This is a genomic window from Chryseobacterium sp. Bi04 (genome assembly GCF_918698085.1).
Classification (GTDB): domain Bacteria; phylum Bacteroidota; class Bacteroidia; order Flavobacteriales; family Weeksellaceae; genus Chryseobacterium.
The window spans coordinates 403,700-865,072 of record NZ_CAKKLP010000001.1 but is presented as its reverse complement, the minus strand read 5'-3'; the positions used below and the strand labels follow the sequence as shown (position 1 = coordinate 865,072).

Sequence of the window (461,373 nt, the reverse complement as noted above, 5' to 3'; positions counted from 1 at the left end):
TGTATTCAATACATTTTGGTTAAAAATATAGTTGTTATTCAGCGGATTATTATAAAACTTTGTACTTACAATATCCACAGATGCACTAAAGGTGAGAAAAGGATTAGATTTTGCATCCTGCGAATGGGTCCAGTTGATTCTATAGGTACTATTCCTGTTATAATCATCCAGTCCTTTAATTCCTCTTACCATAGTTCCGATATCTGCATTAAAGCTACCTGAATACCTGTACTTCTTCTGATAATTCATCTGCGGACGCAGGTTCCAGCTTCCTTTTGTATACACATCGGCAAGCACTTTAAGGTCAAAATGTTCTCCAATAGGCTGATAATACCCAATTCCATTAAGGAAAAATCCTACATCCTCTCTTTCTCCAAAACTCGGGATCAAAATACCGGCTGCTCTTTTATCTGAAAACGGAAGAATGGCAAAAGGCATAATAAGAGGCGTAGGAACCCGCTCAATGTACATTTGAATCGGACCTGTCACAATCTGCGACTTGTTCTTTGTTTTAATCAGTTTGATATTGGAAGCGCGCATAAAGTAGTCTGCCGCAGTATCTTTTTTCTTAATAAAATAATCATCGGTAGTATAATCTGCTCTTTTCATTGCAAACACAGAGTCATTATACTTTTTTGTTTTTTGAGCTATGATTACCCCTTCGCTTTCCTCTGTTCTGGCATTGTAGGCAATAGCCTGTTTGGTTTTGGTATTATAGCTGAATTCGTTGGTTTCATACTTTTTCCCAGCCTGCGTAGTAATTACGGGTTCAATAATTTTCCCTAAAGAGTCTTGTTTTCCGCGGGCATAAATCAGATTTTTATTATCATCTATTGAAATATAATCTGCATCAATCTGCATATCCTGATATACTACCTGGGCATTTTTATTTAAAAAAGTCATCTTTTTAGGGATGTCTCTTCTCTGATCTTCTGCTTTTGTGCGGAGAATATCATCTAAAGATTCTTTTTTTACAACTATGGTATCCTTTTTGGAAATAGTATCATTAACCACATTTTTAGGCAATTTTTCGGGCGTTTCTTGTGCTAAAAAATTGTTAAAAATTAGGATAATTAAAATTTGTAATATATTTTTGAAGACGGTTTTGGCCAATTTTATTCTATATAATTAAGGCCCAAAATTAATATAATTTTTATAACTGTAAGATGCACAAACAAAATTTTAAAATAATTTTATCATTTCTCCTTATTCTAATCAGTAACCTTATTTTTGCTCAAAAGAAGCTTACAATCGTTCTGGATGCGGGACACGGAGGAAGTGATCATGGGGCAAACAGGTCCTATTCTGACATTGGAAGAGTCGCAGAAAAAGATGTTACCCTTGCCATTACCTTAAGATTAGGCGCAATGCTTGAAAAAAACAGAGATTTCAAAGTAATCTACACCCGTAAAATTGATGAATACCCATCTTTATCGGACAGGACTAATCTTGCCAACAGAAGCAAGGCCGATTTATTTGTGTCTATTCACTGTAATTCTTCACAGAGGCCTACCGCTTACGGTACAGAAACTTATGTACAGGGACCTAACCAAAACAACGAAAACCTTGAAGTTGCCAAAAGGGAAAACGATGTGATTTTTCTTGATGAGAAAGATAAGCAGATCTTCGGCTCTTATAACGCTGATTCTCCGGAGTCTTTAATTGCGTTAAAACTTCAGCAGAGTAAATATTTGGAATCCAGTCTTCTTTTAGGAGGATTGGTGGAAGACAACTTTGTGAATAAAGACAAAAGATCTTCAAGAGGGGTTTTCCAGAAAAACCTTCACGTTCTGCGTATGAACGCTATGCCTTCTGTACTGATAGAAACCGGATTTATCAATCATCCGGAAGAAAGCCACTATATAGCTTCTGAAAAGGGGCAGGCTGAAATTGCAGAAAGTATTTACAATGCTATTATTGATTATAAAAAAGCAATCGACAGAAAAAGCGGAGGTACGTTCACCATTAAAAAGCAGGAACCTGAAAAACCGGCAGAAACACCGTTGAAAAATGATTTCAGGATATTACTGATGAGCTCTCCTACCAAATACAATGAGGGAGATCCTGCAATGAAAGGATTGGGTTATATTCTTACCATTAAAGAAAATGGCCAGTACAAATACTATTATGCAGTCACTAATATGGCTTCTGTGAAAGACATTAATCTGAAGTCTGCCAAGGATGCAGGATTTAGAAATGCCTTTGCTGTAGGGTTCATGCCTAACCAAAAAATAAGCATGGGATACTATACCATAGAGCTGTATGCCGGCGATAAACTGAACGGAAATTCTTATATTCTTCAGAACCTTAAAGATGTGGAAAGACAGAAAGACAATGGTGTTTTCTACTATACCTATGGAAAAGTAGCTACTTTGGAGGAAGCAGTGAAACTTCAGAAAGAACTTGAGAACAAAGGAATTAAGAATACAGTGATACAAAAAGTGTATAAATAGTTAAAAATAATTTTGAAGTTAAAAAGTTAATCGTTACTTTTGCAACCTCAAAATTTGGCCTATTCGTCTAGTGGTTAGGACTCAAGATTTTCATTCTTGCAACAGGGGTTCGATTCCCCTATAGGCTACCAAATTTGATATCATGCCGGATTTAAAAATACAAGAAGCGAAATTGCTTTTTAATAAAATCCACTCTAACCCAAAAAGTTATGATTTACAAATCTATGAAGACGGGATTACAGGCAGGGATGATAAAATAAGTTTCAGGCTTTACAGGACAGGAGAAAGGGTTGCTTTTGAAGTAACAATAGATGAACTTACTTTCACCAATACTACTGGGGAATGGAACAACGCGATGATTATGTTGGGAAACACAATCAAAAAAATAGAAAAGGAACAAGAAAATTTAAAAATAGAACAAGCAATAAATAAACTTAAAAAGTACCTTTCGGAAGAAAATTAAAAAATTCAGAAAATAAATTTGGTAGTTTAAAAAAAAGTTTATAGTTTTGCACTCACATTTGAACGATATGGCAAATCATAAATCAGCACTAAAGAGAATTAGACAAAACGAAACTAGAAAACTTCGTAACAGATATTACCACAAGACCGCTAGAACAGCGCTTAAAAGCTTGAGAAATGAAGAGAATAAAGCTGCTGCAACGGAACAACTGCCAAAGGTTATCGCTTTATTGGATAAATTAGCTAAGAAAAATATTATCCACAAAAACAAAGCGGCTAACTTGAAAAGCAAATTGACAAAGCACGTTAATAAGTTAGCGTAATAATATAGTAGGCCCGTTCGTCTATCGGTTAGGACCTCAGATTTTCATTCTGGTAAGAGGGGTTCGATTCCCCTACGGGCTACAAACTAAGAGTTGATACTTATAAAAACAAAAGCTAACACGTTACTTTGGTAATGGAAGATAGAGGGCCCGTTCGTCTATCGGTTAGGACCTCAGATTTTCATTCTGGTAAGAGGGGTTCGATTCCCCTACGGGCTACAAAGAGAAGACTTAATATAAGTCTTCTCTTTTTGTTTTATACCCTATTTATCCGTGATGAATAAAAGCTTTTACCAAAGATAGAACAACGGATGGATCAATCTCAAAAGTTGTGGATTAGGTAAATTGGATTAAACTAAAACTTCTTGTTTGGATGACATTAAATATGTAATTTTTATATTTTGACTTGAAAATAGGATGGAAATAACCTTTTATTCACGCAAAGGAAAAATAATTCGGATGCTCTATTGTAAGAAAGCAAAGAAAGACGACTTTGTCGCTGAATAAGCGATATAAAAAGGTTAGCTTCATCAAAATCGATTTCTAATCGATTCATTCTTGGCCCACTTAAAAATCAAGCATAATAAAAATAGAACTTTGCGTCAAAGAGAAGTTGTATTGATGTAAGTTTATGCTATCCCTCAACTTTTGCACCTGATCCTGAACAACACATTTATACTAATCCAAATTCTTCCACTAAAAGATTACGCAAATCTAACCAATGAAGCAACACAGCGTGATACTTTGCCAGTCCATCTGTGACAGAAAGACCTGTCCTCAATAATTCAGCATACTCTTCCCACCTTCGTACCCTATCTCTTCGTACTTCAAGAAAAAATCCCCCTACACTCCGTTTTAGGGGATTACATTTTCCTAAAATTAAATTTTATTAAAAAAATCACCATAAATGGAAATATTATTTCTTACTTTTCTTTTTAATCGTTAAATTCGCTTAAATTTTTAATTTAAAAACCAATTCCATGAAATTTATTTTACTATCTAGAGGCCAATTCTCATTTAAAAAGACTTTAATAGCGCTATTCCTGATTTCAGCAAACGCTTTATCATTTGGACAGAACAGAATTTATGCTCACGCACAGAGCTCCGGTGTTTTTGGGGTTGCCTGTTTAGGCTGCCGTGTAGAAAATGCCCAAAATGCAATTGGAGATAACGAGGACGACTATTCTACAATGTCGCTGGGAACCGCATTATTAGGAGGAATCCAGCAAACTTTAATTTTCCCGGATCTTAGGTCAGATACAAGGCTGGTAGTAGGCATCGGGACAGACAATATTCCTTTATCTGTACAATTGTTAAGCGGCGTAACATTGGAAACTATGAATGGAGGAACTTCAAACGAAGACCGCAGAACTATAGATATAAGTCTTCTTAAGCTGGGAGCAACTCCTAACAGAGGGACTGTAGAATTCAAACCGACAAAAGCATACGACGGTATACGAATCGGATTAACAGGTGGTGTACTTAGCCTTGGTGGCGGATTCAGAATATATTACGCTTACCAGGATCCTTTAATCAGCCTGATGACACATAGCCAAAGCGGACAGGTTACCCTTGATGGAAATATTGCATTAGAGGGTTCAGAAGTTGTTTTAACCAATACCTCCGGAAAAGAAGTATACCGCTCTACACTGAGATCAAAAACTTTTGAATCCGGACAACCCGGAGGCGTGTACATTATGACTCTGCAGACAAAAGACGGGAAAATGTATTCCAAGAAAATAATGATTAAATAAGTCTATTTTTATATTTCAATCCGGCCGGGCAAATCCAGCCGGATTTTTTTGTTTTATAGTACTACGATTATTAAATAAAAAACAAAAATTTATATTTATGTAAACAAATTATTACATAATCACCATAATATGAAATAAAATTATCAACATAATAATTTTATTTATAAATTTACATAAAGCTAAGAATCAAAATTTTTTACATATGAAAACTAATTTATTATTGAGACAACGTGCTATTAAAGCAGCCATGTCTGCAACATTTTTGTTCCTGATGAGTTCTATGTCTACTGCACAAATTGTAAAAACGTACGCGAGCAGCCAAACCAATTCGGTTACCGGACTCTGCATAGGATGCGGTGTAGTAAATCCACTGAACGCAATAGGAAGTAATGAGAATGATTATTCTACTTTACAGGTTTCAATAGGTCTATTGGCAAGGACAGAACAGACCCTGATCTTCGCTACCTCCAACATTGCCAATAACACCAATAAGCTTGTGATCGGAATCGGCTCAAATGGCACTCCACTATCTGCTCAGGTATTGGGAGGTGTATCCATTGAAACATTTAATGGAGATGTATCTAACAACGACTATCAAAATATCAACAATGATGTTCTCCAGCTGGGAAGTGCAGACCCAAGCAAAGGTGAAATTGAACTTACCATGAACATTCCTTTCGACCGTGTTAAAATAAACGTCAATTCAGGGTTACTGAATCTGGGTGGTGAACTTCGTGTTTATTATACCTATCAGTACAAAGACCCTTTTATTAACCTGATGGCTCATACAGAAGGAGGGCAGGTTACCCTTGATAAAAAACTTCCACTGGAGGGTTCGGAAATTACTTTAACCAACACTTCCGGAAAAGAAGTCTACCATTCTAAACTGACTTCCAATACCTTTGAATCAAGACAGCCACAAGGTTTGTACATTATGACTTTGAAAACGAAGGAAGGAAAAACCTATACTCAAAAAATTATGATGAAATAAAATTCATAAGAAATCATAACGGCAGGCTTTAAAGCCTGCCGTTTTATTTTAGAAAGTATATTTAAAACGTTAATCGCTAAAGATTAAATAAAATTAAAAAAACTATAACCCTAAATCTCAAAGTATGAAAACACATGTATTGATAGGCCACTGTCTGGTAAAAACAGTATTGCTGGCCTTATTCCTGTTCATGATAAACCCATCAGCTTTTGCACAGACAAAAACGTATGCAAACAGCCAGACCAATCAGGTTTATGGCATCTGTTTAAACTGTGGTATACAGAACTCAGAAAATGCCGTTGGAAACAATGAAGATAACTTTGCTACTTTCCTTATTCCTTTGGGCGTTGCTGCAAGAATAGAACAGACATTAAACTTTCCGGCGACAGATCCCAGTCTGAAGAAAATTGTAATAGGTATTGGGACAAGTGAATCTCTTTTATCTGTACAGCTTCTGGCAGGAGTTTCCATAGAAACATTTAATGGGAATACCTCCAATAATGATTACAAAATAGTAAACAATGACCTGTTAAAAGTGGGATTTACAAATCCTTCCAAAGGGACTATTGAAGTCACCACAACCCAACCTTTTGACCGGGTAAAAATAAGCCTTAACGCAGGACTACTTAATCTCAATGGAGGCCTTAGAGTATATTATGCCTATAAAACGGTAGATGACAAGGTATATGTAAACAGCGAGAGTCATCTGGCTTTTGGAGAACCTTGCCCTGAATGTGTAGAAAATCCACAGAATGCCCTAGGCCCGAATGAAAATGATTATATGAAATTGAGGAAAAAACCAGGTGTGATTGATGTCCAGCAGGATCTGTATTTTCCAGCTGTAAAAACTTTTACAAAAGTAGTGATTGGTATCGGAACAGATACACCTCCTCTTTCCTCTTCTCTAAACGGGCTGGGCATACATATATTACAGAATGGTTCAACCCCTTTTGACGAAAGAATGAGACCAGAAATAAAGATTGATCCATTAAATCCTGGCAGGGGAACCATCGAATTCTGGACATCACTCCCCTATGACGGTATAAGGTTAAACTTATATATGAATCATTTACGGATTTATTATGCATATCAGGAGTCTCTTCATCTTAATGCCTGTTCCCATGTTCCGTTTAATCCTTTTTATTATTTTTCCTTTAATGGAAATACAAACAGTACGGTTCCCGGCTTTAATTTTAGTTCTTCTTCTATTCCTGTTTACAAAAGCGATATGATCTGCAATCAGGCGCTTACTTCGCTTTCCCCTCCATACACTCTTGAAAGCCCTGAAATTCCTGCTTCGCTGCTTACAGGTGATATTAGTATTTCTTTTTGGGCCAGTATCAATGAAGGAGATAAAGATATCCCTAATCCTGATGATCCAGATGAAACCATTCCACCCACCGGACCACAGCCTTTTCTTACAATGGATGCATTCGGGCAAAAAATTAACATCAGTCCTAAAATAATAAAGGTAGGTATGGATGCTGACGAACCTCAAATCGAGAAACAAAATTTCCCTAATCATTTTGTTCATTATACTCTTGTATTAAAAGAAAATCCTGATAATACAGATGGAGGAGCGTGCTTATATATTAATGGTGTATTGGGAGGAGAAACTGATGATGAAGATGTAGATTGTATCACCTGGAACCAAGCCGACCGAAACACTCATAAAAAAATAAAACTTGCTCTGGACCGGGCACAAGTAGATGAGCTGATAATCTATAATAGGGCACTTAATCCAGGAGAAATCCGTACGCTGGCTAATTCCTATGAAAGACCTAACAGCTCTTCTGCAAATTCTGTTTCAAATACAGATGCTATGAGAACAATTCCTGCAGAAGAAACGCTTACGATTTCTCCGAACCCTACTACCGGAACAGTGACTCTTGATGGAAAAATTCTTCTGGCAGATTCTGATATATCTATAAGAAACACCTCGGGAATGGAAGTTTACCATGCAAAGATTACCTCTAAAACTTTCGATTTGCCTTCTACAATCCCAGGAGGAGTTTACTTACTTATCCTGCAGACAAAGGATAAAAAAGTTCATACCCGAAAGATCATCGTGACAAGATAATCTTTTTGAAAAATACAGTATGACATCATCCTGATGGTGTCATACTTTTCTACAACAAAAAATCAAATCCCACTATATGAAAACACATTTATTTTCAGCGCACCATCTGGTGAAAGCCTGGTCACTAATTTCTATGCTGTCTCTAATGACCACATTTTCTTTTGCACAAAAAGTGTACGTCAGCAATCAAAACTCGCAAATCTATGGAGGATGCTTACTCTGTTCTTTACAAAATCCACAAAATGCCGTCGGATCTAATGAAAACGATTATTCTTTGATGCAAATTCCATTGGGTATTGCTGCAAGAATAGAACAAACATTAATTTTTCCGGCAACAACAAAATTAAATAAAGTTGTTATTGGTATTGGAACAGGTCAAACTTCTTTATCTGCTCAGCTGCTTGGCGGGGTAGCAATAGAAACATTTAACGGAAACGTTTCAAACAATGATTATAAAATTGTAAACAGTGAACTTCTCAAAATTAATATATCAAACCCAAGTAAAGGAACAATAGAATTTATTGCCACCAAACCCTATGATCGCGTAAGAGTAACTTTAAACAGTGGATTGCTTAATCTGAACAGCGGGCTTAGTATATATTATGCCTACCATATACCTGATGGCTGTACTTTTCCTGCTTTTGATCCTGTACAATATTATTCCTTCAACGGTAATATCAATGATATGATAGCTGGTTTTAATATGGCCAGCACCGCTACTCCCCTATTCAAAAATAACACAATATGTGGTAAAGGGCTCGGAGCATCAGCAGGATCTCCTTACAGTTTAAAAGCTGGATTCAACTTAAATGGCAAGGCTCTTTCCGAGGTCATCCTTAATCATACTATAGCATTCTGGGCTAAAACAGAGCCAAGACAGGCTGGTTCTTCATCACCTGCCCTAATGGTTGATACAACTCCTGAAAGAGTCCGCATAGCTCCAGATAGTATAAAACTTATGTTACGACCTCCTAATTTTGGGCTCACTGATAACCTTTCTGATAATTGGGGTATTACTCCGGCTACGGAATGGAATCATTATATAATAATTAATAATGATGGGATTCTCAGAATCTACAAAAATGGGGAATTACTTTTTGTTGATAATCGGTATGTTGTTCTGGACCTGAATAATTATCAGACAATACTTAATTTAATAACCGAAGCTACGAACACTATTATCCTTGACCGCTCAGAAATAGATGAATTTGTGGTGTATGACAAAGTTCTTACAACAGATGAAATAAAAATATTATTCAATTCATACAAAGGGATTAGTTCTAACTTATCCAACATTTCCTCTGGGGCTTCAGTAATAAAAGCAATCCCGGAAAAGGAAGCACTCAGCGTCACACCTAACCCCACCACAGGACAAATTACCCTGGATGGAAGTATTCTTTTAGTAGATTCAGACATTTCTGTAAGAAACATATCCGGAAAAGAGGTCTATCAATCGAAATTCATTTCAAAAACTTTTAATCTCCCAGTTACCCTTCCGGGAGGAGTTTATATCCTTAGTCTACAGACAAAAGATAAGAAAGTGTATACCCGTAAGATTATTTTAACACGGTAGAAAATAATATAGTAAGGCAGACAGCTTAGCTCTGCCTTATTTTTAATATAAACTTATTTAAACACAACAACCAAAACTCTCAAAATATGAAAACTTATTTATTTTCAGGCTATCGTTTCATGCAAACGGTAATCTGGGCCTATTCGCTGATCCTCAGTACTTCTCTGTACTATGCACAAAACAAGATCTATGCAAGTTCACAAGCAGTGTTTTCTGAAGGATTATGCGTAGGATGTAATGTTCAAAACCCCAACAATGCTGTTGGAAACAATGAAGACAATTATTCTTCCCTGAAAATTCCATTAGGAATAGCCAATAAACTCGGACAAGTTTTATATTTTCCAGCAAGTACAAAATTATCAAAACTTGTCATTGGTATAGGCACTGGCAACAGTGCGCTCTCAATAGCCCTTCTCAATGGAGTTACAGTAGAGTTAATGAATGGAAATGATATTTATTATGGTGCTATAAACATAGGCAGTAACCTTCTTAAGATTAGTACCCAAGATCCACAAAGAGGAATTATTGAGCTTCCTTACATCACTGTTCCCTATGACCGTGTTAGAATAACATTAAACTCAGGACTTCTAACCTTAAATGATGAATTCAGAATCTATTATGCCTATCGTATGGATATTCCAATATGCTCCTCTCCACCTAATCCACTTCTTTATTATCCTTTTAACGGAAATACAACAGACACCGTATCAGGTGTTAGCTTACATACCGTAAACAATAACCCTGCGTTCAAAAACAATCAGGTATGTAATCAAGGTTTAGGACCAATACCTTTAACAGATCAAAGTTATAACCTTCAAAGCCCTCCAATGTTTACATCTATTCCTACAACACCAAAAACCATTTCATTTTGGGCACGTGTTGATGCCCCTGAAGAGGGGTTTTCACCACCTTTTCTTAATTTAGAAGCTTTCGGAAGACATATTAAGATAAAACCTGAAAATGCACATTTGGGGTATGGTGTTGATTCTCCTTATGACCTTGTATTCCCCATCACTTCTGGTAAGTTTAACTTTTATACAATGGTTTTTGAGCATGAATGGTTTCGAAGTGGTACTATCCTAAGGCGTGGCAGAGTATGCTTATATATTAACGGGCAGCCAGCCTATATTACTGATCCAATAGACCCCCAAAAAAACTGTTTACAATGGATAGGGTATCCTATAGCTAAAAAGTATTTCGAAATTTCTGTCAATGGGGCACAACTTGATGAGTTAGTCCTCTATGACAGAGTACTTCCTCCTCTGGACATACAAGTATTATACAATTCTTATAATATTCCAGTCTCACCTGTTCCGTCTACAAATAAAGGAGCAATCACCAATGAAATACTCACTGTAACCCCTAATCCTACTACCGGACAGATTACCCTGGATGGAAACATGCTTTTAGTAGATTCAGATATTTCCGTGAGAAATATATCCGGAGAAGAAGTATACCATTCGAAATTCACTTCAAAAACGTTTGATCTTCCCTATACTTTGCCAGGAGGTGTGTATATTCTTACCTTACAAACGAAAGACAAAAAAGTATATACCCGTAAAATTATCTTAACAAGATAAAACTCATCGTATTTAGTTCATATAAGAAGGCAGGCCTAAACAGCCTGCCTTCCTATATACTCCCATTTATGATCTTCCATTCTTGTAAAGCAGCATCAACGCTCTTCTTATTATACAAAAGCCCCGGTCAAAATTGGCCGGGGCTAAATGAAACAAAATAGCTATGCTAAAACTATTTTTTAATCAGTTTTTGCTGATATACTGCTTTATCCGTTACTGCTTTTAGAATATACATTCCTTTTGGTAACATACTCATATTGATCTGTCCGTTGCTGAATGGCGTATTCACCAATTTACCTGAAGCATCGTACACAGAAATAGTTACAATTTTCTCCTGAGTTTTGATCATAAGAATATCTGTAACCGGGTTCGGATAAATACTAAACTCCAGTTTTTTCACCTCAGCGGTAGCTAACGTAGAACCAAGGCTGTTTACTGTGATTGTTTTTTCTGCCGTCTTACCATTAGAATTAAAACGGATAACAATACTGGCTGTTCCCGAAGCAACAGGAGTCAATACCAGCTCATCATTATTATTAATTACTGCGGAAACTACTGCCGGATTGTCATTTGACTGTATAGTCTTCACAATTGAAGCTGTATTATTGTCTTCATCAGAAACCCCTGTTTTCAAATCAATTGTAGTCACATTTCCTACAGTAACCTGTGAAGGCAGCGTATTGTTCACCACCGGAGCTGTATTATCCGGGAATACCGTTAATGCAGGGAACCAGTAATAGTCACTCAATATTCTCGTACTGGTAAGGCTACCATTAGCATCATAGATATGAACCCAGTTTTTTTGATAATGGCCTCCTGTTTCGGTAGTATTTACAATAAGTTCTCCCGTCACTGGATTTACACGTAATCCTGCTCCATAAGGAGTCTGCTTGTAAGTTCCCGTCTGTCCCGGAATGGTAATAAAATTTTCATTAAAGCTTTTAGCCGTTACATCAAATTTAACGATCCTGTTTCCGGAACCCCAACCTGCAGATATAAACCAGTAGAGTGTATTTTCTGTGTTGCTTGCTGAAAAACTTCCTGCATTCCATGCTCCCCAAGGATCAGGATATGTTGTGGTAGGAATGACATAGAACTGAGTGGCAAAAGTAGTAGGATGGATATTTACTACCGCCTGACTCTTAATGGCCCAGATACTTCCGTCTTTAGCCTGAGTAACAGAATAGAAGTCTCCGGTAATGGTAGTAACAAGGGTATCGGTTTTAGGATCAATGACTAAAATACCTTCTCCCTGTTTTACTGCAAACACATATTGTGAAGTACGGATCATGTTTCCCACCTGATCACTGTAAGGTCCTCCTGCACCTGCCGTACCTGGAATTAATCCTCCAACCTGAAGGTTATCGATATTAAATAAATAGACTCCATTGGAAGCTCCGATATATCCTTTATGCTCATTTACTCCTACAAATGATCTTCCATCACCTCCTCCGATATTATCAAATGCGGCTAGTTTCTGCATTGTTTGCGCATTGGCAACCACCAGTCTTCCTCCAGGTGTATATTGAACATCTCCAGGGTCTGCCTCCTGCTTTGATACAAAGTAAAACTTATCCCCATAAATGGTTCCAAATTGGGTAGTGGCTCCAAAAGCATGGTTGTTATTAGCCTCACTATATACACGGTAACTGATCTGTCCGTTATTATTTATAAAGTTTACCGATCCGTTTGTATGGCCGAACCATTCTTCATTAACGATAAAGAAACCCTCTGTAAAACTTGTCGGATTAAAACGATTAGCAGGGTTCATCAGACTCATAAGGCTTGCAGAAGCAACATAAGGAGAAACCGGAGTCATCGTAGAAGAAATGGGAACTGAAGTGAATGAAGGATTGAAATTCCATACATCCCATGAACCGTTTTGCAACGTACGGGAAGATGCTCCTACCCCGGAGTATCCAAAATTAGCGCTTGCAGGATTTTTTATCCAATAAGACCAGTATCCTTTAGTTGCCCATCCGGACTGCCAGTGGTCGTTAGCATCCACTCCGGTATAATTATCAAAATTATATGCTGTGGTATTAACAATTCCGTTTACCGGAGAAATCGGAGATGCTGTATTTCCGTTATAATACAGGGCATTGAGATTTTGCCCGTCCAGATCGAAACCAAAACCTCCAACTGCTGTTCCCTGTGGTGTTCCCTGATAAAGCAGTGTAAAAAGTCTACGATCTTCTTTAGCAATTGCTTTAATCATGTCTGCGCCTGTAGCAGTTCCGTTCCATCTGAATCCCCAAACCAGGGCATCCGGATTTTTACTGTCGTTCCACTGTACTACAAAAGCAGCTTCGTTTGAGCCTGTTCCTACCCAATACTTAATCTCGGAAAAACTGATTGATGGTGCTACAGCTGCTCTAAGCTGACTTGTTTCCGTTCCCTGAATATCATTTCGGAGAACACCCTGAACTTTTATCTGTGCATTGGTAAAAAATGCAAATAGAAAAAGCAGAGTAAAAAGATAAAACTTTTTCATTTCTATTAATTTAAAATTTATTGTATGGTCTACTGTTATTTAAAGTATAAATCATAAGCTCCTGAAACTTCTGTAGAAACTTCGCCTACCCATCCGGCTTCCTGATTGATTCCCGTGTATACTTTGACAAAGTCGATACCCGGAAGTTTTACATATCTGCCATTCCTGTCTACCGCCCAGGAAATATCAATATTAGAAGCATCATCTTTATTGGGAGCATTGTCTGCGTAGCCAAATTCATATGATTTTCCTACCCAATACGATCCTGTTCCGCTTTGATCATAATAATTATCTTTAAGCTTAGTCCCTGTAAAACTGTAAGAAGCATCGGAAAACCATAAAGGATAATAACTTTGTAAATGGAACATATTCTTTGTTTTAAATCCATTATTCCCAAGATTATCCTGCCATTTGATGTATTCTGTGTCAACCTGCCAGCCTAAACTTCCAGAAACAGGAGGTTTATTCTCAGCGGGCTTGAAATAAGTTATGCTATAATCTTTTACGGTTGTATTTTTAAAATGCTCACTTCCTGCAATTTCGTACCATTCATTATCATCAGGCTTTCCGTTTTTGTTTCTGTCGTAGGCCACTACAATAATTCCCGGTTCACAGGATCCTGAACGGGGGTCAGCAGCTGTATTTCCAAAAAAGGCATTTCCAAGGATTTTAAAATCTCTTCCATTCAGGTTGGGAATCGTATGATCAAATCCAAAAACGACATAGCCTCCAAAACCACCAAGGCTTATTTCCTGAAAACTGGAGCCTATCAAAGATTCTCTTGCTTTCTGAAGCATATTTTCAGCAGTATTTCCCGGTTCATATTCGGGAATCTTATTCATAAACTGTCCGGGAGCCGGGCGATACTCAAAAACCTCAGCAATATACTTGCTGTAGGTAGCCGCTTCTTTTTCCACTATTATTTTAGAATGATAGGTATGAACATTCCCATTACTTTCTATCTTAAGTGTCAATGGATAAGTAGCAACTACCGGACTGATAAATTCAAGTTCTGAACTTTGAGAAATAATGGAATCTTTCACACTCCAGGTAAAGTTTCCTGAAATATTGGTGGGAATGCTCAGAACTTCAAAACGTTCAATAGTATAAGAGTCATCCAACCCGTTAAATACAAAATTATCCTCATCATCATGTTTACAGGCTGTCATTCCTATGAGAAGAAATGATAAAAAACCTGTTTTTAAGTAGGTGAAAGTATTGATCTTCATGTTTATCAGTTTTAATTATTTATATAGAAAAGTAAAATGGGCAGGGATATTTCCTCCCTCGGTTTTCCATTTGAAATGGCCATTTTTATCGAAACAGTACACGAAGCCCATTGCAACATAGTTCCGGGCATCAGTAATATAAACATCCTCTGTAATTGGGTTCACAGCAATTCCGTAAGGGGTTTTTATAACATTTTCATATTCCTTATCAAAAATTCTGTCAGAAATAATCTGTTCTGTTTTTACATCAATAATCCCGAATGTTTTTTGAGAGGTATGGGTATTGTAATTGAATTCATTTCCATAGAAATAAAGTTTGTCATTCACAATCGTCATCTCGCTTACCGCCATATGAAAGTCTTTTTTTATCGTCCCTGTTGCAGCGTCAATCAGATATAAACTGGAGGGCACTGAATAATAATCTCCCCGGGAGCTTACATACAGGTCACCATAACTGTCTTTTTTAAGCCGGTGAAGATTAATGGCAACATCTATTTTTCTGGTTTCTGTAAAACTATTTAAATCGATTACAGAGACTGTTCTGTCGTAGTTTGGAGCCATATATCCTCCGGAATTGGCTACAAAAAGCTGATCCCCAACAATTTCTATTTCCTCAGGCTGATATCCCACTGCGGCCTGGCGTTGTATAGCCAGAGAAGCTGTATCTATTTCCACTATTTTACCTTTGGGTGCATTAGGATTGATATCTACAGGGCCTGCATAACTGCTGGCATAGCCCTTTCCGTTTTTAAATGTTAAATATCTGCAGTTCTGTAAGGGGATGGACGTTATACGTTTGGCTGTTTTAGCATCCAGCACTTCAATTTTATTGGAAACATTGACCACGATATACAGTTTGCTTCCGTAAATTTTAATATCATTTCCTACATCCCCCAATTCTTTGATCACATTAGGGTTCACTTCTGCATACATATTCCGATAGTAAGTTCCTTTGGTATAGTCGAAAAAGTCAAGGGTACATTTATTGCTTCCCATATTCCCTTCATTCAATACGTAAAAGCCTTTAATAGCAGTATTCTCAGGTGCTGCCAACCCTTCCACCACTTCCTGACGGACGATAATATCATCGGTACGGCAGGCCACAAAAAAAACCAATATGAAGAGCAGGAGACAAAAGTTTATTTTTCTCATAAGGTGAAGTTTAGACTAATTTTAAAATTTCTTCCCGGCATGGGATAGTTTCTGACCACGTCATAATATTGATTGAAAATATTATTCATTTCAAGGCTTAGCTTAAACTGATGTCCTGAGTAGTCAAATCTTTTCTGAACAGATAAATCATGGGTATACCAGGGCTGGACAAAATTATACTGAATATTATCCTGTTGCCCATCGTAACGTTCTCCAACATAGATCACGCTGTAGTTGAAATTCCAGTCACGGTAGTCTGCCATCAGTGTAAAAGATCCACTATGCCAGGGCGTGTAGGGGATCTGCTTTTTATAAAAGGTATCGCCCGGGGTGATATCATCTCCCGGATTACTGATATCTTTCGCACTTTGATAGGTATAAGAGAGTAATGGTTTGATTTTTACGTTGCCCCACATCATTTCTGCCTGAACATTTACATCTGCTCCTATGATATCAACCAACCCAAGATTCATCATCATCCAGCGGAACATATTTCCTGTGGGTGCCGCAACTATCTTATCTTTTACCCGGTTGTAATAGCCATCTACCTTCGCATAAAAAGCTTTAAAAACAGGATGATTATATTTTTTCTGATAGGTAAATCCTACATCATACTGCGTAGTAAACTCCGGTTTCAGAAAAGTACTTCCAATATTGGTATAATAAAGATCATTGAAGGTGGGGAGTCTGAAAATCTTTTTATAGAAAGCCCTAAAAGTAAGCTCCGGAACAGTAGCCGGCTGGTAGCTCATAAAAACAGCAGGAGTCCATTCACTTCTGTCCTCAGGTCTTTTATTCCGTTCTACTTCTTCAAAAGTAAAAGTACCCAGCAAACTTCCTAAAACTTTAAACCTGTTCCATTGATAGGTAGTAGCCAAAGCCACCAATGTGGTATAGCGGGTAGGATAAGAAAATTGATACAGGTCTGCATCCAGATTATTGTACTGGAAATCCCCGCTCAAACTAATATCCCAATTGGAACTCACTGTATATAAATTGGAAGAAGATATATAAAGCTCCCTTTGAATGTAGGTATTATCTGAATATTTAACTAACTGAGACTGTACCGTATCCAGAAAACGGGTATAATCGTAAGCAAATTTTGCTTTAAGCTGAGTTTCGAATTTAGGGAATAACTTTTTCCTCAGATTGGCCTGTACAAAATAGTTCTCATCAAACATCCTTGCCCCTCGCCCATCAAAACGGCTGTTAACAACAGGAGCAGGAATACCCCGATTTGAAATATATCCATATCCACGGATATTCCAGTTTCCGTTATTTAAAGTTCCATTCAAGGAGGTTTCAAAACGTTTTGCTTTAATATCAGAGTCTCTTCTTTTAGCAATCGTATCATACGCCTGCTCTCCATTAGGATATTTTTTCTCGTAACGGTATTTGTAAATACCATCACTTTGCAGAAATTCGGCACTGAAACTGGCAGAAGTTCTCTGTGATATTTTTTGTTCCAAACGGAAAGAGGGATTGAATAAATCAATGGATGCACTTTTTGCCCTCAAAACAAGATTTGTTTTTCTTGTTCCGGTAAATACTGGTGTTTTGGGCTGCAAATAAATAGAACCTGATGATCCGAAATCTTTTGCCGGCTGAAAGATCTCACTTTTCTGACCGTTGTATAATGATATTTCTTCCAGATCATCCAAAGAATATCTTCCAAGATCCACAAGGCCGTTCTGCGCATTTCCCAGCTGAATTCCGTCATAAAAAACTCCTACGTGCTGGCTTCCCATACTTCGGATATTAATGGTCTTTAAGCCTCCAATTCCACCGTAGTCTTTGATCTGAACACCGGAAAAATACCGTAAGGCATCTGCAACAGAGTGGCTGTTCAGTCTTTCAAGCTCTTCTCCCTGCAATATCTGAGCAGGAACGATTTCTTTAAAGCTCTTTTTATAAATATTGACAGCCTTAATAGCTTCTTCCTTTAAGGTGTCTTTTTTCTTTGTTTGAGAAAACAAGAATTGTGATGTTAACACCAATATTGTGAAAACAACTTTATGAAATTGAGATGTAGTCAGTTTTGCCACCATTAGCTCATTTATGAATAATGATGACGCTAATGGATGTAAGAAAGCAACGACAAAGCACAGTGGTCACTGCACAAAATCATTGTTGTCCTAAAGCTTTATTCCACGAAAGCGTCAAACGTTTATGGTCTGGCAGGTCTTCTGACTTACTCCATTTTTGAAATCCTTCCCATTAAAAAACAGTGGATATAATCTTCAAAAATTTTGGTGTGGAGCTTACAGCAGCGGGTCTGTTCCGGATTCTCACCGGATTCCCTTTTAAAAGCTTTTTACAGCTTACCAAATTTCGGCAAAGATAGAAAATAATTAATATATATTCACAAATAACAAAATGATTTACAATATTATAAAAGCATGTGTACCAAAGGTAAATTTTGAATAGAAAAATACTAAAGTACAATAGAATTCGTGTAAAAATTACAGGTATGATTTTAAACGCAAAGTTTAAATATCTCCCATCTGAATAAGTATGATAAACATTAAACTTTGCGTTAAGGATCAACTATATCCCAATATTCAGGAAAATACTGAACCTTGATTTTGCTTCTATATCTCCTCCTGCAAGATGGGTATAAACAGGAAGCATAACTTCACTTCCAAGACTGAACTTTTTATAGGAAGCCTCAAAGCCCAACTTTCCATATAATGCACTTCCGGCAGTATTAGGCAGCGCTTCATCAAACTGTTTATTCTGAGCATACACTTCTCCCTGAACCCCTGTCTTTAAAGAAAATATAGATTTTTCATTTCCCGCAACCTGATAAAAGCCTGTTGCTGCATAATTCCATTGGTTTCCAAAGCGGTACTTCTTTTTATTTTCTGTTTTAATGGTATAATCTGTATTAAGCAATACCGCAATTTTATTCTTCTGAAATTTATAATTCAAAGCTGCTTGATAATCCCAGCTTCCTGTTCCCAGCTGAAAACTCGGATTAACTCCTGAAATTCCTTTTTCATCAAACTTACCCAAAGGAATTTTTACGCCCAATCCACCGTTCAGCTGATGGAAATTATCTTTCGAACGCATCAGTTGATAAATTCCCATAACATTTAGGTCACCGATCCCATTGATCCTGATATCGCCCTGCATTGTTTTCTTTTCGTGAAAATGAAATGGAAGGCTTGCATAAACACTGAATTTCTTTGTCAACGGAATTTTTCCCCAAAGCTGTATGGTATTAAAATACTGATCCTGCGTCAGATCTTTTACAAATAAATTTTCCTTTGCTTTATAATGCTGGGCAAAATACTTGATCCCGATAAACTGAGGATTTAGTAATGACTCAAAACCGGATGACCCATTTCCCGCCGCACAGCCACAGGCATCACAATCATCAAAATCAAAATCAATTGTATTAAAACTCTTTTGGGGAATATAAGCGCTGTCTTTGATTATCTTCGCCTGAATCACAGTACCTATGAGCAAGCTTACAATTAAAATTATCTTCTTCATGTCAATTTAAATTATTCTGCAAATTTTGGATTGGATATAAAATTTTTGTCTGATAGTGTTTTCAGAAAGGCGATGATGAATTGTTTTTCCTGTGTATTCATTGCAATTCCGATATGGTTATTCTGTTTCAGCTGTGGATCGAGATTAGGATGATTTTCTACCCCATCGGTATAAAAATTAAGCACGGCATCTAACGTATAAAATCTTCCGTCATGCATATAAGGAGCTGTATATTCTACATTCCTCAAGCTGGGTACACGAAACTTCATCCAGTCAATCTGATCAAGTGTCACACGATAACGCCCCGCATCTTTAAATTGGGTATTATAATACATCCCTGTATTCCGGAAACTTTCATCAGTAAACAGTTCCCCACTATGACAGGAAGCGCACTTCTGATTAAATACGGCCATTCCCTGCGATTCTGCGGATGTAAAAACCTCCTTTCCCTGTCTAAATCTGTCGTATTTGGAATCAGCAGAGATCATTGATGCCATAAACTGGGATAATGCTTTTAAAACCCTTTCTCCGGTAATATTTTCATCTCCATACGCTGCGCTGAAAAGCCTTTTATACTTCGGATCATCTTTTATTTTCGAAATAGCTTCCGGCATAGAACTGTCCATCTCATTTACATCTGTTATCGGAATAATAGGCTGTTCATTTAAATTATGAATCACGCCGTCCCACATATATCTTTTCAGGAATGCCATATTCTGAATGGGCGGAGCATTTCTGATTCCTATTCTGTCATCCACACCATGGCTTACCGTATGACCGTGATGGGTAAAAGCATTTTCCTGAATATGGCAAAAACCACATGAAATTGTATTGTTACGGGAAAGTCTTCCTTCATAAAATAGTTTCCTTCCCAACTCTACTCCATTTTTTGTTACCGGATTGGCCGATTGATCAAAACTCATCTCAGGAAAATAAGAAGGAAACTGAAGACGATAGACTTCATCTTTCTCCAATGGCTGAATCACCTCATCAGAACAGGAAATAACGCTCATCAGTAAGATCACCAGAAATAATACTGTCTTTAAAAAAAAATTAATCATTGTGAACGTGGTCTACTTTAAACATTTTTGTAAGGTTGTTGGTAACATCTGCCAGATGCTGGCTTGAACCCATCATCATATCATTAGCCGTAGTAAGCATAAGCTGCTTATCACCGCTCAAAAACTGATTCAGATCTGCCAGAATATGGACAGATGGCCTGATCTGAGCTGTAACCCTGGCCGTAGTCGGTAAATTCAGTGTAATTTCCCTGTAAAGATCAGGAGTATTATTAGCTGTTACATTTCCCATGTTCCCTGTATGGTTCATAAATTCAGTAGTGGGAGATCCCGTTCCGTACTTCCCTTCCAGTTTTACAAAAACGTAGCCTGCTGCCCAGGACCAGGACATTCCCTTCTGCTTAGCCTTAGTCCAGAACTCAGCCTGTCCGTCCTGTCCGAGTAAATATGCTTTCTGGCTGATTCCCAAACCGAATTTTATTTTTTTATAATTGTTTTTGGGTATGCCTTCTAGATTCAGATAGACAATTCCGGCTACAGCATCAGCCTGATCTATGATAAATGCTCCTTTGTCAGGATTATTTTCATTGTATTTGAACTCGTTTCCGCTTTCATCAATCAATGCAATATTACTGACTACATATTTCAATGTGGAAAAATTATGTTTTTGCCCTTGTAAGGAAGTTTGTGTCGTCTGGTTTAAAACAATATCTCCTAAGTTATTGAAACCGTTTTCAAATTTTATCTGAAGATTTCCGGGTGTTGTATCCTGAGGATTATCGTCATCCCTGTTACTACAAGCAGAAAAAGAAAATAGAGTTAAGGCAATAAAGAGTAATGATAAAAATTTATAAATTTTCATTGTTGATTTTTTTAGTTGAATACAATTTTTGAATGTGCTGTTTTGAATGTGAAAACATTCTTTTTTACCGCAAAAGGCACAAAGCTTCTTACACTTAAGTTCTTTAAGTGATATGTTTTGCGCATAGTAAGGGCACTTAAGTTTTTGAAAATCTTTTGATTTTCAACTTATCTGGGCTTTTGTGGCTCAATAATGATGTATAACTTAAAAAACCGGAGGTTTGAAAATAGGATTCAGAAACAGAAAAGAATAGGCTGCTTCATAGATAAACTGACCATTGGAAAAAGGAATTTTCCCGGTAACTGAAATCTCTGTGATGCCAGGAAGGATATAAATATCAAGAATTTTTTGCCCCGAATTTTTCGCTTTACTAAATGGCGACGTTTCGGAATCATTAGCTTTTGCCAGCTCTTTGCTCAGGAAACATTTTCCGTTACAATGAATCTCTGGCTTACTTTTATTAATACACAGGGTATTGACAATGTAATCATAATTTACAGCATACTCCACTATAGGTATCAGAGGCCTGAACACCATATAACAAGTAAAGAGTATGCTGCAAAATAATTTCATAGGGTTATTTTTTGCTTAAAGCGGCATCATACCTTCTGCTTACTTCTTTCCAGTTCAGTACATTCCAGATGGCAGAAAGATAGTCTGCTCTTTTGTTCTGATACTTCAGATAGTAAGCGTGCTCCCAAACATCAATTCCCAGGATAGGAGTTCCTTTTTCTTCCACGATATCCATTAGAGGATTATCCTGATTGGGAGTTGAAGAAACAAATAATTTTCCGTTCTTATCCACAGACAGCCAAGCCCATCCGGAACCGAAACGATCCGCACCGGCCTTGCTCATTTTTTCTTTGAAAGCATCTATACTTCCGAAAGACTCATTGATAGCCTTCGCTAACTTTGCTGATGGCTGGGTATTTTTTTCAGGAGTAAGGATCGTCCAGAAAAGCTCGTGGTTGTAATGCCCTCCTGCATTATTTCTTACTGCAGGACTTAATTTTGAAGTCTCAGAAAGAATCTTAATTAAGGTTTCTTTTTCCTGTGGAGTTCCTGCAATCGCTTTATTCAGGTTGCTGGCATACGCTGCACCATGCTTTGAATAATGGATCTCCATTGTTTGCGCATCTATTGATCCTTCCAATGCATTATAAGCATAAGGTAAAGGAGTTTGCTTAAATTGAGCCAGTGTAAACTGAGCCGCCAATACTGCTCCTAAAGCAGCTATTTTCATAATCTTCATAACGTTTTGTTGTATGGTTAAACAATATTTTCATTAATAAGGAAGCTTAGGGCTGGAAGTAATTTAGTTGATCTCAATTAGCAGACAAATACATACTAAATATCTGCATAGAGGCACTTCAGAACTCCATCTTCCAGCCTATTTCAATAATTTCCTGATATCTTCAATCAGAATTTCGCGGTCAGGGTGATATTTCCCTGTTAGCTTTGGGCTTTTCCCATCTGGATCTTCATAATTCAATCCTGAATAATAGAGGATCGGCATATTCTCTTTATTGTATCGGCAGCGGATATTTCCTTCCTGATCTACCAGGGCAATCATTCCACTGTGATTAAGACTTTCCCCTTCATTCTCCTGATCTCCAACATAAATATTGAATTTATCTGCAAGATCCCCGATATATTTTCTGTCTCCCGTCAGAAAATGCCAGTTGGGAGATTGAGCCCCAATTCTTTTAGCATGTTCTTTTAAAGCTTCCGGAGTATCATTTTCAGGATCAATACTTATGGAAATAATTCCAAAATCAGGATTATTAATCTGATTCTGAATGGCCTTCATATTGGTATTCATCACAGGACATATGGTAGGACATTTACTGTAGAAAAATTCTACCAGATATACTTTTCCCAGCATATCTCTGTTGGTGATTTTTTTACTGTTCTGATCAGTCAGGTTAAAATCAGGAACTTTCATAACAGTATAAAGATTTTTTTTAAAATATCCCATTCCTACCCCAATACCCAGAAAAAGCAACCCAAAGGCCACAATGGGGATAATAATCTTTGTTTTATTGTTAGCTTTATTATTTTTTGGCATATTTCTCAGGACTTTTTTTGAATTCATCTTTACAGTAAGCACTGCAAAAACCATAGGTTTTATTTTTATATACAGCAGTGTCTTTCAGGAACTCTGCGGTTTTCATATGACAGATCGGGTCTTCCCCGTTCACTACCTGTATATTCTTTATATTCTCTTTAGAAGAGCTCATGCTGCTTTTATGTTTCACCTGAGGTGTTTCTTTAGCACATGCTAATAATGATATTGACAACAACGCTGTCAAAATAATCGGAGATTTCATTTTGATATAAATTGAAATTAATAATACTATTAAACGGAATAGATTGTTAGCTATTGTAAAGCATAACATTAGTGAAAGCAATCAGAACTCAGTATTAAGTTCAGGAATACTTTCAACCACATAAACTAAAAACATAGTTTAAAATAAATTTACGCTAACGGAGGATGGAATATTCTGGAAAAATATCCCGAAGGGTGAAAGTTAACATCCTTTGTATGCGGAGTTTTCACAGACAGATCAAGTTCTTTTTTATATGAAAAAGAAAGGATTTCATTGGAAAGAAAAACATCAAGCCCGGCAATCTTTATTGTTTGAGAGCTATTGGATTGTTTTTCTGTTTTTGCCAGTTCTTTTTCCACATAGCATTTCCCTTTACAGGTCGACTGGGGTATATCTCTTTTTTCGCAAAGATTTTTTACGATATAATCATAATTAACAGCGTAATTGACCAATGGCAAAACGGGACGTAATGCAACGGTAAAAATGATGAATATGGAAATGAATAACTTCAACTATTCTGTTCTGTGATACAAATATACTATTTCAAAACTGTTTTAAGCCTTATTTATGATGAAAGTCATTAATGGTTCTTATGAATATAATATACTGTTACCTATAAAAATAATAAAACTGTATCTGTTGCTATAATTATATTTTTCCGACCTTTGAAGTAAGCCTCATAATTTATACCATGCTTCAGATAAGACAAGCGATCCCTGAAGATGCACCACATATTGCATTGTTGGGAAGAGTTACTTTCACCGAAACATTCTCGGAATATTTCCGCGATACACAGGATCTGTTCGATTATTATGAGCAGACTTTCGCAGTATCTAAAATAAAAGCAAGTATAAAGAACAACAATAACAAATACTGGATTGTATTTTGGAATGAGCTGCCTATTGGGTATGCAAAATTGAAAGTGCATTCTACTTCTGAGTTTATCGGCTCTTCCACGGTTTCACAATTGCAAAAGATCTATGTGCTGAAAGAGTTTTTGGATAAAAAAGCAGGAAAGGTATTAATGGAAGAGCTTATGTCTTCTTTTAATACTTCCGACCAGACTCATATTTGGCTTTCAGTTTTACATTCGAATGAACGGGCTTTACATTTTTATTATAAAAACGGATTCTCTAAGGTTGGAGAACATCAGTTCAGCATAGGAAAGGAAATATTCGATTTTTTTGTACTGTCAAAAGAAAAATATTAGTTCTTTATAAAATTTAATCTTGTTAAAAGGCTCTATTGATGTATTTTGGTAGGGCTTTTTTATTGTTATAGCCAAACGTAAAGGCCATTATATCCAGTATTTTCAAAGAAATATCATATAAAAAGCTCCACTGAATCTTCAGCAGAGCTTATGAATATAATTGAGTTGTCTTTAAAACTTCATTCTCTGAATCCTTACCGCATTCAGAATAGCCAGCAATGCAACCCCTACGTCTGCAAAAACAGCCTCCCACATAGTTGCCAGTCCTCCAGCTCCAAGGAGTAAAACAACAGCTTTTACGGCAAAGGCTAAAATAATGTTCTGCCAAACGATTTTTTTTGTCTGCTTACCGATATTGATCGCCATTGGGATTTTGCTGGGCTTATCATCCTGGATCACCACATCTGCCGTTTCAATGGTTGCATCACTTCCCAAGCCTCCCATAGCGATTCCCACATCACTTAAAGCAACTACCGGAGCATCGTTCACGCCATCTCCTACAAAAGCTACCGTTTGGTTTTTGGCTTTGATCTCTTTTACTTTATTTACTTTATCCTCAGGCAATAGATCTCCGTATGCATTGTCGATACCCAGCTGATCTGCCACATATTTTACCACTGTAGTCTTATCGCCACTCAGCATGGTGGCTTTTACATTCATTTTATGGAGTTTGTCAACTGTTTCTTTCGCATCTTCTTTAATACTGTCTGCAATGGTGATGTATCCTGCAAACTTACGATCGTACGCTACAGCAATAATAGTGTATACAATATTGGCATGGTTGACATCATAGCTGATGCTGAATTTATCCATTAATTTAAAGTTCCCCACTAAAAGCTCTTTTCCATTGACCACAGCTTTAAGGCCATGTCCTGCAATTTCCTCTACATTTTCCAAAGGAATAGAATGATTGATATCTCCTACATAATTGTGAATAGCAGTGGCTACAGGGTGAGTACTTTTACTTTCCAGGACATTGACCATCTGAAGGATTTCATCTTTATTAAGCCCAGGGGTAATGCTTACTTCCTGAACTTTGAAAACCCCTTCTGTCATCGTTCCTGTTTTATCCATCACCACATTTTGAATTTCTGCGATGCTATCCAGGAAGTTGCTTCCTTTAAACAGAATTCCATTCCGGCTTGCTGCTCCTATCCCTCCGAAATAGCCCAACGGGATGGAAATAACCAATGCACAAGGACAAGAAATTACCAGGAAGATCAGGGATCTGTATAGCCAATCTCTGAACTGGTAGTCATTGACGAAAAAATAAGGTAATAAACAGATTCCTATAGCCAGGAATACAACAATTGGAGTATATACTTTGGCAAATTTTCTGATAAATAATTCTGTAGGTGCTTTTTGGGCGGTAGCATTCTGAACCAGCTCCAGTATTTTACTTAGCTTACTGTATTCATAGGCGGTATTTACTTTAACAAGTGCAATACTGTTCATATTGATCATCCCTGCCAGCACTGTCTCCCCTTTATTTTTGGTGTCAGGTTTACTTTCTCCTGTTAAGGCTGCCGTATTGAATGAGGCTGCATCCGAAAGCAATTCGCCGTCCAAAGCCAGCTTCTCACCAGGCTTCAGCTGGATAACATCTCCTATTTTTGCTTCTTTCGCTTTTATGGTTTTGGGCTGATTATTTTTAATAACCGTTACCTCATCAGGACGCTGATCCAGTAGAGCCTTTATATTTCCTTTTGCTCTGGTTACCGCCATAGACTGGAAAACTTCACCTACGGCATAGAACAGCATTACGGCAACTCCTTCCGGATATTCTCCAATAGCAAAAGCGCCAATGGTAGCAATTCCCATCAGGAAAAATTCGGAAAAAACATCTCCTTTAATGATACTTTTATAAGCATCTTTCAATACAGGAATTCCTACAGGAATATAAGCTGCCAGAAACCATACTAAACGTACCCATCCGGTAAACCATGTGGGTTTTATATAATTATCAAAAGTAATTCCTAACAATAAAAGGGCAAATGATATCATAGCCGGAAGAAACATCTGAAAGACCGTCTGATCTCCGGAATCATGAGAGTGATCATGACCGTCATGGTCATGCCCATCTCCTTCTGAATGATTATGTTTTTTTGTTACTGGTTTTTCCGGGGTCGTACTACAGCATTTTTCCATAACTGATATTTTTATACAAATTTAATGATGAGACGGATGCAATACTATTGCAAACTTTCAAGACAATTCTCACAGATTCCTTTGGCAAACAGCCTTATTTCATCAATCCTGAAACTGGTCTGGATATTTTCAGGGAAGGAAATATCTTCTTTACACGTGGTTTGTTTACATATTTTACAATAGAAATGGAGATGCCAGTCTTTATGTGTTTTTTCATCACAGTCATCCTCACATAACTTATATTTGGTAGTTGTATTTTCCTGTATACTGTGAACAATTCCTTTTTCTTCAAAGGTTTTCAATGTTCTGTAAATTGTGATCCTGTCTGCATTATCAAAATAATTTTCTATTTCAGAAAGAGACAATGCCGCTTCCTGAGAGTTTAAAAAATCATAGACCAGAATTCTCATGCTGGTAGGCTTGGTATTTTTATCAATGAGCTTATTTTCTATATCTTTTTTCATTGTCAACAATTTTAATGTTACAGATGTACTTCTGTTTCCTCATATCCTTCCTCCTCTATTTGAAAAGTGGTATGGCTTATTTTAAAGTTTTTAACCGTCTCCTCCGTTAATGTTTTCAACAGTTGATTCTGAGAAACACTCTCATTCTTTACAATATGGGCACTCATCGCATTAACACTTGAAGTAAGCGACCACACGTGAAGGTCATGAATACTCTTCACTCCCTGAGTATGTTCCAATGATTGACGCAGCTTATGAATATCTACATCTTTGGGAGTACCTTCCAGTAAAACATTGATTGCTTCTTTCAGCAGTTTCCAGGTTCTGGGGAAGATCAGAAATCCGATGGCTGCAGAGATCAAAGGATCGGCATAATACCAGCCCGTGGTAAGCATAATAACCCCTGCAATCATTACTCCTACGGAGGTAAGCATATCTGAAAGTACTTCAAAGTAAGCGCCTTTCATATTCAGGCTTCCTTCTGAATCTTTTCTCAGGATCATCATCCCGATAATATTCACTACTAATCCTATTCCTGCTACAATCAGCATCGATTTGCTCTGTACCTCCGGAGGGCTCTGAAAACGCTTATAGGCTTCAATCAATACATAGACAGAAATTCCCAGTAAAACAACCGCATTAATAACGGCCGCTAATATTTCGGTTCTGTAATATCCATATGTTTTGGAAGGGTCCGCTTTTCTTTCTCCAATTTTTATGGCAATAAATGCCAAAAGCAGTCCCACAACATCTGTCAGCATATGGGCTGCATCTGCCAATAATGCAAGACTATTGGTAACTATTCCTCCAATAACCTCAGCAATAAGATAGGTTCCGCTGAGGCCCAGTACAATCAGAAGGTTCTTTTTATGTCTGCTTGCTGCAGAGGGTGTTTGTGTCGGTATGTTTTCCATATGATCTCTATGGTTTAATTACATTTCATAATACGACGTATTTTCTTTTTTCAAAGGAACATTTTGTTCACCAATCATCTGTCTGATATTGATCTCTATGGTCTGTGCCAGAGACGTCATTGGAGTATCCACCGGACCATTCTCAAAAGGGTCCTGCATAATGATTGATGTTTTTTCAATAGCAATGAACATAATCGGAATCAGGAATGTAATTGCAATCTCCACAACAAGCTGTGAATCATCCAGCCCAAAAGGAAGTATGGCGGCAAATACATAGATCAAAATATGTACTAAAATACTGTAAGACCTGGGAAAAACTGTATTTTTCAATCTTTCACATTTTCCCATGCTGTCACAAAGCCTTGTAACTATATCATTGAGCTGCATTTGCTGAAAATCTGTTAATTCTTTCGTTGGGGCAATTTCCTTTAGCTGTTTAGAATGAGCATCCAGCAGCGCATTGGGTATATTCATTCCGTTGATATGATTTCTGTCCAGATATTCCTGAACTTTTTCAGAGAAGGGCTGCTTTCTCAGAGATTCTCCAAGCGCATAGGTCCAGGTGATTTGTCTTTCGGCAAAATCTTTTATCGTTTTATCATCTCCGGCAGGCATAAACTGAATGACCAACCTTACAAACGTCCTTGAATCATTAACAACAGCCCCCCAAACAGTTCTTGCCTCCCACCATCTTTCATAGGATTGGGAAGTCCGGAAAGCCAGCAGTAAAGACACTGCAGTTCCTAAGAGTGCGGGAATATTCAAAGGGAGTGATATTTTTCTAAACCCAGGCAGCATATCCAAAAGGCCTATGGCAACAGCGAATATCCCAATAAACAGAATCTGAGATTTTATTTCGCGGATGAAATACCAGACTGATATTTTTTTGTTTAATAACATAATTCATCATTTATTAAATACAATAAAGCTTATCTTCTCACCTTCAGGCGGCTTTTACAAGGGTATAAAAACGATGCTGGAATTAGTTCTAAATTAAGCATAAAAAACCATATTTACCTGATTCCGATCACTTTAATTAATGTTCGTGCTCTCCGGAATTAACTAATTTAGCATTCACAAAAAAGGCACCTTTCGTCACAATTTTTGCATTGTCCGGAACTTTCCCAATGGCTGTAATGGCAGTGTATCCCATATCTGATGTTCCTTTTACTACTTCTACTTTTTCAAAATTCAAAGTTTTAGGATGAGGCTTCCCTTTTTCTTCATGCACTTCCTCTATTTTTTTATCGGTTTGAATAAAAATGTAGTATTTACCGTCTGCTTCTACGATAGCCTCTGTGGGCACTGCCGGAGTAGTGCTTTTATCCAGGCTCACAATTCCCGTGATATTCATTCCGTCAATTAAGCCGGTTTTATTTCCGATCACTTCGCAATGCATAGAAATTGTTTTACTCTCATTTTCAAAAGAAGATCCTATGCTGTAAATTTTTGCATCGTACTCTGTTTCAGGATTATTTGTCAGTTTAAAGTGAACAATCTGTCCTACTCTCATCTTCGGAAGATCTTTTTCAAAAACCTGAAGATCCAGATGAATTGATCCATTATCAATCACAGTAGCCACAGGAGAAGAAATATCTACATAGCTTCCTATCTGTGCTGTAATACCACTGATTGTCCCACTGATTGGGGCAGTAATTACCAGACCCGATCTCATATTCCCATTGCTTACCTTTCCAGGACTTATTCCCATCATCTGGAGCTGTTTGAGTAGAGAAGCTTTTTTGGTTCTTAGTGTGTTGAGCTCTGCATCAGCACTTTGAAGGTTCTTTTTAGCTCCTGCATCATTATTAAAAAGCTCTCTTTGTCTTCTGTATTCCTGCTCTGCATAGGTAATCCGACTATTTGTGGTGAGATAATCTTCCTGAAGCTGTATATATTCCGGATTGGCAATGGTAGCAATCACCTGCCCTTTTTTCACAATGCTTCCAACCTGGACATTTAATGTTTTAATAATCCCTCCATACAGAGAAGTAATGGTTGCTTTATTACTGTTGGGAACACTCAGCAGACCATTTGCTTTAATCGTTGAGGTCAGTTCTTTCATTTCTACGGTTCCCAGGGCTACTCCCACAGATTTCATCTGTTCTTCTGTGAGTGAGGCTATGGTTTCGGGAGCTTCTTCCTTAGGTTGCTCTTTCTGTGCGGTTTTTTCAGCAGTTTTTTCCACTGCTGCTTCTTTTTTTCCACAGCTTGTAATCAACAGGGAGAAAAGGGTAAGGGCTATAATGTTATATTTGAGCTTCATATGAAAATGTTTACTTGGTCTAAGATCAGATGTAATCGCCAGCTTTATTAAGGCTTGTTTTCCGGAAAATTTTTTTACTAGCGATTTCATATTATTTATTAATGATTGAATTAATGGTCACTACAGATTGATTAACCTGTTGGATAGATTCCAGGTATTTTAACTGAATATTCGTTGCTGTCTGCAGTGCAAAAAGGTATTCCACATAGGAGATTTCTCCCGTTTTATATCCTAATTGGGCAGCTTTTACAATTTTCTCCGCATTCGGCAGTGCCTGGCCTACATAATAGTCATACTGCTGAATGTCCTGCTGATATTGGCTGAAAGCATTTTCCAACTGTGCAGAAAGTTGTTTCTGCTGCATTTTTGCATTGGTTTCTGCGACCTGCTTATCATATTCCAGAGCCTGAATTCTGGCTTTTGTAGCTCCAAATGTTAAAGGAATTGCCACACCTACTGTTGCAGACTGGAAACGCTTGCCAGATCCATAAAAATTTTCCTGCCCATTGATCGTATGAAGACCTATTAACGACTGGTTCGTATACCCTAAGCTAAAGTCCGGTAATCCCAAAGATTTTTCAACTTTTTTATTCTTCTCTGCCATTTCCATTTCCTGGTAAAAAACTCTTACTGACGGATTATTAGCTACCGCAGCACTATCCAGCACATTTTCCGCCCTTAGAGGTTCATAGTCTTTTGTAAACGGCACTTCAATATTATCTGACGTATTTAGAAGTGTTTTTAAACTTTTATACGCATTATTTAAATATACTTCATTTTGCTTAAGCAACAGGTTAATTTCTCCTTTTTGAGTTTCGGCCGTATTAATTTCAATCTTTTTAATATCTCCGGCTTTAAATCTCACGGTGGCTATTCTTATAAAATCATCATAGACAGTGCTAAGATTGGTAAGCTGTGCTTTATTGTACTGAAAATACTCAATCTGATAATAATAGGTTCGAACCTGTCTTATCAGCTCGTTGGCCGTAATTTCTCTGTCAATTTGCTTACTCTTGATATTCTCACTAATCAATTCCTTTTTTGCTTTAAAAAGCGTTGGGAAAGGAATACTTTGTGAAATGGCAAAAGACTGGTCAAATTTCGGACTGTTGTACTGTCCAAGCTGGGTCTCAACACTCAACTTGGGAAGTTCTTTAGCCGTAGGCCTTAATGCCTCTGCCGACCTGATACTTAAATCTTTTGATTTTAAAGCCAAGTTATTATCCACCGCCATTTCTATTGCCTGGTCTACAGAGATAGGTCTGGTCTGTGCTTTGAATGTCTGTCCCAGCATCATAAACCCTATGAGAACAATGATGGTAAATGTTCCTGCTTTATTATTTTTCCGCTTAAAAAATTTGGTATTAAAAATAATATACAGCATAGGAAGGACAAATAAAGTAAGGAAGGTAGCTGTTACCAAACCACCGATTACCACAGTTGCCAAAGGTTTCTGAACCTCTGCTCCTGCTCCGGTGGAAATAGCCATGGGTAAAAATCCTAATGAAGCTACTGTAGCCGTCATCAAAACCGGTCTTAACCTGGTTTTTGTTCCTTCAAATACTCTTTTCAGAATATCGTTCTCCCCTTCTTTTTCAAGTTGGTTAAAAGTTCCTATCAAAACAATCCCATTAAGTACAGCCACTCCAAATAAAGCAATAAACCCGATTCCTGCGCTGATACTGAAAGGCATATCTCTTAAAAGAAGAGCAAATACTCCCCCAATGGCACTCATAGGAATTGCGGTAAAAATTAAAGCCGCCTGTTTGAATGAGCGGAATGTAAAATACAATAGCATGAAAATAAGAAATAACGACACCGGAACAGCAATCGTAAGACGTTTGCTCGCTTCCTGAAGATTTTCAAACTGTCCGCCATAGGTGAAGTAATATCCGGATGGAAGCTTTATTTTTTTATCCAGATTTGCCTGAATATCTTTCACGACACTTTCTACATCACGTCCTTTTACATTGAAGCCTATCACAATTCTACGTTTTCCCTGTTCACGACTGATCTGTGCAGGGCCTAGTTTGTAGCTTATATCCGCAACCTGCGATAATGGAATCTGAATTCCTGTACTTGAGGTAATCATTAAATTATTAACATCTGTAATATCTGTTCTGTGAAGACTGTCAAGCCTTACTACCAGGTCAAAACGTCTTTCATTTTCAAAAACCTGTCCTGCAGCTTTCCCAGCAAAGGCTGTACTTACGGCATTGTTAACATCTTCAATATTTAATCCGTAATTCGCTATCCTTGTTCTGTCATATTGTACATTAATTTGTGGGAGACCGCTTACCCTTTCGATTTGAGGAGCTGTAGCCCCATCAACCGTTTGAATTACTTTTCCCACTTTATCTGCATATACTGCTAATGAATCAAGGTTTTCACCAAATATTTTCACGGCAACATCCTGTCTTATCCCTGTCATTAATTCATTGAAACGCATCTGGATAGGCTGATTTTTTTCAAAAAAGACTCCCGGAATCGTTTCCAGTTTCTCACTGATCTCATCTGCCAGTTCATCATATGATTTTTTGTTTTTCCACTCGCCCTGTGGTTTAAGAACGATAATCATATCCGTCGCCTCTGGAGGCATAGGGTCTGTAGGAACCTCAGCTGAACCGGTTTTTCCAACGACCATTTTCACCTCATCAAATTGCTTAATAATTCTGGAAGCCTGCATAGAAGTTTCTATACTCTGGCTTAGTGAGCTTCCCTGCGGCAGTATACAGTGGAATGCAAAATCTCCTTCCTGTAGCTGCGGGATAAACTCTCCACCCATATTTTTAAAGATGAAAGCAGCCAATACAAAAACAAGTATTGTAGCTGAAACCACGGCATATTTTACTTTAATAGCTTTCTTCAGTAAGGGTTCATAGATCCTTTGCAGACGGTTCATCATCTTATCTGAAATAGTTTCTTTATGAGAGATGTTTTTAGACAGAAATAAAGCACTCATCATTGGAATATAAGTAACGGACAAGATGGTCGCTCCAATAATGGCAAAGCCAACTGTTTTAGCCATTGGCGTAAACATTTTCCCTTCTACCCCTGCTAATGTAAGGATAGGAACATACACGATAAGGATAATAATCTGTCCAAATATTGCACTATTCATCATTTTAGAGGCAGCAGCTCCCACTTCCTGATCCATCTGAACCTGGGTGAGACTTCCATTAAACTTTTTATGATGAAGAAGATGCAGAGTAGCTTCCACAATAATTACTGCGCCATCCACAATCAACCCGAAATCAATGGCTCCAAGGCTCATCAGATTGGCGCTTACGCCAAAGACGTTCATCATTCCTAACGCAAACAACAATGAAAGTGGGATTGCTGAAGCAACAATAAGTCCTGCTCTAAGATTTCCCAAAAAAACCACCAGCACGAAAATAACGATTAAAGCCCCTTCAATAAGGTTTTTCTCAACCGTACCAATTGCCCTATCTACCAAATCTGTTCTATCCAGAAAAGGTTCTATGACAACATCATCCGGGAGTGATTTTTGAATTACCGGAATTTTCGACTTAATATTTTCCACCACTTCATTACTGTTGGCACCTTTTAACATCATCACCACGCCTCCAACAGCATCTACTTTCCCATTATAGGTCAAAGCTCCGTAACGTACAGCACTTCCTAAACGAACATCTGCCACATCTTTGATAAAAATAGGCACACTCCCGGTTTCGTTTTTAACGGCTATATTTTTTATATCCTCAAGAGAAGTCACAAGACCAATCCCACGGATAAAATAGGCATTAGGCTTTTTATCAATATAAGCCCCTCCTGTATTTTGGTTGTTTTTTTCTAAAGCTGTAAATATTTCAGTAATGCTGGTTCCCATTGCTTTAAGGCGGTTAGGGTCGATAGCAACTTCATATTGTTTCAGTTCTCCCCCAAAACTGTTGATTTCAGCCACTCCCGGAGTTCCGTTGAGCTGCCTGCGGACAATCCAGTCCTGCATCGTTCGAAGGTCTTTAGCATTGTATTTCTTCTCACTTCCTTTTTTAGGATGGAGAATATACTGATATACTTCTCCTAGCCCCGTACTTACCGGAGCCAGCTCAGGAGTTCCTATTCCTTTAGGAATTTCTTCTACGGCATTTTTTAATTGTTCACTAATAAGCTGTCTTGCAAAGTAAATATCGACATCTTCTTTGAAAACGACGGTAATCACAGAAAGGCCAAATCTTGAAATACTCCTCGTTTCCTGAATATCCGGAACATTGGCAATACTCTGCTCTATAGGAAAGGTCACCAGCTGCTCCACTTCCTGACCTGCCAATGTAGGGCAGGCTGTAATAATCTGCACCTGATTATTGGTAATATCCGGAACAGCATCTATCGGTAATCTGGTAGCACTCCAGGTTCCCCAGATGATCAGCAGCAAGGTCATAATACCAATCACAACCTTATTTTTAATACTGAATTTTATGATTTTATCTAACACGATTTTATTGAATTTTATTGAAATGCCTGCAGCTTATAAGCTGCAGCAAAAATATCATGAAAACCTCTGCAACGGTATTGCAAAGTTTCAGGTAATGTTTAGAAAGTATCACTTTCTAAAGATCAATAAAAATTAAATTTTGGGAGGCTGCCAGATAGGATCGTATACCTGGTAAGCAAAGTCATTCTTCTGAAACAGAATTTTCTTTGAAAAATAAGCAGGAATCTGCTCAGGAATCTCTAATAAAGGATCCATCTTAAATGTGGAAACTGCAATCTGGCAACAGCTGCATGCACAGAGTGGCGAGCAGATATCTCCTTTCTCTGTAGAATGAGTTCCATGGATACTTAATGATATTTTCTTTTCTCCTGAATCAAATGATGCGGACACATCTTCACATGGCATTAATGATAACGCCATGAAATAAATTGCCAGTATCCATCTTAATAGATTCATTGTTACAAAGGTAAAGCTTTTTTCTAAAATGGATCATCTCCTTGGATATTTAATATGCAATACAGAAATGTTTCTGATTATTCTAAGTTTGATAATGAAATAAAAAAACAATCACTACATTGAATACATTTTAAATCCTGACAATTATTATAACTTAAATATTCTAAAAAACCCCTCTAATCAAGTAATAAAATTATATTAGAATGAAACCTTTTTTTGCTACGCCATTAATTATATCATTGACTTGTTCAATCCTATTTTCTTGTGAAAAAAAAGAGATATTAAGCGAGGACATTAAAATCTTAAACCAAAACAGAAATCTTTCGACTGTTAATGGAACTGATATTTACATAACAAGTCTTATGATCGAGCCTGATACCTCTGACACGCTTAAGTTTAAACTAACAGATAAGGATTGGACTTTTTTAAGAAAAAGTTTTGATAAGAATAAAATCTATCTTATTAATAACAATACAAAGATAGGAGAAAGAGCAAATTCTATTGAACTTGATGATACAATTATAATTAAAACAAATAAAAGGTCCTTATCAATAAACTTTCGCCATTTTCTTAACGAAAAAGAGAGTATAGATACTGTAAAAACTAAAAGTTTTAAAAATTTTATGCACACTTTTGATTCTTTAGTATATTATAGATCCAGGGGGAAATAATTTGTTAACCATAGATAATTTATAAATTTATCAACCAAATCATTTATCAAAATAAAAAAACCACCGCAAGTGCAGTGGCTTAAAAAAATCAAATCTAATTATTGGGTTATAAACTATAAATTCGGGTTATTTTCAAATTCCTTCTGTGGAATGCTGAATAAGTAATACCTGCTATTCGGAACAAATCCTGTTTGATCAGGGAATGCAAAATTAGTATGACCTCTTCCATCAACCGTTTTTACCGTTCCGTTCGGTGTGGTAACCTGAACTTTAACAGGTTCTCCATTGGCATCTACGAAACGTTTCCTTACTACTGTCCCCTGTGTTCTGATGATATCTGAAAGAGAAAAACCTTCTCCAAATAATTCTTTTCTTCTTTCAATTAAAATTTCCTTTACCACATTATTCTGAGCTAAAGAACCACTGTAAACATTAGCATTTCTTGCAGATTTTAGTTGATTTAAAATAGTGACTGCCTGGGATACATTTCCGTTTCTTGCTTCTGCTTCCGCTTCAATCAGGTACATCTCAGCAGCTCTCATATAGACGATATCAGCAATAAGCCCTGATTTAAATTTAAACTTAGCATACCTCAGCAACCCTTCTCTCCCTTTAAGGCCATCCCATGAGAAAAGCTGATATCTGATATCATTAGCATCAAAGAGGTCTTTAAAATAAGGATCAGCCATAAAACTGTAATAATAACTTCCGGAAGAAGATACATCCAGGTAATGGAATGCATAACTCGCCCCCGACTGCTCCTGGGTTTGTCCGTGTCCCCAAATCCATTCAGCATTATTGATATCGTTGAAACCATCCTTATATTTCTCTGGAGCCATCAAAGAATACCCTTCTCTTGCAACTTTTGCTGCAGCTGCAGCTTTACTCCATTCTCCTGTATTCAGATAAGTTCTTGCCAAGATCCCGTTTACTACAGAACGATTGATCTTATCTTTATTGTTTCTCGTATAATCTTTCAATAAATCATCAGCATCTGTAAGATCATTTTTCACTAAAGCATAGATCTCTTCCAGGCTTGCTCTTTTCTTCCCTACAGTAGTTATCGTTGAAGGTTCCGTATAGATTGGAGCTGTTAATGCCGTCTTATCTTTCAGGTAACTGAACTGATAAAAACTGGCAAGATTCAGATAACAGAAAGCCCGTAAAGCCTTTGCCTGGCCTTTCACCTGATTCTTTTTTTCCTGACTTCCTTCTGTTCCGTCAATCCTTGCAATCACATTATTCATATTATTAATGGCAGAATAGAACATCGACCAGATAAATAATGGACGGCTTGCTGTATTATTGACCATTTCTGTAAATGTATAGGTAGAAGAAAAACCATATTTATTAGTCAGTACAGCCACATCACTTCCCATAGCATCACTTGCTCTTAAAACAGTTGAATACCCGATATTGGCATAAGTAGTTCCGTCATCATTGAATCTGGCCCAGGTTCCGTTGATTACTGTTTCTGCACTTTCAGCAGTTTTAAAAACTTCCACATCATTAGCCTGATCGGTAGGAGCTGTTGCCAGGTCACTTTCACAGCTGGTCAATAACCATGCTGTAAGTAAGGCAAAAGATAAATATTTTAATTTTTTCATTGTTTCAATTTTAAAAGTTAAAGAGTTGCCTGAAGTCCAAAAGTAATTGTTCTCATGGCAGGATACCTGTAATAAGTAGTACCGTCCAATGCCTGCTCAGGATCCATTCCTTTATGCTTATAGAAGGTCAGAAGATTTTCTGCCTGAACATAGATTCTGAACTTTTTAAGTCCACGTTTTTCAAAATAATCTGAAGGAAGAGTATATCCCAGACTTACATTTTTAAGTCTTGCATACGTTCCGGAATATAAGAATCTTGAAGAATTGGACGTCCAGTTATTGGTAATTGTACTCAATGCAGGTACATCCGTATTAGGATTTTCCGGTGTCCATCTGTTTAACATTTCTACACTCCACGCACGACCTCCGGCGCTTCCGTTATGCATAATTGAGGTATAATCGGTATCAAGAATTTTACCTCCGATTTTGAAAGTCAGCAATCCCGAGAAGTCGAAATTCTTATAGGTAATACTTGTACTAAGCCCTCCGGTTACTTTTGGCAATGCAGATCCCTGCAATGTTCTTGTTGCTTTTGCATATTCAGAAGTAGTTCCTTCCACTGTGTTTCCATTAGCATCTGTACCAATGGTTTTCCATAATGGTCTTCCGTTACTTTCATCTACCCCTGCCCATTCCGGAATATAGAAATCATATACAGAACCTCCTACCTGTAGCAGCTTCGTTCCGGTAAGGATAGAACCTTTAGGTAATTTCGTAATCTTATTATTCAGTGTACTCAGGTTAAGGTCTAAATTCCATTGGAAATCATCCGTCTTGATTGGCGTCGTAAAAAGGGAGAATTCAAAACCTGTGTTTTTTATGGTTCCGATATTGGCCGGGAAATCATTAATCCCTAAAGACGGAGCTACTGGCATATTAAATAGAAGATCCTGGCTTTTTCGCTCAAAATATTCGATATTTCCTTTCACTCTGTTATTAAGAACCGCAAACTCTAATCCTACGTTCAGATTAAGATTCGTCTCCCACTTTAAGCCGTTGGTTCTCGCTTTCTCAAGTACGGCACCAGGCTCACCAAGGTTGTTATAAAATTTATAAAGCTCCTGGTAAGCGTAATAAAGAGGTAGTTTATTAGGCTGTAATAATTTATCATTCCCCTGCCCTCCATAACTTGCACGAAGTGTCAGCTGATTAAAGAAATTCAGATTTTTGATAAATTCCTCGTTAGAAATCTTCCATGAACCTCCTACAGACCAGAATTTCCCCCAACGGTTATCCTCAAAGAATCTTGAAGAACCGTCTGCCCTTCCTGAGGCTGACAGGAAATAGGTATTGTTAAAATCATATTCCACTTTTCCAAGATAACTTAGCAGGCTGACCTTATCACTGTTTCCACTGAAACTCCCCAACAAGGCTGCAGCATCCGGCTCATAATAGTATGGAAGTGAAAACTGACTTCGGGTACCCGAGATTGTCTGATAATCATATTTATAAAATTCCTGACCTGCCAACACATTAAAATGATGCTTCCCGAATTTTTTATCAAACGTCAGAATATTACTCGTGGTATAAGATAAAGTTCTGCTGTTTGACTTTGTGACCGATCCTCCAATCTCACTACCCTGCCCAATAAGTGGGTTTGAATAATAATGTCCATTATAATTGACTAAATCTACGGAAAAACTTGTTCTGAACTTCAACTCCGGTAAGAATGTAAAGTCCATGAAACCTTTTCCGGAGAAGTTATCTTCTTTATTTTCATTTTTATCTAAAGGTAAAGTTGCCGCTAAATTTTGATTCTGAAGAGCATTGGTAGGTCTGTATTTTCCAAAATCGTAAATTCTGTTTCCGGCACCATCCAATATATATGATCCATCAGGGTTTCTCTCATAATAAGGATAAAACGAAGGAACAGATCTTGCTGCCTGGATAACATTGCTTGTATTGGAATCTGAAGACGTAGGAGCCTGTTGAATACTGTTGGTATAACTTAAATTCACCCCTACATTCAGCCATTTCTTAACTTCAGAATTGAGTTTTAACCTTGTGCTGTATTTTTTAAATCCGGATTCAATGGCAATCCCTTTATCATCAAGATATCCCAATGAGAAAAAGTAATTGCTTTTTTCACTTCCTCCACTGATATCCAGATCTACCTGATTCCTGGAAGCCACTCTCTGTAAAACATCTCTCCAATCATCATTCCATAATGGTGTTGCTCCGGGTAACAATTTCCCGTCTGTACCTACAGGTTTTGAATAATTAGCACCATAAGGATTAATACCCAGTTCAGAGATAAGATTATTGGTAGCCATCTGGGCTGCCTGCTGCCCATTGACCTGACTGGATCTGTATCCGTTTCTCAATGCTTCCCAATACAGCTGGAAATACTGATCTGTATTTACCTGTTCGTAGTCTTTTACCGCTCTGCTGGAAAAACCCTGGCTTATATTAAAGTTGATTCTGGCTTCTCCTTTTTTACCGGACTTGGTCGTAATAATGATGATCCCATTAGCCCCTCTTGATCCATAAAGAGCACTTGCCGTAGCATCTTTCAGCACACTGATTGATTCTATATCATTAGGGCTTATAGAGTTCAGATTTCCGTCAAAAGGAATACCGTCTACCACATATAAAGGATCGCTGGATGCACTGATAGAGCCAATTCCCCTGATCCTGATTGTAGCTGTAGATCCCGGCTGTCCGGAAGAACTTGTTGTTTGTACTCCCGCCACCTGTCCTTCCAATGCTTTGGTAATATTGGTAACAGGTCTGTTGTTAATCTTATCACTGGAAATAGTTGCCACAGAACCGGTATAGCTGGTTCTTTTAGCCTTTCCGTAGGCTACCACTACCACTTCATCAAGTTCCTTCTCATTGAGTGTATCTTTTTTAGCTTTGGTATCCTGCCCGTGTATGCTTCCAATTCCTAAAAAGAATACCGCTACAGGGGGAATCCAAATTTTTGAGCTAATCAAATTTTTATTAATCATAATCAATTTTGTTTATCATATATTAAAATTTTGCCCTTTGCAGATAATACAGCAAAGGGCATCGATAAATACGATAAACCTAATGCTTATTTTTCCTTTAAAGGCTGAATGTAACACCTTGCACAAGAGCAGGTTGTTAAGATTTCATTGGGTCAGTTCCCTCCATCTTTCTTTATAAGCCGATCGAAATATGACTGCAAATCTAGAAATATTTAGTCTACAAAACAAGTAGACTTATAATTTTTCATGATAATTTTTCAAAAATTAACTTAATATTTTATTAAAAAGCCGGTAAAATAAGGACTTATAAAAATTGGCACTTTAACAAACATGACAAATATCATTATAGATAATGCAAAGGAGAAAAATGAAAAAAAATAAAATTCTACTCTTTAAAGGAAAAAGTTTTAATTTTATAGAATGAAAGTTTTAATTATAAACGGGCCTAATCTCAATCTTTTAGGCACCAGAGAACCGGAAATCTATGGAACAATCTCCATGGAAACTTATTTGGAAAATTTAAAATCCGAGTTTCATTCTTATGAATTAAAATATTATCAATCAAATATTGAAGGAGAGCTTATCAACAGGCTTCAGGAAGATGATTTTGATGCTGTTGTCATCAATCCAGGTGCTTTCACACACTATTCTTATGCCATAGCAGATTGTTTAAAAAATATTCAGAAACCTAAAGTGGAAGTTCACATCAGCAACATTTATAAAAGAGAGGAATTCCGGCAAAAGTCTGTGACTGCCGCCAATACCGATGCTGTTTTGTCTGGCTTCGGAATGGAGGGATACAGATTGGCATTACTGGGATTAAAATAATTTCTCAGTTTCTCCTCAGATTTAGCAAATTCTGCAAATGATTGCGTTGTAGAAAAAATAAGCAATTCATCTATTTGAAAATAGAAAAGCCTCATCAGTGATGAGGCTTTTGTGTATGTTGTAAGCAATCTTATTAGATAGTCTGTCCCTGTAATTGAGGTCCTGAAGCAATTAGTTTTTTACCGGCTTCAGTATCACAGTACTGTTCAAAGTTTTTAATATATCTTGAAGCAAGGTCTTTTGCTTTTTCTTCCCACTCGGAAACATTACCGTAAGTATCTCTAGGATCCAGAATACCTGCAGAAACATTTGGAAGTTCGGTAGGAATTTCAAGATTCATGATGGGAACCTGAGTTTTAGGAGCGTTATCAATAGAACCGTCAATAATAGCATCAATGATTGCTCTTGTATCTTTTAAAGAAATTCTTTTTCCTGTACCGTTCCAACCTGTATTTACTAAATAAGCTTTAGCACCGTGCTCTTTCATTTTACCGATCAACGTTTTAGAATACATTGTAGGGTGTAATGTAAGGAATGCTTCACCAAATGCAGGTGAGAAAGATGGCTGAGGTTCTGTAATTCCTCTTTCTGTTCCGGCAAGTTTTGAAGTATAACCGCAAAGGAAATGGTACTGAGCCTGATCTTCATTCAGGATAGAAACCGGAGGAAGTACTCCGAATGCATCTGCTGAAAGATAAACAATCTTTTTAGCGTGCCCTGCCTTAGATGGCAATACAATTTTGTTGATATGATAGATTGGATAAGAAACTCTTGTGTTTTCAGTGATTGATCCGTCTGTATAATCTGCCACTCCATTGTTCACAACAACGTTTTCAAGAAGTGCATCTCTCTTGATTGCTCTGAAGATATCCGGTTCTTTTTCTTTTGATAAATCGATAACCTTAGCGTAGCATCCTCCTTCATAGTTAAATACTCCGTTATTATCCCATCCATGCTCATCGTCACCGATCAGGTATCTTTTCGGATCTGCTGATAAAGTAGTTTTACCCGTTCCTGAAAGACCAAAGAATAAAGCAACGTCACCTTCTTCTCCTACATTTGCAGAACAGTGCATTGAAGCCATACCTTTTAATGGAAGGTAATAGTTCATCATTGCAAACATTCCTTTCTTCATCTCACCTCCGTACCAAGTACCACCAATGATCTGTAGTTTTTCAGTAAGGTTGAACATGATGAAGTTTTCAGAGTTTAAACCCTGAGCTTCCCAATTTGGATTCGTAGTTTTAGAACCATTGATTACAGTGAAATCAGGCTCTCCGAAGTTCTCAAGCTCAAAATGAGAAGGGCGAATGAACATATTGGTCACGAAATGTGCCTGCCATGCCACTTCAACAATAAATCTTACTTTAAGTCTTGTATCAGCATTTGTACCACAGAAAGCATCTACCACATAGATTTTTTTTGCTTCTGCCAGCTGATCCATCACTAGTTCTTTACAAGACCCGAAAATTTCCGAAGTGGTAGGTAAGTTTACTTTACCATCCCAGAAAATTGTATCTCTTGTAACATCATCCTGAACAATATATCTGTCTTTAGGAGAACGACCTGTGAAAATTCCTGTTTTTACCGATACCGCGCCAGATTCTGTAAGCTCAGCTTTCTCAAATCCTTGATTTTCAGGAGAAACTTCAGCCTGATATAATTCTTCATAAGAAGGATTATATACTACTTCATAGTTTCCTTTAATCCCTAATTTCTCTAAATCCTGGATGATTTTAGTGTTTTTCATTTTACTTATATTTTCTATTTCTTTATTGAGTTCAACAAAAATAATATTAATTATTTGTTAAAGGTGGTTTAAATATACTGATATAAGTCAGAATCGCAAATAAAAAAAGGGGCTTGTAAATTACTGATTATAAATTAATTATATTTTGCCATTCAAAAACACTAGTAAAACCCTTCTCCCAAAAATAGTCTTTATAGCCCCCAAATTTAGCACTCATCACGAAATCTCCACCCCATGCCCCCAAACTTTTGACAAAACAAGGGCAGTCTGAGAATAATCTCTCTTTAACTGTAGGAATTTCAAGAAAATTGGAAATTTTTTGCTCATGAATCACCATTAGCTTAGAAAAATTTTGCAATTCACTGCATAACAAAATTTTCTTTGTGATATCTGAAAATTCATCAACCAATTCCGGAGATCTCTTTTTTGACTTGTAAAAACTGATTCCTTCCCTGCTATCTTGTTTTTGATTCAGGTGAATAAAAATCAATTCATTTTTAAAAGGAGGACTGAAAGTTACCTTCTCATATTTGATTTCCGGTTTACTTTGAAAAAGAACAGCAGATTTTTCTTTTGCGACTGCAACATCATATCCACTTCCTCCCAAACTGATGGAGTTCAAATAAAAAGGATCAATTCTGGCCCATTCTGCCAGATTATTCATTAAGGTAGAACTGCTTCCAAGTCCAAAATCCGCAGGAAACTGAAGATTTGTTTTTAAATGGTAAGTACAATCGTTTTTGAATTTTATATCGGAAAGCTGCTGTACATTCTTTAATGTTTTTAGAATAAATTCAGCGCTTGCAGGAATATTGGCTTCAAGAATCTGCCAATTCTTATAATCTATAACAGCCTTTAGCCATAATTTGTTCTGATGAAATGCTTCCCAAAGAATCAGGGATTTGTGGTCATTTCTATCTTCAAAAAAAAACTCTTGTCCAAGCTTGGTAGGTACCGCCAGGACAAGAGCTCCGTCTATCGCGAAATATTCTGAAGTAAGCATAAGCTTGCCCGGTGAAAATATCGCGTTCATATTTTTTATTTTAGATTGCAGAAACAGCGTCTACAGATCCGTCAATTTTTTTGATCAGCCCCTGAAGGGTTTTTCCAGGTCCAACTTCTACAAAATTAGAAGCTCCATCTTTGATCATATTCTGAACAGACTGTGTCCATTTTACAGGACCGGTAAGCTGATCAATAAGGTTTTGTTTAATCTCATCAGGATTTGTTACCGCTGTAGTGGTAATATTCTGATATACCGGAATAGTAGCTTTTCTGAATTTTGTTTTCTCAATGGCTGCAGCTAGCCTTTCTTGTGCAGGCTGCATTAATGGCGAATGGAAAGCTCCGTTTACAGCCAGTAGTAATGCTCTTTTTGCTCCTGCTTCTTTCAATTTAGCACAAGCTTCCTCTACTGCAGGCGTTTCTCCCGAAATTACAAGCTGCCCCGGGCAGTTATAATTGGCAGGAACTACAATTCCATTGATCTGAGCACAGATTTCTTCTACTTTGGCATCTTCCAGTCCTAGAATAGCTGCCATTGAACTTGGATTTGCATCACAAGCCTCCTGCATAGCTTTAGCTCTTTCAGATACTAATTTCAAACCATCGTCAAAAGATAAAACTCCGTTAGCTACCAATGCAGAGAACTCTCCTAACGAGTGTCCTGCTACCATTTCAGCTCCAAGACCGTTTACTGCTTTTAATGCTGCTACTGAATGTATAAAAATTGAAGGCTGGGTAACCTCTGTTTTCTTAAGATCCTCATCTGCTCCGTTAAACATAATGGAAAGAATATCGAAACCTAAAATTTCATTGGCAGATTCCATCAGATCTTTGATATCTTTTCTAGAATCATACAATTCTTTTCCCATTCCTACGAACTGAGAACCCTGCCCAGGAAATACAAGTGCTTTCATGTACTGAATTAAATATTATGCAAATATAACTATATTGTTAACAATATACTGTTAAAGAGATATAAATCATTTAGGGAACCAGCCTGATTACTCTGTATCCGGTGTTTACGTAAGCACCGTTAGCTTTAGATTTTACAAACTCAAATTTTGTTGCAAGCTGAGTCTGAACTTTATTCATCTGCTTAAAGATTTCTCCTTTTTTATTCTCTCTTGTCAGCATATCATTCACCACATCAAAACCTACAATTGCATATTTTGGAGGTGTTTTACAGTATTTTGTTTTATAGGCTGCCAGAATTTCTTTTTCAAATCCTCCGTCAGTATTGATCTTTCTATCCATCAGGTATACAAGGTTTGCCTGGCTCAGTTCATCTACTTTCTTTTCAAAAACCGGAGAATAGAATAAGCTGAAAGCTTTCACTCCCTGTGCTTCTTTAGAAAGAGCAATCATTCTGTTGGCAAAAGCATCACCCATACTATCATTATCATTAGCTAAAACAGCAATAACCGGGGCAGACTGCCCTGTCATCATATTCTGATCCAGCTGAATTTCTGCCGGAGAATTAACGATAACAATATTTGGATTTTTAACAGATTTTTCAAGACCTGCTTTAATATAGTTTGCATTTTCTTTCTTAGGATCTGCAACCACATATATTTTCTGATCTGAATATACTGCTTTTACTTCTTCAACAATTTTATCGGCATACGTCTGATTGTTTGTTTCAACAATAATCAGGTTGCTGTAATTGTATAATTCCGGAGAATTAGCGAATGGTGCTACAATTGGAATTTTTTGATTTCTGGTGAAATCCAAAACGTCAATTACATTAGACTTAAAGAATGGGCCGATAATCAAATCGGTATTGTCCGGGTTAATCTGTGTCAGAGAATTTTTAAATGAAGCCTCGTTTCCGGAGTCCACTATTTTTATATCCAGTTTCTGACCACCTCTTGCGTTTCTTTCAATAGCCAGTTTAGCTCCGGTTAAAAAGTCTAATGCCATTCCCCGGTATTGAGTTTCGTTGGTGCTGTAACCAAACGGAAGCATCAACACTACGCTCAAAGCATCTCCATTTTTCTTCACATAAGCAGGATCCTGCTTTTTGATCTTTAAAACCATTCCTGATTTCAGTCCATGTGAAAGATCCGGATTCAGAGCGATCAAATCATCAATACTCACTCCAAACCTGTTAACAATAGAGAATACAGTATCTCCCTGCTGAACAGTATAGGTTACATAGTCATCTCCTACAACCACATTGGATGATGAAGATTTTTCGTTTCCTGAATCTATTTTTGTCTTTGGATTGACAGGTTCAGCAACGGTATCTGATGTATTTGATTTCTTTATTTTGATGGAGTCTCCGGGCTTTAATCCTTTTTCTTCTAATCCGGGATTTAAAGCAAAAAGGTCTTGCTGCGTGATTCCAAACTGTTTGGTAATTCTGTAGTAATTATCTTTAGCCTGAATTACATAGGTCTCTCCTTCTACAGCAACAGCTGGAGGAGTTGCAGTACCTTCTTTTTCTACTGGAGTTTCTACCGGTTTTTCAGTAGCAATAACCTGCTGGCCATCTCCATATTTTTTTATGCTTGTAAGAGGCAATGTGATCTCATCTCCGATTTTCATGTGAGAATCCAATTCAGGATTCAGTTTTCTTAAATCAGTTTCCGAGATTCTGTATTGCTTGGTAATTCCATAGATCGTTTGCTTTGGCTGTAAAACAATTTTTCCAAGCGAAGCATTTGTATTGGTTTTTACTTTTTCAGCTACGGCAGTTTTGGTAACAACAGGAGCTGTTACTTTATCTGATTTTATTGTTAAAATATCTCCAATAGCCAATTTGCCGTCTTTAAACTTTGGGTTTAGCTTCAGCAATTCATCTACAGTTATTCCATACTTTTTTGCGATGTTGTAAGGGTTATCACCTTGTACAACCGTATGAGATTTTTGAGCTGAAACGCCCAAAACCATACATAAACTAGATAGAATAAAAAACCTCTTTATCATATTCGATAATTATAATTTACAAAAATACTCCTTTAAAATTAAATGGCAACAATTATTAATTTGGATTCTTGAACCACCATTTCTTCCAAACAATTTTCAAGCCATGAATATCCTTCATCTGAAAAGAATGTACTAAAGTTATATACCCGCTCCTGCCAGGTTTTGGAAGGATGTACATTGAGGAACAGATTTTCAAGTCTTTCCAGCAATTCGCCCTGTTTTATTTTCTCGGCATGAAGCAAACGTTTTTTCATTCTTTTAAATGATTTCAATTGTCTTACTTCTTCAGCATTCACGAGGTTACCAAAAGATTTCTCCGTGGTAGATGCTGTTGCTTTCAGCTCCGAAAAACTATGGATTAAAAGCTCTTCCTTTTCTTCCAGTAATTTTAAAATGGTATTATCATTTAAAATTTTACGGTTGGTAATGATAGTAAAATTCTGAAAAAAGTCTTCTATGCTAAGATCCAACTTTTCAATTTTTCCCAGTGTTTTTTCTTTCAGGAAAAGCATTGAATTTCTTGGAATCAAAATAGGAAAAGGAATATTAATTATTGAAAAATAGTCTTTAAGTTCCAGCCAATACATGATTTCAGCATTTCCTCCAATATAGGCAAGGTTTGGCAATACTTTTTCCTGATATACAGGACGCATCAAAGCATTCGGACTGAATCTGTCAGGATTATTTTCAAGTTCAGCTAATATTTCTTCCTGTGTAAACTGAATATCTGTATCTACAATAGTATATTTTTGCCCGTTATATTCAATTCTATCTCTTGTTTCGGTAAGATAGAAAAGATTGATATCTCTTGGATTTACCTGTACTTTTCCATATTTTTCCGTGAGGAAATCTACTTTATTTTTTGACGCTTTTTGTAAACTACAGTGGAGAAGCTCATCTTTAAAAACATCTTTAATCTGATTCTTTAACTCTTTAGAATCTCCATCTAAAATCATAAGACCAAAGTCTGAAAAAAGACGGTTAACCAATGTTTTAATAGCTTCCGTCAGAGTATTTCCTTGCTTATAGGATTCTTTTAGCATTAAGATCAGCTCGGTACCGAAAACAGAATCTTTAAATTCTTTTTCAAATTCCGTGATAAAAAAGGTATCCGTGATCTGTATTCTTCCTACAGGCCCACCTGATTTCTCATGGGTTTCGTAGTAGTTGTTTTCAGTTTTAAAGTGATTGATCTCAGCAAAATCGTGGTCTTCCGAAGCCATCCAATATACCGGTACAAAGTTAAAATCCGGGAAATTATCTTTCAGGTAAGTACAGGTTTTAATGGTCTGTAGAATTTTATAGACAAAGAAAACAGGTCCCGAAAATAAATTCAGCTGATGACCGGTTGTAATGGTAAATGTATTGGGAAGTCTGAGATTTTCCAGATTTCCCTTTTGTTTTGAAGAAAGATTGAGATCTGAAAGCTGTTTTTCTAATACATTATACAATATTTGCCTCTGTCCGGATAAGAATGATTCTTTCTTCAGTTCAATCTGATTTCTGAAATGATCTAAAGAAAATGTATTATTTTCAAAACCCTCAATTTTCTGATTCAAAAAATCTTTTATCAATTGGGGAATGCTTTCTATATCGTTAAATGATATTTTATTAATTGTTTTCAACTTGTTTTGTTTTTAGTTGAACAAATACCACACAATTCCGATATTTAACCTGAAGTCATATACAGGGTAATGTGGAAATGCATATGCTTTGTTATTGGAAATAACAGTTCCTATCTGCTGTCCTTCAATAAAGAAGAACATTTTTTTAACTTTCATATTCACATAAAGGTCTGCAATAGGCTGCCCACCAATGGAAAATGAATTTGCATTGGGCAGAATATATTCATTAAGGATTGGAAAATACTCCCGGGATGCAAATTTAGAGAAGTAATACACTTTAACTCCTGCCTGAATTTCTGCAGCTTTTTTAAATGCCTGTGTCTGAAAGAAGAAATTAGCTCTTCCGATAAAACCAGGCATAGGAAGCAATTCTTTATTCGTTAATGCATTTTGGAAATGCAGTCTTGTATTTAGATGAAATTTACCGTAGCTGAAGGTTGCATCTCCTCCGATCTGAGAAATGTTCAATGAACTTTCGCTCTGTTTCGGATTAGCATTGCTGTCAAAATAAGTGTAGTTATCAATTCTAAAATAATTAGCAAAAATTTCCGTCTTGAACCACTTCAGATTGATGCTTCCTCCAATTTCCGTTACCGACTGATTCTTGGCATTCTCAAGATAATAATTATATTTGCCGTAAACAGAAGTATTTAATAAATAATTAAATGAAGGGTAAGCACTTTGGAAGTTTACTTTTGCATTGACAAAATAATCTTTTATAGGCTCAAATTTCAGATTATTCGTCGTTTTAAGATAGCTTTTAAACTGGCTTCCGTTTGAAAATTCTAAAAATGAATTCAGCTGTATCTTATCCAACAGTTTTACCTGTAAATTTCCGACAGCTCCAATCCTGTTTTCTTTAAGCTCATTTGGGAAAGGTACCCCATTGGCAATAACAGCGTCATTAATTCCAAATTTCAGAACCTGATAACGAACTCCGGCATCCAGTTTGAATTTTTCATTATTGAAAACCAGACTTACTGTATTGCTGAAGTTCTCCGAATATTTTTTGGTTGCCAAAGGAAATCCATTAACTAAATCTGTTGGTTCAGCATACCAATACTGCTCCAGAGCTCCCTGGTTATAATAATATTTGTTTCCCTGGTGGGAAATGGTATGCCTTATGCTGAAAGGAAATTTTTCTGCATTAAATGGAGTAAACTGATGGCTCAGATAGTACCTTCTATAAGCAAACTGCGAGCTGCTGGAAGCCAGATTCACCTGCATATTTTGCCTGTTGTTAGAATTACTGTCTCCGTTTTGAAACAGATTATCTTCTACAAGTCCTCCACTTTCCTGGTTATTTACATTTTGGTGAAGATAATGGGCAAATAGCTCATAGTTTCCACTTTTTGAGGTATAGTGCCCTGAAAATATAGTATTGTTATTTGCCGCTAAAGAATTCCTGTAAAACCCCTGAGAGCGCAGTCCCATATATTCAATAGCAAAATTGAATCTTTTCCCTATATTCTGGGTATAGGTTGAATTTAATGCAGCACCGTTTTTCATTGCCGTATGGTAGATGAATGAGGCGGTAGGCGTTTTTACATCATAATATTTCACATCATCAGCTCCCAGAATCATATAAGATTTATTGGAAGGGAGTAAAGATAAATTCTGCTCGGGATTTACTTCAAATACGAGTGGATTGAAGCCGGCTCCGATGTTAGCAGGCTGGGCTCTTCCAAAATTATCACGGTTGTTATACTGTGAAAAGATATGGGTTTTATCAAAAGTCATTACCGTATCAAAAACTTTCTTTTCTGAAAACTGGGTTTGATACTGATAATCGTTGATGGTAGGTTTAAAAATTTTTAAGGAGTCTTTTTTCCCGGAGTCTATGACCAGGGTATCTTCTTCTTTTTGAGTTGATTTGCTAGGATCTGTTTTATCCACAACCTGAGCTTTGCTCACAAAACCAAAGAAGATGAGTATGAAAAGGATGTACTTCATTATTCATTATTGTACAGCAAAAATAAGAAATAATAAGAAATAAAAGAGGCTATCTCAAAAATGAGATAGCCTCTGCTATAGAATTGTACGATAATTAATAACCGTCGTTTTGCTTAATGTTAGGATTAGCCTGGATCGCTGTAATAGGGATCGGCCATTGCCATTTCGTACTTCCGGCAGCAAGAGTCTGCTTAACAGCCGGTGCTCCTGTACCATCGAAAATATCTCCTTTACCTGATCTCTGAACAGATAAACCTAATCTTTTCAGGGTATACCATCTGTCATTTTCAAAGGCAAGTTCTAATCTTCTTTCTTTCAGGATAGCATCTAAAAGAGCCTGTCCTGCTTCTGTTCCCGGAGTAAATGAAGAATATCTTTCGTTTCTTAATTTATTTAATAAAGTAAGAGCTGAAGCCGGATTACCTAATCTGTAATGTGCTTCTGCAGTATTTAACAATACTTCCGCAGATCTTAAATATTTAATAGGCACTATGTTAGCAGGACCGCCGTTACCAGCATATTTTGTAACGTGATTATATTTTTCACCACTGTATATACTCGTTGTAAAGTAAGCAGATTTTCTAACATCATTAGCTGTATATGCCGTATATAAATCATAGTCTACCACAAATTCTGATCTAAGGTTAGGGACTGCCTGATTGTATGCTGATCCTACAGTATTAGATTCAGCCGGTGCATTAGATACCTGGAATAAAACTCCATCAGTAATTTTAGCCAGTCCTTCATTTTCTTTCCATATTCTGGTAAAGTTATCCATTGCGGTGATGCTTGGTGAAAGTCCTAAAGCTAATTCTCCGTACTTAATGGTATTAGCGTAATCTCCTTTATAAAGGTTTACCCTTGATAACAATCCATAAATAGCAGCCTTGCTCATTCTTCCTTTATCAGCATCATTCTGTGTAATATTATCAGCAGCAAATAATAAATCTGCAATGATTTTATCATACACCTGTTCAACCGTTAGGTTTCTGGAGGCAGTATTACTTAATGGAGAATATTTTTCTGAATAATAAATTCCAATAGAATTTTTAGCTCCTGCAGACTGTGTTGGAATTTGAGAATATGCTCTTACGATATCAAAATGAACGATTGCTCTCAATGCTCTCGCTTCTGCTTCTACATTTGTTTTTTGCGCACCTGATAATACCCCGTTATTGATATGTGACAAAACAAAATTTGCTCTGCTGATGGCAAGATAAGCCGCACTATACAATCCTGTTGTCTGTGAATTATCTGAAGAAAACTCAAAGTTTGATGCTGCAAAATTTGAATTTCTTCCTGAAGCTGTACGTATTAAATTATCCGTAGTAAGATCTCCCATAATAAGCTGGCTACCTGTATCTCCATTATAATACCCAGCTCCTTTTAGTGATGTATATGCACCATCCAAAGCTTGTCTGAATGACTCAGGTCTGTCCATTGCTTGCTCCACAGGCTCATTAATAGATGAAACCTGATCTAAATTTCTATCACAAGACGTCAACGTAACAAAGGCAGTTAACGCAGCAAAACTTATTTTTATTATATTCTTTTTCATAAAGCTATTCAATATTAAAATTCTAATTGCATTCCCACTATGATTGTTCTTACAGTAGGGTAAGTATAAAGGTTGTATGATCCTGGAACAAATAATGCAGTAGACTCACCAGATCCCACTGAAACCTCAGGCTCTCCATGGAATTTAGTTACAGTAAATAGGTTCTGTCCCTGTACATATGCTCTAAGCTTATTAATCGGTGATCCTTCTCCAAGGAATGCTTTATCAAACGTATATCCTAATGTAAGGGATCTTAATCTTAAATAATCGTTTTTTTCAATCCATTGATCAGAATCACGCATACCGTTAGAGTCTACTTTCTGGAAAACATTAGTATCCCCTGGTTTTTGCCAAACATTAGCAGCAGATTGTGCCATGTTTCTACCCGCAACAGCAAGAGTTGGATCAACAGCAGCAGCATACATATTGTTATAAGTATATCCTCCTAGCTTGAATGTAAAATCTGCACTGAAATCAAGTGCTTTGTACTGAAGTGTAGTTCCGAATCCACCAAAACTTTTTGGTATAGGAGATTTACCTGTAATAGGCACTGCATCAGAAGCACTATACACATTGGTTATATTTCCTGCCTTATCATAATACAATGCATCTCCGTTATTTGGATCTACCCCGGCAAATCTAACGTTATAGAATAAATATGAAGGCTCTCCTACTTTAAGATAAGTATCTCCCAAATTTCTTTCAGTCTGACCGTCTGCTAACTTATCAAGAGTTGATTTCTGGAAAGAGATGTTAGCATGTAAGTTCCACTGGAAATCTTTCTTCTTGATGATATCTGCACTTAGTTCTACCTCAAGGCCTTTCTGAGACATATCCCCTGCATTGATATACTGGAAATATGATCCTTCCTGTTTATCTAAAGGTACAAGCTGCACAAAATCTTTTCTCTTATTTTGATACACTTCAACTGATCCACGGATTCTTCTGTTCATCATGGTGAAATCAACTCCTACGTTGGTAATCGCATTAGATTCCCATTTAAGATTTTCATTACCGATAATATAACTGCTTTGTGCAAATGTTCCAGGATATAGAGCTGCATTAGAACCATATAAACCGTAGCTGATATTGGTTACATTATAATAATCAGGAAGTGTTCCGTCATTACCCGTAGTACCATATGATCCTCTAAGCTTTAAATCGTTAATAAAACCTCCTTTCATAAAGTCTTCCTTCGCAATATTCCATGCACCACTTACAGACCAGAAAATACCACTTTGATTATTTGCACCAAATCTCGAAGAAGCATCTCTTCTTAATGATCCTGTTGCCAAATATTTACCAGCATAGTCATAGCTTAACAAACCTGCTAAACTGAATAAAGTGTTTCTTGTTTTAATTCCGGTAAATGTATTTCTTTCCGAAGGTGTTGTAATTGAAGGAACATTTAATACTGGAGACTTCAATCCGTAAGCACCTCCATTGGTTGTTTCGTTGAAGTTATCATTATATTCGATAAATCCTAAGAAATCAAAATTGTGGCTTCCGTATGATTTTTTGTAGTTGATTGAGTTATTCCAAGTATAGTTAAATCCATAGAATGTATTTTTATTCAATGCCCCTGTAGGAACTTTGTTTGTCGTTAAATCCAGGTTTGACCCTTTTTTCAACCATTGAGTTCCCATAAACCAATCGAAAAGTCCATTGAAATTGGTTTTAAACTTCAGACCATCGATAATTTTATATTCCGCAAATAAGGTTGCCGGAATTCTCAATCTCTGATCTTCCAGTCTATAGTTACGAATCTGTTCCACAACGTTTGAACCGGCTCTCATAGTCTGGTTATAACTTCCATCCGGGTTATAGACTGGCTCATATGGAGCATACTTATACATTGCTCCAAATGGATTCTGTGTATTGTTTCTATCTCTGAAGTTCTGTGTAACCTGATACTGAACTCCAAGGTTGATTCCTACATTCAGTTTTTCACTCAGCCTATTGGTAAAACCGAAGTTACCTGTATATCTCTTAAGTCCGTCAATATCTCTGATGATTCCATTATCAGAATCATATCCTAATGAGTAATAAAAAGTACTTTCTTTAGATCCCCCCTGTGCACTGAACAAATATGATTGAATGGTTGAAGGTTTCAACAGGTCTTTTTGCCAATTGTGATCATAAGCAGCAAGTCTATCCATCTCTTGCTGGGATCTTGGCTTAAACCCTAGGTACCCTAATTGATTCTGAAAGTCCATTAACTCTCTTGAATTCATCATGGTATAGTTATTATCTTTCAACCTTTCAGCGAATCCGAATTTAGTATCGAATGAATAGTGAGTTTTTCCAGCCTTTCCGCTTTTAGTTGTTACTACAACTACCCCGTTAGCCCCTCTTGCACCATATTGTGCAGTAGCTGCAGCATCTTTAAGAATTGAAATAGATTCTACATCCGCAGGGTTAATTGCACTGAACTGTCTTGCAGTCATATACATCCCATTCACTACATACGTAGGTTCTGAAGAACCTCCAACACCTCCAACACCTCTTACCTGAATGGTAGCAGCAGCACCCGGCTGTCCATTAGTACTTTGTACAAACACCCCTGAAGCTCTACCCTGTATAGCGTTACCAATAGAAGTAGTAGGACTATTTCTTCTGATTTCATCTCCACCTACTACAGCCTGAGCCTGAGTAATTTCATCCGTTTTCTTCTTCTGATACCCTGTAACGACTACTTCTTCAATTTTCGTTTCATTCGAAGCAGAGTCTTTTGTTGTCTTTTGCGCAAAAGCTGTTTGCCCTAAAAAAAATAAAGCCCCAACACTTAATACTCTTAGTTTCACATTCATATTAACAAATTTTATTAATAAATTTTAAGGCGACAAATATGTTAATAAATATTAACATCCACAAGCTTTTGCCCTCTACAGGCCGTTCCAAGCACATCAACTTCTATTTTTTAACTAAAAAAAAATTTAACTTTTGATAATTTATGTTAATTATTTTTCATAATACAATAATTTATTAAGAAAAAAATAAACACAAATAGCAGTTTTAATGATTATAAAATTTTTTAAAATATTACATGTCAATTAATAAAATCCTATCAAGAATTAAAAACAGCAAAATATATACTTTATTTATACCATGTAAAGAAATTATAAACAAAAAAACCTACTAAGAGCAGGTTTTTTTGTTTATAACAATTGATGATTATTATTAATAACCAGGATTCTGTTGAATCTGTGGGTTATTGTTTATTGCAGTTTGAGGGATTGGCCACTGCCACTTATGGCTGGAAGCAGGAAGACTCAACACAGGTGCCGGATTCCCTGCACCAGTTGATTCCGGACCAAAGTTAGACCTTTGAATTGGAAGAGCAAGTCTTTTTAATGTAAAGAATCTGTCTGTTTCAAATGCTAATTCTAATCTTCTTTCCAACATAATTGCATTCCAAAGAGCTTGTCCGGCTTCTGTACCAGGTACAAATCCAGTATATCTCTGCGCTCTTAAAGTATTTAATAATCCCAGAGCTCCTGCTTCATTTCCTTTCTTAAACATTGCTTCTGCAACATTTAAAACAACTTCAGCAGTTCTTAAATACTTTACATCTACCGCCTCAATCGGCTTATCAGTAGCCTGCTTGTATTTAATAACGTTATTATACGTTTTTGTAAGGAATGGAGAAGTAGTAATATAAGAACTTTTTCTGATGTCTGTAGCAGCGAACTTATTATAGAAATCGAAATCTACTACATACTCTGATTTAATTTGCCCACCAACAGTTTGGTTATAAGCCGAACCTGTTTTGATATTCTCAATACTTGAGTTAAGTATTTTGAACAATACTCCATCACTTGATGTGTCATTCCAGATATTTTTAAATGTACCGATAGCTCCTACGCTAGGGCTTAAAGCTAAAGCTTTCTGTCCCCAAAGAATGGCATTATCATAATCACCTTTGTACAAATATACTCTTGATAACATCCCTTGGATAGCAGGCTTTCTAAGCTTACCTACGTTGGCAGTCTGAGTAATATTCTGCTCTGCAAAAAGTAAATCAGCAATAATTTTATCATATACCTGGTTTACATTCAGGTTTCTTGTAACTAACTGAAATGGGTCAAACTTTTCTACGTAAGCAATACCTAATGAAGTACCTGCATCAGCAGATTGTGTAGGTATTTTACAATATCTTCTTACAATATCAAAGTGAGCTATAGCACGAATACCTCTTGCTTCTGCTTCAATATTAGTTCTGAATGCACCCGGCGCTAAATTACCAATCTTATCAAGAACTGCATTGGCTCTTGCCGCCACAGCATATCCTGCTCCATAAACAGAAACAACTGCATCCACATCTCCTGCAAAATTGAAATTGTATGCATCGTTATTTGATCTTCTTCCCTGAGGATTCTGAATTAAGTTATCCGAAACTACGTCAGGAACAATTAATTGTGTATAATCCTGCTGATAATATCCTGAAATCTTAAACGCATCATAAGCATAATCTACACCTTTTCTAAAATCACTTTCAGTTGTGTAATAGGTATCCGAAACCAATCTATCATTCGGCAATACTGTTAAGTCATCAGTACATGATGCAGCAGTAAAAGCTAATGATGTAAATAATACTATTCTTACTATGTTTTTTTTCATGAGAAAATTGAATTAGAAGTTAACTTGCACTCCCATTAGGAATGTTCTTGTATTTGGATAATTGTATAAACTGATAGATCCTGGAATAAACGCTCCATTCGCCTGTGTCTCAGAGGCTAAAGCAACTTCAGGATCTCCTGTATAGTTAGTCCAAAGCGCTAAGTTCTGACCAGAACCATATACTCTGATACTATTTACAGGAAGGGACTCACCTAGGAATTTCTTATCAAAAGTATATCCTATTTCCACTGATCTCAATCTTACAAAATCTGTTTTCTGTAAAAATGCATCTGTAGATTGAAGACCGTTAACATTTGGCTTAGGCAACACATTAGTGTCTCCCGGTTTCTTCCAGTAATTAAACGCATCCGTACTCAAGTTTTGGTTGTATGCAGAGAAATCTGAAAGGTTTTGCCCCATAATATTATAGCTATATCCTCCAGTCTGGAAGGAAAAATCTGCATTTAAATCAAATCCTTTATATCTGAATGTAGTTCCAAAACCACCATACGCACTTGGTAAAGTAGATTTTCCTGATAGGAACTGCGCATCACCTGAGCTATATACATTGGTCACCGAACCATCCAGTTTATAATACAATGCATCTCCATTGGTAGGATCTACACCAGCACTCTTAACCATTTTGAATACGGTAGGCTCATCACCCACACGCATAAATGTAGTACCATCTAAGCTAAGCTGGGTAGCATCTCCATATAAACTTTTTACATTATATTTAAGCATAGAGATATTCCCTCTTACAGACCAGTCAATATCTTTACTTCTGATGATATCAATACTTAATTCAGACTCCAGCCCCTTAATTTCAATATTTCCGGCATTGGTAACACTGGAATAAATATAACCTCCTCCTTCAAGTGGTGTATTAGGAATTGCATATAAGAAATCTTTTCTGTCATCTTTAAATACTTCGGCAGTTAATTTGATTCTGTTATTCCACATCGCCACATCTACCCCTAAGTTTTGAGATTTTTTAGACTCCCATTTAAGGTTTGGCTGCCCATAAGCATTCGATGGACCCGCTGTAGGATCTGTACCATAATCACCTGATACGACAGTAATAAGGTTTTGGTAATCTGCAAGAGCAGATATATTACCCGTTGTACCAATACTATATCTAAATTTAATATCATTGAAGAAAGGAACATCAAAGAAAGATTCTTTTGCTAAATTCCATGCTGCTGAAGCAGACCAGAAGTTACCATATTTATTATCTTGTCCTAGTCTTGAGTTTCCATCTCTTCTGATAGATCCTGATAATAAGTATCTACCAGCATAGTTGTAGTCAACTACTCCTAATAAACTCACATATCTTGTTGTTGTTGTACTACCCGTAATAGCAAACGGAGTAGAAGCAGAACCCACATCAGTAACATCAGGTCCTAACATTACTCTTTTTGTTCCTGATAAACTTCCGAACTGTTCCTGGCTATATTCAAATGCAGCAACTGCTGACACTTTGTGCTGTCCAAATGATCTTGAGAAGTCAAATCTATTGTTAAATACATACGTCCAGAAATCTGACCTTGTATCTCTGATACTTCCATCTGGAGTACCATATACTTTAGCAATATCAGACCCTTTTTTCACTACGTACTTATTCTTTCTAAGATCATAAATATTTCCGAACGTAGATTTGAATGTTAACCCTTTAAAGAATTCGTAAGAACCGGATATTTGCCCTGAAATTCTTGTTCTCCAGTCTGTAGTAACCTCATTTCTTCTAAGATCAATTGGGTTAATAGAGTTGGTTGTAGGATTAAGAGAACCGTCTGCATTATAGATAGGCTCATATGAATTCAATGTATAAATTGAATAAAATGGGCTTAATGCATTATAAGAATATCTTTGATCTTGTGTTCTAACATTAATGATACCAAAATCAAAAGCTAATTTCATTTTATCACTAACCTTTTGGTCAAAGTTGAATCGGGCATTGTATCTTTTAAATCCATCTAATTCCTGTAGGATACCAGAATCTGAATCATATCCCAAAGAAGCGTAGTATGAGTTAGTTTCTCCCCCACCTCTTACTGATAGGTTATGATATTGAATTGCTGAATTTCTTAAGATATCTTTAGACCAGTCATGATCCTGTGCCATTAATTCTGCAGCTTCTGCAGGAGTATAAACCGGGTTTGGATTCACTCCTAATCCTGACATCTCGTTCTCAAACTGAATCTTCTGAGCAGTATTCATCATTGTGAAGTTCTTGTCTTTCGGCTTATAAGCAAAACCAAATCTTGTATCATAAGTGATCGCTGGTTTTCCAGACTTACCTCTTTTTGTAGTCACTACAATAACCCCGTTAGCAGCTCTAGCTCCATATACAGCAGTTGAAGCGGCATCTTTTAATTCCGTAACACTTTCAATATCTGTTGCAGGAATGGAGTTGAACTGACGCTGAGTCATATAAATACCATCTACAACAAACAATGGATCTGAAGCTCCTATTGTAGCAGAAACATTGACAGCTCCTCTAATTCTGATGGACCCTGGTTCTCCTGGTTTACCAGAGTTGGTAGATACCTGCAAACCAGACATCTTACCCTGAAGCATGTTTGTAATACCGGTACTTGAAGCGGACATTCTAGTAAGCTCTTCACCACCTACTACAGAAACAGCCTGGGTAATTTCATTTTTTTTCTTTTTTTGTACCCCAACTACAACAATCTCATCAATTACTTTAGTTTTTGCTGTATCTTTTTTTGTTGTCTGTGCAAAAGCAGTTTGTCCCAAGAAAAACAAAGCCCCCACACTCAATACACATAGTTTAACATTCATATTAACAAATTTTAATATATTTTAGCAACAAATATGTTAATAAATATTAACACTAGCAAATTTTTCACTTTGACTAAATAGTATAATTTTAACAATTCACATAGTATTGAGCTTAAATTATAAATATTTAACAATTTTTAAAGTAAAAAAATACCATAAAATTAAAATATACTAAAAATAACACACTCTAAATAATCAATCCGTAGTTTATTTTTTTTTATTTATAATGATTCTAAATTATTTTATTACCAAAACTTACTTTCTCTAAGGTTAAAATGACTATAAAAATACTAAAACCATCCATTCACCCCACATTTCCAACACATTACAGAAAACCACAATCATAGTGGAAAACCCAAAATAAGGGATATACTTAAAAAATAAATTGAATCAATAGAAAATAATGCATCCTTTATAATTCACCATATAGTTAAGTATATAAGCAAATTACTCTATCCAGCAAGGAAAAAATTGACCTTGACCGTTGTTTTTAATCAAACTAAAAAATATAAATCTATAATCCATTAATGGTTAATAAAATCAACATCGGATAGTATTTTTGAAATGAAACACCATAAAAAAACCTGCCGTTTCAGAGAAACGGCAGGTTAATAATATATTTATTTATGATATTATTTTAGCTTCTTTTTAACAGCTACCTGTTCATAAACTTCAAGAATATCTCCGATCTCAATATCGTTATATCCTTTCAGGTTCAGACCACATTCATAACCTTTGGTTACTTCTTTTACATCATCTTTGAAACGCTTCAAGCTTTCAAGCTCTCCGTCAAACTTAACAATACCATCTCTCAATACTCTTACTTTGGAGTTTCTGGCTACTTTTCCTGAAAGAACCATACAACCGGCAATTGTTCCAACCTTAGAGATTTTAAACACCTCTCTGATCTCAACATTACCGATGACCTGTTCTTTAATTTCAGGAGAAAGCATACCCTCCATAGCTTCTTTCACTTCTTCTATTGCTGCATAAATTACAGAATAGTTTCTGATTTCAATTTCTTCTCTATCCGCAAGATCTTTAGCATTAGCACCAGCTCTTACGTTAAATCCGATAATGATAGCATCTGAAGCAGCCGCTAAATTAACATCAGATTCTGTGATCTGACCTACTCCTTTATGAAGAATATTAACGTTAATCTCACCAGTAGACAATCTTTGTAATTGATCAGATAATGCTTCAACTGAACCATCCACGTCACCTTTCAGAATAATATTTAATTCCTTAAAGTCTCCTAAAGCAATTCTTCTACCTAATTCTTCAAGCGTAGTATGCTTCTTCGTTCTGATTGAAAGCTCTCTCTGAAGTTGTTCTCTCTTATTGGCAATAGTTTTAGCCTCACTTTCATCTTCATATACTTTAAACTTATCACCTGCTGTTGGTGCTCCGTCCAACCCTAAAATAGTTACTGGGATAGATGGACCCGCCTCTGTAAGGTTTCTTCCTCTTTCATCAAGCATTGCTTTTACCTTACCGTGGTTTTTACCAGCCACTACATAATCTCCAACTCTTAAAGTACCGGTTTGTACCAACATCGTGGCAACATATCCTCTTCCTTTATCTAGTGAAGCTTCAATAACAACTCCTTGAGCATTTCTATCCGGGTTAGCTTTTAAATCAAGCATTTCTGCCTGAAGTAATACTTTTTCCAATAGAACATCCATATTGTTACCAAATTTTGCAGAAATTTCCTGCGCCTGAACATTTCCACCCCATTCTTCTACAAGGATATTCATCCCGGAAAGCTGTTGTCTGATATTATCAGGATTTGCACTTGGTCTATCTACTTTGTTCAATGCAATAATCATTGGTACTCCTGCTGCCTGAGCGTGAGAAATAGCTTCTCTCGTCTGAGGCATTACATCATCATCAGCTGCAATTACAATGATAGCAATATCCGTAATCTGAGCACCTCGGGCTCTCATCGCCGTAAATGCTTCGTGACCTGGTGTATCTAAGAAAGTAATTCTCTGACCGTTTTCCAGTTTCACATTATAAGCACCTATGTGCTGAGTAATCCCTCCGGATTCTCCTGCAATTACATTGGTTTTTCTTACGTAGTCAAGTAATGAAGTTTTACCGTGGTCAACGTGTCCCATTACTGTAACGATTGGAGCTCTGCTCACTAAATCCTCTTCATTATCAACTTCATCTTCGCTTTCGCTTTCTTCAAGATCAGCATCTGAGAATTCAATTTTATAACCAAATTCATCTGCTACTAATAATAAGGTATCAGCTTCTAATCTCTGGTTCATGGTTACCATTACCCCCAATGAGAAACAAGCAGAAATAACTTCTGTTGGTGAAACATTCATTAAGCTGGCCAATTCACCTACTGTAATGAATTCTGTTACCTTAAGCGTTCTGTCTTGTGCTTCAAGCTCCTGCTGACGCTCATCCTGCTCTCTACGATACGTTCTCTTGTCTTTTCTGTGTTTAGCAGATTTAGACTTACCTCCTTTATTGGTAAGTTTTTCAAGAGTTTCTTTAATCTGATTTTTAACTTGTTCGTCAGTTAACTCAACTGGCATAACTCGCTGACCAGGTCTGTTGTTTTGACCTCCTTTTTTGAAGCCACCACCTTGACCCGGACGATTTCCGCCACCTTGGTTGTTTCCAAAACGGTTTCCACCACCCTGACCACCTTGTCCTGGAGGACGGTTTCCTTGGCCTCCTTGACCCGGAGGACGGTTCCCACCTTGTCCGCCATTGTTATTATTCTGACGGTTTCCTTGGTTTTGACCACCTTGGTTATTGTTTCCAGAATTTTGATTATTCCCCTGACCTTGCTGATTATTATTCGGGCCACCGGGTTTTTCAATTCTTTTTCTTTTCTTTTTTGCTCCAGAACCTGGTTTTGGCGCAAACTGAGTTAAGTCTATCTTTTCTCCAACGATCTTAGGACCGTCAAGCTTCTGATAAACTGTCTCAATCTTTTGTGGTTCCTGAGACTCCGGTTCAGCCTCAACTTTTGGAGTTTCCACTTTTTTCTCCTCTACAACCGGTTTTGGAGTTTCTTTTATTGGTTCCACAGGTTTCACTTCTTCTTTTTTCTCCTCCATTTTTGGTTTGTCTTTTTTCACAGGTCTATTTCTAGATTCTATCTGAGACAAATCAATCTTATCCAAAACTTTAAATTCCTGCTTCTCAGGCGCTGTTTTCACTTCCGGTTCTTCTTTCACTATTTCTTCTTTCTTTTCTTCAACCGGTATTGCTACAGGGGCTGCAGGAGCTTCTTCAACTTCAGGCTTTCTAGCCTCCAAGTCTATTTTACCTAAAATCTTAGTTTCTGGTTTACTAGCTTTAGCTCTTATTACTTCAGGGGATTTCTCAATTTCCAGTTTCTCTTCCGGAACCTTTGTGATCACCACCTCATGGGAAGCTTTACGTTGTTCACCATCCTTGGCAAACTCAGCTTCCAATGCAGAATATGCCGCTTCTTCTAATTGAGCGTTAGGATTGCTTTCAACCTCGATTCCCTTAGCTTGTAAAAACTCCACTAATCTAGACATCGAAATGTTGAATTCCTTAACCGCTTTATTTAATCTTATTTTTGGCATCTATATTATTTACTATTTTTTTAATTTTTAAAATTAAAGTATTTCTTTTTACTGCTTATTAAAATTTATTAAAATCTTAATCTTCAAATTCTTCTCTTAAAATACGTTTTACATCTTCAATAGTTTCTTCCTCAAGATCAACCATATTTAAAAGACTTTCAGTTTCTTTATCTAAAACCGACTTTGCAGTAGTAAGACCTACCTTTTTAAATTCATCCAAAATCCACTGCTCGATATCGTCATTAAATTCTCTCAAATCAACGTCGTCATCCTCACTAGACTCTCTGTATACATCAATCTCATATCCTGTCAACCAAGAAGCCAGTCTGATATTTTGACCTTGTTTTCCAATTACTTTAGAGATTTCCTCAACCGGAGTATATACCAATGCATAGTTAGTATCCTCATTGATTTCAATCTTATTAATTGTAACATTTCCTAAAGCTCTCTTCACCAAAATCTCAGGGTTTTTAGACCACTGAATAACATCGATGTTTTCATTTCTCAACTCTCTTACAACCCCATGAATTCTGGATCCCTTCACACCTACACAGGCACCTACAGGATCAATTCTGTCATCATAAGCATCTACTGCAATTTTTGCCTTTTCTCCAGGAATTCTAACGGCCTTCTTCAAGATAATTGTTCCGTCCTGAATTTCAGGAATTTCCAGTTCTAGTAACTTTTCAAGAAACTTAGGTGCAGTTCTGGAAATAATAATCTGTGGTTTAGAACCTTTAAAGTCTACTGTTTCTACAATAGCTCTGATATTCTCACCTTTTTTAAAGAAATCTGATGGGATCTGATTTTCTTTCGGTAAAATAAATTCATTCTCTTCATCATCCAACAAAATCACGTGCTTATGACGGATATGGTGAATTTCCCCTACAACTATTTCCCCGATTTTATCTCTAAACTGTTCATACAGCATTGCATTATTGTGCTCCTGAAGTTTTGTAGCCAAAATTTGCTTTAGGGTAAGAATATTCCTTCTTCCTAATTGCGCAACAGGAATTTCCATTGTAAAATCTTCTCCTACTTCAAAGGTAGGATCAATTTTTTTAGCCTCAGAAATTTCAATCTCCAGATCATCGTCTTCAGACATTTCGTCTTCTACAATTGTTTTATTTAAAAATATCTGAAAATCTCCTTTATCAGGGTTTACAATCACATCAAAATGATCATCCGAATCAAATCTTTTTCTCAAAAGAGTTTTCAGTGAGTCTTCAATAATTGCCATAAGATCAATCTTACTGATCCCTTTTTCGTCTTTAAAATCACCAAAGGATTCAATCAACGCTATATTATCCATCTATTCTTTTTTCTTTTTTAAAATTTAATTACTGCCAATGCTTTTTTGATCTCAGAGTAAGGAATTTCTTTTTCCTCCTCTACATCAACTTTCCCTTTCCCAATATCCTTCGGCTTACGATAACGTAAGACAAGGGTAATCTTCTCTTCATCTACTTTAGATAATTCTCCTTCAATTTTAGAAGAGTCCTCCAACATCACTTCAATCTCTCGTCCTAAGTTCTTTTTGAACTGTCTTGGGATAGACAACGGTTCACTAAGTCCTGCAGACATCACCTGAAGGCTAAAATCATGTTCCTCACGATCCATATTGAATTCCACTGCACGGCTTGCATCAAGGCAATCCTGCAAAGAAACTCCATTGTCGCCATCTAAAATCACTGTAATGTCATCCCCTGCAGAAAATTTAAGATCAATAAGAAACAGATCTTTTCTGGTCTCAAGGAATTCATTTAATAATTCTTCAATTCTTTTTCTAAACTCCATACATTGTTTTATCTTGATTTATAGTACGAAAAAAGGCTTTCTTTCGAAGCCTTCTCATTTTTCCCGTAAATCCATTGCAAATATACGCTTTTTTTCTAAAAAAGCAAAATTATCTTATTATCAAGCAAATAGCATAAATTCTATTTACCTTAAATTAAACGAGCATATGAAAGTATTTTTATTATTTTTGTCTTGAATTTTAAAAACCAAACATTTTGAATATAACGATTGTAGGAACAGGTTATGTAGGATTAGTTACAGGAACTACGCTGGCAGAACTTGGCAATTCAGTATACTGTGTTGATATTGATGAAAAAAAAGTTGAAGGTATGAAAAACGGCGTAGTTCCCATCTATGAGCCAAATCTTGAAGAAATGTTTCTAAGAAACATACAGTCTGAGAGATTATTTTTCACTACCAATCTGAAAGAAGCCTTAGACAAAAGTGAGGTCATTTATCTGGCACTGCCCACTCCTCCCGGCGAGGATGGTTCAGCAGATCTTTCATATGTTCTTCAGGTAGCCAATAATATTGGTGAGATGATGACAGAATATAAAGTTATTGTCAATAAAAGTACAGTACCTGTAGGAACTGCTGATAAAGTAAGCAGCGTCATATCTTCCAAAACAAACATTCCTTTTGATGTAGTTTCAAATCCGGAATTTTTAAGAGAAGGTTTTGCTGTGGAAGACTCCATGAACCCATCAAGAGTGGTTGTAGGAGCAAGCTCTGAAAGAGCGAAGGATATTATGTCTAAAATTTACCAGCCTTTTACCAATACTGGGATTCCAATCATCTTCATGGATGAAAAATCATCAGAACTTACCAAATATGCAGCCAATTCATTCTTAGCAGTAAAGATTACTTTCATGAATGAAATTGCCAACTATTGTGAAAAAGTAGGCGCAGATGTAGACAAGGTAAGACTGGGAATGGGAAGTGATGACAGAATCGGACACCGCTTTTTATTTCCGGGTATCGGCTATGGAGGGAGCTGTTTTCCTAAAGATGTAAAAGCACTTATTAAATCCGGAAAGCAGGAAGATTTCAATTTCCAGATTTTAGAAGCTACAGAAAATGTAAATACGGCACAGAAGGTAATTCTCGTGTCTGAAATAGAAAAATATTTCGGAGGAAATATTAAAGGCAAGAAAATTGCTATATGGGGATTAGCTTTTAAAGCCAATACGGATGATATCCGGGAAGCCTCTTCTTTAGATAATATTGCCCTGTTATTGGAAAAGGGAGCTGAAATCATAGCTTATGATACTGTTGCAGAAAGTAACGTCAAGAAAGTAATTGGTGATAAAATACAATACGCCAAAGGAATGTATGATGCTTTAGAAGGTGCAGACGCTCTATTTATCTCTACAGAATGGCCGGAGTTTAAAAATCCCAATTTTGAACTCATGTCGAAAAAAATGAAGAATAAAGCTATTTTTGACGGTAGAAACATGTACCCGTTAGAAGTTCCTGAGCAGAATGGATTTTATTATAAAAGTATAGGAAGAAGAACAATTTTAAAATAGACAAAATGAAAAATATAATTATCACTGGGGGCGCCGGATTTATCGGTTCGCATGTTGTAAGAGAATTTGTGAAGAATAACCCGGATAGTATGATCATCAATCTTGATGCTCTTACCTATGCCGGAAATTTAGAAAACTTAAAGGATATTGAAAATGAACCTAATTATGTTTTCGAAAAAGCCGACATTACAGAACCTGAAGAATTAAGAAGGGTTTTCGAAAAATACAATCCTGATGCAGTGGTACATTTAGCTGCAGAAAGTCATGTAGACAGAAGTATTACGGACCCCATGGCATTCATTAACACGAATGTAAACGGAACAGCCAACCTTCTTAATCTTTGTAAGGAATTCTGGACTTTAAACCCGGATCATACCCATGGAAGATTTCCGGATGAAAAAAGAAAAAACTTATTCTACCACGTATCTACCGATGAAGTATATGGTAGCTTAGGGGAAACAGGATTCTTTTTAGAAACAACATCTTATGATCCTCAATCTCCATATTCTGCATCAAAAGCAGCTTCTGACCATCTGGTAAGAGCTTATGGTAACACATATGGAATGCCTTTCATCGTTTCCAACTGTTCTAATAACTACGGACCCAATCACTTTCCTGAAAAACTGATTCCTTTATGTATTTCAAATATCATTAATGAAAGACCTTTACCTATTTATGGTGATGGAAAGTATACCAGAGACTGGCTTTTTGTAATTGATCACGCCAGAGCTATCCACCAGGTCTTCAATGAAGCAAAAACAGGGGAAACTTACAATATTGGAGGATTCAATGAGTGGCAGAATATTGATCTGGTAAAAGAGCTTATCAAACAAATGGATGCTAAATTAGGAAAGCCGGAAGGTCATTCTGAAAAACTGATCACTTTTGTAAAAGACAGACCTGGCCATGACAAGCGTTATGCTATTGATGCTACTAAACTTAATAAAGATTTGGGATGGAAGCCTTCGGTAACCTTTGAAGAAGGTCTGGGAAAAACAATAGACTGGTATCTTGAAAATAAAGAATGGCTTGAGAATATAACCAGCGGAGATTACCAAAAATATTACGAAAAACAATATAGCTAGTATCCATACACCAAAGGAACTACGTATAAAAAAAACAATTTTAAAATTTGATCAGATCACTCTTCTATATATTTTAAAAAGAAGGCCTCAAGAACTGATTATATTTTATAAAAGCATAGAAAAAGGTTAAAATCACCGACCTGTTGATTTAAAATTACACAGGCTATGCAGTAGAAAACAAAAAATAATATGAAAGGAATAATATTAGCCGGAGGATCCGGAACAAGACTATACCCTTTAACCATTGCGGTAAGCAAACAGTTAATGCCTGTTTACGATAAACCTATGATCTACTATCCTCTTTCTACGCTTCTTTTAGCAGGAATTAAGGATATATTGATCATTACCACTCCTCATGACCAGCCTGGATTTGTCAAACTTTTAGGTGACGGGTCCCAGATAGGATGTAATATAGAATATGTGGTACAGCCAAGTCCGGACGGGCTGGCACAGGCTTTCATTCTTGGTGAGCAGTTTATTGGCAATGATCCTGCTGCATTAGTTCTTGGTGATAATATTTTCTATGGTTCTGAGATGGGAACTTTATTAAAAAATAAAACCAATCCGGAGGGAGGTGTTGTTTTTGCATACCACGTAGCAGACCCCGAAAGATATGGTGTGGTAGAATTTGATGATGACTTTAAAGCTATATCTATTGAAGAAAAGCCTTTACAGCCAAAATCCAACTATGCTGTTCCCGGCTTATATTTTTATGATAACAGTGTAGTAGACATTGCTAAAAACATTCAGCCTTCTGCAAGAGGTGAACTGGAGATCACGGATCTAAACAATGTTTATCTGAGTCAGGGAAATCTTGAAGTAGGTGTACTGGACAGAGGTACCGCATGGCTGGATACAGGAACTTTTGACTCCCTTCATGATGCTTCAGAATTTGTAAGTGTTATCGAAAAAAGACAAGGCTTCAAGATCGGATGTATTGAAGAAATTGCTTTCAGAAATAAATTTATCAACGAAGAAAAGCTATTGGAAACAGCAGCTAAATATGGCAAAAGCGGCTATGGTGAATACCTGAAACAGCTTATCCGTAAATAAAAAAACAATTTGTAAATCCCACACACTATTGGCTTTATAGCCAATAGTTTTTGTTTATAACAACAAATATCAATATATTAGTTGTTGATTTTCGCTTTTATGTGAACAATTATTCATAAAACGAAGAAATAGAGTAAGAATTAATTATTATAAATTTGTAAAAACTTACACAGATGAATGAACCACAGCAAAAGTGGACAGAAACAATTGAAGCCAATCATTCTTTATTTGATATCCAGCTTAAAGAAGTCTGGAGATATAAAGATCTGATTTATATGTTTGTCAAAAGAGACTTTATATCGAGCTTTAAGCAGACTATTTTAGGACCGATCTGGTTTTTTATCAATCCTATTTTTACCACGATCACTTATCTGATTATTTTCGGAAGGTTTGCAAAGCTTCCTACAGATGGCGCTCCTGGTCCAATATTTTATCTTGCAGGAGTTACTTTGTGGAATTATTTTGCCGGGGCATTATTAGGGACATCAGCAACGTTTACCGGAAATGCCAATATTTTTGGCAAAGTATATTTTCCAAGGTTAGTAACCCCTATTTCAATTGTCATTTCAAACCTGATGCGTTTAAGTGTTCAGTTTATTTTATTCCTTATGGTCTGGGCATACTATTTTATTAATCATGAGATTTCACCTAATTTATGGATACTGGCAACTCCATTTCTACTCATTCTCATGGCTTTATTTGCATTGGGAATGGGAATGATTTTTTCAGCTCTTACTACAAAATATAAAGATTTAAGCATGCTGTTGGCTTTTGGGATCACTTTATACATGTATGCGACTCCGGTTATTTATCCTGTATCTATGCTTCCCGGATATTTTAAGCAGTTAGCAAAATTCAACCCATTAACCGGTATTTTTGAATGTTTCAAATATGGCTGGCTGGGAGTAGGTGATTTCTCTCCCGTAATGCTAATAACCAGTACGGTTATCATTTTAATTCTTCTTGTGGTAGGAGTAGTTACTTTTAACAAAGTTGAAAAAACATTTATGGATACAGTATAAGTGAACATGAAAACACTTGAATAAAAAAATTTAAAACTCTAAAACATGCTAGCTTTAAAAGCAGAAAACATATCAAAACAATACCGCTTGGGCGAAGTCGGGACCGGTACTTTATCACATGACCTCAACAGGTTCTGGCATAAAGTAAGAGGAAAAGAAGATCCATATTTAAAAATTGGTGAAACTAATGACAGAGCTTCCAAAGGCAATTCCGATTACGTCTGGTCTCTCCGCGATATTAATTTCGAAATTGAACAGGGTGATGCTATAGGAATTATCGGAAGAAACGGTGCCGGAAAATCTACCCTCCTAAAGCTCTTAAGTAAAGTTACAAAGCCTACAACAGGAAAAATATATACCAATGGAAGAATAGCCTCTTTATTGGAAGTAGGAACAGGTTTTCACCCTGAAATGACGGGTCGTGAAAATGTTTTCCTCAATGGAGCCATTTTAGGAATGACCCGAAAAGAGATCAAACGTAAATTTGATGAAATTGTAGATTTTTCAGGTGTTGAAAGATATATTGACACTCCAGTAAAAAGATATTCTTCAGGAATGTACGTCCGACTTGCATTTGCTGTTGCAGCCCACCTGGAATCCGAAATTTTAATTGTAGATGAAGTGTTGGCGGTAGGAGATGCTGATTTTCAGAAAAAATGTTTAAGCAAAATGAGTGATGTAACCAAAGGAGAAGGAAGGACTATTCTTTTTGTAAGTCACAACATGGCTGCCATTAAAACACTTTGTACTAAAGGAGTATTACTTGATACTGGAAAAGTAACTTATCAAGGGAATATTGATGAAACCGTTTTAAGATATTTAGGAAGCAATAACTCTTATAATACTAATCATTTTATATATGAGAATATCAAAAATGATTTTTTTGCTCTTGAAGAAATCATTTTGAAAAATCCGTCAAAAAGTATAAATGAGCCTTTGGATGAAAACCAAGAAATAGAGTTTATCACAAACTTCATTCTGGATACAGATCAACCGGAACGTTATCATATTACTTATCATCTTAAAAATGATTATGGTGAAGCATTGTTTTCGTTCTCTAGCACAGATATTAAATATAATAAAGGTAAAAACTCTTTAACCTGTACTTTCCCCAAGAAATTTTTTCAATCAGGAAATTATTACTTAAGTTTTTTCCTAATAGAAGATAGAAAACAGGCTCTGATTGTTGAAAATGACATTGTTTCTTTTTCAGTCATTGATGGTAACAGAGAAATTGGAGTATACATGGGGCGGGAGCCAGGATTTATCCGTCCCGAATTTAACTGGAAAATACAATAAATTATGATTCCTGTAACGCAACCTTTTCTTCCACCACAGGAAGAATATGAAAAATATCTAAATGGTATCTGGAAAAGAAATTGGCTTACAAACATGGGACCATTGGCAAGCCAACTGGAGATGGAGCTAAAAGATCATCTTAAAGTACAGCATTTATTATTTGTCACCAATGGTACGGTAGCCATACAAATGGCTATAAAAGCATTGGAGATTACCGGAGAAGTAATCACTACTCCATTCTCATTTATTGCCACCACAAGCTGTATTGTATGGGAAAACTGCACCCCAGTTTTTGTAGATATCGATCCTAAAAGCCTATGCATAGACCCAGTAAAAATTGAAGAGACTGTTACAGAAAAAACGACAGCTATCCTGGCAACTCATGTATATGGTAATACTTGTGATGTAGAAGCTATAGAAGTCATTGCCAAAAAGCATAATTTAAAAGTAATCTATGATGCAGCTCATTCTTTTGGAGTAGAAGTCAATGGTAAATCTATTTTTGAATATGGAGATATCTCTACATGCTCACTACACGCTACCAAACTTTATCATTCCGTTGAAGGAGGCTTATTGATTACTAAAAATCCAGATATACTAAAAAAATTAGCCTCTATCCGGAATTTTGGCATTTCAGGATATGATTCTTTTTCCGAACTTGGAATCAATGGGAAAAATTCGGAATTCCACGCTGCAATGGGACTTGCAAACCTGAAGTATATTTCTTCAATACATCATAAAAGAAAAGCCCTTGCTGAGCTTTATAACGAAAAACTTAAAAATTTAAAAGCAGTAAGGCCTCTTTGGCATCCTAAAGCCACAGAAAACTACGCCTACTATCCTATCGTTTTAGAAAGTGAAGAACTGTTATTAAAATTAAAAAAAGAAATGGATAGCCAGGAAATCTTTACACGAAGATATTTCTATCCAAGCTTAGCATCTGCCTTACCCTATCTTCCAAAGCTGGAATTGCCAATTACTGAAGAGATTTCCAAAAGATCTCTATGTCTTCCATTTTACTATGATTTAACTTTTGAAGAAGTTGAGTTTATTGCCAGACTTATGCTAAGAATTCAAAATAATTAGTATGAGAGTAGCCGTAATGCAGCCCTATTTCATGCCATACATTGGGTATTTTCAGTTAATAAAGGCAGTGGATAAGTTTATAATTTATGATGACGTAAATTATATAAAACAAGGCTGGATTAACAGGAATAATATCTTGCTCAATGGTAAAAGTTATTTATTTTCTATTCCTTTAAAAGATGCCAGTTCTTTTAAAAAAATTAATGATATAGAGATTAATCAGGGGCTTTTCCCAAAATGGAAAATCAAATTTTTTAAAACTCTTGAGCTTGCTTATAAGAAAGCCCCTTTTTATACAAGCATAATCCCAATACTAGAAGATTTACTTGATTGCCCTAATAAGGTCAACAACCTTATATATGTCAGTCTTTTAAAAATATGCAATTATCTTGAAATCGCTACACATATAGAAAAATCATCAACAATTTATCAGAATTCAGAATTGTCAAAAGAAGAAAGACTAATTGATATTTGTAAAAAAGAAAATGCTGACACCTATATTAATCCTTTAGGAGGGCAAGACCTATATGATAAAGAATATTTTGCAAAAAATAATGTGAAATTATTTTTTATTAAATCTAATAAAGATAATTATATCCAGTTTGGAGATAGTTTTATACCTTGGCTTTCAATTATTGATATATTAATGTTCAATTCGCCTCAGAAAATAAGAGAAATGTTAGACAATTATGAGCTGATTTAAATGGAAACAGGAGCTATAGGAGGATATTTTGAACTTGAACTCCCCAATGATCATTTTTTTTGGGGGAATTGTTTTATTGAATTAAACTCTGCAAGAAATTGTTTAGAGTATATATTGACAGCAAAGAAATTCACAAAAATTTATATTCCTTATTACACTTGTGATGCCATTTTAGAGCCTATTCAAAAGCTAAATATTGATTATAAATTTTATGATGTAGATGTCAATCTTGAGCCTATATTTGATTATTCTGGTATACAAGATAATGAAGCTTTTTTATATACCAACTATTTTGGCATTAAAGATCAATTTATCAGGAATTTGGTTCAAAATATAACAAGGAATATAATTATTGATAATGCTCAAGCTCTTTTTTCTCCTATAATAAAAAATATTGATCAATTTTATTCTCCAAGAAAATTCGTTGGTGTTTCTGACGGTGGCTTTCTATATACCGATAAAAAAATTGATTTACATTTTGAAAAAGATGAAAGCTATGAAAGAATGAGTCATCTTTTAAAGCGGATTGATTTGTCTGCTGAACAGGGGTATTCTGATTTCAGTGAAAATGATAAATCCCTAGAGAGACAGCCTATTAAGACAATGTCAAACCTTACAAAAAGAATACTGTCAGGGATTGACTATGAACATGTTAAAAAAAAGAGAAGAGAAAATTTCTTTTTTTTACATGAAGTACTGAAAGAAAAAAACATTCTTCCGATTGAATTGTCTGAAGATGCAATCCCAATGGTATATCCTTTCAGAACACATGATAAAAACCTTAGACAAAAGCTGATCAATGAAAGAATATATTGTGCTACTTACTGGCCCAATGTTTTTGATTGGTGTGATGAGGATCATAATGCTTATAACCTGGCAAAAGAAATTATAGCATTACCAATAGATCAGAGGTATTCAATTAATGAAATGAAAAAAATTTTAGAATGTATAATGTTTTAATAAGACCTCTTGTTAAGAAAGACGCATTGACATCATATCAATGGAGAAATGATGATGAGATATGGCAATTTACAGGTTCAAAACCCAATATAACAATAACAAAGGAAATAGAATCCGAGTGGATTGAAAAAGTCCTTCAAGATAATAGCAGCAAAAGATTTGCTATTATATGCAATGAAGAATACATTGGAAATGTACAGCTTACCAATATTAATAGTGATTCAGCCGAGTTTCATATTTTTATAGGAAAAAAAGATTTTTGGGGAAAAGGGATCTCTCAATTAGCAACTTATCAAATATTATATTATGCTAAAGAAGTTTTAAAGCTTAATGAAGTTTATCTGTTTGTTAAACCCGAGAACATCGCCGCAATAAAATCTTACCGGAATAATAATTTTGTTGTTACTGAAGAGAGCTCCGAACAGCTAAAGATGTCGCTTCTACTATCTGATCTTCCCAATACTACACTAAGTGTATTTATAATGGTATATAATCATGCGGAGTATTTGAAAGAATGTATTGATAATATTTTAACACAAAAAACGAATTTCAATTTTGATATTGTCATAGGAGAAGATTGCTCAAAAGATAACTCAAGAGAAATACTACTTACTTACCAAAAATTATATCCCGGAAAGTTTAAACTTCTCCTTTACCCCCAAAATATAGGGGCTGCACGCAATCAAAATGAGGTATTCAAAAATTGCATGGGAAAATATATAGCAATATGCGAAGGAGATGATTATTGGACAGATGCTTTAAAACTTCAAAAACAGGTTAGCTTTCTTGAACAAAACCCGGAGTACAGTCTTAGTTTTCATAAAATTACAGGAATAAGCCCTGATGAAACTGAACCTATTATTTTTAATAATCCTGATGAAGAAAAAGACTATTCAATAGAGGATTTGGCCAAGGGAAATTTTATTCATACACCATCAGTCGTTTTTAGAAAAAACATACAAGAGCTCCCACAATGGATCAACTATTGCCCAATAGGAGATTATCCGCTACATATGATTAATGCTTCTTTTGGGTTAATAAAATATTTCCCGAACAGTATGGCTGCATATCGATTAGGTAGTGGAATATGGAGTACAAAAAGTAAGGTTTATCAAATGATCAATGTCATGTTTTGTTTAAAATTTTTAATAGAGCATTTTAAGCAAAATCAACCAGTAATTATAAATTTAAAAGTACAATATGATGAATATTATACCGCTCTTTCCAAACCTATCGAAGATAAAGAAAAACTATCTTTACAAATAAAAGATTATCATTATATAGAAAAAATTATTGACTTTAATAATCTTTTAAAAATTGCAAGATTAAAAATTGCAAAAAAATTAGGCTTTCTAAAAAATAATCGCTCATAAAAAGTTCATTTATGATTTCTCATAAAAAAATATTATTCATTTCCCACGAAGCCTCTTTATCAGGCGCTCCGATTCTTGTTTTAGATTTAATAAAAAGATTAAAGAAGGAAAAGGAAAACTATATCATTGATGTCTTATTGATCAGAGGCGGAGAATTATATGAAGAATTTGCAAAAGTATCAAACCAGATTGTTGTAGCACATTATCATCTGCAATCCTTCTCATTTCTTAAGAGAAATTTAAAAAGAATTCATTCCCTTGTTTTCAGGAAAACAGAAACGCAACAAGATAAAATTGATAAAATCACCAATATACTTCTTGAGAACAACTATGATCTGGTTTATGGAAATACAATGGAGTCACTGATTTGGACACTCCCTTTCTTCAAAAAGAATATTCCGACAATCGTTGCTATTCATGAGCTGAGTTTTGGAATTGAAAGTACATATTCTAAAGAATTTGTTTTAGAAAATATTTCAAACATCACACAAATCATCGCAGGTTCACAAGCCGTTGCAGACAACCTCATCACTAAGTACAACGCAAACCCTCAAAAAGTCACTGCTGTACATTCTTTTGTTGATACGGCTCTTACCATCCAAAAAGACAAAGACACTTTAAGAAGTGAGTTAAATATTAAAAATAATGAATTAATCATTGGAATTGCAAGTTCTCAGGAATTAAGGAAAGGAACGGACATGGTTCCTATGTTGGTTCAGAAGATAAAACAAAAAACCAATCTCGAGTTTAAATTCATCAATCTCGGTGGTAATTCAAAAAGTCCTGCCGTAAGATGTGCAAAGCTTGATGCAGAAAAGTTAGGAATAGAAAATAGTATGATTTTTATTGATCATAACAAGACCCCTAATGACTATATCAATATTTTTGACATTTTTATTCTGATGTCACGTGAAGACCCTTTCCCTTTGGTAATGCTTACTGCAGCGAAACTTAAAAAGCCCATTATAGCTTTTGAAAAAAGTGGTGGCGCAGTAGAATTTTTAGAAAATGATCATGGGGTTCTTATTCCGTATCTGGATTTGGAGGTGATGGCAGCAAAAGTAGTTACCCTTATGCTCAATTCCAGCTTGCGGGAAACTTATGGAGAAAACATTCACCACAGACTGGAAAATGAATATTCTGATAAAAAACTGGCCGGTAAAATTTTCACTATAATTGATAGCTTACTTTAAAAAATGATTTCCATTATTATCTCCTCCTATCTTCCGAAGTTTTTTTCTGCTCTCGAAAAAAATATAGAGGAAACTATTGGCAGTTCCTACGAACTAATTAAAATTGACAACCCTGGATTAATGGGGATCTGCAAGGCATACAACCAAGGAGCTGAAAAAGCAAAATACGAAAATCTTCTTTTTATACATGAAGATATTCTATTCCATACTCAAGGTTGGGGAGAAAAGCTTAATAAACATTTAAGTAAAGAAAACACAGGAATCATAGGCGTTGCAGGATCTTCATATGTCCCTTCTGCTCCTTCAAGCTGGACAGTTTCAGAGAAATATAATTTCGTACATATATTACAAGGTAATAAAAGCAATACAGATTCATTTCTAATCCACTCCACCAAACGAAACAGAGAAGAAGTTTTTGCTGTAGATGGTGTTTTTATGGCCATTACAAAAGAAAATTATGCTCAATTCAAATTTAACGAAACTGTATTAAAGGGTTTTCATGGATATGATTTGGACTTCAGCCTCAGAGTGTCAAAAAAACTTCAGAATTATGTGATAGATGATATTCTCATAGAGCATTTTTCAAAGGGAAATCGGGATAAACTCTGGCTGGACAATACTATTCTGGTAAGGGAAAACAATCACTTAACTTTCCAAAAAAAATCAGATTCTGAAACTGAAAAAAAGAGTTTCCTTGGTTTTTTATATAACTATTTCACTTATTATCCTATAAATACAAAAAACATAGTATTTACTTTAAAATTTTATCCTAAAAAACTTACTTTTAATGATCATCTGATTATTACAAAGAAGTATTTTAAATATATTAGATACCACAAGAGTATCAACAGAAAGATAAACACAAACACTGAGAACTAAAAATTTATTACTTTCACTATGGTGAAGAAAAAATATAATAGAATATGATTATAGGAACAGGGCTTATTGCCAATTCATTAATGAATATTGATACAAACGATATATTATATTTTGCATCAGGAGTTTCCAACTCTTTGGAAACACGAACATCCGAGTTTGAAAGAGAATTTTCTCTTTTAAAAACGGTATATGAACAAAATAAAGGAAAAAAAATGGTCTATTTCTCCACCTTAAGCATTCTTGACCAATCCAAACAGAAGAGTCTCTACGTCATTCATAAAAAAAAGATTGAGGACTATATAAAGAACAATATTGAGGATTATGTAATTTTAAGAATCGGAAATATTGTGGGTAAAGGCGGAAATCCCAATACCCTTTTTAATTTTCTTAAAACACAGATCGCGAACAAAACTGAATTTACACTCCATACTAAAGCCAGAAGACTGCTTTTGGATATAGAAGATATTTCCAGGTTCTTAGAATCACAATGCTTACATGTTAATAATAAGATTATTAATTTTTCATTTCCGTACAATTTTGATTTAAAAGAAATTATCCGTGCGATTGAAAAAGAGACTTATCAAAAAGCCTGTTATTCAGAAGTAGATGAAGGAGACTTTTATAAAGTAGATTTTGAGGAAGAGATCATCACTTTCTTCTCAGGAATAAGCCCGGAAAATTATCTTGAAACATTAACTCGAAAGTATATTTAAGAATGGCTGTTGTTCATGTAATTATCGTTACTTATAATGCCATGCGATGGGCAGAAAGATGTTTTTCAAGCTTAAAAACCTCTTCAGTACCGATACAATGTATTGTAGTAGACAATGGTTCTACAGATGGTACACAGGAATATATTAAAACTCACTTTCCCGAGGTAGACTTTATACAGTCTCCTCAAAATTTAGGTTTTGGAAAAGCCAATAATCTAGGAATTGAAAAAGCGTACAGGGGAGGAGCAGAATTCTTTTATCTGATGAATCAGGATGCATGGATTTTTCAAGACAGTTTTCAACATCTATTGGATGTATACAACACTTATCCTGACCCAAAAAAAATAGGTATCTTAAGTCCTATGCACCTGGATGGTACGGAAAAGAATCTCGACATTTTTTTTGAAAGGTATCTGGCAAGAAATACCCATGTCAACAGGATCTTCTCAAATACTTTTACCAACACACAACAGGAATATTATGAAATTGACTTTGTAAATGCAGCGCACTGGTTCTTACCCAGAAAGACGATTGAAGAAATTGGAGGTTTTAATCCTTACTTTTTTCATTATTCCGAAGATTATGAATATGTTCAGCGGGTAGCCTATTTTGACAAAAAAATATTGGTATGTACTAAAAGTAAAGTAGTACATGATGGCAGACAAGACTTTAATAAAACAAGCCATATCAATGCCAAAAGGGTACAGAGAGAACAGCGTTACCTGGATCCCCGGCTAGAGTTTAGCAGATCTGTTTTAAAAAAAGACTTCATTCCTGATATCATCAAGCAAACGGTGATGGGAAAATTCTCAGCTGCAATACGTATTTTTAAGGAATACAAGTATCATAAAAACAGATTTGAAGAAATCATGAACTCCCGAGAAACACTTAAAAAGAAACAACATTCTTTTTTAAATATATAATTTACAGATAGTATCTTCGAATAATAATGGAAAATAAAATACCACTGGTTTCTGTAATAATGCTTACCTATAAGCATGCTCCTTATTTGAAACAGGCTATAGAAGGAGTACTTGCACAGAAAACAGACTTCCCGATTGAGTTGATCATTTGTAATGACAATTCACCAGATTATTCTGATGCCATCATTTCAGAGTATGCAACCCGGTTTCCGGACCTCATCCGGTATTTTAACCATAAAGAAAATATTGGATTTGTAGAAAATCAGAGATTTGCATTCGGCAAGGCACAAGGGAAATACCTCGCCTACTGTGAAGGTGATGATTATTGGACAGATCAGAAAAAATTACAGTTTCAGTATGACTTTCTGGAAGCTAATCCGGACTATGTGATGGTTACTGCCAGAAATTTATTATTCCATCAGGATGAAAATAAATTTACAGAGGATGGAAAAGACTATATGTTTAAAAATCAGGAACATATTGATTATACGCAGGACAGTTTTTTTGTACAGCGTCCTACACAAACATTTACCTATCTTATAAGGAGAAAGTTTGTAGATCTCAAATGGATAGATGTTTACCCAAATTACAGGGATTTATATTATTTTTACCATGCCCTCGAATTTGGAAAAGGCAGAAGTTTCAATACTATTGTTGGAGTATACCGGCTTCACAGCGGAGGTGTTTTCAGTTCTTTGGAAAATGAAAAAAAATTCCGTACTTCAATTAATATTTTTAAAAACATCAAGAAAGTCAATAATGACAACAGAGCGGATCAGCAGATCGTAAAGAATCTGGATGAACTCATTAATAAATATTATTATGAAAAAGAGTTTGCTTCTCCCCTAGTAAACAACAAATTGTATACTGCAATTTTTGAACGTTTTTCAATCTCCAGGGACTGGGGGACTGGCATCAGTCAATTATTAAAAATAATAAAATATACTTTTACAAGATAATTCATTAAAAATTTACAATGCCTAACGTCTATATTATTATTGTTACTTACAATGCCATGAAGTGGGCCGAAAGATGTTTTACAAGTTTAAAACAGTCTTCTGTTCCTGTGCAATGTATAATTATTGATAATGGGTCCACAGATGGTACACAGGAATATATAAAAAACCACTTTCCTGAAGCTGATTTTATTCAAGCGGACAGTAATCTGGGCTTTGGAAAGGCCAATAATATAGGTATTGAAAAAGCCTACCAAAAAGGTGCAGATTTTTTTTATCTGATGAACCAGGATGCATGGCTTTATCAGGACAGTATGGAAAAAATGCTAGATATTTATAACCATCACCCTAACAAGGACGAGATTGGGATTATCAGCCCTTTCCACATAGATGGTTCAGAAAAATATCTGGATATTTTTTTAGACCAGTATATCGCTAAGAATTATGAAAAAACCAGGCTGATTTCTGACCTTTATTTTCAGACCCTGAAGCCTTTTTATGAAATCAAATTTGTGAATGCTGCCCATTGGCTGCTGCCCAAAAAAACAATAGAGACAGTAGGTGGTTTTAATCCTTATTTTTTCCATTATGGAGAAGATGATGAGTACGTGAACCGTATTCATTTTCACCAGAAGAAAGTATTACTTGTCCCCGGCAGTAAGGTGGTGCATGACGGTGTTCAGTCACTTCATAAAATTGACTTCACAAAGTATGAAGACGTCCGTATTGAAGTCAATATTATGAATCCGAATCTTCCCAATGCTCTTGAACTTGAAAAAAAAGCCCTTAAGCAAAGCATGCTTAAAAATATAATGACGGGCAATATCAGTCAATATAAACAGCTTTCAAAGAAGTATAAAAAAATATCCAGAGACGGGGAAACATTAACAGATTTACGAAATCAGCTGAGTCAGAAAGGTCCTACTTTTCTTAATCTGTCGTAAATTAGCCAATACAAAAAAATGAAAATTAATGATGAAAAATAAAAATCTATGTGTGGAATAGCGGGAATTATAAGCAGTAATGCCAGAAATTATCAGGAAGAAATCAAAAAAATGACAGATTCCCTGATACATCGAGGTCCTGATTCTTCGCATTATGAATTTTATGACAATGCAGCATTAGGCCATCGCAGACTTTCCATTATAGATTTATCTGAAAATGGAAAGCAGCCCATGTTCTCCAATACTAAAGAAGAATGTATTGTTCTGAATGGTGAAATCTACGGATATCAGGATATTAAAAAGCAATATGCCGAATATCCTTACCATGGAGAATCTGATACAGAAGTTATCCTTGCTATGTATCAGAGGAAGCAGGAAAACCTGATCCACGAGCTTCCGGGAATGTTCGCATTTGCCATCTGGGATAATCAGAAAAAACAATTATTCTGTGCCAGAGACCGTTTTGGAGAAAAACCTTTTTACTATGCTATTGGGAACAATAACGAGTTTATTTTCGCATCGGAAATCAAAGCTATCCTGGCCTCTGGTCTTATTCAACCCAAAGTAAGCTCTGATGCCCTCTCCCATTATCTTCAATATGGATATGTAAGTACATACCAAAGTATTTACAGTAATATATACACCCTGCCTCCTGCCCATCAGCTGATCTGGAAAGAAGGTAAAATTAGTGTATCACGCTATTACAGTTTACCGGCAAAAGACAGAATGATCAGTCTTTCTGATGCTAAAGACGAATTTTTGCATCTCCTCAAAAATGCAGTAAAAAAACAGCTTATTGCAGATGTAGAAGTAGGTAGTTTTTTAAGCGGAGGGTTGGATTCTTCATCCATTGTTGCATTGGTAGATGAATTTTTACCTCAGCAGACCACCATCAGTTTTGGATATGACCATAAAGATAATGAGCTAAAATATGCTAAAGAAATTGCAGATAAATATAAAACCAACCATATAGAGGTTCATGAGAAAAAAGAAGATCTTGTCACTTCTCTTTTAAAGATCACTCCTTTTTTTGATGAGCCCTTTGCAGATGCTTCCTTTATCCCACATTATGAGATCTGTAAAGCAGCTAAGAAGAACCTTACTGTAGTGTTATCCGGAGATGTAGGAGATGAACTTTTTGGCGGTTATCATTTTTATACCGTTGAAAACAAGATGAAACAGCATTTCAGCTATAAAAATATAATGGCTCAATTTGGATTAAAATTATATCAAAAGCTAAGAACCACTTCTTTTATTACTCAAAAAAATATACAATATGATTCTATTCTGGATTTCCATTTGAATGCTGTAAGAAATGACTTTAATAAGAAAGAAAGGAAGCACCTCGGTATTTCTTCCGACTACCTCCAGCCTTACAGCTTCACACCGGATACGGACTCACTCAATGATATTATGAGAACCGATCTTGAGAACTATGTTCCGGCTAATATGATGGTAAAATCTGACAGGATGGCTATGGCCAATTCACTGGAAGTAAGGACTCCGTTTCTTGATCTGGATTTTGCCGAGTTTTGTATACAGCTACCCGATCAGTTGAAATTAAGCAATACCAATGACAAGATTATTCTTCGGGAAGCGATGGGATCATATTGGACCGAAACCATCAGGAAGCGTCATAAACAGGGATTTGGATTGGGAGTAAAGAACTGGTTTACCGAAGAAAACCTCATGAATTTCTCCAATGACATGCTGAAAAACCCCAATCATAAAGTATTTAATTTTATTGATTTTAAAGCCACTCAAAGCTATCTGAATAAAGATGAAAAACATTGGAATCTTTTGCAACTTGCCCTTTGGGCAGATAATAACCAATCTGTACTGTAATGCTTGATATTTCTGTAATCATCCCTGTATATAATGCTGCTGAATTTTTAGAAAAATCAGTAATCTCTGCGTTACAATTTGAAGAAGTTAAAGAAGTTATTTTAGTCGAAGATAAATCAACCGATCATTCCCTGGAAGTCTGTAAACGATTAGCAGGAGAACATTCAAAGGTTAAGCTTTTTCAGCATCCTGACCAGGAAAATCACGGAGCTGCAGCTTCAAGGAACCTGGGAATTGAAAAAGCAACCGGAAGTCTTATTACATTTTTAGATGCAGACGACTATTATCTTCCAAACAGGTTCGATGCAGAGAACACCCTCTTTAATGATCCAAAAGTAGACGGAGTATTCAATGCTGTGGGTATTGAATACCTGACTGAAAAAGGAAAAGAAGAGTTTCAGTCTAAATTTAGCGACAATACACTTACTACAGTCAATTATCCTGCTGAGGGAAAAGAAGTTTTCAGAGGGCTTTTAGGCTTTACACCGAAAACTTTCGGTACGTTTTTTCACCTGAATGCATTGACTGTAAGAAAATCTGCCCTTGAGAAGCATTCTTTAAACTTTAATAAGGTTCTGCGTGTTCATCAGGATTCTGATTTCATCATTAAGCTGGCTTATCACTGTTATTTAAAGTCCGGGATTATAGATCAGGCTGTAGCGATGAGAGGGATACATGATGACAACAGAATTACGAAGATTATAAGATATTCCCCTCAATACAATCAAAGGCAATATCTTTTCTGGAACTCTTTGTACGAATGGTCTAAGCCATTATCTTTAGAACCGGATTATGCCCAGCATATCTACCTTCAGAAAAAAGCATTTGAGCTTTCTGCAAAAAAAGGACTTTCAAAAATGACGAGCCTATTGGCCACTATTCTTAAAAATCCCAATATATTGCGGACAAAATACAGGTTCACCTATTCTCATTGATGAAATTCAACCTCCAATAAGTCCTGGGTAACATCAGTATTCTACTGAAAGGATTACTTACACCTAAAAACTTAAAGCCTCTATTAATATTTTTTTAGAGGTTTTCTTTTTTAATATCCAATGTATATTAAAAAATATCTCATACAACCAATTTACCTTGCTTATATTGTATAAAATGATGTTTTAATCTTTATTATATTCAAAAAAATAAATATTTCACTGTTTCACAAGGTTAAGGATTGTAAAACTAGAATTAAAAGCTTAAATTTCGTACTTGAAATGACAGTGTAAAAAACACAATTAATTTATTATAAAAAGGTGAAATGAAGATTTCAGTAGTTATTCCCGTCTATAACGCCGAAAATTATGTCCTTCAGGCAGTGGAATCTGCTCTTCAGTTTGATGAAGTTTATGAGGTAATTCTCGTTGAAGACCAGTCTCCGGACAATGCGCTGCAGGTATGTAAGCAGATTGCTGAAAAATATGATAAAGTACAGCTTTATCAGCATCCGGATAAGAAAAATCACGGAGCAGGCCCAAGTAGGAATTTAGGCATAGAAAAATCAACGGGAGACTTTATTGCTTTTTTAGATGCAGATGATTATTTTCTGCCTAATCGGTTTGATGCGGAAAAGGAACTTTTTAAAAATCCGGAAGTAGATGGAGTATATGGAGCACTTGGTGTCCATTATTATACTGAAAAAGCAAAAGAACAATACTACAATTTATTTGGAGACAGGCTTACCACCGTCTATAAAAGATACGATACCTACCATATCTTTCTGGGACAGCTGCACATGCTTGGAAGCTTTGGATTGTTCAGTATTGACACCCTGACAGTTCGCAGAGAGGCATTAACGAAAAAAATGAATCCTTTATTCAAACCTCATCTGAGAATGCATGAAGACACCGAATTTCTGCTTCGTCTGTCTTATTATCTTAATCTATATCCCGGAATTATTGATAGCGCAATAGCAATGAGAGGGGTACACGAAAATAACAGAATAACAAAAATAGATTCCCGTGCAATAAATCCTGCTATATCCAGAACAGAGCTTTGGAAGGAGATAAAAACGTGGTCACAAACTGAGGGTGATATTTCCGAAGATATCAAACTTCACATAGAAAGAATGCACCGCAGCTTCGAAATTGCAAAAGCCCCGGCTTTCAAAAAATGGGGAATGATTATCAAATACCTGTTTACAGATTATAAAAGTATAAGATCCGGTCTCTATAATATTAACTTCAGGCATTCACTGATCTGATTGGTGGTCCTGCTATGCTTATTCTATTTTACAGAGCTGTATTTCCACTTTTTTAATTAATTTTTAAGCCACAAGTCTTTATATTTGATTATCTTGCATCACACAAATGATCAAAAAAATTCAGTTAGTAAAAAATGAAAATTTCTGTAATAATTCCAGTTTATAATGCCGAAAAATTTGTTTTCCAGGCAGTAGAATCAGCCCTTCAGTTTGATGAAGTGTATGAAGTTATTCTGATTGAGGACAAATCTCCAGACAATGCACTACAGGTATGCAAACAACTTATTGAAAAAGACAACAGAATAAAACTCTATCAGCATCCTGACAAAGGAAATCACGGTGCCGGCCCTACCCGGAATCTGGGAATACAAAAAGCTACCGGAGATTTTATTGCATTTCTGGATGCAGATGATTACTTTCTTCCCAACAGATTTGATGCTGAAAAAGAACTTTTTAAAGATCCAAAAGTAGAAGGTGTATACGGAGCACTTGGCGTCCATTATTATACTGAAAAAGCAAAAGAACAATACTATCCTGTATTTGGAGACAGACTGACTACCGTGCATAAGAAACATAGTCCAAAAGAAGTTTTTCCAGGACAAATCTATATGCTCGGAAGCTTTGGACTGTTCAGTATTGATACTTTAACGATACGAAGAGATTCTCTGCTAAAAAAAATGAGTACTTTATTTAAAGCCAGTTTAAGGCTTCATCAGGATTCGGAATTTTTATTCCGTCTTTCCTATTATCTTGATCTGTATCCCGGTATTTTAGATAAAGCTATAGCGATGAGAGGTGTACATGAAAATAACCGGATTACTCAGGTAGATTCGAAAAAAATCAATCCGGCTACTACCAGGGTTCTTTTATGGCAGGAAGTTGACAACTGGGCTAAAAATGAAGAGACAATACCAGATCATATCAAACTGCATATTAACAGAATGTACAGAAGTTTCCGGATCGCAACAACTGCTGCTCCTCAAAAATGGGGAGTGATCCTAAAACATTTGATCTCAGATTACCCGAGTATACGTTCGGGGATTTACAATATTAATTTCAGAAAAAATTTATTTTAGCGTTTCCCTACTTTGATAGAGTCTGCCATTCTGGAAGTAAAAACCTGACTTGAATTCCGGTACATATGGTTTCCGTCAGTATACATATACGTTTCGATCTCCTCTGAAAAATCAAAAAATTTCACATTCTGTTTTCGCGAAACATCCTGTAATAGCTTGCTGAAATGGGGGAACTTTTTATTTTCAATGGCCATAATGTCTTTAGAAGCAGGGATCCGAACCAGATACACTGTTCCTTTAGTTCTTAAATAGTTAATGATCTCATCAAAAGCTTTGAGCCGTTCCTGCGACAACTCGGCCTGTTGGGCTAAAACCTGATAGAACACTTCTTTTTTGGTAGTTCTGGCAGCCACAGAATCTTTATGCATATTCACATTAATTTCCATCCATCCGTCTTCATGAAGAAATGAACTGGATTTCCCGACTGCATCTGCTCTTTCCGTATATATTTTGAACCAGCTTCTTGTATAGTGTTTTAGCAGGTATTCATAATTTGGCGATCTGTCATAAGTGTACACATCATTCAGTGGTGAGTGTTCTTCCGGAAAATCTTTGGCATTTTTAGTGTTTTTATCCAAGGATAAAGTCCATGGACTTACTGTCAGAATGAAAATTCCATTTTTTGTTTCAGGATCTAATTTCCTTTTTAATGCTTTAAAATAGATCTGTCCATAAGGTGACTCAACAACATTGAGCGAAAAATTATCAAATTCCCTTGAAAGTTTCTTTTTTAAAACACTGGGTACAACTGCCTGTGATCCCCGGGAATCCCCCAAAATGATATTCTGTGGCTTTTTAACCGCAAAATGCATATAGTTATCATCTGTATTTCCGTCAGCATAACTTCCAAGTACAGCAAATACCGCTGCTACTGCCAGAAAATAAGGTCCTATTTTTATTAAAAACTTCTTCATGCTAAAACTGAAAATAAATAAATTCATTATTCCCGAAATTGGCATAACGGAGAATGATATAAATAATAACCATATAAAAAAGACGTCTCATCCATGGATTGAATCTTCTTATTTCCAAACCATGAAACTTTCTCTATTGATCCACTCTACCAAAAGCATAAACCCAATCAGTGCCAGTATTTTTACAGGTAATGGATGTGGTAAAGTAAAAATTCCGGTACTGCAGATTCTCTTTATATAATCTAAAGCCTGGGCTACAGATTCTGCTCTGAAAAAAATCCACGCAAAGCAAGCCGCTAAAAAAGTAATAAAGATCTGAAAACACTCCTTAAAGGAGGGTAATACCTTCCCCTGTGCTGCCACTTCAATATTCTGACGATTTTTATTCATTATCAGAAGAGGCATAAAATACAGCGCATTAAGTCCTCCCCAAATAATAAACGTCCAGTTGGCACCATGCCAGAACCCGGAAACAAGGAAAATAATAAATGTATTTCTGATCTTCATAGAAAGCCCTCCTTTACTGCCTCCTAAAGGAATATAAAGATAATCCCTGAACCATGAAGAAAGCGAAATATGCCATCTCCTCCAAAATTCAGCAATATCTCTTGAGAAATAGGGAAATGCAAAGTTTTTCAGGAGCTCTATTCCAAACAGTCTGGAAACCCCTAATGCGATATCCGAATATCCGGAAAAATCACCATAGATCTGGAAGGCAAATAATACAGCTCCTATTACTAAATTTCCAGGGCTTTCCGTCTGATAGTTCGTAAAGATCTCATTCACTAAGGGAGCACAGTTATCTGCAATGACCATTTTTTTGAAGAACCCCCAAAGTATCTGACGCATGCCATCTACAGCCTGCTCATAATTGAATGTTCTTTTTTTCTGTATCTGAGGTAATAGATGGGTAGCCCTTTCTATTGGGCCTGCTACAAGAAGAGGAAAGTAGCTTACAAATACGGCATAATCTGTAAAGTTACGTTCAGCTTTAATCCTTTTTTTATACACATCTATGACATAAGAAAGACCATGGAATGTATAGAATGAAATACCTACCGGCAGGATAATTGTAAGAAGCCAGATATTCGCTTTGAACCCAAATCCACCAAGAAGTTCGGCAAAGCTTCCAACAAAAAAGTTATAGTATTTAAAAAAGCCCAGAAAGCCGAGATTGATGGCAATACTTAATGTAAGCCAAAATGTGACTTCCCGCTTATTTTTACTGTTCTCAATCTTAATACCTGAAAGATAATCCAAACCAATAGAAAACAGTAGCAAAAAGAGAAATCTCCAGTCCCAGCATGCATAAAAATAAAAACTGGCCAACAGCAACAGCCTGTTTTGATGCTGAAATTTTTTATTGAAAACAAACCAATAAAGACAGAATACGATTGGTAAAAAGATAAGAAACCCTATTGAATTAAATAATATATTGCCTTTTTAGAAGTTATTGATATTTAAATACCTCCCATAAAGCAATAAACCATCTATTTCGATATTGTTTTTTGGGGGAACATTTTTTATTTTGATCATTATGAGCGTTTTAAGTTAGATAAAAATACATATCCTCAGCTCAATTTTATTTTTTTAAGATAATTCCTGAGCGGCTTTTCAATAAACTGATAAAATAAAGCAGAAGTAATAATAAGAGTACCCATATAAATCCAGAATATATTGTCAATTCCAAGATTATATGGTTCCAGAATCTCCCTTAAAATATATAAAACAGGGATATGTGTTATATAAACAGCATAGCTTGCTTCTCCTAAATATTCTAACGGTTTTAATGAAAATATTCTGGTCAGTGTTCCGTTATTCTTCGATATCAAAACAATAAGCGGAATAAACAGCAGCGCCATCAGGCCGTTATGATAGAAAAGAGGTACAAAGATCAACGCCAATAGTATTAATAGGAAAATTACAATGACAGGAACATCGTAATTTTTCTGCTTATGATTTTTCACAAAAAACAGCCCTGCCAGGTTTCCTACAAGAAATTCATTAATATGCATCAGTGGGAAATAATACAGCAGTTCGTGACTCTCTGTATGAGGTCCTTCATAATATTGGGACCCAGCATAAAGACTACAAATTACCTGCGTTACAATCCAGATAATAATGGTAATCACCCAGATGCTTTTATTTCCTTTAGAATAAAAATGGTTATAGAGTAATGGGAAAAGCAGATAAAACAAAAATTCAACAGAGATAGACCAGCCCGGGAAATTAAGGATCATAGCCTCTCCTGGAATCCAGCTCTGAAGGCCCAACAAGTATAAAAAAGCTTTATAAAAACTAAACCCTGAATACCGGGTGACCAGATATAGCAAAAGCCCCAATACATACAATGGATAGATCCTGGCAAACCGATTTTTATAATAATCAAAATAGTTGATCCTGTCTTTCTTATGATAGGCTATGATCATGATAAAGCCGGAAAGAATAAAAAAATAGCTTACTCCTACATTCGCTTTCAGAAAAATATTAGAAATGTAATCTATTTTGTATAGAAACATATCTTTATTAAAGTGGGAAATGACAATAGCCATAGCCGCAAGAAACCGGGTAAAAGTAATCTGGGTTATCTTCATAAAAACGGCCAAACAGTCATATTATACATTGTATTTAATGTCTTTATCCAGAAACCTTTATTTTATTACTGTAAAGTATAGTCATGAATTATTTTCGTTGAATAACCTTATTACAATCCGCTCACCATCTTATAAAAAAAGGAACAAACTGTTTTATTATAAAGCTTATTTAATAAAAACGCCAATATATTTTCCTTCGTATTCTACTACTGTAGTTTCAATATTATTTTTTTCACAAAAATCCTGATACGCAGAGTTATCACCAATATCATCGCTGATGAAGACTCCTCCTTCTCTCAAATGCTTATAAAGCTCATCGTAAGCCCACATCCTGCCATTATAACTTTTATCAGAATCATAATGGAGAACATCAAAAACTTTATTTTCCGAGAAAATCCTGGGTAAGGATTCCTTGTCTGCAAAACGGAATAATTTCCAACCTCCTTTAAGGTTTTCCGGAACTATATATCCCACATATTGATCACCATCCTGTGCCAGGTAAGGCATATCCGAACTGTAGAGTGTTCCGTTTCTTTTTACCAATGATAAAAGCGTTGCTAATGAAGACCATCCATAGGCAACTCCAGTTTCCACTACATGCTGAGCTTTGGTAAACTCACAGGCATAGTAGATAAGCTCTAACGCTCCGGGGCCTCCCATTTTTACAGGACATCCCCTTTCTTTTTCTGCTGCTGTAGCTAAAACTTCCTGATAATTGTTACGGAAAGCATCTATTTCAAGCCCAAAAAGCTTAGAAACGGCTTCTTTCTGTGATACTGCTCTTCCAGCGGCCCAGGAATTGGTTTTATCTTTTCCTTTAAAGGCATTGCCCCTGTTGACAGTATTTTTAATAATCTTCCGGCCTAACTCCGGATAAAGATCAGGTCTTTTTAAATACCCGATAAATGTTTTGAGAACTCTAGTTACTTCACTCACTGTGTTGCCTTTAATTGAAGCAAAAATAAAGATTTTTTTTCATTTATCTAAAAACAGGCTATATTTGTGTAACTCAAAGTGAAAAAAAAATTACAATATGCTTTACAATTTTTTTGAAAAAATTCAAAGAAAAAAACAACTGTCTTCTTTAAAAAAGCACCCTAATGTATTTTCTCAGAATATAAGAATTGGTGTAGGCAATCATTTTGTCCTGGATAGAAACCTGAGAAAAGTAAATATTGGCCATTCAGCAGATTTCAGGAACTACATTTCTATTCTTGTTTTAGAAAACGCCTCTTTAGAGATAGGAACTGATTTTTTTATGAATAACTTCTGTTCAATTAATTGTATGGAACACATCTCTATTGGTAGCCATACGTTATTTGGAGAGAATGTAAAGCTTTATGATCATAACCATTGTTATGAAACCTCGCCTGAATTTAAAGTATATTCATCAAAGTTTAATAAAGCTCCCATAAAAATAGGCAGTAATTGCTGGCTTGGAAGTAACGTAACAGTTCTTAAAGGAGTAACCATAGGTGATAATTGTATTATAGGCGCCGGATGTACTATTTATCAGGATATCCCTCCGAATACAAGGGTTATCAATAAGCAGGAGTTAATTTTCGATTCACTTTAATAGTTGAAGCTTTTTTCCTGATAGGATAACATGAAGCGGAGAAACCACAAAGCTATCAATGGTAAAAAATTCCGGAATACTTCCAATCATGAGATCTTCGCACTTTTGCAAATACCAATATGGATATATAGGAAAGAAAAAACTCCATTACTTTACATAAATTTTTAAGATAATGTCAGAAAACAAGAAAATACAGGTTCTTTTCAGACACCGCTCTATGGAAATGGGAGGGGTAGAAAAAGTGGTACTGAGCATGCTCAACAATCTGAATCCTGATAAATTTGAATTAACTATATGCCTAAACATGAATCAGGGAGAACTTCGAAATGAAATCCCGGGTCATGTAAAAAAGATTTACCTTACTGAAGGCAAAGAGAGTTTTTCCAAAAACCCTTTCATCAATAAACTTCAGCTGGCCCGCAGAAGACTAAAACTGATAAGAATATTAAAAAATCCAAGAATTGCTGACCGTATCTTAGGAAATAAAAAGTTTGATATAGAGATCTCTCCCTCTTATGCTACATTCTCATCTGTAAACAATTCAAGCAATAAACATTCAAAAAAAATAGGCTGGTTTCACTCCGAGATCAATTTACCTGCCCTACAGCCAGTAGTTCCGGAGATCATAGACAACTTTCAAAAGTTTGACCATATGATCTATTGCTCGCAAAGGATCAAAGAAATGATGCATCTGTATTATCCGGATTTAAAATATCCTGCAGAAAGTGTTGTCATTAATGCAATTCCTATCGAAGAAATTAAAAAAAAGGCAGAAGAGAAATTAGAAGACTTCCCTCAGGGACCTGTTTTTGTTTCCGTAGGCAGACTTCATCACAGAAAAGGGTACCACAAACTTATTGATGCTCATAAAAGATTGATAGAGGAAGGTTTCCAACACAGTATCTTAATTCTTGGAAATGGAGAAGAAATGGAAAACCTGAAAGAACGGATCAACACCAATAATGTTCAGGATACGTTTATTTTATGTGGCAATAAAATGAATCCCTATCCTTACATTAAGAAGGCAGATTATTTTATTCTTCCTTCCGAATCTGAAGCATGGCCCCTTGTAATTGCTGAAGCATTGATTCTTCAAAAACCAATTATTGCAACGGATACCGGCGATGTTGGAATCATGATTAAGGACCGCGAAACAGGATATCTAATCAAATACGAAACCAACGAAATGTATGAAGCTATGAAAAAGTTCCTTTCTGATCCGGAATTGATCTCCAACATCAGAAAGAACCTTCTTACCATCGAAGATCAGTTTGATAATCAAAAAATCTTCAATGCCGTTGAGCAGATCCTTGAGAATCTTTATCAACAAAAACAAAGTGAATGATGATAATTAAATAATCATCATTCATCTTCAAAGTTTTCCAACCCAATAATATTCATCAGATCAGATACCGTTTCCATATTTTTAAACTGATCCGGATCAAGCTGTTGATTAAAGTTTTCATCTACAAAAGCAATGACAGAGAGTAAACTTATGGAATCATAGTTTTCCAGATCCTTTAACTTAGTGTCCCGGTTCAGCATTTGTTTTTCTTCTAGTTCCTCTTGTAACTTTTCTAAAAAAACGGAAGTTTTCATATATTTTAAATTTTATGATTTGAAAATTAAAAGTCCATTATAGTGGCTCCCCAGGAATATCCCACTCCAAAACCAGCCAATAAGATCTTATTTCCTCTTTTCAACAGGCCTTTATCCAGCATATTTTTCAGTGCAATTGGAATGGTTGCAGAGACTGTATTCCCCGTTGTCTCCATATCAATATAGAATTTCTCGGTTGGAATTTTCATTTTTCGTCTCAAATAATTCAGCATAAAAGAATTAGCCTGATGAAAAACAAAATAATCAATATCATCCATGGTAAGCCCATTTTCATCCATGGTCTCTTTAATCAATCCCGGGATTTTTTCTATGGTAAAATTAAAAATCTCAGGTCCGTTCATATAAAGATTTTCAGGATCAAATTCATGATTTGGGTTTAGTGTAAAATCTGTTTTGAAACCTCCCTTTTTTACGATTAGGTTTTCAGCTCCACTGCCATCAGTTCCCAAACAAAATTTATAATCGCCTACATTGGTATCTTTTTCAATAATTACTGAAGCAGAGGCATCTCCGAATATACAACGGTTTCCTTTATCTTTAGGATTGATATGCTTGGTATATGTTTCAGAAGTGACCAACAATACGCTTTTAGCAATTCCGGCGGCTATTAAACCTTTGGCAAATGCCAGGCCATAGACAAATCCTGAGCATCCCAAATTAAAATCCATGGCTCCTATATTTTTTCTCAGTCCAAGCTTATCCTGCAAAATACAGGCGGTGGTTGGAAGGAAATAATCCGGACTTTGGGTACAGAAAAGAATAAAGTCTATTTTACTTTTATCATAGTTCTCAAAAACTTTTTCTGATGATTGTATAGCCAGATCCAGGACGGTTTCATTTTCTGAAGAAATATGACGCTGTACGATCCCTACTTTTTCCCGGATTCTTTCAGAGCTCCATTCCGGGAACTCCTTTTCCAAATCCATGTTGGTAAGGACCAATTCAGGCAAATAATATTCTATTTTAGAAATTCTTATCATATAAATTCTTTTCTTTGTATGAGAAAAACAAATTTAGAATAATGATATTTATTTATCGTATCATATTAAAAATTCATACTACCTACCAATACCTTATCAAGAGAATCTATCTCAAAATTTGTATTGCTAAGGGATTAAAGGTAGGAAAAAATGTTCGTTTTGTAGAAGTTCCCGAATTAGGTACAGAACCTTTTTTAATTGAAATAGGTGACGAAACAACACTTTCTAATAATGTTAGATTCATTAATCATGACGGCGGTTATAATGCTTTACATTTTTTCGAAAAATATAAGGATGTACGAGCTTTCGGGCGCATAAAAATTGGAAAACAGTGCTTTATTGGTGCAGACACCATCATCATGCTCGGTTCAGAAATAGGTGATAACTGTGTATTGGGAGCAGGTTCGATTTTAACTTCCTCTATGCCGAACGGAACGGTTTATGCAGGGATTCCTGCAAAATTTATTTGCACTATTGAAGAATATGGAGATAAAGCATTACAAAACAATATCATGTATCCAAGAGAGCTCGAAGCAGACAGACCTAAACTTGAAGCTTATGTAAGTGAGCACCTCCCACATACTTATAAACCTATAAAAAAATAAATGTCTGAAAAAAAGAAAATTCTCATTAGAATCGGTTCCCTTCGCCATGGTGGTGCAGAAAAAGTTCTGGCCAACTTTCTTAAAAACCTTCCCAAAGATAAATATGAAGTTGATCTTTTGATTAACCTGTATACAGGAATGTACATCAAGGAAATTCCGTCATGGGTCAACCTATACTACCTTTTGAAAGGAGAAATGATTACCACCAACAGGCCTCATGAAATTCCGGTAAAGGCATTCAGAGTACTTTATCAGAAAATGTTTCTGATGTTCCCATCCCTTCTCTATACATTTATACTGAAAAATAAAAAATACGATGTAGAAATAGCGGCTATCCATGGAATGTACAGAGAGGTACTATCCAGCCCGCAAAAGGATTCCAAAAAGATCATCTGGGTTCAGAATGACATCTTTAATCTGAAAGAATACACTCCGGATGTCATCAGGCAATTTTTCAAATTTGACAGAATCCTGGTTATTTCCAACAAGCTTAAAGAGGAAATGCAGAAGCTGGCCCGTAATGAAAAAGAAAAACAGGCTGTTGTTAAGATCTTTAACCCCATTGACTCTCAGGATACTCTCCAGAAAGCTGAAGCTGAAATTAATGACTACCCTTTTTCAAAGGATCTTCCAACCTTTATAACCATAGGCACGGTGTATCCTCAAAAAGGCTATGACAGGCTTTTGGATGTTCATAAAAAATTAATGGATGAAGGATTAAAACATCAGATCATCATTATTGGTGATGGATTTGATTTTGAGAATATCCAGGCAAAGCTTAATCAATTGGGACTTCATGAGACGGTAAAGATGCTTGGCTTCAGAAGTAACCCTTATCCATATCTTAAAAAATCTGATTTTTATGTCATGTCATCCCGACATGAAGGATTCCCTACCATTATTGCAGAAGCTCTTATCCTGGATAAACCTGTAATTTCCACAGATGTTTCAGGAATCAAAGATCTTCTGCAGGACGGAAAACTGGGCCTCATTACTCCTAATTCAGAAGACGGAATCTATGAAGGGATGAAAAAGTTCCTTCTCAATAAGGAGATTGCACAACAGTTTGAAAAGGAAACTGCAGCAGCAGATCTTCCATTTGTGCTTCAGAAATCGGTAGCACATCTTCAGGAAATTATTGATGAAGTATAATATTTTGTTATGCCAGATTACACAGCAATACAGAAAGATTTTTACAGGGAAAGCGGCAAATGGCTTTCTACTTTTGAAATTTGGAAAAAATGTATCAATCCTAACCTCCACTATGTTTATTTATTTAGAAAAGCCCAGAAAAGCAATAAAAAAGCCATTTCCGGTTTATTCTGGAGAATTGTTTTGAGGCATTTTCAGATAAAATACGGTTTCCAGATCTATCCCGAGACTGAAATCGGGGAAGGACTGTATCTGGGGCATTTCGGAGCATTGGTTATCAATCCCAAAACCAGAATTGGAAAAAACTGCAATATAGCACAGGGTGTAACCATCGGACAGCAGAACCGTGGAAAGAATGAAGGGTTTCCAGTGATTGGTGATGAAGTATGGATTGGCCCCAACGCAGTGATTGTAGGGAGTATCAACATTGGAAACAATGTATTGATTGCCCCTAATTCTTACGTCAATTTTGACGTACCTGATGATTCTATGGTAATGGGAAATCCCGGAAAGATCTACCCTACTACAGAGGCGACGAACGGCTATATCAACAATAAAGTTTAACCGGCCACCACATTCTTTTTATTAATAAGATACGCTACCAAAAGATTGGGAAGCCAGCATAACCAGGCTACAGCAATGTAGGAATTGTCAGGATCCTGTGTAATACTCTTTAAAACAGGAAACCAGATTCTTAATGTCACTGCAGCAAAGGTACAGGCATAGCTGTATACCATAAATTGTTGATGCTTTACTACGTTACCTTTGGTTATATAGACTACTGCTACCAAAGTGGTAATCAGCCAAATAATTCCCAGGCAAACAAATCCAACAGATGATACAATTCCTCCGTTGGCGTACATTCCTATATAGATAGACGAAACAGAACTTATCAGCACTGCGGCTACGTAGAATTTTCCAATGAATTTGTGCAACTTTACATATTTATTTCTGAACTTGCTCCCAAACTGACGCCAGCCAATGAAGAGGGAAATTCCACCAAAAATAATATGAGCAAAAAATGCAGTTTTCCAAATTGTATTTTGAAGTATCTCCAATGATTTAGAACCTAGAAAAGTATTTTTATGTTCAACAAAAACATAAATTAAAGGATAGACACCCATAAGCAATGCAAAAATACATAGGATTACAAATAAGAGTTTCTTCATGACAGTTGATTAAATTTTCTGTAAAAATGGACATAAAGAAAGGTTCAACTGTTCCAAAATGAAAGATGAAACAAATATAATATCACTTATTAACTGACACTTACTATTCCAACGTAAGATTTTTGCTTTTTAGAAATTCTCTTGGAGAACAATTCATATATTTTTTAAAATTCCGGTTAAATGAGGTCTTGGAATTGAACCCACTTTCAAAGGCCAGTGATAAAATCGTGTACTTTTGGTTTTCAGGAAGTATTGCTATTCTTTTAAACTCCTCAATCCGCTGCCGGTTGATATAGTCATAAAAATTTTTGTTCTCCAAAGAATTAATGGTCTGCGATAGTAGGTTCGGATGAACATCCAACAGCTGGGCCACATGGTTCAGATTCAGGTCCGGATCTTTGTACAGCTTTTCATACTCCATCTTATACACAAGCTTTTCATAAATAGCTTGTATAACATCAAATCCCGGAGAGTTTTTCTGGTACTTTACCACTTCAACATCAGGTTCTTTTTCACCTGAAACATCAGCTACAACAGGCAAATCCAAAATCCCCACACGACTGATACCGAAGTAAGCCGCTACCAGAATAAACAAAACAACCATGGAAAAAATAAGAATATCATTCTTTATGATAACAGCAATCCATATTAACGCAATCCCTGTAATCAGATAATATGACCAATTCAGGTTAATCTTTTCGGTATTGGAGTATTGATTGGAAATTTCTTTTTTATATTTTCTGACTGCAAGAAGACTTAAGCCCACATACAAAATTCCGGACAAGATCATTAAAAATTTGATCACATCACTCAACACCTCATACCCCTTACCTTTATTCTGGTAAACCGTCATCCTATCTTGTGGAGACAGCAGCAAAAACTGAAGTAAAATCATATAAATTATCACAACAGGCACCCAATGCAATAGCCAAATCTTTTTCCCCGTATTTCTACCTGTCAGGCTCAGAATATACAAATATAACATCGGCCCATGCATGAAAGGAAAAGGAATTTCAAATCCAATGAGATAAGGAAACTTTAAATAGCCTCCCGAACGGAACAACACAAAAAAAACAAGATGAAATCCTATAATCAGAAACCAAAAAGCCAAAAGAAAATCTACTGTTTTCTTTTTCTGCTTTCCCAAGATAAGAAAAGATGAAAACCAGGCAATAAAAATTCCTGCCCAATAAAATATTCCCAGATCGAAATCCTCCATTGAAAATATAAGGTTAAAATCAGGACCTTAATTTATTCTTTTTTCCACAGTATATGGTTATTTATTTTGAATATGATGACCTGCAGTTCTTCTGAGGAACAGAAAATTAAGAATATTTAATCTCAAATTCAAAATTCTAATTTATACTTTGTAATTTTAACTTAGATTTAAACGTTTGAATTATAGGACAGCCTACATTGACAGTAAGACAAAGCATATTTTATCAGACATGATTTTAAGCATATTTTAATATTAAACTTTGTTAAAACACATCAATTCTTCGACAAAAATTATATTTTTGTATAATTATTGATTTAGTCTATTGATTTTGAAAATAATTTAAACGAAATAAATAATTATAAACTTTTAAAAATTTAAAATTATGTCACAATCGTACGAGGTTATTTTTGAAAACAATAAGAAATGGGTAGAATCCAAAGTATCAGAAGATCCACACTTCTTCGAAGAGCTGGCAAAAACTCAGCATCCTGACTATTTGTATATCGGATGTTCAGACAGCAGGGCCACAGCGGAAGAACTGATGGGTGCAAAACCGGGCGAAGTTTTTGTTCACAGAAATATAGCCAATGTTGTCAATACTTTAGATATGAGCTCTACAGCAGTAATTCAATATGCTGTAGAACATCTTAGAGTAAAACATATTATTGTATGTGGACATTACAACTGCGGTGGTGTAAAAGCAGCGATGACTCCTCAGGATTTGGGATTGTTAAATCCTTGGCTGAGAAACATCCGTGATGTTTACAGATTGCATCAGGCTGAACTTGATTCTATTGAAGACGAAAACAAACGTTATGACAAACTTGTAGAACTTAATGTTCAGGAGCAGTGCATCAACGTGATCAAAATGGCCTGTGTACAGGAAAGATACATCTTAGAAGAGTATCCTGTGGTACACGGCTGGGTATTTGACCTTAGAACCGGTAAAATTATTGATCTGGATATTGATTTTGAGAAAATCTTAAAAGACATCCAGAAAATTTATAACCTTACAAGTTCAGACTGGGTCATGAGTAGAAAAACAAAGTAGTTTTTCTAAAAAGAATGTGAAATGAAGTTCTGGAGTATTATTGTATTAACGATTTTTCTGAATTTTACAGCGCTGCCAAGCATTGCTGCGGTTGCGGGCTGGGATATTCTGAGAACCAATATAATAGTGAACGAAGAAGAACCACATTCTCATCCGTCTTCTTTTATTGTTTACGAAAAGGCTATTCCGAAAACATTGAATGTATTTGATTATCTCAAGTTTTCGGAACCCGATTTTCTGGGAAGGTCTTTTGTGCTGGTAGATGATTCTTTTCATCTATCTCCCTTACTTACTATATTTTCTCCTCCTCCGGAAGCTTAACTCCATAGTTAGATTTTTTTGATACCTATTCTCTATCAGTTTTTTGATATTGAATACACATGTACTTTAAAAATTAAAATTTTTCAACTTTTATAACAGACTTATTCACAGAGAATAAGCCGGTTATTTCTCACAGCTTCACATCATGAAAAAGACATCATTAATAGGAGGAATTAAGGAGAATATTCCTTCAGGACTCGTGGTATTTTTAGTGGCACTCCCACTATGTTTAGGAATTGCTTTAGCTTCAGGCGCTCCACCTTTATCCGGAATTATTTCGGGTATTGTAGGCGGCCTGGTCGTAGGATTCCTCAGTAATTCAAATATTTCAGTTTCAGGGCCTGCTGCAGGTTTAACGGCTATAGTTTTAACGGCTATAACAGACCTTGGCGCATTTGAGCTCTTTCTATGTGCCGGGATCATTGCAGGACTGATTCAATTAATTCTAGGATTTGTAAGGGCAGGAAGTATTTCCAACTATTTCCCCAACAACGTTATCGAAGGAATGCTTGCCGCCATAGGAATCATTATTATTCTGAAACAGATCCCACATGCTTTAGGATTCGATAAAGATTATGAAGGCCATGAATCTATTTTCGACAACGGCTTAAACTTCGGATATTTTACAGAATTATTTGGGGCAATCCAGCCCGGGGCTATTATTGTCACTTTAGTTTCTGTAGCTATTCTTATTGCATGGGATAAAATTCATGTACTGAAAAGAATGAAAATGCTTCCAGGCGCTTTGGTTGCAGTAATTGCGAGTATTATTTTAAATCAACTGTTTAAAATGGCAGGAAGCTCATTGGCTATAGAAACCCAGCACTTGGTTTCTTTACCTGTTCCACAGTCTCTGGATGATTTTAAAAACCTGATTGTCACTCCTGATTTTAATGGCTTTACTAATCCAAAAGTATGGATCGTAGGAGCAACTATTGCTATTGTAGCCTCTATTGAAACCCTGCTTTGTATTGAAGCATCAGACAGATTAGACAGACAGCGAAGAATTACTGATACTAATCTTGAGCTTAAAGCGCAGGGAATAGGGAATTTGATCAGTTCATTCATTGGTGGACTTCCCATGACTTCTGTTGTAGTAAGAAGTTCTGCCAATGCAAATGCAGGGGCAACTTCTAAAATATCGGCTATTATTCATGGGGTTTTCTTACTGATCTGTGTACTTACTATTCCTGTCATTCTTAATCTAATTCCACTAGCTACGTTGGCTGCGGTATTAATTTTAGTTGGATATAAACTGGCAAAACCTGCTACGTTTAAGCATTTCTGGCATCTAGGAAAATTCCAGTTTATTCCATTTGTAGCAACTGTTGCAGCTGTTGTAGCAACAGATCTATTAAAAGGAGTGGGAATTGGTCTTGCCATCTCTGTTTTCTATATCCTTCAGGGAAATATGAAAAGAGCTTATTATCTAAGCCGCGAAAAGCTGGATGATGCCGATGGAATCAACATCAAATTAGCTGAGGAAGTTTCATTTTTAAATAAGGCAGCGATCAAAAAAACACTTAAAAATATTAAACCAAATTCTACGGTAACTATCGATGCCAGAAGTACATCATATATTGCGACTGATGTGCTGGAGATGATTCAGGACTTTGCCAATATCCGCGCAAAGGAACAGGACATCATGGTAGAACTTTTAGGCTTCAAAACTTCATACAGAGATTATGAAAGAAGTGAAGATTCCCATATTCTGGTTACCCATAAAAGAGCAATGTAATCTCATTGCCCATCAACTTTTTTTTAATTTAAATTCAAAAAACAATTACATACTATATGAAAGCACATACATACGAAACCCAATCGACGATTACTCCTGAAAAAGCATTAGATTTTTTGAAAGAAGGAAATCAAAGATTTGTAAATAATCTTAAGGCTAACAGGGACCTTCTGGAGCAGGTAAATGCTACACGTGAGGGACAGTGGCCTTTTGCGGTAGTTTTAAGCTGCATAGACAGCCGTACTTCTGCAGAACTTATTTTTGATCAGGGATTGGGAGATGTTTTCAGCATCAGAATTGCCGGTAATTTTGTTAACCAGGACATTCTGGGATCAATGGAATTTGGCTGTAATGTGGCCGGTTCCAAACTTATCGTGGTTTTAGGCCATACTAAATGCGGCGCCTTAAAAGGAGGTCTTGATGCAGCACAGATTGAAGGGCTGGGAATGGATAACCTCAACCACCTTATCAACCATTTTGACCCTATCATTAACCAAATAATTGAGGAAAACGAAGAGCGTTCATCAAAAAACAGCTCACTTTTGGAAAGGCTTAATCAGCAGAATGTAAGATGCGCCATTGAAGATATCCGTAAGCAAAGTTCAACCCTTCGTAACCTTGAGAATGAGGGTAAGATTAAAATCGTTGGAGCGAATTACAACGTTGAGACAGGTGCAGTAACCTGGTTATAGAGATTAACATGATCATAGAATTAAGATCAAAGATCAACACTTAATTCAAGATCGATTATAAGTAAGGCCATCGAAATGCGATGGCCTTTTTCATTTTCCGTATCATTACTAGCAGCAAGCTCTATTTTCCGTTGTATGCGGACATCGTGTTATTCAATCCGGCAAAAACAAAAGAAAGACTCGCCTTAGAGAATATTTCAATTCTTTCGGTAAGCTTTTCTGCTTCTTCTCCGCTCCATGTGCCTAATACATAATCTACCTGACGTCCTGCAGAAAAATCTGCAGAAATTCCAAAACGGAGCCTTGTGTAGCTTTGCGTCTGTAATACTTCATTAATATTTTTAAGCCCATTATGCCCGGCGTCAGAACCTTTCCCTTTCATCCTCAGCGTACCGAAAGGAAGCGCAAGGTCATCTGTTATAATGAGGACATTCTCCAACGGGATATTTTCTTTCTGCATCCAGTATCTTACAGCATTTCCTGAAAGATTCATATAAGTATCCGGTTTCAGCACAAAAACTTTCCTGCCTTTGTGTTTTCCTTCAGCCATCCATCCAAAATTAGCCGTATTGAAAGAAACATCAAGCGTCTCCGCAATTTTTTCAGCAACTTTGAATCCTATATTATGGCGTGTATTTTCGTATTCTGAGCCTTTATTTCCCAGCCCGACTATTAAATATTTCATCAGAAATTTTTTGCAAAATTAAGAGATAAAAAATAAAAAACTCAACCTTCGGAAGGTTGAGTTTACATATTATTAAAAATAATGTTATTGCGGTTTGTAAATATAGTTTACTCCATATCCTTTTGTCATATAGGTCTGTGGATCATAAACGTAATTTGTACTCTTTACAACCGGGTTAGGAATAGGTGGAGTAAGATCTGTAAACGACCATCTCTTAGGATTGTTCGGAGATAATATAAGACTTTCTTTATCATTAAGATCTGTATTCAAAAGTCTTGAAATTTTGTATGCCAATGGTAACAATGTGAACGGACTGATCTCATTGTCATAAGCATAATATTCATAGCTGTATTTTGTAGTAACCGCTCCCATTACTCCTCCGGCCATAGGACCGTAATGTCTTATAACTTTGGAAACATTGTCTCCGGAATAGGTATACGCTGTTCTTGAGAAGTTGTCATAAGCAAATGGTGTTCCTGCAATATCCGGACCTGTTTTCATAATAATAGAATCCAGTTTTGCTGTCGCAGCACTGTATCTTACATTATAAAGTGATTTTGTCTTTCTGAGAAGTGTTTGTGGCCCCGGGTCAGTAGCCGGTGGCACAGGGGGAGGTCTTCTGAAGATAGAACGGTTTTCAGAAATCGTTTCCAATCTTCCGGTATTTCCATAAGTAAGCAGTCTGGTAAAAGAAACACTATCCTTATCCAGTCTCCCGTTTCCGTCAAGATCAAGGAATCCATTAAAGGCGATCTGGCTGATCTTATCTCCACTGTACATTATGTTAGTGATTGATGCACTATCCATAATTACTGTATTCACAAGAAGCCCGCTGTAATGATATTCAGCTAATGTATCTTTATCTGTAATTTCTTTATATAATGCTCTGGGACCGGTTAATCCTCCCGTGTTATTCAGGTCTAATAATGGATTTCCTTCTTCATCCACTAGATTTTTGCAGGAATGCACTGAGGCAAAACCTGCTATTAATAAAATAAAATAGAAAAGTTGTTTCATTTTCTGGTAATTGATTATTTTTTGACAAATATAATTTTTTTTTGCATAAAAATTATATAATTATTTATATTCCAATAAGATTAATAATTGAATTCTTTTACAAATTTTTATAGCTATAGGTCAGTTTTTGATTTTTCTCAATCACCGGATAGCCCTGATCATAGGTATAACTTTGTGTGGTATTAACTCCAGGAGCCGGCGCAGGCATCTGAACATACGTTGACGTAGGGTTGTTTGGAGACAGCTTGTAAAAATTGACCGGATTCATCAGCCCACGCATGATAAAAAACACTCTTGGAAGTGTAGAAAAAGGGCTTTTCTGAGAATCATAATTTTGAAAACTATAGATCGTTTGAACAGCTGTGGTCATATCAGGAGCACCATTCGTATTCAGGATTCCTTTAGAACTCGTTACCTTAAAAATATTATCTCCGGCATATACAAAAACGTTCTCTACGAATGCATTGTAGGCAGATATCCCTCCTACTTTTCTTTTTTCAAGAATTTTCGTAAGCTTTCCTGCTACATCATATGTAAAAGCATAATCACTGATGAATGATGCTCCGGGAGTTGATCCTGTTGCCACACAAGACGCATTATAAATCTGTCCGTTAATATCCGGAGTTACATCAAACTCATAAGACAAACTTCCGGGAGTCTGGCTTGCAAAATTAATTTTAGTAATTTTTTTGTTTGTATTGTATGTTAACGTACTTATATAACTGGCGTTAGAATTATCATCTTTAAAAACAGCCTGATCCAAAATTCCGGCTGTTGTAATATATTCTTCCTGAGAAACATTATCCTTATTGATTTTTTCCAGAATTTTTTTGGGGGCAGTTCCTTCATCAGGATTCGGGATCGATTCTGTAGGGTCAGAGGTTGTATTGCATGATGCCAATACTCCTAAAAGAGCAATTCCTGTAAATATTTTAAGAAAGTAATTTTTTACCATAGAAAAATTAGTTTTAGTAATGCCAAATATAATTCAATTTTCGATAACAGCATACACTCCATTCGAACAAATTCACAATAAACAGACGTAAAAACAAAAAAAATCTAAAAACATAACGTTTTTAGATTCTTAATTATTATATTTTCATGAAAATTAATAAGGCTGTAGTACTGATGTTGTCAAAACAGACTGTGCCATATCATTATTCAATACTGCAGTATCCACGGCTCTTCCTATTCCCAGCACCGGTATTGGTGAACCGCTTAATGTACGTTTAATACAGGCTACTTTCACCACATATTTGTTTTTTGGGGTAAGATTGGAAAGAGTGGCATTCAGATTAAAAATTTTATAAGCTCCGGCTCCTCCCAGCAATACGTCTGTTCTTACAGCTCTCAGTCTGTCATCTACAAAAATCCCGCATGCAAAACTTGCTGAACCTTTTGCGGCTTTCTGAACAGTAGTTTGAAATGAGAATGTTACTTTATTGTTTGAATTGGTTACGGAGAAATTATCCAATGCCGTTGGCAATACAGTCCAATCTCCGGCTAAAGGGTCACCTTCGTTATAAGGGACAGCTGACCCGCTGGAGCTAAAAGAAACCCCTGTCTGATCTGCTACAGTGTTGATAGAGAATACAGACATACTTCCCTGGCCATCAGCAATTTTTATAGCCTTCCAGTCATTAGCTGTCATCGCTGAGTTGTTATGAAAGATATCTCCGCTCGTTCCTGCAGAACCTTTTAAAAGATCTGTACCTCCGGTTCTTAATTCTTTTCTGACATTTAAATCTCCATTCACATCAAGCTTATTTGTAGGGTTTGATGTATCAATGCCCACTTGCGCATTTATCCATACTGCGAACAAAAGAGATTTTATAAAAAATATTTTTTTCATGATTTGATTTAGTTTATAATCGGGTTAAACACCTCCGGAACCTCATATACATCTACTTTCAGAGAAGACTGAGCAATAAAGCTGTTGATATTAGATGCTGCATTGATTCCAATAGTAAGCGTTTTGCCTGATGCATTACCGTAAGATGCCAGTCTTGCACATCCTACACTTACTGTATGGGTTCCTTTTGTAAGGTTTTCAACGATTCCAATCTGAGTATGGGTAAGGAAAGGCTGCAGGGAACCAATGGCCTTCAGATTTCTCTGTCTTAGATTCACCAATTTATCATCCACAAAGATTCCACAAGCATAGTCTATGGAAGTATCTGTAGCCCCGTTTGCATCAAAATTAGCCTGTACAACAGTTTCAAATTGAAAATAAGCTTTGCTTACCGTACTGTATACATTGATATCCTGTGAAAGTCCGGCAATTTTCTTGAAATTACTCAAAGTACCATATTGTGTGTCTTTATTAAAAACACTGCCTCTGGAAGTAGTTATATTAGACTGTTCACTATAAGTAAATCTGGCTCCCTGTTTATCGGAAAATGAATTGTTAAAAATCAGATAAAATTTGTTGGGTTCATATTCAGGAATACGAAGTGTTTTCCAAATAGGAGGATATCCTTCGCCCTGTGATACAAGTAACTGGTCATTATTTCCCTGAGATACAGAATTATCTGAAGAGTCATACACCGCAATCTTATCTCTTAAATTAAGGTCCCCATTGACATCAAGTTTTGCTTTTGGAGAATCTGTATTAATTCCCACCTGAGCAGACAATAATAATCCTGCCGGAAGGAGTAAAGTCAATATTATTTTTTTCATCAATTGTTAGTTTTTATAGCTTACAAATTCAATTACATCCATTTTCATCGTAGATTCCAGTGTAAATGCATTAGACACCCCATTGGAGCTCTGAACATTCCGTCCTATTGTAAATTGAGATGAAGTACTGGAAGCATCAATTTTTCTGCATGCAATTTCAATTTTATGAGCACCTACAGGTACATTTTGCTCAGTATAATTAAGGGTGAAAATATAGTCCTGGATACCTCCTTTTTCAGAATTATTATTAGACTCTATTCTGTCTGGACGAACAGCCACAAGCTTTCCATTTCTGAATACCCCACACGTAAATCTCACATCATTAATCACAGTAGCGGTTGGTGATTTCATTTCAACTCCTGTCTGAAACTGATAGGTTAACCTATTTCTTCCATTTTTGATACTAAAGTTATTTTCAAGACCTGCAATCTTTACCCATTTACCTTTAGTAGCATCAGTGATATTGTCCCCTACATTATTCTTAAACACATTATCTCCTGCAATACCATCTGTAAGGGTAGTGATACCCACCTGATCTGATGACAAATATGAATTGATCAATTTGTATTGCCCCTCTTCCATAAAGGAAACATTCAACGACTTCCAAACAGGAGATTTACCTTCTCCCTGAGAAACCAGGATTTGCCCGTTCAACCCGGCATTACCTGCCTGAGTAGAACTGCCTCCCACTCTAAGTTCTTTTCTTAAAGTAGTTTTTCCATTGACATCGAGAGTAGATTTTGGCTTAGGTGTCCCGATTCCCACCTGTGCGTTGGCATAGAATGAAAGAAATCCAGCAACGAAATAAATAGTTTTTTTCATAATTAAGGACTGCAAATGTACAAATTAAGAACTACAAAAAGTCCCAACTGATACACCTAACACCATAGAAATAAACATATTACACGATAGAATTATTCGCACACAAAAGTAGAATTATTACTACACGAGCATACTTTATTGGCTCATCTTAAAGCACGCTTCTTCACAACCTCCTTCTACAACGAGGCTTACAGCTTTATTTTTATCATTAAAAAGTGATATTATATTGCCTAAAACTGCGTTAACTCTCTAATTAATGAATATTTTTAACCAAAAAGCTGACAACAATCACAAAAAAACATATAAAAACTTAAGTTATTATATGTTTTTTCAGTTCCCGGAAGAGCTTTATCATTTTGGAAATTAGATTTTAATGATGGGCAATAATAGCTTTCAGCAACAGATTAACCTCATCTACATTTTTCACTCTTTCCTTTCTCATCATGAGCTGGTTACCTTCTTTTCCTGATTTTTCTTTAAGCTGCGCTTCGGCAGGATTTTGGGTTAAATAAGTAATGATATGTCTGAATCTGTCTGTCTGGTAAAATTTATCCTGGGGATTGCCTGGGAAATACCCTAAAAACACACCGTTTTTCATTACAATCTTTTCAAAGCCTATATCCGCAGCCAGCCATTTTAAAGCAACACTTTTCAAAAGGTTTACAGCTTCTTTTGGAAGAGTCCCAAAACGGTCTATTAATTCAAGTTCAAACTTATGAAGATCCTGTTCATTCGTTATTTCTGCAATTTTCTGATACAACAGCAGTCTTTCTTCCGTATTGGAAATATAAAAATCCGGCAGCATAAGCTCAAGGTCAGTATCGATATTGACATCTTTTACAGATTTGAACAGCTTCTGTCTGTCCTCTTCATTTTCAAACAGGTTTTCAAAGTCTGCATCATCTTTCAGCTCTTCAAGGGCTTCCTGCATTAATTTCTGATAGGTTTCAAACCCCATCTCATTGATGAATCCACTCTGTTCCGCACCCAATAAATCTCCGGCACCACGAATTTCAAGATCCTTCATGGCAATCTGAAAACCACTTCCCAGGTCAGAAAACTGTTCAATAGCTTCCAGACGTTTTCTTGCATCAGAAGTGATCATATCATAAGGGGGTGTAATCAGATAACAAAATGCTTTCCTGTTGCTTCGCCCCACCCTTCCTCTCATCTGATGAAGATCCGCCATTCCGAATCTTTGGGCATCATTAATAAAAATAGTGTTGGCATTCGGAACATCTACTCCACTTTCCACAATTGTTGTAGAAACCAAGACGTCATATTTCCCTTCCATAAAGTCCAAAACATTTTTTTCCAGCTGTTTACCTTCCATCTGTCCATGTCCGGTAATAACTCTGGCATCCGGAACCAATCGCTGGATAAGCCCGGCAATATCTTTCAGGTTCTCGATCCTGTTATTAATGAAATACACCTGCCCATCTCTCTGAAGTTCATAAGAAACAGCATCACGAAGAGTTTCTTCATTAAATCCGATCAGCTGAGTATCAACAGGCTGTCTGTTTGGCGGTGGCGTTTTAATAACCGATAAATCTCTGGCAGCCATTAAAGAAAACTGCAGTGTTCTTGGAATAGGAGTAGCCGTCAAAGTAAGGGTATCAACATTACTTTTCAAAGTTTTCAGCTTATCTTTTACAGAAACACCAAACTTATGCTCTTCATCAATGATCAGTAATCCTAAGTCTTTAAATTTCACGGAAGCACTTACCAATTGATGAGTTCCTATAATAATATCTAATTTTCCGTTTTTTAAAGCATCCAAAGTCTCTGATTTCTGCTTGGCAGTTCTAAAACGGTTGACATAGCCAACATTTACAGGAAAATCTTTCAGTCTTTCTTTAAAGCTTCTATAATGCTGAAACGCCAGAATAGTTGTAGGCACCAATATAGCGACCTGTTTTCCATCTGTGGCGGCTTTAAATGCTGCACGAATGGCCACTTCAGTTTTTCCAAAACCTACGTCACCACATACCAGCCTATCCATAACCGTATCAGCCTCCATATCCTTCTTCACATCAAATGTTGCTTTTTCCTGGTCCGGAGTATCTTCATAGATGAAGCTTGCTTCCAGTTCATTCTGCAGGTAAGAATCCGGAGTATAAGCAAAACCTTTGGCTGTTTTTCTTTGGGCGTATAATTGGATAAGGTCAAAAGCAATCTGTTTTACTTTTGCTTTTGTTTTCTGTTTTAAAGATTTCCAGGCAGGAGAACCCAGTTTACTTAGCACCACTTCTTTTCCGTCAGGTCCATTAAATTTTGAAATCTTATGCAGTGAGTGAATGCTGACATACAGGAGATCTCCGTTTTTATAAGTCAGTTTAAAACATTCCTGAATTTTCCCATCATTATTCACCTTTACGAGTCCCATAAACTTCCCGATACCATGATCAATATGGGCAATATAGTCCCCGATTTTTAAAGACATCAGGTCTTTCAGGGTAAGCTGTTCAGACTTGGCAAATGTATTTTTGGCTTTATACCTTTGATAACGGTCAAAAATCTGGTGATCCGTATACACCAGGAGCTTATGTCCATTATCCACAAATCCTTCATGAAGTTCAGATTTAAAGCTTTTAAAAGGAAGCTCATGTTCCAGTTCTTCAAAAATAGATTCCAGCCTTTCTTTTTGTTTTTCTGTTGAAAAAGATATCCAGGTATCAAAACCTTCGTTCTGCTTTTCCTCAAGATCTTCAATCAGCAGTTCAAAATTTTTATGGAAGGAAGGCTGTGGGAGCTGTTCCATTTTTATTTCAGAAATATCTTTCAGGCCTTCTATGCTTATTCCGCCAAAATCAACGGTCTTGAATTTTTTATAATCAAAAAGAAATTCCTGGTCTGAAATAAAAAGTTCCTGAGGCGTTCTGTGGGCAATATCTTTATTTAAAGTATCATATTTCTCTAAAGCTTTCTCATAGAATGTCTTTATCTTTTGCATTCCAACCATTCCATTTCTGGAAATAATAAAGCTTTCCTTTGGCAATAGCTGTAATAATGACACTCTACTTCCTGTCACGGAAAAATTCATATTGGAAACCAGCTGGAGCTCTTTTACTTTATCTATAGAAAGCTGGGTTTCTATATCAAAGGTTTTAATACTTTCCACTTCATTTCCAAAGAACGTTATCCTATATGGTTTTTCATAAGAATAGGAAAATACATCTACAATTCCTCCTCTTACAGAAAACTCACCAGGCTCGGAGACAAAGTCAGTCTGCTGAAAATGATAATGATTAAGCAACTCGTCAATAAAATCAAAATCCAGTTGATCTCCTACTTTTATATGATGTGAAATTGCTTTAAAGTCTTCTTTCTTTAAAACCTTTTCGGATAATGCTCCTGCGTAGGCCACAATTACTTTTGAAGACCTTCCTGAGCTGAGCTTATTTAAAACCTCCGTTCTCAGTACCAGATTGGCATTTTGAGTTTTTTCCACCTGATAAGGTTCAAGATGGGTTGCCGGAAAATACAGCACCTTTTCTTTTCCCAAAAGATCTTCCATTTCTGCATTCGCATACAAAGCATCTTCTTTATCATCTACCAGATAAAGAATACTTTTCTTTTGAACTAAAAAAAGTTCAGCAACAAAAACAGACACCGAAGACCCCGCATTCCCCTTCACGGCAATATGCTGATCGTTTTCTAACTGAGTGAATATTTCTTTCCCGAATTCCTTTTGTAAAAGATCAGGAAGAAACTTTTCATTGATGGATTTTAACTGCATAAATACTAATGGTATAAACGACAAAAGCGATTTCGGGAGTTTTCCGAAATCGTTTTTAGCTATACAAAGATAAGAATAAATTTTTCTTATTTATAAAAGCGGATAGATACCTATTTAAAATGAGGCTATTAGTTTTTTTATAAATCTTAATTTTTATTAATTTATTTAATTCCCTGTTAAAAAAAAACAAAAAAATTCCCATGGCACAATGTTTGAAAATTTATGCTTATAACCAAACGCTAAAGAATAATATTATGAAAAAAGCAATTAAAATCTTAGGAGTCTTAATGCTGTTTGTTTTTACGGCATTATCTTTTTCGTCGTGCAGTGATGATGATGACCCTACGAATAATGACTTCTTCGCAGGAACATATAAAGGAAGCATCTCTTATAACGACGGAGGATCTACCAACATCAGTACAGATAACGGAAGTGTATTCGTAACCAAGATCGCCAGCGGTACCAAGTATAATTTTTCTTTCTCAAACGGAATTCCTGATCTCAACGGGATTGAGTTTGAACAAAAAGGAGATCATACCCTTGTCATGATTGGTTCTACAGGAACATCATATATAAGAATTGACAACAACGAATTAAAAATTCTATACCTTAAAGATGGTAAGACCTGGACCGCCAATTGTACCCGATAAACATTTCATACTATAATTATATTACAAAAACCTGTTTTCATTGAAACAGGTTTTTGTATTGATAGGAATTGTTTTAATTTTTTTTTAAGCTGTAATAAACTTTAGTTAAGTTTAAAAAACCAAAAATTCTCAGCCCGCTTTTTGCATATCTTTATGTAACAAAAACAAACAGTATTTCTTATGAAAAAATTATTATCAGCAATGTCACTGATCTTAGGACTGGGACTTGCAACTGCTCAGCAGACGGCTCCCGCTACAAGCACAGCTCATCAACCGGTGAAAACAGTAAAAGCAACTAAACCTGCTGAAATAAAAGCTGCAAAACCCGCTGACATGAAAACAGCAAAACCCGCTGAAGTAAAACCCGCTCAGCCTGCTGTCAAAATGAAAAAAGACGGAACTCCGGATAAGAGATACAAAGACAATAAACATCTGAAAAAAGACGGAACTCCCGACAAAAGGTATAAAGTAAACCAATAAGCACAACATTAACATATATAGTTGTTATTTTCATAATCAAATTTCGAAATGCCGATGAACAAGTTTTATCGGCTTTTTTATGCCATGCTTTGTAAAAATTGTTCCAGTTCTCTACTTAATTTATAAATTTGGAGCATGTTAAACTTCTTCAAGAAAAATGCAGCGCTTATTTGGGCAAAAAAACATGTTCAAAAAGCAGGGGAATTCAAAAAAAATGCGGAGAAAAATCAGGACGATCTATTACTTTCTCTTATAAACACTGCTCAAAAAACTCTTTTTGGACGGGAGCATGATTTCGAAAACATTCATTCTGTAAAAGATTTTCAGGATAGAGTTCCTCTTGCTGACTATGAAGACCTGAAGCCTTATATTGAAAGAGTAAAAAAAGGACAGGCCAACATTCTCTGGACCGATACACCGGAGTATTTCGCAAAAACTTCCGGAACAACCTCCGGATCTAAATACATTCCTATTTCTAAAGAAGGGATGCCATTCCAGATTGCGGGAGCTCAGAGTGCTCTGTTCCATTATATTGCTCAAAAAAACAATGCAGACTTCGTTAACGGAAAAATGATCTTTCTACAGGGAAGTCCCGAGCTGGAAGAAGTCTTTGGAATAAAAACAGGAAGATTATCAGGTATCGTGGCCCATCATATCCCAGGATACCTTCAAAAGAACCGTCTTCCCAGCTGGGAAACCAATATTATGGAAGACTGGGAGGGCAAAGTAGATCAAATCATTATGGAAACCGAGTCTGAAAATATGACCCTTATTTCAGGAATTCCGCCATGGCTGATTATGTATTTTGAAAAACTGTCCGAGAAGCATGGGAAAAAGATCAAACAACTGTTTCCCAACCTTCAGCTCATTGTTACGGGAGGAGTCAATTATGAACCATACCGGGATAAAATGGAAGATCTTCTGGGAGGTAAAGTTGATATTATCCAAACTTTTCCAGCTTCCGAAGGATTTTTTGCTTTCCAGGATGATTATACTAAAGAAGGATTGTTACTGCTGACCAATCATGGAATTTTCTATGAATTTATTCCTCTTGAAGAATACGGCAAACCTCATGCACGGAGATTAACATTACAAGAAGTTGAACTTCATAAGGATTATGCTCTGATCCTTACCACCAATTCCGGGTTATGGGCTTACTCGATAGGCGATGTTGTACGATTTATTGACAAAGAACCTTACAGAGTTTTAGTAAGTGGCAGAACCAAACATTTCACCTCTGCTTTTGGTGAACATGTCATTGCTTTTGAAGTGGAAGAAGCAATGAAGGCTACTTTGGAAAAACTCCCGGCACAGATTACAGAATTTCATCTTGCCCCTCAGGTTAATCCTCAGGAGGGCCTTCCTTACCATGAATGGCTGATTGAATTTGAAAAAGCTCCTGAAGATCTGGAATTATTCAGAAATGAACTTGACCGCCAGCTAAGAAGCAGAAACAGCTATTATGACGACCTGATTTCAGGGAATATTTTACAAAAGCTCTGTATTACCAGGCTCAGAAAAAATGCATTTCAAGAGTATGCTAAATCTCAGGGAAAATTGGGTGGACAAAACAAAACTCCAAGATTGGCAAATGACAGAAATATCGCAGATTTATTAGAAATTTATAAACTTTAAAGATATTTTTTCAATTCCAAAAACGTATATTCGAAAAAAATTATAAATTTGAAAAACTAAAAGAAAATAATGAAAGCATCTGTACTGTTAAAATCGTCTTTATTAACCTCCTTATTTGTCATTTCATCTTGTGCTACCACAAAATACAGCGAAGATATCTCCAAAAATAACTATTCAAATCTTCAGGCAGGAAAAATGTATGTTGTTCAAATGAGGGATGGCTCTCCAAAACAAAAAATCCTGTTCAGAAATGTAGTGGGTGAAAATCTGGTAGGAACAGCCGGCAAAAAAGACAGTACAGAAGTAATTATTCCTAAAGCTAAGGTAGCTGCTGTAAAGGACAGATCCAAAGCAAGAATAGCTGCCGGAGCAACCATTATAGGAGCAGCCGGAGTTGCTGCCATAGTACTGAGCGCAAGCAGAGCTGACTAAAATAGATTTTATCTTTCAGGATATATTTAATTTATCTTTTAAAAATCAACATATGAATAGCCTTAAATAAATTTTTAGGGCTATTTTTGTTCATGATTTCCTTTACCCCGTTACAAACCCTACAAAATATCGAATTCAGAAATCTTCTTACAGGAAGGTTTTTTATTGTTTTAGCATTCAGAATGCTTGCCACCTTATTGGGATGGTGGGTATACCAGCTGACTAAAGATCCATTTTCAATAGGCCTTATCGGGCTCTCGGAGGTTATCCCTGCGGTGAGCTGTGCTTTATATGCCGGTCATGTTATCGACATGAATGAAAAGAAGCGCCTGCTTCTGATCTGTAATTATTCTTATATTTTCCTGATAGGTCTTTTACTTATTCCTGCATTTCTTAATGTAGAAATGCATTTTACAGGCCATCAGATCACTTATTTTATTTATGGTGTTATATTCTTCACAGGAATAGCAAGGGCTTTTATCGGCCCTATCGTTCCTTCTATGATCCCCAGAATAGTAAAAAAAGAAAACCTGCCGAATGCCGTTACCCTGAATCAGGCAACATTTCTGATCTCTTCGGTATGCGGCCATGCCATAGGAGGTGTTCTCATCGGATATGTGGGAGTAAAGTGGACATTAGTGGTTATATTATCTTTAATTTTTATTGCTTCTTTATTTTTCTGGCAGCTGAACAAGCAATATTCGGAAAATAAAAAGGACTCAGTAAATATTGTGGAAAGTATGCGTGAGGGGATTTCTTATATCTTTAAAACCAAAGAAATTTTAGGAGCCTTATGTCTTGATATGTTTGCGGTACTTTTTGGTGGTGCAGTGGCTATGATTCCTGTATTTGCTACTGACATTCTGGATTCGGGAGCGGAAGGCTTCGGTTTGCTGAATGCTGCCTCGGATATAGGATCAATGTGCATCATTACTATTCTGGCTCTTGTTCCTTTACGAAAAAACCAGGGGAAAATTCTTCTGGTGGCCGTTACAGGATTTGGGCTCTGTATCATTGGATTCGGATTATCTAAACTCTACTGGGTATCATTTATGTTCCTGGTGATGAGCGGAATGCTGGATGGAATTTCTGTAGTAATCAGGGGAACCATTGTTCAGCTAAAAACCCCGGATCATATTCGGGGCCGTGTTTTAAGTGTCAATTCAATATTCATTATGTCCAGTAATGAAATGGGACAATTTGAAAGCGGCGTAATGGCTAAAGCTTTAGGAGTTGTACGTTCTGTAATATTTGGGGGAACCATGACTGTTTTGATAGCCCTGCTTGTAGGAAGCACTAATCCTAAGCTGAGAAAAATGCAGTACTAGCTCATCTTCACCTATAAAAAAATAACATCAGCTATAAAACGTAGCTGATTTTTTATTGCCCCGTAAATGATTTTTGCTTTTTTATTAGTAAAATTTTCTTCAAAATAATAAATACACGCAAATAAATACATTTATTTTACTAATACTATAAACATTTGGCTAAAATATTAATTATTAAATAACAAATAAGTATTTTAGCCTTGTTAAATTATAATAATTAAATGTATTCTTTATAAAGTACCTGCTGCTGTTGTAATTAACACAAGCCCATTAGAATAATCTCCTAAAAACCTGAAATATTTAAATGTTTTTCAAACAACAACTGAACAAGTAGGGATATATAAATTTCAACAAAAAATATTACTAACTATATCAATATCTAATGATTATAAACAACAGTCTTAGGACCTTTTCTGATAAATAAAAACTCAAATACTATTTTATATGAAAAAAAAACTACTCCTTATCATCTTATTTATATCACATCTATTTCACGCTCAGTCGGACTGCATAACTGCAATACCTATTTGCGGAAACTCTGATATCTCCTATACCCCTACCGGACCTGGCGCCATCAATGAACAGGTTGGTCCGAATTCATGCTTAACTAGGGAACATTATTCTGTGTGGTATACTTTTACCATAGCAACCCCGGGAACACTGGCATTCACTATCGACCCCAATGACGACGACGATGATTATGATTTTGCAGTTTATGGTCCCACGAATGGCGGATGCTCCTCTTTACAGAACAACGCTGTTTTTGTATCTCCATTGAGGTGTAATTACTGGCCGGGTACCACTACAGGAAATACCGGCTTATCATTAACCATACCTCCCGGCTCAAATAACCAAAATGAATGGAGTCCATACATGGACGTAACAGCCGGTGAAACCTATTATCTTATTGTAGACAACTTCGACGAATCAGCTAACGGATTTTTGTTGAACTGGACCGGTACTGCAAGTCTGAATTCTGCATTTAATGATCCAGCGCTGGCTCCTAATCCGTTCATCACGCCAGGCACTCTATCAACCCCACCAGAGCCCAATGAAGTGACAGTATGCAGTGGATTTTCTGTTCCCTTTGATTTTACGACCTTTACTCAGGGAATTATAAACGGCAACAGCACCAATTTTACAGTAACTTATCATAATAACACCAATGATGCTGTTACAGGAGGAAATCCTATTACAACAGGACTTATAGATGCTACAACAATTTATTTCTACAGAATTGTTTATCGTGACCCTGCCAATCCTGCTAACCTCAACAACGGATGTTTCATTACAGGGAGGTTCAGGTTTAGAGATGGCAATTTTACCCTAACGCCCACCACTCTTACCAGCTGTAGTAATAATAACTCAGGAACAGCATTGTATGACCTGACAACAGCCAATATAGGAGCCGGTCCCACTCATGTATTAAAATATTATCCTTCGCTATATGACCTCAACAATGGCACCAATGAAATCACCAATCCAAACGCTTATTCCTCTGCTGAAGGATCTGTCTTTGTAAAAGCAACCAATCCGTCCGGATGTATTGCCACTGTAGAAATTACCTTAAAATTTCATCCGGCAGTAACCGTAACGGATGCTATTCTAAGAGCCTGCTATATTGAAGCCAATCCATCAACAGCCTCATTTAATCTTAACAACGCATTGGTAACCACACAAGCGAATACGACGAAAAGATACTTTCCTTCTTTGACAGATGCAATAAACGAAACGAATGAAATCTTAAATCCGGCAAATTATATTGCACCAAACGGTCTGATTTACGTAAGGGTCATCAATAGCCAAGGATGCTACTCTATTGCTAAAGTAACTTTAACAGTACTTCCTCCTGTACAATCTGATGTGCTGATCGATAAAATAATTTGCATGGAAGATACAACGACATTGGATGCAGGACCTGGATTCAGCGGCTATGAATGGAGCACCGGAGCTACTACTCAAACCATTAAAGATGTAGGAGTAGGAACCTATTGGGTAAAACTGAAAACCGGAGACTGTATAACACTGCAAACAGTAAAGATTTATGCTTCCGAACAACCTGTAGTGACCAGTATTGATATCTCCAACAATGCAATAACTATAAATGTCACAGGCGGAACGCCTAATTACCAATACTCTATGGATAATATAATATGGCAGAACTCCAATGTATTCACCAACATTTCCAGAGGAAATCATAAAGTATATGTAAAAGATGCTTATGATTGTGATCCTATCGAAATTTCAGTAGTTGTTCCAAATCTGGTTAATGTTATCACTCCAAACGGGGACGGAATAAACGACGGAATAGATTATTCAACATTGGCAGATAAACAAAATCTCATCTTAAACATTTTCGACAGGTATGGAACAAAAATCCATCAGGCAGATAAGTCCAACGGATATAAATGGGATGGAACTGTTTCCGGAAAAAAAATACCTACAGGAACCTACTGGTATTCTATGACATGGAATGAAAATGATAAAAAGAATACTCCTATTAAATTCTCAGGATGGATCATGGTAAAGAACAGAGATTAATTCGCTCTATAATTCTCTAAAAAGATGTGTTTTTAAAATATACGATGGCTTAGAAATCACCATTAAAAAACTCAGTTAATGAAAAAGATATTATTTTTTTTAATTTTATGGATATCCCAGGCATTTTACTCGCAATCAGACTGCATCACAGCCATTCCAATATGCGGGAACTCTGACATTTCCTACACTCCATCCGGCCCTGGAAGTATACTGGAAATCCTTAATCAGAACGGAGGCTGCTTAAGCAGTAATGAAAGGTTTACAGTATGGTATACTTTCAGTGTATCCACTTCAGGAACCCTTGCCTTTACCATTGTACCCAACGTGCAGTCAGACGATTATGATTTTGCAGTGTATGGGCCTACGAATGGAGGATGTGCCTCTTTGCAAGGACCCAACAATATTTTTATACAGCCTTTAAGATGTAATTATTCAGGAACCAGCGGAGATACCGGACTTGACCTGACTTTAAATCCACCTGCTGTATTCCCTGTCAATCCTCCAGGTCAGACAAATAGTATGAATAATGGTAAATGGAGCCCTTATATCAATGCATTAGCCGGAGAAACCTATTATCTGGTTATTGATAATTACAGCAGGTCTACCAATGGCTTCTCTTTGAAATGGACCGGAACAGCGAGCTTAACCTCAGCATTCAACAATCCTAATCTTACACCTAACCCATTTGTTACTCCGGGTATTCCTGCCGCAGACCCTACACAGCCAAGTACGGTTATGGTATGTGGACTTCCTACTCAGTTTAATTTCCTTTCTCTGAGTGCAGGGATTATCAACGGAAACAACAGCAACTTCCAGGTAACTTACCATGATAAGATCAATGATGTTCTTACCGGCCAAAATCCGCTTACCACAGCAACTGTAAACGCCACAACTACCTATTATTACAGAATTGTTTACCGTGACCCAGCCAATCCGGATAATCCAATGAATGGATGTTTTATCAATGGAAAATTCAAATTTGTAAATGCCAGCATTATAGCTAATAATGTTACCTTACTTTCATGTAACAACAATGGGGAAGGCACTGCAAAGTATGATCTTACCACCGCCAATGTATTTGGAGGTGCAGGAGCGGTGATTAAATATTATCCCACTCTTGATGATATGAATGCAGGAACCAATGAAATTACAAATCCTACCAATTATATTTCTCCGGAAACAACGGTGTATGCAAAAGTAACTTCCGCATTCGGATGTATTGCTACGGCTACCATCAGGTTACAGTTTCATCCGACAGTAGTATTGAGAGATGCCCAGATGGAAAACTGTTATATCCCGGATAACATCATGTTCTCAACATTTGATCTTACTCATGCAGACATTGGCATGCCCAATCCATTGCCTACAGGAAATGTCTTAAAGTATTACAAAACAATGAATGACGCGCTAAGCCAGTCTAATCCAATTGCCATTCCTGATGCTTACCTTTCAACAAGTACGATCGTCTATGCAAGAGTAAACAATGCACAGCAATGTTTTGCCATTACAAAAATCACATTAAAAGTTCTCCCACCGGTAAAATCTACCGTGCTAAAAGACAAAGTGATCTGTGCTGAAGGAACAACTACATTGGATGCAGGACCTGGATTTGACGGTTACGAATGGAGTACCGGAGAAACCACACAAATCATCAACAATGTAGGAATAGGAACATACTGGGTAAAATTGAAAACAGGGGAATGTATTACTCCTCAGGAAGTGCATGTACGTCCTAGCCAACAACCGGTGGTTTCCAATATTGAAATAAGCAATAACACCATCAAAGTTACTGCTACAGGCGGAGTTCCTCCTTACCAGTTTTCTATTGATGGAATAAACTGGCAGGAATCCAATTCATTCACAGGGCTTCCAAGAGGGGAAAACACGGTGTATGTAAAAGACTCTTTCAATTGTACTCCGGTTCAGGTTACCGTTACGGTTCCTAACCTTATCAATGCGATTACTCCCAACGGAGACAACGTCAATGATGTTATTGATTATTCAGCTTTAGCATACAAGAAAAACCTGGTATTTATTGTGTATGACCGATATGGAAACAAGCTTCATGAAGCCAGCAAAATCAGAAATTTCACCTGGGATGGAACAGCCTTTGGCAAAAGAATCGCGACAGGAACCTACTGGTACACCATTTCATGGAACGAAAACGATAAAAACAATACCGAAACCAAATATTCAGGATGGGTATTGGTAAAAAATAAAGAATAAATTTTATTCATAACCTTATGTAAATCACCCCGGACCGGGGTGATTTTTTTTATCAACATAATGAACCTCCTGTTTACAGTAGTTTTATTATTAATAATAGCTAATCCTTTTGTACCTCTACTATAATAAGGTGTAAAAACAGATGCTGCTGATCTCAGCTTTATCAGGTTAAAAATACATTCATACACGTTTTCGTTGGTCTAAAAATAATAAATATAATATTACACATTAAATCCCGTTTTCATTAAAAATATCTCAAAATCTTTAATTTAACGTTATTTATTTTTTATATTTGCTGATAAAACATCCCCTTATGAATAAACCTTTACTAATTTTATGCTTTTTCATAGCAAGTTTTGGAGCACGGGGCTATGCCACCTCAGACAAAACCATTCAAATCACTGGTTTACAAGTTGATAAATCAACACATTTAATCAGCAAATATGACGGGTCTTTAGTTTCAATCCTAAGGTTAGAAAATATACCATATCTCCTGAATTCAAGCAGGGCAACATAGAAATAAACAGACCTCAGCACGCACTTCCCTCCAAGCACTCAGATGAACAATTGACCACTTCCGGCAAATACCGGTTGGGGAAAACAGCTAATTTAAACCTAAACAATAGATAAGGATTGAAAATTTTAAACTGATCAAAATGAAAAAATATCTACTGATTCTAATATTATTTATTACTCAGGCCGTCTCAGCACAACAGGATTGTATCACAGCGCTTTCTGTTTGTGGAAACTCTGATATATCCTACATTCCTGATGGACCGGGAATCCAGGAATTACCTGAATCAAACTGCGGTACTTATCAAGAAAGATATTCTGTATGGTATAAGTTTACCGTAGCCACTGCAGGAACTTTAACTTTTGCAATCACACCGGCTACTGGATCTGACTACGACTGGTATGTATGGGGACCTAATATAACATGTGCCAACAAAGGAAATACAATCAGATGTTCAACACCAGGTGGAACTGGAGCTACAGGTCTGAATATGACCTCAACTGATCCTTATGATTATTTTGGACAGCCAGGTTCCAATGCTGATGGCTGGGCAAAATATATGGATGTTTTACCGGGAGAAACTTACTATCTACTCGTAAATAACTATAGCTTTAACATCACAGGGTTCTCTTTAACTTGGGGAGGTACAGCATCTTTAGCTTCTCCATTCAACGATCCGGCACTTACTCCCAACCCATTCATTACACCTGGAGCTCCTAATGCCAATCCGGCTGATCCAAATGAAGTAGTTATTTGTACTGATCCTGCTGTTTTTGATTTTAGCAGTTTAACAGCTGGAATTGTTAATGGTAATGCTAACTTTTTCGTTACTTACCACACCAGCCAAAATGATGCTCTAGCAGGAAACAATCCCATTTTAACACCTCAGACTGTCAATACAACAACCGTCTATTATTACAGTATTCATTATGAAGATCCTACCGATCCGAATAATCCGATAAATTCATGCAGGCAAATTGGTAAGTTTAAATTCAAGCAGGGAAATATTACCGCTACCGACGCCACACTAACCATGTGTAACAATAATGGTGCAGGTACTGCCACTTTTGACCTCACAACAGCCAATGTATTTGATGATCCGGCAGGTACAGCGATAAAAAAATATTATCCTACCATGGCTGACCTCAATGCAGGAACTAACGAAATTACGAACCCTTACGCTTATTTGTCTTCAACGAATGTAGTATTTGTATCGGTAACTACTCCGCAGGGATGTTCCGATGTAGCACAAATCAATCTTAATCTTTATGCGGTAGTGGTTGTAAATGATGCAGAGCTCAGAACCTGTTTTATTGAAACTAATCCTTCTACAGGCTCGTTCAACCTTAATAATGCATTAGTAACCAATCAGCCGGGTGCTATAAAAAAGTATTACCCATCACTGACTGATGCTATAGACCAAACTAATGAAATATTAAACTTCACAGACTATATCGCTCCAAATGGGGTGATCTATGTAAGAGTATCTGATAGCAGAGGCTGCTATTCTATTGCCAAAGTAACTTTAACGGTACTTCCTCCGGTAAAGTCTGATATTTTGGCAGATAAGATCATCTGTATGGAAGATACAACAACTTTAGATGCAGGACCTGGATTCAAAAGCTATGAATGGAGCACCGGAGCCACCACCCAATCCATCTCCAATGTAGGGGTAGGTACTTACTGGGTAAAACTGAAAACCGGAGACTGTATTACTTTACAAACAGTAAAAGTATATCCTTCAGAGCAGCCTGTAGTATCAAGTATAGATATCTCCAACAGTACTATAAGCATCAATGTTATAGGAGGAACTCCTGCTTACCGGTATTCTATGGACAACATCAACTGGCAGGAATCCAATACATTCACCAATATATCAAGAGGGAATCATAAAGTATATGTAAAAGATTCTTATGACTGTGATCCGATTGAAATTTCCGTGGTTGTTCCTAATCTCATCAACGTTATTACTCCAAACGGTGATGGGGTAAATGACGTGGTAGATTATTCTGCAATGGCAGATAAACAAAATCTTATACTGAACATCTTCGACAGATATGGAACAAAAATCCATCAGGGAGACAAATCTAACGGATACAAATGGGACGGAACTATTGCCGGTAAAAAAATACCTACAGGAACCTACTGGTATTCTGTAACATGGAGTGAAAATGATAAAAAGAATACGCCTTTCAAATTCACAGGATGGATTATGGTAAAAAACAGAGAATAATACACTGATTACCTAGTGATCTACCCACAGACATATTTCAAACTCAGGATAGAGATTCTATTCTGGGTTTGTTTTTTTATTTCCATAAATATTGGCTCCGAAACGATATTGCTTTTTTAAACATCAAACCATCACTTTCTTTAAATATATCTCAAAATCTTTAATTTAACGTTAATAATTTTCTATATTTGCTACACAAAATATCCGCTTATGAATAAACTTTTACTACTTTTATTTTTGACGTAAAAAACAAAGAGCACCTGCCAACAGAACTGCTCCCATTTTGTTTTTTTACCCCCCCTTCAATTTTGTTTTAAAAAAATCATTTCAACAATGAAAAAATTACTACTTATTCTAATTTTCTTTATATCCCAGGTATTTTACTCGCAATCGGATTGCATCACAGCCATTCCAATATGTGGGGATTCCGATATTTCCTATACCCCATCAGGCCCTGGAAGTATACTGGAAACCCTCAATCAGCATGGAGGATGTTTATCCGTAAATGAAACTTTTACAGTATGGTACACTTTCAGCGTATCTACTTCAGGAACACTTGCCTTTACCATTGTACCCAACGTGCAGTCAGACGATTATGATTTTGCAGTGTATGGGCCTACGAATGGAGGATGTGCTTCCCTGCAAACTCCCGGCAATATTTTTATACAGCCTTTAAGATGTAATTATTCAGGGACCGGTGGAGATACCGGGCTTGACCTGACTCTAAATCCACCTGCAGTATTTCCTGTCAATCCTCCGGGCCAGACATCCAGCATGAATGCTGATAAATGGAGCCCTTATATCAATGCATTAGCCGGAGAAACCTATTATCTGGTAATCAACAACCACAGAAGATCACCTGATGGATTTTCAATGAAATGGACCGGTACCGCAAGCTTAAGCTCAGCATTCAACGATCCTAATCTTACACCTAACCCATTTGTTACTCCGGGTATTCCTGCTGCAGATCCTGCACAGCCAAGTACGGTTATGGTATGTGGACTTCCTACTCAGTTTAATTTCCTTTCTCTGAGTGCAGGGATTATCAACGGAAACAGCAGTAATTTCCAGGTAACTTACCATGATAAGATCAATGATGTTCTTACCGGCCAAAATCCGCTTACCACAGCAACTGTAAACGCCACAACTACCTACTATTACAGAGTTGTTTACCATGATCCATCCAATCCGGATAATCCAATGAACGGCTGTTTCATCAATGGAAAATTCAAATTTGTAAATGCCAGCATTACAGCTAATAATGTCACCTTACTTTCATGCAACAACAATGGGGAAGGTACGGCAAAGTATGATCTTACCACAGCCAATGTATTTGGAGGCGCAGGAGCAGTGATTAAATATTATCCCACTCTTGATGATATGAATGCAGGAACCAATGAAATTACAAATCCTACCAATTATATTTCTCCGGAAACAACAGTATATGCAAAAGTAACTTCTGTATTCGGGTGTATGGCTACTGCTACCATCAGATTACAGTTTCACCCGACAGTAGTACTGAGAGATGCCCAGATGGAAAACTGTTATATCCCGGATAACATCATGTTCTCAACATTTGATCTTACCCACGCAGACATTGGTATGCCGAATCCACTGCCTGCAGGAAATGTTTTGAAGTATTACAAAACGATGAATGACGCTTTAAGCCAGTCTAATCCAATTGCTATTCCTGATGCTTATCTTTCAACAAGTACGATCGTCTATGCAAGAGTGAACAATGCACAGCAATGTTTTGCCATTGCCAAAATCACACTGAAAGTTCTCCCACCGGTAAAATCTACCGTGCTGAAAGATAAAGTGATCTGCGCTGAAGGAACAACTACATTGGATGCAGGACCTGGATTTGACGGTTACGAATGGAGTACCGGAGAAACCACACAAATCATCAATAATGTAGGAATAGGAACATATTGGGTAAAATTGAAAACTGGGGAATGTATTACTCCCCAGGAAGTGCATGTACGTCCCAGCCTACAACCGGTGATTTCCAATATTGAAATAAGCAATAACACCATCAAAGTTACTGCTACAGGCGGAGTTCCTCCTTATCAGTTTTCTATTGATGGAATAAACTGGCAGGAATCCAATTCATTCACAGGGTTACCAAGAGGGGAAAACACCGTGTATGTAAAAGATTCTTTCAATTGTACTCCGGTTCAGGTTACCGTGACGGTTCCTAACCTTATCAATGCGATTACTCCCAACGGAGACAACGTTAATGATGTTATTGACTATTCAGCATTGGCATACAAGAAAAATCTGGTATTTATTGTGTATGACCGATATGGAAACAAGCTTCATGAAGCCAGCAAAATCAGAAACTTTACCTGGGATGGAACCGCATTTGGCAAAAGAATAGCGACCGGAACCTACTGGTACACCATTTCATGGAACGAAAACGATAAAAACAATACCGAAACCAAATATTCAGGATGGGTATTGGTGAAAAATAAAGAATAAATTTTATTCATAACCTTATGTAAATCACCCCGGACCGGGGTGATTTTTTTTATCAACATAATGAACCGCCTGTTTACAGTATATTCCTGACAACTGATCATAATTTGTTGAATACTATTTTTTAATTATTTTCTAAATAAGCTATCTTTGCACCATGGCGCAGAAAGAAACATTATCATCCTTAACACACGGAAACTTTGCAAAAGAGCTGTCTATTGCGGATGGAAAAATGCCACCCAATGCAGTGGATTTCGAAAGACTCGTTATCGGAACTTTTTTAATTGACAAAAAAGGATTGGATCATTCCATTGATCTCCTTACTCCCGAAGTTTTTTATGACCCGAGACATCAGGTCATCTTTTCCGCGATCTTAAAGCTCTATGAGGGTAACCATCCTGTAGACTTAATGACGATTATCCAGGATTTAAAAAAAGTGGATAAGCTTAGCCAGGCAGGAGGAGACCATTATATTATAGATCTGACGATGGGTGTGAGTTCATCGGCTCATATTGAATACCATGTTCGTGTCATTCTTGAAAAATATATTTTAAGAAGTCTGATTAATGTTTCTGCTAATGTGATTGATTCCTCATACAAGGAATCCACTGATGTTTTTGAGCTTTTAGACAAAGCGGAACAATCATTTTTTGAGATCACCAACGGAACGATAAAAAAAGGATTCGACACCGCCAACTCATTAGTAAAACAAGCTATTGATACCATTAAATCATTAAAAGATAAGGAAGGACTTTCCGGAGTTCCGTCTGGTTTTAGAGATATTGATAAAGAAACCGGGGGATGGCAGAATTCCGATCTTATCATCATTGCTGCACGTCCCGCAATGGGTAAAACAGCATTCCTTCTTTCCATGGCAAGAAATATTGCAGTAGGCCACAAGATCCCAATGGCCCTTTTCTCTCTCGAGATGGCCTCGGTACAGCTTATCACCAGGATGATTGCTTCCGAGACTAAAATTTCATCTGAAAAACTGAGAAAAGGAACTCTTGATGATGAAGAATGGCAAAGGCTGTTTTCTAATGTTTCCGAATTGGAAAATGCACCTCTATATATTGATGAAACTCCATCACTTTCAATCTTTGATTTCCGTGCGAAGTGCCGAAGACTGGTTATGCAGCACGGAGTAAGACTGATCATGGTCGACTACCTTCAGCTGATGACAGCCGGAAGCAGTGGGAAAGGTGTTGGAAACCGTGAACAGGAAATCTCTATGATATCCCGTTCACTAAAGGCTATTGCAAAAGAATTAAATGTTCCCGTTATTGCACTTTCTCAGCTTTCCAGAAGTGTGGAAGCCCGCCCGGGAAAAAGACCTCAGCTTTCTGACCTGAGGGAATCCGGAGCTATTGAGCAGGATGCGGATATTGTATCTTTTATCTTCAGACCTGAGTATTATAAAATTACGGTTTGGGATAATGATGATGAAGGACAGGAGACTTCTACAGAAAATCAGGCTGAGCTGATTATTGCCAAGCACAGAAATGGTGCTACGGCTGATGTCCGATTATCTTTCCTGAAGCATTTTGCGAAATTTGGTGATATTGAAGCAGCATTTGATGGTGCCGGCGGAGGATATCCTTCCAATTTTGGTTCTCCTGACCCAAGTGGCTTCGACAAAATTAAAACAACCATCCAGCCTGGCGCAGCATTTGATTTGCCGGATAGTTCAAAACTTTCAGGATCGTCAATGAATGATTTTGATGACGATGATGATTTTCCGTTTTAAAACCAGAGCTTAGCTTTAGAAAGCAAATCAATTTAAAAAGATCAATTTGAAAATCGAAATTTATACGGACGGAGCCTGCAGTGGAAATCCCGGTAAAGGAGGATATGGCATTCTTATGCGTGTTCCTGAAAAAAATTATCAGAAAACGTTTTCCATGGGCTTCCGAAAGACGACCAACAACAGAATGGAACTTATGGCAGTGATTACAGCGCTGGAAAAGTTAAAGTCTGCAGAAAACGACATCCATGTTTATACCGACAGTAAATATGTAGCGGATGCTATCAATCAAAACTGGATTTCAGGATGGATAAAAAGAGGATGGAAAAATGTAAAAAACCCTGATCTTTGGAAAAAATTCATTGATCTTTATAACAAGCATCAACCCAAAATGCATTGGATAAAAGGACATGCGGGACATTTTGAAAATGAACTTTGCGATAAGCTGGCCGTTGCGGCTGCAGCTTCCCAAAATCTGGAAATTGACACCTATTTTGAGGGCCTGGAAAACAATTCTCTATTTTGATTCAATCAACATAAGTTCAACAACCTACTAAAAACATTCATTATTACTTATAAATTTACATCATATTTTGAATAAAAACTACAAATTTTAACAAAATTAACATTAAATACACATTATTCAGCTGGGATTTAATATCTTTACTTATTAATTAAAATTCCCATTTAAATGAATAAAAATTTATTTTTTTTCCTTATCCTCCTATTAGTCAGTTTACCGGGAAAATCTTTCGCCCAAACCTATCAGCTTACCGGAAATCCTGTCAATACCACAGGATGGACCATGGTTTCTCCCACCCAGGTAAATGGTGATTTTATTCAGCTCACACCGGATACCAACAACCAATCCGGATCCATCCGGCTGAATGATCCCATAAACTTAAAATACTGTGACAAATGGAGGGTAGAATTCGATTTCAGAATGGATTCTAATCAGACTTCAAATGGAGACGGTCTTGCTTTTTGGTATCTAGCCAATCCACCGGTTGCAAGTGTACTGGGGTCCGGTCTTGGGGTTTCCCAAAATGCAGTTGGCTTTATTGCAGGGTTTGACACCTATAACAATACAACTACCGCTACCATGAGTAAGGTTCATGTTGCGTACGGCCAGGTTATCAATACAACCGACACCAACAACGTAGAGTTTTTTAATGTTCCGGGAAGTTCTTTTCACTCACCGGATATGAATACCACACTCCCTTTTCAAGGCACCGCCTTTAAGCACGTTGAAGTAAGTGCGCAAGTAGATCCGGCCGCTCCTACCAACTGGATTGTTAATATAACCATTGACGGCACTTTAATCTGCAATCAGTCTTTCGCTCCTTCGGGTACTGCCGCGGCAATGACAGTAGGCTATTTTGGATTTTCAGCTTCTACAGGAGGGGCAAGATCAAGACATTCCATTAAAAATGTAAAAATCTACACGGATAAAGTTCCTATTCTGCAGAACACGGCAACTCAGTCTTTTTGTCCTAATCCAACTACAGGATATGGAAATGTAAATTTAACAACATTCAATTCTCAGTTCGTCAGCAATCCCGCTAACTACACTTTCACCTATTATCCCCTTGGCAGCTCTACTCCAATTGCCACTCCCGCCAATTATGAATTCAATGCCAACACTACTGTTACCGTTGTTATCAAGGATAATGCAGGAATATTGTGCGATAATCCCGATGCCCGGATTTTACTGGTTCTGGCTCCTTTTAAAGCAGAAGATAAAACACTTACGGCATGCAACAATAATAAAGCCGGCACTGCAGTTTTTAATCTAACTACAGCTAATGTAACGGGTGTTCCGGGTGCTGTAAAAAAATATTATAAGACATTAAATGACCTGAACGCCGATATCAATGAAATTGCTTATCCTGATAATTATTTATCGGCTCCCGGAACCGTATTTGTAAAGGTAACAACTCCACAGGGATGTGTAGGTACAGCAAAAATAACTCTGACATTCTATCCTGAAACAGAAGTAAAAGAAGCAAGCCTCCGGTCATGTTTTATTGAAAATAATATCACCAATGCCCAGTTTGACCTTACATCAGCTGATGTCACTCCGTTAACAACGGCAAGCAAGAAATATTACACTACTTTAAACAATGCACTAGACGGAACCAACGAGATTGTAAACATCCTTCAATATATCTCACCAAACACTACTGTTTACGTAAAAGTAACGGATGCAAATGGGTGTTTTGCCATCACTAAAATCAACCTCATCGTACTGCCACCTGTTACTTCTGCTGTTCTAAAAGATAAAATAATCTGTATAGACAGTAAAACAGACTTAGACGCCGGGCCAGGCTTTGATGGATATCAATGGAGCACCGGAGCAACAACCCAATCTATAAAAGATGTGACCGCAGGACTTTACTGGGTACTTCTGAAAACAGGAAACTGTATTACCAAACAGATTGTAAAAGTAATTCCTTCTGCCAATCCTGTCATTTCAACGATTGACATCAATAATAACAGTATTACTGTAAATGTATCAGGAGGAACACCTCCTTATCAATATTCTCTGGATGGTACTACATGGCAGGATTCCAACACTTTCACCGGTCTTCCAAGAGGTGAAGTTAAAGTTTTTGTGAAAGATTTCTACAACTGTACTCCTGTTGAAGTACAGATCACAGTTCCGAATCTGATCAACGCCATTACTCCCAATGGAGACAACATCAATGATGTTATTGATTATTCCGCACTGGCTTATAAGAGAAACTTAGTTTTCATGGTCTATGACCGATACGGAAACAAACTCTATGAAGCCAGCAAAACAAGAAACTTCAAATGGGATGGTACTGCTTCCGGGAAAAAAATTCTTACAGGAACTTACTGGTATACTATTTCCTGGAATGAAAATAATAAAAACAATACTGAAACCAAATACTCAGGATGGGTATTGGTAAAAAACAGAGAATAAATTTTAAAAACTATCCTTTTTAAAGGGATAGTTTTTTACATGAAAAAAGCACCCTTCCACTTTACAATCACTAATAATTACAACCAAAAGATTATGAAAAAAGATATACTTGTTTTTTTATTTATTTTCATATTTTGCTTACCCGGCACAATATATTCCCAAACCTATCAGCTTGCAGGAAATCCGGTTAATACAGCCGGCTGGAATCTGGTTTCAGATGCTACTGTAAGTACGGATTTTATAAGGCTTACAACCGACCAAACAAGTAGATTTGGCGCTATAACCTTGGCAGATCCCATTACGCTAAGCTACTGTGACAAGTGGAAAGTAGAATTTGATTTCAGAATTGACGGAAACGGAACAACACAGTTTGGAAGAGGTGACGGATTCACATTCTGGTATCTTGCTAACCCACCCACAGGTTTTGTATCAGGAGCAGGATTAGGGATTCCAGCCAATGCATCAGGACTGATGGTAGGATTTGACATTTTCAACAATACTACCGAGGGTCAGATGAGCAAAGTGCACCTCTTATATGGAACCAACAATACAGCAGGCAACAATATAGAATTTAACAATACTGCCGGAAGCACCTTTCATTCACCTGACCTTAACGCTACCCAACCTTTCGTGGGTGACACCTATAAACACGTTGAAGTGAATGGAGAAACAGATCTTACTAACCCTACCAACTGGATCATCAAAATAAAAATAGATGGAGTTCTTATTGTTGACCAGTCTTTTGCTCCTTCCGGTGCAGCAGCAGGAATGTCGCAGGGCTATTTTGGATTTTCCGCGGCAACAGGAGGAGCCAGCGCCAGACATTCTATTAAAAACGCAAAGGTATTCGTAGACAAAGTGCCTATATTAAGCAACACGATCACCCCTTTTGTCTGCACCAACCCGGCAACAGGAAATGGCGTTGTGGACCTTACTTCTTATAATTCTCAATTTGTCAATAATCCCGGAAATTATATTTTTACGTATTATGTTTTAGGAAGTCCAACACCTATTGCCAATCCTGCCAGCTTTCAGTATTCAGGAAATACAACCATTAAGGTAATCGTTAAAGACCCTACTTCCACTCTCTGTGACAACGGAGATGGAATTATACAGCTTAATCCGACACCATTTGCCGCAGATAATGCCAGTCTTACAGAATGTAATAACAACAATGCAGGTACGGCTACCTTTGACCTTACTTCAGCAACGGTAACTTCTATCCCCGGAGTCATTAAAGAGTTTTACCCTACCCTGTTTGATATGAACGCCGGAACCAATCAAATAACCAACCCTACAGCTTATGCTTCTGCAGCAGCAACTATCTATGTAAAAGTGACGACTCCCCAGGGATGTGTAAGCTCTTCCAAGATCACATTGAACATTCACCCGGTAGTTGTTGTTAATGATACTGATATAAGGTCCTGCTTTATAGAAAGCAATCCGTCAATGGCTTCATTTAACCTTACCGGAGCTGTAGTGACCACTCAAAATGGAACAACAAAAAAATATTATCCTTCGTTAACTGATGCTATCAATGAAACCAATGAGATCACCAATGCATCTACTTACATAGCCCCTACCGGTGTTGTGTATGTAAAAGTTTCGAACTCAAACGGATGTTATGCAATAGCTAAAATTAACATAACTGTTATACCACCAACCTTTTCTACTATTTTAGAAGACAAGATTATCTGTATAGAAACCAAAACGACTTTAGATGCAGGGCCCGGGTTTAAAAGTTATGAATGGAGCACTGGCGCCACTACGCAGGCTATCAATAATGTAGGAGTAGGTACGTACTGGGTAAAATTAAAGACCGGAGACTGTATTGTCACACAAACTGTAAAAGTATACGCTTCCGAAAACCCGGTAGTAACGAGTATTGATGTATCAGGAAGAACTGTCACAGTATACGTTAACGGAGGAACGCCTCCCTACCAATATTCTATGGATAATATTAACTGGCAGGATTCCAACGTATTTACCAATATTGCCAGAGGTGAGGCTAAAGTTTATGTAAAAGACAGCTATAACTGTACACCTATTGAAATCACCATTACTGTTCCTAATCTCATTAATGTAATTACCCCTAATGATGATGGCGTCAATGATTTCGTAGACTATTCTGCATTATCAGGCAAACGAAATCTCGAAATATCAGTATTTGACCGGTATGGTTATAAAATATTCCAGGCCGATCAATCTAACGGATATAAATGGAATGGAACCATCCATGGGAGCAAAAAAGTTCCTACAGGAAACTACTGGTATTCTGTAACATGGAATGAAAACAACCAGAAAAATACACCGATACAATTCTCCGGTTGGATCATGGTAAAAAACAGAGATTAAAAATAACTGACCCGTATTAAAAAAATCACTCCTCTATCGGGAGTGATTTTTGGCATTATTTAAGAGGATATATTTCATTTTAAACCCATTTTATTCATATTCAATTCTTAAATTTGCCTTATGAATTATTTGGAAGCTTTGAGCAGAAGATATTCTGTAAAAAAATTTAATCATCAGGTGATTCCTCAGGAAACACTTTATAACATTCTTGAATCGGGAAAACTTTCTGCCAGCTCACTGGGACTTCAACCCTATAAAATTTTAGTCGTTGAAAGCGAAGCTATGAAAAAGAAACTGATTCCGGCTTTCTATAATCCATCACAAATCTCCACCTGTTCTCACCTTATTGTAATCATTTCAAAAAAAACAATTGATGAGAGCTATATCCGGGGATATTTCAATCATATTTCTGAGGTAAGAGAAACTCCTCTCGAGAAGCTTGAGCCATTCAAAAACAGTATTAACCAGCATATTGTACAGAAAACACAGGATGAAATTTTCAACTGGGCAGAGAAACAATCCTATATAGTACTGGCCAACTTAATGTATGCAGCGGCTATAGAAAATATTGACTCTTGTCCAATGGAAGGTTTCCGACAGGACATCATAGAAGAAATTCTCAACATAAATCCAGAAACAGAAAAAGTAACCGTTACCCTCGCTTTAGGCTACCGTTCTGAAGAAGATTACTTCCAACACATGAAAAAAGTAAGAAAACCAAACGAAAAATTGTTTAAATTTATGTAATATTTAAACGATTGTACCTAAAGCAAGCATATGATAAAAGCGGATGTATTAGTAATTGGTTCCGGCATTTCCGGACTTTCCTATGCCATTAAAGTTTCCGAACAGCTCCCTGATGCCAAGATTATTATTGTAACAAAATCTGATGAAGACGAAAGCAATACCAAATATGCTCAAGGCGGACTTGCTGTAGTTACAGATTTTCAGAATGATAATTTTGAGAAGCATATTGATGACACCATGAGGGCCGGAGATGGAGAAAACAAACGGGATGTGGTAGAAATGGTAGTCAGGGAAGCTCCTGCAAGATTCAATGAAATTGTAGAATGGGGAGCCCAATTCGACATGAAAAACGGCAAATTTGCTTTGGGAAGAGAGGGAGGTCACACTGAAAACAGAATTGTCCATCATAAAGATATCACCGGATTTGAAATTGAAAGGGCTTTATTGGAAACTGCCAACAACAGTCCTAATATTGAAATTTTAGACCACCACTATGTCATTGATATCATCACTCAGCATCATGTTCCCGGAAAAGAACTGAACGAAGGAGATATCCATTGCTATGGGGCCTATATTCTGGATGAAAATTCCAAAACGATTAAAAAAATCACTTCTAAAATAACATTGGTAGCCACCGGAGGTGCCGGACATGTTTATAAAAACACAACCAATCCCAAGATTGCAACAGGAGATGGAATTGCTTTCGTGGCCCGTGCGAAGGGGAAGGTTTCCAATATGCAGTACTATCAATTTCATCCTACAGCTTTGTACAGTAAGATTGACGGAATGTTATTCCTTATTTCTGAAGCCGTAAGAGGTGATGGTGCCAAATTAAGAACAAAAAGAGGCGAAAAGTTCATGCAAAAATATGATGAACGTGAAGAATTAGCCTCAAGAGATATCGTTGCCAGAGCCATTGATAACGAAATGAAAATTTCAGGGGACGAATATGCAGGTCTTGACTGTCATGAGATGAACCAGGAAAGATTTCTGGAACACTTCCCGAATATTTACAAGAAATGTAAAGATGAAGGAATAGATCCGTTCACTCAATTGATACCCGTAGTTCCTGCCTGCCATTATCTGATGGGAGGAATTGAAGTAGACAAAGACGGGCAGTCTTCTATTAAAAATCTTTTTGCCGTAGGGGAATGTACCAATTCCGGATTACACGGAGCCAATAGGCTAGCTTCCAACTCCTTACTTGAAGGACTCGTTTTCGGACACAATGCCGCGATGAAAACAATGGCATTGCTGAACGAAAACAATTTCAATTTTGACGATCTGAAGGCCGTTCCTGAATGGAATGAGGAAGGAATGAAAATCATGGATGAAATGGTGATCATCAGCTACCTTAGAAAACAACTCCAGGAAATGATGAGTGACCTGGTAGGAATTGTGAGAAGCAACAGACGTCTGAATATGGCATTGCAGAAGCATCAGGAAATTGCAGCAGCTGTAGATGAGATCTACCACTACTCCATTCTTTCTCCCCAACTCTCAGAACTAAGAAATTTAACTACTGTGGCCCATCTTATCATTACCCAGTCTATGGAAATGACAGAAAATAAGGGCGCATTTTACAATAAAGATTTAGCTTAAAAAAGCATACATAATGAAAAAACCAAGTTACGTTACCGATAAAGCATTAAAGACATTTATAAAGAATGCGCTGGAAGAAGATATCCAGGATGGTGATCATTCCACTCTGTCCACAATTCCCCAAGATCTGAAACAAAGTGCTAAACTTCTGGTAAAACAAGACTGCATCTTAGCAGGTGTGGAGCTGGCTGAGTTTATTTTCAAAACTTTTGATAAAGATTTAAAAGTTGAAATCTTCCTTAAAGATGGAGATGCTGCAAAAGTGGGAGACATCGCCCTTATTGTAACCGGAAGCGCCAGGTCTATTCTCTCTACTGAAAGACTGATCCTTAACTGTATGCAAAGAATGAGCGGCATTGCCACCCTTACCCATGATTGGGACTCAAGATTGGTAGGTACGAAAACTAAACTTCTGGATACCAGAAAAACCACTCCCAATTTCAGAATATGTGAAAAATGGGCTGTAGCCATCGGAGGCGGAACCAATCACAGATATGGGCTCTATGACATGATTATGCTTAAAGACAACCATATTGATTATAACGGAAGCATTACCAATGCTGTAAAGATGGCAAAGGATTATATTAAAAAGACTAAGAAAAAATTAAAAATTGAGGTGGAGACCAGAAACCTTAAAGAAGTTCAGGAAGCCATCAAAGCAAAAGTGGATAGAATCATGCTTGATAATATGAATGTGGAGATGATGAAGCAGGCCGTGGAAATGATCAATGGATCATGTGAATCGGAAGCTTCCGGTGGAATTACCCGCGATATGTTAAAAGAAATTGCCTCTACAGGAGTTACTTTTATCTCTGCCGGAGCCCTTACACACTCGGCTGAAAATATTGATCTGAGTCTCAAAGCTGTGAAATAGCGTTGTATTTTTAACAAAAACAACCCTACTTTGTTAAAAATACAATAACATGACTTTTTTCATACAAAAATTCAATTTTTATTTATAATATTGAGAATCAAGTACTTGATATTATTAAGATTGATTAAAAATTAACATTGAGTTAATAATGGTTAAATTTTATTTTGCGAATTTTGCAGAAAATTAAATCTAACTATTACTAACGATTATGAAATTAATCAACAAATCGATACTAACTGCGGTTATTACTTTATCTACAGCTAGTGTTTATTACGCTCAACAAGTTCAGGATACGGTGCAAGCCAAGTCAAAAGACATTGATGAGGTAATCCTAAGAGGTGTTACGGATATCGCCAAAGATAGAAAAACACCCGTTGCTGCATCTACAATCAAAGCAGCGCAGCTGGTAGAAAGATTAGGAAATCAGGAATTACCTGAGATTTTGAATACGACTCCATCTGTTTATGCTACTAAATCCGGAGGTGGTTTTGGTGATGGAGGTCTTACCATTAGAGGTTTCGAATCAAGAAACATTGCAGTAATGGTAAACGGTATGCCGGTTAACGACATGGAAGGTGGTTCTGTTTATTTCTCTAACTGGACTGGTTTATCTGATGTAACAAGTACATTACAGGTTCAAAGAGGTCTTGGTTCATCTAAATTAGCAATTGCTTCTGTAGGAGGTACAGTAAACTTCCTTACCCGTTCAGCGGATATGAAGAAAGGAGGAGCAATAAGATTAGGAGTTGGTAACAATGATTATTTAAAGACTTCTTTTGCTTATAACACCGGAAAATCCGAAAACGGAGTTTCTGCATCATTCTTAATGAGCAGACAAGCAGGAGGTACTTATATCCAAAATACAGATTATGAATCCTATGCTTACTTTTTAGCACTAGGATATGAAATCAATCCAAAACATAACTTACAGTTTACGATCACTTCTGCTCCTCAATGGCACGATCAAAGAACATTTGCTCCAACAATTCAAAATTATATCAACTACAATCCTGAATATGATGGAACAAGTCCTTACAGAAAATATAACTCTGACTTCGGATACTACACAGATGCTGCAGGTAACAAAGTTGCTCTAGCCAACAGAGCCAACTATTACTCTAAGCCGGTAATGATGTTGAACTGGGACTGGACAATGAACGAAAAATCTAAGTTAAGTACTGTTTTATATATGTCAAATGGTAGAGGTGGTGGAACTGGTGACCTAGGGAAACTTGGAACTAAAACCATCAATGATGTGAGCTTTACTGACAACTCAGGACACATTAACTATGATGCTATTTTTGCAGCTAACACAGCAGTTAATTTAAATACAGCAGGTGCAGGAAGTACGATCGTTCGTAGATCAAGCATTAACTCTCACAACTGGTACGGTATCCTGGCAAACTTCCAGCATAAAATCAATGACAACTGGAACTTCTCAGTAGGTACAGATGACAGATATTACTATGGTTACCACTATCAGGTTCTTACTGACCTTTACGGAGCTGCAGGATATAAAGATAATGCTAACAAAAATCTAGCACCTAGAATTGTAAGCAATGTATATGATTACAAAAAACTTGCATGGAATCCTTTTGGAGGTAAAATGGCCCCAGCTGAAGATCAGGTAGGATATAGCAATGACGGAGAGGTTCTTTGGTATAGTGGATTTGCACAGGTAGAATATACTAAAGATAAATTATCTACATTCTTACAAGGTTCCGTTTCAAACCAGGCTTATCAAAGAATTGATAATTATGTAGTAGACGGAAGTACGTTAAAAGGGCAAACAGTTAATACTAAAACAGGATTCAAAAACCTTTTTGGATATAACATCAAAGCGGGTGCTAACTATAACATTAATGAACAGCATAACGTTTTTGCAAACATTGGTTATTATAGCAAACAGCCCTTCCTTAACACAGTTTATCCAAGTAACCAACAACTTATCAACCCAACTTTAACTAACGAGAAGATTTCTTCTGCTGAAATTGGTTATGGATTCAGATCTGCAAAATTCAGTGCAAACGTTAACGTGTACAGAACACAATGGAAAGACAGATGGTTAAGAAAAACCAGCCAAACATTTACATTGCCTGACAATACAACAACAACAGGTTATTCTGAAATCAACGGTATTACTGAAGTTCACCAAGGAGTAGAATTTGACGGAGTTTACAAACCAACTACATTCTTGGAATTCCAGGGGATGTTCTCATGGGGAGATTACTATTACAAAGGAAATGCTAGCGTAGCATCATTTGATGATAACAACAATCCACTTACTTTAGCTGGAGCTTCAGGAAATACATTATATCTTGATAAAGTAAAAGTTGGTGGAACAAGTAACAACAGTATCCCTCAGATGACCGCATCATTGGGTGTAACTGTAAAACCGGTAAAAGATCTTAATATCTTCGGAACTTGGAGATATGTAGGTAAACTATATTCTACTGTAGATGCTGGAACATTTACCAATGTTTCTGCACAGGAAAGAGGTGTATTACAGTTACCTGACTTCAATTTATTTGATGTAGGATTCTCTTATAAAATTAGATTAAGAGACCAGGCTCAGTATTTTACTATTGGAGCTAACGTTTACAACCTATTTGACAAAGTTTATATCTCTGATTCTGCAACAAGTGTATTTTCTGATGACAAGCCAAGATTTTTAGCTGATGGAAAAACACCTAACTCTAAAAATCAGACTTACGAACAATTAGGTATGATGTACAATGGTATTGCAACTGGTAACCGTGCTTACTTCGGTTTCGGAACTACTTGGGCAGCAACATTATCATTCAACTTCTAATAATATAACAGCATTAGATTTTATAAATATGAATCCCGGCTTTGAGCCGGGATTTTTGTTATCTTTGTGTACAAAAAAATAGGATTATGGATTTTTACAAGATTTTTCTTAGTGCACACAAAGGATTTGGATATTTAGAACTCCTTTTAGTTGCATTATTTATCATTGCACTTTTAGCTACTATGTTCGGGTTCAGTGGAAAAGTGAATAAGTTTTTAAAGAAAACAACTTTATTCACGATGATTTTCTTTCACGTTCAGTTTTTAATAGGAATATGCTTGTTATTCATATTTTCTCCAGGTTTCAAAGCAGCCTTAGATGCAGGAACCTTAATGAAGGATGCTTACAGCAGACAAACATTTGTTGAGCACCCTTTTTCTATGCTTATTGCGGCTGTATTGATGACCATTATCAATAAAAAGGTAAAATCCAATGATACTATTTCTTTAGGAATCGTAATTATGGGATTGATTGCCGCAGGTTTATTTGCATTTGCCTTCCCTTGGACAAGAGTTTTCGGGGCATAAAATACAATAAGGAAATTATACATTATGCGTTATAATTTATAAATAGTTTAATCTTTAAATTTTTAATTAAATCAATGAAAGTAGCTGTAGTAGGTTCAACAGGAATGGTTGGACAAGTTATGCTTAAAGTTTTGGAGGAGAGAAACTTCCCTGTAACAGAATTAATTCCGGTAGCATCCGAAAGATCTGTAGGCAAGAAGGTGAAGTATAAACAGAAGGAATTTACAATTGTAAGCATGAAGGACGCTATAGCTGCCAAACCGGATATTGCGATCTTCTCTGCCGGAGGTTCTACGTCTCTTGAATTTGCGCCTTTATTTGCAGAAGCAGGAATAACAGTCATTGACAATTCTTCTGCCTGGAGAATGGATCCTGGTAAAAAACTGGTGGTTCCTGAGATCAATGCTGATGTTCTAACAAAGGAAGACAAGATTATTGCCAATCCAAACTGTTCTACCATTCAGTTGGTAATGGTTCTTGGGCCATTGAACAAAAAATATGATTTAAAAAGAGTAATTGTTTCTACGTACCAATCCGTAACAGGAACAGGTAAAGCAGCGGTTGACCAGTTAAATGGTGAGATCAGCGGTGATGATTCTGTTGCTAAAGTATATCCTTACCAGATCTTCAAAAATGCATTGCCACACTGTGATGTATTTGCGGAGGATGATTATACTAAAGAAGAAATTAAATTGATGAAAGAACCTAAGAAAATTTTAGGGGATGACACATTTAATTTAACAGCAACAGCCGTAAGAGTTCCTGTTCAGGGAGGGCACTCAGAAAGTGTAAATATTGAATTTGAAAACGAATTCGAGCTGGATGAAGTAAGAAAAATCTTATCTGAGACTCCGGGAGTAGTCGTAATGGATGATGTAAAAAACAACCACTATCCAATGCCTCTGTATTCGGAAGGGAAGGACGAAGTCTTCGTCGGAAGGATAAGACGGGATCTCTCACAGCCGAAAACGCTTAACCTCTGGATTGTAGCAGACAACCTGAGGAAAGGAGCGGCAACCAACGCCGTGCAAATCGCAGAATACCTAGTAGCAAACAACTTAGTATAAACTAACAAAATAAAAAAGAGTCTCAAATTGAGATTCTTTTTTTTATCAAACTCCATATGAATACCCAGAAAAACACTCACAAAGAAAAAATAGGATTCCAAAAGATCATTGCTGCCTTTGGGGTTATCCTTTTTGTCGGAAAAATTATTGCCTGGAAACTGACCAATTCTGATGCTGTATTTTCTGATGCCATGGAAAGTGTAGTCAATGTCATCAGTGCATTTATGGGCCTCTACTCTCTTCATCTTGCTGCAAAACCTAAAGATGAAGACCATCCATATGGCCATGGGAAAGTAGAATTTGTAACGTCCGGAATAGAAGGTGCCCTAATTGCCATTGCAGGAATTATGATCATCTATGAAGGAATTAACAGTCTTATTGTAGGTAAAACACTGAGCAAAATTGATCTGGGAATATGGATCATTGCCGCAACAGCTATTGTTAATTATCTTTTGGGCTATATTTCGATAAAAAAGGGAAAAAGGGAAAATTCTCTGGTACTGATTTCTTCAGGAAAACATCTTCAGTCTGATACCATTACCACACTGGGAGTTGTTGTCAGTTTAGTGATTGTTTATTTTACAAAAATCTATTGGCTGGATTCTGTAGTAGCCTTAATTTTTGGTCTTTATATTATTGTTGTAGGATATAAGATTGTCCGCAAGTCTTTAAGCGGTATTATGGATGAACAAGATCCTGAAATATTAAACCAGATCATTAGGATCCTTGAAAAAAACAGAAGGACAGAATGGATTGATGTACACAATATGAAAATCCAGCAATTTGGTGCCTCTCTTCATATTGATGCCCATATTACCCTTCCCTGGTATTACAGTCTCCGCGATGCTCACAATGAGATGGAAAAAGTAATCCTCCTGTTGGCAAAACATATGAAACGGAGCATAGAGTTTAATTTTCATATGGATGACTGTAAACCGATCTCATGTCCGGTATGCCAGATTAAAGATTGCCCTGTTCGTGAAAAAGATTTCGTAAAACGTGTGGAATGGACCCCCGAAAATGTAACCAGTGCAGATAAGCATACCGCAGAATAGGAATAAATAGGCGAACACTTACTCTATTGCTCAGTCTACTTTATTCATCTGCTTCCTATAATAAAATATAGGAACCACTAATAGTATAATCAAGGGCTGGATCACAAACCGTCTCATATAAAAGGAGAAAAGATATCCTATTTCAAATTTGTTATGGATACAGTATAGATATACAGGAAAAGTAATAATAAAAACAATACTCATTAAAACAGCGCCCTGCAATGTCCATTGTCTGTTTTCAAATAACCCCTGAACAATCAGGCATGAAAAAAGAAGATTTAAAATAAACCTGAACAGGTATCCTACAATTAATTCTCCCCATTCAAATTCCGGGAACTCAATATTTTTATTGGCTTCGTGAAAATACGCAAGAAAAGGATCATAAAACAGGCTGTCCTCAAGCACTCTTATTCCTATAAGGCCACAAATGCCGAGTACAACCAAAAGCCAGTTAAGAATTTTCATTTTTTAAAGCAAAGAATTTAATCCAGATTAACCAAAGCACCACAACACTCCCATAAATTATAGCCGGAAAAATAAAATCATGGAACATCTTCCCATATTCCGGATAATCTGACATCACAATATTCAATCCTACAATTCTCAGAAGATTCATGATATAGAGTAAAACCAATCCTACTCCCACAAAAACAAAGGTTTTCGATCCTTTATAAAAAGCAAAAACAAAAGACATAAATAGAATGATTACCGAAACAGCATTACAGCCTTCCACCATTCTGGTTACATACTGCCCTTTTACATAAAACCAAACCTGCTCATTCTTTACATCATCATAAAGAGCCGTTTCATAACCTCCTATATTTTGAAGATAGCTGACCTGGTTTCCGATCATTCGTGAAAAAGAATCCAGCCCATGATCTTCCTCACTGTTCAGATAAAACTGATAGGCAAGAAGCAGTACCAGATAAACGATGATGAATCGCAGCAAAATACCTAAAACCGGCTTGAAATCTTTTAACATAACTACAAAGATAAAAATTAGGCTGTAATAACCTGAACACTAATGAAAAAAGTTAAGATGGGAAGCCGTAATAATCTCTTGTTTCCAACTCATGTTAAATTAGTATATTTGTTTTTATATTATGACTTCTGAAAACGCAAAACAATTTTTTGAAAACCATTGTGGTAAAAAATCTTCCGAATTCGTCACATTAGCTCAAAGTGGCTCTGCCAGGGTGAATTTTCTGGCTACAACAGACCTTGAAAAATACATTATCACTTATAATGAAAACATTCCCGAAAACGAAAGTTTCCTTTACTATTCCAGTGTTTTCTCTGAACTAAACCTTAATACCCCAAAGATTTTGGCGGTTTCAGAGGACAGAAAAATGTATATACAGGAGTTTTTGGGGGAGCAGACCCTTTCGGAGGTGATTACAAAAGAGCAGCTATCGCCTGATGTAAAATACCTTGTAAAACAGACTTTGAAACAGCTGTTCAGACTGCAGATTCAAACCCAGGGAAGAATTGATTTTACAAAAACTTTTGAATATGAAAATTATGATGAACTCCCTGTTATTCATGATTTATACTATTTTAAAAACTTTGTAGCAGATATTTTAGAGCTGGAGTACAACAAATCTACCTTGCTTAAGGAATTCAAGCAAATTGCCCTTCTTATAGAAAATCTGGAGCCTAAAGGAATAATGATCCGTGATTTTCAGGCCAGAAATATTATGGTGAATAAGAAAAATGAAGTTTCATTCATTGATTATCAGTCTGCCATGAAAGGTCCTTTGATGTATGATGTCATCTCCTTTCTTTATCAGGCAAAAGCTGATTTTCCAGAAGATTTCAAAAATGAAATGCTAGCGTATTATATTCAGCAGTTTGAAGATCCGGAGACAAGGACTCAGTTGCACAATGCTGTGAAACCTATTCAGATGATGCGGTTTTTACAGGTTTTGGGAGCGTATGGATTCCGGGGACTAATCCAAAGGAAACAGCATTTTATGGCAAGCCTGGAAAAAGGAATCCAAAATATCACTCAGCTTGCTGATGCCTGGGAGGGTATGAAAAATTATCCTGAACTTAAAAAGGTTATTCAACACTTATCCCATGAAAAATCAAAAATAAAAATTAAGGAAATTTTAAATTTAAACCATTAAGAATGTTTTTTTGATGGATCAAAATCTTAACTTATCTTAAAAACTTTAAATACCTTAATGGTAAAAAAATAAAAAAGAAGAAAAATGCTACACATAGACATACACAGCTTTTCGTATAAAAAAGGAGGAATTCCAAAAGACAGCTCAGGAAACGGAGGTGGTTTCGCCTTCGACTGCAGAGGAATTTTAAATCCCGGAAGAATTGAAGAATATAAAATACAGACCGGAAATGATATCGGAGTTCAGGAATACCTGGAAACAAAGACAGAAATGCCTAAGTTTTTAGAATTGGTAAAATCCATCATCTCCATTAATATCGAGGAGTATCTGGCTAGAGGGTTTGAAAATCTTCAGATCAATTTCGGGTGTACCGGAGGACAGCACAGATCAGTATACTGTGCAATTAAAATTGCTGAATTCATCAAAGAGAAATATCCTGAAGGGACAGAAATAAGCCTTCATCATGATGAACAACATCAACTGAACATTGGTAATCAATAATCAGCATCAGGAATACCTTATTTCCTATTTTCGATTACCTATTAACTCATTACTCATACTATTATGAAGGCTCTTATTTTCGCAGCAGGAAAAGGCACAAGGCTTAAACCGTTTACAGACCATCATCCGAAAGCTTTGGCCAAAGTGAATGGCATTCCTCTTTTGGAAAGAAATATCAAATATTTAAAAAGTTTTGGAATACAGGATTTTGTAATCAACATTCATCATTTTGGAGATCAGATTGTTGATTTTTTACATAAAAACAATAACTTCGGCTGCAAGATAGAAATCTCTGACGAGACCAATGAACTTCTGGAAACCGGAGGCGGCTTAATTTTTGCAAGAAAATTTCTTGATCATGGTGAAGATTTTTTAATCATGAACGCTGATATATTAACCAATATAAACATCAATACATTGGTAGAATATCATAAAAAGATAAAAGATTTTGCTACTTTAGCAGTTTCGGACCGTGAAAGTTCGAGAAAACTCCTTTTCAACGATGAGATGGTTTTACGAGGCTGGCTGAATGTACAAACAGGAGAGCAGAGGCTGGCAGAATTCAATAAAGGATTTAAAGCTCTTGCCTTCAGTGGTGTTCACTGCATCAACCCTCTTATCTTTGAAAAAATAAAAAGAACAGGCAAATTCTCTGTTATGGAAGAATATCTGGATCTGATGCTTACCGAACATATTCACGGTTTTGTACATGACAGTATTCTCGTAGATGTCGGAAGACCGGAATCTGTAATAGAAGCCGAAAAACATTTTAAATAATTTTTTGCACATGGAAATTGAGGGAACCAGGGATGAAAGTTTAGTAAATCCAGAGCTCGACATTAACGAAACAAAATTGCTTAACAGTTTCAGGCAAAAAACCTGGGACGAAACAATCGCTAAGGACAGCTGGATGGTTTTCAAGGTCATGGCTGAGTTTGTAGACGGCTATGAAAAACTGGCCAGGATAGGCCCATGTGTTTCGATATTTGGTTCTGCCCGGCTGAAACCGGAAAGCCCATACTACGAAATGGCTGTAGAAATTGCTGAAAAGATCACCAAATTAGGATTCGGAATTATTACCGGAGGAGGCCCTGGAATCATGGAAGCAGGAAATAAAGGAGCTTTCAATGCTAAAGGGAAATCCATAGGACTTAATATTGATCTTCCTTTTGAACAACATTTCAATCCTTACATCAATAAATCCTATTCCATGAATTTTGATTACTTTTTCGTGAGAAAAGTAATGTTTGTAAAATATTCTCAGGGCTTCGTGGTTATGCCGGGAGGTTTTGGTACTTTAGATGAGCTTACAGAAGCAATGACACTGATTCAAACCAATAAAATAGGGAAATTTCCCATTGTTCTGGTAGGAAGTGAATTCTGGGGCGGATTGCTGGATTGGTTCAAAGCAACCTTACTGAAAGAAGGGATGATTGCCGAAGATGATCTGGATCTTTACCGGGTGGTAGACACTGCAGATGAGGCCGTAGCGCATATTAAAGCATTTTATGATAAATATTCTGTAAATGTTAATTTTTAATTGGCATATTATTTGTGACTTATAAATAGCAAGTATGATTGTAAATCTATTAATTAAGATGAAAAAACTTTTATATATATCAGGAATTTTAACATTTTTTGTGTTAATGAGTTTTATGTATGTAGACTTTTTCTCTTCAATGACCAAGGTGGATTATATTGATGGAAGCAAAACATTGAAGTTTACCACAAAAATGAATACAAGCCATATCTCTGACGCTATTAAAATAAATCCTAACACAGCAGGATTTGAAGCTGAAGTTAAAAAATATGTGAATAACAATTTTGATGTATTTGTCAATGGTGCTCCCAAAACAATAACCTTCACCGGAAGTCAGGTAAGCGGAGAAACTGTATGGGTGTATTTTGAAACCACAGGAGTTTCAGATATTAACACCTTAAAAATTAAAAACACGATCCTTTTAAGCTCCTTTCCGAAGCAAATCAACCTGGTGAACATCGCCTATAAAGGCAGCCAGAAAACAATGAACTTCCAGAGAGGAAAAGAAGTGAACGAGGTTTCTTTTTAAAAAGAATTAAATTTAACCAGTATAAGTACCCTGGAAGTTAAACTTTCAGGGTATTTTTTTATAATAAAAATCACCAACAAGGGATTAATGCGTAAAAATACTGACTGCAAATTCCGCACTTATACGCTAACACACGTCTTTTTAACGTCCTACATTTGTGATGTAATTACAATGTTGAAGCCGACATCATATAAAAAACGGGGCGGAATCTGAAAAGCCAAACGAGTAGGAAAAACAATCATTAAAAAACAAATCACATGGACACATCACAATTAGCATCAAGTAAGGAAATAGACATTATGGTCGTAATAGACACTGATTACGTAAAAGAATACATGAGATCTAATAAGCTTGCCCCTTGTACAGATGATAGTACTAAAGCGGTACCTATTGATCATGCAGGCAAGTATATGATCGTTCCCACTGCCAACGTTGCCGGTGGGCAGGCAACAGGAGACTTAAACTTCACCGCAAGAGCAGGAGATACTGTATGTTTCAGAGGCTGTTCGATATATCAGAACTCAGATGATGCTATTATTATCTACAATGTTCAAAACTATGCCGGAGTGGATGTATTTAATGGCAATACTATTCAATATGAGGGCGTAGACAGAAAGCAAGCTGCAATACCTGATCATACAAAAGCCGATGGCCTTCCTGCTGTACCTGCCAATATTCTTTTCCAAAGTCTGGATGCAAGGGTAGGCAGTACCGGACAGGGAAGCTATTATATTTATTTTGCTTTATATACTTTAGATCCGGAAAACAGTGATAAACAAAATCTTTATAGTTACTGTCGTTGGGACCCTACAATTACGGTTAAGTAGCACATATTATTTATACTGCATAAAAAAGCCGGCTCTTGCGAGCCGGCTTTTCATATCATAAGCAATGATTATTGTGCTTTTATCTTGAAATCATCTACTTCCCATGTTGCTGCGGCAGCAGTAGTAGAAGTATATTTAAATGCTATTCTTACGTTTTTCCCTAGGAAAGCACTTAAGTTTACGTTACCAGACCCAACCCAGTCGCCGAATGCATTGGCGTTGGTATCTAAAGTAGCCGGCAACAGAGTCCACGTTGTGGTTGCAGGATCACCGGTATAGTTATCTGTAGCATACACCTGTAAAGCATTTCCTGTGTATCTTACGTCTGTTGAAAAGCTTACTGCAGCTTTAGTTTTTCCAACCAGGCTCACCGCTTTGGAAACCAACCAGTCTTCGTTCACAATATTATTTCCGGCACCTCCGGCATTACCATTCATCATTGCGTAGTAATTCTGTCCGTTTCCTTGGTTAGATGTCTGCCAAACCTGAGGACCCATCACATTCTTTACCGTCCAGTCTGAGCTGAATCCACCTGCTGCAAAATTTTCACTGTACACAACCGGAAGTGGTGTATACACGCTTCCGTCACATCTTGGTGCATCAAAGTCAATATTCGCCAGCTTAGTGATCCACAACTGATAAGTTCCATTATAGATACTTAAAATAGCATATGCATCCCCTTTTCCTCCTTTTACTTCGTAACCTCCCGGAGCAACATTACCGAATTTTGCCTGTCCGCTTGTTCTCAGGACAACAGTATTTCCTGAACAATCCTGAAGCGTTCTGCTTGTTACGGCACTTCCATCAGTTAGTGTTCTTCCCAGGTCTCCATCAACAAACTGAAGGTCTTTAATTTTAATCCATCTACCTACGTCACCGCCTGTTAGCTGAGAAATTGTTTTTTCGGTAGGTATTACCGGTCTTGAAGCCGTATTGCTGTCGAAGAAATATTTGTACATATCTACCTCCTCTATCTGTCCGAACTGTGTATTGTTACTGAATAAAGCTCCTAACTGAACTTCTCCGTTCACACTTCTTACATACAGGTTTTTAAGTTTGATATTCACATCCTTACCTAATCTGAATCTGCTGTCAAGATACAGGTTCGTTTTGTTCATGTTTATTCTGATTCCTCCTGTAGCATCTTCTACATACAAATACTTATAAAGGTTTCCTGTTTCATCATTAGCTACCACCTGAGCTTTAAGGTAAGAATCTGAAGTGATCTGTACCCAGTTTGTAGTTCCTGCAGCCAATTGTTTCACATCGGCCACTGTTTTAGCGGTAAGTGAACCTGGATTAAAGTCACATGGTCCTTCTGTAAGACCGTCTAAACGTGGGAACTTCTTCATATCAAGATCTTCCGACTTGTTTACATATAATTGATAAGTAGGTGTATTTCCAGATTGGAATTTACTGTAAATCCCTACAAATTTACCATTACCAGAAGGAAGAAGCTGACCTGCAAATGCAGCATATCCACTGTTTCTTACCACCGCAGTTTTTGCATATTTTCCAGCTGCCCATCCTTCACCTATTGTTTTATCTACCGTTACTCCATTGGGTGCATACGTAGTACATAAAGCTCTCGCATCAAATTCTACATCATTTACCTGAATAAGACATCCGAAATATTGGTCATTGGCAGGAACCATGTCAGCCAGTTTCATTATTTTCGGTACAATCTTTCCTTTTGGAGCACAAGATCTGAAGATATGCTTTCCAACAAGTTTTTCAGGAATTCTTGATACAGACGAAGGAGTGGTCTCCGCCCCTGTTTTCATACCAAGCTGTACAAGGTTTCCATAAGCACCTACAGCAAGGCCGTTAAGCTTGATATATACTTTTGATCCCTGAGGATATTTGGTATAAGTACTTACTGCATCTACACTCACGGTAAATCCCTGTGTAGGATTTTCCAGTGCATCCTGAACGTAGATCGTCTTATAAATATTTCCTGTTTCATCCGTAGAAGAAACATACCCTACCATATATAAATCATCTTCCTCATTATTAGGTGTGGTATCTTCCGGGAAAACATAGGTTACATTACTCTGAAACTTAGCTTTAACGTCGGCAAAAGGCATTACAATCCCATTTTTGTCGGCACAGTCATACCCGTCAAGATTGGGTTGGTCGTATTTATCATCATGCACACATCCTGTCGTTATGAACAAGGAAGCTGCTGTGATAAAAATATATTTTAAAATTGAGTTATATTTTTTCATTGTAGTCGTTTTTAGAATCTTAAATAAACGTTAGTAAAGAAAGTGATTCCTCTGTCATACCAAAGTTTTGGCCCGAAATAAGGAGTTTCTCTCTGCGCATCAGCAAGTGCATCACTAAAGTTTACATTTCGTCCTTGTTCAAATCCTCCGGTCACATAATTTCTGTTGTTCAGGATATTATTTACAGAAACACTGATTCCCATTCTGTATTTTCCAAACTGGAAAGATTTTCCGGCATTGGCATTCAGCATAAACTGGTTATCAAATTTTTTCTGCTTGGTAATAAGCTCAATCAGTTCAGGAGTTACTCCGGCAAAAGGATCATTAGTCTGTGGGTCCGTATACATATAAGGCGTCTTGTTCAACGCTGAGAAATCAAGATACTGATCCATCAGGTAGTTCGCAGATGCTCCTACCCACCAGTATTTCGGAGAATTATATTTTAATCCCAAAGAGAATGCTTTTTGAGGTGTTCCGGCTACTTTATATCCTTTAACATTAGCTTTACCCCAAACATCTGTTCCTCTGAACCCGTTTAAGTCATCAAAAGTGGATACTTCAGGATTGTTGGTGTATTTGTATTCTCCTACACTGGCTACCCCTACTGCATTTAAGGTAGGTGTAATCTTAACATCGAAACCTAATTCAAGTCCCATGTATCTTTTATTAACTCCGCTCATCGCTTCATTAACCAAAGTACTAAAAGAATTTCCAAGGGTACCGTCGTTTACGTCAGCATAATATCTTGAAATTTCCGTAGCGTTTTGAATCGTCGTTAAATAACCTGACAGTCTCAATTTTAAAATCTGTCCTCTCATTACGTAGCTCAGATCATTAGAATTGATCATCTGGTTGGTAACTCCCGGAGTTTGGTAATCCACCATCCTAGGGTTGATATAGATTTCATTAAGCGTAGGTGCTAAGCTAAAGAATGCCCCGTTGTAAACAATAAAGTTCTTACCGTTGATTTTATAGGTAATCTTCCCTTTAACCCCGGCATCCAAGGCATCATATACTGTACTTTTACCTTTGGAATTGTCTCTGAATCTGGCAATTCCACTTCTGAAGTGCCCTTCTCTGTATGCTTCAGAATAAGAAGAGAATACAGAAGCCACTACATTCCATTTATTAAAATCTATTTCAGAAGAAATGTTCAGTGAATAATGATTTCTTGTCAGCTCGTAAGAATACTGAGTTCTGTCTCCTTCTCTTACTTCTGCATTAGTATTATCTGCATCATATCTTGTATCACCGTTGAATGCATTGAGATTACTGGCAAAATTAGCTCCTAATAAATCTTTAACTCTTCTGAAGTTATCAGATTTTAAATTCTGATAGTTGAAGTTTACATTCAATTTCCAGTTATCTTTCAGCCTTGTATCAAAATGAGATGAAAAGTTGAATGTTTTATCTTTATTAACATCTTCTACAATAGTATAAACAGCTCCTCTTGGCTTTCCTTCACCATCAACAAGGTTAAGACGGTTGGCATTATAAAGAGAATTCCAGTCTATTTGTGACTGCTGTCTGAATTCATCAGCAGAGAGAAGTCCGTAGCTTGGCAGTTTTCTGTAATAAGTAGGGTTTGGATCTGGAGCATGGAACCAGTCGAGTCTGCTTCTTGCATCGCTACCAAACTGATAAGATACAGTGTTTGTCCAGTTAGAGTTTTTACCCACTTTCAGGTAATCTGTTAAGATGAACATAGGTTCAAAAACATTTCTGATTCTGGAGTTTCTTTTCTCTCCATCCTGCCATCCCCAGTACGAATTATAATTTTTACCCATCAGGTCGTATACTTCCTGAGTATTCGGAGCGTTGGAAGCCCTGTACGTAGGAGACCCAAAGGCTGTTAAATTAATGGAGTGTCTATCCGTGAATTTTTTCTCAATAGATGCAAAATAAGCATAGGCATCCTGATAAACACCATCAATAATTGCCCTGTCTCCCCATCTTCTGCTTGCAGAAACAGTTACAGCCCATCCGTTTTTAGTAAGACCTGATGAATAGGTAGCCATGGCTCTGTGCAGGTAACTTCTGTTCGTAAATGAATAGGCTAATGAAGTTTGTTTTCTATAGCTGGAAGCTCTGGTATTATAATATACTACCCCACCTAAATTACCAAAGGTATATTCTGAAGGAGTAATATTGTCTACATTCTCATAAGGATATCTCGTCACATCATTCATCCCTCCCCAATTGTTGAAGTCTATTCTTCCGTCATCATTCTTAGACATGGATACACCGTTAAAAAGAACATCTTCAAATCTGTTGTCTACCCCTCTTGGTCTGAACCAGTAAGCACCGAGTTCAAAAGCAGAAACATTCTGAAAAGCATCTCTTCCTGAGCTTAAAAGTCCTACAGTAGGCTGCATAGATGAGCCCCCGTCTTCAGAATCACTTGCAGAGTCATCAATGACTATTACTCCTGCGTCTGATCCCAAAGTGTAATTAAGTGTAATAACACCTAAGTCTTTTCTCTTCTCATTTTCAGCTACATCAAACTCTAAGATTTTTGACTCAAAGTTTGGTTTTGCCACTGTAATAAGATAGTGTCCAGGTTTTAAATCTACAAACTGGAAGTATCCAATTTTATCCGCAGTCACATCGTCAACGGATTGTGCCAGATCTACTTCTGCTTTCTCCAAAGGCTTACCATCCTGATCTTTAACATACGCATATACAGTGGTTTGCGCAAAATAAAAAGATGCAGGCATTAAAGTAAATAAAGAGATTAGGGATAGTTTTTTAATCATAATAAACTTATTTTTAACTCCTTCTTTATTTAAGGGGCAACAAATTTAGAACTATTTTCATTAAGTCAAACAGTTTTAGCTGTTTATTCTATTAAATTTTCTTAACGCCCCGGTATTATCATAAAAATATATGCTAATTTCCATCGATTACAAAAAATAGAATAATAATATTCTTATAGTTAAACTTATCTTAAAAATGAAGGCCTTTTTTCGTATATAATATAAGAAATCCGGAAGCCGGGAAAGGTAAAATAATAGCTTTTCTTAGCTCCAGCTTTGGCTTTCAACCTAATCCTTAATTTCTTATTAAACTAAACTCAAATTATTTTAGTCTTTATTCTTATATAAAATTAGTAATTTTACCCCCTCAGTTTTTTTGAATATACTAAGAATATGAAAAAATATTTAATCATCGCCGCTCTGTTTTGCTTCAGTTCTGCTTTTTCACAACAAAAGCAGGTCAAAAGAGCAGCTATTGCCTTCCTGAACGTAGAAAACCTTTGGGATACCATTCCTTCTGCAGATTATATTGATGGAACTCTTCCTCTTTCTAATCCTAAATTTCACAGAAGTGTACCTGTAGATTCTTTAAAGTTTCTTGAAACAACGGAAGATTATAAAGGAGAATGGAGCGATGATCTGTTGATTGGAAAAAAAGTGATCAGAAAACAGTTTTTATCTGAAGACTTTACAGCCAACAGCCCTAAAAGATGGGGAACAAAATATTATAATCAGAAATTGGCTAATGAGGCTAAGGTGATTTCGGAACTGGGAAGACAATACACCAATGACAACCCTGCTATCTGTGGATTAATAGAGGTTGAAAACAGACAGGTCATTGAAGATTTAATCAAACAGCCGGCTTTGGCAAAAAGCAATTATGGGATTGTTCATTTTAATTCTTATGATTCCAGAGGAATTGATGTAGCCATTATTTATCAAAAAGGAAGATTTTCCGTATTGGATTCTTATAAAAAAGAGATCAAAATTTACGATGAAAACGGAAGAAGAGAATATACCAGAGATATTGTTATCGCTATTGGATTACTGGATGGAGAAAAAGTAGGTCTCTTTATGAACCACTGGCCATCCAGAAGAGGTGGTGAGGCAATTTCTCTTGCCAAAAGAAATACAGCTGCCACTGTCCTGAAAAGTGAAATGGATAAAGTGACTGCTGAAAATCCGGGAATCAAGCTATTCTCAATGGGTGATTACAACGACGACCCTGTAAGCCCGAGTTTGAAAAAACACTTAGCTGCCGTAGGTGATCCAGGTGAGTTATCAGATAAGACTCCTTATTATAACCTGATGTATAAATTATATAAAGCTGGCGTTGCTTCACTGGCATACAGAGATGCTCCGAACTTATTTGATCAGATTATCGTTTCAAGAAATCTTTATTCACCGGAAAAAATAACGCCTACCTATACCATCTATAAAGCAGAGATCTATGCTCCGCCTTATCTTGTAAACAAGGAAGGACAATGGAAAGGATATCCATTACGTTCCTGGGATGGAGACCGGTTCACAGGTGGATACAGTGACCACTTCCCTGCGGTTTCTGTAGTTCAGAAAGAATATATTAAAAAATAAATATAGAAAGGCACTCTTATTGGAGTGCTTTTTTAGTATAAATAATTGAATCATGAAAAATTTTGTTTTACTGCTGCTTATGGCCATTCTTCCATACAGTTGCTATTCTCAGAATACACCTAAAAATAATAAAGAACATGCAGAAATGAAACCTTCTAAAAATGAAGATGGAGAGTGGGATATTGTTGTCATAGATACCCAGTTTGATTATTTTTTGAATGCTATTGCCAAACCTATGAATCAGTATTCAGAATCTTATCTGAAAAATAAGAATACATTCCTGGTCAATGAATGGAATAGTTATTACAACACCGGCAAATACAGAAATGTTATAGAATCAGGAATAGATTATGATCCACGGGAAAACTACGGGATAAAATTTGAATATAAACTGTATCAGGTCTTTGCATACGTAAATTGGAAATACGGCCTCAAAATGAATGGCCTGTCCGGAAGTGATGCAATAAGATAATAACATCCAATAAAATAATAAAGGTTCAGAAATTTCTGAACTTTTTTTATTTAAACCACTCATTACACAGCATATCATCTATAATCTCAGAATAAAATTAATAAATTATCTAGAAATTCATCATAAGATTTAATTATATTTGTATATCACTGAATTTTGATTTTCAGTGAACTAATAACCTATAAAACTAATTTAACTCATGAAGAAAATGTTTTCAGCACTGTCTGTGCTATCCGTGTGCCTGCTAAGCGCTCAGCTTTATGTTCCGGGAACACTGTCTGCTTCCACGAATACAAATGTTGGAATTAACATTTCAACTCCCCAAGGGTCATTAGATATTAATGCTAATGGAAATATTCCCATAATAAGAGGAAACGGCGGGTATATTCCCACCGGCTTAAGGTTTATTGATGATTCTTACACTCAGCAGGGAACTGTAAAAGAATGGGCAATATGGAAAGGAAATCAATGGGCAAAAGGATTAGCTTTCATGAGGTATGATGCTATTTCTCCCTGCTCAACAGGAATCTGTGATGCTCCACTATTCCTTCACGACAATGGAAATATTGGAATGGGTTCCTTAAATCCGGATGCCAAGTTAACGGTAAAAGGAAAGATCCATGCTGAAGAGGTAAAAGTGGATCTTAACGTGCCTGCTGATTATGTATTCCAGAAATATTACACAGGAGCTTCCAGCTTACAACCGGAATATACAATGCCTACTCTTGAAGATGTAGAAAAATTCACCAGGGAAAACAACCATCTTCCGAATATTCCATCGGCAAAAGAAATACAGGAAAAAGGACTGAATATAGGGGAAATGTCCAATTTACTGTTGCAGAAAATTGAAGAACTTACTCTTTATACGATTGAACAGAATAAGCTGATTAAGGAACAGCAAAAAAGAATCGAGGCTTTAGAACAAGCTAAAAAATAACCTATACAGTATTATTTATGAAAAAAATTCTAATACTATTAACCTTGTGCCTGGCTGTAATTCAGATTACCGCACAAAGTTATGAGGAAACTTATCTGAAAGATGAGAAGAAAAGGCTTGATAAAGTAGCTCTTATTGAAATAGAAATTGAAAACTTTATCACTCAGAATATCAATACATTTGATTTTACAGAAGTCATCAACGCTACAGATACTACAAATAAAGAAACCGGACAGCCTCTTTCTGTCTCAGACTACAACACTGCACTTAATACGGCAAAGCGGCAAAAGCTAAGAAATGAATATTTCAAAAGAAATCCTGAAAAAGTAAGCCTGTATTTCGCACAGGTTCTTCAGCAGTGTACCAATGGAGGTTTTGAAGATAATGGCGGCTCTACAGCAGGCTATGGATTTGCCAGTGATGTATATGATCAGTCTACCTGGGCACAATACACCCTTACACCGACCACTGTGGTCAACCCTGCGCCCAACTCCAACGTTACATTAGTAGATACCAGTTCTGCAGATCCCAACATTCCAAGTATTCCCAGGGTATATTCCGGAAAATATGCCATTAGGCTCAACCAGCCTACCAGTGTGTTGTCCAGAAGAGCCTCATTGCTAAGAAGGCAGTTTATTGTTAATGAGAGGAGCATCAGCTATGCCTATGCTTTATTTTTCCAAAATCCTGCAGACGGAGGCCACACAAACGATACGAGATATCCCTATTATCAGGTAAGACTTAAAAACAGCAGTGGAAATATAGTATACCAAAGAACCGTTGACGGAGTCTCCAATCCTCTTTTCAATTATAATCCGGCAAACAATATTTTATACTCAGGGTGGAGATGTGAAAACATTGATACTTCACAATATATGGGGCAGTTTGTAACACTGGAAATCATTATGTCAAACTGTGGAAACAGCGGCCATTACGGATATGGTTATTTTGATGATTTCTGCGGGCTGCCTCCTAACTGCAATATTCCTACTGTTGGAACAATCAATCTTCATCCCCGAAACCAAACAGGATGTCCCGAAGACCCTATGTATATCACGGGTAATTATCAACTTCCTCCCAATGCAACGTTTCAAATGCCCGGAGCCGGCATTAAGCTAGATATCTTAGAAGCAAGCACAGGAAATCTTGTAACGACCTTAATTTCTCCCAACTTTCCAAATACTAATAGCTTCAGTTTTTATGTAAGTAGTTACTCCTTTTACCCCACCGGAATGACCTCTAATACAGAGTTCAACTTTAGGGTAAGAATGGTTTATAATATGGGAGGAATTAACCAGCCGGAAGTTTCGGCCAACTACACCAATCCTCCTGGTCCCGATGTTTCATTTAAAAACTGTAACAGCCCATGTTTTGAAGAAATGTACATCAATGAAAAGGTAGTTACGTCTCAAACTTTTCAGGCAAGCGGAGGAATCTATGCGAGCTCACAGATTTATCCTAACCTTGAAGTTACTTATAGAGCGGGATATCAGGTTCATCTATTGCCAGGCTCCTACGCTACTGGCCAGGATGTTGGAATATTTCATGCATATATCGGCCCCTGCGAAGAAAACAATACGTTTACCAAAATCCCTCCTGTAAATTCAATGAGGACCTCTGAAACTCAAATATTACCGGCAGAGATTAAAATCCATCCCAATCCTGCCTCAGGGTATTTTAAAATAAGTACAGGCAACGAAAAACTTCTTTCATGGGAAATGTATGACCTTTCCGGAAAGATGGTACTGAAAGGAAATACTTCTGAAGCCCATGTTCAGAATCTTTTAAAAGGTAATTATTTCTTAAAAATAAATCTTGAAAAGAGGCAGGTGAGTAAAACCGTTATCTTAAAATAATACACAACAAAAAAGGTTCAGAAATTTCTGAACCTTTTGTTTATAATAGCTGAAAATTATTTGTTGAATAACTCCTCTACTTTATCCCAGTTTACTACATCGAAGAATGCAGAAACATAATCAGGTCTTCTGTTTTGGTAGTTTAAATAATAAGCATGCTCCCAAACATCTAATCCTAAAACCGGAGTTCCTTTAACGTCTGCAACAGGCATTAACGGGTTATCCTGGTTTGGAGTAGAAGAAACAGATACAGAACCGTCAGCATTTTTCACTAGCCAAGCCCATCCTGAACCGAATCTTGTTTTAGCAGCATCAGAAAAATCAGTTTTGAATTTCTCTAAACCACCATAGTTTTCAATAGCAGCTTTTACGTTTCCTACAGGTTCTTTACTTCCTCCAGGAGTTAAAATAGTCCAGAATAAAGAGTGGTTGAAGTGTCCTCCACCATTGTTTCTTACTGCCGGTTTATCAGTTCCTGTTTTACAGATTTCCTCGATAGTTTTCCCTGCCAGCTCAGTTCCTTCAATTGCTTTATTTAAGTTGTCAATATACGCCTGGTGATGTTTTGTATAATGGATCTCCATAGTTTTTGCATCAATAGTTGGCTCTAATGCATCGTATGCATATCCTAGTTTTGGTAATTCAAATGACATAATCTTTATTTTTAATGTTATATCCAAAATTAGCCAATATTTAAGGTATTATCAAGGTTTGGGGATTACTTTAATAAATCTTTAACATTGATATATTGATTTAGAATGAATTAAAGTTTAAAATAAAATACCCGCATGTACTTATTACCCCTCCTAAAAATGAAAAAGCACGAATCCTAAAACAGGATCCATGCTTTTTCTATTTAACAATAATTAAATTTATTTATTCATAGACATCAGGAATTCCTCATTATTAAGAGTTCCTTTGATGTTCTTATTTACAAATTCCATAGCTTCTATAGGATTCATTTCAGAAAGATATTTTCTAAAGATCCACATTCTCTGAGAGGTAACCTCGTCAAGAAGAAGATCATCCCTACGTGTACTTGAAGAAATCAAGTCAATAGCCGGATAAATTCTTCTGTTAGCAATTTTTCTGTCCAGTTGAAGCTCCATGTTTCCGGTACCTTTGAATTCTTCAAAGATCACTTCATCCATTTTGGAACCGGTATCAATAAGTGCTGTAGCAATAATCGTTAAAGAACCTCCTCCTTCAATTTTTCTCGCTGCTCCAAAGAATCTTTTCGGTTTGTGAAGTGCATTCGCATCAACTCCCCCGGAAAGAACTTTACCTGAAGCCGGAGTCACGGTATTATATGCTCTTGCCAGCCTTGTGATAGAATCCAGCAGGATAACAACGTCATGCCCACATTCTACCATTCTCTGAGCTTTTGCAAGAACAAGGTTAGCTACCTTTACATGCTTTTCAGCCGCTTCATCAAATGTAGAAGCAATTACTTCTGCATTCACGCTTCTTTCCATATCAGTAACCTCCTCAGGACGTTCATCAATCAAAAGAACCATCATGTATACTTCCGGGTGATTCGCTGCAATAGAATTGGCAATATCTTTAAGCAACATGGTCTTACCAGTTTTAGGCTGTGCAACAATCATTGCTCTCTGTCCTTTTCCGATAGGTGCAAATAAATCTACAATCCTTGTTGAAATGGTAGATTCGCTCCCTGTAAGATTAAATTTCTCTTGTGGGAAAAGTGGTGTAAGATATTCAAAGGCAACCCGGTCTTTGATAAAAGCAAGATCGCGTCCGTTTACTTCCGTAGGTTTTAGCAAAGAAAAATATTTTTCCCCTTCTTTCGGAAGTCTTACAATTCCTTTCACGGTATCTCCGGTTTTTAAACCGAAGTTTCTGATCTGTGCTGTAGAAACATACACATCATCAGGTGAAGAAATATAGCTGAAATCTGAAGAACGAAGGAATCCATAGTTATCAGGCAGTATCTCTAAAACCCCCTCAATACTTACCATACCGTCGAAATGAAATTCTTTCTTATGGTCAGTCTGTTCCTCTGCCTTTTCAGAATGTCTGTTTTGATTCTGGTTCTGGTGTTGGTGCTGTTGTTGTTGATTTTGTTGCTGATGCTGATTTCTATGTTGATTTCCGCTGTTCTGCGGATGGTTGTGTCCTTTTGGGGATCTGTTAGCCTGTTGCTGAGGATTCTTAGGCTTCTCTTCTGCCTGGGCAGGCTCCTGAGATGGAGATTCTGTATTTTTAGGAGCTTCTGTTCTTTCCTGAGATACTTCTGTATCACCTGTATTTCCAGAAACCCTTTTTCTTTTCTTTTTAGCTTGTGATGCAGCAGTCACTTCTTCTGTTGCTGCGGCTACCACTGCTTCGGGTTTAGGTTCTTCGGGTTTTATTTCTTCAGAAACAGGAACCGTTTCCTCTGCCTTTTGCTCCACTTTCGGTTCAACCGGAGTTTTGGCATTCACTTTTGGCTTTGCTACCGTTTTCCTTGGAGCAGCTTTTTTTGCCGGGGCTTTTACAGGTTTATCTGCTGTGGCCTCTTCCGTATTTGGACTGGTTTCTGTGGCGTTGAAATAATCTTTTGCAACTTTAGGGTTGGAAGCCTGAAAGTCAAGAACTGCAAAGATTTTATCATTCTCATTGCTATTTCTTGCAACTTTAACGCCTAAATCCTTTAAGATTTTCGTCAGTTCCGTTACGGATTTTGACCTTAACGTTTCTATGTTAAACATACTTAATGTAAAAATGTAATTAATTGTGAGTAAGAAAAGTAAGTCCGGTGACTTTGGTTTTCAAGTACATTGTATAATGCAAATCTACACTTATTTTTGAATTGTGCAAAATTTATGTTATTTTTGCCAAGAATTTAATATTCAATGCTACAGAGAATACAAACCATATGGACGTTACTGGCAGTTTTATCTGCTGTTTTTCTTTTCATTACAGGACAGGATGTTGTTATTTTGAACAATATTCCGGTGCTTACTATAGGGTGTATCCTGCTGGTTTTAGCCGGAGCATTAAGTATTTTCAGTTTTAAAAACAGAAAAAGACAAATTTTGCTGAATTCTGTCAGCATCATTATAAACGTTTTGTTGATTGGTGTATTGGCGTACTGGCTGCTAAGCTTATCCGGAGGAATTCAATTTCCTGAGAAGGGTATTGAGCCGATTTTCCCATTAATCGCGGTGATCTGTTTGCTTATTGCAAATGTATACATCCGTAAAGATGAGAGGCTCGTGAAATCTGTAGACAGACTTCGGTAACCTTACAACGATTTTTTGAGTGAGAACAGCTTCTTTTTAGGAGCTGTTTTTTTTTATCAGAACCAGGTTCTGCCTCTTATAAAACAATTTCTACAAATTAATTATCTTTATTGATGTAATCTCATGCAACATTTCACTTAAATGCACGACAGATCATAATAATATTAATAAAAAAATAATGAAAAAGCTAACCTACCTCGCTCTATCAGTGTTCTCTATATGTACTTTTGCACAGGACGTTTCACAGGAAAGAGTGAAAACCATCCTTTCTACCCTTGCGTCAGACGAAATGAAAGGACGTGAAATAGGAACTCCTGAAAATGAAAATGCAGCCAACTATATTGCCGCACTTTTCAAAGAGAATAATCTTGAATACTGCACAGGAAACTCTTACCTGATTCCTTTTCAATACAAAGGCCAAAAAGCATACAATGTATGTGGGGTTAAAAAAGGAACATCAGATCAGTATTTAGGGTTTTCCGGACACTTTGACCATATTGGAACCAGCAATAAAAGTGGCGATAATATTTATAACGGCGCTGATGATGATGCCAGTGGAATTACAACTTTGGTAGGTATTGCCGATTATTTTAAAAATAAAAAACCTCAGTTTTCAATGGTTTTCATGGCCTTTAACGGAGAAGAAAAAGGAATGCTCGGTTCCACAGCAATTTCTGAAGATAAAAATCTGGATAAGATCTATCATAAAATGACCGCTCTTTTCAATTTTGAAATGGTAGCCACCGAATCTCAATGGGGGAAAAATGCATTATATATGACCGGCGACGGCTTCTCAGACTTAGATGAACTTTTCAATAAAAATGCCGTAAATGGATTGGCAATAAAACCAGACCCCTATGCAGAAGAACAGCTTTTTTACCGTTCAGATAATGTGAGCTTTGTAAAAAAGAAAATTATTGCCCATTCATTTTCAACGGTTGACATGACTAAAGCATCACACTATCATCATGAAAATGATGATATTAACATTGTTGATTTTAATAATATGACACAGATCATCAATAACTTCGGAAAAACATTAGACCAGTTAAATCCTAAGAATTTCACTCCGAAATATAATGACCAGGTTAAATTTAACTAATCTTTAACAGCAATAAAACCGCCGTAATGGCGGTTTATTTTTTATCATACCGTCATTTCATTTCAATACTTCCATAGTATTATCCCCCTTATTTTGCTTCAAAAATAAAAGAGAACATTTCCCTGGTGTAACAAAAAGGTATTTTTTGAAACATATAAGATAAAGTAAAATAGGATTAAGAACGTCTTATCTTTTAATTTTACGTAATTTTGCTATCCAATTTTTTCATTGAATGAACCAATATATTAAAATACTGAAGTTCGCAAGACCTCACCAAAAATACATCTACGGAAGTTTATTTTTCAACCTTATGTACTCTGTTTTTCAGATTGCTTCCCTGGGAACTATCTTACCTGTTTTGGGGATGCTTTTCGGAACCATTGAGGCTAAAAAATACAGCAAAGCACCTGTTTATTCAGGAGAAATTTTAGATTTTTTCTCTTACGCAAAAGAATATGCCAATTATTATGTTCAGAGTTTAGTAACAGAGCATGGTGCACTTAACGTTTTGGCTTGGCTTTGTGTGATAACGGCTTTTATGTTTTTACTGAGAAACCTTTTCAGATATTTAGGTTCATTTTTATTGATCAATTATCGCGTAGGCGTTACTAAAGACCTTCGTGGAGCAATGTACAGAAAGATTCTTTCTTTGCCTGTTTCCTTTTTTACAGAAAGCAGAAAGGGAGATCTGATGTCTCGTATGTCAAATGATGTGGGTGAAGTTGAAGGTAATATTTTGGGAAGTTTAGTTGAATTAATCAATGCACCTTTTATGCTGATAAGCACACTGGTTACTCTTTTCTTTTTAAGTACAGAAATGACTCTTTTTTCACTTCTAGTATTACCTGTAATGGGGACGATGATTGCTTTAATAGGAAAAAGCCTGAAAAAAGACTCTCATCAAGCTCAAAATGAAATGGGAAATATTTTCTCGATTGTAGACGAAACATTAAAGTCTACAAAGGTGATTAAGATTTTCAGTGCAGAAAAAATAATGGACAATCGTTTTATGCAGTCAATGCAGAAATGGATTAACAGCTCTATAAGCTTAGGAAGAAAAAAAGAATTGGCATCTCCAATGAGCGAATTTTTAGGTTCGGTTACTTTCTTAATTATCGCTTGGTACGGTGGAAAACAAATCATTGTAGAACAAAGTATTTCACCTGCAGATTTCTTGGTTTTCCTCGGTATTTTCTTCCAGATTTTACCTCCTGTGAAAAGTTTGTCTCAGTCAATTTCGAATGTGCAGAAGGGAGAAGCTTCTCTTGAAAGAGTTCTAGCAATTCTTGATGCTGATGTGAAAATTGACGAAATAGCAAATCCTGTTTCTATATCAACATTAAATAATTCAATCGAGTTTAATAATATTGGCTTTTTCTACGATAAAGATCATACGATTCTTAAAAACTTCTCACTTTCTATCCCAAAAGGAAAAACGGTCGCTCTGGTTGGGCAAAGTGGAAGCGGCAAAACAACAATTGCCAATCTTTTAGCAAGATTCTACGATGTTTCTGAAGGAGAAATCATGATTGACGGAACCAATATTAAAAATTTAAAATTACAGGAATATCGCAAGCTTTTAGGCATGGTAACGCAGGAATCTGTATTATTCAATGATTCCGTTTACAATAATATCCTGATGGGTAAGCCTGATGCTACAAAAGAAGAAGTGATTGCCGCAGCAAAAATTGCCAATGCAGACGCATTTATCACAAGACTTCCTGAAGGATATGATTCAAATATCGGAGATGATGGCGGTAAGCTTTCCGGAGGTCAGAAACAAAGGGTCTCTATTGCAAGGGCTGTTCTGAAAAACCCACCGATCATGATCCTGGATGAAGCCACTTCTGCCCTGGATACGGAATCTGAAAGATTCGTACAGGATGCCCTGGAAAAAATGATGGAAAACAGAACTTCCCTTATTATTGCCCACCGGCTTTCAACGATCCAAAAAGCAGACTGGATTGTAGTTATGGAAAAAGGTGATATCGTAGAACAGGGAACCCACCATGAACTTATTGCCAGAAAAGGAATGTACAATAAGCTTGTGGAGCTTCAAAATTTCGACTAAATATTTTAAGTAATTTAAAATGAACCCTATACAAGAGTACTTCTACAGAATCGAAGAGCCTGAAAGAAGTACTCTTTTATTTTTGCGTGAAAAAATATTAGCATCGGATACGGAAAACATTACTGAGACTTTCAGCTTTGGGCTTCCTTTTATCAAATACAAAAAGAAGATGCTGTGCTATTTCTACTACAGCAAGAAATATAAAAAACACTATATCAGTTTTTATCATGGGGATAAACTGGATTATCCCGAACTTACTCAGGATGGCAGAAAGAAGTTTAAAATCCTTTTAATTGATGTGGAAGAGGACTTACCCCTGGAATTTATACTGAGCCTGCTTAATGAGATTAAACAACATATCAGATAGCAGATAAGAAAGATTACAAAACGCTTGATATAAAAAGAAAGACGGAAAGCTATCCCGTTTTTATGACATTTGTAAACCCCTTCGTGGTATTTGTGTTTAAAAATAAAAAAGACCGTTCTCTTCTGAACGGTCTTCATTTATATGATGTATTGTAAATCTTAATGTTTTAGTTTGGCGATTACATCCAAGCCTCCTGTTGTTATATCTCCGATCTTACAAGTAATCTCAGTATCCAACGGCAGGAATACATCCATTCTGGAACCGAATTTAATAAATCCGAACTCGTGTCCTGCTTTCGCCTGATCTCCTTCATTACAGTAGAAAACAATCCTTCTTGCAACATATCCTGCAATCTGTCTGAAGACTACTTTATGATGCGTCAGCGTTTCCACAGCAACGGTAGTTCTTTCATTTTCTGTAGAAGACTTTTCATGCCATGCTACCAGATATTTTCCTGGGTGGTACTTTTTGTAGATCACTTTCCCTGTCACCGGATATCTGCAGATGTGAACATTAAGAGGAGACATGAAAATAGAAACCTGGATCGCTTTTCCATTCAGGAATTCGCTTTCTTCCACTTCTTTAATCATTACTACTTTTCCGTCCACCGGAGCTATTACATTTTCTTTATGATCAAGGATACTTCGGTCCGGAACTCTGAAAAACCAGAATATAAGACAGTAAATAACCAATAAAGGCATAATGATCACTAATGACCAGATTTTAAGAAAGTAAATCGCTAACACGCCCAATACAATAAAAAGCAGGGTTGCTACGGTAATCGTTCCTTTTGATTCTCTATGTAATTTCATGAGACTAAATAAATTTTTCTAAAATAAAGTACAAATATACGACAGGAACACAGATTATGAAACTATCCAGCCTATCTAATACTCCTCCATGCCCGGGAATGATGTTTCCACTGTCTTTCACCCCGAAATTTCTTTTCAATTGGCTTTCTACCAAATCACCTAGAGGAGCGAAAGCAGCTACCAGAAATCCTACTATCATCCAATTCCCTCTAAGTTCCGGCTGATATTGTTCTATGAAGTATGATAAAACCAATGTTAAAACTACGCCTCCAGCATAACCTTCCCAGGTTTTCTTAGGAGAAATTTTAGGAGCCATCTTATGTTTTCCAAAGAATTTCCCTACCAGATAAGCAAAGGTATCACTACTCCAGATCAGGACAAACAAAAAAAGCACCTCCAGAGAAAACGTATCGTTATAGCTGGAGAACTTAGGCAGTCCCAATGCAAAACTAAACGGCAAAGCCACGTAAATGACCGTAAAAATCAGTTTTCCGCTATCGTAGTATAATTCGTTAGGATATTTAAATAGGGTGACTACAGCAATCCCAATTAAAGCAAGGGCCAGTATTTCACTCAACCTGAAATCAAAAAAGAAATCATGACTGAAATACCGCTTGGAAAAAATATAAAATATAAAAATGACCAGTGGAAATACCACCCATTTCTCATATCCTTTTCCAAACTTCATAACTTTAATACATTCCCATGATCCTACCACCAATAAAAGACTCATCAGCCCATGGTAAAGGTATTGCTGTTTAATAAGTCCCGGGGAAATATTGTTGATCAATTGTGCTCCAATCGGAGTGGTACAAAGAATGATTATAGCTACATAAGCAATACCTGAGATCGTTCTTTGAATAAGGTTTTTGTCCAAAATTTAAAATTTAGAATTGCGTGCTTAGTCTTCAAGCAGTAATAGAAACAGTTTAGGACTGGAGGAAGAAGAACCGTCTAATTTTGACTGCCCTCCACTAATGGAAGTAAGGTTCTTGATATTTCCGTTCCTTTTTATTTTTCCCATTGCATCATTAAGGTTGTTCACAATCTGTGAAACATTGGCAATGATAATAATCTTATCAGGCAACCTTGAAGAATGGTAGTGAAGGATATTATTGTGTGAAAGCATGATTCTTCCGTCATAGGCAATCAGATATTCACAAGTGATAAATGCAGCGTTGTTGGATGGCTGTAGCTCTGATGTATAAGAAGACCTCACAACGTTCAAAAAGTTCTGAAGTTCTTTATCCCAACAGAACAGGCTATCAATACCTTCTATCTTGATAATTTGATTTAAAGTTTGTAGAGCCTCCGCTTCATCTGCACAATAATTAAAAAATCCCCCCGAATGCGTAAATAATTGCGCAAACTTATAGTCGAGATCCGCATTTTTCAGCGAGTCCCCAAGCTTCTCCAGACTCTGTTTGTCCTCTTCTTCAGGCTGGTTGGTAAGTTTGCTTACAATTCTCTTGAATAAATTCAACTTAATCTATTTTTAGTCAACTTTATACAAAAATAGAAAATTAATTACAATAGATTCCAAAATATCTCCTTAAATATGAAAAAACCTGACAATTTTAAAATTGTCAGGTTGTATTTATCTTATTTTTAAGATTTTTAAAGTTGTGTTGGACTTTCCGGAGCCTGTATTTCGCTCTCTTCTTCCTTCTCTTTTATTGGAGGAATATCCAAAGTTGCTTGCTGATCTTTTTCAGGAATTGTATTGGTCACAGGTTTCTCTGTCAGTTCAGGATCCCAAGCTCTTTTTCCAAATATGTCTTCCAGATCTTCACGGAAAATAACTTCTTTTTCTAAAAGCTTATTGGCTAAAGCATCAAGCTTATCTTTATTTTCTGTAAGAATTCTTACGGCTCTTTCATACTGATTTTCGATAATCATTTTGATTTCAGCATCAATTTTCGTAGCCGTATCTTCAGAATAAGGTTTTCCAAAAGAATATTCAGACTGCCCTGAACTGTCATAGTAAGAAATATTACCAATATTAGGGCTTAATCCGTAAACTGTAACCATTGCCTGAGCTCTTTTCGTCACTGTTTCCAAATCTGAAAGTGCTCCGGTAGAAATATTGTTAAAGATGACTTGCTCTGCCGCTCTACCTCCTAATGTAGCACACATCTCATCCAGCATCTGTTCCGTAGTGGTAAGCTGTCTTTCTTCCGGAAGATACCATGCTGCCCCTAAAGAACGTCCTCTTGGGACAATCGTTACTTTTAAAAGTGGAGAGGCATGTTCTACCAGCCATGAGATGGTAGCATGACCCGCTTCATGATAAGCCACTCTTTTCTTTTCAGAAGGCTTAATGGCCATATTTTTCTTTTCAAGACCTCCGATGATTCTGTCTACAGCATCAAGGAAATCCTGTTTTGTAACAGAGGTATGGTTGTATCTTGCTGCAATAAGAGCTGCTTCATTACAAACATTGGCAATATCCGCCCCACTGAATCCAGGAGTTTGTTTTGCCAGGAAGTCTCTGTCTACATTATCATCCAGCTTGATTTTTTTCAAATGAACATCAAAGATCTCTCTTCTCTCATGCAATTCAGGAAGGTCTACATAGATAGAACGGTCGAAACGTCCGGCTCTCATCAAAGCTTTATCAAGGATATCTGCTCTGTTGGTCGCTGCCATTACAATAACATTCACATCTGTTCCGAAACCATCCATTTCTGTAAGAAGCTGGTTCAGGGTATTTTCTCTTTCATCATTACCTCCTGAGAAATTATTTTTTCCTCTGGCACGTCCGATGGCATCAATCTCATCGATAAAGATAATCGCCGGAGATTTTGCCTTTGCCTGGGCAAAAAGATCTCTTACTCTTGAAGCACCTACTCCCACAAACATCTCTACGAAATCAGAACCTGAAAGCGAGAAGAACGGAACTTTAGCTTCACCGGCAACAGCTTTTGCCAATAATGTTTTACCGGTTCCCGGAGGGCCTACCAAAAGAACACCTTTGGGGATTTTACCTCCCAGTTTGGTATATTTTTCAGAGTTCTTCAAGAAGTCTACAACCTCCTGAACTTCTTCCTTAGCTCCTTCCAATCCTGCAACATCTTTAAATGTTACCTGAATTCTTTCTTTTTCGTCAAACAGTTTAGCTTTAGATTTTCCGATAGAGAAAATTTGTCCGCCAGGGCCTCCGCCACCTCCCATCTTTCTGAAAAGAAGGAAGTAAAATAATCCTAAGATCGCAATCCAGATCAACGCAGACACTAAGATATCCATGAACGGGTTTTTACCTGCTCCATAATCTTTTGTCGTCTTAATAGCCGGGTTTGTTGCTTTAACCTGATCAAATTTCTGAAGGAAAAGCTGGAGATCTCCATATTTAACAGAAAAATCTGCTTTGGGAGCCATTTCCAACGCCGAAAGTGGGTTACTTTCATTGGCAAATTTAGTTACCGTTGCTGCTTTTGCTGCTTTTGTAAGAAAAACGTCTGCTTTCTCTGTGTCTTTGTATATAATTACATTCTGGACTTTCCCCGCCTGCATTTCTCTAAAGAAACCATCTTCATCAATAGATTTTGCACTATCTCCTCCTAAAAAATTGGAGCCGAAAAATAGCAAAAGAGCTATGATTGCAATAGGAAAGAACCAGTTGAATCCTTTATTATTCATTTATACTTTTTAAAATTTTAAAATTCATTTTCTATTTTGGTAATGACTGCGTCACCCCAAAGTTCTTCTATGTCATAGTACTCGCGTACATCTTTTTGAAATATATGAACTACCACTGAAACATAATCTACAAGTATCCACATTGCATTTTCCGTACCTTCTACGTGCCAAGGTCTATCTTGAAGTTCGTTTCTTACTTTCTTCTCTACACTTCCTGCCAATGCAGATACCTGTGTATTTGAGTTTCCACTACATATTACGAACGTCTCTGCTACGGAGTTTTCAATGTTTGAAAGATCGAAGATCATGATATCTTCTCCTTTTACATCCTGGATAGCTTCAACGATTTTATCTAATAATGCTTGTTTTTCTGCTGTTTTATTCATTAAAAAAATACTATAATCTGCAAATTTATTGTTTTTTCTTTACTTTACCCTTACTTTTACCCCTTTAATGTCTTAAAGTTTTCTTAAATGAGCCAACTATTCTACCTGAAAGAATGTTCTTCTACTAATGACGAAATATCCAAGTTTTTACTTTACGAAAATTCAGATTTTATAGGACTTCATACTTTTAACCAAACGAAAGGCCGCGGTCAGTATGGAAATGTATGGACTCAAACTGCCGGAAAAAACCTGGCTTATACGCTGGCAGTAAAGTCTCAGAGCATCTTGTGCTCTGACTTTATATTCAATTATTATACCGCAATTATTATCAGGGATTTCCTGGCCAAATTGGCTGATCATGACATCAGAATAAAGTGGCCAAATGATATTATCCTTAAAGGTAAAAAAATCGTTGGAATTTTGATTGAAAAGAAAAAAATTAATCAAAATAATTATTTCATTATCGGAGCCGGAATTAATATCCTTCAGGAGAAGTTTGATACAATATCCAATGCAGGATCACTTCTCACGCAAACAGGACATCTATTTGACCTCGAAAATGTAGCGGTAAGCCTTCATGAATATGTATCTGAAAAACTGAAAAATATTCCTTCAGATCAGGAAATTCTGGACCTGTTCAATGCAAATCTGTTCCGGAAAGATGAGATCTCAGTTTTTGAAATTGAAAAAGAACGCCAAAATGGCATTATCCGCAATGCAGACGAAAAAGGTGAACTTTGGATAGAACTAGAAAACGGATTACGCTCTTTTTACCACAAAGAAGTTAAACTCCTTTACTGATTACTGATTGGCTCTTTTGATATATAAATAAAGAGTAAGCGGAAGGAATACCAGGTTCGGAAGCCACATCGCTAAAGCCGGCGGCAGGCTTTTATTCTCAGAAACCACCTTTAAAGCTTCAAATGAAAACACAAAAAGGAATGCTAATGAAATTCCTATCGCCAGGTTAACTCCAAGCCCTCCTCTTTTCTTCTGCGAAGATAATGAAAGTGCTAAAAAAGTCAGAATAATGATAGAAACAGGCATAGAAGTCCTTTGATAGAGCTCATTCAGATAAGAATTCAGGTTACTGTTTCCTCTGGCTTTTTCTCTATCAATAAATTTTAAAAGCTCCGGTGTAGTTTTATTCTGTCCTAAAAGCTCATTAGGGAAAAGCTCTTCCGGGGAATGCCCATAGTTTTTCCTTAGCTCTACTCCATTACCAAGTTTTTCGGTATTGTCTTTATTAATGGTTTTTTCAAGATAATTGTTCAGCACAAACTGCTTCTTAGCAAGATCCCAATATACTTCACTGGCTTTCAGCTCATAAACCATTCTTCTGTCTTTATCATACTTCTGATATATAAAACTGGACCCTCTTTTATCTCTTTTATTCCATGAAGCAACAAAAATATATTCAGTTTTACTAAGCTGTGAAGATGCCGGAGCTGTTCCTAAAATCTTTTCTTTATTGGCAGCATTATAGGTATATGCCTCCAGTTCGTTTTTCTTGATATTAGCCCACGGAAGAACCAAATGATTGACCACCAGAGACATCAAGGCAATCAGAATGGAAGTATAAAGATAAGGTTTTGCAAACCGGTGAAAACTGGCCCCACTGCTTATAATGGCTACAATTTCCGTATTATTGGCCATTCTGGATGTAAAATAAATCACTGTAATAAACACCAGAATAGAGAGAAATGTTACCACAAGATTAATAATCCAGAAAGGATAAAAATGAATCAGGAAGTACACCAGATCCAGCTTAGCATCAATAGCTTTTGCATTTTCTATCCTTGGAATCTTTTGCTGAACATCAATAACGAGTACTACTATAGACAGCAGTATCAGCATGAAACTAAAGGTCCCAAGATATTTTTTGATGATATATCTGTCTATTATTTTAAGCATAGTCTTCTACAGTCTTTGTCTGAGAACCGGAACTACAGAGTTTTTCCACTCATAAAAATCTCCTGCAAGGATGTGCTCTCTCGCTACTTTAACCAAATCAAGATAAAATGCCAGATTATGGATAGAAGCAATCTGTTTTGCTAAATATTCTTTGGATACAAATAAGTGACGAAGATACGCTTTTGAATATTCTCTGTCTACGAAGCTTGTTCCAAACTCGTCTAAAGGAGAAAAGTCCTGTTTCCACTTTTCATTTTTAAGGTTCATTACCCCCTGCCATGTGAAAAGCATTGCATTTCTTGCATTTCTTGTAGGCATTACACAATCCATCATATCAATTCCTAATCCAATAGATTCGAGGATATTCCAGGGAGTTCCCACTCCCATCAGGTATCTTGGTTTTTCTTTTGGAAGAATATCCGTAACTTCATCTGTAATCCGGTACATTTCCTCTTCGGGCTCTCCTACAGAAAGACCTCCAATAGCATTACCTTCTGCTCCGGCTTCTGAAATAACTTCAGCAGAAATTTTTCTTAAATCTGAATAGGTAGATCCCTGTACAATAGGGAAAAGCCTTTGTTTATGCCCATATAATTCAGGATTATCATTGGTCCATTCTATACATCTTTTTAACCAGCGATGGGTAAGCTCCATTGATAATTTGGCTTGATTATACTCACAAGGATAAGGAGTACATTCATCAAAAGCCATAAAAATATCGGCTCCGATCTGTCTTTGGATCTCCATTGATCTTTCCGGTGAGAACATATGATAACTTCCGTCAATATGAGATTTAAATCTCGCTCCCTCTTCCGTCATTTTTCTGTTGCTCGCCAATGAAAATACCTGAAAACCTCCTGAATCTGTAAGAATAGGAAGATCCCAGTTCATGAATTTATGCAGCCCTCCTGCAGCCTGCATTGTTTCCATACCCGGACGAAGATACAGGTGATAGGTATTTCCCAGAATAATCTGGGCCTTAATGTCTTCTTTTAATTCTCTCTGATGAACTGTCTTTACACTCGCTACTGTTCCCACAGGCATAAAAATGGGCGTCTGTATTTTCCCATGATCTGTGGTAATTTCTCCTGCTCTGGCCTTTCCTTCGGAGGTTTTTTCTATATTAAAAAATTTCATTAGTATACTTTTAACTGATCGGGTCAGTAATTCATAATTTTATCAAATAGGGATTCCAATACCATCACTACTTCATGATAGGTGGAATTCCACTATTCTTCTGCTTATCTTTTATATATTTATCTGCTTTCGGATCTTTTTTCAATAAAATCTCCTGAGCATTATTGGCAATATCCTGCATCTCGTCTTTGATCACATAATATTTAAAACTTTCAACAAAATCATTGGGTTTTACCTTATGAGACTTAAGAATGAATCTTGTACCTGCCTCTAAATTACTGTTCTGATACATAAAAGTTGCCTGGTCATTGATCGTAAGATCTACCAGAATCTCAGCCATCAAATCTTTATCGACCAGATTTTTAGGCTTATCGATATAATCGTTGCATGAGAACATGCTTAACAAAACGAAAATAAACATCAGCTTTTTCATCAGCTTATTTTTATATTTTTTAACGATCTGATGGAGCTTCACATGTAAATTTCCCTCTGTATGAGAAGAATTGGTCATGCGTTGCTTCATAATCTGTTGATAATTGATTTCCACTTTAAGTTTAAAACACCAAATACAGCTTCATGAATGATGCCACCGTTCATTTTGCTTTCTCCTAAAATTCTATTGGTAAATATAATAGGAACTTCTACAATTTTAAAGCCTTTTTTATAAGCTCTGAATTTCATCTCTATCTGAAACCCATATCCCTTTAGTTTCACATTCTCCAAGCCTATATCTTCCAATACTTTTCGGGAAAAGCAAACGAAGCCGGCTGTAGTATCATGAATTGAAAGTCCCAGGATAAATCTCACATATTTTGAAGCAAAATAAGAAAGCAACACTCTTCCCATGGGCCAGTTGACTACATTTACCCCTTTGGAATAACGGGATCCAATCGCCATATCTGCATGAAGACAGGCTTCATAAAGCTTAGGCAGGTCATTCGGATTGTGAGAAAAATCGGCATCCATTTCAAAAATGTAATCATATTTATTTTCGATGGCCCATTTAAATCCATGGATATATGCTTTTCCCAAACCGTCCTTTATACGCCTTACAGACAAATGCAGATGATGGGAAAATCTTTTCTGAAGTTCTTTTACCACCTCGGCAGTACCATCCGGAGAAGAGTCATCCACCACTAAAATATGAAAGTCATCTTCCAATGCAAAAACTGCGGAAATAATATTTTCAATATTTTCCTTTTCGTTATAAGTGGGGATAATGACTAGTTTTTTCATTTCAGTTTGCAAAGATAGTTTATTTAACCTTTTTATTTTATACAAAATAATCTATAATTTTGCAAAAAATACTTCTCACAGGTTTAACCGAATTTGATATTCACTAAACCTGAATTATATATAATATTATGGAGGAATATATTTTAGCTACAGATGAAATAATAATAAAAATCTGTGCCAAGCTGTGTTATTTGTGGTTACATAAAAATTAAAAAAAATAAACTTTGCTATCGTCACAAAACTTTATAAATCAAGTAAGAATACCCGAGAATAATGACTGGGTCATCTTCATTCTTGTAGGCTGCATATTTTTATATGTTTTTATGATGAATATCATAGAAAGAGATGCTAGCCTTAAAGATTTTCTGCTTCAAAAGTATTTTGACGCAAGCAATAACCTGCCAAGCTGGATTATTACATCATGTGTAACAACGCTTACGCTGTCTGTTTTAATTTCCCAGTACATTCCGCTGGTGCCTAAATATATTGCAGATGTACAGCTCTTAGGATATCAGCTCAATAAATTTGGGTATACATTACTGGCGGTTCTGTTTTTTTATCTCATAAAATCTGCATTGGGCTTTTTATTTTACCAAAGTATAGGAGATGGAAAAAAATGGTCTATTTTTTATTTTACCTCCACTAAATTTTATTTTATCCTGTCATTTTTATTAATAATTCTTTGTGTAACCCACTATTACTTCCCTATTGACAGAAATAAAATATTTGTTTACTATTTTTTCTTCTTTTCTTTCGTGTTCATTTTCAAGGTCTTTTTCTATTTATTTCACAAGAACAAGATTCTTCCTGAGAAATGGTATTATAAATTTTTGTATATTTGCACCCTCCAAATAGCACCATTATTACTGCTTTGGAAGTTGTTATTTTTTTAATAAATGTCAATGATGAGAATAAAGTCTATATTGGTTTCTCAACCAGCGCCTAGTGAGTCTTCTCCATATTTGGATATAGCGAAGAAGGAAAAAATAAAGATTGATTTCCGCCCTTTCATCCACGTCGAAGGAGTTGACAATAAAGAACTCAGAACTCAGAAGATTGATCTGACGCAATATACCGGGATTATTTTTACCAGTAAGAATGCGATTGATCATTACTTCAGACTTGCAGAGGATCTGCGTTTTGCAGTTCCGGACACGATGAGATACATTTGTCAGTCCGAAGCCATTGCCAACTATCTTCAAAAGCACATTGTGTACAGAAAGAGAAAAATCAGCTTTGGAGAGAAAAATTTTTCAGACCTGCTTCCTCTTTTCAAAAAATTTCCTACTGAAAAATATCTGCTGCCATCTTCAGATGTTTTAAGTCCGGATATTGTAAAAACTCTGGATTCTTCCAATGTAGAATGGACAAGAGCTATTATGTACCGTACGGTATGCAGTGATCTGACAGATATCACCATTAAAGATTATGATATGCTGATCTTCTTCAGCCCACAAGGAATTAAATCTTTACAGCAAAATTTCCCTGACTTCAAACAAGAGGAAACAAAAATCGGTGTTTTTGGAAACACTACTTTAGCAGCAGCCGAAGAAGCGGGCTTAAAGGTAGATCTAATGGCACCCACTAAAGAAACTCCGTCCATGACAATGGCTCTGGAAAAATATGTTAAAGCTTTACATAAATAGCCTTTAATAAGAATTAAAAAAAACCACCTTTTCGATGCCGAAAAGGTGGTTTTTTATTTTAAAAAGTAATTAAACCAAAAAAATATATTACTTAAAATCAAATATTTAATACATTATTCTTTTTCACAATATTGGGATTTTTTATAATTATATTTATTAAAAATTTTATTATGAAAAAAATATTATTCTCTTTATTTTTATTCGCAATTATATTTGTAAATGCCCAAAATGACGACTGCTCAGGAGCATTAGCACTAAATGTGGGGACAGATTTTGCTTCAGGAGCAATTACTTCCAATAATACAGGAGCAACTACTGACGGCTCTTTACCGTCATGTAATTCAGACGCTGTAGAAAACGTTTGGTTTACAGTTGTAGTACCGCAAAGCGGAAATCTTAAGATAGAAACAAAGGAAGCTTCCGGTTCCGGTTTTGATGACACTGTACTTACAGCTTACAGTGGAAGTTGTGGGTCTTTAACAGAAATTGACTGCAACGAGGATGGTGGTGACGATTATTTTTCACTTCTTTCGTTAACCGGGCAAACTCCAGGGGCTACTTTATACATCAGTGTTTGGAAATATCGTGACACTACAGACAGTGGTGATTTTCAGATTTCAGCTTATGATCCTGTTCCACCCGCCAATGACGACTGTACAGGAGCAACCCCTCTAGTTGTTGGAACAGATTTCACTTCCGGAGCAATTACTTCCGATAACACAGGAGCTTCTACTGATCAGTCTTCCCCTTCCTGTAATCCGGACGCTATTGAAAATGTCTGGTTTACTGCGGTTGTTCCGCCAAGTGGAAATATTGCCATAGAAACCAGAGAAACTTTCAACTCTGCATTTTATGACTCAACAATTTCTATTTATAGTGGAGACTGCAATTCACTGACAGAAATTGTCTGTGAAGATTATTTTTCTCCCATTACATTAACCGGACAGACTCCCGGAGCCACATTGTATATAAGTGTATGGAAAGCTGCCGACTATGCAGATAATGGAGCATTCGAAATCTCAGCTTATGATCCTATTCCACCAGCCAATGATGACTGCACAGGAGCAATCGCTCTAACCGTTGGAACAAATTTTGCTTCGGGAGCAATTACTTCCGATAACACAAGAGCTTCCACTGATCAGTCTTCTCCTTCCTGTAATCCGGACGCTATTGAAAATGTCTGGTTTACTGCAGTTGTTCCGCCAAGTGGAAATATTACCATAGAAACCAGAGAAATTTCTAGCTCTGCATTTTATGACTCAACAATTTCTGTTTATAGCGGAGACTGCAATTCACTGGCAGAAATTGTCTGTGAAGATTATTTTTCGCCTATTACATTAACCGGACAAGCTCCCGGAACCACATTGTATATAAGTGTATGGAAAGCTGTCGACTATGCAGATAATGGTGAATTCGAAATCTCAGCTTATGATCCTATTCCACCAGCCAATGATGACTGCACAGGAGCAATCGCTCTAACCGTTGGAACAAATTTTGCTTCAGGAGCAATTACTTCCGATAACACAGGAGCTTCCACTGATCAGTCTTCCCCTTCCTGTAATCCGGATGCTATTGAAAATGTCTGGTTTACTGCAGTTGTTCCGCCAAGTGGAAATATTGCCATAGAAACCAGAGAAACTTTCAACTCTGCATTTTATGACTCAACAATTTCTGTTTATAGCGGAGACTGCAATTCACTGACAGAAATTGCCTGTAAAGATGATTTTGGTTCCATTTCATTAACAAGTCAGACACCGGGAGCTACATTATACATAAGTGTATGGAAATCTAACGACTATGCAGATAATGGAGAATTCGAAATCTCAGCCTATGAATTTATTCCTCCTAGTAATGATAATTGTTCAGGAGCATCACCATTAAACGTGGGAACAGATTTTGCGTCGGGTTCAATTACTTCCAATAACACAGGAGCAACTACTGACGGTTCTTTGCCTACATGCAATTCATATGCTGTAGAAAACGTATGGTTTAAAGTTGTAGTACCACAAAGCGGAAATCTTAAGATAGAAACGAAGGAAGCCTCCGGTTCCGGTTTTGATGACACTGTACTTACAGCTTACAGTGGAAGTTGTGGTTCTTTAACGGAAGTTAGCTGTAACGAGGACGGTGGTGACAACTATTTTTCACTTCTTTCGTTAACGGGGCAAACTCCTGGCACTACTTTATATATCAGTGTCTGGAAATATCGTGACACTACAGACAGTGGGGAATTCCAGATTGCAGCCTATGATGACACGTTATTATCAACCCATGAAGTTTCTGATCAAAAAGAAAAAATAAAAATATTCCCAAATCCATTTACTGACCTGCTCAATATTTCTGATGTATCTCACGTAAAATCTATTCATATAACAGATATTTCAGGAAGATTAACCAAGGTAATTAAGAAACCTTCATCTTCGATATATTTAGGTGATTTAAAACAAGGAATGTATTTAATCACTTTAAATATGGAAGATGGAACTTCAAAAACCATAAAAACCATAAAAAAATAATTTCTTCAACGATATTAATGGTAAAGGCTATCTGATTTTTGATAGCCTTTCTTATATTTGAATAAAAATTAACATTGAATGAAATGTCCGTATAAAGCTCCTTTCAAAATGAAAGGTATCAGGATTTATTTTCTTCAGTAAAAAATCAAAATATTCGGATGAAAGCTCCACAGGCAAAAAAAATAGAAAAAATATTAGAAACTCACGGCGATAAAAGGACCGACAATTACTTTTGGCTTAACGAAAGGGAGAATCCTGAAGTTATCCGGTATATTGAAGAGGAAAATGCTTACGAAGAATTCATCATGAAAGACACTGAAGAACTTCAGGAAGCGCTTTTTGAAGAAATGAAGGCCCGTTACAAAAAAGACGATGAGTCTCTTCCTTATTTCTTTAATGAATACTGGTACATTGTACGCTATGAAGAGGGTAAAGAATATCCTATTTTCTGTAGAAAACATAAGAGCCTGGACAATCAGGAAGAGATTATACTTGACGTCAACATACTTGCCAAAGGTGAAGACTTCTTTGAAGTGGGGAGTGTAGCAGTAAGCCCGGATAATAAGCTGGCTTCTTTTTCTGCGGATAATGTAGGGCGGAGAATTTACACTCTGCAATTTAAAAACCTGGAAACAGGAGAGATCCTTCCGGACAGTATTCCCAATACCACAGGAAAGGCCGTATGGGCCAATGACAACAAGCATGTTTTTTATATCAGGAAAGATCAAAGCCTCCGCGCGTTTCAAGTATACAGACATGAGCTGGGAACTGATTCATCAGAAGATATTTTGATTTTCCATGAAGAAGATGACACTTTTGACGTAAATGTTTTCAAAACAAAATCATTAGAATATATTTTCATTGCAAGCTCAAGCACTATTTCTGATGAACACCGTTTCATTCCTTCTGATAATGTATTTGCAGAATGGACGATCATTCAGCCAAGAATAGATGATCTTGAATATTCTGTAGAGCATTATGAAGATGAATTCTATATCATTACCAATGCTGATGATGCCTTCAATTTCAAAATCGTAAAAACAAAGATCAGCAATTGTGGTATGGAAAACTGGGTTGATGTAATTCCTCACCGTGCTGAAGTTTTATTGGAAGGTTTCGAAATCTTTAAAGACTATCTGGTTCTTGAAGAAAGAGAAAGAGGATTGCTGCAAATCAAAATTATTGATGAAAAAACGCAGGAATCATATTATTTACCTTTCTCAGATCCCACTTACACTACCTATATTGGTGTGAATCTCGAATTTGACACCGAGATTCTGCGTTATGGCTATACTTCACTGACGCAGCCAAGCTCTACCTATGAATATAATATGAAAGAAAAAACAACCAAACTTCTTAAGCAGCAAGAAGTTTTGGGCGGAAATTTCTTCCCTGAAAATTATATTTCCGAAAGAATATGGGCTGATTCAAGAGATGGGGAAACAAAAATTCCAATTTCTCTGGTATATCATAAAGACACCAAAAAATCTGCAGACACACCCCTTCTTCTGTATGGTTATGGAAGTTATGGGCATACCGTAGATGCCAGCTTCTCCAATGTGAGATTGTCAATTCTGGACAGAGGATTTATTTATGCTATTGCCCATATCCGAGGTGGCGAATATCTGGGAAGAGAATGGTATGAAGATGGAAAAATGCTCTTTAAGAAAAATACATTTTTTGACTTTATTGATGCCGGAAAATATTTAATAAAAGAAAATTATACTTCATCCAGACATATGTTTGCAATGGGTGGAAGCGCCGGAGGGCTTTTAGTGGGAGCTGTTGTTAATTATGAACCTCAGTTATTCCATGGAATTGTAGCACAGGTTCCATTTGTGGATGTAGTGACAACTATGCTGGATGATACCATCCCTTTAACAACCGGGGAGTATGATGAATGGGGTAACCCGAATGATAAAGAATATTATCATTACATGAAAGAATATTCTCCTTATGACAATGTGGAAGCAAAAGATTATCCACATATGCTTATTACCACAGGGTTTCATGATTCACAGGTACAGTATTGGGAACCTGCAAAATGGACAGCAAAGCTGAGAGAATTAAAAACAGATGATAATATTTTAGTGTTCAAAACGGATATGAGCTCAGGACATGGAGGAGCAAGTGGAAGATTTGAATCACTGAAGGAAGATGCGCTGGAATATGCATTTCTTTTAAAAATCAATGATAGTTTATAAATGATGGATGGTGTAGATTATAACAAAATTTTCGGCTTTAAATAAACAGTTAGCCATCACCATCATTAAAGGAATTATCAAAACTCTTATAACGAAGTTTTTTTGGGTCATAAAAAAATATTACGATCTAAAAAGAGATAGTAAACAGATATAAAAAACAAAACGGAAGAAATACTAAAAATTATTTCTTCCTAAAGAAAAATGCTAAAGAATTAACTTTATCATTTAGCACTTATAATTTATCATTTATAAAGGTATGAACGAATCCGAATATTGGAAAAAAATAGAACAATTCTTTGAAGACAATTTCCAGACAGAAAAAAATCCACCAATTGAAACGATATTGTTTTTGATTGGGCTTCAGGAACTGGGAAGTGGTCAGCAAAAATATACGAAAGACGATAAACTGAATATCCTTCATATTGCGGTATGCAGATTATTAGAACCTTTTGGGTATTATAAATTTACGCATTACGAAGATGGATGGCCCCATTTTGACAAAGTAGAAGGCCTGCCTGAATTAAGACCTAACGAGCAGTCTCTGCTTATGAAAAAGGCGATTATTCAGTATTTTCAGGATGAAGAATTGCTATAAAGATAAAAGCTTGGATATTTTCCAAGCTTTTTTTACTCACCAGCTTCATAAAGAAAAACACTGATTTTACACAGCCATATTAGATTCTTAACAGCTAAATCTTTAATTATTTTAAAATTTCCTCAAGCTGATTCAGGCCCATTTTAAATCCTTCTTCAAAGCCCATTTCCAATTGTTGTTTCAATGCTTCTGCCGACGGAAAATGAATATTGACAGTCACTTTTGTCCCTTCTTCTACTCCGGTAAAACCGATAAGCCATTTTGACTGCCCGAAATTTTCATTAATATTGCCATTTTCATCACAGAAAGCATCCACTCCATCGAAACTTCTATGTTTCATAATCTCACCATATTTTACCTGCGCATAATGTCTTTCCCCTTCCGGGCCTACCATAGCGTATAACCAAATTCCACCTTCTTTAAAATCCTGCTTTTTTGTTTCACATTTCCATGGCTTGGGCGCCCACCACTGATCCAATAATTCGGATTGAGTAAAATAGTTCCATACTTTTGAAACATCTGCATCGTAAATTTTCATTACATAGACAGCGTTTGAGTCAAAATCTTTGTTGAAAATGATCGTTGATTCCATAATTAATTATTTTTAATAAAGTTACTTCTTTATTTATTTACCGTACTTTTCATATGACAAGGATTATATAATTCATAAATAATTGTTAAAAAACATCCTTTTAAGAAAAAAAACACAATTTTCTGGCTCGTTTTTTGTTTACCTTGTCTTAAAACAATTAATTTTAACATTCATTTTTCCAAAACATATAAAATAAAATAATGAATAATAAATTCATCCCAATAATTTCGGTGTTTATGACGATCTCACTGATTGTCTTCGTTACGCTCCAATTTTATTGGCTGAAACGTTATTACGGCACTCTTGAGCAGGACTTTTCAAACAAAGTTTATTCAGCTCTGGAAAACGTATCCAAGAATATTGAAGAAATTGAAGCTGATAAATACCTGAATAAAGAAAACAGAAAAACAATTCTTGCCAACAGTAGCCAACCTTCTTTGACAACTATTCAACAGGTAGAGGACTCTGGCACCCAGAGACAGATCATCTACTCTAAAAATATTATTTCAAATACCCAGCTTCCGATTTCTAAAAAAGGAGACACCGTAAAGCTGACTACTTTATATACTGACGAGGCAGCCTATAAGATCAAGAGAGATACCACCAACCGGGAACTTCTTACGGCTGATCTTAATACAGATATTGAAAATGGAGACTATGCCATTAAAGAGTTTGTAAAAGTATACGGCAGCAACTTACCGATTGCGAAGAGAGTGGATCCCGTTATTCTGGATTCCGTTATTGCAAAAGAATTGAAAATAAGAGGTATTACAGCAAAATTTGGATATGGAGTTATTGACAAAAACAATAAGCTCACCAGTATTGCCAATAAAACATATAAAGAGAAAAAAGACAGCAATACGTATAACTATCCACTTTTTACAGACAAAAAGAATACCTTATACAGTCTTGCCCTGGTTTTTCCTAAAAAAGAATACTCCCTGGCGATGAATAACTGGCCTATGCTGCTGGGAACTTTTCTATCGTTACTTACGATTCTCGGGATCTATATTATTTCCATCAACTATATGATGAGACAGAAGAAACTGGCTGAAGTAAAGACAGATTTCATCAATAATATGTCTCATGAGTTTAAAACACCTTTAGCAACCATTTCTGTAGCTACAGATTCTTTGGCCAATGATAAAATTGCCACCAATCCCGATAAGGTAAAATATTACTCGGAACTGATCAAACAGGAGAACCTGAGGATGAAAAAGCAGGTAGAAAATGTGCTTAATATGTCTAAGCTTGAAAGAAATGAAGTCAAGCTGTTCCTGAAGGAAACCAATGTAAGGGAACTCATCAAAAGAACTACAGAATCCTTCAATCTTATTGTAGGACAGAGGAATGGATCACTTACCCAGAAGTTTACAGCGACGCATTATACTTTTAAAATAGATGAATTTCACATCTCCAATATGCTGGTTAATCTATTGGATAATGCCAACAAATACTCTCCCGAAGCTCCTGAAATTCATGTAGAAACGAAAAATGAAGGAAACTGGTATATTATTGAAGTTTCTGATAAAGGAATGGGAATGGATACCCAGAACAAAACCAAGATTTTCGAAAAATTCTTTAGGGAAGAAACCGGAAATATACACAACGTAAAAGGGCAGGGATTAGGTCTCTCGTACGTTAAGAAAATTGTAGAGCTGCACAAAGGACAGGTTATTGTAGATTCCAATAAAGGAAATGGAAGCACATTCACCATAAAGCTGCCCATGAGCTAGCATTAAATGAAGTAAAAAATCAAATAACAAAATATAGAAGAGAGAGTGAGAAAGTTCATTCTTATTATTAATTTTTAATTATTGAAATTATGAGCAACAGAATATTATTAGTAGAGGACGATCAGAGTTTTGGAGCGGTGCTTAAAGATTATTTAACAATCAATAATTTTGAAGTTACCCTTGCCACTGACGGAGAGCAGGGACTTAAAGAGTTTACAGAAAACGAATTCGACATCTGCATATTTGACGTAATGATGCCTAAAAAAGACGGGTTTTCATTAGCTGAGGATGTAAAAAAGATTGATAAAAACACCCCTATAATCTTCCTTACGGCAAGAAATATGAGAGAGGATATTTTGAAAGGATACCAATTGGGAGCTGATGATTATATCACCAAACCTTTTGACACTGAACTTCTTTTATATAAGATCAAAGCTATTCTTCAGAGAAGCTCTACCCTTGAAAATGAAGAACAGGAACAGTTCAAAATCAGTAATATTTTCTTTGACTCTATGCTGAGACAGCTAAAAGTAGGTGACAAAGAGTACAAACTTTCTCCAAAAGAAAATGAGCTGTTAAAACTTCTTTGTATCCATAGAAATGATTTCATGCCGAGAGATCTTGCTTTAAGAAAAATCTGGAAGAAAGAGAATTACTTTACGGCCAGAAGTATGGACGTATATATTGCAAAGCTTCGTAAGCTGTTAAAAGACGATGAAGGATTGGAAATTATCAATGTTCACGGAGAAGGTTTCAGACTTTTAGTGAAAAATTAGTTCTAAAATCAAACTATAAATATAAAATTAGCAAAACAATTCAAAATGTTTTGCTAATTTTGTTTCATACCCATGGATATGAAGAATACATTTGTAGGTTTAATGACCGCATCATTACTTATTGTTTCCTGTAAAAAGGATGAAAGAGCAACCTATATAAAAGAAGCAGGCTCTCAGCCTGAAGTAGCATTGAATTCTCCAAAAGCATCCCTGCTGAATCAGGCAGGAATTCAATCTAACCCCACTCCTTCTCCTATTGCAGCAGCTCCGGGAATGAACCCACCACACGGACAGCCGGGACATCGCTGTGATGTTCCTGTAGGACAGCCTTTAAACAACAGCCCTACTCCGGCTTCTCAAAACATAACAGTAAACGGAAATAATGCCATTAAAATTGACCCTAATGCTGTATCTCCCGGAAAAATTACCATTGACAATAACGGTAAGCAGGTAAAAACCGCTCCAGGGATGAATCCTCCTCATGGGGAGCCGGGGCACCGATGTGATATTCCTGTCGGACAGCCCTTAAACAGTAAGCCGGCACCGGCTCCTCAGCCACCGGCTAATGTACAGACTATTCCAACTCCAGCACCGGGTCCGGCCTCGCAGAACCTGGCTATGGGAGAAAAACCAAAGGCCAACCCTGCTCATGGTGAGCCCTGGCATAACTGCGCGGTAAAAGTTGGTGATCCTTTGCCATAAATTTTGTATTTTTGCAGGAATGAAGCTGCTTCACCTATTTATAATAGTATTTTGTTTAGGAATTTTTTTGGTTCCTAGAGACAGCTTCTATGCCCAATCCATGCAGGATACCTGCTGTAAGGCAGAATCTAAAAAGAGCGACTGCTGCAAAAATCATTCTTCCAAAAAAGACAGCAAAGACAGCACAACAAGATCTTGTAATGACGACTGCTGCTCATCATGTGTTGCCTGTTATACTTTTATAGAAACTCCATTTTCAAAAAATTTACGTCTGGAACTGTCTTATTACAAATCCAATAAAAATCCTCAGTTTCAACACTCAGATCCTTATCTTTCTGACCGTTTAAAAGAAATCTGGCAGCCGCCTAAAATAGGTTAATTAAACAGAGCCTGTTCATTACATGATGTAATGAACCGTTTTTTAATTAATCTAAACTTTTAAACAAAATGAAATTATATATTTCCAGGTTACTGCTTGGTACCTTATTCCTGTTTACACAATTTATGGCTGCTCAGGGTCTTTCAAAAAATCAGTTCAAAGTAAAAGGGAACTGTGAAATGTGCAAAACCAGAATTGAAGGAGCCGCTAAAAAAGCAGGGGCAAAAACCGCCGTATACTCAATTGATCTACAAACTTTAACATTAGAAACAGAGCATGTTTCAGCAGATGAAATTTTAAAGAAAGTGGCTGATGCAGGTCATGATAATGAAAAATACAAAGCTTCCAATGATATCTATGAAGGACTTCCGGGATGCTGTCATTACGATAGAGATCTTCAGCCTGCTGCTACGGAATCTCACAACCATCATGCTCCTAAGAAAGAAAACGAGTTTTATGTAAAAGGAAACTGTGCCTCCTGTAAAGCAAGAATTGAAAAAGCAGCTAAAGATGCGGGAGCCGGATCGGCGGAATGGAGCGCAGAAAAACAAACCGTAACGATGGATTTTGATGCCTCAAAAACCTCATCAGATAAGATTTTAAAAGCAATTGCTGATGCAGGTCATGATAATGAAAAGTATAAAACTTCCGATGCCATTTACAAAAACCTTCCGGGATGCTGCCTGTATGACAGAGCTATTCCGTTTGGAGAAGCAAATCCTAATGTGCATTATGAAGAAGGAACGAAGCATGAGGATCATAAAGAGCATCAGCAACAAGCCAATACCGAAGATCACAGCCAGCATGAAAAGAATATTGACGGTGTAGTGGTAACAGGGTATAAAGCCGCGACATCTTTAAGTAAGAAAGAAGCCGGACTTGTTTTTAATATTGATAAAAAAGAACTTTTAAAAGCTGCCTGCTGTAATCTCTCTGAGAGTTTTGAAACCAATGCCACGGTAGATGTATCTTTCAGTAATGCAGTTACAGGTACCAAGCAGTTAAAAATGTTGGGACTGGATCAGAAATATACCAGTTTAACAAAAGAGCAGTTGCCCGAAATCAGAGGATTAGCTTCTGCCTATGGGCTGAATTTCATCCCAGGAAGATGGATTGAAAGTATTCAGCTGACAAAGGGAGGAAGTACGGTAACCAATGGGTATGAAAGTATTACCGGGCAGATCAATACCGAGCTTCTGAAAAATGCAAAAACACCCGAAACGTCCCTGAATCTTTTTTCTGACTTCAATGGAAGAGCTGAAGCCAATATTACAAGTGTTTCTCCTATCAATGAGAAATGGTCACAGACATTTTTACTTCATGGAAACGGAACTTTCGGAAATACAGATATGAATGATGACGGCTTCCTGGACAGGCCGAAAGGGACACAGATCAATGCGGCTTACCTTCTTAATTATAATGATCTGGAAAAATCCGGATTCGGATCTCACTTTGGAATTAATTTTATCAGAGATGAGAGAACTGCCGGGCAAGTAGGCTTTGATAAAAAACGGGCTCAGGATGAGCAGTATCTGTATGGGGTGGGTATTGATATTTCAAGATTCCAGGTTTGGAACAAAACAGGATATGTTTTTAAAGGAAAGCCTTACCAGAGCATTGGATGGATGAACCAGTATGTGTATCACCAACAGGACAGCTTTTTCAGATTGAGAAATTATAACGGGCAACAGCATACCTATTATTCCAACTTAATTTTTGAAAGTATTATTGGAAATACCAACCACAAATACAAGGCCGGGGCAAGTTTTTTATATGATGGCTATGAAGAAAATTACCTGACAGATCATCTTAAGAGAAACGAAATTGTTCCGGGAATTTTTGCAGAATATACTTTAACAGGCTTAAAATATACCTTAGTAGCAGGAGCAAGAGCTGATTTTCATAATTTGGCAGGAACTCAGTTTACCCCCCGACTTAATTTTAAATATGATTTCACCCCCCAGACGATCTTAAGGCTTTCTGCGGGAAGAGGATTCAGAACAGCTAATGTTTTTGCAGAAAACCAACAGTATTTTGCTTCCAACAGAGCCATTAATATTCTATCAAACGGAGGAAACATCTATGGTTTAAAACCGGAAATAGCATGGAATTATGGAGTAAGCCTGCAACAGGAATTCAAAATTTTCGGGAGAAAATCAACCATTATTGCAGATTTCTTCAGAACGGATTTCCAGGACCAGGTGTTGGTAGATTTGGATAAATCGCCTCAGCAGCTTACATTTTATAACCTGGAAGGCAAGTCTTTTGCCAACTCATTCCAAACGCAATGGGATCTTACCCCTTTCAAAAACTTTGATATAAGACTAGCTTATAAATATTACGATGTGCAGGCAGATTATATCGGTGGAAGAAGAGAAATTCCTTTTATGGCCAAACACAGAGGATTTGTGAATTTAGCCTATGCCACCAATAAAAATGATAAAGGCGGATTCTGGAGTTTTGACACTACTTTAAACTGGGTAGGAAAACAGAGACTTCCGGATACATCAAGTAATCCCGCAGAATTCCAGCTACCAGTGTATTCTGAATCTTATGCCATACTTAATGCACAGATTTCAAGAAACTTCAATAAAAAGATCAGAGCTTATGTAGGTGGAGAGAACCTTACTTCATATTATCAGAAAAATGCAATTGTTGATTTTAAAAATCCTTTTGGAAGTTATTTTGATGGCGGAATGGTGTACGCTCCTATTATGAAAGCTAATTTCTATGTAGGATTGGATGTTACTTTTTAAAATGGTTTCGACCTAAGAAAAAATATATATTTAACGGAAAAAATATAAAGCATTAGCTTCCTTGTTCTGGAAAACTGGCACTTTTCAAAGGCAAACAAGGATAGGCAATGCTCACGCTAGGCGTGGGCTTATTTATTTGTTTGTCGGGTAAGCCAGTACCTCCAGAGCAGTAAACAAAGTACCACGCTTTTTCTATTGTATCAAGCTTACTCGCTTCTATTATTTTGTCCGCTATAAAAGAGCTAGACAAATCCAAAAGATATATAAGAAAAATTAACATTAGAGGAAGCAAAAAGTGGTAAAGGTGATAAATTTATGGAAGGTAAACTAAGGGATCCTAAATATGATCATATAAAAGGAACTCATGATAAAATGAAGCATAATCACGATCATGGAGATGGGACTTCAACAGAAGTACATTACGATCAAAATAGAGCAACCGGAGAGAGAAGCGGATTCAAAATTAAGGACGATACTAATGCCAGTAGCCGTGGATCTCGTTACCCTTGATATTAATAATAAATATTATCAGCAATTATGAGAGTAAAATATATTAAAATAGATTCCCCTGAAAATGTAAGTTATAAGATTAATTGGCAACGACCTTTTTCTGATTTTCCTTTAATTCAAGGTAAGAATTATACAGTATATGCCATTGAATATACAGATGAAAGAAAAATTAATTTTTTCTTATTAGATGAAGGGGGGAATATTTATCCCAGTAATTATCCCTCTGAATTCTTTGAAATAAGTGATCCCTGTATGTCAAAATACTGGGAACGGACTAATGATAATCAGTTATATCCTATACAAAACCCGATTTACCCAAACATAATAACTTTTAAAGAATGGAAAATTAATAAATATTTTGAAGAGGATATGTTTGAAGGCATTAATGGAGCAAACGATATTTTTCAGAGCTATAAGAAATTAATAGATAATGAATATCCCGATGAGTCATTAGATTCAGCTATCATAATGGAAGAAAATTGGATTTTATGCCCTATTTGTAATAATGCATTCGAAAACTTATCGAGAGAGGGAATTATTTCTTGCGCAAATTGTAAAGCTAGATTAAATAATCCATGTTGGATTGATTAAAAAACTCCACAACAAACAGCTAGTTCTAGTCAACTCCCCGCAAGCTCAAAGTCTGTGACTTTGAGTTGATATAAATCAGGACATGGACTTTATATAGAATAGAAAGATATCGATAAAGAAGGCGGCATGGATAATAAAAGTATTGATGTGAGTAGTTGGGAGTATGTGTTATTGAAATTTAAGGACAATACTTTTGATATTATTTTTAAGCCAATAAATATTAATCATTTAAAAAAAGATGACCAATATACAGTTGTAGATATTGTATTAGAAAATATTTTGGGAGATGAACTAAGCTATAACTTAATCAAAAATGTTCAAATAATAGATGAGTTTGAGAGTAGCTACATTAAGAACAAAAACTCTGTAACATATCTGGCTAATCATTTGAAAGAATTAATTTAAAAAGAACACAGATTGAGATTTTATATGTTGATTTCTCTAGTCACTTTTCTTTTTATCTGGAAAAGGATTCCGGAGACCAAAGGAAAGACACTGGAAGAAATAGAGAATACATGGCAGGAAAATAAAACTTAAGTTGATCTTTTTTCACTGAATGAAATAAACATATCCCATTTTAGACATCAAATGATCAGCTAAAATGGGATATTTATTTGTACTTATCCTGAACTATCTTCCGAAGTCATCCTGTACTCTTACAATATCATCTTCATCAGAAGGATGAGAAGCATCGGTATGCTGCCAGATTTCAGCAACAACTCCCCAACCCTCTAAACCGATCAAACGGTGTCTCTCTCCCTGCTGAAGCTTTACCTGATCTGCCGGATGATATGTTTTCAATTCTCCTTCTTCATCGGTATTGCTTATTTTAATACCTACTGTTCCTTCCACTACCTGCCAGATCTCGGCTCTTCTGTGGTGATACTGCCAGCTTAATCTTGCTGCAGGAGCCACTATAAGAATTTTAGGACTTAATTTTCCTCCTATTCTTAAACGGTCTACATCAATTCCATCAAAATATTGGTTGGCAAAATCCTGTGCCTGGGTTTCATCAATCACAAAAAAACCACCCCATGGTCTTGTATCATCTTTTGCGGCAAGATTAAATCCTTGCGTCGCCAGCATTTTTTCTACTCTATCGAATATTTCTTTCTTTTCTGTACTCATACAGTTGTATTTGTAAGTTAAAATTATTTATTTGATTCTTCTTTTGACATTGAATATGGAAAATCTTTTTCCTGGGAACCTCTTTCTTTATTAGGTTGGCTATCCATTTTAAAATCCAGCACAGCACCTTTCATCAGTTCTTTATGGCTTAACCAGTTTTTGGAATAGGGCTGTTGGTTTACATTCAATGATTTTACATACAGGTTTTTGGAATTATTTTCTGGAGCTTTTATTTCAATTTTTTTGCCATTTTCAAGATGAATAGTAGCTTCTTTGAACAATGGAGCCCCTAAAACATATTGATCTGTGGCCGGTGTTACCGGATAAAAACCTAATGCTGAGAAAATATACCAGGCGGAAGTCTGCCCGTTATCTTCATCACCACAATACCCATCAGGTGTTGCCATATATAATTTATTCATAACCTGTCTTACCCAATATTGTGTTTTATAGGGAGAGCCCGCATAATTGTATAAATAAATCATATGCTGAATAGGCTGGTTTCCATGGGCATACTGTCCCATATTCATAATCTGCATTTCTCTGATTTCGTGGATCACGCTTCCATAATAACTGTCATCAAAAACCGGTGGCAGAGAGAAAACCTCATCCAGCTTGGCTTCAAATTTCTTTTTGCCTCCCATCAATGTGGCAAGGCCATCAATATCCTGAAAAACAGACCAGGTATAATGCCAGCTGTTTCCTTCTGTAAAGGCATCACCCCATTTGAAGGGATTGAAGGGTTTCTGGAAGTTACCATCCTTATTCTTACCACGCATTAGGCCCGCTTCCTTATCGAACACATTTTTATAATTGTAGGCCCTTTTTTTATAGATATCAATTTCTGAAGCTGGTTTTCCTAATGCTTTACCCAATTGGTAGATAGAAAAATCATCATAGGCATATTCCAGTGTCCGGGCTGCGTTTTCGTTAATCTTTACATCATAAGGAACATAGCCCAGCTTATTGTAATACTCTACACCTGCGCGTCCTACAGCTTCTATAGGTCCTTCATTATTGGCTCCGTGTTTTACCGCCTGCCAAAGGGTTTCTGCATCATACCCACGAAGTCCTTTTATATAAGCATCTGCCACTACGGATGCAGAATTGTTTCCAATCATAATATCTGAATATCCCGGACTGCTCCACTCCGGTAAGAAACCTCCCTCTTTATAGGCATTGGCCAATCCTTCCTGCATTTCAACATTGATCCCCGGATATACCAGATTCAGGAAAGGATACAAGGCACGGAATGTATCCCAGAAACCGGTTCCTGCAAACATTTTCCCATCCAGCACTTTGCCATTGTAAGGGCTCCAGTGCTTTATTTTATTCTGAGCATCAACCTCATATAATTTTTGTGGGAAAAACAAGGTTCTGTATAAAGAAGAATAAAAGGTTCTCATCTGCTGATCCGTTCCTCCTTTCACCTCTATTTTTCCTAATGTTTTGTTCCATATATTTTTAGCTTCGGTTTTTACCTGCTCAAAATTTTTGCTGCCAATTTCTCTTTTCAGATTCAGCTCAGCCTGCTCAAAGCTTATGAATGAAGAGGCTACTTTTGCATAAACAGCTTCTTTGTTTTTGAGTTTAAATCCAACTACTGCACCAGCGTGATCACTGGTAATTTCTAACTGATCATTGACCAGTTTATCATTTTTCCAGGCTCTTGTCAGCTCGAAATCTTTATCAAACTGAATCACAAAATAGTTTTTAAAATTCTCATATTTCCCTGTTGAATATCTGGTCGTATACCCCAGGATTTTTTTTTCTTTAGGAAGAATTTTAATGTAAGAGCCTTTATTCAAAGCATCAATGACTACGTAAGCACTGTCTGTTTTAGGAAAATCAAACTTAAAGAAAGAGGCTCTTTCTGTAGGTGTAATTTCAGTAGTTACATTAATATCAGCTAAGTATACACTATAAAAATAAGGGGTTGAAACCTCAGCTTTATGGCTGAACCAGCTTGCTCTGTCGTCCTCTTTAAATTTTAGCTGACCAACACCCGGCATAATAGAAAAAGCGCCATAATCATTCATCCATGGAGAAGGCTGATGGGTTTGTTTAAATCCTTTTATTTTATCGGCATCATAAGTATACGCCCATCCGTCACCCATTTTACCTGTCTGTGGAGTCCAGATGTTCATTCCCCAGGGAAGCCCGACTGCCGGATAGGTATTTCCATTGGATAAAGAAGGCTTAGACTGAGTTCCCATTAACGGGTTCACGTAATCTACTAGAGATACGTTCTGGCTGAATGCACAGACCTGTAATAAAAGAAAAAAAGTAGAAAATAGAGACTTCATTGTATCGTTTTATTATTTATTTAAGCTTTTTCAAAGCATAACTAGCTGCACCTAAGATGGCTGCATCTTCAAAAATAGCAGAAATTCTAACGGGCAAGTTAATATTATTCTTTGTTAAATTCTGAATAAACCGTTTCTCAAAGTAAGGATATGCTTTCGCAATATTCCCTCCTATTACTAAAACTTCGGGCTCATAATGGCTCACGTATTTTACGACAAATTCGGAAAAAGAATCTGCATATTCATCAAATATTTTGGTTTGTATTTCAATAGGTTTATCTAACAGTTCTTTGGTTCCTGAAACCTGCTCCCCCGTTAATTCAGCGTAATAATTAACAAACCAACGTGTTGCCAGATAGTCTTCACAAATAGAGTTTTTAAACGGTGAATCCCACAAATCTTCATCAGTCGCAAATTCCCCATTATAAAAAGTAGTCCCCAATCCTGTTCCCAATGTTACTCCAAAAACCTTGTTAAAATCCTGCACGCAACCTCCAAAAACTTCACCTTCCATAAAGGCCGCAGCATCATTCACAAAATGTATCCGATCCTGAGAAATAAACAATCTTTTGGCCAGTTCTTCTTTGATATTAACCTGATAGATGTCTATAAATTTCCCTTGCTGCATCAGGGATATTCCATTTTCATAATCGAAAGGTCCGGGCATTGCAATTCCCAATAAAAGATCCTCTTTATTCAAATCATGAGCTGCTTTATCAATCGCTGAAACCCATGCAGAAAAAATAATTTCTTTAGAGTCAAAAGAATCGACGTGCTCCCGCACATATGTTGAAGAAATGATTTCGCGTTTTTCAGGACTTACCTGAGCCAGCGTGATATGAGATCCTCCAATATCTATTCCTAGTATATTTTGCATTATTTTTCCAATTTATTTTCCTTCAAAAGCTATAACAACATCTGGGTTTTCATTATCCACAGAGTAACTATCAAATGTTAAGATATTATTTTTTAAATTATATTTTATTGATTTTTTATCTTTCAGCAAATAAGCAGAGCTAATCTTTTTAAATGGAAATTTCTCCAGCGTAATTGTTTTTCCTCCATTATTATTAAGAATATGAACGTAGATTTTACCCTCCTTCTGAGTGATTGCTCCCCATTTCTGTTTAGGCATATATCCTCCTCTTGTCCCATAGATACTTTCTCCATAAACTTTCATCCAATCTCCGATTTCTGTAAATGAGCGAATAAAAGGTTCCGGAATTTTACCATTAGGCATAGGTCCTACATTCATGAGTAAATTGGCGTTACTTCCTGCTGCATTGACCAATAAGTCTAAAAGCTCTTTCCCTGTTTTGTTCTTGTTATCTTTTAAGTCAAATCCCCAGGAGCCGTTTAAAGTTTCACAGGTTTCCAAAGGTAGCTGTGAGGTTTTCTGAAAGCTAAGTCCACCTTTATTTTCTCCCGGAATATCTCTTTCAAACATCTGAAAGTCTTCTCCCGCCAAAGGGCTAATATGATGGTTATTCCCTACAAGACACTGAGGCTGAAGCTTATGAATAAGTTCGTAGATCTCCGGCATTTTCCAATCTACATACGTTTTTTCGTTTCTGCCTGCCTTCTCTTCTTCCATCTGATCCCAATATCCATCAAACCAGATTCCGGAAACCTCACCGTATTGGGTTAATAATTCCGTCAGTTGATTTTTCATAAACCGGATATAGTCACCCCAGTTGCCTTTCTCAGTACGGCCGGTTCCTTTCCCGGTGCGGCCCGTCCAGTAAGAATAATCAGTTCTTGTCCAATCCAGCAGTGAATAATAAAAGACTATTTTTATCCCCTGCTTATGGCATTCATCCGCCAGTTCTTTTACCAAATCTCTTTTGAAAGGGGTATTCATAATATTAAAATCTGAATACTTGGTATCCCACATGCTGAATCCATCATGATGCCGCGTAACCAGTGTAATATATTTCACCCCTGCATTTTTAGCCATTGAAACATAATCTTTGGCATTAAATTCAATAGGATTAAAGAAACCTTTCAGTTTAGCATAATCATTCACCGGGATATTATCATTATTCATCACCCATTCTCCCCTGCCCAATTCACTATATAATCCAAAATGGATGAACATACCAAACTTTTCATTCTGAAATTCTGTTCTTGCTTTAAGATTAACCTGCGAAGGCTGGTCTTTCTGCTGTGAGAACCCTACATAAGAGCTCATCATCAGTGTTATTAATAGTACTTTTTTTAACATGATTTGGTTTTTTAAATTATTTTCTAAACTTCAACGGGTAAAACAGGTAAAACTGCCTTATGCCATAAGAACATAACGCAGTTTTTTTATTATATTTTATTTTACTTCACAAGTATTTTACCGGAAGATATCACCTTACCATTGGCTGATGTGATTTTGTAAAGATAAGTACCGGCTGGCAAATCCTGTGTATTAACTACATTATTATTTTGATTGATATTCTGTTTTTTAGACAATGTTCCGGAAGCTCCATACACTGATATTTCGCTTGCAGAACTGTCGTCAATTCTAAACTTAATATCTTCTCCTCTTTTAACAGGATTCGGATAAGCTGTACTTTCCTGTTTATTTTCAATTCCTTTTGCTGTTTTTACAGATAAAGATGAAGGACAAGGAACTTCTGTTTTCCAGTTCGCATCCGACATACTGATTAAAGTAGCGGAATGACCGTTTGGAGTAGCATCTACCGCTCCGTTTCCACTTCCGTCATCCATTTTCCAGTTGGCCTCCAGGCTCGTTGAGCTAGCCGCAATATCACATTTGTTATCCAGGATTTCCTGAGCGGTCAATGCTTTTTTCCATACTCTGAATTCATCCAGCGATCCGTTAAGTGCACGGGAGTTATCATAATTTCTGCCCATATAAAGGATACCGTTTGCTGTAAAATTGCCGGTAGCCACAGTACTTGCATCAAGATTACCATTGACATAGAGCTTCATAGCTGCACCATCATAAGTAGCTGCCACATGATACCATGTATTGGCATTAAGAGCTGTATTTCCGTTCAATTTTATCTGGGATGAACCAAAACTTAAGGTGAACTGCAGTTTATTGTTGGCAAGATTAGCATCTCCCAATCTTAGTATTGCGGAATTATTATCTCCCACTTCAATTCCGATTACTGACGAAATATAAGGGAAGGCGGTTTTGAATGCATTTACTTTTACCCAGCCTTCAAAGGTCACAGCATTTCCACTGAGATTAAATTGTCCGCCATTAAGGTATTGGCTGCTGCCGTTAAAAGAAAGAGATCTCGGACCAGGACTGGTAACAGGAACGATCCCACTATTGAATGGAGTATCTGCTGAATAGGCACTGGTGGTTGTTCCTCCGCATACAGACTGTATTTTCCATACATAGTTAGTGTTTGCAGTCAGATTCTGAAGGGTATATGTATTGGTGGTAATATTGGGAACTGTTGTCCATGTTGTGGCTGCTGAAGTTTTATATTGTAAAGTATAGGAAGCTGCTGTTCCTACGGTATCCCAGGATAATTTGGTGGTCGTTCCAAGGGTATTGGATGCCGTTAAATTGGATGGAGTGGCACATCCGTTTCCTGAGTTAAATCTTGGGGCAAAAATGTAGGTACTTTTTGACGTTGAAGAACAGTTAGACTGTATTCTCCAGTCGTATTCTGTATCAGCTGTCAGATTATTTACCACAATATTGCTTCCCGTGTAATTACTTGTTACATTCGTCCAGGTTGTTGAACCGGCCGGCTTATAATCTATATTGTAAGTCTGGAAGCCGCTGGAGGTCCAGTTTAATTTTGCAGAAGTTCCTGTAAGATTGCTGGTTCCTAATCCTAGCGGCGGATCACAGGCTGCTCCCTGAGTCCATGAATAAAGCTGGCCAGACAATAATGTATTTTGGTTATACAATATATTGGATCCTGTACTTAAATAGCTGGCCATGTTCGTTCCCGGCAGGTCATACCACATAAATACGCCATAGCCGTCATTTTTTGAATTGGTAGCCAAACTGGAAAGCGTAGAAGTAGAGGTATTATTGATCCATGTTGCCGCAGCAGAAAGCTTAGCTTTGGTAAGAGGAGGTACACTGGGAGCGCTGTATGTCCCGTAATAGGCATTCCAGCTGTAATCAATATAATTCCCGGCCTGATCTCCATTGTAGCTCTGTCTTGAAGTTGCAGGGCCCAGATAATAGAAGGTAATCAGTTTATCAGGCATTGCCGCTTTAAGCTCCTGCAGCAGCATTACAAAAGAGCTGCTGTTGGGCTGTCCTGTTCCGTTATTTCCATAATCAGCATATTCATCGTCCAGGTCTACCCCATCCAGGCCGTATGTATAAACAGTATTTGCTATTTGTAAGGCAAAATCTTTCGCAGCTTCCCTATTCGGAAAGTTGGAGATCCCGGCTCCCTGGTGATTTCCCAGAATATCAAGTAACACCTTAATTCCTTTTTGCTGTAAAGGTTTCACATACGTATTGACATCATTCAATACTTTAGTAACATTGTTATTGTTTGAGATGTAGGCTCTGCTTTTGGACACATCATAATTAATGTTGGCTGCAAAAATAATAGCGACATCAAAGAGCTGTTTTCCACTGTTCTGCAGGGTATAGGATCCTGCATTCAGCATATTGTTGTTATTTACTTCCACATAGCATATTCCGACAGGATTATTAAGCTGTTGTGCATTGAGAAGAGAACCTGACTGAAGCATCATTGCCATCAGCGCCATAAAAAAGGATTTTTTTTTCATAGTATAAAATTATTTTGATGTTTTTGGTGTTTGGATTTTATATACTACTCCCCGGGTATGCCCATTTTAAAGAAACATACCTAATATAGAAAGGCAATATAAAATAAGGGGGCTATGTCAGCAGCTCCGGGTTTTCATTAAAGGTTTTCCATAATAATTCTCCAAATAAAGTATTCGACCATGCGAACCATTCTCTGGTGAATTTTTTGTCGTTGTCTTTATGGAAGGACTCATGCATAAAGCCTGTCCCACCGTGCGTTTTCTGTAAGGTGTCTATGCACCATTTAATCTCACCCGTATCTTTGGTGGTGAGTGCTTTCATAATGATACTCATCGGCCAGATCATATCAAGTCCAATGTGTGGTCCTCCTATACCTTCTGCCAGTTTACCCTTGAAAAAGAATGGATTATTTTCTGACCAGACGAATTTTCTTGTGTTCATATACACAGGGTCATCTGCTTTTACGGCATCTAAATAAGGCAGACCTAATAAACTAGGGCAATTGGCATCATCCATCAGGTTATAACTTCCAAAGCCATTGACTTCAAAAGCATATATTTTTCCATATTCAGGATGATTATAAATTCCATATTTTTTAATGGCAGCATCCACCTCATCGGCAAGGCTTGTAAGTTGCTGAGCCAATCCTTTTTCATTTTTGATCTGAGAAACCATCTCTGCTGCCTGACGTAGGCTTATTACCGCAAATAAATTAGAAGGAATTAAAAATCCATAAATCGTAGCATCATCACTTGGACGGAACATAGAGCTGATCAGCCCAACAGGTTTTGTAGGATATCCATATCCTCCCATAGGAACCCCATCTGTAGCCCAAGCCGTTGTACGTTCAAATTTGTAAGGCCCCAGATCTTTTTTCCTCTGCTGCTCTGTAAATGTCTGCAGCGTAAGTTTAATGCCCTGCAGCCAATTAGCATCAAAAGGTTTTGTATCTCCTGTTGTTTTCCAAAAATGATAAGCCAGACGGATAGGATAACACAATGAGTCTATCTCCCACTTCCTTTCATGGGTACCGGGTTTCATATCTGTATGATCATATTCTTTCCACTTACTTATTTTTTTGTCATCATTATAAAATGCATTGGCATAAGGGTCTTTAAGAATAAACTTCGTCTGTTTATAGATAACCCCTGAAATAAGTTTGTGAAGTTTTTCATCCTTCTTTGAAAACTGCAGATAAGGAAAAACCTGGGCAGAGCTGTCACGGAGCCACATGGCATCAATATCACCCGTAATCACATACGTATCCGGAGTTCCGTTGCTTTCACTGTAAAAAACAGTCGTATCTAATGTATTCGGAAAACAGTTTTCAAAAAGCCAGTTTAATTCTTTATTTTTTACTTTCTTTTTAAAAGCTGCAATAGCACTTTCTACGGATTCACTGGTAAAATGTCTTTTATCCTTTGGAACACGAACAATAGGAAAATCGTCCATAACCAGATTCTTAGCAAAAACATTCTGTGTAAACAGCAATCCGGCTCCTGCCAGTGCACTTGTTTTAATAAAATTTCTCCTTTCCATTGATACTTTTATTTCGTTTATTTTTATGAGTCTTATTTTACAGGCTTACTTCCCATTACAAATCTCAGCTCTCCGCCATTCATAATATCACTGTGGTTCAATTCCCAGCTCTTGTACTCTTTCCCATTCAGGAACATTTTCTGAACATAGATATTTTTATCGGATATCTTGTCCGCTACCACGGTAAATGTTTTCCCATTTTCCAGCTGCAATGAAGCTTTAGGAAACTGAGGAGCGCCAATTGCATAGACTGGTTTCCCCGGTGTCACCGGATAAAATCCTAATGAAGAGAAAATATACCATGCTGACATTTGTCCGCAGTCTTCATTATTCACAATTCCATCAGGCTTAGCTGCATACATATTATCACGGATATATTTAATCATTTTCTGAGTCTTATAAGGACTTCCCGCATAATTATACAGATATGGAACATGATGCCCCGGTTCGTCTCCAAATCCTAAAGAACCGATGAATCCTGAAATATCCACATGCTGTTCTCCCTGCATATTAAGAGCTTCTGTAAATGTTTTATCCAGTTTTTCTTCAAAACCTTTTTTCCCTCCGTACAGGTTCATCATTTCATCAATCTGATGAGGGACAAAAAAATCATATGCCCAGATATTCCCTGAAACCCAATGCGGCTGAAGCTTTTTCCAGTCGTTCAGTGCAAAATCTGCTAAGAATTTTCCATCTTTCTGTCTTGGCCAGAAATGGTTATTTTCTTTATTGAAGGTGTTCAGGAAGTTCATGGAACGTTTTTTATAGACTTCTGCATCCTCTTTTTTACCCAGTTTTTCTGCAAGCTGCTGAATACACCAGTCATCATAAGCATATTCAAGAGTGGCAGAAACAGAAGCTCCGTTCTCTGAAGGAGAATATCCCAGCTTAATATAATCGTTGAGACCTCCTCCGCCGTCACTGCTGCTCATTTTATCTGTTAAAGAAGCATCTTTCATGGCAGCAAACGCTTTTTCAGCATCAATACCCGGTACCCCCTTTGAAATAGCATCCCAAATGACCGATACACTGTGATAGCCAAGCATACAGAAATTATCATATCCGCATAGTTCCCAGATGGGCATATGGTCTTTACGGTCTGTATATCTGCTGATCAGGGAATTGGCAAATTCTTTGGTATGTTTCTGATCCATAATGGTCAGCAGAGGATGGGTTGCTCTGAAGCCATCCCAGTAAGAATAGGTGCTGTAGTTGGTAAACCATTTGGTATTCATGTTTTCCTGAGCTGCCACATAATCTCCGTTGGTATCCATATAAAGGTTAGGAGCTATAAATGTATGATAAACCCCTGTGTAGAAAATCTTTCTCTGACTGTCTGTACCTCCTGTCACCTGAAATCTTCCGATAAGGTCTCTCCATGTCTTTTGTGCCGTTTCTTTAGCTTTTGCAAAATCCACATTCGTAGCCTCAGCATCAAAGTTCTCCTGTGCATTTTCTGTACTTACCGGAGATAAAGAAACTTTCACTTCGATACTTTCATTATCTTCTGTAGAAAACCTTACAAAAGCTTTCGCGTCCTTAGCAAGGGCAATTTTTTCGTTATTTTTTATTTTCCCTTCCGCATACACCCCGTAAGATTTAAACGGTTTTGAAAACTCCATCACGAAATAAGCAAATCGCTTACCTCCCCAACCATTGCTGTAGCAGTATCCTTTTATTTTATTATTGCCTTCTACACTCACCAGGGTATGGTAAATATTTCCAAAAATTTTATTGGTCGGATCAATAATGATATTGGATTCATCACTCTTGGGGAATGTATACTTATGAAATCCCACTCTTGGGGAAGCGGTAAGCTCGGCTTTGATTCCATAGCTGTCAAGCATTACAGAATAATATCCCGGTGCCGCCGTTTCTTTTTCATGGCTAAATTTTGAGCGGTAACCTGTCTCAGGCTTATCTTCTGATCCCGGAACCATCTTTACCTGACCCACAGTAGGCATAACCAGAATATCTCCAAGATCTGCCCATCCTGTTCCACTAAGGTGATTATGACTGAATCCCATGATCGTCTTACTGCTGTAATGGTAACCGGAACACCAGTCCCAGTCTCCACTTTTTGTATTCTGATCGGGGCTTAGCTGAATCATCCCAAACGGTGTGGTAGCTCCCGGAAACGTATGGCCGTGGCCTCCTGTTCCGATAAAAGGATCTACCCAGGACAAGATATCACCCTTTTGTTGTTGGGCATTCACCGTAGAAACCAGGACTGTAAAAAAACAGATAAGCAATTCTTTTTTCATGATAAGAGTATCAGTATTTTTTTATTTTAAAAATTGGTTTAAAAATATGAAAACCATTACAAAGATCCCAATAATAAAGGGAATTAAGCTGATCAACATATTAAAGAACCTCATTTAGATTGAATTTTTTTTCATAAAATCAATAATTTCTGAAATATATCCAAACGCTATAGCCACCACTGTATCGGCAGCACCATAATATACGCTTACTTTATCCCCTTCAGTTAGTGCAGCACATGGGAAAACCACATTCGGCACGTCTCCTGTCAGTTCATACACTTCTGCCGGAGCCAGCAGATAAGGCTTTGTTCTGTACAATACTTTTGTAGGATCTTCAAGATCCAGTAATGCCGCTCCCATTGAATATCTGAACCCTCTGCAGGTATTGATTACCCCATGATAGAAAAGCAGCCATCCTTCTTCTGTTCTGATAGGAACCGGACCTCCCCCGATTTTTGTACACTGCCATGCACTGTCTTCAAAAGGCGTTACTTTCATTACGCAACGGTGCTCTCCCCAGTATTTCATATCAGGACTGTAGCTGATATAAATATCTCCAAAAGGTGTATGCCCGTTATCACTCGGGCGGCTCAGCATCGCATATTTTCCATTGATTTTTTCAGGGAAAAGCACTCCATTTCTATTGAACGGCAGAAAAGCATTTTCGCACTGGAAAAATTCTTTAAAATCAAAAGTATATCCAATTCCGATGGTAGGTCCGTTATATCCGTTACACCATGTAATCCAGTAACGATCTTCGATAAAAGTAACGCGGGGATCATATTTGTAGTCAGATTCAATCATCTCTGTGTTTCCGGCCTTCATTTCAATTGGGTCATGATTGATTTTCCAGTTGATTCCATCTTTACTGAAACCTGCAAAAATATTCATCTGTACCGCTTTGTTATCACAACGGAACACCCCTGCAAATCCATCCTCAAAAGGAATCACTGCACTGTTGAATATACTGTTTGACGTTGGTATTGCATATCTGTTAATGATCGGGTTTTCGGAAAACCTCCACATGATATCATTGCTACCTTCCGGGCGATCCTGCCATGGGATCATTACTGATTGAGCTGTCATAAAGTATTTTTACTTTTTTATTTAAATTTGTTTACTAATTGATTTATTGTTCTTTTTGATTTTCCGAATACGGGAACGGCACCCATAATGTGACAAGAAATGCCGGAATAGTGGCCACCAGTACCCAGATAAAAAACATTTTATACCCTATCCAGTCGCTGATCATTCCACTGAACATTCCCGGAATCATCACCCCAAGATTCATAATCCCTGTTGCAAATGCATAATGGGCAGTTTTATGTTTCCCCGGGGCAATCTGCTGCATCATATACAGCATAAGTCCCACAAATCCAAAGCCGTATCCAAAATACTCCACCACCACCGCAATTCCTACCGGTAAGAGGTCTGCAGGCTGGTAGTATGCTAATAAGGCATAGACTATAAATGGAATATTGAATGCCGAGCATAGCCATATCAATGATCTTTTCAATCCGCGGGCTGAAATAAAATAGCCTGCCAGTACAGATCCTAAAATAAATGCTGCAGAACCATACGTTCCATAAATAAGTCCAATATCTGATGTTGATAATCCTAATCCTCCTGAAGATCTTGGTGCTTTAAAAAATAACGGAGCAATTTTTATAGCAAATCCTTCAGCAAAACGGTACAAAATAATGAACAGTACAGACCATAGGATATTCTTCTTTGTAAAAAAGGAAGTAATAACTTCCAGCAATTCTTTACGGACATTTCCTGCTGTTTTTTTATCTTCCTCTGATACTTCTTTGGTTTCTTTTGGAAGGATCAGGTAGTGATATATGGCTAATACAAAAAACAATAAAGCATAAATCACCATAATGATCATCCATGCATGGGTTACCCCTTTTGTTTTTTCTAAAACTCCGGCAAAATAAACTAATGCCCCACTGCTGATAATTTTGGCCAGATTGTAAAAAGCTCCCTGCCAGCCTATATATTTTGCCTGCTCTTTATTGGTCAGGAAACTGATATAGGTTCCGTCTGCTACCACATCATGAGTAGCTCCACAAAAGGCAATAACCGCAAAAAGAGCAATACTGTATTTGAAAAAATCCGGCAAAGGAAGGCTTAATGCCACCAAAGCAAATAAAATTCCTATCGCAAACTGGGTAACCACAACAAAGAACTTTTTGGTTTTATAGATCTCCAGAAAAGGACTCCAAAGAGGCTTCAACGTCCATGAGAACATAACAAGAGCTGTCCAAAATGTAATTTGAGCATCTGAAACTCCCATATCTTTATACATAATCCCGGAAACTGCATTAATGGTTACAAAGGGCACTCCCATTGCAAAATATAATGTGGATATCCAAAGGATGGGTTGTATCGAACGGGTTACAGAGTTGTTTTTTCCCATATTAAAATAAGATTCTAAGAAAAAGAGGACATCTCAAAATTTCATTCCGACTTAAAACGAAACTATAGAAGAATAAATTGTCGGAGATTCTCCTCTCCTTACGAAATGACTACTCAGGTACAACTGATTTTTTGAGATGCCTCTGTATATAAATGATTCTGATTAATTATAATTTCTTATCCCACCATAATTTTGTTCCTCCATTATCTGGTCCATTAAGCATTTGTGAAGCCTGTTGATAATTATAAAGAGACGTTTTTGTATCTGTAGTGAAAGGAATTCTTCGAATCATTGCCTCTGTACTGATCAGTCCGCCACTATCATTTTGTCTGATTTTGAACAAAATAGGGTAACCCGTTCTTCTTTGTTCAGCCCATGCTTCAGGTCCGTTGGGATAAAGGGATAACCATTTTTGGGTAATAATTCTTTCTAATTTTCTTTCAGGAGAATCAGCATTGTTCCAGGCAATGGTAATGGTGCTCAGCTGAGTATCTCCGATATTGATGTTGTTGGCAGCATTCTTAGGGTCAATATAAGGCGCTTCGGTAGCCGTCGTGTTGGTAAGATAAGCTGCTACATCTGCACTTTTACCCCATTCTCCAAAAGATTGTTTTACACCGCTTTCATAATTGGTTTGGGCATCTCCAGCGCCTGCATAACCTCTCAAAGCAGCTTCAGCCTTCAGGAACCAACCTTCCGCAGCAGTAAATAATTTAAGTTTTCCATTTGTTCCGGAGAAATAATCTCCATTAGCTGATTTTGCCTGTGGCTGAGAAAAGCCTCCGTAAGTAGTTTTTCCATTTAACAAATCTATTCCCTGACGAATTCCGATATATTTTCCCTGAACCTGGCTGTCTGTTGCAGGAATTGCATATGCAGGCAGCCTTGGGTCATTATACCCGTTCATATAGGCCATTAAAGGAGCTCCTATCAAACAATCTCCCCAAGAGTAGATGATAAAACTCAATTCAGATTGTCCTACACTGATCAAGGCATTATCAGCATTATCAGTAATCAATCCTGCAGATGATGCAAGCGCTTCTTCAGCATATTGCTTTGACTTTGCAGGATCGGCATAGCTCATTCTCATAGCTAATCTCAACTTAAGAGAGTTTGCAAATTTTGCCCATTGGCCAATATTTCCATTAAACACCAAGTCTGCTCTTTTCAGTGCAGATTTATCTCCTTCATTTTCTCCAGCAGGCATATTCTGTACTTTCTGCAAATTAATAATAGCCGCACTAAGGTCATTGATAAAATATTGGTATGCATCCTGCTGGGAGTCAAAATCGGTTACTCCGTTAGCATTCGGTGTTTCATATTTACTGTATACTACCGGGCCATGGTTATCTGATACTCTTGCAGCAGTGAATACTTTTAATATTTTTTTAACCGCAAATGTAGCGGTAAAGTCTACATCCGGGTAGAAATTTTTAGCAGCATTGTCAATGATGATAGAATAATTAAAAATATCCTGTTGTCTTGCAATAATCCTATTATTCCACCCATCCATCATAAAGTAGGACATATTATTTTTTCCCCCATTAAACTGAGTTGCCGTACTGAACATGCCACTGAACATATCTGCACTCAGATTGGGATACAGCTGATAATCTGATTGCAGACCTCTTTGAATGGATTTCAGAGGATTTACAACCGCATTATAATCTGCATAAAAGTTTTCAGGATCTCCCAGTTTTTCCTGGTTATATTGGTCTAGATCACCACATCCTGAAACGGAAAACAATACTATTGCTCCGAATGCCAATGTTTTAATATTATTGAATTTCATTTTCGTTAAATTAGAAGTTAGCCTTTAATGATAGTCCGATAGATCGTGTAATAGGAAGTCCGAATGAATCAACTCCCACTCCCCCCGGTGTATTTCCGGATACCTGTTCAGGATCAAATGGTGCTTTTTTATAGAAGAAGAACAGATTAGTTCCCACCAAACTTACGGTAGCATTTCTCATATATTTTGTATTAATATCAAAAGTATATGAAATAGATGCCTGACGCAGACGAACTGTTGTAGCATTGTACATATAGGCTTCATCAATTCCGGTGCCCATACCTCCGGCACCTCCGGTTCTTTTATAGTAAGCTTTTGGATCGGTTATTCCAGTATAGGCTTGTCCTGCCAAAGGTGTTCCCGGAGCATAAACAGCATTCGGGATAGACACTCCTCCGGCATCTCTTGCATCAGCAGTAGTCTGGCTTACACCATACAAATCATTTGCTTTCTCCGTAAGAGATAATACTTTACCTCCAAATTTACCATCAATAAGGAAAGATATTCCCAGTTTACCAATATTAAAAGAGTTATTAAACCCTAGAATAAATTTGGGATTTGGATTACCTAAATATTGCGGATCTCCTGTAGTGCCTAATGGAACTCCATTGGCATCTACTAAAACACGGCCTTGATCATCTCTTTGGAATTTAACTCCATAAAGATCTCCAAAAGACCCTCCCAGCCTAAGCTTTGTAAAATCTCCTCCTCCTGTTAGTGAGAAAAGCTGTTTTTCTGAAATAGGTAAACTTGATGGAAATAATTCAACAATTTCATTTTTGTTTGCTGAAGCATTTAATGTAGTTGTCCAACCAAATTTTTCTGTATTAAACACTTTGTATGATACGGATGATTCAAAACCTGTATTGCGTATCTTTCCGGCATTAATGTAATACGAACCTGATGGAATTCCTCCAAAGTTAGAACCTATCGTGGTCTCTAACAATTGATTGGTAGCATTGGAATTATAATAGGTAATATCAAAATTTAACCTGTTATTAAGCATTCTTAGTTCCGTTCCTGCCTCAAATGTTTTATTAAGTTCCGGTTTTGGTATCAGTTCTGCTCTGTCGGTAACAAACGAACTTTTTGGATATACAATAGTTCCTGCATCTACTCCATAAGAATAGGCATTATAATAAGCAACCATTGCATTAGATATATTCGCTGGTAACCCCAACCCCACACTGGCATAAGAAGCCCTTACTTTCCAGAAATTAAATATTTCCGGAAGCTTAAAAACTGAAGATAATATAGCATTAGCACCTATAGATTCGTAGTCAAACCCACTTCTTCCGGTTAATGCCAAAGTAGAATCCCAATCGTTTCTAAAGGTCATATCAATATAGAACATATTTTTATATCCTACAGAAGCACTTGCAAAAACTGATCGAACCTGTTTCTTTAGGTTCCAATAAATATTGTGGTATCCATCCCCTGGACTTCTGTCTACGTTCCATTGCAGGTTGTTTAATGCAAACAAATTTGGATTTGCCAAGTAAGCATTATCAACCTGTGTTACTTTATTACTGGTAGAATTTACACTTCCTCCTATCGTAAAGTCCAAAGAAATAGATTCACTTAACTTCGGGCTACCGATAAGCAAAACATCGCCGTAGGTAGAAGAATTTTCATATACATTCTTAAGAATTCTTCCATTTTCACCTCCAGCCAACAAACTTGGTGCTGAAAATGCAGAAATATCACGCTGGCTATCCGAACTATTCCAGCTATAGTTTCCTCTTACCCTTGCCGTCAACCATGGATTGATTTCATAAGATAACGTAACTGCACTGTATGCATTTTTATTTTTAACTGCTACCTGATTTCTGTTTAAAATCCAATAGGGATTCTGTGTTTCCGGATTCCCTTTAAAGGCCCCGTCAGGTTTTACCTCCCACCAGTTTTGTGCAGGTAATAGCCTGCTTTTATTTAAATAGGAATAATTATCTGGGCCATACTGATCAAAATCCACTCCTCTCGGCAACCAATATAAACTTACCAACGGTGAAAAAGAAGCCCCAGGAGTTTGTCTGTTTTTAGAATCCTGTAAAGAGCCTATGAAGTTAGCATCCAATGTTAATTTATCATCCAAGAACTTGCTTGAGTTTCTGAAAGAGATGTTATACTGATCAAAATATGACATTGGAATAACTCCTTTATTGGTTGTATTTCCAATAGAAAAGTAGTTGGTTGATTTTTCATTTCCTGACTGAAAAGAAAGGCTGTTAACCCATGTCGTTCCTGTTTGTAAGAAATCTTTAAGGTAATCCTTGGAACCTCCTTTTGCACCCCAACTCTCAATATTATCCCCCGGAACCTGGCCAGATACAGATGGATCATAAGATAAATAGCTGTGCTGCAGTTTTGGAAGACTGTATGCACGTTCTACAGTTAAGCTGGTGCTATAAGAGATAGAACTCCTTCCTATTTTTCCTTTTCTTGTGGTAATCAATATGGCTCCATTCCCTCCTGCAGAACCATACAATGCTGACGCAGAAGCCCCTTTTAAGAAATTGATACTTTCAATATCGTCCGGATTGATCGAGCTCAATACATCTCCGGGATCCGGCATATTGGAATACTGGCTTATATCCGCAGATTTCCCTGATCCGTTAATAATAGGAATCCCATCGATTACATACAATGGCTGGCTGTTAGAAACGGACTTATTCCCCCTCATAATCACCCTTACAGAACTTCCTACTCCGTTTGTTCTATTGATCTGCACATTAGAAACTTTCCCATTGATAGAATTTAAAAGATTGGGAGTTTTCACTTCTGTAAGCTCATCTCCACCAATCTGCTGGCTGGAGTAAGTAAGAGACCGAGCCTGTCTTTTTATCCCCAAAGAAGTGACAACGACCTCCTGAATATCGGTTGCCTTCGTGGTGTCGGCTGCTTTTTTCTCCTGTGCGCTTGCAAAAAAGGAAAAAACTAATAGAACCGGTATAACTGCTTTTCTCATAAGGTTTAGATTAGTTAGATTTATTTGAAAATCAATCACATCCCTTTAAATAGTTCCTTAGTGTTTAATACAAAATTCTTTTATTTTTTAAGCAATAAAATGCTCTTTATGTATTAAATAATTTAAAGTTTTGTTAAGATTTAATTCATATTAGCAAATCTAAATTTTGTTGGCAGTCCGATATAATACTATTTTGTCATAAAACGATATTATTCTTTCATACAATTTTAAATTCCTATCACAAATAAGTGATTTACAACAATATACAATACTCTGAAAGCATGTAATTAAAGAGATTTTATTTCACTTTTTATTTAAAAAAAAGATCCGATAATCAAATCCGGATCTCTGATAAAGTATTTTATTAAGTTTAATAGACTATTCAATTTTTTTAACTCCCTTAAACTGCTCTTTAAACTCTGTAGGAGTTGTTTTCTTAATAGATTTAAAGACTTTATTAAAATTGGCAATATTATTAAACCCTGCCTCAAAAGCGATTTCAAAAACGGTAAGATTTTTTTCCATCAGCCAGCGGGCAGCATAGCTGATTCTTATTTCATTAAGGTAATTAACAAAAGTTTTCCCTGTCCTCTTTTTAATAAACCTGTTAAAAGTAACATTACTCATATTGATAAGGGAAGCGACATCATCCAGAGTTATTTTATTTTCAAAATTTTTGTGAACAAAATCATGAACAATCTTCATTTTATCATTATCCGCAAAACTTTCAAGCTCTATGCTGTAAGAGGATAAAAACGTTTTATCTTCCGCAATTGCCAGTTCATTAAGGATCTTCATCATTTCTATAAAAGATTCAAAGCTGTTCATTTTTGACAGGTTAAGAAACGAGTCCTTTAGTTTTTCAGCCGTCTCAGTAGAAAACAGAATTCCTCTGATGGAATCCTTTACCAGGTTACTGATGGGTTTCAGGATATTTTTTTGCATTAAAGACTGGCTAAAGAAATCCTGATTAAACTGTATGGTGATCTCGTGCGTTTTCCTGTTCTTACAATTATGATTTGCCCAACAATGCGGCAAATTGGGACCTATAAGTACCAATTCGATATTACCTATTTCCCCGGTATGGTCTCCTACCATCCTTCGATATCCTTTTCCTTTATAGATAAAATTGATTTCAATTTCGGGATGATAGTGATAGGGAAAATCAAAGGAAGCCTTGATCCTGTCGAATACAAGAAAACTGTCTTCCGGAGAGAGTGGAGTTATTTCTCTCAAAATATTTTCTAATTCACTCATGCAGCAGTTTTGAAAATAATTAAATAATAAAGGCGTAGTACAAATCTTTGTAAAAGTGATAAAATAATATCAATGTAAAAATATATTTTTAATTTTTTTTATTCGCAAAATGGTTCCGATATCACAATACAGCACTGTTCAAATAATTAATCCTTTTGAAATCGTGCTTTTTTGTATCTTTAAAATTAAAGTTATAATATGCCACAACAGCTTATTTTTGAAGATCACTATAAAAGACTTGGACTGGAAATATTCTCAGAAAAGAATCTGAAAGACGTAAACGGGAATCAGTTCAGTTCAGATATTAAAGTCTTTTTTATTCCTGCAGGATATGAGCTTACGGTAGATTTCAATCATTACAGCACACAAAAGTCTTCCCTGTTCTTTCTTACCAATCAGCACCTGGTTATAGAAAAAGGAAAAGAAGAATCTGTATTATTGTACTATAACCGCGATTTTTACTGTATCCAGATTCATGATAAAGAAGTAGCCTGTGACGGTCTTCTTTTTCATAATGTCTTTGAAATACCTTTTGTAGAACTTGACCGTGAAGAAACCGGGATCATTAAAAACCTGTTTCAAAACATCCAAAGCGAACTCGAGTGGAAAGACTCTTCGGCTGAAGAAATGATCAGAACCTATGTAAAACAGATTATTATCCGGGCTACCAGACAATGGAAAAAGCAAAATTTAAATAATGATATTATAAAAATTCCGGGCAGTGAGCTTGATATTTTCAGAGACTTCAGCAGACATCTGGAAATTCATTTCAGAGAAAAACATACTGTAGCAGATTATGCAGAGCTGCTGCACATTGCTCCAAAAACGTTAACCCATAAGTTTAAAAATTTACAGTTGGATTCTCCCAACCAGTTTATTATCAACAGGATTTTATTGGAAGCCAAAAGGCTCCTTTTTTATACTGATAAACCCGTTAAAGAAATCGCCTATAACCTGGGATATGAAGATCCTGCCTATTTCAACAGGCTTTTTACCAATAAAACGGGAAGCACTCCCTCCAATTTCAAGAAAAATTACAGTTCGGGAAAAAAGTACAATATTTAAGTCTTTTTATCTATTGAAAATGGTATACCACCAGCATATCTTTGTAACATCAAAAACAATTCATATTAAAATAAAAAACAAACATTATGAGACGTAACGCAACAGCCGTTTGGAACGGCACCATCAAAGAAGGTAAAGGACATTTAACAACACAAAGCACTACTTTAAACCAGACTCAATATTCTTTCAACAGCCGTTTTGCTGATGGCGTGGGGACAAATCCTGAAGAATTATTGGCCGCAGCTCACGCAGGATGCTTTACGATGAAGCTAGACGCAGAACTTTCACAAGCCGGCTACAATCCTGAAGAGCTTAAAACAACTTCTGTAATCACTCTTGATCCAAACATTGGGAAAATTACAAAATCTGAATTGACTTTAACAGCTAAAGTTCCAGGAATTTCTGAAGAAGAATTCCAGAAATATGCTAAAATTGCTGAAGAAGGATGTCCTGTAAGTGCCGCTTTCAATTTTGAGATTACTTTGAATGCTACTTTAGAACAGTAAATTCAAATTTATGATATATTAAATCTGAGTCTTATAAGTTCTCAGATTTAATTTTCAAACAAAATATACCGAGTGGTATATTTTTGTATATTTGTATTCAGAATTATACCCCAATATGTCGAAGGCAGAAAAAACGAAACAGCATATCATCGAAAAAACAGCAACTTTATTTAACACAAAGGGCTATATTTCTACATCCCTATCGGATATTACAGAAGTCACCGGTCTTACCAAAGGTAGTATTTATGGAAATTTTGAAAATAAAGATGAAGTGGCTATTGAAGTTTACAAATACAATGCTGGACTATTAAGTAGAACAATCCAGCATTCTTTTGGGGATGAATATCCTACATCAGCTGAAAAGCTTCATGCTTTTGTCGCTTTTTACAGAAAAAACTGGCCTGTTGTCTTTTCCAATGGAGGCTGTCCCCTGATGAATGCTGCCACAGAAGCAGATGACTCTTTTCCGGCTCTTAAGCCCCATGTCAGAAGTTCTTTTGAACTATGGATGGCAAAAATATCAACAGTCATTATACAAGGCCAAAAAAACGGAGAAATTAATGAGAAGGTAGATGCTGAGAAATATGCCTCTCTATTTATTATGCTTATTGAAGGTGGAATTCTGCTTTCAAAAACCATGGATACCCAAAGTTTTCTGAATGATGCCCTGGATAAAATTACCCACATGATTGATCATGAATTAACTATTCTTCCATCATAAATTTCACCACATGGAAACAAAAAAAGTGGCTATTGTAGGATACAACAGAATCCCATTTGCCAGAATGAATACAGCCTATACAGAACAGGGAAACCAGGATCTTTTACTGGCAGCCCTCAATGGTTTGATAGACCGCTACAAATTAAAAGATAAGCTTCTTGGAGAAGTTGCTGGTGGTGCTGTGATCAAGCATATTTCAGAAAGTAACCTCATCAGAGAATCCGTCATGAATACCTCTCTTCATCCTGCTACTCCGGCTTGTGACCTTCAACAGGCTTGTGATACAGGGATTGAAGCTGCCATTTATATCGGAAATAAAATTGCCCTTGGTCAGATAGAAAGCGGTATTGCCTGTGGTGTAGAAGCTATGAGTAATATTCCTTTTGAGTCTTCTGTCAGATTAAGAAAAGCACTCTTAAAAGCCAATAAAGAAAAATCTGCATTTGGGAAACTGAAACACCTGCTAAGCCCGAAACTGAAAGACTGGATGCCTGTCCCCTATAAAGGACAGGAACCCAAAACAGGACTTGTCATGGGTGAACACACTGAAATTACGGCCAAATATTATCAAATTTCCAGAAAGGAACAGGATGAGCTGGCATTTAAAAGCCATCAAAATATGGCAAAAGCTTATGACGAAGGATTTTTTGATGATATGATTACTCCAGCTTTTGGTTTGGATAAAGATAATAATCTTCGCCGTGATACCAGCCTGGAAAAACTTTCTCAGCTAAAACCAGCTTTTGATAAGCAAAATGGCACTCTAACAGCCGGAAACTCCACTCCTTTTACCGATGGAGCCTCCGCCGTTTTGCTGGCCAGTGAAGAATGGGCCAAAGCCAATTATCTTCCAATTTTAGCCTATATTACTTTTTCAGAGTTGGCAGGGATAGAATATGTTGAAAACAAACAGAATCTACTTTTAGCTCCTGTTTTTGCAGCAGAAAGGATGCTTAAAAAGGCCGGGATGGGCCTTGAAGATTTTGATTATTATGAAATTCATGAAGCTTTTGCGGCTCAGGTATTAGCCACTATAAAAATCTGGGAAGATGATGAGCTTGCTAAAAAGTTCGGCTTAGAAAAGTCTTTAGGAAAGATTGACAGGAATAAACTGAATGTGAAAGGAGGAAGCCTTGCAGCAGCACATCCATTTGCAGCAACCGGTGGGAGAATTATTGCCACATTGGCCAAACTTCTTAATGAAAAGGGAAGCGGAAAAGGATTTATTTCTATCTGCGCCGCCCGTGGACAGGGTATCACAATGATTTTAGAAAAGTAAAAATACAATAATAAAAGAGTTTTTAACGGCAAAAATTCTTTTGCTATGCCACAAATAATATATCTAAATATTCGTGTATAGCGAAAGAAAATTGATAATATTGCAAGTTAAAACTAAATTGATACAATAAAGAAGTAAAATAGACTGTAGATACATTGATAGTAGTTTATAGAAATTTTGCCTATTTAAAATTAGTAACTAGATATGAAAAGAGTTGTCATTACAGGATTAGGCGCCGTGACGCCTTTAGGAAATAATGTCGAAGAATTTTGGCAAAACAGTATTAACGGGGTTAGCGGTGCTGGATTAATCACTCATTTCGATACTGAAAAATTTAAGGTACACTTTGCCTGTGAGGTTAAGAATTTTGATCCGAAAGTTTACCTGAACCATAACGAAGTAAAAAGAAGCGATCTGTTTACACAATATGCTCTGTATGCATCCTCAGAAGCCATTCAGGATTCCGGATTGGAGCTTGAAAAAATGGATCCTTTTGATACCGGAGTCATCTGGGGTACAGGACAAGGCGGTATGTGGACCTTTGAAAAAGAGGTGATGGATTTTGCTCAGGGTGATGGTACACCGCGTTTCAATCCATTTTTCGTTCCTAAGTTCATTGCCAATATGGCCTCGGGAATGATTTCCATGAAATATGGACTTCAGGGAATTAATTACACCACTATTTCTGCTTGTGCTACAGGAAACACAGCATTAATGGATGCATTTAATTATATCCGTCTCGGAAAAGCAAAAGTGATCATCAGCGGAGGGTCTGAAGCAGCTATTTCGCCAGCTTCTATTGGTGGTTTCTCTACGATGAAAGCCATGTCTACAAGAAATGAGGATTTTGCTACAGCCAGCCGTCCTTATGATGCGGAAAGAGATGGTTTTGTAATGGGTGAAGGCGCAGGCGCTTTGGTTCTTGAAGAATATGAGCATGCAAAAGCCAGAGGAGCCAAAATCTATGCAGAACTGGCAGGGGCAGCGATGACTGCAGATGCTTATCACATGACAGCCCCTCATCCTGAAGGAGCCGGAGCTATCAAAGCAATGCAACTGGCAGTGAAAGAGGCCGGTATCAATATGGAAGATATCAACTATATCAATCCCCACGCAACTTCCACTCCATTGGGAGATCTGGTTGAATTGAAAGCAATCAACAATGCATTTAAAGGAAGTAAAAACCTTGATATCAGCGCTACTAAATCAATGACCGGGCATTTATTAGGTGCTGCGGGAGCTGTTGAAGCTATCCTTTCTATTAAGGCTATTCAAAACGGTATTATACCTCCAACCATCAACCTTCATAGTATTGATGAAAATATTCCGAGGGATATCAATATTGTTTTCGGAGAGGCAAAAGAGAAGGAGATCAACTTTGCACTAAGTAATGCCTTTGGATTTGGAGGTCACAATGCAACTGTTGTATTTAAGAAATTCAGCTAGCCTTCAACTAAAAATAATTTTAAATCCCCTACATGATAATATATAGGGGATTTTATTTTTTATTGCAGATTGGTTAGATTACCATATAAGAGCTTATTACTTTGGATCCGGGATAAAAAAATCTTCAGTACTTTCTGTCATTGGGATATAGAGCCTTTCCCATTCATTACTCTCTACCATCTCCCAACTGTGTCCGTCTCCTTTAAGATCTTCTGCTAAAAGAACAATTCCCGGTTCAATCATAAATGTTGAACCATCACTTACTTTAAATCTTATATTTCCTTTGATTGTAATGACGTACTGTTTTCGGGGAGCAACATGTGAGTTTTTCTCCCATTCTTCGGTTCTCGTACTGAACCAAAATCCTGTAGTGGGTATAAGTTTCAGGCTGGGCATTTTCCCTTTTTCGAATGTACATGAATCATCAGAGTTATTCAAAAGCCTTACAGCGGGAATAAATTCTGTAAAAATTTCCGAGGTCGGGCTTATATTAAGGTTATTTTCGTGCTCTGCATTCATATTCGTCAATACTTACATAGTTGGCTTTGATAAATTTAATTATTTAAAAATAAAAACAACCATTTCCTACTATAAAACAGGAAGTCGCCACATAATTTTCATACCCGGAAGATTTCACAGAATTTATAAAAAAAGTAGTCAAAATTGACTGCTTTTCTCTTATGCTTTTAACCATTCTGAGGAGGAAAGGTAATTCTGATCAGGATAGTAAATGAATAGAAGGTTTCTCCCTTTTATGCTGTTGATGATCGGCTGTGTAAGTTCTTTAGGAACAGCAGGGCAGCCCCAGCTTCTTCCAATTCTCTTATGCATTACAGCAAAGTCATCACTTACATAATTGGCACCGTGCAGTACAATTGCTCTTCTGTACGCTGCATCATTAAAGCCTTTATCCATTCCTAACAATTTAAGAGAATATCCGTTGTCCCCTTGATATGTTGCATCCGTGATATAAAATCCCAGGCTGCTCTGCAACGAACTTTCCCTGTTAGAAAAATTCGTCGCAAATTCTTCACCTGTATTTTTTCCGTGAGCAACCAGAGAGTTGAACAGCACTTTTTTGTCATTAAGATCAATTACCCAAAGTCTCTTCATATTGGAAGACATAGAAAAATCGCAGATCGTTAACAAATGCGACTCCTCAGTAAGCAATCCTGCTTTCTTTAAATTTTCAAATCCCGTCAATGCTTTTGAGAACACTTCATAGTTTAATTCATGTTCCGGGTCAAATGCAATTGATTGGTATAATACCTCTGATGAAGATGCTGCTGCCTTCTTCTCAGATTTCGTGTCAGCTACTTTTTCCGTTTTTGTCGTAATACCGTTTTCATTCTTTACCGCCAGTCTTGGAGAAAGATAGAATGAAGTCGTTACCATGTATACAAGGCCGATCAGGCCATAAAATCCTTTCATTCAATAATATATTAATTCCAAATTAGTGGGGCAAAATTATAAAAACATAGCTATCAGACACTTATAAATCTAAAAAGTTTAACGCAATTTAAGAAACTTTAACGGGGCTTCCTCCATCTGCCTGATTATAAATCTCTTCTATTCTTTTCCAATAACTCCTATTTATCTTATCATAGAAAAGGTAAATGTATTTGACAGCGAAAATATCCAGCTTACTTCTTGTTTCAATCCATTTCATAATATTTTTAACCAATAATAATTCATTAAATCCTGCCCATTCTCCTGCCGGACTTAATAAATTTGAAAAGAGGACCGGAAAAACTTCATATTGGTCAATTCTTTTTACTTCCTCAAAAGTAAAAGGGCTTTCAAGGAGAGTTTTTGCTATATATCTGAAATCAGACTCCTGAAGCTCAGTATCAAGATATAGCTCTGTCAGAGCGATCCAGACTTGTTTTCTGTTTTCCAGACTCTCTTCTCCCATAGCAAGTGGATAAAAATGATTTTATTGTTGTGAATCCGGAACAAATTCCAGGCTGATAGAATTCATACAGTACCTCAATCCGGTAGGTTTTGGGCCGTCATCAAAAACATGTCCCAGATGGGAGTCACAACGTTTGCAAAGCACCTCCACCCTTTCCATTCCGTAGGTCTGATCTTTTTTGTAATACACCCCTTCTTTATCTGCTTCAAAAAAACTTGGCCATCCGCAGCTGCTTGCAAATTTTGATGTAGAGCGAAACAGGTGGTTTCCGCAAACGGCACAATAATAGTCTCCTTTTTCATCAAATTCATTATATTTTCCGGTAAAAGCTCTTTCTGTTGCGGCTTCTCTGGATATTGCATACAGGTCCGGAGCCAGGATTTTTCGCCATTCCTCATTGGAAATGTTCAGTTTTGCGGTATCAGTTCTTGAATAATATGGATTGTTTTTTGCTTCTTTATTTTCCATAGAAGTAATTTTAATAGGTTGATGTTTCTGCTTATCCCAGCAGAAAAATTAATATGATGATTGAAACTAAAAATTTCATCGCAAATTTTAATTTCTTATATCTTCAACACAAAAGCAACCTTCCATTTTAAATCTTTTAAGGTGTTTAAAATAAAACTTTTGTGTCTATTGTGGTTTAAATATTGAATGGTTTAATAGCCAAATTTAGTAAATTTGAGAATATGAATGACGAAGCAAAAAGAAAACAGCTAAGGAAATACAAAGCATTTGCCACGGGATTATTTGTTCTGATGGCCGTTATTTTCATTATTACCACAGTCTTACATAAATCTAACCATTCTCATTGGATTGGCTATGTACGAGCTTTTGCTGAAGCAGCAATGGTGGGTGCACTGGCAGATTGGTTTGCCGTAACGGCTTTATTCCGTCATCCACTTGGGCTGCCGATTCCGCATACCAACCTTATTGAAAACAGCAAACAAAGGCTCGGTGATAATCTGGGAAGTTTTGTGGTCAGTAATTTTCTTTCGCCTCAAAATATACGCCCCTATATTCAAAAAATTAAGGTTTCAAACTTCGTAGGCGAATGGCTGGGCAAAGAAAAAAACCAGGATATCCTGATCAGAAATATTTCAGATATCGTACTGGATATTCTTAATAAGCTTGATGATTCTACGGTAAGTCAATTCATCAGTAAGAAGGTATCTGACATGACGGATGATATCAAGCTCAACAAAGTTGTAGGAAACGGAATTCATTATATTCTGGAAAAGAATGACCATCAGAGAATCATTACCAATCTTTCTAAACAGATCAAAGATTATATTATTGAAAATGATGAAATGATCAAAGAGAGGGTAAAGCAGGGAAGCTACTCATTTGTTCCTTCTTTTGTGGATAATAAAATTGCAGACAAGATTACGGATGGGCTTTCTGATTTTTTCAGAGAAATTGAAAAAACCCCCCAACATGAAGTCAGGGCATTAATCACACAAAAGATATATGAATTTTCTGTTGATCTTAAAGAAGACCCGAAATGGGATGATGAATTTAAAACGATCAAAAACGGACTTCTGAAAAATGATAAGCTGGATGAATATTCCAGTGATATCTGGATTTCTATCAAGAAAACACTCATGAAAGAGCTTCAGGAGGAGCAGTCAGCACTGAAAAATTATCTGTATAAAAATCTGGATGAATTTTCACAAAACTTAAAGACTGATGAAAACCTTCAAAATAAAATTGATCATTGGGTGCGTGTCACCGCTTATAAATATATTCTTAAAAACACCCACCAATTCGGGAACCTCATCAGTACAACCGTAGGAAACTGGCAGGGAAAAGAACTGAGTGAAAAAATGGAACTGGAAGTAGGAAAAGATCTGCAGTTTATCCGGGTAAATGGTACTCTGGTAGGAGGTTTAGTAGGATTGGTCATCTATACCATTGCCACCTTTTTTATTTAAAAATTAAAACCGTCATCTTCCAGCCATGAAAAAAATATGCACCGCAGTATTCCTACCCTTTTTCATCTTTTGCATGAGTCAAAAAGTTGAATTGAAAGCTGTAACAGATTCTTCCCAGGTTTTCAAAGGAGAAATTTCGGGAGTTCCTGTTACCATGCAGCTTAATTACACAGGAGTCGTTGACTGTAATCAGTATCAACATTTTGTAGAAGGATGGTACTATTATGACAAATATCAAAAGAAAATTCCACTCACAGGAATTTATGATCTGGGAGCGCTTTATCTCTATAATTTTGGAAATAAACATTCATTGTATACGAAGGAATTAAGGAAAGTGATCACTTCTCCGCGTAAAGTAGAAAAGACAGACAGTATTGCCAGTGTTTTCAAGCCCAAAGAAGCGTTGCTATTTGAAAAAAATGATACGAAACAGGATGTTTCCGGAACTTTTTATATGGGAAAGCAATCCCAACCCGCTAAATTATACACCAGCAATCCGACAATCTACCGGTATAACAACTATTTACTTCTTCCGGACAATAAGAAACTCAATACTTTTGATTTTATGAACCGGCTGGGAGGAAATACACTGTTAGCAACAGCCGCTTATAGTACGGGAAACAGGGTGTTGCTTTATTTCGAAAACCTATCCAATTTTAATTTTTGCGGAATGTGCGGAGCCAGTGATGGAGAAAAAGGATACAGGGTTTTGTATTTTACCAAGAACTGGAATTATAAAAACTATGAAGAATTCCTTACTGAAAGTTGTCTGGAAGGAATATCTGAAACACAAAAGATAAAGACTAAAGACCCCAATGTATTACAGTTTAAGGTTAAAAAATCATATGCTGCTGCTCCTTATATTCTGACCGTGGATATAAAAAATGCTTCGGCCTCCAAATCAAAGTAACGGGAATATAAAAACAAAAAAAGAGAGCTGTTCAAACTCTCTTTTATATTTATCTTGGCAATCGGCTTGCTCTTTTTAACAGTTCCTGATTGATATCATTGATCAATTGTGGCCCTTCGTAAATAAACCCGGTATATAGCTGTATTAAGCTCGCTCCGGCATCCAGCTTTTCAATGGCATCTTTTGCAGAATGTATTCCCCCTACCCCAATGATAGGGAAAGCTCTGTTGCTTTTTTCAGAGAGGTATCTGATCATCTTTGTACTTCTCTCACGAATTGGTTTTCCGCTTAAACCTCCATTTCCTATTTGTTCTAAAACTTCAGGAGAGGTTTTCAGACCTTCTCTGTTTACTGAGGTATTGGAAACGATTACTCCATCAATTTTTGTTTCAGCAATCAGCTCAACAATTTCATCCAACTGAGTGTGATTAAGATCCGGAGCAATTTTCAGTAATATAGGTTTTTGTACAGATTTTGACTGATTGATTTTCTTTACTTCTGTAATCAGCTCACGAAGGTATTCTACATCTTCAAGCTTGGCATGACTTCCCACATTCGGGCAGCTTACATTCAGTACAAAATAATCCACATGAAGATGAAGACCTTCAAAACAATCCAGATAATCCTGTGTATAGTTCTCAGCTTTTGTATCGGTATTTTTTCCGATGTTTCCACCGATGATTATTTTTCCTTTATTGGATTTTAATTTTTCGATTGCTGCCTGAAGACCATCATTGTTGAAGCCCATTCTGTTGATGATTCCGCCATCTTCTATTAAACGGAATAATCTTTTCTTTGGATTCCCAGCTTGAGCTTTTGGAGTGACCGTCCCAATTTCCACAAACCCGAAACCTAAGTCTCCCAATTCATTGAATAAAACAGCATTTTTATCAAAACCGGCAGCCAGTCCTACAGGATTTTTAAATTTTAATCCGAAAACCTCTCTTTCCAGACGTTTGTCTTCGATAGGTTTTGGGAGAAATAATTTGGTGAGAAATCCAAAATTCTTGAGCATTGAAAAAGTAAAGTGATGTACTTCTTCAGGATCAAATTTGAAAAGAATCGGACGAATGAGCGATTTGTACATTGAAAAAAAGTTTTACAAAATTACTCATTTTAAAATTAATCGTGGATTAGCCTATGATCTTTTATCAAAATATCTGATAAACAGTATCTATAAAGCACGAATATCTGCAAGATACAGTGGTATAAAAATTTTTAATTGAAGCTATTTCCCGCTTTTCATTGCAATCTTTTTTTGCAAAAAAGGATTTTCATTACAATCGGGGCTAAGGTTGCAGTCTTTTATTTCAACATGATGAAATAACCACAAAGTCTGTCATTCCGTAGGAATCCAGACCTAAATCTTTCCATACTATTTTCTAATACAATGTTGAGATCCTTACAGGATGACAAACTTTGTGGTGATGTGGTAACGGAGCCTTGCCAAGGCTCTATCTTGAAGATTCCTTTATAAAATGTTTAAGAATAGGCACTCAAATCAAAGTTCAGAATTTTCCCTACTCTTTCAAATTCATTATCTATAGTAGCATTTACCGCAATTCTTTCGTTAGAAATAGGATGATTAAAAATCAATTGATGGGCATGAAGCGTCATTTTGCTGATCTCAAATGTTTGAAGCCACAACTTATTTTGTTTATTGCAGCCATGTTTACGACAACCTAAAATAGGATGCAGAATATGCTTAAAATGTTTTCTTAACTGGTGAAATCTTCCCGTTTCAGGAATGGCTTCTACCAAAGAATATCTCGAAGTCTGATGTTTTAAAAAGGGTAAATCTATTTCTGAAGTCTGCAAACGACGGTAGTAGGTAACTGCATTTTGCTTGACTTCATTTTCATTAATTAAATCATAATCAATTGTTTCTTCTTCTTTTGTCCAACCACGAAGAATTGCCAGGTATTTCTTCTCCACTTCGCGTGATGCAAACTGCTCGCTCATAATTCTAAGGGTATCTTTATCTAAAGTAAACAGCAGAACACCTGAAGTTTTTCGGTCTAACCGATGTACAGGAAACACTTTTTGTCCAATCTGTTTCTTCAGCTCCTGAATAGCGTAAGTGTCAGCTTCTCCCGCATAGAAAGATTTATGAACCAGTAATCCGCTGGGTTTATTGATGGCAATAATATGCTCGTCACGATAAAGAATTTCTAACATGGAACAAAAATAGAAATTTTCGACTGATCTAGCCCTGATTGAGTGGTATGTTTGAGCTCATTTTGTAGGAATAGCGAGTAGTGAAAGCAGGTTCCCGGCTCCTGGAAATTAAAATGTAAATTTTTGAACTTTTATTTACTGCTTTTTTTGTTGAATTTCATGGAATTGGAATTCAAATTCATATTTTTGCACATCAGACGTTAAAAAAATTATGGCAAAGCAAGAAGATGTTTTCAAGAAAGTGATTTCTCACGCTAAAGAATATGGTTTTATTTTCCCATCGAGTGAGATCTATGATGGTTTATCCGCTGTTTATGATTATGGACAGAACGGGGCTGAACTTAAAAATAATATCAAACAATACTGGTGGAAAGCTATGGTACAGCTTAACGAAAATATTGTGGGTATTGATTCGGCAATCCTTATGCACCCTACTACATGGAAGGCATCGGGCCACGTAGATGCTTTCAATGATCCATTGATTGATAATAAAGATTCTAAGAAGCGTTTCAGAGCAGATGTTTTGGTAGAAGACTACTGCGCTAAAATTGAAGATAAAGAGAATAAAGAGATCGAAAAGGCAGCGAAAAGATTCGGTGATTCTTTCGATAAAACTCAGTTTGAAGCTACCAATCCAAAAGTTTTGGAATACAGAGCAAAAAGAGAGGCTATTCTTTCAAGGCTGGCAAAATCTTTGGAAAACGAAGATCTTGCTGATGTAAAATCTTTAATTGAAGAGCTTGAAATTGCTGATCCTGATACGGGTTCTAAAAACTGGACGGAAGTAAGACAGTTCAACTTAATGTTCGGAACTAAGCTTGGTGCTTCCGCAGACAGTGCTATGGATCTTTACCTGAGACCGGAAACAGCTCAGGGTATTTTCGTTAACTTCCTGAATGTTCAGAAAACTTCACGTCATAGACTTCCTTTTGGTATTGCACAGATTGGTAAGGCATTCAGAAATGAGATTGTTGCCAGACAGTTTATCTTCAGAATGCGTGAATTTGAACAGATGGAAATGCAATTCTTCGTTACTCCCGGCACTGAATTAGAGTTCTACGAACAATGGAAGCAAAAACGCCTGAACTGGCACCTGGCTCTAGGATTAGGGAATGACAATTACAGATTCCATGATCATGAGAAACTGGCTCACTATGCGAATGCAGCGGCTGATATTGAGTTCAACTTCCCGTTTGGATTTAAAGAATTGGAAGGGATTCACTCAAGAACGGATTTCGACTTAAAGGCTCACGAAGAATTCTCAGGAAGAAAACTTCAGTTCTTTGATCCTGAAAGAAACGAAAACTATGTTCCTTATGTGGTGGAAACTTCGGTAGGTTTAGACAGATTATTTCTTTCCATCTTCTCTCATTGTTTAAGAGATGAAGTATTGGAAGACGGATCTGAGAGAACGGTCTTATCTTTACCACCAGCCTTAGCACCAATTAAAGCAGCTATTCTTCCATTGATGAAGAAAGATGGTTTAGCAGAGTATGCAGAAAATATCTTCAACGACCTGAAATATGATTTCAACTTATTTTATGAAGAAAAAGATGCGATCGGAAAACGATACAGAAGACAGGATGCGATTGGTACGCCTTACTGTATCACCATTGATCATGACTCTCTAACGGATCACACCGTAACGATAAGAGACAGAGACACGATGAAGCAGGAAAGAGTTCCTGTTTCTGAACTTAGAAGGATCATTGATGAGAAAACCAACTTCAGAAATTTACTTTCTAAAATATAATGTAAGAGTCCTGATTTTTCAGGGCTTTTTTATTTTTACACACAATAGATGAATATATTACGGAAATTATTATTTTTGGAGAACTTTTAAAACTAAAAAAATAATAACTATGAAGAAATTAATTATTTCATCACTGGCTATGGCAGTGATCGTAAGTTGCAGCTCATCCAACGATAATCCGGAAGACAACAACAATACTAATGACAATACCCCTTATCTTTTAAAAAAATTTACCGAAGTTACTCAGGACGGACAATCTTATGTTATAGAATATAAGTACGACGGAAATAAAATAACTGAGTCTTTTGACGTTACAGACAACGAAAAGGAAGTATACACTTATGACGGGGATAATATCGTAAAAACTGAATTGTTCAGGAATGGAGTCATGAAATTCATGAGAGAATTTACCTATTCTAACGGAAGGCTTGCTTCTGAAAAAGTGACTGATAAAGAACAGGCTGGAACGTTGGTATATACAGAAAACTACCAGTACCTGAGCGATAACCATGTAAGGTATAATAAGTATAGCTCCGCTACATATAATCCGTCAACAGGAACTTATTCCAATATACAATACGTTCAGAAAGATGTTTATCTTAATTCTAACGGGAATATAGCTTCTTCCAGCTATACGAGCAATGGAACTACATACAATGCCACATTTATGTATGACTCCAATAACCATCCTATGAAAAATGTAAAAGGTTTCGTAAAAATGGAGATGTTTTCGCTTGATGATGGTGAAATGGCTTACAATAACCTGTTAAGCTACAACGGAAGTTATTCAGGAACCGTAAGTGGAACACGTGGAACCACCGGGGTTCATACGCTTAACAGTTCCGATTATCCTACCAAATCGGTTATGACATATACCAGTTCTGCTTTGGGAACCAATAAGCATACTTATCTTTATGAGTACAACAAGTAATGATCTTATTTATTACCATACTTAGCCTTGAATAATTTCAGGGCTTTTTTATTTCGATGATTTACTGATTCATTTTCATTTTTCTAACTAAATTATTTTAAATTTGTTAGAGACCGATTCACGTGAATATGAGAATATTAAAGTATATGATAGGTGGAGCGGCAGCAGGTGCTGTGGCAGCTTATTTTTTGGGATATGATTATTTGTTTAGTGGTATTTCCAAAACCTACCTTAAAGGAAAATCAAGCGCCTATATTGATGACGGAGATCTTTTCCCCAGCAACCCTATTGATACTGAAGCACCCGAGCTCTGGGAAGAAGATTCCGGTTACAACCAAAAGGAATTACCGAAGCATTTAATTGATAATTTAAAAACGTCTAAAACGGCTGCTTTTGTGGTGATCCGAAATGGTAAAATTCTGCACGAGCAGTATTGGGCCGGCTATAATCAGCTTTCACAGACCAACTCTTTCTCTATGGCAAAAGCCGTTACGGTAATGCTTCTGGGGAAAGCTCTGGAAGAAGGTATTATAGGAAGTATTGATGAAAAAATTTCAGGATTTTATCCTGAACTCAAAGAGAAAACATTCGGAAATACAGTCACACTTAAAAATCTGGCTCAAATGGAAGCCGGACTTGACTGGGATGAGAATTACAATAATCCTTTCCTTCCCAACGCTAAAGCCTATTACGGGAAAAATCTTGTAAAAGCCGTGCTCACAAGAAATTTTAAAGAAGAGCCGGGAACAAGGTTTGAATACCAAAGCGGATCTACACAGCTTCTGGGTTTTGCGGTAAGAAAAGCATTAGGAAAACCTCTGGCAAGTTACCTCTCTGAAAAATTCTGGATTCCGTTGGGCATGGAACAAAATGCCAAATGGAGCACAGACAACCACGGAATAGAAAAAGCATACTGCTGCATCCACTCCAATGCGAGAGACTTTGCCAAATTGGGACAGCTATTTCTGAATGATGGCAAAGTTGGGGATCAGCAGATTCTTAATACAGATTTTATTGAACACATGAGAACTCCTACAGAAAAGTCTGAAAACATTTACGGAATGGGCCTTTGGATCAATCACGACAACCCAATCAAACATTATTATTTTCTGGGACTTCAGGGGCAGTATATCATTATAATCCCTGAACATAATATGGTCATTGTAAGAACGGGAAGCTACTTCAACAGTCCTAAAAATGACAGAGGAAGGCCGGACCAGGTAGGGTTCCTGGTGAATGAAACCGTACAATTATTTCAATAAAAACATGGAAAAATACAGCATCAAAGTTGATGAATATATCGATAAATCCCCGGATTTTGCTCAACCTGTCTTAATTTATCTTCGTGAAATAATTCATGAAGCCTGCCCTGATGCAGAAGAAGCCATCAAATGGAAGTTTCCCACCTTCATGTATAAAGGAAAGATTCTCTGCTCTATTACTTCTTTTAAGCACTATTGCAGTCTTGGGTTCTGGCTACACCAGGAAATGAAAACTTTAAAGGAAATAGAAACTACAGCCGAAAAGAGTTCGATGTTCAGCTTGGGCAAGATCACCAAAATGGAAGATCTTCCTTCAAAACTTCAACTTAAAAAAGCCATTAAAGAGGCTATGGAGCTTACGGACATGGGAGTTACCATGAAGAAAGCAGCTCCTTCTAAAACAGAGATGGAGGTTCCGGAATATTTTCATGATGCTTTACACGCTAATGCAAAAGCATTGGACGTCTTTGAGAAAGCTTCACCGTCCTTCAGAAAAGAATACATCACCTGGATCACTGAAGCTAAAACTGAAGCCACCCGGAATAAAAGGATGGAACAGGCCCTTGAATGGATTGCAGAAGGGAAAGGGCGGAATTGGAAATATGAGAGGAAGTAGAGACTTCGGGAAAGAAACAGAATTTTCAAGACATTTAAACATAAGACAGGAATAAAGACTAATGAAACCTAAAATTAGCTTCAGGAAGTGTATTTTTCTTTAAGAAAGCTTCATATTCAGGGGACAGCTGTGCCCGGCCAAAGGTATTTTCGCCGCTCATACTTCCAAGACGCACTTTATCTTTTCCAAACTTCCTGTTCATAGCATCCATGGCTTTCATTACAGGAAGGTGTTGGTTTTGGGTATCTTCTTCAAAAAGACCAATCTGTCTTTGATCTTCGGGAACAAAATCATTGACCATAACGCCGGCTCTTTTATAATGAAAACCATCTTTATAAATTGATTCAAAAAGCTCATTCACCACTCTTCCTATTATAATGGAGGAATTGGTAGGATTGGAAAGGATCCGGGTCACTGCATTTCTATATTCGGGAAGATCTTTTCTGAAACGATTGGTCTGCACAAAAACGGTGATCATTTTACAGCATGTGCTTTGTTTTCGCAGTCTTTCCGAGCAATACATTCCAAAAGTTTCTACTCTTTCCCGTACCTCCTCTTTTTGTGTCAGCATTTCCATAAAGCTTCGGGTAACGGCTATAGATTTTTTCGGCGATGGAGCATCCAGTTCCAGCTGGCGGATTCCTTTCAGCTCGTTAAGCATTCTTACTCCGTGAATTCCCATAATCTTGCGGATCCACATTTCAGGTTTCTGAAGAAGATCCCAAGCTTTGTAAACCCCATTGTCATTCATTTTTACAGCCAGCTTCCTTCCTATTCCCCATACATCACCTATATTGAGCCATTTCAGGGCTTTCTCAATTTTTTCAGGCGTATCCAGAATATATACCCCTTTAAACTGAGCAGGAAAGTCTTTAACGATTCTGTTGGCCACTTTACACAACGTTTTGGTGGGGGCAATTCCTATACTTACAGGAATATTTTCTTTTTCTTCAATTTCTTTTCTGATGTTATCGCAATATTCATGGATATCAATATACTTAAAGCCTGTCAAATCAAGGAAAAGCTCATCAATGCTGTATACTTCGTATTCAATAACGTAAGATTTAGCAATATTGATCACCTGCTGGCTTTTGTAGTTGTACAATTCAAATTTTGCCGAAAAGCTTTTCACATCATACTTCTGGAAGAGTTCTTTATATTTAAAAGCAGGAGCTGCCATAGGAATTCCCAGCTCTTTTGCTTCTTTGCTCCGGGATACCACACATCCATCGTTATTGGAAAGAACCACAACGGGTTTGTTTTCAAGGGAAGGGTCTAAAGTCCTTTCACAGGAAACAAAAAAGTTATTGCAATCTACGAGGGCATACATGATGAAGTGTGAATATATATTGCAAAATTATAACTTTTAAAGTATAAAATCAGTTTCAGTTAAACATTAACATCACTTTTAACATACTGTATTTTAAATAATTATTTTTTTATAATACGACAGGTTTTGTCGCATCAGCGCTTTAATTTGGTCTTCAAAAACAGTATCCGTTGCATATTTAGCCTTAGATCATTTTCAGACGTTCTTCTTCCAGATCAAGCTGAAAAAGCTGATGACGAATGATTTCTTCATCAATCGAAATATCCTTATTAAGCTCTGTGAGAAACTGCCTTTGACTTTCAAGCATTTCAATAAAAACAGCTTTGAATTTTTCGTTCATCCAGTCTGCATCATTGGCTTTATTTTTTTCTTCCCAATGTCTCAACAGCCGTTCTATTCCTGCATGACTGTGAAGTTCACTTTCATGCTTATTTTTAAGAAAATGATAAACGTGTTCTCTTAATTTTTGTTTGACTTCCTTCCGGGCTAACTCTTCTTTTTCTTCATCTATAAAATCCTCAAATACCTTTCCATATTTTATAAAATAAGGCAATGTAAGTCCTTGTACCAGAAGGGTAAGCAATATCACTACAAAAGTGATAAATAATATAAGGTTTCTGTTTGGAAAAGGGGTCCCATTTTCAAGACTTATAGGAATAGCAAGTGCTGCTGCCAGGGATACTACTCCCCTCATTCCCGTCCATCCAAGTAAAAGAGGCATCATCAGGCGCCTTCCCGTGGAAGATGCCCTGGGAGCTACAGAAGGGCGAAAAATAATCGTGGCAATCATTGCGGCATAGGAGCTTATTATTCTGGCAGCGATAAGAATGACGGTTACTAATACTCCATAATTAATAGCAGTCTTTAAGGCTATTCCTTCGGAACGCAGCCCACCTACAATTTCCGGAAGCTCCAATCCGATAATTAAAAATACAATCCCATTCAGAATAAATACAAAACTTTCCCAGACGCTATATCCTCTTATGCGGCTGGTACTGTTTAAAAATATCAATCTTTTACCTGACATATATAATCCACCACATACCACAGCCAATACTCCGGAGCTATGAAACTGTTCGGCTACCCAATACATTAAGTAAGGTTCAATTAAAGTGAGTGCAATATCTGAAGAAGCCTCCGTAGGAAGACGTTTGTGGGCTTGTACAAAAATCCAGCCCAGTAATAATCCAATTCCTGATCCTCCAATCATCATCCATAAGAAATCTAAAGAAGCATCCTGCCATACAAATTGTCCGGTTCCTACAGCGATTAATGCAAAACGGAAAATAATAAGTGAAGAAGCATCGTTAAGTAAACTTTCTCCTTCCAGAATAGCTGACGTTGTATTGGGAATCTTCACAAATTTCATAATGGCACCTGTACTTACGGCATCTGGTGGAGACACAATGCCTCCCAATAAAAACCCCAGAGCAATAGTAAATCCCGGAATAAAATAATTGGCAGCAATGGCCACTGAAAATGCGGTAAAAAATACCACAAGGAAAGCAAAGCTTCCAATAATCCGCCACCATCTCTTCATTTCTTTAAAGGAAATTGACCAGGCGGCTTCAAATAACAGTGGTGGTAAGAATATAAAAAAAATAAGATCCGGATTGATCTTTACAGCAGGTAAACCGGGTATAAAACTGACAAGAAGTCCAAATACAACCAGTAAGATAGGATAAGCAATTTTTAATTTAACAGCCCACATATTTAATAATACAATAGCGGCTATCATCGCCAATAAAAAGGGTAAAACGGTGTGCATTGATATTGTGTTTTTTTTAATTTTTCCATCTGTTATCTTCATTATTATCTGAAGACAGATTCTCTTACAAATATACAATCAATCTGCATTTTCGGAGCCATTTTTTCAACCTTATCAAAACTTAATTAGAAGTTGTATAATAATATCCCAACAGTATCTTTTCTCATAAAGAAGGAGATTTAAAATAGTAAAAAATCAATTAAAACACGTCAAGTTTCGTCGCTTCCGTCCTATACCTTTGCTCTATAATAGTAAAAAATATGGACAAAGTAACATCAGAAAGAATCCAGACACTTCACCCACTGATCAGGGATGAAGTAAAGCAGATCATTAAAGAATGTGACAAAGCACTTACCGGAAGAGCAAAAATAAGGATCACCCAGGGTCTGAGGTCTTTTGAAGAACAGGAAAGGCTTTATGCCATTGGAAGGCTTACTTCAGGAAAAAAAGTAACTAATGCCAAAGCCGGGCAAAGTATTCATAATTATGGTCTTGCTGTAGATATCTGTATGATTACTGATGGAAAAACCGTAAGCTGGGATACTGCAAAAGACTGGGATAATGATCAGGTTGCCGACTGGTACGAATGTGTAAAAATATTTGCCAGACACGGCTGGGATTGGGGTGGAAACTGGAAATCATTCAAAGACCTTCCCCACTTTGAGAAAAAGAATATCCCTTCAGGGAAAGACCTTATTAAAATCAATTGGAAAACCCTTTTAAAAATGCCCAGAGATCAACAGAATTATATCCTATTTTAATTGTCTTTTATTTAAAATAATTATAATACGACATGTTCTGTCGCTTCCCCCGCCTACCTTTACCTGACAAGAAAACAACTAAAAAAGCAATGAAAAACCTAAATACAGAATCTTAATTTTCCCAGTAAATAAAGGATTCTATAGATTTAAAATTGCATATGTCCCTTTAAAACAATTAAAACATCACATGAAAAAGACAACCATTCTTTCTTTGGACGGGGGTGGAATAAGGGGAATTATCACCTGTATTATTCTACGTTACATAGAAGAACAGCTCCAGTATTATGATAAACCGACTGCAAGGCTCGGGGATTATTTTGATCTGGTAGCAGGCAGCAGCACAGGAGGTCTGATTGCTTCTATTATCTTATGCCCCGACGAAACCCGAAAGGCAAAATATTCTATCCAGAAAGGCTTAGAATTATATGCTGAAAAGGGTGGAGACATCTTTCAGGTATCTTTTTGGGAAAAACTGGTTAATCCATTTGGATTGCTGAACGAAAGGATTTCCCAGGAAGCACTTGAAAAAAATCTGAATGATTTTTTTGGAAATTTAGAATTAAAAGAATTAATAAAACCATGTTTAATTACAAGTTATGATATAGAAAACAGAAGAGCCAAGCTTTTCAATTCCTGGGAAGCCAATCTCAGTACTGATAATTTTTATGTAAAAGACATTTGCAGAGCTACTGCGGCAGCTCCTACCTATTTCAGCCCTGTACAGATCAAATCGATGTACGGACAGATCTTCAGCCTGATTGATGGAGGAATGTTTGCGAACAATCCTGCTCTTTGTGCTTATGCAGAAGCCAGAAAGATCCCTTTTGCAGAAGTTTTAAGAAACCATCAGAAAGCCAATCATCCCGGCGTCAATGATATGATCCTCATTTCTATAGGCACGGGAGTGGAATCCCGCCCTTATCCGTTTAAAAGATTAGAAAAAGCAGGAAAAATAGGATGGGTAAATCCCATCATTGATATTCTGATGTCTGCCAATGCAGAAACGGTAGATTATCAGCTGTCCCAAATGTTTCAGACATTAGGTTTAAGAAATCAGAAAAACTATTACCGTCTGAACCCGTCTCTGAAAAATGCTTCACCGGCAATGGATAATGTAAGGCGCTCCAATATTGAAAACCTGATCCAGGCCGGCCTGAGTTATATTGATGACAACAGGGAAGTTTTAAACCAGATTGTTCAAAAGCTCATCAGAAACAAAATATAAGCTTAAAAACTTATAATGCCTCCAAATAAGCTTAAAAGCTTATATTATAAAATTCTCACTGAATTAAAGCAGTTGGCCAGGTTAGTTTATAATATTCATAAAAAATTAAATAAAAGTGAAAATAAATTATAACACGACAAGTTTTGACGCTGCGGCCAACTATCTTTAAATAAACAAAATAACCAGGAAAACCAAAGCTAAATAAGCTTATTCCAAACTTACAATATCCCAATTATTTTTAATAATAATTTTTCAGCTTATAAATGCTGAACAGGATAGCTATTGCTCAATATTGAATATTAGTCTGCTAGCACTACTATATATTATTAACCAATTAATAACCTTAACAATTTTAGAATTATGGCAAATTTAGTACAAGAATTAAACAGTTTAGATTTCAGCGTTTACATCGGAGGGCCTATGCAGGCTGCTATCAAAGCTCAGCATGATGCATCTATGTCACAGGTAAACTTCATTAAAGAGGTCGGTTTTGAGGAAGAAGCCGCAGAAGGAGGCGCTAAAAAGCTTAAGTATGTGGATTTCACGTATACAAAGTCAGTTCCCAGCACCGTTGAGAACAGTGATAACGTAGTAAAATCAGAAGTTAAATTAAGCGTTCCATTGCTTTCTATGCTGACGATTCCGGCTTTAAGAATTGATGAAATGACGATTGATTTCAACGCCAAACTTAATTCAGTAGAAACTCAGAGTATTGCCAGTGAATTCCAGGGAAGCGCTTCTATCAGTGCTAAGTTCTGGAAGGTTAAATTCAATGCTTCAGCTTCTTATAAGAAAACCAACTCAAGTACCTCAACGACAGAAAAAACATATACGTTGGGAGTACACGTAAAAGCTGTAAATGATGAATTACCTGCAGGGCTTTCAAAAATTATGGATATGTTAGAAGATGCTATTGTTGCTTCCGCAACACCCGTGGCTACTTCTTAATAATTTTCAGGATGGCTGCTCCGGCAGCCATCCTTTTAAAAATTTTTATCAATTAAAAAAAACTTATCATGCCAAAATTGAATGAATATTTAGGAGGTATTGTCTCTGAAATTGCTGCAGCCAGAAAAATGACCGATTTACAGACTGTACAAATAGCAAAAGAATATGCTAAAGATGACCTGTTGAAACATTTTTCCATTCCAAGAATGAAAGTGGGAACAGTAGACCTTACCATTCCTTTTGCAGCCGCCGGAAGTTCCCCTGTCCTGCTTTTCAGAGACTTTTCTTACGACGAGATTACAAAAGTAGCCTCAACAGATTATAATCCTGCTGACCCAAAAAATGATCAGAATTTAAGGAACTTTCTAGCCAATCAGGAGCTTAGTTACAATGATTATATAACGAAGATCAAAGCTGAAAACAAACCTACCCTCACCGATTCACAGATACAGTATTTTGAGCCTATTTCAAAATATACTGTAGAATACTGTCGTTCCCTTCCCAATTTTACATGGAATAACACAGATCCTCAGTTGCTGCAGCAAAGTCTTTTCAGCAGAATTGTTTCCGAGGCCCGAAGGGTTATTGAGAAAACAGATGACCGCGAGATTATTGTAGAGGCAAGCAAATTGATGCAGTTGGATGCAAAATGCCTGATTTATGCTAAAATGAGTGTGAGCGAAGCAGGAATGGAGTGGTCAAGATATGAAGATATCAATGGAAATATTATAGAAACGCTTATCCCTGAATAATAGAATGAAAAAGTCACAGTTTATATTGGTTTCCCAGTTAAAGAATCAGCTGCTGGAATTTCCGGGTATTGTTTCTTCTTTGGAGAAAAAAGACCCTTTTTTTGTTGAGAAAATGCTTTCCTGGCTTAAGTCTGTAGAAAATATTCTCTCTACAAACACGATCAGTGAAGTTTCGGAAATAGCAGGATTCAGAAGTAAGATCCTGGCAGGCAAAATCAGCGATGAGAGAAGTTTTAATGCTAAAAAAAATCAACTCAAGGTTACTGCAAACCTTCTTCATGATGCACAAAACTGCGTGCTTAATGTACTGCTGCCTCATGAAACAAAAATGAATGAATGCAGAGATATCACCAAACAAATATTGGCTTTAGCTGCACAAACGACAAACAGCCTTTATACCTCAGAAATTACATTCGAGGACTTTATACAGAGAGTCTGGTTGCATATTATTTCGGATGATGATTTAAAATTAGGTGGAATCAAGCTCAAATCCATGCTTTCTGAAATGGACATCATTATGCTTATTGCTGATGAAATAGATATCAAAGATTTTTCTTAAAACTAAAATAGCTCAAAATTTTTTTTGAGTTATTTTTTTTATGCGTCAAGTTTTGACGCCTCCTTCGATTACTTTTGAAATATAAACAAGAACACAAAAACAATTAATAAAAAACTTTAAAAAGCCCTTGAATTCAACATTGATCTATGCTGAACAGCCCGAAATATGTTCAAAAATTAACCCACACCTTAAAACACAAAACATGGAGACACCCAATCACCACACAGACATCATCTTCGATGAAGATCTCTACACTATAGAATGGAGTGACATCGAAAATGCGGAGATGGATTATGAAAACTATCTCAACGACATTGAAAACTTCTTCAGACAAGATTTTGAAAATGATGTTCTTGAAGAAGATACACTATAAATATAACATAAACACTATACGTTCTGAAGCTGCCCACCATCCTTTATGCATCCACTGCAATCTCGCCAATATTCAAAAAGCCTTTGAATTCACCATCACAAACGAATGGGCAGCCAGAACTGTGTTATAAAAACAACACCGAATCATTTAATAATACAGCTTAGTGTAGGCAATTATTTTTATATCAATAACCTTACATTTATGAAACCAGCAGCTTACCTGATCCATAACAGGAAATAGCTGGTTTCTCTTTTATCTGATACCTATACAAAGGTTGGCAACCTTCCTCACAGTATTAAAAATAATAGTGATGCTCAGTAAACGCTAACCTTCTATAGCAGAATATTTATCATTCTAAGGCCGCTTTTTCTTTCGGAAATTTCACAAAAAAATATAACACGACACGTTTTGTCGCATTAAGCCCATATATTTGTGGTACAAAATTTTACCATGAAAAAAGATTTTTATTTAACGAGATATGCCTTAATCATTAAAAGATTGGAAAGTTCCCCAGCTACTTATTCACAGCTGGAGGAATACCTTTTAAATTCTTTTGAGTTTCAGGATGCCGGAATCAAGAGTTATTCCATACGCACGCTGCAAAGGGATATCCGTGAGATTTCAGATCTTTTTAATCTTTCTATTCACAACAAAAAAAAGGGAGATAACCGGTATTATATTGAAAGTCGCCCCATCATGGAGGTGGATGAATACAACCAAAAATTACTGGAGTCTTTCCAGGTAAGCAATGCCCTGAATCTTCACCCGGATTTTTCAAATTTTATCTTTTTTGAAAGCAGAAAACCAACCGGTGTGGAGCATTTTTATGATCTGTTCTTTGCTATCCGTAATAAAAGAGTGGTTAGTTTCGAACATTACAATTATAAAAACAAGCTGATGACCTCCCGAAAGGTACACCCACTCGCTTTGAAGGAGTCTAAAGACAGATGGTATCTTATTGCTATTGATACAAAAGATAAAGCCTTAAAATCATTTGGACTGGACAGGATTAATTATCTGGATGTGGGCAAAAATAAATTCCGTGAGAAATACAGTTACAATTTCAGAGAGCATTTCAAAAATGCATTCGGGGTGATGAATCTTACGGAACAGAAACCGCAAAACATTGTGTTGAAATGCAGCCGCCATCAAGGGGAATATATCAGAAGCTTCCCTCTTCACCAGTCGCAGAAGGAAACCAAAGAAACGCCGGAAGAGATCTATTTTGAGTTCTTCCTTCATCCTACGTATGACTTTATGCAGGAAATTCTTTCCTATGGAAAGGAGGTGACTGTTTTAGAACCTAAATGTTTAGTTGATGACATACGCACCCATCTTCAGGAGTCTCTGAACCGTTATCTTGAAAGCTAACCGGGAATAATTCTATCTCATATTTTTTAATTATATTTACATAAATATACCTGTATTGAGAGCTTTATTTATTGGCATCAGCTGCTTTATTTCTTCGTTTCTTCTTTCCCAGCAGAAAGAGGAATTCAGGGCTGTGAAAGGCTATTACAACCAGCATAGAACTATGCTGAATAAAGAATTCAGGAAAAAATTTGATGCAGAGTCCAATACCTTTAAAAAGGCTGCTATAAAAGGAGATTTTCTTTTTTTTATGAAAAAAATGGACAGTATTGAAAATACAGCCTTAGTAGGAGCTTTATTACGGGTAAGAAACCTGGAAGACCTGGAATCTATAAAAATACCGAAAGATATTTCCATAGATACTGTTGACAAATCTGTGGATTTGGAAACAGCACCCAACTATCCCGGAGGACTCAATACATTAAGGAAGGAAGTGGCTAATCTTATGTATACAGACGGAGTGTATTCTGAAGTAAAAATGATCAAAACAAGTGTGGCTTTTATTGTTGAAAAAGATGGAAGCATCAGTAATGTTCATGCACAGGGTGATAATTTCACATTTAACAGGCAGGCTGAAATTGCTTTATACTCTCTTTCTGAAAAATTTGTTCCGGCTATGGCTAAAGGGGATCCCGCAAGATTCCAGTTCAGACTTCCTTTAACATTAACGATGGAATGATCAATGTTTACTGACGAATATTATATGAAAATGGCTCTGCAGGAAGCAGAAGCCGCTTTGGAAAAAGACGAGGTGCCTATTGGATGTGTAGTTGTTTCTAATAACCGTGTTATTGCAAGAGCCCACAACCTTACTGAAACCCTAAATGATGTTACTGCCCATGCAGAAATGCAGGCCATAACTTCCGCTGCTAATTTCCTTGGCGGCAAATACCTTAAAAACTGTACACTCTATGTCACATTAGAACCCTGTGTTATGTGTTCCGGAGCACTTTCGTGGTCGCAAATCTCAAAAGTAGTGATAGGAGCAAGAGACGAGCAGAGAGGTTTTATCAACAAACATCTTTCCCTGCATCCAAAAACGGAAATCGTCACAGGAGTTATGGAAAATGAATGTTCTATGATCGTCAAAGAATTCTTTAAAAGTAAAAGATAAAGGAACAATGTATACTTGTTCCTCTTTATTTTTCCGGGTTAAAATCAATACGTTAGTGTATCTTATTTCATATCATTAAAAATAGAATACATTACGAGATCAAAATATTCTCCGCCTTTCTTAACATCCTGTTTCAAAACGGCTTCTTTTTCCATACCAATCTTCTCCATAATTTTTCCGGAGGCAGGATTTTGATAAAGATGGGTAGCAAAAATTTTATTGAACTTCAGTTCTTTAAAACCAAAATGTACAATAGCTTTAGCCGCCTCTGTTACATAGCCTTTGTTCCAGTAAGACATCCCTATCCAATATCCCAGTTCAGCTTTATCATCATCCCGGTCATGAAGACCTATAGCTCCTATAATATGCCCCTCTTTATTACGGATTCCAAAGGTATATCCTGTATGATCCTCAAAGGCTTCCTTTGACATTTTCAGCCAGAGCTGAGCATCGTTTTCTGTATATGGATAAGGGATATTAGAAGTGAGATCTGAAAATATTCTGTGCTGAAGATATTCTGTAATGAAAGGAATATCCTTCTCTTCAAGCTGGGAGAGAATAAGTCTTTCTGTTTCTATTATTGGAAATTCATTCATTATATAAAGGGTTTAGGCTAAAATAGGGTTAATCATTTAATTTACCCTTACAAATCTTTACCAAGGAAATAAAGTCCTTTCAGGGTATGAAGCCTGTCCATTACATGGATTTTATCTGTCAAAGGCTTATAAACATGAGATACCCCTCCTGTGGCCACTACAAAACAATCGTCATTTACCTCATCATTAATACGGTCAACAAAACCTTCTACCATTCCCAGAAAACCATATACCATTCCGCTTTGCATACAGGTTACCGTATCCAATCCCAGCACTGATTTCGGTTTTTTAAGCTCAATATCAGGAAGCTGTGCCGTCTGGTTGATCAGTGAATTTAAAGAAGTCACAATTCCCGGAGCGATAATCACCCCTAAAGTTTCGCCTGTTTCTGCCACACAGCTGGCTGTAAGAGCGGTTCCAAAGTCAATAACAATTTTCTTTCTGTTCGGATATAGATTATGGGCAGCAACCAGGTTGGCATAAATATCTGTTCCCATCTGCTTAGATTTGGCCTGAACTGCTGATGGGGTATTTCGGTCCACAATAACAGGGGTAACCCCATGGATCTTTTTTATTCCTGAGCTCATCACTTTGGTAAGCTGGGGAACTACAGATCCAATGATTACTTTATTTATTTCTTTGGGATCAATTTTATAGGTCTGATAGAGCATCAGCATTTGTACATATAGCTCGTCTGCGGTTCTGTAGGGTTTAGTATTAATTACCCATGAAATATCACAGTTATCTCCATTAAAAAGGCCAAATCTGATATTGCTGTTTCCTACGTTTATTACAATTGAATTCATTGATTTTTTTTAACAGGCTAAAATTTTAAATTCTGATCCCAAATTTATAAAAAAATAAAAGGAGTATTCTCAAGTACTCCTTTTATTCTATATGTTTATCTTTTCTTATTTCACCTGTACAAAATTATCTGCCATATTCACATCAGCAATTCTTTGGCTGAAGTCTATTCCTAAGACTGATAACTGAGACTTTGGATAAGGAATAGTAAAGGTATATTCTTTCTGAGTCCAAGGCCAGTAAGGCATAGTTTTAAAATTACCATAGATATCACTTTCTTTCCATGTGTGAGTCATGTTTAATGGGATCTGGTAGGTTACAATTTTCTTCTCCATCGTCATTACACTGAAATCAACAGGCATAGGAACCTGTCCGTTATTTACCAGGGTAATTGTTGTAGATTTTGCATCATATTTCACATCCTTGATCCCGTAATCGATAGTTTTTGTCGTATTGATCCAGTAATTGTGGAACCATTTCAGGTCCATCCCCGAAACTTTTTGGGCGATATGAAGGAAATCTCTGTCTGAAGGATGCTTCATACTCCACTGGGCATAATACTGTCTTAATGTTTCGGCAAGTTTCTGCTCACCCATAATGTACCCCAGCTGTACCAGATACAATTCACCTTTCACATAAGATGAATAGGTATAAGAAGTTCCGTTATCATGGTGATCTCCCAACCAGACAGCCGGTTCTTCAATTCCTTTTTTAATAAAGCTTCTGTAAGCATCCAATGTTTTTACGAAAGGGTTCGGAAGATCTTCCGGAAATAGCTGATGCATGGTGTAGCCTTCTGCATAGCTTGTAAAGCCTTCATCCATCCATGGGCGTACAGATTCATTGGTGGCAAGCATCTGCTGATACCATGAGTGAGAGCCTTCATGAGCCATTAACCCCATCAAGCCTTTAATATCTTTAGCTTCTCCAAGAATCATGGTACACATTCCGTATTCCATTCCACCGTCACCACCCTGGATAAAAGCATAGGTAGGGTATACATATTTTCCGAAATGGGCATTCATGATCTCGAAATACTTGGTCACATAAAGCGGTGCCTGTTCCCAAACCTTTGTTTTATCGTTTTTCTGATAAACCAAATATACTTTTGGACCTTCCGGAACATCAAAACCATTGACCACGTAATCCCTGTCTGCACTCCATGCAAAGTCAAGAATATTTTTAGCCGTCCATTTCCAGGTTACTTTTTTATCTTTTTCCGCTTTAATTTTTGCGTTGCCATCATATCCTTTTACATCAGCAGGATTTTCAAGGGTTCCTCCTGCTCCTATTACATACTCTTTGTTGATTTTAATGCTAACATCAAAATCTGAGAACGGTGCATGAAATTCTCTTCCCATATAATCAAAAGTTGCCCATCCGTCATAATCATACTCGGCAATTTTCGGATACCATTGAGTCATGGTCATATCTACTCCTTCCCTGTTGTTTCTTCCACTTCTTCTGATCTGCTGCGGAATCACAGCATCCCAATCCATGGTAAACGTTGTAGAGGAATTAGGTTTTATAGGCTCAGCCAGATACACCTTCATGATGGTTTCCTGGATTTCAAATTTCAAATCCTTTCCATTTTGTCTGATCCAGTGAATATTTTGGGCTCCTTCCTGATCCTTCGGAATAGATGCCAATCTTGAGATCCCATCTTTCTGCAACCTTGAGTCACCATTTTTCCCCTGGGAAGTTATTCTTTGGTCCATCATGGAGTTCGGCTTAAAAGCATTCCAGTAGAGATGAAAATAAACCACATTCAACTCGTCCGGTGAATTGTTGGTGTATTCCAAAGTCTGTTTTCCCTGATAAGTAAATTTTTCAGCATTAACATCAATATCCATCTTGTACTTTGCAGCCTGCTGATAATAAGCTCCTTGCTGAGCATGAAATTGTGAAATGATAAACGCAAAAATGATTGCAGCCGATTTTCTCATTTAAAATTTTATTTTTTTTCTAAAGGTATGTAATTTAAATAAGACCTCAAATAGGAGCTGTAACGAGGTTTTATTCTGCTTAATGTGGTTTTGGATTGATTTTAATTCACTTTATTACCTCTTTTTAACGAACATAAGTCTACTGGCTCATCAACAGCTTTTTTATTAAGGAGACCTGTCCTAAATGGTAGTAGCTGTGCTCAATCATTCCCTCTATATTTCTTCTGTAGGTTCCATATTTTTCATCTACAAAAACCTCATCAAGCTGATCATCAGGAATTTGCATAACCAATGCCGCAAACTTTTCAGCATCAGCCCATAATTGATTTACCAACTCTTCCCATTGAGCCTGAGATTCAATAGCGGGAAGGTCAAAACTGTATTGGTCTTTTATCTCAAGACCTCTCCCTTCAAAGACATTTATAATGCCTGCTATATAATAATGTATATGAAAAGTAAGCATTGCGATGGTATTCAGTGTCCCAACTTTGGCAACAGCCTGCTCCCGGCTTACCCCGGAAAGCTGGTCTTTAAAATTGGTATTGGCAATCCAGAGGCCGTCAAGCAAAACCTCTCTGAATCTTTTTGATAATTGTGCTGCAGAGCTCATTGATCGGTTGTTTTATATTTCTTTAAAGGTAAGTAATTAAATAATTGTCCTTAATGATTTCGCAGTGGATTCTAGCCACAAAAAGAAGACTGTCATTTGTGTTTGAGAAACAAAAAGCCTCAGATGTCAGACACCTGAGGCTTATATTATAATAGGAAATCCAAGCTATTTCTTAGCCGAAACTTCTTTTTTTCCACTTTTTAAAATCTTTTCAAGAATTCTTAAGGTAATCAGATACGTAGGTTTCACTCCGGTAAGACCCAACCCTCCTGATGACAATGTACTTCCTGTTTCCAAAGGATTATCCGAAGCATAATACGCATAACATACAAACAGATCCGGTGCAATATGGTGTCTGATCTTCGATGCTACCTGAATGGCCTTCTGATAGTGTGCCCCTTCCATTTCAAGACCAATTGCCTTCCATGAAGTATTCATAAAATAAGAAAGGATATCCCTGTTTTGAAGTGAAGTTCCTAAAACAGTAATCATAGGCCCTTCAAATGCCTTCAGCTCTTCATCGTGGAAGTCGTCAAGCTTTAATGCATTTTCAAAAGGATAATTATCTGCTGTTCCTTCAAATATATGAGCGGTAGGAATCATAATATCTCCTTTTTCTCCTGTAAGAATTCCTGCTTTACCCATAATGGAAACAGATCTTACATGCATCATATAGACTTCTCCTTTATGTTCGAAAGGTCTCAGCAGCTCGTCCATCACCTCAAAAGCCTGTTCTCCGAAAGCATAATCAAATACCATGACTACATCATCACCGCCAAACTTGATATCACCAAAAGGAGTATTCTTTAGATTTGTTTTACTAAGGTCAATGATCTGAACATCGATATTACTTCCGCTTTTATCAGCAATATGAATCATTCCTTCATCTAAAGCATATTTTGATACTTTATCACGAAGTTCTTTTTTGTTTGAAATCTCTTCATACATTTTATAGTCCACATCATGATGATGCTTCTTTTTAAGAGCTTCATTACCGTACAGCATATTTTTCACCGAATGCATATTGGCAGAAATAATATGTAACGGACGCATATGAAGATTATTTTCAAATAAAACCTCCTTCACTTTATTAGCCCACTTTTCTCCAAAGTAGTGATGTCCCACTCTTTCCTTTAATATAGCACTGAAATGAATTTCTCTCTCTCTGGTCTGTTTTGCATCTTCAAGACTTACTTTTCCTAAGTTGTAAATGATTTTGAATAAACGGTCAGGATTATGATCATCCCCGAAAGTGTTGTAAGCTCTCAACGTCTCATCAAAAGTTCTTCCTATTAAAGATGACAGATGAATAATAGCCACCTCTTTTTCTCTTCTGCTGAATTTCTTTTCCCCTTTCACTACCTCTTCAATAATTTTAAAGGCGCGGGTCGGCTTCCAGTTTTCATCCTGGATGAAGGCCAGATTACGGATTTTATCAGCTTCTATAAATAAGAAGGTAAGGTGGGTAAGAATGTCATAAATTTCGGAACGCCCCAAAAGAACCTCAATATTCATCTGGTGTTCGTCTATTCTATAACAGTTTCTTCTTCTTTTCTTAGGAACAATAGGTTCGAAACTTCCTTTATCAAACCCTTCATCAGATGTAAGATGAATAAAAGCACATTCTTCAATCCCTTCAGGAAGCCTGTCTAAAACATACATCAAACCATCAAGCTCCAATTTATTTGGAATATTCATGGTACCATAAATCTCTGGATTGATTGTTTTCAACAAGCTTCTAATGCTTTCTCCTGAAACTCCTCCTGGCTTGAAAAATCCTCTATAAAATAAGTGTCTCATAGAAATATATAATCTTTCAATAGCCTCTGTTGTTTCTCTTGCTCTAGAATTTGTCATAAAATAAATTTCACACAAATATACAAAATCTTTGTCCATTTTATTTTAACTATCTTTTAACAAGTCGTTTAATCCATATAATACTGTATCTTATAAGAAATTCCTCATACAGCGTATTTTTACAGTATTTGAGCCTTAAAAAGCGTTTTAGACATTAAATTTTAAGCATTGGATATCTTTTCACCCCCTTACAAAAACGTTAAACCATTGTTTAAATTATATAATTTTTCAAAACACCCCTAATTTTTTTAGGGTTAAAATGATTTCATTTCATTTTTTTTGTAAATTTGCCCTGTAAAAATCACCCTAATATGTCAACCTTAAGATTCAAAGCATTAGAAACCCTACCATTTAAGGACTTCAGAAAAGATAATTCTGTTGAGGTTCCTGCAAAACTGTCAGAATTATTCTGTACCAATGTTTTCTCGGAAGAGACCATGAGAGAATATTTAACAAAAGAAGCATTCAATTCTATTATGGATGCTGTAAAAAAAGGAACTAAAATCCAGAGACATATTGCTGACCAGGTAGCTGTAGCAATGAAAGACTGGGCTATGAGCAAAGGGGTAACCCATTATACACACTGGTTTCAGCCTTTAACAGGAACCACTGCTGAAAAGCACGACTCTTTCTTCACGCCTATCGAAGGAGGGAGAGCTATCGAAAGATTCAGCGGAAATCTATTGATCCAACAGGAGCCGGATGCATCTTCATTCCCTAACGGAGGTATCAGAAATACTTTTGAGGCAAGAGGCTATACAGCCTGGGACCCTACTTCTCCTGCTTTCATCATGGGAACTACATTATGTATTCCATCCATCTTCATTTCTTATACAGGAGAAACGTTAGATTATAAAGCTCCTCTTTTGAGAGCTTTGAATGCTGTGGATGAAGCAGCAACCAACGTCATGCAGTATTTTGACAAGAATGTTACAAAGGTAACCCCTACCCTGGGTTGGGAACAGGAGTACTTCCTTGTAGATTCAGCTTTATATCAGTCACGTCCGGACCTTGTATTGACAGGTAAAACATTGCTGGGACATTCTCCGGCGAAAGGACAACAACTGGATGACCACTATTTCGGTTCTATCCCAACAAGAGTAATGAATTTCATGAAAGAGTTGGAAATTGAATGTATGAAACTGGGTATTCCTGTAACGACAAGACACAACGAGGTTGCTCCTAACCAATTTGAGCTGGCTCCCATGTTTGAAGAAGTAAACGTTGCCGTAGACCACAACTCTTTATTGATGGACATCATGGCGAGAATTGCTCACAAGCACCATTTCCATATTTTATTCCACGAAAAGCCATTTGCCGGAGTAAACGGAAGCGGTAAGCATAACAACTGGTCTTTAGCAACGGATACAGGTGAAAACCTTCTAAGCCCGGGAAAAAATCCTAAGAAAAATTTACAGTTCCTAACATTCTTCGTGAATACAATCAAAGCAGTGTATGAATACGCTGACCTTTTAAGAGCAAGCATTGCTTCTGCAAGCAACGACCATAGATTAGGTGCCAACGAAGCTCCGCCGGCAATTATTTCTGTATTCATCGGAAGCCAGCTGTTCAGAGTATTGGAAGAACTTGAAAAAGTAACGGAAGGAAAACTTTCTCCGGACGAAAAAACAGATCTTAAATTAAATGTAGTTGGAAAAATTCCAGAAATCCTGTTAGATAATACGGACAGAAACAGAACTTCTCCGTTTGCATTTACAGGAAATAAATTTGAGATCAGAGCAGTAGGATCTTCTGCTAACTGTGCAGAGTCTATGACGGTAATGAACACAATCGCTGCAAAGCAATTAATCGATTTCAAAAAAGAAGTGGACGCTCTTATTGAGACAGGCCTTAAAAAAGATGAAGCAATCTTCAATGTATTGAGAGAATACATCAAGCAGTGCAAGAGCATTATGTTTGAAGGTGATGGATATTCTGATGATTGGGCTAAAGAAGCTAAAAAGAGAGGTTTAAATAACTTAAAAACCACTCCTGAAGCTCTTAAACAGGAAATGGATAAAAAATTTGTTAGCCTTTACGAAGAAATCGGAGTATTTACTCACAGAGAGGTTGAAGCAAGAAACGAAATCAAATTAGAAAAATATTCTACGGTAATTGATATTGAAGCAAGAGTTTTAAGTGATATCGCAAGAAACCACATCATTCCTTCTGCCTTAAAATATCAGAACCGATTAATTGAAAACGTAAAAGGGCTGAAAGACATCTTTGGAGATAAAGAATTCAAAACACTGGCGAAAGAGCAAATGAGCCTGATCACGAATATCTCTGAAAATGTTTCCAAAATTAAACTTGGCGTAGAAGATCTTATTAAAGCAAGAGAAGCAGCGAAAGCTGTACCCAATAGCCAAAAGCAGGCAGAATCTTACTGTACTAAAGTAATTCCTTTATTTGATGTTATCAGAGAAGCTTCTGATGATCTTGAAATGATGGTAGATGATGAGCTTTGGCCAATGACAAAATACAGAGAAATGTTGTTTACAAAATAACATCTGTAAAGTTCCATATTAGTTTAAATTCCTCGGTTTTCCGGGGAATTTTTTGGTTTTTATTAACAACAGGAAAATTAGAGTTTTAAATTACAAAATCTGATTTATAGAAGAAAATCGATAGCGTTTGTTAAAGAATCATAATAAAAAAAACCGCACACTCGCCAAAAATAGGCAGTTGCGGTTTATTTTTCTTTAACATATGTAATTAATATGTTAAATAGTGTTAAAATAAGATCCTGACAATTATCATATCAGGGGTCTTTTATTCGGAATCTCTACTTTTGTAATGCTTTTGAAAATAAATATTCCTTTTTAACACGGATAATCAAATATATATGAAGAAAAGAGTTTTGTTTTATTTAGTTGCTTTAGTTACTACAGTATCAATGCAATCGTGTGCTACCAATTATGTGGTTTCAAAACCAGCTACTTACACTAGAGAATACAAAACAGATGCCAAACTAGCCTCTATAGACAGCAAAAAAATGGAGCAGGATAAGCAAAAACTTATCGATTCTTTTCTTTCTGAAAAGGCTGCAACCATAGCTAATGCTAAAAAAGCTATTAAGAATTCTGAGATTGCAAAAGTTGTGAAGTACAACAAAACAATTGACGGTATCCTGGAAGAGGCAGAAACGTACTTGGGAACTCCTTACAGATATGGAGGAACAACAAGAAACGGTATTGATTGTTCAGCTTTCGTTCTTTCCGTTTTCGGAGCAGCAGCAGGTCTTAGTTTACCTAGAGTAGCAGCTTCTCAGGCTCAGGAAGGAGAAAGAATTGAAAAAGGTAACTTACAGAAAGGAGATCTTATTTTCTTTTCTCATGGAAGAAGAATCTCTCACGTAGGTATTGTAGAAAGTGTTTCTGAAGAGGGTGAAATTAAATTTATCCATGCAGCAACATCAAAAGGAGTGATGATCTCTTCACTTAATGATTCTTACTGGGGACCTAAATTCAGATTCGCAAAAAGAGTAATCAACGAAGAAGGAGAAGCTTATAATAACTTAGCGGCAATTACTCCAGCTACACCAGCAAATTTTTAATTTTATAAATAATTGATTTAAATAATGAAGCCATCAGAATCTGATGGCTTTTTTATTTAGCTCTATCTGAAATTCATCCCTTCATGGGAAAGGAACATTATTGCGGAAATACATACAACCTTCAAAAGCCGGTGGTAATCTATTTAGCATTCAAAAATGGATTTTCCAGGAAGAACTCAGTTTTATTTACTTTCATTCCAAAGGTACAATCCAAACTCTGCAAGTGTTGGGTTCAATCTTGAAGATAAAATTTTGAATCTCACTTTCTTTGCGGTAATCGTATCAAATTTTAATAATCGCTTATAACCAACAGTAGTACCAGAGGTGAAATTAATCCATTGCTTACCGTCAAAGTACGCTAATTCAAATTTTTCTATGCGTTGTCCAACTGCAATATTTTCCTGTAACGACAATACATTAAAGCGGACATCTTTAGGCCAGTTTAATTCAATGGTTGTAGCTGTCTCTCGTTCAGGAGTCGTAAAATAGGTACTCAATCTGCCATCAAACATGGCCTTTAGCTCCTTACCAGAAGTAGCCTTCACAGTAGCCGCTTTCGCTACATTATTTGAAAATATATTTCTCATTTCCTTACCAAAAGCAGCCAGACTGTTGACATCATTGTCTGCTATCTTTCCATTGGTATTTGGAGGGATATTTAAAAGTAAAACACCATTTCTCCCCACCGAAGTAAAATAAATTTCCATCAACTGTTTGGGCGTTTTTACTTTAGCATCTTCATTACCATGGTAAAACCATCCCGGACGGATACTTACATCTGTTTCTGCAGGATACCAGACCAAGCCTGTTGCATTAATCAACTTAGCCCTACTACCCCGATCCTGGTCTTCATAAGAACCTGATAATGCTGGAATGACATTTACTTCTTTCTGTGATAAAGAAGCAATTTTTTCCTGATCCTTTTCAGAGGTTGGCAATACACTCCATTCTGTTTCACGGCCAACACCGCTTTCAGTCCCAACCCACCGTACGTCCGGTCCCTGAACAGCAATAACCGCCTGAGGCTGAAGCTTTCTAATTAAAGCATACCAGGCATCAAAATCATAGATTTGTTTTTTACCATTTGGACCTTCTCCATTGGCTCCATCAAACCACACCTCGTCTACCTTACCGTATTGGGTTAACAATTCTGTTAACTGGTTTACAAAATAAGTATTATATGCTTCTGATCCGTAAGAGGGATTATTGCGATCCCACGGAGACAGATACACTCCAAATCCTATTTTATATTTTTTACAGGCATCTGCAACCTCTCTTACAATATCTCCTTTACCATTTTTATAAGGTGTATTTTTTATACTATGCTCAGTAAATTTACTCGGCCATAAGCAAAAACCATCATGGTGCTTAGCTGTGATTATAGCTTGTTTAAAACCTGCTTCTTTTATGGCTTTAACCCATTGTTCTGCATCCAGCAACTGGGGATTGAATTTGGATATATCTTCCTTTCCGTCTCCCCACTCTTGATTGGTAAAGGTGTTGATCCCAAAATGGAAAAATGCCGTCAGCTCCAGAGCCTGCCATCGCAGTTGCCTGGGAGAAGGCACAACATTGGCTGCTTTTGCTATTATAGTACTTTCGTCATCTGTTTTGGTAATAGGTACAAAACTTTTTTGTTGCCCGTAAGCTTTCGCCGTCAGCAGTAGTATAATTAAAGTTTTCTTCATTTGTATTTATTATTTGCGTTTTATATTCCTCTACAATAGTATAAAGAATTGGTCATCTCACTAATGATAAAGATACAAAATCAAGTAATGAAACAATTGAAAAACGTATTAATTCACTGAATAGCAAATTATTACCTATTGTTGTTAAGTTTAATTATTTAACCTGAATTCGGTATAAAGCAAACAAAGGCAAGCCCAGAAGCTGAAGGAGGGAATATCTGATCAGTTTTAGCGGCCATGTGGTTAAAATAGGCAACAGGCTTAAAAAAGTTAATAAAGCCAAATTCTGTAGTGTAAGCGCAAAAAACACGGAAACTATTTCTGCTTCCTGGCATCCAATCGCCAGGTGTTAGTTGGTTCTGTCTATTTCTATATCCAATTTATACAGGAGTCCGTAAACTTCAGACAGTGAAAATCTGGCCTTTTTAAGCTTATTTAAAGCAGGATCTATAGAATAGTTGACCGATGTTCTTAAATCTGCTTTTTCAAGGTTTGTATTGTCGAAAACAGCACCCGACAAATCGCAATGACTGAAGACCGCATTGTACAGGTCGCATTCTGCAAAATCAACTTCAATCAGTCTGGAGTTTTTAAAAACGGTTTTCTTAACCGATGTCTGATAAAATACGGAATTGTTCAGCGAGCAGCCGTCAAAGGTGAAGGATAGCCCAAATTCATTACAGTCATTAAACTGAAGCCCGAACATCTTACACTCTTTAAAAATAACTTCACGGAAAGCAGTTTTAATAAGCTTTGCCATACTCAGGTTGCATTCTATAAATTCACAGTCTGTAAAACTAAATGCTGACAGCCCTGCATATTCAAAATTGCAGTTCCTGAATGTACAGTTCTCATATTCCCCTTTTTCTAAAGGAAACTGTGTAAAGTCTGTATTTTCAAAATTCTGATCTACAATATAAGCCTCTTTCATATGCTGTAATAATTTTTCGGGAATCAACTTTCCGTCCATGGTTTTCTATGGATAATAAAAAGTAAACAGAACATTTTTTAATCCTCCGTCTACACCAAACTGTTCTTATCTGAATAATTAAGTTTAAAGAAAATAAAAGTCATCATAGAAAAGGCAAGCAAAGAGCTCCCTCCATAACTAAAGTACGGAAGAGGAATCCCTACCGTTGGGAAAAGCCCCATAACCATTCCTAAATTGATTGAAAAGTGCATCAGAAGAATGGAAGCAAAGCAATACCCAAACACGCGGTTAAAAGTGGATTTCTGCTGCTCTGCAAGATAGTAGATCCGTCCTATATAAACCATATAGCACAAAATCAACACTGCACTTCCTACAAATCCCCATTCTTCACCTACGGTACAGAAGATATAATCGGTTTCCTGTTCTGGGACAAACTTACCCTGAGTAACAGATCCTTCACGGTATCCTTTTCCTAAAAGTCCTCCTGATCCGATAGCTGTCTTGGAGTATAATAAATTATACCCTGAAGTATCTCTAAATGCTTTTTCACCTTTATAAAGAACCTCAATTCTTTCTCTCTGGTGTTTTGGAAGTTTCTCTAAAATGTAAGGAGAACCGAAAGCTAATCCACACAACAAAAGGATAGATCCGGCTATTCCGGAAATGGAGATCACATCCCAGGACATTCTGTGATAATTCATCGCGATTAGCACCCCGGCAATCAATACAATTGCAGCGGCCACATACACCGGAGGTATGGCTAATGAAACCAGGAAAACTCCTGCAAACATAAATCCTATCCCAAATAAAAGCCCGCTTAAACCTTCTCTGTATAAAGCAATAAAAAACGCAATGAACACCAGCATAGATCCTACATCCGGAATAGCAAGTACTACCGCCGCAGGAATTCCTATAATAGCCAGGGTAGTCCACAAGGATTTTTTATTTTTCAGATTAAAATCAGGTCCTGAAACATAATTGGCAAGCATCAGCGCGGTACCAATCTTGGCAAATTCCACAGGCTGCATGGTAAAGCTTCCGAATTTATACCAGTTTTTCTGCCCGAGAATTTCTTTCCCAAAAGGAAAAAGCCCTATCAGCAGGAGAACCCCGCCAATGTAAATAATACCGGCCATATTCTCAAAGAATTTACTTCTGCTAAAGAATATCATCAGTCCCACAAATAAAGAGATGCAGAAAAAAACCAACTGTTTTTCACCCAATTTTTGGTCTACACTGTAAATATTGGCAATGGCAAAAATGCAAAGCAGGAAATACAGCCCAAGTCCAAGTTTATCTATTCCTTCTGTCCACTTCATGGCTTTGCAGATTTGGTTTTTTTAGTTTCTTCTTCTATTTTCTTTTTTAGTTTCGCTTTCTGTTGCTTCACAAGCTCCAGACTGTCCAGCATTTTTTTACGCTTAATAGAGTCCGGCTTAGGATCTACATACCAGCCTTTACGTTTAAGGTCTGCTACCCACTGCCTTTTATACTCAGGCATAAAGCTTGCGCCGATCATTTTTTTATAGAGATTCTCTCTCTTCAGATCACCGGTAATATATTTTTCGGCAATTACAGTACACGCCGGGCCTGCCCAGGTTGCCCCGAACCCAGCATGTTCCATTACTGCTACTACTACAATTTTAGGTTTATCAGCAGGAGCAATAAGTACAAAGATGGAGTTATCTTTTCCTTGCGGAACCTGTGCTGTACCTGTTTTGGCCAGCTGGGTGAAATCATTTGATTTCAAGCTTCTTGCCGTTCCTCTTAGAACCACCGCTTCCATTCCTTTTAAAACAGGTTCAAAATGCTTGGGATCTACAAGGGTTTTATGTTTAACCTTGAATCTTTTATCAGGATTGGCTTTGCCGTCAATTGCTTTTACAATATGCGGAGTATAGTACCATCCTTTATTAGCAATAGCAGCAACATAATTGGCCAGCTGAATTGGCGTTACCAATACATCTCCCTGCCCCATCCCGTTATAAATGGCTCCAGTAGACATTTCATCCCAGTTTTTAAAATCGGTTCTCTTGGAACCGCTCGCTTTCATGATGGCTTTAAATCTTTTCTCATAAAAATCACCGGAAGGAATTCTCCCTTTTGCACCCACCGCAAAATCATTATTTAAAAACTCTCCCACTCCAAAGCTGCTCATAATCTTCTTCCATTCATCAACACCTTTTGAAGGATTTCCCGGATATTTTTTGATGATTGCAATAAATGCATAGGTAAAAAAACAGTTACTGGAAACCTGAATAGAAGGAATCAGCGGATCGGCTCCACCGTGGCCCTTAATTCTTTTTCCTTTATAGAAAAACCCACCACCACAAGGGAAAACTGTTTTTTCATCCATTACTCCCATTTGCATTGCAGCCAAAGCAGTTAATAATTTGAAAGTGGATCCCGGAGGATAGCCCGCCTGTAAAGAACGATCGAATGTAGGCTTATTTTCGTAAAGTGTATCTTTTGATAAAGCGTATAAATTTTTTGATTTATTGGGCCCGGTGAAAAGATTAGGATCAATATCCGGTCCTGTTGCAGCCACTAATACTTCTCCGTTATTAGGGTCTATGGCTACAATGGCTCCATGTTTGTTAACGAGCATTTCTTCAGCAGTTCTCTGAAGATCATAATCAATAGTTAAGGTAATATCTTTCCCGGTAATAACATCTTTATCCAGAGACCCGTTTTTATAAGAACCAATATTTCGGAGTCTGATGTCTTTTTGGATATACTTCATCCCTTTTACTCCTCTAAGTTCTTTTTCGTAAGATTTTTCAACTCCTGTTTTTCCGATAAAGTCTCCCGGCAGGTAATAAACAGAATCTTTTTTAATATCTCTTTCGTTTACTTCACTGGTATATCCCAACAGATTTCCGGAAGTAGAAACTTCATACTGACGCTGAGGTCGCTGTACAATAGTAAATGCGGGATACTTAAAAATAATCTCCTGCACTCTTGCAATATCTTCTCTGCTGAGGTCCTTTATGAACGTCATTGGGGTCAGCTTGGAATAATATTTTTCTTTTTTAATGATATTGACTTTGTTGATGAAATCTTGTTTACTGATCTTCATCAGGCTGCAAAAGCCTAATGTATCAAAATCGGGTTTCATTAGTCCCTGGGTAAAAGAAATCTCATAAGCAGGCTGATTCCCTACCATGATTTTCCCATTTCTGTCAAAAATCACCCCACGCTGCGGAATAACGTATTCAATTTTAATGGATGTATTGGCCGCGTTCAAGGCGTAGCGGTCTGTAAATAACTGCAAATAAGCCAGCCTCGCCACAAAAATAAGAGCGATAACAACAAGGACGGAAAAGATTTTTAAATAACGTGTGTTCAAACTTTTTGTTTGATTTTAAATATTAATGCGTAAATAACTATAAATATAAATGAAATTACACTAGTCACCAACACATTAAACAATATTTCAAAAAACCGGCTCAACTTAAAGAACTCTATATACTGTACGAAAAGCTGATGCAGGAAAATACTTGAAAATAAAAACAGCAAAAACTGCGCCCATTGTAAGGACTGAAAAGAGAAAAAGTCTGTGGAAGTATCTGTGGAAGTCCTGAATATCAACGTTCTGTAATAAGCAATGAGGGTGGTAGCAAATGCATTGATTCCCCAGGAATAGTGAAATCCATCTATGGCCAGCCCAATTAAAAAGCTTAATGCCAGGAACTGAAATTTATTTCTGAAAAAAGGATAGAACATAACAAACACAGGATACAGCACCGGCGTATATTTTCCGAACAGCGTAATCCTGTTCAGTACAAATATCTGTAATGCAACCAGGAAGATCATAATCAATATGTCTGTAAATAAAGTCCTGCTAATCATTTTCTTTTTTTATTACAGCCTGCATAGTATCCTGAATCTTCTGCACTTCTGCCTTTTTAAGATTCTTTACTACAAACACCTTATTTAACGCACCCATTTTTTCACTAAGCTCCACCGAGATATCCCAGAAGCCTGTCTTATTATCTACCGAATAACCGGCAATAGTCCCAATCATAACCCCTTTCGGGAAGATGGCAGATTTTCCATCTGTGATCACACTGTCTCCCACTTTCAACGCTACATATTTAGGAATATCGGCAAGATGCATCACGCGTGAATTATCTCCGTTCCATGTTAACGTCCCAAAGTACCCGGAATTTTTAAGTGCCGCATTAATTCTGATCCTGTTTACACTTAATACAGACTGAACCAATGCATAGTTATCGGTAGAATTGATAACGATTCCCGCAATACCTCTTGGTGCCATCACCCCCATTTGTGGGAAAACACCGTCTCTGCGGCCGCGGTTGATTGTAAAATAGTTATTTCTACGGTTGATGCTGTTAAAAACAATTTCACCATCAACAAAAGTATAGATCTGGCCGCCTCCTATGGTATCATGAACTTTTTTGAAGACAGGATTTTTCCCGCCTTCCTTTCCATAAAGTTCGGTCATAAGGGCTTTATTCTGAATAACAAGATCTTCGTTGATCTGTTTAAGCTTCAGATAGGTAACCCCCTCATCAATATATCCGGAAACCCAGGAATTCAGCGCAGCCGTCTGCCCCGCTATCCAGGATCTCTGCATGGCGTTTCTTGAGAATATCAAAACCAAAGCAATAATTTGCAGGAATATAAAGAAGACGAAAAGGGTGTTCTTCGAAAATAATCTCAGCAAAAATCCCATTCAGATATATAGTCGTAAAAAGTTAAAATTATTTAATTAAGAAATTGAACTTATCCATATTCTTAAGGGCAATACCAGTTCCGCGAACAACAGCTCTTAACGGATCTTCAGCCACAAATACAGGAAGACCTGTTTTTTTGTGAATTCTGTCCGCAAGGCCTCTTAGCAACGCTCCTCCTCCAGCAAGATAAATACCTGTTTTGTAAATATCAGCAGCCAATTCCGGCGGAGTAAGAGAAAGCGTTTCCATTACAGCATCTTCAATTCTGATAATAGATTTGTCTAGTGCACGTGCAATTTCCTTATATCCAACCATAATTTCTTTAGGCTTTCCTGTAATAAGGTCTCTACCCTGTACCGGAATATCTTCAATATCTACATCAAGATCCTCTACTGCAGACCCTACTTCAATTTTAATTCTCTCAGCAGTTCTTTCGCCAATATAAAGGTTATGGTGAGTTCTTAAGTAATACGCAATATCATTTGTAAATACATCACCAGCAATTTTCACAGATTTATCACATACGATACCTCCTAACGCTACTACTGCAATTTCTGTAGTACCTCCACCTATATCAATAATCATGTTCCCCTCAGGTTTCTGTACGTCGATCCCAACTCCAATTGCAGCTGCCATTGGTTCATAGATCAGCCTTACTTCTTTTGCGTTTACTTTTTGAGCAGAATCTCTTACCGCTCTTTTTTCAACTTCAGTAATGCCAGAAGGAATACAGATTACAATTCTTAATGCAGGCTGAATGAATTTACCTTTAATTCCAGGAATTTTTTTGATAAATTCCTTGATCATGTGTTCAGAAGCGTGGAAATCAGCAATAACCCCATCTTTCAAAGGACGGATTGTTTTGATATCCTCATGAGTTTTACCTTGCATATGTTTAGCCTGTTCACCAACAGCAATGGGTTTACCCGTAGAACGTTCAATTGCTACAATTGACGGCTGATCTATAACAATCTTATTATTATGGATGATAAGGGTATTAGCTGTTCCCAGGTCTATCGCAATTTCTTGCGTAAACATATCAAATAAACTCATATATTTCTTCTGATTTTAAGTTTACAAAGATATAAATTTAACACTACTAAAGAAATTTCATACCAACATAATTTGGTTAAAATTTTATTAAAATTTATAATTCTTTATTAACTTTTACTTTAGATATTTACAGACTTTGAGTTAAACTAAAATTAACAGGGGAAATTATGGGTTAAAAATAAGTAAAAAGCAGATTTCAAAACAGCTAAATTTGCTCAGCACAATAAATTCCGGATGGTTTCTATAGTTTTTTACGATAATTATCATATACACTATCAGGGGTTGATTAATTAAAAAAAGCGTAAATTTGCGACTGCTTATGTTACAGTATTCCAACATCCATCAAACATCGAATTTTGCCGTGCTTTCTATAAGCTACGAAAAGGCCGATGTAGAAACGAGAGGAAAATTTGCATTCTTTGATGAAAACATCAAAAACTTTGTTTCCCGGGTCCATCAGGAAGATCTTGGTGATGCTTTTGTGGTTTCTACATGTAACAGGACTGAGATTTACACTACTTCCTCCAATTATCTTTTAGTGGCTGAAGAATATTGTAAAACAATTGGAGTACATCTTACAGATTTTCTTCAGTTTGCCAATATTCTGACAAAAGAAGAAGCTCTGATACACCTTTTCAGAGTTGCCGCCGGACTTGAAAGCCAGATTATCGGGGATTTTGAAATTATAGGTCAGATCAAAAAAGCTTATACCCGTTTTAAAAAAGAAAGACAGAATTCCAATCCTTATCTGGAAAGGGCAATTAATGCTGCTATTCAGATTTCGAAAAGAATAAAAAATGAAACGGGGATCTCCAACGGAGCTGCTTCTGTATCTTATGCTGCGGTTCACTATATCCTGAACAGCCAAAAGAGAATTAATGAAAAGAACATTCTTCTTTTAGGGGTGGGGGAAATTGGACAGAATACTGTTGAAAATTTAGTAAAACACGTTTACCAGCCTAAAATCAAGATAGCCAACAGAACTCAGGAAAAAGCTGAAAAGATTTCTGAGAAATATAATATTCCACATGTTGATTATTCTGATGTGGACAAGGAATTAAAGGAAACGGATATTCTCATTGTGGCCACGGGGGCAAAACATCCTATTATCAATCAATCTCATTTCCCGAACGGAAGGGAAACATTGGTTATTGACCTGTCTATTCCGCATAACGTTGAAAAAAATGTCACTGAGAATAAAAATGTGACATTAATTGACGTTGACGAGCTTTCAAAACAAATCCAGGAAACTATTCAGCAACGGGAAAAAGAGATTCCAAAAGCTGAAAAGATTATCAAGGAGCTGATGAAAGACTTTATTGAATGGGAAAAAAAGAGAAAGCTGGCACCCAATATTCATCATTTCAAAGCTGTTTTAAAGAATATGGAGCGCAATGAAATGCATAATTTTTATAAAAAGAATAAATACATAAACATCACGGACATGGAACTTTCTGACAAAATGATCCAGAAAATCACCAACCGTTTTGCAAAATATATCATCGACAACCCTTTAAAAGCCGAAGAAATTAGTAAATTAATGCACGAAATATTAGTTGAACAACCAAACAACGAATTCAATGAAAAGCATTAGAATTGGAACCAGAAATTCCGCACTTGCACTTTGGCAGGCTAGAGAGGTTGCAAGGCACCTTCAGAACCGCAATTATTTAACAGACATTGTTCCTATCGTCTCTTCCGGTGATAAGAATCTTAATCAGCCATTATATTCTTTAGGAATTACAGGGGTTTTCACAAGAGACCTGGATGTTGCCCTGTTGAATGACAAAATTGATATTGCCGTACATTCTTTAAAAGATGTTCCCACCCAATTACCTCAAAACATTGAGATGGTGAGCTATCTGGAAAGAGATTATCCCCAGGATATTCTGATCAGAAAGGAATCTTCAAGAAATAAAGAATTCCATGAGCTTAAACTGGCCACAAGCAGCTTAAGAAGAAGGGCATTTTGGCTAAAATATTATCCTGATACTGAGTTTTCGGATATCCGTGGAAATATCCAGACCCGTCTTCAAAAGCTTGAAGATGGAAATTTTGATGCTACCCTTCTATCTTTAGCAGGCATCAAAAGAATGAAAATGGAAATTGATTATGAAATGCTTCCATTAATGATTCCGGCACCATCACAAGGTGTTATTGCCGTAGCCGGACATTCTGACAAACCGGAGATCAATGAGATATTAAAACAGATCAATCATGCACCCACTCAAATCTGCGTAGAAATTGAAAGAAATTTCTTGAGCACTTTGGAGGGCGGCTGTACTGCACCTATCGGCGCTTTTGCAGAAATCATCGGTGATCAGATCCGTTTCAAAGCTGCACTCTGTTCTCTGGATGGTAAAAACTGTATTGCAGTTGATGAAAATTTCGAATACAACACTACAGAAAATTTTGGAGAAAAGTATGCTAAAGTGATTCTCGAAAACGGTGGAAAAGAATTAATGGCAGAAATCAAAAACCAGATCTAAGATCACTTCAAAGTATAGATTTTAAATTTATATTTTTATCCTCTCTTTTTTCATTTTCAAATGTAAAGTCATGAAAATCTTATTTACCAAAAATATAGACCAAGCGATTATATCCAAAGAATTAGGAGAGCATATTTTGGTTGACTGCATTGAGGTGATTAAGACACAATCGATCAGGATCAGCCCATTTGATCTTAAAAATTATTCGTTGATCTTTACCAGTGTCAATGGAGTATCTTCATTTTTCGAAAACGGATTCAAGCCTAACGAGGATTTTACGGCAAAAAATTACAATAAGATCTACTGTGTAGGTGAAAAAACAAAAAAAGAACTTAGAAAACACGGTTTTGGAACTTTTAAAGTGCTGAAAAATGCAGAAGTACTCTCCGGATTTATCATCGGGAAATGCCAACATGAGCAATTTATTCATTTCTGTGGCAATCTTGCTATTAATGTTCTGGATAATGAGCTTCCGCTGCAAAACATTAAGTACAAAAAAATCGTCGTATATAACACCGAGGAAACCAATCCTTTAATAACTGAAAAATATCATGCTGCAGTATTTTTTAGTCCGAGTGGAGTTCGTAGTTTTGCAAAGCAAAATTCTCTGGAGGATATGACGCTTTTTTCGATCGGAGAAACCACTTCCAGAGAGCTGAGAAAATATACTAAAGAAAAAATTTATACTTCTGAAGGCAACAGTCTGGTATCAGTTTTGAATATGGTACAGGAAATTTATATAAACAAACAAATATGAAAAATTTAGCATTTTTATTATTAGGATTAATGGTTATGTTTTCTTGTACTTCACAAAAAGAAACATCAACCTTAAAAGTTCCCTATTCAGAAGCAAAAAACTATTTCGTAAAAAATACATACCAAAGCAATGAGATAGCTATCAAAAAAATAGCTTCTCAAAAAGAATTTGACGAAATTTTTGGAGCTGCCACCACCATGGGACCCAACGGAATGCCTACCAATATTGACTTCTCAAAAAATTATATAATTGCATTAATTGGAACCCAGACTAATAAATCTACTGACTTTTTAGTTAAAAATCTTGTTAAAGAGAAAGAAAATATCGTTCTCTCTTATGCTGTAAAAGAGGAAAGTACAGAAAACTCTTATACTATACTCCCTGCAAAAATACTTATTGTCAGCAAGCAATATGATGGCAATATCATTTCAAATAAACTATGATAAAAAACGACCTATATTTAAAAGCACTTCGCGGAGAAACCGTTGAAAGACCTCCTGTCTGGATGATGAGGCAGGCTGGAAGATATCTGCCGGAATTCATTGCTCTGAGAGACCAATATGATTTCTTTACAAGATGTCAGACCCCTGAACTTGCTGCTGAAATTACACTACAGCCTATCCGCAGGTTTCCTTTGGATGCTGCGATTCTGTTTTCAGATATCCTGGTAGTTCCTCAGGCGATGGGAATTGATTTCAAAATGAAAGAATCTGTTGGCCCATGGTTGGATACTCCGATCAGAACAATGGAACAGGTTCAGAATATTGAAACTCCGGATGTGAATGATACATTAGGTTATGTTTTTGATGCTATTGAGCTTACTCTTCAAAAATTAGATAATGAAATCCCTTTAATTGGTTTCGCAGGTTCTCCATGGACCATTCTTTGTTATTGTGTGGAAGGAAAAGGGAGTAAGGCATTTGATATTGCAAAATCTTTCTGCTTCCAGCAGCCTGAAGCAGCTCACTTATTACTTCAGAAAATCACAGACACTACTATTGCTTATCTGAAGAGAAAAGTAGAAAAAGGAGTTTCTGCAGTACAGATATTTGATTCATGGGGAGGAATGCTTTCTCCTACTGATTACCAGGAATTCTCATGGCAATACATCAACCAGATCGTTGAAGCATTAAGCCCTCTTACCCACGTGGTAGTATTTGGAAAAGGATGTTGGTTTGCACTGGAAGATATGACAATGTCTAAAGCTTCAGCTCTTGGTGTTGACTGGACTATTAAGCCGGAATTTGCAAGAACATTGACCAATCATACGATGACCCTACAGGGAAATTTTGATCCTGCCAGGCTTCATTCAACTCCTGAAACTATCAAAAAAATGGTAACCGAGATGATCAACCGTTTTGGAAAAGACAGATATATTGCTAACCTTGGACACGGAATTTTACCTAACGTTCCTGTAGAAAATGCAGAAGCATTCATCAGAGCCGTTGTTGACTGGAAACCGGGTCTGTAGTAACTCAAATGCAATTTTATGATACATAAAAGCCCTGACGTTTGCCGTCAGGGCTTTTAAATTAATATATGCTAAAGAATCTCGCCGGCATAATATTTTATCAACTATTTATCTTATATTCGGGTAACTAACACTTTAATCCCATTATTATGAAAAAACTTAATAAAACAACCCTAAAGCATATAATGGCAGGAGGGGAAATCTGTCTTCCATGTGCTGATGGCTATCATCAGGTTATTATCAACGGTCGATGTACCTGTGAACCTGACTAGAAAAAAGCAGCTGTCCAGCTGCTTTTTTATTGATATATTGAAAAGTAATATATACTAGCTTAACATTCGCTGCGCTTTTTTAACACCTTCTACCAAAGCATCAATTTCTTCAAAAGTATTATACACAGCAAAACTGGCTCTTACTGTCCCTGCAATATTAAAGAAGTTCATAATAGGCTGCGTACAGTGGTGCCCTGTTCTTACGGCAATTCCCATTTTATCGAGAATCATTCCTACATCGGAAGAAATCCCTACTCCTTCCAGGTTAAAAGAAACAACACCTGTTCTTTTTGCTTTTTCACCATATATTTTAATTCCTTCTATTTCTAAAAGCTGTTTTTGAGCATATTGCAACAACGCATTTTCATGGTTTTGAATATTTTCATGTCCTACTTTGTTCATAAAATCCACGGCAGCTCCCAATGCAATATTCCCTCCTACATTTGGTGTTCCTGCTTCATATTTAAATGGAAGCCCTGCATAGGTAGTTCCATCAAAAGAACAGGTAGCAATCATCTCTCCTCCTCCATGAAATGGCGGCAAAGCCTCTAATATTTCACGTTTCCCATATAAAACACCTGTTCCCATCGGAGCATACATTTTGTGGCCGGAAAACACAAAGAAATCGCAATCCATTTTCTGAACATCTATATTGAAGTGAGGAGCAGACTGGGCCCCGTCAATAACAATATAGGCGTCTGTATTTTTTCTTGCTTTTGATATAATTTCTTCAATAGGATTTACAATTCCCAACGCATTGGAAACCTGGTTTACAGATACCACTTTGGTTTTTTCACTTAGGAACTGATCAAATTGATCCATCTGCAGAATACCGTTTTCATCAATAGGAATTACACGCAGTTTTGCTCCGGTTCTTTCGCAAAGCATTTGCCATGGAACGATATTCGAGTGATGTTCCAGATAGGAAATAATAATCTCATCATCTTTTTTTAATTTTTGAGTTAAAATATAAGCAATGAGGTTTAACCCTTCTGTAGTTCCTTTTGTAAAAATAACTTCAAAGTCATGTTCAGCATTGATGAATTTCTGAATCTTTCTTCTTGAAAGCTCCATTTCTTCTGTAGCGAGCTGGCTTAATGTATGAATTCCTCTGTGAACATTAGCATTAAGTTCTGTATAATATGCATGACAGACTTCCAACACCGAATTTGGTTTTTGAGATGTAGCTGCATTATCCAAATAAACCAATGGCTTACCGTTCACTTCCTTGTCCAATATAGAAAACTGGCTTCTTATTTCCTGAATGTCAAACATTTATTTACATTTTAAATTAAAACGTCCTTATTTAGAACACTTCAAATTTACGGCTTTTTTTCCGAAAGGATACATCCGGCTGCCTCCTGATTGTTGTCAGCTAATAGAAATATTCGATGGATAAGATTGAAATTGAGAAGTAACAAATAAATTCATTACCTACTGTTTTTCTTTAATATCTACCTTACTCCCATAAAAAAAACCTGCCAATAAATTGACAGGTTCTTATACCATTGCATAGTAAGCAATTCTTATTCTGCAGATTTTTCTTCTGTTGTTGGAACATCAGGAGATTGAGTAGCCACTTCTTCAGCCACTTCTTCTTCATCATCGTCCTCTGCTGCTGCACCTCCTTTCATTGCATTTCTAGACATCTTAACAGCTACTACAACTGCATTGTCCGGGTGCATGAAAGTATATCCTTCAGTTTTGATACCTCCGATGTAAAGTTTGTTACCAATTCTTAATGGAGTAACATCTACAACTATTTCGTCCGGCAAGTTAGCAGGAATAGCTTTTACTTTCAATTTTCTGAAAGACTGACGTAAAGCACCACCAGCAACAACACCTTTTGAACGTCCAGTAATTCTTACAGGAACCTCCATAACAACTGGCTTATCGTCAGCTAATTGATAGAAGTCTGCGTGAAGAATCTTGTCTGTAATTGGGTGAAACTGAATATCCTGAAGAACTGCTGGAATTGTTTGACCATCAACTTCAATAGATACCGTGTGTGCTTCAGGAGTGTATACTAATCCTTTGAAAGCTCTCTCTTCAGCAGAGAAGTTCAAAGGCTCACCACCTCCATAAACAACACAAGGAACTAATTCAGCATCACGTAAAGCTTTTGTAGACTTTTTGCCCACGCTTTCTCTTTTTGTACCTTGAATTGTAATAGATTTCATTTATAAAAATTTAAAAAATTATTGTAGTTTTAATTTGCAAGTCGCTAAAAATCAATTAAATAACAAATTTACTACTAATTGATCTATGCTCATGAACCATTGTCATAACATCTGCAAATAATGGGGCGCAAGATAGCACTTTTATTTTAGTTGACAAATTATTTTTAACAGGAATTGAGTCAGTTACAATAACTTCCAAGATTTTAGAGTTCTCAATATTCTCGTAAGCCTTACCTGAAAGCACTCCATGCGTGGCCATCGCCCTTACTGTTTTTGCACCCTTTTCAATTAAGATGTCTGCAGCTTTACAAAGCGTACCCGCAGTATCAATCATATCATCAATAAGGATTACGTTTTTACCTGTAACATCTCCGATTAGGAACATTTCTTCGATAACGTTTGCTTTCTTTCTTTCCTTATAAGCAATTACTACTTCTGCCCCAAGGTGGCCTGCATAGTTTTTAGCTCTCTTTGCACCTCCCATATCCGGGGAAGCAATGGTAAGATTATCAAGATTTAAAGATCTGATATAATCCACGAAAATAGAGGAAGCATAAAGGTGATCTACAGGAATTTCAAAGAATCCCTGAATCTGATCTGCGTGAAGATCCATTGTCATTACTCTTGTTGCCCCTGCTGCAGTAAGAAGGTTAGCAACTAGCTTAGCACCGATCGGCGCTCTTGGTTTGTCTTTTCTGTCCTGTCTCGCAAGTCCGAAATAAGGAATTACAACGGTAATGCTCTTTGCAGAAGCTCTTTTCGCTGCATCAATCATTAGGAGAAGCTCCAAAAGATTGTCTGCGGGTGGAAACGTAGATCCTATTAAGAAAACTCTTCCTCCTCTTACAGATTCGTCTAAAACAGGTTCAAATTCCCCGTCGCTAAACTCCTGAAAGTTGATTTTCCCTAATTCTTTCCCATAATGCTGGGCAATTTTCTCTGCCAAGTCCCTGCTGGTTCTTGTACAAAATAGATAACTTAACTGATCGGCCATTTTTACTTTTTAAAAGATTTTGCAAATTTAAAAAAAAACCACAAGAATTACTCTTGTGGTCTCTAAGTTTTTATTTTATCAATTATTACGGGAATTTAACACCATCATATTTGTTTGGATCTACCTGTGGTAATGTAGATCTGTATTTTGCATTTATAGATTTAATAAACTCGTTGGCTATAACACCATATCCCCGTCCTGTAAGGTGAACACCATCAAGAGAGAAAGCTCCTCCCGTAACAAATTTTGCAGAGTATTTTACGCCGTCAAATGAAATTCCGGATTGTCCGTTCAAATCAATCATTTTAGCATTTGCATCTACAAAAGCCAATCCATATGAATCAGCAAGTGATCTTATAGAGGCGTTGTATGCATCTGTTGCAGTTTTTACATAAGCAGCCTCTGTTTTTGTTAATACATGTTGGTTTTGTAGAGGATAAGAAATTCCATATACATTTACCGGAGCCGGCACACCAGGTGCAGTAGTACTAATCACAGAACTTGTAGTAAGCAGGATATAATCACTTGACGTAGCCTGTCTTGCCTGTCCAAAGATTTGTCCGAAAGCACCAGCCATCACCGGTCCTAAAGAAGGAGTTAAAGCTGCTGTAAGCTGAGCCGATAAATCCGTAAGGGCTACATCTTTAATTAAAACAGGATTGGAAGAAGTAGAAGAAAGAAGATTAATTCTGTCTCCAGCACCAAAAGCGGTAAGCGCCTGCTTTAAAGGACCATATAAACTCGCATTAAGTGTTGCTAAATTAGCACCCAGTTTTTCAGGTGTCAAAGGATTGTAAGGAACTGTCGTAAAGAAAGGCACAGAGGTAACATAAGGAATGTTTGCAATAACCCCTTTAGTTGTTCCTACACTTTTAAGGCCGTCCAAAACTCCCTTAATAGAACCCGCCACTACCGCCGGATCAGAAATATCATTTGACTTGTATAACGTCGGATCAGTATTTCCTGTCTGAACTGTAGCAGTAGTATATGTTGTAACTCCACCTATTGTCTGCGAATTTGTTCCTCCATTGGTAGCATATGATAATACATCATTATTTCCTATCCAAAGAGAGAAGAATGTTGCTTTCTGAGCCATCGCATCAGCCAAAACACTTGTTGTGGCAGAAGAGGCAAATCTTACAAAATAAGGATTAGCCTTTCCAGCAGCAAGACCTGCCTGGCTACCATATCCGGGTGCAACCAGATGGAATGACTTCGCTCCCGGCACCCCCATATTATTATAAGAACTGCCGCTAGGCAAAAGATCCAATGCCGCTGCCGGAGCACTTGGTACCGGAGACGGGGATCCATTAACCATCTGAAGGTTTAATTTTCCAGGAAAACCAGGAAGATTGTTAAACCCTCCTACGTCATTAGGCATCAGAGGCTGTTTGAAATCTCCTCCACCCGCAAGTCTCATCTGGCCGGCAATCATGCTCGGATAGGATTCATTCTGGCCGCTGCTATATAGTGCCCCATCACGATATCCGGAAGTAAGAGAGTTACCTAAAGAAATATATTTTGAAAAATCTGCGTCTCCTTTCGTTACCGGAATATCTTTCACATCCGTATCGAAATCTGTATTACAGCTCGTTACAGTGAAAAGAAGTGCAGAGACAGCAATTGTTGATATTATAATTTTTTTCATAGTCTTTTAATTAAAAAGGATTATAAGATAAACCTAGACCGAAGTAGAATGCTTTTGCTTTCGCTTGTCCGTAAAGCCCAATAGCAGAATTGTTTACATCTCTGGCTTGAGGCATTGCATATCCTCCGGCAATATCAATTCCAAATTCTTTCAACTTGAATCCTACCCCACCGGTCACCACATAGGTATTAAATGAAGGGGTTTCAGGAATAAAGTTTTCATTGGAGTAAGGAGACTCATCATAATAAGCTCCCAAGCGTCCATAGATCATATTGGTGAATGCATATTGAGTTCCCAATCTGAATGTCTTGGAATTTCTGAAATTCTTAGGATTTACTAAAACCGTCGGATCTGAAGGATTGTTAGGGGCAAGTGGTGCATTGTCAAAATCCAACACCAATTTGCTATATCTTTCCCATCCATGGTAATTAAAATCTGCAGAAATCTGCCATTTTGGAGTCACTTTATAGGTCAAACCAATTGTATATTCTTCAACCAATGGAAGCGTTGCTGAAAATCCATCCTGCCCTGCTGCATTTAATTTTAACAGAGAGTAAGGAGACTGTGTAGGGAACTTGAACGTAGCTGTTCCGTTTTTAGCTTTCATATCTATTGCTGAACGGTAAGCTATACTTACATCCAACTTAGGGTCAGGTCTGAAATAGAATCCGAATCCATATCCGTGGCCACTGGCTTTTTCATCATTGATGTTAACCTGTCCTCCGAATTGCGTTACCGCTTTATCCCAATCTACTTTTCCTCTTGCATAAATATAGCTGGCACCAAAAGACAACCAAGGAGCCAGTTTCACAGAAATCATAGGCTGAAAATAGTAACTCTTCAGCTCCATTTTCTGCACCAACTCTTTGCCTTCCCAATCTTCCGGCCATTGAACAGTGCTTCCAAAAGGTGTGGAAAAACTTAACCCTACGGATAGATTTTCTATTGGTTTATAAGTAATCGCTGCGTAGATAGGTGTTCCCAGAGGATTATCTGTTTCTGTACTCTGTAAAGTATTTAAGTTTTGAAAAGTAACTTTATTACTTGCACCAAACCCTCCTGCCACTACACTCAGTTTGGAAGGGATAAATGACATACCCGCGGGGTTAAAGAATGTCACACTCGCGTCTTCGGCATGAGCACTAGTATGCGCCATTGCCAATTGTTTTACCCCCTGCAAAGAAACTCTGAAGCCCCCTGCGTAAGATAAAACCCCCGCCAATAAAGCAGTTGATACTAATATTTTTTTCATAGACTATTATTATATAATCCAAATATAAAGTTATTTTGAATACGTCTGTTAATATTTCCCAATATTTTAAACAATATACTTAAAGAAAACTATGTTTAAAATAACACTTTAGATAAAACTACCCATAAAACCATTGTTTATAAATACTTAAGAGCCTATATAAACATATTCAATTATTTTGTTTAACCTTAAACAATAAGGTTATTGAATATTTAAATATTTTAGAATTGCATAAAGATAAAAATACATAAATTTGCAAGATTATAAATAATAGTAATATGAGTTGTGGATGCAAAACATCCGGCGATTCTGCACATTCTTGCGGTCCCAAGAAGACTGCAAGTGGTTGTGAAAATGTAAATACCTGCGGGAATAGTTATAAATTAAGTGTTTTTGACTGGCTTTCTAACATCAACAATCCAGCATCTAACAGGTGTGACTTTGTAGAAGTTAGGTTTAAAAATGACAGGAAATCTTTTTATAAAAATGTAAACAATATCCCTTTACATATTGGTAGCGTAGTTACAGTAGAATCTAGCCCGGGACACGATGTAGGTGTTGTAAGCCTTACCGGAGAATTAGTGAAAATCCAGATGAAAAAGAAAAAAGCATCTGAAGAATCAGCACTAAAAATATACAGACAAGCCAACCAAAAAGACCTTGAGGTATGGCAGGAAGCAAGAAAAAAAGAGGACGCAGTAAAACTTGAAGCAAGAAAAATTGCCCACAGATTAGGACTTGAAATGAAAGTCACTGATGTAGAATACCAGGGTGATTCTTCAAAGATTACATTTTATTATACTGCTGATACCCGAGTGGATTTCAGACAGCTGATAAAAGAATATGCCGGCTCCTTCAGAACAAAGATTGACATGAAACAGATCGGTTTCAGACAGGAAGCTGCAAAAGTAGGAGGAATAGGGTCATGCGGACGTGAGCTTTGCTGCTCAACCTGGCTGACCGACTTCAGATCTGTAAATACCAATGTAGCAAGATATCAGCAGCTGAGTATCAATCCTCAAAAGTTGGCAGGACAATGTGGAAAGCTTAAATGCTGTCTTAACTATGAACTGGACAGTTATCTGGATGCATTAAGCAATTTCCCGTCTTCTTCCACCGTTTTGGAAACAGAAAAAGGGAGAGCATTCTGTATTAAAATAGACGTTTTCAAAAAGAAAATGTGGTTTGCTTATGTAGACAGCTCTATTGCCTGGTATGATTTTGATATTGATCTTGTAAAAAAATTGATTTCAAAAAATAAAAGAGGCGAAAGAACCCTTCCACTGGAAGATTTAAAACAACCTGACTTACCCCTTCAAAGCATTGACCTTATTCAGGAAAACAATGTAGACCGTTTCGAAAAGAAAAACCGGGGAAACAGAAACAGAAATAACCAGAATAAGCCAAATAACCCTCAACAGGGAGGGCAAGGACAGGGTCAGAAGAGAACCAGACCGGAAAGACAAGACAGACCCGAAAGGTCTGAAAAACCGGAAAACCCAAATACTCAATCAGGAAATCAGCAGCCCAGACAACAAAAACCTAATCCACAGCAAAAACGTCCTGTGGAAAAGACAGAAAACAGTGCTGATGCTGAGAAAAAGCCACAAACGAACCCAAATAAGAAGAAATTTAAAAAGAAATTTCCTCCAAAAAAAGATAATGATGCGTAACATTTTAGGATTATTTTCCCTTATCCTTTTCTTTAGCTGTACTTCTTCTTCAGGAGAAGATGTCATTATGAATTCCGTTGATAACAAATGGAATAAGAAAAGTGAGCAAAAATTTAATCTTGAAATTTCAGATCCTCAGAATCCTAAAAATATTATATTTGTTGTAAGGAATAATAACGATTATCCTTACAGCAATATAAGATTCATTGTCAATTTTACCAATCTCCAGAATAAAAAGAAGGAAACCGACACGTTGAATTATGTTTTGGCAAAACCCAATGGAGAATGGCTTGGTACAGGCTTTGGTGATACAAAGGAAACGTTGTTTCAGTATAAATTGAATTATAGATTTCCAGGAAAAGGTAAATATGAAATCGGGCTGACTCAAGCTATGAGGAATGACAACCTTCCGGGAATTGAAGATATTGGGATAAAATTAGAAACGGCTAAACCGTAATCATAAATGGAAGAAAACAGAAAAAATACAGGAAACAAAGGGAAAACTTTCCCTCTGCCTCCCAAACAAAAGAAAAATACCTCTTGGAAAAAATGGGTTTCATTTATCTGGATTGGGCTCATTGCAGTAGTATTAGGAATTTCAGGCCTTTTCTTCGCTGTTTCTCAGGGTTTCCTTGGAGAAATGCCGGATGTAAAAGAACTTGAAAATCCGGATATCTTTGTCGCTTCTGAAATTATCTCTTCAGATGGCGTTACGCTGGGTAAGTTTGAAAAAGAAAAAACACAGCCTATTGTTTACAAGGATCTTCCTCCTTATCTTATTTATGCATTACAGGCTAAAGAAGATGAACGTTTTAAAGAACATTCAGGAATTGACCTATACTCTATTGCCAGAGCCGTTGCTTACGGAGGAGGCCGTGGAGGAGGTTCTACTATTACCCAACAGCTGGCAAAGCTTCTTTTTACCGGAACAGCTTCTCAAAACAAAATAGAGAGAGCTTTCCAAAAGCTTAAAGAATGGGTAGTGGCAGTAAGTCTTGAAAAAAGATACACCAAGGAAGAAATCATTACCTTATATTTCAACAAATTTGATTTCCTTTTCAATGCAAACGGTGTTGAGATGGCTTCAAGAGTTTATTTTAATAAAAAAACTTCGGAACTTACATTGCCTGAAGCTGCCACTTTTGTAGCTATGCTCGAAAACCCAAGAAAAAACAACCCTTATAGATATCCTGAAAAAGCAAAGGAAAGAAGGAATGTTGTATTGGATCAGATGCAAAAAACCGGATATATTGATGCGGCAACGTATGAAAAAGCAATCAATACGCCTGTAGAAGTAGATTTCCACCCTATTAAAAGTATTACTGACGGATATTCCGCGTATTATAAGTTTTACCTAAGAAAGGAAATTGAAAAATACCTGGCAGGATATGAAAAAGAAACCGGTAAAAAGCTTAACCTTTATAAAGACGGTTTAAAAATATATGTTACCCTTGATTCTAAAATGCAGAAGTATGCCGAAGAATCAATCAAAGAACACTTAACAGATCTTCAGAAGAGATTTGATGCAGAACAGAGAGGAAGAAAAAACAGGCCATTCTACTATCTTACGGACAAACAGATCAGTCAGGTAATGCTTCAGGCCATGAAAAGAACCGGTAGATATAAGCTGTTAAAAGCTGATGGTATGCCTGAAGATTCTATCATGATGGAGTTTAAAAAGCCTATCAAAACATCACGATTTACATGGAGCGGAGAAGAAGAGGTGGAAATGTCACCTTGGGATTCTATCAGATATCACAAGCAGATTGCACAGGCAGGACTAATGTCCATGGTTCCGGGAACCGGAGAAATCAAAGCCTGGGTAGGAGGTATTGATTGGCAGCACTTCCAATATGATCATATCAAGCAGGGTAAGAGACAGGTAGGATCTACCTTCAAACCTTTCGTATATGCTACCGCTATTATGAAACTTGGAATGACACCTTGCTCAACAGTTTCCAACGGAACTTACGATCACAATGGATGGCATGTGCCGGGAAGAGGGGGAATGCTTACTTTAAAAGATGGTTTGGCACACTCTCAAAACCCTATTGCCGCAAGACTTATTGAGATGACAGGCGTAGATGCTGTAATCCAGACAGCAAGAGATCTTGGTGTAACGGAAGATATCCCGAGAAACAATACTATTGCCCTGGGTTCATCAGATATTACCATCTATGAAATGCTAGGTGCCTACAGTACTTTTGCGAATTATGGTAATCACAATAAACCGGAAATGATCTGGAGAATTGAAGATGCCAACGGAAGAGTAATCAAAGAAGTAAATGTAGAACCAAAAGAGGTAATGAACCCACTATACGCTTACACCATGATCGAATTGATGAAAGGTGTGGCACAGTACGGAACAGCTTCAGGAGAGCTGGGAAGAAGAGGAATTTCAAAAGGAGTGGAAATTGCCGCCAAAACAGGTACCACACAGAACAACTCTGATGGTTGGTTTATGGGAATCACTCCTAAACTGGCAACCGGAGCATGGGTTGGATGGGAAGACAGAGCCACTCACTTCTTTGGTACCGGTGAAGGTCAGGGAGCAAGAATGGCATTGCCAATTTGGGCTATCTACATGAAAAAGGTATGGGCAGATAAAACCCTGGGAGTATCTCCGGATGATAAGTTTATTAAGCCTTCAGACTGGAAAGACGGTTGCTCAAACCTTAGGGGCTTAAGCGGAGGTTATGGAGATGATGGAAGTCTTCAAACAATTGACGAAATTAAAAATCCAAGAGCAGCAGACCCTAGTCCAAAGAAAACCACAGAAAAGAAAGAGGAAAACATCAATGAGAATCTTCACTCAAACGATGAGGTAGATTTTAATAAATAATTTCTCTTTTAGAAATACACAAGACCTTTCAAGAATTTGAAAGGTCTTTTCTTTTATAATTAATACCTTTGGTGTATGAATATCGAACGCATCAGACAACCTTTCATCAAGAAATTTCCAGGAGATTTTTCCGGCAACCTTATGCAGAGAAATACGCCCAAGGTTTTATTTGCTACCATTAGCCCGGCAGGATTTGGCGAACCTAAGCTAATAGCTTTTAATCAAACACTTTCTGAAGAAATAGGGCTAGGAGCATTTGAAGAAAAAGATCTTGATTTTCTGGTTGGAAACAAGCTTCCAGAAAATATTCAAACCTATGCCACAGCCTATGCCGGACATCAGTTTGGAAACTGGGCAGGACAGCTTGGAGACGGAAGAGCAATTCTGGCAGGGGAAATTGAAAATAATTCAGGCCAAAAGACAGAATTGCAATGGAAGGGAGCAGGTGCAACACCTTACTCACGGCATGCAGACGGAAGAGCCGTATTAAGATCTTCAGTCCGGGAATATCTGATGAGTGAAGCTATGTATCATCTGGGTGTTCCCACTACAAGAGCCTTAAGCCTGGCTTTTACAGGAGAAGATGTGGTTCGTGATATGATGTATAACGGAAATCCACAACTGGAAAAAGGAGCTGTGGTCATAAGAACAGCGGAAAGCTTTCTCCGTTTTGGTCATTTTGAACTCATGTCTGCACAAAGGGAATATAAAACCTTACAGGAACTGGTAGATTTTACCATTGAGAATTACTTTCCCGAAATCTCTTCATCAGGCATTCAGAGATATAAAGATTTTTTTGAAAACGTCTGTACAAAAACTGCAAATTTAATAGTTGAGTGGTTCAGAGTAGGCTTTGTGCATGGAGTAATGAATACAGACAATATGTCAATTTTGGGATTAACCATAGATTACGGGCCTTATTCAATGATGGATGAATATGATTTGAATTTTACACCAAATACCACTGACCTTCCGGGAAGAAGATATGCTTTTGGAAAACAGGGCCAGATTGCCCAATGGAATCTCTGGCAGCTTGCCAATGCTCTTCATCCCATAATTAAAGACGAAAAATTTTTAGAAGATACCTTAAATCATTTTGGGACCTATTTCTGGGAGAGCCATGATGCAATGCTTTGTAGAAAATTCGGTTTTGATGAGCTGCGTAAAGAGGATGAAGATTTTTTTACCAACTGGCAGGGCCTGATGCAGGAATTGCAGCTGGATTACACTTTATTTTTCAATTATCTTGAAAAACTCCCTTATACTACAGATGTAAAAGACTTCTTCAACAAGGTTTCCTATACTCCGGTTAATGAAGAAAAACTGAAAAAACTGGAAGATTTTCTTACTACATACAACTCCCGTTTAAATCTAAACACCATTTCAAGAGAGGATTCTTTAGCTTTAATGAAAAAAACAAATCCTAAATTCACACTCAGAAACTACCTGCTCTATGAATGTATTGAAGAGATCAGCATTGGGAGAACAGACATGCTGAAAAAACTAACCGAAGCACTAGAAAACCCTTATGAGGAAAGGCATCCGGAGTTTTCAGCCAAACGCCCAAACAGCTATGATGACATTACCGGATGTTCTACACTTTCCTGTAGTTCTTAGTGAAAATCTAATATTTTTCTTTATTTGTTGAATATTCATTATGCTATTAAAATATTTTTCCTAATTTTAGAAAAAAATATTCTCATGAAAAGAACTCTATTATCTTTTGCATTATTAGCAAGCTTTTATAGCAGCGCGCAGACAGTACTGTCTGAAAGTTTTGAAGGAACCTTCCCCCCTACAGGATGGACAAGATCAGCAACTTTAGCCTCAAGACCATGGGGACCGTCTAATGTAGCTAGTACTTTCCCATCAAGTGGAGCAGCAGCAGTAACAACCTATTCCATTAATGGAACAACTTCTGCTGCAATAGACTATTCAGCATCAAACAATGTTGCCAACCTGATAAGCCCATCTTTCAGCTTGGTAGGAACAACAAATCCTGCATTAAAATTTAAAGTGGTAGTAGGATGGTCTTATATGATCGATTTAGACAACGGAAACCTCATTGCACAGATATCAACAAATGGTGGAACCACATGGACAACTCTTTGGGATGAAGATACAGAAGCAGGTTTCACAGATGATGGAGATGGAAACGAAGCTACAGATTTATACAACACTGTACAAGTTCAAAAAGATTTATCTGCTTATGCTGGACAGGCAAATGTTCAAATAAGATTCCAATACACAGCAACAGATGCTGATGCAGTTTCTTTAGATGACGTTCAGGTTCTTACCAGCGGTACATTAGCCACTCATGAAGCCGTTTCAAAAAAAGCATCTTTAGACATCTATCCTAATCCTACTAAAGGAGAAATCAATATCAAAACTGATAAAAAAATAAAAGCTACTTCGGTTTTTGATATGACAGGAAAATCATTACTACAGACAAATTCCGAAAATCCAAATATATCTTCATTCCCAAAAGGGACATACTTAGTAAAGGTGGTATTTACGGACGGAAGTACTTCTACAAGAAAAGTAGTAAAAAACTAAGCGATTTAAATTTATATAATCTTAGAAGCTCACCTAATATGGTGAGCTTTTTATTTCTACTTTTGCAAAAAATCTGACCCGTGTCTTTGATCAAAACAAAACTTATTCATTTTTTAAAGCTGGTATTTCCTTCCACTTATACAGAAGTGGCCGTTTTTTTATTTTTTATCACCTGCTATGGAATCCTCGGATCTTACATAGCCCTCAACTACAGAATAATATTTGACAGCAGAATTCCATGGGATGCGTACTTTAGTTTTGATAACAAATCCATTCTTATGACCGGAGGAAGCTTCGAGAGACACCCCCTGTCCTATTATTTTTTCAATTGGGTCAGAGAATTTTCACTTTTTATTTCAGGAGGTAAAATGGATACTAATTTCAGGCTTACACTGGCATGGCTTAGCAACATCATCATCACATTGAATATTGTTCAGGTTTTTAAATACTTAAAAAATATTATCAGACTTCCTTTATCACTTAATGTACTCATCATCCTGTTTTTTGGTATTTTTTCAACGAATATCATCCTGTCATTCACTCCTGAAAACTTCACTTACACTCTATTCTTACTTAGCCTATACAACCACTATGCGGCCATCAAATTAAGAAAACAGGAAAAAACACCCACAGCAGCGTTATCACTGGCAGTCATTGGCATTGGAGGCCTTACTATAACCAATCTTGTAAAGGTTTTCATTCCGGTATTTTTTGAAAAAGGTCTTTTCCGGGATTGGAAAAAATTAGGTAATGCAATTCTGAGGGGAACAATTGCTGTTATTTGCTATGCACTACTCTACCTGAACCGGATTGATTTTAAATACCAGAACATCTTTTCAAAAACCAACCAGCAGTATGAAAAATTCTCTAATGTAGAATCCATACCTACATGGGATATGATCCTTTCTTTCTTTTTTGGCGGTAACATTTTATTCCCAGGTTTTATCATATCTGACAAACATAATATGAAAGGCTTTTCCTTCAAAGCACTTTATATGGAGTCGTATTCATCAGTGTTTTCATATATTTTCGTAGGTGTATTACTGGCACTGATAAGTTGGAGTTATTTTAAGAATTTTAAAAATAAATGGGTCCAGATTATTATGATCTCATTTTTTGTTGATATGATCATTCACTGTGTTATGAGATTCGGTCTTCACACCTCCTATATCTATGGAGGGCATTTTGTTTTTGTCTACCCACTGCTCATAGGATGGCTTTTCTATGCTTACAGATCATCCCCAAAAATATCCGCATTTTTAACATTAATCGTTGCTCTGCTGTTTGTTTACCTGCTGACCAACAACTGGTATAGAATGTCTGAGTTTTTCTGGTTCCTGGAAACGTATTACCAATAGAAAAGAGGCCGTCTCACAACTCGTGAAAACGGCCTTTTTTATGAAATTTTCCTGTACCCCTATATGAGAAGGGTTTTCGTTTAAATGATTCTCAACCCACATCGTTTAGTTGTGAGACAGCTTCTTTTTAGTATTTGTGAAATCAAATCTCTTTTATTTTGCTTCCGCACAGAAAATTCTGTACTGTACAGCAACAGCAGATTTGAAATATTCTCTGATTCTTGAAAGATCACCCGCAGCACTTTGTTTTGTAAAGTAACTTCCAGCTAAAATCTTATAATTTGGTCTTAAAGAAGCATCGGTTTCCACCTTAAGATTGGGGAATCTCTTTCTGAAATAAGCCTTCACCTCATTAGCTTCCTCATTGCTTTTAACCGTTGTAATCTGAATTTTAAATCCTAAAATTCTAGGATTCTTTTTACAAATCTCAGCATTTGTAAGTTCTCTATTTGGAACATAAATTTTAGGTGGCCTCGTGATTCCTCCAGTAGAAATACCATTATCGGTATTATTAGAATCTTTAGTTGGAATATTACTCGCAACTTTGGAACATTTGCCTTCAATTCCTTCCAAGGCAGTATTAATTTTAGAATCCATAGTCATGACAAGCTCCGTTCCCGAAAGCGTATCCTTTTTAACAACTTGCTGTGCTTCAATATTATAAAATCCTAATAATGATAATATTGAAAATATTTTGATCAGATTTCTCATTTAAACTTGTTTCCGCAAATTTATACAAATTAAAAAACTATACCAAACAGGTTATTTAGAATCAATACAAATTAACCTTAAATGACATTTTCCCCTTTTTATATGCCGTTAAATTAGTGTTAAAAATATTATTTTTGCGGGATTGATATGTTCAATATTTTACTAACATAAGATAATTTAAATGATTAGTTGGAGAAAGCATTATAAAAAAACGTTGATCGCAATAGGCTTATTGCTATCAACCAGTGCTTCATTTTACGGGCAAGACGGCGATCCTAAAAACGGAGAGAAACTTTTCAAAGCGAATTGTACTGCATGCCACGCGCTGGACAAACAGGTTATTGGACCTCCATTAAAAGGGGTTGTAGAACGTGTAAAGACAGAGGGTGGTGTAGACAAAGATTGGCTTCACAAGTGGATCAAAGACAACAAAGCTCTTAGAGCTTCTGGGGATAAATACGCCAATGAGATTTTTGAAAAGTATAATAAGACTGAGATGTTACAGTTTCCTAATCTTACAGAGAAGGATATTGATGACATTTTAGCTTTCACTACTAATCCTCCGGCTCCGGAAGAGAAAAAACCGGAAGCAACTTCTGCAACTGGCGCAGCCGCGGCAGCACCTGCAGACAAAACTACTACAAACATTGTCATCATTTCTCTTTTAGCGATTGCAGGTTTATTAGTTTGGATCTTGGTAAAACTAAGACAGCTGGTAACACTGGGTCAGTCTGAAGAATTAGCGGGTCTTAATGAAACAAGGGTTCGTTCGTTCAAGGAAATGTATGAGAAGTTCCATTACGTTGGGAAGATAGCTTTAACTATTCTGGCTATTCTTGCAGCTTACGGAGTATGGAACTGGCTAATGTGGATCGGGGTGTACAAAGGATACAAACCAGAACAACCTATCTACTTCTCTCACAAAATTCACGCTGGAGAACAGAAAATTGACTGTCAGCTATGTCACTCCAGTGCCAAATACGGAAAGGTATCTGAAATTCCTTCTATGAACGTTTGTATGAACTGTCACAGAACAATTTCTGAATACAACGCAGATCACTACATGGAGCCAGGAAAAGACAAGGCATTCTATGACGGAGAGATCCAGAAGATCTATGCTGCAACAGGTTGGGATCCTGCAAAACAACAGTACACAGGAAAAACTCAGCCGGTTGAATGGACAAGAATCCACAACATGCCAGACTTCGTGTACTTCAACCACTCTCAGCACGTAGTAGCTGGTGAGCAGGCAATCATCAATTCTTTCAACAAAAAGAATCCTGACAACAAAATTGATGTTGTATGTAAAGCTTGTCACGGAAAAATTGATACAATGAATGTTGTTCAAATGGCTAACGACTTTACTATGGGATGGTGTATCGAGTGCCACAGAACGACTGAAGTTGATATGAACAACGGTTATAATAAAGAGTACTTCAAAAATCTACATGACAAGTTGAAAAAACAATATCCTAAGGATGGAGGTAAAATCACTGTAGATGCAATTGGAGGTCTTGAGTGTGGTAAATGTCATTATTAATAACTAAAAAATTAGAAGTATAAATGGCTTCAAACAAAATACAATTCAGAAGTATTCATGAACTTAAAGACCCAGCTTTAAATAATAAGCTGGCTCAGAAAGAGTTTCAGGAAGAAATTCCGGTAGAAGATTTCCTTGGAGATGCTGAGAACAACGGATCAAGTACTTCAAGAAGAGACTTCCTAAAGCTTTTAGGATTCTCTACAGCAGCAGTTACATTAGCTGCCTGTGAAGCTCCGGTAATCAAAACAATTCCTTATGTGGTAAAGCCACATGATATTATTCCGGGAGTACCCAATTATTACGCTTCCACTTATTTTGATGGTTTCGACTTTGCCAGTGTTTTAGTAAAGACCCGTGAAGGTAGACCTATCAAAATTGATCCAAACCCAGCAGCTGGTGATTTAGGTAAAACTAATGCAAGAGCTCAGGCAAGTGTACTTTCTCTTTATGATAATGATAAAGTAAAGCAGCCTAAACTGGATGGTAAGGACGAAACTTTCGATAAAGTAGACAGCTTTGTTCTTAAAGGATTGGAAGATGCGAAAGCTGCAGGTAAAAAGATTGTGCTTTTGTCACACTCTTTTGCTTCACCAACTTTCAAAAAGCTATTTGCTGAATTCAAAGCAAAATATCCTACAGCAGAATTAGTAACCTATGATGCTTTCCCTTACTCTGCGTCTCTGGATGCAGCTCAGGAAGTATTCGGACAGAGAGCATTACCAGTATATGACCTTAAAGGTTCTGAATTGGTAGTTTCTTTTCAGGCTGACTTCTTAGGAGACTATAATGCTTCAAGCTTAGAAACTTCTTACGCAGCAGCAAGAAAGCCGGGTCCAAACATGTTGAGACACATCCAGGTGGAATCTAACATGTCATTGACAGGTGCTAATGCTGACTCAAGATACAGATTAAAGCCAAGTGCAGTAAACAAAACTTTAGTTGAAGTTTACAATGCAATTGTAGGTGGTGGTACTTCTGATAAGACGGCTACTGAAATTGCTAACGAACTTAAAGCAAAAGGCAGTAAAGCTGTTGTTTTAGCTGACAGTTCTAAAGGAGCACAGGTTTTAGCACACTTAATCAACCAAAAATTAGGATCAGTAGCTTTCACTGGTAAAGCAAACTTCCTGAAAGAATTTGATAAAGCAAGATACCAGGAATTCTTAGGATGGGTAAATGCAGGTCAGGTTGGCGTATTAATCGCAAACAATGTAGACCCTATTTACTCTCATCCAAAAGGAGAAGATTTCAAAAAATCTTTATCAAAAGTTGCTTGTGTAGTAGCTGTTGCTGATAAGAAAAATGAAATGTACAAAGCAGCGAAAGCTGTAATTCCTGTAGCTAACTGGCTAGAATCTTGGGGTGATATTGAACCTCAGACAGGAGTATATTCATTAATGCAGCCTACGATCCAGAAAATCTACAAGTCAAGACAGATTGAAGAATCTTTATTGGTTTGGAAGAATGGAAAAAACAATGCTGCTAACAACTACTATGATTATTTAAAAGCCAGCTCAGCTTCTATCTTAGGTGCTACTTCTTTCAATAAGGCTTTATATAACGGTATTGTTACTTCTAACAACGCAACAACATTATCTTATACAGGTGGAAACGCTGCACAGGCGGTTGCTGAATTAGGAAACTTTAAAGCTTCCGAATTAGAATTGGTATTATATACTAAGACTTCAATGGGAGATGGTACTCAGGCAAACAACCCTTGGTTGCAGGAATTACCGGATCCTCTTACCAGAATGTCTTGGGATAATTACTTGACAATTTCTCCTAAAGATGCAGAGAAATTTGCGATTGATAACGATCTTAATGCAAGAATGCAGTTGGATGGTTCTATCGTAAACCTTACTGTAAACGGAGTAACAATAAAAGATGTTCCTGTATTCATTCAACCCGGTCAGGCAGAAGGATCTGTAGGTCTAGCGCTTGGTTATGGTAAAAAGAACTCAGGAGCTACTGCAGATACAGGGGTAAATGCTTATCCATTATTTGATGGTTCTAACCTGGCTCTTTCAGGAGTTAAAATTGAAAAGACAGGAGAAGATCACGAATTTGCAGGTATCCAGCTTCAAAACACCTTAATGGGACGTTATGAAATTGCTAAGGAAGTTCCTTTAGCGGAATTCATCAGCGTACCTTTTGATGATGAGCACAAAGGATGGAACAAGCCTTTGGAATACCACACCATCAGTGGAGCACTTCCAGCAAGAAAAATTGACCTTTGGGATGCTTTTGATGATACAGATGGTCCTCACTTCAACTTATCTATCGACTTAAACTCTTGTACAGGTTGTGGAGCTTGCGTTATTGCATGTCAGGCTGAAAACAACGTTCCTGTAGTAGGTAAAGAAGAGGTAAGAATGTCCAGAGATATGTATTGGTTAAGAATTGACCGTTACTATTCTTCAAGACAGAAAGTAGAGGTATATGAAGGATTAAAAGAAGGAATGGCTGTACCAGAATTATACGGTACTGCTTTCAATAAAGAAGGAGGTGCATTAAACCACCCTGCAGACAATCCGGATGTAATCTTCCAGCCTGTAATGTGTCAGCACTGTAACCACGCTCCATGTGAAACTGTATGTCCGGTAGCGGCTACTTCACACGGTAAACAAGGTCAAAACCATATGGCTTACAACAGATGTATCGGTACCAGATATTGTGCAAACAACTGTCCGTACAAAGTAAGACGTTTCAACTGGTTTACGTATAACCTAAATGACAAGTTCGACTTCAACATGAACAACGATTTAGGAAGAATGGTACTTAACCCAGACGTAGTTGTAAGAACTAGAGGGGTAATGGAGAAATGTTCAATGTGTATCCAAGAAACTCAGGCTACTATTTTAGCAGCTAAGAGAGACAACAGAAAAGTAACAGATGCTGAGTTTAAAAACTCTTGTGCTTGTGCTGCTGCTTGTTCTACTGGAGCAATGACGTTCGGAGACATGAATGACAAAGAATCTGAAGTTAGAGATTTATATTCTAGCAACAGAAGATATTATTTACTAGAGGAGATCGGAACCAAACCAAATGTGTTCTATCATACTAAAGTAAGAAACAGAGTAGAAAAATAAAGTTTAAATAATAAATAGGTAAAAAATGTCAGGACATTACGAAGCTCCGATAAGGGAACCTCTGATTATTGGTCACAAAACTTATCACGATATCACAGAAGATATTGCACGACCTATCGAAGAAAGAGCAGGTAAATTATGGTGGATTTCACTATATGCCGCACTAGTTCTATTCATCTATGGATTCGGCTGTATCGCTTATACTATCGGGACAGGTATTGGAGCATGGGGGCTTAACAGAACTATTAACTGGGGTTGGGATATTACCAACTTCGTATGGTGGGTAGGTATCGGTCACGCCGGGACCCTAATCTCAGCAGTATTATTATTATTTAGACAGAGATGGAGAATGTCTGTAAACAGATCTGCAGAGGCGATGACGATCTTTGCGGTGGTGCAGGCAGCAATCTTCCCTGTAATTCACATGGGTAGAGTTTGGGTTGGATACTGGGTATTCCCTTTACCAAACCAGTTCGGTTCTCTTTGGGGGAACTTTAACTCTCCGCTATTATGGGACGTATTTGCGATCTCAACTTATTTCTCAGTATCAACTGTATTCTGGTTTATGGGATTAATCCCTGACTTTGCAATGATCAGAGATAGAGCAAAAACTCCTTGGACTAAGAAGATTTATACATTCTTAGCTTTCGGTTGGGGTGGTAAAGCAAAACACTGGCAAAGATTCGAAGAACTTTCTTTGGTTCTTGCAGGGTTAGCTACTCCACTTGTATTCTCGGTACACACTACGGTATCTTTTGACTTCGCAACTTCAGTTATTAAAGGATGGCACTCTACAATCTACCCTCCTTACTTCGTAGCTGGTGCAATCTTCTCAGGATTCGCAATGGTACAGACCCTATTGTTGATCGCCAGAAAAGTTTGTCACCTTGAAGATTACATTACTATGTATCATATCGAAATTATGAACATTGTAATCGTTTTAACAGGGGGTATGGTAACGGTAGCCTATGCTACTGAATACTTCATCGGATGGTATTCCGGATCAAGATTTGAAGACTTTACGTACCTTTCACCAGGTGCTGCAGTAGGACCTTACTGGTGGGCTTTCTGGTCATTGATTATCTGTAACCTTGTTGTTCCTGCATCTTTCTGGTTCAAAAAAGCAAGAACCAATATTATCTGGACATTCATTGTTGCATTGATCATTAACATCGGTATGTGGTTTGAGCGTTTCGATATCATCGTTATCAACCTTTCAAGAGATTACTTACCAGGATCTTGGACTATGTTTAAGCCAACGATCATTGATGTGGGTGTATACTTAGGAACAATCGGATTCTTCTCTGTATTATTCTTATTATACGCAAGAACATTCCCTGTAATTGCACAGGCTGAATTAAAATCGATTCTGAAAATTTCAGGTGAAACTTATAAAGCAAAAGAAGGAGATGAGCACCACTAAAATTGTATACGGACTTTATGCTGACGACGACGATTTAATGAACGGCGTTAAAGCATTCAACGATAAAGGAATCAAAATAAACGAAGTATATACTCCGTTTCCGGTTCACGGACTAGACAAAGCTTTAGGATTAAAGAAAACAAGAATTTCTGATGCGGCCTTTCTATATGCTCTTTATGGTGTTACTATCGGTGCTACGGTTACCTGGTATGTAATGAACCATGACTGGCCTCAGAATATTGGTGGTAAACCAGCTTTTGACTGGGCACACAATATGCCGGCATTCGTAGTTCCAATGTTCGAATTAATGGTATTCTGTGCAGCTCACATGATGTCTTTAACTTTCTTGGTTAGAAACAAAATGTATCCAGGAGCTCCCGCTCAGAACCCAGATCCAAGAACTACTGATGATAAATTCATGATGGAATTTGTAACTGAAGATGTAGAATCTGTAAAACAGTTACTTATTGAAACTGGAGTTGAAGAAATAACTGTTAAAGATGCTTAAAATGAAAAAGAATGTATTAAAAATTACAGCAGTTTTAGGTTTAACTACAGTTTTACTTAATTCTTGCGGACCAAAAGACAATGCTCCATTGGTATATTTTCCGGACATGTATTTTCCGGTAGCTTATGACCCATTGATGAAAGCTCAGGATGCATACTCAGATCATGAGAATGAAATCCCTGCATTTGTAAAAAACAGCTTTGCAACAGGTCTTGCTCCCGTAGAAGGTTCAGTAGCTCAAAATAAAGACGGAATCTTTGAAGAAGGTTTACTTCCTAAAAATGTAGATCAATACAATGCAGGATATGACGCTTCCAAGAATATGACAACCTCTCCTCTTAATCCGGCAAACGCTGCCAAAGATATTGAAAGAGGAAAAATGTTGTTTGACCGTACTTGTGCTGCATGTCATGGAACAGGAGGTGATGGACAAGGTCCAATTGTACAAACCGGTGCTTTCTCTGGTGTACCCAACTATTCTGATAGAGAAATTACGGTAGGATCTGTTCATTATGTATTAACAAACGGTAGAAATGCAATGGGATCTTATGCGGGACAACTGAACGCAGGAGACAGATGGAGAGTGGCAATGTATGTGATGAGTGCTTTCAAAAAAGGAGCAGCAGCACCGGCAGCAGCTACAGCAGCGGCGCCAGCAACTGAAACGACTACCGAAACTAAAAAATAAGAAAAGAAATGTATAGTTTTTCACCAAAATTAAAATCAACTTCTATAATACTTCTTGTTGTAGGTTTAGTTCTGTTTGGTATTGGCTTCTTTATGAATAAAGGACTTTCTACTGAGAAAATAGAACAAATGATGGAAGCTGTTCATGCTTCAGGTCATAATGCTCCTACCCACTCAAGTGAAATGGTTGGACCACAGGATCACGCGGCTCATTTAGAGCATGCCGAGCTTCAGGTTCACAACCAGCCATTAGCATCGCTGCACTTTGTAGCTGTCTTTTTCTTTGGAGTAAGTTGTGCTGTATTGTTTTTCTACTGTATTCAGCATGCTGCCCACGCTGGTTGGCCAATTATTATTACAAGAGTAATGGAAGCTATTGCTTCTTATATTCCTTACGGAGGTGCAATTCTGGTTATTATGATGATATTGAATATCACGCACAATGGCCACCTATTCCACTGGATGGATCCTGAATTAACGAATCCTGAATCTGCACACTTTGACGTAATTTTATTCGAAAAGAAAAGATTCTTAAATATACCTTTCTATGCTATCAGAACGATCATTTATGTAGTAGGTGCTTCATTCTTTGCATGGAAACTGAAAGCTCAGTCTAAAAAAGTAGATGAAACTAAATCTAAAGTTGAATATCAGATGCTTTACAGATGGGCAGTAGGATATATTGCATTCTTCGGATTTGCTTCTGCTGCTTGGGCTTGGGACTGGTTAATGTCTATTGATCCTCACTGGTATTCTACAATGTATATCTGGTATTCAATGGTTAGCTGCCTTTCAAGTGGTATTGCTGTAATCATTCTATTAAGTGTTTATCTTAAGAAAAATGGTTTCTTACCTCAGTTCAATGACAACCACTTACACGATTTAGGAGTATTCCTTTTCGCTACAAGTATGCTTTGGACGTATACATGGTTCGCTCAGTTCATGCTTTACTGGTATGCCAACGTTCCGGAAGAGGTTAACTACTTCTTTGGAAGATTCCAGCACTATGGTACTACATTCTTACCAATGCTTATTGTAAACTTCTTATTACCATTATTGGTATTAGTGAGCAGCAGCATCAAGAGAAACTACAAAGTAGTAACAGTAATGGCTGTAGTAGTTATTTTAGGACACATCCTGGATTACTTCAACATGGTAATGCCTGGAACGGTAGGACCATACTGGAACACTCCTGAAGTATTCTTATTAATACTGGGAGCTCTCCTATTCGTAGTTGGATTGTTTATGTTTACTGTACTTTCTGCTTTATCTAAACTGAAGCTGATTCCTACAGGAAACCCTTACTTACACGAATCTGAAATTTATGAGTATCCTTTCTAAGGACTTGTAACAAAATAAAATTATAAAAGACTGATTGGTAAACGATCAGTCTTTTTTTATGCAGTCAACCCAAATAGCTGTCGTGTTAGGATTAATTTCCTGCATAATCATAAGCCTGATGTCTAATCGCAATAATATAGTGCTATGAAAAAAATGTATCTGGTTTACCTGCTATTCTGCCTGGTCTCCATTTTCACCCATGCCCAGACCATTACTTTCGTTTCCGAAAAAAGCAATATTCCTCTTCCAAAGGTTTCTGTTTTTGGTAAAGACGGTAGTATACTCGCCTACTCTGATATTGATGGGAAAATTGATAAACAATCCTTATCCCCGGCTCAGGAAAAATTCCAGCTGGTATATAATAATTTTCTGGTAGCCACACTCTCCTATTCAGATTTTGACCAGCCATTTATTAAGATCAATGATCAGGTAAAAGAAATAGAAACCGTAGTCATTAAAAATAATAAACCTGCAAAATACATTCTTATAAAAGGAAATTTTAATTCTTATGTTACCGTCAACAATAAACTGAATGCCTATGCCGATGGAATTGTAACCTATATCTTCGATAATAAAACAAAAAAGCTGAAAAGCAGCCGGGTGGAACAATATCGGACAGACTTATAGATCCTAAGAAAGAAAAGAACCAGACCGCTCTTTGGGATTATGGAAGCTCATTGGGAATCCCCAATATGAAAAAGGTGGGAAATCTTGATGAATACAAAAAGAAAAACATAAAAATAAAAGAGCTTAAAAGCAGTAGCAAAGATGAAATGGAGGTTACCGGTGAATACCTGCAGCAAAAAGAATTTGCCCTGTTTGGATTCCGTTTTTTTGATCTGAGAGGAATTCAGAATATCGCTTTTGAAAAGGATTCTCAAAAAACACTCAAAGACTTACTGGAATTTAATGAAATCCTTTTTATTAAACTAAAGCATAAAAGTGAGGAAAACTACAACCAGATTATTTCTTATCAAAATCTTTATCCTTCAGAAATCAGCTTCAGTGAACGATACTGATGAAGTAAAATTTAATAAAGACTACAGCAACTACAAAACCCAGTATTGGCAAGATTCCTCATTCCCCAATATGCAGACCATTTTTAGCTCTTTTTTCAAGGACAACTTGAAGGAAAAACAAAATAAAAAATAAAATCCACTATTAATAAAGGTTTTATTAAATTTGCAACAAACCAAATAAAAATGAAAAAGTTTTCTTTTCTACTTGTTTTCAGTCTGTTGCTTTTTACAGCATGTAAGAAAGATCATGTAGATGCTACGAATACTAAAACACTGCAGTCGAGTATCAATGATATGACGGCCAGCTTATCAACCATTAAACAGATAAAGTTTAATGAAGCTCTTTATATCCTTAAAACATTCGGTGTAGAAGCAGATGGTGATGTGAACGAGCTAAAAGCACTTGGAAAACTGATTGACGGAAAAAAGGTGCCAGAGATCCTGACACTGGCAGACGAAATTGCACAGAAAAACGGAATCGAATGGGCAAGTACCGGCCCGCCTTCATTGGGAGAAATGAATATCTTCGGAGATGATAAAGCCAAGGAAAGTGACCCTAATGATGTAAAAGCAGGAGCGCTAAGCCTTGTTACAAGACCAACGGGAGATGACGGAACTGGAGCTCCTACATCAATACAAATTATTCCAAGGCTTGTAGATGCTGCAGGAAATCCGGTATCATTTACAGGCGCAGGACTAGAGGCAACATTAGAGGTTTTCAGCAACGGAGTGAGACTTTCTACAGCCAAAAACCTGATGCAGGATAATAACTTTAAAGGATTTAACCTTAAATTCTCCTCTATTCCGGCTTCAAAAGTAGTTGATAATAAAATAGACATCACTGTTTCAGTAAAAACAACAGCAAAAACATTCAAGATGTCAAAAATAGGGCTTGATGTAAATGCTGCTGCCCTTAAAGTTCCTGCCGTTCCTAAAACAGACACTGCAGCAGTAACTCAGCAGCCAAGTGCTGTAATAGATCCGAATAATCCTTCAACAACACCTACCACTACAGAACCAGGTACTGCAACTCCAACATCACCGGCTGCTCCAAAGCAACCTGCCGCAGATCCTAAAAATACAGTAAGTAAGTTTTTGAACAGCGTAAGCTCTCAAAATTTAAAAGCAGCATACGATGCCTCCAATAACCCAAGCTGGGGAAGCTATGAGTCTTTCTCAAACCCAACTTCAGGTTTCGGATCTGTAAAAAATGTAAGCGTAAAAAACATCACTACAAGTGCTACCAATCCTAATGGAGCCAGTGTAAATGCAACGTATGATGTAACCGATAAAAATGGTAAAACGACATCTCTAAAAGTAACTTTCGGACTTAAAAATGTAAACGGAGACTGGAAAATTTCCAGCTATAAAATAAACCCATAAATGGCTTCAGCAGAACTGATCAAAAGACTAGAAGAAACAATTGAAAATTTCCCTGACTTTCCAATACCAGGAATACAGTTTAAGGATATTTCACCTATTTTTCTAGACCCAAAACTATATGAAGATGTAATAGCCGACCTGGTTACCTTCAGCAAAGGAAAAATAGACGCTGTATGCGGAATAGAAAGCCGGGGTTACCTTTTTGGAATCGCCATTGCAGTGGCATTGGAAGTTCCGTTCATTCTGATCAGAAAAAAAGGAAAACTTCCGCCACCTATTATTTCAGAGAAATATGACCTGGAATATGGTACTGCTGAAATAGAAACCCGTGAAGGACAAATCAAAAAAGGACAGAGAATACTGATACATGATGACTTATTGGCTACCGGAGGTACTACCGAAGCAGCTGCCAAACTGGTAGAGAAACAAGGAGCTACCGTTTCTCAGTTCAGTTTCCTTATTGGCTTAAAAGGCCTGGGGGGAGATGAAAAACTTAAAAAGTTCGGTGCCGAAATCTATCATATCTTAGAATACTAAGAACTTTACTTATAAATTATTCGACTCCGCTCAGCGAGACAACATCAACAAAAGGTTGGTTTAAAAAAAGCCTGCAGAGCGGAGTCGAAGCATTTTTATGATAAACAGATACTATTTCATAACATTTGCATAATAATACTGATAAAGTATTTTGTAAATCATTCAGAAACAATTAAATTTGCAGTTCAATTTTTAAAAACTTATGGCAAAATTGGGAAAGAATGCTCAGAATGAGCAAGAAGGTAAAGAAACGGTTGAGTTCTTTAAAGACCTTGACAGAGAGGCTTTAAACACTGAGAGATTTCTTGAAAAATATTCAAAACCTTTAGGGATTGTATTTGGAGTTTTAATCTTAGGCGTTCTAGGATTCTTTGGGTACAAGCAATTTGTAGTTGCTCCTAAGAATGTTGAAGCTGTAAAAAGTTTCCTTGCTGCTCAAAAAAACCTTGTAGAAGGTAAAGATAAAGAGGCTTTAGGTGGAAAATCTGCAGCTAATCCAGGTTTTGTAGGTACATATAACGATTATTCAGGAACAAGCGTAGGTCAGCTTTCTGCTTACAATGCCGGATTATTGAAATTTAAAGAAGGCAAATTCCAGGAATCTTACGACCTTTTAGATAAGTTTTCATCTGATAACAAAACGTTAATGGCAATGAAATACGGGGCTATGGCGGATGCGAAATCAGGTCTTAACAAAAACGATGAGGCTTTAGCTTTATTAGATAAGGCAGCAACAGCTTCTGATGATCCTTACACTACTTATTTCTTCACAAGAAAAGCAGGGATCGTAGCATTAGGGTTGAAGAAAAATCCGGAAGCTAAAAAATACTTCTCAGCAATTGACGAGAAATATCAGGACTATGACAACGGAATGTCTGATTCTTATATTGAAATGACTAAATATTATTAAAAAATGGCAACAGTTAATCTTTCCGATTACAAGCCACTTCATATAACTAATGCCGAAGATTTTTCTATCGGCATTGTTTTTTCTGAGTGGAATGACTTTGTAACATACAATCTTCGCGATGCAGCTTTAGAAATACTTGAAAAAGAAGGGGTAAAACCTGAGAACATTAAACTTTTTCCTGTTCCCGGAGCTTTTGAACTGAACTATGCAAGCATGCAGCTTTGCAAAGAAAGAAAATATGATGCCGTGATATCCATCGGATGTGTAATCCGTGGAGAAACCCCTCACTTCGACTATGTTTGTTCTGCAGTAGCACAGGGAATCAAAGACTGTAACATCATGACGGATACCCCTACAATATTCTGCGTATTGACTGATGATACCAAAGAACAATCTATTGCCAGAAGTGGTGGTGATTTAGGTAATAAAGGAGTTGAAGCAGCAGTAACCGCTTTAAGAATGATTGATTTCAAAAAGAAATTATCGGATAAAAAAGGAAATATCGGATTCGGGCACTCCTAATTTGATACAACATATAGAGGGCTATTTTTAATAGTCCTTTTTTTATTGAATTGTTACAAAAGCATACAGAACAACTGAAAAATAAATAGATTGAAAATTTATTATTTTAATTCCTAAATCTTACCCATAAACGCTATATTTTTATTTTTTTCTATTAAAAGTTACACACAAAAACTATCTTTGTGCAAACTACTATAGACAGCATCTCCATGTTTTTAAAAAAAATAAAACCGTTCCTATATTTAGGAGTTTTCTATATTATTATCTCGTTAATAATAAGGACAGTATTCTTTTTTCACCCTATTACAACCGCTAGTTTTGGATTTTTTGAAATAATAAAAGTCTTGTTAGTTGGCCTTTTGAATGATTTCTTTGTCTTCATACTGGCCAGTGCATTACTTGCACTTTACTTTTTATTTCTCTCCAATTCAAAATATAAAAAGCCCTACGGCTATATTATTTTTGGAATATTAGTCTTATTTTTCCTTTATATATGGCTCATCCCGAACAATATCTTCAAGCAGTACGGAGGCTCTATAACAGAAGTTGCACTGGCATTTGTAGGAATAAAGACCTTTTTCTTTGGACTCATGCTCTTCCTTCCTACTCAAAGGATTAAAATTCGTAACACATTATACTTTATTACCCTTTTATTATATGTACTTTCCATCATCTTTAATGGAGTAAGTGAGTACTTCTTTTATAATGAATTTGGAGTACGCTATAACTTCATAGCAGTAGATTATCTGATCTACACCAATGAAGTGATCGGAAATATTATGGAAAGCTACCCTGTAGTTCCTTTATTTTCGGCAATACTTATTGTAACATTATCTATTACCTGGTTCATCTATAAAAAAACAAAAAATGAACTTTTGGAGCTTCCAAACTTCAAGGAAAAAATGATTTTGCTGGGCTCCTATGCTGTTCTTTGCGGAACTAGTTTATTGGTAATCCCTTCATTGATGCAGATTAAGTCTGACAATGTTTTTGCAAATGAAATTGAAGCGAATGGAATTCCTAAGTTCTATTGGGCCTTTACCCATAATGAGCTAGACTATTTCCAGTTTTATTCACAGATCAATCAACAGCAGGCAGAAAAGAATTTCTTAAGCCAGTATTCACCGCCTGCATTGGCAAGAAATATTGTAGCTGAACAGCCCGAGCTAAAGAAAAATGTAGTCCTGATCTCCATTGAAAGCCTTTCTGCAGATTTTATGGAACATTATGGAAATACTCAAAAAATCACTCCGTTCTTAGACAGCCTGGCAGAGAAGTCATTGATGTTCACCAACCTCTATGCTACAGGAAACAGAACCGTACGCGGTCTGGAAGCTTTAACCCTTTGTATCCCTCCAACAGCAGGAGAAAGTATTATTAAAAGAGATGATAATAAAAACAAATTTACAACAGGAAATGTTTTTAAATCTAAAGGCTATGATGTTAAATTTCTTTACGGAGGATATAGCTATTTTGATAATATGCAGGACTTCTTCCAAGGAAATGGGTATGGCATCGTAGACAGAAATAATTTTAAACCTGAGGAAATCAGTTTTGCCAATGTTTGGGGCGTTGCGGATGAAGATATGGCTAAAAAAGCAATCCAGGTGATGAATGCCGAAGCAAAATCAGGAAAACCGTTTTTTAATCATTGGATGACCGTTTCCAATCACAGACCATTCACTTATCCTGATGGAAGGATTGATATTCCGGGAACATCAAAATCCCGTGAAGGCGGTGTAAAATATACAGATTATTCGCTTAAACTTTTCTTTGATATGGCTAAAAAACAGGATTGGTACAAAAATACAGTCTTTGTTATCATTGCAGACCATTGCGCTTCCAGTGCAGGAAAAACAGAACTTCCGATGGATAAATACAGAATTCCAGCCATGATTTTTTCGGAAGGATTTATCGAGCCTCAAAAGTTTAATTCACTGATGTCCCAGATCGATATAATGCCTACGGTTTTAGGGCTTCTGAATTTCAGTTACCAGTCTAAGTTCTTGGGTCAGGATGTTTTCACAAAAGAATTCCAGCCTAAAGCTTATGTTGCTACGTATCAGGATCTGGGCTTTATAAAGGATGGACATCTAACGGTAATTTCTCCGGTAAAAAAAGCAAAACAATATTCTTTAGAACTGGATAAAAGTGATCTTGCACCGGAATTTAAGCTGTATTATAACGAAAAACTATTAAAGAATACCGATCAGAAACTGATAGATGAAACCATCTCAGCCTATCAGTCTACATCCTATTGGCTGAAAACAAAACAGCTGAACAGATAAAACATTATGTATTTTTAAAATATTGACTGATATAGTTTTAACTTAATTTAATTAAATTTACCCATAAAATTATTAGTATGAAATGGACAGACGACAGAGGCGGAAACGTTGATGACCGCCGTGGTTCCGGAGGCGGAGGAGGTGGCATGATCGTAGGCGGCGGACTCGGAACTTTAATTATAGCAGCAATTGTGTTCTTTTTAGGAGGAGACCCTTCCGGTATATTGAATTCCGGCAGTGTACAGTCTTCAGGAAATTCCGGTGAAAAAAGAGAACTTACTGCCAATGAAAAACAGATCGGTGAAATGGTCGACATGATGGCCAAATGGAATATCTTAACCTGGGATCAGATCTTTAAAGAAAATGGGATGACCTATGCTGCACCTGAAGTAGTACTTTTTGAAAATACAACCAGATCTGCATGTGGTGTTGCTGAATCTGCAATGGGACCTTTCTATTGCCCGGCTGATCAGAAAGTATATATGGACATGAGTTTCTTCAATGAACTTCAACAGAGATTCGGAGCAAAGGTTACCGAATTTACAGTGGCTTACGTTCTTGCTCATGAAGTAGGACACCATGTACAAACTCTTTTGGGTACCACACAAAAAGTAGATGCTCTCAGAAGAAGCGGAAGATATTCGGAAGCAGAGATGAACAGAGTGTCTGTTGCTACAGAATTACAGGCCGATTTCTATGCCGGAGTCTGGGCCAAGAAAACGGATGATTCCAAACATATACTGGAACCGGGAGATATACAGTCTGCTATAGATGCAGCACAGGCTGTGGGAGACGATAACATCCAAAAAAGAGCTCAGGGATATGTTAATCAGGAGAGTTTTACCCACGGATCATCAGCACAACGTAAAGAATGGTTTATGAAGGGCTATAATAGCGGTGATATCAGACAAGGTGACACTTTCAACCAGCTTTTAAAATAAATAGATAGAATATAAAAAAGGTCCTGAAGAAAAATTTCTTCAGGACCTTTTTATTTACTGCAATTCGATTGGATTAGAATTTTTCTTAGCTTCTTCTTTCACCCTTTCTTCCATTCTTTTTTTCATATCAGCAGGATTTTGGTTTCCACCTCCACCCGGGCCTCTTCCGCCACCAACTCTCATCGTAGTAGAAAACCCACCTTGCCCTCCGCTTTGGTTCATAAAAGCTGCTGGATCAGTCTTAAACTTTTGCTGCTGTTTTACAAAATCGGCTCTTTTTACTTTTATAGGAGATCCAAACTGGTTCAGAACAGGAAATTCAGCAATCTTAAAATTTTTCATCAAATCAAAAGAATAATCTCCTCTATCATCTTCCACTTTTACGATCAGCCCGGGAAGCCCCCCAAACTTATAAGGACCATCCTGGTACGGAAGATCTGTAGTAAACCAGGTGGTCCACTTTCTTCCGCCAAAATCAGTTTCTGCTTTTTGGACTTTATATTCCCCAATTTTTGTGGTTTCTGAAGAAATTTTCCAGTTCAGAGGTCTGTCTTCCTCATAAGAATAACTATCTCTCCCTATTCTATCTTTAAAGTACGTCTTCTGATTTGTTTTATCTTTTTCTACAGAATAGCTGATATTCGTTCTCAGATTTTCCATCTGATCTCTGTTGATGCTTCCTCTACCACCACCTCCCTGAAATGCTTTTTGCATAATAGAATCTCTTTTGATCCTGTTTTCAGAGTAAAAGACTGATTTTTCAGGGGAAATATCCAAATACGCATTTTCAGTTTTAATATCCGTTTTATTTTCTGCATCCGGCTTCATAGTTACCTGATATACAAATCTGTTGGTTTGCGCAGAGATATGCTGTATAAAAACGGCAAAAACAATAATACCTAATTTTTTCATTTATATTTTTATTTTAATTCAAATCTAAAAGACACAAAAGAGAATCTTTTTTTCACTTTATCTTCACCGATTAATAGTAAACAGTTTTTTTGATACCTAAAATTTTTCAACCTCCGTACTCACAAATTAATTTAATACGGGTTCCAAAAGGCCTCATAGAAATATTTTATAGTATTCTATAGGGCATTACAGCTAAAAATAATAATAAAAAAGCAGTACTTTTTGTTTCATTATCACTTTCCTTTATAGATAGGAAATACAATTGAAGGTTAAAAATATTCAGATTCATAAGCGAAAATTTATATATCTTTTAACGTTAACTCAGTGTTAAAAATATTGTATTAAGATCAGAATCATTAAAATAGATATCTTCGATTTGAGATTGCGGAAATTAGTTCGTATTTTTGCATAATTAAATCATTCTAAATAAATACAATGATAAAAGTATCAGATTACGCAAAGGAAAAAGCCATTCAGCTGATGACAGAAGATGGTTTTAACCCTGCTGAAGATTATATAAGAGTTGGAGTTAAAAGCGGCGGATGCTCTGGTTTAGAGTATGTTTTAAAGTTTGACAACCAAAAAACAGACACAGATCAGATTTTTGAAGATAATAACATTAAAATTGTTATTGATAAAAAATCTATCTTATACTTAGCAGGAACAACTCTTGAGTACTCAGGAGGATTGAACGGAAAAGGGTTTGTATTCAATAACCCTAATGCATCCAGAACATGTGGATGCGGAGAATCATTTAGTCTTTAGAGAAAAGACATTAGATACTAGATATCAGACATCAGACCATTCTGAAATCTGAAATCTAAAATCTGAAATCTAAAAAAAAATAATGAGTAAATACACTGAAGACGATTTAAGAGTCGATCTAGAAAATAAAAAATATGAATTCGGTTGGGAAACGAAGATTGATTATGAAGACTTCCCAATTGGTTTAAATGAGGATATCGTCCGTGCTATCTCTGCAAAAAAAGAAGAGCCTGAATGGATGACTGAATGGCGTTTGGAATCTTTCAAAATCTGGCTGAAAATGGTGGAACCTGAATGGGCAAACATCAAATATGAAAAGCCGGATTTTCAAGCAATCCGTTACTATGCTGCTCCAAAGGCAAAACCTGAATTGGAAAGTCTTGACGAAGTAGATCCGGAGTTATTGAAAACTTTCGCAAAGCTAGGGATTAATATCGAAGAGCAAAAAAGACTTTCAGGAGTAGCTGTAGATATTGTAATAGACTCAGTTTCTGTGAAAACCACTTTCCAGGATACATTGGCTGAAAAAGGAATTATTTTCTGTTCTATTTCTGAGGCCATTAAAAACCATCCTGATTTGGTAAGAAAATATCTTGGAAAAGTAGTTCCAAGAGGAGACAACTTTTATGCAGCATTGAATTCCGCAGTATTCTCTGACGGAAGTTTCTGCTATATTCCTAAGGGAGTAAGATGCCCAATGGAACTTTCCACTTATTTCCGTATCAATCAGGCAGGAACAGGACAGTTTGAAAGAACTCTTGTGATTGCTGATGAAGGAAGTTATGTTTCTTATCTGGAAGGATGTACGGCTCCGTCAAGAGACGAAAACCAGCTTCATGCTGCCGTTGTGGAACTGATTGCAATGGATGATGCAGAAATTAAATACTCAACTGTTCAGAACTGGTATCCAGGTAATGAAGAAGGAAAAGGAGGAGTTTTCAACTTTGTGACAAAAAGAGGACTTTGCGAAAGAAATGCAAAAATCTCATGGACACAGGTGGAAACGGGTTCTGCAGTAACATGGAAATACCCATCTTGTATTCTGAAAGGTGACGGATCAATCGGAGAGTTCTACTCTATTGCTGTGACGAACAATCACCAGTATGCAGATACAGGTACAAAAATGATCCACATTGGAAAAAACACCAAGTCAACGATCATTTCAAAAGGTATTTCTGCCGGAAAATCTCAAAACTCATACAGAGGATTGGTAAAGGTAATGCCTACTGCTAAAGGGGCAAGAAACTTTTCCCAATGTGACTCTTTATTGATGGGTAATGAATGTGGAGCTCACACTTTCCCTTACATCGAGATCAAAGACCCTACCGCACAATTGGAACATGAAGCAACCACTTCGAAAATTGGAGAAGATCAGATTTTCTACTGTAACCAAAGAGGTATTGATACCGAAAGAGCCATTGCACTGATTGTAAATGGTTTCAGTAAGGAAGTTTTAAATAAACTTCCTATGGAATTTGCTATCGAGGCACAGAAATTATTGGAAATTTCATTAGAAGGATCTGTAGGATAAAAAGATATGATAGCTACAGAAAGATTAATTGTAAAAAAACCTGTAAAAAAAGATTTTGAAAGATTTTTTGAAATTAATCATGATCCTAAAACCAATATGCATAACCCAAGCGGGCCAATGAGTCTTGAAAAAGCAGAAGATACATTTGCCAGAATGCTTGACCATTGGGAAAAGCATAATTTTGGAGGTTGGACTATCGTTGAAAAACACAACCCTGAAAACAGTATAGGTTTTGGAGGGCTGAGCTATAAACTCTATGGAGAGGAAGAAAAATTGAACCTTGGATATCGTTTTGCCCCAGAAGCATGGGGAAAAGGATACGCCACAGAGTTCACAAAGAAGGCTATAGACTTTGGATGTAATGATATGAACAAAGAAGAAATATTCGGAATTGTTCGTCCTGACAATATAGCTTCTATTAAAGTTTTGGAAAAGGCAGGAATGATACAAATTGGGAAGCTTAATGACGTCCCTGGTCAACCTGAAAGTTTAGTATATAGAATTCAAAAATAATTTGTTTAAGCAAATAAAATGTTAGAAATTAAAAACCTTCACGCCAAAATTGAGGATGGCGCAGAAATATTAAAGGGTATTAATCTTGAAATAAAGCCAGGTGAAGTTCACGCTATCATGGGGCCAAACGGAGCTGGTAAATCCACACTTTCTTCTGTAATTGCAGGAAAAGAGGATTATGAAGTGACTGATGGAGAAATTCTTTTCGAAGGAAAAAACATCAGCGAAGATGCACCTGAAGACAGAGCACACAAAGGAATCTTCCTTTCTTTCCAGTATCCCGTGGAAATTCCGGGAGTTTCTGTAACAAACTTTATCAAGGCCGCTCTAAACGAAACCAGAAAAGCAAACGGACTGGAAGAAATGCCTGCAAAAGAAATGCTTGCATTAATCCGTGAAAAATCTGAAAAATTAGGGATCAAAAAAGATTTCCTTTCAAGATCATTAAACGAGGGATTCTCTGGAGGTGAAAAGAAAAGAAATGAGATCTTCCAGATGATGATGCTTAATCCTAAATTGGCTATTCTTGATGAAACAGATTCAGGATTAGATATTGATGCTTTAAGAATTGTAGCAGATGGAGTAAATCACTTTAAAAATGAAGGAAATGCAGTTCTTTTGATTACGCACTATCAAAGATTGCTTAACTATATTCAGCCTGACTTTGTTCACGTTTTAGCGAATGGAAAAATCATCAAAACAGGTGATAAATCTTTAGCGTTAGAGCTTGAAGAGAAAGGTTACGACTGGCTGCTTAACTAGTTTGAAATTTGCGATTTGAGATTTGAGATTATGGCAACTATAAATAATTTTGAGGATTTAGAAATATGGAAAAAATCCAGAGAATTATGCCATAAAATTTTCATCTCACTCGTACAAAATTCAAATTGCAGTTTAAACATTAAAAATCAAATAGACCGTTCATCGGCTTCTGTAATGGATAACATCGCAGAAGGTTTTGAAAGGGAGGGAAATAAAGAATTTATTAATTTTCTATCTATGTCAAAAGGTTCATGTGGAGAAGTAAGATCTCAATTAATCAGAGCGTTTGATAGAAATTTTATTACCGAAAATGAATTTAATGATTTGAAAAAGGATTATACGGATTTATCAAAGATGATTTCCGGCTTTATAAGATATTTAAAAACTATCGAGCATAATGGCAATAAATTTAACCGTCCGTAATTTCAAATCTCAAATCTCAAATTTCAAATAAACAATGAGTTTAAACGAACAAATTTTAAATAATCATAACGAATTTCTCAGTACACTTCGTCACCGTTTTTTGGATGAAACGAGAGTTCAGGCTTTAGGAGAGTTTGCCAAAACAGGTTTTCCTACCAAAAAAGACGAAGAGTTTAAATATACCAATCTAAGGGAGATCACAGAGAAAGACTACAATTTCTTTCCAAAAGAGAACCATAACATCACTAAAGAGCAGTTTGACCAACTGCACTTAGGAGAGGAAAATTTCGACTGGATTGTTTTTGTAAACGGGAAGCTTCACAAAGAGCTTTCTAAGGTTTCTATAGAAAACGTAGAATTCCTTTCATTCAATTACGCATTGAATGATGATCAGCATAAAGAAGTTTTTGATCAATACTTTAACACTATTGCATCTAAGGATTTAGCTTTCACAAACTTAAACCTTGCCTACTGCAAATATGGATTCTTTTTAAAAGTTCCTAAAAATGTAGTGATTGAAAAACCGATTCATGTTTTCTATATTTCTCAAAACCAGGAGGAAAATACATTCTACAATACAAGAAACCTATTGATCGTAGAAGAAGGAGCAAAAGTAGAGGTTATTGAAAGCCACCATAATTTTGACAGCACTTATGTGCTGACCAATTCTGTGACTGAGATCTTCACCTTTCCAAATGCAAAAGCAGATTGGCATAAACTTCAGAACGACAATAATACTTCTTACCTGATTGACAGCACTTTCGCAAAACAGGAGAAAGACAGTTTAACGACGGTGAATACATTCTCTTTTGGAGGTAAACTGGTAAGAAATAACCTGGATTTCATTCATAATGGATCAAATATCAATTCATTTATGAACGGGATTACCATTATCGGAAAAGATCAGCTGGTAGACCACCATACAGCCGTTCACCACAATTATCCGAACTGTGAAAGTTATCAGAACTACAAAGGTATTTTTGACGGTAATGCACACGGTGTTTTCAATGGGAAAGTTTTTGTTGACAAAATTGCCCAGAAAACGAATGCTTACCAGCAAAACAACAATGTCTTATTAAGCGAAGGGGCAAGTATTGATACAAAACCTCAGTTGGAAATTTTTGCGGATGATGTAAAATGTTCTCACGGATGTACAGTAGGCCAGCTTAATGAAGATGCCCTGTTCTATCTTAGAGCAAGAGGTATTTCTAAAAAAGAAGCACAGGCACTTCTTTTATATGCATTTGCAAATGATGCGATGCAGAATATCGACATAGAGCCTCTAAAAGAAAAAATTTCAAAGCTATTGGCGGAGAAATTAGAAGTTGATTTAGAATTTTAAGACTTATATAATTGATACATAAGAAAGCACTTCAATTTGAAGTGCTTTCTTATTATGTATAGTGATTAAGATTATTTCTTAAGCCACCCCTGGTTATCCTTGTTATCTGAACGTTTCTTTCCGTTATCAATATTATAAGCTAGCCCTACTCCTAATGTTTGTTTCAGCTGGGTTTTCTTGATCTGGTTGTGGTCATATAATAAATCCAGTGTTACATTGGTAGAAATATATTTATTGATCTTCATATTTAGCACTCCACTATATCCAAGAACCAGTCTGTCCGGATGATCAAGATAATTTGAAAAAACAGAACCCGTATTGATCAGGCTTATATTCTCCATGATTTTCAGCTTGTAAATAGCTGTTCCCAGGAAACCGAATTGAAAAAGAGAAGAATCCCCGTCATTTTTAAGACCATATGTTCCTGCTTTTTGAAGGTCTTTATCCAGAACAAAAGTCCATCTTGCATTGGCAGGGCGCAGTGTCATCGTAAAATTATCATTAGGACGATAGGTAACACCGGCTCCTAAATTTAAATATCCCGGTGCAAAAAAGTTTGATATTTTTTTGGCATCAGGATTATTGCCATCCTCATATCCCGGAGCAAATTGAGTCTGAAGACTTGCTCCCATAGAATAATACCAGTTTTTGGCAAATTCTCTACCGTAGTTAGTAGAAAGATTGATAACGTCCTGGGTTTTTCTTACTCCTGTTCCTTGGGTATTATTTTGGCCATATCCCAGGATAATAACATTTTCCCAAAGATCTTTGCCTTTTTCATAAGTCAGGTTGTAATTGACACCGGCAAGCCATCCCACGTTGTTGGCTCCTCCTCCTACCCAATTGGAAAAGGCAGCCTGATTAAGCATTAATGTGTTTTGCCCCTGAATAGACCAGGCTTTTACAGTATCTGCTGCAGGAGCATCAGTTTTAGTTTCCTGTGCCATTGCAATAGCCCCAAAAGAAATGGAAGCCATCAATAAAAGTTTTTTCATAATTAACTATTTTCCTTGCAAATGTATAAATAATAATTTACGCCTTGGTAATACTCACTTTAATTTGAATTTTACAACAACAAAATTTTATTTATAACCAATTAAAGATAAACAGTTTAAAACTCACCGGCATCAAAACAAAAAACCTTAAACTTAAAAGTACTTAAAATAAAATCTTACTAATACACAAAAAAGCACTCCTTTCAGAAGTACTTTTTTTATATATTTTGTGATCATCTATTTCTTAGTCCACCACTGGCTGTCTTTACGGTCAGAGCGTTTCACACCATTATCCAGCGTGTAGGCGAAACCAATCCCCAGCGTTTGTTTTAGCTGAGTTTTCTCTATTTGATTATGATCATACAGCAAATCTAAACTTATATTAGAAGAAATAAACTTGTTGACTTTCAGGTTCAAAATGGCTCCGTAAGCAAGAACCAGCCTGTCAGGGCGGTCAAGGTAATTGGAAAAGACAGAAGCTGTATTGGTTAAATGAATATCTTCCATAATTTTCACTTTATATATAGCCGTTCCCAGAAAACCAAACTGCAGTAATGAAGAATCCCCATCATTTTTCAACCCATAATTTCCCGCCAGCTGAAGGTTTTTATCCAATACAAAAGTCCATCTGGCGTTGGTAGGACGCAAGGTCACCGTTAAATCATCGTTGGGCCGGTACGTAATACCCATCCCGACATTCAGATACCCGGGAGCCATAAAATTCGATATTTTCTTGGCATCTGGATTATTACCATCTTCATATCCCGGAGCAAACTGAGACTGTACACCAGCTCCTAAAGAAAAATACCAGCTTTTGGAAAACTTTCTCCCGTAGTTTGTAGAAATATTCATAACATCCTGGGTTTTTCTTATTCCCTGCCCTTTAGTATCATTTTGTCCATATCCCAAGATAACGATATTTTCCCAAAGGTCATTTTCTTTTTCATAAGTCATATTGTAATTGATACCGGCAAGCCAGCCCACATTGTTAGCTCCACCACCCACCCAGTTGGAAAAGGCAGCCTGGTTAATCATTACTGTGTTTTTCCCTAACACAGACCAGTATTTTACTGTGTCTACCACTACAGAATCTTTTTTCAATTCTTCTTGTGCACTTACATAAATCCCTATGAAAAAGGAAAGAATTAATAAAAACCGCTTCATTTTCTAAAAATTTTCAATGCAAAAATATTAAATATAATTTTTCTTAAAGGTCAATTGATCTCCAAAAAGTTCATTTTTCATCAGATTTCAACCTTAATAAGGTAGTATATGAATAAATTCAATGCCAAAATACTCGTTGCAAAAAATAAATTGATACCTTTTGTCTTAAAATCAGATCAGTAGAATCTGATTCATCGACAAATTTTCCGAAATTTATCGTTGGCTTTTGATTTGACGTACCATCTGCATGTTTAAAAATGTACTTTCCAAAAAAGCAATGATATACCCCCTGCTGATGCTTTCGGCAATGTGGTTCGGATACTTTTTACAGATGCGCGGCTTTTTTGGAAGTTGCTTTGGAGCTATTATCCCTTTAGTGCCGGAGGGATTGCTGGGGATTATCACTTCTCCCCTTTTACATGGAAATATAGATCATATTATAGGAAACTCCATTCCTGTTGCTGCCCTGATGTTTCTGCTGTATCAGTTTTATCCTTTAGTAGCCAATAAGGTGTTTTTCATTGGCTGGCTGGCCACAGGACTTCTGGTCTGGCTTCTGCCCCCTATAGATATTCTCACCGGTGATTATATGTACACCTGTACCATTGGAGCCAGCGGTGTGGTCTACGTTCTTGCATTTTTCCTTTTCTTCAGCGGAGTATTTAAGTGGAATACAAAGCTGCTTACCATATCATTGCTTGTCGTTCTGTATTATGGAAGTTTGGTTTGGGGTATGCTTCCTGAGGAGCTATTCTACACCATGCAAGAACCGAGTAAGATCTCTTGGCAGGCTCATCTTTCCGGTGCGGTAGTAGGGAGTATTATTGCTTTTGCCTTTAAAAATGTAGGTGAAAAAAAGAAAAAATATATCTGGGAATTCCCTAATTATTACAGTGAAAAGGATGACAAATTGTGGCAGGAATATAAAGAAAATCACCCTGAAGATTTCCTGGAATTACCTTATAAGAAGAGAGATGATATCTGGAATCATTTGGAGGAATTAAGGAAGAAATAAAAACTTATTTTCACTACATTTGAAAAAAAACACACATGATTTCCGAAGAATATTTATATGCAATTGCCCTTCGCGAATGCGGCCAGATTGGTGACATTAATTTTTATAAACTTATCCGGACTTTTGGAAGTGCAGAAGAAACTTGGAAAAGGGCTAAAAAGGAATATAAAAAACTGGAAGGAATGGGACAAAAAACCGTTTCCGGCATTGGAAATAAAGAACATCTGGATTTTGCAGAAAAAGAATTAAAATTTTGCGAAAAGAATAATATCCAGATCAAGCTAAGACACCTTAAAGAAATTCCCAATCTCCTTCATGAATGCCCGGATGCTCCTGCCATATTGTATCAAAAAGGAAAACTTGATGATTCACTTCGGAAGGTAAGCATCGTAGGAACCCGGAATATGACGGCTTATGGCCGGCAATTCATCCATGATTTTTTTGAAGCAACGCAGTCTGCTCCTTTTTTATCGGTAAGCGGCCTTGCATTGGGTGTTGATAAAGAAGTGCATGAACAATCTATTCAGCACAAAAAACCTACAGCAGCAGTACTTGCTCACGGTTTCCAGTTTTTATATCCGGCCAACAACAGAAGACTGTCAGAAAAAATTCTTCAGGAAGGAGGAGTATTACTTACAGAGTTCAGCTCAGCCAGAAAACCGGACCGCGAAAATTTCATTCAAAGGAACAGAATTGTGGCTGGAATTTCGCCCTCTACCATTGTTGTAGAAACAGGATTCGGAGGAGGATCTGTAAGTACGGCAACTTTTGCCAATGACTATAACCGGGATGTTTTTGCCCTTCCGGGAAAAATTACTGACTCTTATAGCCAAGGCTGTAATCAATTGATTTTCCATCATAAAGCAACCGCCATTTCCACCCTCAGAGACCTTATCAATCTGCTGGGATGGAACCATCCTAAGCAGAAAATTGAAGAGCTTTTCCCGTATAGTGAATCAATGGTACAATTAACTGATTTTCAACAGACAATATATCAATTTATAAAAGAGAATCCACAAATATCCCTGGATGATCTTTCGATGGAAATTGAAATTTCAACTCACAAAATTTTACCAGTCATTTTAGAATTGGAGCTTTTAGGGAAAGTAAAATCATTTTCCGGGAGGCAATTTATCGCAATTTAAGAATTAACGATTTCTTAATACTGCATTATTTCATACATAACATTTCATTTTTAATAAAATTTAATAGCAAATTATTAATTTAATAATATTTTGAAACATTATTATTTAATTTTCAACAATGTTAAAATAGAGTGTTGTGAATCTTGAAAAAAAAATTAAATTTGTTGACAATAATATTCAACCTTAATATATGGAACAATATAATATTGACCAGAAAATCCAAGAGTTTATTGCAAAAATTGAAGCAAAAAATCCTAACGAACCGGAATTTTTACAGGCTGTAAAAGAAGTTGCCGTAACTGTAATTCCGTTCATTGCTACCAAAAAAGAATATACCGGAATGAAGCTGCTTGAAAGAATGGCTGAAGCTGAAAGAATTATTATTTTCAGAGTTCCATGGGTTGATGACAAAGGAGAGATCCAGGTTAACAGAGGTTTCAGAATTCAAATGAACTCTGCTATTGGACCATACAAAGGAGGAATCCGTTTCCATCCTACAGTAAACCTGTCTGTTCTTAAATTCTTAGCTTTCGAGCAGGTATTTAAAAACTCATTAACAACCCTTCCAATGGGTGGTGGTAAAGGAGGTTCAGATTTTGATCCACAAGGTAAATCTGATATGGAAGTAATGCGTTTCTGCCAGGCTTTCATGACAGAATTATGTAAGCACATTGGTCCTGAAACAGATGTACCTGCAGGAGATATCGGTGTAGGGGCAAGAGAAATCGGATACCTATTCGGACAGTATAAGAAAATCAGAAATGAATTTACAGGAGTTCTTACCGGGAAAGGTCTTGCTTATGGAGGTTCATTGATCCGTCCTGAAGCTACAGGATATGGTGTAGTATACTTTGCTGAGCAGATGCTTAAGACTATCGGACAAGATTTCAAAGGTAAAACAGTAACGGTATCAGGGTTCGGAAACGTAGCCTGGGGAGTTATCAAAAAAGCAACGGAACTTGGTGCTAAAGTAGTAACCATCTCTGGTCCGGACGGATATATCTACGATAAAGATGGTATTAGCGGAGAAAAAATTGATTATTTATTAGAATTAAGATCTTCAGGAAACAACAGAGCTGAAGATTATGCTAAAAAATATCCTTCTGCTGAATTCCACGCTGGGAAACGTCCTTGGGACATCAAGTGTGATGTTGCTTTCCCTTCTGCAACTCAGAATGAATTAGATTTAGATGACGCTAAGAAACTGGTTGAAAGCGGATGTCTGTGTGTAACTGAAGCGGCTAATATGCCTTCTACACTGGATGCCATCAACTATTTCCTTGATAATAAAGTATTATTCTCTCCTGGTAAGGCTTCCAATGCTGGAGGTGTTGCTACATCAGGATTAGAAATGACTCAGAACTCTATCCGTTTAAACTGGACTTCTGAAGAAGTAGACGCAAGATTAAAAGAAATCATGATCGGTATCCACAAAGCTTGTAGAGACTACGGAAAAGACGAAGACGGTTATGTAAACTACGTGAAAGGTGCAAATATTGCCGGCTTCGTAAAAGTAGCAGAAGCAATGTTGGCTCAGGGAGTTGTATAACATAAAAATATAAGGTTGGGAAAAAATCCCGACCTTTTTTGATACAGCCTGTTCCCGGGATAATGGGAAAAAAGTAAAAAGTGAAAGGAGAAAGTGTTGCTATATGCAGCACTTTTTTTATTTTTATTTCATGACAAATACCTTCAAAAATAGTAATGAATACTTCCTGCTGTTTCCGGAAGAAATTCAGGAAAAATTAGAGGAACTCAGAAAAGCCATCCATACTCAGTTCACAGACCTGGAAGAGTATATAGGCTATCAAATGCCAGCTTTTAGATATAAAGGTAAACCATTGGTCTATTTTGCAGCCTATAAGAATCATATTGGTTTTTATCCTGGTGCTGAAGGGATAAAGACTTTTGAGGAGGATTTCAAAGAAGGAAATTATAAGTTTTCGAAAGGAGCCGTGCAGTTTCCTCTTACAAAGGATTTACCTCTTGATTTAGTCCGCAGGATAGTAACATTCAGAATCAGAGAAATTGATCAAAAAAAATCCTGAAATACTAGATTTCAGGATTCTTTCGGTGTTTACTAAAATGCTTTACTTTTTCTTTTTACTTTTCTTCTCTTCTTTAGTTGCTTCTGCAGGTTTAGTCGCTTCCGCAGTGCTTCCGGTGCTTACTGTAGCATCTGCTGCAGGGGTAGCAGTAGAAGCCTCTGCTGTAGTGGTTTGTTTTTGCCCGCTGGTTGTTGATGAGGTAGTCCAGTCTGTGCTAGTCTGCGGACTCTGCTGTTGTGTTTGAGTTGTCGTTTGGTTAGTAGTAGTTTCGGCCGGCTTCTGAGTTTGTGTTTGAGCCGATACTGCGATTACTCCGACTAATGTAAACGCTGCCGTTAAAAATAACTTTTTCATAATGTAATATTTAAATGATTGTTTAAACTAAACGACACATCATTTATAAAATTATTCATAAAGGTCTTATTTAACGTACTTTATAATTATTTAAGAGGATTTAGCAAAATATTCTATTCTGTAACGTTTTTCATCATTTTTTCTACAAATTCAAAAGCGGCGGGGCAAATCACTGTATTATTCAGCATCAGATGATTGATCTGGTAGATCTTTTTGCGGTCGGTATGAGGATATTCTCTACAGGCTTTCGGTCTCACTTCATAGATAGAACAGGTATTGTCATTATTCAGAAAAAAACAGGGAAGATTCTGCAGTACTTTATCGTTATCTTCATCCACTCTCAGAAATTTTGCTTCAAAATCGGCCTGCTTCATTCGCAAATGTTTTGCGATACGTTCAATATCCTTTTCAGTATATAAAGGTCCCGTTGTTTTACAGCAATTGGCACATTGCAAACAGTCGATCTCTTCAAAGACTTCATCATGGGTTTCCTGAACAATATAATCCAGATTTTTGGGAGGTTTTTTCTTTAATCCATCCAAAAACTTTTTATGTTCTTTCTGCTTTTGTAAAGCCTGTTTTTTATAAAAATCTAAGTCCATTTATTCTTTATTTCTTACCGAAGCGGTAAGTTCTTCCTTTTGATATTCATTAATTTTATCCAGATCCAAAATTGTGGTCTGGTTATCTTTATTCGGATAATACATGGGAATAAATCTGGCTCCATAAATAATTTCTCCTGTCACATATGAAGACCTCTGAACTACTGTATTGGAAAAAACTTCATCAAATGCACGCACCTGAACAATAAGCTCAATATCCGTAGCATTAAAATCTTCTTCTGAAAACCCATAAAACGGTGAATTTTCATCTATTTTATGTACTACAGTCCAGTTTAAGGCCAAGGTATTGATTTTGCTTAAATGGGTCTCTAATCGGTAAAAATTACTTTTGGGAACCCCATTTTCAATCACTTCAATAGCAGCAGATACAATAACATCAGCATCTGTAAGGGCATTATTTTTATATGGAGCAAGCCTGAACATCAATGCTGTAGCCTCCTGAAAAGGAGCGATCACAGCGATATCAGAAAATCTTAAATACGCCCGGGGCCTTGAAAATCTCCCATAAAAAAGTCCGGTAGCAATAGCAAAGGTAAGCAATCCCAAAAAAGCTTCAAAAGTAGCCACCAGGCTGGCCATAAAACCTACAGGGGCAATCCTTCCATACCCTACCGTTGTAAATGTTTGCGAACTGAAGAAGAATACATCAATAAATTCGTTGAGGGGATCGCTCTTATCTATTCCGGTCAGGTGTTCTACTCCAATGAGATAATAAATCATAGCAAAGACCAGATTAATCAGGATATAGGCCACAACCAGGTAGGAAATAAAGCGGAATGAAGATAAGTTCAGCATCGTGTGATACCAGCTTAACCTATTGAAAACATTCACTCCTATTCTCTGAACATTCGGGAGGCCATCTTTATTGATAAATCTTCCCGATGCATTACTTCCGAAGCCACTGTTTTCAGTATTTTTCTGACGTATTTTTTTTCTGAATCCTCTTGTCATTTTTGTATTTTTTCTTGATTAAAGAACTTCAGGAATTTGTGAATCGGCAAATTTTCTATTCGTCTTTACTTCGGTACAAAGATAAAATATTGTTTTCATGAAATTTATCAATCTTGTGATTTGATTTTTAAATTGATTTTGCAGTACATTTGAAATATGAAAAAGCTGGAGTCAAGAGAAGACATTGAACACCTTGTCAATTCATTTTACACCAAAGTGGTTAAAGATGAGACCATTGGGTTCTTTTTTAATGATATTGCAAAAGTAGACTGGGATAAACATCTTCCAAAGATGTATTCTTTTTGGGATTCTATTCTTTTTGGGCAGATGACGTATAAAGGAAATCCAATGGGCGTACATTTTCCCATCAATGAGAAGCAAGCCATGGAACAAAAGCACTTTGATCAATGGCTAAAACTCTGGCGAACGACTATTGAGGAAAATTTTGTGGGTGAAAATGCGGATATGGCCATCTACAAATCCGAAAATATTGCCAAATTAATGGCATTTAAAATGGAATTGGCCAGAAGACTTTAGTGAGTTTGTATTTGGAATACAAGATTTCGAGATATTTATTTTTTTAAGGAACGATTACCGTAAAGATATAGGCCGCCAGATTGACTAAAAGGACAGTCCCATAAAGGATATTTGTTTTTCCCCTGCTTAACGAAAGCATGACAATAAACACGGATAAGGAAAGCAGGATAATATCTTTTTTATCCAGTCCCAGCACCAATGGGATATCATACATGATGCATACCGCTGATACTGCCGGAATGGTCAGTCCTATACTTGCAAGTGCTGAACCTAATGCCAGGTTTAAACTTGACTGTATCTGATTGGCTCTTGCAGCACGTATGGCTGCAACCCCTTCAGGAAGAAGCACTACGGCGGCAATAATCACTCCTACCAGGGACTTTGGAGCACCAAGGCTTTGTACCATACCCTCAATAGTATCGGAAAGGCCTTTAGCCATTAGAACCACAATCACCAGACAAATCACCAAAAAGGCAAAGCTTATGAATGTCTTCGTTAATGAGGGAATATAATGTTCTTCAGGATGTTCATCAGGAACGATGAAATAACTTCTATGGCGAACCGTCTGTACCATCAGGAATACTCCGTAGATAGCAAGACAGGCAATGGAAATAAAGATAAGCTGTGCTTCATTATAAAAAGGGCCGTTGACACTGGAAGTAAAATTAGGAAGCACAAGGGTCAGCACTAAAATGGAAACGATACTTACCAGATAAGTGGTGGCAGAAGTTCTTGCAAAGAACTGTTCATGGTATTTTACGCCGCCTACCAGAATACATATACCTAGAATTCCATTCAGGATAAGCATTACTGCGGCAAAAACGGTATCTCTGGCCAGCGTGATCGCCTGATCTCCGCCGGCAACCATCAGTGAGATAATAAGTGCCACTTCAATAATGGTAATACATAGGGCCAGAATAATACTTCCAAAAGGCTCTCCTACTTTATGAGCGACTACTTCGGCATGATGTACCGCCGATAAAACGCTTCCAATAAGAAAAACACCTGCAATGATGTCATATATAACACCGCCTCCCATGAGTCCGGAAAAATAGTAACCGACTGTAAGGACAGGAAAAATATAAGTATAATGTAAAAATTCTTTGAATCTCATAAAGTGATTACAAAATACGAAAAATCTATAAAAACCGGAAGATTAAAAGGTAATATTAATGTTATTTTAATGAGTCCAGAGGGTAAAGTCCTGAAAATCCGTCAGCATATGGAACAAAAGCCCAACGGCAGCAATTCTAATATTTCCTTTAAAAAACAGCATCAGAACATATACTGCAATTGCATAATAGGAATGTAAAATGTGAAAGCCTATACTATTTCTGGATGGATCAAACACCGGATTGGCAAAAAGATGATCCAAGTCTACAAGCATTGTAGCTAACATAATCAGGTACGCTTTTTTCCAGTTTTTACGAAAAAAAACCAGTGCAATAAACACCGGAAAAATCAGGTGTAAAGAATAATGTGTGATTTGTTTTAGCAAGACAACTTCTGATGGAGCCATGAATATAGGGTCATTTTTAAGATGAAATATTTTACCACCGCAAAATTAAGGGTAATTTTCCATTCTTAGCCTTTACTTTGACCCAATAATTTTGAGCTTCATTACCATAAAACACATAGTCTATATCGGAAATAATCCTTTTTTCAGCTTTACTTAACGTACTCAGAGAAGAGAACAGCATTTCACTGTTTCTGATGAAAATATAATTTTTTTCCAGTTTTGGAGACTGCTGTATTGGGTTTCGGGTAGATTTTATAACAAATCCGGCAGTATTTCTGCTGACATCATTGGGCTGAAAAGGAATTGCCGTGAATTGGTTTTGAGCATTCATCCATTTTTTAGTTTGAAAATAGTCCCATGTTTTTTCGGGAACCGGGCTTTGAAAATCAATAATATAGTTCGGCTGTATAATCTTCTGATACGTCTTCTTTTCAATTTCGTTAAAGTTATCATCATAACCATAACTGATGATGGTATCATTTACCTGCTCAAGATCAGCAGTAGCTTTAAAATGACTGATCTGTAGTGAATCTCCGTTGTTTATATTGAAAAAATGAGTGTAGTTTTTTATATTATCAGCATTTAATTCCGCTTCCAGAAAATGGTTCCCCTGTTGTAATTTCGAGACAATGGCATCTACGATTTCCGGAGTTGAGTTGTTTTTTATTTCAATTTCATCATCTTTTAACTCAATGGAGAAATTGTGGATCTTCTGTCCTGAAAGAAAAGAAATGCTCCCTGCCGTATTTTGAATAAACCGATCTGCATCTAAAATGTTCTTTTGGGAATTTTGAAAAAGCTTTTTGTTTATGGCTCCAAAACCCGAATCGGAAGTTCCTACAATACAGTTTCCACCTTCTATGCTAAGAAAAATATGATCCTTTTGAAAAATATTCTTCCCTTTACTCGCAAAATTTTGCTGCTTTAAAAACGCAATAAATTTCTGAGGATCTTTAAGTTCTAAAACACTGTACCATTCCGAAGCTCCGGTTCCTTTAAGATGGAAAACCTGTAAAAAATCCGGGATTGTAATTCCCGATTCCCTCAGAGAAACTGAACCTTTCCCTTTCGTCTTGCTGCCCCATTGTGAGGGATGTGTGATCAGGCTGAAAAGATATTGCCTCGTCAGATTCTTTACGTCTATTAAAACTACTGCATCGGCATTTTCAGGAATGAACCTAAGTTTCTTATCCTTATAAAAAAGCACAAAATAAGCTGTAACAGCCAGTAACAGAATTAACGAGGCAATACCTTTCTTTTTATTCATCTACAATACCGGTGGTTTTTTTTCGGAATCTTTTATTTTAAAAATCTCATTAAACAGATCAAAGAAATACATCAGGCTGTTTTCAGAAGAATTTTTAATATTATAATCCATTTCTGTTTGTATACTCTCTTCTTTTACTTCAGTTTTATAATACAGCTCCCCTACATTTTTTCTGAACAGATCCAATGTTTTTCTTTCCGAAGGACTTTCGAACTCTTTATCTAAACCGATTAAAAGTGTCTGAAGATCCAGTCTTCCGGATAAGGGATATCTGGATGAATCTTTTGCCCATTTCCTAGATACTTCAGACTGGCTGTGAGCAGTGGTGATATTATCTGTAGAACTCGTAAGGTAAACAACGCCATCTTTTACAGTAAAGAACAGCTGATCAAGATATCCTTCTTTTTTATCATCCTTAAAAGTATAGAAGTTCCCTACTTTTGAGAAGTTTTTAGCCAGCTTTTTATTCGTTGTCAACACATTAAAAATACGGTTCCAGTACCCTTCATTCTCCGTAGCAAAAGCAAAAGTGAAATTAGGAACTGCTACATCTTTGGTTTTCTTTACTTCCTTTTCATTATAGTCGTCATCATATTCATAATCAGTATAGTCTACTTTTTTTGATTTCAACTCATTTAAAACAAAAATTCCGTTTCCCGGTGCTATTTTAGTAATAGCTTCTTCATCCAAAACAATTTTCATTGTTTCCATGATCAGCTCTAATTCTTTTTTATACTTGGCTTCTCCCGAATCCTGAATAAGACTGTATATCGCATCAAAAACTTTTCCTCCGTTTATATTAACGGCATAATAGCCAATACTTTTTTCATTGATAAGGTCCAGCAGTTTTCTGTTCTTTTTTCCTTTATAAATTGACGAGATATTTTTTTGCATCTCAGCATTTTTATGCTGGTAATTATTGATCAGCTTTACTTTATCTTTGTCAAAGTATAGATTGTAAGCAGAATTTGAGTTGTACATATTCTGGAAAACCTGTCCGAAATCGTAGCGTTTCATCGCTTTGCCGTAGATTCCGTCATTGACGATCCTTCCATAGTCTGTATACACAAAAACGTCAGAATTCACATCTTTGAAGGTCAACATTTCTTTAGAAGCTTCCACTTCCAGGTTGGAACTGAAATATTGGTCAAAATGATCTTCAGCATATTTTTTTACAACCTTGAAGTTCTCCCTGCGGATAGAATCCTGTTCTTTCTGGTAAGCTTTCTCAGACTCAGAGTCATCATACTCCGAACCATAGTCCCCCTCACCTTCTGGTTCCGGGACTAAAACCTCCTCTTTTTCTTTAGGATATTGGTGATGTTTTTGCAGGTATTTGATATCCTTCTGAATCCTTGCAATCTCCGTGTTGTTATCTTTAATGCTTTCTCTCAGGTATTTAATATCCTCTTTCAGGTTTTTTATTTCATCTTTATAATCAAATGGTTTCTCCAGTTCTTCGGCATACACTGAGTCAACCGAAACACTATCAACCGCCACGGCAACACTGTCTGCCACGGTTGCAGCTTCATCTGCCCAAAGATCTTTATAAGGTTTCGTATAGCTTATCAGGCTAAGCACTGCACGGCTTCCGTTCCATGCAACAAAAATATCATCATCTATATCAACGTAAGAATAGTTATTTTTTCCGGACGTTTCCTGTCCTTTTTTCTTAATGGAATTAATGAATTCCTGGAACTTCTCTTTATTATCGATGATAAAATGAGTATGATAGGTTTTGATGGAGTCATTAAAACTGGCGTAGTGATACTGGATGGCATCATATTTAATTCCGGTTTTAGAATAATCTGTCCATGAAGGTTTTTCTTTGCTCTTTTTGCTTAGTTCATGCAGTAAAGGATTAAGCTTGTTCCAATTGATTTTGTTGTTAAGCTGTTTCCCATTGACTTCCATATAAAATACGGCATCATTTGGGACTTTCATACTATTTTGCGCTAAAACAATACTAAAGCCAAAGACTAAGAAAATAATTTTTTGTGTTTTTAATACTATAGATTTCATGGTTTAATGTTAGAAATTTATTGGAAAAGGATTGTATTTTGTAATTGCTTTTTCTGAAGAATTACATCTAAGATGCTCGCGTCCATCTTTACGGCCTTTTTATTTGGAGAAAGCAGATAGACACTGTTGGTCTGGGATTTTACAGTGTTTTCAAACTGCATTACGGAAGTATATGTGGCACCATTAAAGACTTCTTTGTCTGCCTTACTCATCTTGTCGTAATCCGTTTTGAATGTATTCAATTTATTTCTCGTCAATACCTTTTTTTCAAGATTCTGGCTGTATATCTGTGTTGGAATCATTTTACCCAGTATATTCTGAGCCTTTAGTTTCTCTAGTCCGGCATTGATATTTTCAATTTTCTTAAAATTACAGCTCAGTTTGATGATGTAATTATCAAAGTCCATAGAGGTTTTCACATTACTGATTCCCGGTGTCTCTTTGAAAATTTTAGAGGCTTCATTGATTTTGCTTTCAATTTCAGACTTCTTGGGAACCTTTTTTCCGTTAATAGTTTCCATTTTAGAAATTGAAGCGAGTCTTGTTTTGCTTTTACTCGCATTAAGAATAACAGTATATTCTCCTGTTCCGTCAGCTTTTAGATTAATCTTATCTAAAATATCGAAACAGCTTGTCAGCACCAGCAAAGGCAGAAATAGAAGACATAACTTAAGAATGTTTTTCATGATTGAGTTTAAAACAACAAAACTACTCAATTCCCGTCTTAAATCCCTACAATCTTTGATTTTTTGGAGATAAATAGCTGTTTTCAGGTAGTTTTTCAAGATATGAAACAGTACTACTATTGCTTTTATTTTTTTAAATAAGTCCTTTCAAATAATTCTGTCGGAGGTCCTCGTCCAATTTTTCAATAGCATACCGGAGACAGGTTCTCGGCATTTCCTTATAGTACAGATTCAGGTAACTGGTTAATTGTCCTTCATTTTTATTTCCCATTTCCCTTAACAGCCAGCCGTTTGCTTTATGCATCAGGTCGTGGGTATGTTTCAGATTTCTGGTCACCAATTCTTTGGTGAGTTCAAATGATCCTTTTTTTACGTAATGCATGGTTCCCACCACAGCAATTCTTTTATGCCACATTACTTCAGACTCGGAAAGGTCTCTCAGAAGATATTCTTTTCCGTTCTCAAAGGCATATCTGCCCAGGATTTTATAACAGCTTGAATCTACCAGATCCCAATTGTTAATATAGGGAAGATGATAAAGATAAAAAGCCACTATTTCATCTTTTACTGCCTGCTCTTTTGTTTTTTCAAACTTTGAAATCAACATAAAAAGAGCTGTGAGCCTGTGTTCGTGATATCCTGAAGCCAGCAACCCGCTTAATTCCTTTAAATTGATTTTTGAATAGTATTCTTTAGCTACAGTCCTCTGATCCGGAACAGTTACCCCTAAAAACAAATCTCCCTCGCCGTATTCTCCCTTTCCGGTTTTGAAGAACCTTGGAAAGAATTCAGCTTTCTCGGGAATTGATAAAACGGCTAATGCTTCCTGTATTTCCTTAACAATACTACTCATTCTAAACGCTGTTAGTGTGTTACATATTAAGCTTTATCTTCCAGCACTACAGTCTCCTGTTCCTCTTCTTCCTTGGCAATTTTATTGGGATTGGCAACCTTGGCAATAGTAAGACCCTGAACAATAATAGAGAATACTACCACGCAGTAGGTGATACTTAGAATAATTTCACTGTATTCGCTTTTCGGAATAGACATTGCCAATGCGATAGATACTCCACCACGGATTCCTCCCCAAACCAGTACTTTTACGGTCTGCGGGCTAAAGCTTCGTCTCAAAGAGGTAAACTTTGTAGGTCCCCAGATGGAAATAAACCGCGCCAGCAGGACTACAATAATTGCCAATACTCCGGGAATCATATAGTGTTTCAGATCTTTAATCATCAAAAGTTCGAACCCGATAAACAGGAATAATACAGCATTCAGGATCTCATCAATCAGTTCCCAGAATTTAATCAAATAATCCTGCGTAACGGATTTCATTTTGAAACTCCTGTTAAAATTACCCATAAATAAACCTGCTGCAACCATTGTCAGCGGGCCGGAAATATGCATTTGTCTTGCAATAAGGTACCCACCCATCACTACAGAAAGCGTTACCAAAACGGAAATAATATAATCATCCACTTCACGCATCAGCCTGGAAGTAATCCATCCCAGTAAAACCCCAAGTAAAATACCTCCTCCAGCTTCATGAAGCAAAAGCAATCCTATATTTTCGACACTTAAGTCTACTTCTTTTCCCACTGCCAGTTGTAAAACCACTGTAAAGACTACAACCGCCATACCGTCATTGAAAAGAGATTCTCCGGCCACTTTTGTTTCCAGTGATTTGGAAACATTAGCCTGTTTCAGAACACTCAGAACCGCTACAGGATCTGTAGGGGAAATCAATGCTCCAAAAACCAGACAGTAAATAAAAGGAAGTTTAACTCCTACATAGGGCAGTAAGTAAAACATTCCAAAACCTACTACAAAAGTGGAAATCACAACACCCGCCGTAGAAAATATCAATACCGGTCTGAACTGTTCTTTCAGGTCATTGATGTTAATATGAATTCCTCCTGCAAAGAGAAGAAAATTAAGCATTGCTCCCATCAGAACCTCTGTAAAATCAATACTGTTCATCAGGTTATGAAGATGCCCGAACGTTCTTGGAAGAACTGTTTCCCCAAACAATACCAGGAAAATAGAAACTACAATGGCGATAACCATTATTCCGATGGTACTTGGAAGTTTAAGGAACCTATAGTTAAGATAGGCAAATATTGATGCTAATACGATTAATGCTGAGAATGAATAATATAACTCCACTAAGTGTTTTTTAAATTAATTTATGTGTCTAAATAAAGTACTTTGATATAGGTTTTAACCCCTTCTTTTTCCCAGATGTCAAACATTCCGTCTTTGGAAGGTTTTGAACCTCTGGTATAATCCTGTCCAATTTTCAAAATATTCAGCAAAATATACTCATCTCCTACGGAATTAACCAGATAGGCTGTTTTCTCAGATTTACCATCTCCGGAGCTTTTTATGCCATCAGCTAATGAGCGGAACTGATTAAGATGGTGCATAAAATTGCTCCCATCCTTTAGAGAATCATAGGCCCTGAGAAGAATCAGCAGAATATCCAGATTGGTAGGATCTTTACCATATAAGGCTTTTCCCTGCTTTATACAATCTTCAAAATTATTTTGTTTAAAAGCTTCTGCCAGACTTTTGAAGCGCTCATCCGAAGTGATGATTTTATCCGTTCTGAAATTTCTTCCATAGTAAAGATATTGAGATTCTATACTGTCTAAAGATCTTGGAAGCCCCTTATACTTGAAAATAAGTTTATCATAATTATACGGGGAACCATTGTTGCTCAGACTTTTCTCAATAGCTTTCATATCAATTTTTGATTTCTGGCTGAAACCAAAAACCGAAAAAAAGATGAACAGAAGGAAAAAGTGATATTTCATCAATTGCTGCTTTCTTCCTCGTCGTTATCGAAATACTCGAAAAGGAAATCATTGTATGGGAATCTGGAAATATGAATTTTCATCACCTCATCGTAAATCATCTTTTTCATTTCCGGAAAGTTTTCTTTCGTCAGTGCAGAGATGAAAACGGTAGGATATTTAGATTTTGCCATCCATGTTTTTTCCCATTCTTCAAGAGAAATATTCCTCTTTGTACCTGGGGTCAGATCGTCTTCATCTTTTTTCTCGTAGCTGAAATCATCAATTTTATTGAAAACCATGATCATCGGTTTTTGATGAGCATTGATTTCCATTAAGATATTATTTACAGATTCTATATGGTCTTCGAAGCTTTCGTGGGAAATATCTACCACATGAATCAAAAGATCGGCTTCACGAACCTCATCCAAAGTGGATTTGAATGATTCTACAAGCTGAGTAGGTAATTTTCTGATAAACCCTACGGTATCGGTAAGTAAAAACGGTAGATTTCCGATGACCACTTTTCGTACCGTGGTATCCAGCGTTGCAAATAATTTATTCTCAGCAAAAACCTCAGACTTTGAAAGTGAATTCATCAGTGTAGACTTTCCCACATTGGTGTAGCCCACTAACGCTGCACGAACCACTTTACCACGATTATTACGCTGAGTAGCCATTTGTCTATCAATAGTTTTCAGCTTATCTTTCAATAAGGAGATCCTGTCACGAATGATACGGCGGTCAGTTTCAATTTCCGTTTCACCGGGACCTCTCATTCCGATTCCCCCTTTTTGACGCTCAAGGTGAGTCCACATTCTTGTCAGACGTGGTAAAAGATACTGATATTGTGCCAGTTCCACCTGAGTTCTCGCATATGAAGTTTGTGCACGCTGGGCAAAAATATCAAGAATAAGGTTGGTTCGGTCCAAAATTTTAACTTCCATTTCTCTTTCCAGGTTTTTAAGCTGCGAAGGAGAAAGCTCATCATCAAAAATGACGGTTCCTATCTCATTTTCTTTTACGTATTCTTTTATCTCAATTGCCTTTCCACTTCCAATAAAGGTTTTGGAGTCAGGTTGTGTTAATTTTTGAGTGAAGCGTTTTTGTACGGTTGCTCCTGCTGTGAAAGCCAAAAACTCCAGTTCGTCCATATACTCCACTAGTTTTTCTTCATCCTGGTGCTGTGTAATAAGACCCACCAAGACCGCTTTCTCATAATTATGTTCTTTCTTTTCTAACATGAAGTTCTATCTATGTTTATGATTTTTACAAGATAATATTTTTCAGAAAAAAAACAAAATCAAATTTTATATAATAACACTTTTTAATATAATTTTAAGTATAATCAATTATTGTTTCATAAAAATCAATAACTTTAGGTAATAATTTTCTGATTTTTAAATCGTTAAATTAAAATAGTAAACTAATTGCCAGAGAATCATGATGACACCAATCAAATGTATGATTATTGATGATGATGAACTGGACAGGCTTGTTCTTCAACATTATATAAGACAGTACGAAAACATAGAAATTGTCGCTTCTTTTGATTCGGCAGAGAAAGCAATTTCCTACCTTGAACTTCCTGTTGACCTTCTTATTATTGAAACCAATTTAAGAGGAATGAACGGTCTTGAATTTAGAAAACTGGCTCATAAAATACCCACCTGCATTTTTGTCAGCTCCCATCCTGAACTGGCAGCTTCTGTTTTTGAAATCAATACACTGGACTTTATTACTAAGCCATTAACGGCAGAGCGCTTCCATTACTCCATGCAACGGCTTTCTGAGTTTTTTAAAGTAAAAGAAAAATGCGATTGCTACGATGCTCTTTTCGGGGAAAATTTTGTTAAAATAAAAGAAGGTGGTCATATTTCTCAGATCAGAAAGACAGATGTTTTATATCTGGAAGCTTTAAAAGACTATACCCGGATTATTACCCTGAAAAAAAATCACTGTATTTTAGATTCGTTAGGAAATCTGCTCCTTAAAAACTTTTTTGATTCTTTTGTAAGAATACACCGCAGCTATGCAGTACCGAGACATCTTATCCGTAGTAAAAGCTGCCATGAAATAGAATTAACCCATCAGATTAAGCTTCCCATAGGCAGAGCATACAAGAACAACCTCTCCTTTTTCGAGCCTTAAAAACACAGACTTTTTTCAACAATAATTCACAAAACGCCATTGGTCGATTATTTCTGCCGTTGGTCTATTTTTCTATAATCTGATGAGCATAGGTGGTAATTTAGTCTTCCAAAATTTGCCCTTAAAAAAAACTTTGCTAATCACCTAAAAACAGTTATCCATGAAAAAAAAATCTATTTATTGCCTCACCTTGCTTGTATTTTCTGTCGTCATCTTTCGGGCTCAGTCAGCACTTGTAGCTACCGGAACCGATGCGTCATCAGGCAATGGTTCTGTTTCTTACAGTATAGGCCAGACTGCATACCTCAATAAAGGCACCCCTATTCAGCTTCTTGAAGGAGTACAACAGGGGTTCGAAATCACTACACTTTCCACTCAGGATCCCTCATCAGGCCAGAAAGATCAAAAAGACATTCTTATTTACCCTAATCCTTTCAAGGAATACTTGTATCTGGATTTTACCACAAACAGCTACAAGGATTCAGAGTATCAGTTATTTGATTCTCAGGGTAAACTGATCAAAAAAGACATGATTTTACAATCAAAATCTGAGCTTAATTTCTCCTCTCTGCCTTCCGCCATGTATATTATGCGGATTAGCAGGAATGGAGAAAATATTAAAACTTTTAAAATCATTAAAAAATAAATGCCATGAAAAAAATATTACTACTGTCCTGGATACTCTTGGGCTTCTTTATGGGGCTTTCACAGGCTCCGGAAAAAATGAGCTATCAGGCTGTCATGAGAAATGGTATAGGACAGCTGCTAAGCAACCAGGCTATTGCTGTCAAAGTAAGTGTATTGCAGGGATCTCCTGCCGGAGCAGCAGTTTATTCGGAAAGGCTTACCGGAAACACCAACACCAATGGTCTTATCAGCCTTGAAATAGGAACGGGAACCATTCTTACAGGAACATTTGCTTCGATTAACTGGTCATCAGGAAGCTATTATTTAAAAACAGAAACTGACCCTGCGGGAGGCACCAATTATACCATCACAGGAACCAGCCAGCTGCTAAGTGTTCCCTACGCTATGTATGCAAAGGCTGCAGGAACGAGTGGCGGTACCTTTGCCATTCCTTATACCAATACCGTAAATAATGCCTCTACATTGTTTTCATTAACAAATGATGGAGACGGAACTTCTTTAGAGGGAACTAATAATACCACCACTTCAAGTATTGCTGCAGTGCGGGGAGTTGTTACCAATACTGCCCCTGGAGGATTTTCTTCAGGAGTTCGCGGCATCAATAACGGAACCGGAGGACTGGGCGTAGGAGTTTGGGGAAGCCAAAACGGAAGCGGATGGGGAGTGTATGGGGTTACACCTAATGGCTTGGGAGTATATGGAAACTCCAGTGGAAGCGGATATGGGGTATACGCAAACAGTAACACAGGAACCGGCCTCAATGCTACCAGTAATAGCGGAATTGCTGCCAACATTGCTATCTTCAACAATGCTAATAACAACAATGTCCTTAATGCTTCTACACTAGGAAACGGAACCGTCATCAATGTTACTTCTTCCGGAAACGGAGCCGGTATTTTGAGCTCAACAGGAAACGGTTTTGCAGTGCATGGTATTACCTCTGCCCAAACTTCTGCAGGTATCATAGGTGATAATAACGGCGCCGGTGAAGCAGTAGTGGGGAGAACAACCAGTGACATTGCCGGAGCTGTAGTAGGAAGGAATGACGGAGGTGGATATGGCGTACGAGGATTCATTGCTACCAATGCCTCCGGAACGGGTATAGGAGTATATGGACAGGTAGGCCTAAATAGCAGCACAGGCCGTGCAGGCCGTTTTGAAAACCTGAACCAAACCAATACCACCAATAATACTTTTGAGGTAGAAACCAATGGCAATGGAAACATTCCTGATAATGCACAGGGAAATGCCGCTTCTTTTCTTGTGGACAACACCAATAGTGTGGCAGCAGCAGTAAGAGGAGAGGTTAAAACTATTTTCGGAAACTTTGGGGCAGCAGGTATTTTCGGTATTTCTTCCGGAACGGGAGGTTTTGCTGGTTTATTTCACGCCTCTAATCCTTCAGGTAACGGCGCTGCATTGGTAGCGATTACAGATGGTAACGGAAATGCAATCACAGCCAACGCAAGCAAAAACGGGAATGGTGTGGAAACTAATATTGATGGTAACGGAAATGCTCTTTATGCCTGGGTGCCTACATTTGCAACAGGGCGTGCGGGGCGTTTCAATATCTTCAATGAGGCCAACACCAGTGATGTAATTACCGTAACTACTGTAGGAAACGGTATTGCAGGAAACTTTAAAGTGGACAAAACTCAGGGAACTTCCCCGGCAGTAAAAGGGGAGGTCAATTCAATATTTTCCAATTTCGGAACAGCCGGTATTTATGGTTTATCATCCGGAACAGGAGGATTTGGAGGTTTATTCTACTCATCAAACCCATCAGGAAATGGCCCTGCATTATTAGCCTTAACAGAAGGGAACGGAAATGGAATTACTGCCAATGCCGGAGGAAACGGTGATGGTATTGAAGCTTCTTGCGATGGAAATGGTAATGCTATTTCAGGTTTTGTACCCAATTTTGGCACCGGTAAAGCGGGTCGATTTGCCAACTTCAATAACAGTAACGGCCAGCCGGTAGTACATGTAACCACTACGGGTACAGGCTCTACCCTGCTTGTCAACCATCAGGGACCGTCGGGTGATATTGCCGTCTACCAGAGTGCCTCAACCAATGTAGCCCGAATCAACAAAGCGGGAAGAGGATTTTTTAATGGAGGAACACAAGCCAGTGGTGCTGATGTCGCCGAAGCATTTGATGTGGAAGGAAACATTTCTGAATATGAAACCGGAGATATTCTAGTGATCTCGATAAATTCAGACAGAACCGTAGAAAAATCCTCCAAACCCTACTCCAATCTTGTTGCTGGCGTATATGCTACCAAACCTGGTGTACTTCTTACGGAAGAGCATATTGATACAGACATTTCAGATAAAGTTCCCATGGGTGTAATTGGAGTGATTCCCACAAAAGTATGCCTGGAAAACGGAAAAATCAGAAGGGGCGACCTACTGGTGACCTCCTCAACACCGGGAGTCGCTATGAAGGCCAATCTTAAAAAGGTAAAAATAGGACAGGTGATCGGAAAATCTCTTCAGGATTATGATCAGAAAGAAATTGGAAAAATTCAGGTATTAGTCAACATAAAATAAACCGTCATGAAAGTAGTATATATCACAGTGTTATTATTTTTAAGCTCCATTATCTATGCCCAGGAAAATAAACAAGCAGCACCGACAGAAGATCAGGCTCAGGTTTTAAAACAGGCAAAAGAGCAGGAAGCAAAAATAGCAAAAGACAACCAGGAAAAAACAGAGAAAAAAACTTCCCAAACTGCGCTGGCTTCAGATCAGGGACTGGAAGTGAAGAAACAGGAACCCAAACCTAAGGCTCCATCTGGTTCCGGGAAGCTCCTTCCCAACACAGCAAGCCTTGAAGAAATAAAAACAACAATTCCCAACAGACAGGCATCCCGCAATACAACGAATTCTAGGAACACAAATAATACGACAGGACTACCCAATACAGCAACGCTGGAACAAATAAAAAAAACAATTCCCGAAAACTGATAACTTAAAGCGGGTAACCCATCTGGATTTTTTAAACAAAAGAAGTCCGCCAAGTTGGCGGACTTTTATATATTGGATATATTATCCTAATTAATCCCAATCAGCAGCTACAAACTTCATTGCATTTCCCTTCTCATCAGAAAGTATCAGAAAATGCCCCTCTACGGTGTATTTAGTCATCGTATCAAATTTCTTTTGAAAAGAAGTTTCCAGCTCCATATTCTGGCAGGCCATCATGGTACTCGCCCCATTTGATATTTTTACTTTTCCACCCTTTTTAAATGCTAAAGCAAAAGACATCCTGTTGCATCCCATATAGGCACTTCCCTGGATTTTTCCGTCTTCCATCTTCCCTGTAAGGTTGATTTCCGCTTTATTGGCAATCAGCTGATCTTTAGAAAAACCATCTAAAGAAATCAACATCCATTGTCTCTGAAGGGCAGGATTTTTATCCGGCATAGCCGAACAATTTAAAACAAGACCCAGAAATAAAACGGCGAAAACTGATACTAGTATTTTTTTCATGCGCATTATCATTCCATTTTCATACCAATCTGGGACTGAATATCGTAAAAATTAGTAAATTAGCGACACAAAAATTATATTATAAAATGAAAAGACTATTTCTACTATTCACTTTCTTGCTGAGCTTTGCTCAGATGAGGGCGGATGAGGGGATGTGGCTGCTAATGCTCATCAAAAGACTTAACGGTGTTGATATGCAAAAAGAAGGTCTACACCTGACGCCTGAAGAAATTTATTCAGTAAACAATTCGAGCTTAAAAGATGCTATTGTTAGCTTTGGAGGTTTCTGTACTGGTGAAATTGTTTCTGACAAAGGACTGATATTTACCAATCACCACTGTGGTTATGGCGCTGTAGCTGCTGCTTCTACACCGGAAAAAGACTATCTGAAGAATGGTTTCTGGGCAATGAAACAAAAAGATGAATTCAATGCAAAGGATCTTTATGTAAGATTTTTAGTAAGAATGGATGATGCTACACAGAGAATCAATTCTAAACTAAACAACAATATGACCGGAGCAGAGAGAAAAGCTGTTATTGATGCTGAAACAAAAGCCATCCAAACAGAAAACTCTGAAAACGGAAAATATACAGTAATTGTAAAAGATTTCTTTAACGGAAACGAATTCTATTATTTTGTATACCAAGATTATAAAGACATCAGATTAGTGGGAGCGCCACCTTCCTCATTAGGAAAATTCGGTGGCGATACTGATAACTGGGAGTGGCCAAGACACACTGCTGACTTCACCGTTTTCAGAGTATATGCTGATGCTGCAGGAAATCCTGCTGAATATTCTCCAAGTAACACTCCTTTGAAGCCTAAGCATTTCCTTCCGGTTTCTCTTAAGGGAATTAAGCCTGGTGATTTCTCAATGATCTTAGGATACCCTGGAAGAACCAACCGTTACCTGACTTCTTACGGAATTCAGCAAATGGTAAACAAAGACTACCCGGCTTGGGTGGAAGCTTCTAAAGTGGCTATGGATGTAATGAAAAAGTATATGAATAAGGATAAGGCTACCCAGCTTAACTATGCTTCTCAATATGCTTCTGTAGCGAACTACTGGAAAAACAGACAGGGAACCATTGATGCTGTAGATAAAAACGGAACCATCTCTGACAAGCAAAAGATCGAAGAGACTTATAAAAAATGGGCTGCAATGCCAGGAAACGAAGCTTATGATGGCGTTCTGGAAGATATTGGAGCTTATTACACGCAGGTTTCAGACAGAAATGTTGAAAGAAACTATGCATCACAGTTTGCAAGAAACACAAAATATATTTCTCTTGCTCTACAGGTAGGTTCTGCTCTTAAGGCTTATGCTGCTCAGGATATGCAGGGAAGATTGGCCATGAAGGCTAAAACAGAGGCTGCTATCAAAGGAGCTTATGAAAACTTCAACCCTGCGTTAGAAGGAGAAATGCTTGCCGCTATGACAAGTCTTTACCAGGCTAGAGTTAAAAATAAAGATGTTGCTTCTGCTACTATTTTAGGATTGGATGCTAAAACGGTTTCTAACCTTGCTTATTCTTCAATTTTTGCCAACAAGACTTCTGCTACGAACTTCTTATTGAACCCGGATGCATTAAAGCTTGATGCTGATCCACTTTGGAAAACAGCTAACGGAATTATGGCAGATCAAAAAATGAGCACTGAAAGATATGTTAAGGTAGATGATAATTTTGCAAAAAACAACCGTCTGTTCTTAGCTGGATTAATGAAAGCAATGCCTGAGAAAAAATTCTACCCGGACGCTAACTCTACTATGAGATTAACTTATGGTACTGTAGATAAACTTCCTATCAGAAATGACAGAAATTATTTCGGTATTACAGATAACTATTATACAGACATGACTGGTCTTGTAGGAAAATACAAGAAAGGTGATGAAGAGTTTGACCTTCCTCAAAGAGTGATCGATCTTTATAACCTTAAAGATTTCGGACAATATGCTGATGCTGCAGGGTATATGCCTGTAAACTTCCTTTCTAACAACGATATTACAGGAGGTAACTCTGGTTCTCCGGTAATTGATGGTGACGGTAACCTTATCGGTATCGCTTTCGACGGAAACAGCGAGGCATTAAGCGGAGATATCGTATTTGAACAGGAATGGCAGAAAACAATCAACGTAGATGTTCGTTTTGTTCTTTGGACTATCGACAAATATGCTGGTGCAAGAAGATTAGTGGATGAGTTAAAACTTGTAAGAAGTGAAAACACGCCTGCTGATACAAAATCTAAAACTTCAGGTACTACTACAACACCTAAGAAAACAAAGAAAAAGTAATCTCTTTTGATCTATTTTTTAAACCGTGAAATTTAGTTTCACGGTTTTTTTATTTTTGAATAATAAAATCCTTCATCATGATTTCTAAAACAATAGAGTTTACAGCCACCATACAACAAAATGGAGAAATGAATGCCGCCTATGTAGAGTTTCCCTTTTCTACCGAAGAGTTATTTGGAAAAAAAGGACTGGTCAGGATCAAAGCTGTTTTTGATGGCCAGGTAGAATACCGGGGAAGCCTTGCCAAAATGAAAACTGGCTGCCACCTTTTAGGATTAACCCAGGAGGTGAGAAAAAAGCTTGGAAAAACTTTTGGAGATGAGGTTTCCGTTTCTCTTATTGAAGATAAAGAGGAAAGAACTGTAGATATTGCAGAAGATATTGCTTCCATTTTTAATGAAAATCCTAAAGCCAGAACAATATTCGATACGATGAGCTATACACACCGAAAAGAATATATCCGCTGGATTGAAGAAGCTAAGAAGCCTGAAACAAGAGAAAAGAGAAAGATCAAGATGATACAGATGATCTTAGATGGTAAAAAGGGAATATAATGCCTTCTTTTACTTTCACCTTTTTAGTTCGGCCTTCAGATATTGAACTCCTCCTCCATTGGTAACGGTTATAAATCCATCATAATGGGCTATTCTCACCCCTAATTCATTGATAATTTCTTTGAAGTAGCCTATTTTCTCAGCATTGTCGGGCATTACATTTTTTTGCCATACAAATGTGGCAGACTGGCCTGTTTTATTTTGAAACACCAGTGAGTTCAGTGCAGTTCCAAATCCCAATGATTTAATATCTACCACGGTACTTTCATTGGCTGCAAAGCTTTTGGTTAAAACAATAAAATTATCCATTGAATATTCTTTGATTATAAGTTAATTTTTAAGTCAGGAGATGTCTTGTCACATCTATTTTTATTCTGCTGCAAATATTGCCCTGTCCAACGACAAAACTCGACGTATTATTTACTAAAAACCAACTCATAAAAAAAATAATTATTTTTTTGTCAGGATTTTAAAAAGTCTCCGACTATAGTTTTAGCACAGTTATAACTATAAAAAATTAACTTATGAAAAAGAACTTTTTAAAATGTACAGCAGCAGGTCTTATCGCTGCATTGACTCTTTATTCATGTGACGATTCAGACAATTACATGATGGGGGATATGTCTTTTGAGAGAACTATTACCTTCGAAAATGTGGTTACCCCTAAGGACTTTGTAGAAAGTGGCAGCTTTCAGGGAACAGGGCAGCCGGTGATCTTACCAGGACAATCAGTTTCTATTAAATTTAGCGCTGGAAAAGCCCAATCTTTAATGTTTTCAACCATGTACGGTGCTTCCAAAGACTGGTTCTTTGCTTCTAAGCAACCCGGAATAAAATTATTTGACAACAATGGGACTGCCATAACAGGTGATGTTTCTTCTGAAGTCCTTTTATGGGATAACGGAACCAAAGATAATATGACCGGGCAGGCAGAAAGCAAACCTATCATGCAGGTTCCTGCAGTAAATGCAGCGCAGCTTATGAAGCTTAATCTTGCTTTTAATGATGTGACATCTGAATTTACCTTAACGATTGCCAACACTTCCGGCGGAACAGCTCATGAAACACCTTTCTCTCCGGGAGTCTGGGCCGTTTCCAACTACAATGGCTCGCAGCTGTTGAATACAGCGCCTTTCTTTACACCCAACGCTTTATCAAATCCTGAGATTACGGATATAGCACAAATGGGAGACATTGCAAAAATGAAAGCCAAGCTTAATAATGAAACAGGCATTATGACAGGGCTTTCACCAGCATTAGTTGTGGTGTATCGCGGAGATAAAAACCCTATTTATGAAGCAGGAAAAAAGGATAACGGAGTGGGGTTAAAAGAAATTGCACAGATGGGAAATGTAACGAAACTTCAGAATAGTTTACAATCTTTACCAAACGTGAAAGGAGTATTTATTGCAGGAAATGCTCCGGTAGCACCCGGCAGCAAGGTGATGACTAATTTTAAAGCAGAACCTGGTGATAGGATCGCTTATGTAACGATGTTTGGCTTTTCCAATGACTGGTTTTATGCCAATGAGCAAATTATTGATGCCAGCACAAAAGGAGATGTAACCTCTGGTACAGCTTTATTTGACTCCGGAACCGGCATTGATCAATATCCGGGAGCCGGAAACCACCAGGCATTATTTGGAGGAACTCCACAGGCTGAAAGTATGCTTATTTCAAAAGTAGGAAACCAATATCCTGTTCCTACAGTGCAAAATGTGATAAAAGTTACATTGAACTAATATTTTTCAAAATTTGAATAAAAGATCAGGCATTTCTCTGCCTGATCTTTATTTTTAATCAATATGATGGAGTTGGAATTTCAAGATATTTCAAATAGGAATCCAACATATTTTTATCAAATACGGGTTCTTTAATACCAGATCCCTCCAGAAACTGAATAACATTCGAGCAATCCCAGACGTAAGTATTCTGATAAAGCTCTACAGTGGACAGTCCTTCATGCATATTATCTTTGAAAAGGCTGGTAAGAGGATACAGACGGTTTTTACTGTTATCTTCCCATTGTTTTCGCCATTCTTTATAAGGAAGAGCCTTTAGTGAAAAAGGATAATATTTTTTCAGTAAGCCAAAGAAATCTTCCAGGGTTAAATTGGTTTCCGGGCTGGCAATCAGATTAAATTTTTTACCTACCGCCTCTTTATTTTTTGTGATATGAGCCATAGCTTTCGTCATATAATCTACTGTGATAAGGCCTTCTCTCAGTTCTGTTAGTGCAGGATAAGATTGAAATTCCACACAGTTTTTCACTAATCCCGACCACCACTGATAAGGAGCACTTGCCCCGGTCTCACTATGACACATTGCATATCCGAGACGGTAGGTTATTAGCGGTAATCCCTCTTTTGCCGCCAGGTCGGCCACAGCTTCCATCACCCATTTACTTCTTACATAGCCAATATCCTTACTTACCGACATTAGATTCTGTGTGATATCATCACTTTCCAGCATTACTGTTTTACCGGTAAATATATGTCCCCAGCTGTACACCGAAATAGTAGATAATAGGGCCAGGCATTTGGTTCTTTCTGCTCCTGCAAGTTTTATAATCTCCCGTAAGCCTTCTACATTAGGGGCTTTCATATAAGAGTACGGCTCGATAAAGTTAACGGAGCTTCCTGAATGATAGATAAGGTCAGCTTTCTTCGCCAGCATTGTAAATACATCCTCCGAAAGGCCCAATGAGGGTAAGGAGAGATCACCAATTACAGGAATGATTCTTGATTTCTGTTCATGTTTCTGAGAAATATGATACTGTTTGAAGCTGTGGTCTATCTTTTCCATCGCATGAAACTCATCCTGCGCTCTTACCAGGCAGTAGATATCGGCTTTTGTAGTGTCCAGAAGCTCCTGCAGCAAATGAATCCCTACAAATCCGGTAACACCTGTTAAAAATAGTACAGATGGATTTTCCACCTGTTTAGGGTCAAAGCCTCCTGCAAATACCGTCCCGGGAGCAAGATAAACATCTTTCTGAAGTTCTACATAAGGCTCCATATCTTCTACAGGAGCAGATTCCTGCATCTCTTTAGACCTGCTGATCAAGACCTCCGAAAGCTGCTGTAATACGGGATATTGATAAATATCTCTTAAATATACTTTTACATTAAGCCTTTTCTCTAATGCTACGGCTACTACAGCCACCAGAAGAGAATTCCCTCCTATATCGAAAAAATCATCTGACATATTGATGACCGGTCTTTCCAGTTCTGCAGACCATATATCAGCAATTATTCTTTCTGTTTCGTTTGTAGGAGGCTCAAAAGAGACGAATTCCCGGGCTTCTTTGTCCGCCAGCTCTTTTAAAACATGGGTATCAGTTTTTCCATTTGCCGTTATGGGTATTGTATCAATAAAAATAATCTGTGAAGGAATCATATACCCTGGCAATTCTTCTTTCAGCTGACTTCTGATCAAAGTAACATCCTTTTCTACAGAAGCTTCCGGTACGATAAAAGCAACAAGATATTTATTATTACCGCCCACTGTTTCTTTTGTAATCACTACGGCTTCCCGGATATTTTCCTGCCGGGTAAGCGTTCTCTCTATTTCTCCTAATTCAACCCGAAATCCCCGGATTTTTACCTGGTTGTCTATCCTCCCTAAAAACTCAATCTCGCCATCCTCATGCCATCTCGCCAAATCTCCGGTACGGTAAAGTGTTCCCATTCCGCTGAACGGATTGGCGATAAATTTTGTTGCGGTAAGTTCTTCGTTATGGAGATAGCCTTTTGCCAATATATCACCTCCTATATATAATTCCCCTACAGCTCCCACAGGTAAGGGTTCCATCTTTTCGTCCAAAATATAGGCTTTTGCATTAGCTATCGGCTTACCTATTGAAGAGCGATATTTTCCGTTTGTGTCTTTTACCTTTTTGAAAGTAGCAAATACAGTACATTCAGTAGGGCCATAATAATCAACCAGCTCATAACTTAATTCAGAGGTCAGAACAGGCTTAAGCTTCTCTCCTCCTGTAAAAAGATATTTTAATGACAGATCCTTATATTTCATGGTTTCTTCCAAAGCTGCAGGCGCTAAAACGGTGGGTACAAAACCGTGTGTAATCCGGTTTTTATGATAAAAGCCAACCAAAGCAGCCGCATTTGTCCTTTCTTCATGATCAGCAATAAAAACAGTTGCCCCTGAGGTAAGCGCGGACCATACTTCCCACACTGAGATGTCAAATGCTAACCCCGCTACAACGGTTAGTCTTGAAGTATAGTCCACATGAAAATGGTGATTATGCCAGGTCACAAGATGCTGGATAGCCTGGTGACTTATCATTACCCCTTTCGGCTTCCCTGTAGATCCCGAAGTATAAATTGTATAGGCAAGAGCATCCTGATGAATTACAATATCCGGTTGTTGAGAAGATAGATGATCCAGATCTTCCATTTGATCCAGTACAAAAACCGCAGCATTTTCATTTTCTGATAAGAGTTTCCCCAATAAATGATTGGTAATAATGATCTGAGCCGCGGTGTCTGCCAGCATATATTCTACTCTTCTTACCGGATAAGCAGGATCTATCGGAACATATGCCGCTCCCGTTTTGAGAATGGCGAGAATGGCGACAGCCCATTCCAGGGATCGGTCCAGCCATACCGGAACATACATGCCCTCTTTTATTCCTTTTTCCAGCAGAACATTGGCAAGTTGATTGCTTCTCCTGTTTAGCTCTTTATAAGTGATCTCCCTTCCCTGGCAGACAACAGCCGTATTTTCAGAGTGCAGATCTACCTGTTTCAAAAAAAGAGAAACCAGCGTCTCCTCATCATGGTAGTCCCAGCCGGTTTTATTAAATCTATATAGAATTTTTTCTCTGTGTTCAGAGGATAGTAATACAGCAGAACCTGTTGACAGCTCCGCTATTGTGGATCTTGTGTTTAACATTTTAAGTTGGTTTGGTTAAAAGTTTATTATATTCACAGCTCTTATCACCTGTAGAGACCTATCAAAACCGATACATAAATAATTTTGCGCATCGGTTTTCTCAACAGAAACAAATGCATACAACACTTTTGGGAGTTTTTGTAATGGAAAGGTATATAACAGTAATTCAAGCGATCTGCATATTGTGCAGAACTATAAATAAAGCTTTCGCGTTATTTATTACTTTCGAAAACAACATATAAAATAAATACATTCATTTATTCCACATATTACACTAAAAAATCAAATAATACAATATTAATGTTTCTATAATTTATTATGATTAATAATTACGTAATCAAATTTAACATAATAAAATCTATTAATTGTTATATAATTACAACTTAGCTACCTTATTGTAGAATGAAACTTATGAAAACACAAAACATACAAATTCATTTGTTCTGGTAATTTTTTTAAACTAAAACATGTTAAAAATGCAGAAATTTAATTTTATTCAGCTCCTTTCTATTAAAGAGATACAATAAGAAAAAAAGGGGTTTGATTTTTGGTTGAATTACTATAAATCAGCATATCATGTACAGGTTCATTTTTCTCTTTTTATTGTTATTAGGCACAAGTGTAAATGCTCAAAGTAATAGATTCTATTACGAATTAAAATTTAAGCCTGACACCATTGCTGCTTATGAAGTAAAGGAATTTTTCATTACCGACATTAATCCTAAATCTGTAAAATATTATTCATTAATTGATCAAAAAAATGACAGTATAATGAAAAATCCAAGCTCAGATTCAGAATATGAAAGAACAAAATTATATCACTATATCAGTAGAGAAAGAAATAGTTTTAATAACACAAATTATTTTATTGTAGGAAATGTAACTGCTAAAATGAAAAGCAGCGATAACATGAAATGGAACATTCTGCCACAGACAAAAATGCTGGATAAGCTAAAAGTACAGGCAGCTACAACCAACTTTGGAGGCAGGCAATGGACAGCATGGTTTGCAGACACAATTCCAATTCCCGAGGGACCTTATAAATTTCGGGGGCTTCCGGGTATGATCCTAGAAATATATGACAGCAATAATTATTTTCATTTTATATTGGTTAAAAATAAAAGGCTAGATAAAGAATATGATACTTCAGGGATTGTAGAAACCCATTTTGGAGAAAACCCCCTACTCATTGATATGCAAAAATACATTAAGCTGAAGCAAACAGGATACAACAATCCTTTTGAAGACATGATCAATGACAAAATAACATCGTATACTGACGAGAATGGAAATGAAGAGGCTTATGATTACAGACAGATGACATTAGAAAAACAACGGGAGCTCAAAGCCCTTAACAATCATATTGAGAAAGAATTTATAATGCAATATAAATAGAAAGCTTCATTTTGGAATTATCCATTCCAGAACTCTCTGTCCAAACTTCGGTATTGTATAGCTTCGGAAATATGGTAAGAAAGTATTTTCTCAGATTCTTCGAGATCGGCTATCGTTCTGGCAACTTTCAGGATTCTGTCATATGCTCTGGCAGAAAGGTTTAGCTTTTCCATGGCCAATTTGATGAGACCGAATGAGGGTTCATCCAGCTCACAAAATGCTTCAATTTCTTTGGGACCAATTTGAGCATTACAGCTGATATTCAGGCTTCCATACCTTTTATTCTGAATATCTCTTGCTCTTACCACACGATCTCTTATATCTTTGCTTTTTTCGCCCTTTCTTTTTTCAGAAAGCTGCTCGAATTCAACCTTCTGTACTTCTATATGAATATCAATCCTGTCTAAAAGCGGTCCGGAAAGTTTATTCATATACCGCTGCATTTCGTAAACGGAAGACGTATTACTGGGATCGTCCGGAAAGAACCCGCTTGGGCTGGGATTCATAGAGGCAACCAGCATAAAACTTGCAGGGTAATTCACGGTAAATCTAGCTCTTGAGATTGTGACTTCACGGTCTTCCAGGGGCTGTCTCATCACTTCCAGCACGGTCCGTTTAAATTCCGGCATTTCATCCAGAAATAACACACCGTTATGGGCAAGGGAAATTTCTCCCGGCTGAGGATAACTTCCTCCCCCAACTAAAGCAACGTCTGAGATAGTATGGTGTGGGGATCTGAAGGGCCGGACAGTCATTAATGAAGCTTCTGTTCCAATTTTTCCTGCTACGGAATGAATCTTTGTGGTCTCCAGCGCTTCTTTCAGAGTCAGTGGAGGTAAAATACTGGGAACTCTTTTAGCAAGCATGGTTTTTCCACTTCCCGGAGGTCCGATAATAATGATATTATGTCCTCCTGCTGCGGCAACTTCCATAGCTCTTTTCGCCGCTTCCTGTCCCTTCACTTCAGAAAAATCAAAAGGGAAATCATTAATTTTCTCCTGAAATTCTTTTCTGGTATCTAATGTTAATTTTTCAAGGGGTTTTCCCTCATTAAAAAAATCAATGACTTCTTTAATATTTTGCACTCCATACACCTCAAGGTCACTTACAATTGCGGCCTCACGTGCATTCTGAACCGGAAGGATAATGCCTTTAAAGCCTTCTTCCCTGGCCTGAATTGCAATAGGAAGAACACCTTTTATCGGCTGAAGGCTTCCGTCTAAAGAAAGTTCGCCCATAATGATATAATGCTGGGCTTCTTCGGCCAGAATCTGATCAGAAGCAGCTAAAATACCAATGGCAATGCTCAGATCATAAGCAGATCCTTCTTTCCTGAGATCTGCAGGTGCCATATTAATTGTAATTTTCTTTCTGGGGATTTTGTAGCCTACATTTTTAAGGGCCGCGGATATCCTGTAACTGCTCTCTTTGATTGCATTATCGGGAAGCCCCACCAGGTGATATCCCACCCCGCCGGTATCTACATTCACTTCAATGGTAATTGTCTGGGCAGCAACTCCATGAATGGCACTTCCATAAATTTTTATCAGCATGGGTGTGTTTTTTAAAGTAAATATAACCAATAAGCTATTTTAGGAAATTGAATTTTATATTGATAATATTCTATAAAAAAATAGAGATAACTAAAACATATCAACGAAATACATGCAAAAAAAAATTCCGGATAAATCATCCGGAACCTTTTTATTATGCACTTATGAGATTTCAATAAAATCCCCCCAGGTTGTTTGGTTTATTGCCTGTCTTCTCCAAATTTTACCATTATTATTAGGTGAAGGATACACGGTCTGATAAACATGAGGATAATAATTATTTGCTAAGTTTTCGCGGGACATTTTTACCATAACACTGTGGTCTCCGGTAAAACCTGTCGGCATAGTTCCTCCAGCCATGAGGCATAGGCTTTCTCCGTACATTACTTTATTAGGAGTAATAGTATCTAATGTAGGCAGATTATTTCCATTTAGGAAAAAATATAAATTTCCATGTGAAATATTAGCCCCATAAATGTTGTCTTTAATAATGGCTCTTATTACTTTTTCAGGAGATGCTGAATCGCCGGTAACGAGAGGAAAGGGAACGGTTACAGCGGAAGAAGCGAATTCATTTCCTACAACTCTTCCAATTCCGTTTGGATCATTAATGGTAATAAATGTCCCTGAAAAGTTATAAAATTGATTTTCAATGAAATTAATATTCTTAGCAACACCATCAAACGCTAATCCTGCGGGATGCTTGAAGTTATCAAAAGTATTTTTTTCAAAAGTTATATTGTTTCCACTTGTATTACGCAATATAGTTAAAGTATCAGATGTAACATTATTGAAAAGATTGTTGTAGAAAAGTACACCATATGCTTGTCGTAAATCTGCAATTCCATCCATATTTAAACAACGATTATTCTTAAATACCACTCCATAGTTTGAAGTTTTGATCATAGCCTTATTATTTCCTATTACAGACAGTGGAGTTAAAACAGTTTCAAAATCACAATTATCAATAATATATCCTAAATGAGAAATCTTTTCTGTTGTTCCTTCATAATCTCTTAAAAATATTGTAACAGCTCCACAGCTACCACCAATATCTTTGAAGCTACAGTTAGAAATAATTCCTCTCCTTGAAATAGTGCTCTCTGTGTCTGATTCTATATCTATGGCACCTATCATATTAGGCCTGCATATATTTTCAAAATTGCAGAAATCTATACTGAATCCGTCACAATAATAAATTGAAATGCCCTGCCTGTTGTCCTTGTTTACTCCATCAAAATTACATTTATAGAAATTAACATCCCTATTATATGCATCCCTTACACCATCTTCACGAAGTCCTCTGCAAACAGCGACGCCATCACTTAAAAACCCTACAAAAGAACAATATTCAAAAGTTACATTGGAAACTCCATGCAAGCAAACTAAATGTAATAACTCATCAAAACCGTATTGTGCAACATTTGAAATAAATGTTCCTCCAATAAATTTAATATTCTTAATGGAATTTGAATCATCCTTCTGATTGGTTACTTTAGCATCAAATACAAACATACCATCTGCAGCACGGTACCTTCCATAAGTATAAATTACCCGGTTAGGGTCTCCGGGTATAGGTGCTGGAAAACTTATTCTGTCTTTTTTTTCCGGAACAAGCTGAATAAACTCTGCTCCATGAGCCAATATGGTAATATTTGAATATTTTTTTGTTTCACAATCCACATGGCTTAGCTTATATTTTCCGGCAGGAACAAATAAAATTCCTCCTCCGATATCTGAAATAAATTGTAATGCCTTATTGAAATAGCCGGCCTCATCATTGATGCCATCACCCACAGCACCAAACCATTTAACATTTATTTTACTGTCGTGAAGTACTCTCCTGTGGTATTTGGCATTAATTTTTTTATACATTTCACTGAATCCGCTACACAAAATATCTGTGATCGGACTACCGTTATATGTTTCTGTAGTTTCCAAAAAAACTGTCCATTCTCCTGTAAGTGGATCATTTAATTCTATACAATTCATTTTAAAAATTTAATAATTGGTTAGAGGTTAACATGAAAATTCAATTAAGTTTCATAATACAAACCTATCACTCAGAAGCGTCAAAACCCGACGTATTATATGTTATTTTTAATATTGAACTTAGCTTTTAAATTATTCTTCCTACAAGCTTTCCAAATACCTAATGGCAAAAAAATGCGGGAAGTCATTTCCCTATTATCCCGGACAGCAATGAAAACAGTCCGTAATAATCGATATGTCACAAATATAATGTTCTTCTCTTATGGGCTCAGATTACATGGCCCTAAAAAAATCGGTACAAATAAATTGTACCGATCCTCCACTTTAAAACTAACAAAAAAGATTATTTAATCTTTTACTTTTTTATGAATTTATTTTTATAAATGTTGCCATTTGAAGCTTTAGAAACAATGATATAGCTTCCAGGGACAAGATGGCTTACATCAATGGCCTGATTGTATTTGTGATCGTTTTTCTGCAGCACGAGTTTTCCGGACATATCTATAATGGTAATTTCTTTATAACCTTTATCAGACTCTTTTCCGATATAAAGGAACTGTGCTGTAGGATTCGGATATATTTTCAGATTATTATCCTTTTGTTTTGTTTCTCCAGTTCCTAAATTTTCGCAGAAATCCCAGTTTCCGAAATTCAGCTGTACGAAAGAAAAAGGATCTAACATTTCACATTGGTCCGGACAGTACTCTGTGCAGGCATAGAATCCATATTTTCCGGTTTCTGTAGCGGTCAAAGAATCCCCGTTCGCCCCAGCGATAATACAGGGATCTCCCGGAACCGGAGGATTGCTGCCCGGAACACATTTAAACCAGGTATGATTGCCATATACAACAGGAAATATATCATCAAACTTTACAGAAGCCCCGTTACATACGTTCACTACTCCAAGATCCACTTCCTCATAAGTTCCTGGCGTATAGGTAGACATCATCGCCGGAAGGCCATACACAAATCCATCTGCCATAATTGCCGGGCTTTCTGCGATACAGTCCCCTTGTGTAACGGCTACTTTAAAATAAAACAACTGATCATTTCCATTAATCGTTAGCTGTTGTGAGGTTGCTCCTGGAATTGCTACCCACGGATTATTATTGGGAGTCTGCCAGGTCCATTCCTGTTTGTACCACTGATAGCTGCCGAATGCCTGTGTAGAAAGTATTTCATCTTCTACATTACAGAATAAAATCTTGTCCGGGAATTGTACGCCTAGCCTTGGGCTGGTAATCGTAGGGTTACACTGTGCTTTGATACTCAGCACACTGAATACTAAAAATGTTAAAAAAATTAGTCTTGTTTTCATATTTATACATTTAAGTTGATGTTAGGTGTGATCAATAGTCTATAATCAATCGAGCAGCAATCTGATCCCGAACTTTACATTAAACTGTAAAGGTTTTTCTTTATAAACCGTATTCAGGGCATTGTTTTCTTTAAAATGATATCCAATCCCCGGTTCTGCATAAATTCCGAATCTGTCAATAACTTTCAGCTGAAGTCCAACCGCTGTATTTACTGAAAACTGAAGAGATTTATTATCAATGCTTTCCTTTGTAGTCTCCTTTATTTCATCATCTACCACATAGCTTGTTGTAAGGTTCCCCCCAACAGGTTTTTCCACGAGTGCACCTGCGGTAACATATCCTGTAAACCGGCCTTTCTGAACTACATTATAATTAACCTGAACGGGTACTCCTATATAATGCACCGTCTGTACTCCTTTTATATAATTGGTACTGCTTCCGGAATGAAGTTCTGAGGACAGTTTTGTATAATTCAGCCCTGTTCCGATTCCCCATCTTTTCCCTAAATTATAATAAAGGGATAGCCCCAGAGTAACCGGTACTTTATGACGGATCTTCGCTTCTACGGGTTGGCTTTGGTTGGCCAGCAATACTTCGGTAAGCGGATTATCATCATAAGTGGAGGCAGTCCATACTTGTTCAATATTCATTGGTTTTCCGCTCATAGAAGCATAACCCGGAAACTGTTGTTCTGCAGCATTCGAAGATGCATTTCCTGTGAGCATGCTCAGCATCCATGATTGATCAGATTTGTGTTTTTTGTTTTCCGCGTATTTTTCCTGTTCCTTTTCTGGCTTGAAGAGTACTTCATCAGTTTCTTTCTCTTTCATTGGCCCAACTGCCGTCTTCTCAACTAAAAGAGGTTTTTGAGAAATTCCGATCTCCTGCTGGGGCCACGCTTTTGCTTCCGGAACTCTTACTGCATCCTGAGCCACTTCTGCATTGCTCTTCACTTCCTTGTTGAAGAACTGTATGTTATGTATTCCTTTTAAAGTTCTTTCTATAGTTGTTTCCGCCAACGAAACCTTTTTATTTGATTCATTTTCAACAATATAACCTTCACCACCTTTTGCATTTCCTGTCTCAATATTGTTTTTTCCTTTTTCTTTAAAGCCATCTGCATTCTTTGAAATTCTTTCAGGGCTTTCAATATGGGAGTCAATCTGCAGCACAAAAAACAGCAATACGGCTGCAGCCGCTGCACCACCAATACGGTAAAACAAACGTTTGTCGATTATTTTGCGGCCATTATTCTTTCCTATTTCATGTTGCTCTTCAGGAATAAAGCCGGCAATCATCTTATCTTTATCTTCTTCAGAGAATAATTCATCTCTGATGTCATCCCACAATCCTTCCGGAACATCCTCTTCATGGTCGTCCATTCTGCTTCGCAGGTTATTTAACCATTCATTATTCATATTGTGCTTTTTTTGACATTTTAAACTCCTTTATTTTCTGAACAAGCAATCCTTTTGCCCGATGAAACTGTGAGGCAGAAGAGTTCTCTGCAATTCCCAAAAGCCTGGAGATTTCTTTATGGCTTTTTGTTTCAAATACATACAGGTTAAAAACCGTTCTATATCCATCCGGAAGCGACTGTATCATTTCCATAATAACAGCCTTTGGAATTTCCTCAAAATCAGGCTCTTCATCATTCGGGAGATCCGGGAGATCCTCTATCTCAACTTTTGATTTTGTATCTGTATTCTGTTTAATATGTTTCAAAGATTCATTGACCACAATCCGGGTCATCCATGCTTTCAAAGAACCGTTTCCTCTGTATTCAAAAGAGTCTATTGAGCGAAACATTTTGATAAAACTGTTCTGCAGTACATCATGAACATCCTCCTTTTCAGCCAGATAACGGGAACAGATATAGGTAAGGCTACCGGAGTAAGCTCCAAAAAGCTCTTTCCATGCGGCTTCCTCCTTCATAAGAAGGTGTTTTACCAAAATCTGTTCTTTATTTTCCTCCATGTAGAGCTGCCGTATCCGATTGGGTATTGATTAAAATTTTTAAGCAAAAATAGATTGCATCATATAAAACACAATCCATTTTTGGTAATATTTATTAATTAGTTCTTTATACAGAGTGGAAAATTATAATTAATAGTCTCAAAAGGATCCAATATCACGCCGTCTACTGTAATCTTTTCAGCAGCTAAAGCATATCTTAATGAGTGATCCATTCCTACAAAAAATCCTTTCTGCTTGGCTGTTAATACAACTGTCGTATTCTTATTTACGCCATCTACCGGAATTTTAAATTCCAATACTTTAGGAGTAAAAACAAGTTCTACAACATTATTATTGGTATTCACAGTTGCGGTATACTGCAGGTCATATTTCACTTTTCCAATTGCCGTTAGGGCCGTTTCTGTTTTTGCAGGGTCTTTCACTACAGACTTTACAATTTCTTTGATGGGAAATTCAGCAAACGAGATGGTATCTTTCTTTACTTTAAAATCTACTATTTTCTCTGTTTTAGAATTACCCTGTACAGTGATCAATCTTCCTTTATAGTTTCCTTTAAGGTCTTCCAACTTTACAGGAGGTATCTCCGGACTGTCATTATCAAGACACGAAAATAAAGTGAGACCTGCTAATACTGCTAAAACAGTCATAAAAATTCTGGGTACTGTAAATTTCTTCATTACATTATTTTTTACATTAAACATTTTTTATTCTGAGTACTCACTTATATAAATCCCGTTCTTTTAAAATCTTGCATGAATTTTCAAAAAAAAGAATACTATTTTCATAAAACACTGATTATCAAAAACAAAAACTTACACTTGCTGATTCTACAAAACAAAAGGAAGCCATATGATATAGCTTCCTCTCGTATTGATCACTCATTTACTTTCTACTCTACTCCTCCGCCCAATGCTCTGTATAGATCTACCTCAGCGTTTAACTTTTCAAGGGTAACATTAATAGCTTCAAGATCATTCTGAAGTTTATTATTCTGGGCAGTTATTACCTCTAAATAGGTTGCCATACCACTTTTGTACAGCTTAAGTGCATCATTAATTCCTTTATCTAAAATGGCTGTCCTCTGCTCTAAAAGCTGTAATCTTTCAGAGGATCCTTTAGATTTTGCCATGGCATCAGATACTTCTCCAACGGCGGTCATTACCGACTGTTTAAAACTGATCGCAGCTTTTTCCTGCTCTATCAAGGCTGTTTCATATGCTGTCTTTAGCTGTTTTTTCTGAAAAACAGGGGCCGCAAGGTTAGCCGCAATTGCCTTGGTGATAGAACCGGGAATATCAAACCATGAGCTGAACTTATTGGAGTTCACCCCTATTTGGGGAGATAAACTGATGCTTGGATACATGGCTGCTTTCGCTAATCCTGTTTTTGAATTCAGGCTGACTACATTGAGTTCTGCCATTTTCAAGTCCGGTCTTCTGCTCAATAACTGCGCCGGTAGTCCTTCAGACAGTTTATTTTCAGGAATCATTGTTTTTAGTGTTCCCTGTCTTTCCACTTTATCCGGATATCCTCCACAAAGAATGCTCAATGCATTTTCCTGAATAGAAATATTCTGTTTTGCCAGAGGAATCAGCAGCTCTGCCGTTTTCTTCTGAGCTTCCGATTGCTGAACCGCCAATGAATTGATCTGCCCGGCTTTAAACTGGAGATTCATCATTTTCAAGGTATTGTTACTTAGCTCAATATTTTGTTCAGCTATTTTTAACTGTTCATCTAAACTTATCAGATTATAGTAAGCCTGTGCCACCTGGACAACGATTCTGCTTTTCACGGCATTCAGGTTTTCCTTTTGGCCAAAATATTCGGCTGCAGCAGATTCCTTCTGCATTTTTGCCTTACCCCAGATATCAACTTCCCAGGAAAGCCTCAGACTGGCACTGAAATCATCCATATGCGTTGTTCCCGCAAACTGTTCATTAAGTGATCCGTTCAGGGTATTGGTAGAAGCCCAGCTTCTGTTGGCTCCTGCAGAGAGGTCCAGTGTTGGCATAAGGGACAACTTAGCCTGTTTATAGATCAGATCCAGCTGTTCTATATTTTTCAGGGCTACATGTACTTCATTATTTCTCGTCAGCGCCCTGTCTATTAAACCTATCAGCTTAGGGTCTTTAAAGAAAGTCTTCCACGGAAGAACTACCGTATCTCCGGTTACCTGTACAGCTTCTTTATAATGTTCCGGTACCTGAAGCCCTGTTCTTGTATAAGGTTTTCCCACGGCACAAGACACCAGTACCGATGCCATTGCGCCTGAAATAAGGAAATTCTTTATATTACATATTCTCATTTGTCAATTCATTTTTTATCGTTTCATACTTCTTTTTGGACGAAAACTTCTCATCGAGATACTGAAAGAACATATACAGTACAGGAATTACAAACACTCCTAAAACCACTCCGCTCAACATTCCTATCGCAGCACTTACGCTGATCGATTTATTTCCTGAAGCCATTCCACCAGTGGAAATCATCAGGGGAATCATTCCCACAATAAAAGCCAGTGATGTCATAATAATAGGACGCAGTCTTGCCTTAGCGCCTTCCAGTGCAGAATCCAGGATAGAGAGTCCTGCCTTCCTTCTCTGGATTGCAAATTCTACGATAAGGATTGCATTCTTCGCGAGGAGACCGATCAGCATGATCAAACCTACCTGTACGTAGATATTATTATCAAAACCAATCGCTTTTATTCCTAAGAAAGCTCCTACTACTCCTGTTGGGATGGAAAGCATCACAGCTAAAGGAAGAATATAACTTTCATACTGGGCGGCAAGAAGCAGGTACACGAAAAGTAAACACAGCCCAAGAATTACAACGGTTTGATTTCCTGCCGACTTTTCTTCTAAACTTAATCCCGTCCATTCATAACTGTAATCCGAAGGCAGCTTTTCCAGTGTTTTTTCTATTTTGCCCATCAGCTCTCCGTTACTCACTCCCGGTTTTGGCACAACGTTAATGTTTAATGAGTTATAAAGATTATATCGGTTCACAGACTCGGGCCCATATACTTTTTTCAAAGTAATTAAGGTATTGGCAGGAACCATTTCTCCTTTATTATTCTTCACAAAAATATCATTGAAGGCCTGCTCATCCATTCTGAAAACTCCGTCTGCTTTGATATTGACTCTATAGAATTTTCCAAATCTTGAGAAATTCTGAGACTGATCTCCTGAGAAATACGTTTGTACCGTTCCCAATAAATTGGAGATGCTTACTCCCAGCTGTTTAGCTTTATCTTCATTAACTTCAAGTTCCAGTTGTGGATAATCTGCCCGGAACATGGTATAAGCATAGGCTACTTCAGGGGTTTTCATTAGCTGGCCAATCAAATCATCTGCTTTTGCTTTCAGAACCTGAGGATCTCTACCCATACGGTCCTGAAGTACAATCTCTGCATCATTCGTTACTCCGTATCCTTCTACCGGAGGCATTCTGAAACTCATTACGCTTCCTTCCTTAATTTCAGCCAGCTTTCCACTCACCACATTCATGATCTCATCGATATCCTGAACGGCGCCTCTTTCTTTTTTAGGCTTCAATTTCACAAACCCCATTGCATAAGCAGGGCCGGCACTATTACTTAACAGGTTATATCCTGTAATGGATGTATTTTCCTGAACGGCGTCTACACTTTTTAAAATCGTATTAATTTTATCGGAAACCTCTGTTGTTTTGGTGAGCCCTGTTCCGGGAGGCATACTTAATGAGTACATAAAGAACCCGTCATCTTCCATCGGTACAAAACTCTTGGGAGTACTCGACAGCAACCAGGCCGACAGGCCGATAATTCCAGCGATCAATCCTGCTGCAATCCATTTTCTTTCTATTAAAAACTTTACTCCTTTTGCATAACGGTTCGTCATATTATTAAACCCTGCATTAAACGCTACAGCGAATCTTTGTCCGAATCCTTTTGGCTTCCCGCCTTCTCCTGTGTGTGCATGATTATTTTTCAAGAACACGGCACATAAAGCCGGAGTTAAAGTAAGAGCATTAACTGCTGAAATAATAATTGCAATAGCAAGGGTATAAGCGAACTGCTTATAGAAAATTCCTGCTGAACCGGACATAAACCCGATAGGAATAAATACGGCAGACATGACCAGGGTTATAGAGATAACTGCCCCCGTAATTTCACTCATCGCTTTATGGGTAGCTTCTCTTCCCGAGAGATCTGTTCCTTCCATATTACTGTGAACAGCTTCCACTACTACAATGGCATCATCAACCACAATACCGATGGCGAGAACCAGCGCGAAAAGCGTCAGTACATTGATTGTAAATCCTAATACCAAAAGAAAAAAGAACGTCCCGATAATCGCTACAGGAACTGCAATGGCCGGAATAATCGTAGACCTGAAGTCCTGTAAAAAGATAAACACTACAATAAATACAAGGATAAATGCCTCTATCAAAGTAGATTTCACCTGTCCCGTCGCCTCATCCAGCCTTTCCTTGGTACTCAGCACCTTTGTATATTTTATGCCTGGAGGAAATGATTTTGACAGCTGGTCAATGGCTTTATTAACTCCTATTTCAATTTCATTGGCGTTAGATCCGGTAGTCTGCATAATCGCTACAGTAACCGCATTTTTCCCATTAGAGAGGTTATCGCCACTGTTGGAGATGGATCCAAATTCTACACGGGCAACATCTTTAAGCCTGATGACATTGGTTCCGTCATTTTTGACAATAATATTTTCATATTGCTCCGGTTTATTCTTTTTTCCTTTGTATCGGATTACATATTCCAATGCTGCATTAGATTCTTCCCCCAGTTTACCTGGTGCAGATTCCAAACTGTGATCTGCAATGGCTGCCGATATATCTGAGGGCTCAAGTCCGTAGGAAGACATCTTTTGTGGGTTAAGCCATATTCTCATAGAGTAATCCTTAATTCCAAAAATCTGAGCCTGCCCAACTCCTTTTACCCTTTTTACCTGGGGAATAAGGTTGATATTGGCATAATTCTGCAGGAAGGTTTCATCATACTGCTTATTGTCTTCTGTATAGATATTGAAAATCAACACCATACTGTTCTGTTGCTTGGAAGTCGTCAATCCCATTCTTATGACCTCCTGGGGAAGTATCGGGGTAGCCTGCTGTACCCTGTTTTGAACATTTACCGCTGCCTGATCCGCATTAACGCCCTGTTTAAATATGATAGAGATGGTAAATGTCCCGTCATTACTCGCGGTAGATTTCATATACTGCATATCTTCCACCCCATTGATCTGTTCTTCCAAAGGAGTAACTACAGAACGGATTACCGTTTCACTGTTCCCTCCCGGATAAGATCCTGAAACCGTGATTGTAGGTGGTGAGATATCCGGAAACCGGGTCACGGCCAGCTGGTTTAATCCTATGATCCCTAATATCACGATGATCAGGGATATTACCGTCGCCAGTACCGGACGGTCAATTATCTTTTTTAACATTTTCGAATTTTCTAAGAATGATTATGAAAACTATTTTGAAGGAACCACTTTAGCGGCTACGGGAGCCCCATCTGTAAGGACGTCTATTCTGTTAACCGCTATTTTATCTCCTGCCTGTACGCCTTCTTTTACAAAGTAATCCTGAGAGGTACTTCCTGAAATTTCAATCTGGGACATTTTTACTTTATCCTTACCCTCCAGTTTATATACAAAGAATTTATCCTGAATATCTTTTACCGATATTTTCGGAAGCTTAATAACACCATCCAGATCGTTGTGGATCATAACTCTTGCTGTACCTCCTGATCTCAGTAATTTATCCGGGTTCTGGAATACGGCTTTCATCTGGATACTTCCTGTATTTTTATCAAAATTTCCGCTGGCATTCTCCAGTTTTCCTTTGTAAGAATAGGCAGAGCCATCGGCTAAAATAAGTTCTACATTCTCTGTGTTTTTTCCTGAGGCAGCTGCCCGGCTATGAGCTATAAAATCTACCTCATTCATGGAGAAATAAACATTTACACTCGTTATATTGGAAAGCGTTGTCAGCGGTGAAGCATCGGAAGGGTTGATTAAATTACCCACCCGATTAGGGATTCTTCCTATATATCCGCTTACCGGTGCTTTGATATGAGTAAAACTGGCATTAATCTTTGATGAACCCAATGAAGACTGTGCTTGTGCTACCTGTGCAGAGGCCGCTTTAAAGTTTGCCTGAGCTGTTTTCAGCTGCATATCGGAAACCACTTTTCCCTCTACCAGAGGTCTCAGTTTTTCAACTTCCAATCTTGCTGTTTCCTGAGCTGCCAATGCTGATTTTAATGCTGCCGCATTGGTATTCACCTGTTCATTGTACACAGAAGGATTAATTCTAAATAGGGTCTGACCTTTGCTCACATACTGACCTTCTTTCACATATACTGCTTCCAGATATCCTGTCACCTGAGCTTTAATTTCTACATTATCCTGTCCTTCTATGCTCCCGGGATATCCTATAGAAACATCTTCATTTCCGGACTTCACCTGGATAAAATCCGTAGGTAATGCCTGCGTCTGCTGGGTATTTTCCTGACTACCTGAACCGCAAGAATATAATACTGCTGCAGCTGTAAGTGAAAGTACCAGATATCCTTTTCTGTAATTCATAACATTTGATTTTAAATTTTACAGGGGCAAAATAAATGCATATACCCAGGGAATTCATGTAGAAATCAAGTGAAACGTAATTAATCGCAGGTGAAGTGTATGATACTAAAAATGAAAGAAAGAGCGTTTTTGTGTAATGAAAACCATAAAAAGAATATTTTTAGTGGAAAAACTTCAACGTTCCGGAATTTCACCGGATCAGGTTATAAACTTGGGGAACTAAGTAAATTGGATTAAATCTAAAACTTCTTATTTGGATGACATCCAGAAACCTGTACACATAAATAAAATATGTAATTCTTATATTTTGACTTGAAAATAGGATGGAAATATCTTTTATTTACGCAAAGGAATAATAATTCGGATGTTCTATTTTAAGTAAGCAAAGAAGGGCGACTTTGTCGCTGAATAAACGATATAAAAAAGTTAGTTTATCAAAATCGATTTCTATCGATTCATTCTTGGCTCACTTAAATCAAGCGTAATAAAAGGAACTTTGCGTCAAGAGAAGGTGTATTGATGTAAGTGCGCTTGATTCATTTCAATCCTGTCAATTTTCACCAAATAAAAAGGTTGCTTTTCTGAAAAGCAACCTTATATTTTTCAATAATCTATAGACTAGTAATCCAGCCAGGATTTGAATGCAGAAGCTTTCTCCCGGCTCACAACCACCTCTATTTCAGGTTGCTTTCTCAATTCCAGCTTCAGCTTTCCGTTAAAATGGTTGAAAATCTGTTTCACAGCGTCTATATGAATAATAAACTGCCTGTTGGCCCGGAAAAAGAACTTCGGATCAAGCTGTTTTTCAAGTTCTTCCAGGGTCTGGGGAACATTTTCAATACTCCCTGTATTCAGCATGGCTTTACTGATTCCCAATTCTGTATAAAAGTATAAAACATCTTCAGACAAAACCGTTTTATAACCATCCCGATGTGGGATAAGAAAACGCTTCCTGTAGTCTTTAGGCTGGATATAATTAAGCAGTCCTTCAATGGCTGTTCCCACAAATGGCACTGTTTCTATAAAAGTCTCGTAACGTCTTAAAGCCAGCTCAAGTTCTTCTTCTTCTATAGGCTTCAGAAGATAATCTATACTGTTGTATTTGAAAGCCTGTACTGCATATTCATCATATGCCGTTGTAAAAATTACAGGACTTCTTATCTCAAATTTATTGAATATCTCAAAGCTTAATCCATCTGCCAGCCTTACATCCATCATAATCATATCTGGAGCAGGATTATTTTCAAGCCAGTTTACTGCTGAGATAATCGACTCTTCTACAGATACTATTTCCGCATGAGGTCTCAGCTTTAGCAATAGCCTTTTTAACCTGTCAGCATTAGGCTTTTCATCCTCTATTATTAAAATTTTATTGAGCTTCATATCAGTGGGAGTTTTACAATAAATTGATTTTCGGTTTTTTCTATGATGGGTTTTATATATCCCAAGATCTCGTATCTGGCAACAATATTGGCAAGCCCCACCCCTGAAGAATCCGGTTTATTAATTAATGGCAGAAATGTATTGGCAACAACGAGTTCTTTATCAGAATTTGTATACACCTGTATTTCCAAAGGATTTGCTTTTGAGGTCTGGTTATGTTTAATAGCATTTTCAACCAATAGCTGCAGCGATAGCGGAAGAGTATACATGGACCTGTATTCTTCCTGAATGTCAATTTTAAACACAACTCCTTCTCCAATCCTCTTTTCAATTAGAAAAATATAGGATTCTAAAAATTTCAGTTCTTCTTCCAGAGCTATAATATCTTTTTTAGAGTTTACAAGAAGGTATCGGTATACCCTCGCAAATTTTTCCGAATATTCATAGCCTAGCTGCTGATCTTCCAGAATAAGCTCAGAAAGAACGCTGAGGTTGTTAAAAATAAAATGGGGATCTATCTGCAGCTTAAGAGCCTGAAGTTCCGCCGCCATAGCAGCCTGTTTATGTTTTGAAGCCCTCAGTTTATGCTGAGCCGCCTCCACGGCTGTTTTCTTCCAGTTTTCCAATAAATAATCCACTGTATTAAATGCGCTGATGGTAAGTGATATTACAATATTGGTAGCAATCCACTGTCCCAATAACGTATATTCTTTCCGGGCATCCATTTCCGGTAAATTGGCTGAAGTACAGTCAATAATAAAGTTAATGATAATAACGATCAGTACGCTTCCCACAATCTGTATAATACACTGAAGAAGTAGACGTTTTACCGTTCTGTTACTCCATGGAAGCAGCCTATTGAGCATTCTGTCAATACATATACTGACCTCGGAGATAACAACGGAAAAGAGAAATATCCACAGAATATCTTCCACAATCACCTTTAGCGGTTCTTTCAAATAGATCTGCCATGCCGGATCAAACGGATCAATCAGATAGGAAAAAACATAAAAGGTAATAACCGCTATAGCCCATATAGCCAGCCTTCTTTTCATTGCAGAAAGAATCTTTTTATTCCGTACTATATTTTTTCTGAATGTAGAAATCCTGTTCATATGGGGAGCTTTACGGCTGTAAATATAGAAATAGATTTTATAAGAATATCTTCCATTTCAGACGAGACGGACAAAACGGTACCTGAAGCGTAAAATAGACGACTTAAAATGGAGGCTAACGGTTCATCACCTTAAAAAGACATTTCATCATCATTTTATGCAATGTCACCATCTTTTTACTACCATAAAAAGGTTTTGTCTTATAGTTTTACAGAATCAATTTTGGTACAATGAAAACAATAATTGTCTGCACAGATTTTTCCAAAGAAGCAGAAAATGCCACTCATTATGCAGCTTCTATGGCTAAAGAAAATAAGTATAAAATCGTTCTGTTCCACTTACAGACCGTTTCTATTCATGCTTTAAACGCCCAGGTCTCTGCTGATTTTTTCCATGAGCAAACGCTTAAAAATCAAAAGAAAATTTCGGAGAAAGCTGCTGAGCTGGGAAGCTTATATGATCTGGAAACACAGTATTATCTGGCTTCAGGGAACTTTATTGAGGAACTTGAAAACTGTATCCAGCTAAATAACGGTGATTTTGTGGTCATGGGTATGGCGGAGAAAACACTTGAACAAAGACTGCTCGGAAATATTGTCACCAAAACCATCCACCGGCTCAAAAAACCTGTACTAATCATTCCGGCTCACATAGAATATACAGGAATCAGAAAAATTCTTTTTGCCTATGACACCCACAAAAGCATGACCTGGTCTGCGATGGACGATATTTACAATTTCATCAATGAATTCAAAGCTGAAATTGAAGTGTTCAATGTAAGTGAGAGACTGGAAGATTTTACAGAGGTCATCCATGATATTGATCTGAACTCCGGATATGATCTTGATGATATTAAATACAGCTTTAAAATGATCCAGTCTATAGAAATTATCAAGGCGATTGAAGAGGAAGTGAAACTTACCAATTCGGATTTACTGACGATGGTTCCTTATAAATACAATCTTGTGGAATCTCTTTTCCACAGAAGCAAAACAATAATAATGGCTTACAAAAACAAAGTCCCTTTATTATCAATTCCCTTAAACATAGATTAAGAATCAATAAAAATCTGCACACATTTGAATTATCCTTTTTGCCTTTAAAGGCTAAATTTTACACTTAATCTTGTTTAACAGGACCGGAAATTTTTCTCCGGTCCTGTTTTTATCACAGTAAAGCGATCAAAGCCTGGTAGTAATTTTCCAGTAAAAGAGTATTACTATTCAGGAATAAATAAGGTTCTATGAGTTCCAGTTCCATTAAACTAAATGAATCATTGATAAGCACTCCATCCACTCTTGCATACAGTGTTGGTTCAGGCAGGCTTTCTACATAAATTCCAGCCTGTTCTATATGTTTCGGATCAGGAGTTGGGTAGCTGATGCTTCCTCCATGATAATGCTGTACCCTGAAGTCTCCCTGCTTAGGAGTTTTTAATGAACAATGGCTGTATTTTCCATTAAAAAACAGAAATGACCATTCTCCATTTTTGATTTCTTCTACGAAAGGCTGTACCATATAACCCTGTTCCCTCAGAAGCCGGTCTATTTCTTTTGAACGCTCGTTACAATTGTTTCTGTCAACAGTGACTGTATTTTGTGCTCCGGCACTTACACAGGGTTTTACCACCAGTTTATCAGCATTAAAATAATTGAAGAAACGATTGTCAAAAGAAGAGCCTTTTTTTAGATATTCTGCAGGAATCACCGGCAATCCTTTTTTTACAAGATCTCCCAGGTAATGTTTATCACTGTTCCACTTGATAATCTCTGTGGAGTTTAATACTTTAACGCCCAGCTTTTTAAGATGATCCAGCCAGTTCAGAAATTCATTCAGATGATTATGATAATCCCATGGAGACTTGATAATGGCTACATCAAAGCTGCTCCATTCTACACTTTTATCATTCCAAATGGTTGGAACAACGTCTAGCCCTTTATGTATTAAAAAATTAATCAGCTCTGTATCTTCATCATTAGCCACTCCCTGTGACAGTCTTTCTTCTTTTTTATAGCCTGCTATTGTGATTTTCATGCGTCTGTTATTATGTATTTTATCTTATATAAAGTTGCAAAGAATGCGTGGATAAGCAGAGACACAGATTTTTTTAATTGGAAGGGTACAATTAAAACTATCAAAAACAATTCAATTAAATTAAATTACAACAGAATTGTTAATAATTACACCTTGTTATAATCTTGTTTTAATATATTTGTCGGAAAACTTATAACATGAATTACAGACCGGAAATTGACGGTTTACGTACCATTGCTGTAACGGCTGTTATCATATTTCATCTCAATTCATATTTCTTAAAAGGTGGATTTTATGGCGTAGACGTTTTTTTTGTAATATCGGGCTATCTGATTACCAGTATACTTATTAAAAGTATAGAAGGTAATAAGTTTTCAATGTTGAATTTCTGGATCAGACGTGTAAAACGGTTAATACCATTACTTATATCTGTTATTATCACTGTATTGATAATTATTCCTCAATTTGTTTTCAAGCCTTATTTTAAAGATGTTCTCTCGGATATCTTTCCTGCATTATTTTCCTATTTTAATATACATGCTTATTTCAATTTTGGTGATTACTGGGGCCGTGGAGCTGAAAATTCTTATTTTTTGCACACCTGGTCGCTTTCAGTAGAAGAGCAATTCTATTTATTATATCCTCCATTTTTACTGGTATCCTATAAATATTTTAAAAGTTTTCTAAAGCCTTTAATAATACTCACTACAGTGAGTTTGCTCGCATTTCTTTTTCTAGTAAAAGCTGACAGGGAATTTGCATTTTATATGTTACCAACAAGATTATGGGAATTGTCTGCGGGTGGAATTTTAAGTTGTTTACCAATAAAGAGAGTAAAAGATAACATTTTTAGAAATTTGCTTCCTTTATTTGGACTTTTACTTATTGCTATCAGCTATGTTTTTAGCAGCTCTGCAATTGACTATTACATTCTTTTGCCTGTATTAGGCACTATGCTGATCATTTATTTTTGCAGTACTGAAGATATCTTAGGTAAAATCCTTTCTACAAAGCTATTTATTTTTATCGGCAGGCTTTCATACTCATTATACCTATGGCACTGGCCGGTAATCATTTTATTTAAGAATCTTACTTTTCAGCTTCAGAGCTGGAGCAACTTACAGAAATACATCTGCATTCTGGTCATTACATTCTTACTTTCTTGTATATCCTATTATTTTATTGAAAAAAAGACTAAAAATTATCAACATACACCTAAAATTGTTTTTTCCGGTATTCTTGGAATTATTTTATTATTCTTTTATTTTAAATCAGATTTATTTAATATTTATTATAAGGATAAATTTAATAAAACTTCCTACTATTTGAGATATTACGATATCTCGCCAACACAAGTAAAGATAAAAAAAGATAATCCTTTGCTTTATAATATTAACATGCCCGTAAGACCTGATTCTTTGTCAACCGCTTTTAAAAAGGAGGGTTTTATAGTAAAAAAAGGCAATAAAGATCCTGAAATAGTATTAATAGGAGATTCTCATGGAGTAATGTGGGCTAAAATAATTGATGAAATAGCTGACACGAAAAATATCTCAAGATCATTTTACACTACAAATGCTTCAAGACCTTTTATCTCAATTTCCAACATTAAGGATCAAATTCCAAATCCTTATTTTACAAAAGAACAAAGAGTTGGATTTGCTATATCTATGATTTCCAATATTAAAAAATGGAAACCTAAAAAAGTTATTTTCTCCTGTAGGTGGAGTACCCTAGATACTTATGAACGTAATCATTTTGTAGAACTGCTTGAGTTTTTGGGTAAAGAAGGAATAGAAATTATTCTTATAAATCAGCCGCCGGTTTTACATTTCTTTCAAGATCAGAATGCTTCGCAATATTTTAATTACTTAGGGTTAAAACCATTTAACGGATATCATATGGTAAAAGCAAAAGATAATTCCGCAGCAAAAGCAAATGAGTACCTGAAAAAATTACAAGAAAAGAACTCCCTTATAAAGATTATAGATATTTATAGCGATATATATTCAAATGGAAAAGTAAGAATTACATATAAAAATGATATACTCTATTTTGATGATGATCACCTTTCATATGCAGGAACTAAAATACATATAAAAAAGCTTGAAAAATATATCTTGCAATAAAGCTGTTTTTATATCATAGAAAAACTAAATATAAGAGTTATTCAATTTTAGACTATTCCCTGTAACTTGTATCACTACATAATAAACAGTAATTGAATTTTTGTAAAAGAGTAACGTCTGAAAAAAGTCCGCTTATATTTTTTCTTATCGTGAAGTCTTTAGTTATTTAGTTTCCAGCGTATCAATATATCTTTTAAAAGTATTAATGATGGCCTGCGAGCTAGACATTTTTATGGCGAACTCAAAATGCTGTATTGCTTTTGACCTGTCAATATCAGTATAAAGATAACCTAACAGGGAATAGTAGAAAGGATTGTTGATAAGCTTTAGTTTTTCAGCCTCAATAATTGCGGCAGATTTTCCTCTTACTTTTGCAAAGCTAAAAGTACGGTTAAGGGCAGCCATAGGAGAGTATTCAATCTGTAAAAGCCGATTGTATAATTGCAAAATATTTTCCCATTTTTCATCATTATCTTTCTTTTTTGTGTGCCAATAGGCAATAGCAGCTTCGAGATGAAATTTGGTTAAAGCATCTCCTGTAGCACTTTGGTTAAGGTGTTTGATTCCTTTTTTTATCAGCTCAACGTCCCATAGTGAATCATCTTGTTCTTCATATAAAATGTTTTCTCCTTTGTCATTAATTCTGGCATTGAATCTCGAAGAATGAAAATACATTAAAGATAGCAATGCATGAGTAGCGGGGACATTTGTCAGTTTGTTTTCGAGTAGTAATAAGGTTAATCTTATCGCTTCAAGACAAAGATCTTTTCTAAGAACTGTATGTTGCGATGTTGAATAATATCCTTCTGAAAATAGTAAATAGAGTGTTGTGAATGCTGTTTCTGAGCCAGAAAGAATCTGTGAAACTGAGGGCTGTTCAATTTTTATTCCTTCTGTTTTTAATTTTTCTTTTGCACGATTCAGTCTTTTATAAACAGCTTCTTTAGTAACCAGAAAAGCATCTGCAATTTCCTGTATTCCAAATCCGCAAAGTAAATTTAGAGCTAAAGAAATTTGGGAATCTTTTGAAATAGAAGGATTACAAATAGTAAACATCATGGCTAATTGGCTGTCAATGATATTTTTGTCAGAAAGGTCTATTTCAAATTCTTCATAATTACGAGACGAATATTTTATTTCATTCGATATCTTTTGTTGAAATAAGGAGTTTCTTTTAAGGTGATTTTTAGTTTTATTCTTAGCTACGGTATACAGCCACGCTGTAGGATTTTCAGGAATTCCATTAATGCTCCAGGTTTCAGTGGCTGTAAGAAAAGTATCACTTACTATATCCTCTGCGATTTCAATATGATCAATACCAAATAAAGAACAGAGCACAGAAACAATTTTCCTATACTCTGTTCTGAATAAATTAGGTATTAATGCCTGTTCCTGCATTATATGGTTACATAATTTATTGAGCCGGTGGGATAGCCATTCTAACCTCTACACTTGCTCCCCACTGAAGTATAGGGCAGCCTTTTGCTATTTCTACAGCTTCGTCATAATTCTCAGCTCTTATGATAAACATTCCACCAATTGATTCTTTAATCTCTGCATAGGGTCCATTAGTAACTAAATCATTTTTTACAACTCTTCCATCGAGGTCCCATCTTTTAGGAGGAGAAACCAATTTATTTTGTGCGGCAATACTTCCTAGCCAATCCTGGAAAGGCTGAATAGATGCCTGCATTTGTTCTGGTGAGGGGCTGGCATCCTTATTAATGATATCTCTGTGTATGGCAATTAAAAATTCATTCATGATTTGAAAATTTTAAATATAATGCTTCTATAAATTTAATAATAACTTTTGATTTTATCTCTGGTTTTCCGGATTTGCAATCCACTCATCATAACGGATGCTTCCTAATTTTGCGTCGTTGTTGGGTACAAGGGTACTGTCATTCAATGGGGCTCCGAAATAAGTTGCAGCTGGGCTAGTCACTACTTCATCCTGATTCTTCATTATTGATGTATATTTTCTTACCAGATCATTCAATCTTATTTTTTCTGGTCCTCCAATTTCTACTGTGGTATTTTTGGGAGAATTGATCGTAACATCCGTCATTGCTTTTACCACGTCATCTGAGGCGATAGGCTGAATCAAAGCTGGAGAAACAACTATTTTATGATCAGCTGTACTTGAATGAACAATCCCACCAACAAATTCAAAAAACTGTGTAGAGTGAACAATCGTATAAGGAATTCCTGATTCTTTAATAAGATCCTCCTGAACCTGTTTCGCTCTGAAATATCCGCTTTCCTGTAAACGCTCTGTGCCTACAACAGATAAAGCAATGTGATGCTTTATTCCTGCATCTTTTTCTGCAGCAATTAGGTTAGTTCCTGATATTTTGAAGAATTTCATTACCTCATCATCTGCGAAAGAAGGAGAGTTGGCAACATCTACTACAACATCTACATTTTCTAAAGCCTGGTCAAGACCTTCTCCTGTAATAGTATTGACTCCTGAGTTGGGAGATGCTGCCAGAACATCATGTCCCAAGTTTCTAAGACTGTTAACAAGTTTACTACCAATAAGGCCAGTACCACCAATTACTGTAATTTTCATTATGTATCATTTTATGGGTTTATTACGTAATGACAATCGAGCCTTTTAATTTGGACAAAAATATTGAAAAAATTTTATTAGTAAAAAAAACTCATAGATTTCGAGACTAAACTCTACTTCATTCGATCGATATACTATCCTTCAACATTATAATTGTAGAATACCCTCACAATTCTCAATATTTTAATACATTTGTTATAAAACCTATTCAGCATGAATTTTGAGCAGATCAACCTCCATCTTGAAGCTTATAAGGAACATGACCAGATCCTGGATGCAGCGAAATACCTGATCCACTCTTTTCATCTGGAGCATGAAAACTTTGCGGGGTTTGGATTCAGGCAGGAGCTTTCCCCTACTTCGATGCTTCTTACGGCAGAAGGAGAACTGGGAGGTCCGCAGATGGTAATGATCCCAAAAAATTTATTCGATTTTGATCTGAACCTTGTCTTGAATATGATTGCCCACGAGATGCTTCATGTGAGACAAAAAGCTCCGGGACAGGTAATAGAAGATAAAAATGAGCGGGAATTTCAGGCGTACTACGAAATGCTTTTTCATAAAGCTTTTCCACAGGTACCTGAAGTTTCAGACTTTCATAAAAAATTCTTTGGAGAAAAAGCTCTTGAATATTACAGAAGAATGGGGGAAGGTTCAGAATTACAGCAAAAATATGAAGAACAGAAAACTGAAGTAGAACATTTAATTAACGTATTACCATGACCGTAAAACCAGACATCACTTGGGCAGATTTTGAAAAAATAGATATCCGATGCGGAACCATTCTTTCCGTCAATGATTTTGAAAAAGCAAGAAACCCTTCTTATCAGCTGGAAATAGACTTTGGCGACTTAGGAATCAGAAAATCTTCAGCACAGATCACTTCTCTCTATCAGAAAGAAGAGCTGGTAGGAAAACAGATTCTCGCCGTGGTTAATTTCCCTAAAAAACAAATTGCCAACTTTTTCAGCGAATGCCTTGTATTAGGGCTATATGGTGAAGATAAGCAGGATGTCACTCTTCTGGCTCCTTCCTTACCTACCAAAAACGGAATGCAGGTAGGATAATAAACAAAAAACACATATGATACAGAACATACCATTAGAAAGAATATTGTTTCTTGATATCGAAACTGTGCCACAGGCTGGTTCCTGGGATGAATTATCAGAAACTGACCAATACCTCTGGGACAAAAAAACAAGGTTTCAGAGAAAAGAAGATATTTCCGCAGAAGACTTTTATGAAAGAGCCGGTATTATGGCTGAGTTCGGAAAAATCATCTGCATTACCATCGGAATGGTAGAAAAGAATGAAACATTAAAAATCAAAAGTTTCTCAGGACATGATGAGAAAAAAATGCTTCAGGAGTTTGGGGAGATTTTCAACAGCCCAAGGCTCCGGGATGTCATTCTCTGTGCCCACAACGGAAAAGAATTCGATTTTCCCTGGATTGCCAGACGATACCTGATCAACGGAATGCAGCCTCCGGCTCCGTTTCAAATGTTCGGAAAAAAGCCCTGGGAGATTCCTCATATCGATACCATGGAGCTTTGGAAATTTGGAGATTATAAAAGTTTTGTCTCCCTTGAACTGCTTGCCCATGTCTTTGGAATTCCTACTCCAAAAGACGATATAGACGGGTCAATGGTTTCATCAATCTACTACATAGAAAAAGACTTGCAGCGAATAGTTGATTATTGTGAAAAAGATGTCTTAACTTTGGCAAATATTTTCCGGCGCATGCGTCAGGAAGATTTGTTGAAAAGGAATATCAATCTAGATTAAAAAATGAAATTTACAGACGATCAAATTGCTGACATTGGTGAAGAAATCATCAAGGTACTGAAATCCGTATATGACCCTGAAATACCGGTGGACATTTACGAATTAGGGCTGATTTATGATGTACAAATCTCCGATGATGTAGACGTAAAAATTGTAATGACACTTACTACTCCCAACTGCCCTGTGGCTGAAACCCTTCCACAAGAAGTAAAAGATAAAGTTGGGGAAGTAGAACATGTAAAAAGTGTTGATTTAGAGCTTACCTTTGAACCGAGCTGGAACAAGGATATGATGAGCGAGGAAGCTAAGTTTGAACTGGGAATGCTTTAATCATTATAAAATATAAAACCTCAGAAATTTCTGAGGTTTATGTTTTTTAAATGTCTTTTGCAATTTCTTTTCCTTCTCTCCTGCTCCACTCACTCCATGAACCTACATACAGATTGGGAATTTTAAACCCGGCATAATCTAACGCTAAAATCGTGTGACATGCCGTAACGCCTGATCCACAATGGATAATCAAATGCTCCGGCTTATTTTCTAACCATTTATTATATTTTTCCTTTAAAATCTCAGGTTTCAGGAAGAATCCGTTTTCATCCAAATTTTCTGAAAAAGGAATATTGATTGCCCCCGGAATATGCCCGGCAACCAGATCAATAGGTTCCGATTCTCCCCTGTATCGGTAGGCATCCCTTACGTCAATAACAGTAGCAGAAGTATTTTTCAATTCATTTTCAACTTCTTCCAGTTTTGAAACAGGCAGAAACCAGTGATCTTTTTTCATCAATGGAACCTTTTTAACCTCCTCTTTTCCAGAAGAAAATTCTATGCCTTCTTTTTCCGCTGCCTGCATTCCGCCATTAAGAACCTGTACATTTTCGAACCCAAAAGATTTGAGCATCCACCAAGCTCTTGCTGCTGCATTGGAAGCGTTTTTATCATCATATACCACGATGTGGGAATCTTCAGAGATTCCAAGGTTTGATAACGTTTCAGCAAATTTTTCTATGGAAGGAAGCGGATGTCTTCCCCCAAAAGCGGCATCCTCTCCTATCTCCGCCAAATCTTTATCCAAATCGATGAATAATGCTCCTTTGATATGTTTCTCAAGGTAATTCCCGGCAACATCTTTTCCGGTTCTTGCATCAAGAATGATGAGGTTGCCTGTAGGGAAGCTTTTTAATTCGGAAGGTGAAATTATTGGAGACATTTTGTTGATTTTTTGAGTTAATTATAATTACATTTTGGTTAAAACCATTGATATTTGAATATAGTAAAGCGGGGTATCCATTTATTCCGTAAGGGTAATTTCAATACATTTTAGTCTGAACTCTATCTTATAAGATCAATAGAAATTGCTTTTAGTAGCCTCAAACGGTATTTTTGTCATTCCGCAGGAATCTAAGCCATTATATTTAGTAAAAATTGAGATTCTTACGGAATGACAAACCTAACGCCGTTTATACAGTCTGTATAATTGTTCAAATCTGCTGGATATTTGACTATTAATTCATTCTAAAAATGAAAAATATCCTTAGCCTTATTGTAAGAACTTTCAAAGTTTAGGAGGTTCAGCTTGTGATCTGCTTTTTCAACACTCATAAAATTGATCACCTGTTCAGTAGGCATATTTCCCACCAGATCGTCTTTAGCCATAGGACATCCTCCGATTCCTTTAATTGCACTGTCGAATCTTCTGCAACCTTGATCGTAAGCCGCTTTTAATTTCGAATAAGAATCTTCATAACGGTTATGGAAATGTCCCCCGAAATTGATTTCAGGATATTTTGAAGGAATTTTTTCAAATAAAAGAGCAATTGTTTCGGGAGTGGCTACTCCTGTTGTATCAGAAAGCAGAATATCTTTCACTCCGATTTCTGAAAATCTTTGTGCCCAACGGTCTACATCTTCCCATTTCCACATTTCTCCATATGGATTTCCAAAGGCCATAGAGAAATAAATGTTCAGCTGTTTTCCTTCACTTTTGGTCAGCTCAAGCATTCTGATAATTTCCTCAAAAGCTTCTTCCTGGCTTTTATTCGTATTTCTATGCTGGAATGTTTCAGAAATAGAGAAAGGGAATCCAAGAATATCTACTGAAGCATGTTTTAATGCTTTTTCAGCGCCTCTGTAGTTTCCGATAATAGCAGAAACCTGGGTTTTGGAACGGGATTTATCAATATTTTCAGCAACCACATCAGAGTCTGCCATCTGCGGAATTGCTTTCGGTGAAACAAAACTCAGGCAATCCAATACATCAAAACCAACATCCATTAAAGAGTTGATATAATCTATTTTTTTATCAGTGGGGATAAACTCTCCCCATCCCTGCATGGCATCTCTTGGGCATTCAGTTAGAAACATTGGTACTTTTCATTTTCTCAAATATAATAAAACTAAACCAGTTCGTATACGGTACATACAAATCTAACATTATTTTGATTTTCAAAGATTTATATCCGATTTAAAATTTCAATAACTGATATTCAATCGCAAATAACCTATTCTGAGCAGCAAATTTGCTAACTTTGTTAAAATTTATGATTAATCTAATGAGTACAATAGAATTCAACCCTTTGTGGAAAGAGAAATTACTGAACCGTTTTCTTAGTTATGTAAAAATATATTCAACCAGTGATGCCGAGAGTGAAGCAACACCTTCCACTCCAAGACAGTGGGATATTGCCAACTATATTACTGAAGAACTGAAGACCATAGGTTTGGAAAATGTTTCCATTGATGGGAATGGTTATATTATGGGATATATTCCTTCTAACCTGGAAAATGACGACAGACCTACTATTGGATTCATTTCACATTATGATACTTCACCGGACTTCAGCGGAGAGAATGTAAATCCTCAGGTTTGGAAGAATTATGATGGAAATGATCTTCTGCTGAACCAGACCACAGGATTCACTTTATCTCCTTCAAAATTTGAAAGTTTAAAAAAATATATCGGCCAAACGTTAATTACAACAGATGGAAACACGCTTCTGGGTGCTGATGATAAAGCAGGATGTGCAGAGATTGTAACGGCTGCAGAATATCTGATTGCCCACCCTGAAATTAAACACGGAAGAATTGCTGTAGGGTTTACCCCTGATGAAGAAATCGGAAGAGGGGCGCACAAATTTGATGTGGCAAAATTTGGGGCAGAATGGGCCTATACAATGGATGGCGGAGAAGTTGGAGAGCTTGAATATGAAAACTTCAATGCTGCAGGAGCTGTAGTGAAAATCCACGGATTAAGTGTACACCCTGGTTATGCTTACGGAAAAATGGTCAATGCAGCGCTTTTAGCTGCCGAATTTGCACAGAGCCTTCCGGCAAATGAAACGCCTGCTACCACTAAAGGTTTTGACGGTTTCTATCATTTAATGGATATCACTGCTGACATTTCTGAAGCTAAACTTCAGTATATCATCCGTGATCATAATGCTGATAAATTTGAAGCCAGAAAGAAATTCATGGAAGAAAAAGTAGCTGAATTCAACCAAAAACATGGTGAAGGAACTGCTGAAGTGGAGATCAAGGAGCAATACAGAAATATGAAGCAGCAGTTCGAAGGCAAAATGCACATTGTAGATCTTGCTGCGAAAGCAATGACAGAAGCAGGTATTGAACCTAAGATCAAAGCGATCAGAGGAGGAACAGATGGAGCTCAGCTTTCTTATATGGGCCTTCCATGTCCCAATATCTTTGCCGGAGGAATCAACTTCCACGGACCTTATGAGTATGTAGCTTTGGAAAGTATGGAAAAAGCAACTGAAGTAATCATTAATATTGTAAAAGCTTAATTACTGATGAAAAAACTCTCAGCATTAGCATTCATTTTTGTTTTTGTTTTCAGCAGTGCCCAAATTTCTGAATTTCAGAGAGCAGACTCTCGTTATGACAGAAAGAAAACGGCTCTGTATAAAAAATATCCTAAACCTAATGATCTAAGAACCAAGAAGGAGTGGCTTCTTACTGAGGATAAAATAACATCGTACAAAAATGCTTTAGATCAGCTTTCCGCTGAAGACAAGAAAATAATTGCTTTAGACCCACCTACAAAAGGTAAAGTTACCAAGGAAGCAGAATATGAAAAGGGAAAAAGAGCTTTTCATCAGCTTCTGCATGAGGCAGCTGACCTTGATTTTCTAAATTTTGCTTCAGATTCTTACAAAGCAACAATGAGCTTCGTAGTAGATTCTAAAGGAAACGCTCTTGATGCACAGGTAAAGGGGAATAATGAAGATGTAAATGCATTCATTGAAGCCGCCTTCTACCGTATCAGAGATAAAGGCAAATGGAAACCTGCCGAAAACAACGGGAAACCGGTATCTTCTACAGTCTCTATTCCTTTGACGCTAACATTTAAAAAATAACAGAATAAACCCGCTACACAGTGGGTTTATTTTTTTCTTCTAAAGGAGTAAGCATAATTCAGACATTACACTTATTAACAGGCACTTAAAAGTACAACCCATTTGATTTTTCATTATATTTACTTTCACATACAAAAAAGACTATTAACTTTTAACATCAAATTGCATTATGAAAAAAATGAAAAAACTTTTGAGAAAAGACCTCTCAACAATTCTTGGTAACGGAATAGACAACTGCCATATGGGTGGAGATTCTTATAATTGCCAGAGTGACTGCCAATGTGCTTATGGAAAAGCCTGTGAAATGTATGAGGATGGCAGCCCCGGACAATGTATTGCCGTGGGAGGAGGAACTCCAGGCGGCGGCGGAGGCGGATGTTTTCCACCAATCATTTGTGAAGAGCAACCTTTTTAAATATTTAAAATCGAAAGAAAGATCTTTCGATTTTTTTTATCCCTGCCTTTTCTACTTCTCTCAAAAAAGGAGACTTATCATAACATTTCTACCGTTCATCAAATAAAGTTTCACCTCATCTTTCTGATTTGTTGTTTTGCATCAAGTTTTTAACAACAATCAATTTATGAAACATCAATTTTTAGCAATCAGCTCCCTGTTATTATGCATCACCTACTCCATAGAAACTCAGGCACAGCAGACCCCGGCTTTTCACATTGGAGTAAAGGGAGGCACAAATTTTACAAAAACCTCAACGGAATCTTCCTTGGAAGGAAAATACGGATTTGGTTATCAGGCAGGAATTATGACAAGAATGGATATTGGCCGTCTTTATGTACAAGGAGAAGCATTATTCAACAAAAGAAAAACATCTTACGAAGCAAAAAACGGAAGTTCAGCAAAACTGAGCTGGAATGCTATTGATATTCCTGTAGTAGTGGGATATAAAGTAATAAAAACAGACGACATCAACCTAAGGGTATTTGCCGGTGGAGTGTACAGTTATGCTTTTAATAATAAAATATCAACTTCACAAGCTCTTCAGGAGGGTTTTAAAAAGTTTGACAAATCCAATATAGGGCTTACGGGAGGTGTAGGTGTAGATTATAAGAATTTCACCGTAGACCTTAGGTATGAAACAGGACTTTCAAGCATCAGCAAAGATTTTAAATCCAAACCCCACAGTTTCAGCTTAGGAATAGGCTATTTCTTATTTTAAAAAACTTAAATTATCTTTACCATTAGAAACTGCTACTCTGCAGTTTCTATTTTTTTATAACTTTACTTTACATCTTCTCATGACAAAACCTTTTATTGTTAAAGAATATATTTTCACTTTTATTTTCTGGCTTGTTTTTGCGATTGTATTATGGTGTAATTTCCAGATTGCTACAGAAACATACCTGGCTGTGATTCAATCGGTAATCATTACCATCTGTTCTTTTATGTTCACTCATTTTTTGACTGCCAAACTCCTTCCCAAGGCTTTACATTTAAAAAAAATGAGGAGATTTCTGATACAGGCGGCTATAGTTATTCTTCTTTTAAGTATCATTTATTCTGTCATATTCACTTACCTGGAAGTTGCTCCCAAAACAGATCTTCCGCCCACTTTTAAGGGACATCTCCCTATTTTATGGCAAGGATTTTATATGGCGCTTCCCGCTTCTTTTCTGATTAACGGATCAGCCTGTGGCATTAAATTTTATAAGGAACACGGAAGAATAGAGCGGGATCATATTCTTCTTCAGCAGGCTCACCTGGAAAATCAGCTCAAGCTGCTGCAGGATCAGATCAATCCGCATGTGGTATTCAATATCCTGAACCACATTCATATTCTGATGAAAACAGATATCCAGCTTGCTGATTTCTTACTGATGAAGTTTTCAGATATTTTAAGGTATCAGCTCTATCACTGTAATCAAAACCTGGTGCCTCTGGATAAAGAGATTGAATATTTGCAAAACCTGGTTGAAGTGGAGAAATTAAGATGGGGAAATGAACTGGAGGTTGATGCCCATTGGAAAATTGACCATAAAAAAGCTTCTATTGCTCCTCTGCTATTGGTATCCTTTATTGAAAACGCCTTTAAATATGTTTGCCGACTTCCCGGACAAATTGGATATATCAGAATTTCATGTCAAGAAGAAAATAACAGCCTTTTATTATATGTAGAAAACTCGTATTCTGACAGGGTGATGTATAAAAAGAAGAAAGGAACCGGCGGAATTGGTATTCAAAATGTAAAAAAGCGTTTAAAATTACAATATCCGGACTCTCATGATTTAAAAATTGAATCTGACGGCCATGTTTATAAAGTCACTTTAACCTTACAATTATCTGAATGAGCAATAATATACCTAAAATGAAATGTCTGATCATAGATGATGAACCGTTAGCCAGATTCCATCTTAAAGCACTGGCAGACCAGATAGATTTTTTATCCGTTGAAGGCACTTGTGCAACTGCATTAGAGGCAGATTCCAAAGTAAAGGAGAGTGAAATAGATCTTCTTTTTCTGGATATCAATATGCCCTATTTAAGTGGTCTTGAATTTTTGGAACAGCTCGAAAACCCACCGTTATGCATCCTTACAACTGCGTATTCCGAATATGCACTGGAAGGATTCCGGCTGCAGGTAGCCGATTATCTTTTAAAACCTATTGCTTTTAACCGTTTTTATCAGGCCGTCAATAAAGCCCAGCAACAGTTTATCATCAGTGAGAAACTGAAAAAAAACACGCCTTTGGATGATCCCTTTCTGTATGTAAGGCAGTCTGATTCTTTTATCAAAGTTTCCTGGGTGGATATTCTATATGTTGAAAGTATGCAGAATTACACCAAACTTCATTTTAAAGATAAGTCTCTGATCATTCATCAGACCATGAAAGCTATTGAAGAATCTTTACCTTCCGAACATTTTTTCAGAATCCATAAATCGTTTCTGATTAATATTACCCATATTGACATGATTTCCGGAGGCCGTCTGTTTATCAATAAAATAGAGCTTCCTATTTCCCGTACCCGAAAAGAGGAACTGCTCAATCAGGTGGTATATAAGAAGCTTATCAGCAAATAAAAGGAAAAGCTGTTTTATTGACATTTACCCTGAATTTGGGCTAAAAATTATGAGTAAACAGTGGAATACGGAGAGTATGTGCTGGAAGTATATCGTTCATGAAGCTTCTGTTGTTTATCGTAAAAAATCACGAAGCATAAGTAAAAGAAATAATAATAGGGACCCATTTCTGTCCCTATTATCTTCTTGTTTCATCCTTTATGGTAAATTCCAGCGTAAGGCAAGAGCCACGTAAAATGTGCTTGCAAATTTGGGATCAGCTATCTTTTTCTCCCTGAAGATGCTTTTGATTTTCCTGTCACTTTCGCTAAAACTTCTCAATAAGGCTGTTCCTCCTGTAAGATGAAGGCTCAGTTTATCATTAAGCTTTATTTCAGGTCTTATTCCTGCCGTGATCTGCTGATAGCCGAGCAAGGTAGATTTTCCATCCTTATTCCTTTCTACAGACATCCCGCTGAGGTTTACCACTGCTTTTAATGCAAATTTATCGGTAAACTGATAGCCGGCTTCCATTCCTTCCGGGAAATTGATATTGAACTTAATTTTCCCATTGGTCTTCCAATCGAAGTAAATCCATGGCATAATCATAGGAACTCCAAATGCTGTGGTAAGTACAGGGCCGCCACCAAGTGCCAGGTTAGGATTAAAATGCCTGATAAAAAGAATTCCACCCTGCCCCAGTACATCATCAAAACTGATGTTTTCCATATCGGTATATACGCCTACTGATGCGGTCATCATCATGCTCCACTTCCTTCCTAATGGTCTCAAGTGCTGTATTCCAATCTGGGCATTCAGCATCTGATTGGGAAATAGCTGATTTTCATAATTTTTGTGGGTCATCTTTGCATAGGATCCACCGAGGAGCATAGACCAGGCTTTTACTTTACCATTGCTGTCTTTTTTTACAGATAATGGGATACTTAGATTCAGGTCTACTCTTTTAAAATCACTTTTAGAATTTGTTTTTAAGCTGTCTTCCGGACGGATATAACTGGAGGAAGCAATATACTCTGTTTTAAGCTCACCGGATATTCCGGATTGGGCATTGATCCAGTATCCTAATGGCAATACACAGCAGAAAACCGTCAAAAGGTTTCTCTTCATAATTTAAATTTTACGCAAAGAGAGCCCTTTGGCTGTTCTTCACAAAAATTACTTGATTAAGTGCCGGGATAGTATGACGACAGGATCAAATAGCAGGATTAAGAAAACAGCAAACCTTTGAAATGAAGTCTTTATATTCTGTTATATTTGTCTTTATAAAAACATCTGATGCAGTTTAGAAATGATATACAGGGTATAAGAGCCCTGGCCTTCTTTTTAGTCTTTATTTTTCATATAAACCACACCTGGCTGCAGGGTGGTTTTATTGGAGTAGATGTTTTTTTTGTCATATCAGGATACCTAATGACCTCCATCATTATTGATCAAAAGAATAAAGATACTTTCAGCTTTTATGATTTTTACTGGAAGCGTCTGAAAAGAATTTTTCCTGCTTATCTTTTTCTTATTATTGCAGCTACATTTGCAGGGTCTTTTATTTATCTGGCAAGGGATATCTGGACACTTCAAAAATCTGCTGGGGCTTCCGTGGTCTTTCTTTCCAACCTGTTATTTTCCCGTGGAGACTCTTATTTCGGGGCAGCATTGAATGAAAATCCTTTTCTTCATACCTGGTCTCTGGCTATTGAGATGCAGTTTTATCTGTTACTTCCTTTGCTTCTTATTTGGGTTAAAAGAAAATATTTATCTGCAGCCATAGTATTACTCATTATTGTTCTTACAGCCTATACAAGCATTTCAATGTATATGGAAAACAGCAATACCTCAACTTATTTTTCATTAGTATCCAGAATTCCGGAGTTCCTGATCGGAAGTTTTTACAGCCTTAGTTTTAAAAACAAAATTAATTTCAGCAGATTGGGCAATACGATCTTCGCTTCGCTGAACCTGTTGGTATTGATATTATCAGCTGTTTTTATCAGTAAAGATTCTTTTTTCCCGGGAGTAATTGCTTTAATTCCGACGATAGCCACAGCAAACTTATTGGTGACCGGCAACAATTTTATTTCTGATTTTTTTGCAAAGAAAATCCCCGTTTATTTGGGAGAGCTCTCTTATTCACTTTATTTATGGCACTGGCCTATCATCTCATTTATAAGATATTACCATGATGAATATTTTTTAAGCCCCGGTGAAGTTATTTTTACGTGTATTCTAACCTTTGCCTCAGCATGGTTTTCCTATCGGTTTATTGAGAATTTCTTTAGAAAAAAGAATAATACGACCCTCATCCGGTACTCTATTTCAGGAGGGATCCTCTTGATTTTTATGGCTTTTTTAGTTCCGAAAGCAACTGCTGTTTATCAAATTCCGGAAGTATATACTTCGCCCACATTCGGCATGCTTTCCCATAATGAGAAAAATATTGAAATTTTTGGAAATAAAACTTCAAAAAACAATCACATTTTACTTATCGGCGACAGCCATGCACTTACTATTAAACCTTTTTTAGACTATATAGGAAAGCGAAATAATTTTTCTTTTTCCACGGTGACTACTGATGGAGTTCTTGCTTTAAAAGGAGTAAAGAGAGAGGATTACACCAGCAATGAAGTGAAGTTTTATGATGCTGCCCAGCAGCTTGTGGATTTTACCCAGCAGAATATCCAAAAAAACAGGATTATCCTGATTAACAGTTCTTCCTTTATAGAACCCATGTCCGCTTATGAATCTCTGGAAAAACTTGCGGGATCATTACGGCCGGATCAAAAGCTGGTTGTATTCAATACTTTTCCGTCTATTAACCGGGATCCTGTAAAAGTAAACCGGGATTACATCAAAAGAACTTCAGCCTCATTTAAAATCATCGGTAAAGAAAAAAATAAGCTGGCATTGGAAAAGCTTGCTGCCACGTATAAGAATGTCTATTTCTATGACTTGTCTAAAGGGGAGATATTTAAAAGCGTGCCCTTTTACAAGGATACGCTGATGTATTATAATGACTCCCACCTTAATACTTATGGTGCCATTTCTCTGGGTAAAGAGAAGGAAAAAGATTTTATGTCTTTCTTTACCCCTATCATGGCAGAGAAAAAATAATTGCTGTATTTTTTAAACAGCACTTTTCTGGGTTTTAAAAATACGATAGCCGAACCAAACAGCAATCACCGCGATTCCTGTACGAGCAACCACCATCGGCATAATGGAATCTGCCTCTAAGAAACCTACCAATGCTGACATTAAAAAGGTAACCATCAGCTGCATAAATCCAAGTAAAGCCGCAGCTGTACCCCGTCCCTCTTTAAATGGAGATAAAGCATATGCTGAAGTAAGAGGAAATAAAATTCCTATAGCCAGTAATGAAACATACAGCATCGCAATTTCCAACCCAACAGAAAGGTTTCCGGCAGCAATCAGGATATGAAGCACACAGGTACACAACAACACAAGTGTAGCGATCAATAAAAGCTTTGCATTGCTTATTCTTTTAATCAACTTTGGAGTAATGTAGGCGGCAGTAATCAGCGCTAATGAATTAAAAGCAAATATGAAGCTGAAAACACCGCTGGAAAATCCATGGATCTTCATAAACAGGAATGGTGCGTTAGAAATGTAAATAATAAGCGAAGCAAAGGCTACACTCCCGATCATGGTACTGTTGATGAAATCTTTATTGGTGATGATCATTTTCAGTTGATCCTTCAACCCTTTTTCATTCTCAATCTGATCCGGAAGGTTGATTTTAGCATTGGTTTCAGGAACATACTGATACACCATAAAGAGGGTAATGATTCCCATAATAACTAAAAAAGCAAATGAGCTGTTCCATCCCCAGAACTTAAGAAATACACTCCCCAGTAATGGAGCTACAATGGGAGCAATACCACTGATCTGGGACTGTTGGGAGAAAATAGTAACGGATTTCTGCTTATCATAAAGGTCAATAACTATTGCACGTCCAATAACAATGCCCGCACTTCCTCCAAAGGCCTGCAGAAAACGCATTGCCCATAAAACATAAATATCTGATGTGAAAAATATAGCTGTTGCGCCTACAATAAAAAGTAAAAGGCCACAATACAGCATGGGTTTACGTCCCTTTTTATCAGACAAAGGTCCCCATAATAACTGGCCAAAGGCAAATCCGGCAAAGAAAACAGAAATTGAGATCTGTATATGCCCGATATCCGTGTTAAAAATTTGGGCCATACTTGGGAAAGCAGGAAGATAAAGATCTATACTCAGTGACTCCAGGGTGTTCAGTAGCGCCAGGATAAACACTACAATATTCAAATTCTTCATAAATAGTATAAGCCTTCACAGGCGTTTTTTCTGGCTGCAAAGTTGCTTTAAAAAGTAGAAACACCCAAGACAGGAACTGAAGAAAGACCAGCACAAACTGAGGGTTATTTTTAACGCGCTGTGTTTTAGAGCTATTTTTAAGCAATTAAAAAGTAACATTCTGAAGATTAGACTTTTCCGGACCTGAAGCTATCAGGATTATCACCCGTATGCTTTTTAAAAAATCGTGAGAAATAGGAAGCATCACTGAATCCCAGCTTAAACGCAATTTCTTTAACCGTTAAAGCTCCGAAACTCAATTCTCTTTTTGCTTCCAGAAGAAGCCGCTGGGCAACCATTTTCTTGATCGTAGTTGCTCTCGATAACCGTACAATATCATTAAGGTGATGGGAACTGATTTTTATTTTATCTGCATAGAAAGCGGTATCCCTGTGAACGGTATAATGCTCTTCTATCAGATTGATAAGTTTTTGGATCCGCTGTCTGTCTTTCATTAAAGGATCCTGTAAATTGATCTGGTCTGCAATGATAATGCAGAATGCTTTCAAATACGTTTTAAGCAGTTCAATTCGTGAAGCTCTTTTATACTCCTGTTCCATAAGTGATATAATGGCATTACAGGCCTTTTCGTTCTGAATATCTAAAGAAAAAGGAGCCGTTCCCCCAGTCAGTATAGATTCTATAGCGCAGGCTTCTTTAAATATTTCTCTTGTCACCGCAAGAACGTATCCTTTTTCACCTTGCAACTTCATATTAAACACCTGCCCCGGAGCAATAATACAGATCTGTCCGTTACAAAGAAGGTGGCTTTCAAAGTCCAATTCCAGACGGCTGTTTTCCGGAACCTTATTAAACCATATGATTTCAAAAAAATTATGCCGGTGGATATCATTAAAATTTTCAGGATGTCCTGTCTGCAGGGTACTCAGCTGAAATTCTTCAGAAGTCAGATGATGAACGGGGATATTTTTTTCTGATGAGTTCATAGCAAAAACAATGAGTATATAAACGGAAACCACAGCGAAAAAGCTGCGGTCTCCTACAATATTTACAATTAAATAAATTTTATCCGTTCTGCTGGCTGCCTAAAAAAGCATCCCAGCCCTGAGCTGTAAGGGCCACCAATTGGTTGGATCCTCTTGCTACCATAAAGTTTCCGTCTTCTTTTTCCACAGCATGTCCTATAATCGTAAAATCCGGATGATTTTTGATTTTATCAAAGTCATTAGGAGAAATTGTAAACAGCAATTCATAATCTTCACCTCCGCTTAATGCCGTCATTACAGGGTTTAAATTCATTTCATCAGCCGTAGTAATGGTAAGATTATCCATAGGTACTTTTTCTTCATAGAGTCTGAATCCTACTTTTGACTGATCTGAAAGATGCAGGATCTCAGAAGCCAGACCGTCTGAAATATCAATCATGGAAGTTGGTTTAATATCCAGTTGTTCCAAAATAGCTTTCACATCTGTTCTTGCTTCAGGTTTAAGCTGTCTTTCTAGGATATAATCATAGCCTTCCATCTCCGGCTGCATATTAGGATCAGCAAGAAAAACAGCATGTTCTCTTTCCAGAATCTGTAACCCCATATAAGCACCTCCTAAATCACCTGTCACCACAAGAAGGTCATTCGGTTTTGCACCACTTCTTTTGACAATATTCTCTCCATTTTCGATCCCTACAGCAGTAATACTCATGACCAGCCCTGAGTTGGAGCTCGTGGTATCGCCTCCAATCAAATCGACTTTATATCTTGCACAAGCTGCCTGAATTCCAGCATAAATTTCTTCCAGAGCCTCCACCGGAAAACGGTTGGAAACAGCAAGGGATACAAGAATCTGAGTAGGAACAGCGTTCATAGCTGCAATATCGCTCAGGTTTACCACAACGGCTTTATATCCTAAGTGCTTTAATGGAACATATCCCAAATTAAAATGCACTCCTTCCGCCAGAACGTCTGTTGTAAGAACTACTTTTTTATTTTCAGGATTAATAACTGCCGCATCATCTCCTACCCCAAGTTCCGAAGATTCATTGGATAGTGGAAAATACTCTGTCAGATGTTTAATAAGACCAAACTCGCCTAATTTTGAAATGGGAGTCAGCTCCTGTGATTTATCTTCAAACATAAAATTTCTTTTTTGTACCAAGTTCAATGAAGTCATATTTTAACGACATTAAACGCTGAACTTTGATTATTGATTAAATTCCGCCGGATCAATATTATGTGGGTGAAAAGGGAATTTTTTGAAATCCTCTTTTGACAGCACTACTGTTTCCGGGGTTTTATATTTATTCATGGCCTCCATCACGTCATCCGGTGGAGTGGTCATTTTTCTCAGCATCATATCAATCCATACCCCTGTTGCTTCAGAGGTTGCACAATGGGCACCATCGGGAGTATAGAATTTATGTACAAAGCGGTAAATAGAGGAATCCTCTGAACATCCATCTATTTCCAGACTTACGATAACCGTCTGATCTGCATAGATTTCTTTAAAAAAAGAATATCTTTCGTGCAGGATCACCGGGCCTATTCCCCATCTGCTCAGTTGGGTAACTCCCATTTTCTCTTTGGTCATAAAGGCCATTCTGGCCTGAGCACAGTATTGTACGTATGATGAGTTGGCTAAATGCTTGTTGGCATCAAGATCACTCCATCGTACTTCGAATTTATGGTAAAATATCATTTGAAAATCGTTTTTAAGATCATAAAATTATATTCTCCAAAAATACTCAAATAAGATGGTTTATAAAAATTGTACTTTTGGAAAAATAATCTTCAGCATAGGATTGCATATACATGAAACAGATCATTATTATCGGAGGCGGTGCCGCAGGCTTTTTCTGTGCATCGAACCTTGACGAAAAGAAATATAATATTACCATTCTTGAACAGAACTCGGATGTCCTTCAGAAAGTGAAAATATCCGGAGGCGGACGCTGTAATGTGACTCATGCCTGTTTTGATCCGAGAGAGCTGGTACAGTTTTATCCCCGTGGAAATAAAGAATTATTAAGCGTTTTTACCAAATTTCAGCCGGGTGATACCATGGAATGGTTCGAGCAGCGTAACGTTCCCCTGAAAATTGAAAACGACAACAGAACTTTTCCTGAAAGCAATTCTTCGCAGACCATTATCAATACTTTTTTGAACGAAACCCAAAAGAAAAATGTCTCTGTGAAGACAAAATGTGTGGTAAAAGAGATTGAGAAGACAGAGGAAAAGTATATTGTAAAAACCAGTTCAGGAGATTTTGAAGCAGATTATATTGTTTATGCTACCGGAAGCTCTCCAAAATCATTAAAGATCATTGAAAATCTGGGTCATAAAATTGTTGATCTTGTTCCATCCCTTTTTACATTCAATAGTAAAGATGAGCTTTTACAGGATATTCCCGGGACCAGTTTTGAAAATGCAGAGATTTCGATTCCTGCATTAAAAACAGAGGAAAGCGGACCTCTCCTTATTACACATTGGGGCCTTTCGGGACCTGCCGTTTTAAAAATTTCTGCGTGGGAAGCCATAAGTCTGGCCAAATCAAAGTATCATTTTGAGATCGAAGTGAATTTTATTTCAAGATCTATGGATGAAGCGGAAGAAAGTTTCCAGAATTTTAAACAATCCAATCCGAAAAAGACGATTGGGCAGGCAAAGATCTTTGAAGTTACCAACAGGTTCTGGCAAAAAGTACTGGATGTTTCAAAAGTTGATCTTAATAAACAAGTCTCTAATATTTCTGGAAAAGAAATGCAGAAAATCCTTGAAAACCTTTGCAAAAAAAAGCTGAAGGTTACAGGAAAATCTACGTTTAAAGATGAGTTCGTGACCGCAGGAGGTGTTGATTTAAAGGAAATTAACTTTAAAAATATGTCCTCAAAAATCCTTCCCAATTTTTATATTGCCGGAGAGGTTCTCAATATAGATGCGGTTACCGGAGGTTTTAATTTTCAGGCATGCTGGAGTGAAAGCTGGCTGATCGCACAGGACTTAAATACCTTAGAATTATGAAAAAGTTATCAATATTAGTTGTATTGCTGGCATTTGGTTTATGTTTTTCTCAAATACAGCACGAACAGACTTCTACAAAAACTTACACCAACAAAGCAGATACGCAACCTGAATTTCCCGGAGGGATCGCCTCGTTCAGAAGTCTTGTTATGAATAAATTGAATTTTAAAGCTTTATCATCACTAACCGGAACAGTAAAGTCAGAAGCTATATTTTTAATTGATTCCAAAGGAGAGATCAGCTCTGTGAACGCAACTGGAGATCATGAAGGTCTTAATAAAGAAGTGGTACGGGCCATCAGTACTATCAGCAGAAAGTGGAAACCTGCCACTTATAAGAATAAACCGGTTGAGTATTGGTATACCACACAAGTATCAGTAAGCCTTGATTAAAAAATATGCTTTCTGCCAAAAAAAACAGTTCAAAACTCTTCAAGATCCTTTTGATTTTAGGATTCGGATATTTCTTTTGGCTGATGCTGAAAATCACTCTTGAATATATTCCTTTCAATCCAAATGTAAGCTTTCTGATGATCAAACAGACGGAAGTTCAGGACAGACCGGAATATCTCGTTTTTTTCTACATCCACGTGTATACCAGTATTTTTTTACTGTTTACCGGATTTTTGGCTATTCTCAGAAAGGATTTCGGAATAAGAAACTTTCACAGGAATATTGGAAAAGTCTATATTTTTTTAATCCTGATTCTGGCTGCACCCTCTGGAATCTACATGGGATTTTTTGCCAACGGAGGCTACCTTTCCAAAATCTCTTTCGTTATTTTAGGGAGTCTTTGGTGGGTTTCTACGTATAAAGCCTATCAGTTTGCAAAACAGAAAAAGTTTAAAGAACATAAGCAATGGATGTGGCGGAGTTTTGCCCTTACTTTATCTGCGATTACCCTACGAATGTGGAAAGTTATTATTGTATATTTATTCCATCCCAATCCTATGGATGTCTATCAGATCATTGCATGGCTGGGCTGGATTCCCAATATCCTTTTGATTGAATATTTAATTACCAAAAAACAGATATGAAAATTTTAAATTACACCCTTACCGCTTTATTGGCAGTTTCTTTAATGAACTGTAAAAAGGACGGAAAAACCAGTGAATCAGGAAAAGATTCTCTAACTGCAAAAAAAGATTCTGTGGTAATCCCGGAGATCTATAAAGAATACTATGGAATTTATACCGGTGAATTTGCCGGCATGGAGAAAATGATTGACGAGTCGGATGGTTCCGAGTACGAAGGAGGATCTTATAAGAGGATTTCTTTAAAAATCAACAAGATAACAAAGGATAGTGTCTATGGGCAAAGCATTGTAAGTGGAAACCAACGTCCTTTCAGAGGGGTCTTTAATGAAGCTTCAAAATTATTTGTCCTGGATGAGCCGGGAAATGATAAGACTGATGGCCGGTTTGAAGTAAAGCTCAATGGCGACAGCTTAACCGGAAAATGGAACGCTTTCAATAAAACAGCCGTAAAAGCACCTGTTAAAACCCTGAAATTAGCAAAAAAAGAATTTGTTTATAACCCGAATTTCATGCTGGATAAAGATTCCAATCTGGTAGACTGGTCTAATCCGAAAGACTTTGTAGAAAAGTACACCGATGAGGAAACCGGAAAAACAGAAAGCTATAAAACCTCTAAAAACAGGGTGGCCTCTGAAGCCATATTCAGGCTTAATGCTTCCAAGCAGAAACTAACAGAAAAGGATCTTAAAAACTTAAGAAAACTGGATCTTGAGATCATCAAAAATTCTGTATTTGCCAGACACGGTTATTCTTTCAAAAAGGAAACCTATAGAAACTTCTTTGAACAAACAGACTGGTATATCCCTGTTTCCAGTAATGTAGATAACGAACTTTCTCCCATGGAAAAAGAAAATGTTGCCTTATTAAACCGCTTTACCAAGTATGCTGAAGATAAATATGACAGTTTTGGAAGATAAAAGTAAACTCATGAAAAAATATCTGCTTTTATCACTTGTGTTTTTAGGTTTATTTTCTGCCGAGGCACAACAGGACCTACTTACTAGCACACGTCCAAAGGCGAATTCTGTTTCTTCTCCCCATGCTCAGTCAAAAGATAAAAATCCTGAGTTTCCAGGCGGATTACAAGCTTTTCGAAAGGAATTTGTAAGCAACTTTCAAACACAGACTTTACTTGCATCGGGGATTAAAGAAGCTTCCGCTACGGCAATGTTTGTTGTAGAAAAGGATGGCAGCATGTCTGATATAAAAATAGAAGCTTACAAAAATGAAATCATAAGGGATGAGTTCCTAAAAGCGCTCAAAAAAATCAATACAAAATGGATTGCCGGTGAAAAAGACGGTGAAAAAGTGAGGATCAGAATGAGACAGCCCCTGATTTTTAAGACTGTAAAATAAATGCATCAATCTCAATAGAAAGCCTTCAGTTTTTTGAGGGCTTTATTTGTACAAGGACATATAGAAACAGACAGCCTACGGCGTAGCACAAAATGTCAATCCATGAGAAAGAATTTCCGATCACAATATACATCAGGCTTCCGGGTTTGAAACCCAGTTTTTCTGCAATATTGAAATATTGGGCAAATTCTATCACAAAGGAAAACGCCAGGATGCCGAGAATAAGCTTCCGGTCATTGCTTACCTTTATAAAACTCTTTACGAGGGTATAAAGAAGTATTACTACAATAACATCACCGAGATAGGCCCTAATAAAAAAGACATTCTTCAGTTCGGTAGCAATTACTACTTCTGTCAGGAAAATAAAAATACTAAGAAACAGATATTTCAGGTTCAATTTAAATTTCATATGGATCATGTATACTGGATGCAGCCTTTATTATTATAAAATATAGGCCATAAAAAATCGGCATTCAATGAACACCGATCATAATTTTAGGCAAATATATTATTTCTTTACTTTGATCGTGCATCCGATAGCAACAGTTTTTGACATTTTCACCGGCTCTCCTTTGAGTAAAGCGTTGACAGCATCCTGAACATAATATTCAGATACATCATTCGGGTTATCATAATTATTGTCGATGGCACCAATATATTTTACAATATTTTTTCCATTTTCTCTCTGCAGTACAAAAACATGAGGTGTTTTTGTTGCTCCGTACTGAGGATAAATTTTCTGACCTTCATCCACTAAATAAGGAAAGGTAAACCCTTTCTGTTTGGCTCTTTCAATCATCTGCTGATAACCGTCTTCAGGCTGCACATTAGGATCATTGGGATTAATGGCAATTACCGGATACCCCTGATTTTTAAACTTTTTATCCAGTTCTACAATTCGGTCTTCATACTTCTTTGCATAGGGGCAATGGTTGCAGGTAAAAACTACAATGAAGCCTTTAGCACTTTTAAAATCACTTAACGAGACCATTTTGCCATCAATATTTTTCAGCTTAAAATCCGCGGCTTCGTCTCCTACTTCATACCCTTTTGAGTTTACTTTTTCATGCTGAGAGGAATGATTCTTATCATTCATTGTGGTGAAACTCAGCAGTCCCAAACCAATGGCGAATGTTGCTAATAAATTTTTTAAATTTCTCATATTCAATTATTTATTGTAGATTTTCTGTAATTATTTTTTCAAGCTCTTCTTTACCCATTTCTCCATCATTGAAATACACTTTTTCTCCATTTTTATAAAAAATAGTAACCGGAATATTTCCATCCCAGTTTTTTTCAAATTTCGGAATCCAGGTATTCATTCTTTTAATATCATCAAGCAAAACAACCTCGGCTGTGATGTTTTTAGTTTTAATAAATTTTAAAACCCTTTCTTTATCTACCAACCTGTCTAATGAAACCAGAATCATTTTAAATTTCGGATTACCGGCATACTGATTATTCACTTCCATAAAATGAGGCAGCTCTTTTACACAGGGAGCACAGGTAGTTGCCCAAAAATTAACAATAAGAAACCGGGAATCCTCCTGATGAATGCGTTTTTCAAGCTCTTCATATTTCATTACTTTCACTTCCGTTTGCTGGGCCTTGAAAATTGAAACAAATAGAAACAAAGTTATTATTGTTATTAAATTTTTCATATCCAAATGTAATAAAATATTATAAATCAGTCTTCTGCTCAGCCTACACATATTTAATTCTCTATTTTTTATTTTACACACAAATTGATGTTTTATTTTTACGATCAGATTCTTTTTTTTGATATTTTTACACTCATTAAATAAAAGATAATGAAAAAAACTTATTTACTTCTGCCAATTTTCTTTTTGGCTTCATGCTCCAGCAGTGATGATGATATTGAAGCAGTGCTCAATAACGGCAATAATAACAATAACAATAATAATACCCCTGTTCTGGTCACCAAGATGGTAGCAGATGGAGATGTATCTACCTATACCTATAACGGAACCAAATTATCTGAATCTAAAAACCTCACGGACGGAACTGTTACAACCTTTTTCTATACAGGAGATCTGATTACGAAGTCTGTTACCTCTGGATCCAATTCTACCTATACTACGACTTACACTTATGATGGCAGCAGCAGATTAAGTAAAAAAGCAACGGTACATACAGCTACTAACCTTTCATCCACTACAGAAATCATATATACTTATCCATCACCCAATAATGTAAAAATGGTGGTTACTTTATCTACAGGTGGATCCAGTGTGACAAAAGCATATACCAGAAATGCAATATTAAATGCAGATGGTTCAATTAAAAACTGGACAGAAACTGTGACAAGCCCACTCCCATCAGGGGGATTTGATACAGGAAATGGCATCTTACAACCTATCGTTTATGATACAAAAAATGCTCCTTTCAAAAATGTAACAGGGTATTTGAAACTGATGGATCAGGAAGATGAAAACGGATCAGCCCATAATGTCACAGACTACAAAAATGTGATCCAATATTCTATTTCTACAGGAACCGAATGGACCATATTCAGCTCCATTTACGTTTACAATGCAAGTGGCTATCCTATAAAAGATACCCGGAAATATTATGATAAGACGGGCAGCTCTGTTACCAATACAGAAGTCACCACTTATGAATACAATCATTTATAATACAGGAGAGCTTAGGCTCTCTTTTTTATTGCAAAGAATAGCTATTTTACTCACAATCAGTAGAATTAATTGATAAAATTTGTATATTAGCATACAACCAAATTAAAATTATCATGAAAAAATCAACCCTTCAAAAAAGAAAACTTTCAAAAAAAGAAATGAAAGAAATCAGTGGAGCAAGACCACACTGCCCATTGGTATTGAGCTGTTTTGACCCGAATACAGGACAGGAAATGTCTGGAGTGTACGGCATTCAGGACGGACCTTGCTGTTAATTATCTCAGCGTAAACAAGAACATGTAAACCTATAACTTTAATCCAAATCATTATGAAAAGTTCAGACATTCAAAAGAGAAAACTCACGAAGAATGAGTTGAAAGAAATCAATGGTGGTGCCGCTGCTTGTGCAGAAGGCCTATGTAAACTTAGAGGAGTAAGCCATTTTTTAATTATTGGCCCTAGAGGTGCAGATGGATACTGCTGCTAACGACAATAAAATTTAAAAAAATGATTGGATTACCCTCCAATCATTTTTTTTATAGAATTCAGTTTCATTAAAGCTTCAATAGGTGTCAGTGTATTGATATCTATTTTCGTCAGTTCTTCACGGATATTCTCCAAAACAGGATCATCCAGCTGGAAGAAAGAAAGCTGCATATTTTCTTCTGTTACCCTTTTAATATTCTCAGATGTTCCTCCGCCCTGAGTTCTGCTTGCTTCAAGGGTTTTCAGTATTTCATTGGCTCTGTTGACTACTTTTGCAGGCATTCCCGCCAGCTTTGCAACGTGGATACCAAAACTATGCTCACTTCCACCCGGAATCAGTTTTCTTAAGAAAATAATATTTCCTTTATTTTCCTGAATAGAAACGTGGAAATTTTTCACCCTTTCAAAATTCACGGTCATTTCATTCAGCTCATGATAATGGGTTGCAAATAAGGTTTTAGCCTGTGTAGGATGCTGATGAAGATATTCTGCTATAGCCCAGGCAATAGAAACCCCATCATAAGTAGATGTTCCGCGTCCGATCTCATCCAAAAGAATAAGGCTTCGTTCGGAAATATTGTTCAGGATATTAGCCGCTTCATTCATTTCTACCATGAAAGTGGATTCACCCGCAGAAATATTATCTGTAGCCCCTACCCTGGTAAAAATTTTATCCAACAGCCCGATTTCAGCATGTTTCGCAGGAACAAAGCTTCCGATCTGTGCCAAAAGACATACAATGGCCGTCTGACGTAATATTGCCGATTTACCGGCCATGTTAGGCCCTGTAACCATAATGATCTGCTGTGAATCTTTGTCTAAGAAAATATCATTCGGAATATATTTTTCTCCTAAAGGAAGTGCATTTTCAATAATCGGATGCCTAGCTTCCTGCAGGTCAATAGCATATCCGTCATTCAAAACAGGTTTTGTATAACTTTCAGAAACAGCCAGTTCCGACAACCCGGAAGCTACATCAAGCTGAGCAATGATATTGGAATTCTCCTGAATCTGGTCAATATAAACCATTGTTTCAGCACAAACATTTCTGTAAAGCTCATTCTCCAGGACACTTATTTTCTCTTCAGCACCCAGAATCTGGCTTTCATATTCTTTTAATTCTTCCGTAATATACCGCTCCGCATTCACAAGGGTTTGTTTTCTTAACCAGTCATTGGGAACTTTATCTTTATGGGTATTTCTGACTTCAATATAATATCCGAAAACATTGTTAAAATCAATTTTAAGACTTGTAATTCCTGTTCTTTCTATTTCCCGCTGGCACATTTCATCAAGGAATCCACGGCCTTTGTTTTGAAGACCTCTCAATCTGTCAAGCTCTTCAGAAACATCATTTTTAATGACATTTCCTTTGGCTATGCTTACCGGAAGTTCTTCATTAAGATTATTCTGTAAAAACTTAATCAGCTCTTCCAGGTCATACAGAGGTTCCAGCCAGGCCAATACATCGGCATGTGGATGCAGGAGCCCTTTTATTGTATGAATATTGATTAAACTTTGACGAAGGTAGCCCAGCTCTTTCGGAGAGATTTTTTCAGCCGCCAGCTTTCCCATTAACCTGTCCAGGTCAGAAATTGATTTTAATAGCTGGCAGATCTCATATTTCAACCCGTCATTTTCATTTAAGAAATCTATCAGGGAAAGTCTTCTCATAATCTCATCCACAGATTTTAAAGGAAGGATAATTCTCCTTCTCAACAGCCTCCCTCCCATGGGAGTAGACGTTTTATCTATAATATTCAACAGTGATTTCCCCTGTGGATTGCTTGGATACACAATCTCCAGATTCCTTAAGGTAAAATTATCCATCATCAGATAATCTTCCTGAGGAATAACCTGAAGTTTGGTAATATGAGCAAGCAGGTTATGATGGGTATCTTCTACCAGATAGGCAAAAATAGCCCCTGCTGCAGTAATGGCTAAAGGCAGGTTTTCTACCCCAAACCCCTTTAAAGAAGACGTTTTAAAATGGTTCGTCAATTTCTCATAGGCAAAATTATATTGGAAAGCCCAGTCTTCAAGTTTAAAAGCATTTTTATTTTTAAACTGTTCCGGAATCTGGACACTCCTCTGGTATATAATTTCACTGGGATCAAAGGTACTGACGATATGTAAAAGCTTCTCGAGATTCCCTTCACTCACCAAAAATTCTCCTGTAGAAATATCTACCAGCGCAATTCCATATTTCTCTTTCTCTTTGTGTAAAGAAAGCAGGAAATTGTTCTTTTTTGAATTTAATACCTGGTCATTGAATGTCACTCCGGGAGTAACCAGTTCCGTTACCCCTCTTTTTACAATTCCTTTTACCATTTTCGGATCTTCCAGCTGGTCACAAATTGCCACTCTCATCCCTGCTCTTACCAGTTTGGGTAAATAAGAGTCTACGGAATGATGGGGAAATCCCGCCAATTCTATGCTTCCGTCCCCGTTGGCTCTTTTTGTAAGGACAATTCCCAGAATCTGAGAGGTTTTCACGGCATCCTGCCCAAAAGTTTCATAAAAATCCCCTACTCTGAAAAGTAAAAGTGCATCAGGGTATTTAGCCTTGATGGTATTATATTGAGTCATTAACGGAGTTTCCTTCTTCAATTTTGCCATAGTAAAAAATGAGCCCCAAATTTAAAGAAATAAATCCATGGTTACAGAATTGTTTATCGGTTAATCTCTGATATACTTTTCCCTATCAGGAATTAATTGTATTTTCACCTTAAAATACAGTCTATGGAATTTCCTGTGTTAGAAACTGAAAGACTTCTGCTGCGCCAACTTACCCCTGAAGACTCAAAAGACCTTTTTGAGTATTTTTCTTTGGAGGAAGTAATGAAATATTATGATCTGGAAGCATTCAAAACAGAAGAAGATGCGGTAAACATTATCCGGCACTTTAACAGTGAATTTGAAAAAGGAAAGGGATTCCGATGGGCGCTGGAACTGAAATCTGAAAATAAGGTAATAGGCACCTGTGGCTATCACAACTGGTATCCGGAACATTTCAGAGCAGAGATTGGCTATGAACTGAATCCCATATTCTGGAGACAATCCTATATGAAGGAAGCTATTCTTCCTATTTTAACATTCGGGTTGGAGAGTATGCAATTACACCGTGTAGATGCTTTTATCGATCCGGAGAATATCTCTTCCGAAAAACTTTTATCTTCCTTAAACTTTAATGAAGAAGGTACTTTAAAAGACTATTTCTTTGAAAAAGGAAAATTCGTGGATGCGAAACTTTTTGGACTGATCAATAAATAACCAGAATTTAAAGTAAAAGATAAGATAAAACGCAAGGATCACAAAGAAACTAATTTTCAGCATTTTTTTCGTCAGCAAAGGCGTTACACTTATCAAAGTATTATAATGGTTTAGCTGAGTGTAACGCCTTTGCGAACCCTTATAAAATTAATATATTAGAATCTTGCGAGCTTAGCGTTAAAACCAAACATTCTAAACTTCGATAGGTTACTTTTCAGTTTTCAAATGTTTTTCCAAGGCTTCAGAGCTTTTTTTATACGCCCATTTTTGTTTATAATTTACCCAATCAGCCTTAAAAAGTTTACGCATAAGTTTATCGGTATATCTCATAATGAAAACATGGTACAGCATATTGGCAAAAACCTTTGGCTTATTGGGAAGTGCCCTCAGGGATAATGAAAAGCCAGGCTCCAGATATCTGTTGAAATGCCAGAATGCTCCCGGAATAAAAAGGGCATCACCATGTTCCATGAAAATTTCATATCCTTCCGCATATTTCAATGCCGGAAATTTTTCATAATCCGGATTCTCATAGTCCAGATCATAGATAGTATGAACAGATAACGGCACTTTATATAAAAAGGCAGACTGCTTCTGATCAAATAATAAAATCCTCTTCTTCCCTTCAAAATGAATATGCATAAAGTCTCCCAGGTCCACATCATAATGCATTAAAACATGTGCCTCACTTCCTCCAAAAAAAAGCGTAGGAAGTCTTTTAAAAAACTTTATCCCCAAATCCGGATATGTAAAATTCTTAAGCAGTTCCGGAAGCCTGTCTGTAATGATATAAAAAAAAATGCGAAGATCTGAAGGCTTAGTTTTTATGGTATCAATATAATCCTTCATTTTCATCTTTGTTACCGGAGCATCTGAATTTTTAGCAGCATCAGCCGGTTTATTATCATATAACGGAACTTCCTGCTCACCGGCTTTTCTACGGATATAGTCCAGATTCCACTGATCAAAAGCTTCCCATCGGCTGGCAAAATTTTTAATCAGAAGAGGTTTTTGTTTTTTAAAATAATTCTTTTGAAAATCTTCTTTACTGATATCATTGACTACATCTACGTTTTCGAGGATCATTATTTTGATATTTTGTGCGAAATAAAAATAGTGATTTTTTGAAACCTGCGGAAACGTTATAGAAAGTAAAGATGACAAATAACAAAGAGACAGAAGATTAGAGACACTATTTATCCATTACATAAGCCTGCCAGAAAAAGGATAGAATGAATTACAATCGTTTATTTTAATACATATAGTAACACCGAAATTATTCCTCCAAAAATAATAACAGCACAGCCCTGAGGACTTCCAGAGCCTTTTTTTCTGCCAAAAGTATTTACATAATGCCCACTCACCCATGTTCCATTTTTTTTGAAATGCCCTTTTCTATAATAGCCCATTTTATTTTTTTAACAAAATAAAGAGCTTTATCAGAATATATTTTACGGTTTCCCGTACGTGAACACTAATTGAAAAAAAATTATATTTGTAGTATACGCGAATTTATGAGAGCATATAATACCAAACATTTCCTTAAAATACTTTTCAGCTTACACAAAAGTGACACTTTAAAAATACTTTTCCCAAGCATGATTCTTATAGGATTATATTCCTGGGGGATTCAATATTTAGAAGTGGAATATTTTCACCTGACTTCAAAATCAGGGATCAGTAATGTAGGAATGATCCACTCCTTACTGGGGTTTGTGCTATCGCTCTTATTGGTTTTTAGGACCAATACCGCGTATGACAGATGGTGGGAAGGAAGAAAATTATGGGGAAAGCTGGTGAATGATTCCAGAAATTTTGCGGTAAAAATAAATACAATTCTGGGTGACAGCCGTCAGGATGCTGAGCAGATCGCAAGATATTTAAAATTTTTCCCTCACTTTTTGGCAAAACATCTTTCCAAAGAATCTACAAGGCTGGTTTTGGATGAGGATTATTCTGAGATTGAACAATCATTAAAAAACCATGGGCCAAGCGAAATTGTTATCCTTTTAAGCCATAAACTGAATCAATTAAAAAAAGAAGGTAAAGTTTCAGAGATTGAAATGGTTTATCTGGATACTCAGCTATCTGGCTTTTTGGATGTATGCGGAGGCTGCGAAAGAATTAAAAATACTCCTATCCCTTATTCATATTCCTCTTTTATTAAGAAATTTATTATTCTGTATGTCTTTGCCCTTCCCATTGCGTATGTCATTACTATCGGGCTGTTTATGATTCCCCTTACGGTCTTTGTATATTATGTCCTGATGAGTTTAGAGCTTATTGCAGAAGAAATTGAAGATCCTTTTAATAATGATGAAAATGACATTCCTATGGAGATGCTGGCACAGAATATTGAAAAAAATGTTCATCAGATTATGGGTAGAAAATAAGAAATCAACCTTTTAAAGGCTGATTTCTTTAAGTTCACCGTCTGCTTTAATTTCAACAAACTTACTTTCCCGGTTAGCCGCAGAATATCCGTAGAAAAATGTATTGTATATAGGAGTAGAATACATATAGCCTCCCATACCATTGTAAGTATCTGTTGTGCCTGTTTGTTTCTGATAATTTGCCGTTGCCGTAAAATTGATAATTGTTTCAAGATAATACTTTCCTGGCTTCAGTTTTTCAAACTTAAATCTACCCCGGTCATCTGTTAATGCTTCTACTCTGTATTTAAAAGCATCTTCGGACATATAAACGGTAGTTTTTTTATTTTCATACTTCTTTCTCATATTATAAAACTCCTCAAAATAAGGGGTTACCGGAAAAAGCATAACCACCGTTCCTTGTCTGGCATAATGCTTTTCTCCCAATAGGGGCTTAATGCCAAACGTCGTTTTTTGCTTTGTAGAAGCTACTCCTTCAATGGTAGAATTTCCAAATGCCAACATATCTCTGGCAAGTTTTTTATCAAAAAAAGCTTGGGGATAATACGTATTCTGAGCGTGCAAATAAATAAAGCCCAGCATCAATATGAATAAAGTAAGTAATTTTTTCATAGTATATTTTTGAACCAAATATAAGTATTTTAGTATTTTTGAAATAAAAATAGCTATGAAATACTTTTTTATATTACTTTTCTCCGCATCTGCTGCTCTTTCAGCTCAGAAACCCTGCGGCTATAAAGACGGATTACAGGAAGGAAGCTGTAAAGAATTTTACGAAAATGGACAGGTAAAAAATGTGGTAGAATGGAAAAAGGGAAAGATAGATGGTGACGCTGTTTATTACCACGACAATGGTAAAGTAAAGGCCAAGGGAGAAAATAAAAAAGGATATAAATATAAAACCTGGGAGTATTACGACAAAAATGGCATTCTTACCTCTAAAGAATATTACAGAAACGGCGAAAAAAATATCTATGATGATAGTTCTACCGCTACATTCTACTTTCCCAATGGGAAAATAAATGAGGTTTCCAATTATAAATTCGGGAAACTGGATGGGGCGAGCACCCTTTATCACGAAGACGGAAAAACGATAAAACAGGTGGGGCAACATGAAAAAGGACTGGCTGAAGGGAAATGGAAAACGTATTATCCCTCCGGAAAACTAGAACGGGAAACGGAATTAGTCAATGATAAACGCAATGGCAACAGAATTTATTACCGGGAAGACGGAAGCATTGAAAAAACAGAGGTCTACAGAGACGGAAAATTAATCTCAACAAAATAATACAATTGGTACAGAAACTAAAGCTGGAAGAGCTTAACAGAATAGATGTTGAAACATTTAAAAAAGTAGAAAAGATTCCATTGGTTATCATTTTAGATAATCTCAGAAGCATGCATAATGTAGGAGCAACCTTCAGAACAGCAGATGCTTTTCTGATTGAAAAAATAATTCTTTGTGGAATCACTCCTCAGCCACCCCATCGTGAGATCCATAAAGCGGCATTAGGAGCTACAGAAAGTGTAGACTGGGCACATGAAAAGGATATTAATATCACTATTGCTGATTTGAAAAGCAGAGATTACGAAATTATAGGGATTGAACAGACTACCAACAGTCAGATCATTACAGACTTTACCATTGACCGGTCAAAAAAATACGCCCTTATTTTAGGAAATGAAGTAGAAGGAATAAGTGATGAGGCATTACCCAATATTGATGTTTTTCTGGAAATTCCACAGCTTGGTACAAAACACTCTCTTAATGTAAGTGTATGTGGGGGAATTGTCATGTGGGAATTTGCAAAAGCCCTAAAATAAAAAAACTGCATATGTCATTAATAGACAGTGCAGTTTGAAATAAATCTAATAAAAAGTAAAAATGAAAGGCGACAAAGGTACTTTTTTTTTCGGCACGAACAAATTTTGAGGTCATTTTTTTTGACTGATCACAAAAAAAGTCGCGTTTTCAGAAAAAGATTCATTTAATTTTTTATAAATTAGCACAATGTTTATCAAGGACTATATCTCAAAAGACTTTCCGTGTTTTAGCTTATCTGACTCAATAGAGTCAGCAAGGAATATGTTGGAAGACTTTGGATATTCCCATATTTTCATTAAAAAATCCCACCATTTTTATGGGGCCATCGCCAAAGACTTCCTTTATGAGGAAGATGGAGGCACGCTGAAGGATCTTGAACACCAGCTTGAGCGGTTTGCCATTCTGGAAGACAGCAATGTTATGGATAGCATCCGGCTGTTTTATACATTCAGCTCTAATGTGATCCCTGTAATCAATAAGAATGAAAAATATTTAGGGTATATTACCTGTGAAGATGTTTTTCAGGACCTTTCCCGATATCCGTTATTTTCAGAAACCGGAGCTATTCTTACCATAGAAACTCCTGCCAGAAAATATTCAATGACCGAGATCGCCAATATTATTGAAAGCAATAACTCAAAATTTTATGGCGGATTTATAAGCTTTATGTCTGATGAGGTCATTCACATCACCATAAAGATCAGTAATGAAAACCTGGCCTCGATAGATTCTACTTTTGACCGGTATGATTACAGAATTGTTGAGAAATATTATTCTGATGAGAAATCCGATCTGTTTAAAGACCGATTTGGTTTTTTTCAAAAATTTATAGAAATATAACATGAAGGCAGCTATATATTCTCAGAAAAAAGATCTTGATACTTTTTTATACTTAAGCAAGTTTATCTCTGAGCTTGAAAGCAGAGGTGTAAAATCCGTTCTGTATGATGAAATGGCTGAAGCGCTTCAATTTTCGAAAATTTTCGAAACTTTTAACAATAAGCAGGATCTTGTGGATAAAGAAGTGGATCTTTTCTTCACTTTTGGTGGAGACGGAACCATTGTTAATTCTTTAACCTTTATCGAAGATCTTGAGATCCCTGTCGTAGGAGTCAATACCGGAAGACTGGGATTTTTAGCTTTTTTCACCAAAGAAGAAGCATTCAAAGAATTAGATTCTATCTTAAAAGGAGATGTAAAAACAAGCCGCCGTTCTGTGATAGAAGTGGTTTCTCCAAAGCTGAAAGACTCTTTCCCTTATGCACTCAATGACGTTACCGTTTCCAGAAAGGAAACAACATCAATGATTACTGTAGATTCATTCATCAATAATGAATTTCTGAATGTATTTTGGGGAGATGGCGTGATTATTTCAACACCCACCGGCTCTACTGCCTATTCATTAAGCTGCGGAGGCCCTATAATCTCTCCCAATAATGAAAACTTTGTCATTACCCCAATTGCTCCTCACAACCTGAATGTGAGACCCTTAGTAGTGAATGATAAAGTGGAAATAAAATTCAAAGTGGAAAGCCGTGTACCACAGTATTCTCTTTCCTTAGATTCCAGGTTGATACACATTGAAACAGATAAGGAAATCATCATCAGGAAGGCAAGTTTTCAGCTTCTTCTGGTACAGCCGAATAATTTAAGTTTCTACGAAACCATTCGCCAGAAGCTACTTTGGGGAAGAGACAAAAGAAATTAGTCATTTCCTAAAAATGATTACCTTTACAGGAATAAAAACACCTAATAAATTTATAATAAAAAGTAAAACATGAGCAGAATTTTTCCGGCAGGAGTTGCCACAGGTCAGTTAGTTACTGATATTTTTCAGTATGCTAAAGAAAACAAATTTGCATTACCTGCAGTCAATGTAATTGGATCAAGCAACGTAAACGCTACTATGGAAACAGCAGCAAAATTAAATGCTCCTGTAATTATCCAGTTTTCAAATGGCGGAGCTGCTTTCAATGCAGGAAAAGGATTAAGTAATGACGGACAAAAGTCTGCCATCTTAGGAGCTATCGCAGGAGCAAAACATATCCATACGCTGGCAGAAGCTTACGGAGCAACGGTAATTTTACACACAGACCACTGTGCTAAGAAATTACTTCCTTGGATCGACGGATTAATGGATGCTAACGAAGAATTCTTCAAGCAGACAGGAAAATCTCTTTACTCTTCTCACATGCTGGACCTTTCTGAAGAATCTTTGGAAGAAAATCTTCACATCTCAGCTGAATATTTCGAAAGAATGGCTAAACTTAAAATGACGCTTGAAGTAGAAATAGGAGTTACAGGAGGAGAAGAAGACGGTGTTGACAATTCAGACGTTGATAATTCTAAATTATATACTCAACCGGAAGATGTAGCCTATACGTATGAAAAACTAAAAGCTATTTCTGACAACTTTACTATTGCAGCTGCATTTGGTAATGTACACGGAGTTTACAAGCCAGGAAACGTAGTTCTTACTCCAAAAATCCTTGACAATTCTCAGAAATATGTTCAGGAAAAGTTCGGAACTGCTGCCAAGCCGATCAACTTTGTATTCCACGGAGGCTCAGGATCTACCTTAGAAGAAATCAGAGAAGCTATCGACTATGGAGTCATCAAAATGAATATCGATACTGACCTTCAGTTTGCATATACAGAAGGAGTAAGAGATTATATGGTAAACAATATTGATTATTTAAGAGCTCAAATCGGAAACCCTGAAGGAGAGGAAAAACCTAACAAAAAATTCTACGACCCAAGAGTTTGGGTAAGAAAAGGTGAGGATACATTCTCTACAAGATTGGTGAAAGCATTTGAAGATTTAAATAACGTAAATACTTTAAAATAAATTTGTAAAAAGTAAAATGTATAAAGTACAGGGTAATCATAACACTCTGTTTTTATACATTTTGCATGATACATCGTACATTAATACAAATAAAAAATGGCATTCGACTGGTTTAAAAGAAAAGCAAAAAACATTACCACTTCTACTGATGAAAAAAAGGATGTTCCAAAAGGCCTTTGGCATCAGACTCCATCTGGAAAAGTTGTGGAACACGATGAACTAAAGAGAAATAACTATGTTTCTCCTGAAGACGGATTTCATGTGAGAATAGGAAGTGCAGAATTTTTTGACATCCTTTTTGACGGAGGTAAATTTACCGAACTGGATGCTAATGTTGAAAGTATTGATATCTTAAACTTCAAAGATACAAAGCCGTATAAAGACCGTTTAAAAGAAGTAAAAGCTAAAACAAAACTTACAGATTCCATCAGAAATGCTGTAGGTACTGTAAAAGGAACTGAAATGGTGGTTTCTTGTATGGATTTTGCTTTCATAGGAGGATCTTTAGGTTCTGTAATGGGTGAAAAAATCAGAAGAGCAGTAGATTACTGTATTCAGCACAAACTTCCTTATATGATCATCTGTCAGTCTGGAGGAGCAAGAATGCAGGAAGCTACTTATTCTTTGATGCAGCTGGCTAAGGTTCAGGCTAAACTAGCTCAGCTTTCAGAAGCGGGGCTTTTATATATCGCCTACCTTTGTGATCCTACTTTTGGTGGAATTACAGCTTCTTTCGCTATGACGGCTGATATCATCATGGCTGAACCGGGAGCTCTTATCGGGTTTGCGGGACCAAGAGTTATCCGTGAAACGATCGGAAGAGATTTACCGGAAGGATTCCAGACATCAGAATTCTTACAGGAAAAAGGATTTGTAGACTTTATTGTAAAAAGAACTGAAATTCAGGATACTGTAGCTAAAACAGTTAATTTTTTAGCGGTAAAAGCATAGTATCTTTAATCTAAACAATACAATCTCTCTCTAATTGGGGAGAGATTTTTATTTATGAGGACTTTTAAAATAATTTTTGATACCATCCGGAGTATGAGCTTTAAAAAGATTATGCGTCTTTTATCGCTTGTTCTCCCCCATCCTCTTTTTGCCATATTAAGCTTTCATGCTACCGTTCAGGCTTTCGCCATTGCACAGAAGAAATTCCCTGAAACAGCCTCTAATAATGGCATAGGAAATGCCTTCAGGCATGCATTATGGTCTTGTTTCATCACCTCATACTGCTGTAAGGTTTCTTCCCCTAAAAAAGCACTGGATTTTTGCAAAAGAATGACGGATATGCATGAAGAACTGTTTCCCAATAAACCTTTGGAAACCAAAATGGACCTTCATAATAACAAAATCGGAATGGATTATTTCATGGAGCTCCTGCCTGGTATTCACCGTCAGTTCTTTGAAAAAAGTTTCTTCATTGATGGGTTGGTAAAAAAAATGGACGATGCCAAAGTACTGAAAAATCTGGATGATGATTTTGAAGGTCATCTGGTTTATCTTGAAGAGTAATATTTTTTGTTTTAAACGCAGAGAATACGCAAAGGGATGATAAATCCTTATGCATATTTTCGGTCGCAAAGGCACTTCGCTCAGCAAGGATCTCTAACTTATGAACTCTGCTAAGTGCTAACTCCGCTGCGATCGTAATTTTTACTTCCCAATAAAATCTTGGCGAACATAGCGTTAAAATAAATCAGCATACAAAAGGTGGAAATCAAAGATTTTTAAAGATTAAGGACTTTTCTCAGCTGCATGATATTTATTTTACAGAAACTAAAGTGTTTAATTCTTTTATCCCCTTTGTGGTTTAAAGTATTTTTGATAAGTTTAAACAATTAATTAAATCGGATGGTTCTCAGCAGAATTTGGTCGGCTTTTATTATCATCGCCATAGCCATTGCAAGTATAAAATACATTTCATCAAGTCACTACAAAACCATTTTCAATGATATGGTGGTAGGGAAAGGTGGAGATACAGTTCAAATTGCATCACAGCAGATGAGCGCCCTCACTCCCATTGTCAGAGACAGCCTGATGAAGAAAAATGATTTTGCAGACAGCAGAATTCACTATAAGACAGACTCTTTAACGCAGAATGTAAAGGTTTACCGTATTCAGGAAGCTGATGGTGTCATTGGAACTTCGGAAACAGCCGTAAAAATATGTATTGGCCTTATTGGTATCATGACCCTTTTCATGGGGTTCATGAGCATTGCTGAAAAAGCAGGAGGAATTAATCTTCTGAGCCGTTTCATTCAACCTTTTTTCTCAAAGCTCTTTCCCGATATTCCTAAAAATCATCCCGCTTTCGGACATATGCTGATGAATTTCAGTGCCAATCTTTTGGGACTTGATAATGCGGCAACGCCTTTTGGGTTAAAAGCCATGGAAAGTTTGCAAAGCTTAAATCCCAATAAAGATACTGCCAGCAACTCTCAGATCATGTTTCTCTGCCTTCATGCCGGAGGAATGACCCTGATTCCCGTATCCATTATCGCTATCAGGGCATCAATGGGCTCAAAAACACCTACTGATATCTTTCTTCCCTGTATGATTGCTACTTTTGCAGCAACATTGGCCGCCATGATTATCGTTTCTTTATATCAGAAGATCAATCTGCTTCGGCCGGTAGTTATTGCCTATGTAGGAGGAATTTCTGCAGTGATTGCTTTACTGGTAGTTTATCTCGTACAGCTAAGCAAGGATGAACTGGACGATTTCAGCAAAGTATTGAGCAACGGACTGATTCTCTTTATATTCCTGGCTATTGTACTGGGTGCCGTTTATAAGAAAATCAATGTTTTTGATGCTTTTATTGAAGGAGCAAAAGAAGGTTTTACCACCTGTGTAAAGATTATCCCTTATTTAGTGGGAATGTTAATTGCCATCTCGTTATTAAGAACTTCCGGTGTTTTTGATGTAATCATCGACGGAATGAAATGGGTTGCCAACGTTGCCAGCCTTGATCCCCGATTTGTTGATGGACTTCCAACAGCACTCATCAAACCTCTATCCGGTTCCGGAGCAAGAGGAATGATGGTGGATACCATGAGTACTTTTGGACCCGACAGCTTCCAGGGACAGCTTGCTGCCGTTCTGCAGGGAAGCTCTGATACCACATTCTACGTAATCGCCGTTTATTTTGGCGCCGTAGCGGTAAAGAACACGAGATACACGGTAATTGCCATGCTTCTCGCCGATCTTGTGGGTATTATTACGTCTATTGCTCTAGCTTATTTGTTTTTTGCATAACCAGTTGATAGTTGCCAGGTATTAGTTTTAACTGTTAAAAAGTTATTAATGAGCTACGAAAAACTTGATATTTATAATATTGCTTTTGAGTTGTTTATTGAAACACACCAGCTTTCTCTTATATTACCAAAATATGAGATATATGAGCTGGGCAGCCAGCTAAGACGGCCCGCAGATTCTGTTGTGACCAATATTGCTGAAGGATATGGAAGAAATAATTACAAAGGAGACTTTATCAAGATTTCTTACCTACTCTCAAGCCAGCTGTGATGAAACAGTATGCCATCTATCAAAAATAATAAGGCTTTACCCGGAATTAAGTACAGGCTTTAAAGAAAAAGCCGAGCAATACAAACTCTTAGGAGGAAAAATTAACAACTTTATAAAATACGTCCGGCTAAGCTGGCGAACATAACTACATAATCAGCAACTAGCAACTAGCAACTAGCAACTAGCAACTAGCAACTAGCAACTAGCAACTAGCAACAAAAATAACCCATTATGATTACAGATAAAGAATTTACCCTAAGACTCATCCGTCAATTGACCCAGGCACTGGAAAAGCTTATTTTAGATAAACCGGAAGAAAGTTTAATGCAGAAAGAACTGGATTTTGATACACTCATGCGAGATATTTTTAAGGTGAGTTTTACCGAAATCTCTTCAAAGACTAAAGAAGAGCTGATAGAAATAGTCAATGAAAGACAGGAAAGGGACCATAAAGATTATTACGAAATGCTGGGTAATCTTTTCTATTTCACAGGAAAACAAGGTCAAAACAATGACTTTCTGGATAAAGCAAAAACATTTTATGAGCTGTATCTTCAGACCAGTGGAATTTTTGCTCTTCCTGTCATCAACAGAATTAATGAAATAAAAAAAGCACTTGAATAAAGTGCTTTTTGTATGTTAGAATGTTATTTTATACGTTCCGGTTGAAGATGTGCTGGCTTTTTCGGCCTTTACATACTTCTTAACCCATGTAACGGATGTTGAAGATACACAAGGATCTGAGACCCCTCCTACTCTTCTTGCAGAAACTACATTTCCTGCTTTATCTACGGTATAAGCAATGGTAATAGACCCACTTGCAGTACAGCTATGAGCAGGCTGAGCTCCTCCTCTACCCATTGTTCCGGGAATATAACCAACAAGCTTTCTGTCTATTCCGACCTTACTGTCTCCATTTCCGTCTCCGCCTAAAGGATCTCCGGCGTTTCCAATGCCTTCACCAGTTCCTTGGCTTCCTGCTTTTGTACCTCTTCCTTTGATCAGGTTTCCGATAGCGGCATTCCCCTTTCCATCCCCATTTCCTGTTTTGGAATTTGCAGTAGCTGCCCCTGCTTTCTTAGTATTTTTAGAGGCATTGGTGCTGGTAGTTTCTTTTTTATTTGCTTTTTTTGACTCCTCCTTTTTGGGAACTGTTGTTTTCGAGTTATTTCCTGTGATCACCCTTTCCTTAACTTCAGCTTTTTTGGGCTCAGGCGCAGGTTCTGGCTTTACTACAGTTTTTGTTTCAGGAACGGGGGTTTCTGCCGGCTCGGGAGTAACTTCCTCCGTAGCAGCAGCTAAGCTGCCCGGTTGGTCAGCCGGTTCTTCGATTCCTTTTCCGTTTCTATTGTCACCGAAATTAACAAGCATGGTTGTGATAACCTCGGGATCTTTATCCAGTTCGGGTTTTAATTTATATAAAAAAACAAAAAGCAAAACGGCGGACCAAATAAGGACAGTAAGCAAAGCACTCTTTACCCTGTCTTTATTTTCTTCGTTTTTGTTTGCAGTATAGCTTCTCATCTTCAATGATTCTTACTTATTTATCTTTAACGGTTGCAATAGCAATATTAAGCTTGTTTTTTTCAGCAATTTCCATCACAAAAACCACATCCTTATGCAGTGTATTTTCATCAGCTCTGATGGTAAAAGACTTATTGGTCTGATTAGCTAGCTTATTAACAATAATCTGCTCCAGATCACCTTTATTTACCGGATTATCATCTACAAAAAATGAACCATCAGGTTTAATGCTTACCGTCAAAGGATTAGGAATATTATCCTCAGTAGCTCCGGCTTTTGGAAGATTCACCTCTATGGCACTTTGGTTGGCGGCAGAGGATGTTATCATAAAGAAGATCAGCATCAACAGGATAACATCTGTCATCGCTGCTAAACTGAATTCCGGATTCGCTTTATTTCTTCTTTGAATTTTCATCTGTTTCTTCTAATAGGTTAATGGTCAGATGGAATCGCTCACTTAATGATTTCCTGAAAGGTTTTTTGGCAGCGATTTCATAAGAAAGATTTATAAAGGTTTGTTGATAAGATCTAAAAATTCACCAGACATATTCTGAGCTTTCAATACAAACTTGTCAATTCTTGTTAAAAGAATATTGTAACAAAAATTAGCAGGAATAGCAACTGCCAAACCTACAGCTGTCTGTCCTAAAGCGGTATAAATACCTTCTGAAAGTGTTTTAGGAGAGAAAGATCCCGTTGCATGTGATAAATTAAAGAATGCAATAATCATCCCGATCACCGTTCCCAAAAGCCCTAACATAGGAGCAATACTTGGAACCACAGCCAAAAGATTAAGGTTTTTCTCCATATTGGCCACTTCTACCTGAGCCTGAGCCTCCATTGCGCTTACAATATCAGAAACAGGACGGCCCAATCTTGAAATTCCTTTTTCTAAAATTCTTCCCTCCGGAGAGTTTTGCGTTTTGCAATAATCTGCAGCCGCTTCAATCTTTCCTGCTTTCACAAAGTCTTCAATATTATTCATGAAATTGGAATCTGTTTTTGATGTTAATCTTTTAATAAAGAAAAACCTCTCAAAAAACAGGTATAAAGAAAACACTCCCAACAGCAGTACAATTGCCATCACTATTTTAGCGAAAGCTCCTCCGTGGAACATGATCTTCCAAAATGAAAATTCTAAATTGTCTGTAGCAACTGCAGGTGTAGCAATTTGCGCAAATAAAATCTGAGTAAGTTCCGTTAACAGCATTAATGTGAATTTTTTTATAAAAGTTTTAACGACAAATGTAGTGGAATATTATGAAATGATATCTTAAAAATTGCTTAAAAACAACTTAAAGTTTGTTATCAGATATAAACAGCAAATTTCTTTCCAAAAGAAATTTTGAAAAGAAATTTGATATAAAAATTGAGAGTAGCGATGTTTAGTCTTCGTCTACCACAATATCATCCTGGCTGAATTCGCACTTTAGTCTGAAAGGAATCGGCGTATCTGATCCTGTGTAGAAATCATCAATAGTTCCTTTCCAGATAACCTGAAGCACGTCCTCTTCATTTTTCTCAAATAGAAGCTCATTATCATAGATGTAGGCATCTTCATCATCGAATAGGTCTACTTCTGTGTAAGTTTCCTCATCAGAATCACTGATTGTAATCGTTTTGCCTTCTAATTCCGCTGATTCAATAGGAAAATCGAAAACTTCGAGTGAAAGCTGCGGAAAGTTGTACTGTAATGAATCATCATCTACATGATCCAAACCGTCATCCGTTATAATTTCAACCTCTAAAAAATGTTGCTGGTTGCTGTAGACTGGTTTACAATAAGTATTTCGGATATTGTACTTTAATGTTTCGTCCGGATGGTAAATTTTTAAAATCCCTTTCATTTTTTCTTAAAAAAAGAACTGTAATAATATGATTGTTAAATGCTTTAGACAAAGATAAAAAATTGATTGAAAGTTAAAAGGATTTTGAAAATAATTTTTTAATTCAAGTTTAATGATGAGTCTGAATCACCCAATAATACTTACTTTTGTTTCATAAAGATTCTGAAAATGAAAAATGTTTTATCAAAAAGTATTTTGGGATTGGGATTGATGATAAGCCTTGCTTCCTGCAGGAAGTCTGATTCTCCCCTTACCAAAGTTACTCCTACCAATCTGGATTCTATTGCCTCCAATTATTATGAACAGTATCTTAAACTTTACCCTTTAGACGCTACAGCACAGGGAGATACAAGATACAATGACCAGCTTCCCATTACTATTGATAAAGATTTTATTTCAGGAGAAGTTGCTTTCTATAATTCGGTACAAAAACAACTGGACAATGTAGATTATAAAAGCCTTTCCGATGAAGATAAAGTCGTTTATGATGTACTGGATTATACCTTAAAGGATAAAATAGAGGCTTATGCCTATCATCCGGAATATATTCCTTTTACTCAGTTTGGAGGTCTTCCTTTAAATTTTCCGCTGTATGGAAGCGGACAGGGAAGCCAACCTTTTAAAACGGAAAAAGATTACAGCGACTGGCTAAAAAGAATGGAAAAATTCCCGGCATGGATGGATGCCGCCGCAGACAACTTCCATGAAGGGATAAACAATAAAATCGTTCTCCCTAAAAAACTGGTTGCCAAAATGATACCCCAAATGACCTTTCAGGAAATTATCACTCCTGATATGGAAAAAAACATTTTCTACGGACCTATTAAAAACTTCCCGAAAAGTTTCACCCAGGCTCAGAAAGATAAATTTTCAGAACTTTATAAAGAGGCCATTACCAAAAAAATTATTCCTGCCTATACTAAAATGGGTAATTTCCTAGAAAAGGAATACCTTCCAAAAGCAAGAGATAATGATGGCTACAACAGCCTTCCCAATGGAAACGAAATTTACGGCTATTATGTAAAAAGCTGGACTACCACCAAAAAATCACCGGAAGAGATCAACAAAATCGGACAGCAGCAGGTAGCCATGCTTCGTGCCGAAATGGAAAAGGTAAAAAAACAGGTAGGCTTCACCGGAACACTGGAAGAATTTATCAATTTTGTTAAAACAGACTCAAAAGCAATGCCTTATAAAACCTCTAAAGAAGTTTTACAAGGCTTTAACAGCATTTTAGCAAAGATTACCCCGAAGCTTAAGACGATGTTTAACGTTACCCCGAAAACAAAATTTGAAATCAGGCAAACGGAAAAATTCAGAGAAGCCAGTGCCAGTGCTGAATATATTCCCGGAACTCCGGATGGCAAAAGGGCAGGGATTTTTTATGTTCCTCTTCCGGATCCCTCACAATTTAATGTCACTTCGGGAATGGAGTCCCTTTTCCTTCATGAAGCGATCCCCGGGCATCATTATCAGGTTTCTCTTCAACAGGAGAACACAAACCTTCCCAAGTTCATGAGATTCGGATGGTTTGGAGCCTATGGAGAAGGCTGGGCACATTATTGTGAAACCCTGGGACCTGAATTCGGATTATATACAGATCCTTATCAGAAAATGGGATATCTGAGTGATCAGATGCTGAGAGCGGTAAGACTGGTAGTTGATACGGGCATCCATACCGGAAAAATGACCAGAGAAGAAGCCATTAAATACTTCTTAAGTAATATTTCTTATGATGAAGGATCTGCCACTGCAGAAGTGGAAAGATATATGGCTATGCCTGGTCAGGCTCTTGGATATAAAATAGGCTCATTAAGAATCCGTGAATTAAGAGAAAAATACCAAAAAGAACTTGGAAATAAATTTAACCTGGCCAGCTTCCATGATGAAGTACTAAGCCAGGGATGCCTTCCACTGGAGGTTCTGAACAGAAAAATGGAGCTTTGGGCTAAAAAACAAAAATAGATTCTCTATCTAAATACACTAAAAGGTGCTGAATTAAACAGCACCTTTTTTCATTCAGGAAATTTCAATAATTTTAAAAATAAAATAAGATATGTTTATAGAAAGTCTGAGATCTCTTTACAATAGAGATTTAAATAAATTAAAAGCAGAAATTGAAGCTTATCAAAATGAGGAAAATCTATGGAAGACTGATAAAAACATTGCCAATTGCGGAGGCAATCTTTGTCTTCATCTGGTGGGAAACCTTAACAGTTTCATTGGAGCAGAGCTTGGAAAGACCGGATATGTAAGACAACGCGACCTCGAATTTTCTTTGAAAAACATTCCAAAAGCTGAGCTTATTGCAAAAGTTGAAGCTACTGTGATAATGGCTGATTCCGTATTAGGCCAACTATCTGATGATGATTTGAAAAAAGAATATCCTCTTGAACCTTTAGGATATAAAATGACCACAGATTATTTTTTGATCCACCTGATTACCCATTTGGATTATCATTTGGGGCAAATTAACTATCATAGAAGACTGCTGGATATTTAAGTTTTACTAATTGATAATTCGTAAAAGTCTGATGCCCAAATTAAACATATGAAATAAGAGGCGTCCGAAAACATATCCTAAAATAGTTTATGATTATTGGAAAAATTTGTTTTCGAAAACCCTTTCTTTGCACATTGATCTTTTTGCCAAAACCTTATAGATTTTTGAAACCTATAAGGTTACGGGCTGTAAAATACATCAGAATAGCCAACTATTTCTGAGTTCAGATAGATATCAATGGTGTCTTTTATTTCTCAAACATCATTTTGGTAATGAAATCCTTGTCCCCCTTTCCTCTGGCCGGTGAATATTCTCTACCATAGAAAATGATCTGAAGATGAAGTTTATTCCAAACCTCTTCGGGAAACAGATTTTTTGCATCACGCTCTGTTACCACTACATTTTTCCCTGATGTCAGTTTCCATTGTGTCATCAAACGATGGATGTGTGTATCCACTGGAAATGCCGGGAATCCGAATCCCTGGCTCATGACTACAGAAGCGGTCTTATGCCCCACTCCGGGAAGCGCTTCCAATTCTTCATATGTTTGAGGGACCACTCCATTATGTCTTTCCAATAAAAGCTCGGCCATCCTTTTCAGGTTTTTAGCTTTGGTATTGGACAGTCCTATTTCTTTAATCAGTTCTTTGATCTGATATTCTTCCAGTTTTGCCATTCTTTGTGGAGTTCCTGCTACGGCAAAAAGATCGGGAGTCACCTGGTTTACTTTTTTATCTGTCGTTTGGGCAGAAAGTGCCACTGCAACCATTAATGTATAAGGATCAGTATGATCCAAAGGAATAGGTGTGGTAGGATATAATTTATCCAGTTCTATCTGAACGAGCTCGGCTCTTTGTTTTTTTGTCATGTAACCCTTAAATTTGAACAAAATTAAATCATTATGCTGAAAGTTGGAGACAAATTACCTGAATTTGAAGGAATAAATCAAGATGGAGAAACAGTATCCTCATCAAAATTAATTGGAAAAAAGCTGATTGTTTTCTTTTATCCTCAAGCGAACACCCCAACATGTACTGTAGAGGCCTGTAATCTGAGTGATAATTATTCCAGGCTTGAGAAGGCCGGTTTTCAGTTATTGGGAATAAGTGGGGATTCTGTAAAAAAGCAGAAAAATTTTCATAGTAAGTTTGCATTCCCATATGATCTTATTGCTGATGAAAATCATGATATCATTGAAAAATTTGGAGTCTGGCAGGAAAAAAAGACGTTCGGAAAAACCTATATGGGAATTGTAAGAACAACTTTTATTTTTGATGAAAACGGAATCTGCACAAGACTCATTGACAAAGTAACTTCAAAAACAGCTGCCGAGCAAATTTTGGAGGGATAGTCTTTTAATACAAATAGATTCACGAATATCATTTGTGAATCTATTTGTATTTTTTTATTGTGATTATTAGTCTGTTTCGTAATAGTTTAATTCTTCATCCTCACCGGGAAGAGTAATATGTTTTTGAAATTTCAGCCCCAGTTTCTCAATCAGCTTCTGAGAAGATAGATTATCTTTTGAAATAATGGCAGATATTTTCGACAATCCGAACTCTTCCATTGCAATGGCTTTAACCTTTTGAGCCGCTTCATAAGCATATCCCTGACCTTCAAACTCTTCCAACAGAGAATATCCGATATCCACAACATCAAGACCATCTCTTTCAAAGATTCCTACTCCTCCAATCTTGTTATTCCCTTCTTTAGTCATGACAAGGTAATTTCCGTAGCCTAATCTTTCAATCTGCGGAATAAATTTATTTCTGATATAATCTTCAGCAGCATCAACTGTTTTAATATTACGATCACCAATATACCGGATAAACTTTGGGCTGTTATAAAGTTCAAAGATAAGCTCCTTATCTTCTAAAGACATTGGACGGAGAATCAATCGTTCAGTTTCGTAAGATTTATTTTCGTTTGGTAGTTCTTTTTGGCTCATCTTTCGGTTCTTCTTTTTTCTCGATCTTTAAAAGACGGGGGTTATTAGCACATTTTTTATTATAAAGCTCAATATAGGTCCCATTATCTTTTACATTGGCTATTTCTCCTGTAGATTTATTTACGGTCAATGTATAATGAGTTTTTTGATAAGGGCATTCCTTTGATGTCAGTTTTCCCAGATCTAAATAATAGTTGGTGCGGTCTTCATGATAATTGCCTGCAAGATCTTTAAATTCCTCATCTACAAGATATCCGTCAGCGGTCAGCACAACAGCTGCCTCTTCAGCATTATCGATCTTACCTACAAATTTTTTCAGGCCATCCACATCCATAATATAGCTGATTTTACCTCCTGCCGAGTAAGCAATATAATAAAAGCTGTCTTCACTTGGAAACAGATTAAAACCTGAAAACTGAGGGGTGTAGCTTATCTTTCCGCCAGAAGTTTTTAGCTCCTGGCCCTTGCCATAGCTATTATATACCAGCACCCATGAATCTATTTTGTCATCGGGTTCTATACGTTGTAGAATATTTGGAATGTTTGAAAACTTTTTCTTTTCCTGAGCATATCCCAGGAATCCTAAAAGTACAAATACAAGAATCGTGAATTGGGTGGTAATTTTTATCATACTTTAGAAATCAGCAGAAATATACCAATTTTTTACATAAATTTATCTCCTTTTTTAAAGCTTTTTAAATCGAGAACGTAATCCTTGATCAGCTGATCATTATCGCGTGGGCAGATAAGAAGGGCCTTATCGGTATCTACAACGATATAATTTTCCAGGCCATCAATAATGACCGCCTTATTATTGTTTTTGAGACGGATAATATTTCCTTTAGAATTGTAGGTCAGTAAATGCTTTAATTTTACAGCATTCCCGTTTTCATCTTTATCCGTATTTTCGTATACAGAGGTCCATGTACCCAGATCACTCCATCCTAAATTGGCAGGAATTACATATACATTTTTTGCTTTTTCCAGAATTCCGTTATCTATGGAAATTTTCTGTACTTTAGGGTAAATGGTTTCAATGCAGCTGTTTTCATTTTCAGAATTATATTCGCAGGCCATAAAATGCTGCATCATCTCGGGCAGGTACATTTCAAAAGCGTGATGAATACTTTTTATATTCCAGATAAATATTCCTGCATTCCACAGGAAGTCTCCACTTTCCAGAAAATTCTGGGCAATTTCAAGAATAGGTTTTTCTGTAAATGTTTTTACTTTAAAATATTCTGAGCCTTTTTTCTCTACAAACTGAATATATCCATATCCCGTATCAGGTCTTGTAGGAGTAATGCCCAGCGTTACCAGGTAATCATGTTTTGAAGCAAGGTCAAAAGCAAGCTCTACTTTTTCCAAAAGTACATCTTCCTTAAGAATCAAATGATCTGCCGGAAGAACAATCATGGTGGCATCAGGGTTAATTTCAGCGATCTTATTAGCCATATACAGGTTACAGGCCGCTGTATTTTTCATCAGGGGTTCACCTACAATGTTTTCTTCAGGAATCTCAGGCAGCTGCTGCTGGGAAAGTGCAACATATTCTTTATTCGTAATCACGAATATCTGTTCTTTAGGAATAAGCTTACTGATTCTGTCATAAGTCTGCTGAATCATAGTACGCCCGACTCCTAAAATATCCTGAAACTGTTTTGGAAATTTCTGTGTACTCATCGGCCAAAACCGGCTACCGATTCCACCCGCCATTATCACACAGTATCTATCTGATTTTAACATTCTTAGCTACATTTTTCTACCCTTGCTAAAGGTTTGAAAGAATACTTTCTTCCAGTAGCCAGGTTCTTACAAAGATAGTTTTTTTTAACCAGACCTTCTAATAAATACTTTTCGTTGCGGTATATAAAAAATTCTCCCTTTTGTAGCTCCTCAATAAACTGCAGGCTATCATCTTGTTTTTCAGTATGAAAATATCTTACAAGATCAGGGCTAGCCATAAAATTTGCTTTAGGTGCTTTTGAAAACTTTACAATGATCGGCTTTAGATCCTCATCATAAATATCAAGACTTTCAATAAGCATTTTTCTAAATGTTTCTTTCCATTCATTACCATGGGGAGAAATTCTTCTTCCATATTTCTCAAAAGCAATTAAATGTGCCAGCTCATGCGTCAGCACAAAGAAAAAAAGCTGTGGAGTAAGAGTAGAGTTTACTGTAATTTCATGGGAATTGTCCGGAAGCTTTCTATAATCTCCCAGTTTGGAATTCCGGTTTCTTGTAACTTTTATATGAATATAATAATCTGAAAACCAGACTCTTAAATACGTAAGCGTGTTTGGTGGTAAATATTTTTCTAATGATTTAATCGGCATTTTACAAACTTAATGGAATTCCTGCATAGAAATTCAACAGCTTAAGGCTGAAAAGATAATTATATTTCGCCTGTGCTACTGATCCCTGTGCATTTGCATAATTATTTCTTGCAACATTTACGTCATAAATGGTTGATCTTCCTGCAGCATAGCTTTTATCAGCAAAATCAAGAGCCAGCTTTGAGCTTTTCTCTGCTTCTACAGCAGCCAGATAATTTTCATAATTGGCATCTGCGTCAAACTGGGCTTTCTGTATATTTTGTCTTACTGTTTGTTTCTGCTGTTCAAGGGTAATTTTGCTAACACTTTCATTTAATTTGGACTGCTCAACCTGTAATTTTGTTTTCCCTTTATTGAAAATAGGGATATTAAGTGATAATCCTACATTTTGTCCAAACTGATCTTTATATTGTTCAAAAAATGTTCCCTGCACCACACCTGGAGGAACATTAAATTGCCTATTATAGAAAGTGTTAAGACCAGCACTTGCTGTTAATGTAGGCCAGAATGCCGTTTTACTTACCTCAGTTTGTGCTTCAGCAGATCTTATCCTGCTTTCGGCTGCTTTTATCTGGGGTTGTATATCATAGGCTTTTGTAAGAACCTCGTCAGCCGTTACCAACTGTGAATCTAGTGCTTCAGGAATATCTACATTTTCCACATCAAAATCTTTATAATCTGAAAGTTGCAAAAGCTGAGCGATCGCAAACAGAGCTCTTCCTACATTAACCTCTGCGGTCTTAAGATTTTGCTTTTCTCTCGCCCAGGCTGCCTCTGCTTCCGCTAAAACAGTCTGTGCGGTAGTCCCAACCTGAGTGGTTATCTTTGCTCTGTCATGCTGTTTTTTAGCATTTTCTACAGCGCTTTGAGAAATCTTAACAATTTCTTTGTTCAATAAAGCGGTTAAATATTGCTGTGCAATTTGTACCGAAATATCATTTTTAATTGCTTCAATATCATACTGGCTGGCCTCTACATCAAACTGGAGTTTTCTTACATTCTTCTCCAATCTCCCATTGTTATAAACCAAAATATCGGCACCTACACCAACACTGTTATTGAATCTATCGTTTCTATAACTTCCTGCTCCTAATGATCCTTGCCCGAAACTCACCCCACTCGTAATACTCCCCGATACGGAAGGCAAATAGTCTTTTTTTGCTGCTTTAAGGTTGTATTCTTGGTTTTGTTTGGTATATTGATTTTGGATAACCTGAAGATTATGCTCCACTGCATAGCTTACACATTCTTTTAAGGACCATTTCTTTTGAGCGTTCAATCCCAAACAGCCTAATCCAAAAACGATAATCCAAACTTTTTTCATATGTATATGTTTATTTGTTCTTAATGGTCATATGGAATCGTGTCATCTTCATCAGTATTGTAATTTGTAAATCACAACGATTTCATATTAAGATTTTTCCCTATTAGACGAACTAAATATAAAAAAGTTACAGATTGAAAAAATTATTGTTTCATTTTAGTAAAACTTTTGAGAATTTTGCACCATGACACATGAACAATACCAGGAAGCTATAGACTGGCTTTTCATACAGATGCCCAACTATCAGACAGACGGGCAGAAAGCTTATAAACCGGGACTGGATAATATTATTAAACTTTGCGCTTTTTTCGGAAACCCTCAGGAGAAGTTAAAATGTATCCATATCGGAGGGACCAACGGAAAAGGATCTTCAAGCAATATGCTGGCTTCTGTACTGCAGGAGGCCGGCTATACAACTGGCTTATACAATTCTCCCCACCTTATCGACTTTACAGAACGTATCAAAATTAATGGTAAAAACTGTGATCAGGAATTTGTTTTTAATTTTATTCAAAAACTTAAAAAGCTCCCTGAAAATATCCTTCCTTCTTTTTTTGAATTTACCACCATTATGGCTTTTGAGTATTTTGCCCAGCAGCAGGTAGATTTTGCCATTATTGAAGTTGGATTAGGCGGAAGACTGGATTCAACAAACATTATAAAACCTCTGATCTCCGCTATCACTAATGTTCAGCTTGATCATCAAAACATATTGGGAGACACTATTGAAGAGATTGCAGGAGAAAAAGCAGGGATTATCAAACCCAATACCCCCATTATTTCAGGCGATGAAAACGAATTGGTAAAAGATATCATCAGAGAAAAAGCGGCACGGGAAAATGCTCATTTTATAGACTCCACATTACTTCCTACTACCCTTACCTCAGATTTAAAGGGAAATTATCAGCAGAAGAACATCCGTGTGGTATTGGCTATGATTGAAGAATTAAAAAAATTAAGTATTAAAATTTCAGATGAAGCCATTGAGAAAGGCCTGCTGAGTGTTCATCAAAATACAGGCTTCATTGGCCGTTGGTTTGAGTTTTCAAAGAATCCGCTTACTATTTGTGATACGGGACATAATCAGGCCGGTTTAGAGTATGTTTTTTCACAACTTAATTCTATAGACAGGCATAAGCATGTCATTTTGGGATTTGTGAACGATAAAAAGATAGATGAAGTGATGGATTTACTTCCCGAGAATTCTGAATTTTATTTTGCAAAACCATCTATCAATAGGGGAAGACACCCGGACGATTATGAAAATCTACTGCGCGAAGCAAAAATTTTTTATAAAATTTTCAATTCTGTACAGGAAGCCTATCTTTCTGCAAAAGAGCGGTGTACAAATGAAGAAATGATTTTTATCGGCGGAAGCAACTTTGTAGTTGGAGAATTTTTAGAAAAAAATTTGGAGATTTCTAAATAAGTCGTATATTTGCACCACTCTAAACGAGGAAACAAGTATAGGGGCTCTTAGCTCAGTTGGTTCAGAGCATCTGGTTTACACCCAGAGGGTCGGGGGTTCGAATCCCTCAGGGCCCACACAAAGGTAACTGAAGCCTTTCAAAAAAAGTTCAGGGCTCTTAGCTCAGTTGGTTCAGAGCATCTGGTTTACACCCAGAGGGTCGGGGGTTCGAATCCCTCAGGGCCCACAAAATCTCTCAGGAAACTGGGAGATTTTTTTATTTTAAGGATAAAAGGTTATTTCATTTTCCTGAGCAATACACCCAGTTTATAAAAATCAAAACACTTCATGTGAGGGTTTTCCGAAAGAAGGTTCTTTTTAACTTTTCTTTCAAAGATCCCATATATAAGAAGAAATAGAGAATCCAGTTTTAATTGCCTTAATTTCATCGCCGCCCTATATACCTTAATATCTTTTATAAAAGCAATATTTTGGCTGCCTTTTGAAAGCTTACACAAAGAATTCATACCTATTGATGCTTTTCTTAGAAAAACCTCATTACTGGTATCATCAAAATGAATAACAGGATTATTAATCGCCAGAAACTTTACCTTATTCAGCTCAAGGAGTTTTGCAAAAATAAAATCTTCGTAGCCATACTCCGTCAGCTCTTCATTAAAAGGAAATTTCTCGAAAACCTCTTTTTTGATGATAAAGTTTACGGTTTTAAACAGTGAAAAATCAGCCGACTGATCTCCCGAAAAAATCTCTCTTTCCACAGAGTATCTGTTTCTGAGTGTGTTGGAGTATTGAGATGCAATTTTAAAATTGCCGTATATCAATTCTATATCCGGCTGCTTTTTTAGTTGGTACAAATAGTTCTGAAGAAATTTTTTGCTGTCGATCTTTACATCACAGTCTAAAAACAGAAGATATTTTCCTCGCGCATATTGTAGAAAAAGATTCCGGATTTTGGATCTTCCAATATTTTCTTCCAGAAAAATCAAATGATGAACATGATCCTGAAGAGAAGTGTTAATTTGTTTAAAAGAAGTCTCTGAAGCGTCATCAATCAAAATAATCTCCGCATCAATGCCATTGATATCAATTTCTTTTTTTAACCCAACGACGAGTTCACGGACATCAAAATTAAATACGGGAATACATATTGAAAGCTCCATGTCATCAGATTTTGTCTATCACTTTTTGGATATTAAATTCTTCAAGACATGCCCAATCTCCCCTGTAGCATTCTTTATCGCCAAAAACAGAACATGGCCTGCAGGTAAGATCTTTTACCTGAACCACGTCGTCTTCACTTTGTCCAAATCCTAAAAATCCGGCGTAAGGATGCGTTGCTCCCCATATGGAAACACATCTTGTCCCTACAAGACTTGCCAGGTGCATATTGGCAGAATCCATAGAAATCATCACTTCCAGTCCTGCTATTTTATGAAGTTCTTCCGTAAGGCTCAACTTTCCGGAAAGGCTTTTCGTGTTAGGGATCTGACTTTCCCAGTTTTCAAGCGTTTCTGTTTCCTTCTTTCCTCCCCCAAAAAAATAGACGGTATTTTTTTGCGCCAGTATTCTAGCCAGTTCAAATGATTTTTCCAAAGGAAGCATTTTTCCTCTGTGTTGGGCAAAAGGAGCAAAACCTATCCCCGATTTATCTCCGGAAAGAGGTCTCAGCTTTTCTGAAAGCGTTACCTGAAAGCCCATAGCACGGAATACATCAGCATACCGTTCCACTGTTTTTTTCAGCTGTACTTTATTCAGGTTCCAGACATCTGTAAGGTGCTCTTTTTCTTCCTTTCCTTTGTCTATTTTAAAGACTTTCAGGCCTCTTCTTGCGTAAAATTTATCTAAGACTTTAGTTCTGATCACATCATGAAGATTGGCAATATAATCCGGACTGAATTCCTTGATCAGCTCATTACTTAATCTTCTTAACCCAAAAAAACCTTTATACTCATCCAGATCAATTCCCTTGAATATCACATTCGGAATTCCTGCAAATAAGGCTTCAAAATTCTTCCTGGAAACCATAATAATTTCCACATCAGGATTTTGTTCCAGAAACTCTCTGAAAACAGGTGCCGTCATGGCAACATCTCCAAATGCAGAAAAACGATATGCTAAAATTCTGGTCACGGTTATGATTTCAATTGATAAGCAACAGCGTAAAATTTGATTTGTTTGGTCATTGCCATCAATCCATTGGCTCTTGATGGGGAAAGGAATTCCTGTAATCCTATTTCTGAAATAAATTCAAAATCTGAATCTAATATTTCCTGGGTAGAATGACCACTGTAAATACTCACTAAGAGAGAAACAATTCCTTTTGGCAATATTCCGTCAGAGTCTGCATTAAAGAAAAGTTTTCCTTCTTTAAACTCAGCATCAATCCACACTTTACTCTGGCAGCCTTTAATAAGGTTGTCGTCTATTTTCTTATCTTCTGAAAGCCCCTTTAGTTCTTTACCAAGGTCAATGATATATTCATATTTCTGCTCCCAATCTTCAAGAAACGCAAATTCGTCGATAATTTCCTGCTGTTTTTCTTTAATGGTCATTTTTAATCCTATTTCTTTCTGCAAAGATAATTAATTTTAGACTTTTAATTTTTTAATTCAATTTTCATTGTATCTGATCAATAAATCATTGCTGTATATGATAAAAATATAAAATTAAATAGGATAGTCCCTATGTTTTAAAAAATTATTGAGATGCCTTTTGGATGATTTGAAGTAATTTTATTTCCTCATTTTCCCAGCATAGAGCTTCTGAAGCTCTTTCAAGCTCTTGCTGATAATTGACTCTGCCTTTGTTTAAAACCTTTTTAATAGCAGCAGCTATATGTTCAGGATGATGGCTTTGAATAATCTCCCCTATATCAAACTGATTTTTAATATTTTGCATTTCAGGAAAATCTGACAGAATTAAAGGAACCCGGGCCTGAATGCAATCCAGAATTTTATTGGGTAGTGAGTAGAGATAGCTGTCACCTCCATTTTCTTCAATACTCATTCCGCAATCTGCCATTACCGTAATATTTCTTAGCTCATCAGGTATTAATTTTCCAAGGAACTTTACTTTATGCTGAAGGTCTTCTTTAATGACGAGATTTTCATATTCTTTTTTCTTCGGCCCATCTCCTGCAATGTGTAATATTACATTATCAAGATGATGCATGGCAAGAATCACTTTGTTTATTCCACGAAATGGATTGATTGCTCCCTGGTACAAAAGCATTTTAGGGTTATTTTCAGGAATTTCAATATCAAACCCCATTTTTCTTGGGGCATTTTGGATCACTACGGGAAGTATTCCGTATTTGTTATGAAACCATTGCGCATAGCTTCCGCTCGCTGTAATCATAAATTTCAGCTTTGGAATAATTGTGTTTTCCAGATACCGCCATAGCTTTTGTGACATTTTACCCTGAACAGCGGGCATTTCCGAAAAAATTTCATGGCTGTCAAAAATCAATGGAATATTTAATTTCTGAGAAAGAAGATAATTAGGAAACAAGGCGTCCACATCGTTAGCATACAGAATGGTATTCTGATCTGCTTTTTTCTTTATCTGGTGGTACAATTTCCAGTTGAATTCAAAATAAGCTGTTTTTAAGCTTTTTGAACCCAGATGTACTCTGGAGAAAGAATATGGGCGCTCCATTTTTACTGCTCCGTTCCAATCGTTCCCTATCAAATCTATCTGATATTCATTTTCATACAACGTTCTGCATATTTTTTCAATGCGCTGATCGGTATATAAATTACTGAAAGCAGATATAATGATTTTTTTATTCATCAGCTTTTCTTCCCAAACAATAAATGGCAGACCTGAATAAAACAAAAACAGCCAATCATATTAACGACTCTGATTTTTCTTACATCTTTCAGTATGAAACTCAATACAATAAAAACGGAAGCAGAATAGCCAATATAAGTAGTTATCTCGGGATTCATGGGGATTTTTTACGATTAACAAACTTAATCATTTTCAATAAGATAATAAAATTTTTTCTGCCATAAAGTCATTAATTGATTTTTGGTAAAATATTTGTAATTTAGATAATGAATAAAAAGCAACGTTGCTTTTATTCTAATGAGATATATTATGGATTATAAGTTTTCACAAGGTTTGAGCCAGGTGTTCAAACAAAGCAAAAGCGAAGCTAAAAGGCTGAAAAGTGAATTTCTCAATACAGAACATCTACTTTTAGGTATTATAAAAACGGAAAACTCTGCAAAAGAAATCCTTCAAAACCTTAATGCGGATTTAACACAAATCAGAAGAAAAATTGAAACTCTAAATACAGCAAGTCTTAATCCTATTTCTGAGGAGGTTACCAATATTTCTTTCACCAAGATGGCAGATCATGCTATTAAGCGTGCAGAGTTAGAATGCAGACAGTATAAAAGCAATGAAATTAATACCGTTCACCTGCTTTTGGGCATTCTTTATAAATATGAGGATCCTACTTCAAATATTCTAGGGGCTTATGACATCGACTACGAGGGTGTTTCAAGAGAGTACCAGACTATGCTTAAAAATTCCGGACAGGCACCACAGATGAGTGCTTATGATGATGATGATGAAAGAGAGGAATTTGAGCAGATGAGAAAGCCTACAGGAAATTTAGGCTCTGCAAAAAGTAAAACGCCTACATTGGACAACTTTGGTAGAGACTTAACTTCTTTGGCCAGAGATGGAAAATTAGATCCTGTGATAGGCCGTGAAAAAGAAATTGAGAGAGTTTCTCAAATCTTATCACGAAGAAAGAAGAACAACCCTCTTCTTATCGGGGAGCCGGGAGTTGGTAAATCTGCTATCGCAGAAGGGCTGGCTTTAAGAATTCAGCAGAAAAAGGTCTCCAGGGTTCTTTACGGAAAACGTGTGATCACTTTGGATCTGGCAAGTTTAGTAGCCGGAACAAAGTACCGTGGTCAGTTTGAAGAAAGAATGAAGGCGATTATGACTGAGCTGGAAAAAAACAGAGATGTCATCTTATTCATTGATGAGCTTCATACCATTGTAGGTGCAGGTAGCTCTACGGGAAGCTTAGATGCTTCCAATATGTTTAAACCGGCGTTGGCAAGAGGTGAGATTCAATGCATCGGGGCTACTACCCTGGATGAATACCGTCAGTATATTGAAAAAGACGGAGCATTAGAAAGAAGATTCCAGAAAGTAATGGTGGAGCCTACTTCTATAGAGGAAACCATTCAGATTCTGAATCAGATTAAAGATAAGTATGAAGAGCATCACAATGTCATTTATACTCCTGAAGCGATTCTGGCGTGTGTCAATTTGACATCAAGATATATTACAGACCGCTTTTTACCGGACAAAGCCATTGATGCTATGGACGAAGCAGGTTCCCGTGTTTATATTAAGAACATGAAAGTTCCTACTGAGATCATTGATTTTGAAAAGAAAATTGAGGATATCAAAGAAATGAAGCAGAAAGCGGTAAAAGCACAGGATTATCTTGAGGCAAGAAAGCTTAAGGATGAAGAGGAACGTCTTCAGATGGAACTGAATGCAGCACAGGAAAAATGGGACAAAGATGTAAAAGAGAAGAAGGAAACCGTAACAGAAGAAAATGTGGCGGAAGTAGTTTCTATGATGAGCGGTGTTCCTGTAACAAAAGTGGGCAAAAATGAGCTTGATAAATTAGCTCAGATGGATGAGAAACTGAACGGAAAAGTGATTGGTCAGGAAGATGCTGTGAAGAAAGTAGTGAAGGCTATCCAAAGAAACAGAGCCGGTCTTAAAGACCCTAACCGCCCAATTGGTACTTTTATCTTCCTTGGAACAACCGGGGTTGGTAAGACGGAGCTTGCAAAAGTAATGGCACGAGAACTTTTCGAATCTGATGAATCTCTGATCCGAATCGACATGAGTGAGTACATGGAAAAATTTGCCGTTTCAAGATTGGTTGGAGCGCCTCCGGGATACGTTGGATATGAGGAAGGCGGCCAGCTAACGGAAGCAGTAAGAAGAAAGCCTTATGCTGTGGTTCTTCTGGATGAGATTGAAAAAGCTCACCCTGATGTATTCAATATTCTGTTACAGATCCTGGATGAAGGTCACGTTACCGATAGCTTAGGTCGAAAAATAGATTTTAGAAATACGATCATTATCCTTACTTCCAATATCGGAACCAGAGACCTTAAAGATTTCGGTGATGGTGTAGGTTTCGGAACTTCAGCTAAAAAGACCAATACAGATTCAAGAGCAAGAAGTACGATTGAAAATGCCCTTAAAAAAGCATTTGCTCCTGAATTCTTAAACAGAATCGATGATATTGTCATCTTCAACTCTCTTGTACAGGATGATATCAAGAAAATTATTGATATCGAGCTTAACAAGCTTTATGGCAGACTTGAAAAATTAGGTTATAAAGTAGAATTAACTGAAGAGGCTAAAGACTTTATTTCTGAAAAAGGATGGGATAAAGATTTCGGTGCAAGACCATTGAAACGGGCAATTCAGAAATACATTGAGGATTTACTGGCAGAAATGCTTGTGAATAAACAATTGAATGAAGGAGAAACCGTTGTCCTTGAAGTTAACGAAGCCAAGGACGGATTAATTGGAAAAACTTCAAAGCCTAAGAAAACGGCGGCTGAAAAGTCTTCTCCCCAGTCTTAAAATAAATGAATTTAACACTTATAAAAAAGCATCGGAAAATTTCCGATGCTTTTTGTTTTTTCGTAAGTTTTCGTTACATCCTTTCTGATATGGCTATTTTCATTAAAGGTAAGAAAGTACAAACGTCTATATGGTTTTACATTCGCAGATAAGCATCATTATAACCCCACTACAAATCCTATATTAGGAATCAGCCCGCTTGAAAATACACTTGAATTTTCTTTATAAAGCACATTATACATCAACCCGATCTGCATAAAAGAATTATTACCTATTCTCTGCATATATCCTCCTCCAAGATAGAGCGCATTTTCTTCTTCATTGTATTTATAATCGTAGTATTTGTCTTTATAATTAATAAAATAATGTTGAAAATTGGCTCCCAGATAAAACGATCTTGCAATATAATAATTCACAAACGGGCCTACTCCAAACATCGTAGACTTATAATAATCTGAAGTCTGCCATGAAACACTCCCTACAACTCCTCCTTCAAGATCTTCGGTAAGCCTGTATCCTACTCTTGGAGATGCCTGCAGGTAAAAAGAACTGTTGCTTCCAAAACCCACACCTATTCCTCCTCCAAAAGTCCATCTGTTGGTTTCCTGAGTGGGTGTTCCGACTGAAATCTGGGAAAAAACTGATCCTGAGCATATCAGCATCAATGGAATAATAAACTTTTTCATATGTATCTATATTTTGTATAAGGTAATTTATCAATTTCCTCCTGCATTAGTGTTAAAAACTTCGTTAGTCTTGTTTTCTATCTTAACATCGTTTTTATCAATGTTTAAAATTATGGTTTTTTTACGAATTTTTTTAATTGTATTTTTGCCGCATCAAACTAAGAACTCCCGTTAAGAGTTTCGTAAAATTGAAATAAAATGAAAATAGTAGTAGGCCTCTCCGGAGGTGTAGATTCTAGTGTTACAGCATATTTGCTGCAACAGCAAGGTCACGAAGTTGTGGCTTTATTTATGAGGAACTGGAATGACGCTTCCGTAACGTTAGAAGATGAATGTCCCTGGATTGAGGACAGCAATGATGCATTAATGGTCGCTCAGAAGCTGGGGATTCCTTTCCAGGTGATTGATATGAGCGAGCTTTATAAGGAACGTATTGTAGATTATATGTTTGCGGAATATGAGAAAGGAAGAACTCCGAATCCTGATGTTTTGTGTAACAGAGAAGTAAAGTTCGATGTTTTTATGAAAACAGCCATGTCTTTAGGTGCTGATAAGGTAGCTACGGGACATTATGCAAGAGTGAATTCCACTTTTGACGAAAACGGTAAAGAAATTTTCCATCTTTTGGCAGGAAAAGACAATAATAAAGATCAGTCTTATTTTCTTTGCCAGCTGAGCCAGGACCAACTGTCAAAGGCGTTGTTCCCAATTGGAGAGCTTACAAAGCCTCAGGTGAGGGAAATCGCCAAAGAAATAGGATTGGTAACAGCCGATAAAAAAGATTCTCAGGGATTATGTTTTATTGGAAAAGTAAGTCTTCCTCAGTTTTTACAACAACAGCTAAAGCCTAAAGAGGGGGAGATTGTAGAAATTTTCAAAGATTCTCCTTTATTTTCAGAAGAAATACCGGAATTTTCCTCCAAAGAGGAAGAGCTTCAATTTTTGTCGAGAAAAATCAATTATAAAAAAGCGGACGGAAAAGTAATCGGAAAGCATCAGGGGGCTCAGTTTTTCACCATTGGACAAAGCAAGGGTCTTGGAATAGGCGGTCATAAAGAAAGCTGTTTTATTGTATCGAGAGATATGGAAAACAACATCATCTTTGTAGGTGAAGGAAGCCATTTTCCAGGACTGTACAAAAAAGCGTTAAAAATAGACAATGCCGAGCTGCACTGGGTACGTGAAGACATGAAACTGAAAAATGGTGAATCTATGGAGGTAATGTCGAGATTCAGATACCGACAGTCTTTGCAGAAGGCTACTTTATATCAGTTTGAAGATGCTTTTTATATTGAATTTGAGGAATCTCAGTCTGCCATTGCTGAAGGGCAGTTTGCCTCTTGGTATATAGATGACGAACTTATCGGAAGTGGTGTGATATCTTAACCACACTCTTAAAAGTATAAAACCCCGGGTAATTATCCCGGGGTTCTTTTTTTAGTTACAGTTTTTTATGTCGACATATCGTCAAAATTTCTTTTTTCAGGCTTTTTTGTCATCATTTTTTTTGTTTCTACCTGTTCCAGAATCTTCAGTCCCAGCAATCCGCTGATTCCTCCGTTAGCTGCATCTCCGCTTCCACCGATCAATACATCCGGCATTATTTTTACATTCTGATTGGCAATAGATTCCATAATTTTTAATTGTGTGAAATTTTCGTCACCCATTGCATCAACAGACAGCTTATATGATTCAGCATTCGACTTACCAATCGCGAGTATTTTCTCTGCTTCAGCATTACCCATTAATGAGATCTGCTCAGCATTGGCCTTGGCAAGCAGCCTTGTTTTTTCTGCTTCACCATTGGCTTTTTTCACCACTGCTGCTGCTACTCTTTCAGCAATTAATACCCCCTGATCTGCCGTTACAATTTCTTTCTGTATATCGGCAACCGCAGTTTCTTTTTCTAAGCTCTGTCGTGTTTCCTGAGCCAGTTTCTGCATTTCAAAGGTTGTTTTCTGTTCTTCCGCAATCTTTCGGTCTGTGAGGGTCTTCATGAGTGTTTCCGGGGGAACAATATCTCCTATCAGTGTATCAACTGCTGAAACGTTATATTGTTCCAGAACGCTGCTGATATGATCTCTGGCAGACTGCTGCCGTTCTTTACGGGTTCCGAGAAAAGCAATTACATCACTGTCCTGAGCAGAATTTCTGAAATAATTTCCTATTGTAGGTTCCAGAACCTGCCCAACAAGATTAATCATATTTCCAAAGCGTGCGATCACTTTCGGGGCCTCATTGGAAGGGATATGAATGATTTGGGAGACATCCAGGTCGAAAGGAAATCCGTCTTTGCTTCGAACGGTAATGGTCGAAAGGTTTTTGTCCAGCTGATGAGCTTCACTCCTCGCTGATGCCCAGTTCAATACAAGATTCGTGGTCGGAACCAGTTCTGTTTTCATAATATAAGGATTTATCGGATATTTTCCCGGTCCTAGCGGCTCACCCCAAACTCCTTTATAGCCTCTTTCCACTATATTGCCGTGTTTAAATTCTATTCCACTCAAGTCTTTTCCCTCTTCTCCTACATAGCTGATGACCACTCCTACTGAACCAATCGGAATTTCAGTCATCTTTACCATTTCAAGTTTTACAAACCAGGGGTTCAGGAAATAAGATCCTGCAAGAATCACCTGCTCCTGAAGACCTTTATATCCGCCACTGTTTAAGAAAACATCTACATCCTGAAATTTATTATGCTCGCCGATTATTTTTCCGGCAATCTGCCCCTCTTCAAGAGGTTTTCCTTCTAAAGTTGTGATAATGCCTACTGCGTTATCAGGAATTTGAGTCATATCCGTAAGAGAAACCTCAAACAATAAGGTATTTATTCTATAGGAGCCGGGAGCAATGATGGCGGTTTGTCGCCCTTTCCGGCCTCCGTTTTTTAGGAAGGCTTCGGCATCCTGAAAAGAATCACATTCTACTTTTCTGCCCAAAATCCGGCCTGTTTCCAGCTCATGTCCATCTCTGGCCAAAATAAGTCCTATCTGCCCCGTCGGCACAATAGTAAAAGACTGAAAGTGAATAGAATACTGCCATATCCATTTCCAGAAATAAATCCCGGGTGCCAGTGTCTGAGCCTGAAATCCTGCTTCTCCGTTGGTCGCAATGATACGTCCTTCCGGTAATTCCTGCCTTCCCAGCAAAACAAACTTCTTGGTAACCAACCCTATTTTATCTTCCGGCACAATTACCAATCCAAAGAAAACCCTTAGTATGAATTTGTAGAAAACAAAACCAAAGAGAATGATAACTGCTGGGATAAACCATACTGACTGTAAAATATTTTCCATGATCATAATTTTTTTATTATGTATTATTACTCAAATGTCTTTTGATTTAAAAATATAAAAGTCTTTTTTTTATGTTTTTCAGAATTATATTGATCTTAAAATTGTCTTATTGTAAAAAATAAATGCCATTTCTGAAGGAAAATTATCAAGGCGAGGCTATAAAAATTCGTATTTCAGAGAAGAATAATGATGTAATGAAAAAAGAGATTTTTTTTTCTGTAACGTTTGTCAAATTGTTGTACTTACTGAGTAAATAACATTAAAAAATATTCCTATGAAAACGACTGCAAAAAAACTGTATGCTTATGCAAACCATATTCTAATCTCTTTGGTATCTACCGTTTTTGGCTACAACCTGTATCAGGCCATTGTACATCCCGACCATTCAAATATTGGATTAAGTATCATTTTGATGGTTCTTACTTCTATTATGGTCCGAAAATATGGCTACCACTCAACAAGGAAAGAACAGAAAGACATTTAATAAGTCATATAGATGAGCCCGAAGCTATTGTGTTTTCGGGTTTATTTTTTTAAGTCAACTACTTCGTGTTATTCTTGAAGTAATATTGAATAACTGATGCTCCTGCAATACATTCAATGATCAGGATCATCACTAAAAACCCAATAGGCTTACCCAGCATCAGTCCCCTGATCAGTTTTAAAATGCCTAATCCAAAAATGAAAGCCAGCCCATAAAAAGTTACTTTTGAAACAGCTTCATGAAATAGCCTCAGCATAGAAATGGAAGCATAAAATCCCAGTAAAAGAAAGATATATAATTTTAGAAATTCAGGACCTTTTAAAAAAATGGGATTCAATGTCTGACATTCTTCCACAAGCCATGTAAAACTGATGATAAACGGAACTAAATGGATGATATATTTTTTCATAATTACTGTTTTAATTGATACTTTTACCCGCCACATCCTCCGCATCCACCACAACCGCCTCCGCAGCCTCCTCCACAACTGCTTCCTCCGCTACAGCTGCTTCCGCCACAACCTGTTCCGGAATCATTGCCGTTTTTAGCTTTATTTTCCTGAAATGTGTTAGCAATGGCACTGATGATAAAAATGACAGCTATTGAAAGTATCACCGACCCCAGTGTGATGACAATCTCACCAAGACAGGATGACAGTGTTGTAAGAATGATCAGTAACGGTATGAAGCGAAGCCTCTTCCACCAGCTGCTCCAATATTGCTTTTTTCTTTGCTGAAACCAGATATCGGCTGGGGCGTCCAATTGGAAAATCTCTTTATAGCTTTTCAGGGTTTCTGAAAACCAATCCCGGTGTTTTGTTGTTTCCTTTGTTCCTCCTTTTGAAGGATGATGATGAAGCTTTCTTTTTAAAATGTGAGGACAAAACTCATCCCAGTAATTTTGGGTGTAAATCAAATGCATGTGCCATACTTTATCCACTATTTTGCTTGGAGAGGCTCCATTGGGAAGAATACAGCAGAGGTAAACAAACTTTTTATATTCTTCAATTGCTTTTCGGGCAAAATCCAAAGTCCAGTTTTCTTCTTTTGCCAGCTTTTTTGAGAAAGGAAAATCGGCATCAGGAGCATCTAAGGAAAATCCCTGGATCCTGTTCCAAAGAAATTCGTCTTGTAATACCATTTTTGTTTCCATTGTCTTTATTTTAATTTTTCTACTCAAATATCAATTGATTTTAAAATATAAAAGTCTTTCAATAGTCTCATTTGAATCGATAAAAATCTTAAATTAGTCTTGCAGAATTTCGAAGTCCATCTGACTCCCGAACAAAGAAAATAAACAGATGAAAAAAGAAGATATTTTACATCTTGAGAAGCTCATGAACTTCTTAAGCCGGCAGTTTCTAAAGAAAAACCATTGGCAAGACGTTACCAAAACGGAATGGTCTTACATCAGTGCAGAAATTAACGATCTGGTTATCAACGATTATGCTGAAAAAGAGATCAAAAAAAACCCTGACCTCCTGGGGTTAAACTACCTTTATGAGCATCTGATTATCAATAAACTAAAGAAATACCATCACAATGAAAATGCCGTTTTAAGCCGTCCCAATCTGGCAAAAATAAGTTTGATTGTCAGAGTTCTGGGTTATTCAAATTACATAGATTTCATTAATTCCAATACGGAAGCTTTCAATTTTAATGATCTTAAAATTGATATGAATAATGCAGCTCTGAATACCACTCTTTTAGACCATTTAGTGGGATGCTGGTATTCTTATAACAGAAATCTTCCTGAGAACCCTTTACAGGCAAAAGAAGACAGAATCTGGCGTTCTGCGACAGAGATCTACAAATCTGAAACTACGGGAGAATATTTTGTTGAGAGAAGCGGAGGTGACCACCATAAGTATTTCGGGAAAGTGACCGCTTATTCGGATTATGTTTTTATTATTATGAACAGCAATACTTTTATCCGGCAGAGACACTTCGTTTCAAGAATTAAAGATATCAAGGAAAAGCTTAAAAACCCTGACTATAAACTGCATGAACTTCACTTTATCAGCACCTGTATCAGTTTTAATCAGGAACCCATTGCTTTATTTGAAATTTTCAGGAAAGCAGACCGGAAAAATTTCATTACAGACTCCATCAGCTTTCCGATAGACAGTGACGAGATTCCCGAAACCATAGTAAAACAGCTTGAAGACACTGAAGCTAACAGGATTGATTACAGATAGTTAAACGAAATAATACAGGGCCTGATATCCGGGATAAGAGATTAGGTCTGGAGGTACAGTATAAGACTGTTCTTCTATGCCTAGAATATATTTAAACGCTTACAATCTGTGTATTACAGTAATAATTACATACATTAATAGTTCTAATTATAAGCCTTAATTATCTTATTATGGAATATTATGAATTATATGAGGTTTTGAAAAGTCATTTTGATTCTAAAAAAGGGTTTACAGAGATAAAGGATTTAAATGTGACCATAGAGTCTATCCCCTTTTTATCAAAAGCCTCAGGTTTACTGTATGGATCTTCTACTGCTGAATGCCTGAAACATCACCCTCAACCGGAGATCAATGAGAATGCATATTTGGTTTATCATCAGCCATCGATAGATACAAAGGATTTTGACATCAGCTGTAATCAAAGTTTTGAATATTATATTCTTAAAAGGGCCGATATAAAAACAGCGAAAGGAAGTATTATTTTTTTTCACGGGCTTAATGAAAAGAAATGGGATAAATATCTGCCGTGGGCTTATGAACTGGCTCAAAGAACTCATAAGGCAGTTATTCTGTTTCCCATAGCCTTTCATATGAACCGTGCTGATCCTATCTGGAGTGACCGCCAGCATATGACAGATATTGTCAATTTCAGGAGAAAAAGATATCCTGAAAACACTAATTATTCTTTTGTAAATGCAGCAATAAGTTCCAGGCTGGAAGCCCATCCGCAAAGAATTTTCTGGTCAGGATTACAGACGTATTCAGATATCATTGAAGTGATAAAAGACATTAAAAACAACAAAATAAAAAGTATTGCTGCGGATGCCGGTTTAGACTTATTTGGATATTCTATAGGCTCGTTTCTTTCCATGATTATTAAAATGGCTGATCCTGGAGGCTACTTTTCCCAGTCCAGGCTTTTCTGTTTCTGTGGAGGAATGACCATTGACAGAATGTTTCCGATTTCAAAATATATTATGGATGCTCAGGCAGCCATTAAAGTACAGTCTGCATTTACGGAGTTATTAATTTCAGATTTTAAGACTGACAAACGGTTAAAGCATTACCAAAATGAGGATTTACATCCACAGGAAAGCTGGTTTAAAAAGATGCTCAGATATAATTATTTCCAAAAAGAAAGGGAAGACAGAATCCGGGAGCTTCAGTCCCAGATAAAGGTATATGTACTGAAACAGGATGACGTTGCCCCTCCTATTGAGGCTTTGAATACGCTACAAGGTGGTTACAGGGATATTGATGTAGAGGTTGAAATAAAAGATTTCCCTTTTGAATATTCTCACATGGTTCCTTTCCCACTCACTCATAAAAATAAGAAAGAAGTTACTAAAGGGTTTCACGAGTTTGTAAAGTCAGCCAGTGATTTTTACGGGCAATAAGCTCATCAAAATCTATACTTTTAAAGGCAGTAAAAGGTTAACTTTGAGGATAAAAGATCTCAAGGAAAAATTTAAAAAATAAAATAATAAGGTCCATGGCTATGTTTTTAGTTGGTTAAAAATTTACGTAAAAAGTTCCTGTAAACACCTGAAAATATTACCGTTTTATTTCAAAAATTCAAGTTTCAGGATTAAACAGGCCTAACTTACCAGCCAATCTTTAAAGTCTTTGACCCGGTCTCTGCTTACTGTAATTTCATCCTCCGGCTGAAATGTAAGGTCCACTTTATAATATGGTGAAGTATGGATATTTTTAATAAAATCAGAATTGACAATAAACTGCCTGTTTACTCTGAAAAACTTTTTATCTTCCAGAATATCTTCCAGCTCATCCAATGTAAAATCTGAAGGATAGGTCCGTTCCTGGGTCTGGAGGTATACAATTTTGTTTTCACTGAAAAAGCAGCTTATTTCCTCTGTCTGCACAATCTTAAGGTTGTATCCGATCTTTACCAACACTCTGGAAAGGGTAGATTTTTCCTTTTTGATCAGCTGCTTGATATCTTGGGAGCCTGTTGTATTGTCTGCCGGAATAAATGATTTAAATTTCTCCACAGCTCCTGAAAGATCTTCTTCCAATATAGGTTTTAAGAGGTAGTCTATACTGTTTAATTTAAATGCTTTCAGGGTGTACTGATCAAAAGCTGTTGTATAAATAATAAAACCTTTGGTGGGTATTTTTTCAAAAATATCGAAAGACAGCCCATCCCCTAAAACAATGTCTGAAAATATCAGCTGGGGATGTTCATTTTCCGTGAACCAGCCAACCCCTTCTTCCACAGATTCTATTTTAGCAACTACCTCAATATCAGTAAAGTTACTTAGCATTCTTTCTAATTTTCTTGAAGCAGGTTTTTCATCTTCGATAATGACAGTTCTGATCATCGGGTTATTCGTTTTAATTCAGATTTTAGGAAATAAAGTTAAATAAAAGCAGACAGTTTTAAAAATCTATAGGCTTTTTGTTTTTTCCAAGCTCTTTCTGGATGAGTTCTTTCTCCCATTCAGCATCAAAAACAAATAGCTTTACTGCTTTTACTGTAAGAATTACCGCCCATATCACCAGAAAGATATGCCCGCTGAATAGGTTAATTCCTACAAAATGATCTTTCAAAAAATCATTAAAAAGGATGATTCCTGCAATGATACCAAACCATAAAAGGCTTTTATAGAACTTTCTGATCTTGTTAACTCTTTCGTATGCTGTATTGTAATCCATGATTCTTAAATGTTTTAAATTATTATAGTGTTTTTGTTTTTCCTTTCTCCTCAGCCATTAATTCTCTGATCTTTTTTTCTTCCCAATTTTTTCCGATTCCGAATACACTGATGGCATGAAAAGCTATTCCAATTCCCCAACCCAACATTGGCCATAAAAACCATAGATACCCGGGAGCCGTTAAAAGATTCAGTGCTGCCAAAAAAGGAATGACCAAGCAGAACGAACTAAGGTTACCATAGAATTCTTTTAATTCTTTTACTCTTTTTGAAGCTTTTTCGTAAGCTATTGTTTCTTTACCGGATGATAAAATTTCCATAACGTATTGTTTTTAAGGTTAGTAATTTGTTTTTGTTGGGTCAAATGTATGAAGGAAAACAACCCTGAATCAACTTTATATTACTGAACGGTAGAAAATGCTAACCGAATGGTAGAAGTTCGGGAATTAATAAAGATATTATTTGGAAAACGAGGGACTACAAAGGGATCTCGCTCATTCAGAAAGATTCAGGATTGAAGTTTGGATTCAATAAAACCGTGGAGAAATGATAAGAGTGGTGATTAATAGATAAACGGGATAAGCTTCTTTGTTCTTTTTCTGTATTCAATGTATTCTTCTCCGAATTGTTCTACAAGAGCCTGTTCTTCAATTTTTATTCTGTAAGCAAAGGCTAAAAACGGAGGAATAAAAGCAAAAATCAATGAAATCCAATTGTTTAAATACAATCCTAATCCCAAAGATGTCAACAAGGAAAAGGCATAGGAAGGATGTCTCAGGTATTGGTAAAATCCTTCTTTTTTGATCTGATGATCCTGTCTTATAGTCACGTCTACGGTAAAGTATTTCCCTAAGGACCTGATGATGATGAACCTAAAAAGTATTCCGGTAATAATAAATAACTCCCCTATATACAGTATCCAGCTTCCTTTAACCACCGGAAGATGGATATAATGGGAAATCATTATGGAAGAAGCTATTGAGAAGGGAATGGCCAGCCACAAAATGTTCAAAGTAGATTTATCTTTATTCTTTTGATCTTCTTTATTGGATTTCAATATGTTTTTATACAAGAACTCACTCAGAAACCAAATACCCATAGAAACATTAAATACGATTTGCAGTGTATCCATTTTGTTTATTTTTTTAGGATTAAGATATATTTATACCCTCCCCATGATCAGTCTTCTTTAGGGTGCTGCTTTTCCATCAGTTTCCTGATCTTTTTATCTTCCCATTTTTTCATAAAGTTAGTTTTGGGTATAAAAACCGTTACAGCATGTGCTAAGAGACCAATTCCCCAAAATATTGCTGTAAAGAAGTTTTTAAACTGAAAATAACTTTCTCCAGGCTTCAGATTGGCATAATTATACACAACAATCATCGCATTGACAGCAATATAAGCAAATAGATGACCATAAAAGCCTCTTAATCTGTCTACCTGTTTTTTAGCGAGCTGGTATTGAATATCATTTTCGTCAAATGTTTCCATTATTTCTGTTTTTTTGTTGATTCATAATTTCTCTAATCTTCTTTTCCTGCCAGGATTCTCCGATTCCGAAAACCTGAAATGCGTGGGAAGCCAGGCCAATTCCCCAACCCAGTGCCGGAAACCAAAACCAGTGGCTGCGGCTTCCTGTAAAGAGATTGATAAAGATTAAAAAGGGAATAATAATACAATAAGAAATCAGGTTGGTATAAAATCCTTTAATTTCTTTTACTCTTTTCTGTGCTCTTTTGTATGCTTTTATTTCATCATCAGGTTTTACACTGACAATATTAGGCTTAGCGGAAAGCATCGGAAGTTTTACTTTAAAATAATCATCTGATTTTTCAATAAAAACATTCTTTCTGGTAAGGAGAGCATACCGCTGTACAATATTGGAAAGTCCTATCCCCGAGCTTTCTTTGATCTGCTCCCTGAACTGAAGGTTATTTTCAATGCAGAGAATTCCCCCATCCGAAAATATTCTGATGACCAGAGGTTTTGAGGAAGTAGCAAAATTATGTTTGATACAGTTTTCCAATAATAGCTGGAGCGACAGTGGAACTACATATTTCTGATAGTCTTCCTGGGCAACATCGAAGACAAAATCTACGCTGTCTTCAAATCTTGTTTTTAAAAGATTACAATAGGTTTTTGCAAATTCTATTTCGTCTTCTACCGTCACCAGCTCTTTATCTTTCTGCTCAAGTACATACCGGTAAATCTTTGACATTGAAGCGGTAAACTTCTGTGCCTGCTGTGGATTCTCATCAATCAGAGCACTGAGGACATTTAATGAATTAAAAAGAAAGTGAGGGTCCAGCTGGTTTTTTAAACTCTCAAACTGTGCATTGGCAGACTTTGCAATAAGCTTCTGCTCCACCACTTCTTTCCGGGAAGTTTTCTTCAGTTCCTCCATAAATCCTTTTGCATGGAGAAAGGCCGAAATAAGCAGGGCTACATTGATGGTAAACCAATTGATAAAATTATATTTCTCCGAAAAAAAAACTTCTGTAGTCACCGCTTTCTGGATCAGCACAAAATTGACATAATTACAAAAATAAACCAGCGCAAAATTCAGGATAAGAATAGAGGCAATACTTAAAACTGCTCTTTTCGTGGTGGCTTCTGCCCAGGGAATTTTTTTATTCAGAAAGCTGTTAAGCATTCCGTTTCCTCCTCCCAACACGAAAGAATACAGCATAGAAATAAGGATTGTATACAGGAAATTCTCCATGGTCTTTTCTGATGTAAAGGCAAAAAAGAAAAACATAGATACGGCCAGAGAGACCCAAAACAGTGTTATAAAATTATTACGCTTCATGATCGTTTTCTTAGCTCAAAATTAGTTTTTATTAAAGGTATCAAAAATTATTTCTTACCGAAAGGCCTGTTTTTCATCCTGAATGGTATCAAAAAACCTTCATGGGATGAAGGTTTTTTGAATGGTTAGTTTTTGGGACTTAAAGTACAGCTATTTTCAGCTCTCTTCCCGTTGCTTTTTATTTAGCTTTCTCAACGGGAAGACTGATAAAATATTCAGCTTCGGATCTTCCCCAATTAGGATCCAGTGCAGTCCTAGGCTTATAATTATTAAATTTAGCCAATGCTTCTTTGAACATTTCCAGTCCTTTTGTTTTACTTCCTCCATACTGTTCTGGTGTAAAATAAATGTCTTCGGCTTTGATCAATGCAACTCTGGGGTTAGCGGCATCCAGTTTTTCAGCAATATTAAGCTCTTCTGAAGCTCTTGCTCCATCTGTCATAAAACGTTGCGCAGGATTGACCATCATTCTCAGGGAAAAAGCCATTTTCTTCAGCAGATGAATTTCAGCATTATCAGCTCCGGCAAGACTCTGCGCCAGGCCCAGATATTTTTCTGCCTGCGATGCCACTCCATCAAGCTCCTGCATATTTCCGTTTCTCATCATCACTCTTCCTTTTTGAATCTGGGAAAAAGCGGCATAATAGGGAGGCAGCCACTGTGAGCTTTCTTTACTTCCTATTCTCTCAAAATCGTTGGCCAGGACCTGAAAATCCTCCGGTGTTTTACAGGTTTCTATTCTGCCAATTTTTTCAGTCATTATTTTTTCGTAATCTGTCTGAGCAAAAGCGGTTAAACTCATACAAGCTAAAGCAAAGCTTAAAAAGTATTTTTTCATTATATTATTTTTTTAAAGGTTAGTTATATTGTTGGTCTAAGGTATACTTTTATAGGTTATTATTGATAGCATCTTCTGTTTTATCTACTCCAAAGCTGATAAATGCTCCCACAAATACAAAAGTATTAACAGGGGGAACCACCGCTGAACTTCGTGAGCCATCCATGGAAAAATTGTACCCATATACATTTTTCGATCCTAAAACATTGGAAACACTTAATACCAGTACAGTAAATGCTTTTCCATCTTTCTTCCCAAGATTCGGAAGGTAGTTGATACTGAAATTAAGTGCGTTATAATCCTTCAGTCTTCCTTCATTTCTGGTATAATTAATGGCTTTTCCGTTATCAAACGTAGAAGCAATATCATAATATGGACGTCCTTTGGCGTAGGTATAAGAGAGGTTCACTCCCATTTTCCATTCCGGAATAAACCTTTTAACAACAGCTGAAAGGGTGTGTTCCGCGGCAAAATTAGGTTTTAAACTTACCGGATAATTAAGAAAATCTCTTTTTGAATCCAGAAAAGAGTAGGTAATCCAGTAATCAATATTTTTGAATGTCTTTTTGTTGTCTCTCCAAAATAGTTCTAATCCTTTTGCATATCCGTAACCGTCATTATTTAAAGCCGTCTGATTCTGCTGATTTCCCTGGGTTATATTAAATGTTTTAATCAGCTGATCATACTTTTTATAAAAAGCTTCAAGACGCAGGCTTCTTCCTTCTGAACTTCTCTGAACCTGGAAAACAAAATGCTGTGACTTCTGAAAGCCTAATTCTGCCGGGCCATTGATATATTTGCTTTCGGGATTCTGATAAAAAAGGCCGTAAGCCAAAGAGGTTGTCCAGTCTCTTGCAAGGCGGTAAGCCAATGCAAAACGGGGCGCAATATTACTTTTTCCCAGGAAAGAAGAATGCTCAGCCCTCACTCCTATTTTTGCAGACAATGCATTGCTGAATCCAAGGTCTGTTTCTACAAAAGCTGAAGAAATCAGGTCTTTATAATTCTTCTGTACACTTTCAAAATTGAGTTTCTCATCTGCATTATTGAGTTCAAACCCTCCTCTTACTGCGCTGATCTTATTAATTTTTCTTTCGAGGACCGCTTTAAAATTGATATAGTTTCCATCTGTCAACAGCTGTGTTCTATCTGATTCATTTTCATGGGTTTCTGTAGAAAAATTAAGGTTCGATTCGTTATAGGAATAGGATCCTCCTACATTTAACAGATATTTCCCGAATTTCTGCCTGAAGGACAGGTTATGATAGGTATTCTTTCCTTTGAGTCTTACCAGCCCAAAATCGTATTCCGGCTCGAGACTTTCTGACCTCACCCCCATTGTATTGGAATTGTACATTCCGTAATACTTAAAAAAGCCTCCTGATTTTGTTTTAACTCTAAAATTTAAGTCACCATTAAGTCCATGGGGAGCATCAATAAAATCTGTATTAAAATTAAGAGCTTTCTGCATCAGGCTTAAAATTGAATAGCCTACTGAGGCGCCAAAAGAGTAGTTTTTATTGGTTCCCAATTTTTGAAATCCGGCGCTCAAAAAAATAGGAGAAATCCCAATATCATAAGAGCTTTGATCGGGAAGGTCAACACTTTCCAGCATCAGCACTCCGGAAAGAGCCTGCCCGTAAAGAGCAGAGTATCCGCCACTTGAAAATATATTTCCTTTAAAAAGAGAAGTATTAAACTGGTCTCTTCCTGCAATTCCGGGGATAGAATTAGAAAAATAATTATTGATCAGACTTCCATCCATAAAAATCCTGGATTCTGTTCCTGTTCCTCCCCTGATAAAAAGGCCTCCGGATTCACCTACTTTCTGAACGCCCGGAAGATAGTTTAGTGCTGAAGATATCTGCCCATCTGCTCCTGCTGTGGTATAAATGTCAATAGGAGTAAGCAATGCTGTGGCTCTTTTCTTGTCACTTGCTTCTATAGATCCTGCAGAAACAACTACCGCATCAATTTCACTGATCTGCTCCTTCAGATCTGCATTTACAGCAACATCCTGGTTTTCAATAACAATTGATTTTTCAACGGTTTCGTATTTTGGATGTGTGAAGGTGAGGATATGGCTTCCTTTTTCGGATGTTTCAAAATAAAAATTTCCCTGCCCATCTGTTGTAGCTCCATCATAAGTATCTTTGAGTGTAACGTTTACCTCATTTATTCCCTTATTTTTAAAAGCTACCCTCCCTGAAACTTTTACCTGGGAATATGCCATTATAAAAGCTAAAAAGAAAAATAGGAATAGTAATTTTTGTCCTTGTATTTTCATGGTTATAATTTCTGGATCAAAAATATCACAAGAAATGCCTTTTTGTAAAAAAATTTTTACTGAAAGGCATTGTTTGCTTACTGAATGGAAAATTAATGAATAGGATACAGAAATCTACAACCATTTTTCCTTCGGGATGTTCTTTAAAACTGAAAGAATAGATTCTAAAAAGATAAATCTGAAGCTGTCATGATATTACTGAAATTATCCTAAGATTTTTCATTTTTTATTGCAGCATATACACAGAAACTCCCAATTGAGGCCAAAACAGAAGCTAAGACAAAAGGAGCTCCACTGAAGATCACAGGACTATGGCTAGATGTAAAATAGGCGAATACATTGGTCATTAACAAAGGTCCAAAAACAGCAGTAATACTGCCAATACTCGACAACCCTCCCTGAAGGAGCCCTTGCTTGTTGTCGGGAACCTTTGAAGAAATCACACTTTGGAGTATGGGGGTAGCCATCCCTCCTAATGCATAAGGAACCATGACGGCAAAAGCCATCCAAGATTTATTTACTAAACCAAATAATAACAGACTGACACAGTAAATAAACAAGCAAATTATGATCGATTTCTTCTGCCCCAGCTTATTGATAAATAATCCAATAAACAATCCCTGGGATATCACCATTAAAACGCCAAAAAACCCTAATGAATATCCTATCATATCCGCCTTCCAGTTAAACTTTTCCATCCCATACACATTCCAGGTGCTCTGCATTGCATGACCAGCCAAAGCGATGAATACAAATGCAATAATCAATGTTGGGGCCAGTATCTCTTTTTTAATACTTTTAATAGCTCCTATGGGATTGGCAGTTTTCCAGGAAAAAGGCCTTCTGTTACTTTCTTTAAGAGATTCGGGGAGAACAAAAACGCCATACATAAAATTAAGAAGGCTCAGCCCGGCGGCGGCATAGAAAGGGATTCGTTCACCATATTGCCCCAGCAGTCCTCCAATCACAGGTCCTATGATTAAACCAAGTCCGGCAACAGCACTTATCATTCCGAAATTCTGACTTTTCTTTTCAGGAGTACTGATATCTGAAATATATGCGGTAGCGGTAGTCATACTGGATCCCATAATTCCTGTTATTATCCGTCCTACAAATAACCACATCAGGTTTGGTGCAAATGCAAGAATCAGATAATCTATTCCGAGTCCCAATAGAGACCATAAAAGTACAGGTCTCCGTCCGAAACGGTCACTGAGATTCCCAAGGATTGGGGCAAATATAAACTGCATTAAAGCATATATGGATATAAACCAGCCTATATATTGTGTTGTAGTACTTAAATCTCCGTTTGAGAGCTTTAAAATAAGGGTAGGCAGCACGGGAGCAACGATCCCTATTCCAATGATATCAATCAGGATGGTAATAAAAATAAAAACTAATGCGTAATCTTTTTTTGTTTGCATAAGCAGGGTTATTTTTTAAGGTAAGTATGAATATTTTACGATTTCGCCGTCGCTGCATTCATTAGATTTTTAATGACTTGTGCCAGGTAATTGAAGTTTTGATTGATAAAGAAATGGTTCCCATTTACGATCTGGCATTCACATTCTGCTTCAGTATAATGGTTCCAGTTTCTTATATTCAATGCATATCGTTCATTTTTTCCCATCACCGCAAAAACAGGAGTCTTTATTTTTTCATCAAACGGAATATTTTCCTTGTCTTCCAGCAGTCCGAAGTCTGCTCTGAGTACGGGCTCAAAAAAATCCAGCAATTCTTCAAATTCCATGACTTCATCCGAAAGTCCACCCAATTTTCGTACTTCGGCAAAAAATTCTGTTCTTGGCAGTCCGGCAATAGGCGGGTTATTTTTTATTTTGGGTCCGGGATATCCTGTGGGGACAAAATAAGCGGGAGCATCCATAGATTCTTCCATTGCAAAGCAAATTTCATGTCCTAAAATAGCTCCCATACTATGTCCGTATATGAGATATGGAACTTCTTTTTTCCGTGCTTTTTTTACCTGACTCAGCAGATCTGCTACAGCGTCCTGTTTGTTTTTTAAAAAGGATTCTGCCATACGATCTCCTCTACCCGGAAGCTCAGGGGTTTCTACCTCAAAAAAGGGTTCTAGGCCTTCAATTAGCGGGCGAAAAGAATTTTTGTCTCCGCCTGCGTAATGCAGTAAAAATACTTGTGGTTTATATGATGTTGTTCTGTTCATAGGTTTTCTTTAGTGTGTGTAGTTGATAAACATGGGAGACTTTTTACCATCTCCCATGTTTTTTTTAATTACTGGCAGCTGTTTTAAGGATAAGGTCAATAATATGCTCTTTCTGCTCCAGCATCGTTTGATGGGATGCATTAATAGGATAAACAGATAATAAATCACGGTTTTCAATGACTGAATCTACATTGTTATAGGCTGATCCCTGTACATGGCTGTTAAATGACTCATTAAAGGTTTCTCCCTCAAGCATTGCCTTGAATAAAACCACTTTTGTTGAATTCAGATTGTTTGAAATATTTTCTTTAATAATCGTATACTCTGCCGACATAAAGTTTTTAGTGGCTGTAAACTGACGGTCATCAATAGAAACATTCAGCTTCTCACTCAGCTCTTCATCTGTAGGGAACGAAAGGTATTCCACCAGCTTCTGATCAGAGGCGTAAAAAATAGTATCCAGCAGATAAACTGTAATTTTCTGATGTCCTCTGTTCTCAAGCTCTGCAGCAATTTCCAGAGCAATATTTCCTCCCAAAGACCATCCTAACAGGATATATTCTTCCTGCTGATGATCCTTCTGTATGTCATCAATATGAGCCAGATAATAATGAGCCAGCCCTTTCAGGTTACTGATCTTCTCTTCATTGTATAGGTTGTAGGAATCTACTCCGTAACAGTCATATTCTGCTTTCAATTGTTCTGCCAATGACTGATAGACTTCACAACCTCCATTTCCAGGATGTATAAGGAACATTTTCGGATTGTTGCTCTCCTGATTAAAAGCAACGATTGGCTTATACTCTTTTCCATAGCTCATCACCGTTCTGGAAAGTTTACTTACCGTTTTCTCTTTGAACAATTCTACAATTTTAAGCTGAACATCCAGCTGCTGATGTATCCTGTTGATCAGTTTAATAGCCATGATACTGTTTCCTCCCAATTTGAAGAAGTCATCATGAATACTAATTGCTTCCGGATCCAGATTCAATACTTCTCCATAAATACCGGCAAGTTTTCGTTGCATGTCATTTTCAGGAGCAGCATATTCTGAGATTCCAATAAACTCAGGCTCAGGAAGGCGTTTTCTGTCTATTTTTCCGTTGATGGTCAAAGGAAGACGTTCCAGATGGATATACACATTCGGAATCATATAATCCGGAAGTGTTTCTGATAAGAATTCAGAGATCATATGCGGATCTATAACCGGATCAGAAACATAGTATCCGGCAAGATATTTCATTCCTCCTCTGTTTTCTTTGGCCATAACGACTGCCTGCTTCACTCCGGGATACTGGAGCAGCCTGTTTTCAATCTCTCCAAGTTCAATTCTATAGCCGCGGATCTTCACCTGGAAGTCATTTCTTCCCATATATTCCAGTTCTCCATTAGATAACCAACGCACTAAATCACCGGTCTTATATAGTCGACCATTTTCTCCTTTTTCTTTTTGTTCTAATGTCTGGAATGGATTGTCCAGGAAGCGTTCTTCGGTCAGCTCAGGTTGGTTTAAGTACCCTCTGGCAATACCTGCTCCCCCTATATAAAGCTCTCCTACTGCCCCTACAGGAACAGGACGGAAATGGGCATCCAATACATAAACCGTCATGTTGTTGATAGGATCCCCGATATTTAATGGGTTGCGATCTTCTTTATAATAATGAAGTGTTGTACAGACTGTTCCTTCGGTTGGCCCATATTCATTAACGAGGATAATATCATCAATATTTTTATCTAAGGCGGGGAAGCTTTCCCCTCCTGCAAAAATCAATTTCAAATGGGTTCCGTTATCTATAACCTCCCTCAATAAAGCCGGTGGTATAAAGGAAACTTCTATATTATTTTCTTTGATGTAGTCATTAAGTTCGTTCACTGATGTTCTAAGATCATTGCTGTAAATCCACAAGGTATTCCCGTTACATAATGCCGGAAATGCTTCATAGACAAAGGCATCGAATACATAGTTCGAAAAACATCCTACTTCCTGATATTCTTCAAGTCGGTGAATTTTTATCATTGATTCTATAAGGTTGATCACTCCCGAATGCTCAATCATTACCCCTTTAGGAAGTCCTGTTGTTCCACTGGTATAAATCACATAAGCCAGGTTGTCTGAGCTTACTTTGGCAGCAGGATTATCAGCATTTGACTGATCAAGCTTTTCTATAACCTTTTCGCTGTCCAGTACAATTAAATCTGTTTTTCCTAAAGAGGATTCTATTAATTTATTGACTGCACTTTTTTGGGTAAGAATAACTTTGCTTGCAGTATCCTTTACAATATGATTAACTCTATCTACCGGATATGATGGATCCATAGGAACATAAGCCGCTCCGGCTTTCATTACAGCAAGACCTGCTATAATTATATCTTCAGAACGCTCAAGACATAGAGGTACCAGATCATCCGGCTGAAGATGATATTCATTGATAAGATGACTGGCCAAACGATTGGCCCTTTCATTCAATTCACGATAGGATAATCTTACATTTTGATATACTAAAGCTGTAGTATCCGGGGTCATTTCAACCTGGTTTTCAAAAAGCTGATGAATCGTAAACTTATCCTGATATGCTTTCTGGGTATTATTCCAAACTTCTACAATCTGTTTGCTTTCCTTCTCCGCGATCAGAGAAAGTTCATCAATTTTTGTATTCCCTGTTCCTGATTTTACCATCTGGGTCAGAAGGAATTGATAAGAATCGGCCATACGGACAATCGTTTCTTTTCTAAACAGAGAGGTTGCATAGTTGAAAGTCATCTGTATCGCTTCCGGACCATCATTCACCATTGTCGTCAGATCAAACTTCGCCGCCTGGTAGTCGACTTCACCATCAAAAGAATAGAATAAAGCTTCTTCTTCCTTCACTGCTGAATCTCCACCTCCAAAATTCTGCAGCCCAAACATTACCTGGAAGATAGGGTGTCTGGAGGTATCCTGCTCTACTCCAAGTTCCTCTACCAGCTTCTCGAATGGGAGATCCTGGTGAGATTGTGCTTCTGTTACCGAGCCTGCTACCTGAAGAATAAAGTCTTTCACTTTTTGCTCTGAATCAATTTTCTCTCTTAGCGCCAATGTATTGACAAAAAATCCGATAACACCCTCAAGACCAGCATAATGGCGATTGGCAATAGGGCTTCCCACGACTATATCTTCCTGGCCGGAATAGGCTGAAAGCATCAGATAATATCCACTCAGCATGACACTGTATACACTTACTCCAAGGTTTCTGGAGAGATCTCTGATCCCTTCGGATATTTCTCCTGATATATCAACATTAATCGTTTCTCCTTCATAAGAGATGTCTGCAGGTCTATGGAAATCCGTTGGCAAATCCAGACTTTGATAATCATCGAATTTAACCTTCCAATACTCAATCTGGCTATCCAGACGTTTACCTGAAAGATAATTACGCTGCCATAAAGCAAAATCTTTGTACTGAATCTTCAATTCAGGAAGTGTAGAAGCTATTCCTAATGATAATGTATGATAAAGACTGCTCAATTCTTTTAAAAAGACCTCTGTAGACCATCCGTCAAAAGCAATGTGGTGAATCACAACAGACAGATAATGCCGTCCTTTGAATCTGAAGATATTGATCTCTACAGGAATTTCTGAATCCAGACGGAAGACTTTATTGGCACATTTATTTATGTGCTGATCCAGTTCTTCTCTCGTCTCTACTTCTGTTATTTTAAATTCAGGAATAAGATCTGTAACTACCTGATAGCCCATTCCATCTACATTCGTTTTGATCAATGTGCGGAGCACTTCATGACGCATTACTACCGCTTCAAGAGCTTTACACAGAACAGAAACATTCGTTTTCTGATTCAGAATAACAGTCATTGGGATATTGTATGCACTGCTTCCTCCTTCATACGCTTCTATAAACCAAAGTCTTTCCTGAGCAAAAGATAAACGCTGCTCTTCAGGTGATGATATTACTATCGGGGTTATGGTTACCTGTTCATCCACATGATCATCTCCACTTAACACATTGGCGAGGGAAGCTATCGTCTTATGAGTAAGTACCTTAGCTACTTTCACCTGTATACCAAGCTCCTGCTTGATCTTATTGGCTAACTTAATCGCCATGATGCTGTTTCCTCCCAATCGGAAGAAATCATCGTGGACACTGATGTTTTCAGCGGCAAGCCCCAACACTTCACCGTAGATTCGGAATAATGTTCTCTGTAACTCATTTTCTACGGCTACATATTCTCTGTCTCCGCTGAATTCCGGTTCAGGAAGCTGTTTTCTGTCGAGTTTACCATTGATCGTTAATGGTAAAGCTGTTAAATGAACAAAAACATTCGGTACCATATATTCCGGTAAAGAGGATGATAGATATTCCGTAAGAATTTCATTATCAATATCTTCTTCTGATACATAATATCCGGCAAGGTATTTCATCCCCGCATTGTTCTCTTTGGCTAAGACTACCGATTGTCTTACTTCAGGATATTGAGACAAACGGTTTTCGATCTCTCCCAATTCTATTCTGTAACCCCGGATCTTTACCTGGAAGTCATTTCTCCCAATATATTCTATATTCCCATCAGAAAGCCAACGCACAAGGTCTCCCGTACTGTACAGTCTGCCATTCTCACCTCTTTCCTTCTGTTCCTTTGTTTGGAAAGGGTTAACAATGAAACGTTCTTCGGTCAGATCAGGTCTGTTTAAATAGCCTCTTGCTATTCCAGCTCCGCCAAGGTAAAGCTCGCCTACGGCTCCCACAGGAACTAATCGAAGGTTCCCATCCAGCACATAAGCGGAACTGTTTCCTACAGGACGGCCGATCAGATGAACATCGCCATGATCTACCTGTTTGTATGTGGCATAGATCGTTGCTTCGGTTGGTCCGTAAAGGTTATACAACACTTTCTCTTCTGACCAGTATTTTCCCGTTTCATAATCACACGGTTCTCCTGCGTATAATAACCCTTTTAATGAAGGACAATCCACGCGGGGTAGAACAGATAGCATTATCGGTGGCAAATAGGTGTAAGCAATATCATTAGAGATTAGGTATCTGCTGATGGCATCGGCATCTTTCTTCGTTTCTTCATCCAGCAGGTGAAGTTCGTTTCCATACAGTAAACTGTTGAAAAACTCGGATACGGATACGTCAAAAACATACGACGTATAAGCCGTTATTTTCTCTCCTTCACTGAAACCATAAGCCTCTCTTACCTGAGAAACTACATTCACTACATTTCCGTGTTCCACCATCACTCCTTTTGGCAGTCCGGTGGTTCCACTGGTATAAATAACATAGGCCAGATTATCACCTTTAGCTTCGGTAACCGGGTTCAATATTTCCTGTGTTGCCAGAATGGTTTGGAAAACAGAATCGTTTATAGAAATTGGTGTCACTGAAGATGTCACTTTTTCTATAGTCCTTTCTTCGGCAATAACAATTTTGCTGCCTGTATCTTTAAGAATATGTTCTATTCTGTCTGAAGGATAAGAGGGATCCATAGGAACATAGGCTGCTCCGGATTTTAATACCCCTAAAATAGCAATCAGCATATGTTCTGAACGCTCCAGGCATAACGGAACCAGATCATCCGGTTGAAGGGCATGTGTTTTTATCAGATAATTTGCCAAACGGTTGGAGCGCTCATTTAAATCTTTATAGGTGAGCTTAATATCTCCATAAACCAAGGCAACCGCATCTGGCGTCCTTGATACCTGAGATTCAAATAAACCATGAAGGGTTTTATCAGAATCAACAGGATCTATCACATTCCAGGATTGGATGAGCTTTATTTGATTATCAGAAACATAAGCAAGTTGATCTGATGTGATTTTCTTATTTTTAAGAATCTGATCTAAAAGAGTTTCCATTCCTTCAATCAACTGCTGTATCGTTTGTTCTTCGAAAAGAACGCCTTCATAATTGATCTTAACGGTTACACTATCTCCCTGTTCCGAAGCCATAATTCCCAACGGATAATCAAGCTTCTCTACAGAGTCCATGAACACAAATCCTAACTCATTACCCTCACCTCCTTTAGGTACAGGATAGTTCTCATACACAAATAAACTGCTGAAGATCCTGCGTCCATCATGGTGCAATGCTGCAAGGTTGATGTCACTGTGCGTATTGAGCTCACTGATCCTATTCTGAATCTCTGTGATCTGATCCACAACCCGGCCATCTGCATGGCTCACAATCAATGGCAGTGTGTTGATATATAATCCGGCTGAAGATTCTATCCCATCAACGGGTAAGCTTCTTCCTGAGACCGTTGTCCCTACAACACTTGTTCCTAAGCCACTGTAAATACTCAGCTGCTTATGCCATAAGTATTGTAAAACAGCATTCACCGTAAAGCCTTGTTCTTTAGTAAAAGCCTTCAACGTATGGTACTGATCTCCTTCGATCTGCATTTTTATATGCTGATGATCCTGGATATGACGGTAAGTTCCTAAGTCAATATGGCGCTGGTCTTCTTTTACCAGGCTGCTCAGATCTTCCTGGTCTTCCAGTAAGCCCATATAGGTATTCCAGAACTTCCCGCTGCTCTCTTTATGGGACTGAAGGTACTGCTGGGTTAAAGCATACGCAGAATCGGAAGCCAGTGAGATCTCCTTCCCTTTAAGCTGACCCAGGTAATGATCATGGATGCTATTGAGAATGACAGGCATACTCCAGCCATCCAGAATCGCATGGTGATTACTGAATAAACAGCTGTAGTGGCTATCTCCTCTTTTGAACAGATACACCCTGAAAAGACTGCCCTTGGTAAGGTCATACACCTCAAAGCGGTCCTTCTGGGTAATTTCTCCGATCAGGGACTCCTGAGATTCCTTACTCATTCCACTGATATCCTGGTAGCGCCAGTCTACTTCGCCTTCTTTATCGATAACCTGTACGATCTCGCCATTCCAGTCAAAACGTAGTCTCAACGACGGATATGCAGCCTGGGTACATTTCCAGGAATCTTTTAACTTCTCTTCATTAATTTTACTATGGTAGTCCCAGATCAACTGTACTCTGTAGGCATCATCTTTATCGCCTTGGTTCAACGCGTGATATACAAAGCCTTCCTGTAAGCTGTTCGCTAAATAAACCCCTTCAATTTCCCCTTTCTCCTGAATACCAAATAGCTGTTCCTGCTCTACAATATAGTCTATATCAGATGGAGTCAGGTAGCTTCGATCCTCTTCGGAAAGCAAGGTAATGATAGATTCCAAATGGCTCTTAAAGCCTTCTGACAGTAAAGTAATCTCTTCTTCACTCAGGTAACCGGTAACGCCAAAGCGTAATTGCCCATCCACAACAGCTCCATTGATGCTGATATAATGGCTGTCGCGGTTATTACTTCCTACCCCTAATCCACTGTCCTCAGCTGCGATAAACCAGCTCTTTTCGCCGGAGATATCTTCCTGGTCCAGCTGTCCAAGATAGTTGAAGCTGATCTTAGGTAGCTCACGTTCTATATAGCCTATCAAACTACCATAACCAATTCCGTTATTTGGAATACGTCGCAGGGATTCCTTAGTCAATACCACTGTATCCGAAAGGTCTTTCCCTTTCTTCAGCAGTAATGGATACATTGTGGTAAACCAACCTACAGTTTCGGTGATATCCAAGTTCCCAAAGACTTCTTCACGACCATGGCTCTCCAGCAATACGGAATGGCTTTCCTCTCCGGTTAATCCTGAAAGCGAAAGGGATAACGCTGAGAGAAGAAGATCATTGATTTGGGTATGGTATGCATGATGGGTCTTTCTGATCAACGATTCGGTCATCTCTTTACTTAGCATCAAATGACCGTGGTGGTGCTCTTTGCCAATGAAACTGCTTAGCGCAGCATTGTTAGATTCTACGGTTTCAGCCGTGGCATTCCAGAATAAAAGTTCCTGGGCTCTGGATTCCGGGTTTTCTGTTTTATAGCTTCGCACAGCTTCCACCCATTGGCGGTAGCTTGTCCCTTTTACATGACCCGTAATGTATTCTGTATCTCCTTTTTCAAGAGACTGATAAATATTCTTTAAGTCTTCGGTAATAATCCTCCAGCTTACGGCATCAATGATCAAATGGTGAAGGGCAAAGTAAATCCTTGCGCTGCCATCTGCATAACCGCTGATATAGCCGATCTGATACAATGATCCGTTTTCAATATCAAATTGAGACTGCCAGGCCGTGAAAGTCTTAGACAATTCTTCTGCACTTAATCCTGAAGCATCAAGGTAATTGATACTCGCTACGGATTCCTCACTGCTATATGCCTGGGTATAAACACCATCAGCTTTTAGATAATAAAGTCTGAACGCATCATGTCTTTCCACTAAATGATGGATGGAGGTTTCCAGTAACTCTTTATCAAGCTCTGGCACATTGATCAAAAAGGCCTGATTCCAGTGATTGAAATCTCCAAGATAACCCTGTTCTTTCTGGCTGAAGAACCAATCCTGAACAGGAAGTAAGGAAACTCCCCCTTCTAATATACCTTGCTCGGAAAGGATATGTTCTCCTTCTGTCTGTTTCTTTTCTTCTATGAGTAACGACAATGATGATACGCTGCGGGCCGTAAAGACTTCTTTTACACTTAGTCTTACTTCTAATTGTTGTCTGATTCTTCCTACCAGCTGGATACTGATGATACTGTCGCCTCCTAAGCGGAAGAAATCGTCTTCGATACTGATGGTTAATGGATCGAGCCCTAATACATCCCCATAGATCTGGCACAGTTTGACCTGAAGATCCGTTTGGGGAGCAACATAATCTTTGCTTCCTGTGAACTCCGGTTCCGGCAATTGTTTCTTATCCAGTTTTCCATTGATCGTTAATGGCAAGGCTGTTAAGTGTACAAAAGCACCTGGTACCATATATTCCGGTAAGCTCGCGGACAAATGCTCAGTAAGAAGATCGGAATCAATCTCAACATCTGACACATAGTATCCTGCCAGGTATTTTAAGCCTGCTTTATTTTCTTTGGCCAATACTGCCGTCTGACGGATTCCCGGATAATGAAGTAAGGTATTTTCAATCTCGCCTAATTCAATTCTGTACCCCCGGATTTTTACCTGGAAGTCATTTCTTCCGATGTATTCCAGCTCGCCATTAGCTAACCAGCGTACTAAGTCTCCCGTTTTGTATAAGCGGCTGTTTTCGCCTCTTGCTTTTTGGGATAATGTCTGGAATGGGTTATCAAGGAAACGTTCTTCTGTTAAATCCGGGCGGTTTAAATAACCTCGTGCAATTCCGGCTCCTCCGATATAAAGCTCTCCTACAGCTCCCACTGGAACAGCCCGCATATGGCCATCCAACACATAAGTCGTCATATTCCCAATCGGACCTCCAATATTCAACGGATTACCATCTTCTTTGTAATAGTGCAGCGTCGCACACACTGTGCCCTCGGTTGGACCGTACTCATTGACAAGTATAATATCATCAATATTTTTATCCAAAGCAGGGAAACTTTCTCCTCCGGCAAAAATCAATTTCAGGTTGGTGCCATTGTTTACAACTTCTCTCAATAAAACTGGTGGAATAAACGATACCTCTATATTATTTTCTCTGATATATTCGTTAAGTTCTCCTACAGATGTTCTAAGGTCATTGCTGTAAACCCACAAGGTGTTTCCATTACACAATACCGTGAGAGCTTCATAGACAAAGGCGTCGAATACATAATTTGAATAACATCCCACTTCCTTGAATTCTTCAAGTCGGTGAGCCTTAATCATTGATTTTATAAGATTTATCACCCCGGAATGTTCAATCATTACTCCTTTAGGGAGTCCTGTTGTACCACTGGTGTAGATGACATAGGCCAGATTATCTGAATTTACCTGGGTAACAGGATTATTTGAATCTGTGAGTTCAAGCTGTGCTTTAATGTTTACCTCATCTAAAGCGATACATTCTACCCCCAGGTCTTCCAACTTTTCTGTTGTGCTTTCCTGCCCTAAAACAAGTTTTGCATCGGTATCCTGAAGAATGTGTTTTATTCTGTCCACCGGATAAGACGGATCCATTGGAACATAAGCTGCTCCTGTTTTCATTACAGCAAGAATTGCAATCAGCATATACTCCGAACGATCTAAGCATAAAGGAATAATATCGTCAGGCTGAAGATTGTACGTTTCAAGAAGGTAATTGGCCAAGCGGTTTGATCGGTCATTCAGCTCTCTGTAAGAAAGTCTGACATCCTGATATACTACCGCTGTCTGATCCGGGGTTTTCAACACCTGATTTTCAAATAACTGATGAACTGTCAGGTCTTTTGCATATTCCTCCCGCGTATCATTCCAGCTTTCCACGGTCATTTTATATTCTTCTTCCTGTAGCAGAGAAAGTCCGCAAACTCTTGTATGATGAATATCAACCTGAATCAATTGATCTAAAAGAAGCTGGTAAGATCCGGCCATACGGACAATTGTATCTTTTTTAAACAGTGATTTTGCATAATTGAACATGATACGGAGGTCTCCTCCATGATCATCAACCATTGTCGTCAGATCAAATTTTGCCGCCTGATAGTCTACTTCTCCATCAAAAGGATAGAATAAAACGTCTTCATCATTTACTTTAGCATCTCCTCCTCCAAAACTTTGAAGGCCAAACATCACCTGGAAAATCGGGTGTCTGGAGGTATCCTGCTCTACTCCTAGTTCTTCCACTAACTTCTCAAATGGAAGATCCTGATGAGACTGCGCTTCTGTGATTGATTTTGAAACCTGAAGAATGAAGTCTTTAAGGGTTTGCTCAGGATCAATACTTTCTCTTAGCGCCAATGTATTAACAAAGAAACCAATGATGTCTTCAAGCCCAGCATGATGACGGTTCGCAATAGGGCTTCCTACTACAATATCATCCTGTCCTGAATAGGCAGAAAGCATCAGATAATAGCCTCCCAGCATCAAACTGTACAGACTTACTCCCAATTCTTTTGAAAGGTTTCTTAATTTTTCTCCCCGTTCTGCATCCAGACTGAAGTATAGATTTTCCCCTTCGTAAGAAATTTGAGACGGTCGTCTGAAATCCGTAGGTAAATCTAAATTATGGAAATCATCAAGCTTATTTTTCCAATAGTCAATCTGTTGATCAAGACGTTCTCCTGCAAGATAATTACGCTGCCATAAAGCAAAGTCTTTGTACTGAACCTTTAATGGAGGAAGCTCTGCGATTTCTCTACCGGAAAGCTTATAGTACATTGTTGCAAGCTCTTTCAGAAAGACATCTGTAGACCATCCGTCAAAAGCAATATGATGAACAACAACAGACAGATAATGATTGTTTTCTAAACTGAAAACATTTACTGCCACAGGAAGTTCTTCCTCTACACGGAATACCTTGTTGGCACACCTGTTTATGTTCTCTTCTAATTCTTCTCTCGTTTTTACTTCTGTGATTTTAAATTCCGGAATAAGGCCTGTAACCACCTGGTAACCTACCCCTTCTTCTGTAGTCCGGATCATCGAGCGTAGCACTTCATGGCGCATAATCACCATTTCCAGAGACTTCTGAAGAAGATCAAGCTGTATATCCTTATCCAGCATTGTCGTAATAGGAATATTATAAGCACTGCTTCCACCCTCATAAGATTCTATAAACCAAAGCCTTTCCTGAGCAAAAGACAATCTTTGTTTTTCAGGAGAGTCTACTTTTACAGGAGTAATGATGATTTGTTCACCTGTATTATTTTCATCTGCTAAAACAGTTGAAAGAGAAGCAATCGTTTTATGATTGAAAACCTCAGTGACTCCTATCTGAAGTTTTAGTTCCTGCTTAATTTTTCCGATCAGTTTTATGGCCATGATACTGTTTCCTCCAAGCCTGAAGAAGTCATCATCGATACTTATATTGGACGGATCAACCTTCAGTACCTCACCATAAATATCACATAGTTTCGCCTGTAATTCATTTTCCGGAATGATCTGTTTTTTGTTCCCTGTAAAATCAGGTTCCGGAAGCTGCTTTCTGTCCAGCTTCCCATTGATTGTTAATGGTAAAACATTCAAATGAACAAAAGCACCCGGCAACATATAATCCGGAAGAACTTCTGACAGGAAGTCAAAAAGCAGACCTGGATCTATGGATGAGTCTGACACATAATAGGCTGCCAGATATTTCATCCCTTCGTTATTTTCTTTTGCCAATACTGCTGCCTGACGGATATTAGGATACTGAAGCAATCTGTTTTCAATTTCTCCTAATTCAATTCTGTAGCCTCGGATTTTTACCTGGAAGTCATTACGTCCAATATATTCTAATTCTCCATTAGATAACCAACGTACTAAATCACCGGTTTTATATAACCGTCCGTTTTCACCTCTTTTCTTCTGCTCTGCGGTCTGGAAAGGGTTCAGCATAAAGCGTTCTTCCGTAAGTTCCGATCTGTTTAAATATCCTCTGGCAATACCTGCTCCTCCGATATAAAGCTCTCCTATTACCCCTACAGGAACCTGACGAAGATTCTTATCCAATACATAAGCCGTCATATTTCCGATGGCTTTTCCAATATTCAATGGATTACCATCCTCGTTATAGTGGTGTAATGTGGCACACACTGTTCCTTCGGTTGGACCGTAGGCATTGATAATGTCTACTCCATATTCTTTATAAAGCTTCATTACCTGAGGGTTCGTTACATCTCCAGCCACTACCAATTTCTCTAAAGGAAGTATATATTCATCCGTCAAAAGGATTGGCGGAATAGTCGCTATACTAATATTGTGTTCTTCTATATATTCCTGTAATTCGGAAAGATCAATCCTTTTTTCTTTTTCCAGTAAATAGATGCTATGGCCATGAGTAATAACAGGATACAATTCCCATACATGGGCGTCGAATACATAGCTCGCATACCACAGGCAGTTTTTATGGATCCCTCCATCAGATCTCAATCCAAATTCTTTAGCTTCCTGTTCTATTAAGTTGGCTACATTTCTGTGCTCTACCATAACTCCTTTTGGAAGTCCTGTTGTTCCACTGGTGTAAATTACATAAGCCAGGTTATGGGATTTAACTGTAGTCACAGGATTTTCTGAAGATTCTCTCTTAATCACATCCCGGAAAGCAGTCTGATCTAAGGAAATAGCATCTGCTTCTGTATTCTGTAGCTTATCTATTGTTTCCTCTTCTCCAAGAACCAGTTTTGCTCCTGTATCATGAAGAATATGTTCTATCCTGTCTGCCGGATATGAAGGATCCATGGGTACATAAGCGGCTCCGGTCTTCAATACAGCTAATATTGATATAAGCATATGTTCCGATCTTTCCAAACATAATGGGATCAGATCATCTGGCTGAAGATCATAAGTCCTGATCAGATAATTAGCCAGTCGATTAGCTCTATTGTTTAGCTCAGTATAGGATAACTTAACATTCTGGTATACCAATGCAATGTGATCAGGCGTTTTTGAAACCTGGTTTTCAAACAGTTCATGAATCGTTTTATCTGAAGAAAAATCAGAAACTGTATGGTTCCAGGATTTTATCAGGTTCAACTGATTTTCAGAAACATATGAAAGCTGATCTGAAGTGATCTCCCAGTTTTCTAATACCTGTCCTAAAACAGACTTCATCCCTTCCATCAGCTGCTCCATGGTTTGCTGCTCAAAAAGAACTCCTTCATAATTGATTTTCATCGTTACGCTCTCTCCCTGTTCATAAGCCATTATTCCCAGCGGATAATCCAATTTTTCTACAGAACCTTTGAAAACAAATCCTAATTCATTACCGTCATCTCCTCCTGCCGGTACCGGATAGTTCTCATACACAAATAAGCTGCTGAACACACATCGTGCATCATGTTGAAGCTCCCCAAGGCTGACATCGCTGTGTGTGTTAAGCTCACTGATTCTCTGCTGGATATTGGAAATAATATCCACCACTTTACCTTCCGTATGCTCTACAATAAGTGGAAGTGTATTGATAAACAGTCCCGCAGATGATTCTATGTCATCGATAGGAAGGCTTCGTCCAGACACTGTAGTCCCTACCACTGTTGTTTCTACTCCGCTATACATACCCAGCTGGCTATGCCACAGATATTGCAGAACAGCATTTACCGTAAATCCATTTTTGGTAGTGAATTTTTTCAGTTGTTGGTACTGGTCATCTGCCAACGTCATTTTTACAAACTGATGATCCTGTATCTGACGGTAGGTTCCAAGGTCAATATGTCTTTGGGATTCCTTCATCAGGCTGCTTAAGTCTTCCTGATCCTGAAGCAGGCTCATATAGGTTTTCCAGAAACTTCGGCTGCTGTCTTTATACTGCTGAAGGTATTTCTGAGTGTTAACATAGGCATGATCTATTACAAAGCCCGGATCCCGTTTTTTGATAAGGTTCAGATAGATATCATGGATACTTTTGAGTACGATAGGCATACTCCATCCATCCAAAACAGCATGGTGATTACTGAATAGACAGGTGTAATGTTTATCTGAACATTTAAATAAGTATATTCTGAATAATCCTCCTTTTGACAGGTCATAGACTTCAAAACGGTCCTTCTGAGTGACATCGCGGATCAATTCTTCCTGTTGACTCTCCTCCATTCCGCTTAGATCCTCAAATCTCCAGTCAAGTGGGCTTTCCCTGTCGATAATCTGAACAATCTCTCCACTCCAGTTGAATCTGAGCCTCAATGCCGGGAACTGTTGTTGAGTATAGAACCACGCTTTTTTAAGCGTTTCAACATTCATTTCAGACCTATAATCCCAAATCAGCTGTACCCGGTACGCATCATCCGTATCCCCTTGTTTTAGAGCATGATATACAAACCCTTCCTGTAAACTGTTAGCTAAGAATACTCCTTCCACTTCTCCATTTTCCTGGATGGCGTCAAGCTGTTCTTTGTTTACAATGTTCTCTATATCTGAAGGGGTAAGGAAGCTTCGTGTATTTTTGGAAAGCTCATCTATAATCTCAATGATATAATCTTTGAACTTCTGAGTAATCCGTTTTACCTGATCCTGAGACAGATGTGCAGAAACGCTGAAGCGAAGCTGACCGTCTACAACAGCACCATTAATTCCTATAATATAGCTTTCTTTATTTGATGCTCCGATAGAAAGTCCACTGTCTTCTGCTGCAATAAACCATGCTTTCTCAGCAGCCCCTTCTTCCTGGTCAAGCTGCCCAAGATAGTTGAAGCTGATTTTTGGAAGTTCATGTTTTGTATATCCTACAAGGCTTCCGTAGCCAATTCCATTATCTGGAACGCTTCTTAATGCCTCTTTAGTCAATACTACCGTATCATTGAGCTTTTTCCCCGTTTCCAGTAATAACGGATACATTGAGGTGAACCATCCTACTGTTTCTGTAATATCTAAGCTAGGGAAAACATCTTCACGACCATGACCTTCCAGCAAAACCGCATGACGGGATTCTCCTGTAAGTTCTGTAAGGGCTGAAGCTAATGCCGATAATAACAGATCATTAATCCTTGTCTGATATACATGATGGCTGCCTCTGATAAGCTTTTCTGTATTTTCCTTATCTAAAAGAAGAATATCATGGTTGCTTTCCGGTATAGAAATAGCCTCCAATGTTTTATTAATTCTATGGACTATTTCTGTCGTTTTATTCCAGTAAGCAAGTTCTTTCTCTCTGGATTCCGGAGTTTCTTTTTTATATCCTTTTACAGCATCCACCCATTGACGGTAGCTGCTTCCTTTTTGGACTACTTTAAAGTCTTCTCCTCTTTCAAGAGTCTGATATATGTTTTTTAAGTCATCTATAATAATTCTCCAGCTTACTGTATCGATGATCAGGTGATGGAATGCAAAAAAGATTCTGGTGCTTCCATCTTCATATCCTGTTATATACGCAATACGGTACAATGGTCCTTTTTCTATATCAAACTGGGCATGCCATTGGGTAAAGAGCTGAGAAAGCTCCTCCATTGTCATATCCGAAGTATCGAGATAGCTGATTTCCGGAGTGGCTTCTAATCCATATTGCTGGGAGTACAATCCATTTTCTTTTGGATAATGAATTCTAAATGCATCATGCTTTTCAATGAGCAGGCGGACACTTTTCTCCAAAAGCTCCTTATTTAGCTGGGGTACATTGATCAGGAAGGCCTGATTCCAGTGGTTGAAATCCACCAGATATCCTAATTCTTTCTGACTGAAGAACCATTCCTGGATTGGAAGTAATGAAATTTCTCCTTCCAATACTCCTTGTTCTGCCAAAATATGGATTGCTTCATTTTGACTTTTCTCTTCGATAAGTAAAGACAAAGCAGCAGCAGTTCTGGCCGTAAATACTTCTTTAACACTTACTCTTATATCCAGTTGCTGTCTGATTCTTCCTACCAGCTGAATACTGATGATACTGTCTCCTCCTAGACGGAAGAAATCGTCTTCGATACTGATACCTTTAGCATCAAGACCCAAAACATCACCATAGATCTGGCACAATTTAACCTGAAGATCGGTTTTTGGAGCAATATAATCTTTACCTCCCGTGAATTCTGGTTCAGGAAGCTGTTTTCTATCCAGTTTTCCATTGATTGTTAATGGCAAAGAGGTTAAATGAACAAAAGCACCCGGTATCATATATTCCGGTAAACTTGTAGAAAGGTGTTCAGAAAGGAGATTGGAATCAATCACTGAATCTGATACATAATAGCCTGCCAGGTATTTTAAGCCTGCTTTATTTTCTTTGGCCAGAACAGCTACCTGACGGATACCAGGGTAATGAAGCAATGTATTTTCAATCTCCCCTAATTCGATTCTGTAGCCCCGGATTTTTACCTGGAAGTCATTTCGACCTACATATTCAAGCTCGCCATTGGCTAACCAGCGTACTAAATCGCCTGTTTTATATAAGCGTTCATTCTGACTTCCCGTCTTTTGATCTTCGGTCTGGAACGGATTTAATATGAATCGTTCTTCGGTTAAATCCGGACGGTTTAAATAGCCTCTGGCAATACCTGCCCCTCCGATATAAAGCTCCCCTACAGCACCCACTGGAACCGGCCGCATATGGTTGTCCAGTACATAACTTGTCATATTTCCGATAGGGCCTCCAATATTTAATGGATTTCCATCTTCATTATAGTGATGCAGTGTGGCACAAACGGTTCCTTCTGTGGGACCATAAGCATTAATGATATCTACTCCTTCAGCCTGATAAAGAGCCATCAGTTGTGGATTTGTTACATCTCCCGCTACGACAAGCTTTTCTAAAGGCAGAATATAATCTTTGGTTAAAAGAACAGGCGGTATGGTGGCAATACGGATATGATTGGTTTCTATATACTGTTGTAAAGCAGCAATATCGGTCTGTTTTTCTTTGTCTAAAATATAGATACTGTGACCATGAGTAATGACAGGATACAACTCCCATACATGGGCATCAAACACGTAATTAGCATACCAAAGACAGTTTTTAAGCCCGTCAGAAATCAACCCAAATTCTTTGGCTTCCTGCTGTATTAAGTTGGCTACATTTCTGTGTTCTACCATTACTCCTTTTGGAAGTCCTGTTGTTCCGCTGGTGTAGATGACATAAGCCAGGTTTTCAGGTGTAACTGAAGTGACCGGATTATTTGAATCTGTTAGTTCAAGCTGTGCTTTAAAGGAAATGTCATCTAAGGAAATGGATTCTACATCCAGATTTTGTACTTTCTCTGCTGTACTTTCCTGACCAAGAATTAATCTTGCTCCTGTATCCTGAAGAATGTGTTCTATTCTCTCCACCGGATAGGATGGATCCATTGGCACATAAGCCGCTCCCGATTTCAGTACTGCGAGAATTGCAATCAGCATATTCTCAGAGCGCTCTAAACACAGAGGAATAATATCATCAGGCTGAATATTGTAAGTTCCTATAAGGTAATTCGCCAGACGATTTGCCCTGTTATTTAATTCTCTGTAGGATAAATGAACATCCTGATAAACCAAAGCAATCTGATCAGGAGTCTTTGAAACCTGATTTTCAAATAGCTTATGAATGGTTTCTTCCTCATATGCAGATGCTGTCGTATTCCAATCTTCCGTTACTTTTTTCTTACTGTCTGCGGGTATTAGAGGAAAGCCACAAAGCTTAACATTTTCAAGTGTATGCTCATGAGCACCAAAAGCCTGTTCAAGAATATACTGATAGGAACCGATCATATTATTGACCGTTTCTCTAGCGAAAATAGTCTTGCCATAATTAAACATTCCACGGATGGTTTCTTCACCATCATCAATCATAGTCGTCAGATCAAACTTCGCGACCTGATAGTTTACTTCTCCCTCGAAAGGAGAAAACAACGCTTCCCCATCATGGGTATCTCTACCAAAACTCTGAAGACCAAACATCACCTGGAAGACCGGATGTCTGGATGTATCCTGTTCCACTCCTAATTCTTCCACTAACTTTTCAAATGGAAGATCCTGATGAGACTGGGCTTCTGTTACCGATTTTGATACCTGAAGAATAAAGTTTCTGAGACTCTGTTCAGTGTCAATATTTTCTCTCAATGCAAGGGTATTGACAAAGAAACCGATAATGTCTTCGAGTCCTGCATGATGACGGTTGGCAATAGGGCTTCCCACTACAATATCGTCCTGTCCCGAGTAGGCAGAAAGCATCAGGTAATATCCACCCAGCATGACACTGTATAAACTCACTCCCAGTTTTCTGGATGTGTTTCTAAGACTTTGGGCAACTTTTGGATCAACAATAAAATTAATAGTTTCTCCTTCGTAGGATACCTGAGCCGGTCTTTTGAAATCTGCAGGTAAATTAAGGTTCTGGAAATCATCAAGCTTGTTTTTCCAATACCCAAGCTGGCTATCCAATCGAGCCCCTGTCAGATAGTTTCTCTGCCATAAAGCAAAGTCTTTATATTGAATCTTTAATTCCGGAAGCTGAGGAGATTTTCCATTGATAAGAGCTTCGTAAACGGTTTGTATTTCCTGTAAGAATATATCGGTGGACCAGCCATCAAAAGCAATGTGATGGATTACCACCGACAGATAATGTTCATCTCCTAAGCTGAAGGTGTTCACTTCTATAGGAAGCTCTTCATCCAGACGGAAAACTTTATTTGAAATTCTGTTGACCACCTCATCAAGTTCTGCTCTTGTTTCTACATGATGCCTATGCATTTCCGGAACACGGTCTGTCACCAGCTGATAGCCCTTGCCTTCCTCTGTAGAAAGGATAATACTTCTCAAAACTTCATGACGCATTACAATGGTTTCCAATGCTTTGCAAAGTGCTAAAATGTTTGTTTTCTCATTAAGGCGAACAGTCATCGGAACGTTGTAAGCACTACTTCCTCCTTCATAGGTTTCTATAAACCAAAGTCTTTCCTGAGCAAAGGACAATCTCTGCTCTTCCGGAGAATTGACTTTTACAGGAGTAATACTTACCTGCTCATCATTATTCTGATTGGCCAATGCGTTTGAAAGTGAGGCTACTGTTTTATGACCAAATATTACAGCAACTCCCACCTGAGTATTCAACGTACGTTTGATACCACTAATCAATTTTATAGCCATGATACTGTTTCCTCCAAGGCTGAAGAAATCATCATTGATTCCGATTATTGCTGCATCCAGACCCAGAACTTCTCCATAGATCTGACACAGTCTTTCCTGCAACTCATTCTCTGGTGCTGTGTATTCTCTGCCTCCCGTAAATTCAGGCTCAGGCAGTTGTCTCCTGTCCAGTTTTCCATTAATCGTTAATGGTAAAGAGATTAAATGGACAAACGCAGCAGGAACCATATATTCAGGTAAGGCTTCCGATAAGAAAGACGTAAGATGACCGGTGTCTATAGAAGTATCTGATACATAATATCCTACAAGGTATTTCATCCCAGCTTTGTTTTCTTTAGCCAAGACTACGGATTGTCTTACTTCAGCATATTCCTGAAGTCTGTTTTCGATCTCTCCTAATTCTATCCTGTAACCTCGGATCTTAACCTGAAAGTCATTTCTGCCAATGTATTCTAATTCCCCATCGGAAAGATAGCGGACAAGGTCTCCCGTTTTATACAGGATCCCGTTCTTGCCGGCTTCTTTTTCTTTCAAAGTCTGGAATGGATTCGGGATGAAACGTTCTGCGGTTAATTCCGGTCTGTTTAAATAGCCCCGTGCAATTCCCGATCCTCCTACATACAATTCTCCTACAGCTCCGATAGGAACTGCCCGAAGATGGGAATCTAAAATATACATCCCCTGATCCGGAATATTCTCTCCGATCAGAGATGCTCTGTCTAAATCTTCTACACTCAGCTTCTTATAGGTTACATGGACTGTGGTCTCTGTAATACCATACATGTTGATGAGGGTTGGTGCGGAACGGTAACGTTCATACCAAGGTTTTAAGGAGGCCAGGTTTAAGGCTTCTCCTCCAAATATAACATAGCGAAGACTGCTTAGGTCTTCTTCGCGCTGAAGAGCGGTATCGATAAACTGATAGAAGGCAGTTGGCGTCTGGTTGAGCACCGTAAGACCTTCTTTCAGGCATAAACTGAAGAATAAATTTGTGTCTTTGGTCTGTTCTGAGGATGGGACCAATAGCTTTCCACCATAGAAAAAGGCGCCCCAGATTTCCCATACACTAAAGTCAAACACATAGGAATGGAATAAACTCCATACATCCCGGTCATTGAAGTGATACCAGTGATTGGTAGCACTGAACAAACGGGCTACATTTCGGTGAATCTGCATTACGCCTTTTGGCATTCCTGTCGTTCCACTCGTATAGATCACATACGCAAGGTGGTCAGGACCTACCTCGGTAACCGGATTGGAGACACTGCTCTCAGCAAGGGTTCTTTCCAGTTCTGCATCATTCAGCACAAGTACTGAGGTAGCAATTCCACTGCAGGCTTCCTGAACTGTGGAGGCTGCAATGCTATGAGCAAGCACTATTTTTGCCCCGGTATCTTCCAGGATATGACGGATTCGCTCTACAGGATACGATGGATCCATAGGAACATACGCTCCGCCGGCTTTTAAAACTCCCAGAATAGCTGTAAGCATATCTTCTGAACGTTCTAAACATAATGGAACGAGGTCATCAGGCTGAAGGTCGTAAGTTTCAATAAGGTAATGAGCCAAACGGTTTGAACGATCATTAAGCTCACGGTAAGACATCCTTACATCCTGATATACTATGGCTATGTGATCCGGAGTTCTTTCAACCTGGGCTTCAAATAATGCCTGAATTGTAGTGTCACTCGCATAGCTATTTTCCATAGACCATAACCCTGATAACTGAGTGTGCTGTTCTTTGGTCAGGTAATATAATTGATCACATGAAATTTCAGAATTTTCAAGAATCTGTTCTAAAACAGTATTCATTCCTCCGATCAGTTGATTGATCATCTTCTCATCGAACAAAAATCCTTCATAACTGATATTTAAAGTCACCTCCTCTCCGGTTTCGTAAGCCACTATTCCTAATGGATAGTCGAGTCGCTCGACTGAACCTTTAAAAACAAATGATAATTCATTGTCTTCTCCTCCTTTTGGAGCAGGATAGTTTTCATAGACAAATAAGCTGCTGAAAATTCTGCGTCCATCATGCTGAAGGCTGGCCAGATTCACACTACTATGGGTATTCAGCTCACTGATTCTATGCTGAATCTCCGATATAATATCTACCACTTTACCTTCTGTATGATTTACAATAAGAGGTAAAGTATTAATATAAAGTCCTACAGAGGATTCTATTTCATCCACCGGTAAACTTCGTCCGGATACCGTAGTTCCTACTACCGTTGTGGATCCTCCACTGTAGATACCAAGCTGTTTATGCCATAAATACTGAAGTACAGCATTGATTGTAAATCCGTTTTCGGATGTAAATTTCTTCAGCTCCTGATACTGTTCACCTGCTATCGACATTTTTATCGAGCGGTGATCTACTATTTGTTTATACTCCGAAAGGTCAATCTGTTTTTGAGATTCTTTGATTAAGCTTCCCAAATCTTCACGATCTTCCAGAAGTCCCATATAATCTTTCCAGAAACTGCTGTTGCTGTCCTTGTTTTCCTGAAGGTATTTCTGAGCTTCGGCATACGCTTTATCCGGAACAGGTAAAAGCTCCTGTCCTTTAACAAGTTTAAGATAGGCCTCATGAATAAGCGTCAGGAATATAGGCATACTCCACCCATCAAGAATGGCATGATGATTACTGAAGAGACAGCTATAATGGTTGTCTGAACGTTTGAAAATATACACTCTGAAGAGGCTTCCTTTAGATAAGTCGTATATTTCGAAACGGTCTTTTTGAGTCATTTCTTTGACCAGGTTTTCCTGATCTTCATCGTTCATCTCACTGATGTCATGATAACGCCAGTCCAGGTTTCCTTTCTTATCGATAATCTGAACAATTTCTTCACTCCAGTCAAATCTTAATCGTAAGGTAGGAAGTTGTTCCTGCGTGTATATCCATGCGTCTTTAAGCTTATTCAAATCCATTCCGGACATATAATCCCATACCAGCTGTACTCTGTAGGCATCATCCTTATCTCCCTGGTTGAGTGCATGGTATACAAACCCCTCCTGTAAACTGTTGGCAAGATATACTCCTTCAACAGCTCCTGACTCCTGAATATACATCAGCTGTTCTTTCCCAACAATATTTTCTGTATCTGATGGAGTGAGCCAGCTTCTGGTTTCTGCCAGAAGTTCGTCAACCGTCTGTTTTATATATTCTTTAAATCTTTCTGTCAGCAGATTGATCTGATCTTGTGAAAGATATCCTGAGAGTCCAAAGCGAAGTTGACCATCTGCAATCGCCCCGTTTATACTGATCATATAGCTATCCCGGTTTTGACTTCCCATGGAATTTCCGCTATTTTCTCCGGAAATAAACCATGTTTTTTCTCCGGTACTTTCCTCCTGGTCAAGCTGTCCAAGATAGTTGAAACTGATTTTTGGAAGAGCATATTTTGTGTAGCCTACAAGACTGCCGTAACCAATTCCATTGTTTGGAATACTTCTCAACGATTCTTTGGTCAGAATAGCCGTGTCTTTTACATCATTACCTGTTTCCAGTAATAATGGATACATAGAAGTAAACCATCCTACGGTTTCTGTAATATCAAGGTTATTGAAAACATCTTCACGACCGTGCCCCTCAAGAAGGACAGCATGCCGGGATTCTCCTGTAAGATCTGAAAGAGCCGAAGCAAGGGCTGACAATAGCAAATCATTAATCTGTGTATGATAGACATGATGCACTTCTCTGATTAACTTCTCGGTATATCCATGATCCAACATAAGATTGGCAAAATGATATTCTGAAGAAGATAATTCTGCCAGGGCATTATTACTTTGTCCTACAGTATCAATAGTGTTATTCCAATAAGTAAGTTCCTCTTCTCTGGATGCCGGGTTATCTTGTTTATATCCTTTTACGGCTTCAACCCACTGACGGTAACTGCTTCCTTTTACAGGGGGTTCAACTTTATTTCCTTTCTCAAGAGTCTGATACAAATTCTTCAGGTCTTCGGTAAGAATTCTCCAGCTTACCGCATCAATAATCAGGTGATGAAGAGCAAAGAAAATTCTTGCGCTTCCGTCTTCATACCCCTTACTATATCCTATCTGGAATAATGGCCCCTTTTCTATATTAAATTGTGCCTGCCATTCCGTCAATATTCCTGGAAGATCTTCTGATGGGAGTCCTGACACATCCAGATACTTGATATCCGATATTGTTTCTATTCCGTACTGCTGGGTGTAAGTTCCATTTTCTTTTGGATAATACATCCTGAACGCATCATGTCTTTCAATGAGCAATCTTACACTCTCTTCCAGTAATTCTGCACTTAACTCAGGAACTTTAATCAAGAAGGACTGATTCCAATGGTTAAGGTCTCCTACATATCCCTGTTCTACCAAATCAAAGAACCATTCCTGGATAGGAAGGAAGGATAATTCTCCTGTCAACGCTCCCTGTTCTGTCAGAATATGAGTCTGCTCTTCTTTTTCTTTGATCTCGATCAGCTCAGAAAGCTTCAGTACAGATCTTGAAGTAAAGACATCTTTAACACTTACTCTTATATCCAGACGCTGCCGTATTCTGCTGACAAGCTGTATACTGATAATACTGTCTCCTCCTAATCTGAAGAAATCATCATTGACTCCGATTGTTGCTGCATCCAGACCCAGAACTTCTCCATAGATCTGACACAGTCTTTCCTGCAACTCATTCTCCGGTGCTGTGTATTCTCTGCCTCCCGTAAACTCAGGCTCAGGCAGTTGTCGCCTGTCCAGTTTTCCATTAATCGTTAATGGTAAAGAGGTTAAATGGACAAACGCAGCAGGAACCATATATTCAGGTAAGGCTTCCGATAAGAAAGACGTAAGATGACCGGTGTCTATAGAAGTGTCTGATACATAATACCCCACAAGGTATTTCATCCCCGCTTTGTTTTCTTTAGCCAATACTACGGATTGTCTTACTTCAGCATATTCCTGAAGTCTGTTTTCGATCTCGCCCAATTCTATCCTGTACCCACGGATCTTGACCTGGAAATCATTTCTACCAATGTATTCTAATTCGCCATCGGAAAGGTAACGGACAAGGTCTCCCGTTTTATACAGGATCCCATTCTTGCCTACCGATTTCTCTTCCAAAGTCTGGAATGGGTTCGCAATGAAACGTTCGGCGGTTAATTCCGGTCTGTTTAAATAGCCCCGTGCAATTCCGGATCCTCCTACATACAGTTCTCCTACAGCTCCGATAGGAACTGCCCGAAGATGGGAATCTAAAATATACATCCCCTGATCCGGAATATTCTCTCCGATCAGAGATGCTCTGTCTAAATCTTCTACACTCAGCTTCTTATAGGTTACATGGACTGTGGTCTCTGTAATACCATACATGTTGATGAGGGTTGGTGCGGAACGGTAACGTTCATACCAAGGTTTTAAGGAGGCCAGGTTTAAGGCTTCCCCTCCGAATATAACATAGCGAAGACTGCTTAGGTCTTCTTCGCGCTGAAGAGCGGTATCGATAAACTGATAGAAGGCAGTTGGCGTCTGGTTGAGCACCGTAAGACCTTCTTTCAGACATAAACTGAAGAATAAATTCGTGTCTTTGGTCTGTTCTGAGGATGGTACCAATAGTTTTCCACCGTAGAAAAAGGCACCCCAGATTTCCCATACACTAAAGTCAAACACATAGGAATGGAATAAACTCCATACATCCTGATCATTGAAATGATACCAGTGATCGGTGGCACTAAACAAACGTGCTACGTTTCGGTGAATCTGCATTACACCTTTTGGCATTCCTGTGGTTCCACTCGTATAGATCACATAGGCAAGGTGGTCAGGACCGACCTGGGTAACCGGGTTGGAAGCACTGCTGTTAGCAAGGGTTCTTTCCAGTTCTGAGTCATTCAGCACAAGTACTGAAGTATCAATTCCACTGCAGGCTTCCTGAACTGTTGATGCTGCAATGCTATGAGCCAGGACTATTTTTGCCCCGGTATCTTCCAGGATATGACGGATTCGCTCTACAGGATATGACGGATCCATAGGAACATACGCTCCTCCGGCTTTTAAAACTCCCAGAATAGCCGTCAGCATATCTTCTGAACGTTCTAAACATAATGGAACAAGGTCATCAGGCTGAAGGTCGTAAGTTTCAATAAGGTAATGAGCCAAACGGTTTGAACGATCATTAAGCTCACGGTAAGACAACCTTACATCTTGATAAACTACGGCTATGTGATCCGGAGTTCTTTCAACCTGGGCTTCAAATAATGCCTGAATTGTTGTGTCACTCGCATAATCACTTTCTGTAGACCATAACCCTGATAACTGGGTGTATTGGTCCTGAGGAATAAGGTTGAGTTCAGATAATGTAAGATTTTCCTGCTGATTAATTCCTGCGATCTGATCAAGCATAAACAGATAAGAATTCATCATATTTTTAACTGTTTCTTTTGAATAAACAGCTTTAGCATAGTTGAACATTCCCTGTAAAGTCTCCCCTATATCATTGATCATCGTGGTAATATCAAATTTGGCCACCTGATAGTCTACATTTCCGTTAAAAGGATGAAGTATCGTCGTTTCATTTTCAGACGGAGCAGCTTCTTCACCAAAGCTTTGAAGACCAAACATCACCTGGAAAACCGGATGACGGGAGGTGTCCTGTTCTACTCCCAGCTCTTCCACCAATCTTTCAAATGGAAGATCCTGATGAGACTGGGCCTCTGTCACCGACTGAGCCACCTGTAGGATGAAATCTTTTACCCTTTGGTCCGGATCAATGTTTTCTCTTAATGCAAGCGTATTCACAAAGAACCCGATCATGTCTTCAAGTCCTACATGGTGTCGGTTGGCAATAGGGCTTCCTACTATGATATCGTCCTGTCCGGAATAGGCTGAAAGTGTCAGGTAATATCCACCCAATACTATGCTGTATAAGCTTACCCCAAGATCTTTCGAAAGGTTTTTTAACCTTAATGTCTGTGCTGCATCCAGGCTAAAGTACAGATTTTCTCCATCATAAGATATTTGTGACGGTCTCTTGAAATCTGCTGCTAAATCAAGGTTTTGGAATCCGCTTAATTTATTTTTCCAATAGCTGATCTGCTGGTCAAGACGTTTTCCTGTAAGATAATTACGCTGCCATAAAGCAAAGTCTTTATATTGAATTTTTAAATCAGGAAGCTCATGCGGTCTCCCTTCTGTAATGGTATTGTAAATATGGATTAATTCTTTTAAGAATACTTCTGTAGACCACCCGTCAAATGCAATATGGTGTATGACAACAGACAGATAGTAAGACCCTTCTAATTTGAAAATATGGATATCTACCGGTAATTCTTCTTCCAAACGGAAGATTTTATTGGCTACACTGCTTACTTTTTCTTCAAGCTCCGCCATTGTCTTCACCTCATGCTGATGTATGGCTGGGATATCATCTACCACAGACTGCCATCCTATTCCGTTATCGGTAGTACGAATGACTGAACGAAGTACCTCATGACGCATTATGATAGCGTCTAAAGCTTTACACAGTATTGAAATATCTGTTTTTTCATCCAAACGGAAGATCATCGGGATATTATAAGCACTGCTTCCACCCTCATAATTCTCTATAAACCAGAGTCTTTCCTGTGCAAAAGACAGTCTTTGTTCTTCCGGAGTACTGACTTCTACAGGAGTAATCGTAATCTGTTCTCCTCTGGTATTTTCATCTGCTAAAATATGGGAAAGAGAAGCAATTGTTTTATGACTGAAAATCATGGCTACTTCTACTCTTATATCCAGCACCTGCTTGATCTTACTGATCAGCTTTATGGCCATGATACTATTTCCTCCCAATCTAAAGAAGTCGTCATGAATACTGATACTTTCAGCATCAATCCCTAATACTTCGCCATAGATACGAGATAGTTTAGTCTGTAATCCGGTTTCAGGAGCAACATAATTTTTGCTTCCTGTAAACTCCGGTTCCGGAAGTTGTTTTCTGTCCAGTTTTCCATTGATTGTTAATGGCAAGGCTGTTAAATGAACAAAAGCACTTGGCACCATATATTCCGGTAAGCTCGCGGAAAGATATTCCGAAAGAAGGTTGGAATCAATCTCTACCTCTGATACATAATATCCTGCCAGGTATTTTAATCCTGCTTTATTTTCTTTAGCCAGAACAGCGACCTGACGGATGCCAGGGTAATCAAGCAATATATTTTCAATCTCGCCTAGTTCGATTCTATACCCCCTGATCTTCACCTGGAAGTCATTTCGACCCACATATTCAAGCTCACCATTGGATAACCAGCGTACTAAATCACCCGTTTTGTATAAACGCTTGTTTTCTCCTTTTCCTTTTTGCGCTAGCGTTTGGAATGGATTGTCAAGGAAGCGTTCTTCTGTCAGCTCTGGCTGGTTTAAGTAACCTCTGGCAATACCTGCTCCCCCTATATAAAGCTCTCCTACAGCACCCACAGGAACAGCACGATGTTGGCTGTCAAGAACATATGCTGTAGTATTTGCTATAGGCCCACCGATATTCAATGGATTGTTGTCTTCTTTGTAGTAGTGTAATGTAGCACAGACCGTTCCTTCTGTAGGTCCATACTCATTAACAAGAATGATATCCTCTATATTTTTATCCAAAGCAGGGAAACTCTCTCCTCCGGCAAAAATCAGCTTCAGGTTGGTTCCGTTGTCTACCACTTCTCTCAATAAAACCGGTGGAATAAATGAAACTTCTATATTATTTTCTTTAATATACTCATTAAGCCCGCTTACTGATGTTCTAAGATCATTGCTGTAAAGCCATAATGTATTTCCATTACACAAGACCGGGAAGGCCTCATACACAAAAGCATCAAATACATAATTTGAGTAACAGCCCACTTCCTGAAATTCTTCAAGTCGGTGAGCCTTAATCATTGATTCTATAAGGTTTATCACTCCCGAATGTTCTATCATGACTCCCTTAGGAAGTCCCGTTGTTCCACTGGTATAGATGACGTAGGCCAGATTGCCGGAATTGACTTTAGTAACAGGGTTTTTAGACTCTGCTATTTCAAGCTGTGCTTTAAGACTGACATTATCCAGAGATAATAGCCCTATATTTTCTAAACCACTTATCTTTTCTGCAGATTTTTCTTCTGTAAGAACTATTGTAGCATTAGTATCCTGAAGGATATGTTTTATTCTGTCCACAGGATACGAAGGATCCATTGGCACATAAGCAGCTCCCGCTTTCATTACTGCAAGAACCGCAATCAGCATATGCTCTGAACGATCTAAGCATAAAGGAATAATATCATCAGGCTGAAGATTGTACGTTTCGATCAGATAATTAGCCAGGCGGTTTGATCTCTCGTTCAGCTCGCTGTAAGAAAGTGTAACATCCTGATATACCAGCGCTGTCTGATCCGGGGTTTTCAACACCTGATTTTCAAATAACTGATGTACCGTCATTTCTGACTGATAGTCTTTATGTGTGGTATTCCACTCTTCCGTTACTTTTTTATACTGTTCCTCTGGAATAAAATGGAGCTCTGAAAGCCTGATATCTTTCTGTCCTTCCGCCTCTGCTATTTGATTCAGTAAAAATTCATAGGAATGGATCATATTACTGACGGTCTCTTTTGAGAAAACCGCTTTAGCGTAATTGAACATTCCATGTATATTTTCTCCACCATCATCGATCATTGTCGTCAGGTCAAACTTCGCAACCTGATAATCTATTTCTCCATCAAAAGGATAAAATAAAGCATCTCCGTTATTTTCAGAAGAAGCATCTCCTCCAAAGTTCTGCAATCCGAACATCACCTGGAAAACCGGATGTCTGGATGTATCCTGTTCTACTCCTAATTCTTCCACCAGTTTCTCAAATGGAAGATCCTGATGAGACTGGGCTTCTGTTACAGATTTTGATACCTGAAGAATAAAGTCTTTAAGGCTTTGCTCGGCATTTATTTTTTCTCGTAGTGCCAATGTATTGACAAAGAAACCGATGATATCTTCAAGACCGGCATGGTGACGGTTCGCAATAGGACTTCCCACTACGATATCATCCTGTCCGGAATACGCCGAAAGCATCAGATAATATCCACTCAACATTACACTGTACAGACTTACCCCAAGTTCTTTTGAAAGATTTTTTAATTTTTCTCCCTGTTCAGCATTCAGACTGAAGTATAGATTTTCTCCTTCGTAAGAGATCTTAGAAGGTCTCTTGAAATCTGTAGCCAAATCCAGGTTCTGGAAATCATCAAGTTGATCTTTCCAGTAACCAATCTGCTGATCAAGAAGCTCTCCTGCAAGATAATTACGCTGCCATAAAGCAAAATCTTTGTACTGAAATTGTAACGCAGGCAGCTCAGAAGCATTGTCTTTATTAATCAGAGATCTATAAATCGTTTGTATCTCTTTGAGGAATATATCAGTAGACCATCCGTCAAAAGCAATGTGATGAATTACCATCGACATATAATGTTGCTCTTTGAGCTTGAAAATATTGATCTCTACAGGAGTTTCTTCATCCAGACGGAAGATTCTGTTGGCACATTTATATATGTGCTTGTCTAATTCTTCTCTTGTCTCTACTTCCGTTATTTTGAATTCCGGAATAAGATCTGTAACCACCTGATATCCTGTTCCATCTTCTGTAGTCCGGATTACCGAACGAAGGATCTCATGGCGCATGATCACCGCTTCAAGAGCTTTACACAGGATTGAAACATCCGTTTTCTGATCCAGAAGTGCTGTCATTGGGATATTATACGCACTGCTCCCTCCTTCATACGTTTCTATGAACCAAAGTCTTTCCTGTGCAAAAGATAATCGTTGTTCTTCCGGAGAATCAATGGCTACAGGAGTGATAATAACCTGTTCATCAATACTATTTTCTCTCAGAACTTTTTCCAGAGAGGCCACTGTTTTATTACTGAATACCATGGCTACATCTACCTGTAACGCAAGGTTCTGTTTAATTTTGCTGATCAGTTTTATAGACATGATACTGTTTCCTCCGAGACGGAAGAAATCATCATGGATACTGATACTATCTGCATTAATACCCAGTACTTCTGCATAGATCTGACAAAGCTTTTGCTGAAGTTCATTCTCAGGAGCGGTATATTCGCCCCCTCCGATAAATCCAGGCTCAGGAAGCTGTTTTCTGTCAAGTTTTCCATTGACAGTAACAGGAAGGGTTACAAGATGTACAAAAGCCACAGGTACCATATATTCAGGTAAGGTTTCTGACAGGAAGTCTGAAAGCAGATTTGAATCAATTATAGAATCAGCCACATAATATCCGACAATATATTTCAATCCGGTATTATTTTCCTTTGCAAGAACTGCTACCTGACGAATTCCCGGATATTGAAGAAGTCTGTTTTCAATTTCACCCAATTCAATACGGTATCCTCTTATCTTCACCTGGAAGTCATTTCTACCAATATATTCTATGTTTCCAGCCGGAAGCCAACGAACAAGATCTCCTGTTTTATAAAGTCTGGCATTCGTATTTTTAGCCTTTTGGTCTTCTGTCTGGAAAGGGTTTGTAATGAAACGTTCCTGGGTAAGTTCCGGGCGGTTTAAATACCCTCTTGTGATACCCGCTCCCCCAATGTAAAGCTCTCCCAAAGCCCCTACAGGAACCGGGATCATATGCTTATCAAGTATATAGGCCTTCATATTTCCAATAGGACGCCCGATACTGTTCATACTTTGATCCGTATTAATTACAGACGTGACCGTCGTTTCCGTTGGTCCGTAGCAATTGATTAGCGTAAAATGCTTGTTTATTAATTTTGCATACAGATCGTTGGTAAGAGCCTCTCCCCCAGACGCTAGTCTTGTAAGGCTTTTAACCCTGGTAATGTCAATATTCTGTAATACAGAAGGTGTAAGGTTGATATAGGAAGCATTATTATCATTAAGTATTTTCAAAAATACTTCTTCATTTAAAAAAGTTTTATCTTTTATAAACAACAAAGGATTTCCATTTAAAACAGCCATTAATATCTGTTCTATGGATGGATCAAATACATAGTTAGCAAATTGATAAATAACATCTGATTCTCGCAGTTGATAGCGGGAATACACATCCTTAATCAAATTTATTATATTCCTGTGTTCCACCATCACCCCTTTTGGCATTCCTGTTGTTCCACTGGTGTAGATGACATAGACAAGGTTGCTGGAGGTAAGTTTTGTGATCGGGTTTCCGGAGTCTACATTTTTAATTGTTTTTTTGAATGCCTCTCCATCCAGGGATACAGCTTCTAAATTTTCTATATTTTGTACCCTATTCAGGGTATTCTCCTGAACTAAAACTACTTTGGCGTTCGTGTCTTCCAATATATATTTTATTCTGTCTAAAGGAGAAGACGGATCTATTGGAACATAGGCTGCTCCTGCTTTTATTACCCCTAAAATAGCAATCAACATATCCTCAGAACGTTCCAAACATAACGGAACTAAATCATCCGGCTGAAGGTCGTATCTCTTGATCAGATAATTTGCTAACCTATTTACTCTTTCATTAAGCTCACGGTAAGTTAATTTAATCTCCTGATATAGTAATGCTATATTATCAGGAGTCTTCTCAACCTGAATCTCGAATAGTTCAGGAACTGTAGATGTATTTGGATAGGAAAAGTCTGTATCATTCCACTCCTCCATTATTTTTACAGATTCATGCAATGTAATATAAGACAGGTCTTTCAGTTCGATTTCAGGATTTTCCAAAAGCTGGCTAAGGATTGTTTTCATTCCTTCGATAAGCCTTTCCATCACAGAATAATCGAAAAGATATCCTTCAAAATTCAGGGTCAGGGAAACTTCTTCTCCGCGTTCATAGGCTACTATTCCCAACGGATAATCAAGCTTCTCTACAGAGTCCATGAATACAAATCCTAACTCATTACCCTCACCTCCTTTAGGTACAGGATAGTTCTCATACACAAATAAACTGCTGAAGATCCTGCGTCCATCATGGTGCAATGCTGCAAGGTTAATGTCACTGTGCGTATTGAGCTCACTGATCCTATTCTGAATCTCTGTGATCTGATCCACAACCCGGCCATCTGCATGGCTCACAATCAATGGCAGTGTGTTGATATATAATCCGGCTGAAGATTCTATTCCATCAACAGGTAAGCTTCTTCCTGAAACCGTTGTCCCTACAACACTTGTTCCTAAGCCACTGTAAATACTCAGCTGCTTATGCCATAGGTATTGTAAAACAGCATTCACCGTAAAGCCTTGCTCTTTAGTGAAGGCCTTCAACGTATGGTACTGATCTCCCTCGATCTGCATTTTTATATGCTGATGATCCTGGATATGACGGTAAGTTCCTAAATCAATATGACGCTGGTCTTCTTTTACTAAACTGCTCAGATCTTCCTGGTCTTCCAGTAAGCCCATATACGTATTCCAGAACTCTGCACCGTCCTCTTTGTGGGTTTGAAGGTACTGCTGGGTTAAAGCATACGCAGAATCGGAAGCCAGTGAGATCTCCTTCCCTTTAAGCTGACCCAGGTAATGATCATGAATGCTATTGAGGATAACAGGCATACTCCAGCCATCTAGAATCGCATGGTGATTACTGAATAAACAGCTGTAATGGCTATCTCCTCTTTTGAACAGATACACCCTGAAAAGACTGCCCTTGGTAAGGTCATACACCTCAAAGCGGTCCTTCTGGGTAATTTCTCCGATCAGGGACTCCTGAGATTCCTTACTCATTCCACTAATGTCCTGGTAGCGCCAGTCTACTTCGCCTTCTTTATCGATAACCTGTACGATCTCGCCATTCCAGTCAAAACGTAGTCTCAACGAAGGATATGCAGCCTGGGTACGTTTCCAGGATTCTTTTAACTTTTCTTCATTAATTTTACTATGGTAGTCCCAGATCAATTGTACTCTGTAGGCATCATCTTTATCGCCCTGGTTCAACGCATGGTACACAAAGCCTTCCTGTAAGCTGTTCGCTAAATAAACCCCTTCAATTTCCCCTTTCTCCTGAATACCAAATAGCTGTTCCTGCTCTACAATATAGTCTATATCGGATGGAGTCAGAATGCTTTTACTTTCCTTTGAAAGCTGATCTACAATAGTTTCTATATTGGCTTTCAATCGTTCTGAAAAGCGATTAATCTCTTCTTCCTGAAGGTAGCCTGCAACACCAAATTTAAGGTGTCCGTCTACAACAGCTCCATTGATACTGATCTGATTATTATCTTTATTTCTTTTTCCAACACTCAAACCACTATCTTCGGAAGCAATCGTCCAGTTTTTGTCACCAAGCTCCTGATCCAGCTGCCCTAAGTAATTAAAGCTAACCTTAGGTAACTCACGCTCTGTATAGCCTATCAAACTACCGTAACCAATTCCGTTGTTCGGGATGATTCTCAAAGCTTCTTTAGTGGAAACAACAGTATCTCTTAGATTCTTTTCCCTTTTCAGAAGCAATGGATACATCGTGGTAAACCAACCTACGGTTTCCGTAATATCAAGATTACCTGATATTTCTTCACGACCATGACTTTCCAATAAAACAGGATGAATATCTTTTCCACTTAATTCTGAAAGAGTAACGGATAAAGCTGAAAGTAACAAATCATTGATCTGCGTATGGTATGCATGATTGGTTCCTCTAATCAGCGTTTGAGTCATCTCTTTGGATAATTTCAGCTCACTGTAGTGTTGATCTTTGATCATGAACTGATCCAGACCTTTGTTGTTCTTTTCTACATTATTTGCTGTTGTATTCCAGAATAAAAGTTCCTGGGCTCTGGATTCCGGATTTTCTGTTTTATAGCTTCGCACAGCTTCCACCCATTGTCTGTAGCTTGTCCCTTTTGTATGGGCAGCAATATATTCTGTATCTTCCTTTTCAAGGGATTGGTAAATATTCTTTAAATCTTCGGTAATAATCCTCCAGCTTACGGCATCGATAATCAAATGGTGAAAGGCAAAATAAATCCTTGCGCTGCCATCCTGATAACCGCTGATATAGCCGATCTGATACAATGATCCGTTTTCAATATCAAACTGAGACTGCCACTCTGTAAATACATGAGACCGTTCTTCTGAATTTAATCCGGAAGCATCCAGATAATTGACTGAAGGAACATCTGCTTTTCCATATTGTTGAATGTATTTTCCATCTTCTCTATGATATTGAAGTCTAAGTGCATCGTGTCTTTCGATCAGACACTTCACTGATTCTTCCAGAAGTTCTTTCTTTAGAACAGGCACATAAAGTAAAAAGGCCTGGTTCCAGTGATTGAAATCTTCCAGAAAGCCTGCTTCTTTCTGACCGAAGAACCAATCCTGAATTGGCAAAAGAGCAACTTCTCCTTCCAGCACTCCCTGTTCCGTCAAAATGCGGATATCCTCAGTATCTTCTTTACTTTCTATAAGTAAAGACAGAGAAAAAATAGTCCTGGTAGTGAATACTTCCCTAACTGTCAGCCTGATATTTAATTGTTGTCTGATTCTTCCTACCAGCTGGATACTGATGATACTGTCTCCTCCTAATCGGAAGAAATCGTCTTCGATACTGATCCCTGTAGCATCAAGACTCAAAACATCACCATAGATCTGGCATAGCTTAACCTGAAGATCGGTTTGGGGAGCAACATAATCTTTGCCTCCTGTGAACTCCGGTTCCGGCAATTGTTTCTTATCCAGTTTTCCATTGATCGTTAATGGCAAGGCTGTTAAGTGTACAAAAGCACCTGGTACCATATATTCCGGTAAACGCTCTGACAAATGTTCTGAGAGTAAATTGGAATCAATCTCTGTATCTGATACATAATATCCTGCAAGATATTTTAAGCCTGCTTTATTTTCTTTCGCCAATACTGCCGTCTGACGAATTCCCGGATAATGAAGTAAGGTATTTTCAATCTCGCCTAATTCAATTCTGTAGCCTCGGATTTTTACCTGGAAGTCATTTCGACCAACATATTCCAGCTCGCCATTAGCTAACCAGCGTACTAAGTCTCCCGTTTTGTATAAGCGGCTGTTTTCGCCTCTTGCTTTTTGGGATAATGTCTGGAATGGGTTATCAAGGAAACGTTCTTCTGTTAAATCCGGGCGGTTTAAATAACCTCTGGCAATTCCGGCTCCTCCGATATAAAGCTCTCCTACAGCGCCCACTGGAACCGGTCGCATATGGTCATCCAACACATAAGTCGTCATATTCCCAATAGGACCTCCAATATTCAACGGGTTACCATCTTCCTTATAATAATGCAATGTTGCACACACTGTGCCCTCGGTTGGACCGTAGGCATTAATAATATCCACTCCTTCGGCTTGGTAAAGAGCCATCAATTGTGGATTTGTTATATCCCCGGCTACCATAAGCTTTTCTAAAGGTAAGGTATAGTCTTTAGTCAATAGAACCGGTGGTATTGTGGCAATGCTGATGTTATTTACTGCTATATATTCCTGTAATCCTGCAATATCAGTCTGTCTCTCTTTATCCAATACATAAATACTGTGACCATGGGTAATCACAGGATAAAGTTCTGCAACATGGGCATCAAAGACGTAATTGGCATACCATAGACAGTTTTTGTAAGCCGTTCCATCAGAAATAAGATCCAGATCTTTAGCAAATTGCTTGGTCAGGTTGGAAACACCTTTATGTTCGATCATTACTCCCTTAGGAAGTCCTGTTGTTCCACTCGTGTAAATGACATAGGCAAGGTTACCTGAATTCACCTGGGTAACAGGATTACTTGAATCTGTGAGTTCAAGCTGTGCTTTAATATTTACCTCATCTAAAGCGATAAAATCTACCCCCACATCTCCCAGCTTTTCGGCTGTACTTTCCTGACCTAAGACAAGTTTTGCGTCAGTATCCTGAAGAATATGTTTTATTCTGTCTGCAGGATAAGAAGGATCCATCGGGACATAAGCTGCACCCGACTTCAGAACTCCTAACATTGCAATCAGCATGTTCTCAGAACGATCTAAACATAAAGGAATAATATCGTCAGGCTGAAGATTGTAAGTTTGGATAAGATAGTTGGCCAAACGATTTGCTTTCTCATTCAGGTCTTTGTAGGACAGTTTAATATCCTGATAGACTAAAGCAATATGATCTGGGGTCTTTGCAACCTGATCTTCAAACAGCCTATGAATGGTTTTTTCAGATGAATAATCAGAAACCGTATTATTCCAGTCTTCTGTTATTTTTTTATAATCATTTTCCTCTAAAAGACGAAGATCATTGATTCTGGTATTTTTAGCTTCTGCATCACTCATCCGGGCCAATTGCTCCAGAAGCCACACATAAGTATCTTTTAATTTTATAATGGTATCTCCATTGAAAAGAGATACAGCATAGTTAAACATTCCGCGGATGTTTTCTTCACCATCATCTATCATGGTGGTCAAGTCAAACTTCGCAGCCTGATAATCAATTTCTCCATCAAAAGGAGAAAATAAAGTTTCGTTATTATCAGAATTTCCTCCGAAACTCTGAATTCCAAACATCACCTGAAAGACAGGATGTCTGGAGGTATCCTGCTCTACACCCAATTCTTCCACCAGCTTCTCAAATGGAAGATCCTGATGAGACTGGGCTTCTGTTACAGATTTTGATACCTGAAGAATAAAATCTTTAAGACTCTGTTCAGGATCAATACTTTCTCTTAACGCCAATGTATTGACGAAAAATCCGATCATGTCCTCAAGACCTGCATGGTGACGGTTGGCAATTGGGCTTCCCAATACAATATCATCCTGCCCCGAATACGCAGAAAGCATCAGGTAATATCCTCCAAGCATGACACTATTCAGACTTACTCCCAAATCTTTGGAAAGCTTTCTCAGACCAGAACCAGTCTCAGAAGAAAGATTAAAGTACATACTAGCCCCTTCATAAGAAATATAGGAAG

The 461,373-nt window shown here is 37.2% G+C and carries 375 protein-coding genes, 5 tRNA genes and 2 riboswitches (2 of these 382 only partly in view); of the genes, 201 read left to right on the top strand and 179 right to left on the bottom strand.

Features of this window, described 5'->3' with window-relative positions:
• Positions 1–1,113, bottom strand: the beginning of a protein-coding gene (locus LQV47_RS03765; RefSeq protein WP_230034024.1) for a putative LPS assembly protein LptD. The gene continues 1,473 nt to the left of window position 1, outside the view; 1,113 of the gene's 2,586 nt are visible here — the first part of the coding sequence; the start codon lies at positions 1,111–1,113; its stop codon lies beyond the left edge, outside the window.
• 53 nt (positions 1,114–1,166) lie between these two features.
• Here LQV47_RS03765 and LQV47_RS03760 point away from each other — a divergent pair, with 53 nt between their 5' ends.
• The 11 genes from LQV47_RS03760 (at position 1,167) to LQV47_RS03710 (ending at position 11,216) form a co-directional block, all read left to right on the top strand.
• Entirely contained in the window at positions 1,167–2,453 is a 1,287-nt protein-coding gene (locus tag LQV47_RS03760) for an N-acetylmuramoyl-L-alanine amidase (protein ID WP_230034022.1), read from the top strand.
• Positions 2,454–2,509: 56 nt separating this feature from the next.
• Positions 2,510–2,584 (top strand) — tRNA-Glu (locus tag LQV47_RS03755).
• Positions 2,585–2,595: 11 nt separating this feature from the next.
• Positions 2,596–2,916, top strand: a complete 321-nt coding sequence (locus tag LQV47_RS03750) for a hypothetical protein (protein ID WP_230034020.1) — start codon at positions 2,596–2,598, stop codon at positions 2,914–2,916.
• A gap of 67 nt (positions 2,917–2,983) precedes the next feature.
• The gene (gene rpsT / locus LQV47_RS03745) at positions 2,984–3,238 is read left to right on the top strand and encodes a 30S ribosomal protein S20 (RefSeq protein WP_047491303.1); all 255 of its coding nucleotides are present in this window, start codon (positions 2,984–2,986) and stop codon (positions 3,236–3,238) included.
• A 10-nt stretch (positions 3,239–3,248) separates the two neighbouring features.
• Positions 3,249–3,320 (top strand) — tRNA-Glu (locus LQV47_RS03740).
• A 65-nt stretch (positions 3,321–3,385) separates the two neighbouring features.
• Positions 3,386–3,457: transfer RNA gene (locus tag LQV47_RS03735), tRNA-Glu, on the top strand.
• 761 nt (positions 3,458–4,218) lie between these two features.
• Positions 4,219–4,992, top strand: a complete 774-nt coding sequence (locus tag LQV47_RS03730; protein ID WP_230034018.1) for a T9SS type A sorting domain-containing protein — start codon at positions 4,219–4,221, stop codon at positions 4,990–4,992.
• A 202-nt stretch (positions 4,993–5,194) separates the two neighbouring features.
• Positions 5,195–5,983, top strand: a complete 789-nt coding sequence (locus LQV47_RS03725; protein WP_230034016.1) for a T9SS type A sorting domain-containing protein — start codon at positions 5,195–5,197, stop codon at positions 5,981–5,983.
• A gap of 124 nt (positions 5,984–6,107) precedes the next feature.
• Positions 6,108–8,063: a T9SS type A sorting domain-containing protein gene (locus LQV47_RS03720; RefSeq protein ID WP_230034014.1), complete on the top strand. Its 1,956-nt coding sequence runs from the start codon at positions 6,108–6,110 to the stop codon at positions 8,061–8,063.
• A gap of 76 nt (positions 8,064–8,139) precedes the next feature.
• Complete coding sequence (locus LQV47_RS03715) at positions 8,140–9,636, top strand: T9SS type A sorting domain-containing protein (RefSeq protein ID WP_230034012.1); 1,497 nt, start codon at positions 8,140–8,142, stop codon at positions 9,634–9,636.
• A gap of 86 nt (positions 9,637–9,722) precedes the next feature.
• Entirely contained in the window at positions 9,723–11,216 is a 1,494-nt protein-coding gene (locus tag LQV47_RS03710) for a T9SS type A sorting domain-containing protein (protein ID WP_230034004.1), read from the top strand.
• 172 nt (positions 11,217–11,388) lie between these two features.
• On the opposite strand, the gene LQV47_RS03705 is transcribed toward LQV47_RS03710, so the two are convergent.
• The 12 genes from LQV47_RS03705 to LQV47_RS03650 form a co-directional block, all read right to left on the bottom strand.
• Positions 11,389–13,710, bottom strand: coding sequence for a DUF5074 domain-containing protein (locus LQV47_RS03705; RefSeq protein WP_230034002.1), 2,322 nt, complete (start codon positions 13,708–13,710; stop codon positions 11,389–11,391).
• 35 nt (positions 13,711–13,745) lie between these two features.
• The gene (locus LQV47_RS03700) at positions 13,746–14,939 is read right to left on the bottom strand and encodes a cell surface protein (protein ID WP_230034000.1); all 1,194 of its coding nucleotides are present in this window, start codon (positions 14,937–14,939) and stop codon (positions 13,746–13,748) included.
• Between the two features lie 15 nt (positions 14,940–14,954).
• Positions 14,955–16,091: a DUF5074 domain-containing protein gene (locus tag LQV47_RS03695; RefSeq protein ID WP_230033998.1), complete on the bottom strand. Its 1,137-nt coding sequence runs from the start codon at positions 16,089–16,091 to the stop codon at positions 14,955–14,957.
• The gene (locus tag LQV47_RS03690; protein WP_354960227.1) at positions 16,088–18,067 is read right to left on the bottom strand and encodes a TonB-dependent receptor; all 1,980 of its coding nucleotides are present in this window, start codon (positions 18,065–18,067) and stop codon (positions 16,088–16,090) included. Before LQV47_RS03690 ends, LQV47_RS03695 begins: the two co-directional genes overlap by 4 nt.
• 182 nt (positions 18,068–18,249) lie before the next feature.
• Positions 18,250–18,435, bottom strand: a riboswitch (cobalamin riboswitch).
• Between the two features lie 203 nt (positions 18,436–18,638).
• The gene (locus LQV47_RS03685; protein ID WP_230033994.1) at positions 18,639–19,589 is read right to left on the bottom strand and encodes a transporter; all 951 of its coding nucleotides are present in this window, start codon (positions 19,587–19,589) and stop codon (positions 18,639–18,641) included.
• Positions 19,590–19,600: 11 nt separating this feature from the next.
• Complete coding sequence (locus LQV47_RS03680) at positions 19,601–20,650, bottom strand: cytochrome c peroxidase (protein ID WP_230033992.1); 1,050 nt, start codon at positions 20,648–20,650, stop codon at positions 19,601–19,603.
• The gene (locus LQV47_RS03675; RefSeq protein ID WP_230033990.1) at positions 20,643–21,470 is read right to left on the bottom strand and encodes an MbnP family protein; all 828 of its coding nucleotides are present in this window, start codon (positions 21,468–21,470) and stop codon (positions 20,643–20,645) included. The genes LQV47_RS03680 and LQV47_RS03675 overlap by 8 nt, the downstream gene beginning before the upstream one ends.
• Before the next feature lie 204 nt (positions 21,471–21,674).
• Entirely contained in the window at positions 21,675–22,043 is a 369-nt protein-coding gene (locus LQV47_RS03670) for a hypothetical protein (RefSeq protein WP_230033988.1), read from the bottom strand.
• A gap of 4 nt (positions 22,044–22,047) precedes the next feature.
• Positions 22,048–22,722: a superoxide dismutase gene (locus LQV47_RS03665; protein ID WP_290368636.1), complete on the bottom strand. Its 675-nt coding sequence runs from the start codon at positions 22,720–22,722 to the stop codon at positions 22,048–22,050.
• A 138-nt stretch (positions 22,723–22,860) separates the two neighbouring features.
• The gene (locus tag LQV47_RS03660; RefSeq protein ID WP_230033987.1) at positions 22,861–23,538 is read right to left on the bottom strand and encodes an SCO family protein; all 678 of its coding nucleotides are present in this window, start codon (positions 23,536–23,538) and stop codon (positions 22,861–22,863) included.
• Positions 23,525–23,800 carry a YHS domain-containing protein gene (locus LQV47_RS03655; RefSeq protein WP_230033985.1) on the bottom strand — a complete coding sequence of 92 codons (276 nt, stop codon included), beginning with the start codon at positions 23,798–23,800 and terminating at the stop codon, positions 23,525–23,527. The genes LQV47_RS03660 and LQV47_RS03655 overlap by 14 nt, the downstream gene beginning before the upstream one ends.
• Positions 23,801–23,949: 149 nt before the next feature.
• Positions 23,950–24,312 (bottom strand): hypothetical protein, encoded by a 363-nt coding sequence (locus LQV47_RS03650; protein ID WP_230033983.1) that lies wholly within the window; start codon positions 24,310–24,312, stop codon positions 23,950–23,952.
• Positions 24,313–24,491: 179 nt separating this feature from the next.
• Here LQV47_RS03650 and LQV47_RS03645 point away from each other — a divergent pair, with 179 nt between their 5' ends.
• A complete protein-coding gene (locus LQV47_RS03645; RefSeq protein WP_230033981.1) occupies positions 24,492–25,010 on the top strand; it encodes a GNAT family N-acetyltransferase in 519 nt (172 codons plus the stop codon).
• A 171-nt stretch (positions 25,011–25,181) separates the two neighbouring features.
• Here LQV47_RS03645 and LQV47_RS03640 read toward each other — a convergent pair whose 3' ends face one another.
• From LQV47_RS03640 to LQV47_RS03610, 7 genes are all read right to left on the bottom strand, one after another.
• The gene (locus tag LQV47_RS03640; protein WP_230033979.1) at positions 25,182–27,158 is read right to left on the bottom strand and encodes a heavy metal translocating P-type ATPase; all 1,977 of its coding nucleotides are present in this window, start codon (positions 27,156–27,158) and stop codon (positions 25,182–25,184) included.
• Positions 27,159–27,202: 44 nt separating this feature from the next.
• Complete coding sequence (locus LQV47_RS03635; protein ID WP_230033976.1) at positions 27,203–27,622, bottom strand: transcriptional repressor; 420 nt, start codon at positions 27,620–27,622, stop codon at positions 27,203–27,205.
• A 17-nt stretch (positions 27,623–27,639) separates the two neighbouring features.
• Positions 27,640–28,536 carry a cation diffusion facilitator family transporter gene (locus tag LQV47_RS03630; RefSeq protein WP_230033974.1) on the bottom strand — a complete coding sequence of 299 codons (897 nt, stop codon included), beginning with the start codon at positions 28,534–28,536 and terminating at the stop codon, positions 27,640–27,642.
• Positions 28,537–28,554: 18 nt separating this feature from the next.
• Complete coding sequence (locus tag LQV47_RS03625; protein WP_230033972.1) at positions 28,555–29,436, bottom strand: bestrophin family ion channel; 882 nt, start codon at positions 29,434–29,436, stop codon at positions 28,555–28,557.
• Between the two features lie 136 nt (positions 29,437–29,572).
• Complete coding sequence (locus LQV47_RS03620; protein WP_230033970.1) at positions 29,573–30,802, bottom strand: efflux RND transporter periplasmic adaptor subunit; 1,230 nt, start codon at positions 30,800–30,802, stop codon at positions 29,573–29,575.
• Positions 30,803–30,893: 91 nt separating this feature from the next.
• Positions 30,894–35,258, bottom strand: coding sequence for a CusA/CzcA family heavy metal efflux RND transporter (locus LQV47_RS03615; protein WP_230033968.1), 4,365 nt, complete (start codon positions 35,256–35,258; stop codon positions 30,894–30,896).
• 132 nt (positions 35,259–35,390) lie between these two features.
• The gene (locus LQV47_RS03610; protein WP_230033965.1) at positions 35,391–35,714 is read right to left on the bottom strand and encodes a DUF6660 family protein; all 324 of its coding nucleotides are present in this window, start codon (positions 35,712–35,714) and stop codon (positions 35,391–35,393) included.
• A gap of 203 nt (positions 35,715–35,917) precedes the next feature.
• Between LQV47_RS03610 and LQV47_RS03605 the strand changes: the two genes are divergently transcribed.
• Entirely contained in the window at positions 35,918–36,385 is a 468-nt protein-coding gene (locus tag LQV47_RS03605) for a hypothetical protein (RefSeq protein ID WP_230033963.1), read from the top strand.
• 113 nt (positions 36,386–36,498) lie between these two features.
• Here the strand turns inward: LQV47_RS03605 and LQV47_RS03600 are convergent, their stop codons facing one another.
• Both LQV47_RS03600 and LQV47_RS03595 read right to left on the bottom strand, forming a co-directional pair.
• The gene (locus LQV47_RS03600) at positions 36,499–37,992 is read right to left on the bottom strand and encodes a RagB/SusD family nutrient uptake outer membrane protein (RefSeq protein WP_230033962.1); all 1,494 of its coding nucleotides are present in this window, start codon (positions 37,990–37,992) and stop codon (positions 36,499–36,501) included.
• 17 nt (positions 37,993–38,009) lie between these two features.
• On the bottom strand, positions 38,010–40,943 hold the full coding sequence (locus tag LQV47_RS03595) for a TonB-dependent receptor (RefSeq protein ID WP_230033960.1): 2,934 nt from the start codon (positions 40,941–40,943) through the stop codon (positions 38,010–38,012).
• Between the two features lie 83 nt (positions 40,944–41,026).
• Positions 41,027–41,124, bottom strand: a riboswitch (SAM riboswitch).
• Positions 41,125–41,363: 239 nt separating this feature from the next.
• On the opposite strand from LQV47_RS03595, the gene LQV47_RS03590 reads away from it, so the two are divergent.
• Positions 41,364–41,771, top strand: coding sequence for a type II 3-dehydroquinate dehydratase (locus LQV47_RS03590; protein ID WP_230033958.1), 408 nt, complete (start codon positions 41,364–41,366; stop codon positions 41,769–41,771).
• Positions 41,772–41,904: 133 nt separating this feature from the next.
• Here the strand turns inward: LQV47_RS03590 and pckA are convergent, their stop codons facing one another.
• The 13 genes from pckA to rimP all read right to left on the bottom strand — a co-directional run bounded on the left by pckA (position 41,905) and on the right by rimP (position 65,393).
• Positions 41,905–43,521 carry a phosphoenolpyruvate carboxykinase (ATP) gene (gene pckA / locus LQV47_RS03585; RefSeq protein WP_230033956.1) on the bottom strand — a complete coding sequence of 539 codons (1,617 nt, stop codon included), beginning with the start codon at positions 43,519–43,521 and terminating at the stop codon, positions 41,905–41,907.
• 127 nt (positions 43,522–43,648) lie between these two features.
• The gene (locus tag LQV47_RS03580) at positions 43,649–44,554 is read right to left on the bottom strand and encodes a GYDIA family GHMP kinase (RefSeq protein ID WP_230033954.1); all 906 of its coding nucleotides are present in this window, start codon (positions 44,552–44,554) and stop codon (positions 43,649–43,651) included.
• A gap of 10 nt (positions 44,555–44,564) precedes the next feature.
• On the bottom strand, positions 44,565–45,440 hold the full coding sequence (gene fabD / locus LQV47_RS03575) for an ACP S-malonyltransferase (protein ID WP_047484973.1): 876 nt from the start codon (positions 45,438–45,440) through the stop codon (positions 44,565–44,567).
• 70 nt (positions 45,441–45,510) lie between these two features.
• Entirely contained in the window at positions 45,511–47,454 is a 1,944-nt protein-coding gene (locus LQV47_RS03570) for a LysM peptidoglycan-binding domain-containing protein (protein WP_230033952.1), read from the bottom strand.
• A 38-nt stretch (positions 47,455–47,492) separates the two neighbouring features.
• Positions 47,493–49,079, bottom strand: a complete 1,587-nt coding sequence (gene bshC, locus LQV47_RS03565; RefSeq protein WP_230033950.1) for a bacillithiol biosynthesis cysteine-adding enzyme BshC — start codon at positions 49,077–49,079, stop codon at positions 47,493–47,495.
• A gap of 12 nt (positions 49,080–49,091) precedes the next feature.
• Entirely contained in the window at positions 49,092–51,032 is a 1,941-nt protein-coding gene (locus LQV47_RS03560) for a putative porin (protein ID WP_230033948.1), read from the bottom strand.
• 94 nt (positions 51,033–51,126) lie between these two features.
• Complete coding sequence (locus LQV47_RS03555; RefSeq protein WP_230033946.1) at positions 51,127–52,590, bottom strand: RagB/SusD family nutrient uptake outer membrane protein; 1,464 nt, start codon at positions 52,588–52,590, stop codon at positions 51,127–51,129.
• 14 nt (positions 52,591–52,604) lie between these two features.
• Positions 52,605–55,400: a SusC/RagA family TonB-linked outer membrane protein gene (locus LQV47_RS03550; protein WP_230033944.1), complete on the bottom strand. Its 2,796-nt coding sequence runs from the start codon at positions 55,398–55,400 to the stop codon at positions 52,605–52,607.
• Between the two features lie 370 nt (positions 55,401–55,770).
• Complete coding sequence (locus tag LQV47_RS03545; RefSeq protein ID WP_230033942.1) at positions 55,771–57,210, bottom strand: RagB/SusD family nutrient uptake outer membrane protein; 1,440 nt, start codon at positions 57,208–57,210, stop codon at positions 55,771–55,773.
• Positions 57,211–57,222: 12 nt separating this feature from the next.
• Positions 57,223–60,015, bottom strand: coding sequence for a SusC/RagA family TonB-linked outer membrane protein (locus tag LQV47_RS03540; RefSeq protein ID WP_230033940.1), 2,793 nt, complete (start codon positions 60,013–60,015; stop codon positions 57,223–57,225).
• Positions 60,016–60,647: 632 nt separating this feature from the next.
• Positions 60,648–63,596 (bottom strand): translation initiation factor IF-2, encoded by a 2,949-nt coding sequence (gene infB, locus LQV47_RS03535; protein ID WP_230033938.1) that lies wholly within the window; start codon positions 63,594–63,596, stop codon positions 60,648–60,650.
• Between the two features lie 76 nt (positions 63,597–63,672).
• Positions 63,673–64,908 carry a transcription termination factor NusA gene (nusA, locus tag LQV47_RS03530; RefSeq protein ID WP_209800360.1) on the bottom strand — a complete coding sequence of 412 codons (1,236 nt, stop codon included), beginning with the start codon at positions 64,906–64,908 and terminating at the stop codon, positions 63,673–63,675.
• 17 nt (positions 64,909–64,925) lie between these two features.
• On the bottom strand, positions 64,926–65,393 hold the full coding sequence (gene rimP, locus LQV47_RS03525; RefSeq protein WP_230033936.1) for a ribosome assembly cofactor RimP: 468 nt from the start codon (positions 65,391–65,393) through the stop codon (positions 64,926–64,928).
• Between the two features lie 215 nt (positions 65,394–65,608).
• Between rimP and LQV47_RS03520 the strand changes: the two genes are divergently transcribed.
• From LQV47_RS03520 to LQV47_RS03430, 19 genes are all read left to right on the top strand, one after another.
• Positions 65,609–66,922: a UDP-glucose/GDP-mannose dehydrogenase family protein gene (locus tag LQV47_RS03520; RefSeq protein WP_230033934.1), complete on the top strand. Its 1,314-nt coding sequence runs from the start codon at positions 65,609–65,611 to the stop codon at positions 66,920–66,922.
• 5 nt (positions 66,923–66,927) lie between these two features.
• Entirely contained in the window at positions 66,928–68,007 is a 1,080-nt protein-coding gene (rfbB, locus tag LQV47_RS03515) for a dTDP-glucose 4,6-dehydratase (protein WP_230033932.1), read from the top strand.
• Between the two features lie 189 nt (positions 68,008–68,196).
• Positions 68,197–69,060 carry a glucose-1-phosphate thymidylyltransferase RfbA gene (gene rfbA / locus LQV47_RS03510; protein ID WP_230033930.1) on the top strand — a complete coding sequence of 288 codons (864 nt, stop codon included), beginning with the start codon at positions 68,197–68,199 and terminating at the stop codon, positions 69,058–69,060.
• A gap of 173 nt (positions 69,061–69,233) precedes the next feature.
• Complete coding sequence (locus tag LQV47_RS03505; RefSeq protein WP_230033928.1) at positions 69,234–70,082, top strand: ABC transporter permease; 849 nt, start codon at positions 69,234–69,236, stop codon at positions 70,080–70,082.
• A gap of 45 nt (positions 70,083–70,127) precedes the next feature.
• Entirely contained in the window at positions 70,128–71,381 is a 1,254-nt protein-coding gene (locus LQV47_RS03500; RefSeq protein WP_230033926.1) for a polysaccharide ABC transporter ATP-binding protein, read from the top strand.
• Positions 71,382–71,384: 3 nt separating this feature from the next.
• Positions 71,385–72,467 carry a DegT/DnrJ/EryC1/StrS family aminotransferase gene (locus LQV47_RS03495; RefSeq protein WP_230033924.1) on the top strand — a complete coding sequence of 361 codons (1,083 nt, stop codon included), beginning with the start codon at positions 71,385–71,387 and terminating at the stop codon, positions 72,465–72,467.
• 1 nt (position 72,468) lies between these two features.
• Positions 72,469–73,170, top strand: a complete 702-nt coding sequence (locus LQV47_RS03490; RefSeq protein WP_230033922.1) for a WbqC family protein — start codon at positions 72,469–72,471, stop codon at positions 73,168–73,170.
• On the top strand, positions 73,171–74,130 hold the full coding sequence (locus LQV47_RS03485; RefSeq protein WP_230033920.1) for a hypothetical protein: 960 nt from the start codon (positions 73,171–73,173) through the stop codon (positions 74,128–74,130).
• Positions 74,115–75,503 (top strand): GNAT family N-acetyltransferase, encoded by a 1,389-nt coding sequence (locus LQV47_RS03480; RefSeq protein ID WP_230033918.1) that lies wholly within the window; start codon positions 74,115–74,117, stop codon positions 75,501–75,503. The genes LQV47_RS03485 and LQV47_RS03480 overlap by 16 nt, the downstream gene beginning before the upstream one ends.
• Before the next feature lie 11 nt (positions 75,504–75,514).
• On the top strand, positions 75,515–76,696 hold the full coding sequence (locus LQV47_RS03475; RefSeq protein ID WP_230033915.1) for a glycosyltransferase family 4 protein: 1,182 nt from the start codon (positions 75,515–75,517) through the stop codon (positions 76,694–76,696).
• Positions 76,697–76,699: 3 nt separating this feature from the next.
• The gene (locus LQV47_RS03470; RefSeq protein ID WP_230033913.1) at positions 76,700–77,575 is read left to right on the top strand and encodes a glycosyltransferase; all 876 of its coding nucleotides are present in this window, start codon (positions 76,700–76,702) and stop codon (positions 77,573–77,575) included.
• Between the two features lie 44 nt (positions 77,576–77,619).
• The gene (locus tag LQV47_RS03465) at positions 77,620–78,288 is read left to right on the top strand and encodes a hypothetical protein (protein ID WP_230033911.1); all 669 of its coding nucleotides are present in this window, start codon (positions 77,620–77,622) and stop codon (positions 78,286–78,288) included.
• A 2-nt stretch (positions 78,289–78,290) separates the two neighbouring features.
• Positions 78,291–79,211 carry a glycosyltransferase family 2 protein gene (locus LQV47_RS03460; RefSeq protein WP_230033909.1) on the top strand — a complete coding sequence of 307 codons (921 nt, stop codon included), beginning with the start codon at positions 78,291–78,293 and terminating at the stop codon, positions 79,209–79,211.
• 26 nt (positions 79,212–79,237) lie between these two features.
• Positions 79,238–80,170, top strand: coding sequence for a glycosyltransferase (locus LQV47_RS03455; RefSeq protein ID WP_230033907.1), 933 nt, complete (start codon positions 79,238–79,240; stop codon positions 80,168–80,170).
• A gap of 17 nt (positions 80,171–80,187) precedes the next feature.
• Entirely contained in the window at positions 80,188–81,111 is a 924-nt protein-coding gene (locus tag LQV47_RS03450; RefSeq protein ID WP_230033905.1) for a glycosyltransferase family 2 protein, read from the top strand.
• A gap of 48 nt (positions 81,112–81,159) precedes the next feature.
• Positions 81,160–82,956 carry an asparagine synthase (glutamine-hydrolyzing) gene (asnB, locus tag LQV47_RS03445; RefSeq protein WP_230033902.1) on the top strand — a complete coding sequence of 599 codons (1,797 nt, stop codon included), beginning with the start codon at positions 81,160–81,162 and terminating at the stop codon, positions 82,954–82,956.
• A complete protein-coding gene (locus LQV47_RS03440) occupies positions 82,956–83,891 on the top strand; it encodes a glycosyltransferase family 2 protein (protein WP_230033901.1) in 936 nt (311 codons plus the stop codon). The genes asnB and LQV47_RS03440 overlap by 1 nt, the downstream gene beginning before the upstream one ends.
• 323 nt (positions 83,892–84,214) lie before the next feature.
• The gene (locus LQV47_RS03435; protein WP_230033899.1) at positions 84,215–85,156 is read left to right on the top strand and encodes a glycosyltransferase family 2 protein; all 942 of its coding nucleotides are present in this window, start codon (positions 84,215–84,217) and stop codon (positions 85,154–85,156) included.
• Between the two features lie 134 nt (positions 85,157–85,290).
• Positions 85,291–86,232, top strand: coding sequence for a glycosyltransferase family 2 protein (locus LQV47_RS03430; RefSeq protein WP_230033897.1), 942 nt, complete (start codon positions 85,291–85,293; stop codon positions 86,230–86,232).
• On the opposite strand, the gene LQV47_RS03425 is transcribed toward LQV47_RS03430, so the two are convergent.
• The 4 genes from LQV47_RS03425 to LQV47_RS03410 all read right to left on the bottom strand — a co-directional run bounded on the left by LQV47_RS03425 (position 86,229) and on the right by LQV47_RS03410 (position 90,676).
• A complete protein-coding gene (locus LQV47_RS03425) occupies positions 86,229–87,146 on the bottom strand; it encodes a hypothetical protein (protein ID WP_230033895.1) in 918 nt (305 codons plus the stop codon). The genes LQV47_RS03430 and LQV47_RS03425 overlap by 4 nt on opposite strands.
• A gap of 108 nt (positions 87,147–87,254) precedes the next feature.
• Positions 87,255–88,580 (bottom strand): MBOAT family O-acyltransferase, encoded by a 1,326-nt coding sequence (locus LQV47_RS03420; protein WP_230034234.1) that lies wholly within the window; start codon positions 88,578–88,580, stop codon positions 87,255–87,257.
• 137 nt (positions 88,581–88,717) lie between these two features.
• Entirely contained in the window at positions 88,718–89,740 is a 1,023-nt protein-coding gene (locus LQV47_RS03415; RefSeq protein WP_230033893.1) for an acyltransferase, read from the bottom strand.
• Positions 89,741–89,905: 165 nt separating this feature from the next.
• On the bottom strand, positions 89,906–90,676 hold the full coding sequence (locus LQV47_RS03410) for a class I SAM-dependent methyltransferase (protein WP_230033891.1): 771 nt from the start codon (positions 90,674–90,676) through the stop codon (positions 89,906–89,908).
• Positions 90,677–90,773: 97 nt separating this feature from the next.
• Between LQV47_RS03410 and LQV47_RS03405 the strand changes: the two genes are divergently transcribed.
• Both LQV47_RS03405 and LQV47_RS03400 read left to right on the top strand, forming a co-directional pair.
• Entirely contained in the window at positions 90,774–91,316 is a 543-nt protein-coding gene (locus LQV47_RS03405; RefSeq protein ID WP_230033889.1) for an acyltransferase, read from the top strand.
• A 172-nt stretch (positions 91,317–91,488) separates the two neighbouring features.
• Positions 91,489–92,661, top strand: a complete 1,173-nt coding sequence (locus LQV47_RS03400; protein WP_230033887.1) for a glycosyltransferase — start codon at positions 91,489–91,491, stop codon at positions 92,659–92,661.
• Between the two features lie 17 nt (positions 92,662–92,678).
• On the opposite strand, the gene LQV47_RS03395 is transcribed toward LQV47_RS03400, so the two are convergent.
• Positions 92,679–92,915: a phosphopantetheine-binding protein gene (locus LQV47_RS03395; RefSeq protein ID WP_230033886.1), complete on the bottom strand. Its 237-nt coding sequence runs from the start codon at positions 92,913–92,915 to the stop codon at positions 92,679–92,681.
• Between the two features lie 26 nt (positions 92,916–92,941).
• Positions 92,942–93,916 carry a ketoacyl-ACP synthase III gene (locus LQV47_RS03390; protein ID WP_230033884.1) on the bottom strand — a complete coding sequence of 325 codons (975 nt, stop codon included), beginning with the start codon at positions 93,914–93,916 and terminating at the stop codon, positions 92,942–92,944.
• A 41-nt stretch (positions 93,917–93,957) separates the two neighbouring features.
• On the opposite strand from LQV47_RS03390, the gene LQV47_RS03385 reads away from it, so the two are divergent.
• Genes LQV47_RS03385 through LQV47_RS03375 form a run of 3 tightly spaced genes read left to right on the top strand, consistent with a single transcriptional unit; the run spans position 93,958 to position 96,237 of the window.
• On the top strand, positions 93,958–94,521 hold the full coding sequence (locus tag LQV47_RS03385; protein WP_230033882.1) for an acyltransferase: 564 nt from the start codon (positions 93,958–93,960) through the stop codon (positions 94,519–94,521).
• Positions 94,522–95,673, top strand: a complete 1,152-nt coding sequence (locus LQV47_RS03380; RefSeq protein ID WP_230033880.1) for a glycosyltransferase — start codon at positions 94,522–94,524, stop codon at positions 95,671–95,673.
• A gap of 9 nt (positions 95,674–95,682) precedes the next feature.
• Positions 95,683–96,237 carry a serine acetyltransferase gene (locus LQV47_RS03375; RefSeq protein WP_230033878.1) on the top strand — a complete coding sequence of 185 codons (555 nt, stop codon included), beginning with the start codon at positions 95,683–95,685 and terminating at the stop codon, positions 96,235–96,237.
• On the opposite strand, the gene LQV47_RS03370 is transcribed toward LQV47_RS03375, so the two are convergent.
• Positions 96,234–96,842, bottom strand: a complete 609-nt coding sequence (locus LQV47_RS03370) for a DUF2306 domain-containing protein (RefSeq protein ID WP_230033876.1) — start codon at positions 96,840–96,842, stop codon at positions 96,234–96,236. The genes LQV47_RS03375 and LQV47_RS03370 overlap by 4 nt on opposite strands.
• A 103-nt stretch (positions 96,843–96,945) precedes the next feature.
• Positions 96,946–98,061, bottom strand: a complete 1,116-nt coding sequence (locus tag LQV47_RS03365) for a helix-turn-helix domain-containing protein (protein WP_230033874.1) — start codon at positions 98,059–98,061, stop codon at positions 96,946–96,948.
• 382 nt (positions 98,062–98,443) lie between these two features.
• Between LQV47_RS03365 and LQV47_RS03360 the strand changes: the two genes are divergently transcribed.
• The 4 genes from LQV47_RS03360 to LQV47_RS03345 all read left to right on the top strand — a co-directional run bounded on the left by LQV47_RS03360 (position 98,444) and on the right by LQV47_RS03345 (position 101,863).
• Positions 98,444–99,112 (top strand): carbonic anhydrase, encoded by a 669-nt coding sequence (locus tag LQV47_RS03360; RefSeq protein WP_230033872.1) that lies wholly within the window; start codon positions 98,444–98,446, stop codon positions 99,110–99,112.
• A gap of 21 nt (positions 99,113–99,133) precedes the next feature.
• Positions 99,134–99,433: a hypothetical protein gene (locus LQV47_RS03355; protein WP_230033870.1), complete on the top strand. Its 300-nt coding sequence runs from the start codon at positions 99,134–99,136 to the stop codon at positions 99,431–99,433.
• A gap of 145 nt (positions 99,434–99,578) precedes the next feature.
• A complete protein-coding gene (locus LQV47_RS03350; RefSeq protein ID WP_230033868.1) occupies positions 99,579–101,171 on the top strand; it encodes a SulP family inorganic anion transporter in 1,593 nt (530 codons plus the stop codon).
• Positions 101,172–101,227: 56 nt separating this feature from the next.
• Complete coding sequence (locus tag LQV47_RS03345) at positions 101,228–101,863, top strand: carbonic anhydrase family protein (protein ID WP_230033866.1); 636 nt, start codon at positions 101,228–101,230, stop codon at positions 101,861–101,863.
• Between the two features lie 121 nt (positions 101,864–101,984).
• Here LQV47_RS03345 and pth read toward each other — a convergent pair whose 3' ends face one another.
• The 7 genes from pth to mfd form a co-directional block, all read right to left on the bottom strand.
• Positions 101,985–102,548: an aminoacyl-tRNA hydrolase gene (pth, locus tag LQV47_RS03340; RefSeq protein ID WP_230033864.1), complete on the bottom strand. Its 564-nt coding sequence runs from the start codon at positions 102,546–102,548 to the stop codon at positions 101,985–101,987.
• An 84-nt stretch (positions 102,549–102,632) separates the two neighbouring features.
• Positions 102,633–103,565 (bottom strand): hypothetical protein, encoded by a 933-nt coding sequence (locus tag LQV47_RS03335; protein WP_230033862.1) that lies wholly within the window; start codon positions 103,563–103,565, stop codon positions 102,633–102,635.
• A 97-nt stretch (positions 103,566–103,662) separates the two neighbouring features.
• Complete coding sequence (locus tag LQV47_RS03330; protein WP_230033860.1) at positions 103,663–104,520, bottom strand: hypothetical protein; 858 nt, start codon at positions 104,518–104,520, stop codon at positions 103,663–103,665.
• Between the two features lie 153 nt (positions 104,521–104,673).
• Entirely contained in the window at positions 104,674–105,417 is a 744-nt protein-coding gene (locus LQV47_RS03325; RefSeq protein WP_230033858.1) for a hypothetical protein, read from the bottom strand.
• An 8-nt stretch (positions 105,418–105,425) separates the two neighbouring features.
• The gene (locus tag LQV47_RS03320; protein ID WP_230033855.1) at positions 105,426–106,244 is read right to left on the bottom strand and encodes a hypothetical protein; all 819 of its coding nucleotides are present in this window, start codon (positions 106,242–106,244) and stop codon (positions 105,426–105,428) included.
• A gap of 6 nt (positions 106,245–106,250) precedes the next feature.
• Positions 106,251–107,066, bottom strand: coding sequence for a hypothetical protein (locus LQV47_RS03315; protein ID WP_230033853.1), 816 nt, complete (start codon positions 107,064–107,066; stop codon positions 106,251–106,253).
• Between the two features lie 370 nt (positions 107,067–107,436).
• Positions 107,437–110,805: a transcription-repair coupling factor gene (gene mfd / locus LQV47_RS03310; RefSeq protein ID WP_230033851.1), complete on the bottom strand. Its 3,369-nt coding sequence runs from the start codon at positions 110,803–110,805 to the stop codon at positions 107,437–107,439.
• Between the two features lie 254 nt (positions 110,806–111,059).
• Here mfd and LQV47_RS03305 point away from each other — a divergent pair, with 254 nt between their 5' ends.
• The 20 genes from LQV47_RS03305 to LQV47_RS03210 all read left to right on the top strand — a co-directional run bounded on the left by LQV47_RS03305 (position 111,060) and on the right by LQV47_RS03210 (position 141,052).
• Positions 111,060–111,455 (top strand): hypothetical protein, encoded by a 396-nt coding sequence (locus LQV47_RS03305; protein ID WP_230033849.1) that lies wholly within the window; start codon positions 111,060–111,062, stop codon positions 111,453–111,455.
• A gap of 180 nt (positions 111,456–111,635) precedes the next feature.
• Positions 111,636–111,935, top strand: coding sequence for a hypothetical protein (locus LQV47_RS03300; protein WP_230033847.1), 300 nt, complete (start codon positions 111,636–111,638; stop codon positions 111,933–111,935).
• A gap of 135 nt (positions 111,936–112,070) precedes the next feature.
• A complete protein-coding gene (locus LQV47_RS03295; protein ID WP_230033845.1) occupies positions 112,071–113,570 on the top strand; it encodes a GH3 auxin-responsive promoter family protein in 1,500 nt (499 codons plus the stop codon).
• Positions 113,571–113,639: 69 nt separating this feature from the next.
• A complete protein-coding gene (locus tag LQV47_RS03290) occupies positions 113,640–114,002 on the top strand; it encodes a hypothetical protein (RefSeq protein WP_230033843.1) in 363 nt (120 codons plus the stop codon).
• Between the two features lie 92 nt (positions 114,003–114,094).
• Positions 114,095–115,330 carry an MFS transporter gene (locus tag LQV47_RS03285; protein ID WP_230033841.1) on the top strand — a complete coding sequence of 412 codons (1,236 nt, stop codon included), beginning with the start codon at positions 114,095–114,097 and terminating at the stop codon, positions 115,328–115,330.
• 444 nt (positions 115,331–115,774) lie between these two features.
• A complete protein-coding gene (locus tag LQV47_RS03280) occupies positions 115,775–117,871 on the top strand; it encodes a T9SS type B sorting domain-containing protein (RefSeq protein WP_230033839.1) in 2,097 nt (698 codons plus the stop codon).
• Between the two features lie 78 nt (positions 117,872–117,949).
• Positions 117,950–120,097 (top strand): T9SS type B sorting domain-containing protein, encoded by a 2,148-nt coding sequence (locus tag LQV47_RS03275; RefSeq protein ID WP_230033837.1) that lies wholly within the window; start codon positions 117,950–117,952, stop codon positions 120,095–120,097.
• Between the two features lie 656 nt (positions 120,098–120,753).
• On the top strand, positions 120,754–122,844 hold the full coding sequence (locus LQV47_RS03270) for a T9SS type B sorting domain-containing protein (protein ID WP_230033835.1): 2,091 nt from the start codon (positions 120,754–120,756) through the stop codon (positions 122,842–122,844).
• A 333-nt stretch (positions 122,845–123,177) separates the two neighbouring features.
• Positions 123,178–125,325: a T9SS type B sorting domain-containing protein gene (locus LQV47_RS03265; RefSeq protein WP_230033833.1), complete on the top strand. Its 2,148-nt coding sequence runs from the start codon at positions 123,178–123,180 to the stop codon at positions 125,323–125,325.
• Positions 125,326–125,479: 154 nt separating this feature from the next.
• Positions 125,480–127,069, top strand: coding sequence for a replicative DNA helicase (gene dnaB / locus LQV47_RS03260; RefSeq protein WP_084086489.1), 1,590 nt, complete (start codon positions 125,480–125,482; stop codon positions 127,067–127,069).
• Positions 127,070–127,115: 46 nt separating this feature from the next.
• Positions 127,116–127,592, top strand: coding sequence for a ribonuclease HI (gene rnhA, locus LQV47_RS03255; RefSeq protein WP_230033831.1), 477 nt, complete (start codon positions 127,116–127,118; stop codon positions 127,590–127,592).
• Between the two features lie 165 nt (positions 127,593–127,757).
• On the top strand, positions 127,758–130,013 hold the full coding sequence (locus LQV47_RS03250) for a T9SS type B sorting domain-containing protein (protein WP_230033829.1): 2,256 nt from the start codon (positions 127,758–127,760) through the stop codon (positions 130,011–130,013).
• 93 nt (positions 130,014–130,106) lie between these two features.
• The gene (locus LQV47_RS03245) at positions 130,107–132,368 is read left to right on the top strand and encodes a T9SS type B sorting domain-containing protein (RefSeq protein ID WP_230033819.1); all 2,262 of its coding nucleotides are present in this window, start codon (positions 130,107–130,109) and stop codon (positions 132,366–132,368) included.
• A gap of 120 nt (positions 132,369–132,488) precedes the next feature.
• On the top strand, positions 132,489–133,115 hold the full coding sequence (locus LQV47_RS03240) for an NAD(P)H-dependent oxidoreductase (RefSeq protein WP_230033814.1): 627 nt from the start codon (positions 132,489–132,491) through the stop codon (positions 133,113–133,115).
• A gap of 30 nt (positions 133,116–133,145) precedes the next feature.
• Entirely contained in the window at positions 133,146–134,717 is a 1,572-nt protein-coding gene (gene nadB / locus LQV47_RS03235) for an L-aspartate oxidase (RefSeq protein ID WP_230033812.1), read from the top strand.
• Between the two features lie 13 nt (positions 134,718–134,730).
• Entirely contained in the window at positions 134,731–135,591 is an 861-nt protein-coding gene (nadC, locus tag LQV47_RS03230) for a carboxylating nicotinate-nucleotide diphosphorylase (protein ID WP_230033810.1), read from the top strand.
• Between the two features lie 208 nt (positions 135,592–135,799).
• A complete protein-coding gene (locus LQV47_RS03225) occupies positions 135,800–138,403 on the top strand; it encodes a TonB-dependent receptor (RefSeq protein WP_230033808.1) in 2,604 nt (867 codons plus the stop codon).
• Positions 138,404–138,489: 86 nt separating this feature from the next.
• Entirely contained in the window at positions 138,490–138,930 is a 441-nt protein-coding gene (locus LQV47_RS03220; protein ID WP_230033799.1) for a hypothetical protein, read from the top strand.
• A gap of 74 nt (positions 138,931–139,004) precedes the next feature.
• Positions 139,005–139,997, top strand: a complete 993-nt coding sequence (locus tag LQV47_RS03215) for an aspartate-semialdehyde dehydrogenase (RefSeq protein ID WP_230033797.1) — start codon at positions 139,005–139,007, stop codon at positions 139,995–139,997.
• Between the two features lie 56 nt (positions 139,998–140,053).
• Complete coding sequence (locus LQV47_RS03210) at positions 140,054–141,052, top strand: cation diffusion facilitator family transporter (protein ID WP_230033788.1); 999 nt, start codon at positions 140,054–140,056, stop codon at positions 141,050–141,052.
• 30 nt (positions 141,053–141,082) lie between these two features.
• Here LQV47_RS03210 and LQV47_RS03205 read toward each other — a convergent pair whose 3' ends face one another.
• Together LQV47_RS03205 and xrtF are read right to left on the bottom strand one after the other, a co-directional pair.
• The gene (locus LQV47_RS03205; RefSeq protein ID WP_230033786.1) at positions 141,083–141,517 is read right to left on the bottom strand and encodes an exosortase F system-associated protein; all 435 of its coding nucleotides are present in this window, start codon (positions 141,515–141,517) and stop codon (positions 141,083–141,085) included.
• Positions 141,504–142,034: an exosortase family protein XrtF gene (gene xrtF, locus LQV47_RS03200; protein ID WP_230033784.1), complete on the bottom strand. Its 531-nt coding sequence runs from the start codon at positions 142,032–142,034 to the stop codon at positions 141,504–141,506. Before xrtF ends, LQV47_RS03205 begins: the two co-directional genes overlap by 14 nt.
• Before the next feature lie 121 nt (positions 142,035–142,155).
• Here xrtF and LQV47_RS03195 point away from each other — a divergent pair, with 121 nt between their 5' ends.
• The 6 genes from LQV47_RS03195 to LQV47_RS03170 all read left to right on the top strand — a co-directional run bounded on the left by LQV47_RS03195 (position 142,156) and on the right by LQV47_RS03170 (position 146,578).
• Positions 142,156–143,181 carry a phosphotransferase gene (locus tag LQV47_RS03195; protein WP_230033782.1) on the top strand — a complete coding sequence of 342 codons (1,026 nt, stop codon included), beginning with the start codon at positions 142,156–142,158 and terminating at the stop codon, positions 143,179–143,181.
• A gap of 84 nt (positions 143,182–143,265) precedes the next feature.
• The gene (locus LQV47_RS03190) at positions 143,266–143,682 is read left to right on the top strand and encodes an RNase adapter RapZ (protein WP_230033780.1); all 417 of its coding nucleotides are present in this window, start codon (positions 143,266–143,268) and stop codon (positions 143,680–143,682) included.
• 63 nt (positions 143,683–143,745) lie between these two features.
• Positions 143,746–144,459, top strand: coding sequence for a nucleotidyltransferase family protein (locus tag LQV47_RS03185; RefSeq protein ID WP_047484835.1), 714 nt, complete (start codon positions 143,746–143,748; stop codon positions 144,457–144,459).
• Positions 144,460–144,469: 10 nt separating this feature from the next.
• A complete protein-coding gene (locus LQV47_RS03180) occupies positions 144,470–145,222 on the top strand; it encodes a TIGR00730 family Rossman fold protein (protein WP_230033778.1) in 753 nt (250 codons plus the stop codon).
• A 58-nt stretch (positions 145,223–145,280) separates the two neighbouring features.
• On the top strand, positions 145,281–145,751 hold the full coding sequence (locus LQV47_RS03175; protein ID WP_230033776.1) for a DUF6702 family protein: 471 nt from the start codon (positions 145,281–145,283) through the stop codon (positions 145,749–145,751).
• A gap of 257 nt (positions 145,752–146,008) precedes the next feature.
• Entirely contained in the window at positions 146,009–146,578 is a 570-nt protein-coding gene (locus LQV47_RS03170) for an AidA/PixA family protein (protein WP_230033774.1), read from the top strand.
• A 68-nt stretch (positions 146,579–146,646) separates the two neighbouring features.
• Here LQV47_RS03170 and LQV47_RS03165 read toward each other — a convergent pair whose 3' ends face one another.
• A complete protein-coding gene (locus tag LQV47_RS03165; RefSeq protein ID WP_230033772.1) occupies positions 146,647–148,806 on the bottom strand; it encodes a DUF5689 domain-containing protein in 2,160 nt (719 codons plus the stop codon).
• Positions 148,807–148,817: 11 nt separating this feature from the next.
• Positions 148,818–151,562, bottom strand: coding sequence for a TonB-dependent receptor (locus LQV47_RS03160; protein WP_230033770.1), 2,745 nt, complete (start codon positions 151,560–151,562; stop codon positions 148,818–148,820).
• 393 nt (positions 151,563–151,955) lie between these two features.
• On the opposite strand from LQV47_RS03160, the gene LQV47_RS03155 reads away from it, so the two are divergent.
• From LQV47_RS03155 to LQV47_RS03140, 4 genes are all read left to right on the top strand, one after another.
• Entirely contained in the window at positions 151,956–153,155 is a 1,200-nt protein-coding gene (locus tag LQV47_RS03155) for an endonuclease (protein WP_230033768.1), read from the top strand.
• Positions 153,156–153,207: 52 nt separating this feature from the next.
• The gene (locus LQV47_RS03150; protein WP_230033766.1) at positions 153,208–153,627 is read left to right on the top strand and encodes a DUF6146 family protein; all 420 of its coding nucleotides are present in this window, start codon (positions 153,208–153,210) and stop codon (positions 153,625–153,627) included.
• Between the two features lie 199 nt (positions 153,628–153,826).
• Positions 153,827–154,564, top strand: a complete 738-nt coding sequence (locus LQV47_RS03145; RefSeq protein ID WP_230033764.1) for a hypothetical protein — start codon at positions 153,827–153,829, stop codon at positions 154,562–154,564.
• A 17-nt stretch (positions 154,565–154,581) separates the two neighbouring features.
• The gene (locus tag LQV47_RS03140; RefSeq protein ID WP_230033762.1) at positions 154,582–156,420 is read left to right on the top strand and encodes a T9SS type A sorting domain-containing protein; all 1,839 of its coding nucleotides are present in this window, start codon (positions 154,582–154,584) and stop codon (positions 156,418–156,420) included.
• Between the two features lie 56 nt (positions 156,421–156,476).
• On the opposite strand, the gene LQV47_RS03135 is transcribed toward LQV47_RS03140, so the two are convergent.
• Both LQV47_RS03135 and rho read right to left on the bottom strand, forming a co-directional pair.
• Positions 156,477–157,073 carry a superoxide dismutase gene (locus tag LQV47_RS03135; protein ID WP_230033759.1) on the bottom strand — a complete coding sequence of 199 codons (597 nt, stop codon included), beginning with the start codon at positions 157,071–157,073 and terminating at the stop codon, positions 156,477–156,479.
• A gap of 219 nt (positions 157,074–157,292) precedes the next feature.
• Positions 157,293–159,131, bottom strand: coding sequence for a transcription termination factor Rho (rho, locus tag LQV47_RS03130; RefSeq protein ID WP_230033757.1), 1,839 nt, complete (start codon positions 159,129–159,131; stop codon positions 157,293–157,295).
• A 144-nt stretch (positions 159,132–159,275) separates the two neighbouring features.
• Between rho and LQV47_RS03125 the strand changes: the two genes are divergently transcribed.
• The 4 genes from LQV47_RS03125 (at position 159,276) to LQV47_RS03110 (ending at position 163,205) form a co-directional block, all read left to right on the top strand.
• Complete coding sequence (locus LQV47_RS03125; protein WP_230033755.1) at positions 159,276–159,665, top strand: DUF4293 family protein; 390 nt, start codon at positions 159,276–159,278, stop codon at positions 159,663–159,665.
• Positions 159,666–159,843: 178 nt separating this feature from the next.
• The gene (locus LQV47_RS03120; RefSeq protein ID WP_230033753.1) at positions 159,844–160,767 is read left to right on the top strand and encodes a M28 family peptidase; all 924 of its coding nucleotides are present in this window, start codon (positions 159,844–159,846) and stop codon (positions 160,765–160,767) included.
• 232 nt (positions 160,768–160,999) lie between these two features.
• Positions 161,000–162,838: an ABC transporter ATP-binding protein gene (locus LQV47_RS03115; RefSeq protein ID WP_230033751.1), complete on the top strand. Its 1,839-nt coding sequence runs from the start codon at positions 161,000–161,002 to the stop codon at positions 162,836–162,838.
• Between the two features lie 19 nt (positions 162,839–162,857).
• The gene (locus LQV47_RS03110) at positions 162,858–163,205 is read left to right on the top strand and encodes a DUF1801 domain-containing protein (protein ID WP_230033749.1); all 348 of its coding nucleotides are present in this window, start codon (positions 162,858–162,860) and stop codon (positions 163,203–163,205) included.
• 158 nt (positions 163,206–163,363) lie between these two features.
• Here the strand turns inward: LQV47_RS03110 and LQV47_RS03105 are convergent, their stop codons facing one another.
• From LQV47_RS03105 to rsfS, 5 genes are all read right to left on the bottom strand, one after another.
• Positions 163,364–164,017 carry a phosphatidylserine decarboxylase family protein gene (locus LQV47_RS03105; protein WP_230033747.1) on the bottom strand — a complete coding sequence of 218 codons (654 nt, stop codon included), beginning with the start codon at positions 164,015–164,017 and terminating at the stop codon, positions 163,364–163,366.
• 4 nt (positions 164,018–164,021) lie between these two features.
• The gene (locus tag LQV47_RS03100; RefSeq protein WP_230033745.1) at positions 164,022–164,894 is read right to left on the bottom strand and encodes a phosphatidate cytidylyltransferase; all 873 of its coding nucleotides are present in this window, start codon (positions 164,892–164,894) and stop codon (positions 164,022–164,024) included.
• A 24-nt stretch (positions 164,895–164,918) separates the two neighbouring features.
• Positions 164,919–165,500 carry an LUD domain-containing protein gene (locus LQV47_RS03095; protein ID WP_209800513.1) on the bottom strand — a complete coding sequence of 194 codons (582 nt, stop codon included), beginning with the start codon at positions 165,498–165,500 and terminating at the stop codon, positions 164,919–164,921.
• A 134-nt stretch (positions 165,501–165,634) separates the two neighbouring features.
• Complete coding sequence (gene ftsH / locus LQV47_RS03090) at positions 165,635–167,656, bottom strand: ATP-dependent zinc metalloprotease FtsH (protein WP_230033743.1); 2,022 nt, start codon at positions 167,654–167,656, stop codon at positions 165,635–165,637.
• A 17-nt stretch (positions 167,657–167,673) separates the two neighbouring features.
• Complete coding sequence (gene rsfS, locus LQV47_RS03085) at positions 167,674–168,042, bottom strand: ribosome silencing factor (RefSeq protein WP_230033733.1); 369 nt, start codon at positions 168,040–168,042, stop codon at positions 167,674–167,676.
• 87 nt (positions 168,043–168,129) lie between these two features.
• Here rsfS and LQV47_RS03080 point away from each other — a divergent pair, with 87 nt between their 5' ends.
• On the top strand, positions 168,130–168,843 hold the full coding sequence (locus LQV47_RS03080; protein ID WP_230033724.1) for a biotin--[acetyl-CoA-carboxylase] ligase: 714 nt from the start codon (positions 168,130–168,132) through the stop codon (positions 168,841–168,843).
• Here LQV47_RS03080 and LQV47_RS03075 read toward each other — a convergent pair whose 3' ends face one another.
• From LQV47_RS03075 to LQV47_RS03060, 4 genes are all read right to left on the bottom strand, one after another.
• Positions 168,844–169,956: an LptF/LptG family permease gene (locus LQV47_RS03075; RefSeq protein WP_230033722.1), complete on the bottom strand. Its 1,113-nt coding sequence runs from the start codon at positions 169,954–169,956 to the stop codon at positions 168,844–168,846.
• Between the two features lie 6 nt (positions 169,957–169,962).
• Positions 169,963–171,093: a tRNA guanosine(34) transglycosylase Tgt gene (gene tgt, locus LQV47_RS03070; protein ID WP_230033720.1), complete on the bottom strand. Its 1,131-nt coding sequence runs from the start codon at positions 171,091–171,093 to the stop codon at positions 169,963–169,965.
• Positions 171,094–171,160: 67 nt separating this feature from the next.
• Positions 171,161–171,616, bottom strand: a complete 456-nt coding sequence (locus LQV47_RS03065) for a DUF4296 domain-containing protein (RefSeq protein ID WP_230033710.1) — start codon at positions 171,614–171,616, stop codon at positions 171,161–171,163.
• Entirely contained in the window at positions 171,613–172,329 is a 717-nt protein-coding gene (locus LQV47_RS03060; protein WP_230033708.1) for a polyprenol monophosphomannose synthase, read from the bottom strand. Before LQV47_RS03060 ends, LQV47_RS03065 begins: the two co-directional genes overlap by 4 nt.
• Positions 172,330–172,553: 224 nt before the next feature.
• On the opposite strand from LQV47_RS03060, the gene LQV47_RS03055 reads away from it, so the two are divergent.
• The 5 genes from LQV47_RS03055 (at position 172,554) to LQV47_RS03035 (ending at position 179,290) form a co-directional block, all read left to right on the top strand.
• Positions 172,554–173,222 carry a DUF4271 domain-containing protein gene (locus LQV47_RS03055; RefSeq protein ID WP_257190331.1) on the top strand — a complete coding sequence of 223 codons (669 nt, stop codon included), beginning with the start codon at positions 172,554–172,556 and terminating at the stop codon, positions 173,220–173,222.
• A gap of 12 nt (positions 173,223–173,234) precedes the next feature.
• Positions 173,235–173,975: a uroporphyrinogen-III synthase gene (locus LQV47_RS03050; RefSeq protein ID WP_047485086.1), complete on the top strand. Its 741-nt coding sequence runs from the start codon at positions 173,235–173,237 to the stop codon at positions 173,973–173,975.
• 170 nt (positions 173,976–174,145) lie between these two features.
• Positions 174,146–176,491 carry a T9SS type A sorting domain-containing protein gene (locus tag LQV47_RS03045; RefSeq protein ID WP_230033706.1) on the top strand — a complete coding sequence of 782 codons (2,346 nt, stop codon included), beginning with the start codon at positions 174,146–174,148 and terminating at the stop codon, positions 176,489–176,491.
• 158 nt (positions 176,492–176,649) lie between these two features.
• The gene (locus tag LQV47_RS03040; RefSeq protein WP_230033704.1) at positions 176,650–178,695 is read left to right on the top strand and encodes a S9 family peptidase; all 2,046 of its coding nucleotides are present in this window, start codon (positions 176,650–176,652) and stop codon (positions 178,693–178,695) included.
• A 256-nt stretch (positions 178,696–178,951) separates the two neighbouring features.
• On the top strand, positions 178,952–179,290 hold the full coding sequence (locus LQV47_RS03035; protein WP_047484784.1) for a hypothetical protein: 339 nt from the start codon (positions 178,952–178,954) through the stop codon (positions 179,288–179,290).
• 106 nt (positions 179,291–179,396) lie between these two features.
• Here LQV47_RS03035 and LQV47_RS03030 read toward each other — a convergent pair whose 3' ends face one another.
• Positions 179,397–179,882 (bottom strand): SRPBCC domain-containing protein, encoded by a 486-nt coding sequence (locus LQV47_RS03030; RefSeq protein WP_230033703.1) that lies wholly within the window; start codon positions 179,880–179,882, stop codon positions 179,397–179,399.
• A 200-nt stretch (positions 179,883–180,082) separates the two neighbouring features.
• Here LQV47_RS03030 and LQV47_RS03025 point away from each other — a divergent pair, with 200 nt between their 5' ends.
• The 9 genes from LQV47_RS03025 to LQV47_RS02985 all read left to right on the top strand — a co-directional run bounded on the left by LQV47_RS03025 (position 180,083) and on the right by LQV47_RS02985 (position 187,869).
• Positions 180,083–181,618, top strand: a complete 1,536-nt coding sequence (locus LQV47_RS03025; protein WP_230033695.1) for a HAMP domain-containing sensor histidine kinase — start codon at positions 180,083–180,085, stop codon at positions 181,616–181,618.
• Positions 181,619–181,707: 89 nt separating this feature from the next.
• Entirely contained in the window at positions 181,708–182,394 is a 687-nt protein-coding gene (locus LQV47_RS03020) for a response regulator transcription factor (protein WP_002982671.1), read from the top strand.
• Positions 182,395–182,472: 78 nt separating this feature from the next.
• Positions 182,473–183,096 (top strand): hypothetical protein, encoded by a 624-nt coding sequence (locus LQV47_RS03015; protein WP_230033693.1) that lies wholly within the window; start codon positions 182,473–182,475, stop codon positions 183,094–183,096.
• Between the two features lie 19 nt (positions 183,097–183,115).
• Positions 183,116–183,475, top strand: a complete 360-nt coding sequence (locus LQV47_RS03010) for a hypothetical protein (protein ID WP_230033691.1) — start codon at positions 183,116–183,118, stop codon at positions 183,473–183,475.
• Between the two features lie 68 nt (positions 183,476–183,543).
• Positions 183,544–186,231: a TonB-dependent receptor gene (locus LQV47_RS03005; RefSeq protein ID WP_230033689.1), complete on the top strand. Its 2,688-nt coding sequence runs from the start codon at positions 183,544–183,546 to the stop codon at positions 186,229–186,231.
• 315 nt (positions 186,232–186,546) lie between these two features.
• Positions 186,547–186,741 (top strand): hypothetical protein, encoded by a 195-nt coding sequence (locus tag LQV47_RS03000; RefSeq protein ID WP_230033679.1) that lies wholly within the window; start codon positions 186,547–186,549, stop codon positions 186,739–186,741.
• 27 nt (positions 186,742–186,768) lie between these two features.
• Complete coding sequence (locus LQV47_RS02995) at positions 186,769–187,332, top strand: hypothetical protein (RefSeq protein WP_230033677.1); 564 nt, start codon at positions 186,769–186,771, stop codon at positions 187,330–187,332.
• 126 nt (positions 187,333–187,458) lie between these two features.
• On the top strand, positions 187,459–187,737 hold the full coding sequence (locus LQV47_RS02990) for a hypothetical protein (protein ID WP_230033675.1): 279 nt from the start codon (positions 187,459–187,461) through the stop codon (positions 187,735–187,737).
• A 24-nt stretch (positions 187,738–187,761) separates the two neighbouring features.
• Positions 187,762–187,869 (top strand): hypothetical protein, encoded by a 108-nt coding sequence (locus LQV47_RS02985; protein ID WP_230033673.1) that lies wholly within the window; start codon positions 187,762–187,764, stop codon positions 187,867–187,869.
• A 93-nt stretch (positions 187,870–187,962) separates the two neighbouring features.
• On the opposite strand, the gene LQV47_RS02980 is transcribed toward LQV47_RS02985, so the two are convergent.
• The 12 genes from LQV47_RS02980 to LQV47_RS02925 form a co-directional block, all read right to left on the bottom strand.
• Positions 187,963–188,460, bottom strand: coding sequence for a phosphoheptose isomerase (locus LQV47_RS02980; RefSeq protein WP_230033671.1), 498 nt, complete (start codon positions 188,458–188,460; stop codon positions 187,963–187,965).
• Between the two features lie 23 nt (positions 188,461–188,483).
• Positions 188,484–190,766: a GH92 family glycosyl hydrolase gene (locus tag LQV47_RS02975; RefSeq protein WP_230033669.1), complete on the bottom strand. Its 2,283-nt coding sequence runs from the start codon at positions 190,764–190,766 to the stop codon at positions 188,484–188,486.
• Between the two features lie 16 nt (positions 190,767–190,782).
• Positions 190,783–191,643, bottom strand: coding sequence for an ROK family protein (locus tag LQV47_RS02970; RefSeq protein ID WP_230033667.1), 861 nt, complete (start codon positions 191,641–191,643; stop codon positions 190,783–190,785).
• Between the two features lie 12 nt (positions 191,644–191,655).
• The gene (locus LQV47_RS02965) at positions 191,656–192,990 is read right to left on the bottom strand and encodes an alpha-L-fucosidase (protein WP_230033665.1); all 1,335 of its coding nucleotides are present in this window, start codon (positions 192,988–192,990) and stop codon (positions 191,656–191,658) included.
• A 101-nt stretch (positions 192,991–193,091) separates the two neighbouring features.
• Complete coding sequence (locus LQV47_RS02960) at positions 193,092–195,497, bottom strand: endo-beta-N-acetylglucosaminidase H (protein WP_230033663.1); 2,406 nt, start codon at positions 195,495–195,497, stop codon at positions 193,092–193,094.
• A 112-nt stretch (positions 195,498–195,609) separates the two neighbouring features.
• Entirely contained in the window at positions 195,610–197,037 is a 1,428-nt protein-coding gene (locus LQV47_RS02955) for a glycoside hydrolase family 125 protein (protein ID WP_230033655.1), read from the bottom strand.
• A gap of 32 nt (positions 197,038–197,069) precedes the next feature.
• Complete coding sequence (locus LQV47_RS02950) at positions 197,070–199,301, bottom strand: GH92 family glycosyl hydrolase (RefSeq protein ID WP_230033653.1); 2,232 nt, start codon at positions 199,299–199,301, stop codon at positions 197,070–197,072.
• A 114-nt stretch (positions 199,302–199,415) separates the two neighbouring features.
• Positions 199,416–200,387 (bottom strand): glycoside hydrolase family 130 protein, encoded by a 972-nt coding sequence (locus LQV47_RS02945; RefSeq protein WP_230033651.1) that lies wholly within the window; start codon positions 200,385–200,387, stop codon positions 199,416–199,418.
• Positions 200,388–200,430: 43 nt separating this feature from the next.
• Positions 200,431–201,723: an MFS transporter gene (locus LQV47_RS02940; RefSeq protein WP_230033649.1), complete on the bottom strand. Its 1,293-nt coding sequence runs from the start codon at positions 201,721–201,723 to the stop codon at positions 200,431–200,433.
• A 166-nt stretch (positions 201,724–201,889) separates the two neighbouring features.
• Entirely contained in the window at positions 201,890–203,515 is a 1,626-nt protein-coding gene (locus LQV47_RS02935; protein ID WP_230033647.1) for a SusD/RagB family nutrient-binding outer membrane lipoprotein, read from the bottom strand.
• 10 nt (positions 203,516–203,525) lie between these two features.
• The gene (locus LQV47_RS02930; protein ID WP_230033645.1) at positions 203,526–206,483 is read right to left on the bottom strand and encodes a SusC/RagA family TonB-linked outer membrane protein; all 2,958 of its coding nucleotides are present in this window, start codon (positions 206,481–206,483) and stop codon (positions 203,526–203,528) included.
• A gap of 378 nt (positions 206,484–206,861) precedes the next feature.
• Positions 206,862–207,740 (bottom strand): AraC family transcriptional regulator, encoded by an 879-nt coding sequence (locus LQV47_RS02925; protein WP_230033636.1) that lies wholly within the window; start codon positions 207,738–207,740, stop codon positions 206,862–206,864.
• Between the two features lie 198 nt (positions 207,741–207,938).
• Between LQV47_RS02925 and LQV47_RS02920 the strand changes: the two genes are divergently transcribed.
• From LQV47_RS02920 to fabF, 5 genes are all read left to right on the top strand, one after another.
• On the top strand, positions 207,939–208,805 hold the full coding sequence (locus LQV47_RS02920; RefSeq protein WP_230033634.1) for an AraC family transcriptional regulator: 867 nt from the start codon (positions 207,939–207,941) through the stop codon (positions 208,803–208,805).
• A gap of 86 nt (positions 208,806–208,891) precedes the next feature.
• Positions 208,892–209,311 carry an OsmC family protein gene (locus LQV47_RS02915; protein ID WP_230033632.1) on the top strand — a complete coding sequence of 140 codons (420 nt, stop codon included), beginning with the start codon at positions 208,892–208,894 and terminating at the stop codon, positions 209,309–209,311.
• 115 nt (positions 209,312–209,426) lie between these two features.
• Positions 209,427–210,032: a TetR/AcrR family transcriptional regulator gene (locus LQV47_RS02910; RefSeq protein ID WP_230033630.1), complete on the top strand. Its 606-nt coding sequence runs from the start codon at positions 209,427–209,429 to the stop codon at positions 210,030–210,032.
• Between the two features lie 10 nt (positions 210,033–210,042).
• Positions 210,043–211,311: an acetyl-CoA C-acetyltransferase gene (locus tag LQV47_RS02905; RefSeq protein ID WP_230033628.1), complete on the top strand. Its 1,269-nt coding sequence runs from the start codon at positions 210,043–210,045 to the stop codon at positions 211,309–211,311.
• Between the two features lie 204 nt (positions 211,312–211,515).
• Positions 211,516–212,757, top strand: coding sequence for a beta-ketoacyl-ACP synthase II (gene fabF, locus LQV47_RS02900; RefSeq protein WP_230033624.1), 1,242 nt, complete (start codon positions 211,516–211,518; stop codon positions 212,755–212,757).
• A gap of 96 nt (positions 212,758–212,853) precedes the next feature.
• Here fabF and LQV47_RS02895 read toward each other — a convergent pair whose 3' ends face one another.
• The 4 genes from LQV47_RS02895 to msrB form a co-directional block, all read right to left on the bottom strand.
• The gene (locus LQV47_RS02895) at positions 212,854–213,276 is read right to left on the bottom strand and encodes a hypothetical protein (protein ID WP_230033615.1); all 423 of its coding nucleotides are present in this window, start codon (positions 213,274–213,276) and stop codon (positions 212,854–212,856) included.
• A 159-nt stretch (positions 213,277–213,435) separates the two neighbouring features.
• A complete protein-coding gene (locus tag LQV47_RS02890; RefSeq protein ID WP_230033613.1) occupies positions 213,436–214,188 on the bottom strand; it encodes a murein L,D-transpeptidase catalytic domain family protein in 753 nt (250 codons plus the stop codon).
• An 88-nt stretch (positions 214,189–214,276) separates the two neighbouring features.
• On the bottom strand, positions 214,277–214,672 hold the full coding sequence (locus LQV47_RS02885) for a hypothetical protein (protein WP_230033611.1): 396 nt from the start codon (positions 214,670–214,672) through the stop codon (positions 214,277–214,279).
• Positions 214,673–214,693: 21 nt separating this feature from the next.
• Positions 214,694–215,140: a peptide-methionine (R)-S-oxide reductase MsrB gene (gene msrB, locus LQV47_RS02880; RefSeq protein WP_354960175.1), complete on the bottom strand. Its 447-nt coding sequence runs from the start codon at positions 215,138–215,140 to the stop codon at positions 214,694–214,696.
• 221 nt (positions 215,141–215,361) lie between these two features.
• Between msrB and LQV47_RS02875 the strand changes: the two genes are divergently transcribed.
• Both LQV47_RS02875 and LQV47_RS02870 read left to right on the top strand, forming a co-directional pair.
• A complete protein-coding gene (locus tag LQV47_RS02875) occupies positions 215,362–216,606 on the top strand; it encodes a DUF445 domain-containing protein (RefSeq protein ID WP_230033608.1) in 1,245 nt (414 codons plus the stop codon).
• Positions 216,607–216,679: 73 nt separating this feature from the next.
• Complete coding sequence (locus tag LQV47_RS02870) at positions 216,680–217,516, top strand: hypothetical protein (protein WP_230033606.1); 837 nt, start codon at positions 216,680–216,682, stop codon at positions 217,514–217,516.
• A 49-nt stretch (positions 217,517–217,565) separates the two neighbouring features.
• Here the strand turns inward: LQV47_RS02870 and LQV47_RS02865 are convergent, their stop codons facing one another.
• Both LQV47_RS02865 and LQV47_RS02860 read right to left on the bottom strand, forming a co-directional pair.
• Entirely contained in the window at positions 217,566–218,603 is a 1,038-nt protein-coding gene (locus LQV47_RS02865; protein WP_230033598.1) for a quinone-dependent dihydroorotate dehydrogenase, read from the bottom strand.
• Between the two features lie 395 nt (positions 218,604–218,998).
• Positions 218,999–219,694 (bottom strand): pseudouridine synthase, encoded by a 696-nt coding sequence (locus LQV47_RS02860; RefSeq protein ID WP_230033596.1) that lies wholly within the window; start codon positions 219,692–219,694, stop codon positions 218,999–219,001.
• 211 nt (positions 219,695–219,905) lie between these two features.
• Between LQV47_RS02860 and LQV47_RS02855 the strand changes: the two genes are divergently transcribed.
• The 4 genes from LQV47_RS02855 (at position 219,906) to LQV47_RS02840 (ending at position 224,256) form a co-directional block, all read left to right on the top strand.
• Complete coding sequence (locus tag LQV47_RS02855) at positions 219,906–221,447, top strand: glycine--tRNA ligase (protein WP_230033594.1); 1,542 nt, start codon at positions 219,906–219,908, stop codon at positions 221,445–221,447.
• 109 nt (positions 221,448–221,556) lie between these two features.
• Entirely contained in the window at positions 221,557–222,378 is an 822-nt protein-coding gene (locus LQV47_RS02850) for a hypothetical protein (RefSeq protein ID WP_230033592.1), read from the top strand.
• A 128-nt stretch (positions 222,379–222,506) separates the two neighbouring features.
• Entirely contained in the window at positions 222,507–223,640 is a 1,134-nt protein-coding gene (locus LQV47_RS02845) for a serine hydrolase (RefSeq protein ID WP_230033590.1), read from the top strand.
• A gap of 4 nt (positions 223,641–223,644) precedes the next feature.
• Entirely contained in the window at positions 223,645–224,256 is a 612-nt protein-coding gene (locus LQV47_RS02840; protein WP_230033588.1) for a YdeI/OmpD-associated family protein, read from the top strand.
• Between the two features lie 58 nt (positions 224,257–224,314).
• Here the strand turns inward: LQV47_RS02840 and LQV47_RS02835 are convergent, their stop codons facing one another.
• Positions 224,315–225,586: a Y-family DNA polymerase gene (locus tag LQV47_RS02835; RefSeq protein ID WP_230033586.1), complete on the bottom strand. Its 1,272-nt coding sequence runs from the start codon at positions 225,584–225,586 to the stop codon at positions 224,315–224,317.
• A gap of 184 nt (positions 225,587–225,770) precedes the next feature.
• Positions 225,771–227,354, bottom strand: coding sequence for a Na+/H+ antiporter (locus LQV47_RS02830; RefSeq protein ID WP_230033584.1), 1,584 nt, complete (start codon positions 227,352–227,354; stop codon positions 225,771–225,773).
• Between the two features lie 260 nt (positions 227,355–227,614).
• On the opposite strand from LQV47_RS02830, the gene LQV47_RS02825 reads away from it, so the two are divergent.
• The 9 genes from LQV47_RS02825 to LQV47_RS02785 all read left to right on the top strand — a co-directional run bounded on the left by LQV47_RS02825 (position 227,615) and on the right by LQV47_RS02785 (position 234,457).
• The gene (locus tag LQV47_RS02825) at positions 227,615–228,115 is read left to right on the top strand and encodes a M15 family metallopeptidase (RefSeq protein ID WP_230033582.1); all 501 of its coding nucleotides are present in this window, start codon (positions 227,615–227,617) and stop codon (positions 228,113–228,115) included.
• A gap of 187 nt (positions 228,116–228,302) precedes the next feature.
• The gene (locus tag LQV47_RS02820) at positions 228,303–229,340 is read left to right on the top strand and encodes a patatin-like phospholipase family protein (protein ID WP_230033580.1); all 1,038 of its coding nucleotides are present in this window, start codon (positions 228,303–228,305) and stop codon (positions 229,338–229,340) included.
• Positions 229,341–229,700: 360 nt separating this feature from the next.
• Positions 229,701–230,288: a DUF2589 domain-containing protein gene (locus LQV47_RS02815; RefSeq protein ID WP_230033569.1), complete on the top strand. Its 588-nt coding sequence runs from the start codon at positions 229,701–229,703 to the stop codon at positions 230,286–230,288.
• A 68-nt stretch (positions 230,289–230,356) separates the two neighbouring features.
• A complete protein-coding gene (locus LQV47_RS02810; protein ID WP_230033567.1) occupies positions 230,357–231,040 on the top strand; it encodes a hypothetical protein in 684 nt (227 codons plus the stop codon).
• Positions 231,041–231,044: 4 nt separating this feature from the next.
• A complete protein-coding gene (locus tag LQV47_RS02805) occupies positions 231,045–231,599 on the top strand; it encodes a hypothetical protein (RefSeq protein ID WP_230033566.1) in 555 nt (184 codons plus the stop codon).
• Between the two features lie 127 nt (positions 231,600–231,726).
• Positions 231,727–231,972 carry a hypothetical protein gene (locus LQV47_RS02800; protein WP_230033565.1) on the top strand — a complete coding sequence of 82 codons (246 nt, stop codon included), beginning with the start codon at positions 231,727–231,729 and terminating at the stop codon, positions 231,970–231,972.
• Between the two features lie 450 nt (positions 231,973–232,422).
• On the top strand, positions 232,423–233,343 hold the full coding sequence (locus LQV47_RS02795; RefSeq protein WP_230033564.1) for a WYL domain-containing protein: 921 nt from the start codon (positions 232,423–232,425) through the stop codon (positions 233,341–233,343).
• A gap of 55 nt (positions 233,344–233,398) precedes the next feature.
• Positions 233,399–234,022, top strand: a complete 624-nt coding sequence (locus LQV47_RS02790; protein WP_230033563.1) for a hypothetical protein — start codon at positions 233,399–233,401, stop codon at positions 234,020–234,022.
• Positions 234,023–234,025: 3 nt separating this feature from the next.
• On the top strand, positions 234,026–234,457 hold the full coding sequence (locus LQV47_RS02785) for a nucleoside deaminase (RefSeq protein ID WP_230033562.1): 432 nt from the start codon (positions 234,026–234,028) through the stop codon (positions 234,455–234,457).
• Positions 234,458–234,519: 62 nt separating this feature from the next.
• On the opposite strand, the gene LQV47_RS02780 is transcribed toward LQV47_RS02785, so the two are convergent.
• The 5 genes from LQV47_RS02780 to LQV47_RS02760 form a co-directional block, all read right to left on the bottom strand.
• Positions 234,520–235,053, bottom strand: a complete 534-nt coding sequence (locus LQV47_RS02780; RefSeq protein ID WP_230033561.1) for a GNAT family N-acetyltransferase — start codon at positions 235,051–235,053, stop codon at positions 234,520–234,522.
• 47 nt (positions 235,054–235,100) lie between these two features.
• Positions 235,101–235,859, bottom strand: a complete 759-nt coding sequence (locus LQV47_RS02775) for a type III pantothenate kinase (protein ID WP_230033560.1) — start codon at positions 235,857–235,859, stop codon at positions 235,101–235,103.
• A gap of 105 nt (positions 235,860–235,964) precedes the next feature.
• Complete coding sequence (locus tag LQV47_RS02770; RefSeq protein ID WP_230033558.1) at positions 235,965–237,803, bottom strand: M1 family metallopeptidase; 1,839 nt, start codon at positions 237,801–237,803, stop codon at positions 235,965–235,967.
• 139 nt (positions 237,804–237,942) lie between these two features.
• Positions 237,943–238,413: a DinB family protein gene (locus LQV47_RS02765; protein ID WP_230033556.1), complete on the bottom strand. Its 471-nt coding sequence runs from the start codon at positions 238,411–238,413 to the stop codon at positions 237,943–237,945.
• 165 nt (positions 238,414–238,578) lie between these two features.
• Positions 238,579–240,270 (bottom strand): hypothetical protein, encoded by a 1,692-nt coding sequence (locus LQV47_RS02760; protein ID WP_230033554.1) that lies wholly within the window; start codon positions 240,268–240,270, stop codon positions 238,579–238,581.
• A gap of 311 nt (positions 240,271–240,581) precedes the next feature.
• Here LQV47_RS02760 and LQV47_RS02755 point away from each other — a divergent pair, with 311 nt between their 5' ends.
• Both LQV47_RS02755 and LQV47_RS02750 read left to right on the top strand, forming a co-directional pair.
• A complete protein-coding gene (locus LQV47_RS02755; protein ID WP_230033552.1) occupies positions 240,582–242,777 on the top strand; it encodes a glutamine synthetase III in 2,196 nt (731 codons plus the stop codon).
• 338 nt (positions 242,778–243,115) lie between these two features.
• Positions 243,116–243,826: an NlpC/P60 family protein gene (locus LQV47_RS02750; RefSeq protein WP_230033550.1), complete on the top strand. Its 711-nt coding sequence runs from the start codon at positions 243,116–243,118 to the stop codon at positions 243,824–243,826.
• A gap of 182 nt (positions 243,827–244,008) precedes the next feature.
• On the opposite strand, the gene LQV47_RS02745 is transcribed toward LQV47_RS02750, so the two are convergent.
• The 7 genes from LQV47_RS02745 to LQV47_RS02715 form a co-directional block, all read right to left on the bottom strand.
• Positions 244,009–245,514: an alpha-L-fucosidase gene (locus tag LQV47_RS02745; protein ID WP_230033548.1), complete on the bottom strand. Its 1,506-nt coding sequence runs from the start codon at positions 245,512–245,514 to the stop codon at positions 244,009–244,011.
• A gap of 349 nt (positions 245,515–245,863) precedes the next feature.
• Positions 245,864–246,484: a pentapeptide repeat-containing protein gene (locus LQV47_RS02740; RefSeq protein WP_230033546.1), complete on the bottom strand. Its 621-nt coding sequence runs from the start codon at positions 246,482–246,484 to the stop codon at positions 245,864–245,866.
• Positions 246,485–246,534: 50 nt separating this feature from the next.
• Entirely contained in the window at positions 246,535–247,764 is a 1,230-nt protein-coding gene (rodA, locus tag LQV47_RS02735) for a rod shape-determining protein RodA (protein WP_230033544.1), read from the bottom strand.
• Complete coding sequence (locus LQV47_RS02730) at positions 247,761–249,794, bottom strand: penicillin-binding transpeptidase domain-containing protein (RefSeq protein WP_230033543.1); 2,034 nt, start codon at positions 249,792–249,794, stop codon at positions 247,761–247,763. The genes rodA and LQV47_RS02730 overlap by 4 nt, the downstream gene beginning before the upstream one ends.
• A complete protein-coding gene (locus tag LQV47_RS02725; RefSeq protein ID WP_230033541.1) occupies positions 249,791–250,297 on the bottom strand; it encodes a rod shape-determining protein MreD in 507 nt (168 codons plus the stop codon). Before LQV47_RS02725 ends, LQV47_RS02730 begins: the two co-directional genes overlap by 4 nt.
• Positions 250,290–251,144: a rod shape-determining protein MreC gene (mreC, locus tag LQV47_RS02720; RefSeq protein WP_230033539.1), complete on the bottom strand. Its 855-nt coding sequence runs from the start codon at positions 251,142–251,144 to the stop codon at positions 250,290–250,292. The genes LQV47_RS02725 and mreC overlap by 8 nt, the downstream gene beginning before the upstream one ends.
• A 28-nt stretch (positions 251,145–251,172) precedes the next feature.
• A complete protein-coding gene (locus LQV47_RS02715; protein ID WP_045491741.1) occupies positions 251,173–252,198 on the bottom strand; it encodes a rod shape-determining protein in 1,026 nt (341 codons plus the stop codon).
• A 319-nt stretch (positions 252,199–252,517) separates the two neighbouring features.
• Here LQV47_RS02715 and hemA point away from each other — a divergent pair, with 319 nt between their 5' ends.
• From hemA to LQV47_RS02685, 6 genes are all read left to right on the top strand, one after another.
• Positions 252,518–253,792, top strand: a complete 1,275-nt coding sequence (gene hemA, locus LQV47_RS02710; RefSeq protein ID WP_230033537.1) for a glutamyl-tRNA reductase — start codon at positions 252,518–252,520, stop codon at positions 253,790–253,792.
• Entirely contained in the window at positions 253,779–254,687 is a 909-nt protein-coding gene (hemC, locus tag LQV47_RS02705; protein WP_230033535.1) for a hydroxymethylbilane synthase, read from the top strand. Before hemA ends, hemC begins: the two co-directional genes overlap by 14 nt.
• A 70-nt stretch (positions 254,688–254,757) precedes the next feature.
• On the top strand, positions 254,758–255,444 hold the full coding sequence (locus LQV47_RS02700; protein ID WP_230033525.1) for a uroporphyrinogen-III synthase: 687 nt from the start codon (positions 254,758–254,760) through the stop codon (positions 255,442–255,444).
• On the top strand, positions 255,441–255,887 hold the full coding sequence (locus tag LQV47_RS02695; protein ID WP_230033523.1) for a hypothetical protein: 447 nt from the start codon (positions 255,441–255,443) through the stop codon (positions 255,885–255,887). Before LQV47_RS02700 ends, LQV47_RS02695 begins: the two co-directional genes overlap by 4 nt.
• A complete protein-coding gene (gene hemE, locus LQV47_RS02690) occupies positions 255,884–256,915 on the top strand; it encodes a uroporphyrinogen decarboxylase (RefSeq protein WP_230033522.1) in 1,032 nt (343 codons plus the stop codon). Before LQV47_RS02695 ends, hemE begins: the two co-directional genes overlap by 4 nt.
• A 149-nt stretch (positions 256,916–257,064) precedes the next feature.
• Positions 257,065–257,187, top strand: coding sequence for a GNAT family acetyltransferase (locus LQV47_RS02685; protein WP_230033521.1), 123 nt, complete (start codon positions 257,065–257,067; stop codon positions 257,185–257,187).
• A 54-nt stretch (positions 257,188–257,241) separates the two neighbouring features.
• Here the strand turns inward: LQV47_RS02685 and LQV47_RS02680 are convergent, their stop codons facing one another.
• The 5 genes from LQV47_RS02680 to LQV47_RS02660 all read right to left on the bottom strand — a co-directional run bounded on the left by LQV47_RS02680 (position 257,242) and on the right by LQV47_RS02660 (position 263,261).
• Positions 257,242–258,462 (bottom strand): cysteine desulfurase, encoded by a 1,221-nt coding sequence (locus LQV47_RS02680; RefSeq protein WP_230033520.1) that lies wholly within the window; start codon positions 258,460–258,462, stop codon positions 257,242–257,244.
• 251 nt (positions 258,463–258,713) lie between these two features.
• Positions 258,714–259,367: a 50S ribosomal protein L25/general stress protein Ctc gene (locus tag LQV47_RS02675; RefSeq protein ID WP_230033519.1), complete on the bottom strand. Its 654-nt coding sequence runs from the start codon at positions 259,365–259,367 to the stop codon at positions 258,714–258,716.
• 55 nt (positions 259,368–259,422) lie between these two features.
• Positions 259,423–260,361, bottom strand: coding sequence for a ribose-phosphate pyrophosphokinase (locus LQV47_RS02670; RefSeq protein ID WP_230033518.1), 939 nt, complete (start codon positions 260,359–260,361; stop codon positions 259,423–259,425).
• Between the two features lie 85 nt (positions 260,362–260,446).
• Positions 260,447–262,009, bottom strand: coding sequence for a G-D-S-L family lipolytic protein (locus LQV47_RS02665; RefSeq protein ID WP_230033517.1), 1,563 nt, complete (start codon positions 262,007–262,009; stop codon positions 260,447–260,449).
• Between the two features lie 10 nt (positions 262,010–262,019).
• Positions 262,020–263,261 carry an outer membrane protein transport protein gene (locus tag LQV47_RS02660; RefSeq protein WP_230033516.1) on the bottom strand — a complete coding sequence of 414 codons (1,242 nt, stop codon included), beginning with the start codon at positions 263,259–263,261 and terminating at the stop codon, positions 262,020–262,022.
• A 278-nt stretch (positions 263,262–263,539) separates the two neighbouring features.
• Between LQV47_RS02660 and ricT the strand changes: the two genes are divergently transcribed.
• The 6 genes from ricT to LQV47_RS02630 all read left to right on the top strand — a co-directional run bounded on the left by ricT (position 263,540) and on the right by LQV47_RS02630 (position 271,690).
• A complete protein-coding gene (gene ricT, locus LQV47_RS02655; RefSeq protein ID WP_230033510.1) occupies positions 263,540–264,934 on the top strand; it encodes a regulatory iron-sulfur-containing complex subunit RicT in 1,395 nt (464 codons plus the stop codon).
• Positions 264,924–265,391: a gliding motility lipoprotein GldH gene (locus LQV47_RS02650; RefSeq protein WP_230033508.1), complete on the top strand. Its 468-nt coding sequence runs from the start codon at positions 264,924–264,926 to the stop codon at positions 265,389–265,391. Before ricT ends, LQV47_RS02650 begins: the two co-directional genes overlap by 11 nt.
• Positions 265,392–265,397: 6 nt before the next feature.
• Positions 265,398–267,776: a transglycosylase domain-containing protein gene (locus LQV47_RS02645; protein WP_230033506.1), complete on the top strand. Its 2,379-nt coding sequence runs from the start codon at positions 265,398–265,400 to the stop codon at positions 267,774–267,776.
• A gap of 75 nt (positions 267,777–267,851) precedes the next feature.
• A complete protein-coding gene (locus LQV47_RS02640) occupies positions 267,852–269,393 on the top strand; it encodes a protein adenylyltransferase SelO family protein (RefSeq protein WP_230033496.1) in 1,542 nt (513 codons plus the stop codon).
• 84 nt (positions 269,394–269,477) lie between these two features.
• Positions 269,478–270,332 carry a T9SS type A sorting domain-containing protein gene (locus LQV47_RS02635; protein WP_115916763.1) on the top strand — a complete coding sequence of 285 codons (855 nt, stop codon included), beginning with the start codon at positions 269,478–269,480 and terminating at the stop codon, positions 270,330–270,332.
• A gap of 86 nt (positions 270,333–270,418) precedes the next feature.
• A complete protein-coding gene (locus LQV47_RS02630) occupies positions 270,419–271,690 on the top strand; it encodes a DUF6080 domain-containing protein (protein WP_230033494.1) in 1,272 nt (423 codons plus the stop codon).
• 153 nt (positions 271,691–271,843) lie between these two features.
• Here LQV47_RS02630 and LQV47_RS02625 read toward each other — a convergent pair whose 3' ends face one another.
• Complete coding sequence (locus LQV47_RS02625) at positions 271,844–272,401, bottom strand: SPOR domain-containing protein (protein ID WP_230033492.1); 558 nt, start codon at positions 272,399–272,401, stop codon at positions 271,844–271,846.
• A gap of 181 nt (positions 272,402–272,582) precedes the next feature.
• On the opposite strand from LQV47_RS02625, the gene LQV47_RS02620 reads away from it, so the two are divergent.
• The 14 genes from LQV47_RS02620 (at position 272,583) to LQV47_RS02555 (ending at position 288,592) form a co-directional block, all read left to right on the top strand.
• Positions 272,583–273,941, top strand: a complete 1,359-nt coding sequence (locus tag LQV47_RS02620) for a c-type cytochrome (protein ID WP_202272019.1) — start codon at positions 272,583–272,585, stop codon at positions 273,939–273,941.
• Between the two features lie 23 nt (positions 273,942–273,964).
• Entirely contained in the window at positions 273,965–277,033 is a 3,069-nt protein-coding gene (locus LQV47_RS02615; protein ID WP_230033488.1) for a TAT-variant-translocated molybdopterin oxidoreductase, read from the top strand.
• Between the two features lie 25 nt (positions 277,034–277,058).
• The gene (nrfD, locus tag LQV47_RS02610) at positions 277,059–278,456 is read left to right on the top strand and encodes an NrfD/PsrC family molybdoenzyme membrane anchor subunit (RefSeq protein ID WP_047484639.1); all 1,398 of its coding nucleotides are present in this window, start codon (positions 277,059–277,061) and stop codon (positions 278,454–278,456) included.
• On the top strand, positions 278,443–278,964 hold the full coding sequence (locus LQV47_RS02605) for a DUF3341 domain-containing protein (RefSeq protein WP_047484637.1): 522 nt from the start codon (positions 278,443–278,445) through the stop codon (positions 278,962–278,964). Before nrfD ends, LQV47_RS02605 begins: the two co-directional genes overlap by 14 nt.
• Positions 278,957–279,652, top strand: a complete 696-nt coding sequence (locus LQV47_RS02600) for a cytochrome c (RefSeq protein WP_230033480.1) — start codon at positions 278,957–278,959, stop codon at positions 279,650–279,652. Before LQV47_RS02605 ends, LQV47_RS02600 begins: the two co-directional genes overlap by 8 nt.
• A gap of 8 nt (positions 279,653–279,660) precedes the next feature.
• A complete protein-coding gene (locus tag LQV47_RS02595; protein WP_047484633.1) occupies positions 279,661–280,992 on the top strand; it encodes a hypothetical protein in 1,332 nt (443 codons plus the stop codon).
• 144 nt (positions 280,993–281,136) lie between these two features.
• Positions 281,137–281,619, top strand: a complete 483-nt coding sequence (locus LQV47_RS02590; RefSeq protein WP_230033478.1) for a hypothetical protein — start codon at positions 281,137–281,139, stop codon at positions 281,617–281,619.
• Positions 281,620–281,684: 65 nt separating this feature from the next.
• Complete coding sequence (locus LQV47_RS02585) at positions 281,685–282,011, top strand: hypothetical protein (RefSeq protein ID WP_230033476.1); 327 nt, start codon at positions 281,685–281,687, stop codon at positions 282,009–282,011.
• Between the two features lie 183 nt (positions 282,012–282,194).
• Complete coding sequence (locus LQV47_RS02580; protein ID WP_230033474.1) at positions 282,195–283,394, top strand: hypothetical protein; 1,200 nt, start codon at positions 282,195–282,197, stop codon at positions 283,392–283,394.
• A complete protein-coding gene (locus LQV47_RS02575; RefSeq protein ID WP_230033472.1) occupies positions 283,395–283,931 on the top strand; it encodes an adenine phosphoribosyltransferase in 537 nt (178 codons plus the stop codon).
• Between the two features lie 202 nt (positions 283,932–284,133).
• Positions 284,134–284,841, top strand: a complete 708-nt coding sequence (locus LQV47_RS02570; protein WP_230033470.1) for a tetratricopeptide repeat protein — start codon at positions 284,134–284,136, stop codon at positions 284,839–284,841.
• Positions 284,842–284,844: 3 nt separating this feature from the next.
• Positions 284,845–285,363, top strand: coding sequence for a 6,7-dimethyl-8-ribityllumazine synthase (gene ribH / locus LQV47_RS02565; protein ID WP_034734563.1), 519 nt, complete (start codon positions 284,845–284,847; stop codon positions 285,361–285,363).
• A 209-nt stretch (positions 285,364–285,572) separates the two neighbouring features.
• Positions 285,573–287,651 carry an alkaline phosphatase family protein gene (locus LQV47_RS02560; RefSeq protein WP_230034230.1) on the top strand — a complete coding sequence of 693 codons (2,079 nt, stop codon included), beginning with the start codon at positions 285,573–285,575 and terminating at the stop codon, positions 287,649–287,651.
• Between the two features lie 77 nt (positions 287,652–287,728).
• Positions 287,729–288,592: a neutral zinc metallopeptidase gene (locus LQV47_RS02555; protein ID WP_230033468.1), complete on the top strand. Its 864-nt coding sequence runs from the start codon at positions 287,729–287,731 to the stop codon at positions 288,590–288,592.
• A 54-nt stretch (positions 288,593–288,646) separates the two neighbouring features.
• On the opposite strand, the gene LQV47_RS02550 is transcribed toward LQV47_RS02555, so the two are convergent.
• Positions 288,647–289,504 carry a GLPGLI family protein gene (locus LQV47_RS02550; RefSeq protein WP_230033466.1) on the bottom strand — a complete coding sequence of 286 codons (858 nt, stop codon included), beginning with the start codon at positions 289,502–289,504 and terminating at the stop codon, positions 288,647–288,649.
• Positions 289,505–289,939: 435 nt separating this feature from the next.
• Here LQV47_RS02550 and LQV47_RS02545 point away from each other — a divergent pair, with 435 nt between their 5' ends.
• The 6 genes from LQV47_RS02545 to sufD all read left to right on the top strand — a co-directional run bounded on the left by LQV47_RS02545 (position 289,940) and on the right by sufD (position 294,840).
• The gene (locus tag LQV47_RS02545) at positions 289,940–290,269 is read left to right on the top strand and encodes an iron-sulfur cluster assembly accessory protein (protein ID WP_230033464.1); all 330 of its coding nucleotides are present in this window, start codon (positions 289,940–289,942) and stop codon (positions 290,267–290,269) included.
• A gap of 82 nt (positions 290,270–290,351) precedes the next feature.
• Positions 290,352–291,800 carry a Fe-S cluster assembly protein SufB gene (gene sufB / locus LQV47_RS02540; RefSeq protein WP_047484614.1) on the top strand — a complete coding sequence of 483 codons (1,449 nt, stop codon included), beginning with the start codon at positions 290,352–290,354 and terminating at the stop codon, positions 291,798–291,800.
• A gap of 6 nt (positions 291,801–291,806) precedes the next feature.
• Positions 291,807–292,313: a GNAT family N-acetyltransferase gene (locus tag LQV47_RS02535; RefSeq protein WP_230033462.1), complete on the top strand. Its 507-nt coding sequence runs from the start codon at positions 291,807–291,809 to the stop codon at positions 292,311–292,313.
• Between the two features lie 18 nt (positions 292,314–292,331).
• Positions 292,332–293,075, top strand: a complete 744-nt coding sequence (gene sufC / locus LQV47_RS02530) for a Fe-S cluster assembly ATPase SufC (RefSeq protein WP_230033460.1) — start codon at positions 292,332–292,334, stop codon at positions 293,073–293,075.
• Positions 293,076–293,105: 30 nt separating this feature from the next.
• Positions 293,106–293,498 carry a four helix bundle protein gene (locus LQV47_RS02525; RefSeq protein WP_230033458.1) on the top strand — a complete coding sequence of 131 codons (393 nt, stop codon included), beginning with the start codon at positions 293,106–293,108 and terminating at the stop codon, positions 293,496–293,498.
• A 34-nt stretch (positions 293,499–293,532) separates the two neighbouring features.
• Positions 293,533–294,840, top strand: coding sequence for a Fe-S cluster assembly protein SufD (gene sufD / locus LQV47_RS02520; RefSeq protein ID WP_230033456.1), 1,308 nt, complete (start codon positions 293,533–293,535; stop codon positions 294,838–294,840).
• A 71-nt stretch (positions 294,841–294,911) separates the two neighbouring features.
• Here the strand turns inward: sufD and LQV47_RS02515 are convergent, their stop codons facing one another.
• Together LQV47_RS02515 and LQV47_RS02510 are read right to left on the bottom strand one after the other, a co-directional pair.
• Positions 294,912–295,835, bottom strand: coding sequence for a DUF3078 domain-containing protein (locus LQV47_RS02515; RefSeq protein ID WP_230033454.1), 924 nt, complete (start codon positions 295,833–295,835; stop codon positions 294,912–294,914).
• Between the two features lie 237 nt (positions 295,836–296,072).
• A complete protein-coding gene (locus tag LQV47_RS02510; RefSeq protein ID WP_230033452.1) occupies positions 296,073–296,999 on the bottom strand; it encodes a DUF3078 domain-containing protein in 927 nt (308 codons plus the stop codon).
• A 247-nt stretch (positions 297,000–297,246) separates the two neighbouring features.
• On the opposite strand from LQV47_RS02510, the gene LQV47_RS02505 reads away from it, so the two are divergent.
• The 4 genes from LQV47_RS02505 to LQV47_RS02490 all read left to right on the top strand — a co-directional run bounded on the left by LQV47_RS02505 (position 297,247) and on the right by LQV47_RS02490 (position 301,207).
• Positions 297,247–298,014, top strand: coding sequence for a rhomboid family intramembrane serine protease (locus tag LQV47_RS02505; RefSeq protein WP_230033450.1), 768 nt, complete (start codon positions 297,247–297,249; stop codon positions 298,012–298,014).
• A 35-nt stretch (positions 298,015–298,049) separates the two neighbouring features.
• A complete protein-coding gene (gene dprA / locus LQV47_RS02500) occupies positions 298,050–299,159 on the top strand; it encodes a DNA-processing protein DprA (RefSeq protein ID WP_230033449.1) in 1,110 nt (369 codons plus the stop codon).
• Positions 299,160–299,349: 190 nt separating this feature from the next.
• The gene (gene gdhA, locus LQV47_RS02495) at positions 299,350–300,708 is read left to right on the top strand and encodes an NADP-specific glutamate dehydrogenase (RefSeq protein ID WP_230033445.1); all 1,359 of its coding nucleotides are present in this window, start codon (positions 299,350–299,352) and stop codon (positions 300,706–300,708) included.
• A gap of 130 nt (positions 300,709–300,838) precedes the next feature.
• The gene (locus LQV47_RS02490; RefSeq protein WP_230033443.1) at positions 300,839–301,207 is read left to right on the top strand and encodes a DUF1801 domain-containing protein; all 369 of its coding nucleotides are present in this window, start codon (positions 300,839–300,841) and stop codon (positions 301,205–301,207) included.
• A gap of 42 nt (positions 301,208–301,249) precedes the next feature.
• Here LQV47_RS02490 and LQV47_RS02485 read toward each other — a convergent pair whose 3' ends face one another.
• From LQV47_RS02485 to LQV47_RS02475, 3 genes are all read right to left on the bottom strand, one after another.
• Positions 301,250–301,561, bottom strand: a complete 312-nt coding sequence (locus LQV47_RS02485; RefSeq protein ID WP_230033441.1) for a hypothetical protein — start codon at positions 301,559–301,561, stop codon at positions 301,250–301,252.
• Between the two features lie 113 nt (positions 301,562–301,674).
• A complete protein-coding gene (locus tag LQV47_RS02480; RefSeq protein WP_230033439.1) occupies positions 301,675–302,163 on the bottom strand; it encodes a YkgJ family cysteine cluster protein in 489 nt (162 codons plus the stop codon).
• The gene (locus LQV47_RS02475) at positions 302,164–303,135 is read right to left on the bottom strand and encodes an ion channel (protein ID WP_230033437.1); all 972 of its coding nucleotides are present in this window, start codon (positions 303,133–303,135) and stop codon (positions 302,164–302,166) included.
• A gap of 156 nt (positions 303,136–303,291) precedes the next feature.
• Between LQV47_RS02475 and LQV47_RS02470 the strand changes: the two genes are divergently transcribed.
• Complete coding sequence (locus LQV47_RS02470) at positions 303,292–303,672, top strand: group III truncated hemoglobin (protein WP_230033435.1); 381 nt, start codon at positions 303,292–303,294, stop codon at positions 303,670–303,672.
• Between the two features lie 43 nt (positions 303,673–303,715).
• Here LQV47_RS02470 and LQV47_RS02465 read toward each other — a convergent pair whose 3' ends face one another.
• The 9 genes from LQV47_RS02465 to hflX all read right to left on the bottom strand — a co-directional run bounded on the left by LQV47_RS02465 (position 303,716) and on the right by hflX (position 313,205).
• On the bottom strand, positions 303,716–304,786 hold the full coding sequence (locus LQV47_RS02465) for an ionic transporter y4hA (RefSeq protein ID WP_230033433.1): 1,071 nt from the start codon (positions 304,784–304,786) through the stop codon (positions 303,716–303,718).
• A gap of 66 nt (positions 304,787–304,852) precedes the next feature.
• Positions 304,853–305,191, bottom strand: a complete 339-nt coding sequence (locus tag LQV47_RS02460; RefSeq protein ID WP_230033431.1) for a DUF6122 family protein — start codon at positions 305,189–305,191, stop codon at positions 304,853–304,855.
• Positions 305,192–305,222: 31 nt separating this feature from the next.
• Positions 305,223–306,458: a hypothetical protein gene (locus LQV47_RS02455; RefSeq protein WP_230033429.1), complete on the bottom strand. Its 1,236-nt coding sequence runs from the start codon at positions 306,456–306,458 to the stop codon at positions 305,223–305,225.
• On the bottom strand, positions 306,459–308,480 hold the full coding sequence (locus LQV47_RS02450) for a hypothetical protein (protein ID WP_230033427.1): 2,022 nt from the start codon (positions 308,478–308,480) through the stop codon (positions 306,459–306,461).
• Positions 308,481–308,497: 17 nt separating this feature from the next.
• Entirely contained in the window at positions 308,498–309,166 is a 669-nt protein-coding gene (locus tag LQV47_RS02445) for a hypothetical protein (protein WP_230033425.1), read from the bottom strand.
• Positions 309,167–309,299: 133 nt separating this feature from the next.
• Positions 309,300–310,019, bottom strand: coding sequence for a DNA alkylation repair protein (locus LQV47_RS02440; RefSeq protein ID WP_230033423.1), 720 nt, complete (start codon positions 310,017–310,019; stop codon positions 309,300–309,302).
• Positions 310,020–310,045: 26 nt separating this feature from the next.
• Positions 310,046–311,332 (bottom strand): sodium:proton antiporter, encoded by a 1,287-nt coding sequence (locus LQV47_RS02435; protein WP_230033421.1) that lies wholly within the window; start codon positions 311,330–311,332, stop codon positions 310,046–310,048.
• Positions 311,333–311,352: 20 nt separating this feature from the next.
• The gene (locus LQV47_RS02430) at positions 311,353–311,982 is read right to left on the bottom strand and encodes a DUF4919 domain-containing protein (RefSeq protein WP_230033419.1); all 630 of its coding nucleotides are present in this window, start codon (positions 311,980–311,982) and stop codon (positions 311,353–311,355) included.
• Positions 311,982–313,205: a GTPase HflX gene (hflX, locus tag LQV47_RS02425; protein WP_230033417.1), complete on the bottom strand. Its 1,224-nt coding sequence runs from the start codon at positions 313,203–313,205 to the stop codon at positions 311,982–311,984. The genes LQV47_RS02430 and hflX overlap by 1 nt, the downstream gene beginning before the upstream one ends.
• Positions 313,206–313,404: 199 nt before the next feature.
• On the opposite strand from hflX, the gene LQV47_RS02420 reads away from it, so the two are divergent.
• From LQV47_RS02420 to LQV47_RS02405, 4 genes are all read left to right on the top strand, one after another.
• Complete coding sequence (locus LQV47_RS02420; protein WP_230033408.1) at positions 313,405–314,112, top strand: LytTR family DNA-binding domain-containing protein; 708 nt, start codon at positions 313,405–313,407, stop codon at positions 314,110–314,112.
• A gap of 160 nt (positions 314,113–314,272) precedes the next feature.
• Positions 314,273–314,758 (top strand): T9SS type A sorting domain-containing protein, encoded by a 486-nt coding sequence (locus tag LQV47_RS02415; protein ID WP_230033406.1) that lies wholly within the window; start codon positions 314,273–314,275, stop codon positions 314,756–314,758.
• Between the two features lie 5 nt (positions 314,759–314,763).
• Positions 314,764–317,313 (top strand): collagen-like protein, encoded by a 2,550-nt coding sequence (locus tag LQV47_RS02410; protein WP_230033404.1) that lies wholly within the window; start codon positions 314,764–314,766, stop codon positions 317,311–317,313.
• Positions 317,314–317,319: 6 nt separating this feature from the next.
• Positions 317,320–317,730: a hypothetical protein gene (locus tag LQV47_RS02405; RefSeq protein WP_230033402.1), complete on the top strand. Its 411-nt coding sequence runs from the start codon at positions 317,320–317,322 to the stop codon at positions 317,728–317,730.
• A gap of 90 nt (positions 317,731–317,820) precedes the next feature.
• Here LQV47_RS02405 and LQV47_RS02400 read toward each other — a convergent pair whose 3' ends face one another.
• Positions 317,821–318,255: an META domain-containing protein gene (locus LQV47_RS02400; protein WP_230033400.1), complete on the bottom strand. Its 435-nt coding sequence runs from the start codon at positions 318,253–318,255 to the stop codon at positions 317,821–317,823.
• An 86-nt stretch (positions 318,256–318,341) separates the two neighbouring features.
• On the opposite strand from LQV47_RS02400, the gene LQV47_RS02395 reads away from it, so the two are divergent.
• Both LQV47_RS02395 and LQV47_RS02390 read left to right on the top strand, forming a co-directional pair.
• Positions 318,342–320,549: a S46 family peptidase gene (locus LQV47_RS02395; protein ID WP_230033398.1), complete on the top strand. Its 2,208-nt coding sequence runs from the start codon at positions 318,342–318,344 to the stop codon at positions 320,547–320,549.
• Between the two features lie 77 nt (positions 320,550–320,626).
• Positions 320,627–321,103 (top strand): YdeI/OmpD-associated family protein, encoded by a 477-nt coding sequence (locus tag LQV47_RS02390; RefSeq protein WP_230033396.1) that lies wholly within the window; start codon positions 320,627–320,629, stop codon positions 321,101–321,103.
• Positions 321,104–321,118: 15 nt separating this feature from the next.
• On the opposite strand, the gene LQV47_RS02385 is transcribed toward LQV47_RS02390, so the two are convergent.
• A complete protein-coding gene (locus LQV47_RS02385) occupies positions 321,119–321,412 on the bottom strand; it encodes a hypothetical protein (RefSeq protein WP_230033394.1) in 294 nt (97 codons plus the stop codon).
• A 215-nt stretch (positions 321,413–321,627) separates the two neighbouring features.
• Here LQV47_RS02385 and LQV47_RS02380 point away from each other — a divergent pair, with 215 nt between their 5' ends.
• Entirely contained in the window at positions 321,628–322,845 is a 1,218-nt protein-coding gene (locus LQV47_RS02380; RefSeq protein ID WP_230033392.1) for a spondin domain-containing protein, read from the top strand.
• A gap of 58 nt (positions 322,846–322,903) precedes the next feature.
• Here the strand turns inward: LQV47_RS02380 and LQV47_RS02375 are convergent, their stop codons facing one another.
• Entirely contained in the window at positions 322,904–326,020 is a 3,117-nt protein-coding gene (locus tag LQV47_RS02375; protein WP_230033390.1) for an amino acid adenylation domain-containing protein, read from the bottom strand.
• A 576-nt stretch (positions 326,021–326,596) separates the two neighbouring features.
• Here LQV47_RS02375 and LQV47_RS02370 point away from each other — a divergent pair.
• Positions 326,597–327,415 (top strand): GLPGLI family protein, encoded by an 819-nt coding sequence (locus LQV47_RS02370; protein ID WP_230033388.1) that lies wholly within the window; start codon positions 326,597–326,599, stop codon positions 327,413–327,415.
• A 17-nt stretch (positions 327,416–327,432) separates the two neighbouring features.
• Here LQV47_RS02370 and LQV47_RS02365 read toward each other — a convergent pair whose 3' ends face one another.
• From LQV47_RS02365 to LQV47_RS02315, 11 genes are all read right to left on the bottom strand, one after another.
• Positions 327,433–328,968 carry a YifB family Mg chelatase-like AAA ATPase gene (locus tag LQV47_RS02365; RefSeq protein WP_230033386.1) on the bottom strand — a complete coding sequence of 512 codons (1,536 nt, stop codon included), beginning with the start codon at positions 328,966–328,968 and terminating at the stop codon, positions 327,433–327,435.
• A gap of 162 nt (positions 328,969–329,130) precedes the next feature.
• Positions 329,131–330,960 (bottom strand): glycosyl hydrolase family 28-related protein, encoded by a 1,830-nt coding sequence (locus tag LQV47_RS02360; protein ID WP_230033384.1) that lies wholly within the window; start codon positions 330,958–330,960, stop codon positions 329,131–329,133.
• A 355-nt stretch (positions 330,961–331,315) separates the two neighbouring features.
• Positions 331,316–332,278 (bottom strand): T9SS type A sorting domain-containing protein, encoded by a 963-nt coding sequence (locus LQV47_RS02355; protein ID WP_230033382.1) that lies wholly within the window; start codon positions 332,276–332,278, stop codon positions 331,316–331,318.
• 45 nt (positions 332,279–332,323) lie between these two features.
• Positions 332,324–333,697, bottom strand: a complete 1,374-nt coding sequence (locus LQV47_RS02350; RefSeq protein ID WP_230033381.1) for an outer membrane beta-barrel protein — start codon at positions 333,695–333,697, stop codon at positions 332,324–332,326.
• On the bottom strand, positions 333,690–334,214 hold the full coding sequence (locus LQV47_RS02345; RefSeq protein WP_230033379.1) for an RNA polymerase sigma factor: 525 nt from the start codon (positions 334,212–334,214) through the stop codon (positions 333,690–333,692). Before LQV47_RS02345 ends, LQV47_RS02350 begins: the two co-directional genes overlap by 8 nt.
• Before the next feature lie 140 nt (positions 334,215–334,354).
• Positions 334,355–334,933: a DUF4840 domain-containing protein gene (locus LQV47_RS02340; protein ID WP_230033377.1), complete on the bottom strand. Its 579-nt coding sequence runs from the start codon at positions 334,931–334,933 to the stop codon at positions 334,355–334,357.
• Positions 334,934–335,145: 212 nt separating this feature from the next.
• Positions 335,146–336,561 carry a TolC family protein gene (locus LQV47_RS02335; RefSeq protein WP_230033375.1) on the bottom strand — a complete coding sequence of 472 codons (1,416 nt, stop codon included), beginning with the start codon at positions 336,559–336,561 and terminating at the stop codon, positions 335,146–335,148.
• A complete protein-coding gene (locus LQV47_RS02330) occupies positions 336,548–339,712 on the bottom strand; it encodes an efflux RND transporter permease subunit (RefSeq protein ID WP_230033373.1) in 3,165 nt (1,054 codons plus the stop codon). Before LQV47_RS02330 ends, LQV47_RS02335 begins: the two co-directional genes overlap by 14 nt.
• A gap of 30 nt (positions 339,713–339,742) precedes the next feature.
• A complete protein-coding gene (locus LQV47_RS02325; protein WP_230033371.1) occupies positions 339,743–340,858 on the bottom strand; it encodes an efflux RND transporter periplasmic adaptor subunit in 1,116 nt (371 codons plus the stop codon).
• A gap of 618 nt (positions 340,859–341,476) precedes the next feature.
• Positions 341,477–342,241 (bottom strand): LytTR family DNA-binding domain-containing protein, encoded by a 765-nt coding sequence (locus tag LQV47_RS02320; protein ID WP_230033369.1) that lies wholly within the window; start codon positions 342,239–342,241, stop codon positions 341,477–341,479.
• Positions 342,238–343,356: a sensor histidine kinase gene (locus tag LQV47_RS02315; RefSeq protein WP_230033367.1), complete on the bottom strand. Its 1,119-nt coding sequence runs from the start codon at positions 343,354–343,356 to the stop codon at positions 342,238–342,240. Before LQV47_RS02315 ends, LQV47_RS02320 begins: the two co-directional genes overlap by 4 nt.
• Before the next feature lie 230 nt (positions 343,357–343,586).
• Between LQV47_RS02315 and LQV47_RS02310 the strand changes: the two genes are divergently transcribed.
• Positions 343,587–344,411, top strand: coding sequence for a universal stress protein (locus LQV47_RS02310; RefSeq protein ID WP_230033364.1), 825 nt, complete (start codon positions 343,587–343,589; stop codon positions 344,409–344,411).
• Between the two features lie 112 nt (positions 344,412–344,523).
• Here LQV47_RS02310 and LQV47_RS02305 read toward each other — a convergent pair whose 3' ends face one another.
• Positions 344,524–345,390: a hypothetical protein gene (locus tag LQV47_RS02305; RefSeq protein ID WP_230033362.1), complete on the bottom strand. Its 867-nt coding sequence runs from the start codon at positions 345,388–345,390 to the stop codon at positions 344,524–344,526.
• Positions 345,391–345,587: 197 nt separating this feature from the next.
• Between LQV47_RS02305 and LQV47_RS02300 the strand changes: the two genes are divergently transcribed.
• Positions 345,588–347,519, top strand: a complete 1,932-nt coding sequence (locus LQV47_RS02300) for an acyltransferase family protein (RefSeq protein ID WP_230033360.1) — start codon at positions 345,588–345,590, stop codon at positions 347,517–347,519.
• Between the two features lie 162 nt (positions 347,520–347,681).
• Here the strand turns inward: LQV47_RS02300 and LQV47_RS02295 are convergent, their stop codons facing one another.
• Genes LQV47_RS02295 through LQV47_RS02285 form a run of 3 tightly spaced genes read right to left on the bottom strand, consistent with a single transcriptional unit; the run spans position 347,682 to position 350,091 of the window.
• On the bottom strand, positions 347,682–348,917 hold the full coding sequence (locus LQV47_RS02295; RefSeq protein ID WP_230033358.1) for a sigma-70 family RNA polymerase sigma factor: 1,236 nt from the start codon (positions 348,915–348,917) through the stop codon (positions 347,682–347,684).
• A gap of 16 nt (positions 348,918–348,933) precedes the next feature.
• Complete coding sequence (locus LQV47_RS02290) at positions 348,934–349,281, bottom strand: YciI family protein (RefSeq protein WP_230033357.1); 348 nt, start codon at positions 349,279–349,281, stop codon at positions 348,934–348,936.
• A 54-nt stretch (positions 349,282–349,335) separates the two neighbouring features.
• A complete protein-coding gene (locus tag LQV47_RS02285; protein WP_230033356.1) occupies positions 349,336–350,091 on the bottom strand; it encodes an SDR family oxidoreductase in 756 nt (251 codons plus the stop codon).
• Between the two features lie 213 nt (positions 350,092–350,304).
• Here LQV47_RS02285 and LQV47_RS02280 point away from each other — a divergent pair, with 213 nt between their 5' ends.
• Genes LQV47_RS02280 through LQV47_RS02265 form a run of 4 tightly spaced genes read left to right on the top strand, consistent with a single transcriptional unit; the run spans position 350,305 to position 352,206 of the window.
• Complete coding sequence (locus LQV47_RS02280) at positions 350,305–350,814, top strand: hypothetical protein (protein ID WP_230033355.1); 510 nt, start codon at positions 350,305–350,307, stop codon at positions 350,812–350,814.
• Positions 350,811–351,158 carry a tRNA-binding protein gene (locus tag LQV47_RS02275; RefSeq protein WP_047484527.1) on the top strand — a complete coding sequence of 116 codons (348 nt, stop codon included), beginning with the start codon at positions 350,811–350,813 and terminating at the stop codon, positions 351,156–351,158. Before LQV47_RS02280 ends, LQV47_RS02275 begins: the two co-directional genes overlap by 4 nt.
• Before the next feature lie 16 nt (positions 351,159–351,174).
• Positions 351,175–351,876, top strand: coding sequence for a 3'-5' exonuclease (locus LQV47_RS02270; RefSeq protein WP_230033354.1), 702 nt, complete (start codon positions 351,175–351,177; stop codon positions 351,874–351,876).
• Positions 351,877–351,879: 3 nt separating this feature from the next.
• Positions 351,880–352,206: an SUF system Fe-S cluster assembly protein gene (locus LQV47_RS02265; protein WP_047484523.1), complete on the top strand. Its 327-nt coding sequence runs from the start codon at positions 351,880–351,882 to the stop codon at positions 352,204–352,206.
• Between the two features lie 46 nt (positions 352,207–352,252).
• Here LQV47_RS02265 and LQV47_RS02260 read toward each other — a convergent pair whose 3' ends face one another.
• A complete protein-coding gene (locus LQV47_RS02260) occupies positions 352,253–353,089 on the bottom strand; it encodes a sulfurtransferase (protein ID WP_230033353.1) in 837 nt (278 codons plus the stop codon).
• 305 nt (positions 353,090–353,394) lie between these two features.
• Positions 353,395–354,243 (bottom strand): hydroxymethylglutaryl-CoA lyase, encoded by an 849-nt coding sequence (locus LQV47_RS02255; RefSeq protein WP_230033352.1) that lies wholly within the window; start codon positions 354,241–354,243, stop codon positions 353,395–353,397.
• A 188-nt stretch (positions 354,244–354,431) separates the two neighbouring features.
• Here LQV47_RS02255 and pepT point away from each other — a divergent pair, with 188 nt between their 5' ends.
• The 6 genes from pepT (at position 354,432) to LQV47_RS02225 (ending at position 359,287) form a co-directional block, all read left to right on the top strand.
• Positions 354,432–355,679, top strand: a complete 1,248-nt coding sequence (pepT, locus tag LQV47_RS02250; RefSeq protein WP_230033351.1) for a peptidase T — start codon at positions 354,432–354,434, stop codon at positions 355,677–355,679.
• Positions 355,680–355,685: 6 nt separating this feature from the next.
• Complete coding sequence (locus tag LQV47_RS02245; protein ID WP_230033349.1) at positions 355,686–356,252, top strand: energy transducer TonB; 567 nt, start codon at positions 355,686–355,688, stop codon at positions 356,250–356,252.
• A 178-nt stretch (positions 356,253–356,430) separates the two neighbouring features.
• The gene (locus tag LQV47_RS02240; RefSeq protein WP_230033347.1) at positions 356,431–356,667 is read left to right on the top strand and encodes a hypothetical protein; all 237 of its coding nucleotides are present in this window, start codon (positions 356,431–356,433) and stop codon (positions 356,665–356,667) included.
• Positions 356,668–356,833: 166 nt separating this feature from the next.
• Positions 356,834–357,427: a porin family protein gene (locus tag LQV47_RS02235; RefSeq protein WP_230033345.1), complete on the top strand. Its 594-nt coding sequence runs from the start codon at positions 356,834–356,836 to the stop codon at positions 357,425–357,427.
• 79 nt (positions 357,428–357,506) lie between these two features.
• The gene (locus LQV47_RS02230; RefSeq protein WP_230033343.1) at positions 357,507–358,556 is read left to right on the top strand and encodes a histidine kinase; all 1,050 of its coding nucleotides are present in this window, start codon (positions 357,507–357,509) and stop codon (positions 358,554–358,556) included.
• Entirely contained in the window at positions 358,553–359,287 is a 735-nt protein-coding gene (locus tag LQV47_RS02225) for a LytTR family DNA-binding domain-containing protein (RefSeq protein ID WP_230033341.1), read from the top strand. The genes LQV47_RS02230 and LQV47_RS02225 overlap by 4 nt, the downstream gene beginning before the upstream one ends.
• 198 nt (positions 359,288–359,485) lie before the next feature.
• Here the strand turns inward: LQV47_RS02225 and LQV47_RS02220 are convergent, their stop codons facing one another.
• The gene (locus LQV47_RS02220; RefSeq protein WP_230033339.1) at positions 359,486–360,394 is read right to left on the bottom strand and encodes a DUF6268 family outer membrane beta-barrel protein; all 909 of its coding nucleotides are present in this window, start codon (positions 360,392–360,394) and stop codon (positions 359,486–359,488) included.
• A 168-nt stretch (positions 360,395–360,562) separates the two neighbouring features.
• Between LQV47_RS02220 and LQV47_RS02215 the strand changes: the two genes are divergently transcribed.
• A complete protein-coding gene (locus LQV47_RS02215; protein ID WP_230033337.1) occupies positions 360,563–362,392 on the top strand; it encodes an acyltransferase family protein in 1,830 nt (609 codons plus the stop codon).
• A gap of 12 nt (positions 362,393–362,404) precedes the next feature.
• On the opposite strand, the gene LQV47_RS02210 is transcribed toward LQV47_RS02215, so the two are convergent.
• The 4 genes from LQV47_RS02210 to LQV47_RS02195 all read right to left on the bottom strand — a co-directional run bounded on the left by LQV47_RS02210 (position 362,405) and on the right by LQV47_RS02195 (position 366,286).
• Positions 362,405–363,595, bottom strand: coding sequence for a multidrug effflux MFS transporter (locus tag LQV47_RS02210; RefSeq protein WP_230033335.1), 1,191 nt, complete (start codon positions 363,593–363,595; stop codon positions 362,405–362,407).
• 167 nt (positions 363,596–363,762) lie between these two features.
• Complete coding sequence (locus tag LQV47_RS02205; RefSeq protein WP_230033333.1) at positions 363,763–364,581, bottom strand: helix-turn-helix domain-containing protein; 819 nt, start codon at positions 364,579–364,581, stop codon at positions 363,763–363,765.
• Between the two features lie 79 nt (positions 364,582–364,660).
• Entirely contained in the window at positions 364,661–365,725 is a 1,065-nt protein-coding gene (gene thiL, locus LQV47_RS02200) for a thiamine-phosphate kinase (protein WP_230033331.1), read from the bottom strand.
• A gap of 66 nt (positions 365,726–365,791) precedes the next feature.
• The gene (locus tag LQV47_RS02195; protein ID WP_230033329.1) at positions 365,792–366,286 is read right to left on the bottom strand and encodes a thioesterase family protein; all 495 of its coding nucleotides are present in this window, start codon (positions 366,284–366,286) and stop codon (positions 365,792–365,794) included.
• 113 nt (positions 366,287–366,399) lie between these two features.
• Here LQV47_RS02195 and LQV47_RS02190 point away from each other — a divergent pair, with 113 nt between their 5' ends.
• From LQV47_RS02190 to LQV47_RS02170, 5 genes are read left to right on the top strand one after another with little or no spacing between them, the layout of a single operon-like run.
• The gene (locus LQV47_RS02190; RefSeq protein ID WP_230033327.1) at positions 366,400–367,608 is read left to right on the top strand and encodes an NAD(P)/FAD-dependent oxidoreductase; all 1,209 of its coding nucleotides are present in this window, start codon (positions 366,400–366,402) and stop codon (positions 367,606–367,608) included.
• Positions 367,605–368,000 carry an energy transducer TonB gene (locus LQV47_RS02185; RefSeq protein WP_230033325.1) on the top strand — a complete coding sequence of 132 codons (396 nt, stop codon included), beginning with the start codon at positions 367,605–367,607 and terminating at the stop codon, positions 367,998–368,000. Before LQV47_RS02190 ends, LQV47_RS02185 begins: the two co-directional genes overlap by 4 nt.
• Positions 368,001–368,005: 5 nt before the next feature.
• Positions 368,006–368,644: a DUF2306 domain-containing protein gene (locus tag LQV47_RS02180; RefSeq protein WP_230033324.1), complete on the top strand. Its 639-nt coding sequence runs from the start codon at positions 368,006–368,008 to the stop codon at positions 368,642–368,644.
• Entirely contained in the window at positions 368,641–369,561 is a 921-nt protein-coding gene (locus LQV47_RS02175; RefSeq protein WP_230033322.1) for a YARHG domain-containing protein, read from the top strand. The genes LQV47_RS02180 and LQV47_RS02175 overlap by 4 nt, the downstream gene beginning before the upstream one ends.
• A 10-nt stretch (positions 369,562–369,571) precedes the next feature.
• Complete coding sequence (locus LQV47_RS02170; RefSeq protein ID WP_230033320.1) at positions 369,572–370,000, top strand: hypothetical protein; 429 nt, start codon at positions 369,572–369,574, stop codon at positions 369,998–370,000.
• 25 nt (positions 370,001–370,025) lie between these two features.
• Here LQV47_RS02170 and LQV47_RS02165 read toward each other — a convergent pair whose 3' ends face one another.
• From LQV47_RS02165 to LQV47_RS02155, 3 genes are all read right to left on the bottom strand, one after another.
• Positions 370,026–370,409, bottom strand: a complete 384-nt coding sequence (locus LQV47_RS02165) for a DUF2809 domain-containing protein (RefSeq protein ID WP_230033318.1) — start codon at positions 370,407–370,409, stop codon at positions 370,026–370,028.
• Positions 370,410–370,508: 99 nt separating this feature from the next.
• On the bottom strand, positions 370,509–371,162 hold the full coding sequence (locus LQV47_RS02160) for a thioredoxin family protein (RefSeq protein WP_230033316.1): 654 nt from the start codon (positions 371,160–371,162) through the stop codon (positions 370,509–370,511).
• A gap of 10 nt (positions 371,163–371,172) precedes the next feature.
• Complete coding sequence (locus LQV47_RS02155; RefSeq protein ID WP_230033314.1) at positions 371,173–371,661, bottom strand: TlpA disulfide reductase family protein; 489 nt, start codon at positions 371,659–371,661, stop codon at positions 371,173–371,175.
• Positions 371,662–371,811: 150 nt separating this feature from the next.
• Between LQV47_RS02155 and LQV47_RS02150 the strand changes: the two genes are divergently transcribed.
• Both LQV47_RS02150 and LQV47_RS02145 read left to right on the top strand, forming a co-directional pair.
• A complete protein-coding gene (locus LQV47_RS02150) occupies positions 371,812–372,657 on the top strand; it encodes a hypothetical protein (RefSeq protein ID WP_230033306.1) in 846 nt (281 codons plus the stop codon).
• Between the two features lie 113 nt (positions 372,658–372,770).
• Positions 372,771–372,932, top strand: coding sequence for a hypothetical protein (locus LQV47_RS02145; protein WP_209800755.1), 162 nt, complete (start codon positions 372,771–372,773; stop codon positions 372,930–372,932).
• Between the two features lie 241 nt (positions 372,933–373,173).
• Here the strand turns inward: LQV47_RS02145 and mutS are convergent, their stop codons facing one another.
• Positions 373,174–375,762 (bottom strand): DNA mismatch repair protein MutS, encoded by a 2,589-nt coding sequence (mutS, locus tag LQV47_RS02140; RefSeq protein ID WP_230033304.1) that lies wholly within the window; start codon positions 375,760–375,762, stop codon positions 373,174–373,176.
• A gap of 123 nt (positions 375,763–375,885) precedes the next feature.
• Between mutS and LQV47_RS02135 the strand changes: the two genes are divergently transcribed.
• Entirely contained in the window at positions 375,886–376,416 is a 531-nt protein-coding gene (locus LQV47_RS02135) for a GNAT family protein (protein ID WP_230033302.1), read from the top strand.
• 207 nt (positions 376,417–376,623) lie between these two features.
• Here the strand turns inward: LQV47_RS02135 and LQV47_RS02130 are convergent, their stop codons facing one another.
• Positions 376,624–377,502 (bottom strand): cupin-like domain-containing protein, encoded by an 879-nt coding sequence (locus LQV47_RS02130; protein ID WP_230033300.1) that lies wholly within the window; start codon positions 377,500–377,502, stop codon positions 376,624–376,626.
• Positions 377,503–377,930: 428 nt separating this feature from the next.
• Here LQV47_RS02130 and LQV47_RS02125 point away from each other — a divergent pair, with 428 nt between their 5' ends.
• Positions 377,931–378,809 (top strand): bestrophin family ion channel, encoded by an 879-nt coding sequence (locus LQV47_RS02125; protein WP_230033298.1) that lies wholly within the window; start codon positions 377,931–377,933, stop codon positions 378,807–378,809.
• A 12-nt stretch (positions 378,810–378,821) separates the two neighbouring features.
• Here the strand turns inward: LQV47_RS02125 and LQV47_RS02120 are convergent, their stop codons facing one another.
• Positions 378,822–379,421 carry a hypothetical protein gene (locus tag LQV47_RS02120; protein ID WP_230033296.1) on the bottom strand — a complete coding sequence of 200 codons (600 nt, stop codon included), beginning with the start codon at positions 379,419–379,421 and terminating at the stop codon, positions 378,822–378,824.
• Positions 379,422–379,476: 55 nt separating this feature from the next.
• On the opposite strand from LQV47_RS02120, the gene LQV47_RS02115 reads away from it, so the two are divergent.
• From LQV47_RS02115 to LQV47_RS02070, 10 genes are all read left to right on the top strand, one after another.
• The gene (locus tag LQV47_RS02115) at positions 379,477–380,097 is read left to right on the top strand and encodes a toxin-antitoxin system YwqK family antitoxin (RefSeq protein ID WP_230033294.1); all 621 of its coding nucleotides are present in this window, start codon (positions 379,477–379,479) and stop codon (positions 380,095–380,097) included.
• A gap of 5 nt (positions 380,098–380,102) precedes the next feature.
• Positions 380,103–380,633: an RNA methyltransferase gene (locus LQV47_RS02110; protein WP_230033292.1), complete on the top strand. Its 531-nt coding sequence runs from the start codon at positions 380,103–380,105 to the stop codon at positions 380,631–380,633.
• A 187-nt stretch (positions 380,634–380,820) separates the two neighbouring features.
• Positions 380,821–381,474 (top strand): CBS domain-containing protein, encoded by a 654-nt coding sequence (locus LQV47_RS02105; RefSeq protein WP_115919380.1) that lies wholly within the window; start codon positions 380,821–380,823, stop codon positions 381,472–381,474.
• A 1-nt stretch (position 381,475) separates the two neighbouring features.
• Positions 381,476–382,342 carry an NAD kinase gene (locus LQV47_RS02100; protein ID WP_230033290.1) on the top strand — a complete coding sequence of 289 codons (867 nt, stop codon included), beginning with the start codon at positions 381,476–381,478 and terminating at the stop codon, positions 382,340–382,342.
• Positions 382,343–382,411: 69 nt separating this feature from the next.
• The gene (gene fbaA, locus LQV47_RS02095) at positions 382,412–383,482 is read left to right on the top strand and encodes a class II fructose-bisphosphate aldolase (protein WP_209800764.1); all 1,071 of its coding nucleotides are present in this window, start codon (positions 382,412–382,414) and stop codon (positions 383,480–383,482) included.
• 96 nt (positions 383,483–383,578) lie between these two features.
• A complete protein-coding gene (accD, locus tag LQV47_RS02090) occupies positions 383,579–384,433 on the top strand; it encodes an acetyl-CoA carboxylase, carboxyltransferase subunit beta (protein WP_230033288.1) in 855 nt (284 codons plus the stop codon).
• Positions 384,434–384,487: 54 nt separating this feature from the next.
• Positions 384,488–384,997: a hypothetical protein gene (locus LQV47_RS02085; RefSeq protein WP_230033286.1), complete on the top strand. Its 510-nt coding sequence runs from the start codon at positions 384,488–384,490 to the stop codon at positions 384,995–384,997.
• 339 nt (positions 384,998–385,336) lie between these two features.
• A complete protein-coding gene (locus LQV47_RS02080) occupies positions 385,337–386,740 on the top strand; it encodes a spore maturation protein (RefSeq protein ID WP_230033284.1) in 1,404 nt (467 codons plus the stop codon).
• A gap of 48 nt (positions 386,741–386,788) precedes the next feature.
• Entirely contained in the window at positions 386,789–387,010 is a 222-nt protein-coding gene (locus LQV47_RS02075; protein WP_230033282.1) for a four helix bundle protein, read from the top strand.
• 231 nt (positions 387,011–387,241) lie between these two features.
• Positions 387,242–387,634: a hypothetical protein gene (locus LQV47_RS02070; RefSeq protein WP_230033273.1), complete on the top strand. Its 393-nt coding sequence runs from the start codon at positions 387,242–387,244 to the stop codon at positions 387,632–387,634.
• 15 nt (positions 387,635–387,649) lie between these two features.
• Here the strand turns inward: LQV47_RS02070 and LQV47_RS02065 are convergent, their stop codons facing one another.
• From LQV47_RS02065 to LQV47_RS02050, 4 genes are all read right to left on the bottom strand, one after another.
• Entirely contained in the window at positions 387,650–388,534 is an 885-nt protein-coding gene (locus tag LQV47_RS02065; protein WP_230033271.1) for a ferric siderophore ABC transporter substrate-binding protein, read from the bottom strand.
• A gap of 16 nt (positions 388,535–388,550) precedes the next feature.
• Positions 388,551–388,949 carry a biopolymer transporter ExbD gene (locus LQV47_RS02060; protein ID WP_230033269.1) on the bottom strand — a complete coding sequence of 133 codons (399 nt, stop codon included), beginning with the start codon at positions 388,947–388,949 and terminating at the stop codon, positions 388,551–388,553.
• Between the two features lie 90 nt (positions 388,950–389,039).
• The gene (locus LQV47_RS02055) at positions 389,040–389,744 is read right to left on the bottom strand and encodes a MotA/TolQ/ExbB proton channel family protein (protein WP_230033267.1); all 705 of its coding nucleotides are present in this window, start codon (positions 389,742–389,744) and stop codon (positions 389,040–389,042) included.
• Positions 389,745–389,919: 175 nt separating this feature from the next.
• Entirely contained in the window at positions 389,920–390,381 is a 462-nt protein-coding gene (locus LQV47_RS02050; protein WP_230033265.1) for a hypothetical protein, read from the bottom strand.
• 168 nt (positions 390,382–390,549) lie between these two features.
• On the opposite strand from LQV47_RS02050, the gene LQV47_RS02045 reads away from it, so the two are divergent.
• Positions 390,550–392,346 (top strand): DUF885 domain-containing protein, encoded by a 1,797-nt coding sequence (locus LQV47_RS02045; protein ID WP_230033263.1) that lies wholly within the window; start codon positions 390,550–390,552, stop codon positions 392,344–392,346.
• 91 nt (positions 392,347–392,437) lie between these two features.
• Positions 392,438–392,884 (top strand): DinB family protein, encoded by a 447-nt coding sequence (locus LQV47_RS02040; protein WP_230033261.1) that lies wholly within the window; start codon positions 392,438–392,440, stop codon positions 392,882–392,884.
• 247 nt (positions 392,885–393,131) lie between these two features.
• Here the strand turns inward: LQV47_RS02040 and nth are convergent, their stop codons facing one another.
• A complete protein-coding gene (gene nth, locus LQV47_RS02035; RefSeq protein ID WP_230033259.1) occupies positions 393,132–393,752 on the bottom strand; it encodes an endonuclease III in 621 nt (206 codons plus the stop codon).
• A 33-nt stretch (positions 393,753–393,785) separates the two neighbouring features.
• On the opposite strand from nth, the gene bcp reads away from it, so the two are divergent.
• A complete protein-coding gene (gene bcp / locus LQV47_RS02030) occupies positions 393,786–394,235 on the top strand; it encodes a thioredoxin-dependent thiol peroxidase (RefSeq protein WP_230033257.1) in 450 nt (149 codons plus the stop codon).
• Between the two features lie 66 nt (positions 394,236–394,301).
• Here bcp and LQV47_RS02025 read toward each other — a convergent pair whose 3' ends face one another.
• The 5 genes from LQV47_RS02025 to LQV47_RS02005 are packed head-to-tail and all read right to left on the bottom strand — an operon-like array spanning position 394,302 to position 398,498.
• Positions 394,302–394,835 (bottom strand): GNAT family N-acetyltransferase, encoded by a 534-nt coding sequence (locus LQV47_RS02025; RefSeq protein ID WP_230033256.1) that lies wholly within the window; start codon positions 394,833–394,835, stop codon positions 394,302–394,304.
• Entirely contained in the window at positions 394,804–395,466 is a 663-nt protein-coding gene (locus tag LQV47_RS02020) for a hypothetical protein (protein ID WP_230033254.1), read from the bottom strand. The genes LQV47_RS02025 and LQV47_RS02020 overlap by 32 nt, the downstream gene beginning before the upstream one ends.
• A 32-nt stretch (positions 395,467–395,498) precedes the next feature.
• Complete coding sequence (locus LQV47_RS02015) at positions 395,499–396,581, bottom strand: mannose-1-phosphate guanylyltransferase (protein WP_230033245.1); 1,083 nt, start codon at positions 396,579–396,581, stop codon at positions 395,499–395,501.
• Between the two features lie 2 nt (positions 396,582–396,583).
• Positions 396,584–397,174: a SprT-like domain-containing protein gene (locus LQV47_RS02010; RefSeq protein WP_230033243.1), complete on the bottom strand. Its 591-nt coding sequence runs from the start codon at positions 397,172–397,174 to the stop codon at positions 396,584–396,586.
• A 1-nt stretch (position 397,175) separates the two neighbouring features.
• On the bottom strand, positions 397,176–398,498 hold the full coding sequence (locus tag LQV47_RS02005) for a TolC family protein (RefSeq protein ID WP_230033241.1): 1,323 nt from the start codon (positions 398,496–398,498) through the stop codon (positions 397,176–397,178).
• Between the two features lie 184 nt (positions 398,499–398,682).
• On the opposite strand from LQV47_RS02005, the gene LQV47_RS02000 reads away from it, so the two are divergent.
• The 3 genes from LQV47_RS02000 to LQV47_RS01990 all read left to right on the top strand — a co-directional run bounded on the left by LQV47_RS02000 (position 398,683) and on the right by LQV47_RS01990 (position 400,153).
• The gene (locus LQV47_RS02000) at positions 398,683–399,927 is read left to right on the top strand and encodes a folylpolyglutamate synthase/dihydrofolate synthase family protein (RefSeq protein WP_230033239.1); all 1,245 of its coding nucleotides are present in this window, start codon (positions 398,683–398,685) and stop codon (positions 399,925–399,927) included.
• A 41-nt stretch (positions 399,928–399,968) separates the two neighbouring features.
• Positions 399,969–400,043: transfer RNA gene (locus LQV47_RS01995), tRNA-Val, on the top strand.
• A 35-nt stretch (positions 400,044–400,078) separates the two neighbouring features.
• Positions 400,079–400,153: transfer RNA gene (locus LQV47_RS01990), tRNA-Val, on the top strand.
• 49 nt (positions 400,154–400,202) lie between these two features.
• Here LQV47_RS01990 and LQV47_RS01985 read toward each other — a convergent pair.
• The 4 genes from LQV47_RS01985 to LQV47_RS01970 all read right to left on the bottom strand — a co-directional run bounded on the left by LQV47_RS01985 (position 400,203) and on the right by LQV47_RS01970 (position 403,719).
• Positions 400,203–401,087 carry a glycosyltransferase gene (locus tag LQV47_RS01985; RefSeq protein ID WP_230033237.1) on the bottom strand — a complete coding sequence of 295 codons (885 nt, stop codon included), beginning with the start codon at positions 401,085–401,087 and terminating at the stop codon, positions 400,203–400,205.
• Between the two features lie 4 nt (positions 401,088–401,091).
• On the bottom strand, positions 401,092–402,057 hold the full coding sequence (locus tag LQV47_RS01980; RefSeq protein ID WP_230033235.1) for a glycosyltransferase family 9 protein: 966 nt from the start codon (positions 402,055–402,057) through the stop codon (positions 401,092–401,094).
• A 2-nt stretch (positions 402,058–402,059) separates the two neighbouring features.
• Complete coding sequence (locus LQV47_RS01975; RefSeq protein ID WP_230034228.1) at positions 402,060–402,479, bottom strand: SufE family protein; 420 nt, start codon at positions 402,477–402,479, stop codon at positions 402,060–402,062.
• Positions 402,480–402,624: 145 nt separating this feature from the next.
• Entirely contained in the window at positions 402,625–403,719 is a 1,095-nt protein-coding gene (locus LQV47_RS01970) for a glycosyltransferase (protein ID WP_230033232.1), read from the bottom strand.
• Positions 403,720–404,028: 309 nt separating this feature from the next.
• Between LQV47_RS01970 and LQV47_RS01965 the strand changes: the two genes are divergently transcribed.
• On the top strand, positions 404,029–406,569 hold the full coding sequence (locus LQV47_RS01965) for an ATP-dependent Clp protease ATP-binding subunit (protein WP_230033230.1): 2,541 nt from the start codon (positions 404,029–404,031) through the stop codon (positions 406,567–406,569).
• A 158-nt stretch (positions 406,570–406,727) separates the two neighbouring features.
• Here the strand turns inward: LQV47_RS01965 and LQV47_RS01960 are convergent, their stop codons facing one another.
• Complete coding sequence (locus tag LQV47_RS01960) at positions 406,728–407,255, bottom strand: hypothetical protein (protein ID WP_230033228.1); 528 nt, start codon at positions 407,253–407,255, stop codon at positions 406,728–406,730.
• A gap of 198 nt (positions 407,256–407,453) precedes the next feature.
• Between LQV47_RS01960 and mnmA the strand changes: the two genes are divergently transcribed.
• Positions 407,454–408,641, top strand: coding sequence for a tRNA 2-thiouridine(34) synthase MnmA (gene mnmA, locus LQV47_RS01955; RefSeq protein ID WP_230033226.1), 1,188 nt, complete (start codon positions 407,454–407,456; stop codon positions 408,639–408,641).
• A 65-nt stretch (positions 408,642–408,706) separates the two neighbouring features.
• Here mnmA and LQV47_RS01950 read toward each other — a convergent pair whose 3' ends face one another.
• Entirely contained in the window at positions 408,707–410,551 is a 1,845-nt protein-coding gene (locus tag LQV47_RS01950) for an SPFH domain-containing protein (RefSeq protein WP_230033224.1), read from the bottom strand.
• Positions 410,552–410,825: 274 nt separating this feature from the next.
• Between LQV47_RS01950 and LQV47_RS01945 the strand changes: the two genes are divergently transcribed.
• Positions 410,826–411,035, top strand: coding sequence for a hypothetical protein (locus tag LQV47_RS01945; RefSeq protein ID WP_230033222.1), 210 nt, complete (start codon positions 410,826–410,828; stop codon positions 411,033–411,035).
• 58 nt (positions 411,036–411,093) lie between these two features.
• Here LQV47_RS01945 and LQV47_RS01940 read toward each other — a convergent pair whose 3' ends face one another.
• Positions 411,094–411,444, bottom strand: coding sequence for a hypothetical protein (locus LQV47_RS01940; RefSeq protein ID WP_230033220.1), 351 nt, complete (start codon positions 411,442–411,444; stop codon positions 411,094–411,096).
• 23 nt (positions 411,445–411,467) lie between these two features.
• Entirely contained in the window at positions 411,468–412,187 is a 720-nt protein-coding gene (locus LQV47_RS01935) for a hypothetical protein (protein WP_230033218.1), read from the bottom strand.
• A gap of 148 nt (positions 412,188–412,335) precedes the next feature.
• On the opposite strand from LQV47_RS01935, the gene LQV47_RS01930 reads away from it, so the two are divergent.
• Positions 412,336–413,232: a hypothetical protein gene (locus LQV47_RS01930; RefSeq protein ID WP_230033216.1), complete on the top strand. Its 897-nt coding sequence runs from the start codon at positions 412,336–412,338 to the stop codon at positions 413,230–413,232.
• A gap of 170 nt (positions 413,233–413,402) precedes the next feature.
• Positions 413,403–414,629, top strand: coding sequence for a DUF6051 family protein (locus tag LQV47_RS01925; RefSeq protein WP_230033214.1), 1,227 nt, complete (start codon positions 413,403–413,405; stop codon positions 414,627–414,629).
• A gap of 201 nt (positions 414,630–414,830) precedes the next feature.
• Here the strand turns inward: LQV47_RS01925 and LQV47_RS01920 are convergent, their stop codons facing one another.
• The 11 genes from LQV47_RS01920 to LQV47_RS01870 all read right to left on the bottom strand — a co-directional run.
• Positions 414,831–415,574 (bottom strand): LytTR family DNA-binding domain-containing protein, encoded by a 744-nt coding sequence (locus tag LQV47_RS01920; protein ID WP_230033212.1) that lies wholly within the window; start codon positions 415,572–415,574, stop codon positions 414,831–414,833.
• A 58-nt stretch (positions 415,575–415,632) separates the two neighbouring features.
• Complete coding sequence (locus LQV47_RS01915) at positions 415,633–415,908, bottom strand: 2TM domain-containing protein (RefSeq protein ID WP_230033210.1); 276 nt, start codon at positions 415,906–415,908, stop codon at positions 415,633–415,635.
• A 22-nt stretch (positions 415,909–415,930) separates the two neighbouring features.
• Positions 415,931–416,227: a 2TM domain-containing protein gene (locus LQV47_RS01910; protein ID WP_230033208.1), complete on the bottom strand. Its 297-nt coding sequence runs from the start codon at positions 416,225–416,227 to the stop codon at positions 415,931–415,933.
• A gap of 242 nt (positions 416,228–416,469) precedes the next feature.
• Entirely contained in the window at positions 416,470–417,039 is a 570-nt protein-coding gene (locus LQV47_RS01905) for an isoprenylcysteine carboxylmethyltransferase family protein (protein WP_230033206.1), read from the bottom strand.
• Positions 417,040–417,086: 47 nt separating this feature from the next.
• Positions 417,087–417,398 (bottom strand): 2TM domain-containing protein, encoded by a 312-nt coding sequence (locus LQV47_RS01900; protein WP_230033204.1) that lies wholly within the window; start codon positions 417,396–417,398, stop codon positions 417,087–417,089.
• The gene (locus tag LQV47_RS01895) at positions 417,385–418,716 is read right to left on the bottom strand and encodes a 2TM domain-containing protein (protein WP_230033202.1); all 1,332 of its coding nucleotides are present in this window, start codon (positions 418,714–418,716) and stop codon (positions 417,385–417,387) included. The genes LQV47_RS01900 and LQV47_RS01895 overlap by 14 nt, the downstream gene beginning before the upstream one ends.
• 178 nt (positions 418,717–418,894) lie before the next feature.
• Positions 418,895–419,554, bottom strand: coding sequence for a hypothetical protein (locus LQV47_RS01890; protein WP_230033200.1), 660 nt, complete (start codon positions 419,552–419,554; stop codon positions 418,895–418,897).
• 49 nt (positions 419,555–419,603) lie between these two features.
• Entirely contained in the window at positions 419,604–421,841 is a 2,238-nt protein-coding gene (locus LQV47_RS01885) for a TonB-dependent receptor (RefSeq protein WP_230033199.1), read from the bottom strand.
• A gap of 209 nt (positions 421,842–422,050) precedes the next feature.
• Complete coding sequence (locus tag LQV47_RS01880) at positions 422,051–423,265, bottom strand: TCR/Tet family MFS transporter (RefSeq protein WP_230033197.1); 1,215 nt, start codon at positions 423,263–423,265, stop codon at positions 422,051–422,053.
• A gap of 35 nt (positions 423,266–423,300) precedes the next feature.
• Positions 423,301–424,026: an alpha/beta fold hydrolase gene (locus LQV47_RS01875; protein WP_230033195.1), complete on the bottom strand. Its 726-nt coding sequence runs from the start codon at positions 424,024–424,026 to the stop codon at positions 423,301–423,303.
• A gap of 64 nt (positions 424,027–424,090) precedes the next feature.
• On the bottom strand, positions 424,091–461,373 hold the 3' portion of the coding sequence (locus LQV47_RS01870; protein ID WP_230033193.1) for a non-ribosomal peptide synthase/polyketide synthase. It continues 6,970 nt past the right edge of the window; 37,283 of the gene's 44,253 nt are visible here — the last part of the coding sequence; its start codon lies off the right edge, out of view; it ends in the stop codon at positions 424,091–424,093.

Coding starts and splice junctions, on each gene's coding strand:
- LQV47_RS03395 (WP_230033886.1), bottom strand. CDS start 92,915: ATGAAAACTTCCGTTTTTTTAGAAAAGTTACAAGAGGAACTAGAAGAA.
- LQV47_RS02175 (WP_230033322.1), top strand. CDS start 368,641: ATGAAAATTTTAAATTACACCCTTACCGCTTTATTGGCAGTTTCTTTA.
- LQV47_RS03635 (WP_230033976.1), bottom strand. CDS start 27,622: ATGAAAAAAGATATAGAAAATAAGCTCATTGATAAAAATACCAAGCCT.
- LQV47_RS02275 (WP_047484527.1), top strand. CDS start 350,811: ATGACCGTAAAACCAGACATCACTTGGGCAGATTTTGAAAAAATAGAT.
- LQV47_RS03120 (WP_230033753.1), top strand. CDS start 159,844: ATGAAAAAGCTAACCTACCTCGCTCTATCAGTGTTCTCTATATGTACT.
- LQV47_RS03380 (WP_230033880.1), top strand. CDS start 94,522: ATGTCTGAAAAAAAGAAAATTCTCATTAGAATCGGTTCCCTTCGCCAT.
- LQV47_RS02700 (WP_230033525.1), top strand. CDS start 254,758: ATGAAAATCTTATTTACCAAAAATATAGACCAAGCGATTATATCCAAA.
- LQV47_RS02055 (WP_230033267.1), bottom strand. CDS start 389,744: ATGCTGTTAACGGAACTTACTCAGATTTTATTTGCGCAAATTGCTACA.
- LQV47_RS02395 (WP_230033398.1), top strand. CDS start 318,342: ATGAAAAGACTATTTCTACTATTCACTTTCTTGCTGAGCTTTGCTCAG.
- LQV47_RS02450 (WP_230033427.1), bottom strand. CDS start 308,480: ATGAAATCTATAGTATTAAAAACACAAAAAATTATTTTCTTAGTCTTT.
- LQV47_RS03205 (WP_230033786.1), bottom strand. CDS start 141,517: ATGAAAATTCTTAACTGGCTTTTGGTTGTACTCGGCATTTGTGGCCTT.
- LQV47_RS02185 (WP_230033325.1), top strand. CDS start 367,605: ATGAAAAAGTTATCAATATTAGTTGTATTGCTGGCATTTGGTTTATGT.
- LQV47_RS03595 (WP_230033960.1), bottom strand. CDS start 40,943: ATGATTAATAAAAATTTGATTAGCTCAAAAATTTGGATTCCCCCTGTA.
- LQV47_RS03165 (WP_230033772.1), bottom strand. CDS start 148,806: ATGAAAAAATATAACTCAATTTTAAAATATATTTTTATCACAGCAGCT.
- LQV47_RS02990 (WP_230033675.1), top strand. CDS start 187,459: ATGGATAATAAAAGTATTGATGTGAGTAGTTGGGAGTATGTGTTATTG.
- ricT (WP_230033510.1), top strand. CDS start 263,540: ATGAGTTGTGGATGCAAAACATCCGGCGATTCTGCACATTCTTGCGGT.
- LQV47_RS03540 (WP_230033940.1), bottom strand. CDS start 60,015: ATGAATGTTAAACTATGTGTATTGAGTGTGGGGGCTTTGTTTTTCTTG.
- LQV47_RS01890 (WP_230033200.1), bottom strand. CDS start 419,554: ATGAAAAAATACTTTTTAAGCTTTGCTTTAGCTTGTATGAGTTTAACC.
- LQV47_RS02085 (WP_230033286.1), top strand. CDS start 384,488: ATGAGGACTTTTAAAATAATTTTTGATACCATCCGGAGTATGAGCTTT.
- LQV47_RS02310 (WP_230033364.1), top strand. CDS start 343,587: ATGAAAACAATAATTGTCTGCACAGATTTTTCCAAAGAAGCAGAAAAT.
- LQV47_RS02780 (WP_230033561.1), bottom strand. CDS start 235,053: ATGAATGAATTTCCAATAATAGAAACAGAAAGACTTATTCTCTCCCAG.
- LQV47_RS03280 (WP_230033839.1), top strand. CDS start 115,775: ATGAAAAAAAAACTACTCCTTATCATCTTATTTATATCACATCTATTT.
- LQV47_RS03670 (WP_230033988.1), bottom strand. CDS start 22,043: ATGAAATTATTTTGCAGCATACTCTTTACTTGTTATATGGTGTTCAGG.
- LQV47_RS02915 (WP_230033632.1), top strand. CDS start 208,892: ATGAGACGTAACGCAACAGCCGTTTGGAACGGCACCATCAAAGAAGGT.
- LQV47_RS03175 (WP_230033776.1), top strand. CDS start 145,281: ATGAAAAAACTTTTATATATATCAGGAATTTTAACATTTTTTGTGTTA.
- LQV47_RS02980 (WP_230033671.1), bottom strand. CDS start 188,460: ATGAGTACAGAAAAGAAAGAAATATTCGATAGAGTAGAAAAAATGCTG.
- LQV47_RS02400 (WP_230033400.1), bottom strand. CDS start 318,255: ATGAAAAAAATACTAGTATCAGTTTTCGCCGTTTTATTTCTGGGTCTT.
- LQV47_RS02760 (WP_230033554.1), bottom strand. CDS start 240,270: ATGACAAATTCTAGAGCAAGAGAAACAACAGAGGCTATTGAAAGATTA.
- LQV47_RS03350 (WP_230033868.1), top strand. CDS start 99,579: ATGAAAAAGACATCATTAATAGGAGGAATTAAGGAGAATATTCCTTCA.
- LQV47_RS02770 (WP_230033558.1), bottom strand. CDS start 237,803: ATGAGAAAATCGGCTGCAATCATTTTTGCGTTTATCATTTCACAATTT.
- LQV47_RS02525 (WP_230033458.1), top strand. CDS start 293,106: ATGGCAACTATAAATAATTTTGAGGATTTAGAAATATGGAAAAAATCC.
- LQV47_RS03480 (WP_230033918.1), top strand. CDS start 74,115: ATGTATAATGTTTTAATAAGACCTCTTGTTAAGAAAGACGCATTGACA.
- LQV47_RS02830 (WP_230033584.1), bottom strand. CDS start 227,354: ATGCACACCGTTTTACCCTTTTTATTGGCGATGATAGCCGCTATTGTA.
- LQV47_RS02765 (WP_230033556.1), bottom strand. CDS start 238,413: ATGAGCTCTGCAGCACAATTATCAAAAAGATTCAGAGAGGTTTTGCTT.
- LQV47_RS03620 (WP_230033970.1), bottom strand. CDS start 30,802: ATGAAGCTCAAATATAACATTATAGCCCTTACCCTTTTCTCCCTGTTG.
- LQV47_RS02725 (WP_230033541.1), bottom strand. CDS start 250,297: ATGATTAGCAGGACTTTATTTACAGACATATTGATTATGATCTTCCTG.
- mfd (WP_230033851.1), bottom strand. CDS start 110,805: ATGCAGTTAAAATCCATCAATGAAAAGTTTCTTCCTGATCTTTTACAA.
- LQV47_RS01905 (WP_230033206.1), bottom strand. CDS start 417,039: ATGGATACACTGCAAATCGTATTTAATGTTTCTATGGGTATTTGGTTT.
- LQV47_RS02740 (WP_230033546.1), bottom strand. CDS start 246,484: ATGGACGGAAAGTTGATTCCCGAAAAATTATTACAGCATATGAAAGAG.
- LQV47_RS02965 (WP_230033665.1), bottom strand. CDS start 192,990: ATGTTAAAAAAAGTACTATTAATAACACTGATGATGAGCTCTTATGTA.
- LQV47_RS02445 (WP_230033425.1), bottom strand. CDS start 309,166: ATGAAAAACATTCTTAAGTTATGTCTTCTATTTCTGCCTTTGCTGGTG.
- LQV47_RS03155 (WP_230033768.1), top strand. CDS start 151,956: ATGAAAAAATATTTAATCATCGCCGCTCTGTTTTGCTTCAGTTCTGCT.
- LQV47_RS03365 (WP_230033874.1), bottom strand. CDS start 98,061: ATGGAGGATTTCGATCTGGGAATATTTTATTGGGCAGGAATTTTTATT.
- LQV47_RS03500 (WP_230033926.1), top strand. CDS start 70,128: ATGCTAGCTTTAAAAGCAGAAAACATATCAAAACAATACCGCTTGGGC.
- LQV47_RS03250 (WP_230033829.1), top strand. CDS start 127,758: ATGAATAAAAATTTATTTTTTTTCCTTATCCTCCTATTAGTCAGTTTA.
- LQV47_RS02115 (WP_230033294.1), top strand. CDS start 379,477: ATGAAATACTTTTTTATATTACTTTTCTCCGCATCTGCTGCTCTTTCA.
- LQV47_RS03270 (WP_230033835.1), top strand. CDS start 120,754: ATGAAAAAATATCTACTGATTCTAATATTATTTATTACTCAGGCCGTC.
- LQV47_RS03630 (WP_230033974.1), bottom strand. CDS start 28,536: ATGGAAAACATACCGACACAAACACCCTCTGCAGCAAGCAGACATAAA.
- LQV47_RS02535 (WP_230033462.1), top strand. CDS start 291,807: ATGATAGCTACAGAAAGATTAATTGTAAAAAAACCTGTAAAAAAAGAT.
- fbaA (WP_209800764.1), top strand. CDS start 382,412: ATGAGCAGAATTTTTCCGGCAGGAGTTGCCACAGGTCAGTTAGTTACT.
- hemE (WP_230033522.1), top strand. CDS start 255,884: ATGATAAAAAACGACCTATATTTAAAAGCACTTCGCGGAGAAACCGTT.
- LQV47_RS02165 (WP_230033318.1), bottom strand. CDS start 370,409: ATGAAATTTAAATTGAACCTGAAATATCTGTTTCTTAGTATTTTTATT.
- LQV47_RS03245 (WP_230033819.1), top strand. CDS start 130,107: ATGAAAAAAGATATACTTGTTTTTTTATTTATTTTCATATTTTGCTTA.
- LQV47_RS02120 (WP_230033296.1), bottom strand. CDS start 379,421: ATGAAAAAATTACTTACTTTATTCATATTGATGCTGGGCTTTATTTAT.
- LQV47_RS01950 (WP_230033224.1), bottom strand. CDS start 410,551: ATGGAAAATATTTTACAGTCAGTATGGTTTATCCCAGCAGTTATCATT.
- LQV47_RS02975 (WP_230033669.1), bottom strand. CDS start 190,766: ATGAAGTCTCTATTTTCTACTTTTTTTCTTTTATTACAGGTCTGTGCA.
- LQV47_RS01935 (WP_230033218.1), bottom strand. CDS start 412,187: ATGGAAACAAAAATGGTATTACAAGACGAATTTCTTTGGAACAGGATC.
- LQV47_RS02635 (WP_115916763.1), top strand. CDS start 269,478: ATGAAAAGAACTCTATTATCTTTTGCATTATTAGCAAGCTTTTATAGC.
- LQV47_RS02420 (WP_230033408.1), top strand. CDS start 313,405: ATGATGACACCAATCAAATGTATGATTATTGATGATGATGAACTGGAC.
- LQV47_RS02025 (WP_230033256.1), bottom strand. CDS start 394,835: ATGAGCCAAAAAGAACTACCAAACGAAAATAAATCTTACGAAACTGAA.
- LQV47_RS02930 (WP_230033645.1), bottom strand. CDS start 206,483: ATGAGAAAAGCAGTTATACCGGTTCTATTAGTTTTTTCCTTTTTTGCA.
- fabF (WP_230033624.1), top strand. CDS start 211,516: ATGAAAAGAGTTGTCATTACAGGATTAGGCGCCGTGACGCCTTTAGGA.
- LQV47_RS02480 (WP_230033439.1), bottom strand. CDS start 302,163: ATGGACTTAGATTTTTATAAAAAACAGGCTTTACAAAAGCAGAAAGAA.
- LQV47_RS02465 (WP_230033433.1), bottom strand. CDS start 304,786: ATGAGATTCAAAGAATTTTTACATTATACTTATATTTTTCCTGTCCTT.
- LQV47_RS03680 (WP_230033992.1), bottom strand. CDS start 20,650: ATGATTAATTTTTTTTTAAAGACAGTATTATTTCTGGTGATCTTACTG.
- LQV47_RS02360 (WP_230033384.1), bottom strand. CDS start 330,960: ATGAATTGTATAGAATTAAATGATCCACTTACAGGAGAATGGACAGTT.
- LQV47_RS02070 (WP_230033273.1), top strand. CDS start 387,242: ATGATTACAGATAAAGAATTTACCCTAAGACTCATCCGTCAATTGACC.
- rpsT (WP_047491303.1), top strand. CDS start 2,984: ATGGCAAATCATAAATCAGCACTAAAGAGAATTAGACAAAACGAAACT.
- LQV47_RS01880 (WP_230033197.1), bottom strand. CDS start 423,265: ATGCAAACAAAAAAAGATTACGCATTAGTTTTTATTTTTATTACCATC.
- LQV47_RS03555 (WP_230033946.1), bottom strand. CDS start 52,590: ATGAAAAAGAATATAATAAAAATAAGTTTTGCTGCGTTAACTGCCTTT.
- sufD (WP_230033456.1), top strand. CDS start 293,533: ATGAGTTTAAACGAACAAATTTTAAATAATCATAACGAATTTCTCAGT.
- LQV47_RS02240 (WP_230033347.1), top strand. CDS start 356,431: ATGAAAAAACTTTTGAGAAAAGACCTCTCAACAATTCTTGGTAACGGA.
- LQV47_RS02150 (WP_230033306.1), top strand. CDS start 371,812: ATGAAAAAAACTTATTTACTTCTGCCAATTTTCTTTTTGGCTTCATGC.
- LQV47_RS03315 (WP_230033853.1), bottom strand. CDS start 107,066: ATGAAAAAAACTATTTATTTCGTTGCTGGATTTCTTTCATTCTATGCC.
- LQV47_RS03040 (WP_230033704.1), top strand. CDS start 176,650: ATGAAAGCTCCACAGGCAAAAAAAATAGAAAAAATATTAGAAACTCAC.
- LQV47_RS02970 (WP_230033667.1), bottom strand. CDS start 191,643: ATGCAAAATATACTAGGAATAGATATTGGAGGATCTCATATCACGCTG.
- LQV47_RS02840 (WP_230033588.1), top strand. CDS start 223,645: ATGGAAAAATACAGCATCAAAGTTGATGAATATATCGATAAATCCCCG.
- LQV47_RS03460 (WP_230033909.1), top strand. CDS start 78,291: ATGGCTGTTGTTCATGTAATTATCGTTACTTATAATGCCATGCGATGG.
- LQV47_RS03470 (WP_230033913.1), top strand. CDS start 76,700: ATGATTTCCATTATTATCTCCTCCTATCTTCCGAAGTTTTTTTCTGCT.
- LQV47_RS02325 (WP_230033371.1), bottom strand. CDS start 340,858: ATGAATTACAGAAAAGGATATCTGGTACTTTCACTTACAGCTGCAGCA.
- LQV47_RS03600 (WP_230033962.1), bottom strand. CDS start 37,992: ATGAAAAAATTAAAATATTTATCTTTTGCCTTACTTACAGCATGGTTA.
- msrB (WP_354960175.1), bottom strand. CDS start 215,140: ATGGAAAATAAAGAAGCAAAAAACAATCCATATTATTCAAGAACTGAT.
- LQV47_RS02600 (WP_230033480.1), top strand. CDS start 278,957: ATGCTTAAAATGAAAAAGAATGTATTAAAAATTACAGCAGTTTTAGGT.
- LQV47_RS01875 (WP_230033195.1), bottom strand. CDS start 424,026: ATGAACAGAACAACATCATATAAACCACAAGTATTTTTACTGCATTAC.
- LQV47_RS03305 (WP_230033849.1), top strand. CDS start 111,060: ATGAAAAAAGCAATTAAAATCTTAGGAGTCTTAATGCTGTTTGTTTTT.
- LQV47_RS03240 (WP_230033814.1), top strand. CDS start 132,489: ATGAATTATTTGGAAGCTTTGAGCAGAAGATATTCTGTAAAAAAATTT.
- LQV47_RS02950 (WP_230033653.1), bottom strand. CDS start 199,301: ATGAAAAAAGAATTGCTTATCTGTTTTTTTACAGTCCTGGTTTCTACG.
- LQV47_RS02245 (WP_230033349.1), top strand. CDS start 355,686: ATGAAAAAACTCTCAGCATTAGCATTCATTTTTGTTTTTGTTTTCAGC.
- LQV47_RS02330 (WP_230033373.1), bottom strand. CDS start 339,712: ATGTTAAAAAAGATAATTGACCGTCCGGTACTGGCGACGGTAATATCC.
- LQV47_RS02380 (WP_230033392.1), top strand. CDS start 321,628: ATGAAAAAGAACTTTTTAAAATGTACAGCAGCAGGTCTTATCGCTGCA.
- LQV47_RS03345 (WP_230033866.1), top strand. CDS start 101,228: ATGAAAGCACATACATACGAAACCCAATCGACGATTACTCCTGAAAAA.
- LQV47_RS03025 (WP_230033695.1), top strand. CDS start 180,083: ATGAATAATAAATTCATCCCAATAATTTCGGTGTTTATGACGATCTCA.
- LQV47_RS02775 (WP_230033560.1), bottom strand. CDS start 235,859: ATGAATTCAATTGTAATAAACGTAGGAAACAGCAATATCAGATTTGGC.
- LQV47_RS02570 (WP_230033470.1), top strand. CDS start 284,134: ATGGCAAAATTGGGAAAGAATGCTCAGAATGAGCAAGAAGGTAAAGAA.
- LQV47_RS02820 (WP_230033580.1), top strand. CDS start 228,303: ATGAAAAAGACAACCATTCTTTCTTTGGACGGGGGTGGAATAAGGGGA.
- infB (WP_230033938.1), bottom strand. CDS start 63,596: ATGCCAAAAATAAGATTAAATAAAGCGGTTAAGGAATTCAACATTTCG.
- hemA (WP_230033537.1), top strand. CDS start 252,518: ATGTTACAGTATTCCAACATCCATCAAACATCGAATTTTGCCGTGCTT.
- LQV47_RS02155 (WP_230033314.1), bottom strand. CDS start 371,661: ATGAAAAATTTAATAACAATAATAACTTTGTTTCTATTTGTTTCAATT.
- LQV47_RS02285 (WP_230033356.1), bottom strand. CDS start 350,091: ATGAAAATTACAGTAATTGGTGGTACTGGCCTTATTGGTAGTAAACTT.
- LQV47_RS03375 (WP_230033878.1), top strand. CDS start 95,683: ATGCCAGATTACACAGCAATACAGAAAGATTTTTACAGGGAAAGCGGC.
- LQV47_RS03355 (WP_230033870.1), top strand. CDS start 99,134: ATGAAGTTCTGGAGTATTATTGTATTAACGATTTTTCTGAATTTTACA.
- LQV47_RS02845 (WP_230033590.1), top strand. CDS start 222,507: ATGAGAATATTAAAGTATATGATAGGTGGAGCGGCAGCAGGTGCTGTG.
- LQV47_RS02145 (WP_209800755.1), top strand. CDS start 372,771: ATGAAAAAATCAACCCTTCAAAAAAGAAAACTTTCAAAAAAAGAAATG.
- bcp (WP_230033257.1), top strand. CDS start 393,786: ATGCTGAAAGTTGGAGACAAATTACCTGAATTTGAAGGAATAAATCAA.
- LQV47_RS03550 (WP_230033944.1), bottom strand. CDS start 55,400: ATGAATGTGAAACTAAGAGTATTAAGTGTTGGGGCTTTATTTTTTTTA.
- LQV47_RS02195 (WP_230033329.1), bottom strand. CDS start 366,286: ATGATATTTTACCATAAATTCGAAGTACGATGGAGTGATCTTGATGCC.
- LQV47_RS02255 (WP_230033352.1), bottom strand. CDS start 354,243: ATGTTTCTAACTGAATGCCCAAGAGATGCCATGCAGGGATGGGGAGAG.
- LQV47_RS03430 (WP_230033897.1), top strand. CDS start 85,291: ATGAAAATTTCTGTAATAATTCCAGTTTATAATGCCGAAAAATTTGTT.
- LQV47_RS02575 (WP_230033472.1), top strand. CDS start 283,395: ATGGCTTCAGCAGAACTGATCAAAAGACTAGAAGAAACAATTGAAAAT.
- LQV47_RS02080 (WP_230033284.1), top strand. CDS start 385,337: ATGGTTCTCAGCAGAATTTGGTCGGCTTTTATTATCATCGCCATAGCC.
- LQV47_RS02605 (WP_047484637.1), top strand. CDS start 278,443: ATGAGCACCACTAAAATTGTATACGGACTTTATGCTGACGACGACGAT.
- LQV47_RS02130 (WP_230033300.1), bottom strand. CDS start 377,502: ATGATCCTCGAAAACGTAGATGTAGTCAATGATATCAGTAAAGAAGAT.
- LQV47_RS03115 (WP_230033751.1), top strand. CDS start 161,000: ATGAACCAATATATTAAAATACTGAAGTTCGCAAGACCTCACCAAAAA.
- asnB (WP_230033902.1), top strand. CDS start 81,160: ATGTGTGGAATAGCGGGAATTATAAGCAGTAATGCCAGAAATTATCAG.
- LQV47_RS03005 (WP_230033689.1), top strand. CDS start 183,544: ATGAAATTATATATTTCCAGGTTACTGCTTGGTACCTTATTCCTGTTT.
- LQV47_RS02390 (WP_230033396.1), top strand. CDS start 320,627: ATGATTTCTAAAACAATAGAGTTTACAGCCACCATACAACAAAATGGA.
- LQV47_RS02260 (WP_230033353.1), bottom strand. CDS start 353,089: ATGTCTCCAATAATTTCACCTTCCGAATTAAAAAGCTTCCCTACAGGC.
- rsfS (WP_230033733.1), bottom strand. CDS start 168,042: ATGAATAAAACAGCAGAAAAACAAGCATTATTAGATAAAATCGTTGAA.
- LQV47_RS02315 (WP_230033367.1), bottom strand. CDS start 343,356: ATGAACAGGATTTCTACATTCAGAAAAAATATAGTACGGAATAAAAAG.
- LQV47_RS02940 (WP_230033649.1), bottom strand. CDS start 201,723: ATGGGAAAAAACAACTCTGTAACCCGTTCGATACAACCCATCCTTTGG.
- LQV47_RS03405 (WP_230033889.1), top strand. CDS start 90,774: ATGCTTTACAATTTTTTTGAAAAAATTCAAAGAAAAAAACAACTGTCT.
- LQV47_RS03570 (WP_230033952.1), bottom strand. CDS start 47,454: ATGATAAAGAGGTTTTTTATTCTATCTAGTTTATGTATGGTTTTGGGC.
- LQV47_RS03325 (WP_230033858.1), bottom strand. CDS start 105,417: ATGAAAAAAATATTTTTTATAAAATCTCTTTTGTTCGCAGTATGGATA.
- LQV47_RS03385 (WP_230033882.1), top strand. CDS start 93,958: ATGATATTTATTTATCGTATCATATTAAAAATTCATACTACCTACCAA.
- LQV47_RS02270 (WP_230033354.1), top strand. CDS start 351,175: ATGATACAGAACATACCATTAGAAAGAATATTGTTTCTTGATATCGAA.
- LQV47_RS03190 (WP_230033780.1), top strand. CDS start 143,266: ATGCTACACATAGACATACACAGCTTTTCGTATAAAAAAGGAGGAATT.
- LQV47_RS02305 (WP_230033362.1), bottom strand. CDS start 345,390: ATGAAAATCACAATAGCAGGCTATAAAAAAGAAGAAAGACTGTCACAG.
- LQV47_RS02320 (WP_230033369.1), bottom strand. CDS start 342,241: ATGAAGCTCAATAAAATTTTAATAATAGAGGATGAAAAGCCTAATGCT.
- LQV47_RS01925 (WP_230033214.1), top strand. CDS start 413,403: ATGGAATATTATGAATTATATGAGGTTTTGAAAAGTCATTTTGATTCT.
- ftsH (WP_230033743.1), bottom strand. CDS start 167,656: ATGAATAATAAAGGATTCAACTGGTTCTTTCCTATTGCAATCATAGCT.
- LQV47_RS02430 (WP_230033419.1), bottom strand. CDS start 311,982: ATGAAATATCACTTTTTCCTTCTGTTCATCTTTTTTTCGGTTTTTGGT.
- LQV47_RS02355 (WP_230033382.1), bottom strand. CDS start 332,278: ATGAAAACAAGACTAATTTTTTTAACATTTTTAGTATTCAGTGTGCTG.
- LQV47_RS03185 (WP_047484835.1), top strand. CDS start 143,746: ATGAAGGCTCTTATTTTCGCAGCAGGAAAAGGCACAAGGCTTAAACCG.
- LQV47_RS02105 (WP_115919380.1), top strand. CDS start 380,821: ATGTTTATCAAGGACTATATCTCAAAAGACTTTCCGTGTTTTAGCTTA.
- LQV47_RS02225 (WP_230033341.1), top strand. CDS start 358,553: ATGAGCAATAATATACCTAAAATGAAATGTCTGATCATAGATGATGAA.
- LQV47_RS02715 (WP_045491741.1), bottom strand. CDS start 252,198: ATGAGTTTATTTGATATGTTTACGCAAGAAATTGCGATAGACCTGGGA.
- LQV47_RS03140 (WP_230033762.1), top strand. CDS start 154,582: ATGAAAAAAATTCTAATACTATTAACCTTGTGCCTGGCTGTAATTCAG.
- LQV47_RS02585 (WP_230033476.1), top strand. CDS start 281,685: ATGAAAAAGGTGGGAAATCTTGATGAATACAAAAAGAAAAACATAAAA.
- LQV47_RS02755 (WP_230033552.1), top strand. CDS start 240,582: ATGTCAACCTTAAGATTCAAAGCATTAGAAACCCTACCATTTAAGGAC.
- LQV47_RS03490 (WP_230033922.1), top strand. CDS start 72,469: ATGAGAGTAGCCGTAATGCAGCCCTATTTCATGCCATACATTGGGTAT.
- LQV47_RS02870 (WP_230033606.1), top strand. CDS start 216,680: ATGAGTCAAAAAGTTGAATTGAAAGCTGTAACAGATTCTTCCCAGGTT.
- LQV47_RS03225 (WP_230033808.1), top strand. CDS start 135,800: ATGAAATTAATCAACAAATCGATACTAACTGCGGTTATTACTTTATCT.
- LQV47_RS03135 (WP_230033759.1), bottom strand. CDS start 157,073: ATGTCATTTGAATTACCAAAACTAGGATATGCATACGATGCATTAGAG.
- LQV47_RS03125 (WP_230033755.1), top strand. CDS start 159,276: ATGCTACAGAGAATACAAACCATATGGACGTTACTGGCAGTTTTATCT.
- dprA (WP_230033449.1), top strand. CDS start 298,050: ATGATTTCCGAAGAATATTTATATGCAATTGCCCTTCGCGAATGCGGC.
- LQV47_RS02835 (WP_230033586.1), bottom strand. CDS start 225,586: ATGTATGCCCTCGTAGATTGCAATAACTTTTTTGTTTCCTGTGAAAGG.
- LQV47_RS02685 (WP_230033521.1), top strand. CDS start 257,065: ATGAAAAAACTTAATAAAACAACCCTAAAGCATATAATGGCAGGAGGG.
- LQV47_RS03715 (WP_230034012.1), top strand. CDS start 8,140: ATGAAAACACATTTATTTTCAGCGCACCATCTGGTGAAAGCCTGGTCA.
- LQV47_RS03180 (WP_230033778.1), top strand. CDS start 144,470: ATGGAAATTGAGGGAACCAGGGATGAAAGTTTAGTAAATCCAGAGCTC.
- LQV47_RS01885 (WP_230033199.1), bottom strand. CDS start 421,841: ATGAAAATACAAGGACAAAAATTACTATTCCTATTTTTCTTTTTAGCT.
- LQV47_RS01975 (WP_230034228.1), bottom strand. CDS start 402,479: ATGACCATTAAAGAAAAACAGCAGGAAATTATCGACGAATTTGCGTTT.
- LQV47_RS02850 (WP_230033592.1), top strand. CDS start 221,557: ATGAAGAAATTAATTATTTCATCACTGGCTATGGCAGTGATCGTAAGT.
- LQV47_RS02785 (WP_230033562.1), top strand. CDS start 234,026: ATGTTTACTGACGAATATTATATGAAAATGGCTCTGCAGGAAGCAGAA.
- nadB (WP_230033812.1), top strand. CDS start 133,146: ATGATAAAAGCGGATGTATTAGTAATTGGTTCCGGCATTTCCGGACTT.
- LQV47_RS03035 (WP_047484784.1), top strand. CDS start 178,952: ATGAACGAATCCGAATATTGGAAAAAAATAGAACAATTCTTTGAAGAC.
- LQV47_RS03605 (WP_230033963.1), top strand. CDS start 35,918: ATGAAACCTTTTTTTGCTACGCCATTAATTATATCATTGACTTGTTCA.
- LQV47_RS02460 (WP_230033431.1), bottom strand. CDS start 305,191: ATGGCTCCATCAGAAGTTGTCTTGCTAAAACAAATCACACATTATTCT.
- LQV47_RS02695 (WP_230033523.1), top strand. CDS start 255,441: ATGAAAAATTTAGCATTTTTATTATTAGGATTAATGGTTATGTTTTCT.
- LQV47_RS02100 (WP_230033290.1), top strand. CDS start 381,476: ATGAAGGCAGCTATATATTCTCAGAAAAAAGATCTTGATACTTTTTTA.
- LQV47_RS02300 (WP_230033360.1), top strand. CDS start 345,588: ATGAATTACAGACCGGAAATTGACGGTTTACGTACCATTGCTGTAACG.
- LQV47_RS02000 (WP_230033239.1), top strand. CDS start 398,683: ATGACACATGAACAATACCAGGAAGCTATAGACTGGCTTTTCATACAG.
- LQV47_RS02045 (WP_230033263.1), top strand. CDS start 390,550: ATGAAAAATGTTTTATCAAAAAGTATTTTGGGATTGGGATTGATGATA.
- LQV47_RS02235 (WP_230033345.1), top strand. CDS start 356,834: ATGAAACATCAATTTTTAGCAATCAGCTCCCTGTTATTATGCATCACC.
- LQV47_RS02455 (WP_230033429.1), bottom strand. CDS start 306,458: ATGAATAAAAAGAAAGGTATTGCCTCGTTAATTCTGTTACTGGCTGTT.
- LQV47_RS02210 (WP_230033335.1), bottom strand. CDS start 363,595: ATGAAGAATTTGAATATTGTAGTGTTTATCCTGGCGCTACTGAACACC.
- LQV47_RS01940 (WP_230033220.1), bottom strand. CDS start 411,444: ATGAAAAAATATATCATCCATTTAGTTCCGTTTATCATCAGTTTTACA.
- LQV47_RS02065 (WP_230033271.1), bottom strand. CDS start 388,534: ATGAGAAGCTATACTGCAAACAAAAACGAAGAAAATAAAGACAGGGTA.
- LQV47_RS02810 (WP_230033567.1), top strand. CDS start 230,357: ATGCCAAAATTGAATGAATATTTAGGAGGTATTGTCTCTGAAATTGCT.
- LQV47_RS03065 (WP_230033710.1), bottom strand. CDS start 171,616: ATGAAGCAACGCATGACCAATTCTTCTCATACAGAGGGAAATTTACAT.
- LQV47_RS02075 (WP_230033282.1), top strand. CDS start 386,789: ATGAGCTACGAAAAACTTGATATTTATAATATTGCTTTTGAGTTGTTT.
- LQV47_RS03485 (WP_230033920.1), top strand. CDS start 73,171: ATGGAAACAGGAGCTATAGGAGGATATTTTGAACTTGAACTCCCCAAT.
- LQV47_RS03660 (WP_230033987.1), bottom strand. CDS start 23,538: ATGCCAAAAAATAATAAAGCTAACAATAAAACAAAGATTATTATCCCC.
- LQV47_RS03425 (WP_230033895.1), bottom strand. CDS start 87,146: ATGAAGAAGTTTTTAATAAAAATAGGACCTTATTTTCTGGCAGTAGCA.
- LQV47_RS03170 (WP_230033774.1), top strand. CDS start 146,009: ATGGACACATCACAATTAGCATCAAGTAAGGAAATAGACATTATGGTC.
- rho (WP_230033757.1), bottom strand. CDS start 159,131: ATGTTTAACATAGAAACGTTAAGGTCAAAATCCGTAACGGAACTGACG.
- LQV47_RS02205 (WP_230033333.1), bottom strand. CDS start 364,581: ATGAACTCATCAGAAAAAAATATCCCCGTTCATCATCTGACTTCTGAA.
- LQV47_RS02265 (WP_047484523.1), top strand. CDS start 351,880: ATGAAATTTACAGACGATCAAATTGCTGACATTGGTGAAGAAATCATC.
- LQV47_RS02230 (WP_230033343.1), top strand. CDS start 357,507: ATGACAAAACCTTTTATTGTTAAAGAATATATTTTCACTTTTATTTTC.
- LQV47_RS02860 (WP_230033596.1), bottom strand. CDS start 219,694: ATGTTAGAAATTCTTTATCGTGACGAGCATATTATTGCCATCAATAAA.
- LQV47_RS03725 (WP_230034016.1), top strand. CDS start 5,195: ATGAAAACTAATTTATTATTGAGACAACGTGCTATTAAAGCAGCCATG.
- LQV47_RS02890 (WP_230033613.1), bottom strand. CDS start 214,188: ATGAAAGGATTTTATGGCCTGATCGGCCTTGTATACATGGTAACGACT.
- LQV47_RS03075 (WP_230033722.1), bottom strand. CDS start 169,956: ATGCTTAAAATAATAGACAGATATATCATCAAAAAATATCTTGGGACC.
- LQV47_RS03110 (WP_230033749.1), top strand. CDS start 162,858: ATGAACCCTATACAAGAGTACTTCTACAGAATCGAAGAGCCTGAAAGA.
- LQV47_RS03080 (WP_230033724.1), top strand. CDS start 168,130: ATGAGCCAACTATTCTACCTGAAAGAATGTTCTTCTACTAATGACGAA.
- fabD (WP_047484973.1), bottom strand. CDS start 45,440: ATGAAAGCACTTGTATTTCCTGGGCAGGGTTCTCAGTTCGTAGGAATG.
- LQV47_RS03195 (WP_230033782.1), top strand. CDS start 142,156: ATGACTTCTGAAAACGCAAAACAATTTTTTGAAAACCATTGTGGTAAA.
- LQV47_RS02920 (WP_230033634.1), top strand. CDS start 207,939: ATGCCACAACAGCTTATTTTTGAAGATCACTATAAAAGACTTGGACTG.
- tgt (WP_230033720.1), bottom strand. CDS start 171,093: ATGAAATTTTTTAATATAGAAAAAACCTCCGAAGGAAAGGCCAGAGCA.
- LQV47_RS02005 (WP_230033241.1), bottom strand. CDS start 398,498: ATGAAAAAAGTTTGGATTATCGTTTTTGGATTAGGCTGTTTGGGATTG.
- LQV47_RS03020 (WP_002982671.1), top strand. CDS start 181,708: ATGAGCAACAGAATATTATTAGTAGAGGACGATCAGAGTTTTGGAGCG.
- sufB (WP_047484614.1), top strand. CDS start 290,352: ATGAGTAAATACACTGAAGACGATTTAAGAGTCGATCTAGAAAATAAA.
- pckA (WP_230033956.1), bottom strand. CDS start 43,521: ATGAAAAACACTAAAATCATCCAGGATTTAGAGAAATTAGGGATTAAA.
- LQV47_RS02410 (WP_230033404.1), top strand. CDS start 314,764: ATGAAAAAAATATTACTACTGTCCTGGATACTCTTGGGCTTCTTTATG.
- LQV47_RS03730 (WP_230034018.1), top strand. CDS start 4,219: ATGAAATTTATTTTACTATCTAGAGGCCAATTCTCATTTAAAAAGACT.
- LQV47_RS03475 (WP_230033915.1), top strand. CDS start 75,515: ATGATTTCTCATAAAAAAATATTATTCATTTCCCACGAAGCCTCTTTA.
- LQV47_RS03545 (WP_230033942.1), bottom strand. CDS start 57,210: ATGAAAAAAAACATAGTAAGAATAGTATTATTTACATCATTAGCTTTT.
- LQV47_RS02905 (WP_230033628.1), top strand. CDS start 210,043: ATGGAAACAAAAAAAGTGGCTATTGTAGGATACAACAGAATCCCATTT.
- LQV47_RS02350 (WP_230033381.1), bottom strand. CDS start 333,697: ATGAATAATGAATGGTTAAATAACCTGCGAAGCAGAATGGACGACCAT.
- LQV47_RS03320 (WP_230033855.1), bottom strand. CDS start 106,244: ATGAAAAAAATAATATTGACTTTACTCCTTCCGGCAGGATTATTATTG.
- LQV47_RS03335 (WP_230033862.1), bottom strand. CDS start 103,565: ATGAAACAACTTTTCTATTTTATTTTATTAATAGCAGGTTTTGCCTCA.
- LQV47_RS01910 (WP_230033208.1), bottom strand. CDS start 416,227: ATGGAAATTTTATCATCCGGTAAAGAAACAATAGCTTACGAAAAAGCT.
- LQV47_RS01970 (WP_230033232.1), bottom strand. CDS start 403,719: ATGAATAAAAAAATCATTATATCTGCTTTCAGTAATTTATATACCGAT.
- LQV47_RS01915 (WP_230033210.1), bottom strand. CDS start 415,908: ATGGATTACAATACAGCATACGAAAGAGTTAACAAGATCAGAAAGTTC.
- LQV47_RS02135 (WP_230033302.1), top strand. CDS start 375,886: ATGGAATTTCCTGTGTTAGAAACTGAAAGACTTCTGCTGCGCCAACTT.
- LQV47_RS03645 (WP_230033981.1), top strand. CDS start 24,492: ATGCTTCAGATAAGACAAGCGATCCCTGAAGATGCACCACATATTGCA.
- LQV47_RS03220 (WP_230033799.1), top strand. CDS start 138,490: ATGGATTTTTACAAGATTTTTCTTAGTGCACACAAAGGATTTGGATAT.
- LQV47_RS03015 (WP_230033693.1), top strand. CDS start 182,473: ATGAAGAATACATTTGTAGGTTTAATGACCGCATCATTACTTATTGTT.
- LQV47_RS02125 (WP_230033298.1), top strand. CDS start 377,931: ATGAGAGCATATAATACCAAACATTTCCTTAAAATACTTTTCAGCTTA.
- LQV47_RS02215 (WP_230033337.1), top strand. CDS start 360,563: ATGCAGTTTAGAAATGATATACAGGGTATAAGAGCCCTGGCCTTCTTT.
- LQV47_RS02645 (WP_230033506.1), top strand. CDS start 265,398: ATGGAAGAAAACAGAAAAAATACAGGAAACAAAGGGAAAACTTTCCCT.
- thiL (WP_230033331.1), bottom strand. CDS start 365,725: ATGTTTGAAGATAAATCACAGGAGCTGACTCCCATTTCAAAATTAGGC.
- LQV47_RS03295 (WP_230033845.1), top strand. CDS start 112,071: ATGTTAAACTTCTTCAAGAAAAATGCAGCGCTTATTTGGGCAAAAAAA.
- LQV47_RS03700 (WP_230034000.1), bottom strand. CDS start 14,939: ATGAAGATCAATACTTTCACCTACTTAAAAACAGGTTTTTTATCATTT.
- mutS (WP_230033304.1), bottom strand. CDS start 375,762: ATGGCAAAATTGAAGAAGGAAACTCCGTTAATGACTCAATATAATACC.
- sufC (WP_230033460.1), top strand. CDS start 292,332: ATGTTAGAAATTAAAAACCTTCACGCCAAAATTGAGGATGGCGCAGAA.
- LQV47_RS02855 (WP_230033594.1), top strand. CDS start 219,906: ATGGCAAAGCAAGAAGATGTTTTCAAGAAAGTGATTTCTCACGCTAAA.
- LQV47_RS02335 (WP_230033375.1), bottom strand. CDS start 336,561: ATGAGAATATGTAATATAAAGAATTTCCTTATTTCAGGCGCAATGGCA.
- hflX (WP_230033417.1), bottom strand. CDS start 313,205: ATGTTAGAAAAGAAAGAACATAATTATGAGAAAGCGGTCTTGGTGGGT.
- LQV47_RS02995 (WP_230033677.1), top strand. CDS start 186,769: ATGAGAGTAAAATATATTAAAATAGATTCCCCTGAAAATGTAAGTTAT.
- LQV47_RS02745 (WP_230033548.1), bottom strand. CDS start 245,514: ATGAAGAAAACTTTAATTATACTACTGCTGACGGCGAAAGCTTACGGG.
- LQV47_RS03705 (WP_230034002.1), bottom strand. CDS start 13,710: ATGAAAAAGTTTTATCTTTTTACTCTGCTTTTTCTATTTGCATTTTTT.
- LQV47_RS02040 (WP_230033261.1), top strand. CDS start 392,438: ATGTTTATAGAAAGTCTGAGATCTCTTTACAATAGAGATTTAAATAAA.
- LQV47_RS02875 (WP_230033608.1), top strand. CDS start 215,362: ATGAATGACGAAGCAAAAAGAAAACAGCTAAGGAAATACAAAGCATTT.
- LQV47_RS02955 (WP_230033655.1), bottom strand. CDS start 197,037: ATGGAAAGGAGAAATTTTATTAAAACAAGTGCACTGGCAGGAGCCGGA.
- LQV47_RS02385 (WP_230033394.1), bottom strand. CDS start 321,412: ATGGATAATTTTATTGTTTTAACCAAAAGCTTTGCAGCCAATGAAAGT.
- LQV47_RS03415 (WP_230033893.1), bottom strand. CDS start 89,740: ATGAAGATAACCCAGATTACTTTTACCCGGTTTCTTGCGGCTATGGCT.
- LQV47_RS03285 (WP_230033841.1), top strand. CDS start 114,095: ATGATTTCCTTTACCCCGTTACAAACCCTACAAAATATCGAATTCAGA.
- LQV47_RS03640 (WP_230033979.1), bottom strand. CDS start 27,158: ATGGAAAAATGCTGTAGTACGACCCCGGAAAAACCAGTAACAAAAAAA.
- LQV47_RS03010 (WP_230033691.1), top strand. CDS start 183,116: ATGAAGCTGCTTCACCTATTTATAATAGTATTTTGTTTAGGAATTTTT.
- LQV47_RS01920 (WP_230033212.1), bottom strand. CDS start 415,574: ATGATCAGAACTGTCATTATCGAAGATGAAAAACCTGCTTCAAGAAAA.
- LQV47_RS03390 (WP_230033884.1), bottom strand. CDS start 93,916: ATGATAAGAATTTCTAAAATAGAATATTATTTGCCTGAATTGGTCCTT.
- nusA (WP_209800360.1), bottom strand. CDS start 64,908: ATGGATAATATAGCGTTGATTGAATCCTTTGGTGATTTTAAAGACGAA.
- LQV47_RS02415 (WP_230033406.1), top strand. CDS start 314,273: ATGAAAAAAAAATCTATTTATTGCCTCACCTTGCTTGTATTTTCTGTC.
- LQV47_RS03145 (WP_230033764.1), top strand. CDS start 153,827: ATGAAGAAAATGTTTTCAGCACTGTCTGTGCTATCCGTGTGCCTGCTA.
- LQV47_RS02825 (WP_230033582.1), top strand. CDS start 227,615: ATGGACAAAGTAACATCAGAAAGAATCCAGACACTTCACCCACTGATC.
- LQV47_RS02505 (WP_230033450.1), top strand. CDS start 297,247: ATGTTTAAAAATGTACTTTCCAAAAAAGCAATGATATACCCCCTGCTG.
- rodA (WP_230033544.1), bottom strand. CDS start 247,764: ATGAAGTGGACAGAAGGAATAGATAAACTTGGACTTGGGCTGTATTTC.
- LQV47_RS03495 (WP_230033924.1), top strand. CDS start 71,385: ATGATTCCTGTAACGCAACCTTTTCTTCCACCACAGGAAGAATATGAA.
- LQV47_RS03710 (WP_230034004.1), top strand. CDS start 9,723: ATGAAAACTTATTTATTTTCAGGCTATCGTTTCATGCAAACGGTAATC.
- LQV47_RS02660 (WP_230033516.1), bottom strand. CDS start 263,261: ATGAAAAAAATATTAGTATCAACTGCTTTATTGGCGGGGGTTTTATCT.
- LQV47_RS03685 (WP_230033994.1), bottom strand. CDS start 19,589: ATGAAGAAGATAATTTTAATTGTAAGCTTGCTCATAGGTACTGTGATT.
- LQV47_RS02680 (WP_230033520.1), bottom strand. CDS start 258,462: ATGTTTGACATTCAGGAAATAAGAAGCCAGTTTTCTATATTGGACAAG.
- LQV47_RS01960 (WP_230033228.1), bottom strand. CDS start 407,255: ATGAAAAAGTTTATTATTCCATTGATGCTGATATGCTCAGGATCAGTT.
- LQV47_RS02985 (WP_230033673.1), top strand. CDS start 187,762: ATGTTGATTTCTCTAGTCACTTTTCTTTTTATCTGGAAAAGGATTCCG.
- LQV47_RS02015 (WP_230033245.1), bottom strand. CDS start 396,581: ATGTTAAAATCAGATAGATACTGTGTGATAATGGCGGGTGGAATCGGT.
- LQV47_RS02160 (WP_230033316.1), bottom strand. CDS start 371,162: ATGAGAAATTTAAAAAATTTATTAGCAACATTCGCCATTGGTTTGGGA.
- nadC (WP_230033810.1), top strand. CDS start 134,731: ATGAAAAAACCAAGTTACGTTACCGATAAAGCATTAAAGACATTTATA.
- LQV47_RS03450 (WP_230033905.1), top strand. CDS start 80,188: ATGCCTAACGTCTATATTATTATTGTTACTTACAATGCCATGAAGTGG.
- LQV47_RS02885 (WP_230033611.1), bottom strand. CDS start 214,672: ATGGGAGAAGAGAGTCTGGAAAACAGAAAACAAGTCTGGATCGCTCTG.
- LQV47_RS03265 (WP_230033833.1), top strand. CDS start 123,178: ATGAAAAAATTACTACTTATTCTAATTTTCTTTATATCCCAGGTATTT.
- LQV47_RS03455 (WP_230033907.1), top strand. CDS start 79,238: ATGGAAAATAAAATACCACTGGTTTCTGTAATAATGCTTACCTATAAG.
- LQV47_RS01895 (WP_230033202.1), bottom strand. CDS start 418,716: ATGAAGCGTAATAATTTTATAACACTGTTTTGGGTCTCTCTGGCCGTA.
- nth (WP_230033259.1), bottom strand. CDS start 393,752: ATGACAAAAAAACAAAGAGCCGAGCTCGTTCAGATAGAACTGGATAAA.
- LQV47_RS02340 (WP_230033377.1), bottom strand. CDS start 334,933: ATGAAGAAATTTACAGTACCCAGAATTTTTATGACTGTTTTAGCAGTA.
- LQV47_RS02620 (WP_202272019.1), top strand. CDS start 272,583: ATGATTAGTTGGAGAAAGCATTATAAAAAAACGTTGATCGCAATAGGC.
- LQV47_RS02370 (WP_230033388.1), top strand. CDS start 326,597: ATGTACAGGTTCATTTTTCTCTTTTTATTGTTATTAGGCACAAGTGTA.
- nrfD (WP_047484639.1), top strand. CDS start 277,059: ATGTCAGGACATTACGAAGCTCCGATAAGGGAACCTCTGATTATTGGT.
- LQV47_RS02560 (WP_230034230.1), top strand. CDS start 285,573: ATGTTTTTAAAAAAAATAAAACCGTTCCTATATTTAGGAGTTTTCTAT.
- LQV47_RS02375 (WP_230033390.1), bottom strand. CDS start 326,020: ATGTTAAACACAAGATCCACAATAGCGGAGCTGTCAACAGGTTCTGCT.
- LQV47_RS03505 (WP_230033928.1), top strand. CDS start 69,234: ATGAATGAACCACAGCAAAAGTGGACAGAAACAATTGAAGCCAATCAT.
- LQV47_RS02475 (WP_230033437.1), bottom strand. CDS start 303,135: ATGACAAGAGGATTCAGAAAAAAAATACGTCAGAAAAATACTGAAAAC.
- LQV47_RS01965 (WP_230033230.1), top strand. CDS start 404,029: ATGGATTATAAGTTTTCACAAGGTTTGAGCCAGGTGTTCAAACAAAGC.
- LQV47_RS03435 (WP_230033899.1), top strand. CDS start 84,215: ATGAAGATTTCAGTAGTTATTCCCGTCTATAACGCCGAAAATTATGTC.
- LQV47_RS03215 (WP_230033797.1), top strand. CDS start 139,005: ATGAAAGTAGCTGTAGTAGGTTCAACAGGAATGGTTGGACAAGTTATG.
- LQV47_RS02050 (WP_230033265.1), bottom strand. CDS start 390,381: ATGAAAGGGATTTTAAAAATTTACCATCCGGACGAAACATTAAAGTAC.
- LQV47_RS02440 (WP_230033423.1), bottom strand. CDS start 310,019: ATGAGTAGTATTGTTAAGGAAATACAGGAAGCATTAGCCGTTTTATCA.
- pth (WP_230033864.1), bottom strand. CDS start 102,548: ATGAAATATTTAATAGTCGGGCTGGGAAATAAAGGCTCAGAATACGAA.
- LQV47_RS02815 (WP_230033569.1), top strand. CDS start 229,701: ATGGCAAATTTAGTACAAGAATTAAACAGTTTAGATTTCAGCGTTTAC.
- LQV47_RS02295 (WP_230033358.1), bottom strand. CDS start 348,917: ATGCAGGAACAGGCATTAATACCTAATTTATTCAGAACAGAGTATAGG.
- LQV47_RS02675 (WP_230033519.1), bottom strand. CDS start 259,367: ATGAAATCTATTACAATTCAAGGTACAAAAAGAGAAAGCGTGGGCAAA.
- LQV47_RS03580 (WP_230033954.1), bottom strand. CDS start 44,554: ATGAACGCGATATTTTCACCGGGCAAGCTTATGCTTACTTCAGAATAT.
- LQV47_RS02935 (WP_230033647.1), bottom strand. CDS start 203,515: ATGAAATTCAATAATATTAAAACATTGGCATTCGGAGCAATAGTATTG.
- LQV47_RS03590 (WP_230033958.1), top strand. CDS start 41,364: ATGAAAGTTTTAATTATAAACGGGCCTAATCTCAATCTTTTAGGCACC.
- LQV47_RS03465 (WP_230033911.1), top strand. CDS start 77,620: ATGATTATAGGAACAGGGCTTATTGCCAATTCATTAATGAATATTGAT.
- LQV47_RS02750 (WP_230033550.1), top strand. CDS start 243,116: ATGAAGAAAAGAGTTTTGTTTTATTTAGTTGCTTTAGTTACTACAGTA.
- pepT (WP_230033351.1), top strand. CDS start 354,432: ATGAGTACAATAGAATTCAACCCTTTGTGGAAAGAGAAATTACTGAAC.
- LQV47_RS02580 (WP_230033474.1), top strand. CDS start 282,195: ATGAAAAAGTTTTCTTTTCTACTTGTTTTCAGTCTGTTGCTTTTTACA.
- LQV47_RS02280 (WP_230033355.1), top strand. CDS start 350,305: ATGAATTTTGAGCAGATCAACCTCCATCTTGAAGCTTATAAGGAACAT.
- LQV47_RS03440 (WP_230033901.1), top strand. CDS start 82,956: ATGCTTGATATTTCTGTAATCATCCCTGTATATAATGCTGCTGAATTT.
- LQV47_RS03760 (WP_230034022.1), top strand. CDS start 1,167: ATGCACAAACAAAATTTTAAAATAATTTTATCATTTCTCCTTATTCTA.
- dnaB (WP_084086489.1), top strand. CDS start 125,480: ATGGCGCAGAAAGAAACATTATCATCCTTAACACACGGAAACTTTGCA.
- LQV47_RS02365 (WP_230033386.1), bottom strand. CDS start 328,968: ATGCTGATAAAAATTTATGGAAGTGCCATTCATGGAGTTGCTGCCCAG.
- LQV47_RS02290 (WP_230033357.1), bottom strand. CDS start 349,281: ATGAATGAATTTTTAATTGCCATACACAGAGATATCATTAATAAGGAT.
- LQV47_RS02470 (WP_230033435.1), top strand. CDS start 303,292: ATGAAAAAGCTGGAGTCAAGAGAAGACATTGAACACCTTGTCAATTCA.
- LQV47_RS03150 (WP_230033766.1), top strand. CDS start 153,208: ATGAAAAATTTTGTTTTACTGCTGCTTATGGCCATTCTTCCATACAGT.
- LQV47_RS02595 (WP_047484633.1), top strand. CDS start 279,661: ATGTATAGTTTTTCACCAAAATTAAAATCAACTTCTATAATACTTCTT.
- LQV47_RS02670 (WP_230033518.1), bottom strand. CDS start 260,361: ATGGCCGATCAGTTAAGTTATCTATTTTGTACAAGAACCAGCAGGGAC.
- LQV47_RS01985 (WP_230033237.1), bottom strand. CDS start 401,087: ATGGAGCTTTCAATATGTATTCCCGTATTTAATTTTGATGTCCGTGAA.
- LQV47_RS02640 (WP_230033496.1), top strand. CDS start 267,852: ATGAATATCGAACGCATCAGACAACCTTTCATCAAGAAATTTCCAGGA.
- LQV47_RS02795 (WP_230033564.1), top strand. CDS start 232,423: ATGAAAAAAGATTTTTATTTAACGAGATATGCCTTAATCATTAAAAGA.
- LQV47_RS03560 (WP_230033948.1), bottom strand. CDS start 51,032: ATGAAGTACATCCTTTTCATACTCATCTTCTTTGGTTTTGTGAGCAAA.
- LQV47_RS02060 (WP_230033269.1), bottom strand. CDS start 388,949: ATGAAAATTCAAAGAAGAAATAAAGCGAATCCGGAATTCAGTTTAGCA.
- LQV47_RS02545 (WP_230033464.1), top strand. CDS start 289,940: ATGATAAAAGTATCAGATTACGCAAAGGAAAAAGCCATTCAGCTGATG.
- LQV47_RS02345 (WP_230033379.1), bottom strand. CDS start 334,214: ATGAAGGAGGAAGCCGCATGGAAAGAGCTTTTTGGAGCTTACTCCGGT.
- LQV47_RS02405 (WP_230033402.1), top strand. CDS start 317,320: ATGAAAGTAGTATATATCACAGTGTTATTATTTTTAAGCTCCATTATC.
- LQV47_RS03750 (WP_230034020.1), top strand. CDS start 2,596: ATGCCGGATTTAAAAATACAAGAAGCGAAATTGCTTTTTAATAAAATC.
- rfbA (WP_230033930.1), top strand. CDS start 68,197: ATGAAAGGAATAATATTAGCCGGAGGATCCGGAACAAGACTATACCCT.
- LQV47_RS03400 (WP_230033887.1), top strand. CDS start 91,489: ATGTCAGAAAACAAGAAAATACAGGTTCTTTTCAGACACCGCTCTATG.
- LQV47_RS02020 (WP_230033254.1), bottom strand. CDS start 395,466: ATGATAAAAATTACCACCCAATTCACGATTCTTGTATTTGTACTTTTA.
- LQV47_RS03360 (WP_230033872.1), top strand. CDS start 98,444: ATGTCACAATCGTACGAGGTTATTTTTGAAAACAATAAGAAATGGGTA.
- rimP (WP_230033936.1), bottom strand. CDS start 65,393: ATGGAGTTTAGAAAAAGAATTGAAGAATTATTAAATGAATTCCTTGAG.
- LQV47_RS03695 (WP_230033998.1), bottom strand. CDS start 16,091: ATGAGAAAAATAAACTTTTGTCTCCTGCTCTTCATATTGGTTTTTTTT.
- LQV47_RS03050 (WP_047485086.1), top strand. CDS start 173,235: ATGAGAATAAAGTCTATATTGGTTTCTCAACCAGCGCCTAGTGAGTCT.
- LQV47_RS03105 (WP_230033747.1), bottom strand. CDS start 164,017: ATGAAATTACATAGAGAATCAAAAGGAACGATTACCGTAGCAACCCTG.
- LQV47_RS01930 (WP_230033216.1), top strand. CDS start 412,336: ATGAAAAAAGAAGATATTTTACATCTTGAGAAGCTCATGAACTTCTTA.
- LQV47_RS02925 (WP_230033636.1), bottom strand. CDS start 207,740: ATGAGTGAATTAGAAAATATTTTGAGAGAAATAACTCCACTCTCTCCG.
- LQV47_RS02180 (WP_230033324.1), top strand. CDS start 368,006: ATGCTTTCTGCCAAAAAAAACAGTTCAAAACTCTTCAAGATCCTTTTG.
- LQV47_RS03030 (WP_230033703.1), bottom strand. CDS start 179,882: ATGGAATCAACGATCATTTTCAACAAAGATTTTGACTCAAACGCTGTC.
- LQV47_RS02190 (WP_230033327.1), top strand. CDS start 366,400: ATGAAACAGATCATTATTATCGGAGGCGGTGCCGCAGGCTTTTTCTGT.
- hemC (WP_230033535.1), top strand. CDS start 253,779: ATGAAAAGCATTAGAATTGGAACCAGAAATTCCGCACTTGCACTTTGG.
- LQV47_RS03665 (WP_290368636.1), bottom strand. CDS start 22,722: ATGAAGATTATGAAAATAGCTGCTTTAGGAGCAGTATTGGCGGCTCAG.
- gdhA (WP_230033445.1), top strand. CDS start 299,350: ATGGAACAATATAATATTGACCAGAAAATCCAAGAGTTTATTGCAAAA.
- LQV47_RS02010 (WP_230033243.1), bottom strand. CDS start 397,174: ATGCCGATTAAATCATTAGAAAAATATTTACCACCAAACACGCTTACG.
- LQV47_RS02615 (WP_230033488.1), top strand. CDS start 273,965: ATGGCTTCAAACAAAATACAATTCAGAAGTATTCATGAACTTAAAGAC.
- LQV47_RS02490 (WP_230033443.1), top strand. CDS start 300,839: ATGACAAATACCTTCAAAAATAGTAATGAATACTTCCTGCTGTTTCCG.
- LQV47_RS02895 (WP_230033615.1), bottom strand. CDS start 213,276: ATGAATGCAGAGCACGAAAATAACCTTAATATAAGCCCGACCTCGGAA.
- LQV47_RS01900 (WP_230033204.1), bottom strand. CDS start 417,398: ATGGAAACATTTGACGAAAATGATATTCAATACCAGCTCGCTAAAAAA.
- LQV47_RS02555 (WP_230033468.1), top strand. CDS start 287,729: ATGAAATGGACAGACGACAGAGGCGGAAACGTTGATGACCGCCGTGGT.
- LQV47_RS02485 (WP_230033441.1), bottom strand. CDS start 301,561: ATGAAAAAGTTATTTTTAACGGCAGCGTTTACATTAGTCGGAGTAATC.
- LQV47_RS02550 (WP_230033466.1), bottom strand. CDS start 289,504: ATGAAAAAATTAGGTATTATTGTTTTTGCCGTTTTTATACAGCATATC.
- LQV47_RS02515 (WP_230033454.1), bottom strand. CDS start 295,835: ATGAAAAAACTTTTATTGATGGCTTCCATTTCTTTTGGGGCTATTGCA.
- LQV47_RS02590 (WP_230033478.1), top strand. CDS start 281,137: ATGAAAAAAATGTATCTGGTTTACCTGCTATTCTGCCTGGTCTCCATT.
- LQV47_RS01945 (WP_230033222.1), top strand. CDS start 410,826: ATGAAAACGACTGCAAAAAAACTGTATGCTTATGCAAACCATATTCTA.
- xrtF (WP_230033784.1), bottom strand. CDS start 142,034: ATGTTAAAAGATTTCAAGCCGGTTTTAGGTATTTTGCTGCGATTCATC.
- LQV47_RS02170 (WP_230033320.1), top strand. CDS start 369,572: ATGAAAAAATATCTGCTTTTATCACTTGTGTTTTTAGGTTTATTTTCT.
- LQV47_RS03625 (WP_230033972.1), bottom strand. CDS start 29,436: ATGTTATTAAACAAAAAAATATCAGTCTGGTATTTCATCCGCGAAATA.
- LQV47_RS03060 (WP_230033708.1), bottom strand. CDS start 172,329: ATGAAAAAACTAGTCATTATCCCCACTTATAACGAAAAGGAAAATATT.
- accD (WP_230033288.1), top strand. CDS start 383,579: ATGGCATTCGACTGGTTTAAAAGAAAAGCAAAAAACATTACCACTTCT.
- LQV47_RS02665 (WP_230033517.1), bottom strand. CDS start 262,009: ATGAAAAAAATTATAATATCAACAATTGCTGTCTCTGCACTTCTTTTC.
- rfbB (WP_230033932.1), top strand. CDS start 66,928: ATGAAAAATATAATTATCACTGGGGGCGCCGGATTTATCGGTTCGCAT.
- LQV47_RS03275 (WP_230033837.1), top strand. CDS start 117,950: ATGAAAAAGATATTATTTTTTTTAATTTTATGGATATCCCAGGCATTT.
- LQV47_RS02625 (WP_230033492.1), bottom strand. CDS start 272,401: ATGAGAAATCTGATCAAAATATTTTCAATATTATCATTATTAGGATTT.
- LQV47_RS02220 (WP_230033339.1), bottom strand. CDS start 360,394: ATGAAGAGAAACCTTTTGACGGTTTTCTGCTGTGTATTGCCATTAGGA.
- LQV47_RS03045 (WP_230033706.1), top strand. CDS start 174,146: ATGAAAAAAATATTATTCTCTTTATTTTTATTCGCAATTATATTTGTA.
- LQV47_RS03610 (WP_230033965.1), bottom strand. CDS start 35,714: ATGAATCTATTAAGATGGATACTGGCAATTTATTTCATGGCGTTATCA.
- LQV47_RS02945 (WP_230033651.1), bottom strand. CDS start 200,387: ATGACAGCTCAATCAGTAATGATCCCATGGCAGGATCGCCCGGAAGGT.
- LQV47_RS02960 (WP_230033663.1), bottom strand. CDS start 195,497: ATGAAAAAAAAATCCTTTTTTATGGCGCTGATGGCAATGATGCTTCAG.
- LQV47_RS02865 (WP_230033598.1), bottom strand. CDS start 218,603: ATGTACAAATCGCTCATTCGTCCGATTCTTTTCAAATTTGATCCTGAA.
- LQV47_RS02510 (WP_230033452.1), bottom strand. CDS start 296,999: ATGAAGCGGTTTTTATTAATTCTTTCCTTTTTCATAGGGATTTATGTA.
- LQV47_RS03160 (WP_230033770.1), bottom strand. CDS start 151,562: ATGATTAAAAAACTATCCCTAATCTCTTTATTTACTTTAATGCCTGCA.
- LQV47_RS03720 (WP_230034014.1), top strand. CDS start 6,108: ATGAAAACACATGTATTGATAGGCCACTGTCTGGTAAAAACAGTATTG.
- LQV47_RS03300 (WP_230033847.1), top strand. CDS start 111,636: ATGAAAAAATTATTATCAGCAATGTCACTGATCTTAGGACTGGGACTT.
- LQV47_RS03000 (WP_230033679.1), top strand. CDS start 186,547: ATGGAAGGTAAACTAAGGGATCCTAAATATGATCATATAAAAGGAACT.
- LQV47_RS03330 (WP_230033860.1), bottom strand. CDS start 104,520: ATGGTAAAAAATTACTTTCTTAAAATATTTACAGGAATTGCTCTTTTA.
- LQV47_RS03655 (WP_230033985.1), bottom strand. CDS start 23,800: ATGAAATCTCCGATTATTTTGACAGCGTTGTTGTCAATATCATTATTA.
- LQV47_RS03370 (WP_230033876.1), bottom strand. CDS start 96,842: ATGAAGAAACTCTTATTTGTAATCCTATGTATTTTTGCATTGCTTATG.
- LQV47_RS03675 (WP_230033990.1), bottom strand. CDS start 21,470: ATGAAAATTTATAAATTTTTATCATTACTCTTTATTGCCTTAACTCTA.
- LQV47_RS02805 (WP_230033566.1), top strand. CDS start 231,045: ATGAAAAAGTCACAGTTTATATTGGTTTCCCAGTTAAAGAATCAGCTG.
- ribH (WP_034734563.1), top strand. CDS start 284,845: ATGGCAACAGTTAATCTTTCCGATTACAAGCCACTTCATATAACTAAT.
- LQV47_RS03210 (WP_230033788.1), top strand. CDS start 140,054: ATGAATACCCAGAAAAACACTCACAAAGAAAAAATAGGATTCCAAAAG.
- LQV47_RS03290 (WP_230033843.1), top strand. CDS start 113,640: ATGAAAGCATCTGTACTGTTAAAATCGTCTTTATTAACCTCCTTATTT.
- LQV47_RS02650 (WP_230033508.1), top strand. CDS start 264,924: ATGATGCGTAACATTTTAGGATTATTTTCCCTTATCCTTTTCTTTAGC.
- mreC (WP_230033539.1), bottom strand. CDS start 251,144: ATGGGATTTTTGCTGAGATTATTTTCGAAGAACACCCTTTTCGTCTTC.
- mnmA (WP_230033226.1), top strand. CDS start 407,454: ATGAAAATAGTAGTAGGCCTCTCCGGAGGTGTAGATTCTAGTGTTACA.
- LQV47_RS02910 (WP_230033630.1), top strand. CDS start 209,427: ATGTCGAAGGCAGAAAAAACGAAACAGCATATCATCGAAAAAACAGCA.